Origin of the sequence: Enterococcus sp. AZ140 (genome assembly GCF_051714405.1) — a bacterium.
Lineage (GTDB): Bacteria > Bacillota > Bacilli > Lactobacillales > Enterococcaceae > Enterococcus_B > Enterococcus_B pernyi.
Map to the genome: position 1 here is coordinate 1 of NZ_JBIORU010000001.1, position 461,373 is coordinate 461,373.

The 461,373-nt window shown below is 38.3% G+C and carries 437 protein-coding genes, 7 pseudogenes, 2 riboswitches and 2 other annotated features (1 of these 448 only partly in view); of the genes and pseudogenes, 330 read left to right on the forward strand and 114 right to left on the reverse strand.

What is annotated here, in order from left to right; genetic code table 11:
• The 14 genes from dnaA to IGJ39_RS00070 form a co-directional block, all read left to right on the forward strand.
• The coding region (dnaA, locus tag IGJ39_RS00005; RefSeq protein ID WP_023518857.1) for a chromosomal replication initiator protein DnaA at positions 1-1,335 on the forward strand (1,335 nt) is incomplete at its 5' end.
• Between the two features lie 197 nt (positions 1,336-1,532).
• Complete coding sequence (dnaN, locus tag IGJ39_RS00010; protein WP_019723042.1) at positions 1,533-2,663, forward strand: DNA polymerase III subunit beta; 1,131 nt, start codon at positions 1,533-1,535, stop codon at positions 2,661-2,663.
• 207 nt (positions 2,664-2,870) lie between these two features.
• Positions 2,871-3,113 carry a S4 domain-containing protein YaaA gene (yaaA, locus tag IGJ39_RS00015; RefSeq protein ID WP_019723041.1) on the forward strand — a complete coding sequence of 81 codons (243 nt, stop codon included), beginning with the start codon at positions 2,871-2,873 and terminating at the stop codon, positions 3,111-3,113.
• Positions 3,100-4,215 (forward strand): DNA replication/repair protein RecF, encoded by a 1,116-nt coding sequence (gene recF, locus IGJ39_RS00020; RefSeq protein ID WP_010734560.1) that lies wholly within the window; start codon positions 3,100-3,102, stop codon positions 4,213-4,215. Before yaaA ends, recF begins: the two co-directional genes overlap by 14 nt.
• Before the next feature lie 6 nt (positions 4,216-4,221).
• Entirely contained in the window at positions 4,222-6,168 is a 1,947-nt protein-coding gene (gyrB, locus tag IGJ39_RS00025; protein WP_010734559.1) for a DNA topoisomerase (ATP-hydrolyzing) subunit B, read from the forward strand.
• Between the two features lie 19 nt (positions 6,169-6,187).
• The gene (gene gyrA, locus IGJ39_RS00030; RefSeq protein ID WP_019723040.1) at positions 6,188-8,683 is read left to right on the forward strand and encodes a DNA gyrase subunit A; all 2,496 of its coding nucleotides are present in this window, start codon (positions 6,188-6,190) and stop codon (positions 8,681-8,683) included.
• 238 nt (positions 8,684-8,921) lie between these two features.
• Entirely contained in the window at positions 8,922-9,221 is a 300-nt protein-coding gene (rpsF, locus tag IGJ39_RS00035) for a 30S ribosomal protein S6 (RefSeq protein ID WP_019723039.1), read from the forward strand.
• Positions 9,222-9,268: 47 nt separating this feature from the next.
• Positions 9,269-9,790, forward strand: a complete 522-nt coding sequence (gene ssb, locus IGJ39_RS00040; RefSeq protein WP_010734556.1) for a single-stranded DNA-binding protein — start codon at positions 9,269-9,271, stop codon at positions 9,788-9,790.
• 25 nt (positions 9,791-9,815) lie between these two features.
• Positions 9,816-10,052, forward strand: a complete 237-nt coding sequence (gene rpsR / locus IGJ39_RS00045; protein WP_010734555.1) for a 30S ribosomal protein S18 — start codon at positions 9,816-9,818, stop codon at positions 10,050-10,052.
• A gap of 166 nt (positions 10,053-10,218) precedes the next feature.
• Positions 10,219-12,192 (forward strand): DHH family phosphoesterase, encoded by a 1,974-nt coding sequence (locus tag IGJ39_RS00050; protein WP_019723038.1) that lies wholly within the window; start codon positions 10,219-10,221, stop codon positions 12,190-12,192.
• Between the two features lie 5 nt (positions 12,193-12,197).
• The gene (gene rplI, locus IGJ39_RS00055; RefSeq protein ID WP_010734553.1) at positions 12,198-12,650 is read left to right on the forward strand and encodes a 50S ribosomal protein L9; all 453 of its coding nucleotides are present in this window, start codon (positions 12,198-12,200) and stop codon (positions 12,648-12,650) included.
• 189 nt (positions 12,651-12,839) lie between these two features.
• Entirely contained in the window at positions 12,840-14,207 is a 1,368-nt protein-coding gene (gene dnaB, locus IGJ39_RS00060) for a replicative DNA helicase (RefSeq protein ID WP_010734552.1), read from the forward strand.
• 375 nt (positions 14,208-14,582) lie between these two features.
• Positions 14,583-15,875 carry an adenylosuccinate synthase gene (locus tag IGJ39_RS00065; protein WP_010734551.1) on the forward strand — a complete coding sequence of 431 codons (1,293 nt, stop codon included), beginning with the start codon at positions 14,583-14,585 and terminating at the stop codon, positions 15,873-15,875.
• A 380-nt stretch (positions 15,876-16,255) separates the two neighbouring features.
• On the forward strand, positions 16,256-17,119 hold the full coding sequence (locus IGJ39_RS00070; RefSeq protein ID WP_010734550.1) for a DegV family protein: 864 nt from the start codon (positions 16,256-16,258) through the stop codon (positions 17,117-17,119).
• A gap of 70 nt (positions 17,120-17,189) precedes the next feature.
• On the opposite strand, the gene IGJ39_RS00075 is transcribed toward IGJ39_RS00070, so the two are convergent.
• On the reverse strand, positions 17,190-18,812 hold the full coding sequence (locus IGJ39_RS00075) for an ABC-F family ATP-binding cassette domain-containing protein (RefSeq protein ID WP_029594258.1): 1,623 nt from the start codon (positions 18,810-18,812) through the stop codon (positions 17,190-17,192).
• Positions 18,813-19,047: 235 nt separating this feature from the next.
• Between IGJ39_RS00075 and IGJ39_RS00080 the strand changes: the two genes are divergently transcribed.
• Positions 19,048-19,569 (forward strand): HdeD family acid-resistance protein, encoded by a 522-nt coding sequence (locus IGJ39_RS00080; RefSeq protein WP_019722684.1) that lies wholly within the window; start codon positions 19,048-19,050, stop codon positions 19,567-19,569.
• 100 nt (positions 19,570-19,669) lie between these two features.
• Here the strand turns inward: IGJ39_RS00080 and spxB are convergent, their stop codons facing one another.
• Complete coding sequence (gene spxB, locus IGJ39_RS00085) at positions 19,670-21,412, reverse strand: pyruvate oxidase (protein ID WP_019722683.1); 1,743 nt, start codon at positions 21,410-21,412, stop codon at positions 19,670-19,672.
• A gap of 159 nt (positions 21,413-21,571) precedes the next feature.
• Here spxB and IGJ39_RS00090 point away from each other — a divergent pair, with 159 nt between their 5' ends.
• Together IGJ39_RS00090 and IGJ39_RS00095 are read left to right on the forward strand one after the other, a co-directional pair.
• The gene (locus tag IGJ39_RS00090; RefSeq protein WP_019722682.1) at positions 21,572-22,549 is read left to right on the forward strand and encodes a Gfo/Idh/MocA family protein; all 978 of its coding nucleotides are present in this window, start codon (positions 21,572-21,574) and stop codon (positions 22,547-22,549) included.
• Positions 22,550-22,646: 97 nt separating this feature from the next.
• A complete protein-coding gene (locus IGJ39_RS00095; protein ID WP_019722681.1) occupies positions 22,647-23,465 on the forward strand; it encodes a ZIP family metal transporter in 819 nt (272 codons plus the stop codon).
• A 79-nt stretch (positions 23,466-23,544) separates the two neighbouring features.
• Here IGJ39_RS00095 and IGJ39_RS00100 read toward each other — a convergent pair whose 3' ends face one another.
• Positions 23,545-23,742, reverse strand: a complete 198-nt coding sequence (locus tag IGJ39_RS00100; protein ID WP_019722680.1) for a hypothetical protein — start codon at positions 23,740-23,742, stop codon at positions 23,545-23,547.
• A gap of 194 nt (positions 23,743-23,936) precedes the next feature.
• Between IGJ39_RS00100 and IGJ39_RS00105 the strand changes: the two genes are divergently transcribed.
• Positions 23,937-24,515 (forward strand): TMEM175 family protein, encoded by a 579-nt coding sequence (locus IGJ39_RS00105; protein ID WP_023518863.1) that lies wholly within the window; start codon positions 23,937-23,939, stop codon positions 24,513-24,515.
• Between the two features lie 640 nt (positions 24,516-25,155).
• On the opposite strand, the gene IGJ39_RS00110 is transcribed toward IGJ39_RS00105, so the two are convergent.
• Positions 25,156-25,605, reverse strand: coding sequence for a hypothetical protein (locus tag IGJ39_RS00110; RefSeq protein WP_019722679.1), 450 nt, complete (start codon positions 25,603-25,605; stop codon positions 25,156-25,158).
• A 470-nt stretch (positions 25,606-26,075) separates the two neighbouring features.
• On the opposite strand from IGJ39_RS00110, the gene IGJ39_RS00115 reads away from it, so the two are divergent.
• Entirely contained in the window at positions 26,076-27,104 is a 1,029-nt protein-coding gene (locus IGJ39_RS00115) for an FUSC family protein (protein WP_019722678.1), read from the forward strand.
• A gap of 52 nt (positions 27,105-27,156) precedes the next feature.
• Here the strand turns inward: IGJ39_RS00115 and IGJ39_RS00120 are convergent, their stop codons facing one another.
• From IGJ39_RS00120 to IGJ39_RS00135, 4 genes are all read right to left on the reverse strand, one after another.
• Positions 27,157-28,596, reverse strand: coding sequence for a 6-phospho-beta-glucosidase (locus tag IGJ39_RS00120; RefSeq protein WP_019722677.1), 1,440 nt, complete (start codon positions 28,594-28,596; stop codon positions 27,157-27,159).
• Positions 28,597-28,629: 33 nt separating this feature from the next.
• Positions 28,630-29,940 (reverse strand): PTS sugar transporter subunit IIC, encoded by a 1,311-nt coding sequence (locus IGJ39_RS00125; protein ID WP_019722676.1) that lies wholly within the window; start codon positions 29,938-29,940, stop codon positions 28,630-28,632.
• A 145-nt stretch (positions 29,941-30,085) separates the two neighbouring features.
• A complete protein-coding gene (locus tag IGJ39_RS00130; RefSeq protein ID WP_019722675.1) occupies positions 30,086-30,832 on the reverse strand; it encodes a MurR/RpiR family transcriptional regulator in 747 nt (248 codons plus the stop codon).
• An 87-nt stretch (positions 30,833-30,919) separates the two neighbouring features.
• Positions 30,920-31,237: a MazG nucleotide pyrophosphohydrolase domain-containing protein gene (locus IGJ39_RS00135; protein WP_019722674.1), complete on the reverse strand. Its 318-nt coding sequence runs from the start codon at positions 31,235-31,237 to the stop codon at positions 30,920-30,922.
• Between the two features lie 68 nt (positions 31,238-31,305).
• On the opposite strand from IGJ39_RS00135, the gene IGJ39_RS00140 reads away from it, so the two are divergent.
• Both IGJ39_RS00140 and IGJ39_RS00145 read left to right on the forward strand, forming a co-directional pair.
• A complete protein-coding gene (locus IGJ39_RS00140; protein WP_019722673.1) occupies positions 31,306-31,869 on the forward strand; it encodes a TIGR00730 family Rossman fold protein in 564 nt (187 codons plus the stop codon).
• A gap of 147 nt (positions 31,870-32,016) precedes the next feature.
• Positions 32,017-33,405 (forward strand): glycoside hydrolase family 16 protein, encoded by a 1,389-nt coding sequence (locus tag IGJ39_RS00145; RefSeq protein ID WP_019722672.1) that lies wholly within the window; start codon positions 32,017-32,019, stop codon positions 33,403-33,405.
• Positions 33,406-33,503: 98 nt separating this feature from the next.
• Here the strand turns inward: IGJ39_RS00145 and IGJ39_RS00150 are convergent, their stop codons facing one another.
• The gene (locus tag IGJ39_RS00150) at positions 33,504-34,217 is read right to left on the reverse strand and encodes a MurR/RpiR family transcriptional regulator (RefSeq protein WP_019722671.1); all 714 of its coding nucleotides are present in this window, start codon (positions 34,215-34,217) and stop codon (positions 33,504-33,506) included.
• A 156-nt stretch (positions 34,218-34,373) separates the two neighbouring features.
• Here IGJ39_RS00150 and IGJ39_RS00155 point away from each other — a divergent pair, with 156 nt between their 5' ends.
• The 4 genes from IGJ39_RS00155 to IGJ39_RS00170 all read left to right on the forward strand — a co-directional run bounded on the left by IGJ39_RS00155 (position 34,374) and on the right by IGJ39_RS00170 (position 39,452).
• Complete coding sequence (locus tag IGJ39_RS00155) at positions 34,374-35,165, forward strand: carbohydrate deacetylase (RefSeq protein ID WP_019722670.1); 792 nt, start codon at positions 34,374-34,376, stop codon at positions 35,163-35,165.
• A gap of 56 nt (positions 35,166-35,221) precedes the next feature.
• The gene (locus tag IGJ39_RS00160) at positions 35,222-36,805 is read left to right on the forward strand and encodes a PTS transporter subunit EIIC (RefSeq protein ID WP_019722669.1); all 1,584 of its coding nucleotides are present in this window, start codon (positions 35,222-35,224) and stop codon (positions 36,803-36,805) included.
• Between the two features lie 23 nt (positions 36,806-36,828).
• Positions 36,829-38,154 (forward strand): maltose-6'-phosphate glucosidase, encoded by a 1,326-nt coding sequence (locus IGJ39_RS00165; protein WP_019722668.1) that lies wholly within the window; start codon positions 36,829-36,831, stop codon positions 38,152-38,154.
• A gap of 470 nt (positions 38,155-38,624) precedes the next feature.
• Positions 38,625-39,452 (forward strand): class I SAM-dependent methyltransferase, encoded by an 828-nt coding sequence (locus tag IGJ39_RS00170; protein WP_019722667.1) that lies wholly within the window; start codon positions 38,625-38,627, stop codon positions 39,450-39,452.
• 121 nt (positions 39,453-39,573) lie between these two features.
• Here the strand turns inward: IGJ39_RS00170 and IGJ39_RS00175 are convergent, their stop codons facing one another.
• Positions 39,574-41,124, reverse strand: a complete 1,551-nt coding sequence (locus IGJ39_RS00175; protein ID WP_324249884.1) for an ABC transporter ATP-binding protein — start codon at positions 41,122-41,124, stop codon at positions 39,574-39,576.
• A 692-nt stretch (positions 41,125-41,816) separates the two neighbouring features.
• Here IGJ39_RS00175 and IGJ39_RS00180 point away from each other — a divergent pair.
• The 7 genes from IGJ39_RS00180 to IGJ39_RS00210 all read left to right on the forward strand — a co-directional run bounded on the left by IGJ39_RS00180 (position 41,817) and on the right by IGJ39_RS00210 (position 49,131).
• Complete coding sequence (locus IGJ39_RS00180; protein ID WP_019722665.1) at positions 41,817-42,887, forward strand: radical SAM/SPASM domain-containing protein; 1,071 nt, start codon at positions 41,817-41,819, stop codon at positions 42,885-42,887.
• Between the two features lie 17 nt (positions 42,888-42,904).
• Positions 42,905-43,168, forward strand: a complete 264-nt coding sequence (locus tag IGJ39_RS00185; protein ID WP_019722664.1) for a hypothetical protein — start codon at positions 42,905-42,907, stop codon at positions 43,166-43,168.
• A 180-nt stretch (positions 43,169-43,348) separates the two neighbouring features.
• Positions 43,349-44,644: an ISL3 family transposase gene (locus IGJ39_RS00190; RefSeq protein ID WP_195339621.1), complete on the forward strand. Its 1,296-nt coding sequence runs from the start codon at positions 43,349-43,351 to the stop codon at positions 44,642-44,644.
• A 742-nt stretch (positions 44,645-45,386) separates the two neighbouring features.
• The gene (locus IGJ39_RS00195; protein WP_019724335.1) at positions 45,387-46,130 is read left to right on the forward strand and encodes an ATP-binding cassette domain-containing protein; all 744 of its coding nucleotides are present in this window, start codon (positions 45,387-45,389) and stop codon (positions 46,128-46,130) included.
• Positions 46,105-46,776 carry a methionine ABC transporter permease gene (locus tag IGJ39_RS00200; RefSeq protein WP_019724336.1) on the forward strand — a complete coding sequence of 224 codons (672 nt, stop codon included), beginning with the start codon at positions 46,105-46,107 and terminating at the stop codon, positions 46,774-46,776. The genes IGJ39_RS00195 and IGJ39_RS00200 overlap by 26 nt, the downstream gene beginning before the upstream one ends.
• A 10-nt stretch (positions 46,777-46,786) precedes the next feature.
• On the forward strand, positions 46,787-47,602 hold the full coding sequence (locus IGJ39_RS00205) for a MetQ/NlpA family ABC transporter substrate-binding protein (RefSeq protein WP_019724337.1): 816 nt from the start codon (positions 46,787-46,789) through the stop codon (positions 47,600-47,602).
• A gap of 362 nt (positions 47,603-47,964) precedes the next feature.
• On the forward strand, positions 47,965-49,131 hold the full coding sequence (locus tag IGJ39_RS00210) for a carbohydrate binding domain-containing protein (protein ID WP_019724553.1): 1,167 nt from the start codon (positions 47,965-47,967) through the stop codon (positions 49,129-49,131).
• A gap of 400 nt (positions 49,132-49,531) precedes the next feature.
• Here the strand turns inward: IGJ39_RS00210 and IGJ39_RS00215 are convergent, their stop codons facing one another.
• Complete coding sequence (locus tag IGJ39_RS00215; RefSeq protein ID WP_229049064.1) at positions 49,532-49,957, reverse strand: hypothetical protein; 426 nt, start codon at positions 49,955-49,957, stop codon at positions 49,532-49,534.
• A gap of 511 nt (positions 49,958-50,468) precedes the next feature.
• Between IGJ39_RS00215 and IGJ39_RS00220 the strand changes: the two genes are divergently transcribed.
• Positions 50,469-51,200, forward strand: a complete 732-nt coding sequence (locus IGJ39_RS00220; protein ID WP_438764111.1) for a hypothetical protein — start codon at positions 50,469-50,471, stop codon at positions 51,198-51,200.
• A 115-nt stretch (positions 51,201-51,315) separates the two neighbouring features.
• Here IGJ39_RS00220 and IGJ39_RS00225 read toward each other — a convergent pair whose 3' ends face one another.
• Both IGJ39_RS00225 and IGJ39_RS00230 read right to left on the reverse strand, forming a co-directional pair.
• A complete protein-coding gene (locus IGJ39_RS00225; RefSeq protein ID WP_019722781.1) occupies positions 51,316-51,969 on the reverse strand; it encodes a hypothetical protein in 654 nt (217 codons plus the stop codon).
• 287 nt (positions 51,970-52,256) lie between these two features.
• Entirely contained in the window at positions 52,257-53,201 is a 945-nt protein-coding gene (locus IGJ39_RS00230) for an AraC family transcriptional regulator (RefSeq protein ID WP_019722782.1), read from the reverse strand.
• Between the two features lie 113 nt (positions 53,202-53,314).
• Between IGJ39_RS00230 and IGJ39_RS00235 the strand changes: the two genes are divergently transcribed.
• From IGJ39_RS00235 to yicI, 4 genes are read left to right on the forward strand one after another with little or no spacing between them, the layout of a single operon-like run.
• Complete coding sequence (locus IGJ39_RS00235) at positions 53,315-54,595, forward strand: ABC transporter substrate-binding protein (protein WP_019722783.1); 1,281 nt, start codon at positions 53,315-53,317, stop codon at positions 54,593-54,595.
• A 47-nt stretch (positions 54,596-54,642) separates the two neighbouring features.
• The gene (locus IGJ39_RS00240; protein WP_019722784.1) at positions 54,643-55,509 is read left to right on the forward strand and encodes a carbohydrate ABC transporter permease; all 867 of its coding nucleotides are present in this window, start codon (positions 54,643-54,645) and stop codon (positions 55,507-55,509) included.
• A complete protein-coding gene (locus IGJ39_RS00245; RefSeq protein WP_019722785.1) occupies positions 55,506-56,345 on the forward strand; it encodes a carbohydrate ABC transporter permease in 840 nt (279 codons plus the stop codon). The genes IGJ39_RS00240 and IGJ39_RS00245 overlap by 4 nt, the downstream gene beginning before the upstream one ends.
• 11 nt (positions 56,346-56,356) lie before the next feature.
• Positions 56,357-58,618: an alpha-xylosidase gene (gene yicI / locus IGJ39_RS00250; protein WP_019722786.1), complete on the forward strand. Its 2,262-nt coding sequence runs from the start codon at positions 56,357-56,359 to the stop codon at positions 58,616-58,618.
• A gap of 148 nt (positions 58,619-58,766) precedes the next feature.
• On the opposite strand, the gene IGJ39_RS00255 is transcribed toward yicI, so the two are convergent.
• From IGJ39_RS00255 to IGJ39_RS00295, 9 genes are all read right to left on the reverse strand, one after another.
• Entirely contained in the window at positions 58,767-59,282 is a 516-nt protein-coding gene (locus IGJ39_RS00255) for a YjbQ family protein (RefSeq protein ID WP_019722787.1), read from the reverse strand.
• Positions 59,283-59,978: a triose-phosphate isomerase gene (locus IGJ39_RS00260; RefSeq protein WP_019722788.1), complete on the reverse strand. Its 696-nt coding sequence runs from the start codon at positions 59,976-59,978 to the stop codon at positions 59,283-59,285.
• 12 nt (positions 59,979-59,990) lie between these two features.
• Positions 59,991-60,824, reverse strand: coding sequence for a class II fructose-bisphosphate aldolase (locus IGJ39_RS00265; RefSeq protein WP_019722789.1), 834 nt, complete (start codon positions 60,822-60,824; stop codon positions 59,991-59,993).
• Between the two features lie 12 nt (positions 60,825-60,836).
• Positions 60,837-61,121, reverse strand: a complete 285-nt coding sequence (locus IGJ39_RS00270) for a PTS sugar transporter subunit IIB (RefSeq protein ID WP_019722790.1) — start codon at positions 61,119-61,121, stop codon at positions 60,837-60,839.
• Between the two features lie 12 nt (positions 61,122-61,133).
• Positions 61,134-62,480 (reverse strand): PTS galactitol transporter subunit IIC, encoded by a 1,347-nt coding sequence (locus tag IGJ39_RS00275; protein ID WP_019722791.1) that lies wholly within the window; start codon positions 62,478-62,480, stop codon positions 61,134-61,136.
• Between the two features lie 12 nt (positions 62,481-62,492).
• Positions 62,493-62,948, reverse strand: coding sequence for a PTS sugar transporter subunit IIA (locus IGJ39_RS00280; protein ID WP_019722792.1), 456 nt, complete (start codon positions 62,946-62,948; stop codon positions 62,493-62,495).
• Positions 62,938-64,893: a BglG family transcription antiterminator gene (locus tag IGJ39_RS00285; RefSeq protein ID WP_019722793.1), complete on the reverse strand. Its 1,956-nt coding sequence runs from the start codon at positions 64,891-64,893 to the stop codon at positions 62,938-62,940. The genes IGJ39_RS00280 and IGJ39_RS00285 overlap by 11 nt, the downstream gene beginning before the upstream one ends.
• An 805-nt stretch (positions 64,894-65,698) precedes the next feature.
• Complete coding sequence (locus tag IGJ39_RS00290; RefSeq protein WP_019722794.1) at positions 65,699-66,880, reverse strand: helix-turn-helix domain-containing protein; 1,182 nt, start codon at positions 66,878-66,880, stop codon at positions 65,699-65,701.
• Positions 66,881-66,909: 29 nt separating this feature from the next.
• Positions 66,910-67,665, reverse strand: a complete 756-nt coding sequence (locus tag IGJ39_RS00295; RefSeq protein ID WP_019722795.1) for a hypothetical protein — start codon at positions 67,663-67,665, stop codon at positions 66,910-66,912.
• Between the two features lie 300 nt (positions 67,666-67,965).
• On the opposite strand from IGJ39_RS00295, the gene IGJ39_RS00300 reads away from it, so the two are divergent.
• The 3 genes from IGJ39_RS00300 (at position 67,966) to IGJ39_RS00310 (ending at position 70,498) form a co-directional block, all read left to right on the forward strand.
• Positions 67,966-68,352, forward strand: a complete 387-nt coding sequence (locus tag IGJ39_RS00300; RefSeq protein ID WP_019722796.1) for a hypothetical protein — start codon at positions 67,966-67,968, stop codon at positions 68,350-68,352.
• A 149-nt stretch (positions 68,353-68,501) separates the two neighbouring features.
• Positions 68,502-68,954 (forward strand): hypothetical protein, encoded by a 453-nt coding sequence (locus tag IGJ39_RS00305; protein ID WP_195339595.1) that lies wholly within the window; start codon positions 68,502-68,504, stop codon positions 68,952-68,954.
• Positions 68,951-70,498, forward strand: coding sequence for a hypothetical protein (locus IGJ39_RS00310; protein WP_237708547.1), 1,548 nt, complete (start codon positions 68,951-68,953; stop codon positions 70,496-70,498). The genes IGJ39_RS00305 and IGJ39_RS00310 overlap by 4 nt, the downstream gene beginning before the upstream one ends.
• 463 nt (positions 70,499-70,961) lie before the next feature.
• Here IGJ39_RS00310 and IGJ39_RS00315 read toward each other — a convergent pair whose 3' ends face one another.
• Positions 70,962-72,443: a helix-turn-helix domain-containing protein gene (locus IGJ39_RS00315; RefSeq protein ID WP_195339596.1), complete on the reverse strand. Its 1,482-nt coding sequence runs from the start codon at positions 72,441-72,443 to the stop codon at positions 70,962-70,964.
• 18 nt (positions 72,444-72,461) lie between these two features.
• On the opposite strand from IGJ39_RS00315, the gene IGJ39_RS00320 reads away from it, so the two are divergent.
• The 6 genes from IGJ39_RS00320 to IGJ39_RS00345 all read left to right on the forward strand — a co-directional run bounded on the left by IGJ39_RS00320 (position 72,462) and on the right by IGJ39_RS00345 (position 77,958).
• Positions 72,462-73,241, forward strand: coding sequence for a BspA family leucine-rich repeat surface protein (locus tag IGJ39_RS00320; RefSeq protein ID WP_438764112.1), 780 nt, complete (start codon positions 72,462-72,464; stop codon positions 73,239-73,241).
• A complete protein-coding gene (locus tag IGJ39_RS00325) occupies positions 73,238-74,554 on the forward strand; it encodes a bacterial Ig-like domain-containing protein (RefSeq protein ID WP_080570500.1) in 1,317 nt (438 codons plus the stop codon). The genes IGJ39_RS00320 and IGJ39_RS00325 overlap by 4 nt, the downstream gene beginning before the upstream one ends.
• Before the next feature lie 541 nt (positions 74,555-75,095).
• Positions 75,096-75,770, forward strand: a complete 675-nt coding sequence (locus IGJ39_RS00330; protein WP_438764113.1) for a hypothetical protein — start codon at positions 75,096-75,098, stop codon at positions 75,768-75,770.
• 231 nt (positions 75,771-76,001) lie between these two features.
• Positions 76,002-76,511 (forward strand): RNA polymerase sigma factor, encoded by a 510-nt coding sequence (locus IGJ39_RS00335; RefSeq protein ID WP_029594030.1) that lies wholly within the window; start codon positions 76,002-76,004, stop codon positions 76,509-76,511.
• A 4-nt stretch (positions 76,512-76,515) separates the two neighbouring features.
• Complete coding sequence (locus IGJ39_RS00340; RefSeq protein WP_019723178.1) at positions 76,516-77,529, forward strand: DUF4179 domain-containing protein; 1,014 nt, start codon at positions 76,516-76,518, stop codon at positions 77,527-77,529.
• Positions 77,530-77,958, forward strand: a complete 429-nt coding sequence (locus IGJ39_RS00345) for a TIGR04141 family sporadically distributed protein (RefSeq protein ID WP_019723177.1) — start codon at positions 77,530-77,532, stop codon at positions 77,956-77,958.
• 310 nt (positions 77,959-78,268) lie between these two features.
• On the opposite strand, the gene IGJ39_RS00350 is transcribed toward IGJ39_RS00345, so the two are convergent.
• Entirely contained in the window at positions 78,269-78,805 is a 537-nt protein-coding gene (locus tag IGJ39_RS00350; RefSeq protein ID WP_019723176.1) for an HNH endonuclease, read from the reverse strand.
• Positions 78,806-79,429: 624 nt separating this feature from the next.
• Here IGJ39_RS00350 and IGJ39_RS00355 point away from each other — a divergent pair.
• Entirely contained in the window at positions 79,430-80,725 is a 1,296-nt protein-coding gene (locus IGJ39_RS00355; protein ID WP_019723175.1) for an ISL3 family transposase, read from the forward strand.
• Between the two features lie 99 nt (positions 80,726-80,824).
• Here IGJ39_RS00355 and guaA read toward each other — a convergent pair whose 3' ends face one another.
• The 3 genes from guaA to IGJ39_RS00370 form a co-directional block, all read right to left on the reverse strand.
• Complete coding sequence (guaA, locus tag IGJ39_RS00360; RefSeq protein WP_019723174.1) at positions 80,825-82,390, reverse strand: glutamine-hydrolyzing GMP synthase; 1,566 nt, start codon at positions 82,388-82,390, stop codon at positions 80,825-80,827.
• A 58-nt stretch (positions 82,391-82,448) separates the two neighbouring features.
• Positions 82,449-83,372: a type I pantothenate kinase gene (gene coaA, locus IGJ39_RS00365; RefSeq protein ID WP_019723173.1), complete on the reverse strand. Its 924-nt coding sequence runs from the start codon at positions 83,370-83,372 to the stop codon at positions 82,449-82,451.
• A 376-nt stretch (positions 83,373-83,748) separates the two neighbouring features.
• Positions 83,749-84,450: a LysR substrate-binding domain-containing protein gene (locus IGJ39_RS00370; protein ID WP_019723172.1), complete on the reverse strand. Its 702-nt coding sequence runs from the start codon at positions 84,448-84,450 to the stop codon at positions 83,749-83,751.
• Between the two features lie 137 nt (positions 84,451-84,587).
• Between IGJ39_RS00370 and tnpA (IGJ39_RS00375) the strand changes: the two genes are divergently transcribed.
• A complete protein-coding gene (gene tnpA / locus IGJ39_RS00375; protein ID WP_019724606.1) occupies positions 84,588-84,992 on the forward strand; it encodes an IS200/IS605 family transposase in 405 nt (134 codons plus the stop codon).
• A 16-nt stretch (positions 84,993-85,008) separates the two neighbouring features.
• Entirely contained in the window at positions 85,009-86,157 is a 1,149-nt protein-coding gene (gene tnpB / locus IGJ39_RS00380; protein WP_430608123.1) for an IS200/IS605 family element RNA-guided endonuclease TnpB, read from the forward strand.
• A 136-nt stretch (positions 86,158-86,293) separates the two neighbouring features.
• Here the strand turns inward: tnpB (IGJ39_RS00380) and IGJ39_RS00385 are convergent, their stop codons facing one another.
• Positions 86,294-86,422 (reverse strand): LysR family transcriptional regulator, encoded by a 129-nt coding sequence (locus tag IGJ39_RS00385; protein WP_229048988.1) that lies wholly within the window; start codon positions 86,420-86,422, stop codon positions 86,294-86,296.
• A 449-nt stretch (positions 86,423-86,871) separates the two neighbouring features.
• A riboswitch (M-box (ykoK) riboswitch) is annotated at positions 86,872-87,039 on the reverse strand.
• Between the two features lie 325 nt (positions 87,040-87,364).
• Between IGJ39_RS00385 and IGJ39_RS00390 the strand changes: the two genes are divergently transcribed.
• From IGJ39_RS00390 to deoD, 12 genes are all read left to right on the forward strand, one after another.
• The gene (locus tag IGJ39_RS00390; protein WP_019724049.1) at positions 87,365-87,970 is read left to right on the forward strand and encodes a class I SAM-dependent methyltransferase; all 606 of its coding nucleotides are present in this window, start codon (positions 87,365-87,367) and stop codon (positions 87,968-87,970) included.
• A 276-nt stretch (positions 87,971-88,246) separates the two neighbouring features.
• Positions 88,247-89,263 (forward strand): LacI family DNA-binding transcriptional regulator, encoded by a 1,017-nt coding sequence (locus tag IGJ39_RS00395; protein ID WP_010734491.1) that lies wholly within the window; start codon positions 88,247-88,249, stop codon positions 89,261-89,263.
• A 141-nt stretch (positions 89,264-89,404) separates the two neighbouring features.
• A complete protein-coding gene (locus IGJ39_RS00400) occupies positions 89,405-90,706 on the forward strand; it encodes a pyrimidine-nucleoside phosphorylase (protein WP_019724048.1) in 1,302 nt (433 codons plus the stop codon).
• A 13-nt stretch (positions 90,707-90,719) separates the two neighbouring features.
• Positions 90,720-91,382: a deoxyribose-phosphate aldolase gene (gene deoC, locus IGJ39_RS00405; protein WP_019724047.1), complete on the forward strand. Its 663-nt coding sequence runs from the start codon at positions 90,720-90,722 to the stop codon at positions 91,380-91,382.
• An 18-nt stretch (positions 91,383-91,400) separates the two neighbouring features.
• Positions 91,401-91,799 (forward strand): cytidine deaminase, encoded by a 399-nt coding sequence (locus IGJ39_RS00410; protein ID WP_019724046.1) that lies wholly within the window; start codon positions 91,401-91,403, stop codon positions 91,797-91,799.
• A 63-nt stretch (positions 91,800-91,862) separates the two neighbouring features.
• Complete coding sequence (locus IGJ39_RS00415; RefSeq protein WP_065096770.1) at positions 91,863-92,948, forward strand: BMP family lipoprotein; 1,086 nt, start codon at positions 91,863-91,865, stop codon at positions 92,946-92,948.
• 248 nt (positions 92,949-93,196) lie between these two features.
• The gene (locus IGJ39_RS00420) at positions 93,197-94,759 is read left to right on the forward strand and encodes an ABC transporter ATP-binding protein (protein ID WP_019723072.1); all 1,563 of its coding nucleotides are present in this window, start codon (positions 93,197-93,199) and stop codon (positions 94,757-94,759) included.
• On the forward strand, positions 94,752-95,885 hold the full coding sequence (locus IGJ39_RS00425; RefSeq protein WP_019723071.1) for an ABC transporter permease: 1,134 nt from the start codon (positions 94,752-94,754) through the stop codon (positions 95,883-95,885). Before IGJ39_RS00420 ends, IGJ39_RS00425 begins: the two co-directional genes overlap by 8 nt.
• Positions 95,885-96,841 (forward strand): ABC transporter permease, encoded by a 957-nt coding sequence (locus IGJ39_RS00430; RefSeq protein WP_010734484.1) that lies wholly within the window; start codon positions 95,885-95,887, stop codon positions 96,839-96,841. Before IGJ39_RS00425 ends, IGJ39_RS00430 begins: the two co-directional genes overlap by 1 nt.
• A 94-nt stretch (positions 96,842-96,935) precedes the next feature.
• A complete protein-coding gene (deoB, locus tag IGJ39_RS00435) occupies positions 96,936-98,102 on the forward strand; it encodes a phosphopentomutase (protein WP_019723070.1) in 1,167 nt (388 codons plus the stop codon).
• An 85-nt stretch (positions 98,103-98,187) separates the two neighbouring features.
• Positions 98,188-99,003, forward strand: coding sequence for a purine-nucleoside phosphorylase (locus IGJ39_RS00440; protein ID WP_010734482.1), 816 nt, complete (start codon positions 98,188-98,190; stop codon positions 99,001-99,003).
• 23 nt (positions 99,004-99,026) lie between these two features.
• A complete protein-coding gene (gene deoD, locus IGJ39_RS00445; protein WP_019723069.1) occupies positions 99,027-99,734 on the forward strand; it encodes a purine-nucleoside phosphorylase in 708 nt (235 codons plus the stop codon).
• 381 nt (positions 99,735-100,115) lie between these two features.
• Here deoD and IGJ39_RS00450 read toward each other — a convergent pair whose 3' ends face one another.
• A complete protein-coding gene (locus tag IGJ39_RS00450; protein ID WP_019723068.1) occupies positions 100,116-100,973 on the reverse strand; it encodes a carbohydrate binding domain-containing protein in 858 nt (285 codons plus the stop codon).
• Between the two features lie 760 nt (positions 100,974-101,733).
• On the opposite strand from IGJ39_RS00450, the gene IGJ39_RS00455 reads away from it, so the two are divergent.
• The gene (locus IGJ39_RS00455; protein WP_157999841.1) at positions 101,734-102,210 is read left to right on the forward strand and encodes a CPBP family intramembrane glutamic endopeptidase; all 477 of its coding nucleotides are present in this window, start codon (positions 101,734-101,736) and stop codon (positions 102,208-102,210) included.
• 473 nt (positions 102,211-102,683) lie between these two features.
• On the opposite strand, the gene IGJ39_RS00460 is transcribed toward IGJ39_RS00455, so the two are convergent.
• The 3 genes from IGJ39_RS00460 to rpiA form a co-directional block, all read right to left on the reverse strand.
• On the reverse strand, positions 102,684-103,370 hold the full coding sequence (locus IGJ39_RS00460; protein WP_010734478.1) for a 2,3-diphosphoglycerate-dependent phosphoglycerate mutase: 687 nt from the start codon (positions 103,368-103,370) through the stop codon (positions 102,684-102,686).
• Between the two features lie 276 nt (positions 103,371-103,646).
• Positions 103,647-104,231, reverse strand: a complete 585-nt coding sequence (locus IGJ39_RS00465) for a recombinase family protein (protein ID WP_019723066.1) — start codon at positions 104,229-104,231, stop codon at positions 103,647-103,649.
• 111 nt (positions 104,232-104,342) lie between these two features.
• Positions 104,343-105,026 (reverse strand): ribose-5-phosphate isomerase RpiA, encoded by a 684-nt coding sequence (gene rpiA, locus IGJ39_RS00470; RefSeq protein WP_010734476.1) that lies wholly within the window; start codon positions 105,024-105,026, stop codon positions 104,343-104,345.
• A 306-nt stretch (positions 105,027-105,332) separates the two neighbouring features.
• Between rpiA and rpsL the strand changes: the two genes are divergently transcribed.
• The 37 genes from rpsL to truA (IGJ39_RS00655) all read left to right on the forward strand — a co-directional run bounded on the left by rpsL (position 105,333) and on the right by truA (IGJ39_RS00655) (position 127,953).
• Positions 105,333-105,746, forward strand: a complete 414-nt coding sequence (gene rpsL / locus IGJ39_RS00475) for a 30S ribosomal protein S12 (protein ID WP_010734475.1) — start codon at positions 105,333-105,335, stop codon at positions 105,744-105,746.
• 91 nt (positions 105,747-105,837) lie between these two features.
• Complete coding sequence (gene rpsG / locus IGJ39_RS00480) at positions 105,838-106,308, forward strand: 30S ribosomal protein S7 (RefSeq protein WP_010734474.1); 471 nt, start codon at positions 105,838-105,840, stop codon at positions 106,306-106,308.
• 78 nt (positions 106,309-106,386) lie between these two features.
• On the forward strand, positions 106,387-108,471 hold the full coding sequence (gene fusA, locus IGJ39_RS00485; protein ID WP_010734473.1) for an elongation factor G: 2,085 nt from the start codon (positions 106,387-106,389) through the stop codon (positions 108,469-108,471).
• Positions 108,472-108,643: 172 nt separating this feature from the next.
• The gene (gene tuf / locus IGJ39_RS00490; protein ID WP_010734472.1) at positions 108,644-109,831 is read left to right on the forward strand and encodes an elongation factor Tu; all 1,188 of its coding nucleotides are present in this window, start codon (positions 108,644-108,646) and stop codon (positions 109,829-109,831) included.
• A 497-nt stretch (positions 109,832-110,328) separates the two neighbouring features.
• Entirely contained in the window at positions 110,329-110,637 is a 309-nt protein-coding gene (gene rpsJ, locus IGJ39_RS00495) for a 30S ribosomal protein S10 (RefSeq protein WP_010734471.1), read from the forward strand.
• 31 nt (positions 110,638-110,668) lie between these two features.
• A complete protein-coding gene (rplC, locus tag IGJ39_RS00500; protein WP_010734470.1) occupies positions 110,669-111,298 on the forward strand; it encodes a 50S ribosomal protein L3 in 630 nt (209 codons plus the stop codon).
• Between the two features lie 27 nt (positions 111,299-111,325).
• Complete coding sequence (gene rplD, locus IGJ39_RS00505; RefSeq protein WP_010734469.1) at positions 111,326-111,949, forward strand: 50S ribosomal protein L4; 624 nt, start codon at positions 111,326-111,328, stop codon at positions 111,947-111,949.
• The gene (gene rplW / locus IGJ39_RS00510; protein ID WP_002290449.1) at positions 111,949-112,239 is read left to right on the forward strand and encodes a 50S ribosomal protein L23; all 291 of its coding nucleotides are present in this window, start codon (positions 111,949-111,951) and stop codon (positions 112,237-112,239) included. Before rplD ends, rplW begins: the two co-directional genes overlap by 1 nt.
• Before the next feature lie 38 nt (positions 112,240-112,277).
• The gene (gene rplB, locus IGJ39_RS00515; protein ID WP_010734468.1) at positions 112,278-113,108 is read left to right on the forward strand and encodes a 50S ribosomal protein L2; all 831 of its coding nucleotides are present in this window, start codon (positions 112,278-112,280) and stop codon (positions 113,106-113,108) included.
• Positions 113,109-113,150: 42 nt separating this feature from the next.
• On the forward strand, positions 113,151-113,429 hold the full coding sequence (gene rpsS, locus IGJ39_RS00520) for a 30S ribosomal protein S19 (RefSeq protein WP_010734467.1): 279 nt from the start codon (positions 113,151-113,153) through the stop codon (positions 113,427-113,429).
• Positions 113,430-113,451: 22 nt separating this feature from the next.
• Positions 113,452-113,799, forward strand: a complete 348-nt coding sequence (gene rplV / locus IGJ39_RS00525; RefSeq protein ID WP_010734466.1) for a 50S ribosomal protein L22 — start codon at positions 113,452-113,454, stop codon at positions 113,797-113,799.
• 13 nt (positions 113,800-113,812) lie between these two features.
• Positions 113,813-114,469, forward strand: a complete 657-nt coding sequence (gene rpsC / locus IGJ39_RS00530) for a 30S ribosomal protein S3 (protein ID WP_010734465.1) — start codon at positions 113,813-113,815, stop codon at positions 114,467-114,469.
• A gap of 2 nt (positions 114,470-114,471) precedes the next feature.
• Entirely contained in the window at positions 114,472-114,906 is a 435-nt protein-coding gene (gene rplP / locus IGJ39_RS00535) for a 50S ribosomal protein L16 (protein ID WP_010734464.1), read from the forward strand.
• Entirely contained in the window at positions 114,896-115,084 is a 189-nt protein-coding gene (gene rpmC, locus IGJ39_RS00540) for a 50S ribosomal protein L29 (protein ID WP_002288664.1), read from the forward strand. The genes rplP and rpmC overlap by 11 nt, the downstream gene beginning before the upstream one ends.
• A gap of 24 nt (positions 115,085-115,108) precedes the next feature.
• Positions 115,109-115,375 (forward strand): 30S ribosomal protein S17, encoded by a 267-nt coding sequence (rpsQ, locus tag IGJ39_RS00545; protein WP_010734463.1) that lies wholly within the window; start codon positions 115,109-115,111, stop codon positions 115,373-115,375.
• A gap of 57 nt (positions 115,376-115,432) precedes the next feature.
• On the forward strand, positions 115,433-115,801 hold the full coding sequence (gene rplN / locus IGJ39_RS00550; protein WP_010734462.1) for a 50S ribosomal protein L14: 369 nt from the start codon (positions 115,433-115,435) through the stop codon (positions 115,799-115,801).
• A 36-nt stretch (positions 115,802-115,837) separates the two neighbouring features.
• Positions 115,838-116,146, forward strand: coding sequence for a 50S ribosomal protein L24 (rplX, locus tag IGJ39_RS00555; protein ID WP_010734461.1), 309 nt, complete (start codon positions 115,838-115,840; stop codon positions 116,144-116,146).
• Between the two features lie 28 nt (positions 116,147-116,174).
• On the forward strand, positions 116,175-116,714 hold the full coding sequence (gene rplE / locus IGJ39_RS00560; protein WP_010734460.1) for a 50S ribosomal protein L5: 540 nt from the start codon (positions 116,175-116,177) through the stop codon (positions 116,712-116,714).
• Between the two features lie 18 nt (positions 116,715-116,732).
• Entirely contained in the window at positions 116,733-116,918 is a 186-nt protein-coding gene (locus tag IGJ39_RS00565) for a type Z 30S ribosomal protein S14 (protein ID WP_002356214.1), read from the forward strand.
• 36 nt (positions 116,919-116,954) lie between these two features.
• Positions 116,955-117,353 carry a 30S ribosomal protein S8 gene (gene rpsH / locus IGJ39_RS00570; protein WP_010734459.1) on the forward strand — a complete coding sequence of 133 codons (399 nt, stop codon included), beginning with the start codon at positions 116,955-116,957 and terminating at the stop codon, positions 117,351-117,353.
• A 31-nt stretch (positions 117,354-117,384) separates the two neighbouring features.
• A complete protein-coding gene (gene rplF / locus IGJ39_RS00575) occupies positions 117,385-117,921 on the forward strand; it encodes a 50S ribosomal protein L6 (protein ID WP_010734458.1) in 537 nt (178 codons plus the stop codon).
• Positions 117,922-118,085: 164 nt separating this feature from the next.
• Entirely contained in the window at positions 118,086-118,442 is a 357-nt protein-coding gene (gene rplR, locus IGJ39_RS00580) for a 50S ribosomal protein L18 (RefSeq protein WP_010734457.1), read from the forward strand.
• A 20-nt stretch (positions 118,443-118,462) separates the two neighbouring features.
• The gene (gene rpsE, locus IGJ39_RS00585) at positions 118,463-118,963 is read left to right on the forward strand and encodes a 30S ribosomal protein S5 (protein ID WP_010734456.1); all 501 of its coding nucleotides are present in this window, start codon (positions 118,463-118,465) and stop codon (positions 118,961-118,963) included.
• 14 nt (positions 118,964-118,977) lie between these two features.
• Complete coding sequence (rpmD, locus tag IGJ39_RS00590; RefSeq protein WP_010734455.1) at positions 118,978-119,157, forward strand: 50S ribosomal protein L30; 180 nt, start codon at positions 118,978-118,980, stop codon at positions 119,155-119,157.
• A 48-nt stretch (positions 119,158-119,205) separates the two neighbouring features.
• Positions 119,206-119,646 (forward strand): 50S ribosomal protein L15, encoded by a 441-nt coding sequence (gene rplO / locus IGJ39_RS00595; RefSeq protein WP_010734454.1) that lies wholly within the window; start codon positions 119,206-119,208, stop codon positions 119,644-119,646.
• Entirely contained in the window at positions 119,646-120,941 is a 1,296-nt protein-coding gene (secY, locus tag IGJ39_RS00600; protein WP_019723012.1) for a preprotein translocase subunit SecY, read from the forward strand. Before rplO ends, secY begins: the two co-directional genes overlap by 1 nt.
• A 59-nt stretch (positions 120,942-121,000) precedes the next feature.
• Entirely contained in the window at positions 121,001-121,648 is a 648-nt protein-coding gene (locus IGJ39_RS00605) for an adenylate kinase (protein ID WP_010734452.1), read from the forward strand.
• A 190-nt stretch (positions 121,649-121,838) separates the two neighbouring features.
• Positions 121,839-122,057: a translation initiation factor IF-1 gene (gene infA / locus IGJ39_RS00610; RefSeq protein WP_002288695.1), complete on the forward strand. Its 219-nt coding sequence runs from the start codon at positions 121,839-121,841 to the stop codon at positions 122,055-122,057.
• 32 nt (positions 122,058-122,089) lie between these two features.
• Positions 122,090-122,206: a 50S ribosomal protein L36 gene (gene rpmJ, locus IGJ39_RS00615; protein WP_002288710.1), complete on the forward strand. Its 117-nt coding sequence runs from the start codon at positions 122,090-122,092 to the stop codon at positions 122,204-122,206.
• Between the two features lie 17 nt (positions 122,207-122,223).
• Positions 122,224-122,589 (forward strand): 30S ribosomal protein S13, encoded by a 366-nt coding sequence (gene rpsM / locus IGJ39_RS00620; protein WP_010734451.1) that lies wholly within the window; start codon positions 122,224-122,226, stop codon positions 122,587-122,589.
• A gap of 27 nt (positions 122,590-122,616) precedes the next feature.
• Entirely contained in the window at positions 122,617-123,006 is a 390-nt protein-coding gene (rpsK, locus tag IGJ39_RS00625; protein WP_010734450.1) for a 30S ribosomal protein S11, read from the forward strand.
• Positions 123,007-123,085: 79 nt separating this feature from the next.
• Complete coding sequence (locus tag IGJ39_RS00630; protein WP_005880735.1) at positions 123,086-124,024, forward strand: DNA-directed RNA polymerase subunit alpha; 939 nt, start codon at positions 123,086-123,088, stop codon at positions 124,022-124,024.
• A 26-nt stretch (positions 124,025-124,050) separates the two neighbouring features.
• Positions 124,051-124,431: a 50S ribosomal protein L17 gene (gene rplQ, locus IGJ39_RS00635; RefSeq protein ID WP_010734449.1), complete on the forward strand. Its 381-nt coding sequence runs from the start codon at positions 124,051-124,053 to the stop codon at positions 124,429-124,431.
• 268 nt (positions 124,432-124,699) lie between these two features.
• The gene (locus IGJ39_RS00640) at positions 124,700-125,539 is read left to right on the forward strand and encodes an energy-coupling factor ABC transporter ATP-binding protein (RefSeq protein ID WP_010734448.1); all 840 of its coding nucleotides are present in this window, start codon (positions 124,700-124,702) and stop codon (positions 125,537-125,539) included.
• Positions 125,515-126,384, forward strand: a complete 870-nt coding sequence (locus IGJ39_RS00645; protein WP_010734447.1) for an energy-coupling factor ABC transporter ATP-binding protein — start codon at positions 125,515-125,517, stop codon at positions 126,382-126,384. The genes IGJ39_RS00640 and IGJ39_RS00645 overlap by 25 nt, the downstream gene beginning before the upstream one ends.
• Entirely contained in the window at positions 126,374-127,171 is a 798-nt protein-coding gene (locus tag IGJ39_RS00650) for an energy-coupling factor transporter transmembrane component T family protein (protein ID WP_019722576.1), read from the forward strand. The genes IGJ39_RS00645 and IGJ39_RS00650 overlap by 11 nt, the downstream gene beginning before the upstream one ends.
• Positions 127,172-127,206: 35 nt before the next feature.
• The gene (gene truA, locus IGJ39_RS00655; protein ID WP_010734445.1) at positions 127,207-127,953 is read left to right on the forward strand and encodes a tRNA pseudouridine(38-40) synthase TruA; all 747 of its coding nucleotides are present in this window, start codon (positions 127,207-127,209) and stop codon (positions 127,951-127,953) included.
• Between the two features lie 43 nt (positions 127,954-127,996).
• Here the strand turns inward: truA (IGJ39_RS00655) and IGJ39_RS00660 are convergent, their stop codons facing one another.
• Both IGJ39_RS00660 and rpmB read right to left on the reverse strand, forming a co-directional pair.
• A complete protein-coding gene (locus tag IGJ39_RS00660; protein ID WP_019722577.1) occupies positions 127,997-130,669 on the reverse strand; it encodes a YfhO family protein in 2,673 nt (890 codons plus the stop codon).
• A 446-nt stretch (positions 130,670-131,115) separates the two neighbouring features.
• The gene (gene rpmB, locus IGJ39_RS00665; RefSeq protein WP_019722578.1) at positions 131,116-131,304 is read right to left on the reverse strand and encodes a 50S ribosomal protein L28; all 189 of its coding nucleotides are present in this window, start codon (positions 131,302-131,304) and stop codon (positions 131,116-131,118) included.
• Between the two features lie 271 nt (positions 131,305-131,575).
• Between rpmB and IGJ39_RS00670 the strand changes: the two genes are divergently transcribed.
• From IGJ39_RS00670 to IGJ39_RS00770, 21 genes are all read left to right on the forward strand, one after another.
• Positions 131,576-131,938, forward strand: coding sequence for an Asp23/Gls24 family envelope stress response protein (locus IGJ39_RS00670; RefSeq protein ID WP_010720424.1), 363 nt, complete (start codon positions 131,576-131,578; stop codon positions 131,936-131,938).
• Between the two features lie 51 nt (positions 131,939-131,989).
• On the forward strand, positions 131,990-133,672 hold the full coding sequence (locus IGJ39_RS00675; protein WP_019722579.1) for a DAK2 domain-containing protein: 1,683 nt from the start codon (positions 131,990-131,992) through the stop codon (positions 133,670-133,672).
• Positions 133,673-133,781: 109 nt separating this feature from the next.
• A complete protein-coding gene (recG, locus tag IGJ39_RS00680) occupies positions 133,782-135,818 on the forward strand; it encodes an ATP-dependent DNA helicase RecG (protein ID WP_019722580.1) in 2,037 nt (678 codons plus the stop codon).
• Positions 135,819-135,864: 46 nt separating this feature from the next.
• Positions 135,865-136,866: a phosphate acyltransferase PlsX gene (plsX, locus tag IGJ39_RS00685; RefSeq protein ID WP_019722581.1), complete on the forward strand. Its 1,002-nt coding sequence runs from the start codon at positions 135,865-135,867 to the stop codon at positions 136,864-136,866.
• A gap of 119 nt (positions 136,867-136,985) precedes the next feature.
• Positions 136,986-137,228 (forward strand): acyl carrier protein, encoded by a 243-nt coding sequence (acpP, locus tag IGJ39_RS00690; RefSeq protein WP_023518907.1) that lies wholly within the window; start codon positions 136,986-136,988, stop codon positions 137,226-137,228.
• Positions 137,229-137,815: 587 nt separating this feature from the next.
• The gene (locus IGJ39_RS00695) at positions 137,816-138,820 is read left to right on the forward strand and encodes an ABC transporter ATP-binding protein (RefSeq protein ID WP_010734437.1); all 1,005 of its coding nucleotides are present in this window, start codon (positions 137,816-137,818) and stop codon (positions 138,818-138,820) included.
• The gene (locus IGJ39_RS00700; protein ID WP_010734436.1) at positions 138,821-139,765 is read left to right on the forward strand and encodes an ABC transporter ATP-binding protein; all 945 of its coding nucleotides are present in this window, start codon (positions 138,821-138,823) and stop codon (positions 139,763-139,765) included.
• Positions 139,765-140,727 (forward strand): oligopeptide ABC transporter permease, encoded by a 963-nt coding sequence (gene opp4B, locus IGJ39_RS00705; RefSeq protein WP_010734435.1) that lies wholly within the window; start codon positions 139,765-139,767, stop codon positions 140,725-140,727. The genes IGJ39_RS00700 and opp4B overlap by 1 nt, the downstream gene beginning before the upstream one ends.
• 28 nt (positions 140,728-140,755) lie before the next feature.
• Entirely contained in the window at positions 140,756-141,670 is a 915-nt protein-coding gene (locus IGJ39_RS00710; protein WP_010734434.1) for an ABC transporter permease, read from the forward strand.
• Positions 141,671-141,695: 25 nt separating this feature from the next.
• Positions 141,696-143,477 carry an oligopeptide ABC transporter substrate-binding protein gene (locus IGJ39_RS00715; RefSeq protein WP_019722582.1) on the forward strand — a complete coding sequence of 594 codons (1,782 nt, stop codon included), beginning with the start codon at positions 141,696-141,698 and terminating at the stop codon, positions 143,475-143,477.
• A gap of 377 nt (positions 143,478-143,854) precedes the next feature.
• Positions 143,855-145,825, forward strand: coding sequence for a DUF1430 domain-containing protein (locus tag IGJ39_RS00720; protein WP_029593949.1), 1,971 nt, complete (start codon positions 143,855-143,857; stop codon positions 145,823-145,825).
• Positions 145,818-146,444, forward strand: a complete 627-nt coding sequence (locus IGJ39_RS00725) for an ATP-binding cassette domain-containing protein (protein ID WP_019722584.1) — start codon at positions 145,818-145,820, stop codon at positions 146,442-146,444. Before IGJ39_RS00720 ends, IGJ39_RS00725 begins: the two co-directional genes overlap by 8 nt.
• A gap of 1,112 nt (positions 146,445-147,556) precedes the next feature.
• A complete protein-coding gene (gene rnc / locus IGJ39_RS00730) occupies positions 147,557-148,249 on the forward strand; it encodes a ribonuclease III (protein WP_010734427.1) in 693 nt (230 codons plus the stop codon).
• Positions 148,250-148,261: 12 nt separating this feature from the next.
• Positions 148,262-151,843 (forward strand): chromosome segregation protein SMC, encoded by a 3,582-nt coding sequence (smc, locus tag IGJ39_RS00735; RefSeq protein ID WP_019722585.1) that lies wholly within the window; start codon positions 148,262-148,264, stop codon positions 151,841-151,843.
• Positions 151,844-151,851: 8 nt separating this feature from the next.
• Positions 151,852-152,661, forward strand: coding sequence for a Cof-type HAD-IIB family hydrolase (locus tag IGJ39_RS00740; RefSeq protein WP_010734425.1), 810 nt, complete (start codon positions 151,852-151,854; stop codon positions 152,659-152,661).
• A 12-nt stretch (positions 152,662-152,673) separates the two neighbouring features.
• Positions 152,674-153,672 (forward strand): signal recognition particle-docking protein FtsY, encoded by a 999-nt coding sequence (ftsY, locus tag IGJ39_RS00745; protein ID WP_010734424.1) that lies wholly within the window; start codon positions 152,674-152,676, stop codon positions 153,670-153,672.
• Positions 153,673-154,073: 401 nt separating this feature from the next.
• Complete coding sequence (gshAB, locus tag IGJ39_RS00750; protein ID WP_019724316.1) at positions 154,074-156,356, forward strand: bifunctional glutamate--cysteine ligase GshA/glutathione synthetase GshB; 2,283 nt, start codon at positions 154,074-154,076, stop codon at positions 156,354-156,356.
• Positions 156,357-156,451: 95 nt separating this feature from the next.
• Complete coding sequence (locus IGJ39_RS00755) at positions 156,452-156,607, forward strand: hypothetical protein (protein WP_438764114.1); 156 nt, start codon at positions 156,452-156,454, stop codon at positions 156,605-156,607.
• 103 nt (positions 156,608-156,710) lie between these two features.
• Positions 156,711-157,157 carry a virulence protein gene (locus tag IGJ39_RS00760; protein WP_195339476.1) on the forward strand — a complete coding sequence of 149 codons (447 nt, stop codon included), beginning with the start codon at positions 156,711-156,713 and terminating at the stop codon, positions 157,155-157,157.
• 50 nt (positions 157,158-157,207) lie between these two features.
• On the forward strand, positions 157,208-157,705 hold the full coding sequence (locus IGJ39_RS00765) for an SMI1/KNR4 family protein (RefSeq protein ID WP_410300785.1): 498 nt from the start codon (positions 157,208-157,210) through the stop codon (positions 157,703-157,705).
• Positions 157,706-157,979: 274 nt separating this feature from the next.
• Positions 157,980-158,294 carry a hypothetical protein gene (locus tag IGJ39_RS00770; RefSeq protein ID WP_019723622.1) on the forward strand — a complete coding sequence of 105 codons (315 nt, stop codon included), beginning with the start codon at positions 157,980-157,982 and terminating at the stop codon, positions 158,292-158,294.
• 233 nt (positions 158,295-158,527) lie between these two features.
• Here IGJ39_RS00770 and IGJ39_RS00775 read toward each other — a convergent pair whose 3' ends face one another.
• On the reverse strand, positions 158,528-158,968 hold the full coding sequence (locus IGJ39_RS00775) for a YueI family protein (RefSeq protein ID WP_019723621.1): 441 nt from the start codon (positions 158,966-158,968) through the stop codon (positions 158,528-158,530).
• A 383-nt stretch (positions 158,969-159,351) separates the two neighbouring features.
• Here IGJ39_RS00775 and IGJ39_RS00780 point away from each other — a divergent pair, with 383 nt between their 5' ends.
• Genes IGJ39_RS00780 through IGJ39_RS00795 form a run of 4 tightly spaced genes read left to right on the forward strand, consistent with a single transcriptional unit; the run spans position 159,352 to position 162,981 of the window.
• A complete protein-coding gene (locus IGJ39_RS00780) occupies positions 159,352-160,302 on the forward strand; it encodes an ABC transporter permease (RefSeq protein WP_195339475.1) in 951 nt (316 codons plus the stop codon).
• Entirely contained in the window at positions 160,295-161,254 is a 960-nt protein-coding gene (locus IGJ39_RS00785) for an iron chelate uptake ABC transporter family permease subunit (protein ID WP_019723619.1), read from the forward strand. The genes IGJ39_RS00780 and IGJ39_RS00785 overlap by 8 nt, the downstream gene beginning before the upstream one ends.
• On the forward strand, positions 161,251-162,006 hold the full coding sequence (locus IGJ39_RS00790) for an iron ABC transporter ATP-binding protein (protein ID WP_019723618.1): 756 nt from the start codon (positions 161,251-161,253) through the stop codon (positions 162,004-162,006). Before IGJ39_RS00785 ends, IGJ39_RS00790 begins: the two co-directional genes overlap by 4 nt.
• Before the next feature lie 21 nt (positions 162,007-162,027).
• Positions 162,028-162,981, forward strand: coding sequence for a siderophore ABC transporter substrate-binding protein (locus IGJ39_RS00795; RefSeq protein ID WP_019723617.1), 954 nt, complete (start codon positions 162,028-162,030; stop codon positions 162,979-162,981).
• A 185-nt stretch (positions 162,982-163,166) separates the two neighbouring features.
• Here the strand turns inward: IGJ39_RS00795 and IGJ39_RS00800 are convergent, their stop codons facing one another.
• Positions 163,167-163,289 (reverse strand): hypothetical protein, encoded by a 123-nt coding sequence (locus tag IGJ39_RS00800; protein ID WP_010734417.1) that lies wholly within the window; start codon positions 163,287-163,289, stop codon positions 163,167-163,169.
• A 67-nt stretch (positions 163,290-163,356) separates the two neighbouring features.
• Positions 163,357-163,653 (reverse strand): hypothetical protein, encoded by a 297-nt coding sequence (locus IGJ39_RS00805; RefSeq protein WP_010734416.1) that lies wholly within the window; start codon positions 163,651-163,653, stop codon positions 163,357-163,359.
• Positions 163,654-163,872: 219 nt separating this feature from the next.
• Between IGJ39_RS00805 and IGJ39_RS00810 the strand changes: the two genes are divergently transcribed.
• From IGJ39_RS00810 to IGJ39_RS00820, 3 genes are read left to right on the forward strand one after another with little or no spacing between them, the layout of a single operon-like run.
• Positions 163,873-164,451: a GNAT family N-acetyltransferase gene (locus IGJ39_RS00810; protein WP_010734415.1), complete on the forward strand. Its 579-nt coding sequence runs from the start codon at positions 163,873-163,875 to the stop codon at positions 164,449-164,451.
• A gap of 47 nt (positions 164,452-164,498) precedes the next feature.
• Positions 164,499-164,858, forward strand: coding sequence for an iron-sulfur cluster biosynthesis family protein (locus IGJ39_RS00815; RefSeq protein ID WP_010734414.1), 360 nt, complete (start codon positions 164,499-164,501; stop codon positions 164,856-164,858).
• 18 nt (positions 164,859-164,876) lie between these two features.
• The gene (locus IGJ39_RS00820) at positions 164,877-165,773 is read left to right on the forward strand and encodes a metallophosphoesterase (RefSeq protein WP_019723616.1); all 897 of its coding nucleotides are present in this window, start codon (positions 164,877-164,879) and stop codon (positions 165,771-165,773) included.
• 58 nt (positions 165,774-165,831) lie between these two features.
• Here the strand turns inward: IGJ39_RS00820 and IGJ39_RS00825 are convergent, their stop codons facing one another.
• Both IGJ39_RS00825 and IGJ39_RS00830 read right to left on the reverse strand, forming a co-directional pair.
• On the reverse strand, positions 165,832-166,128 hold the full coding sequence (locus IGJ39_RS00825) for a hypothetical protein (protein WP_019723615.1): 297 nt from the start codon (positions 166,126-166,128) through the stop codon (positions 165,832-165,834).
• Positions 166,125-166,373 (reverse strand): type II toxin-antitoxin system RelB/DinJ family antitoxin, encoded by a 249-nt coding sequence (locus tag IGJ39_RS00830; RefSeq protein ID WP_019723614.1) that lies wholly within the window; start codon positions 166,371-166,373, stop codon positions 166,125-166,127. The genes IGJ39_RS00825 and IGJ39_RS00830 overlap by 4 nt, the downstream gene beginning before the upstream one ends.
• Before the next feature lie 203 nt (positions 166,374-166,576).
• Here IGJ39_RS00830 and relB point away from each other — a divergent pair, with 203 nt between their 5' ends.
• The gene (relB, locus tag IGJ39_RS00835) at positions 166,577-166,843 is read left to right on the forward strand and encodes a type II toxin-antitoxin system RelB family antitoxin (RefSeq protein ID WP_065095885.1); all 267 of its coding nucleotides are present in this window, start codon (positions 166,577-166,579) and stop codon (positions 166,841-166,843) included.
• Positions 166,806-167,072: a type II toxin-antitoxin system RelE family toxin gene (locus IGJ39_RS00840; protein ID WP_029594059.1), complete on the forward strand. Its 267-nt coding sequence runs from the start codon at positions 166,806-166,808 to the stop codon at positions 167,070-167,072. Before relB ends, IGJ39_RS00840 begins: the two co-directional genes overlap by 38 nt.
• Before the next feature lie 411 nt (positions 167,073-167,483).
• Here IGJ39_RS00840 and IGJ39_RS00845 read toward each other — a convergent pair whose 3' ends face one another.
• Positions 167,484-168,218: an MIP/aquaporin family protein gene (locus tag IGJ39_RS00845; RefSeq protein WP_019723412.1), complete on the reverse strand. Its 735-nt coding sequence runs from the start codon at positions 168,216-168,218 to the stop codon at positions 167,484-167,486.
• A gap of 433 nt (positions 168,219-168,651) precedes the next feature.
• On the opposite strand from IGJ39_RS00845, the gene IGJ39_RS00850 reads away from it, so the two are divergent.
• From IGJ39_RS00850 to IGJ39_RS00865, 4 genes are read left to right on the forward strand one after another with little or no spacing between them, the layout of a single operon-like run.
• Positions 168,652-170,181, forward strand: a complete 1,530-nt coding sequence (locus tag IGJ39_RS00850) for a helix-turn-helix domain-containing protein (RefSeq protein ID WP_019723413.1) — start codon at positions 168,652-168,654, stop codon at positions 170,179-170,181.
• The gene (locus IGJ39_RS00855) at positions 170,171-170,392 is read left to right on the forward strand and encodes a DUF2829 domain-containing protein (protein WP_010734410.1); all 222 of its coding nucleotides are present in this window, start codon (positions 170,171-170,173) and stop codon (positions 170,390-170,392) included. The genes IGJ39_RS00850 and IGJ39_RS00855 overlap by 11 nt, the downstream gene beginning before the upstream one ends.
• The gene (locus tag IGJ39_RS00860; RefSeq protein WP_019723414.1) at positions 170,389-171,150 is read left to right on the forward strand and encodes a 3-oxoacyl-ACP reductase; all 762 of its coding nucleotides are present in this window, start codon (positions 170,389-170,391) and stop codon (positions 171,148-171,150) included. The genes IGJ39_RS00855 and IGJ39_RS00860 overlap by 4 nt, the downstream gene beginning before the upstream one ends.
• A gap of 28 nt (positions 171,151-171,178) precedes the next feature.
• Positions 171,179-171,826 (forward strand): DUF998 domain-containing protein, encoded by a 648-nt coding sequence (locus tag IGJ39_RS00865; protein WP_019723415.1) that lies wholly within the window; start codon positions 171,179-171,181, stop codon positions 171,824-171,826.
• A 118-nt stretch (positions 171,827-171,944) separates the two neighbouring features.
• Here IGJ39_RS00865 and IGJ39_RS00870 read toward each other — a convergent pair whose 3' ends face one another.
• From IGJ39_RS00870 to rpsD, 3 genes are all read right to left on the reverse strand, one after another.
• Positions 171,945-172,487 carry a biotin transporter BioY gene (locus IGJ39_RS00870; RefSeq protein WP_019723416.1) on the reverse strand — a complete coding sequence of 181 codons (543 nt, stop codon included), beginning with the start codon at positions 172,485-172,487 and terminating at the stop codon, positions 171,945-171,947.
• A gap of 270 nt (positions 172,488-172,757) precedes the next feature.
• Positions 172,758-172,895, reverse strand: a complete 138-nt coding sequence (locus IGJ39_RS00875) for a hypothetical protein (RefSeq protein WP_181264999.1) — start codon at positions 172,893-172,895, stop codon at positions 172,758-172,760.
• Positions 172,896-173,722: 827 nt separating this feature from the next.
• On the reverse strand, positions 173,723-174,334 hold the full coding sequence (gene rpsD, locus IGJ39_RS00880; RefSeq protein ID WP_010734406.1) for a 30S ribosomal protein S4: 612 nt from the start codon (positions 174,332-174,334) through the stop codon (positions 173,723-173,725).
• A 323-nt stretch (positions 174,335-174,657) separates the two neighbouring features.
• Between rpsD and IGJ39_RS00885 the strand changes: the two genes are divergently transcribed.
• The 9 genes from IGJ39_RS00885 to IGJ39_RS00925 all read left to right on the forward strand — a co-directional run bounded on the left by IGJ39_RS00885 (position 174,658) and on the right by IGJ39_RS00925 (position 184,960).
• Complete coding sequence (locus IGJ39_RS00885) at positions 174,658-175,455, forward strand: formate/nitrite transporter family protein (protein WP_019723417.1); 798 nt, start codon at positions 174,658-174,660, stop codon at positions 175,453-175,455.
• Between the two features lie 33 nt (positions 175,456-175,488).
• Positions 175,489-176,121 (forward strand): DNA alkylation repair protein, encoded by a 633-nt coding sequence (locus IGJ39_RS00890; protein WP_019723418.1) that lies wholly within the window; start codon positions 175,489-175,491, stop codon positions 176,119-176,121.
• 14 nt (positions 176,122-176,135) lie between these two features.
• Positions 176,136-176,909 (forward strand): Cof-type HAD-IIB family hydrolase, encoded by a 774-nt coding sequence (locus tag IGJ39_RS00895; RefSeq protein ID WP_019723419.1) that lies wholly within the window; start codon positions 176,136-176,138, stop codon positions 176,907-176,909.
• Positions 176,910-177,333: 424 nt separating this feature from the next.
• On the forward strand, positions 177,334-178,131 hold the full coding sequence (locus IGJ39_RS00900) for a TIGR00282 family metallophosphoesterase (protein ID WP_023518925.1): 798 nt from the start codon (positions 177,334-177,336) through the stop codon (positions 178,129-178,131).
• Between the two features lie 15 nt (positions 178,132-178,146).
• Positions 178,147-178,521, forward strand: coding sequence for a YlbF family regulator (locus IGJ39_RS00905; protein ID WP_019723770.1), 375 nt, complete (start codon positions 178,147-178,149; stop codon positions 178,519-178,521).
• A 13-nt stretch (positions 178,522-178,534) separates the two neighbouring features.
• The gene (mutS, locus tag IGJ39_RS00910; protein ID WP_374952894.1) at positions 178,535-181,123 is read left to right on the forward strand and encodes a DNA mismatch repair protein MutS; all 2,589 of its coding nucleotides are present in this window, start codon (positions 178,535-178,537) and stop codon (positions 181,121-181,123) included.
• A gap of 17 nt (positions 181,124-181,140) precedes the next feature.
• The gene (gene mutL / locus IGJ39_RS00915) at positions 181,141-183,249 is read left to right on the forward strand and encodes a DNA mismatch repair endonuclease MutL (RefSeq protein ID WP_019723772.1); all 2,109 of its coding nucleotides are present in this window, start codon (positions 181,141-181,143) and stop codon (positions 183,247-183,249) included.
• Positions 183,250-183,277: 28 nt separating this feature from the next.
• On the forward strand, positions 183,278-183,841 hold the full coding sequence (locus tag IGJ39_RS00920) for a Maf family protein (RefSeq protein ID WP_019723773.1): 564 nt from the start codon (positions 183,278-183,280) through the stop codon (positions 183,839-183,841).
• Positions 183,842-184,015: 174 nt separating this feature from the next.
• Complete coding sequence (locus IGJ39_RS00925; protein WP_019723774.1) at positions 184,016-184,960, forward strand: tocopherol cyclase family protein; 945 nt, start codon at positions 184,016-184,018, stop codon at positions 184,958-184,960.
• Positions 184,961-185,083: 123 nt separating this feature from the next.
• Here IGJ39_RS00925 and msrB read toward each other — a convergent pair whose 3' ends face one another.
• Positions 185,084-185,530 (reverse strand): peptide-methionine (R)-S-oxide reductase MsrB, encoded by a 447-nt coding sequence (gene msrB, locus IGJ39_RS00930; RefSeq protein WP_010734395.1) that lies wholly within the window; start codon positions 185,528-185,530, stop codon positions 185,084-185,086.
• 389 nt (positions 185,531-185,919) lie between these two features.
• On the reverse strand, positions 185,920-186,633 hold the full coding sequence (gene treR / locus IGJ39_RS00935; RefSeq protein ID WP_019724170.1) for a trehalose operon repressor: 714 nt from the start codon (positions 186,631-186,633) through the stop codon (positions 185,920-185,922).
• A gap of 232 nt (positions 186,634-186,865) precedes the next feature.
• Between treR and treP the strand changes: the two genes are divergently transcribed.
• The 8 genes and pseudogenes from treP to IGJ39_RS00975 all read left to right on the forward strand — a co-directional run bounded on the left by treP (position 186,866) and on the right by IGJ39_RS00975 (position 194,161).
• Positions 186,866-188,845, forward strand: a complete 1,980-nt coding sequence (treP, locus tag IGJ39_RS00940) for a PTS system trehalose-specific EIIBC component (RefSeq protein WP_019724171.1) — start codon at positions 186,866-186,868, stop codon at positions 188,843-188,845.
• Between the two features lie 233 nt (positions 188,846-189,078).
• A pseudogene (locus tag IGJ39_RS00945) lies at positions 189,079-189,569 on the forward strand (MerR family transcriptional regulator).
• A complete protein-coding gene (locus IGJ39_RS00950; RefSeq protein ID WP_195339472.1) occupies positions 189,532-190,668 on the forward strand; it encodes an RNA-guided endonuclease InsQ/TnpB family protein in 1,137 nt (378 codons plus the stop codon). The pseudogene IGJ39_RS00945 and the gene IGJ39_RS00950 overlap by 38 nt, the downstream one beginning before the upstream one ends.
• A gap of 200 nt (positions 190,669-190,868) precedes the next feature.
• Complete coding sequence (ruvA, locus tag IGJ39_RS00955; protein ID WP_029594232.1) at positions 190,869-191,471, forward strand: Holliday junction branch migration protein RuvA; 603 nt, start codon at positions 190,869-190,871, stop codon at positions 191,469-191,471.
• Positions 191,472-191,483: 12 nt separating this feature from the next.
• Positions 191,484-192,485, forward strand: a complete 1,002-nt coding sequence (gene ruvB, locus IGJ39_RS00960) for a Holliday junction branch migration DNA helicase RuvB (RefSeq protein ID WP_010734390.1) — start codon at positions 191,484-191,486, stop codon at positions 192,483-192,485.
• 36 nt (positions 192,486-192,521) lie between these two features.
• Positions 192,522-193,136, forward strand: coding sequence for a TetR/AcrR family transcriptional regulator (locus tag IGJ39_RS00965; protein WP_010734389.1), 615 nt, complete (start codon positions 192,522-192,524; stop codon positions 193,134-193,136).
• A gap of 48 nt (positions 193,137-193,184) precedes the next feature.
• Complete coding sequence (locus IGJ39_RS00970) at positions 193,185-193,655, forward strand: low molecular weight protein-tyrosine-phosphatase (protein ID WP_019724220.1); 471 nt, start codon at positions 193,185-193,187, stop codon at positions 193,653-193,655.
• A 131-nt stretch (positions 193,656-193,786) separates the two neighbouring features.
• A complete protein-coding gene (locus IGJ39_RS00975) occupies positions 193,787-194,161 on the forward strand; it encodes a hypothetical protein (protein WP_019724219.1) in 375 nt (124 codons plus the stop codon).
• Positions 194,162-194,454: 293 nt separating this feature from the next.
• Here IGJ39_RS00975 and brnQ read toward each other — a convergent pair whose 3' ends face one another.
• The 4 genes from brnQ to IGJ39_RS00995 all read right to left on the reverse strand — a co-directional run bounded on the left by brnQ (position 194,455) and on the right by IGJ39_RS00995 (position 199,503).
• On the reverse strand, positions 194,455-195,819 hold the full coding sequence (brnQ, locus tag IGJ39_RS00980; RefSeq protein ID WP_195339471.1) for a branched-chain amino acid transport system II carrier protein: 1,365 nt from the start codon (positions 195,817-195,819) through the stop codon (positions 194,455-194,457).
• 382 nt (positions 195,820-196,201) lie between these two features.
• Positions 196,202-196,942: an amino acid ABC transporter ATP-binding protein gene (locus IGJ39_RS00985; protein WP_010734385.1), complete on the reverse strand. Its 741-nt coding sequence runs from the start codon at positions 196,940-196,942 to the stop codon at positions 196,202-196,204.
• A 12-nt stretch (positions 196,943-196,954) separates the two neighbouring features.
• Positions 196,955-198,550 carry an ABC transporter permease subunit gene (locus IGJ39_RS00990; protein ID WP_010734384.1) on the reverse strand — a complete coding sequence of 532 codons (1,596 nt, stop codon included), beginning with the start codon at positions 198,548-198,550 and terminating at the stop codon, positions 196,955-196,957.
• Between the two features lie 212 nt (positions 198,551-198,762).
• Positions 198,763-198,937: riboswitch (Lysine riboswitch) on the reverse strand.
• Positions 198,938-199,206: 269 nt separating this feature from the next.
• Positions 199,207-199,503 carry a hypothetical protein gene (locus tag IGJ39_RS00995; RefSeq protein WP_010734383.1) on the reverse strand — a complete coding sequence of 99 codons (297 nt, stop codon included), beginning with the start codon at positions 199,501-199,503 and terminating at the stop codon, positions 199,207-199,209.
• Positions 199,504-199,679: 176 nt separating this feature from the next.
• Between IGJ39_RS00995 and IGJ39_RS01000 the strand changes: the two genes are divergently transcribed.
• From IGJ39_RS01000 to IGJ39_RS01025, 6 genes are all read left to right on the forward strand, one after another.
• On the forward strand, positions 199,680-200,396 hold the full coding sequence (locus IGJ39_RS01000) for an NAD-dependent protein deacylase (RefSeq protein ID WP_019723282.1): 717 nt from the start codon (positions 199,680-199,682) through the stop codon (positions 200,394-200,396).
• On the forward strand, positions 200,393-201,229 hold the full coding sequence (locus IGJ39_RS01005) for a chorismate mutase (protein ID WP_019723281.1): 837 nt from the start codon (positions 200,393-200,395) through the stop codon (positions 201,227-201,229). The genes IGJ39_RS01000 and IGJ39_RS01005 overlap by 4 nt, the downstream gene beginning before the upstream one ends.
• Positions 201,230-201,233: 4 nt before the next feature.
• Complete coding sequence (locus tag IGJ39_RS01010) at positions 201,234-201,761, forward strand: transcription repressor NadR (RefSeq protein WP_010734380.1); 528 nt, start codon at positions 201,234-201,236, stop codon at positions 201,759-201,761.
• A gap of 151 nt (positions 201,762-201,912) precedes the next feature.
• Entirely contained in the window at positions 201,913-203,346 is a 1,434-nt protein-coding gene (locus IGJ39_RS01015; RefSeq protein ID WP_019723280.1) for a hypothetical protein, read from the forward strand.
• Between the two features lie 72 nt (positions 203,347-203,418).
• Positions 203,419-206,133 carry a hypothetical protein gene (locus tag IGJ39_RS01020; RefSeq protein WP_019723279.1) on the forward strand — a complete coding sequence of 905 codons (2,715 nt, stop codon included), beginning with the start codon at positions 203,419-203,421 and terminating at the stop codon, positions 206,131-206,133.
• A gap of 422 nt (positions 206,134-206,555) precedes the next feature.
• Positions 206,556-207,080, forward strand: a complete 525-nt coding sequence (locus IGJ39_RS01025) for a hypothetical protein (RefSeq protein ID WP_195339470.1) — start codon at positions 206,556-206,558, stop codon at positions 207,078-207,080.
• 140 nt (positions 207,081-207,220) lie between these two features.
• Here the strand turns inward: IGJ39_RS01025 and tnpB (IGJ39_RS01030) are convergent, their stop codons facing one another.
• Both tnpB (IGJ39_RS01030) and tnpA (IGJ39_RS01035) read right to left on the reverse strand, forming a co-directional pair.
• A complete protein-coding gene (gene tnpB / locus IGJ39_RS01030) occupies positions 207,221-208,369 on the reverse strand; it encodes an IS200/IS605 family element RNA-guided endonuclease TnpB (protein ID WP_077152109.1) in 1,149 nt (382 codons plus the stop codon).
• 16 nt (positions 208,370-208,385) lie between these two features.
• Positions 208,386-208,790: an IS200/IS605 family transposase gene (tnpA, locus tag IGJ39_RS01035; protein WP_019724606.1), complete on the reverse strand. Its 405-nt coding sequence runs from the start codon at positions 208,788-208,790 to the stop codon at positions 208,386-208,388.
• Positions 208,791-209,224: 434 nt separating this feature from the next.
• Here tnpA (IGJ39_RS01035) and IGJ39_RS01040 point away from each other — a divergent pair, with 434 nt between their 5' ends.
• A complete protein-coding gene (locus IGJ39_RS01040; protein ID WP_141566856.1) occupies positions 209,225-209,662 on the forward strand; it encodes a hypothetical protein in 438 nt (145 codons plus the stop codon).
• 74 nt (positions 209,663-209,736) lie between these two features.
• On the opposite strand, the gene def is transcribed toward IGJ39_RS01040, so the two are convergent.
• Positions 209,737-210,300, reverse strand: a complete 564-nt coding sequence (gene def, locus IGJ39_RS01045) for a peptide deformylase (protein WP_010734376.1) — start codon at positions 210,298-210,300, stop codon at positions 209,737-209,739.
• 242 nt (positions 210,301-210,542) lie between these two features.
• Between def and rpsO the strand changes: the two genes are divergently transcribed.
• The 4 genes from rpsO (at position 210,543) to IGJ39_RS01065 (ending at position 215,631) form a co-directional block, all read left to right on the forward strand.
• Positions 210,543-210,812, forward strand: coding sequence for a 30S ribosomal protein S15 (gene rpsO / locus IGJ39_RS01050; protein ID WP_010734375.1), 270 nt, complete (start codon positions 210,543-210,545; stop codon positions 210,810-210,812).
• A gap of 177 nt (positions 210,813-210,989) precedes the next feature.
• Positions 210,990-213,101, forward strand: a complete 2,112-nt coding sequence (gene pnp / locus IGJ39_RS01055) for a polyribonucleotide nucleotidyltransferase (protein WP_019724328.1) — start codon at positions 210,990-210,992, stop codon at positions 213,099-213,101.
• A gap of 174 nt (positions 213,102-213,275) precedes the next feature.
• Positions 213,276-213,533 (forward strand): GlsB/YeaQ/YmgE family stress response membrane protein, encoded by a 258-nt coding sequence (locus tag IGJ39_RS01060; protein WP_019724327.1) that lies wholly within the window; start codon positions 213,276-213,278, stop codon positions 213,531-213,533.
• Between the two features lie 100 nt (positions 213,534-213,633).
• A complete protein-coding gene (locus tag IGJ39_RS01065; protein ID WP_108145676.1) occupies positions 213,634-215,631 on the forward strand; it encodes a KUP/HAK/KT family potassium transporter in 1,998 nt (665 codons plus the stop codon).
• Between the two features lie 137 nt (positions 215,632-215,768).
• Here the strand turns inward: IGJ39_RS01065 and IGJ39_RS01070 are convergent, their stop codons facing one another.
• Complete coding sequence (locus IGJ39_RS01070; protein WP_100207132.1) at positions 215,769-215,846, reverse strand: putative holin-like toxin; 78 nt, start codon at positions 215,844-215,846, stop codon at positions 215,769-215,771.
• A 191-nt stretch (positions 215,847-216,037) separates the two neighbouring features.
• A complete protein-coding gene (gene pepG1, locus IGJ39_RS01075) occupies positions 216,038-216,181 on the reverse strand; it encodes a type I toxin-antitoxin system toxin PepG1 (RefSeq protein ID WP_071866110.1) in 144 nt (47 codons plus the stop codon).
• A 259-nt stretch (positions 216,182-216,440) separates the two neighbouring features.
• On the opposite strand from pepG1, the gene IGJ39_RS01080 reads away from it, so the two are divergent.
• Positions 216,441-217,739, forward strand: coding sequence for a hemolysin family protein (locus IGJ39_RS01080; protein ID WP_019722686.1), 1,299 nt, complete (start codon positions 216,441-216,443; stop codon positions 217,737-217,739).
• A gap of 45 nt (positions 217,740-217,784) precedes the next feature.
• Here the strand turns inward: IGJ39_RS01080 and IGJ39_RS01085 are convergent, their stop codons facing one another.
• The 3 genes from IGJ39_RS01085 to IGJ39_RS01095 all read right to left on the reverse strand — a co-directional run bounded on the left by IGJ39_RS01085 (position 217,785) and on the right by IGJ39_RS01095 (position 220,640).
• Positions 217,785-219,161, reverse strand: a complete 1,377-nt coding sequence (locus IGJ39_RS01085) for an MATE family efflux transporter (protein WP_010734370.1) — start codon at positions 219,159-219,161, stop codon at positions 217,785-217,787.
• Positions 219,162-219,378: 217 nt separating this feature from the next.
• Positions 219,379-219,702, reverse strand: coding sequence for a DUF960 domain-containing protein (locus tag IGJ39_RS01090; protein WP_019722687.1), 324 nt, complete (start codon positions 219,700-219,702; stop codon positions 219,379-219,381).
• Positions 219,703-220,031: 329 nt separating this feature from the next.
• On the reverse strand, positions 220,032-220,640 hold the full coding sequence (locus IGJ39_RS01095; RefSeq protein WP_019722688.1) for a 50S ribosomal protein L25/general stress protein Ctc: 609 nt from the start codon (positions 220,638-220,640) through the stop codon (positions 220,032-220,034).
• Between the two features lie 322 nt (positions 220,641-220,962).
• On the opposite strand from IGJ39_RS01095, the gene IGJ39_RS01100 reads away from it, so the two are divergent.
• From IGJ39_RS01100 to IGJ39_RS01140, 9 genes are all read left to right on the forward strand, one after another.
• Positions 220,963-221,679: a 16S rRNA pseudouridine(516) synthase gene (locus IGJ39_RS01100; RefSeq protein WP_108145677.1), complete on the forward strand. Its 717-nt coding sequence runs from the start codon at positions 220,963-220,965 to the stop codon at positions 221,677-221,679.
• 84 nt (positions 221,680-221,763) lie between these two features.
• The gene (locus IGJ39_RS01105; RefSeq protein WP_019722690.1) at positions 221,764-222,075 is read left to right on the forward strand and encodes a type II toxin-antitoxin system RelB/DinJ family antitoxin; all 312 of its coding nucleotides are present in this window, start codon (positions 221,764-221,766) and stop codon (positions 222,073-222,075) included.
• A gap of 447 nt (positions 222,076-222,522) precedes the next feature.
• Positions 222,523-223,218, forward strand: coding sequence for a YjjG family noncanonical pyrimidine nucleotidase (locus tag IGJ39_RS01110; protein WP_010734364.1), 696 nt, complete (start codon positions 222,523-222,525; stop codon positions 223,216-223,218).
• A gap of 83 nt (positions 223,219-223,301) precedes the next feature.
• Positions 223,302-223,931, forward strand: a complete 630-nt coding sequence (gene udk / locus IGJ39_RS01115; protein ID WP_010734363.1) for a uridine kinase — start codon at positions 223,302-223,304, stop codon at positions 223,929-223,931.
• Between the two features lie 332 nt (positions 223,932-224,263).
• Entirely contained in the window at positions 224,264-224,866 is a 603-nt protein-coding gene (locus IGJ39_RS01120) for a TVP38/TMEM64 family protein (protein ID WP_010734362.1), read from the forward strand.
• A gap of 25 nt (positions 224,867-224,891) precedes the next feature.
• Positions 224,892-225,380 carry a GNAT family N-acetyltransferase gene (locus IGJ39_RS01125; RefSeq protein WP_029593962.1) on the forward strand — a complete coding sequence of 163 codons (489 nt, stop codon included), beginning with the start codon at positions 224,892-224,894 and terminating at the stop codon, positions 225,378-225,380.
• Between the two features lie 434 nt (positions 225,381-225,814).
• Positions 225,815-227,188 (forward strand): hypothetical protein, encoded by a 1,374-nt coding sequence (locus IGJ39_RS01130; RefSeq protein ID WP_019722693.1) that lies wholly within the window; start codon positions 225,815-225,817, stop codon positions 227,186-227,188.
• Positions 227,169-227,615: a YaiI/YqxD family protein gene (locus tag IGJ39_RS01135; protein WP_019722694.1), complete on the forward strand. Its 447-nt coding sequence runs from the start codon at positions 227,169-227,171 to the stop codon at positions 227,613-227,615. The genes IGJ39_RS01130 and IGJ39_RS01135 overlap by 20 nt, the downstream gene beginning before the upstream one ends.
• Positions 227,616-227,789: 174 nt before the next feature.
• Positions 227,790-228,155 (forward strand): DUF2512 family protein, encoded by a 366-nt coding sequence (locus tag IGJ39_RS01140; protein WP_010734357.1) that lies wholly within the window; start codon positions 227,790-227,792, stop codon positions 228,153-228,155.
• Positions 228,156-228,335: 180 nt separating this feature from the next.
• Here the strand turns inward: IGJ39_RS01140 and IGJ39_RS01145 are convergent, their stop codons facing one another.
• Complete coding sequence (locus IGJ39_RS01145; protein ID WP_019722695.1) at positions 228,336-230,081, reverse strand: ABC1 kinase family protein; 1,746 nt, start codon at positions 230,079-230,081, stop codon at positions 228,336-228,338.
• A gap of 178 nt (positions 230,082-230,259) precedes the next feature.
• On the opposite strand from IGJ39_RS01145, the gene IGJ39_RS01150 reads away from it, so the two are divergent.
• From IGJ39_RS01150 to IGJ39_RS01195, 10 genes are all read left to right on the forward strand, one after another.
• Positions 230,260-231,327, forward strand: a complete 1,068-nt coding sequence (locus tag IGJ39_RS01150) for a D-alanine--D-alanine ligase (protein ID WP_019722696.1) — start codon at positions 230,260-230,262, stop codon at positions 231,325-231,327.
• Positions 231,328-231,524: 197 nt separating this feature from the next.
• On the forward strand, positions 231,525-232,877 hold the full coding sequence (locus IGJ39_RS01155; RefSeq protein ID WP_019722697.1) for a UDP-N-acetylmuramoyl-tripeptide--D-alanyl-D-alanine ligase: 1,353 nt from the start codon (positions 231,525-231,527) through the stop codon (positions 232,875-232,877).
• Positions 232,878-233,193: 316 nt separating this feature from the next.
• Entirely contained in the window at positions 233,194-234,729 is a 1,536-nt protein-coding gene (gene cshA, locus IGJ39_RS01160) for a degradosome RNA helicase CshA (RefSeq protein WP_019722698.1), read from the forward strand.
• Between the two features lie 709 nt (positions 234,730-235,438).
• The gene (gene acpS, locus IGJ39_RS01165) at positions 235,439-235,789 is read left to right on the forward strand and encodes a holo-ACP synthase (protein ID WP_010736606.1); all 351 of its coding nucleotides are present in this window, start codon (positions 235,439-235,441) and stop codon (positions 235,787-235,789) included.
• Between the two features lie 15 nt (positions 235,790-235,804).
• Positions 235,805-236,923: an alanine racemase gene (gene alr / locus IGJ39_RS01170; RefSeq protein WP_019722699.1), complete on the forward strand. Its 1,119-nt coding sequence runs from the start codon at positions 235,805-235,807 to the stop codon at positions 236,921-236,923.
• A 10-nt stretch (positions 236,924-236,933) separates the two neighbouring features.
• Positions 236,934-237,296 (forward strand): type II toxin-antitoxin system PemK/MazF family toxin, encoded by a 363-nt coding sequence (locus tag IGJ39_RS01175; RefSeq protein WP_019722700.1) that lies wholly within the window; start codon positions 236,934-236,936, stop codon positions 237,294-237,296.
• 651 nt (positions 237,297-237,947) lie between these two features.
• A complete protein-coding gene (locus IGJ39_RS01180; RefSeq protein ID WP_019722429.1) occupies positions 237,948-240,653 on the forward strand; it encodes a YhgE/Pip domain-containing protein in 2,706 nt (901 codons plus the stop codon).
• A gap of 300 nt (positions 240,654-240,953) precedes the next feature.
• Positions 240,954-242,777 (forward strand): APC family permease, encoded by a 1,824-nt coding sequence (locus IGJ39_RS01185; RefSeq protein ID WP_019722428.1) that lies wholly within the window; start codon positions 240,954-240,956, stop codon positions 242,775-242,777.
• 175 nt (positions 242,778-242,952) lie between these two features.
• Complete coding sequence (mazE, locus tag IGJ39_RS01190) at positions 242,953-243,174, forward strand: type II toxin-antitoxin system PemI/MazE family antitoxin (RefSeq protein WP_019722427.1); 222 nt, start codon at positions 242,953-242,955, stop codon at positions 243,172-243,174.
• The gene (locus tag IGJ39_RS01195) at positions 243,174-243,542 is read left to right on the forward strand and encodes a type II toxin-antitoxin system PemK/MazF family toxin (RefSeq protein ID WP_019722426.1); all 369 of its coding nucleotides are present in this window, start codon (positions 243,174-243,176) and stop codon (positions 243,540-243,542) included. Before mazE ends, IGJ39_RS01195 begins: the two co-directional genes overlap by 1 nt.
• 186 nt (positions 243,543-243,728) lie before the next feature.
• Here the strand turns inward: IGJ39_RS01195 and IGJ39_RS01200 are convergent, their stop codons facing one another.
• Genes IGJ39_RS01200 through IGJ39_RS01215 form a run of 4 tightly spaced genes read right to left on the reverse strand, consistent with a single transcriptional unit; the run spans position 243,729 to position 247,125 of the window.
• Complete coding sequence (locus IGJ39_RS01200; RefSeq protein WP_019722425.1) at positions 243,729-244,391, reverse strand: ABC transporter permease; 663 nt, start codon at positions 244,389-244,391, stop codon at positions 243,729-243,731.
• 5 nt (positions 244,392-244,396) lie between these two features.
• A complete protein-coding gene (locus IGJ39_RS01205) occupies positions 244,397-245,314 on the reverse strand; it encodes an osmoprotectant ABC transporter substrate-binding protein (RefSeq protein ID WP_438764115.1) in 918 nt (305 codons plus the stop codon).
• The gene (locus IGJ39_RS01210) at positions 245,311-245,952 is read right to left on the reverse strand and encodes an ABC transporter permease (RefSeq protein ID WP_010736596.1); all 642 of its coding nucleotides are present in this window, start codon (positions 245,950-245,952) and stop codon (positions 245,311-245,313) included. Before IGJ39_RS01210 ends, IGJ39_RS01205 begins: the two co-directional genes overlap by 4 nt.
• Before the next feature lie 3 nt (positions 245,953-245,955).
• Positions 245,956-247,125, reverse strand: coding sequence for a betaine/proline/choline family ABC transporter ATP-binding protein (locus IGJ39_RS01215; protein ID WP_019722423.1), 1,170 nt, complete (start codon positions 247,123-247,125; stop codon positions 245,956-245,958).
• 261 nt (positions 247,126-247,386) lie between these two features.
• Here IGJ39_RS01215 and queA point away from each other — a divergent pair, with 261 nt between their 5' ends.
• Together queA and IGJ39_RS01225 are read left to right on the forward strand one after the other, a co-directional pair.
• A complete protein-coding gene (gene queA / locus IGJ39_RS01220; RefSeq protein ID WP_010736594.1) occupies positions 247,387-248,418 on the forward strand; it encodes a tRNA preQ1(34) S-adenosylmethionine ribosyltransferase-isomerase QueA in 1,032 nt (343 codons plus the stop codon).
• A 572-nt stretch (positions 248,419-248,990) separates the two neighbouring features.
• Complete coding sequence (locus IGJ39_RS01225) at positions 248,991-251,651, forward strand: calcium-translocating P-type ATPase, PMCA-type (RefSeq protein WP_195339236.1); 2,661 nt, start codon at positions 248,991-248,993, stop codon at positions 251,649-251,651.
• A gap of 63 nt (positions 251,652-251,714) precedes the next feature.
• Here IGJ39_RS01225 and IGJ39_RS01230 read toward each other — a convergent pair whose 3' ends face one another.
• Positions 251,715-252,407, reverse strand: a complete 693-nt coding sequence (locus tag IGJ39_RS01230; protein ID WP_019722421.1) for a DUF975 family protein — start codon at positions 252,405-252,407, stop codon at positions 251,715-251,717.
• 207 nt (positions 252,408-252,614) lie between these two features.
• On the opposite strand from IGJ39_RS01230, the gene tgt reads away from it, so the two are divergent.
• The 15 genes from tgt to IGJ39_RS01305 all read left to right on the forward strand — a co-directional run bounded on the left by tgt (position 252,615) and on the right by IGJ39_RS01305 (position 267,873).
• Positions 252,615-253,760 (forward strand): tRNA guanosine(34) transglycosylase Tgt, encoded by a 1,146-nt coding sequence (tgt, locus tag IGJ39_RS01235; RefSeq protein ID WP_010736591.1) that lies wholly within the window; start codon positions 252,615-252,617, stop codon positions 253,758-253,760.
• A gap of 93 nt (positions 253,761-253,853) precedes the next feature.
• Entirely contained in the window at positions 253,854-254,231 is a 378-nt protein-coding gene (gene yajC, locus IGJ39_RS01240; protein ID WP_010736590.1) for a preprotein translocase subunit YajC, read from the forward strand.
• Between the two features lie 315 nt (positions 254,232-254,546).
• Positions 254,547-257,144, forward strand: a complete 2,598-nt coding sequence (gene adhE, locus IGJ39_RS01245; RefSeq protein ID WP_019722420.1) for a bifunctional acetaldehyde-CoA/alcohol dehydrogenase — start codon at positions 254,547-254,549, stop codon at positions 257,142-257,144.
• A 277-nt stretch (positions 257,145-257,421) separates the two neighbouring features.
• Entirely contained in the window at positions 257,422-257,676 is a 255-nt protein-coding gene (locus IGJ39_RS01250) for a hypothetical protein (protein ID WP_010736588.1), read from the forward strand.
• A 199-nt stretch (positions 257,677-257,875) separates the two neighbouring features.
• The gene (gene bglB / locus IGJ39_RS01255) at positions 257,876-258,982 is read left to right on the forward strand and encodes a beta-galactosidase BglB (protein WP_019722419.1); all 1,107 of its coding nucleotides are present in this window, start codon (positions 257,876-257,878) and stop codon (positions 258,980-258,982) included.
• Positions 258,983-258,998: 16 nt separating this feature from the next.
• Positions 258,999-260,018, forward strand: coding sequence for a TRAP transporter substrate-binding protein (locus tag IGJ39_RS01260; RefSeq protein ID WP_019722418.1), 1,020 nt, complete (start codon positions 258,999-259,001; stop codon positions 260,016-260,018).
• Positions 260,019-260,021: 3 nt separating this feature from the next.
• Positions 260,022-260,501, forward strand: a complete 480-nt coding sequence (locus IGJ39_RS01265) for a TRAP transporter small permease (RefSeq protein WP_010736585.1) — start codon at positions 260,022-260,024, stop codon at positions 260,499-260,501.
• Between the two features lie 10 nt (positions 260,502-260,511).
• The gene (locus IGJ39_RS01270) at positions 260,512-261,807 is read left to right on the forward strand and encodes a TRAP transporter large permease (protein WP_019722417.1); all 1,296 of its coding nucleotides are present in this window, start codon (positions 260,512-260,514) and stop codon (positions 261,805-261,807) included.
• 13 nt (positions 261,808-261,820) lie between these two features.
• Complete coding sequence (locus IGJ39_RS01275) at positions 261,821-262,660, forward strand: sugar phosphate isomerase/epimerase family protein (RefSeq protein WP_019722416.1); 840 nt, start codon at positions 261,821-261,823, stop codon at positions 262,658-262,660.
• A 58-nt stretch (positions 262,661-262,718) separates the two neighbouring features.
• The gene (locus IGJ39_RS01280; protein WP_019722415.1) at positions 262,719-263,630 is read left to right on the forward strand and encodes an AraC family transcriptional regulator; all 912 of its coding nucleotides are present in this window, start codon (positions 262,719-262,721) and stop codon (positions 263,628-263,630) included.
• Positions 263,631-263,681: 51 nt separating this feature from the next.
• Positions 263,682-264,443 (forward strand): IclR family transcriptional regulator, encoded by a 762-nt coding sequence (locus IGJ39_RS01285; RefSeq protein WP_010736580.1) that lies wholly within the window; start codon positions 263,682-263,684, stop codon positions 264,441-264,443.
• 93 nt (positions 264,444-264,536) lie between these two features.
• Entirely contained in the window at positions 264,537-265,181 is a 645-nt protein-coding gene (locus IGJ39_RS01290; protein ID WP_029593938.1) for a bifunctional 4-hydroxy-2-oxoglutarate aldolase/2-dehydro-3-deoxy-phosphogluconate aldolase, read from the forward strand.
• Positions 265,182-265,187: 6 nt separating this feature from the next.
• Positions 265,188-266,195 (forward strand): sugar kinase, encoded by a 1,008-nt coding sequence (locus IGJ39_RS01295; RefSeq protein WP_019722413.1) that lies wholly within the window; start codon positions 265,188-265,190, stop codon positions 266,193-266,195.
• Between the two features lie 16 nt (positions 266,196-266,211).
• Positions 266,212-267,054 carry a 5-dehydro-4-deoxy-D-glucuronate isomerase gene (gene kduI / locus IGJ39_RS01300; protein ID WP_019722412.1) on the forward strand — a complete coding sequence of 281 codons (843 nt, stop codon included), beginning with the start codon at positions 266,212-266,214 and terminating at the stop codon, positions 267,052-267,054.
• Between the two features lie 15 nt (positions 267,055-267,069).
• Positions 267,070-267,873 carry a gluconate 5-dehydrogenase gene (locus IGJ39_RS01305; protein ID WP_019722411.1) on the forward strand — a complete coding sequence of 268 codons (804 nt, stop codon included), beginning with the start codon at positions 267,070-267,072 and terminating at the stop codon, positions 267,871-267,873.
• Between the two features lie 41 nt (positions 267,874-267,914).
• Here IGJ39_RS01305 and fni read toward each other — a convergent pair whose 3' ends face one another.
• Genes fni through mvk form a run of 4 tightly spaced genes read right to left on the reverse strand, consistent with a single transcriptional unit; the run spans position 267,915 to position 271,970 of the window.
• Positions 267,915-268,958 (reverse strand): type 2 isopentenyl-diphosphate Delta-isomerase, encoded by a 1,044-nt coding sequence (gene fni, locus IGJ39_RS01310; RefSeq protein ID WP_195339238.1) that lies wholly within the window; start codon positions 268,956-268,958, stop codon positions 267,915-267,917.
• Entirely contained in the window at positions 268,955-270,040 is a 1,086-nt protein-coding gene (locus IGJ39_RS01315) for a phosphomevalonate kinase (RefSeq protein WP_019722409.1), read from the reverse strand. Before IGJ39_RS01315 ends, fni begins: the two co-directional genes overlap by 4 nt.
• Positions 270,041-270,052: 12 nt before the next feature.
• Positions 270,053-271,030 (reverse strand): diphosphomevalonate decarboxylase, encoded by a 978-nt coding sequence (gene mvaD, locus IGJ39_RS01320; RefSeq protein ID WP_019722408.1) that lies wholly within the window; start codon positions 271,028-271,030, stop codon positions 270,053-270,055.
• Complete coding sequence (gene mvk, locus IGJ39_RS01325) at positions 271,023-271,970, reverse strand: mevalonate kinase (RefSeq protein ID WP_019722407.1); 948 nt, start codon at positions 271,968-271,970, stop codon at positions 271,023-271,025. Before mvk ends, mvaD begins: the two co-directional genes overlap by 8 nt.
• A gap of 296 nt (positions 271,971-272,266) precedes the next feature.
• Here mvk and IGJ39_RS01330 point away from each other — a divergent pair, with 296 nt between their 5' ends.
• The gene (locus IGJ39_RS01330) at positions 272,267-272,923 is read left to right on the forward strand and encodes a deoxynucleoside kinase (RefSeq protein ID WP_019722406.1); all 657 of its coding nucleotides are present in this window, start codon (positions 272,267-272,269) and stop codon (positions 272,921-272,923) included.
• Between the two features lie 131 nt (positions 272,924-273,054).
• Here IGJ39_RS01330 and IGJ39_RS01335 read toward each other — a convergent pair whose 3' ends face one another.
• Positions 273,055-274,452, reverse strand: a complete 1,398-nt coding sequence (locus tag IGJ39_RS01335) for a lytic polysaccharide monooxygenase (protein ID WP_019722405.1) — start codon at positions 274,450-274,452, stop codon at positions 273,055-273,057.
• Between the two features lie 773 nt (positions 274,453-275,225).
• The gene (locus IGJ39_RS01340; RefSeq protein ID WP_195339239.1) at positions 275,226-276,596 is read right to left on the reverse strand and encodes a lytic polysaccharide monooxygenase; all 1,371 of its coding nucleotides are present in this window, start codon (positions 276,594-276,596) and stop codon (positions 275,226-275,228) included.
• A gap of 496 nt (positions 276,597-277,092) precedes the next feature.
• Positions 277,093-277,222 (forward strand) — a sequence feature (ribosomal protein L20 leader region).
• A 44-nt stretch (positions 277,223-277,266) separates the two neighbouring features.
• Here IGJ39_RS01340 and infC point away from each other — a divergent pair.
• From infC to IGJ39_RS01380, 8 genes and pseudogenes are all read left to right on the forward strand, one after another.
• On the forward strand, positions 277,267-277,791 hold the full coding sequence (gene infC, locus IGJ39_RS01345; RefSeq protein WP_010736567.1) for a translation initiation factor IF-3: 525 nt from the start codon (positions 277,267-277,269) through the stop codon (positions 277,789-277,791).
• Between the two features lie 71 nt (positions 277,792-277,862).
• Positions 277,863-278,063: a 50S ribosomal protein L35 gene (gene rpmI / locus IGJ39_RS01350; protein ID WP_010736566.1), complete on the forward strand. Its 201-nt coding sequence runs from the start codon at positions 277,863-277,865 to the stop codon at positions 278,061-278,063.
• Between the two features lie 53 nt (positions 278,064-278,116).
• Positions 278,117-278,476: a 50S ribosomal protein L20 gene (gene rplT, locus IGJ39_RS01355; RefSeq protein WP_019723984.1), complete on the forward strand. Its 360-nt coding sequence runs from the start codon at positions 278,117-278,119 to the stop codon at positions 278,474-278,476.
• Between the two features lie 497 nt (positions 278,477-278,973).
• Positions 278,974-279,981, forward strand: a pseudogene (locus IGJ39_RS01360) (Abi family protein).
• Between the two features lie 531 nt (positions 279,982-280,512).
• On the forward strand, positions 280,513-282,333 hold the full coding sequence (locus tag IGJ39_RS01365) for a DUF3329 domain-containing protein (protein WP_019723981.1): 1,821 nt from the start codon (positions 280,513-280,515) through the stop codon (positions 282,331-282,333).
• Positions 282,334-282,692: 359 nt separating this feature from the next.
• Positions 282,693-284,030, forward strand: a complete 1,338-nt coding sequence (locus IGJ39_RS01370; RefSeq protein ID WP_195339241.1) for a citrate transporter — start codon at positions 282,693-282,695, stop codon at positions 284,028-284,030.
• Between the two features lie 35 nt (positions 284,031-284,065).
• Entirely contained in the window at positions 284,066-286,195 is a 2,130-nt protein-coding gene (locus IGJ39_RS01375) for a hydantoinase/oxoprolinase family protein (protein ID WP_019723401.1), read from the forward strand.
• Positions 286,196-286,205: 10 nt separating this feature from the next.
• Positions 286,206-286,814, forward strand: coding sequence for a hypothetical protein (locus tag IGJ39_RS01380; RefSeq protein ID WP_438764116.1), 609 nt, complete (start codon positions 286,206-286,208; stop codon positions 286,812-286,814).
• A 70-nt stretch (positions 286,815-286,884) separates the two neighbouring features.
• Here IGJ39_RS01380 and IGJ39_RS01385 read toward each other — a convergent pair whose 3' ends face one another.
• The 4 genes from IGJ39_RS01385 to IGJ39_RS01400 all read right to left on the reverse strand — a co-directional run bounded on the left by IGJ39_RS01385 (position 286,885) and on the right by IGJ39_RS01400 (position 289,287).
• Positions 286,885-287,559 (reverse strand): GntR family transcriptional regulator, encoded by a 675-nt coding sequence (locus tag IGJ39_RS01385; RefSeq protein ID WP_438764117.1) that lies wholly within the window; start codon positions 287,557-287,559, stop codon positions 286,885-286,887.
• Positions 287,560-287,742: 183 nt separating this feature from the next.
• Positions 287,743-287,919: a hypothetical protein gene (locus IGJ39_RS01390; RefSeq protein ID WP_177187661.1), complete on the reverse strand. Its 177-nt coding sequence runs from the start codon at positions 287,917-287,919 to the stop codon at positions 287,743-287,745.
• A gap of 67 nt (positions 287,920-287,986) precedes the next feature.
• Entirely contained in the window at positions 287,987-288,445 is a 459-nt protein-coding gene (locus IGJ39_RS01395; protein WP_438764118.1) for an acyl-CoA thioesterase, read from the reverse strand.
• 14 nt (positions 288,446-288,459) lie between these two features.
• Positions 288,460-289,287: an NAD(P)H-hydrate dehydratase gene (locus IGJ39_RS01400; protein WP_142432883.1), complete on the reverse strand. Its 828-nt coding sequence runs from the start codon at positions 289,285-289,287 to the stop codon at positions 288,460-288,462.
• A gap of 142 nt (positions 289,288-289,429) precedes the next feature.
• Between IGJ39_RS01400 and pepV the strand changes: the two genes are divergently transcribed.
• The 6 genes from pepV (at position 289,430) to IGJ39_RS01430 (ending at position 295,548) form a co-directional block, all read left to right on the forward strand.
• Positions 289,430-290,848, forward strand: coding sequence for a dipeptidase PepV (pepV, locus tag IGJ39_RS01405; RefSeq protein ID WP_019723407.1), 1,419 nt, complete (start codon positions 289,430-289,432; stop codon positions 290,846-290,848).
• A 313-nt stretch (positions 290,849-291,161) separates the two neighbouring features.
• Positions 291,162-291,866, forward strand: a complete 705-nt coding sequence (locus tag IGJ39_RS01410) for a GntR family transcriptional regulator (RefSeq protein ID WP_019723408.1) — start codon at positions 291,162-291,164, stop codon at positions 291,864-291,866.
• Between the two features lie 170 nt (positions 291,867-292,036).
• Positions 292,037-293,368, forward strand: a complete 1,332-nt coding sequence (locus IGJ39_RS01415; RefSeq protein ID WP_019723409.1) for a PTS sugar transporter subunit IIC — start codon at positions 292,037-292,039, stop codon at positions 293,366-293,368.
• Between the two features lie 56 nt (positions 293,369-293,424).
• A complete protein-coding gene (locus tag IGJ39_RS01420; RefSeq protein ID WP_438764119.1) occupies positions 293,425-294,780 on the forward strand; it encodes a glycoside hydrolase family 1 protein in 1,356 nt (451 codons plus the stop codon).
• A 267-nt stretch (positions 294,781-295,047) separates the two neighbouring features.
• Positions 295,048-295,227 carry a hypothetical protein gene (locus tag IGJ39_RS01425; protein WP_438764120.1) on the forward strand — a complete coding sequence of 60 codons (180 nt, stop codon included), beginning with the start codon at positions 295,048-295,050 and terminating at the stop codon, positions 295,225-295,227.
• A gap of 135 nt (positions 295,228-295,362) precedes the next feature.
• On the forward strand, positions 295,363-295,548 hold the full coding sequence (locus IGJ39_RS01430; protein WP_108146136.1) for a hypothetical protein: 186 nt from the start codon (positions 295,363-295,365) through the stop codon (positions 295,546-295,548).
• 114 nt (positions 295,549-295,662) lie between these two features.
• On the opposite strand, the gene IGJ39_RS01435 is transcribed toward IGJ39_RS01430, so the two are convergent.
• The gene (locus IGJ39_RS01435) at positions 295,663-296,043 is read right to left on the reverse strand and encodes a PH domain-containing protein (protein WP_010736533.1); all 381 of its coding nucleotides are present in this window, start codon (positions 296,041-296,043) and stop codon (positions 295,663-295,665) included.
• Positions 296,044-296,256: 213 nt separating this feature from the next.
• Here IGJ39_RS01435 and IGJ39_RS01440 point away from each other — a divergent pair, with 213 nt between their 5' ends.
• Positions 296,257-297,714, forward strand: coding sequence for an NAD-dependent succinate-semialdehyde dehydrogenase (locus IGJ39_RS01440; protein WP_169058532.1), 1,458 nt, complete (start codon positions 296,257-296,259; stop codon positions 297,712-297,714).
• A gap of 37 nt (positions 297,715-297,751) precedes the next feature.
• Here the strand turns inward: IGJ39_RS01440 and IGJ39_RS01445 are convergent, their stop codons facing one another.
• The gene (locus IGJ39_RS01445; protein WP_062805833.1) at positions 297,752-298,711 is read right to left on the reverse strand and encodes a glycosyltransferase family 2 protein; all 960 of its coding nucleotides are present in this window, start codon (positions 298,709-298,711) and stop codon (positions 297,752-297,754) included.
• A gap of 138 nt (positions 298,712-298,849) precedes the next feature.
• Positions 298,850-299,200: a PepSY domain-containing protein gene (locus tag IGJ39_RS01450; RefSeq protein ID WP_019724280.1), complete on the reverse strand. Its 351-nt coding sequence runs from the start codon at positions 299,198-299,200 to the stop codon at positions 298,850-298,852.
• Positions 299,201-299,401: 201 nt separating this feature from the next.
• Here IGJ39_RS01450 and pepA point away from each other — a divergent pair, with 201 nt between their 5' ends.
• The 4 genes from pepA (at position 299,402) to ytpR (ending at position 302,277) form a co-directional block, all read left to right on the forward strand.
• Positions 299,402-300,481 (forward strand): glutamyl aminopeptidase, encoded by a 1,080-nt coding sequence (pepA, locus tag IGJ39_RS01455; protein ID WP_019724279.1) that lies wholly within the window; start codon positions 299,402-299,404, stop codon positions 300,479-300,481.
• Positions 300,482-300,604: 123 nt separating this feature from the next.
• The gene (locus IGJ39_RS01460; RefSeq protein ID WP_019724278.1) at positions 300,605-300,925 is read left to right on the forward strand and encodes a thioredoxin family protein; all 321 of its coding nucleotides are present in this window, start codon (positions 300,605-300,607) and stop codon (positions 300,923-300,925) included.
• 21 nt (positions 300,926-300,946) lie between these two features.
• Positions 300,947-301,402, forward strand: a complete 456-nt coding sequence (locus IGJ39_RS01465; protein ID WP_019724277.1) for a universal stress protein — start codon at positions 300,947-300,949, stop codon at positions 301,400-301,402.
• Positions 301,403-301,671: 269 nt separating this feature from the next.
• Entirely contained in the window at positions 301,672-302,277 is a 606-nt protein-coding gene (ytpR, locus tag IGJ39_RS01470; protein WP_010736525.1) for a YtpR family tRNA-binding protein, read from the forward strand.
• A gap of 46 nt (positions 302,278-302,323) precedes the next feature.
• Here ytpR and IGJ39_RS01475 read toward each other — a convergent pair whose 3' ends face one another.
• Positions 302,324-303,628: a S1C family serine protease gene (locus IGJ39_RS01475; RefSeq protein ID WP_066025889.1), complete on the reverse strand. Its 1,305-nt coding sequence runs from the start codon at positions 303,626-303,628 to the stop codon at positions 302,324-302,326.
• Positions 303,629-304,056: 428 nt separating this feature from the next.
• Between IGJ39_RS01475 and rlmH the strand changes: the two genes are divergently transcribed.
• The 41 genes and pseudogenes from rlmH to IGJ39_RS01680 all read left to right on the forward strand — a co-directional run bounded on the left by rlmH (position 304,057) and on the right by IGJ39_RS01680 (position 346,785).
• Entirely contained in the window at positions 304,057-304,536 is a 480-nt protein-coding gene (rlmH, locus tag IGJ39_RS01480) for a 23S rRNA (pseudouridine(1915)-N(3))-methyltransferase RlmH (protein ID WP_108146139.1), read from the forward strand.
• 65 nt (positions 304,537-304,601) lie between these two features.
• Positions 304,602-305,534: a hypothetical protein gene (locus IGJ39_RS01485; protein ID WP_438764122.1), complete on the forward strand. Its 933-nt coding sequence runs from the start codon at positions 304,602-304,604 to the stop codon at positions 305,532-305,534.
• A gap of 115 nt (positions 305,535-305,649) precedes the next feature.
• Positions 305,650-305,970, forward strand: a pseudogene (locus IGJ39_RS01490) (recombinase family protein); the annotation flags it as partial.
• A 177-nt stretch (positions 305,971-306,147) separates the two neighbouring features.
• Entirely contained in the window at positions 306,148-307,743 is a 1,596-nt protein-coding gene (locus tag IGJ39_RS01495) for a type I restriction-modification system subunit M (protein WP_438764123.1), read from the forward strand.
• Positions 307,733-308,938 carry a restriction endonuclease subunit S gene (locus tag IGJ39_RS01500; protein WP_438764124.1) on the forward strand — a complete coding sequence of 402 codons (1,206 nt, stop codon included), beginning with the start codon at positions 307,733-307,735 and terminating at the stop codon, positions 308,936-308,938. The genes IGJ39_RS01495 and IGJ39_RS01500 overlap by 11 nt, the downstream gene beginning before the upstream one ends.
• Positions 308,939-308,950: 12 nt before the next feature.
• Complete coding sequence (locus IGJ39_RS01505; protein WP_438764125.1) at positions 308,951-312,100, forward strand: type I restriction endonuclease subunit R; 3,150 nt, start codon at positions 308,951-308,953, stop codon at positions 312,098-312,100.
• Positions 312,101-312,223: 123 nt separating this feature from the next.
• On the forward strand, positions 312,224-314,203 hold the full coding sequence (locus IGJ39_RS01510) for an McrB family protein (protein WP_438764126.1): 1,980 nt from the start codon (positions 312,224-312,226) through the stop codon (positions 314,201-314,203).
• Positions 314,178-315,470: a 5-methylcytosine restriction system specificity protein McrC gene (locus tag IGJ39_RS01515; protein ID WP_438765001.1), complete on the forward strand. Its 1,293-nt coding sequence runs from the start codon at positions 314,178-314,180 to the stop codon at positions 315,468-315,470. Before IGJ39_RS01510 ends, IGJ39_RS01515 begins: the two co-directional genes overlap by 26 nt.
• A 417-nt stretch (positions 315,471-315,887) precedes the next feature.
• On the forward strand, positions 315,888-316,244 hold the full coding sequence (locus tag IGJ39_RS01520) for a hypothetical protein (protein WP_104871876.1): 357 nt from the start codon (positions 315,888-315,890) through the stop codon (positions 316,242-316,244).
• Complete coding sequence (locus IGJ39_RS01525) at positions 316,235-317,041, forward strand: T7SS effector LXG polymorphic toxin (protein ID WP_438764127.1); 807 nt, start codon at positions 316,235-316,237, stop codon at positions 317,039-317,041. The genes IGJ39_RS01520 and IGJ39_RS01525 overlap by 10 nt, the downstream gene beginning before the upstream one ends.
• Before the next feature lie 6 nt (positions 317,042-317,047).
• Positions 317,048-317,521, forward strand: coding sequence for a hypothetical protein (locus IGJ39_RS01530; protein WP_438764128.1), 474 nt, complete (start codon positions 317,048-317,050; stop codon positions 317,519-317,521).
• Positions 317,511-318,236, forward strand: coding sequence for a hypothetical protein (locus IGJ39_RS01535; protein WP_104871878.1), 726 nt, complete (start codon positions 317,511-317,513; stop codon positions 318,234-318,236). Before IGJ39_RS01530 ends, IGJ39_RS01535 begins: the two co-directional genes overlap by 11 nt.
• Before the next feature lie 9 nt (positions 318,237-318,245).
• On the forward strand, positions 318,246-318,776 hold the full coding sequence (locus IGJ39_RS01540) for a hypothetical protein (RefSeq protein ID WP_104871879.1): 531 nt from the start codon (positions 318,246-318,248) through the stop codon (positions 318,774-318,776).
• Between the two features lie 327 nt (positions 318,777-319,103).
• The gene (locus tag IGJ39_RS01545) at positions 319,104-319,490 is read left to right on the forward strand and encodes a DUF4176 domain-containing protein (RefSeq protein WP_104871881.1); all 387 of its coding nucleotides are present in this window, start codon (positions 319,104-319,106) and stop codon (positions 319,488-319,490) included.
• 522 nt (positions 319,491-320,012) lie between these two features.
• On the forward strand, positions 320,013-320,138 hold the full coding sequence (locus tag IGJ39_RS01550) for a hypothetical protein (RefSeq protein ID WP_438765003.1): 126 nt from the start codon (positions 320,013-320,015) through the stop codon (positions 320,136-320,138).
• Positions 320,139-320,407: 269 nt separating this feature from the next.
• On the forward strand, positions 320,408-321,082 hold the full coding sequence (locus IGJ39_RS01555) for a hypothetical protein (protein WP_438764129.1): 675 nt from the start codon (positions 320,408-320,410) through the stop codon (positions 321,080-321,082).
• A gap of 65 nt (positions 321,083-321,147) precedes the next feature.
• A complete protein-coding gene (locus IGJ39_RS01560) occupies positions 321,148-321,729 on the forward strand; it encodes a hypothetical protein (protein WP_104871883.1) in 582 nt (193 codons plus the stop codon).
• Positions 321,730-322,077: 348 nt separating this feature from the next.
• Entirely contained in the window at positions 322,078-322,983 is a 906-nt protein-coding gene (locus IGJ39_RS01565) for a bacteriochlorophyll 4-vinyl reductase (protein ID WP_438764130.1), read from the forward strand.
• A gap of 147 nt (positions 322,984-323,130) precedes the next feature.
• Complete coding sequence (locus IGJ39_RS01570; RefSeq protein ID WP_438764131.1) at positions 323,131-323,844, forward strand: TIM44-like domain-containing protein; 714 nt, start codon at positions 323,131-323,133, stop codon at positions 323,842-323,844.
• Between the two features lie 264 nt (positions 323,845-324,108).
• On the forward strand, positions 324,109-325,344 hold the full coding sequence (gene sstT, locus IGJ39_RS01575; protein ID WP_438764132.1) for a serine/threonine transporter SstT: 1,236 nt from the start codon (positions 324,109-324,111) through the stop codon (positions 325,342-325,344).
• Positions 325,345-325,576: 232 nt separating this feature from the next.
• Positions 325,577-327,217 carry a BglG family transcription antiterminator gene (locus tag IGJ39_RS01580; RefSeq protein ID WP_438764133.1) on the forward strand — a complete coding sequence of 547 codons (1,641 nt, stop codon included), beginning with the start codon at positions 325,577-325,579 and terminating at the stop codon, positions 327,215-327,217.
• Positions 327,214-327,645: a PTS sugar transporter subunit IIA gene (locus IGJ39_RS01585; RefSeq protein ID WP_438764134.1), complete on the forward strand. Its 432-nt coding sequence runs from the start codon at positions 327,214-327,216 to the stop codon at positions 327,643-327,645. The genes IGJ39_RS01580 and IGJ39_RS01585 overlap by 4 nt, the downstream gene beginning before the upstream one ends.
• 13 nt (positions 327,646-327,658) lie before the next feature.
• On the forward strand, positions 327,659-327,940 hold the full coding sequence (locus IGJ39_RS01590; protein ID WP_438764135.1) for a PTS sugar transporter subunit IIB: 282 nt from the start codon (positions 327,659-327,661) through the stop codon (positions 327,938-327,940).
• Positions 327,941-327,944: 4 nt separating this feature from the next.
• Entirely contained in the window at positions 327,945-329,195 is a 1,251-nt protein-coding gene (locus IGJ39_RS01595; RefSeq protein WP_438764136.1) for a PTS ascorbate transporter subunit IIC, read from the forward strand.
• The gene (locus IGJ39_RS01600; RefSeq protein WP_438764137.1) at positions 329,196-329,936 is read left to right on the forward strand and encodes a sugar isomerase domain-containing protein; all 741 of its coding nucleotides are present in this window, start codon (positions 329,196-329,198) and stop codon (positions 329,934-329,936) included.
• Between the two features lie 191 nt (positions 329,937-330,127).
• Positions 330,128-330,772: a DUF998 domain-containing protein gene (locus IGJ39_RS01605; RefSeq protein ID WP_438764138.1), complete on the forward strand. Its 645-nt coding sequence runs from the start codon at positions 330,128-330,130 to the stop codon at positions 330,770-330,772.
• Positions 330,773-331,046: 274 nt separating this feature from the next.
• Positions 331,047-333,128 (forward strand): BglG family transcription antiterminator, encoded by a 2,082-nt coding sequence (locus IGJ39_RS01610; protein WP_438764139.1) that lies wholly within the window; start codon positions 331,047-331,049, stop codon positions 333,126-333,128.
• Between the two features lie 18 nt (positions 333,129-333,146).
• Complete coding sequence (locus IGJ39_RS01615; protein WP_010736508.1) at positions 333,147-333,449, forward strand: PTS sugar transporter subunit IIB; 303 nt, start codon at positions 333,147-333,149, stop codon at positions 333,447-333,449.
• A 24-nt stretch (positions 333,450-333,473) separates the two neighbouring features.
• Positions 333,474-334,763, forward strand: coding sequence for a PTS sugar transporter subunit IIC (locus tag IGJ39_RS01620; protein ID WP_438764140.1), 1,290 nt, complete (start codon positions 333,474-333,476; stop codon positions 334,761-334,763).
• Positions 334,764-334,782: 19 nt separating this feature from the next.
• Entirely contained in the window at positions 334,783-335,175 is a 393-nt protein-coding gene (locus IGJ39_RS01625; RefSeq protein ID WP_438764141.1) for a tetratricopeptide repeat protein, read from the forward strand.
• Between the two features lie 21 nt (positions 335,176-335,196).
• A complete protein-coding gene (locus tag IGJ39_RS01630; protein ID WP_271552376.1) occupies positions 335,197-336,066 on the forward strand; it encodes a class II fructose-bisphosphate aldolase in 870 nt (289 codons plus the stop codon).
• A gap of 1 nt (position 336,067) precedes the next feature.
• Complete coding sequence (locus IGJ39_RS01635; RefSeq protein ID WP_438764142.1) at positions 336,068-336,688, forward strand: AAA family ATPase; 621 nt, start codon at positions 336,068-336,070, stop codon at positions 336,686-336,688.
• Positions 336,689-336,717: 29 nt separating this feature from the next.
• A pseudogene (locus tag IGJ39_RS01640) lies at positions 336,718-336,840 on the forward strand (dicarboxylate/amino acid:cation symporter); the annotation flags it as partial.
• A 203-nt stretch (positions 336,841-337,043) separates the two neighbouring features.
• Entirely contained in the window at positions 337,044-338,885 is a 1,842-nt protein-coding gene (locus IGJ39_RS01645; RefSeq protein ID WP_438764143.1) for a beta-glucoside-specific PTS transporter subunit IIABC, read from the forward strand.
• Between the two features lie 25 nt (positions 338,886-338,910).
• Positions 338,911-340,377 carry a glycoside hydrolase family 1 protein gene (locus IGJ39_RS01650; protein WP_438764144.1) on the forward strand — a complete coding sequence of 489 codons (1,467 nt, stop codon included), beginning with the start codon at positions 338,911-338,913 and terminating at the stop codon, positions 340,375-340,377.
• A gap of 50 nt (positions 340,378-340,427) precedes the next feature.
• Positions 340,428-341,267 carry a PRD domain-containing protein gene (locus tag IGJ39_RS01655; protein WP_108144782.1) on the forward strand — a complete coding sequence of 280 codons (840 nt, stop codon included), beginning with the start codon at positions 340,428-340,430 and terminating at the stop codon, positions 341,265-341,267.
• Positions 341,268-341,771: 504 nt separating this feature from the next.
• Complete coding sequence (locus IGJ39_RS01660; protein WP_438764145.1) at positions 341,772-342,710, forward strand: 2-dehydropantoate 2-reductase; 939 nt, start codon at positions 341,772-341,774, stop codon at positions 342,708-342,710.
• Between the two features lie 13 nt (positions 342,711-342,723).
• Positions 342,724-343,776: a PTS sugar transporter subunit IIC gene (locus IGJ39_RS01665; RefSeq protein WP_065096955.1), complete on the forward strand. Its 1,053-nt coding sequence runs from the start codon at positions 342,724-342,726 to the stop codon at positions 343,774-343,776.
• A gap of 137 nt (positions 343,777-343,913) precedes the next feature.
• On the forward strand, positions 343,914-344,651 hold the full coding sequence (gene truA / locus IGJ39_RS01670; RefSeq protein ID WP_019722897.1) for a tRNA pseudouridine(38-40) synthase TruA: 738 nt from the start codon (positions 343,914-343,916) through the stop codon (positions 344,649-344,651).
• Positions 344,652-344,749: 98 nt separating this feature from the next.
• Positions 344,750-345,568, forward strand: a complete 819-nt coding sequence (gene msrA, locus IGJ39_RS01675) for a peptide-methionine (S)-S-oxide reductase MsrA (RefSeq protein WP_019722898.1) — start codon at positions 344,750-344,752, stop codon at positions 345,566-345,568.
• A gap of 221 nt (positions 345,569-345,789) precedes the next feature.
• Positions 345,790-346,785, forward strand: a complete 996-nt coding sequence (locus IGJ39_RS01680) for an aldo/keto reductase (protein WP_019722899.1) — start codon at positions 345,790-345,792, stop codon at positions 346,783-346,785.
• A 273-nt stretch (positions 346,786-347,058) separates the two neighbouring features.
• Here IGJ39_RS01680 and IGJ39_RS01685 read toward each other — a convergent pair whose 3' ends face one another.
• The 8 genes from IGJ39_RS01685 to IGJ39_RS01720 all read right to left on the reverse strand — a co-directional run bounded on the left by IGJ39_RS01685 (position 347,059) and on the right by IGJ39_RS01720 (position 358,906).
• Positions 347,059-347,433, reverse strand: coding sequence for a hypothetical protein (locus IGJ39_RS01685; RefSeq protein ID WP_019722900.1), 375 nt, complete (start codon positions 347,431-347,433; stop codon positions 347,059-347,061).
• 19 nt (positions 347,434-347,452) lie between these two features.
• A complete protein-coding gene (gene lepB, locus IGJ39_RS01690) occupies positions 347,453-347,953 on the reverse strand; it encodes a signal peptidase I (protein ID WP_019722901.1) in 501 nt (166 codons plus the stop codon).
• A gap of 39 nt (positions 347,954-347,992) precedes the next feature.
• A complete protein-coding gene (locus IGJ39_RS01695) occupies positions 347,993-348,316 on the reverse strand; it encodes a hypothetical protein (protein WP_019722902.1) in 324 nt (107 codons plus the stop codon).
• Positions 348,317-348,377: 61 nt separating this feature from the next.
• Entirely contained in the window at positions 348,378-350,123 is a 1,746-nt protein-coding gene (locus IGJ39_RS01700; protein WP_019722903.1) for a sortase family protein, read from the reverse strand.
• A 202-nt stretch (positions 350,124-350,325) separates the two neighbouring features.
• Positions 350,326-351,039, reverse strand: coding sequence for a pilin N-terminal domain-containing protein (locus IGJ39_RS01705; protein WP_019722904.1), 714 nt, complete (start codon positions 351,037-351,039; stop codon positions 350,326-350,328).
• Positions 351,020-355,900 carry a SpaA isopeptide-forming pilin-related protein gene (locus IGJ39_RS01710; RefSeq protein ID WP_438764146.1) on the reverse strand — a complete coding sequence of 1,627 codons (4,881 nt, stop codon included), beginning with the start codon at positions 355,898-355,900 and terminating at the stop codon, positions 351,020-351,022. The genes IGJ39_RS01705 and IGJ39_RS01710 overlap by 20 nt, the downstream gene beginning before the upstream one ends.
• Before the next feature lie 23 nt (positions 355,901-355,923).
• Entirely contained in the window at positions 355,924-357,645 is a 1,722-nt protein-coding gene (locus IGJ39_RS01715) for a SpaH/EbpB family LPXTG-anchored major pilin (protein ID WP_438764147.1), read from the reverse strand.
• 355 nt (positions 357,646-358,000) lie between these two features.
• On the reverse strand, positions 358,001-358,906 hold the full coding sequence (locus IGJ39_RS01720) for a helix-turn-helix domain-containing protein (RefSeq protein ID WP_438764148.1): 906 nt from the start codon (positions 358,904-358,906) through the stop codon (positions 358,001-358,003).
• A gap of 499 nt (positions 358,907-359,405) precedes the next feature.
• Here IGJ39_RS01720 and IGJ39_RS01725 point away from each other — a divergent pair, with 499 nt between their 5' ends.
• The 8 genes from IGJ39_RS01725 (at position 359,406) to IGJ39_RS01760 (ending at position 365,082) form a co-directional block, all read left to right on the forward strand.
• Positions 359,406-360,968 carry a peptidoglycan DD-metalloendopeptidase family protein gene (locus IGJ39_RS01725; RefSeq protein WP_019723254.1) on the forward strand — a complete coding sequence of 521 codons (1,563 nt, stop codon included), beginning with the start codon at positions 359,406-359,408 and terminating at the stop codon, positions 360,966-360,968.
• A 13-nt stretch (positions 360,969-360,981) separates the two neighbouring features.
• Positions 360,982-361,683, forward strand: a complete 702-nt coding sequence (locus IGJ39_RS01730) for a DivIVA domain-containing protein (RefSeq protein WP_019723253.1) — start codon at positions 360,982-360,984, stop codon at positions 361,681-361,683.
• The gene (locus IGJ39_RS01735; RefSeq protein ID WP_141566836.1) at positions 361,670-362,200 is read left to right on the forward strand and encodes a hypothetical protein; all 531 of its coding nucleotides are present in this window, start codon (positions 361,670-361,672) and stop codon (positions 362,198-362,200) included. Before IGJ39_RS01730 ends, IGJ39_RS01735 begins: the two co-directional genes overlap by 14 nt.
• Positions 362,197-362,349 carry a hypothetical protein gene (locus IGJ39_RS01740; protein WP_019723251.1) on the forward strand — a complete coding sequence of 51 codons (153 nt, stop codon included), beginning with the start codon at positions 362,197-362,199 and terminating at the stop codon, positions 362,347-362,349. Before IGJ39_RS01735 ends, IGJ39_RS01740 begins: the two co-directional genes overlap by 4 nt.
• A 256-nt stretch (positions 362,350-362,605) precedes the next feature.
• Entirely contained in the window at positions 362,606-362,926 is a 321-nt protein-coding gene (locus IGJ39_RS01745; protein WP_019723250.1) for a PTS sugar transporter subunit IIB, read from the forward strand.
• A gap of 23 nt (positions 362,927-362,949) precedes the next feature.
• Complete coding sequence (locus IGJ39_RS01750; RefSeq protein WP_019723249.1) at positions 362,950-363,267, forward strand: PTS lactose/cellobiose transporter subunit IIA; 318 nt, start codon at positions 362,950-362,952, stop codon at positions 363,265-363,267.
• Positions 363,268-363,302: 35 nt separating this feature from the next.
• A complete protein-coding gene (locus IGJ39_RS01755; RefSeq protein ID WP_019723248.1) occupies positions 363,303-364,556 on the forward strand; it encodes a PTS sugar transporter subunit IIC in 1,254 nt (417 codons plus the stop codon).
• 124 nt (positions 364,557-364,680) lie between these two features.
• Positions 364,681-365,082: an MmcQ/YjbR family DNA-binding protein gene (locus tag IGJ39_RS01760; RefSeq protein WP_019723247.1), complete on the forward strand. Its 402-nt coding sequence runs from the start codon at positions 364,681-364,683 to the stop codon at positions 365,080-365,082.
• A gap of 127 nt (positions 365,083-365,209) precedes the next feature.
• Here the strand turns inward: IGJ39_RS01760 and IGJ39_RS01765 are convergent, their stop codons facing one another.
• Positions 365,210-365,938 (reverse strand): class I SAM-dependent methyltransferase, encoded by a 729-nt coding sequence (locus IGJ39_RS01765; protein WP_019723246.1) that lies wholly within the window; start codon positions 365,936-365,938, stop codon positions 365,210-365,212.
• 202 nt (positions 365,939-366,140) lie between these two features.
• Here IGJ39_RS01765 and IGJ39_RS01770 point away from each other — a divergent pair, with 202 nt between their 5' ends.
• Positions 366,141-366,599: a GNAT family N-acetyltransferase gene (locus IGJ39_RS01770; protein ID WP_192807060.1), complete on the forward strand. Its 459-nt coding sequence runs from the start codon at positions 366,141-366,143 to the stop codon at positions 366,597-366,599.
• 21 nt (positions 366,600-366,620) lie between these two features.
• Here IGJ39_RS01770 and IGJ39_RS01775 read toward each other — a convergent pair whose 3' ends face one another.
• Positions 366,621-366,947 (reverse strand): YrhK family protein, encoded by a 327-nt coding sequence (locus IGJ39_RS01775; protein WP_010736481.1) that lies wholly within the window; start codon positions 366,945-366,947, stop codon positions 366,621-366,623.
• Between the two features lie 27 nt (positions 366,948-366,974).
• Positions 366,975-368,108 carry an alcohol dehydrogenase catalytic domain-containing protein gene (locus IGJ39_RS01780; RefSeq protein ID WP_019723244.1) on the reverse strand — a complete coding sequence of 378 codons (1,134 nt, stop codon included), beginning with the start codon at positions 368,106-368,108 and terminating at the stop codon, positions 366,975-366,977.
• 287 nt (positions 368,109-368,395) lie between these two features.
• Between IGJ39_RS01780 and IGJ39_RS01785 the strand changes: the two genes are divergently transcribed.
• On the forward strand, positions 368,396-369,199 hold the full coding sequence (locus tag IGJ39_RS01785) for a hypothetical protein (RefSeq protein WP_130029245.1): 804 nt from the start codon (positions 368,396-368,398) through the stop codon (positions 369,197-369,199).
• A 94-nt stretch (positions 369,200-369,293) separates the two neighbouring features.
• Here IGJ39_RS01785 and IGJ39_RS01790 read toward each other — a convergent pair whose 3' ends face one another.
• Entirely contained in the window at positions 369,294-370,988 is a 1,695-nt protein-coding gene (locus IGJ39_RS01790; protein WP_019724378.1) for an oleate hydratase, read from the reverse strand.
• A gap of 46 nt (positions 370,989-371,034) precedes the next feature.
• Positions 371,035-371,163, reverse strand: a complete 129-nt coding sequence (locus IGJ39_RS01795; protein WP_019724379.1) for a hypothetical protein — start codon at positions 371,161-371,163, stop codon at positions 371,035-371,037.
• A gap of 229 nt (positions 371,164-371,392) precedes the next feature.
• On the opposite strand from IGJ39_RS01795, the gene IGJ39_RS01800 reads away from it, so the two are divergent.
• The 3 genes from IGJ39_RS01800 (at position 371,393) to IGJ39_RS01810 (ending at position 372,489) form a co-directional block, all read left to right on the forward strand.
• Entirely contained in the window at positions 371,393-371,590 is a 198-nt protein-coding gene (locus IGJ39_RS01800; protein WP_019724380.1) for a hypothetical protein, read from the forward strand.
• A 180-nt stretch (positions 371,591-371,770) separates the two neighbouring features.
• Positions 371,771-372,133 carry a DUF1622 domain-containing protein gene (locus IGJ39_RS01805; RefSeq protein WP_065096878.1) on the forward strand — a complete coding sequence of 121 codons (363 nt, stop codon included), beginning with the start codon at positions 371,771-371,773 and terminating at the stop codon, positions 372,131-372,133.
• On the forward strand, positions 372,133-372,489 hold the full coding sequence (locus IGJ39_RS01810; RefSeq protein WP_019724648.1) for a DUF1622 domain-containing protein: 357 nt from the start codon (positions 372,133-372,135) through the stop codon (positions 372,487-372,489). Before IGJ39_RS01805 ends, IGJ39_RS01810 begins: the two co-directional genes overlap by 1 nt.
• Before the next feature lie 233 nt (positions 372,490-372,722).
• Here the strand turns inward: IGJ39_RS01810 and IGJ39_RS01815 are convergent, their stop codons facing one another.
• Positions 372,723-374,153, reverse strand: coding sequence for a DNA-binding protein (locus tag IGJ39_RS01815; RefSeq protein WP_438764149.1), 1,431 nt, complete (start codon positions 374,151-374,153; stop codon positions 372,723-372,725).
• A gap of 497 nt (positions 374,154-374,650) precedes the next feature.
• On the opposite strand from IGJ39_RS01815, the gene tdc (IGJ39_RS01820) reads away from it, so the two are divergent.
• From tdc (IGJ39_RS01820) to IGJ39_RS01830, 3 genes are all read left to right on the forward strand, one after another.
• Positions 374,651-376,486 carry a tyrosine decarboxylase gene (tdc, locus tag IGJ39_RS01820; RefSeq protein WP_019723850.1) on the forward strand — a complete coding sequence of 612 codons (1,836 nt, stop codon included), beginning with the start codon at positions 374,651-374,653 and terminating at the stop codon, positions 376,484-376,486.
• A 27-nt stretch (positions 376,487-376,513) separates the two neighbouring features.
• Positions 376,514-377,968, forward strand: coding sequence for an amino acid permease (locus tag IGJ39_RS01825; protein ID WP_019723849.1), 1,455 nt, complete (start codon positions 376,514-376,516; stop codon positions 377,966-377,968).
• A gap of 152 nt (positions 377,969-378,120) precedes the next feature.
• On the forward strand, positions 378,121-380,670 hold the full coding sequence (locus IGJ39_RS01830; RefSeq protein WP_195339249.1) for an HAD-IC family P-type ATPase: 2,550 nt from the start codon (positions 378,121-378,123) through the stop codon (positions 380,668-380,670).
• A 581-nt stretch (positions 380,671-381,251) separates the two neighbouring features.
• On the opposite strand, the gene IGJ39_RS01835 is transcribed toward IGJ39_RS01830, so the two are convergent.
• Positions 381,252-382,694, reverse strand: coding sequence for a helix-turn-helix domain-containing protein (locus IGJ39_RS01835; RefSeq protein ID WP_019724099.1), 1,443 nt, complete (start codon positions 382,692-382,694; stop codon positions 381,252-381,254).
• Between the two features lie 116 nt (positions 382,695-382,810).
• Between IGJ39_RS01835 and IGJ39_RS01840 the strand changes: the two genes are divergently transcribed.
• The 7 genes from IGJ39_RS01840 (at position 382,811) to IGJ39_RS01870 (ending at position 387,594) form a co-directional block, all read left to right on the forward strand.
• The gene (locus IGJ39_RS01840; RefSeq protein ID WP_019724098.1) at positions 382,811-383,410 is read left to right on the forward strand and encodes an NUDIX hydrolase N-terminal domain-containing protein; all 600 of its coding nucleotides are present in this window, start codon (positions 382,811-382,813) and stop codon (positions 383,408-383,410) included.
• Between the two features lie 68 nt (positions 383,411-383,478).
• A complete protein-coding gene (locus IGJ39_RS01845) occupies positions 383,479-383,931 on the forward strand; it encodes a MarR family winged helix-turn-helix transcriptional regulator (RefSeq protein WP_019724097.1) in 453 nt (150 codons plus the stop codon).
• 13 nt (positions 383,932-383,944) lie between these two features.
• Positions 383,945-384,472 (forward strand): GNAT family N-acetyltransferase, encoded by a 528-nt coding sequence (locus tag IGJ39_RS01850; protein WP_019724096.1) that lies wholly within the window; start codon positions 383,945-383,947, stop codon positions 384,470-384,472.
• Positions 384,473-384,475: 3 nt separating this feature from the next.
• Positions 384,476-385,186, forward strand: coding sequence for a B3/B4 domain-containing protein (locus IGJ39_RS01855; RefSeq protein ID WP_019724095.1), 711 nt, complete (start codon positions 384,476-384,478; stop codon positions 385,184-385,186).
• A gap of 219 nt (positions 385,187-385,405) precedes the next feature.
• Positions 385,406-385,816: a hypothetical protein gene (locus IGJ39_RS01860; RefSeq protein ID WP_019724094.1), complete on the forward strand. Its 411-nt coding sequence runs from the start codon at positions 385,406-385,408 to the stop codon at positions 385,814-385,816.
• On the forward strand, positions 385,797-386,057 hold the full coding sequence (locus tag IGJ39_RS01865; RefSeq protein WP_019724093.1) for a hypothetical protein: 261 nt from the start codon (positions 385,797-385,799) through the stop codon (positions 386,055-386,057). The genes IGJ39_RS01860 and IGJ39_RS01865 overlap by 20 nt, the downstream gene beginning before the upstream one ends.
• A gap of 226 nt (positions 386,058-386,283) precedes the next feature.
• Positions 386,284-387,594 carry an NCS2 family permease gene (locus IGJ39_RS01870; protein ID WP_010736459.1) on the forward strand — a complete coding sequence of 437 codons (1,311 nt, stop codon included), beginning with the start codon at positions 386,284-386,286 and terminating at the stop codon, positions 387,592-387,594.
• 786 nt (positions 387,595-388,380) lie between these two features.
• Here IGJ39_RS01870 and IGJ39_RS01875 read toward each other — a convergent pair.
• Positions 388,381-388,443 (reverse strand): hypothetical protein, encoded by a 63-nt coding sequence (locus IGJ39_RS01875; RefSeq protein ID WP_141566826.1) that lies wholly within the window; start codon positions 388,441-388,443, stop codon positions 388,381-388,383.
• 346 nt (positions 388,444-388,789) lie between these two features.
• Between IGJ39_RS01875 and IGJ39_RS01880 the strand changes: the two genes are divergently transcribed.
• From IGJ39_RS01880 to IGJ39_RS01895, 4 genes are all read left to right on the forward strand, one after another.
• Entirely contained in the window at positions 388,790-388,942 is a 153-nt protein-coding gene (locus tag IGJ39_RS01880; RefSeq protein ID WP_039729568.1) for a leucocin A/sakacin P family class II bacteriocin, read from the forward strand.
• Between the two features lie 87 nt (positions 388,943-389,029).
• A complete protein-coding gene (locus IGJ39_RS01885; protein WP_019722551.1) occupies positions 389,030-391,108 on the forward strand; it encodes a peptidase domain-containing ABC transporter in 2,079 nt (692 codons plus the stop codon).
• A 24-nt stretch (positions 391,109-391,132) separates the two neighbouring features.
• Positions 391,133-391,429 (forward strand): bacteriocin immunity protein, encoded by a 297-nt coding sequence (locus IGJ39_RS01890; RefSeq protein ID WP_019722550.1) that lies wholly within the window; start codon positions 391,133-391,135, stop codon positions 391,427-391,429.
• Between the two features lie 653 nt (positions 391,430-392,082).
• The gene (locus tag IGJ39_RS01895) at positions 392,083-393,141 is read left to right on the forward strand and encodes a hypothetical protein (RefSeq protein ID WP_438764150.1); all 1,059 of its coding nucleotides are present in this window, start codon (positions 392,083-392,085) and stop codon (positions 393,139-393,141) included.
• 18 nt (positions 393,142-393,159) lie between these two features.
• Here IGJ39_RS01895 and IGJ39_RS01900 read toward each other — a convergent pair.
• Positions 393,160-393,610, reverse strand: a pseudogene (locus IGJ39_RS01900) (recombinase family protein).
• Positions 393,611-393,921: 311 nt separating this feature from the next.
• Between IGJ39_RS01900 and IGJ39_RS01905 the strand changes: the two are divergent.
• The 8 genes from IGJ39_RS01905 (at position 393,922) to IGJ39_RS01940 (ending at position 400,798) form a co-directional block, all read left to right on the forward strand.
• Positions 393,922-395,541, forward strand: a complete 1,620-nt coding sequence (locus IGJ39_RS01905) for a glycoside hydrolase family 13 protein (RefSeq protein ID WP_019722546.1) — start codon at positions 393,922-393,924, stop codon at positions 395,539-395,541.
• Between the two features lie 350 nt (positions 395,542-395,891).
• Positions 395,892-396,146, forward strand: coding sequence for a type II toxin-antitoxin system Phd/YefM family antitoxin (locus IGJ39_RS01910; protein WP_019722545.1), 255 nt, complete (start codon positions 395,892-395,894; stop codon positions 396,144-396,146).
• Complete coding sequence (locus IGJ39_RS01915; RefSeq protein WP_019722544.1) at positions 396,131-396,397, forward strand: Txe/YoeB family addiction module toxin; 267 nt, start codon at positions 396,131-396,133, stop codon at positions 396,395-396,397. The genes IGJ39_RS01910 and IGJ39_RS01915 overlap by 16 nt, the downstream gene beginning before the upstream one ends.
• A gap of 221 nt (positions 396,398-396,618) precedes the next feature.
• Positions 396,619-397,053, forward strand: coding sequence for a MarR family winged helix-turn-helix transcriptional regulator (locus IGJ39_RS01920; RefSeq protein ID WP_438764151.1), 435 nt, complete (start codon positions 396,619-396,621; stop codon positions 397,051-397,053).
• Positions 397,054-397,149: 96 nt separating this feature from the next.
• Positions 397,150-398,256 carry an NADH-dependent flavin oxidoreductase gene (locus tag IGJ39_RS01925; RefSeq protein ID WP_019722543.1) on the forward strand — a complete coding sequence of 369 codons (1,107 nt, stop codon included), beginning with the start codon at positions 397,150-397,152 and terminating at the stop codon, positions 398,254-398,256.
• A gap of 16 nt (positions 398,257-398,272) precedes the next feature.
• The gene (locus tag IGJ39_RS01930) at positions 398,273-398,950 is read left to right on the forward strand and encodes a type 1 glutamine amidotransferase domain-containing protein (protein ID WP_019722542.1); all 678 of its coding nucleotides are present in this window, start codon (positions 398,273-398,275) and stop codon (positions 398,948-398,950) included.
• Between the two features lie 26 nt (positions 398,951-398,976).
• A complete protein-coding gene (locus tag IGJ39_RS01935; RefSeq protein WP_029593947.1) occupies positions 398,977-399,837 on the forward strand; it encodes an aldo/keto reductase in 861 nt (286 codons plus the stop codon).
• A gap of 190 nt (positions 399,838-400,027) precedes the next feature.
• Positions 400,028-400,798, forward strand: a complete 771-nt coding sequence (locus tag IGJ39_RS01940; protein ID WP_019722540.1) for a Fic family protein — start codon at positions 400,028-400,030, stop codon at positions 400,796-400,798.
• Positions 400,799-400,957: 159 nt separating this feature from the next.
• Here IGJ39_RS01940 and IGJ39_RS01945 read toward each other — a convergent pair whose 3' ends face one another.
• Positions 400,958-401,557 (reverse strand): hypothetical protein, encoded by a 600-nt coding sequence (locus tag IGJ39_RS01945; protein ID WP_019722539.1) that lies wholly within the window; start codon positions 401,555-401,557, stop codon positions 400,958-400,960.
• A 672-nt stretch (positions 401,558-402,229) separates the two neighbouring features.
• On the opposite strand from IGJ39_RS01945, the gene IGJ39_RS01950 reads away from it, so the two are divergent.
• The 8 genes from IGJ39_RS01950 (at position 402,230) to IGJ39_RS01985 (ending at position 410,949) form a co-directional block, all read left to right on the forward strand.
• A complete protein-coding gene (locus IGJ39_RS01950) occupies positions 402,230-402,514 on the forward strand; it encodes a type II toxin-antitoxin system RelB/DinJ family antitoxin (RefSeq protein ID WP_019722538.1) in 285 nt (94 codons plus the stop codon).
• Positions 402,515-403,261: 747 nt separating this feature from the next.
• Positions 403,262-403,579: a hypothetical protein gene (locus IGJ39_RS01955; protein ID WP_019722537.1), complete on the forward strand. Its 318-nt coding sequence runs from the start codon at positions 403,262-403,264 to the stop codon at positions 403,577-403,579.
• 37 nt (positions 403,580-403,616) lie between these two features.
• Positions 403,617-403,889: a hypothetical protein gene (locus IGJ39_RS01960; protein ID WP_019722536.1), complete on the forward strand. Its 273-nt coding sequence runs from the start codon at positions 403,617-403,619 to the stop codon at positions 403,887-403,889.
• A gap of 144 nt (positions 403,890-404,033) precedes the next feature.
• A complete protein-coding gene (locus tag IGJ39_RS01965) occupies positions 404,034-405,332 on the forward strand; it encodes an NAD(P)/FAD-dependent oxidoreductase (protein ID WP_019722535.1) in 1,299 nt (432 codons plus the stop codon).
• Positions 405,322-406,782, forward strand: coding sequence for a helix-turn-helix domain-containing protein (locus IGJ39_RS01970; protein WP_065096969.1), 1,461 nt, complete (start codon positions 405,322-405,324; stop codon positions 406,780-406,782). The genes IGJ39_RS01965 and IGJ39_RS01970 overlap by 11 nt, the downstream gene beginning before the upstream one ends.
• A 112-nt stretch (positions 406,783-406,894) precedes the next feature.
• Positions 406,895-408,391 carry a glycerol kinase GlpK gene (gene glpK, locus IGJ39_RS01975; RefSeq protein WP_019722534.1) on the forward strand — a complete coding sequence of 499 codons (1,497 nt, stop codon included), beginning with the start codon at positions 406,895-406,897 and terminating at the stop codon, positions 408,389-408,391.
• 16 nt (positions 408,392-408,407) lie between these two features.
• The gene (gene glpO, locus IGJ39_RS01980) at positions 408,408-410,231 is read left to right on the forward strand and encodes a type 1 glycerol-3-phosphate oxidase (protein ID WP_019722533.1); all 1,824 of its coding nucleotides are present in this window, start codon (positions 408,408-408,410) and stop codon (positions 410,229-410,231) included.
• Between the two features lies 1 nt (position 410,232).
• Complete coding sequence (locus IGJ39_RS01985) at positions 410,233-410,949, forward strand: MIP/aquaporin family protein (protein WP_010736418.1); 717 nt, start codon at positions 410,233-410,235, stop codon at positions 410,947-410,949.
• A gap of 112 nt (positions 410,950-411,061) precedes the next feature.
• Here IGJ39_RS01985 and fucO read toward each other — a convergent pair whose 3' ends face one another.
• From fucO to IGJ39_RS02015, 6 genes are all read right to left on the reverse strand, one after another.
• Positions 411,062-412,213, reverse strand: a complete 1,152-nt coding sequence (gene fucO, locus IGJ39_RS01990) for a lactaldehyde reductase (protein ID WP_019722532.1) — start codon at positions 412,211-412,213, stop codon at positions 411,062-411,064.
• 5 nt (positions 412,214-412,218) lie between these two features.
• Complete coding sequence (locus IGJ39_RS01995) at positions 412,219-412,860, reverse strand: sugar O-acetyltransferase (protein WP_010736416.1); 642 nt, start codon at positions 412,858-412,860, stop codon at positions 412,219-412,221.
• A gap of 17 nt (positions 412,861-412,877) precedes the next feature.
• Positions 412,878-413,702 carry a rhamnulose-1-phosphate aldolase gene (gene rhaD / locus IGJ39_RS02000; RefSeq protein WP_019722531.1) on the reverse strand — a complete coding sequence of 275 codons (825 nt, stop codon included), beginning with the start codon at positions 413,700-413,702 and terminating at the stop codon, positions 412,878-412,880.
• Between the two features lie 372 nt (positions 413,703-414,074).
• The gene (gene rhaA, locus IGJ39_RS02005; protein ID WP_019722530.1) at positions 414,075-415,331 is read right to left on the reverse strand and encodes an L-rhamnose isomerase; all 1,257 of its coding nucleotides are present in this window, start codon (positions 415,329-415,331) and stop codon (positions 414,075-414,077) included.
• 14 nt (positions 415,332-415,345) lie between these two features.
• Positions 415,346-416,794 (reverse strand): rhamnulokinase, encoded by a 1,449-nt coding sequence (gene rhaB / locus IGJ39_RS02010; RefSeq protein WP_019722529.1) that lies wholly within the window; start codon positions 416,792-416,794, stop codon positions 415,346-415,348.
• Between the two features lie 40 nt (positions 416,795-416,834).
• On the reverse strand, positions 416,835-418,013 hold the full coding sequence (locus IGJ39_RS02015) for an MFS transporter (protein ID WP_195273639.1): 1,179 nt from the start codon (positions 418,011-418,013) through the stop codon (positions 416,835-416,837).
• 122 nt (positions 418,014-418,135) lie between these two features.
• On the opposite strand from IGJ39_RS02015, the gene IGJ39_RS02020 reads away from it, so the two are divergent.
• Positions 418,136-419,116 (forward strand): AraC family transcriptional regulator, encoded by a 981-nt coding sequence (locus IGJ39_RS02020; protein WP_019723863.1) that lies wholly within the window; start codon positions 418,136-418,138, stop codon positions 419,114-419,116.
• Positions 419,117-419,350: 234 nt separating this feature from the next.
• Here IGJ39_RS02020 and IGJ39_RS02025 read toward each other — a convergent pair whose 3' ends face one another.
• A complete protein-coding gene (locus IGJ39_RS02025) occupies positions 419,351-419,728 on the reverse strand; it encodes a DUF1093 domain-containing protein (protein ID WP_019723864.1) in 378 nt (125 codons plus the stop codon).
• 414 nt (positions 419,729-420,142) lie between these two features.
• Here IGJ39_RS02025 and IGJ39_RS02030 point away from each other — a divergent pair, with 414 nt between their 5' ends.
• The 5 genes from IGJ39_RS02030 to tnpB (IGJ39_RS02050) all read left to right on the forward strand — a co-directional run bounded on the left by IGJ39_RS02030 (position 420,143) and on the right by tnpB (IGJ39_RS02050) (position 425,269).
• On the forward strand, positions 420,143-422,059 hold the full coding sequence (locus tag IGJ39_RS02030; protein WP_019723865.1) for an endonuclease MutS2: 1,917 nt from the start codon (positions 420,143-420,145) through the stop codon (positions 422,057-422,059).
• A gap of 123 nt (positions 422,060-422,182) precedes the next feature.
• Entirely contained in the window at positions 422,183-422,734 is a 552-nt protein-coding gene (locus IGJ39_RS02035) for a CDP-alcohol phosphatidyltransferase family protein (RefSeq protein WP_019723866.1), read from the forward strand.
• A gap of 373 nt (positions 422,735-423,107) precedes the next feature.
• Positions 423,108-423,479 (forward strand): DUF7006 family protein, encoded by a 372-nt coding sequence (locus IGJ39_RS02040; RefSeq protein WP_019723867.1) that lies wholly within the window; start codon positions 423,108-423,110, stop codon positions 423,477-423,479.
• 220 nt (positions 423,480-423,699) lie between these two features.
• A complete protein-coding gene (gene tnpA / locus IGJ39_RS02045; protein ID WP_019723868.1) occupies positions 423,700-424,104 on the forward strand; it encodes an IS200/IS605 family transposase in 405 nt (134 codons plus the stop codon).
• 16 nt (positions 424,105-424,120) lie between these two features.
• Positions 424,121-425,269: an IS200/IS605 family element RNA-guided endonuclease TnpB gene (gene tnpB / locus IGJ39_RS02050; protein ID WP_438764152.1), complete on the forward strand. Its 1,149-nt coding sequence runs from the start codon at positions 424,121-424,123 to the stop codon at positions 425,267-425,269.
• Positions 425,270-425,543: 274 nt separating this feature from the next.
• On the opposite strand, the gene IGJ39_RS02055 is transcribed toward tnpB (IGJ39_RS02050), so the two are convergent.
• A complete protein-coding gene (locus IGJ39_RS02055; protein WP_029593972.1) occupies positions 425,544-426,491 on the reverse strand; it encodes a LacI family DNA-binding transcriptional regulator in 948 nt (315 codons plus the stop codon).
• Between the two features lie 73 nt (positions 426,492-426,564).
• On the opposite strand from IGJ39_RS02055, the gene IGJ39_RS02060 reads away from it, so the two are divergent.
• The gene (locus IGJ39_RS02060) at positions 426,565-427,380 is read left to right on the forward strand and encodes a Cof-type HAD-IIB family hydrolase (RefSeq protein ID WP_019722742.1); all 816 of its coding nucleotides are present in this window, start codon (positions 426,565-426,567) and stop codon (positions 427,378-427,380) included.
• A gap of 166 nt (positions 427,381-427,546) precedes the next feature.
• Here IGJ39_RS02060 and IGJ39_RS02065 read toward each other — a convergent pair whose 3' ends face one another.
• A complete protein-coding gene (locus IGJ39_RS02065) occupies positions 427,547-427,807 on the reverse strand; it encodes a metal-sensitive transcriptional regulator (RefSeq protein ID WP_010736403.1) in 261 nt (86 codons plus the stop codon).
• A 171-nt stretch (positions 427,808-427,978) separates the two neighbouring features.
• On the opposite strand from IGJ39_RS02065, the gene IGJ39_RS02070 reads away from it, so the two are divergent.
• The 4 genes from IGJ39_RS02070 (at position 427,979) to nagE (ending at position 433,234) form a co-directional block, all read left to right on the forward strand.
• On the forward strand, positions 427,979-428,290 hold the full coding sequence (locus IGJ39_RS02070) for a rhodanese-like domain-containing protein (protein WP_019722741.1): 312 nt from the start codon (positions 427,979-427,981) through the stop codon (positions 428,288-428,290).
• 3 nt (positions 428,291-428,293) lie between these two features.
• The gene (locus IGJ39_RS02075; RefSeq protein ID WP_019722740.1) at positions 428,294-429,949 is read left to right on the forward strand and encodes an FAD-dependent oxidoreductase; all 1,656 of its coding nucleotides are present in this window, start codon (positions 428,294-428,296) and stop codon (positions 429,947-429,949) included.
• 238 nt (positions 429,950-430,187) lie between these two features.
• Positions 430,188-430,970: an LPXTG cell wall anchor domain-containing protein gene (locus IGJ39_RS02080; RefSeq protein WP_019722739.1), complete on the forward strand. Its 783-nt coding sequence runs from the start codon at positions 430,188-430,190 to the stop codon at positions 430,968-430,970.
• A 269-nt stretch (positions 430,971-431,239) separates the two neighbouring features.
• Positions 431,240-433,234, forward strand: a complete 1,995-nt coding sequence (gene nagE, locus IGJ39_RS02085) for an N-acetylglucosamine-specific PTS transporter subunit IIBC (protein WP_019722738.1) — start codon at positions 431,240-431,242, stop codon at positions 433,232-433,234.
• A 77-nt stretch (positions 433,235-433,311) separates the two neighbouring features.
• Here nagE and IGJ39_RS02090 read toward each other — a convergent pair whose 3' ends face one another.
• Positions 433,312-433,632 (reverse strand): heavy metal-binding domain-containing protein, encoded by a 321-nt coding sequence (locus tag IGJ39_RS02090; RefSeq protein WP_019722737.1) that lies wholly within the window; start codon positions 433,630-433,632, stop codon positions 433,312-433,314.
• Positions 433,633-433,825: 193 nt separating this feature from the next.
• Here IGJ39_RS02090 and dhaM point away from each other — a divergent pair, with 193 nt between their 5' ends.
• From dhaM to dhaL, 3 genes are read left to right on the forward strand one after another with little or no spacing between them, the layout of a single operon-like run.
• Entirely contained in the window at positions 433,826-434,224 is a 399-nt protein-coding gene (gene dhaM / locus IGJ39_RS02095) for a dihydroxyacetone kinase phosphoryl donor subunit DhaM (RefSeq protein ID WP_019722736.1), read from the forward strand.
• Between the two features lies 1 nt (position 434,225).
• A complete protein-coding gene (dhaK, locus tag IGJ39_RS02100) occupies positions 434,226-435,209 on the forward strand; it encodes a dihydroxyacetone kinase subunit DhaK (protein ID WP_010736396.1) in 984 nt (327 codons plus the stop codon).
• Positions 435,210-435,223: 14 nt separating this feature from the next.
• Positions 435,224-435,829 carry a dihydroxyacetone kinase subunit DhaL gene (gene dhaL, locus IGJ39_RS02105; protein WP_029593968.1) on the forward strand — a complete coding sequence of 202 codons (606 nt, stop codon included), beginning with the start codon at positions 435,224-435,226 and terminating at the stop codon, positions 435,827-435,829.
• Between the two features lie 144 nt (positions 435,830-435,973).
• On the opposite strand, the gene IGJ39_RS02110 is transcribed toward dhaL, so the two are convergent.
• Complete coding sequence (locus IGJ39_RS02110) at positions 435,974-437,128, reverse strand: hypothetical protein (protein ID WP_019722734.1); 1,155 nt, start codon at positions 437,126-437,128, stop codon at positions 435,974-435,976.
• A 295-nt stretch (positions 437,129-437,423) separates the two neighbouring features.
• Positions 437,424-437,627, forward strand: a binding site (T-box leader).
• A 96-nt stretch (positions 437,628-437,723) separates the two neighbouring features.
• On the opposite strand from IGJ39_RS02110, the gene tyrS reads away from it, so the two are divergent.
• The 3 genes from tyrS (at position 437,724) to tyrP (ending at position 442,808) form a co-directional block, all read left to right on the forward strand.
• Positions 437,724-438,980: a tyrosine--tRNA ligase gene (gene tyrS / locus IGJ39_RS02115; protein WP_010736393.1), complete on the forward strand. Its 1,257-nt coding sequence runs from the start codon at positions 437,724-437,726 to the stop codon at positions 438,978-438,980.
• A gap of 290 nt (positions 438,981-439,270) precedes the next feature.
• Positions 439,271-441,145: a tyrosine decarboxylase gene (tdc, locus tag IGJ39_RS02120; RefSeq protein ID WP_010736392.1), complete on the forward strand. Its 1,875-nt coding sequence runs from the start codon at positions 439,271-439,273 to the stop codon at positions 441,143-441,145.
• Between the two features lie 244 nt (positions 441,146-441,389).
• Positions 441,390-442,808 carry a tyrosine-tyramine antiporter gene (gene tyrP, locus IGJ39_RS02125; RefSeq protein WP_019722733.1) on the forward strand — a complete coding sequence of 473 codons (1,419 nt, stop codon included), beginning with the start codon at positions 441,390-441,392 and terminating at the stop codon, positions 442,806-442,808.
• 389 nt (positions 442,809-443,197) lie between these two features.
• On the opposite strand, the gene IGJ39_RS02130 is transcribed toward tyrP, so the two are convergent.
• The 4 genes from IGJ39_RS02130 to IGJ39_RS02145 form a co-directional block, all read right to left on the reverse strand.
• Positions 443,198-444,214: a LacI family DNA-binding transcriptional regulator gene (locus IGJ39_RS02130; RefSeq protein ID WP_019722732.1), complete on the reverse strand. Its 1,017-nt coding sequence runs from the start codon at positions 444,212-444,214 to the stop codon at positions 443,198-443,200.
• A gap of 64 nt (positions 444,215-444,278) precedes the next feature.
• Complete coding sequence (locus tag IGJ39_RS02135) at positions 444,279-445,289, reverse strand: aldose epimerase family protein (protein WP_438764153.1); 1,011 nt, start codon at positions 445,287-445,289, stop codon at positions 444,279-444,281.
• A complete protein-coding gene (gene pgmB / locus IGJ39_RS02140; RefSeq protein ID WP_019722730.1) occupies positions 445,282-445,947 on the reverse strand; it encodes a beta-phosphoglucomutase in 666 nt (221 codons plus the stop codon). The genes IGJ39_RS02135 and pgmB overlap by 8 nt, the downstream gene beginning before the upstream one ends.
• The gene (locus tag IGJ39_RS02145; protein ID WP_019722729.1) at positions 445,940-448,234 is read right to left on the reverse strand and encodes a glycoside hydrolase family 65 protein; all 2,295 of its coding nucleotides are present in this window, start codon (positions 448,232-448,234) and stop codon (positions 445,940-445,942) included. The genes pgmB and IGJ39_RS02145 overlap by 8 nt, the downstream gene beginning before the upstream one ends.
• 284 nt (positions 448,235-448,518) lie before the next feature.
• Here IGJ39_RS02145 and IGJ39_RS02150 point away from each other — a divergent pair, with 284 nt between their 5' ends.
• The 7 genes and pseudogenes from IGJ39_RS02150 to IGJ39_RS02180 all read left to right on the forward strand — a co-directional run.
• Positions 448,519-450,681: a PTS transporter subunit IIBC gene (locus IGJ39_RS02150; RefSeq protein WP_195339576.1), complete on the forward strand. Its 2,163-nt coding sequence runs from the start codon at positions 448,519-448,521 to the stop codon at positions 450,679-450,681.
• Between the two features lie 128 nt (positions 450,682-450,809).
• Complete coding sequence (locus IGJ39_RS02155) at positions 450,810-451,640, forward strand: endonuclease/exonuclease/phosphatase family protein (RefSeq protein ID WP_029594149.1); 831 nt, start codon at positions 450,810-450,812, stop codon at positions 451,638-451,640.
• A 269-nt stretch (positions 451,641-451,909) separates the two neighbouring features.
• Entirely contained in the window at positions 451,910-452,317 is a 408-nt protein-coding gene (locus IGJ39_RS02160; protein ID WP_019723813.1) for a GNAT family N-acetyltransferase, read from the forward strand.
• Positions 452,318-452,422: 105 nt separating this feature from the next.
• Positions 452,423-452,590, forward strand: a complete 168-nt coding sequence (locus tag IGJ39_RS02165; protein WP_019723812.1) for a hypothetical protein — start codon at positions 452,423-452,425, stop codon at positions 452,588-452,590.
• Between the two features lie 21 nt (positions 452,591-452,611).
• Positions 452,612-452,842: pseudogene (locus tag IGJ39_RS02170) on the forward strand (DUF3788 family protein); the annotation flags it as partial.
• 195 nt (positions 452,843-453,037) lie between these two features.
• Positions 453,038-453,307: a type II toxin-antitoxin system Phd/YefM family antitoxin gene (locus IGJ39_RS02175; RefSeq protein ID WP_019723810.1), complete on the forward strand. Its 270-nt coding sequence runs from the start codon at positions 453,038-453,040 to the stop codon at positions 453,305-453,307.
• A 7-nt stretch (positions 453,308-453,314) separates the two neighbouring features.
• A pseudogene (locus tag IGJ39_RS02180) lies at positions 453,315-453,514 on the forward strand (Txe/YoeB family addiction module toxin); the annotation flags it as partial.
• Positions 453,515-453,700: 186 nt separating this feature from the next.
• On the opposite strand, the gene IGJ39_RS02185 reads toward IGJ39_RS02180, so the two are convergent.
• Both IGJ39_RS02185 and IGJ39_RS02190 read right to left on the reverse strand, forming a co-directional pair.
• A complete protein-coding gene (locus IGJ39_RS02185; protein WP_019723809.1) occupies positions 453,701-455,380 on the reverse strand; it encodes a hypothetical protein in 1,680 nt (559 codons plus the stop codon).
• A 264-nt stretch (positions 455,381-455,644) separates the two neighbouring features.
• Positions 455,645-456,178, reverse strand: coding sequence for a phenolic acid decarboxylase (locus IGJ39_RS02190; RefSeq protein WP_023519065.1), 534 nt, complete (start codon positions 456,176-456,178; stop codon positions 455,645-455,647).
• Between the two features lie 103 nt (positions 456,179-456,281).
• On the opposite strand from IGJ39_RS02190, the gene IGJ39_RS02195 reads away from it, so the two are divergent.
• Positions 456,282-456,830 (forward strand): PadR family transcriptional regulator, encoded by a 549-nt coding sequence (locus IGJ39_RS02195; RefSeq protein ID WP_019723915.1) that lies wholly within the window; start codon positions 456,282-456,284, stop codon positions 456,828-456,830.
• A 189-nt stretch (positions 456,831-457,019) separates the two neighbouring features.
• Here IGJ39_RS02195 and IGJ39_RS02200 read toward each other — a convergent pair whose 3' ends face one another.
• Entirely contained in the window at positions 457,020-457,487 is a 468-nt protein-coding gene (locus IGJ39_RS02200; protein ID WP_010736380.1) for a MerR family transcriptional regulator, read from the reverse strand.
• Between the two features lie 134 nt (positions 457,488-457,621).
• Between IGJ39_RS02200 and IGJ39_RS02205 the strand changes: the two genes are divergently transcribed.
• The 3 genes from IGJ39_RS02205 (at position 457,622) to IGJ39_RS02215 (ending at position 460,183) form a co-directional block, all read left to right on the forward strand.
• Positions 457,622-459,094, forward strand: a complete 1,473-nt coding sequence (locus IGJ39_RS02205) for an MDR family MFS transporter (protein ID WP_019723916.1) — start codon at positions 457,622-457,624, stop codon at positions 459,092-459,094.
• Positions 459,091-459,798 carry a DUF4811 domain-containing protein gene (locus IGJ39_RS02210; RefSeq protein WP_019723917.1) on the forward strand — a complete coding sequence of 236 codons (708 nt, stop codon included), beginning with the start codon at positions 459,091-459,093 and terminating at the stop codon, positions 459,796-459,798. The genes IGJ39_RS02205 and IGJ39_RS02210 overlap by 4 nt, the downstream gene beginning before the upstream one ends.
• A 151-nt stretch (positions 459,799-459,949) precedes the next feature.
• On the forward strand, positions 459,950-460,183 hold the full coding sequence (locus IGJ39_RS02215; protein WP_272019741.1) for a type II toxin-antitoxin system PemK/MazF family toxin: 234 nt from the start codon (positions 459,950-459,952) through the stop codon (positions 460,181-460,183).
• A gap of 177 nt (positions 460,184-460,360) precedes the next feature.
• Here IGJ39_RS02215 and IGJ39_RS02220 read toward each other — a convergent pair whose 3' ends face one another.
• Positions 460,361-461,373: the final stretch of an ABC transporter ATP-binding protein/permease gene (locus IGJ39_RS02220; protein ID WP_019723919.1), read on the reverse strand. It continues 1,324 nt past the right edge of the window; 1,013 of the gene's 2,337 nt are visible here — the last part of the coding sequence; its start codon lies beyond the right edge, outside the window; it ends in the stop codon at positions 460,361-460,363.

The window sequence follows — 461,373 nt, forward strand, 5'->3', positions numbered from 1 at the left end:
ATGGTATCCCTCGATGCTTTATGGACTGAATTAAAAACGACTTATCAAAAAGAACTGTCTCCAGCAAGTTACAATACTTGGATCGAGACAGCACAACCTAAATCCTTAGAACAAAGCCAATTAGTGGTGACTGTTCCAAGCAAGATCCATAAGGAATATTGGGAAAAAAATCTCGCAACAAAGATTGTTGAGGTCGGCTACATGTTAACGGGAAAAGAAATCATTCCACGTTTTGTGACCGGTGAAGAAGCGGAACAAGAAGAAGTAGAAGAAATCAAAACAATGAAAGTTCCCCCAATCACACCAATCAAAAAAGCGATGTTGAATCCTAAGTATACCTTCGATACATTTGTAATCGGAAAAGGTAACCAGATGGCTCATGCCGCTGCCTTGGTCGTCGCTGAAGATCCTGGTTCGATCTATAATCCATTGTTCTTCTACGGTGGGGTCGGACTTGGTAAGACTCACTTGATGCACGCGATTGGTCATCAAATGTTGTTAAGTCAACCAAATGCGAAGGTCAAATATGTAAGCAGTGAGACGTTTGCCAATGATTTTATCAATTCGATCCAAAATAAAACGGCCGAAGAATTTCGCCAAGAATATCGAAATGTCGACCTACTATTAGTCGATGATATTCAATTTTTTGCTGAGAAAGAAGCAACTCAAGAAGAATTTTTCCATACCTTCAATGCGCTTTACAATGAAGGAAAACAAATCGTCCTAACGAGTGATCGTTTACCAAACGAAATCCCAAAATTGCAGGAACGTCTCGTTTCTCGCTTTGCTTGGGGGCTTTCAGTAGATATCACGCCACCTGACCTAGAAACAAGAACAGCTATTTTGAGAAAAAAAGCCGCAGCAGAGCGCTTAGAGATCCCCGATGATACCTTAAGTTATATTGCGGGACAAATCGATTCCAACATTCGTGAACTAGAAGGCGCTCTTGTACGTGTTCAAGCGTTTGCTACGATGAACAGTGAAGATATATCAACTAGTTTAGCTGCTGATGCTTTAAAGACATTGAAATCTGGTAAAGGTCACCCGCAACTCTCGATTTTGCAGATCCAAGAAGAAGTTGCAAAGTATTATCATATCCAATTAAAGGATCTAAAAGGAAAGAAACGCGTCAAATCGATCGTTGTTCCTCGTCAAATCGCTATGTACTTGGCTCGGGAATTAACCGATAGCTCGCTTCCTAAAATCGGCGCTGAATTTGGTGGAAAAGATCATACAACTGTCATCCATGCGCACGAAAAAATCCAGCAGCTGATCGATTCAAGTGTCAGCATGCAAAATGAAGTATCAGAAATCAAAAATTTCCTATTAAACTAAAAAGATGCTTGATAGAAAGAAAAACACCTTGTGGATAAAATTAGAAATCATTCAAAAGTTATGCACATATTTTCCACAGCTGTTTTTTCTTTTCTCTTCTAGCATTTTTATAGTTTTCCACAGTATCAACAGTACCTAATACTTTTATTACTTTATTTACTAATAATAAAATAAATATATGGCAAAGGAGATCTACAATGAAAGTAACCTTAAACCGCGCAACATTTATGCAAGAATTGCAAACTGTTCAGCGTGCGATTTCAAGTAAAACGACAATTCCTATTTTGACTGGGGTTAAAATCACCCTCAATCAAGAAGGACTGACTTTAACAGGTAGTAATGCAGACATTTCAATTGAGACATTTCTATCTGTTGAAAATGAAAAAGCGCAAATGCAAATTGAAGCAACAGGAGCTATTGTTCTACAAGCTCGCTTCTTCAGTGAAATCATTCGTCGATTGCCCGAAGAAACCTTTACGCTAGAAGTGTTAGAAAACAAACAAGTGGCCATTACTTCAGGGAAAGCGAATTTCTTAGTGAATGGGTTAGATGCGGATAATTACCCTCATCTTCCTGTTGTAGAGAGTCACAACCAGATGAAATTGCCTGTACATGTATTGACAAAATTGATCAATGAAACAGTGTTTGCTGTTTCTCAACATGAAAGTCGCCCAATTCTTACAGGTGTCCATTTCATTTTGAAAGACAACTCGTTATTAGCAGTAGCAACTGACTCACATCGTTTGAGTCAACGAGTGATCCCGATCGAACAATCAGCTGATCAATTCGATATCGTGATTCCTGGAAAAAGTTTGACTGAATTATCACGTTCATTGACAAATGAAGAAGAAATCGTAGAAATCAGTATTATGGAAAACCAAGTATTGTTCAAAACTGAAAATATGTATTTTTATTCACGCTTGTTAGAAGGGAATTATCCCGATACGAATCGTTTGATTCCTTCAAGTTTCAATACCGAAGTGGAATTTTCTGTCCCAAGCTTTTTAGCAGCGATTGAGCGTGCCTCTTTGCTCTCACATGAAGGACGCAACAATATCGTTCGTTTGTCGATCCAGCCTGATTCTGTTGTTCTATACGGTAATTCTCCTGAAATCGGAAAAGTAGAAGAAAGCTTGAACTATACGACTAGCACCGGTGATCCGCTGGATATTTCCTTTAATCCGGACTATATGAAAGCTGCTTTGCGTGCATTTGGCGATATGAGTATCAAAGTAAAATTCATTTCTGCCATTCGTCCATTTACGTTAGAACCAACGGAAGATGGGGTACAATTCATCCAATTGATCACTCCAGTACGCACAAACTAAAATACTAATTGAAAATAAACTGAAAAATAAACCATTTTAAACAGAAGGCCCTAAAATCAATTTTAAGGCTTTCTGTTTCTTTTTGTTCAAATCACCTTTTTTCATTTAAATCCGCTCATATGGAAAAATATATGGATAAATTTGTTTTCTTGCGAAAAAAAGGGTATAATAAAGTATACTTTTAATAATGAAAATGAGGGATGAAGAGTGAAACAACAAGTCATTCTAAAAACTGAGTTTATGACGTTGGGTCAAATGCTGAAAGAAGTCACAGTCATCGGCAGTGGTGGACAAGCAAAATGGTATTTAGCAGAAAACACGGTTTTGGTTGATGGCGAGCCAGAAAATCGTCGTGGACGAAAGCTTTATCCCGGTATGATGATCGAAGTTCCAGAAGCAGGAACTTTTTTTATGGTAAAAAAAGGGAATAACGATAATGAGGCTGAATAAGCTGCACCTCAAAAATTATCGAAACTATCAAGAATTGCAAATTGATTTTTCCAAAAACCTCGTGATTTTTTTAGGAGAAAATGCCCAAGGAAAAACGAATCTTTTGGAAAGTATTTATGTGCTTGCAATGACAAGAAGTCATCGTACAAATAGTGAACAAGAGTTGATTGGATGGAACGATGAGCAGTCGATGATCCAAGGGGAGATCACAAGAGGAACCTCTAAGATTCCGTTAGAGATCCAACTGTCTAAAAAAGGACGAAAAACAAAGATCAATCATATCGAACAAAAGAAGTTGAGTAGTTATGTTGGACAATTGAACGTCATTTTATTTGCTCCTGAAGATCTTTCTTTAGTGAAAGGAAGCCCACAGATCCGACGCAAATTTTTAGATATGGAATTAGGTCAGATCAATCCAATCTATCTTTACGATCTTGTCCAATATCAAGCAATCCTAAAGCAGAGAAATCAATATTTGAAGCAATTGAATGAGAAAAAACAAACGGATTTACTTTATCTTGATATTTTATCTGAACAACTAGCAGAATTTGGTAGCAAAGTACTAAAGGCAAGAGCGCAGTTTATCAAGCGTTTAGAATATTGGGCAAATTCTTTACATCAACAAATCACGCATCAAAGAGAACAGTTGGCAATCGAATATGTGACCGCCCTCTCTTCTTTAGACACTATGACAGTTCAAGAGATCCAGTCACAATTTTTAACGTTGCTCGAACAAAACAAAAAGAAAGATCTCTTTCGAGGGACAACGACTGTGGGTCCCCATCGAGATGACCTTTCTTTTTTTGTCAATGAAAAAAACGTGCAAAATTTTGGTTCTCAAGGTCAACAGCGAACAACGGCATTAAGTGTCAAATTAGCAGAAATCGATTTGATCAAAGAAGAAACAGGCGAGTATCCGATCCTATTACTGGATGATGTAATGAGTGAGTTAGACGACCAGCGTCAACTCCATTTACTTGAAACGATCGAAGGGAAAGTACAGACATTCTTAACTACTACCTCCCTGGATCACGTTAAAAATAAAATGACTGTTGAACCTGAGATTTTTTATGTTCAGCAGGGAGAAATAAAAGGAGAATAAACATACATGACAGAAGAAAGAAGTTTAGTCGAGCGCGCAAAAGAATATGATGCCAGTCAGATTCAAGTGCTTGAAGGTCTTGAAGCCGTTCGGAAACGTCCGGGGATGTACATTGGTTCAACAAGTTCAGAAGGACTTCACCACTTAGTATGGGAAATCGTCGATAATTCGATTGATGAAGTCTTGGCAGGATTTGCGACAAAGATCCAAGTCATCATTGAGGAAGACAACAGTATCACTGTCATCGATGATGGTCGTGGGATTCCGGTCGATATCCAAGCGAAGACCGGTCGTCCAGCTGTAGAAACAGTTTTTACTGTCTTGCATGCGGGTGGTAAATTTGGCGGAGGGGGCTACAAAGTATCCGGTGGTCTTCATGGGGTTGGTTCGTCCGTTGTGAATGCACTGTCGACACTATTAGATGTCAAAGTGTACAAAGATGGCAAGATCTATTACCAAGAATATCGTCGTGGGGCGGTAGTCGATGATTTGAAAGTCATCGGTGACACTGATTTAAGTGGAACGACCGTTCACTTCATCCCAGACCCAGAAATTTTTACAGAAACGACAACTTTCGACTTTAATAAATTGGCGACTCGTATTCGTGAGCTGGCTTTCTTGAATCGTGGGATGAAAATCTCAATTGAAGATCGTCGCGAAGAAAAGCCTGTCGTGAAAGAATACCATTATGACGGTGGAATCAAAAGCTACGTCGAATATTTAAATGCGAGCAAAACAGTGATTTTCCCAGAACCTGTTTATTTAGAAGGGGAGCAACAAGAAATCACTGTCGAAGTTTCGATGCAATATACAGACGGTTATCATTCCAATATCATGAGCTTTGCCAACAATATCCATACGTACGAAGGCGGAACACATGAATCAGGATTTAAGACAGCTTTGACACGGGTCATCAATGATTATGCACGTAAGCAAAAATTGATGAAAGAAAATGATGATAATTTAACAGGTGAAGATGTGCGTGAAGGATTGACAGCAGTCATTTCGATCAAGCATCCAGATCCTCAGTTTGAAGGACAAACGAAAACAAAATTAGGAAACTCAGAAGTACGTACGGTCACTGATCGTTTGTTCAGTGAGCATTTCATGAAATTCTTATTGGAAAACCCAAGTGTGGGCCGTCAGATCGTTGAAAAAGGATTACTTGCCTCTAGAGCCCGCTTAGCGGCTAAACGCGCGCGTGAAGTGACGCGGAGAAAAGGAGCATTGGAAATCAGTAATCTACCTGGTAAATTAGCCGATTGTTCCAGCAATGATCCTGAAAAAAGTGAATTGTTCATCGTCGAAGGAGATTCAGCCGGTGGTTCAGCAAAGCAAGGACGAAGCCGTGAATTTCAAGCGATTTTACCGATCCGTGGGAAAATCTTGAACGTTGAAAAAGCAAGTATGGATAAAATTTTAGCCAACGAAGAAATTCGCTCACTGTTTACAGCGATGGGGACAGGGTTTGGTGAAGATTTCGACGTGTCCAAAGCACGTTACCATAAATTAGTCATCATGACCGATGCCGATGTCGATGGTGCCCACATTCGTACGTTGCTATTGACGCTCTTTTATCGTTATATGCGCCCAATCGTGGAAGCCGGCTATGTTTATATCGCGCAACCACCGCTATATGGCGTTAAACAAGGAAAGAAAATCACATATGTCCAACCAGGGAAAAATGCCGAAGAAGAGTTGAGAAAAGTCATCGAATCACTACCAGCAACACCAAAACCAAGTGTTCAACGATACAAAGGGCTTGGTGAGATGGATGATCATCAACTATGGGAAACGACGATGGACCCAAGCAAACGTATGATGGCTCGTGTCAGTGTAGATGATGCGATTGCTGCCGATGAAGTGTTTGAAATGTTGATGGGCGATCGAGTGGAACCTCGCCGTGCATTCATTGAAGAAAATGCTCACTATGTTAAAAATCTAGATATTTAATCATGAAGGAGGAAGAAAAATGAGTGAAGAAATCAGAGAAAACATCCATGATGTCAATCTAACTAGCGAAATGAAAGACTCCTTCATAGATTACGCCATGAGTGTCATTGTCGCTCGGGCTCTACCAGATGTTAGAGATGGATTAAAACCAGTTCACCGCCGTATTTTATATGGGATGAATGAACTAGGTGTCACACCAGACAAAGCACACAAGAAATCAGCCAGAATCGTGGGGGACGTCATGGGTAAATACCATCCCCATGGTGACAGTGCGATCTATGAGTCAATGGTTCGGATGGCGCAGCCTTTTAGCTATCGCTACATGTTAGTAGATGGTCATGGAAACTTTGGGTCAGTTGATGGAGATGGCGCAGCTGCGATGCGTTATACTGAAGCCAGAATGAGTAAGATCGCGACAGAAATGTTACGTGATATCAATAAAAATACGGTCGATTTCCAAAGCAACTATGATGATACGGAAAAAGAACCAGTTGTCTTACCGGCACGTTTTCCTAACTTGCTAGTCAATGGTACGACAGGGATCGCAGTCGGAATGGCGACGAATATTCCCCCACATAATCTGACAGAAGTTGTAGCAGCGATTGATCTATTGATGGAAAATCCAGATGTGACAACCAATGAATTGATGGAAGTCTTACCTGGGCCTGATTTTCCTACTGGCGGATTAGTCATGGGGAAATCCGGCATTCGTCGAGCGTATGAAACAGGAAAAGGTTCAATCACTGTTCGAGCAAAAGTAGAAATCACGGAAATGCCAAATGGAAAAGAGCGGATCTTAGTCACTGAATTGCCATATATGGTCAATAAAGCGAAATTGATTGAGCGAATTTCAGAATTGCACCGTGACAAACGAATTGAAGGGATCACGGATCTAAGAGATGAATCTTCTCGTGAAGGAATGCGTATCGTGATCGATGTGCGTCGTGACGCGAGTGCCTCTGTCATTTTGAACAATCTCTACAAATTGACATCCTTACAAAACTCATTTGGTTTCAATATGTTAGCGATCGAAAAAGGCGTACCGAAAGTTCTAAGCTTGAAGCAAATCCTTGAAAATTATATCGAACACCAACGCGAAGTTATTACACGTCGTACGGTCTTTGAAAAAGATAAAGCAGAAGCAAGAGCACATATCTTAGAAGGACTACGAATCGCCTTAGATCATATTGATGAAATCATCGCGATCATTCGTGGGTCCAAATCAGATGAAGAAGCGAAAAACGCGATGATCGAACGCTTCGATCTTTCTGACCGTCAATCGCAAGCAATCTTAGATATGCGTTTACGCCGTTTGACTGGTTTGGAAAGAGAAAAAATCGAAAATGAATACCAAGAATTATTGAAACTCATTGAAGATTTAGCTGATATTCTTGCTCGCCCTGAACGGGTAACAGAAATCATTCAAACCGAACTTGCTGAATTGAGTCAACGATTTGGCGACAAACGTCGTACAGAATTACTGGTCGGTGAAGTCTTGAGTTTAGAAGACGAAGATTTAATCGAAGAAGAAGAAATCGTGATCACATTGACGAATAATGGCTATATCAAACGTTTAGCCAACAACGAATTCCGCGCACAACGTCGTGGGGGTCGAGGCATCCAAGGAATGGGTGTTCATAACGATGATTTCGTGAAAAATCTTGTTTCTTGCTCCACACATGATACATTGCTGTTCTTTACCAATAACGGAAAAGTGTATCGTGCGAAAGGATACGAGATCCCAGAGTACGGACGTACAGCAAAAGGGATTCCGATCATCAATTTACTTGGCATTGATTCAAGTGAGAAGATCCAAGCCATCATCGCAGTAACTGGTGAAGCAGAGGAAGGACATTACTTGTTCTTTACTACGCGACAAGGGACAGTCAAACGTACGACTGTCACTGCTTTTGCCAATATCCGTAGCAATGGGTTGATTGCGATTGGTTTGAAAGAAAATGATGAATTGGTCAACGTCTTATTGACTGATGGCCAATCAAACATCATCATTGGTACACACGATGGCTATTCTGTGACTTTTGCAGAAGATGCCGTTCGTGATATGGGACGTACAGCCTCTGGGGTTCGTGGGGTTCGTTTGAGAGAAGACGATTACGTCGTTGGAGCAGCCTTGATGAATGAGGATCATGAAGTCTTGATCATCACAGAAAAAGGTTATGGAAAACGTACCAAGGTTTCTGAGTACCCTGTCAAAGGACGTGGGGGTAAAGGGATCAAAACTGCGAATATCACTGAGAAAAATGGTCCATTAGCTGGATTGACGACGGTGACAGGCGAAGAAGATATTATGTTGATCACAGACAAAGGTGTCATCATCCGCTTCAACGTTTCAACGGTTTCTCAGACAGGTCGGGCAACGCTAGGCGTGCGCTTGATCAAGATGGAAGCAGAAACGAAAGTGGTGACCATGGCAGCAGTAGAACCAGAACCTGCGGAAGAAACGGTTGTCGAAGCAGAGACAGTTGATGTGGAAACAGATCATACAGAAGAATAGAAAATAGGCGTAAAACAAAAGTGAACGTCTAAAATCAAAACTCCCAAGAATAGGTAAAACTATCTTTGGGAGTTTTTGGTCGTCTCAAAAGAAAAATTTGGAAAACAAAGAACAGCAGCTTGCTTTTTTAGTGCGTTGCGTGTATAATTGAGGATTGTGAGTAGTCTAATTTATTAGAAAACTCTCCTTGCTCTTGGGAAAGCTGAGAGCCGAAAGTCCATAGGGAGGTGAAAAATCAATGGAAAACACGAAATATGAAATCATGTATATTATTCGTCCAAACATTGATGAAGAAGCAAAAACTGCTTTAATCGAACGTTTCGATTCAATCTTGAAAGATAACGGAGCTGAAGTTATCGAATCAAAAGATTGGGAAAAACGCCGTTTAGCATACGAAATGAACGGTTACCGTGAAGGTATCTATCACATCGTTAAAGTATCTTCTCCATCATCAGCAGATGCAATCAACGAGTTTGATCGTCTTGCTAAAATCAATGACGATATCGTTCGTCACATGATCGTAAAAGAAGAAGCTTAATTATTGTTTCACATGGAACAATCAAACGATGAGAGGAGATGACCATTTTGATTAATAACGTTGTACTAGTTGGACGTCTGACAAAAGATCCAGATTTACGATATACATCAAGTGGCACTGCTGTAGCAACGTTCACTTTAGCTGTCAATCGTAACTTCACGAGCCAAAACGGCAACCGTGAGGCGGATTTTATTAATTGTGTGATTTGGCGAAAATCAGCAGAAACACTAGCAAACTATGCACATAAAGGAACTCTTTTAGGTGTAACTGGTCGTATTCAAACGCGTTCTTATGATAATCAACAAGGACAACGTGTGTACGTAACAGAAGTAGTTGCTGAAAACTTCCAATTATTGGAAAGTCGTGCAGCATCTGAAAACCGTCAACAAAGCGGTGGCTACCAAGACACTGGTCAATCGACAAATAATTTTGGCGGAAACGGCGGAAACAATAACTATAATCAAACATCTCAATCATCCAACGGTATGCCTGATTTTGATCGTGATTCTTCTGATCCATTTGGATCAAGCTCAACGATCGACATTTCAGACGATGATTTACCATTCTAAACGAATTTGATAGGAGGGAAATAGAATGGCACAACAAAGAAGAGGCGGACGTAAACGTCGTAAAGTAGACTATATCGCTGCTAACCATATTGAATATATCGATTATAAAGATATCGAATTACTAAAAAGATTTATCTCAGAACGTGGTAAAATTTTGCCACGTCGTGTAACAGGTACAGGCGCTAAAAACCAACGTAAAATTACGATTGCAATCAAACGCGCACGTATCATGGGATTACTACCATTCGTTGGCGAAGAATAATTCGCTTTAGGAATGATTCTGTAGGAATACCCAATCGTTTCAAACCATTACAGAGGAAGTTATGACTACTGTCGTGACTTCCTCTTTTTGTTCCATTCAGGTGTTTAGTCGCTTACATGACATGAGTTATGGTAAAATTAGGCTAATCAGTTACGGGAGGAAAGACATGGATAAAGAAAAAATAAAAGTAAGCCCGAGCCCTCTGCTCATTCTTTTATTGATCCTTGCAGAAGTTTTGGTTGTATTATTGATGCCATTTCGCTTGATCAGTGCGTTGTTCATCCTGATCGTGAATCTATTTTGTATTCGTTATGGTTTAAAGATGAAACGGTGGTTGACTCTAAGGAATCGTGACAAGATCCAACAAGCTTCCACAGTTGCGGAATCCAATTTGAATTATGTTTCGGAGATCATGCCAGTCGGGATCATCTCTTACCAACCAGCGACACAAACCATTGATTGGCTGAATCCTTTCGCATTGAATGTGAAAGATCAAAGCTCTTTATTGGAAGCAGACTTGTTAGAAACTTTTTTTTCAGCAAAAGAAAAAAAGAAAAATCAAGTCTATTTAGCTGACAAAACGTTTCAATTTGAATTGGATACGGTGAAAGGGGTCGTTTACTTTATTGACGTGACCCAGAACCAACTACTGAAGATCCATCAAGTGAATAGCCAGCCAATCATCGGGATTCTTTCAATCGATAACTATGCAGATACGGTCGATAAATTGGATGAAAAAGAAGTTTCTTATTTGAACTCCTTCATTACGACACTGATTTCTGACTGGATGAATGAATATCATGTGTTTTTTAAACGAATCAATTCAGAGCGCTTTTTCTTTTTTGGACAGATGAGTGACTTAAAGAAAATGATGGATAAGAAATTTGATCTCTTAGATCGCTTACGCGCAGAAGCTGAAAGACAAAATCATCCGTTGACCCTTAGTATGGGAATTGCCTATGGACAACAAACACTAGAAGAAATCGGTAGCGAAGCTCAAAATAACTTAGATATCGCTTTGGTTCGTGGTGGGGATCAGGTCGTGGTGAAAGAAGTTCGTGAAGGAGCGAAACCTACTTACTATGGTGGGAAATCAGCAACGACCATCAAACGTACGCGCGTTCGTTCACGGGCGATGAGTACTGCTTTACGCAAAATTTTTGATGAAACAGGCGATGTATTTATTATGGGGCATCGCTTCCCTGATATGGACGCTATCGGTTCAGCCGTTGGAGTCAGTTGTCTGGCGCGCTTCAATCAGAAAAAAGCCTATATCGTCATCGATGAAAAAGAAATCATTCCAGATGTGGAACGCTGTTTAACAGAAATCCATAAAGAACCAGAGTTGGAGATGCAATTGATTACGCCAGAACGCGCAATGGAGCTTAAGAAAGACAAAGATCTACTCGTAATGGTCGATTACCATAAACCATCGCTATCGATCTCTCAGAGCCTTTACGAGCAATTTGATAAGATCGTGATCATTGACCATCATCGTCGAGGCGAAGAGTTTCCAAGCAAACCGCTCTTAACGTATATTGAATCTTCTGCGTCTTCTGCCTCTGAATTAGTCACAGAATTGATCCAATACCAAAGTAGCCGAACCAATCGGATCAGCCGTTTAGAGGCGACGTTGTTGTTAGCTGGCATGACCGTTGATACGAATAACTTCAATGTGCGAACGACAGCACGTACGTTCGATGTTGCAAGCTATTTAAAGACTTGTAGTGCGGACGCATCCTTAGTACAATATTTATTGAGCTCTGATTTAGCCACTTATTTAGAAATCAGCCACTTGATCGCCCACAATGAACAAGTGACGGAGGATATTGTGGTGGCAGCAGGGACGGATGAAAAAGAGTATAATAGTGTTATCGCAGCAAAAACAGCAGATACGTTGCTCTCAATGGTCAATATCAACGGCGCTTTCGTCATTACGAAACGGACGGATGGCTTAGTTGGTATCAGTGCCCGCAGCACAGGAACGATCAATGTCCAATTGATCATGGAATCCTTAGGCGGTGGCGGACATTTCACCAATGCGGCAACACAACTGGAAAATGTGACTGTAGAAGAAGCAAAACAACAACTGCTCGCTGCTATCCAAGAAAATATGCAACAATTATATAAAAAGGAGTAGATTAGATGAAAGTCATTTTCTTACAAGATGTCAAAGGCAAAGGCAAAAAAGGCGATGTCAAAGAAGTGCCTACAGGCTATGCACAAAATTATTTGATCAAGAACAATCTAGCAAAAGAAGCAAATAAAAGCAGTATCAGTCAGCTAGAAGGACAGAAAAAAGCCCAAGAAAAACAAGAAGCAGAAATCCTTGAAGAAGCCAAAAAATTAAAAGAATTTCTTGAAAAAGAAGAAACTGTCGTTGAATTAAAAGCCAAAGCAGGAGAAGACAGCCGTTTGTTTGGCTCGATCCCATCAAAACAAATCGCTGAAGGCTTGAATAAGCAATACAAAGTAAAATTAGACAAACGTAAAATTGAGTTGAATAACCCAATTCGTACGTTAGGCTATACCAACGTACCTGTGAAACTACACCATGAAGTAACTGCAACGATCAAGGTACACGTTGTCTCTGAATAAACGAAAAGAACATGTGACGAAATCACTTCGATAAATCAGCCGCAGAGGACAAAAATCGCTTTCGATTATTTTTGACTTTTGCGGCCTATTTTCGAAGGAAGAGCTTTTGGAACAGATGTTCATTTTAGGGATGACTTTTCTGCCATTTTCTTGTAAAATGAAGCAATTGAAAGCAAGGAGCGATAGAATATGAGTGAAGTGTGGCAGGATCGAATTCCACCGCAAAATATTGAAGCTGAGCAAGCGGTTCTAGGTTCTGTTTTTCTAGACGCTGAAACGATCATCGATGCCATGGAGTACATAGAACCGAAAGATTTTTATCGTCGGGGACATCAAATCATTTTTGAAATCATGATCGAATTGAATGACCGTAGTGAAGCGATTGATGTCGTGACCGTCAAAGATCGTTTGGAGCAACGAAATCTCTTGGAAGATGCTGGTGGAGTCAGTTACTTATCTGATTTAGCTTTAGCTGTACCAACGGCAGCGAACATCGTCTACTACGCAAAAATCGTGGAAGAAAAATCATTGCTCCGTAATTTGATCCAAACAGCAACAGGGATCGTTACTAGAGGATTTGAACAAGGAGAAGAAGTCCAATCCATCTTAGATGATGCGGAACGTAGCATTCTTGAAGTATCAGAAAAACGTAACCGTAGCGGGTTCTTATCCATTGCGGAAGTCTTGAATTCTACGATTGAAAATATTGACCAACTCGCGCAAAACAATGAAGAGATCACAGGTTTGCCAACTGGTTACCAAGGATTAGATAAAATGACTGCTGGCTTCCAAGCAGAAGAGCTAATTATTTTGGCTGCACGTCCGGCAGTAGGGAAAACAGCCTTTGCCTTGAATATTGCTCAAAATGTTGGTACAAAAACGGATCGTTCTGTAGCGATCTTCAGTCTAGAGATGGGGGCAGAATCACTGGTCAACCGGATGCTTTGTGCGGAAGGTTCGATTGAAGCGAGTCACTTACGTACGGGACAGCTGTCCGAAGAAGAATGGTCCAATTTGATTGTTGCGATGGGTAGTTTATCGAAAGCAAATATCTTTATTGATGATACACCAGGGATCAAAATCTCTGAGATACGAGCAAAATGTCGGAAACTTGCACAAGAAAAAGGAAATCTAGGTTTGATACTCATCGATTACTTGCAGTTGATCGAAGGAAATGGGAAAGAAAACCGTCAACAAGAAGTATCCGATATCTCACGTCAATTGAAAAAACTAGCGAAAGAATTAAAAGTTCCCGTCATTGCTCTTTCCCAGCTTTCTCGTGGAGTGGAACAACGTCAAGATAAACGACCTGTCTTAAGTGATATCCGTGAGTCTGGTTCGATCGAGCAGGATGCGGATATCGTGGCATTCTTATATCGTGATGATTACTACGAACGAGAAGGTGGCGAAGATGGTGATGCGCCAGAACCACAAAACGATAATGTGATCGAAGTCATCATTGAAAAAAACCGGAGTGGAGCAAGGGGAACGGTCGAATTGCTCTTTATCAAAGAATACAATAAATTTTCCTCGCTTTCTCCGCGAGAAGAATATTAGGACGAATAAATCTGAATAAATCAAACATCGAGGTCGGGACAGAAGTGTTTAGCCTCGAGAAATAAGGTGCCAGCCACGAAAATTGTTCTTCAAATTTTTGTGGCTGGCGCTTTATTTTTCAAAGAGGTTATTTCTATTCCCACCGTTTATTCGATTTTTGGTGGTGCGAGAGGACGAATGTCCGGAGATGTTTTTTCAAACTCAGTCAGGTCAGGCGCCTACTTGTTAGTAACCAATGGAACATAGAAAATTATAATGTTCGCTTTTTAAACGTTTTCTCTAAAATATATTAAATATCATTCGATTTTAGTTGAATAAAGTTTGAAGTATTGTTACAATAATTCAGGATTAAATAATATTAAATGAGGTGTTCAAATGTCATCTGTAGTAGTAGTGGGTACACAATGGGGCGACGAAGGGAAAGGAAAAATTACTGACTTTCTTAGTGAAAATGCTGAAGTGATCGCACGGTACCAAGGTGGCGACAATGCGGGACACACAATTAAATTCGATGGTGTTACGTATAAACTGCACTTGATTCCTTCGGGGATTTTTTACAAAGATAAAATCAGCGTGATCGGGAATGGTGTGGTAGTCAATCCGAAATCTTTAGTCAAAGAATTGGCTTATTTACATGAAAAAAATGTGACGACAGATAATCTACGTATTTCTGATCGTGCGCATGTGATTTTACCGTATCATATCAAATTAGACCAATTGCAAGAAGATGCAAAAGGAGAAAATAAAATCGGTACGACCATCAAAGGGATCGGCCCTGCTTATATGGACAAAGCCGCTCGTGTCGGTATCCGTGTAGCCGATTTATTAGATAAAGAAATTTTTGAAGAGCGTTTACGAGTGAATCTAGACGATAAAAACCGTCAATTTGTGAAAATGTTCGATTCAGAGCCAATTGAATTTGAAGAAATCTTTGAAGAATACTACGAATATGGCCAACAAATCAAACAATACGTGACGGATACATCAGTTATCTTAAATGATGCGTTAGATGCAGGAAAACGTGTTTTATTTGAAGGCGCACAAGGTGTGATGTTGGATATCGATCAAGGAACGTATCCGTTTGTTACCTCATCGAATCCAGTGGCTGGTGGTGTGACGATCGGTAGTGGTGTCGGACCTTCAAAAATCAATAAAGTGGTCGGTGTATGTAAAGCTTACACTTCACGTGTGGGAGATGGCCCATTCCCTACTGAATTGTTTGATGAAACAGGTCAACAAATTCGTGAAGTCGGTCGCGAATATGGTACAACTACTGGACGTCCACGTCGTGTCGGCTGGTTTGATACAGTCGTGATGCGTCACTCAAAACGTGTGTCAGGTATCACGAATCTATCATTGAATTCGATCGATGTCTTGAGCGGTTTAGAAACAGTGAAAATCTGTACAGCATACGAATTAGACGGTGAACGAATCTATCATTATCCAGCGAGTTTGAAAGAATTGAACCGTTGCAAACCAATCTACGAAGAATTGCCAGGTTGGTCAGAAGACATTACTGCTTGTCGTACACTAGCTGAATTACCAGAAAATGCTCGTAACTATGTAAGACGTATCTCAGAGCTTGTAGGCGTGCGTATTTCAACATTTTCAGTAGGTCCTGACCGAAACCAAACAAATATCTTAGAAAGCGTGTGGGCGCAAATCTAAGCCTTTCAGTGATGATTCGCTAACAGGAACATTCTTTTAAGAATGAGTGGACCACTGAAATCACGAGAAATAAATGAAATCGGGACAGAAGTGTTTAGCTTCGAGAAATAAAGCGACAACCACGAAAATTGTTTTTCTAATTTTTGTGGTTGTCGCTTTATTTCCCAAGAGATTACTCCTGTTGCCATTATTTATCGGTTTTAGGGCGACACACAAAAATGAATGTGACTGTTGTTTTAGACTGATTGTGTTCATTTAAGCGTTCGCTTGATTGGCTTGTACCAAGTACAACGAATATAAGAGCTGAAGTTATTTAAAATTAAAGGAGTTTGCTATAATAGACTGCGATGAAAAGTGGAGAAAAAAAGGAGTTGGAACGAATGTATCAAATAGTCACAGATTCATGTTGCGATCTGCCCTATCAAGTGTTGGCAAATGCAAATGTTGATTTTTTATCCATGGAGATCCAGATTGGTGAGGAAATACGAATCGATGATCTGGGAAAAACATTTGATTATGAAGGGTACATCCAACAGTTACGTGAAGGAGCAATGCCTACGACCTCACAAATCAATGTGGGTCGCTATTTGGAGTTCTTCCGTAGCTATGTGGAGAAAGGTATCCCAGTCTTGTACGTTGCTTTTTCGAGTGGCATGAGTGGTTCTTACAGCAGTGCCTTACAAGCAGTCGAATTATTGAAAGAAACCTATGAGGACCCGCAAGTTCATGTGTTTGATACGAAAGCCGCAAGTATCGGGGAAGGACTACTTGTATTAGAAGCTGTTCGTTTGAAAGAATCGGGTTATTCTTTGGAAGAAACATTGGCTTGGTTACAAAATAATTACCTCAAAGTTCATTCTTGGGTAACCGTTGATGATTTAAAGCATTTAGAACGTGGAGGACGCATCTCTAAAGCAAGTGCTGCTATTGGTAGTCTGTTAAGCGTGAAGCCGATCATTACCGTTGAACCAAGTGGTCATTTGAAGAATGTCGATAAAGTGCGTGGTAGAAACAAATCCATTCAGAAAATCGTGGAGGAAACGGTCAAAACGATCGTCGCTCCATTGGAACAAACGGTGTATATCGCTTATGCCGGAGACCTAGAAAGTGCTGAGAAAGCCAAAAAATTATTAGAAGAAAATATCAAAACAAAAGAAATCAAACTCTATCCCTTAGGACCAACGATCGCCAGTCATACAGGCTATGGGTGTATCGCCATCTTTTCAATGGGTGTGAGTCGATAAAAAAAAAACAGCTGTACAACGTAAGAGTACTCACGTTGTACAGCTATTTTTATAATTATTTTTGGAATATTTAGTTCCACAATTGTTCTAATTGTTTTTGGATGTCTTTGTTCTCTAAGAATTCATCATATGTCGTATCTGCACGATCGATCACGCCTTTATCAGAAACAGCAATGATACGATTTGCTAACGTTTGGATGAATTGGTGGTCATGAGAAGCAAATAGGATCGAACCTGAAAATGCCATCAAACCATCATTCAACGCAGTAATTGATTCTAAATCTAAATGATTCGTTGGGTCGTCTAAGACAAGGACGTTTGCTTTTGAAAGCATCAATTTAGAAAGCATGCAACGCACTTTTTCGCCCCCAGAAAGGACATTTACTGGTTTTAATACTTCTTCACCAGAAAACAACATGCGACCTAAGAAGCTTCGTAAGAAGGTGTTGTCATCTTCTTCTTTACTTGCATATTGGCGTAACCAGTCAAGGATCGTTAAGTCTGTATCAAATTCTTTTGTTGTATCCTTTGGTAGATAAGCATTGCTAGTTGTTACACCCCAACGGACAGTACCAGTATCAGGTGTTAGATCGCCCATGATAACTTTAAATAGGGTTGTAGTTGTTATATCGTTTTCAGCGACGAATGCTACCTTATCTTCTTTGTTCAATGTGAATGATATATCATTTAAAATCTTTTTACCATCTATTGTCACACTAACGTTTTCTACTTGTAGTAAGTCATTTCCAATTTCACGCTCTGGTTTGAATCCAACGAAAGGATAGCGACGTGAAGAAGGTTGGATATCATCCAATGTGATTTTTTCTAACATTTTTTTACGGGATGTTGCTTGTTTTGATTTTGACGCATTTGCACTGAAACGTGCGATAAAGTCTTGTAGTTCTTTGATTTGTTCTTCTTTTTTCGCATTGGCGTTTGCTTGTAACTTAGTTGCTAATTGGCTTGATTCTAACCAGAAATCGTAGTTTCCTACATAAAGCTTGATTTTTCCAAAGTCTAAATCTGCCATATGGGTACATACTTTATTCAAGAAGTGACGGTCATGGGAAACAACGATCACTGTATTCTCAAATTCGATCAAAAATTCTTCTAACCAGTTGATCGATTGGATATCTAGTCCGTTTGTCGGCTCATCTAAAAGTAAAACATCTGGTTTACCGAATAGCGTTTGTGCAAGCAACACTTTCACTTTTTGGCCACCAGTTAATTCGCTCATCAATTGATGATGCAACTCTTCAGGGATATTCAATCCTTGAAGTAAAACCGCTGCTTCTGGCTCTGCTTCCCATCCGTTTAATTCTGCAAATTCGCCTTCTAATTCTGCCGCACGAATCCCATCTTCATCTGTGAAATCTTCTTTCATATAGATGGCATCTTTTTCTTTCATTACTTCATATAAACGTTTATGACCCATGATTACTGTTTCCATCACAGTATATTCTTCATAGTCATAGTGGTTTTGTTTCAAAACAGCCATACGTTCATCTGGACCTAATGTGACAGAGCCTGTTGAAGGTTGCAAGTCACCTGATAATACTTTAAGGAATGTTGATTTACCTGCGCCATTTGCTCCAATTAAGCCATAACAATTGCCGGGAGTGAATTTTATATTAACATCATCAAATAGTTTGCGATCTGAAAAGTGCAAACTTACATCATTTACAGTAATCAATTTTTTTCCTCACTTTATGTTTATAATATTTGCCAAGTCTTCTAGAATTATATAGGGGAATGTTGAAAGTTTCAAGGAAATCAGTAATTCTTTACGTTTCACGTGAAACAATCAAAGGAAGAAAAGCGATAAACCGTTTTTTTACAACTAAAGCATTTTCATAAATGCTAAATTTTTGAAGTTATTTAAATGGGGGCGTAAGATAGAAATAGATTAGAAGAAAGTAGGGATTAAAATGAAAGAAAGTAGAAAAATTGATTGGGGTTCACTTGTTTTGGGGATACTATTTGTTTTAGTTTCCTTGATTTCTTTTCGCGATCCAGTAGGTAACTTAGTTGCTATCGTTATTGTATTTGCTATTTTTGCGATCCTAAAAGGATTATTTGAGTTATTTCTACGTAGTCGAGTAAAAGAACTGACAGGATATAAAGGGAAGATGCCGATAGTGATTGGGATCATTGATTTGTTGATTGGGATCTTTTTCATTTTCAATATTGGTGCTGGGGTAGTTGCACTACCATTTGTCTTCGCTGTTTGGTTTATCATTGATTCAGTATTAGCTTTATTTACTGCTGATTTATTCAGAGGAATAAGCGAAGGACATTATTGGTTTACAGTGGTCATCAACGTATTAGGTATCTTACTAGGTATCATTTTATTATTCAATCCTTTATCTTCTGCCTTGACGCTAAGTTTTTTAGTTGGTTTTTACTTTATGGTGGTTGGGATCAATCAGATTGTTTATGCGTTTAGATGATTAGTAATAAAATAAGTGTATGAAATTTGAAAAAGATCCACCTCAAATCCTATCAATTTGAGGTGGATCTTTTCTCACTAAGTTGTGGTTTACTGGACTTTTATAACTGTTTAGAAAGGTGTTGCGTATATATTTCATGAAGCACAGGCATATCATGGACTTCATATTTTTCTTTGAAGACCTCAATTTCTTCTTCGCTATACTTTCTTGGATCTAAGTGTAAGTCTTCGACAGGTAAGGGACGTTTATTGGGGATTTTCACATCGATCACGACTGGTCGATCAGATTTCGCCGCAGCATCGAAGGCAGGGCGTAATTGTTCGTAGTGCGTGATTGTGAAGCCATCGGCACCTAAGGCTTCGCAGGCTTTCCCAAAATCAGCTTGTTCAAGGGAAACACCAAATTTTTGTTGTTCAGTATCTTCTTGTTCTGCTTCGATAAATCCGAATGAATCATTTGAGAAAACGACATTGATGATTGGCAACTGATAGCTGACTTGAGTCAAGATATCTTGCATCACCATGGCAAAACCACCGTCTCCGCTCAAAGTAAAGACTTGTCTCTCTGGAAAGCTTAATTTAGCAGCGATTCCGCCGGGTATACCATTTCCCATCGTCGCAAACCAACCCGAAGTAGTGTGTAACTGCTCACCAGTCATGTTCAGTAAACGAATCGAATGAATGGTCGTATTTCCAACATCTGTCACAAAAATAGCATCACGTTCGGCAATTCGGTTGATTTCTTTATAGACCGCTTCTGGTCGAATCGATTGCTCCGTGGGTTCTTCAAAGGACGTTAACCAACGCCGCCAATTGCGAAGATTTTCTTGATTGGCTAGATACCAAGCATTTTCTGTGCGTTCGTTCCCCAATTCAATCAGTTTTTCTAACGTTGTTTTACCATCACCTAAAATAGCTAAATCGGTGTGATGACGGCGGCCGAATTTGGCGGCATCAATATCGACTTGGATAAAAGCAGCTTCTGGATTGAAAAAGGTTCGCCCAAAAGGAAAGTCACTTCCTACAAATAAAATCAAATCGGCTTCTGCTAACGCTTCATTCGCAGGTTTTGTCGCTACCCGACCTGCAAATCCAAGAAAATTTTTGTTTTCATCTGGCACGATTCCTTTTGCTAAAACAGAGGCAACCACGGGCATTTTGAAATATTCGGTAAATTTCTTGATCTGATCATAGCCATGACGAACACCTTGACCGATGAACAAGACAGGTTTTTGAGCTTGTTCGAGATAAGGAAGGGCTGCTTTCACGTCTTCAATCTCAGGGAGGATCACCCCTGTTTTGTACGTAGAAGCATTAGAAACATCCTGCCACTCGATTTCTTCAAAACCAAAATCAACGGGGATCGTCACAACAGCGACTCCTTGATGTGCATAAGCTGCCTTGATCGCTTCATCAACGACATAAGGTAAACTTTCAGGTGTCATGACTGTCCGATTATAAACACTAACATCAGCGAAAATTGGATTTTCATTTAATTCTTGAAAGGCAGTATAATTCATAGAAGTCGAAGCCACTTGCCCTAAAAGGGCGACAACTGGGACGTGATCCATTTGAGCATCGTAAAGTCCGTTGATCAAATGAGTGGCTCCAGGACCAGCTGAGCCAAAGACAGCTCCGACTTTTCCTGTTAATTTGGCATCCGCTGCGGCAGCTAACGCGCCCACTTCTTCATGACGTACTTGGATATAATCGATTTGGTCTTTTTCATGGTACAACGCATCCATAATGGAATTGAACGAACCACCCGGAATCCCATAAATATGATCCACTCCCCAGCTTTCAAGCACTTTTACCATGGCAATACCGGCATTTATCGTTGACATTTTGATCCACTCCCTAAAAAAACAAATTATATTTATTGTCTAAAGTATAAATCTTCCTTATCAAAAGCCCAACTAAAGCGACTTTCAACCAAGTAGCGTGAATTGCCAGTCATGTGTGAAACTATGTTATAGTGGATTCAAAATGTTAGGAGGAAGAGTATGCTGAAAATCGGTATTATGAGCGGTGCTTCGATCGTGCCACGTGTTGTGGAAGGGATCAAAGAAAGTGGCGTGGCACAAGCTGTAGCGATTGCGACACGTCGCTTAGAAAAGGCGCAACAGTTAGCCACAGAGTTAGGCATTCCAAAAGCGTATGGCAGTTACGAAGCGTTACTTTCTGACAACGAGATAGAACTGATTTATATTCCATTGATCAATCACTTGCATTTTTCAGCCGCGAAAGCCGCGATCCAAGCAAAGAAACATGTGCTTTTAGAGAAGCCTTTTACGCTACATTCGGAGCAAGCACAAGCACTCTATGCCTTGGCTAAGGAGCACAAGGTTTTTCTCATGGAAGCACAAAAAGCCCTATTTCTACCTGCGATCGAAGACGTCAAAAAAACCATTGCATCAGGAAAAATCGGTCAAGTAAAATTAGTCGATATTCGTGATGCTCGACCGGGTTCTGAAAAAATCCCTTGGTTTTGGAAGATGGAACAAGGAGGTGGCGTATTGATTTCCAACGCCTCTTACCCATTAAGTGTCAGTCAATATTTATTTGGTACAGGATTTGATGAATATAACGGCTTATGTGTAGAACATGGAGAAGATCTGACGGATGAAGAGTGTATGGTCAACCTGAAGAAGAAAGACCTTTTCATCAGTTTATTCCTTACGACAAAAATGGATTTTACTAGTACGTATACCATCGTTGGAGAAAAAGGCACGATCATCATCCCTAACTATTGGAAAACAGACCATTATACGATCCAGATGAACAACGGAGAAGTGTTAACAAAAGATTTTCCAATGGATAGTGAATTTGTCTTTGAGATCCGTCATGTCGCCGATTTACTTTCCTCAGGTAAGAAGCAAGATACGGTGGTCGATCCAAACATGACGATTACAAATGTTCAAGTCGTTGATGATCTTTACCATAAGTGGTTTGGGAATGATTGGAAAAACGTGAGGGGATAACCGCTTAGAATAAAGGATCATCAGATTAATAGTAGAATAGTAGTCACATTTTTGGCAATATGCTAGAGTAAGAATAAAAAGGTGAAAGGGGAATTGTATGGTTGATTGGTTACTGAAGCTAGAACCTTGGCAGCAAGCGTTGACGGGTACGGCGTTTACTTATTTTATGACTGCGCTTGGGGCTGGCTTAGTTTTTTTCTTTAAAGAAATCAAAAAAGATGTACTCAATTTGATGTTAGGTTTCGCTTCGGGTGTGATGATCGCCGCCAGTTTTTGGTCTTTATTAGATCCGGCAATCACAAAAGCAGAAGAAAATGGTGATATTGCTTGGCTTGTGGTGAGTATTGGTTTTGGGCTAGGGGGATTATTTTTATACATTGCCGACAAAACCTTACCGCACATGCATTTTGGTCCAGCACACGAAAAAGAAGGCTTACCAACACATTTAAAACGCACGATTTTGCTTGTCTTTTCCATTACCTTGCATAATATTCCAGAAGGTTTAGCAGTAGGTGTTGCATTTGGTGCAGCGGCAACTGCAGATAATCCAACGACTGCGGTGCTAGCAGCGATCTCTGTGGCGTTAGGGATTGGTATTCAAAACTTTCCAGAAGGTGCGGCTGTTTCGATTCCTCTCCGACAAGAAGGATTAAGTCGAACAAAAGCCTTTGTCTATGGGCAAGCTTCAGGAGTGGTTGAACCGATTGCTGGAGTCATCGGGGCAATCTTAGTGACAAAAGTTGCAGTCTTACTGCCTTATGCCTTAGCTTTTGCTGCGGGTGCAATGATTTACGTCGTCGTGGAGGAATTGATTCCTGAAGCGCAACAAACACTTTCAAGTAAACGACACTATGCAGTTTTTGGTGTTATGACTGGTTTTATTATCATGATGATCTTAGATGTAGCATTAGGGTAAATGATATATCATTTAAAAGAGTAAAAAAAAGAGACAGAAATTTTCTGCCTCTTTTTGTTTTTCATTTAGGAAAATAGTATTAGTAATATTTTCTTTGTTGTGTGGTGCGAGTGATCCAACGGACTAACAAAATCGCAATGGCTGCCGGAATCAACAATTTAATACCTAACCATAATAAACCACTGATCACGCCAACGAATAGATTGAGGACAAAGCTAGCTACGACGAAACCTACCACTAATAGAATGATTGTTTGAAACGTATTTCTTTTTTGCATGATGATCGCCTCTTTTCTCGTTTGATAAACTTCTCAATAGAAGTTACGCTTGCTGTTTTCTATATAGTAAGTATAGCAAGGATTGATTGACTTAACCTCCACCCAGAGCCCGATTTCTACTTGCTACTTTGGTGTGAAAAGGTTGCTTTTTTGCCCTTATTACGAATAAAATGAAGCGAAAGGAGAGGAAAGTCATGCCGAAAAATCGACTAGAGGCCTTTACAGACGCCGTGATTGCTATTATTATGACGATTTTAGTGTTGGAGCTACATGAACCACACTCAGATACCTTGGAAGCGCTAGTTGCACTTGCGCCACGTTTTTTTATTTATATCATTAGTTTCTTTACCCTGGGCATTTATTGGAATAACCACCATCATTTGTTTCAAGCCGTCCACAAAGTGAATGGGCGAGTGCTCTGGGTGAATAGCTTTTTTATTTTTTTCCTGTCGCTGTTTCCATTCGTTACTTCATGGATCAGCGAATACAGTAACAGTCTTGTCCCTGAAATGACCTATGGTATAGTGATATTAGGAGCGAATCTCACGTATTATTTGTTAGCAAGGACATTAGTTGCCTCAGAGGAAGACGAGAATGCATCTATCAAAGAGTTGTTTGGTAATTATCGTAAATCCTACGTATCTATTGGTTTGAATGTCGTGGGATTGATTCTCGGATATTTGATCGCGCCCATCGCCGTATTAATAGTCAATGTCTTGATTTTGGTTACTTGGTTGATCCCAAGTCGTAAAATTGAAGCATACTATCGCTAGATACTTGAATAACATAGTCAATCAAAAGACACAGAATAGTTAGGAAATACTTCTTTCCTGTTCTGTGTTTTTTTTGTATGCTTTTGACTCGTTTAACGATTATAAAAAAATTTAACAGAAACATAAGTAAAAAATAAAAAAACAATCGAATTTTTTAGGCACAATGATAGTTAAAGAGGGATGCATATGAGAAAACGAAAAAAATTTTATCCAGCAATCATAACAAGTTTTATTACCGTACTTATTTATGTAGAGCAATCGAGGTGTAATTTGCTCGTTCTCCTGTTGTCAGTTTTACTTACTGTCATCGTCACGCTTAAAGGATAGACGATACAAAGAAGTAAACAAACTTGAGCTCGATCGGTCACAAGGTCAAAGATGACGGATTTTGTGGACAAATAGAAAGAGCTAATGAGTTATCCACAGTGGATAACTCGTTATTAGATCAAAAATTTAGATAACAAGCACATTTATTTTTTGTTGTTATTTTAAATAACATAGATAAATAGATACTAAAGGATGGACAGATATTCGTTGGAACTCAAAAAAAAAAGCAAACTGAAAGGAAGAGGAATTTCTTCGTTTCAGTTTACTTTTTTGTAGTATAAATATAAATCTATATTTACCCCCGTAGGGTATGTCAGCGTGTGTTGTAAGGTTCTCCTTCAATGGATACATTGTTTTTATAGGCAAAGTAGCGATCATTTTTTTTCGCAATGCCAAATGTATCAGAAACATGAATGTTTTGTGGAGAGAATTTTATTGCTGGAATCGAGAACGATTGCTCTTTTGGATCAGTTACTCTGATTTCAAACGATAGTTCATTTTCATCTTCTTTTGTTAGTACGATATGAGGTGTATCATTAAAATTGATTTCTGTTACTTCGTAGATGCCTAAAAAATCGACCGAGTCACCAATGCTTTTCAATAACTGATTTTTTGTAGGAACATATTCCATTTTAATTTCGTCTGTTTGGATCATTTCAGCTTTGGAGGTAACATCTCGAACAGGAGAATTCAAAAAATGAATAAAAGAAAATAAACCGACACATGCAAACAAGCTACTGATAATTAAAATAATTTTCTTCATTTTCCTTACTTTTTGTCCTTTCTGTGTTCTCCAACGTATATGTCTGATGTTAAAATCAAAAAAACTTTATGTAACAATAAATTTTAATTTTTTTTTGTTATTAAAAATGATTTCTTTCATAGTATAAATTTAAAATACAAAAAAATAAAGCAGATTTCACAAATTCTTTGACTAGATGAAAAGCTTTTAATTTTAGATAGCTAAAACTATCTATATTATTACAAATAATGGTGGTTATTATTAATTAATTATAATATTTAATTAGTTATTTAATGATTGATGGGAATTTCTGTCTGTTTAAGCGATGAAAATTGGTGTTATACTAGATAAAGTAAATTCGTTTAAATTTTTCTCTGGAAAACTCTCCTTTTACTTCTAATAGTTGATTTCTTTGATACTTCTTATAATAGACAAGACATCCTTAAGGCGAAAACGATTTTTATATACATTTCAAAATAAGGAGGTTTTTTATGGTTAAATCTTATTTTACATTTAACAAAATTCAAGAAAATCCATTTCGTATCATGAATCTGATGGTGCTAATCTTTCTCGTTTTATGGATCGGTTACATCAATCATAATTTTTTGATTTCAAGTTTCTCTTCTCTAGGTATCTTTACCTTCTTTTACTACCAGAACATTCCGATGAAGCAATTACTAAAGCGCCTATTTTTGATTGGTTGCGGTCTATTACTGGCTTTTACATTAGGGCTATTGTCGACGTATGTCATCTGGCTTGAACCATTTGCTGTTGGAGCAGTTGCTTTTTTCAGTCGGTTTATTTTGCGTTTGTTCCATATTTCTAAACCAGGGGGCTTATTTTTTGCGATGTTAGCGGCTATGGGAACGAGTATGTCCGTCCCATTTTCCCATTTGCCGACAGTAGCTTCTTTTTTCTTTATGGGTGTTGTGTTTGCTTTGATTGCTGCATTTCTAACGAAAAAAATGGATTCACGCCCGGAACAGGAAGTGGTAAAGGTATCCTTGAAGGAGCGTTTTCACCAAGAACCTTTAGTGATCATTGATTCGATTTTTTACAGCGCTGCACTATTCCTTTCCGTTTATGTGAGCCATGGCTTGAACATGAAAAATCCTTATTGGCTGACACTGTCTTGTGCCTCGATTTTATTAGCTGAGAATTTAGATGCGATGAAACATCGGCAAGTGCAATATTTGATTGGTTCGATGTTAGGGTTGTGTTTATCGGCTGTCTTATCACTGATTCCTTTTTCCCAACTTGAAACGATTTTTTTAATTACATTTCTTTATGGTATTTCTCAGTTTTTAGTTGCTCGAAATTATGCAGTGGCGAATATTTTCTTGAACCCCATGGCATTGATGCTTTCGACATTAGTCAGGAACACGTACTTGATCTCATTGATCGAGTATCGTTTTATTGGTATCGTCATCGGTAGTTTCATTGGTCTAGGTGTAGCCTGGGTAATGAATATCGGTCTGCAACATTACTTAGCAGTTGTGAAAGAAAAATATGAAACATAACAAAGAAAGGCGGTCACGACAATGAAGTCGGATCGCCTTTCTTTGTTCGTTACTAAAGCTGTTCCCCATTGGTTTCAATCACTTGTTGGTACCAAGCAAAGGAATCTTTTTTCAAACGTTGTAAGGTTCCTTTACCGGTATTATCTTTATCGACATAGATCATGCCATAGCGTTTTTCCATTTCACCACTGCCAAAGCTGACGATATCGATGATTCCCCAAGGTGTGTAACCAATTAATGGTACGCCATCTTCAACTACTGCTTTTTTCATTTGTTCGATGTGTTCTCTTAAATAATTGATCCGGTAGTCATCATGGATCTCATTTGAATCAGTTAACTGATCGTAGGCACCAAAACCATTTTCAACGATAAACAGGGGGAGATCATAACGCTGGTACACCGTATTCAATACATAACGTAACCCAACAGGATCAATCGGCCAGCCCCAGTCAGAAGCAGTAATATAAGGATTTTTAACTAGTTTTGCTGAAGGAATATCTTCTGTTTGTCTGCCCTCAACATCGGGAAGAGTTGTGATCGTTCCCGACATATAATAGCTAAAACCGATATAGTCAACAGTTCCTTGACGTAAAATTTGTCGTTCTTTCTCGCTAATATCGATTGTGAGCCCTTTTTGTTCCCAATACTTTTCTGTGTAGGTAGGGATTTCTCCGCGTACATGGACATCACTGTAGAAGAAACGACGTTCATTTGCTTTGACTGAAGCAATCATATCTTCTGGCGCACAGGAGTAGGGATAGATTGGAACGTAAGCCATCATACAACCAATCTGAAAATTGGGATTGATCTTTTTCCCTTCATTGACAGCCCAAGCACTGGCAATCAGTTCGTTGACCCCTGCTTGGAATACTAAGGCCTCTTTCTCTTGGTCATCTTCAATGATCATGGCTGAATTGGTCCAAACATGAACGGGCTCTTGTCCGTCCGCCTGATTATTGATTTCATTGAAGGTCATCCAGTAAGTTACTTTGTCTTTGTAACGGTCAAATACGCACTGAGCAAATTTAACAAATAAAGGAATGACCGCTTTATTGGCAAAGCCACCAAAATCTTCATAAATGGCATAAGGAATCTCAAAATGAGACAACGTAACTACCGGTTCGATCCCGTTTTTTAAGCATTCATCAAAAAGATCATCGTAAAATTTTAATCCTTGTTCATTCGGTGTTTCTTCTTGACCAGTAGGAAAGATCCGACTCCATGAAATGGAAGTGCGTAGACATTTTAAGCCTAGTTCTTTAAATAATTGGATGTCTTCTTTGTAACGATGGTAAAAATCAATGGCCTCGTGGTTTGGGTAATATTCACCTTCGACGACTCCTTTAGTGATCTTCCGCGGAATCCCATTTCCGCCAGCAGTCATAACATCAGCGATACTCGGACCTCGTCCATCAATATTCCAAGCACCTTCTGCTTGATGAGCAGCAATTGCGCCTCCCCATAAAAAATCTTTGGGTAACTCTCTATTCATACAAATTCCTCCTAAGTTTCAGTGATTCTCAAGTTATATCTCTGTGCGTTGTGCGCGGTTGGAAGCCATGACAAAAGGTAGGTAAATCAAAACGGAAATCGCTAAACAAAGTACGCCTATTACAATTCCCATGATATTCCCACCAGTTCCTAAAAACAAATTGATGATCCCTGGTGTGGTCCAAGGTAAACCAATCGCTGGTGATGGCATGATTGGCCAGACGACTGTGACGAAGTAACCGACCAGAATATTGACCATCGGTGTTAAAACAAAAGGAATGATCATAATTGGATTTAAGACGATCGGTAGTCCAAAAATCATCGGCTCATTGATTTGGAAAATACCTGGTACAAAAGATAGTTTGGCGATTTCGCGATATTCAGGGCGTCGTGAAGCAATAAAAATCGCAATGATCAAACCTAAGGTCATACCCGTTCCACCCATGTTTGCAAACATATCATTCAAGATGCCCCAAGTTTCCTTGTAAGGGACATCCCATAGCGAACCACCATCATTGATGAATTGGAGATTGGCTAAGTCTTGCTCGGTAAAAATCGCTGAACGAACAGCATTCAATGTGTTTGGACCATGAATACCAATAGAAAATAGCAGTGTCTGAATAAAAGCTAAGAGTAGGACACCAAACACATTCCCACCTAAGTCACGTAAAGGTGCTTGGATACCGGCATAAATCAACTCGTTGATTCCTTCAGGCGCGATCATCAAGACGAAGAAGTTGATCAAAGCTGACATAGAAACAACGATAATGATTGGGATCATCCCAGAAAAAGAGCGAGAAACAGCTGGTGGAACGAGTTCAGGCATCTTGATTTGTAATTTCTTGACTTTGAATAATTTCGGTAAGAATTCGCCAACCAAGCAAGCGACAATCATCGCAACGAATAAACCTTGAGCACCCAAATATTGCGTCGAGATGACATTCATTTCATCGACTGCAAAAGAAGTAGGGTAAAAGATCATAAAGCAAGCGACACTAGTTAGCCCAACTAAGGTTGCATCAGCTTCGAAATGTTTTGCCAAAAGCTGAGCGACTAAAAAAGCAATAAACAAACTCATGATATTGATTGTGCCATTTGCTACAGAAGCAAGGACTTGTTGTGCACTTTCTAAATTTGGAAAGATACGTGAAAGTTGAAATAATTGCACGATAAAACTGTCTTTTGAAAATAAAATATTATTGACTAGGATGACTAATGAAGAAGAAATCGTCAATGGAAAAATAAGCATGAATGCATCTCGAACGGCTGCAATATGTCGTTGGTTGTTTAACCGTGTTGCAATAGGTACAAGACTTCGATCTAATAAATCATTGAATTTTTGCATAAGAATAACACCTTTCGCTATATGATGGATTCATTATAGCGAAAGGTGTGAAAGAAAAGTAAGCGCATTCTTATTTAGGATAAAAATTTGGAACAATGAAAATTATTTCGTGGTAGGAACATAGTGTTCCAAATTGAGTGGTGAATCATTCATCCTCTAAATAACCGATCAGTGTTTCAAGGATCGCCATGGAAGGTAGCTGACTAGTCAAATCAAGAAAGATGTCTTTCCGTTCTTCTTTAATGGCATAGTCAATTGAGTAATCACACAATTGGGCCAATGAACTTTCTTTATGAGCGGTAATACAATACTTATGCACGCTATCCGCATGAGCTAAACCTGAAATTACTTCGATCAGTTCTTTTGTTTCACCTGAAACACTCAAAAAGACTAACGCATTTTTTTGATCTGGACGCAAAAAACTACGAATGGGGTAAGTCAGTTCATCTAAGCTAATACAAAAGTAACCGATATTCGCTAATTTTCGTGCCACATATTGCGCTAATGCTCCCGAAGCCCCCATGCCCATAAATAGAATAAAATCAGCTTGACGCAATGTTTTTGCCATTTTTTTGATTTGATATTCAATATCGGGATGAAAAATCGTCATGTTCAACTGATTGATTCGTTCTTCTAACATTAATTGCTTGTCATCTGTTTCATAATGGGCTTTTTCCAAATGATTTTTAATATAAAAACGAAATTCCGGAAATGAATCAAAGCCGACTTTTTGGATAAAACGAAAGACAGAGGTTGACGAAACATGCGCATCCGTCGCAATATCTCGTACCCGCATATAAGGTATTTTCTCAAGGTTATTAACGATAAAGCGATAAATCTCTTGTTCAACGGCAGACAATTTATTTAAGTTAAGACTTTCAAAGATAGCCATGTGTTTACCTCAAGATTCTTTTTCTTTAGAGTATAGCACGATGGAAAGGGTTTTTCTAAAAAAATTGGAAATGGCATCGTGAGAAGACTACATATTGAACCGCTTCTCTAGTTTTTGTTTGTGGTGATGAATGATTTCTTCGAAGGATAGGTCATATTTATCAGCAAGAATCAGAACATTATCTAAGACATCACCCAATTCCTCCATCAGATTTTCCTTGTAAAAATCAATTGTTTGTATAGATTCATCCGGACGATCCCGACCGATTTCGAGACTTCGAACCGCTCTTGAAACTTCGCCAACTTCTTCAGTTAAAAAGCCGATACGGATAAATGGATCGTAGTCGTACCACTTTCTTTTTTTATAAAAATCAAGCACCCAGTCGTTGTATTCTTTTATGTTCATGTTGAGGTTAACCACCTTTCAATTATATAATAGCATAAGCTGAAAAAAATTTGGAAGGGGTTTCGGAAATGAACATTGCAGTCTATTGCGGAGCAAGTAAAGGGAATTCTCCAGAATTTGAACGAGTAACGAGAAGCTTAGGTGAGTGGATCGGGAAGAATGAGTATCAATTGGTTTATGGTGGTGGAAATGCTGGTTTGATGGGGATTATTGCTGATTCAGTACTAGGATCTGGAGGGAAAGTGACAGGTATCATGCCTGACTTTTTGGCAAAACGAGAACTAGCAAAAAAAGATGTCACCTCTTTGATGATCGTGTCGTCGATGCACGAACGGAAACAAAAAATGATTGAATTATCAGATGTGTATATTGCACTGCCCGGCGGTCCTGGAACCATCGAAGAAATTACTGAAGTAATCTCTTGGGGGAGGATCGGGCAACATGTCAATCCGTGCGTGTTAATGAATCACAAAGGATTTTTCGATCCTTTAAAGCAGCAGTATCAAGCCATGGTCAATCAAGGCTTTTTAACAAGAGAAGACTTCGATAAAATTTTGTTTGCGGATGCGCTGACAGAGATCCAGCCTTTTGTCGAACAGTATATTCCGCATAAAATCAGGGAGTATAAATAAGCATAAGAAAGCATGAATGAAATCCTGCTTTTTACAAATTGAATGTAATTTCAATGAGTGAAAGTATATTTTTTTTCTAGATCAATCATACTTTTTTGGACTGTTGCATGTTAAATTATAGGCACAGAAAGTGAGAGGGGTTTCTTTATGCGTAAAAGAGTGTTAGGTATATTGGTTTTATCATCTTTATTTTTAGGAACGGCAACAGTTCAAGGGGAAGAATCTGTGCCAGAAAAAGAAGGATATCGATTAGATTTTCACGATGAATTCAACGGGGATGACTTAGATAAAAGTAAATGGACAGATCGTTATTTGTCCCATTGGGCAAACGATCCGGAAGAGGCACAAGCCAATTACCGTTTTGAAGATGGTGCATTAGTTGAATATATTGAGGAAAATCAAAAAGCATGGGCACCAACGCTAGATAAGGATAATTATGGCTACGGAACTACTGGAGTTAGGTCTAGTGCGATACAAACATTCAATAAAAATTGGATTCATAATTTTAGCGGTTCTCAAGAATTGATGTCACCGATCCCTGATGACGAACTTATGTTAGGGGACGAAGAAACTGGGGGTTATGCTACCACCTATGGCTACTTTGAATTACGTGCGAAATTAAGTAAATCTTTAGGCGGTGGTCATCAAGCTTGGTGGCTAGTAGGGATGCAAAATGATACAGATGATTGGTTTAATTCGAAGGAAACAGGCGAAATAGATATTATTGAAACATTTTTTGATTACTCAGAAAATGTTCAACGACCAGTTGGGACAAAAGGAATCACAGAAGAGAATCGTAAAAAAGGCATCTGGCAAGTTTGTACATTTGGCTGGAACGATCCTTTCTTCTCAACCTCATGGACAGACAGTACGACAGCTACACTTGGAGGAGATGAAGCGGTAGTTCCAGGCAAAGTTGGGCTAGAAAGTTTAACGAACGAATATCATACCTATGCTTTAGAATGGGAACCAGGTTCACTAAAGTTTTATTTTGACGGAGAGTTGTTTAGAACGATCAACCAAGCACCAGATTATCCAATGGGAATGATTCTAAATATCTATACAGATTCAGGATCTGGTAAACATGACGATGTATTTCCCAAAGAATGGGCCATAGATTACGTAAGAGTGTATAAAAAAGATGGTGGGTATGAATTACCGAAACAAACGTTAAAAAATCGTGAAACCGGTTTGTATATCCATCTGGATGATTCTTCAGATAAAGTGTTGTTGTCAAAAGAGCAACAGGAAATGTCAAAATGGGAGATCATTCCGAAGGGTGAATATTTTCTTATTAAGAACGCTCTAACAGGGGAATTGCTGCATGTAGAAAATCAAAAAGGTTTCGTAGAACATGGCGATATTGAAGAGACCGCCTACAGCGCACAGTGGAAAAAAGAAACAGTAGAAGGCTATACACGACTCGTGAATCGTTGGAAACCTGATCAAGTCATTCATACAGAAAATGACTTGGGCTATTTAGAAGCAAGCGACGTCCATTCAGGAGCCTGGAAGAGCCAGTGGTTATTGCAGTGAATAATTAACGACAGCTTCACCAAGCAGATAAGTTCAGTATGCACTTGTATATTGAGCTTATCTGCTTTTTTTATAAGAGATAAGTTTTTCTATCATTTTTATGTGTAGCGATTGATCAAGTACTCCATCAAATTTAAAGAGTTCCCAAAAAAGTAGTTAAGGCTTTGATTTTCATAATCAACTCCCGTGTTTTCACGATCTACAATAAACGATAAATCGCTTTGTTTTACATAAGTACTGTTTTTCGTTGCAGTGATTGCAATGACATTTCCACCATAGTTTTTACATTCCTTCATTTTGATCAATCCACGTTTATTCTCACCAGATTGAGAAAAGGTAATTAAAGTATGCGGAGTTTCATCCGAAACAAGGCTGATTTCTACCCCTTCAAGATCAATAGCATATACTTTTTTCAGTAGTAACTTTCTGTATGAATAATCAACTAAAAATTGGCAAAAACCTTCACCGAATAAATAAATTTTTTTTGATTCAAAGGCCTTTTCGAAGTAACTATCAATGGTATCCCAATCTTGTAGTGTTTGAACAAATGGTAATGGCGTTTCTTGCTTTTTTTCAATCACAGAAAATTCGGTTTTCAAAAAAAAGATCATTTCTTTGTAATTATTAAACCCTGCTCGCTTAGCCAGGCGGCTAATGGATGATTGCGATGTAAAATTTTCTTCTGCAATCGTTTTGATCTCGCTGTTCTCTTTGTTTTTTACTCGTTCAATCATACTTTCGATGATTTGTTCATCTTCATTCCGTAAATTACTATTTGGAAATAAACGATTACAGTAGTAAATATTTGCCATATCTAATCTCCTCGTCTGAAAGTACTTTCAAAGTAAGAAAGCTCAATCATCTTATTTTAAAAGCATTGTATGCGCTATCTTGATAAATTATACTACATACATAAACAAAGTAAATGACTTAATGAAAGTAATTTCTTTAATGAAAGAGGATAAAAAATGAAAAAAATCATTATTAATGCAGATGATTTTGGCTATTCGCCTGCTGTAAATTTAGGTATTATTGAAGCTTTTAAAAATGGTGTACTCACTTCTACTACTTTGATGGCAAATATGCCTGGCTGTAATGAAGCGATCCAATTAGCCAAAAAGCATCCTGGACTTGGTGTGGGTGGGCATCTGGTATTAACTTGCGGAAAACCTATGCTTTCAGGCTCTTCCCTTGTTGATGAGCAAGGAAACTTTTTTAATTTGAATGAATATCAAGAGAAGCGAAATGAAATGGAGGATTCTGAAATATTTGATGAATGGTGTGCCCAAATCGACTATCTTCTGAATAACGGTATGAGCTTGACTCATTTGGATAGCCATCATCATGTGCATACGTTCAGTGAGAACTACGAAATTACAGCAAAAATTGCCGAGAAATATCAATTATGTTTTAGAAACGCATTTGAGCTGGAAGACAATCTAGCACTTCCTTATCAAAAATCAATTACTGGATTTTTAGATTTAATGGATTCTCAAGAAATCCGTAATTTAGAAGCTACCTTTGCATCGAGGAAGAAAGAGTGTTTAAGCGAGATACAAGTCGTCTTAAACCAAGTAGAAGAAGATCAAGTAACGGAGTTGATGGTTCATCCAGCTTATGTTGACGAAATCCTTTATTTTCATTCTTCTTTTAATGTACAAAGAGTAAAGGAAGTAGTTATCCTCTGTTCATCTGAGTTAAAGCAGCGATTAGAGAAACAAGGTTTTGCCTTATATCACTATGGAAATATTCAGTCGTGATCAACTGTTTTCATTGGCTGAAAGCTTCAAATAATCTTATAAAGGGGTAGAAGAAGATGCGGGAAAAATTTATGAAGTCAGCAAGTATATTTTCGAAAGCCATTATCCAACCAGTCATGTTTATGGCAGTGACTGGAATCATTCTTTCGGTATGTGCCATTCTCAGTCTAGAGATGATGCCAACATTCTCGAAAAACGTCGGAAATTTTGTTTATAGTATTTTGTCTGGAGGAATGATTGGTCAACTAAGTGCTATCTTTTGTGTCGGAATAGCAGCAGCTTTAGCGAAACCAAAATACAAAACTGATGCTGCAATTTTGGGCATTATTACTTACTTAGTTTTTCTATATGCAAACAATGCTTGGTTAACAGCGACCAACACATTAGCTGAAGCTGGTGAACAAGGGCTGTATGGTACTGGACAAGGGCTGGTCTTTGGTATTCAGGTGACAGATATGGGGGTTTTTCTAGGAATTCTGCTTGGGGTATTTGTTGGATTTATGGTGAATCGCTTTGGTGAAATCAAACTGCATAAATACCTTTCACCTTATTCAGGCACAAAGTCAGTTTATATCCTGATTGTCTTTGCTACGATTCTATTTGCAATGGGTATTACTTACGTTTGGCCAATCATCAATCATCTGGTTGAGGCAGTGGTAGGGACAACGACTACCGCAGGCGCTGTTGGTTTTTTCTTCTATGGGTTCTTAAATCGGATGTTGTTACCCTTAGGATTACATCATTTTCTATGGATGCCACTATTTTATACACCACTTGGGGGAACAGCAGAAATTGCCGGAGAAATGTACAATGGGGCATTTAATATCTGGTTAGCTGAGCTAGGAAACGCAAGTCAGATTACATCGATGCATCCGTCAATTGGTTATTTAGCCAACTTCGGTTCTATTTCTTTACCGATTGGTATTGCTTTTGCTTTATGGAAAACAGCAAAACCGGAGAATAAAAAGAAAGTAGCCGGCATTTTGATTCCAACAGTTACTACGGCTTTTCTAGCTGGTGTAACAGAACCACTGGAGTTTCTATTCTTATTTTTATCACCTGTTCTATGGTTGGCTCATTCAGTTGTCTATGGGCTAAGTATGTTGATCACGAACTTAGTAGGTATCAGTATTCAATTTGATACAGGAATCAATATGATTATCAATAGTTTCGCCTTTCCAGCACATTTAGGGCGACAATATTTGATTCCGATCGTATTTATTGTCACAGCAGCATTGGAATATTTTGTATTCAAAACACTTATCGTAAAACTTGATATTCCGACATTAGGACGAGAAAAATCTGATGATGTAGAAGTAGCCTTGGAAGAGGGGAATTCTGAACAAGGGATAGATCTGCCAGCGTCAGCGACTACCTTTGATCCACAAATCCAATATATCGTTTCAGGTCTAGGTGGTCCAGAAAATATTGCAAGTATGATGAATTGCTATACTCGTCTACGGGTGGATGTGAAAGATGAAGCAAAGGTGGACATGTCTATCTTAAATAATAAAGTGAAATCATCAGGAATTGTTGATAAAGGGAAACATATACAGATCGTCATTGGTATGGGTGTTGAGAAAGAACGAGAAAAAGTTGAAGAATACTTAAACTATTTAACTAGCACACAAACACATTAAAAGAAGCTTGGAGGAACAAATCAATGGGAAATAAATTTGTCATGGTAGGTGGTGGCTCCACGCAGTCACCAGGTATTTTAGAAGTATTGCGAAAACGTGCGGAAGAATTAAATCTAAGTGAGTTGGTTTTATATGATAACGATGAAGAACGGGTATCATTATTAGGACAATATACAAAAATGTACTACTCTGAAACCGGATCAAAGGTAAAGGTTTCTTTTACTACGAATATTGATGAGGCATTCCAAGATGCTCATTTTTTATTTATGCAAATTCGTCCAGGTCTGAATAAACAACGAGCGATTGATGAAAAAATCTGCTTACGCAATGGAGTCGTCGGGCAAGAAACTTGTGGATTGGGAGGTTTTTCATTTGCTTTACGAGTGATACCAGCTGTCTTAGAGATTATTCGTAAAGTAAAAGAAATTTGTCCAGAGGCTTGGATCTTAAATTACACAAATCCCGAAGCGATTTTGTCTGAAGCAATTTATCGTGAATTCCCTGATGCGAAAGTACTGTGTATTTGTGATATGCCGATTTCGATTGAGGGGGCAATTGCTAAGTATTTCAATAAGGATTTACAGGATCTGACATTTAAATATTTTGGACTTAACCATTTTGGTTGGTGGACGAATGTCATTGATGAAAATGGGCAGGATCTATTGCCAAGACTACGAGAAGATGTACTAAGTGGAAAAATCGATACATTATTGATGTCAAATGATGAAACGGTCGGTGATCAATATTGGATCGACACCTATAAACAGATGATTCGTTTATTCAAACGATTCCCTGACTATTTTCCAAATTGCTATTTACAGTACTATTTGACACCAGATGAAATGGTTGCACATGATGATCCTGAATTTACTCGTGGTGATTATGTGATGCAAGGACGTGAGAAACGTATTTATGAGGAATGCCGAAGAGTAATTGCTGCGGGGACAGCGAAGGATTCCTCGCTACATGCTGGTGTTCATGGCAATTACATTGTTGATATTGCGTATGCGATCATCCATAATACGAGAGAACGGTTTACAGTAAATAAAAAGAATCACGGGGCGATTTCAAACTTTGATGCCGAAGCGGTGATCGAAACACCAGCTTATATTGGCGCAATGGGTGCTGAAACAATCAATATCGGTGAGATTCCAACGATGCAAAAAGGCTTGATGGAAATGCAAAAAGCTTATGAAAAACTGACGGTTGATGCTGCACTTTCGGGTTCTTACCAAACGGCATTAGAAGCAGTTATGCTGAATAAAACCATTCCTGATTATCAGACAGGTAAAAAAGTTTTGGATGAATTACACGAAGCAAATAAAGCATTTTGGCCTGCCTTAAAATAAATGAAGTGGCTGGAGATTAGAGTTACTTGGAATTGTTAAATATATGACAAAAAGCAGAAAATAGTTCGTTATATTTTCTGCTTTAACTTTCAATAAAGTAGTTCTCTGGTGTACTAATCATTTAGTATCTATACAGTTTCAATAGTGCATAAGAAGTCGAGTTAGCAAAAAAACAGTGACATTTGTGATTATTTTTGTTAAACTATACTTATAAATTTAACAGAAAAAGGTGATGAATCCGGCATATCAGATGTGACAAAATCAGTGACATGGGTATGACTGGAAGCGAGTAAATAAAATCAATTCAATAGGTAAAAATTTGAGCTGATATCCAGCTTTATTTAGTGTACCTATGTATTTGATTTTATTTTACTCGCATCTTCGCCTTATGCAGGGAAGCCGTAGAGTAAAATCTACGGCTTTTTTCTTTTGTTTAAATTTATAAAAAGAAAAAGAGGAGATGGAAGATAATGATTGAAACACTTTTAAACAAACCGACACTTTACCAACAAACGAAAGGTGCATTTTGGGATGATCGCCATATCTCAAAGCAAATGCTCCAAGCACATCTTGACCCTGAATTTGAAGGCGCAAGTCGAAAAGCTGGGTTTATTGATGAATCTGTTCGTTGGATCAATACAGTAATCCCGCCGAAAGCCTATCCAACGTTATTAGATATTGGCTGTGGTCCGGGAATCTATGCAGAAAAATTTAGTCGATTAGGGTATGAAGTAACGGGGCTTGATTTTTCTAAGCGTTCGATAGCATATGCCAAAAAATCTGCGGAAGACCAACAGTTACCGATTACGTACCATTATGCAGATTATCTGACAATGGATTTAGATAAACAATACGATAGCATCACAATGATCTATTGTGACTTTGGAGCGTTATCAGCGAGTGATAGAAAAAGATTATTAGGAAATATTTATCAGCATCTAAAACCGACGGGGAAAGTTTTATTGGATGTTTTTTCGATGGCAAGTTATCAATCATTTGAAGAAAAGCGAGTTTGGGATACTTGTCCAGACGGAGGATTCTGGACAGAGGAACCTCATGTAGCATTACAATATAATACAAAATACAACGAACGTGTAACTTTAGAACAAACGACGATCCTTACCGATCATGAAAACAAAAATTATTATCTATGGATGACGTATTTTACAAAAGAAACTCTGCAAAAAGAAATGGAAGCGGCTGGTTTTGTTGTTAGTGGGTTTTACGGGGATGTAAAAGGAAGTCCTTATGATGAGAACTCGCCGACACTAGCAGTAGTGTTAGAAAAGAAAGAATAACAATTTTACTATTAGTCCAAAAGGAAAATATCTAGCGTAGATAAAAGCAGGAATCCACAAAAGTCGTTCATCGGATTTTTGTGGATTCTTACTTGTTTTTTGAAGAGGACGGAGGATAGATCTATACAATCGTTTCTACACGAGAAGAGATTTGAATGAACTTATTGGCAAAATTTTTATTTTCCTTGTCATGAGAGGTGAATAAAATGATTTTATTTTGTCTTACGTTCATGAGTGTGTCAAAGATGGCATCCGCAGAGTCTTTGTCGATACTACTCGTACTTTCATCTAGAATCCATATCCTACTGTCTTGGAGTATCATACGGGCAATGAACACGCGTTGTTTTTCGCCCCCCGACAGGTTTGCGCCATTATCAATGATTAAAGAATCCCAGTCTTTGTTTTTAAAAATCGGAGCAAGCAGTGTTGAATTTCTCAGCGCTTCTTTTTTTTCTTCTGAAATCGGTTGACCAAGAGTGATATTGTATTCAAGTGTATTTGAAAAGAGCAAAGTTGTTTGAGAAAGATAAGTGATTTGTTCTCTGACTTGCTTTCCATTCAACTGATCAAGAGGGAGGTCGTTGATATAGATACCATTACTTGCATAAAAGCTCAAGATGGCTTTTATCAGCGTCGATTTTCCAGAACCTGAAGGGCCTTCGATATAACAAATATCTCCTAAATTCAGTGTTTCAGTCAATGACAAATGGATTCTTTTCGCATTTAATGCCATCGTGATTTGCGGATCGGTAAATTTGATGCTAGTGATTGGATCAATTGGTGTGCCGGATAAATCTTCTTGATGAAGTTCTAAGTTTTCTTGAACAAATTGTTGGTTTGCTACGACTGTTCGATAATCGACATTGATTTTGGATAAATCAGAAAGGGAAGTGAAGAAAACGGGCATTAATATACTAACTACCATCATATTATTCAACTGGAGCTGTTGGTTATACACCAAGTAGCTGATCGTTATAAAAATAATATTTTGAGAAAGTTGGTTGATGAATGAGACAGTATAACTAGTGATTTGAGCAAATTTATTTGTTGATGCCAAACTTGTGTACATTTTTTTTAGTGTTTTTGAAGTTAGTTGTTTGACAGTATCAAAGCTAGGTAACATTTTAAATTGTTCTGGATTACCCAAGAGCAAAATCAAATCTTTTTGAGCATTGGCATTTTCGTCTTGCATCGTTTTGATTCTTTGATTGAGTGTTTTATTGATAAAAAGATAAGAGAAGATGTTAATAGGGATCAAAAGAAGCGTAATCAGGAAAATAGTTGAATCGAGCGTTAAAAATATACCTAACACGATAAGAATAGAGATGGCTGATTTCAGTACTAAAAAGAAGCTGGTCGTCATAAACATATAGGAAGTATCCACAATTCTGAAAATTCGAGTGACTAGATTACCAGATTCTAAATTGATATATTTCTCAAATTTCAAAGTATATATTTTGGCTAACAAATCGGAAATTGAGTTCAAATTGAATTTTTTTGCAAAATTTTCTCGGTAAATGATCAAACAAACCTGAAAAAGATAAGAGAGTGACATGGCACCAATTATTAGGAAGATAATAGGAAAAATAGTGGTTGACTGATAACTATTGATACTATTAAGAATAAAGGGAGCAATCAAGGTGGTTAGTACGGTTACTAAAACTAATAACATAGATATAAATAGATATATGTAGCCTTTCTTTGAAAAAAATTTCATTTTCCATTACACTCCTTAAGTACGTGGTTGACAAATCATTATAAAGAATATTATACTTTTATTAGGAAAAAATGGAAAGGTTATTTTTCTCTTTTTTTCATAAATATATGAGTGTGTAAAGACAGAAAAATTAGGTAGTTACTTAACAGAATTTATGTTGTTTCGTATGATCATGCTGATTTTTTGATATGGTTTGAAAACGTAAAGGAGGAATAGTAATGTTCAAAAAACCTGAATTGAAAAGAATTACAGGTACATACGCAGTTCCATGCGACTGTGGGATTATTGCTGGTCAAGGATCGTAAATAGAGATGAGACGATGACAACATGTCTTACCTCAAGAAATAAGCTGAAGATTACGGAAATTGTTCATGCGATTTTTGTGACTTTCAGCTTATTTTTGAAAGGGGTTTTAAATTTTTCCTACTTATTTTTGGTGCAGAAAGTGGGCGCTCCCTTCGGTTTACCCTGCGAAAATGAACTTGTGGTTTAAAAAATGAGGTGATTTTATCCGAATCAAAGAGAATCTTCATGCCTATCGATTCAATGAACAATTTATTGTACATAATGTCCTACGTAGTACATGGATATTAGTTGATCAAGAAGAATTAAACAAAATAAAAAAGCAAGATTACAAACATCTACCAATGGCAACCCAGAAAAAGATGGATCTGTTTCAAATCCTTTTAGAAGACCCGATTGAAGTAGAAAAAACGGAGCATGGAATACCAGAGACAGCTTATTTGGTTATGACCCATCAATGCAATTTGAAGTGTGTTTACTGCTATGCAGAAGCCAGTCCTGAAAAGGAATATGAGGATAGTTTAAATTTTGTCGAATGGATCGACGTTCTCAATCAATTGAAGGATTGCGGTGTAAAGAAAATTATCTTTACTGGCGGTGAGGTTGGGTTAAGTAAGGATGCGCTAAAATATATCGATTATGCCAAAAAAATTGGTCTAACTATTGGTTTGATCACGAATGGGACTTTAGTACGGAATGCAAAAGATGCAGCGTTTCTAGCTGAAAGATGTGCTTCGATCACCATCAGCTTAGATTCGATCGACCAAGTCGCAAATGATAAAAATAGAGGAAAAGGCTGTTATCGCATAGCAATGAGAGGGATTCAAAATCTATTAGACTTGAATTATCCAAATATTGCAGTCAATACGATCATTACCAATAATAATTTCAATAATATTGACGAAACGGTGGAATTTTTAAAGAAGAATAACATCAATTATAAATTAGGCGGATTCAGTGAACTAGGACGTGCAAAAATGGCAGAGATTTCTTTAACTGAGAGTGAGAGAACGGAAATCGAGTTAAAACAAAAGAACAAAAATCGTTCACCATTTTTAAAACCTTTCACCATCAAAGAATCCTGTGGACTTGGCGTTGGAGAATTTGCAATCAATCCTGTTGGTGATATATTTGCCTGTAAACTGTTAGAAACTGCTGACTACAAACTGGGAAATATTAGAGAAAAGCAACTTAGCGAGGTTTTTGGCGAAGAGAATATTACCTTTATTCGCTCTCAAAGCATCAATCATTTAACAAAATGTAACGATTGTTCATTCCGTTACTTATGCGGTGGAGGATGTCGTGCACATCATTATTATGCAACCAATGATACCCAAGGTGTAGACGAAGCAGAGTGTAATTTGATCAAGGAAATCCTAAAGCATCAAATGGTTCGTAGCTGTACAAATGAATAACGAAAAGAGTGGAAGACATGAAACTCAATGAGCACATCACATATGAAAAAATGGGAAATGACTTATACATCATGGTCGAGGATGAACGTTTTGTTTTAGACAATGACGTAGCAATTGATATATTTAATTTGTTAAAGGCTGAATCGACGAAAGAAAACATAAAAGCCTTTGTGCGAGACAAGTATCGTTTAGATCAAGAATTTACAGATGATGAAAAAGATAGTTATGTAGAGGAATTTTTGACCGTACTTAAAATTAATGGAATTATGATTGGATCTTGAAGATCGTTGAATCTAGCAAAATAAGCAGCAACCGATCAAATTTGGGCTCTATAATTTATGGGACTGATGAATCAAAATTGATTCTTCAGTCCCATTTTCATTTTAGGTATTAAAAAACATATCGTTCTCTAGTATGATTAAATCACCACAAAATAAACAACTGAGAGGACGATATGCTATATGAATGATTCTATCAAAAAAATGCTAAGATTAATAGATAAAGATTTGATGATTACTGAGATCTCTTACGAGATCTTTCATAAGGAAAAGACATTGGTCATTAATGCCATTCTCTCACCTGATCCTTGTGCCTGTAGAAGTTGTGGTTCTACTGTGGTAGATGGAAATGGGAAAGCAATTGTGGTGAAAAATGGGAAGAAAGAAATCATTGTCCGCTTTGAACAATACAATCATATGCCAATGGTTATGCGCTTAAAAAAGCAACGCTATACCTGTAAAAACTGTCGAACCCATTGGACTGCTCAAAGCTATTTTGTACGCCCAAGACATTCAATTGCGGATCATGTCAGATATAAAATTGCTTCTTTACTGACTGAAAAAGTCTCTTTATCTTTTATTGCGAAAAGCTGTCAGGTATCTTTGACTACCGTTATTCGTACATTGAAAGAGTTTAAAAGCTATTTACCAAAGCCCACTAAGAGGATTCTCCCCAAAGTATTGATGGTTGATGAATTTCGTTCGCACACTTCCATAGAAGATAAAATGAGCTTTATTTGCGCAGATGGAGAAACAGGTAATTTAATTGATATCTTACCTACTCGTAAATTACCTCGATTAACAAACTATTTCTTGGGCTGCACCAATCCAGAAGAAGTAAAATTCTTAGTCACAGACATGAACGCCGCCTACTTCCAGCTCACCAAACGCGTTCTGCCAAATGCGAAAGTAGTGATTGATCGGTTCCATATTGTCAAACACATGAATCAAGCTTTCAATGAGTTGCGTATCCGTGAAATGAATGAACTGCGTAAAGCAGGACAGAAAAGCCATGCAGAAAAACTGAAAAAGAACTGGCGCTTTCTGCTAAAAAATCGTGCAAACATTAATCACTATGAGTATAAAACATGGAAAAGTTTCCGAGCACCTAAATACCCATTTCTTACTGAAGCAATGATGATTGATCGATTGCTTAGCTTTTCTAAGCCCCTAAAGGAGGCATATCCCTTTTTCCATGAATTAGTTGAAGCTTTTCGAGACAAAGACCCTGACTTGTTTTTCTCCTTATTGGCAGAACTTCCCGAAACGTTAGATGACGGCTTTCGTGAGAAACTTCAAAACCTACTGACCTACGAAGAAGGCATCGCCAATGCGATGATTTATCCTTACTCCAATGGAAAAATAGAAGCAAAGAATACCCACATAAAAACGATGAAACGAGTATCCTACGGATTTAGATCATTTGAGAACATGAAAATTAGAATCTTTTTGACCAATCAATTAATCAAAGTTAGATAACAAAAAATCTGAGCCAGAATGTGGTTCATTCTGACCCAGATTTAATTTTTCGCAACTCATCAGTCCTTATTGACAAAGAGCCCAAATTTGATGGGTTGCTGCTTATTTTTTTGAGAGGAGACCGATTTGTTCTACTCTCGTTTTTAGTGATGCTGAAAGTAGCACGCTATTGACACGTATGGACGAAAAGTACTAAAAACTACTTCCCCAAACAATTTTTAGTCCCGATTGTTTCATCCACAATAATTGTATTCAGGATAGCAGTCCTTCGTTCGTTTATCAATAATCTAATTTTTGATACAATATAAGATAACAAACCAATCTATATTGTATTACTGAGCTATCCATTATCCAAAGTATAACATCTTTTTCCTTCCGCTCTATTTATTATTTTTTCTCAAATTAAAAAAAATAGTATACTAAATCAATTTGTTTTTAGATTTGATAAATTATTGAGTTCACTCATAAAAAAATATATTTCAATCTCAAGATAGACTGGTCGAAAATGAATAACCAAGCTATCTTTTCTAAAACTACTAGTACAGAAATAAAAACAGTGTATATTTATCTGTGAGTAAAAAAGTTGCTTTTTCCTTTCTTTTAATGGATTATAAAAATAGATGTTTTTGTACTTTATTTACTCTTTTAAAAATTCAGATAAATCTTTTATTAGCAATAAAATTAATACAGTTTTTTTCTTTGTATTATTCTTTTAATTGCATGTATAGACTGGAGGAAAAATGTGATCGAGCTAGTAAATGTGTCGAAGCAGTATGAAAAGACCAAGTCGTTGCAGAAGATTAGTTTTACTGTAAAACAAGGGGAAGTGATCGGGATCGTTGGGAAAAGTGGTTCTGGGAAATCGACCTTGTTACGTTTATTGAATTTGATGGAAACGCCTACTGAAGGCACAATCAAACTAAATGGTGTAGATGTTCAGTCATTATCAAAAAAAGAGCGCCGGCAGCAACAACAAAAAATAGGCATGATTTTTCAACATCATAACCTACTTGAAAATTTACGTGTTTATGAAAATGTCGCATTACCATTGAAGTTACAAAGGAAAAAAGAGCCTAAAAAAATCAATGATCTACTCGATTTTGTTGGCATGAGTCATAAAGCAGAAAGCTATCCAGTCAAACTTTCTGGCGGAGAAAGACAACGGGTTTCTATTGCAAGAGCGTTAAGTAGAGATCCGCATTTGTTACTTTGTGATGAAGCAACGAGTTCTTTAGACGAAGAAAATACAGAAAGTGTGGTTCGTTTATTACATAAAACACATGCCGAGTTTCAACCGACTATTTTTTTTGTTAGTCATGAACTGGAAACGGTCAAACGCTTATGTAAACGGATCTTAGTCATGGAAAATGGGCATCTGATCGGTGAATTGATGAATGACCCAAAACAGTACGAGGAAGAGGAACTAACTTATTTTGAAAAAATAAAAAGGAGTTTGACTGATGAACTTGCCCACAGCATTGATTGAATATTGGCCGTCTCTAATCAATAGTTTGAAAGAAACGGGCATCATGATGGCGATTTCCATGTTCGTTTGTGTGTTGGGAGGGTTGCCAGTAGGATTAGGTCTATATTTGACGAATCCCAAGGTTAGAGGGACACACCCTTGGTTATACTGGTTGCTCAACTTCATTGTGACAGTCGTTCGCTCGTTTCCATATCTTTTATTAGTGATCGCGTTGATCCCAGTGACGCGATCGATTTTAGGAAGGGCCTTTGGACCTGTTCCTTCATCCATACCACTTAGTATTGTGGCAGTCGCGATTTTTGCTCGTTTAGTGGAGCAAGTGTTGTTAGATGTCCCTGAAGAAATCTATGCCTTATCGAATTCATTAGGTGCTTCCAGATTTCAATACATCTGGCACTTCTTATTTGTTGAAGCGCGAAGTGGCTTAGTGTTGGCTTATACTACGACAACAGTTAGTATGATCTCTTATTCCACCGTCATGGGTGTCGTAGGTGGTGGCGGGATCGGTGATTTTGCTGTCCGTGTCGGCTATCAACGGTATGAGTATGGTGTCATGTATGTTGCTATTGTGATCATGATCGCTTTGGTCTTCATTTTACAAATGTTTGGAAATTTTGTTGCACAATCATTAGATAAACGAAAGTAGGAGAAAAGTTATGAAAAAGTTTTATTTATTTGCGTTTGCTTTAGTTGGAGTTCTAGTTTTAGCAGCCTGTGGTGGAAGCAATGAAAGCGCAGAAAGCAAAAAAGAAATCACTGTAGCGGTTCAATTGGAATCCTCAAAAGATATTCTAGAAATTGCCAAAAAAGAAGTAGAAAAATCAGGCTACACAATCAATATCATGGAAGTCAGTGATAATGTTGCTTATAATGATGCCGTCCAACATAAGGAAGCAGATGCAAACTTTGCGCAACACGAACCCTTTATGGAACGATTCAATCAAGAAAAAGACGCTGATTTAGTAGCTGTCCAACCAATCTATTATTTTGCTGGCGGATTTTATTCAAAAGAATATGATGATGTCAATGATTTGCCAGAAAACGCAAAAGTCGGTATTCCTAGCGATCCTACAAATGAAGGTCGTGCGTTAGCGATTTTGAATGAGAATGGGGTCATTCAATTGAAAGATGGAGTTGGTTTTGATGGTACAGTCGCAGATATTGTAGAGAATCCTAAAAATCTTACCTTTGAAAGTATTGATCTTTTGAATCTAGTAAAAGCTTATGATGAAAGTGATATTGCGATGGTCTTTTGTTACCCAGCATATTTGGAACCAGCAAACTTGACGACAGAAGATGCCTTGTTACTTGAAGATGAAGCAGCAAGCAAACATTATGCGTTGCAATTGGTTACTCGAGAGGAAGAAAAAGATAGCGAAAAAATCAAGGTGTTGAAAGAAGCGATGACTACACCAGAAGTCGCTGACTACATCAAAAATAATTCAAAAGGCTCCAATATCCCAGCATTTTAAACAACGTGCTCACCATAACGAAAAATGTTGTGAGTGATACCTTTAGGTGTTATGTTCTGATAGATTGATTTTCTTGGATAAAATAAAAAAATACAGCCATGTGCTGTATTTTTTTATTTTATCCAAGAAAAGGAATAATTGAAATCATTCGATGAACTTAGTGAACTGTTGATTTTTTACGGTTATTGTCCATTACTTATTTTTGTCCAGTGTTATGTTTCCATAAAAATATTTTTTCAGAAAAAAGTGTTTTCTTGTTGAGATATTTATCAGTTATTCTTTTTAAAGAGCGAGATAGATTATGTTTTATGGTTTACTGTATAACGAACTATCCGCTAAAAAAAATCAATAAGGAGCTTGAGATGAAAAAAAACAACTTGAAAAAAATTGCAGCAACAAGCATGTTACTTCTTACATTAGGAGGACCAGTCGTGACATCTGCGGCAAGTCAATCAACAGGTGATTCGGCGAATGTCAGTAATCAGGTAGAAGAACAGTTGACGATCAAAAACGGTGATTTCAATGAGGGTTTGAACCATTGGATCGTTTCTAGTCCAGGTACACAGAATCCAACAATCGAAGAGTTAAGCGGGAATAAATATGCAGTTGCTACTTATGGAGAAAACATTCATCAATATTTGGCACTGAAACCAAACACGACCTATACATTCGGCTATGATGTAGCAGGTAGTGCTGATTTTCCAGCAAAAGTTGAATTTGGCACGATGAATCATGATGAAGGTTTTATTTCGTTAGAAGAAACATCACACAACAATGAAAACTGGACACGTAGAGAATTTACATTTACTACACCTGAAACAGACAATACATACATTATTCGTTTCTCTTCAACAGGAAATGGCTGGGCGAAATTTGACAATATTCAAGTAGAACCAGAAAAAACAGAAACGAGTTTATTGACTGTAGGAACACAAGATCGTGAAGCTTATGCGTATTTAAATCTAGATGCAGAACGTTTCAACAGTTCAGAACGATTGATGGTCTATGTTGATGGTCGTTATTATTTTGAAACCTATAAAGGTAAAGCTTACTATTCATTTACAAGCAAAACCGATGAAGGTACTCAAGTACGTCGTAGCATTTCCGGTGTCAAAGGACAAGTAATCGAAGTCTATACCGCACCAAATTCACCTGGTCACAGCTCAACAGGCAAGCGCTTGTTAGAATCGATCACATTAGAAGAAGATTTAGCAGTGGACACTTCTTTATTAGAACATGCGGTAAAGAATATTCAATTTTCAGGAAACAGATTAGACGTTGATTTTGATCGTGCAAGTTTCGAAGGGAACAACCGAATGTTCATTCGTAAAAATGGTGCCTATGTCGCAGAAATCTATAAAGGTAAAGTTTATTATGGATCAGTTCGTGAAAGAGCAGAGGACAGCGTAAAAGTTAGTAAAACAATTGATTATAAAGCTGGCGATGTGATCTCAGTTGAATTAAGCAGTGGAACACCTGGTGGTTCATCGAATGTGTTGCAAGTATTAGCAACGTATGAAGTAGCATAAATCGATCAGAAGCTGAAACAATAGGAGGGATCCTCCAAACATCAGGCGGCAACTACAAAGCTTTCGTAGTTGCCGCCTTATTTCTCGGGAAATGTGAACAATTGTAATTATATAGGTAGGCAAAAGTGGCAAAGGCAATATGGCTTGAACATGAAATGAGAAAGCCAGCGTCTTTAGGTACTGGTCGGTGTTAAGGGCTTATAGCCCTGGAGCAAACCACCCTTTTGAAGGGTGATTATAATTTTAAGGTATAGCCCCATCTAAGAAAAAAGAGGATACAATATCATTAATATACCTAGTGTAAGGTGGACAATAAATCTTTTATTTGTATTTTGCATAAACCTTGCCTGAAGTTTTTCTGAAACCCAAACAAATTGTAATTCGTTTTTGGGATGGTCTATTAAATATTGTTTAAATATTTCGCGTTCATTTTTTTTGATTTAATTAAGTAAAAGCCTGTAACAGCACTGAGGGTAAGGGCTACTCCCAAATAGGGAATTATGTAATTCAAATTTTTAGGGACGTCTTCAATAGGGAAAAAGTAGCGAATGACACGTTCCAAAATAAAAAAGACAATAACGTAAATGATAAATGAAAATTTTCTTTTTAGAGCAAAAGAAGGGTCCTTTTTTTCATAATATTGTGAGATTGCTTTTTTTCGTCTCTTTTGTTCTTGTTCAGTCAAGTTTGGAAAAGCATGCTCTCCTTCTTGTTTATATACAGCCATAATATCTGAATACTCCTGTTGGATCTGCCAGACTTTGTAGATTGTATACATAAAACTACCATAATATACTAAAGTAAACATAAATTTAATTAAAAGCATTATTTAGTTCTCCTTAAAGCTTTTTTTTAATTATAGCAGACAAAATTTGAAAGTAGCTTTAAAAATTTAATAAAAAAACTGCTATTTCTTGTGATGATATGCTCCCTATAAAGTAGACAAAGAAAAAACAAAATTTTAAATCTACTTTATAGGGAGTTTTTTGTATGTTTAAGAAAATACTTTATTCTCCAGAAGAAAAATATCAGGTCATTTCAAAGGTGTTGGATGGTTGTTGTATCATGAAGAAATATTCTCTTTTCAATGGGACAATAGAAATTTAAGAGGATAAATATAATGAGAGTGGATTTGAGGGGTTAAAAGAGACGAAACCTTAGAATAAGTAATTGATAGTGTAAAAATTTTCCGAAATGAACAAAAGTTCACTTTGGGCCTTTTCATTTCATTACAAAATAGTTAAGTGTACATGTAAATTTCTTCGATTAGTTAAACTGAAAAGTTATTAATAATATGCGTTATAATAATGGTAATAAATTAAATAGAGGTGTTCAATATGAAAAAAATAGTACCAATCAGTATTTTATTATTAATTCTTCTTACCGGATGTGGCTCAAAAAATACTGAAACAGCTCAATCCACCAATGGTCAAATAATTGAAAGTAGTAATAAAAAAGAATCTTCATCTAATACAAGTGAGAACCATTCACAGCAATCAACTGTTCAAAAATCAGAAGAAACAACTTCTACTCTTTCAGAAAGCGAAACAACAGAGTCTACTGTCTCAGAGAGTGAAATAACTGAAAGCGAACCTTCAACAACTTTTCCAGAGGATTCAGCAACATCCTCAACAGTACCCTCGGAATCCATAAATGATCCGTTAAGTGTTTACTCAGACGATCAAATTGAATATGCACGCGTCTGGTTAACTACTAATGGTACAGCTTATAAAAATGATTTAGGTAATGCAAGGTTTACATTAAATGTTAACCATTCTCCAGCGGGTACAAAAATCAATCCTTATGACGAAAATAGCATAGTTTATCCTCAAGAGACAGTAACCTTAACCGGAAAATATGGGTATCAAGGTTTAGTTGTTTATTCTAGTAACCATGATGGTTCAATAATATATTATCCTGTACCAAGTCACTTTCAACAGTCTGATGATCCAGTTACTATGAAGCAGGAAGAACAGAAAATACTCGATAATGCGCAGAGAATAAATATACCTACGGGAAATACAGAAGATATCCAGATCTTGATTAGTGCGATGAACATATTCAACTAAGCAAAAAATAGCCTATATTAGCTTTACTGATATATAAACAATAAATAAGTACCATGTTAAGGAACAAGGTACTTATTTATTGTTTGTTAGCTTAAGTGAGATTTTATTCATAATGTCAATGTGTAACTGGAACTTTAAATTTTATTGAACGAAAATCTTGGCTATTTGGGTTAAGTAAATCACGTAGATAATAGTATTCGATATTAATTGTTTGGACATTAGTGTTTTTCATATCCTCATCTAACACAAAGTATGCCTCGACAACACCTGTTGCACCAACTTCTAAAGGATCAGTTTCCGGTTGATTGCCTGGTTGGTTCTGCATTGTGGGATCGACATGGATGTTATCTTCTGTAGTAATCTCAAAGTTTCTGTAGAACTTCGATCCATTATTAAAATCTTTTATTGAATGGTTTGTCATTCGAATATCAAGTCTAATGATAGTATCTATAGGGTAAGCCAAGTACTCTTGTTCTTGAACGATATCATTAGGCTGGGCACTGGCCTTAATAATTTCGATAGTAACTGCAGGTTCTCCATTTAAGTAGATTGTGGCCGGATCGTTTAATCCGTGAAGTGTTGTCGTATCGTTTGTCGATTCGCTCTCTGAAGTTGAGTTATCAGAGGGTGTTGCGGATGATTTATCTGCTGTAGATACTGTACTAGCGATTACCGAAGAGTTTGTACTTGTGGTACTTGTTGATTTGCAGCTTGTTAATGTAAACAAAAAAAATAAACTAATCATTGCTAAAAAAACCTTATTTTTCATATACTCGTGAACCCCTAAGTGATAAATATAGTTTGAATACATATTATTATAACATCAATAATTTAAAGTAAAGAACAAACTAGGATGCTCACTTCTGGTAATGAAGAGAAAAAAATAAGCATTATCCTAGATTATCTATAAAAGAAATATCGACTAAAAAACTTTCTCCAAGTTTTAAGTCGATATTTCTTTATATTCAGTAACTATCTATGAGAGTTGTCCTAGTCTTTTCCACTATCGCTACTTGATGAGGTGAAAAAGCTACTGGTAATAATCAAGAGATAGGCTCATATATTGGTGAAGGCGCACATTTTTTTCCGATAACCTGTCGGAGTCATTTGCGTTTCACGTTTAAACAGGCTAGTGAAGTAATTAGGGTCTTCAAAACCAGCTTCCAAGGCAATATCGATGATTTTCAAATCTGTATGCAGTAACAGGTACTCGGCTTTTTTGATGCGCATTTGATTTAAATACGTGAAAAAAGTCATACGAAAATGTTTTTTAAAAAAACGACAGAAATGCTCTTTGCTATAGCCGATATGACGACTGATTGCTTCAAGAGTGATCGTGTTTTGGTAATTTTCTTCAAGGTATAGAATGATTTTTTTACAGCGATACGTGTTGAGTTTGTTTTTACTAGCAACTAACTTTGCAGGATTCACTTGAGTACTGTAGCGCGAAAAATGTTTGATCAGTAAGAACAATTGTGCTTTGATCGTCAGTTCAAAGCGAGATTCTTTCAAGGCAAATGTATCAATGATTGTGATTACCAGTTGTTGGATCTCCGAAATACTTGAGTAATCATTTGTAAAATGGATCGCTACTTGTTCTGGTGAATGGAGCAATGGATCAAGATAAGTTTGCTGAATATGATCAGAAACGCGACTTTCAATAAATGAAGCATCAAATACGATGGCAAAAAATGCACAGGCATTCATTTGATGATTGAGTGCTTCATGTAATTGATTCGCAGGAATAAACATAACCTCTCCTTCGTGAACAACGTAAGTTACTCCTTCTATTTTGACTTCCATGAGTCCTTGATAGACATAAAGAATCTCTAGTTCTCGATGCCAATGGGGGTGGATCATATTTTCCTGATGGGCTGGGTGATTCGTATAGTGAACGGCAATTGGAAACAAACTATCCCCATGTTCGGTCATTTCCTTTAGCGTGGTATCAATATCTTGTTGACTAGGATTGGGGGTAAAAATATCGTTTGGTCTAAACATCACATTTCCTCCATTTTGATCAATATTACAAGGTATTTTGATTAAGATAGCGATTACATACCGTTGTAAATATCAATATAATCAATTTGTTAATAAGAGGAGGAGGAATAATCATGAAGAAACAACGAGGATTTTTAATACTTGCTTTTATCATGGTGTTAGGAATTACTGGCTGCGGGACGGCACAAAGCGGGTCTTCAGATGATGGTAGTGTAACATTAGAGATTTTCAATATCAAGACAGAAACAGCCGAGCAAATGGATGCCTTAGTGGAGGATTTCGAGAAAGACCATCCGCAAATCAAGATCAACTTGACGACGGTTGGCGGAGGAACTGATGCGACGGCAGCGTTACAATCGAAGTTTTCCTCAGGAGATGAACCGGATATCTTTATGTTGGGTGGCTTAGCAGATACGCAGATTTGGCAACATAAACTCTATGATCTTGGGGAAACGACATTAGCAAAACAAGCAATTGAGGGGACATTAGAGGGGGCTACACTCGACGAGACGGTCTATGGGGTACCGATGAATATCGAAGGATATGGCTGGTTGATCAACCAGGATATTTTTAAACAAGCTGGCATCGATAGTGGATCGATCAACTCATTTGAGGCATTTGAAGAAGCCGTTCAATTATTGGATAGTAAAAAAGACGAACTTGGGCTACAAGGTGTATTTGGTTTTAGTGGGGCAGAAACGTGGGTATCCAGTCAATATAGTTCGAATTTTCTTGCTCCGGAGTTTGAGAACAGCTTAGAAAAGACTTACCAAGCACCGAAATTAAGCGTAGATTATGCCGGGCAAATGAAAAACTACACCGACTTGGTCATTAAGTACAATGCACAACCAATGGAGGCAATGGATTATAGTACATCTGTTGAAGAATTATTTGCCAGTGAAAAGGTGGCTATCATCCATCAAGGAAATTGGATCGTACCAACATTAGATAGCTTAGATGAGACGTTCACGAAAGAAAAACTAGGGATTCTTCCTATGCAAATCGAAGCATCGGGAGAAAGCAACATCGTGGCGGGGCCAGCTTGGTATTGGGGGGTCAATAAAGACAAAGACCAAGCAATCATTGATGCGTCGATCGAATTTTTAACATGGATGTATACCGATGAGGAGGCGATGAAAGCAATCGTCGATGAGTTTCAATTTATTCCGGCGTATACCAACTTTTCGAGCGAAGCGATCAATGATCCGTTATCCAAGGAAATCTATACGTATTTAAGCGAAGGTAAAACCGTTCCATGGGTCCATAATTCCTATCCAGATGGATTTGGACAAAATATATTTGGTGTCCAGATCCAAGCGTATGCAGCCGATCGAATCTCTTGGGAGGAATTTATTGATACCTTGCAGACCAGTTGGGCACAAGAAAGGAAGTAAGCGGTGATCGGTTGGTTTTTATCTAGCGAGATACAAGGAGGGTTCTCATGTTAACAAATCGCACAAAAGCTTTTTGGTTATTACTTGCACCAGCGTTATTGGCGTTAGCGATCGTTTTGTTCATTCCATTACTGACAGGGGGGTATTACTCACTCACAAACTGGAATGGCAATACAGTAGGTGAATTCGTTGGATTTGAAAACTATCTTCGGGCATTTAATGATCAAGGATTTATCGACAGTTTACTGTTTACCGCAAAATTCTCATTTTTCAGTGTGATTTTGATCAACATCGTGGCTTTAGGTCTAGCGATGTTCGTGACACAAAAATTAGGTAGATGGACGACTTTTTTCCGTACGATCTTTTTCATGCCAAATCTGATTGGAGGGATCATCCTAGGATTTATTTGGCAGTTTATTTTCAATAAAGCATTTGAAAGTCTAGCAACTATGACGGGTATCGATTTTTTTGCCGGTTGGCTGAACACGCCAGAAACGGGGTTTTGGGGGCTCATTATTTTATTTGTTTGGCAAATGAGTGGTTATATGATGCTGATCTATATCTCATTTCTCAACAATATTCCAGAAGAGATTCTGGAAGCGGCAGATATGGATGGGGCGAATCCTTTGCAAGTCTTTTTCCGTATCAAATTACCCATGTTGATGCCAGCTTTCACCGTCACTTTGTTCTTGACGTTGTCCAACGCATTTAAAATCTATGATCAAAACTTAGCCCTGACACAAGGTGGGCCGTTCAATTCCACCCAAATGGTGGCGATGAATATCTACAATGAAGCATTTGGAATGCGAAAAATGGGGTATGCACAGGCGAAAGCGGTGATTTTTCTGGTCATTATTGTGATTATCTCAGTGGTTCAAATCTCACTGACACGGAAAAAGGAGGTCAGCGCATGAAGCAATCAAAAGTGAAACATCCACGACAGGTTAAGAAGTCTCTACTGATTTTTAGCGGATTGTTACTTGCTAGTCTGTGGTTTTATCCGTTTTTCTTAGTGGTGATCAATTCATTCAAAACCAAAGCAGAGATATTCCAAAACACACTCACTTTACCAACTGGGCTAACACTTGATAACTATATTGAGTCGTTCGAGCGATTGGATTTTTTCAAAAGTGCAGCTAATTCGTTGCTGATAACGATCGGATCTTTAGTATTGATCGTGTTTGTTTCTTCCATGGCGGCCTACGCGTTATCGAGAAACACGAGTCGCTTAAGTTCATTTCTTTATTTTATTGTCGCAATTGGGTTATTGATTCCTTTTCAGGGAATCATGATTCCCTTGATTTCACTTTTTGGGCAAGTCAGTATGCTGAATCAACCAGGCTTGATGGTGATGTATCTAGGATTAGCAACAAGTATGTCGACCTTTTTATATTACGGTGCTTTACGAGGGATTCCGAAATCATTAGATGAAGCGGCATTGATCGATGGGGCAAATACCTTTCAAATCTATTGGCAAGTCATTTTTCCTTTGCTGAAGCCTACGACAGTGACAGTGATCGTGTTGAATGCCTTATGGTTTTGGAATGATTATCTGTTGCCTTCATTAAGCATCAACAAAGCAGGGATGTATACAATTCCTTTACAGATGTTTTATTTTTTCGGCGAATTCAATAAGCAGTGGCACTTAGCACTGGCTGCGCTAGTGATCGTCGTCTTACCGATTATTATTTTATTTGTTGTCTTGCAAAAACATGTCGTAAAAGGCATTTCAGATGGCGCAGTGAAGTAGGAGGAAAATAAATGAAGTTTACAAACGGCTATTGGTTGGCAAAAGAAGGATTTCATCTTGAACACCCGAATCATGTCTATGAAGCTCAAGTGAAGGAGGATAACTTAACTCTTTTCTTGCCTTATAAACCGATCCAGACAAGAGGAGATACCTTGAATCTAGGGATGACGACCTTGTCTTTTGAATCACCAAGAGAAGATATTATCAAAGTACAACTGGTGCATCATGACAAAACACAAATCGGCCCTCATTTTCAACTAAACAGACAGTCATCTTCTGTCATGATCGATATAGAAAATGAAGAATTTTATACGTTTCAATCAGGACAATTAGTCGCACGAGTGCCGAAAAACGCCACATTCCAAATTGATTTTCTCGCGGAAGGGAAGCTTTTGACGTCTTCTATGCCAAAAGCACAAGCCACGATTCAAAGTAGTGACGGTATCCATTACATGCGGGAACAGTTGTCGTTAGATCCGTATGAATATGTCTATGGCTTAGGTGAACGATTCACGCCATTCATCAAAAATGGGCAAATCATTGATTGTTGGAATCAAGATGGCGGTACTGGTAGTGAACAAGCGTATAAAAATATCCCATTTTATTTAACGAACCAAGGGTATGGTGTCTTTATCAATCATCCTGAAAATGTCTCATTTGAAGTTGGTTCGGAGAATGTTTCACGCACACAATTTAGTGTAGTAGGTGAACGATTGGAATACTATATCATCTATGGACCCGATATGAAAACGATCTTAAGAAAATACACTGATTTAACGGGTAAACCCGCATTGCCACCTGCATGGTCATTTGGTTTGTGGTTATCAACTTCCTTTACGACGGACTATCGTGAAGAAACAGTCATGGGATTTATTGAAGAAATGCAGACACGAGAGATTCCGTTTGATGTCTTTCATTTTGATTGTTTTTGGATGAAAGAATTCGAGTGGTGCGGTTTTGAATGGAATCGCGAGCTGTTTCCAGATCCGCAACAACTGATTGAAAAAATCCATCAGAAGGGCTTGAAGGTCTGCGTATGGATCAACCCGTATATCGGACAAAAAGCGGCGGCCTTTCAAGAGTGTAAAGAGAAGGGCTATTTCATCAAAGATAAACATGGCGAAGTTTGGCAATGGGATCTTTGGCAAGCGGGTCAAGGAATCATTGACTTTACAAATCCAGAAGCGCGTCATTGGTACAAAGAAAGGCTGAAGGAACTCATAGAAATCGGTGTCGATTCCTTCAAGACGGATTTTGGTGAACGTATACCTACGGATGTGAATTATCACGATGGTTCTGATCCGCAAAAAATGCACAATTATTATGCGTATCTTTATAACGAAGTCGTCTTTGAATTATTAGCAGAATTACGCCCAGATGAAGCGGTCGTATTTGCTCGTTCTGCTTCGGTTGGTTCACAAAAATTCCCAGTTCATTGGGGTGGGGACAACTTATCGGAATACCCGTCCATGGCAGAATCATTAAGGGGTGGACTCTCATTTGTGTTATCCGGCTTTGGCTTCTGGAGCCATGACATTGGTGGATTTGAAGAGAATGCGACAGCGGATATTTATAAACGTTGGACACAATTCGGCTTACTATCTACTCATAGTCGCTACCATGGTAATATTGAATATCGAGTACCGTGGAACTTTGGGGAAGAAGCTGTGTTAGTCAGCCAACGATTTTCAAAATTAAAAAATCGCTTGATGCCTTATATCTATGAGCAAGCAGTAGAAACAGCGCAAACAGGTATCCCGATGATGCGCCCGGTGATGCTGGAATTTCCAGAAGACTATACGACGCATACGATCGATAAACAGTATATGTTCGGTGAACGGTTGTTGATTGCACCGATTTTCAATGAGCAAGGAAAGGTTACTTTTTATTTACCAGAGGGACGTTGGACGAATTATTTAGATAATCATGTATATGAAGGACAACAATGGTACACACAGACCTATGATTACTTCCACTTACCACTCATGGTCCGTCCTAATTCATTGATTATTGAAGGTTCCGTGGATACGACTGCTGCATACGATTATACGAAAGACTTAACCGTGCATGTCTTTGAGCTGACTGAAACAGTGACGCAACAAGTGGTAGATCAACAGGGGCTTCCAGTTGGTACGATCACTGTTACCCCTGAAGATGATAGCTATCAGGTCAAGATAGAAGGGTTATCACATGTTCAAGTCGTGCTTAGAAATCGGAAAGTACAAGGATGGACGGAACATCCACTAGGCTGTTCCATCCTGGTTGAACACTAGAAGAGTCGTTTGATTTGAGACAACCAAAAAGACGAAACGACACTTTCACATCAACCAATGGGAGTAGGTAGCGTGTGCGTGCTGTTTCGTCTGTTTTGTCTAGCTATCAATGGTGGTTCCGAATGAATGGGAAATCGAAAGAGAGAAATTACTCTCCCATCACCATGACGTGACAGGTTCGGTTTCGTACACGGTTTTGGTCAAAGTCGACGAAGTAAATATAGCCAACAGAGCCAATCTCTAATTTTCCTTCACTCAAAATAAAACTTTCGCTTGCACCAAAAAAGGAAGAGCGGATGTGAGCATCGCCATTTAAAATCGTTGCAGGATCGGTTGGATAGTTAGGATCATCCAGACCCATCAGAAATTCTAAATGTTTCGGTCCGGGATAACGATAATTTGTGTTCTCAGATAGTTCTCTCGGAATGATTTTATCTAAAATACGATTTAGGTCTACTTGTAGAAATTCATCGCCATTAAAATCGGTATCGTGCATGTACTCTTCAAAAATCACTGAGCAAGTCGTATGAGGAGATTGAACGAGACAAATACCGTTCGTGATCTGACTTTTCTCAACAATTGCTTTTACTTGTTCAGTAATATTATGATAAGACACACGATTACCGTTTGAAGTCAAAGTTAATTGATCTTTTGCAAATTTCATCTATTTAAGCTCCTTTTTCAGTTCAGCTACTTTCTGGATCATATTCGTCAATGTTTGAGCAGGATCGTCAGCCGCTACGATGCCGCTCGTCCCCCCAGTGCCATCTGCGCCAGATAATAACGCCTTTTCGACATCTTCCACAGTAGAGATTCCCGCAGCTTGTAAGATTTGGATAGTTGGATTCATCGCACGAACAGCCTCATTGGTTGCCTTCATATAAGAGATATCACTTGATTGCCCAGTACCAATCAACTCAGTTGGTTCGCACACCATCACGTCAGGATCGAGTGATGCTACTGCTTGTGCTTCTGCAATGGAATCTGCACAAACGATTGTAAGGATACCTAGCTCATCCGCACGTTTCACTGCTTTTGTCAGTTCGTTCACAGTCATTGGGTGTTCCGCATGATTTAAAAATGTAGCGGTAACGCCTACTTCAGCAAGTGCTTCAGGAAGAATATAGCCCATGCCACGTCCTACTTGAAGCCCGTCTAAATGTTGAACAGTAATGAATAAATGATCAGTTTCGTTTTTGATTCGTGCAGCATCGACATGCTGGACAGTGAATAAAATGTCAATATCGTGTGTACCAGATAGTTCATCTGCTACCTTGGCTAAGGCAAGTGCTTGGTCGCCATATAAATAAGCTTTTGGATTAACAACAAAGAATGGGGCACGTAAGGTTCTTTTTTGCATGATTACACTCCTTTATTCATGAGAAGCTGTGTGGAAGACATTAAAATAATGTTCCAGAGTTTTAGCGATTGCTTCGTTTGCATCATGGATCAAGTCAAAGAAATTTTCTGGTTGCTCTTCACGGATCTTATCCGTTGCTGCCGTGATAAAATCGGTAAAGATATTGATTTTACGAATCCCGTTCAACGCACATTTCTCAAGATTTTCATCCCCAGAAGAAGAACCACCGTGTAACACTAAAGGAATAGCTAATGCCTCGTACAGCTGTTGTAGAACATCGAAATTGATTTTAGGTGTACCTGTATAGTGACCATGGGCGGTACCGATAGATACTGCCAATGAGTCTACGCCAGTTGCTTCTGCAAATTTCACAGCTTCACTAAATTCTGTATAGATGGAGTCACTTTCCTCTGATTCCAAGCTATCTCCAGCACCGACGTGACCGATTTCAGCCTCCACAACGACACCAAACGGATGTGCATAATCAGCAATCGCTTTTGAACGGCGAACATTCTCTTCAAATGAATCTTCTGACGCATCGATCATGACAGAAGTAAATCCTAAATCGATGGCTTGTTTGATGATTTCTTCGTCTTGACCATGATCAAGATGCAAAGCGACAGGAGAAGTACTTTGTTCTGCTAAGAATTTACCAATCAAAGCGGCTTCTTCTAACGACATCATCTCCATATGTGACTGGGCAAACGCTAAGATCAATGGTTTCTTTAATCGTTCAGCTGTTTTTACGTACGTTCTTGCGCTATCTAAATCGAAGAAATTGGCAGCAGGGATCGCGTAATTGTTTTTATCTGCCTTTTCAAATAATTCTTTTGTGGTAACCAGCATGTGGATTCTCCTTTATTCGTTGATTTTCTTCTCGATTTCAGCATACATTGCTTCGGTACCGATACCTGTCAACAAAGGCAGTCCCATGATCACACGATCTTTGATTGAATCTGGTACGACTGTCGTACTGACAACGATATCGTATTCATCGATTTTATTCATTTCGTCGGCTACTTTTGATTGATACAATTTCACTTGCTCTGTCAGACCTTTTTCTTTTAACCATTCTTTTACTTTGTTCGTTACAACGGTCGAAGTTGCGACACCTGTACCACACATGATCAATAATTTTTTCATTCTATTTTCCTCCTATTCAGCTGTTTTAGCTGCTTGTTTTTTTGGTAAAATTTTATTGACGTAAATCAATCCGAAAAGAACAACGGCTCCGATGATCGCTAAGCCACCCCAACTTAACACTTTTGTTAGACCAACATACATCCAAGTCGTCCAAAGGCCACCTTCTGCCATCGCAGTAATCGTTGAATTTCCTTGCAAATCAAAGTTTGCCGAACGAGCAGCTGTTGTGACTAGTGGGGCAACCCAAGAAGTAATGTAAAGAATACTTACCATGTAAATTGTTCCAGCAATCACTGTTCGAATGATGTTTCCTGCAAAGACCGCAGCCATCAAACAGATCAAGAATGGAATCGTTGCTAAGTCACCAAAGGGCAAAGTTGTATTGCCGGGTAGGATAACGGCTAATAGGATCGTAATCGGCACGAGTAATAAGGAAGAAGAAAGAACAGCTGGATGACCTACAGATAACGCAGCATCCATTCCGATATAAAGTTCTCTTCCAGGGAAACGTTTTTTGACAAATTCATTGGCAGCTTCTGATATCGGCGTAAGCCCTTCCATTAGTAAAGCAACCATTTTAGGCATGATCACCATAACGGCACCTGTTTGAACCGCCAATTGGCCAGTACCCGCAACATCATAACCAGCTAAAATCCCCATCACCAAACCAATCAAGAAGCCCATTACAGTTGAATCACCAAAAACACCGAATTTCTTTTGAATCGTTTCAGGGTCAGCTTTCCAATCTTTCAATCCTGGGATGCGATCAAAAATCCAGTTCATTGGTAGTGCAAAGACAAATCCTGGAGCGGCTGTTCCGTGTGGGAAAGTAATGTTTGGAAATCCATAAAATTTGTTGATGATTGGTCCTAGAATATCGCCCATCAAAAGAATCATCATCAAGTAGATCACAGTAGCAGCAATTCCCATAGCGAAGTCACCAGTCAAAGCAAAAATAAGTGATGAAATAAATGCGGCATGCCAGATGTTCCAAATATCGACATTCAATACTTTCGTTAAACCAAGTAGAATAAGTACAACATTCAACACGACACCAATTGGAATGGCTAAACTTCCTAAAATCGTTCCATAAGAAATCGCTGCTGCCGCTGGCCAACCGACATCGATCGTGGTCAAGTTCAATCCTAAGCGTTCAACCATGTGCTGTGCCGCCGGACCTAAACTATTTCCTAGTAAGTCGATCACTAAATTCAATCCGACAAACCCAACACCCACTGTTAACGCTGATGTAAATGCTTTTCCTGGTTTTGTTCCTAAAATGATCCCGAAAATAAAAATCAGGATAGGAAGGACGACAATTGAACCTAAATCAACAAACCACTGTAATGCGTCTAACATAAATTTTCCTCCTTATTGCAAGCCATATTTTTTTATGATCGCTAAATATTCTGTTTCTGTAGTGAGTGTCAAGAGTTCCTCTAAAACGCCAGGTTTCTGGAACATCTCGATCAATTTTTGCAACATCTCCAATTGTTCATGAGGTTCTTTCAACGCAAGCATAAACAACAATGAGACTTCTATTTCTTTGTCATTTGTCCCCATTTCAATAAACGGTAAAGGTTTTTTCAATGACATGAACGCTACTTGAGATTCATTGACATATTGACTATCTGTATGCGGGATCGCGACGCCAATTCCGTTGATCGCTAAACCTGTCGGAAATACTTTTTCACGGCGAATAATATTTTGATAGAAATCATCCGTAACACATTGTTGCTTTCGTAGTTCTTCTGATAGTTTTTGTAGTGCTTCTTCTTTTGTTGCAAGTGATTGATTCAATAATGCAAGTTGATGATCAAAAAACAAGCTCATTCCCTCCTCTTAAAAGTCTGTGATAAAGTTCATCTGGTGTTTGACTAGCTACAATCCACTGGATTTCCTCTGAAGAATTGAATACGTCATAGATGGAAGCAATCAATTCTTTTGCTTCGGTCATATTCTCTTCGGCGATCGCTAGTAAGACGATCAATTGGATTTTCGTATCTCCCCAAGCAATCGGAGACGCGAGTGTAACGAATGCCAATTTTGTTTCTTTTACTGTATGTGGATCAGCATGAGGAATCGCGACCCCGGTTTTTAATCCTGTACTACCTAATTCTTCTCGATCAAATAAAGATCGTTTAAAACCGTGGGTGACTAAATCTTTTCCAAGATAATCATCGGCTAAAAAAGACAAGATCGCTTCTTTTGTAGAAAAAGGTTTTTGTATATAAATAAAAGCTGGGTCAAGGTATTTTTTTAGTAAAGTGGGCGATTGATATTTTTTTGAATGGAATTTTTTTTCATTTTCATTCAAATTAGAAATTCTTGCTGAGATGTTTGTGATTTCCTCGGTAGTTGGTAAAGCAGACACGTACATAACAGGCGGTTCTACTTCTTCTAAAGGGATTGTTGAAATGATTAGATCAACCATTTCCAAAGAAGTATGAGAGAGTTTATTTGATTGAATGATTTCTAAAACAGTATTCGCCGAAATGGTCTGCTTGATCCGATTGAAAATCAATTCTGAAGTGGCAAGGCCAGAGCGACAAACGATGAGGATATGATTTGTCATCTTTCGCTTTTCAAAAGCCAGTTGGAAATGAATCGTGAGAAAAGAGACTTCATCTTCTGTTAATGAACAGCGGAATTCTTTCTCTAACTCGCTAATCGCATACTTGGTCAATGTGAACATCGTCGAATATTGCGTTTTGATACTTTTAAGCAAAGGGTTCTTGATCAACATACCAGTTTTTAGACGATGGATCATGGGTACGATATGTGAGAGCAAGGCTTGTAACAACAGTTCATCTTGTGTCAGATCGATTTTCAATAAAGTCGACATTTTATCAATGATTTGTTTCGTGGAAACAGTGATCACTGAATCAGGCTTATCCGTACTTTGGACATAAGGTTCGATCCCATGCGCAAGTAAGAGCGAGCAGATATATTGGATATCTGACTCCTGTAATGAAATAGACAAGGATTCATTGACCATTTCGGCAAATGAACGGGCAATCATATACAGTTTCATTCGTTTCAATTCATCAAAGACTAGCTGTTCTTGCTTTTCGATGTGATGATCTAAAAGAAGCCTAGATAAAAAAATCTGTAAGGATAAAGACAATGATTCCACAAAATAGTTATTAATTTGTCGTCCAATTTGCTGGATCATCCCACAAATAAAATGCTCTGTCAGGTCAATAATTCGATCATCAAACAGCGAAGGAATAGAAGTATGTTGACTTCCTTCAGTTTCCATATATGGTTCTAAGAATGATTTGAAAGCATTTTGTTGAACAGACTCATCTGCGATCAATTGCAATCCATGTGACGTTACTTTTCCTGTGATCTGTTTCGATTGGCAAAATCTTACGAGGTCATCTACATCATTTTTAATCGATTGCTGGCTCACAAAAAAGTATTCAGCAAACTCATGATAACGTATGGTTTTTTCTGAAAAAAAATAGTTCCCGAATATAAATAAGCGACGGTATTCTGGGGAGTACTCATCAAGACTGAGTTGCTCATATACCAACAAAGAACGTGCTTTTTGTTTCGCTGCTTCAGTACCTTCTAAGCGAATTCCCTTGCGAGGTAACTTAGTGATCACGGTACCAGTTTCTTTTATTTTTTCTTCCAAACTTGTTAAGTCGTTGTAAACTGTCTTAGGAGAGACATACAACTGTTTTTGGAAAAATGCTGCTGGTTGATACTTTTGTTGGTCTAAAAGTAGACGTAGCAACAGCTTTTCCCTTTTGCTTAAACTCATCAAACCCACCTCCGGAAGCGCTTCCTTAATTCTATCTTAATGAAATTTTGTTATGTAGTAAATGATAATTAATTACCACATTAATGTGGTAGTCCTTGGTATAACAATGTTTTTTCGATTTCAACGGACAGTTTATGAGTGGGACAAGGTAATGATAAAAAGGAATTAATCAAAGTTTAATGCTTAGCAGAATGTTTAAAGGGGACGAGTGAGTAAAAGAGAAGTTGTTGTTTCAATACTGATTTTTAGTTGTTATTGTTTGGCTTAAATAAATGCCAATAGAATCCAAGTGCATGAAAAACGAAGGCTTTAGAATGAATAAGAGAATAGGCAAAGTGAGCAAATCAGTGTTAATTTTTATCAAGAGAATTTGAACAAATCGATGTATTTATTAAAGTGGATTTTACTCTGAGCGTTCTGATTTCATATGTACAGCTGTGCGAGCGGAGCTAGAAAAAACATAAAGAGTATATAGCTATTAATTTAGAAAGTGACTATCCGTACAGAAGTAATGTTTTTTTTATTATTGATAAAGAAATCAGCGGAGAGTTGCCAAAAGAGACAGTTATCAGTATCAATGTTTGGGAAGAATCAATGTAATAGTTGGAATCAAAGAGATACTTAAGGCAATCGGTGCATAAAATAACATAAAAATAGTATGGACGCCCTATTTAAAATAGAAGTGAGCAATCAAAATAAGCCAACAAAGCTAAAAAATATTTTTGGCTTTGTTGGCTTATTATTGAAAAAACTACTTTTGGTAATTTTCATAATGTGAAAAAAATGCTAGAAGGTTCAACTATCCTTATTTTCGATTAGGTGAAAAATGGATGATATTCGACCGATAATAGTCTACTCGAACTTTATCGTTGAATTTTGATAAGAACTCTTCATCAATACTGAGCAGGTTAGCTAAAAATGAAAGCTCAATATTATATTTATCCAAAAAATCACTTAATAAAAGAAGTTGATTTTCAAAAACAAAATGAAGAAGTGCTCGAATCTTACCAGGTTGGACTATTGGAATGTCTTCATCTAGAGGTTCTTTTTGGCGCATATTGTATTTATTGAGTGAAGCATAAAAGTATCTATTTTCTTCAAAACTAAGTAAACCCAACTTATACGCACGATACTCTAAAGCAATGATTGAAACCATGTATTTCATTTTCAATTCCACATAAGAGTATGGGTTCGATTTCTTCTTGATTTGCTTAAAATCGTTGATAAATTCTTGTTCTGGAAGTAAGAAATAAGAGGCGAAGTCATTTGCTTCTTTTTCAATGACCTTATGTTCCTCTTTAGAAAGACTGTCCATATCAATCAATCGATGCATTAAAAGGTGTCCTAGTTCATGTGCTAAATCAAAATTTCTTCTAACAGAGGATTTTTTTCGATTTCCTAAGATGATCAATGGGCGGTTTTCTTTCGTCCAAACACTATAGGCATCAATTTCGGCGCCCATATTTTTTTCAAGAATCGAAATTCCAGACATTTCTAATTTATATAATAATTCTTTATTGTTCTTTACATTTAATTCAATTCTAGCTTTTTCTGCTAGATGTTGAATGATTACTTTTTTATCAGTAGTTTTAGAAGCGCTATAATAATCCTTTTCAGATGCTTGTCTTAAGTGATAGATTGTTTTTGACGGTTCTTCCACATTCGCTTCAAATGCTAAAATAAAATGGCTAACAAAATCTAAATACGTTGTTTCCATCTTTGCTTTTTTTCTAGCTTCACGATCTTCTGCTCTATAGGCAATCTGTTCGATTGTGGCTATGTTTTTGATAAAAGCTTCAGTATAAAAGAATTGCGGTTTCACAAAAAAAATTTGTTTAAATTTATTTACGATCTCAAATTTAGGAACCGTATATCCATTTTCATACTGCCATATCGCTTGCTCGCTGACATTGACCAAATCCGCGAGCTCTTTTCTGGAGAGACCTTTTAACTCTCGAACAGCTTGCAATTTCTCTCCGAAAAACATAGTTAACACATCCTAACTTTTTAATTTCATTAATTTTCTTTTTCCGCTATCTCTACAGCGACAGAAAGTCCAAAAGCATTTGGTTCTCCGGAAAAGATCGTTTGATCGGTCGTTTTTTCTTCTTTGATGATTGCTACATCTTCATATGTAATTTCATAAGGGCTACTAGTCATATAAGTCGATAAATCTTTTATCGAAACCAAACTCATTGTCTCACTATTGGGCATCATTAAGTGGATAGAGTCAATTATTTTGGTGTCCTCATTGATTTCGTATGTAACTATGTAAAAACGAGAACAAGCATGTTCAACCGCTAACGAGCGACCTTCTTGGATCGCTTTTATTTCTTCAGGATAATTTAATTCTAATTCAATTTGCTCGGTTTTTTCTAAAAGCGTCAATCCTGTTTCTGTGAATGCGGGAAGATTAAGATCGGCTAAGTCTGTTAGGTAGTTTTTTTCTTTTTTTATCACGCCATCAAATGTTTGTCGGATTCGCCGAGAGTTCTTGACGATCAACATAAAAGTATCGGCTTCTTCATTTAGGGTGAATTGTAAATATTCCCAGGTATAGCCAGCTTTTTCAACTGTAAAATCAATGCCAGCACTTTGTCCGATTTTTGCTACTTGATCATCAATGTGATTCCCTTTCGTCCAAGCGTATGCACCACTAACTAACATTTCTTTCTTCTTTGCTTTACGTTCATCAAGATAGTCTAAGTATCCTTTTAAGGTGCCATCAACGATTGCTTGATAAATGCCTTCATTTAACTCGAATACGTTCATAAAAACCTCCCATTTTTCAATTGATATGAGTATTATACAATAATTCAAAAAGTAAAAACATTGATTTTTCATTTTTTTTAAAGTGAATGGGGAATATGACGAACAATTCTTTTTTTAGGTTATTTCTCGAAGTTAAGAACTTTTGTCACAACCTCATGTACAATTATGACTTCAAAAAGGTATTTTTTGACTAATATCGAAAACCATCGACAGAAAATGGTATAAGTGATATATATCCGCTTGTGAGAAAGTTAAATAGTTAGTCTATTTAAAAACATCTATTTTGGAGTTGACGCGAACATGAAAATCATACTAAGTAATATATTAAGAAACGTGTTACTTGCTTCATATGTGAGTTTAATTGCTATTGGAATTGCAAAAATATTTTCAAAACAAGAATTTGTTATATTGTACCCAAGTACTATTGGATTGATTTTAGGACTAGCTACATTAGGTGAACGAAGTATTGAACAAAAACTTGGCAAGCTCAAAGTGTTTTTACTGATGTTTCTTCTGTCATATACATTTGAAAAGACATTGGAATATCTGGATAGTATAAAAATCAGTATACCTCTTCATGAGTATCTATGGATAATGTTCGCAGCCTCTTTAGGGATGTGTTTTTATTATCTAAGTAATTATTTTATAAAAAAAAGACATCAAAGTAGAGTAAAAGAATATTTCTAGTTATGACATTTCTCCTCTGTTAGTTTAGAAAACGAAGTTCAGTAGGTTCTTATGAACTTTTGAAAAGTACATTTTTTTGTAATATATATTTTACAAAATAATATTTTAAAGTTATGTGTTATTAAAAGCGAATTAAGGAGTATCTCAGTATGGCAAATAACTTTTATACAAAAAATCCACAATTTGATTATTTAGATTATATGAGCGAATTACAAAAACTAAAGAAAAAGAAATATATTGAAAGGCTATTTACAGGAGCGCTAGAAGATCCGAATCTTTTTTTATGTAAAATTAGAGCTCTTGGTTTAGAAATTAATGAGTATTCATGTTTGAACCAAACAAATCCATATCTAGATAAATACAATTTGTTTCTCAGTCAATGTACAGATAAAAAAATAAAAGAAAAAATAGGAAGACATTTAAAACAAGTTAATCAGTTGCAAAATTTATTTATAGAGTCTAATAATTCTATAAATAAAGAAATTAGTGAAACGATTATAAATAACAAACATATTTTGGTTATTTTTATTATTTTTTTAGAAAGTCAATTGAGTTTATTAAGAGAGCAAAATGATTTGGATATCAGTCTGGAAAAAAAGTGAATTCTTATGATAGTTACATATTTAGTTCTGGAAATATTTTAAGATACTTACTCCACCATATCTTATTAGAAGAACAATGCGGAATTAATCGAATTTTTTCTGAAAAAGATTTATTGTGGAATGTAAAAATATATTCTAAATATCAAGATAGGGATAATTTAATGGATGCATTTGAGTATTGGAAATATTCAGATATAAAAATAGAAAGAAAACCTGGTAAAATAAGTATTGATTTTTTAGATGAAGATTTTAATAGGGCTGTTTTGGTCTCTAATTTTAGATATAAAAGATTTATGACTAGTATTGAATTAGATATTTTAAATTATAAATTAGAAAAAGACCAACGAAGTATTGATGGAGCTATTGATGAAGAATTATCAACTTTTTTGTCAGAAGAACTTTGTCGAAGATATATTGGTCAGGAAAATTTAGATAAAAAAATTTATGACATTGAAATCAGAAAATGGATAGATGGTATTTATTTTTTACAACATGAGTCTATTTTATATTTTAATAAAAAGAAGAATAGAGCTATTTATTCTGTACAGAATTTATGTGTTGTAAAATCAGAGTTTGATTGGATCAAAAGATTATCTCAGTTTTCTCCAAATATAACGAATAAAGAAGCAAAATTTATAATAGAGAAATTTACTTTCAGCAAGAAATCAAAGGATTTAATTGACGCACCATTAATAAAAGTTCAAGATAAATTAATACTATTACCTACATTGGCCAAAGAAACTCGCCCATTATCAGCAATTTTATCAATGTTTTCTAAAGATGAGGAAGGGGATAGAAAAAATCGAGAAGACACTGCATTAGGATTTAAAGGACTTATGCTGGAACAACGTACTAAGCATTTATTAAAAGTTTGTAGTCAGATTGATGCTAAACGTTTACATGTTAAAATGACAAAAGAAATAGGTTTGGAAAGGGAGATAGATTTAGCCTTTGTTTTAGATGAAATTCTGTTTTTAATTGAATGTAAATCTTTCAATCAGCCATATACAGTGAGGGAGCATGCTAAAACGAATAAGAAAATAAAAGAGGCGATTAAACAATTAAATAAGAATGCTGATTATTTCGAAGAGAATATGTCTATAACAATAAGACAATTGGGATTAAGTGAAAAAAAATCAATAAAAAAAGTTCAGCGTGTGTTGCTTACCTCTACTATTCTTGGCGAAGCTGGAGCACAAGAAAATGTATTAATAGTTGATGAATCTTCATTAAATGCATTTTTGTTAAGAAATCCTCCAACCATTTCCCATGCTGATGATACTATCAAAGAAAGAATATATTTAGATAAAGAAAATATATATTCAGGAAAAGTTACAGCAGAAAAGTTATTAAATTTTTTGAAAAATCAACTTTCAATCAAGCTTATGCAAAGTCTTATAGTAAAAAAACATAATTTAGATGGAGAAATAGGTTACAAGTGTTGTAGAAAAGATATTGAAGATTTTTATTTGGAAGATAATGAAGAAAAAAACATAGCTTTAGATAGAATCTTTTCTGCTTATGAGAAAACTTTATCAAAATAGTTTTTTTATTTCAAAATTATATTAAATGAAAATTGCTATAAAACGATTATCACAGATAATAGCAAGAGAGTGGGATATTAGTCCTTTCTAAAAAATAGATAAGAGTCCAATTTTAACAAAATCCATCAAAATTGGACTCTTTTTGTTCGTATTCATATGTTTCTCTCCATGTATTTCCCTAACGTTCGCAAATTAGTGCGATAAGTGGCAATCCGATATCAATTGTCGCTGCTTGTTTCCTACGTAAGTGAAAACGATGGAACGCAATTGAGCCTTCATATTCGTACAATGTGAAATCTTGGACAAAGCCACTTGTATGTTTTTCCGACTATTGCCTTTGAACGGGACAGATCAGTTTGTTAGGCAAATATACTCGTCTTGTTCTTTCAAATAGCGCTAATTCTGATTCTATTTGCTCTTCTTTTTGCTTTCTTTGTAATAACAATTGAGTAAGCGCTTAATATTAGTGGGATGGATTTTTCTGCCTCTTTTGTTTGTCTAGATAGGTTTCTTGGATCAAGAAGAGTAGTTCTTTCCATCTTGTTTCATTAACTAATGACTCTAAATAAAAAATCTTCTTATTTGCTGTTGACCGTTCTAATGTATCCGTGATGACGATATCTGATAAAGAATAATTATCTGTGATCTTAATTTGCTTTTCATTAAACAAATGTCTAAGCTGATTTTCAATAAAAAAACTTGCAGTAAAGTCTTTGGATAAATATAAATAGATTCTCACGTCTGACTTCATTTCAGAAGTGAGAAGAGTATATAGTTGATTTGATAAGTAATTTTTGTGTTTATCATTAAGAGTAAGGGAGGATAGATTCGTTTCAATGATCGACATATATTGATTTTTTACATGTGAATGAAAAGACCAAGACGGGATAAATAAATCACTATAACAATCTAATACATCGCCAACTAAAAAATAAAAAGTATTGAATAATGTTATATAGTAGTTAAATAGATAGAGTTCTTCTTCAGAAATGTTATCGTCTATCAAAATAGCGTTTAGGCTAAGAATATCTCTAGACAGCGCACAGTAAGGATGGTTTTCTTTAACAAAAGTTTTTCCTAAATCGATTTTATCCTGTGTTTGAATGATATCTGAAATAAAAATACGTACAAGAAAATTAAAATATTGAATTTCCGTTTTTTCCACGTTTCTTTCAAGAGGACCAAATATATTCTGTTGAAAAATCGAAGCTATCCTAAGAATTTCATGAACAATCGTGAATAGCGTTTGGCTCAATCGGTCTTTTGGTGGAGTCACATAATTCTGATTTTTGACCCTGATTTGCAAAATAGCATAGAGAATACATAGGGATCTATTTTTTATATTTGATCGTTTGTGTGAGTCGGTCAATATTTCTTCTGGAATATTCTCTAGAATGCTTTCAAGGGTTATATCACAAAAAGGCCATTCTATATCTTGAAACGAATCTTGCAAGAATACATAAGAAAACAACCGTATGTTCATTTCATTTCCTTTTAAAGAATAAATTCCTTTTGTAATAGTAATTGTGAAGTCGAAAGCTGAGAATAATTCATTTAGATTCTGGGTAATCTTATTCAGATAACTAGTTGAGATAAAAAGCTCATTTATGATTGTATTTTTATCAAGCGAAGTTCGAGTAAGTAATAAAACAGTATAATTAAACATTGTATTTCTTTTAAGTAATTGAAGCTTTAGATTGTATGCCGCATCGATTGCTTTTGATTTAAACGTGGGCTGAATTTGAATAATACCAGATTTTTTTATCACGATAAAATCTTTGAGGTCTTGATGTTCTTCTAAATGTTTTTTTATAGTTGAAATGGCTTCTCTAACGGTCCTTTTAGATAACTTCAAATCTCGTGAAATATCAGCAGTCGTTGTTTGGTCTTTATTTACAATAAAAAATAGAACTGCTAATTCTTTTCTTAAATAGTCTGGTATCATCCTTATTTACTCCATTTCTTGAATACAATTTTTGTCGTTTATTCTACAGAAATTGTGGATAGTAGTCGTTTTTTTGTCATGTTATTAGTAGGCCCTTCCATAATAGAGACGGGTCAAGTAGTGGCGGAGACTATTGAAATAGAGCAGTCACAGGAACTAGAGGCGCAAGAGGGCGACCAAGGAGATATGACTGGTAGTACTGAAAGCATGCTTGAAAATAGCGCAACTAGTGAATCGATTGAGAGCATTGTAGAAGATTCTACCAATCAATCCAATAACACTGGGGGAGCAAATGAGAAAGCATCTTTCAGTGAAGATTCAACGCCCATTGAAGAAGTGGAAGATAGTTCCTTAGCTAACAAAGTTGGAGAGGAATTAGTGTCGCAAAAAGAAACTACAACTGGAGAAGTTAGTATAATAGCCAATGAAGTTGCATCTGGTCACTTGGGTACAGTTGATTGGATAATTGAGGCTGATGGCACTTTGCATATAGGGGCAGGTCAATTATCGCCAACGGTTATGACGAATGGGCGTTCACCATTTTTTTCATATGCTGATCAAATTACTTCAATAATTTTTGAAGGAAAGGTAATAGCAGGTGAATCTTTACAAATGCTATTTTGTGATTTGAACAAAGTTAGAAACATAGAAAATCTAAGCTATCTTGATACGAGTCAAACCACTAATATGCATTATATGTTTTCGGGTATGTCTGGGTTAACTTCAATTGATGTATCAGGTTTTGACACAAGTAAAGTGACGGATATGAGACAGATGTTTGCTGGGCGAGCAGGTTGACCTCCCTTGATATATCAAATTTTGATACAAGTTCTGTCACATATATGGGAGAAATGTTTTATGCAATGACAAATTTAACATTTCTTGATTTATCCAATTTTGAAACACCGAATCTTACGAATATGATGGGTATGTTTTCTTATGCGGGTATAAAATCACTGGATATATCAAATTTTAATACCTTGCAAGCAAAAATGGGCCCAGATACTTTTTGGCAAACGCCGATCGAACATATCAAGCTAGGAGAAAATTTTGTATTTAAAGATTCTTTATTAGGTTCACCACCAATTGATAATACCTACATTGGAAAATGGCAGAAAGACCAGTCAGGGCCTTTTTATACTTCTTTAGAGTTAGCAACTAATTATACGGGTGCAACCATGGAGGGAGATTGGTATTGGGCTACTTCACAAGAAAGTATTGAAGTGATTGATTCTTCTATCTACGAAGGGGATAAATGGGAATCAAAAGATAATTTTGTTTCTGCGAAAGATAAAGACGGGAATCCAGTGGCTTTGGAAGATCTGACAGTTGAAGGCACAGTGGATACTACGAAGGCTGGTACGTATGAAGTGAAATACAGCTATGACGGAGCAACAAGCATTGCTACAATCACCGTGAAAGCAATCCAAACGGCCGTGAATGTCCATGACTCCACTGTTTATATCGGGTCAACATGGAAAGCAGAAGATAACTTTGACAGTGCGGTTGACGGAGATGGCAATCCAGTAGATTTCGAAGCTATATCGGTGGAAGGTGCGGTAGATACCACGAAAGCTGGCACGTATGAAGTGAAGTACAGCTATAACGGAGTGATGAGTATCGCCACGATCACGGTGAAAGAAACTGGAGGGACGGCCGTAAATGTTCATGATTCCACCATTTATATCGGTTCAACATGGAAAGCAGAAGACAACTTTGATAGTGCAGTTGATAAAAATGGCAACTCAGTAAGTTTCGAAGCTGTAACGGTGGAAGGTAGTGTAGATACAGCGAAAGCTGGCACCTATGAAGTAACTTATAGCTACGAAGGCGTAACGAGTATTGCCACGATCACTGTTAGAGCTAAAGACAAAAATGGAACTACAAGTAATAATAATAAAGGTGAAAATCCTCAAAATACTAACAATCAACCAAGCCACAAGCCAAGCAATAAACCAAGCAACAAAACTAGTAATAGAACGAATAATAAAATCAGCTATAAAAACTTACCCTACACTGGAGAGCAAGCAAACAACATATGGCGACTAGCTGGAGTATTAATGCTTCTTATTTCGTTATTCTATTTAACAAGAAGAAAGAAAGTCCAATAAGATGATTCAAATAGATAGAATGTTCAATCATCTGCTAATAGCCTAAAGTTGACTTCTATTTTTTGATCCTTCCTATTTTATTTGTAGGAAGGATTTTTTTGTATCTACTTGAAGAGTTTTAAAAATAGAAACCAGTTAATTGATTTTACAACACAGTAAAACAAATTGAAAATATAAATTTTAGTTATTTTATTATCTTTTAAGAGGGCAAAAGTCTGTAAGAATTGCCAATATTTTTTATAGTCTTTGTGTTCAAATATTTTGTTTATAAACATTTTAAAATTTGTGCAATTCAATTTGGATACGCAGATTCACAATTCTCACACCAAATGCCATTAAACACTTATTCACACAAGAAATATTCCTAATACGATGCTTAATGATCGTTTCTTATAAGTTTATCTTAAGTAATAGTTATTAAAAATATTTATTTTAAAAAAACATTAATAATTTTAAAATGAGTAACGGAAAAAACTTATAATATGTGGTAAGTAAGCGCTTGCTAAGATATAAAAATTATTATGAGCTAGGAGAGGAATCTATGAAATGGATTAAGTTATTATTAGTAGCAACACTTATAACAGTAGGATTATTTATTGGAACTGAAAATGATACTCATGCAGCGGAAAGGAAAGATAAGCCATTATCTGGTTCTGTTACTGAACAAGAAATCCAGAATAGATATTCAGATAATGCAAAAATTTTAATCCTTCATGAAGGAGGATTTCTGCACGGTGAAATGATAGAAACGTCTATCAAAACTGGTAAAGTTGTAGCAAGTTATAACAGCGAAACTGATCCCAATGCTATAACATGGGGAGAAATAAAAGACAAATTAACTGATCAATTGTTTAAAAATCCAAACAATCCAGGCTTACTAGCAGGACAATTAAGGGCGGCTACACCACCCTCCACTGTAAGAGGATTAGCATATGGAGCAAGCTATAGTTCAAATCTATTTTCAGGAAGTGGTTGGAGATTTGCTGGTTACTTATTTAAAGCAATAAACTCTGTAGGTCCTTTATTACGTTGGGAGTCTCACAATGATAATGGAGTAATTGGGACGGAGACACAAGCATGGAATACACTTGATTCTGGGTATGCTGAAGGAACGCTGATTAATAAAAATGCCTATCTTTATTTAAATGGGACGAAGTGTTACTATAACCATAATCCACAAAATGGCACCTATTACTGGGTAGGAAATGTTGATTAATGTGCCTATAAAAGTGATTTAAGTCTATTGGTAAATAATATTTATTCAGAGAAAATTTAAATATGATTACAGACTGAGAGCCTAGATACCTCTCAGTCTTTTTGTTATTCATTCCAACTTTTATTCAGCTGATTTGACAAGGTATCCATTGTTTAAGAAAAATTTTTTTGAAAGGGAACTTTTTGTATGTTTTTTTGCTCTAATAGGTTAGATAAAGGTGGTGAATTTCTATTGTTAAGTGAAAAATGGCTAGTTAAAAGAGCTCAAAAAGGGGATGGGGAAGCCTTTGTAAAGTTAATAGAGCAGTATGAAAATGTTCTTTATGGGGTAGCCAAAAGATATTTAGGTATAGAAGATGCAGCCGATGTTTTACAAGATACTATTTTAATTGCTTTTGAAGAAATTGAGAATTTGAAACAGCCACAATATTTTCATACGTGGATAACAAAAATATTGATTAACCAGAGTTATAGCCTGATTAAGAAAAATAATAAATTTTCCTATAACTATTCTAACAATTATCAAAAATTATTAGTGGAAGATTGTGAAGAAGGATTGGAACTTGAAAACCTTATTTCAAAGCTAGATCCGGTGTATAGAGTACCGATTTTACTTTATTATTACAGCGGTTTTTCATACAAAGAGATTAGTATTATTATTGGAGAACCATTAGGGACTGTGAAATCAAGAATTTTTAGAGGTAAAGCCTGGTTGAAAAAAGAATACACGAAAGGTGATTAAAAATATGAATGAAGATTTTGAAAAAGAATTAGCTAATCTAAAAAATAATGAAGAAAAAATACCTGGGGAAGTAAAAGAAAAAATAAATGTCGCGTACCAAAAAATCAAAAAAAGTAGAAATAAGAAAAGAAGACTTGGAACAATACTAATAGCTAGTATAGCTGCGTTGGTTTTGATAGTTGTTTGCATCTCTCCAATAACACAAGCTGTTGGAAATTATTTGAAATTTGGACAATTTACATCCAAAAAGTTAGTGGAAGAAAAATTTGTTCATCAACTAAATAGTGTTGTTAAAGACAACGAAATTGAAATCAAATTAGAAAAAGCTTACATAGACCAGAAACAATTAGGACTATATTTCATTATCAATCTTCCTGAAAAATCCGAGCTTATGTCTTCAAAAATTGATTACTATAACTTAGGATTTTCGATCAAAGAAGATGGCGAAGTACTATTTACAAACAACTCTACAGAAAATTCTCAAGTTGACTCTTATACATTCAATGAATACTTCGATGATTCCACAAATACTTTAGAAATTTCTTATCTAATAAATAGTTTCGAAAATAATTTTGATACTATGGAGGAACTGTCAGTTGAAATTAACAAAATAAGTGGAGTAAATCAAGGTGAAAAAGGAGCTGGGAAAGGATTTTCTAAGGTTGAAATATTAACTACGGAAGGTAATTGGCCTTTACCTGTAAATGTACAAGAAATGAAAAATTTTCAACCAATTGGTTTTACAGGTAATGTAATAGAAACTGGTAATAAAGCCTTTGGCAAAGCTTATCCTACAATGTTTGTTGTAGAAGCTGATCCGTTGAATGGTGCAAAAAATAGTACGGACATAAAACTCACCTATGAAAGTGAAGGTAAACTGAAAGAATCTAACTTATTGGCAAGTCGTTTATCTAGTAAGGGTAAAGTACTTTGGTATTTTGATTTTATTGGATACGATGAGCAAGATGTATTAAATGTCCAAATGGATGGTAAAGATGTCATTGTATTAAAAAAATAGGTGAATCAACTAGCCTTATTTTTTACAAAGCTATATTTTTCAATGGACTTCTTTTTCTATTCTCACTCTGTAGTGATATACGACATTTTTACTAGAGATAAAAAATTTATTCATGTTAAGAAGAATGATTCTTCATCTAAATTGAGTCATTTTTTTTCTCAGGGTACTGTGTCTGCTCAATTATTAAGCAGCGATTCAGAGTTCAGAAACCATATAAATAAACAAGTAAAAGAAAAACTAGGAAAAAATTTTTTAAAAGCGAATGCTCAGAACCAAGTCTATGAGGTGGTTTATGCGAATGTTGATAAGAGAGAAAAAGAAATTTTTGAAATACTTCCTTTCTTTTCTATGGTTAGTTTGGCTCAAAGTTTGGATCAACTAAAGCAAATGCAGTACAAATATTCTTTAATGAAGATAGAGGTAAAGTAATTTTCACTTAGATATGTGTCATTGAGTTTGTGTAGATACATAAAAAATAGTATTTTGTAACTCGACGTTTAAGTTTGGAAAAATTTAATTAGATAAATCAGCTAATGGGAAAGTTAAACCCTGCTAAGAGTGAACTTGGCAGGGAATTTTTGATTCTATGTGTTTTTTCGGTTTAATCAGTATCAAAAAATTTAATTAATTAAGTTTATTTCATTCTATTCACTTCGTACTAGTCTTAGTATTGTAAGGATAGAAGTTGTTTAAATAAAGGTTGCTAATAGGAGGAAACATTTTTTTAGAATATTTTTTTCTATCGTTGCGTGGTTGTAGATATTTGTCTATCATATTCTTTTAAAAACATTTTTAGTATACCAGCGATAGTCGCAACGTTAAATTCAGGATTTCCAAAATGAATACTTGCTTTTTTAAATTGCTCTTTGACTATGTCAGCAACAATTTTATTCTCAATATTTCTGTTAATTAATTCCTCTTCAAAAGAAATTCCATAGATTTTTTTATACTCAATCATACCTTGAAATACCCAAAACGTGTCATAAAAATCAGCTTTATAAGCTTTTAACCAATCCCACATTATTTCTGGATCAGAAACATTAGGATTATCAATGTGGCATCTTTTGCATAATAATACGTAGTTAGAAGGAATATCTTGCCCACCTAAAGAATGTGGGATAATATGGCATCGTTCCAATTTTTTTTGATATCCACATCGCCAGCATCGTTCATGAGCCTCACTAAAATCTATGCTTAAATCTCCCTCATAAACTTTTGTTACCCAATATGACACAATATCACCAATTGTAGTTTTAATATTCGTCCTTTTAGCCATAGTATCTCCCATCCAGAATTTTATTAATCTAAAATAGCTTTATAATTTTTATTAAAAATAATTTTGTTTGATGTTTTTTCATTTTCATCAAAAGGTAATCAATTAAATCAAATTTAGTGAGTTTTAACTTGTTACTCACTGTCTAAAACTAATTTTTCGTCGTCATCAAAGAGTATTTGCTCTGATATAAGCCAGAAATATAAATTATTTCATTATATAATTTCTTGATACTTTCACGAGGTGATTTTTCATATTGAATACTTTTATATAAATTAGTATATTCAAAATTAGTACTATGCTCTATATCTATATATTGAAATTAACCAATATTAGTGATGACCATATGCTTCAGCGCCTACGAAAATTCTTTGTAGTTTATTATTTACTATCAATCATTTAATAGTCAATTCTCTATGTACAAAGGTTATTGATTAAAAAACCAAAATAAAACCGTGAATCTCTTCATTAACAAAGGATTCACGGATTTTGGCTCTATAATTTATGGGACTGATGAATCAAAATTGATTCTTCAGTCCCATTTTCATTTTAGGTATTAAAAAACATATCGTTCTCTAGTATGATTAAATCACCACAAAATAAACAACTGAGAGGACGATATGCTATATGAATGATTCTATCAAAAAAATGCTAAGATTAATAGATAAAGATTTGATGATTACTAAGGTCTCTTACGAGATCTTTCATAAGGAAAAGACATTGGTCATTAATGCCATTCTCTCACCTGCTCCTCGTGCCTGTAGAAGTTGTGGTTCTACTGTGGTAGATGGAAACGGGAAAGCAACTGTGGTGAAAAATGGGAAGAAGGAAATCATTGTCCGCTTTGAACAATACAATCATATGCCAATGATTATGCGCTTAAAAAAGCAACGCTATACCTGTAAAAACTGTCGAACCCATTGGACTGCTCAAAGCTATTTTGTCCGCCCAAGACATTCAATTGCGGATCATGTCAGATATAAAATTGCTTCTTTACTGACTGAAAAAGTCTCTTTATCTTTTATTGCGAAAAGCTGTCAGGTGTCTTTGACCACCGTTATTCGTACATTGAAAGAGTTTAAAAGCTATTTACCAAAGCCTACTAAGAGAATTCTCCCCAAAGTATTGATGGTTGATGAATTTCGTTCACACACTTCCATAGAAGATAAAATGAGCTTTATTTGCGCAGATGGAGAAACAGGTAATTTAATTGATATCTTACCTACGCGTAAATTACCTCGATTAACAAACTATTTCTTGGGCTGCATCAATCCAGAAGAAGTAAAATTCTTAGTCACAGACATGAACGCCGCCTACTTCCAGCTCACCAAACGCGTTCTGCCAAATGCGAAAGTAGTGATTGATCGGTTTCATATTGTCAAACACATGAATCAAGCTTTCAATGAGTTACGTATCCGTGAAATGAATGAACTGCGTAAAGCAGGACAGAAAAGCCATGCAGAAAAACTGAAAAAGAACTGGCGCTTTCTGCTAAAAAATCGTGCAAACATTAACCACTATGAATATAAAACATGGAAAAGTTTCCGAGCACCTAAATACCCATTTCTTACTGAAGCAATGATGATTGATCGATTGCTTAGCTTTTCTACGCCTCTAAAGGTGGCGTATCCCTTTTTCCATGAATTAGTTGAAGCTTTTCGAGACAAAGACCCTGACTTGTTTTTCTCCTTATTGGCAGAACTTCCCGAAACGTTAGATGACGGCTTTCGTGAGAAACTTCAAAACCTTCTGACCTACAAAGAAGGCATCGCCAATGCGATGATTTATCCTTACTCCAATGGAAAAATAGAAGCAAAGAATACCCACATAAAAACGATGAAACGAGTATCCTACGGATTTAGATCATTTGAGAACATGAAAATTAGAATCTTTTTGACCAATCAATTAATCAAAGTTAGATAACAAAAAATCTGAGCCAGAATGAGGTTCATTCTGACCCAGATTTAATTTTTCGCAACTCATCAGTCCTTATTGACAAAGAGCCCGGATTTTTTGATTATTCTATTCCCACTCCACAGTTGCTGGTGGTTTAGAGGTAATATCGTACACGATACGGTTCACGTGTGCGACTTCATTGACGATACGTACAGAGATTTTTTGTAGCACATCCCATGGGATACGTGCAAAGTCAGCTGTCATACCATCAATCGATGTGACCGCACGGATACCGACTGTGTAGTCATACGTACGACCGTCGCCCATGACACCAACAGAACGGATACCAGGTAAAACAGTGAAGTATTGCCAGATGTCACGGTCAAGACCGGCAGCGGCGATTTCTTCGCGTAAGATCATATCTGATTCACGGACGATCTCCAATTTTTCTTCAGTGATTTCACCTAAGACACGGATACCAAGACCTGGTCCAGGGAATGGTTGGCGCCAAACGATTGAGTCAGGCATACCAAGCTGTGTCCCTAGTTCGCGGACTTCGTCTTTGAATAATGTGTTCAATGGTTCGATCAATTCAAATTGCATGTCCTCAGGCAAGCCACCTACGTTGTGGTGTGATTTGATCGTTTGGGCAGTTTCTGTTCCACTTTCGATTACGTCGGTGTAAAGTGTTCCTTGTGCCAAGAAAGACACACCTTCTTCGCCGGCAAGCTTTGTTGCTTCGTCGTCAAATAAGTATACGAATTCGTTACCGATGATTTTACGTTTTTCTTCAGGATCAGAGACACCTGCAAGTTTATTTAAGAAACGTTCTCTTGCATCTACTTTGATGATGTTCAAGCCGAATTTTCCGCCTAAGCTTTCCATGACTTGATCCGCTTCGCCTTTACGCAATAGACCATGGTCAACGAAAATCGATGTTAATTGATCACCGATCGCTTTTTGTAAAAGGACACCAACGACACTTGAATCCACTCCGCCAGATAAACCAAGTAAGACTTTTTTATCGCCAACTTGTTCACGGATTTTTTCGATCTGCATGTCGATGAAATTATTCATTGTCCAATTGCCTTCACAGTGACAGATGTCAAAAGCAAAATGACGTAATAATTCGATCCCATATTCTGAATGACGGACTTCTGCGTGGAATTGGATACCGTAGAAGTTACGTTCTTTGTCTTGGATCGATGCAATTGGGCAATCGCTACTTGTAGCAACAGTTTCAAAACCTTCTGGTACTTTGGTTACTAGATCCCCATGGCTCATCCAAACGGTTTGTTGTTTCGGTGTTTGGCTGAATAGTGCCGCATCATCGGCTGTTACTTCAAGCAATGCTTTGCCGTATTCACGGTTTTTTGCAGGCTCAACAGAACCGCCAAGTTTGTACGTGATCAATTGCATACCATAACAAATACCCAACACTGGAATGCCTAAATTGAAGATTTCAGGATCAATGCCAAAAGCATTCTCATCATAGACACTGTTTGGTCCTCCAGAAAGGATGATCCCTTTCGGATTCATGGCTTTCACTTCTTCAGCTGTAATACGGTGGCTCAATAATTCAGAAAAAACACCTAAATCACGGATGCGTCGTGTAATCAATTGATTATATTGACTACCGTAATCTAGTACGATGATTTTTTCAACGTTTGTCATATCGGCAACGTTCGTCACATTTATTACCCCTATCCCTTTAAAATTTATCTCAAAATAGTTGAACTATTTTAAAATGCTAATATTTTCGCATGAAAATCGAATCGATAATATGATTTTCAGTTTTATGGAGAATTATATCGGCTCTTCCACGAGTAGGCAAGATATATTCGTTTAAATTCTTCAAATTCACATTTTTCCATACATCTCTTGCCATTTTAAACGCATCTTCACGATTACCAATGGCAAATTGGTAGTAATAGTTTTGTGGATGTTGAAAAGCTGTATCAAGTAACGCGCCAAAGCGATCCAAATACCATTTTTCGATCAATTCAGAATCTGCATCAACGTAGACAGAGAAATCAAAAAAGTCACTGACGTAAATCTGTTGATTAGCTGGTAGTTGAAGCGTGTTGATTCCTTCGACAATCAAAATGTCCGGTTGTTGGATCAGTTCATATTCATCGGGAATAATATCATAGACATCGTGAGAGTAGACGGGAACTTTGGTTGTTTCTTGACCGGATTTCACTTGATTAAGAAAATCGATCAACCTTTCCATGTCATAGCTTTCCGGAAATCCTTTCCGGTCCATGATACCACGTTCTTTTAAGACTTTATTCGGATATAAAAAACCATCTGTGGTGATCAGCTGGACATTTCTTCGTTTGAATGTCCGAGACAAAATCATTTGCAATAAGCGCGCGGTGGTGCTTTTACCAACTGCGACACTTCCGGCAATCCCGATAATAAAAGGTGGGACTTGAGTATATTTATGAAGGAATAACCCTTTGCTCAGAGAGAGGGATTCAAACTCTTTCATATGCAGAAAAATCAAGTGCGCAAGTGGTACATAAATGTCGCGAACATCTTGCATGGAAATACGGTCATTCAAACTTTTTATACTATCTAGTTCATCTTGTGTCAATGGAGCTTGACCATTTCGGTAAAATTCGCGCCACTCTTCTCTTGCCACACGGTAATAATTCATTGGATCATTCATACATAGCCTCCTGGATTCTCCCATCAATGGACCTATTTTAACATAAATGCGTGTCAAACCCTACCACTTAGGCGAGAAACTAATTGGTTTTTTCTCATATCAGAGGATGGAAGAATAGGCGTTCTTTCTTTTTTGATAACTGAAAAGAGGCGAGGAGAATAGAGGATTGAGTAAGAAAAAAGTAACAGTTTAACTCAAAGTTAACTGAAATGGCAGGAATAGAAGTAACATTTTGGGAAGTAAATAGACACCCACCAAAATTTGAAGAACAAATTCAGTGGATGCCGCCTTACTTTTCGAAGATAAATCTCTCTGGGATCTCTTATCGGTGTTCATTTACGACATTGAAATACTTGTTTTATTTTGATTTCAGTATTCATCGTTTTGGCAAGTAATAGGTGCCAGTATCAGCAGATCCCATCATTTGTGTAGTGTGACATGTTTGATTAAAAATCGCTTGGATTTCTTTTTCAACCTCTGGATAGAAGTAAAAATTTTCTGATTCACTGTTTTTATAAAGATAAAAATGAATGGTTGGAAATGTTGGTAGAGAGACAAAACAAACAGGTTCAATAGCTAAAAGTTCTTGCACAAAGGTATTGGCTAATAGCATTCCTTTTCCTTCTGTAATCATTTTCGCTGCTCCTAAACTATCTGGACAGACGACATATTTTGGTTCATTGGTCAGCTGTTTGACTACTTTTTTCGTAATCACTTGATGTTCTACATGGTCGAGTAAAAAGATAAAAGGTAACTCTTCTAGTACTTCCGCGGATAATATCCCATCTGGTTTTACAAAATAGTTACTGATTGCTACTTTAAGTTCCAAAGTGGCTAACCTTGTTTGAATAAATTTGGGGTGATCTAGGGTAGCAGAAGTAATGGCAAAGTCGATTTCTTTCTGACTTAGTTTATTTAGCAGATCCAATGAAGGAATATAACGGTAGTCGATCGTAAAGTTTTGATGCCGGATTGGATATTTGTTTGCTTCAAAGATAAACGAAGCATCGCTTGTACCGACACGCAAAGCAGGATAGTCTACTGATTCATTTAACAGAATTAGGCAGAAGTCGCCCATCCTCTATAGGTGGGTGATGAATGCCGTTCGGTATGAGGGTTACCGTTGGTAACTCGAAGACCGACAACTAAGGCGTATTGCTTTTTTATTTTGTCTCATGTTAAAATCAGTCTATACAAGAAATGAGTTGATATAACATGGAATTAGACACAAATAACCATTCAGTATTTCTTCTTTATTATCACCTTGTTTTAGTAACGAAATATCGTAGACAAGTAATTGATAATGAAATATCTAACTACGCTAAAGCGACTTTTGAAAGAATCTCAGAATCGTATCACATCACTTTAGTTGAGTGGAATCATGATAAAGATCACGTTCATATTATGTTCAAAGCTCAACCAAAAACAGAATTGACAAAATTTATCAATGCCTATAAAAGTGCTAGTTCACGTTTGATAAAGCGCAATTATCCAAGAATCAAACAATTTCTTTGGAAAGAAATGTTCTGGTCAAAAAGTTTTTGTCTTTTGACAACTGGTGGAGCACCAATTGATGTGATTAAGAAATATATTCAAAATCAAGGAAACAATCATAAATAGAAAGCAGGCGAGCTTTATGGAGCGACTAAAAGCATATAAATTTAGAATCTATCCAACAGAAGAACAAGAAACCTTCTTTGCTAAGTCTTTTGGCTGTGTCCGTAAGGTCTACAATCTAATGCTTGATGACCGAATGAAAGCTTATAAAGAAACTAGGAAAAATTCCTCTAAAAAAATGAGTTTTCCAACGCCTGCAAAATATAAGCAAGATTTTCCGTTCTTGAAAGAAGTGGATAGTCTTGCTTTAGCAAATGCACAACTCAACCTAGATAAGGCGTATAAGAACTTCTTTCGTGATAAGTCCGCCGGATTTCCTCGTTTCAAAAGCAAGAAAAATCCAGTTCAAAGCTATACGACTAACAATCAAAATGGAACAATCACTTTGATTGATAATCAATTTGTCAAACTTCCTAAGTTGAAGTCGTTAGTTAAAATTACGCTCCATAGACAACCTAAAGGTCTGATCAAATCCGCTACAATATCACGTCATTCTAGCGGTAAATATTATATTTCTTTATTGTGTAAAGAAGAAATAGCTGAGCTTCCTAAAACTAATTCCGCTATTGGAATTGACCTTGGTATAACTGATTTTGCAATCCTTTCTAATGGTCAAAAGATTGATAACAATAAATTCACGTCAAAAATGTCAAAAAAACTAAAATGTGAACAACGTAAGTTGTCAAGACGTGCATTATTAGCTAAACAAAAAGGTATCAATCTGTTTGAAGCTAGAAATTATCAAAAACAAAAACGTAAAATAGCACGACTACATGAAAAAGTAATGAATCAACGCAATGACTTTCTAAACAAGTTGAGCACAGAGATTATCAAAAACCACGATATGATCTGTATAGAAGACTTAAATACAAAAGGTATGTTGCGTAATCATAAACTAGCAAAAAGTATTTCGGATGTTTCATGGTCTAGTTTTGTGACTAGGTTACAATACAAAGCTGACTGGTACGGTCGAAATATTATCGAAGTGGATAAGTGGTTCCCATCTAGTCAAATCTGTTCGAATTGTGGACACAAAGACGGCAAGAAATCTCTAGAAATTCGAGAATGGACTTGTCCTGTTTGTCATGTTCATCATGACCGAGATATCAATGCTAGTATCAATATTCTGACCGAAGGTCTAAGACTACATTCTATGGGATTAGCTTAGATCCAATCATCAAAAACCGTAGGAACTACGGGGATAGCTTGGTAAATAAGAGAAACCGCTGTGAGTAAAGAAATACGCTTGCAAGTATGCTCTATTCCCAAGAAGCTCCCACTTCAAGCGTTAAAAACCGGTAGGTTTAGCTAAGTGGTGAGTAGTTCACAGAACTACTTAACGAAGAAATACTAACATGTAGCTCTTTTGAAGCTTGCGAGAGGCTGTTGAAACGGGCAATCATATAGAAATATTCTAATTTTTCGATCGACATACAGCTATGCCTCCTTTATCATTTTATTCTCCTTTTAAATGTCTCATGGGCCTCTTAAAAAAACAATAGTTATCGTGAAGCACACATAGAGATTAAACAATCCTTAATGAATGTGAAACGAATCACTATTACTTTTAATAGGAAATGAAGCATGACAGTTTTATCAGTCGCTAGTTGATTTTTATGCGAGTCAATGATTTATAGATTCTTGATCGAAGGCTAGTGATTGATAGGTTGCAATGGATGAAGCGAATCTCAACTAGGAAAGGAAATCAATACACCTAAGAAAGCAAAAGAATGAGGAATAAGACACACTTACTTAAAGCGGTTTACTACTGTTTTTTGGTGGCGTGAGGTTTGCTGACAACATAAAAAAGCCTCTTTAATACATAAAGGGCGGTGTACTCAAATAAACATTGGTAAGTGTAATTTGCAATTGTAAGGCGCAATTGTAATCACGTTAATTGAGCTTTGGCTTTCTGAGACGTAAGAAACAAGTTCTAGTTATCTTGGAAAAGCCTTAATCCGACAATTCCTGCTTTACACGTTACTGTCTCTCGACATTTCCGAGCGATAACCTGTGTTCTTCAGAGTAACCTCACCTAATATGATTATTTTTCATCCATATCATAAAGGGCAGTGGAAGTAATAGTCAATCATGCGCGTTTCATGAATAGAGATATCATGGAGATATTTGTCTTCTTAAAAACGCTAATAGTAAGGTTTATGGGACTTCTATTGATATTTTCTCTACTTTCACGAAACAGATTACGCAAATACCGAAAAAGGAGAAGAGTGAGCAGCTAAGAAAATTTTTTTCTTCCGTATCGCGATTAAATGGTTATATTTATAAAAGAAAACAGAAGAAACACAGTTTCGCTTGCACCTTCTCATGGAACACGTTAGACTATGAACAACTAACAGATAAGAAGGATGGAAACTATGACGAATCATTATTATTCCGAACACCCAGAGACTGCTCATGAGTTTGACGAATGGTCATTTGAGCTAAGAGGGAAAACCTTTCAGTTTGTGACAGACTCGGGTGTGTTTTCACGTGAAACAGTTGATTATGGCTCACGTGTATTGATCGATGCCTTTGAATGGGCACAGCTACCAGATGGCAAAATTTTGGATGTTGGCTGTGGCTATGGTCCAATCGGGCTTTCTCTTGCCTATGCGAGTGAGCGCTTTGTTGAAATGGTAGACATCAATGCTAGAGCGGTGGACTTGGCACAAGGAAATGCGAAGCGCAATCAAATCAAAAATGTAGCGATTCATCAGTCAAATATTTATGAAGAGGTGACAGAAACAGACTATGCTGCAATTGTCAGCAATCCACCGATTCGTGCAGGCAAAAAAGTTGTACATGAAATCTTGACTGGCGCATATCCCCGCCTATGTACAGGTGGCACCTTAACGATCGTCATTCAGAAAAAACAAGGTGCACCTAGCGCACAAAAGAAAATGCAAGAAACATTTGGTAACGCAGAAATCGTGATCAAAGATAAAGGCTATTATATTATCCGAAGTGTAAAAGAAGATTGAACATAATCGAATGAAAATAACGGAGCAGTCGAAGGAATGAGTAAGAATTTCTTCGACTGCTTCGTTGTTTGTTCATACAAGTAAGATGGGTAAATAGAGTGGGTTAGGGGAAGTGAGAGCTAGCTTCGAAAAAATAAGACATCGTTTATGAAATTTGCTTAGCAAATATCTATATGGGATTGATTTACTTTTGACCAAGCCTTTTTTCCCTCTATCCATTTCGAAAACCATTTGGTACACTGTTAGGGAATTTACATATATAAAGGGGGAACAAAAGTGAAACTGACAATTCGAGATATTGCTGAGATGGCAGGTGTTTCAGTGACGACTGTGTCACAGATTTTAAATAATAAAGGCAGCCGTTTTAGTGAAAAGACACGAAAAAAAGTGTTGTCGATCGTAAATGAACATCATTACAAGCCAGATTATTTTGCTTCCAATGTGATCAATCGTCACTCAAAAACGATTGGCATGATCGTGCCAGATGTGACGGATTTCTTCTTTTCCAAAGTGATCGAAGGGGTCGAAAGTTATTTAAACCCCTTAGGATATGTCATCATTCTTTGTAACTCCAGACATAGTCAAGACAATGAACTGAAGTATTTAAGGGAGCTTTCTCATCGATCCGTAGATGGTTTATTGTTAGCGACGCCGAATGTGTTGCCTCAAGAGTATGCCCTTGATAGTAGTTTTTATAACAACATGCCGATCATCCTGATCGATCGTGGGTTGAATCGTCGAGATAACGGTCGCTTGATCGTGAAGGAATATGAAGGCGCTTATCAAGCTGTCTCGTTATTGATCAAAAACGGTCACACGAAAATTGGTATGTTAAAAGAGACAACTGGCTATTATCAGTTAGAAGAGCGATTCAATGGTTATCGTCATGCACTAAAAGATCATGGACTGGCGTTCAACGGTAAGTTTGTAGAAGAAGGAGACTTGACTGTCCAAGGAGGGTACGAAGCAAGTAAGCGCTTGTTACGTCATAAAGATGTAACGGCGGTATTTTGTGGCAATGATGCCATGGCGATTGGTTGTTACCAAGCAATCGATGAAATGGGCAAGCGTATTCCAGAGGATATTTCGGTCATCGGCTTTGATGGATTAAAATTGTCTGAGTATATGATCCCTAAGTTGACAACGGTCAAGCAACCGAGTTTCGATATTGGTTTTTATGCAGCTCGCTTTTTGATTGACACGATTGAATTTCCACAAAGAAAAGTTCCGAACAAAGTCTTTGAAACAAAATTAATTATTCGTGAGAGCGTAAAAACATTGACAAAGGTCTAGTAGGGCGTTATATTGCTTATGTAAGTGTTTACAAAGTTGGTAAGATACATTGCGAGAAAATAGTAAACCGGTTTACTAAAGTGGTTTACCTTTTTCGAAATTCCTGTATAATACCGAATGAAGAACGAGGAGGATTACGGCATGCGGATGGTCGATTTGATCGAAAAAAAGAGAGATGGACACCAATTATCAAAGGAAGAGATTTCGTACATTGTCACGAACTACACAAATGATAACATTCCTGATTACCAAATCAGCGCATTATTGATGGCTATTTTCTATCAGGATATGACCGATGAAGAAATCACTGATCTAACGTTGGCAATCGCTCATTCTGGCGATGTGATCGATTTAAGTTCCTTAGATGGGATCAAAGTCGACAAGCATTCTACCGGAGGCGTGGGGGATACAACTACCTTGATTTTAGCACCTTTAGTAGCAAGTGTAGGTGCAACTGTGGCAAAAATGTCAGGGCGTGGTCTTGGCTACACAGGTGGCACATTAGATAAGTTAGAAGCTATTCCTGGATTTCGGATCGAACTATCAGATGAAGAATTCATCCGCACCGTGAACGAAAGTAAAGTAGCGGTGATCGGCCAATCGGGCAATCTCGCTCCAGCAGATAAAAAATTGTATGCCTTGCGTGATGTGACGGCAACGGTCAACTCGATCCCATTGATTGCTAGTTCGATCATGAGTAAGAAAATCGCCGCAGGAGCGGATGCGATCGTGCTAGATGTGACGACGGGTGACGGTGCCTTCATGAAAAATATCGATGACGCGAGACGCTTGGCGAAGACCATGACACGGATCGGCAAATTAGCCGGTCGCCAAACAGTAGCAGTGATCTCTGATATGTCTGAACCGTTGGGTGAAGCAATCGGCAACAGCTTAGAAGTCGTTGAAGCCATTGAAACACTTCAAGGGAACGGACCGGAAGATTTAGTTGAAATGTGCTATGCTTTAGGTAGTCAAATGGTCGTTTTAGCCGAAAAAGCGGCATCGATCGAAGAAGCGCGCGAAATGCTAAAAGAAGCCCTTGAATCAGGGAAAGCTTTAGCTAAATTCAAAGAAATGATCCAGAACCAAGGGGGCGACCCAACAGTTGTCGATGAACCTGCGCGGTTGTTAACTGCTCGTTATATTTATGAACTGCCAGCGAAGACAACAGGTGTCGTGACAAAAATCGTTGCGAACGAATTAGGGATCGCAGCAATGATGCTTGGTGCAGGACGTAAAACGAAAGAAGATTCGATCGATCATGCTGTTGGTTTACGATTGAATAAGAAAATCGGTGATAAAGTAGAAGCTGGCGAATCGCTATTGAGGATCTATAGTAATGAAGAAGACATTTCGCCAGTGATCGACTTGTTATATAAAAATATTGAAATCGGTGATATGGCGGAGAAGCCTATCCTGATTCATGACATCATTACAGAGTAGAAGGAGAAGAGACATGGAATTAAATCGAATGATCGACCACACAATTCTAAAAGCAGATGCAACAAAAGCAGATGTGATGCGCATTATTGGGGAAGCAAAAAAACATCATTTCTATTCAGTCTGTATCAATCCAACATGGGTTGCCTTGGCGAAAGAGGAACTACAAGGTGAGCCAGTCGCTGTTTGTACCGTCATTGGTTTCCCATTAGGAGCAAACACAGCCGAAACAAAGGCATTTGAAACAGCGAATGCGATCGAAAATGGCGCAGATGAAGTGGATATGGTCATCAATATCGGTGCCTTGAAATCTGAACAAGACGATGTCGTGAAAAAAGATATCGAAGCGGTAGTCGAAGCTGCAAAAGACCGCGCGTTAGTTAAAGTAATCATTGAAACAGCCTTGTTAGAACAAGCGGAAATCATCAAAGCTTGCGAATTAGCGAAAGCTGCAGGAGCTGATTTTGTGAAAACATCTACTGGTTTTTCAACAGGTGGCGCGAAAGTGGAAGATATCCGCTTGATGCGTGAAACGGTTGGTCCAGAAATGGGCGTCAAAGCTTCAGGAGGTATCCACAATGAAGCGGAAGCCGTTGCGATGATCGAAGCAGGTGCCACACGAATCGGTACAAGTGCTGGTGTGTCAATCATGTCCGGTTCAACTGGCGAAGGCTATTAATATTCTAAGGAGAAAAAGATGTCAGAAATCAAACAAGAATGGATCGATATCGCTATCGACGCCTTGGATAAAGCGTATGTGCCTTATTCCAAATTTCCAGTAGGTGCTTGTTTAGTGACAGCATCTGGGAAAACCTATCAAGGATTGAATATCGAAAATGCGTCATTTGGTTTAACGAATTGCGCAGAACGTACCGCGTTTTTTAAAGCAGTATCTGAAAAAGAAATGGACTTTACACATCTAGTCGTTGCAGGTCATACACCTGAGCCGATTTCTCCATGTGGTGCTTGTCGCCAAGTAATGGCAGAATTTTGTGAGCCAGAGATGCCAGTTACGTTGGTTGGCGACAATGGTGTGACGAAAACGATGACCGTAAGAGAGTTATTACCTTACGCATTTTCAGAAAAAGATTTATAAATTATGTTCAATTCAGTCAGCTGACTGTTGAAAAAACAACTACTTTTAGGGGGCTTTACAGAAATGAAAAAAGCAAAATTATTTGGTTTAGGTGCTATCGCACTATCAGCAGGCTTACTTTTAAGCGCATGCGGTAACGGCGGTTCAGATTCTACTGATTCAACCGGTGGAAACAGTGCATCAGGAACAGCAACTGCAGCATTGATTACAGATACAGGTGGCGTCGACGACCGTTCATTCAACCAGTCAGCTTGGGAAGGGTTAGAAGATTGGGGTAAAGAGCAAGGCTTGTCACGTGGAAACGATGGCTTCCAATATTTCCAATCTGCCAATGAATCAGATTATATTCCAAATATCGATCAAGCGTTAAACGCTGGCTTCAAGACAATTTTTGGGATTGGTTTTAAATTGAAACCTGCAATCGAAGAACAAGCAACAAGTAACCCTGAAACAAACTTTGCAATCATTGATGATGTGATCGAAGGAAAAGACAACGTCGTTTCAGCAACATTCAAAGATAACGAAGCTTCTTATCTTGCTGGAGTTGCAGCAGCTTACACAACTGAAACAAATGTGGTTGGATTTATCGGTGGCGTTAAAGGGGAAGTAATCGACCGTTTTGAAGCTGGTTTCAATGCCGGAGTTAAAGCAGGCGCTGAAGCGTTGAACAAAGACATCGAAGTATTGAACCAATACGCAGGTGATTTCTCAGCTCCAGATAAAGGACGTTCAATCGCACAAGGTATGTACGCACAAAACGCTGACATCATTTTCCATGCTTCAGGTGGTACTGGTAACGGTGTCTTCCAAGAAGCAAAATCATTAAATGAATCAGGTGACAAAAAAGTTTGGGTAATCGGTGTTGACCGTGACCAATCTGACGAAGGAAACTACACATTGAATGGTGAAGACAAAAACTTCACATTGACATCAACACTTAAAGGTGTAGGAACAGTTGTAAAAGATTTAGCACAACAATCAGCAGAGGGTGACTTCCCTGGTGGCGAACACACTGTTTATGGTTTGAAAGAAGACGGTGTAGGTATCACTGAAGGCCAACTTTCTGATGAAGCGAAAAAAGCAGTGGATGAAGCAAAAGAAAAAATCATTTCAGGTGACATCGAAGTTCCTGAAACTCCTGAAAGCTAATAAATACCATTTCTATAGCCTTGTTGGACAATTGTTTAACAGGGCTATCGTTTAGTTATCTACTTAATGTTGTTTTTTTATGCAAGTTGCTAGGTATCCCGATTTGGATAAGGGAACAACTTGTAACAAGTAGCTTAGCTCCTTGGATTTTGGTTACTCGATGAGCGACGTTTTGTGAACGATCGTCATCGTCCCTTTTATTTTTTAAACAATGTCGTCTGGATATAAATTGTTAGGATGTGAAAAATGTGGATCAAGAAAATATTGTCATCGAAATGCGAAATATCACGAAACAATTCGGTACTTTCAAAGCAAATGACAACATCAACCTTCAAGTGAAAGCAGGAGAAATCCATGCCTTGCTTGGTGAAAATGGTGCAGGTAAATCAACGTTAATGAATGTTTTATCCGGTCTTTTAGAGCCAACATCAGGTGAGATTTTGATGCACGGCAAAGAAGTAAACATCACGAGCCCGACGAAAGCCAATCAATTAGGGATCGGAATGGTGCATCAACACTTTATGTTAGTCGATGCATTCACAGTAACAGAAAATATCGTACTAGGTAGTGAGCCAAGTACAGGCGGTATCTTGAACCGTAAGAAAGCCCGTGAAGAAATCAAACGATTATCTGAACAATATGGCTTAGCAGTGAATCCGGATGCGTACGTTCGTGATATTTCTGTCGGTATGGAACAACGTGTGGAGATTTTAAAAACACTCTATCGTGGTGCAGATGTCTTGATTTTTGATGAGCCAACAGCCGTACTGACGCCGCAAGAAATCGATGAATTGATCGTGATCATGAAAGAGTTAGTCAAAGAAGGAAAGTCGATCATTTTGATCACACATAAATTAGATGAGATCAAAGCAGTTGCCGATCGTTGTACGGTCATTCGTCGTGGTCAAGGGATTGGAACGGTCAATGTAAAAGATGTTTCTTCGCAACAGTTAGCCGATATGATGGTCGGAAGAACCGTCTCATTCAAAACAATGAAAAAAGAAGCACGTCCACAAGAAGTGGTGCTTTCTGTTGAAAATCTTGTAGTTAAAGAAAACCGCGGATTAGAAGCAGTGAAAGATTTGAGTCTGGAAGTCCGAGCAGGTGAAGTCTTAGGTATTGCTGGAATCGATGGAAATGGACAATCGGAGTTGATCCAAGCGTTAACCGGTTTACGTAAAGTAGAAAGTGGAACGATTCGTTTGAAAGACGAAGAGATCACGAATAAAAAACCACGTAAAATCACTGAATCTGGGCTAGGACATGTGCCAGAAGATCGACATAAATATGGCTTGGTCCTTGATATGACGTTATCTGAAAATATTGCCATGCAAACCTACTATCAAAAACCGTATAGTAAAAATGGTCTGTTGAACTATGGTGTGATGAATGAACATGCTAGAGATTTAATCGATGAGTATGATGTGCGGACAACGAACGAATTAGTACCAGCGAAAGCTTTATCTGGTGGGAACCAACAAAAAGCCATCATTGCTCGCGAGATCGATCGTGACCCTGATCTACTGATCGTTGCGAATCCAACACGTGGATTAGATGTTGGTGCAATCGAGTTTATCCATAAACGTTTGATTGAGCAACGTGATAAGTTCAAAGCAGTTTTATTGATTAGTTTTGAATTAGAAGAAATTTTAAATGTGTCCGATCGTATTGCGGTAATCCATCAAGGAAAAATCGTGGGGATCGTTGATCCAAAAGAAACATCTGAAAACGAGCTAGGTCTATTGATGGCGGGTTATACTTTAGAAGAAGCACGTAGAGAGTTAGAAAAGGTTGGTGACACACATGAATGATCGTAGCGAAAGGTTCCGTAATCTGCTAGTACCTATATTTTCGGTTATTTTAGGGTTGATTTTAGGTGCTATTTTGATGGTTGCCTTTGGTTATCATCCAATCCAAGGATATTCTTCGATGTTGAATGCTTCGTTAGGTTCACAACGAAGTATCGGTGAAACGTTAAGACAAGCAACACCTTTGATTTTTACAGCCTTAGGTTTTTCTGTTGCAAATTCAGCCGGATTCTTTAATATCGGGCTTTCTGGACAAGCACTTTGTGGCTGGATCATAAGCATTTGGACGGCGTTAGCTTTTCCAGATCTACCAAAAATCATTTTATTGCCAATGTGCGTGATTTTAGGTGCACTTGCTGGGGCAATGGCCGCAGCTATTCCAGGATTGTTACGTGCGTTCTTTGGAACAAGTGAAGTTATCGTAACGATCATGATGAATTATATTTTGCTCTATTTAAGTACGTACACACTTCATGAAATAATGCCTGAATCTTATCGTTCAAGTTTAGACTCTTCAAATATGATCAGTGAGAATGCTTCCTTACGTATTCCTTGGCTGACCCAGATGTTTGGAGGCTCTCGTGTGAATGGCGGACTCTTCTTGGCACTGATTGCGTTAGTGCTTGTATGGATCGTCATGAAGAAAACAACCTTAGGCTTTGAGATCCGTTCTGTTGGATTGAATCCATATGCCTCTGAATATGCGGGAATGAGTAGTAAACGAACAATTGTCTTATCCATGGTTATCTCTGGTGGACTAGCTGGTCTAGGTGGTGTGGTCGAAGGACTAGGAACATACCAAAACTTCTTCGTTCAAACAACCTCATTATCCATTGGGTTTGACGGTATGGCCGTTTCCTTATTAGGTTCTGGTTCTGCCATCGGGATTTTGTTATCTGCGCTATTATTCAGTGTTCTAAAAATCGGTGGGTTAGGGATGCAAACTGGTGCTGGTGTACCGTTTGAAATCGTCAATGTATCGATTGCCTTGATCATCTTCTTCGTGGGGATCAACTTCTTGATTCGTTTCCTTATGGCGAAATTCTTCCAAGGGAAAAAACAAGAGGAGATCGTCGCAACGATTGAAACGAAACCAAATCATCAAAATCAAGAAGGAGGAGAGCTGTAATGTCAACAGTAGAACTGATTTCCTTGATCCTTACATCAACACTTGTTTATTCAACACCGTTGATTTTAACCTCCTTAGGCGGAACGTTTTCTGAACGAAGCGGGATCGTCAACGTTGGGTTAGAAGGCATCATGGTGATGGGGGCATTTAGTGCAGTCGTCTTCAACTTGACGATGAGTGACACATTAGGCTCAATGACTCCTTGGATTGCTATTTTAGTCGGTGGCGTGGTTGGTGTTCTCTTTTCCTTGATCCATGCAGTCGCAACGATCAGCTTGCGCGCAGACCATATCATCAGCGGAACGGTCATCAATTTGATGGCACCTGCTTTAGGTGTATTTTTGATCAAAGCATGGTATGGTAAAGGACAAACAGACAATATCTCACAAAACTTAGGTTACTTTTCATTTCCTGGATTATCTGAGATACCAGTGATTGGTCAAATTTTCTTTAGAAATACATTTTTACCAGCGTATTGTGCGATTTTAATTGCTGTTATCGCATGGTTCGTCATCTTCAAAACTAAATTTGGTTTACGTTTACGTTCTGTTGGGGAAAATCCTCAAGCTGCAGATACACTAGGGATCAATGTATATGCGATGCGCTATTCAGGTGTCTTGATTTCTGGTCTTCTTGGAGGCATGGGTGGAGCTGTGTTCGCTCAATCGATCTCTGGGAACTTTTCAGCAGGAACGATTGTCGGTCAAGGGTTCATCTCAATGGCTGCAATGATTTTTGGTAAGTGGAATCCACTAGGTGCGATGGGTGCATCCTTATTCTTTGGTTTTGCACAAAGTTTGAGTATCATCGGCGCGCAATTACCAGTGATTTCTTCAATTCCACCAGTTTTACTACAAATTGCGCCTTATCTATTAACGATTATCGTTTTAGTGGCGTTCTTAGGTAAAGCATCTGGACCAAAAGCCAACGGTAAGAATTATATAAAATCCAAATAATCGTTTAGTGATTAAAAAGGGCGGGTTACGGGAAGTTTTTTTCGGCTCGCCCTTTTTACTTTATAAAGAAAATAAATAGAAAGAAGGAATACTCATGTTTAAACGCGTACATTTGATCGTCATGGATTCAGTCGGAATCGGAGAAGCACCTGATGCTGAAAAATTCGGAGATAAAGGTTCGGATACATTAGGTCATATTGCTAAAGAAGCTGGGCTGACGATACCGAATTTGGAGCAACTTGGATTAGGAACGATTCGTCCTTTAGAAGGGGTCGAAGCAGTGCAAGATCATCAAGGGTATGCGACCAAATTGGAAGAAGTTTCTGTCGGCAAAGATACAATGACAGGACATTGGGAAATCATGGGATTGAATATCAAAACACCATTTCGTGTTTTTCCAAACGGCTTCCCGGATGAATTATTGAAGAAAATCGAAGACTTCTCTGGACGTAAAATTGTTTGTAACGAACCTTATAGCGGAACAGCAGTCATTGACGACTTTGGTGAACATCAAATGAAAACCGGCGACTTGATCGTTTATACGTCAGCTGATCCAGTGTTACAAATTGCTGCACATGAAGAAATTATTCCTTTAGAAGAACTTTATCGGATTTGCGAATATGTTCGTGAAATTACAAAAGATGATCCTTATATGATCGGTCGGATCATTGCCCGTCCATATCTTGGTGAGCCAGGTAACTTTACGCGCACAAGCAACCGTCACGATTACGCATTAGATCCATTTGGACATACGGTTTTAGACTCGTTGAAAGAAGCCGGCAAAGATGTTATTGCAGTCGGTAAGATCAATGATATTTTCAATGGTCAAGGCATCACCGATTCTGTTCGTACAAAGAGCAATATGGACGGTGTGGATCAATTATTGAATGTGATGAAGCAAGACTTCACTGGGTTGAGTTTTACAAACTTAGTCGATTTTGATGCGTTATACGGTCATCGTCGCGATGTGGTTGGTTATGCGCATGCCATCGAAGATTTTGATTTGCGTATTCCAGAATTGTTAGATGCAATGGCTGATGATGATCTATTATTGATCACCGCTGACCATGGGAATGATCCAACTTTCACTGGTACGGACCATACTCGCGAATATGTGCCACTACTTGCTTATAGTAAACAAATGAGTGGGCAAGGTAGTTTACCACAAGGTTATTATGCGGATATCTCTGCAACGATTGCCGAAAACTTTAACGTAGCAGCAACTGAAAATGGCGAAAGCTTTTTAAAACTATTGAAATAACGACGTGCATCATCCATCAATGAATCATCATTGGCTTTATTATGTAAGATAGAATAATCAAAATTTTATATATAGGAGAAAAACAATGAAATTAAATGAGATGTTACAAGAGACGACTGCGTTTATCAAAAGCAAAGGTGTCGGAACGATCGATTTTGGCATGATCTTAGGTTCAGGTTTAGGTGAATTAGCAGAGGAGATCGAAGAAGCAATCGTGATTCCTTATGATAAGATTCCGTTCTTTCCAACTTCGACAGTCGTTGGACATGCAGGTCAACTTGTTTACGGAACGCTTTCAGGCAAAAAAGTATTGGCGATGCAAGGACGTTTCCATTTTTATGAAGGTCATTCGATGCAAACAGTCACTTATCCTGTGCGAGTGATGGCTGCGCTAGGCGCGCATTCAGTTGTTGTGACCAATGCGTGTGGTGGCGTGAATGAATCATTTGCACCAGGTGATTTGATGCTGATCACCGATCATATCAACTTTACAGGTCAAAATCCATTGATTGGGCCTAATGACGAAGAAATGGGGCCTCGTTTCCCTGATATGAGTGAAGCTTATACAAAAGCGTATCGCGAAATGGCAAAAGCAGCAGCGACATCATTAGACGTAGAATTAAAAGAAGGCGTGTATATGGGCTATTCTGGTCCAACGTACGAAACACCAGCTGAGATTCGCATGTCTCGCGTGATGGGTGCAGATGCAGTGGGCATGTCGACTGTACCAGAAGTCATCGTTGCAGCTCATAGCGGGTTGAAGGTCTTAGGAATTTCTTGTATCACCAACTTGGCTGCTGGTATGCAAGCAAACTTGAATCACGAAGAAGTCGTTGAAACAACTGAAAGAGTCAAACAAACATTTAAATCATTGATCAAAGAAACACTTTCTTTACTATAAAAAATTGATTGAGAGGTCCGGAAATGAGTGTTCATATTGAAGCAAAACCAGGAGAGATTGCAGACAAGATTTTACTTCCTGGCGATCCACTAAGAGCGAAGTATATTGCAGAAACTTTTTTAGAGAATCCAGTTTGTTATAACCAAGTACGCGGTATGCTTGGTTATACTGGAACGTATAAAGGGGAAAGAGTCTCTGTTCAAGGAACAGGAATGGGTATGCCCTCAGCGATGATCTATGCGCATGAGTTGGTCAATTCTTATGACGTAAAAAAATTGATTCGTGTTGGCACATGCGGTGCCTTGTCAAAAGACGTACACGTTCGTGATTTGGTGTTAGCACAAGGAGCTGCGACTAGTTCTTCCATGATTGAGAAGGATTTCAACGCCTTCCACTTTCCACCAATCTGTGATTTTGACTTGTTGTTGAAAGCATACGAAGTAGCGAAAGAAAAAGGTTTTACTACACACGTCGGCAATGTACTATCAGAAGATTCTTTCTACAAAGACGATCTGACAGAGACATTCAAGTTAGCAGAACTAGGTGTGATGGGCGTGGAAATGGAAGCTGCTGCGTTGTATTATCTAGGTGCAAAATACCACGTGCAAACACTAGCGATCATGACGGTCAGTGACCATCTGATCACCGGTGAAGAAACAACTGCCAGCGAACGTCAGACAACATTCAATGACATGATCGAAGTAGGATTGGAAACGGCGATTCAGGGGTAAAGTAATAACTAAATAGTAAGAAAGTGTGACTGCTTAGTCTTCTATTAATTGAAAATTGGCAGTCACATTTTTTTGTAGAAACTGTCTCACATAACCTGAAATCAACGACAACCGTTGCTTCAGTTACTTCGCGAGTCCTCCTGAAGTCAACCACTTGAATGTCTAAAATGTGAATCGCCATTCCTTCAATTGCAGACGAATGGCACAATCTTAACCAAATAAAAAAGAACAGAAAGAAGCGAGTTACGCTCTTTCTGTTCCGGACTAGGCTACCAACAGGATGTGACAAATGAGTCATATCCTGTTGGTGGCTTCGTCTAAATGAATACCTTAATCATTCAATTGCTCATGTGATATGGTATGATTTATGGTCATTTATGATTAAAACAAATCTGCTTCAATAGTATATGATTCTAACAATACTCGTCCTGGTAAATTTTGTCCTGGGTGTCCAGGTACTCTATGAACTTGGACGACTTGACCTGCAGTACCAGCAATGGTTTGTCGTATTTGAATGTTGCCATCAACTAATCTTCTAGAGGAATAGTAATTGATTCCATTATGTGTCTCAAAAAGATATCTTCCATCAACAGTTACGACTAGTCTTTCTCGGCTGTTGAAACGGTCCTGATCTAAAGTTAAGTAGGCAAACGCCAGATGGCCTTCTCTCCCTACAGATAACAAGCTTGTTTCCGTTACGCCTGTTTCTACTTGGATATTGTCATATTGCGCCCAACCATTCCATGTAGAAGCAAAGCGCACAAGGTATGTATTTTCAGCGTCTGGAGTCGTAAAGGTAAGTTTGCCACGTTCCCAGTCCTCGTTATTATGTTCAACGCGTTCTAATACATCGAAACCAACACCGTGATTCATGATCCCTAATTCAACACGTCCTGGTGCTGATTCGCTTGCTGCAACATCATAACTAAATGTATAGGTAGTATTTGGTTTTAATGTCACGTATTGATGAACATTTTCACCATCTCTTGCTAAAGCAAAGTTATTTCCATTTACGGTTTGAAGTGTGGGATTATTTGAATCTGGGTCACTAACGATCCAACGATCAAACCCGTCATTAAAGTCACCATTATGGATATACAATTGTTGCTCAATGGCCTGTTTGCTTGTACTAACGAAGTCAGTTGTTGATAGACTTGTTGCGAATGTCGAAACGGATCCTCCTAAACTTAAAAATACCATACCTGCTGCCATCATTGTTTTTAAATTATTTTTGATCATCTTGTCTCTCCTCACTCTATATTTTTATTTTTTTTGATTTTGTTTGTAAGATGCAGCCTTTTAGTCTGTCTGTATCTCACAAATTAATCATAACCGAGAAAATAGCGGTCATGTAAACGCTTTTTCCTCCATAACATCAATTATTAGAAAAAAATGATAAAATAAATAGTTCTATGAGGTTGATTTTTATCTTAATTTCATTTATTAGCAATATAAGAAAAGATGGAGAGTTGTGGTGATAGCTCATATAAATGAAAACTTCCTCTTAGAAACAGGATAAAAGAATGAAATTCAAATAAGTTTCTACAAAAAAAATTCGCTCCACAACTGAATGATTGTCTGACATCTTGCTATGAAAAAAAAGGAAGAGGTATAATGAGAAAGTGGTGATGAAAATAATAAAGAGTACTTTTACATAGCAAGTTGATAAATTGGAAGGGAGATACCAAAAGAAATTGTTTATTTAATAAACATAAGCATTGTATGTTGGGCATGCGATCAGAAAGAGAATTACAGTGTTTTAACTATCTAAGCAATTACTGCTTGCTTTTTCAGGAGTCGGTGAGAAGGGGGACAAGATGATTCATAGTTCTATTAATTGGTGGTCAAGATGAAGATAGATCATATGCGGCTAACTCTCATAAAAAGTATCATCCTAACTGTCTGGATAACCATTTTTTGTATAACAAACTTTGGAATAATAAGAAGTAAGACCATTCTCATACTATTAGAAAATAACCAATTGGGTCTAAATCTAATAATGATTTTATTTATTTACTTACTTTGCATGTCCGAATTAAATCGAGCATTACAAGGTCTGAATCTGTCAATGATGAAACAAGTAGGATTCACTTTGCTACTTTTGTTAGTGACGAATTTTATATATATGGTACTTGTATTTGGCAGTTTTGAAGTAGTCTCACAAAATTACGAGAGTGTTGTTCTATTTTCTGTCATAGTGATTTCCCCAATAAGAGAAGAATTAGTGTACCGTTACCTATTTTTGAGTATAACTGATTCTAATTGGTTAAAATTAGTGTATGGGCTGGTTTCAACAGGATTCTTTTTCTATGGGCATAGCTTTACATATGGTGGAAATCTATTCGCAATGGTCCAAGTTCTATTTTTGACTTTAGCTACAATATATCTATACGTGAAAACCAACAATATATTACCTGCCATGATGTTACATAGCTTATATAATCTATTTGTCCTCTCGCTATCTATGGCTCAATAAACGGGAGTGGGACATTAGTTCTCTCCCACCACCTAAAACCGAATAAACGGCGGGAACAGAAGTAACCTCTTCGGAAATAAGGCGCCATCCACAAAAATTTGAAGAACAATTTTCGTGGATGGCGCCTTATTTCTCGAGGCTGAACACTTCTGTCCCGACCTCTGTTAGTAAAATGTCTTACATAACGAATCTTTCGAGTTATTTAGAAATGATTACTGAGTGGTTCATGCGCCATTAGGCGTGATAGATAATAAACCAAACGTTCTTTTTTCTCTCAATGCTGCGCCCCTTCTCTTAATTTTTTTTTTATTCAAACAGTACTTACTATTATGATCATTAGTTCTTATGTAATTTGATGTCATTCGCATTTGATAGCTAAGACTGCCGTCTATCTAATATCTAAAAAAACAGCCCCTTCATCTCTTACAATAATAGGAGGTGAGGGGGCTGTCATACTTATAATAGATTATCTATTATAAGTAGTATTTTTTGATGACAGTCAAGTCGTCGTTTAATTCATAAACAAGTGGTTGACCTGTTGGGATTTCAAGATCCATGATGTCTTCATCAGAGATTCCTTCGATATGTTTTGCTAATGCACGTAAAGAGTTACCATGTGCAGCAACTAAGACAGTTTTGTTGTCTAACAAAGCTGGTGCAATTTCGTCTTGCCAGAATGGCAATGCGCGTTCTAAAGTAACTTTCAAGTTTTCTCCACCAGGTACGTCGCGTTTGTCTAACATTGCATAACGACGATCGTTTGCTGCTGAACCTTCATCAGTTGCTTCCATTAATGGAGGAAGAGTATCGTATGAACGACGCCAGATGTGAACTTGTTCGTCACCATATTTTTCTGCTGTTTCTTTTTTATTTAATCCTTGTAATTTACCATAATGACGTTCGTTCAAGCGCCATGATTTGATTTGTGGTACCCAAAGTTGATCTGAGTATTCTAAAATCAAGTTACAAGTTTTGATGGCACGAGTTAATACAGAAGTATAAGCAACATCAAATTCGATTCCAGCTTCTTTGATTTTACGTCCGCCTTCTTTTGCTTCTTCGATTCCTTCTGGTGCTAGGTTTACATCTGCCCAACCAGTAAATTGGTTCAATGCATTCCATTCGCTAAGACCGTGACGAGAAAAAACTAATTTTGGCATGTTTAACTCTCCTTTAAAATAAGTGTTATTTCTGAAAATTTCAGTTCTGCCTTATTGTACAATGTTTTTCATAAGATTTCCATTGTAAAATGAAAGCTGTTTGTTTAAAAGACCACAGACGAACTAAAAAAAAGGCTGTAAACAAGCGTTATTACAGAGCTTTCACTCAAAAAACTTGTTTGACAACCTTTTTATCTATTAAGTAAAATAATTTCTGTTTGTTTAGTGTGGGTTCTTTCGATCAATTATTGAAATCAACGGGTTTGTACTTGCTAATTAATTGAATAATTGCTGAAGCTCTTTTTCAGGTAGGTTGATATATTTGTAGCAAGTGCCGACTGAAACGCCACATTTTGAAGAAATAAATTGGATCGTTTCTTTCTTTTCATAGTAGAGACGACGAATTTTTTTGATTGTTTTGGCATCGATTTTTGGTCGTCCGCCGATTTTTCCTTTTTTGCGTGCTTCATCTAATCCAATCAGCGTGCGTTCTTTGATCAATGCACACTCCATCTCAGCTAATCCTTCCATCAATTGGAAGTAGACCGTCCCCATAGGTTCGCGAGTATCGATTTTTTCTGTGATGCTGACTAGATGTAACCCACGGTCTTTAAATAATTTCGTGAATTCTGTTAGTTGTCTTGTCGATTTTCCTAGATGATGAAGCTGGCAAATCACTAATGTATCGCCTTGCTCCATTTTTTCGATGACTTTTTCTAAACAAATGGCGTCAGATAAACTGTCTTTTTGACCATACGTTTCGTGAAAAATTTCATGACAACCAAAATCAGAGAGTTTTTGCATTTGAGCCGTCAAATCGACATCATTGATAGTTGTACGTGCATAACCGATAATCTTCATGGTGATTCCTTTCTAGCAAAGTTTTCTAAGTGTTTGAGACAAGTAAAAATGTAGCATAAAGTAACTGAAAAAGATAGTTTTTTTAGGCATTTTCAACGAATCTCTTTCGCATTATTTTTGAAAGGGAGTATCGAGTACAGACACGCCATTTTCAGAGGCAACGACAACCTTTGAAACCATATTTAAAAACAAGCCGTGTTCGACGACACCGACTAATTGATCCAAATAAGTCGCTAATTTTTCGGGATCTTCAATTCGTTCTAAATGAAGGTCAATAATATAATGTCCACTATCTGTTACGACGGTCTCCCCAGTTTCTGTTTGACGTAATACAGGCTGATAATTTTTTTCTTTAAAAAGACGCATCAGTTGTTGAGAACCATAAGGGATGACTTCGACAGGGAGTGGAAAGCGCCCAAGTTGATCCACCATTTTTGATCCATCGACGATCCAGATCGTTTGTTTTGAATAAGATGCGACAATCTTTTCAAATAAAAGAGCAGCACCGCCGCCTTTGATTCCCTGAAAATCGGCACTGATTTCATCGGCACCATCGATCGTCAAATCGACGACTGGGACTTCATCAATACTTTTCAAAGGGATACCTAAGCTTTCTGCTTGTGCTTTTGTACCGCTAGAAGTAGTGACACCAGTGATTTTCAATCCTTCTTCGCGCATGCGTCGGCCAATTTCTTCTACCATATAATAGGCAGTAGAACCAGTTCCAAGTCCAACGATCATGCCATCTTCAACAAATTCTGCAGCTTTAATGCCTACTAATTGCTTTAAGTTCATTTCTATCCCTCCAGCATTTTTATAGCTCTTTAACTGCTATTTTAGCTTGATTTGATCGAAAAAGATAGGGAGCATAACACAAATTTTATAGGATAGAAAAAAATGTATATGTTTGGTTGACATTCTTTTTTATCCGTGATATTCTAACCAAGGTGCTTTATCTACAGGTCTCTGTTAAGAGACGTGCTGACTGTTTATCAAAGCATATTTGATAAAGATGCATAACTGCATTTATTTTTTATCGCAAAAAAAGAACCACCTGGATGTGTGGAACTAGATGTGAATCGTGGGAAGGAGGAACTAGGAATGCCTACAATTAACCAATTAGTACGTAAACCTCGTAAATCAAAGGTGGAAAAATCTAATTCACCTGCTTTGAACAAAGGATATAACAGCTTTAAGAAAACTCAAACAAACGTGAACTCTCCTCAAAAACGTGGGGTAGCTACACGTGTGGGAACAATGACACCTAAAAAACCGAACTCAGCTTTACGTAAATATGCTCGTGTTCGTTTGTCAAACTTAATTGAAGTTACTGCTTATATCCCAGGGATTGGTCACAATTTACAAGAGCATAGCGTGGTACTATTACGCGGTGGACGTGTAAAAGACTTACCAGGGGTACGTTATCATATCGTTCGTGGTGCACTAGATACTGCTGGTGTGAACGACCGTAAACAAAGCCGTTCTAAATACGGTACGAAAAGACCTAAAGCTTAATTTTAATTATTTACTACAAATGAAAATCGAACCTACTATATAATAGTCGTTCGATCAACTATGAAGAATATTTCGGAAGGAGGAGTTACGGATGCCACGTAAAGGTCCTGTTGCAAAACGTGATGTTTTACCAGATCCTATTTATAACTCAAAATTAGTAACTCGCTTGATCAACCGTGTAATGGTTGACGGAAAACGCGGTGTTGCTGCTAATATTATCTATAATGCCTTTGATTTGATCAAAGAATCTACAGGTAACGATCCATTAGAAGTGTTTGAACAAGCAATGAATAATGTTATGCCTGTTCTTGAAGTTAAAGCACGTCGTGTTGGGGGTTCAAACTATCAAGTACCAGTTGAAGTTCGCCCTGAACGTCGTACGACTTTAGCGCTACGTTGGGTAGTTAACTACGCTCGCTTGCGCGGTGAACACACAATGGAAGAACGCTTAGCGAAAGAAATCATGGACGCTGCAAACAATACTGGAGCTTCTGTTAAAAAACGCGAAGACACACACAAAATGGCAGACGCGAACCGCGCATTTGCTCATTATCGTTGGTAAGATCCTCTCTGTCTGTCGGCTAATCCCACAGCAGAAAGTCAATTTACAATCGATTTAAACAAAGAGAGGAGTAAGAAAATGGCAAGAGAATTTTCGCTAGAAAAAACTCGTAATATTGGTATCATGGCTCACGTTGATGCAGGTAAAACTACAACAACAGAGCGTATCTTGTACTATACTGGTAAAATCCATAAAATCGGTGAAACTCACGAAGGAGCTTCACAGATGGACTGGATGGAACAAGAACAAGAACGTGGTATCACGATTACATCTGCTGCCACTACTGCGCAGTGGAAAGGTTACCGCGTAAATATCATCGATACACCAGGACACGTAGACTTCACAATCGAAGTTCAACGTTCTCTACGTGTATTGGATGGTGCTGTAACTGTACTTGATGCACAATCAGGTGTTGAACCTCAAACTGAAACTGTTTGGCGTCAAGCAACTGAGTACCGAGTACCTCGTATCGTATTCTGTAACAAAATGGATAAAATCGGTGCAGACTTCTTATACTCAGTAAAATCATTGCACGATCGCTTACAAGCGAACGCGCATCCAATCCAATTGCCAATCGGTTCTGAAGATAACTTCACAGGTATCATTGACTTGGTAACGATGAAAGCAGAGATCTACACAAACGATCTAGGCACAGACATCCAAGAAACTGAAATCCCTGAAGAATATGCAGAACAAGCACAAGAATGGCGTGAAAAATTAGTCGAAGCTGTTGCTGAAACAGACGAAGAACTAATGATGAAATATCTTGAAGGTGAAGAAATCACTCAAGAAGAATTGATTGCCGGTATCCGCCGTGCAACAATCAACGTTGAGTTCTTCCCTGTGTTAGCTGGTTCAGCATTCAAGAATAAAGGGGTCCAATTGATGTTGGATGCTGTTCTTGATTACTTGCCATCACCACTTGATATTGAAGCAATCAAAGGTATTGACTCAAAAACAGACGAAGAAACAACTCGTCCTGCAGATGACGAAGCTCCTTTTGCTTCATTAGCATTTAAAGTAATGACTGACCCATTCGTAGGTCGTCTAACTTTCTTCCGTGTCTACTCTGGTGTCCTTGAAAGTGGTTCATACGTATTGAACGCATCAAAAGGCAAAAAAGAGCGTATCGGTCGTATCCTACAAATGCACGCAAACACACGTCAAGAAATCGACAAAGTGTATTCAGGTGATATCGCCGCTGCTGTTGGATTGAAAGATACAACAACAGGGGACACATTGTGTGCATTAGATGCACCAGTTATCCTTGAATCAATCGAATTCCCAGAACCAGTTATCCAAGTCGCTGTTGAGCCTAAATCAAAAGCTGACCAAGATAAAATGGGTGTTGCGTTGCAAAAACTTGCAGAAGAAGATCCTTCATTCCGTGTTGAAACAAACGTTGAAACAGGTGAAACAGTTATCTCAGGTATGGGTGAGTTGCACTTGGACGTATTAGTAGACCGTATGAAACGCGAATTTAAAGTTGAAGCAAACGTTGGTGCGCCTCAAGTTTCTTACCGCGAAACATTCCGTGAAGCAACAAAAGCGGAAGGTAAATTTGTACGTCAGTCTGGTGGTAAAGGTCAATACGGTCACGTATGGGTTGAATTTACACCAAACGAAGAAGGAAAAGGCTTCGAATTCGAAAACGCAATCGTTGGTGGTGTGGTTCCACGTGAATACATCCCAGCAGTTGAAAAAGGATTAGAAGAATCAATGAATAACGGTGTTCTTGCTGGATACCCATTAGTGGATATCAAAGCAAAACTTTACGATGGTTCATACCATGACGTCGATTCAAATGAAACAGCGTTCCGTGTTGCTGCATCAATGGCTCTAAGAGCTGCTGCAAAACACGCACGTCCTGTGATCCTTGAACCAATGATGAAAGTTACGATTACTGTACCAGAAGATTACTTAGGTGATATCATGGGACACGTAACAAGCCGACGCGGACGTGTCGAAGGAATGGAAGCACACGGTAATTCACAAATCGTTAATGCAATCGTTCCATTGGCAGAAATGTTCGGATACGCGACTACATTGCGTTCAGCAACTCAAGGTCGTGGTACATTCATGATGGTATTTGACCACTACGAAGACGTACCGAAATCTGTTCAAGAAGAAATCATTAAGAAAAACGGCGGAAAAGCTGAATAATTTCTTAAAGCAAGGTAGTCTCGTGAAGAGATTTATCTAGAGACTGTATTTTTTATGCAGTTTCGTGTAAAATAACTTTTGATGATACGGGCATGTGATCGGCAATTTTGTCTATCACATACCTATCAGACAAATAAAAATTAAACTGTAATTTTAGGGAGGATATTTTAAAATGGCAAAAGAAAAATTTGACCGTTCGAAACCACACGTTAACATTGGTACTATCGGACACGTTGACCATGGTAAAACAACTTTAACAGCTGCAATCACAACTGTACTATCTAAGAAAAACGGCGGCCAAGCAATGGCTTACGATCAAATCGATGGTGCTCCTGAAGAACGCGAACGCGGAATCACTATCTCAACAGCTCACGTTGAGTACGAAACTGACGCACGTCACTATGCTCACGTTGACTGCCCAGGACACGCGGACTACGTTAAAAACATGATCACTGGTGCTGCTCAAATGGACGGAGCAATCTTAGTTGTTTCTGCTGCTGACGGCCCTATGCCTCAAACTCGTGAACACATCCTATTATCTCGTCAAGTTGGTGTACCATACATCGTTGTATTCTTGAACAAAGTAGATATGGTTGATGACGAAGAATTACTTGAATTAGTTGAAATGGAAGTTCGTGACCTATTAACAGAATACGAATTCCCTGGTGACGATGTTCCTGTAATCGCTGGTTCAGCTTTAAGAGCTTTAGAAGGCGACGCTTCATACGAAGAAAAAATTCTTGAATTGATGGCTGCAGTTGACGAATATATCCCAACTCCAGAACGTGATAACGACAAACCATTCATGATGCCAGTTGAGGACGTATTCTCAATCACTGGTCGTGGTACTGTTGCTACAGGACGTGTTGAACGTGGACAAGTTCGTGTTGGTGACGTTATCGATATCGTTGGTATCGCAGAAGAAACAGCTCAAACAACTGTAACTGGTGTTGAAATGTTCCGTAAATTATTAGACTACGCTGAAGCAGGCGATAACATTGGTGCGTTATTACGTGGTGTTTCACGTGAAGACATCCAACGTGGTCAAGTTTTAGCTAAACCAGGTACAATCACACCTCATACAAAATTCTCTGCAGAAGTATACGTGTTGACTAAAGAAGAAGGTGGACGTCATACTCCATTCTTCACTAACTACCGTCCACAATTCTACTTCCGTACGACTGACGTAACTGGTGTTGTTGAATTACCAGAAGGAACTGAAATGGTTATGCCTGGCGACAACGTAACAATGGAAGTTGAATTAATCCACCCAATCGCTATCGAAAACGGTACTAAATTCTCAATCCGTGAAGGCGGACGTACAGTTGGTGCCGGTGTCGTTACAGAAATCAAAGCTTAATTCATTTTAAGCCTAACAAAGTAACATTTATTCGGACGTTGAAGTTCGAGGTAAGGATCTTGATCCTTTGCCTCGAACTTTTTTTATTTCAGCAGACAATTGATTAGAGGAGAGGCTATGAAAGAGAGGAATATCCAAAAATATTCTTAATATGTAGTGAACTGTCTTTTTCCTCTAAATAGGCGAATGGAAATTGAAAGGAAAAACAACAAATCCTTCTATAAAAAAGAGAAGGATTTCTCTTTTTTTAATTGAATGAAAATTTATGAAAATAAATTGTTTTTTACAGCAAAAAAACCTTGCGTTGTGAATTTAGATATATTATAATGACAAAGGTGCGTTTACTTTAGGTGAATGGCACAGACGAAATCAAAATGATTTTGTCGGCTAAGAAACGAGAGGTTGCGACACGCCCGGACGCTTTGCCACGAACGAGCGTGACGGAAATTTTCGTGGAGCTATGTCTACTTTTCAAAATAGGCGAAGGAGGGAACAAGATGGCAAAACAAAAAATTCGTATCCGTTTAAAAGCGTATGAACACCGTATTTTAGATCAATCAGCGGATAAAATCGTGGAAACTGCAAAAAGAACTGGAGCTGGCGTTTCTGGTCCAATTCCATTACCAACTGAACGCAGTCTTTACACAGTTATTCGTGCGACTCACAAATACAAAGATTCACGCGAACAATTCGAAATGCGTACACACAAACGTCTTATCGACATTGTGAACCCAACACCAAAAACAGTTGATGCTTTAATGAAGCTTGACTTACCATCAGGTGTTAACATCGAAATCAAACTATAAAAACTAAACTAATAATAATGGAGGTGTACTCATGACCAAAGGAATCTTAGGGAAAAAAGTGGGAATGACACAAATCTTCACTGAATCTGGCGAATTAATTCCAGTTACTGTTGTAGAAGCTACGCCAAACGTAGTACTACAAGTAAAAACAATGGAAACTGATGGCTACGAAGCTATTCAAGTTGGTTACCAAGACAAACGTGAAGTTTTATCAAACAAACCTGCGAAAGGTCATGTTGCAAAAGCAAACACGGCTCCTAAGCGCTTCATTCGTGAATTCAAAAATGTTGAGCTAGGAGAATATGAAGTAGGAAAAGAAATTACAGTTGATGTTTTCCAAGCAGGAGACATTATTGATGTAACAGGTACTACGAAAGGTAAAGGATTCCAAGGGGTTATCAAACGTCACGGCCAAAGCCGCGGACCAATGGCTCACGGTTCTCGCTACCATCGTCGTCCTGGGTCAATGGGTCCAGTTGCACCTAACCGTGTATTCAAAAACAAACGTCTTGCTGGCCGTATGGGTGGCAACCGCGTAACTATCCAAAACTTGGAAGTTGTACGTGTAGATGCTGAAAGAAACGTAATCTTGATCAAAGGTAACGTTCCTGGAGCGAAAAAATCATTAATCACTATCAAATCAGCTGTGAAAGCTAAATAATAGTAGGAAGAAAGGAGGAACTAAGGAATGCCGAATGTAGCATTATTCAAACAAGATGGAAGCCAAAACGGTGAAATCACTCTTAACGAAGAAATCTTCGGAATTGAACCAAATGAAAGTGTTGTTTACGACGCAATCGTTATGCAACGCGCATCATTAAGACAAGGAACACATGCGGTTAAAAACCGTAGCGCTGTTCGAGGCGGTGGCCGTAAACCATGGCGTCAAAAAGGAACTGGTCGTGCTCGTCAAGGATCAATCCGTTCACCGCAATGGCGTGGAGGTGGCGTAGTCTTCGGACCAACACCACGTTCTTACAGCTACAAACTTCCTAAAAAAGTTCGTCGTTTAGCAATGAAATCTGTATTATCAGAAAAAGTTGCAGAAAACAACTTGGTAGCAATCGAAGGATTAAGCTTTGATGCACCAAAAACAAAAGAATTCAAAGAAGTTCTTGCTAAATTATCTATTGACTCTAAAGTATTGGTTGTACTAGAACCTGGTAACGACTTTGCAGCTTTATCTGCACGTAACTTATCAAACGTTTCTGTAGTAACTTCTGACAACGTTAGTGTTCTAGATGTTGTATCAAATACAAAAGTTTTAGCAACACAAACTGCTCTTACTCAAATTGAGGAGGTGCTTGCATAATGAACTTACTAGACGTAATCAAACGCCCAGTGATCACTGAGAAATCAATGCTTGCCATGGATGACAAGAAATATACTTTCGAAGTAGACACACGCGCAAACAAAACTTTAGTAAAACAAGCGGTTGAGGCTGCTTTTGACGTGAAAGTCAAAAACGTGAACATCGTGAACGTACGTGCGAAATTCAAACGTATGGGCAAATATGCAGGATATACAAAAAAACGTCGCAAAGCGATCGTTACATTGACTGAAGATTCAAAAGAAATCCAATTATTCGAAGCTGCTGAATAAGCAACACTCGATAACTGATTAAATTAGGAGGGGAAAACGTGGCGATTAAAAAGTACAAACCTACCACAAATGGCCGTCGTAACATGACAGGTTCTGATTTTGCTGAAATCACAACATCAACACCTGAAAAAACATTGTTACAGCCATTGAAAAACCATGCTGGACGTAATAACAACGGCCGCATCACTGTACGTCATCAAGGTGGCGGACACAAACGCCAATACCGCGTGATCGATTTCAAACGTAATAAAGACAACGTTGTTGCTACTGTTCAAACGATCGAATATGATCCAAACCGTTCAGCTAACATCGCGTTAGTACATTATGAAGATGGAGTGAAAGCTTACATCTTAGCACCAAAAGGACTACAAGTTGGAATGAAACTTGTTTCAGGTCCTGAAGCAGATATCAAAGTCGGAAATGCTCTTCCTTTAGAAAACATTCCAGTTGGTACTGTGATCCACAATATTGAAATGAAACCTGGTAAAGGTGGACAATTGATCCGTTCTGCTGGTACAAGTGCTCAAGTACTTGGTAAAGAAGGCAAATACGTATTGATCCGCTTAAACTCTGGTGAAGTTCGCATGATCTTAGCTGCATGCCGTGCAACAATCGGTTCTGTAGGTAACGAACAACACGAACTTATCAATATTGGTAAAGCTGGCCGCTCTCGTTGGATGCGTAAACGCCCAACTGTACGTGGTAGCGTAATGAACCCGAACGATCACCCACACGGTGGTGGTGAAGGTAAAGCTCCAATCGGACGTAAAGCTCCAGTTTCTCCTTGGGGTCAACCAGCTCTTGGTTACAAAACTCGTAACAAGAAAGCTAAATCAGACAAACTTATCGTTCGTCGTAAAAATAAATAATTACTTTGACCATGTGTCGCACATTTTGAGAGGAGGTTCACCATGGGTCGTAGTTTAAAGAAAGGGCCTTTCGTTGATGAGCATTTAATGAGTAAAGTTGAAGCTCAAGCAGGGGCCGAAAAGAAAAAAGTAATCAAAACTTGGTCTCGTCGTTCGACAATTTTCCCAAGTTTTGTTGGATATACCATCGCAGTATACGATGGACGTAAACACGTACCAGTTTACATCCAAGAAGATATGGTAGGACACAAATTAGGTGAATTCGCACCAACTAGAACTTATCGTGGGCATGTCGCTGACGACAAGAAAACGAGACGCTAATTCGAGGGGAGGATAAAAGCAAATGGCAGAACAAATCACATCAGCTAAAGCAACTGCAAAAACAGTTCGCACTTCACCTCGTAAAGCGCGTCTAGTAATTGACCTTATCAGAGGTAAAAGTGTTGCGGATGCAATTTCAATTTTGAAATTCACACCAAACAAATCTGCTGGGATCATCGAGAAAGTATTGATGTCAGCAATTGCAAATGCAGAAAACAACTTTGACTTAGATGTTGAGAACTTGGTAGTATCTGAAGCATTTGTTAACGAAGGACCAACAATGAAACGTTTCCGTCCACGTGCAAAAGGTTCAGCTTCACCAATCAACAAACGTACAAGTCATATCACGGTAGTCGTATCAGAAAAATAAGGAGGGATAATCTGTGGGTCAAAAAGTACATCCAATTGGAATGCGTGTAGGCATCATCCGCGACTGGGATGCAAAATGGTTTGCTGAAAAAGAGTATGCAGAGTTCTTACACGAAGATTTAAGAATCCGTAAATTTATTTCAACTAGACTTGCTGATGCTGCTGTATCAACAATTGAAATCGAACGCGCAACTGGCCGCGTAAACATTTCAATCCACACAGCTAAACCAGGTATGGTTATTGGTAAAGGCGGATCTGAAGTCGAAAACCTAAGAAAAGAATTAAACAAATTAACTGGTAAAAGAATCCATATCAACATCGTGGAAATCAAAAAACCAGATTTAGATGCTAAATTAGTAGGTGAAGGAATTGCACGTCAATTAGAAAACCGTGTTGCATTCCGTCGCGCTCAAAAACAAGCGATCCAACGTTCAATGCGTTCTGGCGCTAAAGGGATCAAAACTCAAGTATCTGGACGTCTAAACGGTGCGGATATCGCTCGTTCAGAAGGATACTCAGAAGGAACAGTTCCTCTTCACACTTTGCGTGCGGATATTGATTACGCATGGGAAGAAGCAGATACAACATACGGAAAACTAGGAGTTAAAGTGTGGATCTATCGTGGAGAAATTCTTCCAACTAAAAAAAACACTGAGAAAGGAGGGAAATAAACATGTTAGTACCTAAACGTGTAAAACACCGTCGTGAATTCCGCGGAAAAATGCGTGGTGAAGCAAAAGGCGGAAAAGAAGTAGCATTCGGTGAATACGGCTTACAAGCTGTTGAATCACACTGGATCACAAACCGTCAGATCGAAGCTTCTCGTATTGCTATGACTCGTTACATGAAACGTGGCGGGAAAGTATGGATCAAAATTTTCCCTCATAAATCATATACATCTAAAGCGATCGGCGTTCGTATGGGTAAAGGTAAAGGGGCTCCTGAAGGATGGGTTGCACCAGTAAAACGTGGTAAAATCATGTTTGAAATTGCAGGCGTTTCTGAAGAAGTAGCTCGTGAAGCATTACGTTTAGCTTCTCACAAATTACCAATGAAAACTAAGATCGTAAAACGTGAGGAAATGGGTGGTGAATCGAATGAAGGTTAAAGAAATCAGAGAATTAACCACTGCCGAAATGCTTGATCAAGAAAAACAATTAAAAGAAGAATTGTTTAATCTTAGATTCCAATTAGCAACAGGTCAATTAGAAAACACTGCACGTATTAAAGAAGTACGTAAATCGATTGCACGCATCAAAACAGTTTTGCGTGAACAAGCTAAGTAATTATGGAAGGAGGCCATTAAGCGTATGACTGAAGAAAGAAATCAACGCAAAGTTTATCAAGGTCGCGTGGTATCAGACAAAATGGATAAAACAATTACCGTTGCTGTCGAAACAAAGAAAAACCACCCTATCTACGGTAAACGTATGAACTATTCTAAGAAGTACAAAGTACATGATGAAAACAACACAGCAAAAGTTGGCGACATCGTGAGAATTATGGAAACTCGTCCATTATCAGCTACAAAACGTTTCCGTTTGTTGGAAATAGTCGAAGAAGCAGTTATTATCTAATAACACGAGATTTTCCTATATAGATTGAATGCAAAATCTGAAAGGAGGATACACAACGTGATCCAAGCAGAAAGTCGTTTAAGAATCGCTGATAATTCAGGCGCACGTGAAATTTTGACGATCAAAGTCCTTGGCGGATCTGGTCGCAAAACTGCGAATATCGGTGATGTGATCGTTGCTACGGTTAAACAAGCAACGCCAGGTGGGGTTGTCAAAAAAGGTGACGTCGTTAAAGCCGTTATCGTTCGTACAAAATCAGGAGCTCGTCGTGCAGACGGTTCATATATCAAGTTTGATGAAAATGCTGCAGTGATTATTCGTGATGATAAAAGCCCTCGTGGAACACGTATCTTTGGGCCAGTTGCACGTGAACTACGTGAAAACAACTTCATGAAGATCGTTTCTCTAGCACCAGAAGTTTTATAATCTTGAGACACTTAACAAAGGAGGTGCGAAACAGTTATGTTTGTTAAAAAAGGCGATAAAGTTAAAGTGATCACCGGTAAAGACAAAAACAAAGAAGGCGTTGTATTAGCAGCGTTTCCTAAACAGGATAAAGTGGTTGTCGAAGGTGTGAACATGATCAAAAAACACCAAAAACCTTCTCAAGCTGCTCCTCAAGGTGGAATTGTTGAGATGGAAGCGCCACTTCACGTTTCTAACGTGATGGTCATCGACTCTACTGGTGTAGCTGGCCGAGTTGGCTACAAAGAAGTAGACGGAAAAAAAGTCCGTGTTTCTAAAAAAACCGGTGAAGTTTTAGATAAATAAAAAGTTTAAGGAAGGAGGGTCTTACTGAATGAACCGCCTAAAAGAAAAATATCTTAAAGAAGTAACTCCATCATTGATGGAAAAATTTGACTATAGCTCTGTTATGCAAACACCTAAAGTTGAAAAGATCGTCATCAACATGGGTGTTGGTGATGCGGTATCAAACGCTAAAAACTTAGACAAAGCAGTTGAAGAACTAACTTTGATCACTGGACAAAAACCAATGATCACAAAAGCTAAAAAATCAATCGCTGGATTCCGTTTACGTGAAGGAATGCCAATTGGAGCAAAAGTTACCTTACGCGGAGAAAGAATGTACGAATTTTTAGATAAATTAGTATCAGTTTCTCTACCACGTGTACGTGACTTCCATGGTGTAAGTAAAAAAGCCTTTGATGGTCGTGGAAACTACACTTTAGGTATTAAAGAACAATTGATCTTCCCAGAAGTAGATTATGATTTAGTAGATAAAGTACGTGGTATGGACATCGTCATTGTAACGACAGCGAACACAGATGAAGAATCTCGTGAGTTGTTGACACAATTAGGCATGCCATTCCAAAAATAATTAAAGGAGGCGAACTACGTGGCTAAAAAATCAATGATTGCTAAAAACAAACGTCCTGCAAAACATTCAACACAAGCTTACACTCGTTGCGAACGTTGCGGACGTCCACATTCAGTTTATCGTAAGTTCCATCTTTGCCGTATTTGCTTCCGCGAACTTGCCTATAAAGGTCAAATTCCCGGCGTGAAGAAAGCTAGCTGGTAAAAAAGTAAATTCGCATAAGAAGGAGGTAAAAGTTCAATGGTCATGACAGATCCAATTGCAGATTTTCTAACTCGTATCCGTAATGCAAACATGGTTAAACATGAGGCTTTAGAAGTACCTGCATCAAAAATTAAACGTGACATCGCTGAAATCTTGAAACGTGAAGGTTTCGTCCGTGATGTTGAATATATCGAAGATGACAAGCAAGGCGTGATCCGTGTTTTCCTAAAATTCGGTAAAAGCGGCGAACGTGTTATTACAAACTTAAAACGTATTTCTAAACCAGGCTTACGTGTTTATGTTAAAGCTGGCGAAGTGCCAAAAGTTTTAAATGGCTTAGGTATCGCTATTATTTCGACTTCTGAAGGTGTTGTCACTGATAAAGAAGCTCGTGAGAAAAACATCGGCGGCGAAGTTATCGCTTACGTATGGTAATCAAGTAGAATCTACAAGGAGGTGTCTTTAAGTGAGCCGTATTGGAAATAAGATCGTTGTGATCCCTGAAGGAGTAACTATCACTCAAGATGGAAACAACGTTACAGTTAAAGGACCAAAAGGGGAATTGACTCGTACATTTTCTGCTGATATCAAAATGAATATCGAAGGAAATGAAGTGACATTCACTCGTCCAAATGACAGTAAAGAAATGAAAACTATCCATGGAACAACTCGTGCTAACTTCAACAACATGGTTGTAGGTGTTAGTGAAGGTTTCCAAAAAGGATTAGAATTAATCGGGGTTGGGTACCGTGCGCAAATGCAAGGAACAAAACTTGTATTGAACGTTGGTTACTCACATCCAGTAGAAATCACACCACCAGCTGGCGTGACTGTTGAAGTCCCATCTAACACACAAGTAATTGTGAAGGGTGCGAACAAAGAAGAAGTTGGCGAATTAGCTGCGAACATCCGTGGTACTCGTCCTCCAGAACCTTATAAAGGTAAAGGTATTCGTTATGTTGGCGAATTCGTACGCCGTAAAGAAGGTAAAACTGGTAAATAATCGTTTCGAAAAATTTCATAGAAGCCAGCAGCAGGAAAAAAGGATTTTGCTGAAGTATTTCTTCATTAAGAGAGAGTTTACTTGTGCCGCAGCTTCTATTTTTTCAAAACTGATCATTTCTACTGTCTGACAGTAGAAAAAATAAAAATAAAGAGGTGACAATTGTGATTACAAAACCAGATAAGAACAAAACACGTCAAAAGAGACACCGTCGTGTACGTAACACTATCTCTGGTACTGCTGAGCGCCCACGCTTGAACGTTTTTCGTTCTAACAAAAACATCTACGCGCAACTTATTGATGACGTAGCGGGTGTAACGCTAGCAAGTGCCTCTACCTTGGATAAAGAAATTTCAGGTGGAACAAAAACAGAAGCAGCACAAGCTGTCGGTAAATTAGTTGCTGAACGCGCAACTGAAAAAGGCATTAAAGTCGTAGTCTTTGACCGTGGTGGATACCTTTACCATGGCCGTGTGCAAGCTTTAGCTGAAGCTGCTCGCGAAAATGGACTAGAATTTTAGAAGAAGGAGGAATACCATTCATGGTTTATATCGATCCAAAACATTTGGAATTAGAAGACCGCGTTGTTGCAATTAACCGTGTAACAAAAGTTGTTAAAGGTGGACGTCGTCTACGTTTTGCTGCTTTAGTTGTTGTCGGTGACAAAAACGGACACGTAGGATTTGGTACTGGTAAAGCACAAGAAGTACCTGAAGCGATCCGTAAAGCAATTGAAGATGCGAAGAAAAACTTAGTTGAAGTACCTATGGTTGGTTCAACAATCCCACACGAAGTAATCGGTGCTTTTAGTGGTGGTAGAATCCTAATGAAACCTGCTGTTGAAGGTTCTGGGGTTGCTGCTGGTGGACCAGTTCGTGCCGTATTAGAATTAGCAGGGGTAGCAGATATCACTTCTAAATCTTTAGGCTCAAACACACCAATCAACGTTGTTCGCGCAACTGTTGAAGGTTTGAAACAATTAAAACGTGCTGAAGAAGTTGCAGCTCTACGCGGCAAATCAGTGGAAGAATTAATCGGATAAGGAGGACAAACATAATGGCTGAATTAAAAGTAACTTTAAAACGCAGTATTATCGGACGTCCTCAAAACCAACGCGATACTGTTAAAGCGTTAGGTCTTACAAAGATTAACAGTTCTGTGGTTAAGCCTGCTAATGAAGCAATCAAAGGCATGATCAACACTGTTTCTCACTTAGTGGACGTTGAAGAAGTTTAATTAAACAAATAAAATAAGAACTAGGACAATTAAGGAGGTGCCAAACCTATGAAACTTCATGAATTAAAACCCGCTGAAGGTTCACGCCAAGTACGTAACCGTGTTGGTCGTGGTACTTCTTCAGGTAACGGAAAAACTGCCGGACGTGGTCAAAAAGGACAAAAAGCTCGTTCAGGCGGTGGTGTACGTCTAGGATTCGAAGGGGGACAAACACCATTGTTCCGTCGTTTACCAAAACGTGGATTTACAAATGTTAACCGTAAGGACTACGCAGTCGTTAATTTAGATGTCTTGAATCGCTTTGAAGACGGAGCTGAAGTAACTCCTGTTGCTTTAGTAGAAGCTGGAATCGTGAAAAACGAAAAAGCTGGAATCAAAGTTTTAGCTAACGGAGAATTGAACAAAAAGTTAACTGTGAAAGCAGCTAAATTCTCAAAAGCAGCACAAGAAGCAATCGAAGCGGCTGGTGGCTCTGTTGAGGTGATCTAATGCTTAAACTATTAAAAGACGCTTTTAAGGTCAAAGATATTAGATCGAAAATCCTTTTTACTGTATTTGTTCTCTTTGTTTTTCGTTTAGGGGCACATATCACTGTTCCCGGCGTAAATGCAAGCTCATTACAAGACCTATCTAGCTTACCGTTTTTCAACATGTTGAACTTGGTAAGTGGTAGTGCAATGCAAAACTTCTCGATCTTTTCGATGGGGGTTTCGCCTTACATTACTGCTTCGATCGTTATCCAATTATTACAAATGGATATCGTGCCACGTTTTGTGGAATGGTCGAAACAAGGTGAAGTTGGTCGTAAAAAGTTGAATCAGGCAACAAGATATTTGACGTTAGTATTGGCATTTATCCAATCTGTCGGTATCACAGCAGGATTTAACCAATACGCTCAATTAGGTTTTGTCAACAATCCAAATGTCTCTACTTATGTAACGATCGGTTTGATCTTAACTGCAGGAACGATGTTTGTTACTTGGTTGGGTGAACAAATCACTGAAAAAGGTATCGGTAACGGTGTGTCAATGATCATCTTTGCAGGGATCATTTCAAGATTACCGGAAAGTGTACGTGAAATTTATGAAGATTACTTCGTAAATATCAATTCTTCCGATATCTGGAGATCTGCGATTTTCGTTGCCATCTTACTAGTTGCGGTTCTAGCAATCGTGACATTCGTAACATTTTTCCAACAAGCTGAACGTAAGATCCCGATTCAGTACACAAAACGTATAGCAGGTGCGCCAACAAGTAGTTATCTACCGTTGAAAGTAAATGCTGCTGGGGTAATTCCGGTTATCTTTGCAAGTTCATTTATTGCAACACCAAATGCTGTGTTACAAGCGTTAAGTGGCCGTTTCGGATCTGAAAACTGGTATAAAATAATGATGGAGATCTTTAACTATAATACGGTGCCTGGCGCAACGATTTATACGGTATTGATCGTCGCATTTACATTCTTCTATGCCTTTGTCCAAGTAAACCCTGAGAAATTAGCGGAGAACTTACAAAAGCAAGGAAGCTATATACCAAGTGTACGCCCTGGTAAGGGGACTGAAGAGTATGTCTCAAGCTTATTGATGCGATTAAGTACAGTCGGAGCACTATTCCTTGGTTTAGTGGCATTATTACCAATCATTGCTCAAATGGTTTGGGATCTGCCACAATCAATCGGATTAGGTGGTACAAGTCTGTTGATCGTGATCGGTGTGGCTTTAGAAACTGCGAAACAGTTAGAAGGCTTAATGCTGAAACGTAAATATGTTGGCTTTATTGAGTAAGAAAGCGTGTTGAGGTTTTTCCTCAACACACGTTCTCACATTTATTAGGAGGGAAAGCAATGAACCTCATTTTAATGGGGCTGCCAGGTGCAGGTAAAGGAACACAAGCTGAAAAAATCATTGACGCTTATGGGATTCCTCACATCTCAACAGGAGATATGTTTCGTGCAGCTATCAAAAATGAAACAGCTCTTGGCTTGGAAGCAAAGTCTTATATGGATAAAGGTGCATTAGTTCCTGATGAAGTAACAAATGGAATCGTAAAAGAGCGTTTAGCAGAACCCGATACAGAGAAAGGCTTCTTATTAGATGGCTTTCCTCGTACAATCGAGCAAGCAGAAGCTCTAGATGCAATGTTAAAAGATTTAAATAAACAAATTGATGCTGTCATCGATATCCACGTGGGTGAAGAAGTTTTGGTTGAGCGTCTAGCAGGCCGCTTCATTTGCCGTAACTGTGGAGCAACTTACCATAAAATTTTCAACCCTACAAAAGTTGAAGACACATGTGATCGTTGTGGTGGGCATGAATTCTATCAAAGAGAAGATGATAAACCTGAGACGGTTAAAAATCGTCTGGCTATCAACATCAAAAATAGTGAACCAATCTTGGCTTATTATAAAGAACAAGGTTTGCTACACACTATCGATGGTGATCGTGAAATCGATGCTGTATTTACTGATGTCCAAAAAATCATTGAAAAATAGCACGATTGCCCGTAGCCGACTTGCATTAAGCAGTTACTCTTGTCAAGTTCAATAAATTATGATAGAATATGTCAGTCCGACTTCTAGAGAATCCTCTAGATGATCCATTTTGAGAATTTTGAGGTGGGAACTGCAGTTTCCGCCATTTTATCGTGTGAAAATGCGAAACAAGTACAAGGAGGTACTGTGCGTGGCAAAAGAAGATATGATTGAAGTCGAAGGTACAGTCGTCGAAACTTTGCCGAATGCAATGTTTAAAGTTGAACTAGAAAACGGACACCAAGTTCTTGCTACTGTTTCAGGTAAAATTCGTATGCACTACATTCGTATTCTACCTGGTGACAAAGTGACGGTTGAATTGTCTCCATATGATTTAAACCGTGGCCGTATTACTTATCGCTTTAAATAATTGTACTCCGTAAAACTACAGGAGGTATTATCATGAAAGTAAGACCATCAGTAAAACCAATGTGTGAACATTGTAAAGTAATTCGTCGTAAAGGACGCGTTATGGTGATTTGCCCAGCAAATCCAAAACATAAACAACGTCAAGGATAAATGGAGGTGCACTAAATATGGCTCGTATTGCAGGAGTAGATATTCCTCGTGATAAACGTGTAGTAGTTTCACTTACTTATATCTATGGTATTGGTAACACTACTGCGAAACAAATCTTAGCTAATGCTGGCGTATCTGAAGATGTTCGCGTTCGTGAATTAACGAATGAACAAACAGATGCTATCCGTGCAGAAGTAGATAAATTAAAAGTTGAAGGGGATCTTCGTCGTGAAGTGAACTTAAACATCAAACGCTTGATGGAAATCGGTTCTTACCGTGGAATCCGTCACCGTCGTGGATTGCCTGTTCGTGGACAAAACACGAAAAACAATGCACGTACTCGTAAAGGCCCAGCTCGCGCTATCGCTGGCAAGAAAAAATAATTCTTAAGTGAAGGAGGTTAAATCTTCATGGTAGCAAAAAAAGTGAATCGTAAACGCCGTGTGAAAAAGAATATAGAAGCTGGGATTGCACATATCCACTCTACATTCAACAACACAATCATCATGATCACTGATACTCACGGAAATGCTTTAGCGTGGTCATCAGCTGGTTCATTAGGTTTCAAAGGAAGCAAAAAATCAACTCCTTTTGCCGCTCAAATGGCAGCAGAAACAGCTACAAAAGCAGCAATGGAACACGGATTAAAAACTGTTGAAGTAACAGTTAAGGGACCTGGTTCTGGACGTGAAGCAGCAATTCGTTCATTACAAGCAACAGGTTTAGAAGTGACTGCAATTCGTGACGTGACTCCAGTTCCTCATAATGGTGCCCGCCCTCCAAAACGCCGTCGTGTTTAATGAGTGCCTCTCATTTTGAGTTCTATTAGTAACGTCATTGAACAAGACACTTTTCGTTTTGAAAGGGGTAAAGATAAGAATGATTGAGTTCGAAAAACCAAGAATCGCAAAAATTGATGAAGAAAAAGATTATGGCAAGTTCATCGTTGAACCTCTTGAAAGAGGGTATGGGACTACTTTAGGGAATTCCCTACGTCGTATTTTATTATCTTCTTTGCCAGGTGCTGCCATCACTAATATTCAAATCGATGGTGTACTGCATGAATTCTCTACCATCAAAGGTGTTAGAGAAGACGTCACTCAAATCATCTTGAACATTAAAGGTTTAGCACTGAAAATGTATGGTCAAGAAGAAAAAACCCTTGAGATCGATATTACCGGACCTGCTACAGTAACTGCTGGCGATATTATCGTTGATAGTGAGGTAGAAATTCTTAACAAAGATATGTACATCTGCAGTGTATCTGAAGGTGCTACGTTCCATGCTCGCCTAACGGTGAAACCAGGACGTGGTTATGTTCAAGCAGATGAAAACAAAAAAGAAGATATGCCAATTGGTGTTCTTCCAGTCGATTCAATCTACACGCCTGTACGTCGTGTCAACTACCAAGTAGAAAACACACGTGTTGGACATCGTGAAGATTTTGATAAATTGACAATGGAGATCTGGACAGATGGTTCAATCGAACCATTGGAAGCAATGAGTTTATCTGCAAAAATCATGACTGAACATTTAGACATCTTTGTCAACCTAACTGATGAAGCGAAAAACGCTGAAATCATGGTCGAAAAAGAAGAAACACAAAAAGAAAAAATGTTAGAAATGACGATTGAAGAATTAGACTTATCTGTTCGCTCTTATAATTGCTTAAAACGTGCAGGAATCAATACTGTACAAGAACTTACGAATAAATCTGAGCCAGAAATGATCAAAGTCCGTAACTTAGGACGTAAATCATTGGAAGAAGTTAAAGCAAAATTGCATGACTTAGGTTTAGGTTTACGTAAAGAAGATTAAACCTTTTACGAAGGAGGGAAACCAACGTGAGTTATCGTAAACTAGGACGCACATCTAGCCAACGTAAAGCGATGTTGCGTGATTTAACAACTGACTTATTAATTAATGAACGTATTGTGACTACAGAAGCTCGTGCGAAAGAAGTTCGCTCAACTGCTGAAAAAATGATCACTTTAGGCAAACGCGGAGACTTACATGCACGTCGTCAAGCTGCGGCTTTCGTACGTAATGAAGTTGCTAGCGTGCGTGAAGAAAATGAGGAAATCGTTATCGAATCAGCTTTACAAAAGTTATTCAACGATATTGCACCTCGTTATGCTGAACGTCAAGGTGGCTACACTCGTATCTTGAAGACAGAACCAAGACGCGGAGACGGAGCACCAATGGTTGTCTTAGAACTTGTCTAAAATCACACTAATAACATCACTTTATGGATGATTCTTTTAGAGTGTTATGATGTTGGAAGTTACTTATTCCGAGTCTAGCTCAGCGCTGCTCCCCAAGCGATTCGTTTGGGGAGTATGCACTCATCATAAAGTGTTTTTTTGTACCTTCAATTAACTGTCAAGACAGTCTTGAAGGTATAAAAAAACATTTTAAAAATCAGAAATGATTGAAAACTAAGCAGTTTTTTGATAGGGTTAATAGGAACTTTAGGATGAAGAGGGAGTACTTATGGAGCCGATTATTGAATTAGGAAAGATTAATTACAAATACCAACCAGAAGATTTACGACCAGCATTGAAAGATGTTTCTTTCACGATCAATAAAGGAGAATGGATCGCGATTATCGGGCACAATGGTTCTGGTAAATCAACGCTTGCAAAAACGATCAATGGCTTACTCCTTCCTGAATCTGGGACGGTCAAAGTTGGTAATCAAATACTAAATGAAGAGAATATATGGACGATCCGCCAAAAAGTCGGCATGGTCTTTCAAAATCCGGACAATCAATTTGTTGGATCAACAGTAGAGGATGACGTGGCCTTTGGTTTAGAGAATCAAGGCATTCCTCGAGAAGAAATGATCGTTCGAGTGAAAGATGCTCTTGAAAAAGTTCGAATGTCTGATTTTGCGACAAGAGAACCGGTTCGTCTTTCCGGTGGACAGAAACAACGTGTGGCGATTGCCGGTGTTGTAGCCCTCCGACCAGAAATCATCATCTTGGATGAAGCAACAAGTATGTTAGATCCTGAAGGTCGTGAAGAAGTCATCACAACGATCAAAGAAATCAAAGAGGAAAGTCAACTGACCGTTATTTCAATCACGCATGATATTGATGAAGCAGCCAATGCCAATCGTATTTTTGTGATGAAAGAAGGCGAATTAGTGAATGAAGGAACACCGAAAGAGATATTCTCTGCCGGCCCCGAACTAATCAATCTAGGCTTAGATTTGCCTTTTCCCGAAAAACTAAAAAGTGCCTTGAAAGAACGTGGCATTGAAGTGCCTAAAGAATACATGACAGAAGAAAGGATGGTGGATTGGTTATGGACATCCGTTTTGAAAAAGTAAACTTTACGTACCAACCGAATACACCATTCGAGCAACGAGCTTTATTTGATATTGACTTGTTGATCAAAGAAAACAGCTACACTGCATTAGTGGGTCATACTGGAAGTGGGAAATCCACCTTGCTTCAGCATTTGAATGCGTTGATCAAACCGACGGAAGGAACTGTCCAAATCGGTGATCGTCAGATCAAACCAGATACAGATAATAAAAATTTGAAACCAATTCGAAAAAAAGTCGGTATTGTTTTTCAATTTCCAGAGGCACAGTTGTTTGAAGAAACGGTCGCAAGAGATATTGCGTTTGGCCCAAAAAACTTTGGTGTGAGTGAGGAAGAGGCGACTCTACTGGCAAAGGAGACCTTAGAGCAAGTCGGCTTAGATGAGACGTATTTAGAACGCTCGCCTTTCGAGCTGTCAGGTGGTCAAATGCGACGTGTAGCGATTGCTGGTGTTCTAGCTATGAAACCCGAAGTTCTCGTCTTAGATGAGCCAACAGCTGGGTTAGATCCACAAGGAAGAAAAGAAATGATGGATATGTTCTGGCGTTTGCATAAAGAACAGCAAATCACGATTGTATTAGTCACCCATTTGATGGACGATGTGGCAAACTATGCCGATTTTGTTTATGTATTGGAGAAAGGTCGCATTGTTAAGTGCGGCGAACCAAAAGAAGTCTTCCAACACCTTGAATGGTTAAAAGAACGGCAGTTAGGCGTACCAACAGCCACTGAGTTTGCAGAGGAACTACGTGTAAAAGGCATCCATTTTGATGAATTGCCGATTACTGCAGACGCATTAGCGGACCAATTGGTCAAACTGGTGGGAGGTACTGCTCATGATGAATAAATTGATTTTTGGTCGTTATATGCCTGGAGACTCATTTATCCATCGTTTAGATCCACGTGCAAAGTTATTGGCAAGTTTCTATTTTATCGGCATTATCTTCTTAGCCAATAACTGGCAGACATATGCCTTATTAGCGGTGTTTACTTTATTTGCTGTTTTCTTGTCAAAAGTAGATATCAAATTCTTTATTCGAGGAATCCGTCCGTTGATCTGGTTGATTCTATTCACTGTAGGTTTACAAGTACTGTTTACAAGTGGTGGAGAAACGTATTGGAGTTGGGGGATTTTCAATATCACTCAATTTGGTGTCATGAACGGACTATTTATTTTTTGTCGGTTTGTTTTGATCATCTTTATGTCCACTTTATTGACACTGACAACGCCGCCTTTAGAATTATCCGATGCGATTGAATATTTGTTACGACCATTGAAAGTTGTTCGCTTTCCAGTACATGAAGTATCGTTGATGCTTTCGATCGCTTTACGTTTTGTGCCGACATTGATGGACGAAACCGAAAAAATCATGAATGCACAGCGCGCGCGTGGTGTTGACTTTGGCGAAGGAAGTCTAGTGCAAAAAATGAAAGCGGTGATTCCTTTACTGATTCCGCTATTTGTCAGCAGTTTCAATCGTGCGGAAGATCTAGCTACAGCGATGGAAGCAAGAGGCTACCAAGGTGGGGAAGGTCGGACAAAATACCGTATCCTTCACTGGCACTTACAAGATACTATTGTTATGGTTGCTTTTGGGCTTATGACCATCGTACTAGTGTTTATCCGTAGCTAAACTTATCAAAGATGAATGAGAACAGGGGAAGATGAATGGTACGCTATAAAGCAATCATTGCCTATGATGGTACCCAGTTCAATGGTTTTCAGAAACAACCTAACGGACGAACGGTCCAAGAAGAACTGGAAAAAACCTTAAAGAAGATGGCAAATGGAAAAGAAATCACGATTTTTGGATCTGGACGGACAGATGCAGGGGTTCATGCAATCGGGCAAGTCATCCACTTTGATTATCCAGAAGAGCGACCTTTGGAACGTATGCGTTTTGGGTTAGACACGCAGTCGCCAGAAGATATTGCTGTAAAAAGTGTGGAGATTGTGCCAGAAACTTTTCACGCACGCTATCTAGTGAAAGAAAAAACCTATCAATTCAAAGTAGATATCGGAAAACCACGTAGTCCCTTCCGTAGACATTATGCAAGCTATTTTCCTTATCCAATAGATGTAGCAAAGATTGAACGAGCATTGCCTGATTTACTTGGTACGCATGATTTCACTTCGTTTTGTGCTTCTGGAAGTTCCATTGAAGATAAAGTACGGACTATCTATGAAGCCAGTTTACAGGTCAATGAAGCAGGCGATGAGTTGACGTTTACGTTTCGTGGTGATGGCTTCCTTTATAAAATGATTCGCATTTTAGTTGGAACGTTGTTAAAAATAGGCAACGATCGTTTGCCAGAAGATTGTCTGCCGGAAATCATTGCCAAAAAAGACCGCAATGCAGCGGGTCCGACTGCTCATCCGGAAGGGTTATACCTATACGAAGTAAAATATGAATAGCACACAAGAAAAAAGCGTTTCGGCAATCACCGAAACGCTTTTTTTATCTTGCGCGACGACGTTCACGTCTTGGACGGTGATCATCGCTTTCGTTTATAGGATCAATGACGCCACTAAATGGCTGACGTTTACGAAGGTACCATAGATACAAGATAAACAAGGCAATACATCCAATAAAGAGAAGTAAGCCAGGAATGAATCCTTTTGGCATGTAACTAAAAGTAATCGTATGTTCACCTTCAGGAACTTCTACCATCAAAAAGGCATCTTGGAATTTCTTCACAGGAACTTTTTCGCCATCGATTTTAGCAGTCCAACCACCATCATAAGGGATAGTCGTGGCTATCATCGTTTTTTCAGTCGCGGTTACTTTTCCTGTAGCTGTTCGACCGGTAGTAGTCATCTCTACACCGTTATTTCTGATTTGGTTGATTGCGGCTTGATACGCTACGACATCAAGTCCGACCACTTGTGGTTCCATAAAGCTGACTTCTTTGGTTCCATAGAAGCTTGCAGTGAAGGTAACCGTTGTGTCTTGTGGGTAATAACCTAAATCATAATATTGACCAGTAATGTTAATTTGAGATTTTCTAGATACACCATTGACGGTAATAGTTGCTGTAGAGCTTTCTAACTGTGCGAAATTCGTTGGAAACAGGCTGAGATATGCTTGGGTATTCGCAGGTACTTGGACTTCCCAAGTCAATTCTTTTGGTTGATTATTCGCTGTTTCACTATAAGTGACCCCATTTGTCGTTGTTGTGATCTTCGTGTTCTGTTGACTTTTTAGGGTTGGTTTGTAAAACGTAAAGAATGATTGATTCAACCCAGAAAGAGCATTCATCAAATTGGTTTGACTGGTTAGATTATCACCTATCGGCTGTTCGATCTTATTGATCGTCAAAGGTGCTTTAAAGGCTAATGGCACAGCATTACTATTTTCGTACAAAGTATAGTTGTCCGTTTGTTCGACGGATTGGAAGCCGTATTTATTAAAGCTACTGTCGTTTTTAGCAATATTGTATTTGATTCCCGTAAATCCATCCATCAACAAGGTATTATTATTGTAGCGAATGTTCAAATTTGTTCCTCTAGAACGGAAGCCTAAAGTATCCAAGTAAGAGGAAGAGTTTCGATTTCTGATTGAGGAGAACATACTGATTCCACTATAACCATAATTGATCGAATCATTCGGTGAAACAGGATCAAGGTTTTCTAATCGATAAAACGTATCGGAATCCTTTTTCGAGGCATCAACTAACGTTTTGATCTCAGGATAAGGTTCGGTATACAAACTTCTTGAGGCATAATTCCAATCATCGAGAATGCCATGGATCATACTGTTGGTATTGACTGCGGCTTCTGCTGTCATCAATAGTAACAGAAGAATACTCAAACGTTTCAGATCAAATGGGTGTTGTTGGAATAAACCAATCGTCAATGCGTAGAGCGCTAAAAAGACTAACGTCAAAACAAAGGATGTGAGCGTGACATACGTGTAACTGCCATCTGGTTTGATTCCCCAAGCTGTAGCAAAAGCAGCCGCTAGTACAATGATGACGCCTAGCAATCGCTTCTGATCCTTCTCCTGTAGCTGTTCCCAACTATGAGCCGCTAACAAGAGTACGAGAAATGAAAAGAGATAGGCATAACGGAATAAGAACATATTTGGTGCGTGCATCCCATGCCAGAATAAATTCAAAGGAACGAAATAGAAGCTAGCAATCAAGATCGCGAATAGCCCACCGAACAACAACTTATTTTTCAAGGGGAATTTGCGACTGACAAAATACAAGAGGCATAGTGCTAAAGGAAACAATCCAGCATAGATAAATGGGATCGATCCATATTTCGTCGTGTCATAAACACCCACCATGTTTTTCATCAATAAATCTAAATAAGAAGTTGCTTCCGTCTTTAATGAAGTGATCTGCGTCAACGCTTCGCCATTGGCACGTAGATCGAGAATGGCAGGCAGGATGATCACCATCGATGCACCTCCTGCTAATAAAGAGGTGATCCCATAAGGTAAAATCGTTCCTTTGTACCTCCGCCAATTCGTCAGTAGTCGTGTAACAAAGTATAAAAAGGAGAAAACCCCGACCATGAAGCCCATATAAAAACTGGATAAGAACAAAAGCAAGTAACTAACAAACAATAAAATAGGTTTCTTTTGGTCCATCACACGATGGATACCTAAAATGATCAGAGGAAGATAGACAAAGGTGTCTAACCACATGATGATCTCTGAATGGGCAGTGATAAATGAAATCGACGCATAACTGACACTTAATGCGACTTGCCCCCAATGTGGAATGCGATAGGTACGCGCTAGAAACCAGAAGGATAAACCAGCTGAACCAACCTTTAGTAAGGTGATGAGATACAAGGCATCTGGCATCAATTGATTCGGGAACAATAAAACGAGTGGTGTGAAAAGTCCACCTAAATAATAAGAAATCAATGATAGATAATTTAAGCCAAGTGAGGCATTCCACGTGTAAAAAATGCTTTGTTTCCCTAACAACATATTACGGAAGCTTGCATGAAAGTTTGAAAATTGTGAGAAAGCATCACTAGCCAAAATGCTCCGATCACTTCCTGGATAAATACCGATACTTAAATAAACCAATAAAAGAATCAGCAAAGGGATAAAGAAGCTAGCAGCTGCATAGCGGCCGTTTTCTTTTAAGAATTTTTTCAATGTTGTTTTCATTACAATTCAGTCACCAAATTTCTATTTGAAGTTATCATTAGTTTATCACATTCATGATTTTACTTGCTGAAAATACAACCAAATTCATAAAAAAATTACATTTGAAATTAAATAACATTTGTGAGTTTAAATTACATTTACATTAAGAAAATAACACAAAATAAGAAAACACTTTCTACTTTAAAATAAAGTGTTGACAGGCGTTTGCAAATGCGTTATGTTTTATTTGTAACAATTATAAAAAAACATATACCTATCACTATCTGAGGGGTAGTGGCACATAAAAGAAGACTTAAAACAATTATCTGGGTGATTGATTGTTTTAAGCCTTTTTTATTTTTTCTTCTTAAGTTTCATGTAGTTGAGGAAATGTCTCTCATTTGATAATGATTCGCAAAAAATAAAAACCGTTCATTTTGTTGAACGGTTCAAATCATTTCATTCAATTATATGCGTTCAACTTTTCCTGATTTCAACGCACGAGTTGACACCCAAACTTTTTTAGGTTTGCCGTCAATCAATACGCGAACTTTTTGTAAGTTAGGTTTAACTGTACGTTTTGTTGAGTTCATCGCATGTGAACGGTTGTTTCCACTTTTTGTCTTGCGACCTGTAAAGTAACAAACTTTTGCCATGTAAATTTCCTCCTTTGCCTTGATTTGGAGCAATAGTAAATTCAGCTCATACCAGAATAACATATCATATGGCGTAGGAATTTGCAAGCATATTTTCATAGAATTGATTGACATTTTCAGTGATTAATTGTAACGTGAACAAAGTCTTTTCCTAATTTTTTTCAATGGTTTTTGAGTACTTTAAGGGAACAACCTTTTATTTCGGTTGACGCTATGATAAAATGTGATAGTAGAAAAATGGGAATATTTTACCCGTTAAGGAGGCTCATTCATGGCTGTAAAAATTCAAACGTCAGCTGGAACCATTGAAATTACCAATGATGTCATCGCAACAGTTGTTGGTGGTGCCGCAACAGATGTATTTGGTGTTGTAGGAATGGCTAGCAAGAATCAAATCAAAGATAATATCACTGAAATTTTGCGTAAAGAAAATTACTCAAGAGGAGTAGTTGTCCGCCAAGAAGCTAATGGGATCGCAGTAGATGTTTATACAATCATTAGTTATGGCACAAAAATTTCAGAAGTTTCTCGTAATGTCCAAGAAAAAGTGAAATATAACTTGGAGACTTTACTAGGTGTTACAGCCAATTCAGTAAATGTCTTCGTGCAAGGTGTTCGTGTACTGCCAGACTAGGCAGGAGACTTGCTGACTGTTCAGCAGTCGATCTGAAGGAGGATTATCTAGGTGAGTGTAACAGAAATTAGTGCAAGCCAATTCCAGGAAATGGTTCAGTCCGGTGCGAATCGGCTACAAAAAAATGCAGAATACGTCAATTCCCTAAATGTATTCCCGGTTCCCGATGGAGATACCGGTACCAATATGAATTTATCAATGACAAGTGGTGCAAAAGCCGTTGTTGATTCTACCTCTGAAAAGGTAGGAGAATTAGCAGCGCTGTTATCTAAAGGTTTATTGATGGGGGCAAGAGGAAACTCTGGGGTTATTTTATCTCAGTTGTTCCGTGGTTTTTCAAAACAAATCCCTGATGTGACTGTTTTGACAGCAACAGATTTAGCTGCAGCTTTTACTCATGGGGTCGAAACAGCTTATAAAGCAGTAATGAAACCTGTCGAAGGAACGATCCTGACAGTCGCAAGAGAAGCTGCCAAAGCTGGTGAGAAAAAAGCAAAATCAACAGACGATGTGATCGAAGTCATGACTGCGGTCGTTAAAGGTGGAAAACGTGCATTAGCAAAAACACCTGATTTGTTGCCTGTATTAAAAGAAGTAGGCGTTGTTGACAGTGGTGGACAAGGACTATTATTCGTATACGAAGGTTTTTTAACTGCGTTGAATGGTGAATACCAAGCAGACGAGGTCTATGAACCATCTCCTGCTCAAATGGACGATATGGTAAATGCAGAGCATCATCGTAGTGTGCAAGGTCAGTTAGCAACTGAGGATATCCATTATGGTTACTGTACAGAAATCATGGTGAAGATCGGTGAAGGTCCAACTGTAGATAGTACATTTGATTATGAAGAGTTTCGTAACTATCTAGATGGCCTTGGGGATTCCCTGTTAGTGGTCAATGACGATGAAATCATCAAAGTACACGTTCATACAGAAAACCCTGGGGAAGTCATGAATTACGGACAGAAATTTGGTTCCCTAGTGAAAGTCAAAGTGGACAACATGCGTTTGCAACACGAAACGATCTTAGAACATGACCAAGCCCCTTCAGCGCCGGTCGCACAAACGAAGCCTCGTGTACCTTACGGGATCGTTGCCATCGCAGCCGGAAAAGGTGTGCAAGAGTTATTTGAAAGTCTAGGAGCAAACTACGTGATCAGTGGTGGACAGACGATGAATCCAAGTACGGAAGATATCGTGAAAGCGATCAATGAAGTGAATGCAGATAAAGTCATCATCTTACCGAATAACAAAAATATCTTTATGGCAGCTGATCAAGCTGCTGAAGTGGCTGAACTTCCAGTTGCTGTTGTTCCATCAAAAACAGTTTCTCAAGGATTGACAGCGATGTTGTCCTTCAATGAACAAGCAACGTTAGAAGAAAATAAAGAAACGATGACAGATGTGCTTTCAAGTGTTGTCAGTGGTCAAGTGACACATGCGATCCGCGACACGATGATCGACGGAGTGAAAATCACAGAAGGTGATTTCTTAGGGATGATCGATGGGAAAATCGTGATCTCTAATCCAGACATCTTAGCGACATCACTTGCTACATTAGAGCAAATGATCAACGAGGATACTGAGATCGTCACGATATTAACCGGAGAAGACGGGTCTGCAAAGCAAGCACAAGCATTTGCGGCTCAACTGAGCGACAAATATCCTGAGTTAGAAATCGAGATCCATCAAGGAGATCAACCTGTCTATCCTTATTTATTTTCTGCTGAATAATACAGCCTGAAGCCGATAGATAAAGCAGAAAATCATTTGAAAGGATCTTCGGTCAACGATTTGCAAATCGTTGACCAAGTTCCTTTTTTTGTTAAAGGAGGGAAATCTTATGCGTTCGTTAGCTGATCCAGTCACAGTGCTGGCAGGTGTTGGTCAAAAAAGAGCGGATAGCTTGGCTAGTCTAGGCATCCATACAATCGAAGACTTATTAACTTACTATCCTTTTCGTTATGAAGATATCCAAGAAAGAAATCTAAACGAAATCCAAGACCAAGAAAAAGTTACATTAAAAGGGTTAGTTGTCTCTCCGCCAGTAATGAGTCGTTTTGGTTACAAAAAAAGCCGACTACAGTTTCGAATGATGCAAGAACATGAAGTATTCAATGTTTCTTTCTTCAATCAGCCCTATTTGAAAGATAAAGTCATTTTATCTGAAGAAATCGCAGTTTATGGGAAATGGGATGCGAAACGTAAAGCACTAAATGGGATGAAGATCCTTGGTTCGCAAAGTCCAGATGATTTCTCTCCGATCTATCATGTGAACAAATCCATTCGCCAAACGACACTGGTCGATCTGATCCGTCGAGGGTTTAGTGAGTATGGTGATTTGATTGAAGAAAACTTACCACTATCTTTAATTGAAAAATACCGTTTGCTTGATCGTCCAACTGCTGTAAGAAGTATGCATTTTCCGCAAAATCATGAGGAAAATCATCAAGCCAAACGACGGATTGTTTTTGAAGAATTCTTTTTTTTCCAGATGCAGTTACAAGGACTGAAAAAAGCCGAAAAGTCTGAAAAGAATGGCTTAGAGATCCTTTATGATGTGGAACGATTAAAACAATTTACAAAAAAGTTGCCGTTTGAATTAACGACGGCACAAAAACGTGTCACTAATGAAATTTGCCGTGATCTCCGTAATCCACACCATATGCAGCGTTTGTTGCAAGGGGATGTGGGAAGTGGAAAGACCGTTGTTGCTGCGATTGCTTTATATGCGACAGTGACTGCTGGCTTTCAAGGAGCGTTGATGGTCCCAACAGAAATATTGGCGCAACAACATATGGAAAGTTTATCCCAATTATTTGACCCAAATGAAGTGACCGTTGCGTTATTGACCGGATCAACGAAAGCAAAAGAACGTCGCGAGCTATTAGAACGGTTAGAAAATGGGGAAATCGATATCGTCGTGGGAACACATGCACTGATTCAAGAAGGTGTCGCATTCCAAAATCTGGGTTTAGTGATCACCGATGAGCAACATCGTTTTGGCGTGAACCAACGAAAAGTATTGCGTGAGAAGGGTTGGCGTCCAGATGTGTTGTTTATGACTGCCACCCCTATCCCTCGAACTTTAGCAATTACAGCATACGGCGAAATGGATGTATCTGTAATCGACGAGCTTCCCGCTGGACGGATTCCGATCGAAACAAGATGGGTCCGAACACCTCAATTAGATAGCGTGCTAGAATGGACCTATAAAGAATTGCGCAGAGGGCATCAAATGTATGTGATTTGTCCATTGATTGAGGAGTCCGAAGCGTTAGATGTGAAAAATGCAGTGGAAATTTACGAAAAACTTCGTGAGTTATTTGCACCAGAATATGAAGTTGGCTTGTTGCATGGTAAAATGAAGAATCAAGAAAAAGATCAGATCATGGAAACATTCAAAGAAAATCAACTCCAGATCTTAGTGTCAACCACAGTGATCGAGGTCGGTGTCAATGTGCCGAATGCAACGGTCATGTTGATCATGGATGCGGATCGTTTTGGATTAGCTCAGCTGCATCAGTTGCGTGGGCGTGTCGGCCGAGGAAGTGAGGCTTCTTATTGTATCCTCGTGGCAAATCCGAAAAATGAACTGGGTGTCGAACGAATGAAAATCATGACAGAAACCACGAATGGCTTTATCTTGAGTGAAAAGGATTTAGAATTACGAGGGCCTGGAGAGGTATTTGGCTTCCGTCAATCCGGCTTGCCAGAATTTGCGATCGCAGATCTAGTAACAGATGGGAATGTCTTAGAAGTTGCCCGTGAAGAAGCTGCGGCAATCTGGCAAATCAAAGACTGGCAGTTATTACCTGAATATCAACCATTAACAGCCAAGTTGCAATTAGGCGAACAAGATAATCGTTATTTTGATTAACAGATTATCAATACTTTCAAAATGATGACAAGGAGTGGAAATAATAATGAGAATTGCAGTAGATGCAATGGGCGGAGATCACGCACCACAAGCCATTGTGGAAGGAATCGCTCTAGCACAAAAAGATTTCCCTGAGTTGGAATTTGTTCTTTACGGTAAAGAATCAGAGATCAAAAAATATTTGACAGACGAAAAAAATATCACAATCGTCCATACTGACGAAAAAATCAATAGTGATGACGAACCAGTTAAAGCGATCCGTCGCAAGAAAACTGCTTCAATGGTTTTAGCTGCCCAAGCAGTTAAAAATGGGGAAGCAGATGCGATTTTTTCAGCAGGAAATACAGGAGCCTTACTAGCAGCTGGCTTGTTTATTGTTGGACGCATCAAAAACATCGAACGCCCTGGACTAATGTCCACATTGCCAGTTATTGGCAAAGAAGGCGAAGGGTTTGATATGCTAGATTTAGGTGCAAATGCAGAAAACAAACCAGAGCATCTTTTACAATATGGTATTTTAGGGTCATTTTATGCGAGAAAAGTTCGTGGTATCGGACGACCTCGTGTCGCATTGCTCAATAATGGGACGGAAGAGACTAAGGGCAGTGAATTGACAAAACAAGCCTTTGAACTTTTGCAAAATGAAACAAGCTTGAACTTCATTGGCAATGTGGAAGCGCGTGACTTACTAAATGGTGTGGCAGACGTCGTAGTAACCGATGGTTTTACCGGAAATGCAGTGTTGAAATCCATTGAAGGCACAGCGATGAATATGATGACCTTATTGAAATCTGCCATCTTGAATGAAGGCATCAAAGGTAAAATGGGTGCATTACTGCTAAAAGACGGTTTGCGCTCTTTGAAATCTGAAATGGACTATTCAAAACATGGAGGAGCTGTTTTATTTGGATTGAAAGCACCAGTTATCAAAACGCATGGTGCAACTGGACCAGATGCAGTTCGCTATACGATCCGTCAAATCCGTACAATGCTTGAAACCAATGTTGTAGGACAACTGGTAGAGCAATTTGAGAAAAAAGAGGACTAAATTTTCTACGAATTGACAAGCTGATGGAGAAAAAAGGGTGGACATTCCAAAAAATTGTCAGTAAAATTAGCTATGGTGAAGAAAACGTAGTAGTTCTAAGAATTGTGGGGGTGAAAAAATTGACGCGCGAAGAAGTATTTAATAAGGTAGCTAAAATCATTTCAAATCACTTTGAAATGGATACAGACAAAGTGACAGATGAATTAAACATTAAAGATGATCTGAAAGCTGATTCAATTAGTATCATGGAATTTGTTCTTGAACTAGAAGATGAATTCGGTACAGAGATCTCTGATGAAGATGCTGAACAAATCGAAACAGTCGGCGGTGCCGTGGATTATATCAGCAAACACTTGAAATAAATTGAATAAATACACATCAACTGATGAATGAATTGGCAAAAGCCAATTTCAATTCAAAGCCAAGAAGTCAGAAATAGTTTAGCTATTTCATGGTTTCTTGGCTTTTTCAGTCATAATTATTTAAATAAAAGAGTTTTTTTAAAGAGAAGAAATATGTCACAAAATTCGATAGAAAGAGGTAGTTTCACAACATTTCTATTTCGTATATACTGTATAATTATGCTTTTATAAAATAGGACACCTCTTAGGTTAAAACGGTTTTTTATAAAAAAAGTGATTTTTGCAGATTTTTATAATGATTCTTAATTTATAAAAATAGTAGGATAAAGAGAAGGTTAGCCACATACCTCATTTTTTTTTAATCTTCTTTAGGAGCTGACATAGCTACGTAAGATTTTTCAGACAATTCTGGCAACAGTGTGAAATAATCTTGCAATATAAAACGGTTTTCTATATAATTATTAATAATTAATTACACACTCCTTAGAATGCTACTTATTTAATTTTTTTTTGCTAAGTTGTTATTCAGTGTAGGATTATTTTTTTTATTAAAAACTTCCATCGAGGGAGCAGAGAGGGGTATTCGATTGTCAGATAACCAATTATTAGATGTTCAGAACCTACACACAGGCTTCCGTCTAAAAGATGAATACTACGATGCAGTAGACGACGTTTCTTTTACTTTAGATAAAAACGAGATCTTAGCCATCGTTGGTGAGTCTGGTTGCGGGAAAAGTACGTTAGCTACAACGATTATGGGATTATTAGATCCTAACAATACAAAGATCACAGGGGAGATCATGTACAATGATTTAAATTTAATTGAATTAAATGAAACATTGTATAACAAGATCCGCGGAAATGATATTGGGATGATTTTTCAAGATCCATTATCTGCATTAAACCCTTTGATGAGAATTGAAGACCAAATCAAAGAAGGTTTGTCTTACCATACAAAAATGACTGCTGAGCAAAGACAAGCACGTGCATTAGAATTACTAGAACAAGTAGGGATTCCGAATCCTGCACGAGTTGGACGTCAGTATCCTCATGAGTTGTCCGGTGGGATGAGACAGCGGGTGATCATCGCGATTGCGATTGCATGTAAGCCACCGATCATTATCGCGGATGAACCAACGACTGCCTTGGACGTAACGATCCAAGCACAGATTCTTGACTTACTAAAAGATTTACAAGAAGAAACTAAAACTGGGATTATCTTGATCACACATGATTTAGGTGTCGTAGCTGAAATGGCGGATCGTGTTGCTGTGATGTATGGTGGACAATTTGTTGAAGTTGCAGGAGTCAAAGAGTTATTTGAAAATCCAAAACATCCATATACACAATCATTGCTAAATTCGATTCCACAAGAAGGAAACCACGAGGCAGAGTTACATGTGATTGAAGGCGTAGTCCCTTCATTAAAAAATATGCCACGAACAGGTTGCCGATTTGCGCCACGGATTCCTTGGATCCCAGCAAGCGCTCACGAAGAAAATCCAGTCTTGCATGAAATCGCACCGAATCATATGGTACGTTGCTCATGTTATAAACATTTCCACTTTAGAGACGAAAAAGGAGAGGTGTAGATGTCAGAATTAATTACAATCAAAGATTTGAAAGTTCACTATCCTATTCGCAGTGGGTTTTTCAACCGAGTAACAGACCATGTCTATGCAGTAGACGGCGTCGATTTTATTATTGAAAAAGGAAAAACATACGGACTAGTTGGAGAATCAGGTTCTGGGAAATCCACAACCGGAAAAGCGGTTGTCGGCCTAGAAAAAGTGACTTCTGGCCAAATCATGTATGAAGGAAAAGACGTCACGAAAAGAAGTAACCGCAAAAAAATCGGCTACAACAAAGACGTCCAAATGATCTTTCAAGATTCAATGTCTAGTTTGAATCCTAAAAAACGAGTACTGGACATTATCGCTGAGCCGATCCGTAACTTTGAACGCTTGAGCGATCAGGAAGAAAAGAAAAAAGTCAAAGGCTTATTGGACATCGTTGGGATGCCAGAAGATGCGTTATACAAATATCCTCATGAATTTTCTGGTGGACAAAGACAGCGTTTAGGCGTTGCCCGAGCAGTAGCAACGAATCCTAAATTGATTGTTGCTGATGAACCTGTATCTGCCCTAGACTTATCTGTTCAGGCACAAGTATTGAACTTTATGAAACGCATCCAACAAGAATTTGGCTTAAGCTATTTATTCATCTCTCATGACTTGGGTGTCGTAAAACACATGTGTGACAACATCGCGATCATGTACAAAGGTCGATTTGTTGAAATCGGTACACGAGAAGATATCTATAATGATCCGCGCCACATCTACACAAAACGCTTACTATCTGCGATTCCACGAATCGATGTAGACAATCGGGAAATACAAAAACAAAACCGACGAAATGTTGAACGTGAGTATATCGAACATCAAAAAGATTACTACGATACAGCAGGGCGAGTGTATGATTTACGTACACTAACCACTACACACAAAGTAGCGTTGAAAGATGGAGGTGCTAGCTAATGTGGAAAACGATTCTACGAAGAGTTCTTTTGATGATCCCACAAGTGATCATTCTTAGTGTGTTGATCTTTATGCTAGCGCAAGCCATGCCTGGAGATCCGTTTACAGGATTGATCAACCCAAACCAAGATCCAGCTGTGATCGAGCAGATGCGTCAGGCAGCGGGCTTGAATGATCCTTGGTATGAACAATATTTCCGTTGGGTCGGAAATGCCTTACAAGGTGATTTTGGACAAAGTTTCTTGTATAAGCGTTCGGTTTCCTCTTTGATTGGAGAACGAATCGTCAATACTTTATATTTATCTATTTTAACTGTTATTATTACGTACTTGATTGCTGTACCACTAGGTATGTTAGCTGGTCGATACCAAAATTCGATTTTGGACAAAGCTGTTGTTATTTATAACTTCTTCAGTTTTGCTGTTCCATTATTCATTTTCGGATTGATCATGTTGTTTGTTTTTGGCTATCGTTTAGGTTGGTTCCCAACAAGTGGTTCTCAGACTTTAGGTTTCCAGGGAGGATTTTTCGCTCAATGGATGGATCGATTGCAATACATTCTATTACCATCGATCACACAGGCCTTTTTAGCCACAGCAGTAACGATCCAGTATTTACGAAGTGAAGTCATTGATTCGAAATCCTTAGACTTTGTACGTACAGCTCGTTCCAAAGGGGTGCCGACAAACAAAGTATTCAGTCGTCACATTTTCCGTAATGCAGCATTGCCAATGGCATCTCAAATGGGGTATGAAATTACTTCATTGATTGCTGGTTCTGTCGTTATCGAAAAAATCTTTGGTTATCCTGGTGTCGGAAAATTGTTTATTGACTCAATCGGTCAACGTGATTATACCGTAATCACAGCCTTAGTCTTGATTTTAGGAATCGCAACGCTCGTCGGAACACTGCTGTCAGATATTATCATGAGCATTGTTGATCCGCGTATACGAATCCAATAAAAAAATCAAACAGAAGGGAGAATCGATCATGAGTGATAAAAACAAAGAAGTTGCGCAAGAAAGTATCCCACCAATGGGTATACGAATGATTGCACGAGAATTCAAAAAAGATAAAGTAGCCATTTTTTCACTGGCTTTGTTAGTTGTTTTACTATTAGTTATTTTTATCGGGGCAATCTTTATTGACCAAGATAAAGTAATGTTTGTTAGTATTTTTGATAAGTATGCTGAACCTGGCGCCATCTCTTCTCAAGGATCAAAATTCCTTTTAGGAGCAGATGAAGGTGGACGTGATGTCTTCGGTCAATTGATTATCGGAGCAAGAAACTCTGTGATGATCGGTTTTGCGATTACGATCATTACGTCGATCATCGGAGTAGGACTTGGAATTCTTTCAGGGTTTTATGGTGGGATCATTGATAACGTATTGATGCGTATTGTTGATTTTATTATGATTTTACCGATCATGTTGATCATTATCGTGTTTGTTTCGATCATTTCGCGCTATAACGTTTGGTCATTTATTTTTATCATGAGTGCATTTTATTGGGTAGCTAAAGCCCGATTATTCAGAAGTAAGACGTTATCAGAAGCTAGACGTGATTATGTCAGTGCTTCAAAAACGATGGGAACAAGTGATTTCAAAATCATGTTCCGTGAAATCATGCCAAACCTTAGTTCATTGATCATCACCAACTTAACAATGAACTTTGCGGCAAATATTGGGATCGAGACCACTTTGACTTTCTTAGGCTTTGGATTGCCAGCTAATGTACCTAGTTTAGGAACATTGATCGGTTATGCAAGTAACGGTGAAGTTTTAGTGAATCGACAATGGATTTGGTTACCCGCGTCAATTCTAATTTTAGTGTTGATGTTGAGTATAAACTACGTTGGACAAGCATTTAAGCGTTCTGCAGATGCGCGACAACGTTTAGGATAAGAGAAGTGAAGGGGGAAAATAGGATATGAAGAAAACGATTTTTGGATTTGTCACACTGCTATCTGTGGGAGCATTAGCAGCGTGTGGAAATGGCGGCGGAACTAGCTCGTCAGGTAATAATTCAGCAGATAATGGGGATAAAAGTGAATTGACTTTCCCATTAGCTACAACGAATAATGATGAAGCAATCGAAGATGGACAGCTAGATGTGGCAGTAGCAACAGACAGTCAGTTCAAAGGATTATTCCAATGGGAATTTTACCAAGATGCCTTTGATGCAGCGTTTATGGCGCCTTCACATGAACCATTATTTACAAATGATGACAACTTCACGATTACAAACGATGGTGCAGCCTCATTAGAATTAGACGAAGATGCGAAAACAGCGACAATCACACTGAAAGACAACGTAAAATGGTCTGATGGTGTCGATGTCACAGCAGATGATGTTATTTTCCCTTATGAAATCATCGGAAACCCTGAATACACTGGTATCCGTTACGATGATACATTCCGTAACATCGTTGGTATGGAAGAATATAACAGCGGTAGTGCAGATACGATTTCTGGAATTACAAAAGTAGATGACAAAACAGTTAAGATCGAATATAAAGAAATGAACCCAAGCATGCTTCAAGCAGGTGGTGGTATTTGGACATATGCAGCGCCAAAACACACACTTGAAGGAATTGCGATCAAAGACATGGAATCAAGTGATCAAGTCCGTAAGAACCCTGTGACATTTGGTCCTTACTATATGAGTAACATCGTTGCTGGTGAATCAGTAGAATTCTTACCAAATGAATACTACTGGAATGGTACACCACAATTGAAGAAAATCACAATGAAATCATTACCAACAGCAAGTGCAACAGAAGCATTAAATTCAAAATTGTATGACATGATTTTCCAAATGCCAACAGATACGTATGACACATACAAAGATATCGCTGGCTATACGAATCTAGGACGTCAGCAAACTTCATACACTTACTTAGGTTTCAAACTAGGTAAATGGGATGCTGAAAGTGGAAGCGTAGAATATGATCCAAACTCAAAAATGGCTGACAAAGCATTACGTCAAGCAATGGGTTACGCTTTAGACAACACTGCAGTAGGCGAACGTTTCTATGCTGGTTTAAGAAGCAATGCGACTTCATTGATTCCACCAGTATTTGAAGGATTCCACGATGCAGATCTAAAAGGCTTCACACAAGATATTGATAAAGCCAATAAATTATTGGATGATGCAGGATATAAAGATGTTGATGGCGATGGTATCCGTGAAGACAAAGATGGTAACAAGTTGACAATCAACTTTGCGTCAATGTCAGGTGGCGAAACAGCGCAACCATTAGCAGATTACTACGTACAACAATGGAAAGAAATCGGCTTAGATGTTCAATATACAACAGGTCGTCTGATCGAATTCAACTCATTCTATGATCGTTTAGAAAATGATGATCCAGAAATCGACATCTACCAAGCTGCTTGGAACACAGGAACAGATCCAAATCCAAGTGGACTATGGGGTGCAAATGCAGCGTTCAACTACACTCGTTATGAGTCAGAAGAAAACACAAAATTGATCAATGATATCAATTCAAGTGCAGCATTTGATGCAGATTACCAAAAAGAAGCTTACAAAAAATGGCAAGAATACGCATTTGAAGAAGCTTTTGCTATTCCAACATTGTTCCGTAACGAAGTATTACCAGTAAACGACCGCGTAAAAGATTGGAATTGGGCATATGATGCTGTCAATCCATGGGCTGTTGTATCTGTAACTTCAGATTCACGTTCATAATCAACAAATAATAAAACCGAATCAGTTCGAGATAGGATTTTCCTGTTCTCGGCTGGCTCGGTTTTTTTGATTAGGAAAAAAAGGAATTATCTGTTTTTGGAACATGTGAAAGTATATAATATATATGAAAGGAGGAGAATAATTAGGAAATTTTATTTTTGTTGTTACTTTATATAGTTCAGAAGTCACTATCAATCTTCAGAGGAGAATATATGTGGAGGCTCCTCGCTTTTTACTAAAAATAGATCTGGAGGGTGGTGGATGTAGAAATCATAAGTAGCTAAGATATAAATGTAGTTACAATATTTCATAACTTCTCAAATATTGTTCAAAGTGTTTTCAACTTCCTTATATTTTAGATGCTTTTTTCTTTCATTATGAAAAAAATCTATCGAGGGTTATTTATAGTTACAGTGTTAAGTTTTCTTTATGCCATTTCTTTTATTGGAAATGAAGGAATCAAGAGTGCTATCCCAAATGCTCATTCGGGCATTGTGATTGAAGAAGCGAGTGGGACGATTGAGGAAATCAATCAAAAAATTTCTGCTTATGCAAAAAAACATCAAATTGCTATACATAAACTGGTTTTTAGAATTGGCGCCTCCGGTGAGACGACAAAGGAGATTTATACCTTTGACAAGGTGGAACGTTCGGAATACTCTTTTCCACCTATAAGATCGGATGTTGCCACCTATTTTTATGATTACACAGAGATGCAGCATCAAGATGTATTGGGGACTTATATTGTAACAGAAGCCCCTCCATCTGGAATGATCGCTGATTTTCATGATCAAGGAATCAAATTGGAGATTGAGGAGATAAAATGGTTCCAGTTATTGACAGCGGGTTTATTAATGAGTATTGGACAACTCTTCTTTATTCTATTTTTCTTTGTGATCTTAGCTTTACTGTTTTACAAAGCTTCCCTTCGTAAGAAAATTGGTGTGATTGAGATGTTAGGACATCGTTGGCTGATAGTGTCCATCAAGGATAGTTTCATTGATAGTGCGATTTTTACTCTCTTGATGGTTGCTTTTTCTTGGTGGTTTCCACAATTACAGTTTCTTTATCGACCGATTTTTTTCTGGGGTCATTTAATGATTTGGGTTCTTCAATTATTTACGAGTGGGATTATTTTTTCGTTCGGTACGATTTCAGATAAGATAAAAGGAAGGAAACCTTACCGATTATTATTTCGTTTGAACCTTTTATTAAAGATCATCATCTTCACGTTTGTTACGGTGCAAGCCAGTACATTATCAAATAAAGTAATGGAGACGCGTGAACTTGAACAGCAGCTCTCCCAATGGACAAGAGTTCCCGACTATTATCACTTGGCATTTAGTAGAGACACCAATCTACTTGTAAACCCGGCAGAAAGTAAAGACGTCCGAAAGAAAGCACAAGCACCAATCAATGCACGGTTACTTCCCTTGTTGGAAAAATCAGAACAGTCAGGTGGGATTTTTCTAAGGGATAATGAACTTGGTCATAGTAGTCCGACACTAAATTATATTGAAAATGACGCTTTTTGGTTAAGTAACCATCATGCCGTACAAGAATTGGCTATCAAGGATGCGGATGGTCAATTGATTGACTCATTAGATGATTCTTTTTTTTATCTGCTCATTCCTGAAAATAAGCGAATGTATACAGAAATGATCATTCCAGAAGCCGAGGATGAACTTGATTTTTATCAAAATTCTTTTGAGTACGAGACGAAAGCATATGAGGGGGAATTAAAAGTTCTCTATATACAAGCAAACCAAGTCCTTTTTAACTATAACTTCCAACCCTATGAAAAAAATTTTTCTTCCAATCCAATTATCGTTTCCATGTCATTGCCATTGATCCAACCAAATATTGAAATATGGATACAGGATATTTCAAATGGGACTTACTTGTTTCGAGACCCTCAACTTGTCCAAGAATTTATTAAAGAAAATCATATGGAACATGATTTTTATGGATTGATTGCTGTAAAAGATAGCATCAATCAATCTCTTATGGGTGTGAAACGTGAATATTATACAACCCTTAGTATTTTGTTCTTGATCCTTATTGGCTTTGTTTTTATTCAAGTCTATTTGAGTTTACTGTATGTGGAAATGAATAAGAAAAAACTGTTTCTTAAATATATTGCTGGTTGGACTCTGTTACAGAGGCATCACAGATATTATGAAATCATATTAGCCATTTCTACCGTTGTTGCGTTGATTTTATTACTCATCAATCATGTTTGGTGGCAGATTTTGATTCTATTACTATTATTTGAATTATGTATCCTTTTATTCACTACGTATTTATCAGAAAAAAGAAAACGTCTAGAGGTGATCAAATATGATTGAAGCCAAAGAAATCACTAAAAAGTATAAAGGAAAAGTGATTTTTGAGAACTTATCTTTACATGTAGAGACTGGTTCAATAACTGTGATCACGGGAAGCAGTGGTGTAGGAAAAACAACGTTACTGAACTGCTTAGGACAACTGGAACCCATAGATTCTGGTGAAATATGGATAGACAATCAATTCCTTCACCGTAAAAGTAAAAAACGTTTCTTTCGTGAATATGCAGGATTTTTATTTCAGAACTTTGCATTGATCGATAATGAAACAGTCAAACAAAATTTACAATTGGTAGTAAAAGAAGAGGAAAAAATGATTGCTGCACTCCGTAAGTTCCAAATGGAAGACTCACTGCATCAAAAAGTATTTCGTTTAAGCGGTGGTGAGCAACAACGAGTAGCTTTAGCTCGTTTGTTTTTGCAAACACCTAAAATCGTTTTTGCAGATGAGCCCACTGCCTCTTTGGATAAAGGAAATCGGCAACTTGTGATCGAAGCATTGAAAGAATTGAACGAGCAAGGAGTGACGATCGTCTTAGTCACCCATGATTTAGATTTGGCAGAACAACTAGGTGGGCAAGTTGATATGAATGAACTGATAAATAGAAGTAAGTTAGTGTAGGTATAAGAATATAATGAATTGCGATACATCCAATACAAATCAAGGGGAAATATTAACGAACGTCTTTTTTACACTTGTTTTAGTGAGGAAGGATTTCCTGAGTTTTGCTCGATTTCCATCACTCATTGCAAAGTTAACTTTGAAAACTCCTTCTCAGAGATTAACCAGCGAATGATTTAATGGCATAAGCTGAATTGTAAAAAAATAGGATTAAAAATTTGGGGAAGAGAGTCCAATTAAGTATCGATTAACGGATAAATTTTACAAGTATTCATAATAAATACGACGATCTCACTCCGATAGAAAAGAGATGAGATCGTCGCTCAAGCGTTGATTGATCTGTTGAGAGGGAGTGGTTTAGTATTGTACTATTTTAAACATTTTGTTTCATACTTTATCTGTTCTCTAAGGTTGTGCTACTTTAGCTAAGATAAATAGTAGCTAAAAATGATTCTTTTCTTTTATTGTTTTTATTGATTCAACCAACTCAGTCTCGATTTTACTTTTTGAGCGTAGCAAGCTAATTATTTCGTTTAACTGTGCAACGATTTTTATTATACCGACAAAAACTACAACAAAAATAAAACTAGATATTGAAAAAATTGTAATCACCAACTTACATTATATTTTGACGATACCCTTTGTCAGTTAACGTCACTCAAATGGTTTCTGTACTTTCGTGACTAGACAAAAAATCGTGGATGTTGATTATTCTAACTAATAAATCATAATCATCGATGGGTCAATGCTTATGATCTCGTATGTAACAGCAAAAGCAACTAATCTGATATTTTATAGTGTATTACCTCCAGCTCCCACGGCAAGTGTATCATAGAAGTTATGGATAGACTACTTCGTCCCTATTTATTATTGAGTGTTGGCGAACAACTAAAGGAAGAGACTTCTCAATAGGATAAACATACGACGATCAGAAAACAAAGAGAGCATCTAACGGATTTCGTGTCTGCTAGTCTTAGTTTATTTTTTTATAGGAGGTTTATTCATATCATTCATAAAGCTTTTCATACCTTTTGTCTCAACCATTTCATATTTTATAAAAAACCAGTATAATAAGGAAGTATTGAAAAAATAGCCATAAAGGAATGTGGGAAATGGACAATCAGCTAACAAAAGAATTGAAAGAAAAGTATAGCATCGTTTTTCACGATTTAAACTTACTTGAACAAGCTTTTACCCATTCATCCTATGTGAATGAGCATCGCAATTTGCAACTATCCGACAACGAACGTCTTGAGTTTTTGGGAGATGCTGTATTAGAGTTGATGGTTTCTGAATATCTGTATCGTTTGTATCCAGATATCCCAGAAGGAAAATTGACCAAAACTCGTGCAGCTATCGTACGTGAAGATAGTTTGTCCAAATTTGCCAAGGAATGTCGTTTTGATCAGTACATCCTGTTAGGAAAAGGTGAGGAGAACTCAGGTGGACGAACCCGTCCAGCGCTTCTTTGTGATCTGTTTGAAGCCTTTTTAGGAGCGTTGTACCTTGATCAAGGATTTGACGCAGCACATGCGTTTATTGAAACGGTGATTTTTCCGAAGGTACGTGCCGGTGCTTTTTCCCATGAGATGGATCATAAAACAAGATTACAAGAAGTATTGCAAAAAGCAGGAGACGTGTTGATCGAATATCGTTTGATCAATGAAGAAGGTCCAGCACACGAACGTATTTTTTGGATCGAAGTATACGTGGATGATCGGTTGATTGGAACTGGACAAGGAAAATCGAAAAAACTAGCAGAACAAGCTGCTGCTGAGAATGCTTTAGCAGCACTAAGTAAGTGAGGGAAAGACTTCGTGTATTTAAAACGCATTGAAATAGCCGGCTTTAAATCATTTGCAGATAAAACAATCATTGAGTTTGAAAATAGTGTCACAGCGGTCGTTGGACCAAACGGTAGCGGGAAAAGTAATATTACCGAGGCCATCCGTTGGGTACTAGGAGAACAGTCTGCGAAAAGCCTTCGTGGTGGGAAAATGCCGGATATTATTTTTGCCGGTTCTGATTCCCGTAAACAATTGAATGTCGCTGAAGTAACCGTCGTATTAGACAACTCTGATCATTACTTGCCACTAGAGTATAGTGAGATCAGTGTAACACGTCGTTACCGTCGGACAGGTGAAAGCGACTTTTTCATCAATAAACAACCTTGTCGTTTGAAAGACATCCAAGAATTATTTATGGATTCTGGCTTAGGGAAAGAATCATTTTCGATCATCTCTCAAGGAAAAGTCGAAGCGATTTTTAGTAGTAAGCCAGAAGATCGACGAGGGATTTTTGAAGAAGCAGCTGGAGTCTTGAAATACAAACAGCGCAAGAAAAAGGCGGAGCAAAAGCTTTTTGAAACAGAGGATAATCTAAGCCGTGTCCAAGATATCATCTATGAACTTGAAGAGCAATTAACTCCTTTGGCCGCCCAGAGTGAGGCTGCGAAGGAGTTTTTACGATTAAAAGAAACATTGACTAACACAGATATCTCTTTGATGATTGCTGAAATCAAAGCGGCAAAAAAAGAGTGGGATGAACGACAACTACAATTAGATCAGTTCAACCAATCACTAACATCCTTAACGACACAGATCCAAACAAAGGAACAGTTATTAGCCGACAAACGCAAACAAAATAACCAGGCCGATCGTATGATCGAAAAAAATCAACAAACGTTATTAGCGTTGTCAGAAAAATTAAAGCAAACAGAAGGACAAAAAGAAGTATTACTTGAGCGAACGAAGCATACCCAAAAGAGCTCAAAAGAATACCAAGCTTCTTTAACTGAAGTGCAAGAAAAAGTGGCTCATTTTGAAGAATTACAAGCGACTTTGACCCAAGAAGTCAGTCAAAAAGAAGCAGAGATCCAACAGGCTGAAAAAGCACTGATGAGTACGCAACAAGAATTGGAAAAATACCAAAAATCAACCAAAGAATTGTTGGCAGAATTACGCGATCAGTATGTCGATCTGATGCAAGAACAAGCAACTGTCGGCAATGAATTGAAGTACTTGGAGCGTCAATATGTCCAAGAGACATCTAAAAGTCAGCAAACACTAGCAAAACAATCGGAAGTGGAAGCGAATGTTGCGGAAATGTCCGCCAAGCAAATCGAGTTGACAGAGCGACATGAAAAGCTGCAGCAAGCATTGAATGAGGTCAAAGCGTCACTTGAACTTGTGCAAACAAAAGGAAAACAAGCACAAGAGCGTTTGGCAAAAGAACAGCCCAAAATGTATCAACTGATGAACCAAGTCCAACAATTACGGGCACGTCAGAAAAGTTTACAAGAAATCCAAGAAAATTACTTTGGCTTCTATCAAGGTGTTCGTTTGATCTTGCAACAAAAGCAACGCCTCTCTGGGATCGTTGGGGCGGTTGCTGAATTGATCGATGTTCCAGCTGATTATACATTGGCAATCGAAACAGCTTTGGGTGGTTCAGCGCAACATGTCATTGTTGAAAATGAAGGCGATGCACGTCAAGCGATCACTTATCTAAAACAACAAAAAGGTGGACGAGCAACGTTTCTACCATTAACGACAATCAAACCTCGCCAATTACCTGCACATATTTTTGCACAAGCGCAAACAGTTGACGGGTTTATCGGGATCGCTAGCGAACAAGTGACTTATCCCGAACAGATCCAGACAATCGTTCACAATCTATTAGGGACGATTCTATTAGCAAAAGACTTAGCAAGTGCCAATGCCATTGCCCAACAGATTCGTTACCAGTATCGTGTGGTCTCACTAGAAGGTGATGTCATGAATGCCGGTGGTTCAATGACTGGTGGGGCGACGAAGCGAGGCAATCAAGGAAGTTTATTTGCACAAAATCAAGAATTAAAACAATTGACGAGTGAGTTTCAACAAGCCGATCAGGAGTTGCAAAGTCAAGAAAAGAAGGTCCAAGCATTGCAACAAGAAGTCACGGTTTTGGCAGAAGAACAAGAACTTCTGCGGACACAAGGGGAACAGTTACGCTTTGAAGAACAAGAAGTAGCAAATCAACGACAAAATGTGGCCAACGAACTCACTCGTTTTGAAAAAGAACAGCAAATCTCAAGTTATGAAACGCGTGAACTGCAACAATTCATGGAGAATTACCAAAAACAACAGGCAGAGCTTTTGGCAAAACAGCAAGAACTAGAAGTACAACGCCAAGAGATCGATGCGGAAATCAGTTCATTGAGTCAAGAAAGTGACAAGATGGAAGAACGTCGCGCGCAGATCCAGGAAAAACAAGCACAGGAGCAAGCCTCATTAGCCGTATTGAAAGAGCAATACAATCACTTACAGATCCAACTACGTGGCGCACGCGTACAAAAAAATGAGGCATTAGCCAAACAAGAAGGACTAGAACAACAACTGCATGCATTGACTGCGGACTTCTCTGATCACGAACTGACAGAAGAAAGCTTAGATCAACGAATCGCTGATTTAGCGACAGAAAGAGATCGCTTAAAAGCTTCTCTAGAAGACGCCAAACAGTCACGTGAAGAAATGCAAACGACCATCGATGCGTTGGATGCCGACCTATTAGCTGAAAACCGTAAACAAAAAGAACTTTTGACAGAGCAGTCACAGTTAGAGGTCCAAAAGAATCGTGCGGAAATGATTTTGGATAATCATTTGAATTATCTTCAAACGGAGTATCAGATGAATTATGAAAAAGCCTGTGAATCTTATGAAGAAACAACGGATGTAGCGAACAGCCGGGTAGAAGTTGCTTCGTTGAAACAACAAATCGATCGTTTAGGCCCAGTAAATCTGAACGCCATTGAGCAGTATGAGCAAGTGAATGAACGTCATACCTTTTTGGCTGCGCAACGGGATGATTTATTATCGGCTAAGGATCAATTATTTGAAACAATGGATGAAATGGACGATGAGGTACGGACTCGTTTCAAAGAAGTTTTTGAAGCAATCCGCCAAGAATTCAAAATCGTTTTCCCAAATATGTTTGGTGGCGGTCGCGCAGAGCTTGTGTTGACTGATCCGACTGATTTGTTGCAGACAGGGATTGAAATCGAAGTTCAGCCTCCAGGTAAAAAACTACAAAGTTTAAGTTTACTTTCAGGAGGAGAACGTGCATTGACTGCGATTGCGTTGCTCTTTTCGATTATTCGTGTCTGCCCTGTACCGTTTTGTATCCTTGATGAGGTCGAAGCTGCGCTAGATGAAGCCAATGTCAAACGCTTTGGTCGCTATCTCAGCGAGTTCCAAGACGATATACAGTTTATTGTAGTGACGCATCGTAAAGGGACGATGGTTGCTGCAAATGTCTTATACGGTGTGACCATGCAAGAGTCTGGGGTTTCAAAAATCGTCTCTGTCCGTATGGAAGACATCAATGAAGAAGGAAGAATGAGTGAAACGAAAGTGTAGGGGACGAAATGATCAAATTAATCGCTATCGATTTAGACGGAACACTATTGAACGAAGAAAAGAAAATCTCATCTGAGAATAAACAAGCTTTGGCTCAAGCAAAAGCACAAGGGGTAAAAATCGTTTTATGCACGGGGCGTCCGTTAGCAGCGATGGCTCACTATTTACAAGAATTAGGTTTAGTCGAAGAAGGCGATTATAGCATTACCTTCAACGGTGGCTTAGTGCAGAAAAATGATACAGGTGAAATCATCGAGAAAAAAGCGATGTCTGTGTCTGATATCCATCGTCTTTATGCGTTGGCACAAGAACTAGACTTGCCGTTAGACGTCTTATCAGATAATGTCGTCTTGCAATTACCTAGTGCGCCTCAAAAGCAATCGATGTACAATGTATTAAACAACTTATTGCAATTCCAACCAGCAGTACTAGCTGATATCACAGATGAGTTTGTGTTGAACAAAGCAGTCATTGCCTATGAGCAAGAAGAACTAGATGCAAAAATCAAGGAGATTCCAAGCGCTTATTATGAGTCGTATGAGATTATCAAAACGCGCAATGTTTTATTAGAATTTATGCCAAAAGGCGTCACTAAGGCATATGGTATTTCTTTATTAGCGAAAGATTTAGGACTTGAACGTAGTGAGATCATGGCAATCGGAGATGAGGAAAATGATCTACCGATGATCGAATACGCAGGACTTGGTGTAGCCATGGAAAATGCGGTACCTTTTGTCAAAGAAGCCGCTGATCATGTCACGGCAAGTAACATCGAACATGGGGTAGCAAAAGCGATCCAACAATTTGTTTTAGTGTAAAGGAGGTATACTATGGGATTTTTTGATAAGATCAAACGAGCCTTTACTGGTGAAGAAGCACCAGAAGAAGTAGAAGTACAAGAGAAATATGACAAGGGTCTAGAAAAGACCCGTAAAACGTTCGGTGAACGAATGAATGAACTGTTTGCGAATTTCCGTACGGTCGATGAAGATTTCTTCGAAGAATTGGAAGAAACATTGATCGGTGCAGATGTTGGCTTTGAAACAGCCATCAAGATCACTGAAGCGTTACGCCAAGAAGTGAAGCTAAGAAATGCCAAGAAACCAGCTGAGATCCAAAATGCGATCATCGAAAAATTAGTTGAGCTTTATGAGCAAGAAGGCATCGATGAAGTCAATACATTGAATCTCCAAGAAGAAGGATTAACAGTGATCCTCTTTGTTGGTGTCAATGGTGTAGGAAAGACGACGAGTATCGGTAAATTAGCACATCAATACAAAACGGAAGGCAAAAAGGTATTGTTAGCCGCAGCAGATACTTTCCGTGCGGGTGCGATCGATCAGTTAGTCGTTTGGGGAGAACGTGCAGAAGTTGAAGTGGTTCGAGGCAAAGCTGGTGGTGATCCTGCGGCAGTCGTTTACGATGCCATCGAAAAAGCCAAAGAACAACAAGCAGATATTTTACTTGTTGATACAGCTGGACGTCTGCAAAACAAAGTCAATTTGATGAACGAATTAGAGAAGATCAAACGTGTGATCCAACGAGAATTACCAGAAGCACCACATGAGATCTTACTTGTGTTAGATGCGACGACAGGGCAAAATGCCATGGTCCAAGCGAAACAGTTCAAAGAAACCTCTGATGTGACAGGGCTAGTTTTAACAAAATTAGACGGTACAGCTAAAGGTGGAATCGTCTTAGCCATTCGTAATGAATTGCACTTGCCGGTCAAACTTGTTGGTTTGGGTGAAGGCATCGATGATTTAGAAGCTTTTGATCCAAATGACTTTGTCATCGGTCTATTTAAAGGCTTATTGAAAGAAGAATAAACAGTATATGAGCATAAGTTCATCTAAAGAGCTTGTAACAAAGGTGTTCAACTTCAAGAAATAAAAAAGAAGCCACGGGAATCGTTCTTTAAATTTCCGTGGTTTTCCCTTTATTTTTGAAGAGGTTCCGTTTGTTTCAGGCTCTTTTTTCTCCTTCCTTCCAATGGACTAGCGATATTCAAGGAACAATATTTCGAATATAAACCAAAAATGAACCAGCGATTTTTTTGACTGTCCTATCTGGCTATGTGCTATCTTGTTGTTCAGTTTGGAGTCATTTTCCTACAATATCAGGTGTTTTTTTAAAAAAACACCCCTTTTTTCTCATTTTCAAACAATTTCATTCTTTTTCTTGTCGGTTTTTACTATAATGAAACATATGAATTGGAGGACATTTAACCATGAACTATAAAGAATTATTACTGCATCCTCGTTCACTACCATTCATTAGTCAAGCCCGTTTTGGGGTTGAACGTGAAGGGCAACGTGTGAACTTCTCTGGAAAGTTGGCAACAACCGATCATCCTGAGATTTTTGGGGATCGTACGTATCATCCATACATCCAGACAGATTTTAGTGAAACTCAAGTCGAATTGATTACTCCGGTCACGGATTCTATCAACGAACTTTTTAAATACTTGGAAGCAATCTACGACGTTGCTTCACGCTCAATGGCAGATGATGAAATGATCTGGCCTTTAAGCATGCCTCCGGCTTTACCTGAAAAAGACGAAGAGATCATGATTGCGAAGCTTTCTAATTTTGAAGATGTCTTGTATCGTCGTTATTTAGCAAAGGAATATGGCAAACGCAAGCAAATGGTCAGCGGCATCCATTTCAACTTTGAGTTTGGTGATGATCTTTTACAATCCTTGTTTGTACAACAAACAGAGTTTACCGACTTTGCAGCATTTAAAACAGAATTATATTTTAAAACAGCACAGAACTTCTTGCGTTATCGTTGGTTGATCACTTATTTGTTTGGGGCGTCACCTCTAAGTGAAGACCACTATTTTGTCGGCAAGCCAGCACCAGCAGAACCGGTACGCAGTATTCGTAATAGTTCCTATGGTTATACGAACCATCCGAATGTCAAAGTATCCTATGCGTCAATGCAACAATATTTAACCGATATTGAAAAAATGGTGGAAGAAGGCAAGTTATCCGAAGAAAAAGAATTCTATGCACCGATCCGTTTTCGTGGTGGAAAACGTGTAGCTGATTTAGCAAAATCAGGTATTCGCTATATTGAACTGAGAAATATTGATTTAAATCCTTACGCACGTGTAGGGATCAGTCAAGCACAAGTTCAGTTTTTACAATCGTTCTTAATGTATATGCTATGGATGGAACATGACGTAGCAGTCGATGCATGGGTCGAAGAAGGCGAGCAGCGAAATGAACACGTGTCGTTAGAGAACCCTATGGATCAAACTGCTTTTTATGATGAAGGAATGCTGCTTCTTCAAGGCATGAAAGAAATGCTTGTAGCTTTAGGACAATCCGAACGCCTACCATTGATCGATGACATGATCGCACAATTGGATGAGCCACGTGAAACATTGGCAGGTAAGATTTATCAGCAAGCACAACAAACAAGCCAGCATGACTTTGCTTATACTTTAGGAAAACAGTATGAAGAAGAAAGTCATGAACGTTCGTATCAATTAGCGGGATTTCGTGACATGGAACTGTCGACACAGATTCTGATGTTTGATGCGATCCAAAAGGGCATCGAAGTAAAGGTCATAGATGAATCAGATCAATTTTTACGTCTACAGCATCAAGAGCATATCGAATATGTGAAAAATGCCAATATGACAAGTAAAGACAGCTACATTGTGCCATTGATCATGGAAAATAAAACAGTCACTAAAAAAGTGCTAAAAGAGGCCGGATTCCGTGTACCTGAAGGAGCCGAATTTACTTCAATCGAAGAGGCTTTGAACGCGTATCCGCGATTTGCAGAACAAGCCTTTGTCATTAAACCAAAATCGACAAATTACGGATTAGGGATCACGATTTTCAAAGAAGGAGCATCCTTAGAGGACTACAATGCAGGGCTAGCAATCGCCTTTCGTGAAGATACTTCTGTATTGGTTGAAGCGTTCATGCCTGGAACAGAGTATCGCTTCTTTGTGATCGATGGGCAAGTAAAAGCGATCTTACTTCGTGTTCCTGCCAATGTTGTGGGTGACGGAAAACGGACGGTAGAAGAACTTGTCGCTGAAAAAAACCTAGATCCATTAAGAGGCAGTCATCATCGTGCGCCATTGGAATTGATCCAGTTAGGTGAACTCGAGCAGTTGATGTTAAAAGAACAAGGATTAACGATCCATTCTGTTCCTGCAAAAGATCAAGTCGTGTATTTACGCGAAAATTCCAATATCAGTACAGGTGGCGATTCAATCGACGTAACAGATGAATTTTCAGACGCGTATAAGCAAATTGCCCAACAAGCAGTAGAAGCCTTAGGTGCAAAAATCAGCGGGATCGACCTGATCATTCCAGATAAAGATATTGATCCTCAAACAGATGACCAAGCCTATGGCATCATCGAAGCCAACTTCAATCCAGCGATGCACATGCACGTTTATCCATTTGCTGGAAAAGGCAGAAGACTGACGATGAATGTGTTGGAATTGTTGTATCCTGAAGTGATCAAGACACGAAAAGAGAACTAAAATAAGTCGTTAAAAAGGGCTGTATAAAAGTGTTCAGCCACATTAAGCAACTTGATCCAAAAACAGCTTACCTGTTTGGATCAAGTTGCTTATTTTTGAATCAATTATTATTGAATATTGCTTACACAGTCTATGAGTACCGTGATGAGGAAGATTCCAAATTTTACGGTCCGAAATACAAGGATGTACTTACAAACTTAATGAAATTAGGTAACGAGATCTATCTAATCGAACTTTCATCCTATGGCTAGTGATGATTTGTTATACTGTTTTTGAAAGCGGTACAAAAAATATAGGGAGGAATTTTTTAGAGCAAGTAATAAATATACCAACTTACATAAGGAAATAAAACGTATGAGTATCGATATGTACTTAGCTGATTCCCTAACACAAGCCAGTAGCACTAGTCACTTCTGCCAAAAACAAGTCACTGATTACCAGAATCTCCAACAAGCCATGACCCAGTTCACCCTACAAACGCCCAATCTCAAAGGAAAAGCGTACGATGCAGCGAAAGCCTACTTTTCCCAAGTACTTTATCCACTCGTCCAAGGAGGGATCTTACTCTCTGAAGCGGTCGAAAAAGCAGCGAAACGATTTCCACAGGAATACATAAATCAAGTTGATTCCATTAGCTTGAAGCAATCCGAATTAGAAGCGCAAATTCGTCAAATGAATCAATTTATCACCCAAGCAGAAGGGATACGGCAACTGCTTCTTTCACCTTATATGCCAGAAGAACACCAAGGGTTTCAACTCAATCAAATACGTTGTTACTCGCAATGTACCATCTGGAATTGATAGAAAAACTTTTAATAAATGGCGTTCTAACTATTGGAAAAATAGAGTAAATGATTTTAAATAAAGGAGATGATGGAATGATCAATGAGTACAATAGGGCAAAAAAAATAATAGAAGAAAATAAGAATATAGCAGACGATTTTGGTGGCGCTTCTGATACTCTCATACGGTCGGCCCAACTAGAGCTTGAATTACAATTTCCAAAAGATTATCAACTTTTTTTATCATCTTTTGGTGCTTTAACGTTTGGCTCAATTGAAATTTACGGGGTTTTCAGAGAGGATTTTAAAAATTCTGGTGTTCCTGATACCGTTTGGGCAACTTTGAATGAACGGAAATTAGTAAATATGCCAAGGCACTTAGTTATTTTGTATAACACTGGAATGGGAGAAATGTATTGCTTGAATTATAAAGAATTAAATGAAAATGATGAACCTAAAATAACCTCATATTTCCCGGGTTTTCCTGAAGGATCGCAAAATAATGAAGTTTTATACAATGATTTTGGAGAATTTCTTCTAGATATGGTAAAAGACGAAATCAATTAATATATAAACAATTATCTGACAAGGTAGCCTATTAAAACCTTAATTTGATATGTAGAAGGATACTAGTGTGTCTTCATAATAAATTGGATCTATGCTTACAAGTATGATTTTCATTTGGATATTTGAAGTAATGAAACAGCTAAAAAGAAAAGTTATCTACAAAGAGACAACATAAATTGTCGTGCAGATATGATTGACGACACTACTGATACTACAGTAATTAATGGTTTGGAATTAGTAATTACAGTGATTCCTAAGTAAGGGAGATAAGAAAATGAAATATGATGAGTTAGAATTGATGGAGCTTTTCCTATCAGAAGGTGAGAGTATAACTGATAATATAGGTTATGGTAATATCATGTATAAAATTTCCCGAGATGATTTTAAGCTGAAAATCTTTATAAGGACTTATGAAAACCAAATCAGTGTATTTTTGACTTATAAAGAAGCAGATGTTTTTTATGGAGATTTTTACAATATTACAGAATTAAAAAAGGAAGACATGTATCTAAAGATTTTTAAAGAAAATCAGGAAATTGTAGAACTTTGTTTTGGGATGATACTTTCAGTGAGTGTTAGCAATCAATAATTGTATGACAAAGGCACATATTTTAAATAGTTCATGATAAATCAAAATATGTGGAAATTACCTAGGAATGGAGCAAAAAATTAAAAACTTAATAACGATTGTAATAAACAAAAAAATCATCCACATCACTAGATTTATCTAGTTTGTGAATGATTTTTTGTTTTGCCACAGGTACATACGAACGCTGACAAATTTTGATTAGAAACTCAAAGAATCGAGTGAACTTTTAGAAATTATTTGAATAATCGGTCCCAAAAGCTTTTTTTCTTTGGGTGTTCTTCTTCTTGTTTCGTTGGATATTTTTCTTCTACGTCAATAACGGGCTCATTCACCGCTTCTTTGGCCGCAATCAGTAGACCAATACTTTCCGGATCTTCGGAAACATGATCATTTACAACAGTGAATTTCGTTTGGTTTTTCGTTGCCAATTGGATGTATTGATTCTGGATATCGAGGGGCAGAGTGCCATTTATCAGAATAAATGCTTCTGGTCGTTTCTCTAGTTCTTGTAGGAACTTTTCTTTATTTGTCGGCTCATTCATTTCAGCAACGGTCATACTGAGGTAGCAACGTTCACGAAAGGTACCTAGGTATTTATGCTGTTCTTCTGGGTTGACCAAGGGCGTGCCATACATTCCTTTGTCCAAATGATTTTTCAATTCATCTGATGCCATCCAATTTCCTCCTTTGTTGTTTTAAGTCATTATAACATAGAGGTTGTGACAGAAGCATTTTGACCTGATCAGTAAGCTAGAAAATTGAAAAATAGTTTTTCATATTTTGTCATTTTCTAGCTTAGTGTTGAAGGTTAGCTTTTGGATCACCGTGTAGCCAGGTGGTGAGAAAGTCGTTTAGCTCCAAGCATTAAGGCAGAAATTGAGAAATAGCTTCCCACATTTTTAAGGTCAGAAACAAAAATGAATTTTATTTTTGTATCGTACACGTATTCTAAAATTTATAGGGATTGCTCTTATTTCATTAAAAAACGGTTGCTTTTGTTCAATGCTTCACTTAGAATAAGAATGAGAATCATTCTCAGTTAGCGAGGTAAAGGGAAATGCGCGTGGGTCGCTTGATGGTTTTGTTAGTTATTTTAAGTATATGTTCGCTATTTATTGGCGTGTCTCGAGTGGAATTCATGGAGATTATCCGATTGGAAGGACAGAGTATGCAATTGTTGTTGGCGACACGTTTTCCGCGAACGATTTGTTTAGTACTGGTAGGGGCAACGAGTAGTATTTGTGGGTTGATCATGCAACATCTGACTCAAAATAAATTTATTTCACCAACGACAGCAGGCACGATGGATAGTGCGAGATTGGGTATCTTAGTGGTGATGCTCTTTTTACCGAATGCTTCTTTGTGGATTCGTTCAGCAACTGCATTTTTATTTGCGTTTGCAGGTACGCTCTTATTTTTATCTTTTGCACGATTTTTTCCACAAAAAAATCAGCTGATGTTACCATTGATCGGCGTGATGCTAGGAAATATTATCGGCTCTGCTGCAACATTTTTCGCCTATCAGTTTCAGTTAGTACAAAATATGTCTTCATGGCTACAAGGAAATTTTGCAACAGTCATGCGGGGAAATTATGAATTACTGTATGTAACGATTCCTTTATTACTTATCTTATCTTTTTTTGCCTATCAATTTACGATCGTAGGCTTAGGTGAATCGTTCGCAGTGAATTTAGGGATGAATTATCGCAACATGCAACTACTAGGGATTGGCCTTGTTTCTTTAGCCAGTGCGATCACTTTGATCATGGTTGGGACGATTCCTTTCTTGGGAGTGATCATTCCAAATATCACAGCAAAGCTCTATGGGGATCAGGTACATAAAACGTTAGGAATTACCGCCATTTTTGGTAGTATCTTTTTGCTTATCTGTGACATGATCGCTCGTCTTGTGATTTTTCCTTATGAAATCCCAGTCAGCGTCATCGTAGGGATCATCGGTGGTTTGATTTTTCTTTACTTGTTAGTAAGGGGGCGCAAACATGGGTAAAAAGATCACTGGTCTATTTTTTATTTTGTCTCTACTCGTGATTGGTGTGACGATTGGTTATTTGACTATCAATACGTATGGTAATTGGGCATTTGCATGGGCCTTACGAAGCAAAAAAATCATAGCGTTCATTTTAGTGGCACTCGCGACGAGCAGTGCGACCGTTAGTTTCCAAACGATTACCCAAAATCAATTTTTGACACCTTCTGTGTTAGGGCTCGATTCCCTCTATGTACTTGTTCAAACCCTCCTCTTTTTCTTGATTGGTGGGGTGACGATGCTTCAGCAAACAGGCACAGCCTTTTTCTTAGTCAACGTGGCATTGATGGTTGGCTTAAGCCAGTTATTGTTTTTCTTTTTATTACGAAAAGAAGCCCCTAACTTATTCTTATTATTGATGACGGGGATGATTTTAGGGACACTTTTCAATAGTATCAGTACGTTTTTACAAGTGGTGATGGACCCGAATGAATATGATTTGTTGCAAGGGAAGTTATTTGCTAGTTTCGGTAATGTCCAGACTGCCTACCTCCTACCTGCTGCATTGTTGATTGGCTGTTGTTGGGTGTTCCTTTTTTATAAAAGACATTTTCTGGATGTCTTTCATTTAGGGAAGGATCAAGCAACGAACCTTGGGATTGAGACAGAGCGTTTTCAATTTTCTATTCTTTGTTGTGTCAGCTTGTTGACAGGAACAGCCACTGCTTTAGTGGGACCAATCACCTTTCTTGGATTTATTGTCGCAAACGTCAGCTATCGTTTGTTTGCAACGTATCGTCATGGTGTTTTGCTACTAGGAAGTTTTTTGATTGCTTTCTTGTTTTTGACTGGGGGACAATTGATCGTTGAGCAAGTGTTTGGGTGGAACACGACGGTCAGTGTGGTTGTAGAGTTCACAGGGGGTATTTACTTTATTACAAAATTGATTCGAGAAAGGAAGGAACTGGGATGATCAATTTGAATAGTGTCGAGAAGTCTTACCAAGGAAAAACGGTCGTCGAGGCCTTGCAATTGGAAATCTCGGATCAACAATTGACAGCCTTCATCGGTCCAAACGGCGCAGGAAAGTCAACCGTTCTTTCTATGATCAGTCGCTTGATTCCTAAAGATGCAGGTGAGATCTACTTGGATCACAATGAAGTAAAAGCTTGGAAGTCCAAAGAGATGGCAAAAAAACTAGCTATTTTGAAACAATCCAATGAGATCAGTATGAAAATCACAGTCGAGGAGCTTGTATCGTTCGGGCGTTTTCCTTATTCGAAAGGAAAGCTGACAACGAAAGACCATCAGATCATCGAAGAATCACTCCAGCATCTAGGGTTGGAAGAACTGAAGGACCAAATGATCGACACGCTTTCTGGGGGACAGTTGCAACGAGCGTATATTGCGATGGTTCTTGCGCAAGATACTGATTACATTTTGCTGGATGAACCACTCAATAATCTCGATATGAATTTTGCGGTACAAATCATGCAAATTTTAAAGCGCCTTGTACAAGAATTAGGAAAAACGATCATCATTGTGTTACACGATATCAACTTTGCAGCGAGTTACGCAGATGAAATCGTCGCAATGAAACAAGGGAAGTTATTTAGACAAGGCAAAACGAACGACATTATTAAAAAAGAAGTACTAGATCAATTATACGAAATGGACATTCGAATCTGTGAAATCGAAGGACGCAGATTTTGTCTTTATTTCTAAAAACTACGAAGGAGCGTCAAAATGAAGAAAATAGTTTTAGGATTTTTAGTCATAGCATCATTAGGATTAGCAGCATGTGGAAATAACGAAGCACAAACGAGTGAAACAACAGCATCAAGTACTGTCGCAACGGATACAATGTTGACAGTCAAAGATAGCAATGGTGAGTCTGTAGAAGTGCAACAAAACCCTGAGAAAGTTGTAGTGTTCGACAATGGATCATTAGATACGCTTGATGCATTAGGTGTTGGAGACAAAGTCATAGGAGCGGCAACTAAAAATTTACCTGCTTACTTAGAAAAATATCAAGAAGTTGAATCTGCTGGAGGAATCAAAGAACCAGATTTGGAAAAAATCAATGAGATGCAACCAGATTTGATTATTATTTCCGGTCGTCAAAGTGATTATCAGGAACAGTTGAGCCAAATTGCCCCAACACTATATTTAGCAATGGATGCAGAAAAGCCATGGGAATCGATGCAAGAAAATGTGACAACATTGGCAAAGATTTTTGATAAAGAAAAAGAGGCAGAAGAAAAATTAACAGATTTAACGAAACAAATCGATGAAGTAAAAGAGAAAGCCAGCGCGCTTGATCAAACAGCTTTAGTTACTTTAGTGAATGAAGGGCAACTTTCAGCATATGGTTCAGGTTCACGTTTCGGACTCGTTCATGATTTATTTGGCTTTAAACAAGCCGATGATCAAATCGAGGCGTCTACACATGGTCAAAGTGTTTCTTATGAATATGTTTTAGAGAAGAACCCAGGGATTTTATTTGTGATCGATCGTACCAAAGCAATTGGTGGAGATACAAGCAACGATAACGTAGCTGCCAATGAATTAGTGGCACAAACAGATGCCGGTAAAAATGATCAAGTAATTTCATTGCAACCAGATGTATGGTATTTGAGTGGTGGTGGACTTGAATCAATGAATTTAATGATTGAAGATGTCAATCAAGCGCTAAAATAATTTTTCAATGAATAACTAAGAAAATGAGCCTGGTACATCAGTCATCTTGCATCCTACAACTGAATAAACGGTGTTCCAGAAGTAGCACCTTCAAAAATAAGCCGAGAAACCCAAAATTTGAAAAACAATTTTCGGGTTTCTCGGCTTATTTCTCGGAGCTAGGCACTTCTATCACAACCTCTGATTCAATGGGTGATTGTTTGATCGTTAGGAAAATCTAGTGTAAGGGTAAATTCATTATCGACTTCATAAGGATCGATTCGTGGGGTTGTATCATGGAAAAAGTGAGCAAGCCATTGTCGGAACATAAGATCGCCTCCTTTGATTTGATTAAAGGATACAAGGCGAACCTTAGAGAAAGCTTAAAGCATAGAATCAAGCATGTGTTTCGGCTAATGCTTGATAATTGACGATCTTGACTTGACGATAAAAGTCAGCTGGCAGTTTTGACCAACGTTTCAAAAGTTGATAAAAATAACTATCTTCCGCTTTTATTTTGTACTCACTTAAAATCAATCCGAAGTAGTTTGGTTTTTTCTTTGCTAATTTGTGATAGATCGACAATGCTTTTTCTTTGTCTTCATCAACAAATAGTGTTTTGACTTCAATATAAGATCCTTCAATGTTCTGTGTTTCTTCAATAAAGTAAATGCTTTTTATATACTCTGTCATAAGTAAGACCTCCAGTGCTTGTTTAGTTGTTAAGATAACAATAGCTAAAATTTGTTAATAAATCGTGAACAAATAATTATTCTTTTTCAGCAATTGTTTAAGTTTTTTCGCCTATCTATAGTTAATCTGTTATTTTAAGGAGATATTAAGTTTTGTCTTGCTTCTTTCCGTGAATTTCGATACAGTAATTTAAACTAAAGAAAAAGGTAGGGGATGCACATGGAATTATTGATCAATCGAAACTTAGTGTTTGCAGAAAATCGTGTCATAGAAACGGAACGTCTGATTTTAAGACCAATCACATTGGAAGACGTAGAAGATATATTTGAATATGCCCATGATGTAGAAACGACCCGCTTTGTTTTCCCTCGACATCAGTCGATCGAAGATACAAAAATCAGTGTTGCGAATTTTTTTATGGCATCACCGCTTGGAAAATATGCTATTGAATGGAAAGAAAACCGCAAGATGATTGGTACGATCGATTTGCGGATACAAGAAGGCGATGATACAGCTGAATTAGGTTACGCTTTAAATAAAAAGTATTGGGGAAAAGGAATCATGCCGGAAGCTGGAAAAGCGCTTCTGAAATTGGGCTTTGAAAAAATGGATCTCGTAAGGATCTTTGCTTATCATAATACGAAAAATAGTAAATCGGGACGAGTGATGGACAAGTTAGGAATGAGAGAAGAAGCTGTGATTCCTGATGCAAAACGAGAAAAAGGAGAAATCATTTCAATCGTTCTTAAAGGAATTACCAAAAAAGCTTGGTTGGAAGGTCACCCAAAAACAAGTTAGTTGCAACTTCGTACAAAAATCATTAAGCTAAAATTGAGGTGATTAAGATGGAATTTATCGTATCAAAAGAAGCGGAAGAACTGCTTCGTGGAAAAGTGAATGACAATGAACAATTATTGCTAGATGTAGAAGACGGAGATGGACCATTTGCGAATAGCCGGATCACTTGCCAAATCGATACTTCTTTTCGTCTGATTATTGTAGAAAAAGAAACATCGGCAGATCTAAGCTTATATTCTGAAGTAGTCGATACCCAAATGGGACCAATCAAAATCAAGAAAAGCGCACTCGTTTATTTGGATAATCCGACGACGTTAGCAGTAGAACCAACTTACAAGAGTCTGCAACTGAAAGGACCAGGAGGAATCATCAAAAATAACCTCCAAATCGTCACATCAACTATCTAAGATTTAGAAGGAAAAAGAATGGGAAATTTAGCGATCATCAGTGACTTACATGTGGACATCAATCAATTTGGCGAAGCTGAATTAATGCTCTTATGGGAAGTCTTACAACAAAAAAAGATTACTCGGCTTCATTTGGCTGGGGATACCGCCAATAAAGTCGATCGTTGTGTCGCAGTCGCTGAATTTTTTGCAGAGCGACTACCAACGACTTTCCATTTTGGCAATCATGAGTTAGCCGATGTTACTGGCGAAGCAATGATCAGCCATTTTCCAGACGTCCATTTTTTGAATGAGCGCTATATTCCATTAAATGAGAAAACCGTGTTATTAGGCATCAACGGTTGGTATGATTACCAATTCTCAGAAGAAAAAGACGTGAAGAAAATCGTGCGGATGAAGCGTTTGTACTGGTATGACCGCTTGATTGAGCGAGATGGAACGGATCTAGAAGTGAATGATCGAGTAGTAGAAGCAACACGATCATTATTGGATACGCTACACAAAAAGAAAATGAATGTGATCTTATCAACACATTTTGTCCCAAAACAAGAATTCATTGTTTACCAAAACGCGCCTTATGAACGTTGGAACCAACTCAATGCGTTCTTAGGTTCAGCTTCATTTGGAAAACTACTCGATCGATACGATAATCTTCAACAAGTCGTCTTTGGGCATACGCATCGACGGTTTGAGGATAAAGTACTCCAAGGAACGACGTATAGTTGTCGGCCGTTTGGCTATTATTACGAATGGCAATTGACACGAGATTTTATCGATGAATATCAATTGATTGATCGTTACAATCCAATGAAATTACGCGTATTATTACGAACGCATCGTCCAGAATTTAAGGAGTACCAATTGCAACATTTGCAACAAGAGTTTGAACAAGCGTTAACAGTGATTGCTTACTGAAAATGTGAAGCCCCCCAGTGTCATCGAAACTGACACTGGGGGGGCTTTTATGTATTTTTTATCGTCCCAATCTTTTCTCAGCTATTGTATAGACTTCATTATCTGAGCGTCTACCAATTGCTATGATTTCAATTATTTCTATACCAAAATTTGATTCTCTAAATATAACTCTTAATCCTAAACGCTTATGTTTTAGTTTTCTACAGTCTTTTAATTTTCCATGTAATTGTTGCCCGGTTTGCATCCCATGTAACTCTATTTTCATAAAAGATTTGAGGATCTGTTGTTTTTGACTATTATCGAGCTGTTGAAAATCTATTTTTGATTTTTCTGTTAATTTTACTTCATAGATCATTCCCATTCATCCTTGATCTCCGCTACCTTATTTCGCCAATCCTGCCCAGCAACTTCATCGATCGTGTAATAACTTGTTGTCGAAAGCTCAAAAGGGATCTTTTTTTTCTTGGCAATTTGCTTAAAATAAATCGTAATTGCTGTCGTGTAATCTAGCCCTAAATCAGATAATAAACTACCAACTTCTTTTTTCAATTCACTGTCTAAATTGATACTTAATCGTTCTTTTGTCTTATTTGTTTCCATAGTAAGTTCAGTCCTCTTTTTTGTGCTATTCATGCACCTATTGTACACCTATTTGGAGATATGTACAATAAGAACATTCTTTTTTGCACTATTGATGAATAAAGAAAAAAATTCTCCCAACGAACGAACACGCTGTGTTCTTATATTCATAGGTGTTTTATAATTAATATATCTATCGAATAAAGCAAAAGGAGGGGATCATTATGGCAACAATTACAGTTCGTGTGACAGAAGATGGGAAAAAAATTTTGGATGAAATGGCTAAGTTTGAAGGAAAGAGTCTCTCTGAATTACTTAAAACAAAAACATTAGATGCTTTAGAAGAGGCGTATGATGCAAAAATAGGAGATTTAGCTTATGAAGAGTATTTGAAAGATAAAAAATCAAATGATTTATCTGTTCTTTTAGAGGAGTATGATATAGGTGAAAAAAATGAGCTACTCGGTAAAAACAACGCCTACCTTCGATAGACAAATAAGAAAACCAGAAAAATTCGATGCAACAACTATTTTAAGATGGTTACATAAACAGATCGAAGGCACAAAAAATCCTATATATACAGGTACGCCACTTGTGGGGAACTACACAGGTAAATGGCGATACAGAATAGGAAATTATCGCGTCATTACAAAGATTGATGATGAAAAGTTGATTGTTTTAGCATTAGAAGTAGGACATAGAAAAAATATATATCTATAGTAGAATCTACTCCGAAGTGAATGGTTATACACTTCGGTTTTTTGTATTCAAATATTTTTCACCAAGTCAAACCAAAAAGCACCTTATTCAAAAAGGAATGAGATGCCTTTGTATTGAGTTATCTAACCGAGATTTTATTCTTATTTTTGATAAAGATAAAACTTATCACGCCGAACACGAAGAGTACCAAGCCGAAAAGTAAAGTATGAGTCATGCCGATTGGGTAAGGTGCTACCTGGCCTTGATTGAAAACAAATATTGAAAGATATCCGATAAACATAGAAACTGGCATAAAGATGATTCCAATGATATTAAGCCAATCAGAGGATGATTTTAGCTTTGAAATCAATAAAAAACGGAAATCTAAGCAATTGCTTCCAAAGATTTCCGTTTTTATAGTATTCATTAATTTTATGCCATAAATAATGCTTTGTAGACAAATACTGCTACAACACCGGCACAAATCGGCGCAACAACTGGAACCCAAGCGTAATCCCATTGTGAAGAACCTTTATGTTTCAATGGTAACAACGCATGAACCAAACGAGGTGCAAAGTCACGTGCTGGGTTCAATCCAGGGCCTGTAGGACCACCTAGTGAAGCGACCAATGTCCAAACTAAGAAACCAAGAGCTAAGTGAGCTGTTCCTAAGTTATCTTGGAAGAAAGGTGCTTTTGTGATACCTAACGCGCCAAAGAATAACACGAATGATCCGAAGAATTCGTTGACGAAACCATTGAACTTAGAACCAACACTGTTGATAGTTGAGAAAGTTCCTAAGACATGGTTTACATCTTCAGTTTGATCATAGTAAGGTTTATAACAAGCGACCACGATCAATTGTCCAAGAGCTGCTCCAAGTAATTGTGCAACGATATAAGGTACGACTTCTGCCCAAGGGAATAAACCATTAGAGGCTAAAGCAATCGTAAATGCCGGATTGATATGATTTCCGCTAATGCCACCAAAAATCATTGCTGGCATCATCACACCAAAACCATAACCAACAGCAATCAGCATCCAGTCACTGCCATATCCTTTTGTTCCTTTTAAATCTACGTTTGCGACAGCACCATTACCTAAAACGATCAATAATGCTGTACCAAGTAGTTCCGCCGCTAGACGGGTCATAAGTGAATAATCCATAATACCCTCCATTAATTTATTGAAATATAAAAAAGAAACAACAACACAGCGGGTGAAGTGTTCCGTAAGAGGTGTACTTCTGTTGTCGTGATAAGTGCAAAATAAAAAACGACTTCTTTATAGAAAGAAATCCGAGCAACAGTCGACACATTGATAAAACCCTATGACACAAAACACCAACCCTAACTATAAATATATCAAAAATAAATAGTGAATTTTATCAAATATTGTTGCTATCAACAAACATTTTTTGAAAATTTCAGAAAAAATGAAACTGAAATGGAACGAATAATCGCACGATGCACGATGAGTGAATCGTCTACAAAAAGAAGGGAATTACTTTAATTGAATGCCTCCTTAGCTTGTCTGTTTTGGTGTTTCAATAAGGATTATATGCTACAATGAGGAAAATAGTCGATAAGGGGTGAAGTCGTTGTATTTGTCTTCTGAGTACTTAAAACGTTTTGACAAAGACTTATATTACAAGGTGCTCTTACTCGAAAGCTTTGAGGATCAGGTAGGGCACACAGCGGCACAACTTGCACAAAAGGTTCAACTAGACGCACGAAGTGTAACCAGATATTTAGTTGAATTGATCAAAAATTATCAATTATTCAGTGGAAAAGAGCAATCTTTATTTACGAAGAATCATCGATCGGGTTATCATTTTTATGATTCTCTGGATCCTATTGAACGTGAACGCTTTTTGATTTACCTCGTGCAAAGTACGCTTAAATACCAGCTATTGCACGACATTTTTTTTGAAGAATTTCATACGCTCTATCAATTCTCACAAAAGCATTATATCAGTGAGTCAACTGCTCATCGGAAAATCAATGATTGGAAAGAACAATTTTCGAGGTATGGTATCCAACTCAAAAGAGGAAGCTATATTGCGTGTGGAGAAGAAGAAATCATTCGATTATACCTACATATGACTTTTTGGCAGTTATTTCGTGGTAAAGTTTGGCCCTTCGAAACTATTCCACAACAGGACGTCAAACAAATTGCTGACCAGATTTTACAGTTTTTTGATGTTCGGTTGAATGAGATCAAGAAACGGCGATTAGAGTATATGTTAGGTGCATTTTTCTTACGTAAATCCCAAAAGCATTTTGTGGTTTTAAATAATAAAAAACGACAGTTGATTGAAAAAAATCCACTCTTTGAAGCATTCAGTCAGTGGATGGCGCCTTTTTTTCCAAACTATTTCCAAGGGAAAGAAGAATTAGGTGCACTATTTCTAGTGCTGATGACCAGAGAAGAATATTATCAATCGTCAGGAATCCGTCAGCAGATTTTTGCTTTTCACCGAAAACAACAAACCGCTCCTTTTATAGCTCTATTAGAAATGAAGAATGCGTTAGCAGCATACTGCGAAGAAAAGCAGTTGGCCGAGGAATCATTCACCAAAGAAGCAGAGAACTATTTGCTAAGTAGTCATCTGTTCGCGTACTTGTTTCCTCATGCGAAGGAAATGGTTGATGGGGAAGGTAGCAATTTTTCTAGACACTTCGTTAGTGAAAATGAGTCATTGAAACAATGGTTGCTGAATTTTTTCAATCGAGCAACACAACGTGCAGACGAGTGGATCTATGAGAATGCGACTTTCTTGATGCGAAGGTATCTAACCGTGTTAAAAACGATGCGTGTTTTTGATCGACAATTACCAAAAGTCACTATTTTACTGATGACGGACTTTCCTCTTTTTGAAGAAGAATTACTAAAAGAAAACTTAAGGCACTTTTTCAGAGAGGAGTATCAGTTGTACTTTTTACCAGCGGATTATCGAGGAAGAGAGGTCGATCTATTACTATCCACAAGCAAGATCCATCGCAAACCTTGGGCGGATCTAGACTATTTCATCGTTACAGATGAACTTGAACTCTCGGATTATATCCGTTTATTTGATAAAATTAAAGAAATCCAAATAAAGAAAGAGAGAAAAAATCATGACATTTGAAGAAGTATTGCCACAGTTAAAAACAGGTGCAAAGGTTATTAGAAAAGGTTGGAGTGGATTTGAATTATATGTTGTTCTAGTATCCGATGATGAATTTGATGGTTGTCCAGTAACGCCTTATTTTCTGATCAAAACGAGCGACGAAGGATTTTCTAGCTTTGCGCCAACCGTTTGCGATATTCTAGCAGAAGATTGGATGATCGTTGAATGACGAATCATTATCCGGACTTAGCGAATCAAGTCGTCTTTGTGACAGGTGCCGCTCAAGGAATCGGTGCTGCACAAGCAGAAGCTTTTTTAAATCAAGGAGCGAAAGTATTTGGTGTGGATCTGAAATTAGGTAAGATGGAAGAACTAGCCATACAATATCCTACGCATTTTATCTCATTTCTCGGTGATATTTCACAAAAAGAAGTGATTGAACAAGCAGTCACTACGTGTCATGAAAAAGTCGGCGATATTTCAATCTTATTGAATACCGCAGGGATTCTTGATGGCTACAAGCCTTTATTAGACACAGACGAAACACTTTGGGATCGGATCTATGAGGTCAACGTAAAAAGTCTCTTTCGATTAACAAAACAAGTGTTGCCTGATATGCTCGAAAAGCAAACGGGAACGATCATCAATATGGCCTCCATTGCAGGTATGGTGGCTGGCGGTGGTGGGATCGCGTATACGAGTGCCAAACATGCAATCATTGGATTTACGAAACAGTTAGCGCTTGATTATGCTGCGCAAGGAATACGTGTAAAAGCCATCGCACCAGGCGCCATCCAAACACCGATGAATGCAGCTGATTTTGCAGGTGACGGAGAGATGGCCAAATGGGTCGCAGAAGAAACGCCTGTTAAGCGTTGGGCACAGCCGGAAGAAGTAGCAGAATTGACGTTATTTCTTGCGACGCCTCAAGCGAGTTATATCCATGGAGCAATCGTTCCAATCGATGGTGGATGGTTGCTTAAATAGCTGAAAGAAGAATAAGTGGGGGAAACGTATGAAAGTGATCGATTGGGTGATGCCTCTTGGAATGGTTAGTGTAGTTGCTTATTTTGTACATGTGTTTCTTGGGCAATACCTTTGGGAATCATATGATCCAATCACGACAGACATCAGTTCTTTAACCGCCGTTGGTGCGCCAAATGCGAATTTATTGAATATGATCCTGCTTATCTATGGTATAGGCTTTTTACTGTTTGTCATTGGAATGGTCGTGACCGCCTTTGAAAAGTATCATGGGATGACTCGGATCGGTTATCTGATTTTTCTTGTGATGGCAAGCACTACAGTGGTAGGCTATAAACTATTTCCATTGACAGGCGATAAGGCGGATATGAATTTCCAAAATACGATGCATATTGTTGTGACGATCATTGTCGTATTTACTACTATATCGTCTTTATTCCTTATTGGATTTGGTTATCTTAAACAAGAAAAACTACGTACGTTAGGAAAAATATGTATTGCAACCGCCATATTGATCACTTTCTTTGGCGCATTGAATCCAATTGGAATGGCACAAGGATGGAATATTTTAGGGTTGACGGAGCGAATGGTGATCTTCCCACTGCAAGCCTTTGTTTTCTTTCTGTCCTTCATCTATACGACGAATAATAAGCTGATAGTGAAAAATGAAATGGTATAACTGGATGATTATAGAAGTGTCTGGCTATGAGAATAAGCGATATCCGCCAAAAAATAGTTGCTCTATTTAGCGGATATCGCTTATTTTTAAAGTTTTTCTTTTTTATCCTATTAATTTTTTAAACTAATTTTTGAATGTTGAATCGTAATCTTTTTCTTAAAGTAGTGCCAACATAAGCTGCTCCCGTACTTTTGAGCAACTCTGGTAACAAGAAGGGGAAGAACCCACTCAATAGAGCAGTTTGAACGGACAAATGACTACTAAACGATAACCAAAGAGTTCCTACAGCTAAAGCAAGAAGAGAGCCGAATAGATTGGCACACCAAGCGTGGAAAAAGCGCGTACTGGTCTTTTCGATCCACCAACCAATGAAGAAAGATTGGAGAATGAAACCAAAAAGGTAGCCACCTGATGGTCCGAATAAGATGCCCATTCCCCCAGTCATGCCAGAAAAGACGGGAAGTCCGATCAAGCCTAACAAGAGGTACATACAAACTGCGAGAGTACCAGCACGTTTCCCAAGAAACGTGGCGGTCAAGCCAATCGCAAAAGTCTGACCAGTAAGTGGAATCAATCCTAATGGAATAACAAATTGTGAGAGAACTGCAATGATTGCAGCAAATTCGGCAACGAGTATAAGTTCTTTTAATGATTTTGTCATCCGTTCTCCTTTCGTTAACCTTATTTATTTTTGTGGTTAACGAAATTATAGAGGAAGAGAAAATAAATGTAAAGTCTCTTTATGATATATTTTGAAAAAGCACATAAGAAGTAAGAGTACAAAAATATTTCCAAATATGAGAAAAAGTATGAATAGCAAGTGTTTTGATACGTGATATAATTTTTATATAACATAATCAACTATATTTTGGCACATAGAGAAATGAGGATGATCATTCGTGATCTTTCTACAGATAGGTGCCCAACCTAGTCAATGAACTGGTTTGTTGGTTGAAACGGCCAGTGAACATTCATCGATTTGCCATGGGTAACAAAAAGCTGTTTGACGAATGAATGTGCCAATAATCAGCAACTGTGAAAGTGACAAGTTAACATGTCTATCCACCATTGATAAAGGGAGAAACTAAGCAGTTGCTTGCTTAAAGGAGACATTTCATTGGAAAAGCAATGATGCGAGACAGTTTATGAAATTTGAAGCATCACACTGTAGAGGACATGTTCTTTTCCTCGTCTAAACCAAGTGGGAAGTAGCAGTTAAAAGCTGTATCTTCAGAGAACAATTGAGAATATCAAAAACTTCGCTGTTTTATCACCCAAGTAGCGAATACAAATTGATTTCTCTTGCTATTGTTCGAGTCATGGATGCACCTGAACCTGCTAAAGCCAACATAAAAAGATAGCACTCGACTCAACGAAATACGTACGTTGTTTTGAGGTCTATCTTTTTATGTGTGTCCGAGCGAAGAAAAGACACGGGGACATTATTTCTTATTACTTGGAGCTAATCGGCTTTTTCGCAACCTCGATAAACGGTGTTCAAAAAGCTGACCTTCAACATTAAGCCAAAAAATCAAAAAATATGAACAGCTATTTTCTGATTTTCTATCTTACTGCTCAGGCCAAAACGCTTTTTTCGCAACCTCGATAAACGGTGTTCAAAAGCCAACTCCTACGATAATAAGGCAATACCTGAAAAAATATAGAGAACTATTTTCTCAGGTATTGCCTTATTACTTGGAGCTACCCGTCTTTTTCACAACCTTGATAAACGGTGTTCAAAAAGCAACACTTCGGACATAAGCCAAAAAATCAAAAATGAAACAGCCATTTTCGATTTTTCTGGCTTATGCCTTAGTGTTGAGCGCTTTTTTCACAACCTAAAAAAACCAGCTATCCAAAAGATAGCCGGCTTTTTTTGTACCAAAGTTTTTTGAATTATAGGCTTTGGTTGTAGTATTCAACGACAAGTGCTTCGTCGATTTCTGGGTACAATTCGTCACGTTCTGGTAAACGAGTCAATGAACCTTCTAATTTTTCAGCGTCAAAGCTTACGAATGCTGGACGTCCAACAGTTGCTTCAACTGCTTCTTTTACAGTTGAGATGTTTTGTGATTTTTCACGAACTGAAATCACTTGACCAACTGCAACGTGGTATGAAGGGATATCAACACGTTTGCCATCAACCATGATATGACCATGGTTAACTAATTGACGTGCTTGACGACGAGTAGTTGCAAGACCTAAACGATAAACAACATTGTCTAAACGTTGTTCTAGTAAGATCATGAAGTTAACCCCGTGTTTACCTTCTTTGATTTTGCTTGCTTTAACGAACAAGTTACGGAATTGACGTTCGTTCATACCGTACATATGACGTAATTTTTGTTTTTCAGTTAATTGCATACCGTATTCTGATTGTTTGCCACGGCTGTTTGGTCCATGTTGACCTGGAGCGTAAGGGCGACGTGCTAATTCTTTTCCTGTGCCAGATAATGAAATACCTAGGCGACGAGAAATTTTCCATGATGGTCCTGTATAACGAGACATTAAAATTTCCTCCAATAGATAACTATATTTTTTGGAGTAAAATAATCCGTTAAAAAATTCATAATCGTATAGTTTGTTCTTCAATCTTCACCTTTGCAGCCGCGGTTACGCAATTGAACCCGAAGCGGGGCAACAAACTAGGGACGAGTTATTATTTTTCTGCTGCATTATTTTACACGAATTACAGTATAAGCGATATGACCTATCAATGTCAAGAGAATAAGTAGCAAAAAAGCTTTACAAACCCCAGTTCTGTCTATAGAATAAGAGGGTATATGCCAAAAGCATGAAAATAATTGAACAAATCTTAAAGGAGAAAAGAGATGAACCCAGTATCACCGTTGTTTGAAAAGATTGAGGCATCAATCGAAAAGAAAGTTGATTTGATCGGAAATAGTTACGCCCGGTATGCCGTGCGTGCTTTATTAGCCAGTTTGTTCTTGACACTTGGAACTGCTGTTGCTTTTTCGATTGCGATCAAAGGTGAGCATATTGCTCATGGATTTGGAAAGATACTTTATGCGTTTATGTTTAGTTGGTCGTTAGTCATGATTTTATACATGAATGCTGAACTTGGTACCTCAAATATGCTTTATATGTCAGTTGGGGTCCAACGTAAGCGATTAAAATTAGGACTAGCTGCAAAAATTCTGTTTACTTGTATTTTATTTAACTTGATCGGTGGGGTATTATTTGGCTTTTTAGTTTCTTTGACTACACCATTCCAAGATCTGCCGATGGATAATTATATGCTAGAGTCGATCGCAGTCAAATTGACGAAACCGACAATGACAATTTTAGTGGAAGCAATGTTTGCCAACATTGTAGTAAATACAGCGGTATTGATCAGTATGAGAATGAAAGATGATGCGGGGAAAGTCTTAGCAATTGTTTTCATTATTTTCATTTTTGCTTTTTTAGGCTATGAACACGTTATTGCCAACTTCCCGGCATTTACATTAGCTTATTTTGTTTCAGGTGGACAGATGGATGCGATGACTGTTGGTAATGTGATCCACAATCTATCCTTTGCGTTGATTGGGAATTACGTTGGTGGTGGTTTAGTCATTGGTTTAGGTTATGCATGGTTGAATCAATCAAAATCATCCTATGTTGACTAGTTCGTTCCTTTAAAAATCGAAGGAGGCCATCCCTTGGAGACAATTGTTTTTCCGAATAATAAAGAAAAAGCTCAGCAGATGGAAGCTTACATGAAGCATCATTTCCGATTTGCAGGAGTTCCTAAGCCAGAAAGAGCGTTACTACAAAAGGCTCTTTTAAAAGAAAGCCAGAAGATACCTATTTCAGACTTACTTTTATTAGTAAAAGATTATTATATGCAGGAAGAACGTGAGTATCAGTATTTAGCGATCGATTTAGTCCAAAAGAACGTCAAACGCCTTTCTTTTGATAACTTAGTATGGTTACTTGAGCTTGTCTCACAGAAGGAATGGTGGGACAGTATCGATTCTTGGCAAAAAGTCTACAGCACGTGGGGAAAACTTCACCAAGAAGTTGAGGCGGTTTTCAAATTATTTGAAGGTCAAGAAGACTTTTGGTTAAGACGAATTGCGATCACCCTGCAAATAGGGTTTAAAGAACAGACAGATGTCGCTCTACTCGAACGAGCGATTGATGCAGATCGTTCAACAAAGGAATTTTTTATTCAAAAGGCTATTGGTTGGGCGTTGCGGGACTATAGCAAAACAAATCCACTTTGGGTAAAAGAACAATTGACAAAAGAATTAAGCAAGCTTGCAACGAGAGAAGCAAGTAAGTATTTATAGAGAGGCGAGATAGAATGACACGCAAATTAATTGCTTTTGATATCGACGGCACGTTGTTAGACTCCAACAAACAGGCGTTGGATAGTACAAGGGAAGCCTTGGAAAAACTACGTAAAGATGGACATTTAGTGACGATTGCTACAGGGCGTAGTCGCTTTCACGCACAAGAAGTTATCCGTGATCTAGCATTTAGCAATTATATTCTATGTAACGGTGCAGCCGGATTTTTGGATCATGAACAAGTCTATAAAAATTTGCTGGATCAAGAACAATTACACCAATTTATTCAAGAAGCGCAAGAAAAGGATATTGATACTGCGTTCGTTAGTTTAGATTCAATCAAACGCTTTTCATCTAACCGTATTGAAGTAATGGAAGATGCGATGCATTCATTTGGTGCGCATTTACCAGAATTAGATGAATTTTTCGTGGAAAAACAGGATGTGTATCAAGCATTAGCTTTCTTTGATCATTCCTATGATCAACAATTCAGTCCCTACGATCGTATCCGTTTTGTTCGTTGGCATGAGAACAGTGTAGATATCGTACCGCATGATGGTTCAAAAGCGGTAACGATTATGAATCTAGCCAATCAAGTAGGAATTGCCCCAGAAGACGTCATCAGTTTTGGTGATGGACAAAATGATCGTGAAATGCTGCGTATGTCTGGGATTGGCGTCGCAATGGGCAATGCAGTACCAGAAGTCCAAGCGGAAGCAAAAATGGTCACGGACACGAATGATCAAGATGGTATTTGGAAAGCTTTGAAAGAATTAGCTTTGATTTAGGTTGAAGATATACTTAAGCAACAATTTTAATTAAAAAGAGGGCATTCAACAGGATTTTTCTGATTGAATGCCCTCTGTGTTTATTTGGTTTCAGAGTTTCAAATACATTAATGAGCGTTTTCTTATTCTGGAGGTGATATCATGGGAGACATCGTCGTATACGTCGTTTTGGTTTTTAAATTTCTGCTTTGGTTCATGCTCTTCATAGGGTTAGCATTATCTATTGTTTACTTAGTAAAAAAAATAAAAAAATAAATTTTGATCAATTTACATAGTTAGAGAATAAAGTTATAAAAATCTGTTGCTAGCTAGTTCCAAATTACCTTTCCTAATATTCTAGAAAAGAGCTTCTTTTACAACCTCTTTCCTTTCTTTACTAAAACACTTATAATATAAGATACGTTAGAAGAGAAGAGGAAATCGTGTGCGGGTATTGTTTATTGGTGATGTAGTAGGTGCGATGGGTAGAGAAATGATCACAGAATATCTCCCTCGCTTGAAGAAAAAATATCGTCCACAAATGACGATCGTGAATGGTGAGAATGCGGCTTCAGGTCGTGGGATCACAGAGAAAATTTATAAGAAGTTTCTGCAAGATGGCGTAGATGTCGTGACGATGGGGAATCATACGTGGGACAATCGTGATATTTTTGAATTTATCGATGATGCGAAAAAAATGGTTCGTCCAGCAAATTTTCCAGAAGGAACGCCTGGGCAAGGAATCGTTTTTGTCAAAGTCAATCAATTGGAACTGGCGGTCATCAATATGCAAGCTCGTTCATTTATGGTTGATTTAGATGATCCATTTCGTAAAATGACCGAGTTAGTCGAAGAAGCTCGGAAAAGAACACCGATCATTTTTGTTGATTTTCATGGAGAAACGACGAGTGAAAAACAAGCAATGGGCTGGTTTTTAGATGGAAAAGTATCTGCTGTAGTCGGTACACACACGCACGTTCAAACGAACGATGCACGAATCTTACCACAAGGAACGGCGTATTTGACGGATGTCGGTATGACGGGTCCATATGATGGGATTTTAGGGATGCGCCGTGAACCAGTCATTGAAAAATTTTTAACGGCTTTACCAAAGCGTTTTGAAGTGGTGGAACAAGGTCGAGGGCTTTTAAGTGGTTGTATCTTGGACATCGACGACCAGACGGGACAGGCAAAAGATATCCAATTGATCCAAATCAACGATGACCGCCCTTACAGAGAATAGAAAGCGAGAGGGAATGTGCAGGACAAAACGACGATCCAATTAGAAGTCGACCAATTGGCGACTCTTTTAAAGAAGAATGAAACGATCAAACGTTATCAAGAATTGGAACATAAAGTGAAACATAGTCGTTACTTGAATCAACAAACAGAAGCATTGAAGCAAGCGCAAAAAGATGCAGTACAATATGCGCATTATGGGCAAAAAGAAGCAGAAAAAGAAGCGATCAAACGGATCGAAGTCTTGACGCAATCTATCGACGAATATCCTTTAGTGATCGCTTACCGCCGTCAATTGATGGAAGCAAATGAGTTATTGCAACACTTGACTCAAATGATCCAAAATGAAATCAATGAGTATATAGAGGAGGAGCATAATGCCTCAAAAAACTAAGAACACTCCAATGATGGAACAATATCTAAGCATCAAGGCACAATACCAAGATGCTTTTTTGTTCTATCGTCTCGGAGATTTTTATGAATTATTTTATGAAGATGCTGTCAAAGCAGCACAAATCTTAGAACTGACATTAACCAGCCGAAATCGCAATGCAGATGATCCAATCCCAATGTGTGGTGTCCCGCATCATTCGGCGCAAGGATATATCGATAGCTTGATCGAAAAAGGATACAAAGTGGCGATTTGTGAACAAGTCGAAGATCCTAAAACGACCAAGGGAATGGTTAAACGCGAAGTCGTGCAATTAGTGACTCCAGGAACAGTGATGGATAGTAAAGGACTATCAGCCAAAGACAACAATTTCCTGACGGCGGTGGTCAATCAAGGTTCCGCTTTTGGGTTTGCTTATGCCGATTTGAGTACAGGCGAATTAAAAACAGCCCGCTTACTTGACGAAGAAGCTGTCTTGAACGAAACTTCCGCGTTACAAACAAAAGAATTGATTCTAGGAACAGAGATCAGTGAAACGTTATATGAACAACTAAGCACAAGACTTGGCTTAGTCTTCTCAAAACAAGAAAGTGTAGAAGAAAATGCAGAATTCAATTTTCTAACGAGTGAGTTGACGGATGAATTAGAAAAGGAAGCGACTGGGAAGTTACTTACTTATTTAGCAGTCACCCAAAAAAGAAGTTTGGCACATATCCAAAAAGCGGTCGAATACCAACCAGATCATTTCTTGAAGATGGATTATTATTCTAAATTCAATTTAGAATTAAGCCAGTCGATCCGTACTGGAAAAAAACACGGCACGCTTCTGTGGTTATTAGATGAAACCAAAACTGCGATGGGGGGACGTCTGCTAAAACAATGGCTTGATCGTCCGCTGATCCAATCCCATCAAATCAATGCTCGGCAAGAAATGGTGGCATCGCTGATCAATAGTTATTTTGAACGTCTTGATTTACAGAGTGCGTTGACGAAAGTCTATGATTTAGAACGTTTAGCTGGACGTGTCGCATTTGGTAACGTCAATGGTCGAGATTTGATCCAGTTAAAAACATCATTGCAGCAAGTACCGATGATTCGCGGGTTGATTGAAGGCATCGATCAAGGGCAATGGACAGAGTTATTAACAGATATGCAGCCAATGGATTCATTAGTGGAACTGATCGAACAAGCGATCCAAGAGGATGCACCTTTGCAAATCACTGAAGGAAACGTCATCAAAGATGGCTTCAATGAACAGCTAGACACCTATCGTTCTGCGATGAGAAATGGCAAACAGTGGTTAGCAGAATTAGAAGCGCGCGAACGCCAAAGTACAGGGATCAAAAATTTAAAAGTTGGGTTTAATCGAGTGTTTGGTTACTATATTGAAATCACGAAAGCGAATTTGATGAATGCTGAACTGGAAAAATATGAACGTAAACAAACCTTAGCCAATGCAGAACGATTTATCACACCTGAATTAAAAGAATTAGAAACACAGATTCTAGAAGCGGAAGAAAAATCAGTAGATCTAGAATACCAACTCTTTTTAGCTGTTAGAGAAGAAGTGAAAAAAGCAATCCAGTCATTGCAAACCTTAGCAAAATCATTGAGTACTGTAGATGTCTTACAAAGTTTTGCGACGATCAGTGAACGTTATCAGTACGTTCGTCCAGAATTGACCAACCAAAAGACACTAGTCATCGAAGAAGGACGTCATCCGGTGGTAGAAAAAGTGTTGGGGCATCAAGAATATATTCCGAATAGTGTGATCATGTCGGAAGAAGAGATGATCTTGTTGATCACTGGGCCAAATATGTCTGGTAAAAGTACGTATATGCGTCAGTTGGCATTGACGGTCTTGATGGCTCAGATGGGCTGTTTTGTTCCTGCACAAAAAGCAGTGTTGCCGATTTTTGATCGAATCTTTACTCGAATCGGTGCAAGTGATGATTTGATTGCAGGACAAAGTACTTTTATGGTAGAAATGATGGAAGCCAACCAAGCGTTGCGCCATGCGACACCGAACAGTTTGATTTTATTTGATGAACTCGGTCGAGGAACAGCCACTTACGATGGTATGGCATTAGCACAAGCTATCATTGAGTATATCCATCAACACGTTAAAGCCAAGACATTGTTTTCTACGCACTATCATGAGTTGACAGTGCTTGATACGGAATTGCCGCAATTGAAAAATGTCCATGTTGGTGCAGTCGAAAAAGATGGCGACGTCGTGTTTTTACACAAGATGATGGACGGTCCAGCAGACAAAAGTTACGGGATCCATGTAGCTAAGATTGCGGGACTGCCAGATGAATTATTGACACGTGCATCTGCGATCTTAGCCTTTTTAGAGTCAGGGGAGACGACACATCATGTCTCTGCTCTTGAAGCATCTGTCACGAAAAAACGTGACTATTCAATGACACCAACAGATCAAGAAACGCATCATGTCAACGAAGAGAGTCAACAATTGTCCTTATTTGGCGAAGTGACGGAAGCTGAAACTCAGGTCATTTCTTCGTTGAAACAATTGAATCTCTTAGAAATGACCCCAATGGATGCGTTGAATAAATTGTACGAACTGCAAAAACAATTATAGGAAGAAGGTGCTGATCGATGGCGAAGATCCAAGAATTATCCGAACGCTTGGCCAATCAAATCGCCGCAGGAGAAGTTGTTGAACGACCTGCTTCTGTGGTGAAAGAACTTGTTGAAAATGCCATTGATGCCCATAGCTCTCAAATCGATATTCTCGTAGAAGAAGCCGGTTTACGAAAAATCCAAATCATCGATAATGGTGAAGGAATCTTAGCAGAAGACGTTGAAAATGCGTTCAAACGTCACGCGACGAGTAAAATCCATAACCGTGATGACTTGTTCCGTATTCGGACATTAGGGTTCCGAGGGGAAGCTCTTCCTAGTATTGCTTCTGTCTCTGAATTGACGATCGAGACAGCTAATCATGATGAAACACAAGGGACCTATCTTGAATTAAAAGGTGGGGAAGTGTTGACACATCGCCCTGCTCCATTGAGACAAGGTACGAAAATCACAGTGAGCAATTTGTTTTTTAACACGCCTGCACGGTTAAAATACGTCAAGACATTACAAACGGAATTGGCAAATATAGGCGATATCGTCAATCGACTAGCGTTGAGCCATCCCGACATCGCTTTTCGCTTAGTCCATGATGGCAACAAGATGTTAGCAACAGCTGGCAACGGAGATTTGAAACAAACGATTGCCGGAATCTATGGTTTGGCGACAGCGAAAAAAATGTTGAAGGTTGAAGCAAACGATCTAGATTTTGAAGTTTCTGGTTACATTTCTTTACCAGAAGTCACTCGTGCGAGTCGTAATTATCTTTCAACGATCATCAACGGTCGTTTTATCAAGAACTTTTCCTTGAACAAAGCAATCGTGGCAGGTTATGGTTCTAAACTGATGGTTGGTCGTTTTCCAATCGCTGTTTTAGAAGTCAAAATGGACCCGTTGCTTGTCGATGTGAATGTTCATCCAACGAAGCAAGAAGTTCGTCTATCGAAGGAAAAAGAATTGACTGAATTGATTGCACAAGCGATTCAACAAGCACTAAGTCAAGAAAATCTGATTCCTAGTGCAGCAGACAATTTGCGCTTCAAGAAAAAAATTGCCGATCAACCTAAAACAGAACAAATCGAAATCGATCTTTCTTATGCGTTTGAGGAACCACCAAAGAAACCGCAAAGTTTAAATTTCGATCGCCAGACAGGTACATTTTACGTGGAAGAAAATCCACAAAAACCAGCCTACCCTGTTGATAAGTCTGTGGAAAATGTTGAAAACTCTTCTGTTTTTTCTGAAGATACACTGAATTATCCAGAAAAAGAGGAAAAAACGGTGGATAACTCTGGTGAAAGTGTTGATAACTTTGTAGAAAAACCAGTGGATAACTTTCAACAAAATCATTTATCCACTGTTGATAACTACTCAGTACAAGAAGAACGAACAGCATCAGTAGAAGAGAAAAGCATAGAGGAAGAACCAAGATTTGAGCAAGAAGAAACCAAGTTGCATCCCGAGTTTGACATGAGTCAAGATAGCCGAATGTTGGAGAAAGCAATCAGTAAAGTCGAGCAGGAAGTACCAACACAACGCTTCCCACATCTTGAATATTTTGGCCAAATGCATGGAACCTATCTATTTGCTCAAAGCAATGAAGGCTTATACATCATTGACCAACATGCTGCGCAAGAGCGGATCAAATATGAATATTTCCGTGAAAAAATCGGCGATGTTTCAGATGATTTGCAAGAATTACTCGTGCCTTTTGTTTTAGACTATCCTAATAGTGATGCAATCAAGTTAAAAGAGAAGAAAGAACTATTGGAAGAGGCAGGCATTTATCTGGAAGAATTTGGTCAGAATAGTTTTATCGTGCGAGCGCATCCGACATGGTATCCAAGTGGGGAAGAAGAATCGATCATTCAAGGGATGATCGACATGTTATTGACAACGGGTGAAGTGAGTGTGAAGAAATTCAGAGAAGCCACAGCAATCATGATGAGCTGTAAACGCTCGATCAAAGCGAATCACTACTTGAACGAAGCACAAGCGAGGGTCTTATTAAAAGACTTAGCAAAATGTGAGAATCCATTCAACTGTCCTCATGGTCGTCCGGTATTGATCCACTTTACGAATTCCGACATGGAACGAATGTTTAAACGAATCCAAGATCCGCATTGATCCGCGAGATTCGGAAAGGAAGTTTTTGATGAAAATAGTATTGGCTTCACAGTCGCCTAGAAGAAAAGAATTACTCGAAAGATTAGTGCCAGAATTCTCGATCCAACCGGCAGATATTGATGAAACGCCTAAGCCAAAAGAAGACCCAGTTGCTTATGTTCAACGAATGGCAGCAGAAAAAGCAGCTGCTGTACAAAATAATGAAGAAACGTTAGTCATTGCTAGTGATACTACCGTAGTTCTAGGAAACGAAATCCTTGGTAAACCGGAGGATGATGAAGAGGCAAAACGGATGTTACGCAACTTCAGTGGTACGACACACGACGTCTACACAGCCGTCGTAATAACTGATGGGACGCAAGAAGAGTGCATCCTTTCCCAAGCATCAGTCACTTTTTATGAATTGACCGATGAAGAGATCGAGCGCTATCTAGCAACTGGCGATCACCGTGATAAAGCTGGGGCGTACGGCATTCAAAGTTACGCAGGGGCTTTCGTAGAGTCGATTTCTGGCGATTACTATAGTATTGTCGGCTTTCCGATCGGCGCAGTCAATCAGGCGTTGAAAAAATGGCCAGATCTTTTGTCCTAAAATCGTGGACATCTGTATCTAGGTGAATGAAATCAAAAACACATGATCCGAGTAGCAAGAAACGGATCATGTGTTTTTTCTGGTTACATTAGTTCATGACCTAGAGTCAAGCGTATCGGCTATAAGCTATAAAAAAACATGGTAAACTTAATCTAGCTGAAGGGAGTGGACGAAGTGATTACAACGGATAAGTTTTATCATGGTGAAACGAAAAAAGCGCCGTTCTTTGAAGGTTGGTATTTTAAGCATCAAATCGGCGATGAAGTCTACGCATTTATTCCGGGTTACTCCATTGGAGAACAAGGAGAAAAGTGCCCGTTTATCCAAGTGATCAATCATGAGTCTTCGGAAGTCTTTCATTTTGATCGTGAAGTCTTCATGGCAAGCGAAGATCGTTTATTTGTGAAAATCGGTGAGAATACATTTAGTGAGGAAGGAATCACACTAGCTTTACGTAGCCCCTCATTGACGATTGAAGGAACGATTTCTTATGGAGAGTTTACTCCGTTAAAAAGGAGTCGCTATGCCCCGAGTATCATGGGACCTTTCTCTTATTTATCTTTTATGGAATGCTATCACGGAATTTTAAGCATGAAGCATTCGTTAGAAGGAACGTTGAGTTGGAACGGTCAATTGATTGATTTTACAAATGGAATCGGATATTTAGAAAAGGACTGGGGAAGTTCCTTTCCCGCAACCTATTTATGGGTCCAATGCAATCAGTTTAGCGATTCGGATGCTCGCTTTTTCTTTTCCGCAGCAGAGATCCCGTTTTTAGGTTTTCGTTTTTTAGGAATCATTTCGGTTTTGCAAGTCGGTGGGGAAGAATATCGCTTATCCACCTATGATGGTGCCAAAATTTCGGAGATTTTCCGTGAAGAGGAGCATCTGATCATTCGAATACAGCAAAAAAATATTGAACTAGAAATGCAAGTGTTAGCAAAAGAAGGGCATGCGTTGATGGCGCCACAACAAGGTCAAATGAGTCGGATCATCCGTGAAAAAGCGAGTACAGAGATGACCTTGATTGTCCGAGAAAACAAGCAAGAAATCTTTCATCAAAAGGGGAAGGCTGCTGGTTTTGAAGAAGTGGGCAATCTCCATGGGCACGAGTATTAAGGATCTTGATCATATAAAAGTTATAGCGCACCTTCAAAAATAAGCCTGAACCTCAAGAAATTAGAACAATTTCCGGAGGTTCAGGCTTATTTTTCGGAGCGATGTGATTTTATCACATTCGACTTATTCGACAATTGATTTATATTCACTGTAACCAGCAGCATCCATTTCTTCATAAGGGATAAACTTCAAGGCAGCAGAGTTGATGCAATAGCGTAAGCCACCTTTATCTGCGGGTCCATCATTAAAAACATGTCCAAGATGGGAGTCGGCTTCATTACTTCTGACTTCGACTCGGTGCATCCCATGAGAAAAATCCGCTTTTTCTTTGACGTCTTTTCTGCTGATGGGTTGGCTGAAAGCTGGCCAGCCACAGCCTGCATCATATTTCTCTGCAGAACTGAAAAGCGGTTCGCCGCTGACAATATCGACATAGATCCCTTTTTCATAAAAATCGTCGTATTCTCCAGTAAATGGACGTTCTGTCGCATTTTCTTGTGTCACTGCATAAGAAATCGGAGATAATGTTTCTTTTAAGTCCTCTTTGTTTGTGTCGGTTGGTTTACTCATTGATACAGCCCCCTTTGTCTCCTAATCATACTGCCATCTGAAATAGAAGCAAACAATCTGCTTTAAGTAGGGAGGATAGCCTAGAAATTTAGCGGAAATTTAACGAACAGGTTTTACTTGCTACCTAATTACGTTGAGCTACTGGGCTTTTTCACAACCTAGATAAACGGTGTTCAAGAAGCAACACTTCGGTCATAAGCCAAAAAAATCAAAAATGAAACAGCCATTTTCGATTTTTCTGTCTTCTGCCTTAGTGTTAATCGCTTCTTTCACAACCTAGATAAACGGTGTTCGAAAGCCAACTCCTTCAATAGTAAGTCAAAACGTGAAAAAATATGAGAAGCTATTTTCTCACGTTCCGTCTTACTACTCGGAGCTGAACGGCTTTCTCACAACCTTCTTCTTCGTGCAAATTCCACGAACCGGAATTTGTCGAGGCGGTGGATCGATTCAGTGTATTCGAAGCATTCAGTATTTTCTAAATAAACGAGGCCACGGACAATTACGACATAAGGATCGTCATGGAGGTCCATCGACTCTGAAATACTGGCATCGATTGGTTCGACAGTGATTTCTTTTTGGGCATAGGCAATGGAGAGAGCTAGCTCATTTTCAAAGTATTCATAAATCGAATTGGCTGCTTGTTCCTTGGTTAAAGTAGGTACGGTTTCTTTTAATAAATAATCCCGATCTAAAATCACGACTTCGCCATTGATTTTTCTTTGGCGGACTAAATGCCAGACAGGTGTATTGACTGCCCAGCCAGTTACTTTGTGTAATTCGTTGTCGACTACAGTTTCTTCAAGTGTTTTTACGATCGTTTCACTCGGGATATGTTGATTTTCTTGAAGTTCCTTATAACTTGTTAGTCCAGCAATCGGGAAATCAAAACGATTTCGGTCTAAAACGATCGATCCTTTTCCTTGTTTCTTTTGAATATATCCTTCTGTCGTCAATAGATTAAGTGCTTTACGAATTGTTTCCCGTGAAACACCATAAATTTTGATCAATTGATTTTCACTGGGGAGTAAAGTATGAGGAGGATACTCTTTATCTAAGATTTTCTTTTCTAAGTCTAAAAAAATTTCATTAAATTTATTCATCGGTCCTCTCCTTTAGGCAATCGTTCGTTCTTCGCTTATAAACTATACTACAGCTATATGGAGATTTCAAACTGGATGTGGATAGAAGGAAGATGTTTCTACAACAAGGATAATAACGATTACAAGTTATTTATGTTTTTAGCATAAAACGCTTGCAATTTGTTGAGAAAAACATTATAGTGTGAGTACAAAGCAACTTGTATAAACAAGTCAAATGAAAGGGGTTTATGTTATGGGGAAATATCAAGCAGATGCCGAGAAGCTGTTAAAGGGAGTCGGCGGGAAAGAAAATATTGCTGCGGTCAGCCATTGTGCGACACGTATGCGCTTTGTTTTAAATGACCCTGCAAAAGCAAATGAAGCTGAGATCGAAGAGATTGACAGTGTAAAAGGAATGTTTACCAATGCCGGTCAATTCCAAGTGATCATCGGCAATGATGTCTCAACATTTTATAACGACTTTGTTGCGGTATCAGGAGTTGAAGGCGTTTCAAAAGAACAAAGTAAAGCTGCTGCAAAACAGAATCTTAATCCGTTGCAACGAGCAATTGCAGTTCTAGCTGAAATCTTCACACCATTGATTCCAGCAATCATTGTTGGGGGATTGATTTTAGGGTTCCGTAACGTATTGGAAGGCATTCAGTTCGAGAGTTTAGGTGGAACGATTGCAGAAAGTTCAACATTCTGGAATGGTGTGAATTCATTCTTATGGCTACCTGGGGAAGCGATTTTCCATTTCCTACCTGTAGGGATCACTTGGAGTATTGCAAAGAAAATGGGAACGACACAGATTTTAGGAATTGTTTTAGGGATTACTTTGGTTTCACCGCAATTATTAAATGCCTATAGTGTCGCTTCAACTGCCGCTGCAGATATCCCATTTTGGGACTTTGGCTTTGCACAAGTACAAATGATTGGTTACCAAGCGCAAGTCATTCCAGCGATGCTTGCCGGGTTCTTACTTGCTTATTTAGAGATTTTCTTCCGTAAGTATATCCCACAATCGATCTCAATGATTTTTGTCCCACTGTTTTCACTATTACCAACTGTTATCGCGGCTAATGTAGTGTTAGGTCCAGTCGGTTGGGCAATCGGTAACTGGATTTCATCAATCGTGAATACTGGCTTGACTTCATCGATCAGCTGGTTATTCAGTGCGTTATTTGGTTTCTTATATGCACCACTAGTTATTACAGGATTACACCATATGACAAATGCCATCGATATGCAGTTGATTGCTGACTTTGGTTCAACCAATTTATGGCCAATGATCGCATTGTCAAATATTGCACAAGGATCTGCCGTACTTGCAATCATCTTCTTGCATCGCGGCAATAAAAAAGAAGAACAAGTTTCTATTCCAGCGATGATTTCTTGTTATCTAGGAGTAACGGAACCAGCTATGTTTGGGATCAACTTGAAATATGTGTATCCATTTGTAGCTGCAATGATCGGTTCTGGTGTGGCAGGAATGTTTGCGAACTTGATGGATGTTCGAGCAAATGCGATCGGTGTCGGTGGTTTGCCAGGAATCTTAGCAATCCAAGCACAAACGTGGTTACCATTCACGATTGCAATGATCATCGCAATCATCGTACCATTTGGTTTAACTGTAGTATTTAGACGTAAAGGGATCTTGAACAAATTAGATCCAGTCAATCCAGAAGAAGTAAGTGTATTACAAACTGCGGAAGGCGTATCGATTCCTACACAAAACTTTGAAGCCGCAGGAACAACTGCTGTAGCCACTGCCAATGAAGAGTTATTCGCCGTTGCAGACGGAAAAATCAAAGCAATTACAGAAGTGAATGATCCAGTTTTTTCACAAAAAATGATGGGTGAGGGCTATGCGATCGTTCCGGACAATCAAAAAATCTATTCGCCAGTAAATGGTAAAGTAACTAGTGTATTTGAAACAAAACATGCCATCGGTATTCTAAGTGAAACCGGTGTAGAAGTTCTTGTTCACATGGGACTTGATACTGTCGAATTAAAGGGTGCACCATTCAATGTTCTTGTGAAAGAAGGCGATCCGGTCTCGCCAACGACACAACTAGCAGAGATGGATCTCAGTGCCATTGAACAAGCAGGTAAACAAACAGATGTCTTAGTTGTGCTAACGAATACGGACAAAGTGGCTGATTTCTCATTAAGTAAATCAGGCCAAGTACAACATGAAGAAATGATTGGTCAAGCATCTATCAATCGCTAATACACAGAGAAAATATGCTACGAGTTTGGGCCTTTATCAAAGACCTAAGCTCGTAGTTCTGTTTTTGGGAACACTTTTTTTAAATCGCAAAGTATGCTACAATGGATAGAAATATGGGAACGTATGTGTGCGAAAGAAAGAGGGTAACAACAGTTAATTAGTATCTATAATGATCTATAAATCTGTAGTCTTTATTATCGATATGTAGGATGCTCATATTGGGGTAAAAAACGATGGCTATGTACTCAATAGGATAATTTGAAAAACAGAGAGTCGTAACATCACAAACCTTAAGAAACTGGGATAAATAAGGTGAATTGACACCTGCTCATATTTCGCAAGGTGGTACTCGTTATTATTCTGAAGAACAACGAAATCAATTTTTAGGAATTGCTGAAAGAAACCTAAGCGAAAAATTATTGGCTATTGTAGAGGAAGTTCAAACAAAAAGATGACTTAGAACGTCAGATTGAGAATGTAAAAACTTACATGATTGCGCGAGGATATCCGAAGGGTTAAATCAGTTGATCGATTGAATGACCAACGGAGAAATAGAAAAGGTAGTCATTCTATACAAAGACCGGTTCATTCGTTTCGAGTATGAGCTTATTGATAACCTTTGCAATAAATATGGCAGGGAAATCGAGCAAATAAAGCGAAGAAAATGATTAAGGAATTGATGAAAGATGATACGAGCCAAAAAAGTCAGACTACGACCAACTAAAGAGCAAGAAAAAAAACTGTGGCAATCAAGCGGGACAGCTCGCTGGATATTTAACTGGACACTAAAGATGCAAGAAATGAATCATCGATTTGGCGGAAAATTTATCGTCAACAATCATTTACGAAAGCATATTACTAAAATCAAAAAGCGTCCTAAGTATGCTTGGCTGAACGATGTTTCCAATAACATTGCGAAACAGGCAGTAAAAGATGCTTGCGATGCCTATAAAAAATGGTTTGGTGGTAGGATAGGAAAAAGTCGTTTAAAGGTTGAAAAGCCACGGTTCAAGTTAAGAAAGAAGACGAAACCAGCTTTTTATAATGACAACATCAAGCTGAAAGTGAAAACAAAATCAGTTTTACTTGAAAAAATCGGTTGGGTAAAAACCAACGAACAAATCCCAAGGAATACAAAGTATTTTAATCCACGAGTTAGTTTTGATGGAAAGTATTGGTATCTTTCAGTTGGAATTGATAAAGAGCAACCATTACAGCACTTAACAGGTGAGACACTGGGGATTGACCTTGGTATCAAAGACTTAGCGACTGTTTCTAATGGAAGAGTCTACAAAAATATTAATAAAACAAAAAAAGTGAAAAAGATTGAGAAACGACTACGTCGGTTACAGCGTACAGTTTCTCGAAAATATGAAATGAATAAGGAGGGAAACCGATTTGTCAAAACGTGTAACATCTATAAATTAGAAAAGGAAATCCGGTATATACATCGAAGACTAGCGAATATTCGTCAGAACTACATCCATCAAACAACGACAGAGATCGTGAAAACCAAGCCATCGAAAATCGTTGTCGAGACATTGAATGTAAGAGGAATGATGAAGAATAAGCATCTAGCGAAATCAGTCGCACAACAAAAGTTCTATGAGTTCAAACGCCAACTACAGTATAAATGTGAAGATTACGGCATTGAATTAGTAGAGGCGGATCGATTCTATCCAAGCTCCAAACTATGCCATGAATGTGGGCATAAGAAAGTAGATTTGAAATTGTCTGACCGCACCTATCATTGTGAAGAATGCGGTTATACAGCGGATAGAGATTATCATGCAAGTTTAAATTTAGCTAGTTATATTGCTTGATCGATGAGCTTCTACTGAAACGAAAAACGTAGATATGTAGGATTCGTTGTATCCGAATTGACGCCTGTGGAGTGTTAGAACAAACGAGAGTAGCGAGCAATGGGCAAAATCGGGCACGTAGAAACAGGAAACAAACATCAATCTGACAACTATTATAGTTGGTTATAGATATTTATAGATTTTTGGCAACGGAAATTTCAATGTATGAATATCTAAGAGGCAGGGTGACTTTTATCAGTCCGTATTATATCGTTGTAGAAACGCAAGGGGTGGGCTATCAAATTGCGTTAGGTAACCCTTATCGCTATAGTAGTAAGTTAGATAAAGAAGTAAAAATCTATGTCCATCAAGTCATCCGTGAAGATGCACATTTACTATACGGTTTTGATTCACTCGACGAGAAACAATTGTTTTTACGATTAGTCAGTGTTTCAGGGATCGGACCGAAAAGTGCATTAGCGATCATGGCGAGTGACGATCATTCTGGCTTGATCCAAGCGGTGGAAACTGGCGATGTCACTTACTTGACGAAGTTCCCAGGTGTAGGTAAAAAAACAGCACAACAAATGATCTTGGATCTAAAAGGCAAGTTTGGCGAGTTGAGTATCGATACGCCATTTTCTTTATTTGATGAAGCAACGGTTCAAGATGCAAGTGCCTTGTCAGAGGCAATGGAAGCTTTAGCCGCTCTCGGCTACAGTGAGCGTGAAATCAAACGAGTAGAGAAACAACTTAAAGAAATCGACAATCAAACAACGGATGAGTATTTAAGGCAAGCATTGAAATTGATGATGAAAAAGTAAGGAGGACGCTTGATGACAGATGAACATCTTCTTTCACCAGAACCTGGTGAGAATGAATTAAGTTTAGAAAAATCTTTGCGCCCTCAATTGCTTGCGCAATATATCGGTCAACATAAAGTAAAACAAGAATTGAGTATCTACATCGAAGCGGCACGTAATCGTGAAGAACCGCTAGATCATGTCTTGTTATACGGTCCTCCGGGATTGGGGAAAACAACGATGGCTATGGTCATCGCAAACGAGATGCAAGTCAATATCCGTACGACAAGTGGACCAGCCATTGAGCGACCAGGAGATCTGGTGGCAATTTTGAATGAACTAGAAGCAGGGGATGTCTTGTTTATTGATGAGATCCATCGCTTACCTCGCGTGGCAGAAGAAATGCTTTATTCGGCGATGGAAGATTTCTATGTAGATATCATGGTAGGGCAAGGGCCGACTGCTCACCCCGTTCATTTTCCGTTACCACCTTTCACGTTGATCGGTGCAACGACTCGAGCAGGGATGCTGTCTGCACCTTTACGTGACCGTTTTGGAATCATTGCTCACATGGAATACTATGAAGAAGAAGATTTAAGAGAAATCGTTTTACGATCTGCCGATATTTTTCAAACGGAGATCATCACCGAAGGGGCTTTAGAAATCGCACGACGTTCCCGAGGAACCCCGCGGATCGCTAATCGCTTGTTAAAACGAGTGCGTGATTTTGCCCAAGTACAAGGAGATGGCAAGATCGATCAGTTGATTGCTGACCGCGCATTGACACTCTTACAGGTCGATCAAGCGGGATTGGATTATGTCGATCAGAAATTGCTACGTACGATGATCGAGCTGTATGGTGGGGGTCCAGTAGGTCTAAGCACTTTATCCGTTAATATTGGAGAAGAGCGAGAAACAGTCGAAGATATGTATGAACCTTTTTTGATCCAAAAAGGCTTTTTGAAACGGACTCCTCGTGGGCGGATCGCTACCGCCTATGCGTATGAACACTTTGGCTATGACTACCAAGTGTGATCACTCTTTTCTATTGAAAGAGCAAATAGTAGAATAATGATTGAAGAGATGGGAGGGATCATTGTGGGAGACGCTTCACATACGAAACAAATGATCAAAAAAGTCTTGGTGTCGCTTTGCGAAACACAGCCTTTTCGCAAAATCAGTGTGCAACAGATCGCACACGAAGCAGGCATCAACCGACAAACATTTTATTATCATTTCACCGATAAGTATGATTTATTGCGTTGGGTGTACTATGAAGATTCATTGCATTACCTAAAAACAGAATCGCTTTCTCTCGACAATTGGGAAGAGCAAGCATTGCTGATGTTAAAAGCCATTGCCGAAAATAAACAGTTCTATTCAAGTACCGTTAGTTCAGAACAGGAGATTCTGCAAAAGCAATTTTCTGCGTTGATCCAACCCTCATTTATTAAAATATTTGAGCAAATGGATGAAGAAAAACAACTAACTTCTAAAGATAAATTATTTTATGCTCGTTTTTTCTCTTATGGTTGTAGTGGAGTCTTAGTCAATTGGATCACACAAGGTTATACAGAAACACCCTTAGAAGTTGCAATGCAGTTCTTTCGTTTAGCCAAAGATACTGAATTGTATTCGTATCGGTTGTATGCATTGGAAGAAGAACAGGAAATAAAAGACGAATGACCTTTTTTCATTGATTCCAAAAATAGGAATACAAAAGGAGAGAATGCTATGACGAAAGTATTATTTGTTTGTTTGGGAAATATTTGTCGTTCACCTATGGCAGAAGGGTTATTAAAAAAGAAAGTGGCAGAAAAGGATATGACGGATTCCTTCGTCATTGATTCGGCTGCAACGAGCACCTATGAGGTAGGTAGTGCTCCTCATCCAGGGACACAAGCGATCTTGGCAAAAGAGCACGTTGATACGCGAGAAATGATTGCTCGCCAAATACGTCGAGAAGATTTCCAAAAATTTGATTGGATCATCGGTATGGATCAGTCAAATGTGGCGGATTTAAAGCAACTTGCGCCTATTGAAGCGCAAGAGAAAATCCAACTATTTCTGAGTCCAATCATTGGCAAAAAAGCACAAAATGTACCTGATCCATATTACACGAATAACTTTGAAGAAACCTATCGATTGGTCAATGAAGGCTTAGAAAAATGGCTTGAATTATGGGTGAAAAACGACTTAAAATAACACATGTATTGTTTGGTAGTTTTAGGTAAAAGTTGGTATAAAATAAACTATATTCTTGTTTTTTTAAGAAAAATTGGATAAAATAGGAGTAATTAAGTAACATATTCTTAGCTAAGGGAGGGGTACATTCAATGGATGAAGAAACAGTATCACCAATGAAGAAACTGACAAAGTTAGTGACTAATACTTCGTTTCAACTTTTTGATTCATTTGTGAATGACACAGAAGAAAAAGCTGAGAATGTACGGTTACAAGGGGAGTTCATTCTCGAACTCCAGAAAGCTGCAGCTCAGAATAGTTTAGTGATTCTACAAGTGCGCGAGAATCCACTAAGCAATAAGTACGAAACCTTTTCCGGTTGGGTGGCAACGAAAACAGTTGAGCATGACCGAGTGATGATTCGCTTGCAAAACCAAGAGCAACAAATCCGAATCGTCCCAATTGAACAAATCGAAAAAATCACTAGTCTTTCACCTACGGGAGACCAAGAGCGATTATCTAAATAAGAATAAAAGCTATGAAAAAGTAGATTGCTTTTTCATAGCTTTTTATATGTTTTTCTTACTAGAGAGAGAATCTAAAGATTCTCAAAGAACTTGATTTGTTGGATCGGTATGAATAAAAAAAAGGACCTGCTAGCCGGGGAGCTAGCAGGAAAGGAGTTAAAAATGAAAAAGTGTTGTTAGGGTTGTTTGTTGGTATACTTATATATTAAAGGTGAGTTGTGAATATTTTGTGACGAAAGTTTACCAAAGTTGTTAATTTTTTTATACAAAAAGTTAAACATCTCTTTTTTTTGTTAGCTAACAATCAAGTCAGACTTTTTTTCATTTTTAAAGAAACTCCAGAGTAATCCGATGATAAAGCCAATCACTGCTGGTGTGATCCAGCCCATTCCTAATGAGAAGAATGGGAGATAGGAATCAGCGAATGTTAAAATTCCTTTGACGAAACTTGTTTGCTTAATTGAATCAGGACAAGCATTCAGTCCATCCACGATGGAAGCGAGTAATGTGAAATATGTGGTCATTCGATAAACAGAAGTACGTTGTTTAAATAATGGGCCAAACAATACAAGTAAGATCAAGGTCATTGCCAATGGATAAATAAACATCAAGACCGGTAAAGAGATCTGAATAATATTCGTTAAGCCCACGTTTGCAACTAAACATGCTAATAAACTTGTTCCGGTTACAAAGAATAGATAGCTTCTTTTAGGAAACAATTCAGTGAATGTTTCTGCGAATGCAGTAATCAGTCCGATACCTGTTTTTAAACAAGCAAGAATCACGATAAAGGCTAATAGGATACTCCCGTAAGTTCCTAAATAGTGATCAGCAATTTGTGCCAAGGCGATACCACCATTCGCACTCATTGGGAATGTTCCTAGACTCATTGTTCCTGCATAAGAAAGTAGGGTATAGATGATCCCCATCAAAACGATGCTGATCGCGCCTGATTTGATCGTATCTCTTGCAATATCAGAAGGCTTTGTGACACCCATGCCGCGAATCGTCGTGACGATAATGATCCCAAAAGCTAAGGCAGCTAACGCATCCAACGTGTTGTATCCTTGTGTAAAACCAGTGAAGAATGCTTGGTTTTGGTAGTGAGGTTGGACAGGCGCATCCGCTACTGAGCCAAGTGGGTTGATAAAAGCAAGTAATAGCAAGATACCTAGTAATACTAAAAATGCGGGATTCAAAAATTTACCAACATAATCCAAGATTTTAGTTGGACGTTTGGATAACCACCAAGCAGCTAAAAAGAATAAGAAACTAAAAATAGCTAAAAATAATGTTTGATTTTCTGCTGGAATAAAAGGTGCTAAGCCAATTTCAAAAGAAGTAGTTGCCAAACGTGGTAAGGCAAAAAATGGACCAATGACTAAATAAAGTAAGACAGTAAAAATAAGTGCATAAGTTTTATTGATTCGTTGTGCTAATTCATAGACACCAGAGGTTTTGGAAACACCGATCGCAATGACACCTAAGAAGGGTAAACCGATCCCTGTAACTAAAAAGCCAAGATTTGCCCAGAAGATATCCGCACCAGCTTCTTGCCCCATATGGACAGGAAATATAAGATTACCAGCTCCAAAAAATAGGCCAAATAGCATGGAACCGATGAATAGATTTTCTTTGAATGATAATTTTTTTGACATAGAAAACTCCTTTACTTTTTTGTATTTTGTTAAAAGTAACAAATTATGTGATGAATTGCAACAATTTTCTGAAAATTATCGAATTCTCTAGAATGATGCTACACATTGACGAAACGACTGCTAACCCTGTGAGAGGAATAAGTAGCGTGTTTTCACTGCCTCGAAAAAATGTTAGTCAAAAGATCACTCCAATATCTGAATCTTCTTAATTTGAAGAGGTTTCTCACAACCACATGTTACGTGAGGTTGCGCAAAAGTTCAACCGATAAAGCGATCGGAACAAAAACAATAAATAAAAAGAAAAACCGCAACTTTTTGAGTAGGATGACCTTGCTCAATCAAGTTGCGGTAGTTTGAATACTAAGGGTGATTTGATACTTTATTAGTTATTCAAAATGCGTGACAAGAACTCTTTCGTACGTGTTTCTTTTGGATGAACGAAGATATCTTCAGGACTTCCTTCTTCCGCAATCACACCTTTATCCATGAAGATCACTCGGTCAGATACTTCTTTCGCAAATTCCATTTCATGGGTTACGATGATCATTGTCAGTCCAGTATGGGCTAGATCTTTGATCGTATTCAATACTTCACCGACCATTTCAGGATCAAGGGCAGAAGTTGGCTCATCGAAGAGCATCACATCAGGGTTCATTGATAGAGCACGAGCGATAGCGACCCGTTGTTTTTGACCACCGGATAGTTGAGAAGGACGAGCTTCGATGTATTGTCTCATACCGACTTTTTCTAAGTTTTCGATTGCCACTTTACGGGCATGCTCTTTCTCTCTTTTTAAGACAGTGGTTTGTCCAGAAATACAATTTTCTAAAACATTCATATTATTGAAAAGATTGAAAGATTGGAAAACCATACCGACATTTGTCCGATACTTTGGTAAATTATATTTTGGTGCTAAGACGTTTTCGTTGTTGTAAATGATCTCGCCGCCTGATGGTTTTTCTAGTAAATTGATACAACGTAAGAATGTTGATTTACCTGAACCAGAGGAACCGATGATGGTCACGACTTCCCCTTTATTGACGGTCATGCTAATATCTTTCAGCACTTCATTGTCGCCGAATTTTTTACTTAAATGATTGATTTCGATGATATTCTCACTCATAGGACTGCCTCCTTATTCCTGTAGGTTCGCGTTGTTGACTTCTTCAATTTTTGTATACGCAGTAGGTCCGTCGATTTTCTTCTCAATCACACGTAGGATTCTTGTAATCGTGAAGGTCATGATCAAGTAGATGATCCCAACGATCGTGAATGTTTGGAAGAATTGGAAGTTGGCACCAGAGGCAGAGTTTCCTTGGAAGAATAGATCTGCTACACCAATGACACTTAATACGGCGGTGTCTTTGATATTGATAACAAACTCATTTCCGGTAGCCGGCAAAATATTTCTCAATACTTGCGGAATCACTACTTTACGCATCGTTTGACTGTGGGTCATGCCGATCGCTTGGGCTGCTTCAAATTGTCCGCCATCTACTGCAAAAATCCCACCACGTACAATCTCAGTCATATACGCACCAGTGTTGATCGAAACGATGAACAACGCAGCAATCGTGCGATCCAGAGAAATACCAAAGGCTAGAGCCAATCCATAGAAGATGACCATGGCTTGAACCATCATTGGTGTACCACGGAAGACTTCGATATAAACAGATAATAAGAAATTAGCTACTTTTTGGAAGAAGCGTGTCACTTTATTATCAGATTCTGGAATTGAGCGAAAGACGCCAATCAATAAACCTAATGTTGTTCCTACAACTGTACCGATCAATGCGATAAATAGTGTCAAACCAGCTCCGCGTAAGAACATGTTGCCATATTGATCCCAAATCGTCTTGAAATCATGGAGCAAGCCAGTTTCTTCTGCATCTCCATCCGTTGACGCAGGTTGGTCTTCAATGGCTTGGTCCATGATAGCAATACGATCATCATGAGAAATGCCGCTTAATATTTGGTTGACTTGTTGAAGATCAGGATCACCTTTACGCATCCCTACAGCAATCTGGACATCTTCGGGATTTGTTTGAAAGCCATTTGCTTCATCTAGTTCGAGCATTTTCAAGGCTGGGTTGACGCTTGTGGCGGTTACCCCTTCTGGACGTTCACTAACATAACCGTCAATCATGCCAGAAGCTAGTGCTGTTCGCATGGCTGAAAAGTTATCCATTGCTTGTTGCTTGTCCACTCCTGGGATCTGATCGATCACGTTATAGTGGAATGTATTCAATTGTGCAGTGATTTTTGCGCCAGAAAGATCTTCTAAGCTAGTCGCATTCGCAAACTTACCATCTTTTTGTACGACAATCACAAGTTCTGATTCATAGTATGGATCAGTAAAGTCGATTTCTTTTTGGCGTTCTGCCGTCGGACTCATGCCGGCAATGATTGCATCGATCTTTCCAGATTGAAGGGCAGGCGGTAAACCGTCCCATTTCGTTTGGACAATGACTAGTTCTTTACCTAAACCTTCAGCTACCTTTTTGGCAATTTGGACATCATATCCGCCAGCAAAGCTGTTTTGTCCTTGAATTGGATAGGCATTGTTTGCATCTGTTTGTTGAGACCAGTTAAAGGGCGCATAACCAGCTTCCATTCCGACACGAAATTGATCGCTCGGTGTTTTATCATCTGCATGAGCCAAAGTGGTCAAGCTAAAGATCGATAGAATAAACGTAAAAATTAGAGTGAGTGTAACTGAATTTTTTTTCATCTGTCTTCTCCTTTTTGTTTGTTCACGTACGTGGTCCTTCAGGCATATACTGATAAGACCAACGTTCGCTCAGCTTCTTTGGCTGATAACCAAAGCGCCTTGACACGAGTGGTCGAATACATGCATTGCAGTTGCTTATCAAGGAGAAATAAAAAACGACCGCTTTGTAGGTACAAAAGGGCCGCTAAATTTCACAGAGTGATAAACCTCTCACAAAACATAGCGCAACTTAGCATCACTGCTAAGACAGTCCGTAAGCTGTTAACTTACGTCCCAACATACTTTTTAAGCAAAAAAAAGTACATTTCGGCGATCCTCCCTAGCCCTGCTTCCACATGTTTGCTTCACTCCACAGGTTTAATGATTCTCGCGACCTCTACCTCATTGATTGAGGCATCTCGTATTCAGTTATTTATACAAAAAATAGTCTACGATAGAGTAGCCACTTTGTCAATGAGAAACTACATTTTTGCAGAAAAAAGTTGATAAATAAAGAAATATCCTGTTTATTTAATTTCTTTCATGAAAAAAGGAAAAGAGAATGTTTTCAAAAAAAGAATAATTATACATTTTATGCAACACTTAAATGATAGTAAAATAACGAAAAACAGACTGCAAAATCACGCAGTCTGTTTCCTTTTTTATCTAAAAGTATTTTAAGCTGTAGCTTTCTTAGGTTCACGACCAAGAATGGCTTGTAAAATAACTGTTACCCCATAAATAGCTAAAACGAGATAGATCAAACTAGAGTATTGTGTGATCCCCCAGCCCCATGTGCGATAAACAACTAATGTAATTGCTAGAACAATTGCTGCCAATACATTGAAAAAGGCAAACGCCCATAGATTTCCATTTTCTTTACGTACTAAATAGAAGATAGAGAAATAAATACTTAATGCTAACCAAGCGATACATGCTAAAATAACGCCCCAATAAATTAAGAATGCAACCATATTGATTCACCTCATTTCATACTCAAAATATACAGATCATTGGTATTGTAGCACGTTTTCATTGTTTTGTCAGTGATGTTTGTGAGTATTTTCTCAAAAAAAATCTCTGAATTTTCATTCGATTGAGGGTATGTTTCATTTTATTTCGATTATAATAGAAGAGAGGTGAGTGATAAATGTTGGAACAAACAATTGAAGAAGCAGCGACAGCGATAATTGAAAGTCAAAAACTGACCTTTCTAACAGGGGCAGGTGTGTCCACACCTTCTGGAATACCCGATTACCGTTCACTAACCGGTGTTTACCAAGGGATGGATCGTCCAGAATATTTGTTGAGTCATCAAGCGATGGATGAAGAACCACAAAAATTTTATTCGTTTCTCAAACATCTTTATCATCCCGAAGCACGCCCGAATATCATCCATCGAGAAATCGTAGAGTTGGCTAAAGAAAAAGAGGTATGGGTCGTTTCGCAAAATATCGATGGGTTACATGAAAAAGCTGGAAGTAAAAAACTAGTTAATTTTCATGGGAATCTGTATCATTGTTATTGTCGAAACTGCCATCAACCTGTTGACTGGCAAGATTATCTGACCAGTGACAAGCATCAACTGTGTGGTGGCCAGATTCGCCCAGATATTGTGTTATATGGAGAAGGGTTCCAGGATGAAGTATTAGAGCAATCAGCTTTTGCTGTCAGTCAGGCCGACTTGATTGTGATTGTAGGGACAAGTTTCCAAGTCCATCCTTTTTGTGATTTGATCCAGTTTCGCTCACCACAAGCGAAGCTATTAGTCATCAATCAGACCCCTGTCTATTTATCAGAGGCGTACCGATTTGTCCAAACAGATGGAACGAAGGTGTTCAAAAAAGTACAGGAGAGTGTAAAATGACAGCTAAAACAGAAAAAGAAAAAATGATTGCCGGCGAACTTTATTTTGCGGGTGATCCAGAATTATCAGCCGATAGAAAATTTGCTCGAAGTCAAAGCCAGATCATCAACCAAGCGGAAACAAGTGAACTTCGCAGTCAATTACTTAAAGAGACATTTGGTGCTACCGGCGAGAAGATTTATATGGAACCAACGATCAATTTTGATTACGGCTATAATATTTACGTAGGTGAGAATTTTTATGCGAACTTTAATTGTACATTCTTAGATGTCAGTACGATCAAAATTGGTGATAACTGCATGTTTGCCCCTAATGTTCAGCTTTATACTGCCACACATCCACTACATCCAGTGAAGCGAAATAGTGGGTTAGAATTTGCTAAACCAATCGAAATCGGCAATAATGTGTGGCTAGGTGGTGGAGTGATCATCACTCCTGGAGTGACTTTAGGAGACAATGTCGTGGTCGGGGCGGGAGCAGTCGTGACCAAATCGTTCCCAGATAATGTAGTGATCGCAGGGAATCCGGCACGGATCATCAAACGCATCGATGAACCAATGCCTGAAGAGTCATTGGAAGAGTTGAGACAATCGATTGATCAAATCGATCACCAATTAGTAGAACTACTTGAAAAAAGAATGGCTACCGTCACGAAGATCGGTGATGTCAAACGAGCAACTAACCAAGCGGTTTATGATAAAAAAAGAGAGCAACAAGTGTTGGATAAAGTTGCCAGTTGGTTGAAAACACCAGAATATAGTGAGACGATCTTAGCTACTTATGCAGATATCATGAAGCACTCACGAAACTATCAAAAGAAACGAATGGAGTAGATAAATGATTGAAGGAGAAACTCGCCGAAAAGAAATTATTGAAACGCTAGTTGATGCAGAGAAACCTGTCAGTGCCAGTAAGTTTGCTACTCGTTTTGGTGTCAGCCGCCAAATCATTGTAGGAGACATTGCGTTGCTACGAGCGGCAGGAGAAGCGATCGTGGCGACGGCCAGAGGATATCTTTTGGAAGATGAACAAGACAAAAATGGGTTCATCAGTAAAATCGCGGTACAACATCAGAGAGAACAAACAGAGGAAGAACTACAGTTGATCGTTGCTCATGGTGGCGAGATACTAGACGTCATCGTTGAGCATCCCTTGTACGGCGAACTGACAGGAATGCTTCATATCAAGACAGCAGAAGATATTCGTTCATTTATGAAACGTTATCGGAAAAGTCAGGCTTCGTTATTGTCTGAATTAACGGATGGGATCCATTTGCATACGATCCGTTACTCACATAAGGAAGTATTGCAACAAATCAAACAAGGCTTGGCAGAAGCAGGCATCTTGTTTGAAGGGAATCAATAATTTACTTTATGAGATTGAGATAGGAGTGTTTTTACTTCTATCTCAATCTCATTTTTTCTTTATTTATAAAATAATTGATTTATACCATGGCAAAACTTTAACTATACTGAACAGAAATGCTACAAATACTTTTATTGAAAGAGGGAGAAAAATGCTTCGAGGAACAAATCAAAAAACAATTCTTTGCTTTGGAGCAACTGAAAGCAATTTGGAACAACAGTTGAATGATAGAGAACTCAGGGAAAAAACAAATCCGTATGACCCATTGGTTTATATGGAAGAGTTAGTCGACTATCTCATTCAACAACCTTTTGAGAATTTCTCTCTTCAACCCAAAGAGTTGATTGACCAAATAAAAGCAGGCAGCAAATATCCACTCTGGGAAGATATTCAAGCCATCATGATGGAGGACCCAAGATTTCAATTACACAGGATCTACTCGGAGCCGTTTCTTGAGGAGTATCAACAATACAAGGAAACAGGACAATTTGCCAATTACTCAATGAAAGATACTTTAACTTATAGTCTACGAATACAATTGTTAAAAAAAACAGAATTATTAATGATTGAAGTTGCGAAAAATCGAAGTGATCTTGTCATCTGGATATCTTTAGATTCTTATGGTGGGAATTTTGCAGCAACGATCCAAGGAAAGCAAAACAGATATACAGATTTTACGTTACGCAGTTTATATCATGAAAAAGACAAACTCAAAGCGTCAATTGTCTTTTGGGAGAATGGACAAACCGTCGCAGCTCCTTGGGAAAGAAATGCTAGATTATGGAGAAATTGTGTGGAAAATAATTTGAGAAAATCATCGGCTATTTCCCCGTCAGAGAGCCATCTTCTAATCTACGGATTACGAGTAGCACGTATCCACTTTAACTATGAAGATCAAGTTTTGCTAAAGCATTTCCAATATAAGGACACAAATGATGTTCATATTGATAAGTATAATGATATTTTAATGGAAAGTATTTTTGAACATATAAAACATTGTCCTACAGAAGAAAGTAGAGAAGAATTTTTTAGTCATTGGATTGATTACTTGCCCGAAAAGGAACGCTATTTACCATTGTGGGAAACATATTATCATGTCACACAAACGATTGAAAAATTTCAATTGAAAAACATCTTTAAAGAGGTCATTTCAGAAGACTATACCCAATTTGATCGTCCAGAGATCAAACAACACTTCATAAAAAAAGGCTGTAAAATCGGGCTAGAACTTACTTTGTTGTCTCAACATGTAACAGTAGTCTTTCTATTAGACGAACTTTGTGATTTAAGAGTAGTAAAAAAAGTCCCCGGCATTACTGGAAGTGAACTACGCTATCTATATCGGAACTGGGAGCGGTTCAAGCAGCGAGTCGTTTTTATTGAAAAGAAAAAATTTGTTTCTCCACCTTGGGAGTCTGATCCTGAGTTTTGGGCGACCTATCAGCCTAAGTCAAAGAGCCTGGTAAAACCAGAAGCGTCTATGCTTACTGAGAAAAAAGAATTGAAACAGTTGAAAACATATGCAAAGACGAATAGCCAATCGCAAAGTAAACAAAGAATCAGTCAGATGGAACATTGTCGCTGACTGAATCAAAAAATACATACTGACACACCATTGAGACGAATAGATAAAAATAAGACGATTTGGAGGTCAACTATGATAGATCAAACAATGAACGAATTCAGAAAAAAATTAGATATATTAGCTTTATCTTTATCACTACAAGAAAATATCAATCATTTTGGTTTAAATAAAGACTATCAATTATTATTCTCAACATATATTCAAATGATTCGTGAGGATCAAGACAATTTTTTTATTGAAAAGGAACGAAAAGAAAATATCATGGAATCGCTAAAGCGAACAAAAGATTTTTATGATTTTGAGAAAAAAGAACAAGTGCAAATGATCTTTGAAAAACTGAGAAATGATGATCCAACAGATTTCATGCTTATTCCCTCTTCATTTTATCCAGGAGAGTATGGGGCAGTATCACCTCATATATGTGGATTAACAGTCTATAAAAAAAATGATTCTTTTATAATTATGAAGGTGGATAAAGAAAAAAATTTCGATGATCACACGGTTTCTTATTTTGAGATTCCGCCAACAAAAATTTTGGAACTAAGTGAACTGTTTCTTAAAGAGCGATTTCATGAAGTTCGCAAACCATATTTTGTATTGAGAAGGTTAGCAACTCTTTCAATCCAAAACGAATCAATCGGTATACCAGCCATCGTCATGAAAGAACAAAAGACTGGAAATTGTTCAGTTAACGAGGTTGATGCTGCGCTAAAAACAATTTTATTTCATTGTAGCAAAGATATCTTTTCTTTAGATACGAATGAGCAAGTGACACCTAAATGGCATTCAGAACATGCGGAATCGATTTTAGAAATGCGTAAGCGATTTCTGTTTGCTTTGAAAGGCAAGAATCCAGAGCTAAATCGGCAGCTTGATTATATATATTTTCATTATTTATATAAAAAAGGGCAGTTCAAAAGTGAATTTTTAGAAAACATTGATACTAAAAAGCGTCGATGGCATCTACAAATCCATTTTCTTTTTAAGGAAGATCCTTATATTTCAGCAATATTCGATCATCCTGGAGAACTTCCAACTATAGATGAGAACCTGATCCAAGAAAAATCCAACAATATCATTAAGTCACTGGGCATTTATCCGACGAGTAAGCTTGCAGAGATTTCGTCTGATGACTTAACAGAATATCTTGATCAACAAAAGTACATAACTAATATAATTAATGGTCGTTTACCATTTATCCAGGTTCCGATAGCTAAGGAAATGACCCAACGAATGATAGCTAGCTTAGAAAAGAAAGAACAGGAAGTACAAGAGGAATTACACCAACGCCAAGTACCAAAAGAAACAAAGATGGAGCAGAAACTGAGCGAACCTGCCTTGATTCATGTCCCACAGAAAACAATCTCTCCAATAGAAAAAAAAGTCGAGAAGCTAAAACACGTATTGATTTTTGGTGACGAACAGGATAGAAAAGGCTTAATGGAAAGATTGGATCATTTAGATCCTAGACAAAAAAAGATACCCCATGATTCGAAAATCTACATAGAATTGATTTTTCACGCCTTAAGAAAACGTTCATTTAATTCCAAGAATTTAGAAAGAGCAATACAGAACAATCCTCTACTTAAAGAAATCACTCAAGTAATAAGAGATAGCATAGATTTGGACACAAACGCTGTTTATCCAATGCAATCACTGGGAGAGAGGCAAGAGTATACACAAACAATAGAATATACTAATCAAGTCTTTGAAGAGATTGCAGATGCGGGGAGCCAAAACCCCTTGATCCACCGTTTTGAATTGATCCTGATTGAAGCTGTTAAAAAAAGAGAAGATGTTGAGCTATGGGTACCATTAGATTCGCTTCGCCATCAGATGGATCAAACAATTGACGGTTTTAGAAATGATGTGTTCGATCATGCGCTGCGAGTCTTATATCTTCAAAGAAATCAACTACAAGGTAGATTTGTTTTTTGGGAAAATGGGCAAAGAGTAGTGGCACCATGGGAGCGTGATCCGGAATTATGGGCAAATCGTATACCACAATCAGTTATCAAAAATGAACCCTTTCCTATAGTGGTTGCACATGTAGGGATAACCAAAAAAGCAACTATTGATGTGCTTCCACCATTAAATGAAGAGGCCAAGAAATGTGAGCGGACATTCACTTCGCTAGATAAGATCCAACCACAAAAAGCTAAGGTAGTAGTCACTGATAACCTTAAAGATTTCAAAAGTGTCGTTACCCAATTAAGCACGGTAGTAAAAGAAGGTCAAGTTGTAGTGGCCAACATGAGTTCAAATGAACAGAAAAATGAATTAGATAGTTTCAAAAGAATCTTATTTGGAAAAGAAAATTCACAAAACAAGGAAGGTGTACTTAAAGAATCCTTAGATGAGTTTAAGCTGTACAAAAATGTAAGTACGCTATTTGGAAGAACAGCACCTAATACCAGAGGCGAAGTGAGGCTAGATCCACTACACAAACCAATAAAACGATTGATTGATCAAGCTACCGATCAATCAATCCAAAGAAAAAGTCAATCGTATCAAATAAAAATGGTGGGGATGAAGGATCGAAGCACGAACACTAGAGAGGAAGCTAAAAGTAAAACCCATTGCTTTAGTAGTGTTGTGACTCGGTTCAATAATCTATTTGAAAAAGGGAGAAGCGCTCCAGCAAAAAATGAAACTACCAAACAAACCAATCCAGAAAAAGTTAGGATGGCTACATTATTAACTGATTTTCGACCAATTAAATTTGGAAAGAATCTCGGGATGTACCAGAAAACAACCTACCAACATAAAACAATGTCGGACCGTTGATTAGCTAAGCTTTTTATCTGTAACTCATCAAAAAATCAGAATAAATGAATGGGCACAATTAAAATGAGGAGGACAAGATGACTGAAAACAGGAATGATTTTAAAGAACGAGTAGTCAAAAGAGAAGAGTATCAACAGGTCATACTATATCTAGGCAGCAACCACTAAGTGTCTCTCGGTAGTGACCTGATGGAGTCAAAGACTGTATTAGACAAAAAAATTTCCGAAAATATCAATGAGATGAGTAAAGTAAGAAAGATGTAGCAACGATTGTTTTTTTTCAGTGTAAGGTTGTACCTGAGTTTATCGAGCAACACGTTCTTCTTTTACACAGCCAAAAGTAAAAAGAGAACGGATTCAGCAAGAGAAATAACCGCTTCAAGTACAAGAAGCATTCACTTTGTAGAGAGTAGGAAATAGAAAATGTTAGATGAACAAAAGAAGCATGAGTTTGAAAAAAGAGTGGATATGCTCGCATTGTCGTTAGCTTTAAAACCAAATGACAAAAATTTTGACCAGAATGATGACTATAAATTGTTGATATCCACGTACATAAAAATGCTAGAACAAGACCAAGATGATTTTTTTATTGATAGAAATTCGAAGCAAAATATCATTCGATCACTGGAGCGAACGAAGGCGTACTTTGATTTTGCTGAAGAGAACCAATTACGAGCAAGTTTAGAGAAGCTAGTAAATGATGATCCAACCGATTTTATGCTTTTTTCCATGGTTGTTCCTCTTAGTGAGGATATCAATGTATACCAACATCTGATGGGATTCGTCGTGTATAAAAAAGAACATGATTTCATAGTGTTGACTGTCGATAAAATGACCAATTACTATGACGACAATGTTGTCTATCAAATTATCCCTAAACAGAGGATCAAAGAGCTGAGTACTTTGTTTTTTGAAGAACGATATGATTGTGAACTACTCACCACTTAGCTAAACCTACCGGTTTTTAACGCTTGAAGTGGGAGCTTCTTGGGAATAGAGCATACTTGCAAGCGTATTTCTTTACTCACAGCGGTTTCTCTTATTTACCAAGCTATCCCCGTAGTTCCTACGGTTTTTGATGATTGGATCTAAGCTAATCCCATAGAATGTAGTCTTAGACCTTCGGTCAGAATATTGATACTAGCATTGATATCTCGGTCATGATGAACATGACAAACAGGACAAGTCCATTCTCGAATTTCTAGAGATTTCTTGCCGTCTTTGTGTCCACAATTCGAACAGATTTGACTAGATGGGAACCACTTATCCACTTCGATAATTTTTCGACCGTACCAGTCAGCTTTGTATTGTAACCTAGTCACAAAACTAGACCATGAAACATCCGAAATACTTTTTGCTAGTTTATGATTACGCAACATACCTTTTGTATTTAAGTCTTCTATACAGATCATATCGTGATTTTTGATAATCTCTGTGCTCAACTTGTTTAGAAAGTCATTGCGTTGATTCATTACTTTTTCATGTAGTCGTGCTATTTTACGTTTTTGTTTTTGATAATTTCTAGCTTCAAACAGATTGATACCTTTTTGTTTAGCTAATAATGCACGTCTTGACAACTTACGTTGTTCACGTTTTAGTTTTTTTGACATTTTTGACGTGAATTTATTGTTATCAATCTTTTGACCATTAGAAAGGATTGCAAAATCAGTTATACCAAGGTCAATTCCAATAGCGGAATTAGTTTTAGGAAGCTCAGCTATTTCTTCTTTACACAATAAAGAAATATAATATTTACCGCTAGAATGACGTGATATTGTAGCGGATTTGATCAGACCTTTAGGTTGTCTATGGAGCGTAATTTTAACTAACGACTTCAACTTAGGAAGTTTGACAAATTGATTATCAATCAAAGCGATTGTTCCATTTTGATTGTTAGTCGTATAGCTTTGAACTGGATTTTTCTTGCTTTTAAAACGAGGAAATCCGGCGGACTTATCGCGAAAGAAGTTCTTATACGCCTTATCTAGGTTGAGTTGTGCATTTGCTAAAGCAAGACTATCCACTTCTTTCAAGAACGGAAAATCTTGCTTATATTTTGCAGGCGTTGGAAAACTCATTTTTTTAGAGGAATTTTTCCTAGTTTCTTTATAAGCTTTCATTCGGTCATCAAGCATTAGATTGTAGACCTTACGGACACAGCCAAAAGACTTAGCAAAGAAGGTTTCTTGTTCTTCTGTTGGATAGATTCTAAATTTATATGCTTTTAGTCGCTCCATAAAGCTCGCCTGCTTTCTATTTATGATTGTTTCCTTGATTTTGAATATATTTCTTAATCACATCAATTGGTGCTCCACCAGTTGTCAAAAGACAAAAACTTTTTGACCAGAACATTTCTTTCCAAAGAAATTGTTTGATTCTTGGATAATTGCGCTTTATCAAACGTGAACTAGCACTTTTATAGGCATTGATAAATTTTGTCAATTCTGTTTTTGGTTGAGCTTTGAACATAATATGAACGTGGTCTTTATCATGATTCCACTCAACTAAAGTGATGTGATACGATTCTGAGATTCTTTCAAAAGTCGCTTTAGCGTAGTTAGATATTTCATTATCAATTACTTGTCTACGATATTTCGTTACTAAAACAAGGTGATAATAAAGAAGAAATACTGAATGGTTATTTGTGTCTAATTCCATGTTATATCAACTCATTTCTTGTATAGACTGATTTTAACATGAGACAAAATAAAAAAGCAATACGCCTTAGTTGTCGGTCTTCGAGTTACCAACGGTAACTCTCATACCGAACGGCATTCATCACCCACCTATAGAGGATGGGCGACTTCTGCCTAATTCTGTTAAAAGTCATTTTATCCAATTGTAGAGAAAGCATCTTTTCAGTAGATAGAGAAGATCTGTCAATCAGTTGGAATCCGAACCATAATAGGGCTACCTTAGAAATGAGAAAAAGATTTCTCTCTGCAGTAAAGGGAGAGAATCCTGAGTGGAATCAATTGTTCGATTACATTTTCGATTTTTATCTTTATCGAATGGGCAAATTGCCGGAAAATAGAGAAGATTCTCCAATAAAATCAAAAACGTGGTATAAGGTGATTCGGAACATGTTCGCGATGGATTATTATATACAAGAGATCCTAGCAAATGGTGGGAAGATCCAACCGAATCATGAGCCACACCCGAACTCAATTTATTTGATTGAACCGAAAGGCGTGCTTTTGAAAAAAGAGATTCAGAACGTTCCATCTTCTAGACTAGACAGTCAATTCGGATGGATAGAAAACCAGATTAAACGATTCAAAGAACGCTTACTGTTCATAAAAATCGATCGCGCCAAGGCAATCACCCAACATATCATTTGCTGTCTGGAAGAAAAGAAAGAAGAAATAAATCAAGAGAATGAAAGAAGAAGAATCATCACGGAGCCGGTGATCGATGAAGGAAAGCTAAAACCATCATTGAATCAGCTCATTCAACAAACCATTCCAGTTAGTTCAAATCACTCAACAGATCAATCAAAAAAACAAGGAAAGAACGAGCGGGAAAAGTAAGTGATGATAAAAAAATGAACAGAGAAAAGCAGTTGAAGCTGCTACTCTCTGTTCATTTTTGTGATTATCCATGATTACTCGATCACCAAGACGCCTTCTTTTAAGGCAAAAGGATTTTGGTCGTTGATATGGTCATAGAACATTACACCATTGATATGGTCAATTTCATGTTGCACCACGATGGATTCATAATTTTTTAAACGGATTTTTTGTTTCTCACCGTTTTTGTCATAATACGAAAGCGTGATTTTTGCATGGCGCACAACATACCCAGGAACTTCACGATCGACTGATAAACAGCCTTCACCTTCGCCTAAGCAAGCATTCTGGACGGAATGGCTCAAGATTTTTGGGTTATACATGACCGTACTCAACGTCGGTTCTGTGATTTCTGGATCTGGATTTGGTACGTGGACCGCAATGATCCGTTTTGAAATATCAAGCTGGGGCGCAGCTAGGCCGACACCACCACGTAAATTTAATTCTTCTGCTTTGATTGGATCTTGGCTATTTTTAAGAAATTCCAACATTTCTTCTCCTAATAAAAGATCTTCCTCACTGAGTGGAAGAGCGACTTCTTGCGCTACTTCACGTAATGTTGGATTGCCTTCTCGAATAATATCATCCATTGTGATCATGGAATATGTACCCCTTTCTTATCAAACACTCTCTTTTCGGTTAATAGTTTACCATAAATTTGAAAAAGTAGTAGCCTGATTGTTTAATCAACTAGATTTTCTTAAGGATTCTACACTTGATTTATTAGAAAGATTCAGGTAAAGTATAGCTGTATGTTTAAAGCATATGTCCTGTTACTTGGTTAAACGAATCACCAACGTTTTACTCAGTCACAGGGGAATAATTAAACGAGGTGAAAGAAATGGCAATTTCAAAAGAACGTAAAAACGAAATCATCAAAGATTACGCACGTCATGAAGGAGATACTGGTTCTCCAGAAGTACAAATCGCTGTATTAACTGAAGAAATCAACCACTTGAACGAACATGCACGTGTTCACAAAAAAGATCATCATTCATACCGTGGTTTGATGAAAAAAGTTGGTCATCGTCGTAACTTGTTAGCTTACTTACGTAAAACTGACGTTCAACGTTACCGTGAATTGATCCAACGTCTAGGCTTACGCCGTTAATTTTTAACAGAAAGTGGGGTTCGCGTGAATCTCACTTTTTTACTTTAAACTATCAAACATTTCTGTGAATCAGCTCGATGGACTCCTACTAACCAAATGAAAGGTGCAAAAGGTCGCTTTCGCGGTTTTCATTTGTTTAGTAGCGTCTAGCGTTCACGAGAAAGAAAAGGAGTATTTATGTCAGAAAAACAAGTTTTTAAAACGACATGGGGCGGACGTCCCTTAGAGATCGAAGTTGGCCAATTAGCCAAACAAGCCAATGGAGCAGTATTAGTTCGTTATGGGGATACGGTCGTATTAAGTGCGGCAGTTGCTTCAAAAGAAGCGAAAGATACAGATTTCTTCCCATTGACGATCAATTATGAAGAAAAAATGTATGCAGCTGGTAAGATCCCAGGAGGATTTATCAAACGTGAAGGTCGTCCAAGTACGGAAGCAACCTTGACTGCTCGTTTGATCGACCGTCCGATCCGTCCAATGTTTGCGGAAGGTTTCCGTAATGAAGTCCAAGTCACAAATATCGTGATGAGCGTAGAAACAGATTGTTCTCCAGCAATGGCAGCAATGTTAGGTTCTTCACTAGCTTTATCGATTTCAGATATCCCATTCGATGGACCGATCGCAGGTGTTGAAGTTGGCCGTGTCAATGGCGAATATGTCTTGAACCCAACAGTTGAACAAGCAGAGACTACCGATATCGAATTAAGCGTAGCTGGTACAAAACAAGCAATCAACATGGTTGAAAGTGGCGCAAAAGAAGTTTCAGAAGAAGATATGTTGGGCGCATTATTATTTGGATTTGACGCAATCAAAGAATTAGTCGCATTCCAAGAAGAAATCGTTCAAGCTGTCGGCAAAGAAAAAATGGAAGTTTCTTTATTACAAGTCGATGCTGACTTGAAAAAAGAAATTTTTGATGCATCGTATGGCACGATGAAAGAAGCGGTCATGACAGAAGAAAAATTAGCTCGTGAAGATAATATCGACCAAGTGAAAATCGATATTCGCGAAGCTTATGCAGAGAAATTTGCGGGTCATGAAGAGGAAGCGCAATTACTAAAAGAAGTGAAACAAATTACGGAAGATCTTGAAAAAGACGTCGTTCGTGAGTTGATCACGATTGACAAAATCCGTCCTGATGGTCGTAAATTAGATGAGATCCGTCCTTTAGCATCAGAAGTTGGCTTGTTGCCACGTGTTCATGGTTCTGGATTATTTACTCGTGGACAAACTCAAGCACTATCATCATGTACATTGGCACCTTTAGGGGAACACCAAATCATTGATGGCTTAGGTGTAGAAGTCAGCAAACGATTCATCCACCATTACAATTTCCCACAATTTTCTGTGGGTTCAACTGGTCGTGCCGGTTCACCAGGTCGTCGTGAAATCGGTCATGGTGCATTAGGTGAACGTGCATTGGCACAAGTGATCCCTTCAGAAGAAGAGTTTCCTTACACGATCCGTCTAGTGGCAGAAGTGCTTGAATCGAATGGTTCATCTTCTCAAGCAAGTATCTGTGCAGGTACCTTAGCATTGATGGACGCAGGTGTGCCAATCAAAGCACCTGTTGCTGGTATTGCTATGGGATTAGTATCTGATGGTGAAAACTACACGATTTTAACAGACATCCAAGGTCTAGAAGACCATTTAGGCGACATGGACTTCAAAGTTGCCGGAACAAAAGATGGAATCACAGCACTACAAATGGATATCAAGATCCAAGGTATCACGGAACAAATCTTAAAAGAAGCATTGGCACAAGCAAAACAAGCACGTATGGAAATCTTAGAAGAATTGACTTCAACGATTGCTACACCACGTGAAGAGCTTAGCCAATATGCACCGAAAATCGAAATGATCCAAATCGATCCTGCGAAAATCAAAGATGTCATCGGTAAAGGTGGCGATACGATCAATGGAATCATTGATGAAACAGGCGTGAAGATCGATATCGATCAAGACGGTAAAGTAAGTATTGCTTCTTCTGATAAAGAAATGATCCAAAAAGCAATCAAGATCATCGAAGATTTGACAAAAGAAGTCAAAGTTGGCGAAGTCTACCTTGGTAAAGTTGTTCGTATCGAAAAATTCGGTGCATTTGTCAACTTGATCAAAGGGAAAGACGGCTTAGTCCATATTTCTCAATTAGCGAATGAACGTGTAAACAATGTAGAAGACGTTGTGAAACTAGGCGATGAAGTGTTGGTGAAAGTGACAGAGATCGACAAACAAGGTCGTGTGAATCTTTCAAGAAAAGCAATGTTGAACGAAGAGGACAAGAAGTAATTCCATCGTTTTAAGATAAAAGTTTTTTAATAAGCGTACTACTACGAAAATAATTTTATATTTTCAAAAGTAGTACGCTTATTTTTTAAAATCGATAAAGAAAAGACATAAAGGGTCAATTTAAATTTTCTTAAAAAACACTTAGTTATTTAAAGTGCAAAAGGAGGAATGGAAATGATCCATTTTTTATTCTCATTGATAGTAGGTGGCATTTTAGGATTCATTGCTGGAGCTGTTCTTAATGAAGATGTACCAGGAGGTGTCACTGGAAATATTATCATTGGTTTCTTTGGAAGTTGGTTAGGTGAATTTGTGTTAGGCGATCTAGGTCCATCTATCAGTGGCTTTTATCTTATCCCATCCTTGATCGGGGCACTCGTTTGTTTAGCTCTCTACTCATTTACTGCTGATTATTTAAGAAGGCATCGTTGAATCGGTTATTTTTAGCTGATTTATTGACACCGACGTTGAATACTTGGATAATTAGGTGGAATTTAGGTCAATCATAGGATTGGAGAAATGAGGGGGAACAGTGACAACAAAGCATAACACAAAAAAAATCTCGATGGCAGGGTTACTCGTAGCCATGGGAGTTGTTTATGGAGATATCGGTACGAGTCCGCTTTATGTAATGAAAGCAATCGTAGAAGACAATGGCGGCTTGCGAGGGATCAACCCAGATTTTGTTATCGGAGCAGTCTCCTTGATTTTTTGGACTTTGACATTATTAACGACGATCAAATATGTCGTGATTGCATTAAATGCAGATAACCATGGGGAAGGTGGTATCTTTTCTTTATATACTTTGGTTAGAAAAGGCGGTAAATATCTGATCATACCTGCAATGATCGGTGGCGCAGCATTGTTAGCAGATGGCGTACTGACACCTGCTGTAACGGTTACGACCGCTATTGAAGGATTACGTGGGATTCCACAATTCTTTGACCGTTTCGGAAATGACCAGAACATCATCGTCATTATTACTTTAGTTATTATTTTTGTGTTATTCATGGTCCAACGATTTGGTACAGAAGTCGTCGGGAAAGCATTTGGCCCGATTATGTTTTTATGGTTCACCTTTTTAGGCGCGATGGGCTTGTTTAATTTCAGTCAAGACTGGACAGTGATCCGTGCCTTAAATCCTTATTATGCGATCCAGTTGCTATTTAGTCCTGATAATAAGCTAGGTTTATTCATTCTAGGAAATATCTTTTTAGCTACTACTGGGGCAGAGGCGCTTTATTCTGACTTAGGACATGTCGGAAAACGAAATATCCGTTTAAGTTGGCCATATGTCAAAGTATGTTTGGTATTGAATTATTTTGGGCAGGCAGCATGGTTGTTGAATGTCTATCAAAATCCAGAAACACAAGCAATCGAAAACTTGAATCCATTTTTCCAAATGATGCCCGCTAGTTTTACTGTCATTGGGGTCATATTTGCAACGATTGCGGCTGTTATCGCTTCGCAAGCGCTAATTACTGGGTCATTTACTCTAGTTTCAGAAGCAATCAAATTGAAATTATTGCCTCGGTTGAAAATCATGTATCCTGGAAGCAGTATTGGACAGATGTATATTCCGGCAGTGAATTTGATTCTATGGATTGCTTGTTCACTTGTTGTTGTGACCTTCAGAACCTCGCATCATATGGAAGCTGCGTACGGGCTGTCCATTACCGTAACAATGTTAATGACGACTGCCTTACTTTATTTCTATTTGCTCCAAACTGGCTATCCGAAGTGGTTGGCGCATACAATTACCTTCTTCTTTGGGGCAATCGAAGTCGTCTTCTTTATTTCAAGTATCGTGAAGTTCTTCCATGGCGGTTTTGTCGCTGTGTTGATTGCTTTAGTCATTCTAGCAGTCATGTTTGTTTGGGAACAAGGAAATATTATTCGTGAATCGGTCGCAGAAGAAGTGGCGTTAAAAGAATATATTCCACAGCTTCAAGCATTGAAAGAGGACAAGACCTTACCAATGTATCAAACGAATGTAGTTTTCTTAGTGCCAGATATGGCAGATGGGAAGGTCGGTCGTCAGTTCGTGTATTCCATTTTAGATAAACGACCAAAGCGGGCGAAGGCCTATTGGTTTGTCCACGTAGAAGTAACCGATGAACCCTATACGAAAGAATATCAAGTGGATATGATGGGGACCGATTTCGTTGTTCAAGTGAACCTGTTCTTAGGATTCCGCGTGCAACAAGAAATCAATGTCTACGTTCGACAAATCATCCACGATTTAATGAAACAAGGTCGTCTACCAAAACAACCACAGACGTATTCATTGACTCCAGGAAGAGAAGTCGGCGATTTCCAATTCATCTTGATCGACGAAGTAGTTTCCAATGTAACAACTCTTGGGAAATGGGAACGACAAATCATGCAAGCTAAACTTGCCATCAAGAAAATCGCTACGACGCCAGAAACATGGTTTGGTTTAGAATACAGTGAAGTCAAACATGAAACAGTACCTTTGCTGATTGGTGGAACAAGAAAAACGTGGTTGAAAGAACGAAAAAGTAAGTAGATAAAGAATTAGTTTATGCTATACTAAAACTGGAAAGAGGAGTTGCGATAACAACTCCCCTTTGACAGTACCGCTTAATTAACAGCGGCATATTTCAACTTATTTTTTACAAAATAACCGTCCTATGCCGAGGACGGTTATTTCTTTTTGTCGTCGCTAAGCAATGCTACTACCAACGTGATCAGGGTAATGGTAAACATACCAAAGCTGAGCATCAATTTAGACTAAATGCCCAACTGACAGAGGATCTTCCCTAGAACTTAATCTAGTAAGCATGTCGATAGTATGCTATACTAAATACGAAAAGAGGAGTTGCGTCAACAACTCCCCTTTGACAGCGTTGTTTAAAAAACAGCGGCATATTCAAGTTAATTTTTACAAAATAACCGTCCTTAGCCGAGGACGGTTATTTCTTTTTGTCGTCGCTAAGCAATGCTACAACCAACGTGATCAGGGCAATGGTAAACATACCAAAGCTGAGCATCAATTGGATTGTATCGAGTGCCGACAAAAGGCGTCTCCTTTCGTAAGATTTAGAAAGTATGTGCATACGCACCACCTCGCTTTCGAAGGATAGCCACCGTCATTAAACTGTACTGTCACGTAATAGCATAGCACATGCGCACATTTTAAACCTTAATTTATAAATTTTCTTGTTATTGAATAGCTGTTGAATGCTAGTGATACAAGTGAATAAATCCTCCCATTATTTAAAGTGATCTAGTGGAGAAGCAGAAATCAAAAGCCTCCTAGTTATACTCTTTTTATGAAAAGTTGTACAATTGAAATGGAAAAGTGAGGCGAAACAAATGGTATTAAATTTTGTCATATTATTTTTGATGATAGCAATCACTGCTTTTTTTGTTGCGAGTGAATTTGCTTTGGTAAAAATCAGACGTTCCCGTTTAGAACAATTGGAAAAAGACGACGTGAAGAACGCCAAACTAGCGTTACATGTGACCCACCATTTAGACGATTATTTATCTGCAAGTCAGTTGGGTATCACATTGACAGGCTTGATCATTGGTTGGGTTGGCGAAGGTTCTGTGGCAGCATTGTTGGAACCTTGGATCGGTCAGCTCCCAATCGGACGGGGAATAAGTGCAACGATCTCTGTCGCATTAGGGTTCATTCTGGTGACGTATGTCGACGTTGTGGTGGGGGAACTTTTGCCGAAAAGTTATAGTATCGTCAATACGGAACAAGTTGTGTTATTCGTAGTCAGACCCTTGCATTATTTTTATCTGGCGATGTTTCCTTTCATCTGGGTATTGAATCATTCGGCAGCAAGCTTAGGTAAATTGCTAGGCGTGAAACTAGTCTCAGAAGGTGAAGAGACACTCTCGCAAGAAGAATTGACTTTAGTTGCCCTCAATTCTTACCAGCAAGGTGAGTTGACAAAGGATGAATACCAGTATTTAGAAAATGTCTTTGAATTTGATGACACGCTGGCAAAAGACATTCAAGTAGATCGGACATCGATGCAAGTATTTGATGCATCAGATACAGTCAAACAAGCCATCAAAGAATCGATTGAACGTGGGCATACGAGATATCCTGTCATACTGGAATCCAAAGATAATGTGTTAGGATACGTGACTTTACCTGCGTTGATCAAACAATCTTTAGAAGATGATCAGATAACGGTGGAGTCTCTGATTGAAGAACCAATCGTGACCGCAGAAACCATCCCCATCAAAAAACTATTGACGATCATGCGAAGAAAAGGAAAACATATAGCGATCTTAAAGGATGAGTATGGTGGGACAAGTGGACTTGTCACAATCGAAGATATTTTAGAAGAAATCGTCGGTGAGATTCGAGATGAAACAGATGTGGACCAAGCGTTGATTGCGAAACAAGCAGATGGCAGCTATATTGTTTCAGGTAAGTTGACGCTTGATGATTTTGAGCGCTACTTCAATGAAGATGTGCCAGAATTTGAAGAAACAAATTTCATCACTCTGGCTGGTTTTATGTCGAGCTATCAAAAAGATATCGAGGCAGGTACAGTGATTACGATCGATCAATTTCAATTCACCGTTTTAGAATATGATCATGCACATATCGACTATTTCAGCTTGGTGATTTTACCAACGAATCCATAAAAAAAGTGTTCTTCCCATAATATAGGAGGAACACTTTTTTTGAATCTAATAACTGATTTCAGCATCTTCAATTGAAAATTGCTGTTGTTCGGCATCTAACTGTTTCAAATGTTTCACAGCGCGGATATAAGAGTAGAGCAAGACAATGACAGAACCAGCCCAAGCAAGTGGTGAAGCAAGAGCAGCACCTGGGTAGCCCCAGATCCCAGTCAGAATGATCGCAGCGAAAGAACGCATGATCAGCTCCATCATCCCTGCAATCGTCGGTACTTTACTTTGACCAAGCCCTTGTAAAGTGTAACGTAAGATAAATAGGATAGCTAAGATCCAGTAAAGGGAGCCGTTGATGTTGAAATACGTTTGCGCCAAATCAAAAACGACAGTTTCATTTGGGCTGACAAACAAGCTCACCAATGGTCGGCCAAGGAAAATGACAATTGCTCCGGCTAAGAAACTAAAGCCAATACTCATGACTAATGTTTGACGAACGCCTTTTAAGATACGTCCATATTGTTTCGCTCCATAGTTTTGTGCTGCAAAAGTTGCCATCGCAATCCCAAAGGACATCATAGGTTGAACAGCAAATTGATCGATTCGACCAGCTGCGGCTTGGGCAGCTACGACATCTGTACCTAAGCTGTTTAATGCAGATTGCAAGACGATTGCACCAATCGCAATGATCGAAGATTGGAAAGCCATTGGTAAAGCAACATTTAAATGTGTGCGGATCTCTTGTTTATCGAACGAAAAATCTTTTTTACGTAATTGAAGCATCGGAATCTTTTTCTTGATATAGACGATACATAATAGACTAGAAGCAATTTGCGCAATCACTGTTGCAATAGCAGCACCTTCTACTCCCATACCGAAGTTGATAATAAAGATCAAATCCAAGACAACGTTGATAATTACCGCAACGATCAAAAAGAGTAAAGGCGTTCGACTATCACCAAGTGCGCGAATAACATTTGACAATAAATTGAAGCTGACGGCAGCAAAGATTCCCCATAGGATGATCACGATGAATGTTTGTGCTTCATCGATGATATCTGCAGGTGTTTGCATCAACTGGAGCATCGGACGAATAAATACTAAGCTAAGGACGGTTAAAATTACAGTAACAATGACACTAATCATGACACTTGTAGCAAAACTTTTTTTCAAACCACGGAAGTCTTTCGCACCATATCGTTGTGCTGTAATAATGGCTAAACCAGCGGTTAGACCTTGAGCAAAGCCAATAATCAAGAAAGTTAATCCACCGGTAGCTCCTACAGCTGCTAGTGAGTTTTTCCCTAATGTCTGCCCAACGATGATCATATCGACCATGTTGTAAAACTGCTGAAAAACATTGCCTATCAATAAAGGGACAGTAAATAGCAAAATCAGTTTGGCTGGGCTTCCTTTTGTTAAATCGCGCATCTTGTAAACTCCTTATTTCTTTTAAAATTTAGTTAGTAGTATATAGTGTTTACCCTTGGAATACCAATTAGAATCTCATGATAAATAAATAGCTAAAATGCTTTATGTTTTCTGAAAATTTTCAGAGAAGGTCATCATAAAAGTAGCCAAGAAGTGAGTCTGCGATGAAAATCAAAGAGTCAACTACTTGGCTATCGTGCAAAACAAAGGGTTTATTTTAGTACTGTTTAATTTCACTTGGGAGAAGAATGGTTTCTCTGGTCCCATCATCATAGGCAAATACTTGCGCCGGATACTGTGGAGAATAAGGGAATGGCAAATCGATCCCCATCTCTACGGTACTGCCCGCTTGAGAAAAATGCAAGGTTACTTTTCCATGATTGTTCATTAAATCAAAAGCTAAAATATTATCTAACGGAATAACACCCTTAAGGTCTAAATCAATAATGAACCAGATACTATCGATCAGTTCATCTGGTAAACTTGATACCACACCTAATGATGCGTATCGATTACGGTTATTATCAAAACTTTCAAACATCGGCTTAGCCTCCTTTGTCTAAAAAACCGAAATGACGAGAACAACATATTATTATCAGGATAAACGAGTTATACTTTTTTAACGTTGGTTCATTCTAATAAACATTTATACAAAATGCAACAATATTTGCATACTTTTTTTCAAAGTATAAGAAACTTTTAAGAGGACTTCAAGAAACCTTATTATATAAGGGTTTTTGCGCTTATCAAAAAAACAAATAAGGGTTGATAAATAGGAATATACCATTCTTAAAACAATTTATTTTTAAGTGGGAAATAAAAAAAAACGAAGCAATGACACAAGTCACTGCTTCGTTGATCAAAAGACGTTTATTCTTCAGTTGAACCAATCACTTCTGGTTCTGCTGCTTCACCAGTTGATTCTTCTTCTTCTGTTGGTGCAACAACTGCGGCGATTTGTTCTTCTCCATCAGTAATGATCGTGTATGCGTCATTTTTCGGTAGATCCGCTACAGTGATCGAATCACCTAATGCTAAATCAGTGATATCCACTTCGATGTTTTCTGGTAATTGATCTGGCGTAGCAGAAACAATCACAGTATATAGGTTTTGAGCCAATACACCACCAGATTTCACACCAGTAGATTCGCCGACAAGGACAACTTCTGTTTCGACTTCTGTTTCTTCTGTCATATTAACAGATAGGAACTCCACATGTTCTAACTGGTTGGTAAATGTGTTTGATTGGACTTTATGAACAAGTGTGTTGACTTTTTTTCCTTCAATATTCATTGTGATAACTGTGTTTGCGGCATTTTCACGCAATACTTTGCTAAATGTCGCACTATCAAATGAAATGGGTGTGCTTTCTACATTGTAGCCATAAACGATTGCAGGAACTTTTCCTTCATGACGCAATTTGTTTCTCAATGAACGGGGACGTACTTCTCTTTTACTTACTTCTAATGATACTGACATAACCAAAATTCCTCCTTAAAATGTGACTGTCTGCTTTGGTGTCAGACAGATTTTATTTAAGTGAATGTCACATGGTCTCTTGCACATTATCAGGTAGCGCGAAAAAAACGCAAAAAGACAGATGCGCGCATCTGCCCTTAAAAAGTCAGGATTCAACTTTTCTCCACCAGGTCATTACGCTGTGTATGAGAAATCCAATTCACTTTACTCTTTAACCGTAACGCGATTCACTGAGTAAGTCAAGGAAACAACTTAGCGTTTCCATTTTGCATGGTGTATGATTCAGGTTATAATGCTTATGTAGCTAGGAAAGGAAGCAGTTATGCGGTTAGATAAATTAATAGAAAAAGAATTAGAAACATCACGTAAAGAGATGAAACGACTTTTTGCGATGAAACTCGTACGTATCAATGGGAAAGTGGAACAGAAACAAAATCGTAATGTGGATAGTTTGCTCCACTGTATCGAAGTGGATGGCGTAAAGCTACATACAAATGAAGTATACTTTATGCTGAATAAACCGAAAAGAGCAGTAACAGCGGTGACAGACATTCACAAAACGACCGTTATCGATTTGTTGGCTTCAGCCGACCGCACCCAGCCTTTGTATCCAGTGGGGCGATTAGATCGTGATACAACAGGGTTATCGCTAATCACTTCCAATGGCCAATTAGGCTATGAAATGTTACTGCCTGAGAAGAAAGTGAAGAAAACATACGTAGCAGTCGTCAATGAACAAGTGACAGAAGCTGATCAAGTTGCTTTTGAAAAAGGGATCATCTTTGATAGTGGCTATCAGTGTTTACCAGCCCATCTGGAAGTCTTGGATATCCAACAAGATCAAAGTATCGTACGACTGACGATCCAAGAAGGAAAATTCCATCAAGTGAAAAAGATGTTTTTAGCTTGTGGAAAAAAAGTGACTGCGTTACAACGTATCAGCATGGGCCCCTTACAACTAGATCCGCATTTGACTGAAGGATCTTATCGCTCATTGACGTTAGACGAACTAAAAAAATTAAAAAAATATTTTAAATAGTAATAATCATGAATTGATCGTTCATTCAATGAATTTTTTTTACACTCCTATTAGGAGTAAAATAGGAGTGAGAGGTGATGTTCTATGTCTGAAATCAAAGAAAAAAATAAAACCAACGAAAAAAAGAAAGTCCAAGTGAATATCAATAAGAATCTAGCTACTGACGTCGAAAGCATTTTAGATTCATTAGGAGTAAATCCATCAATCTTAATCACTGCTTTATATAAAAGGGTAGCTGCCAGAGGAGAAATTCCATTTGATTTATCTTTAACAAGTAAAGAGAAGGTTGAACTGCAGTTAATGAGAGTTGCGGAAGAGTCTGTTGAAACTAATCCGCCAGAAAATAGCGGTGACCACGAAGATCTAGTGTCATGGACGAGAGATCTAGATGAATAGTCATGACGTGTTCTTGATCTATATTCCCTTTAACGATGGCAGTGGAGGGAAAACTCGTCTTGCTATTGCTATCCGTGTTCGAAGCAGAGGTTCATTCTTGACTTGATTCTTCCTATTACAAGTAAATATGAGAATAAATCAAAGGCGATCAAAAAGCGATATTATGAAATAAAAGACTTAGATTCTGCAGGATTAAACAAGAAATCTTGGGTAGATACAGGAAACCGATTTGAATTGAAGAGTAATTTCAATCCCTACAGAGTCATTGGACATTTCTCAGAAGAAGATATTATTGGACTTTCTAAAATGATTTAGTGTCATTTAATAAGCAAGTGCACAGCCGGCGGTTCTAAGGCACTTGTTTATTTCTTTTATAGATAAACAATCAACAACCCATGAAAATGCAAATAAACGAAATATCAAATATAGAAGAAATAGGAGAATCAGATGAAATATCATACATTATTATTCGACGTAGATGATACGTTGTTAGATTTTCAACAAACAGAAACAGAAGCCTTGCACCAATTGTTTGCGGAACAAGGCATTGAACTGACACCAGAGATCAGAACAAGTTATAAAGCATTGAATCATCATTTATGGCGAGAATTCGAAAAGGGGCAGATGACAAGAGATGAAGTGACAGGCAACCGCTTTGGTCTGTTGTTCCAACAGTTCGGCAAGACCGTAGATAGCCAAGCAATGGATCAACGTTATCGACATTATTTGAATCAGGGCCATCATTGGATTCCTGGAAGCCATGAATTACTGGAAGCAGTGTCAAGTGAAGCAGAACTTTATATAGTGACGAATGGGGTTTCTCAAACCCAACATCAACGATTAACAGATGCTCGGATGATTCATTATTTTCGAGAAATTTTTGTCTCAGAAGCGATTGGCGCACAAAAGCCAATGAAGGCTTTTTTTGATCACGTGTTTGCTAATATTCCTGAGTTGGACAAAGAACGAACGGTGATTATCGGTGATTCACTGACTTCTGATATCAAAGGTGGAAATGAAGCAGGGATCGATACGATCTGGTTCAATAAAAACAAGTTGCCTGAAATACCAGAGATCCAACCAACCTATCGGATTGATTCTTTAGAAGAACTTTACCCGCTCTTGGAAATCTCACCTCATTAATTTTCAGAAAAATAGTGCATTTTCCTTTTTTTTCGCTATAATAGATTAGAATGAAAAAACGGATATGAAAGAGGTTTTAGTCAATGACAAAAAGCAAGCCAATTATCATTGGTGTGACGGGCGGATCGGGAAGCGGAAAGACAAGCGTCAGCCGAGGGATTTTTAGTCACTTTCCAGACCACTCCATCATGATGCTTGAACAAGATTCTTATTATAAAGATCAAAGTCATCTTAGCTTTGAAGAACGGTTGAATACAAACTACGATCATCCTTTTGCCTTTGATAATGAACTGCTGATCCAGCACGTTGAAAAACTACTGAACTATGAAGCCATTGAAAAACCAGTCTATGATTATGTTGCCCATACGAGAAGTCAAGCAACAATCATCCAAGAACCAAAAGAAGTGATTATTTTGGAAGGTATCTTGATTTTAGAAGACGAGCGTTTACGTGATTTGATGGATATCAAGATCTATGTAGATACAGACGATGACATTCGGATCATTCGCCGGATCAAACGTGATATGGAAGAGCGCGGCCGTACCTTAGATTCTGTGATCGAACAATATTTAACAGTCGTTAAGCCGATGTATCATCAGTTTATTGAACCAACAAAACGTTACGCTGATATTATCGTTCCAGAAGGTGGCGAAAATCACGTAGCTATCGACTTGATCACAACGAAAGTTGCTAGTTTTTTGAATCACCAGTAAAAAGATAAGAACAGGTGTTAGAACTGAAGTAGCTGTTATGCCTATCTTCTAAAACCAAATAAACGGCGTTTTATAAGTAACTTCTGCGGGTAATCAGCCATAAAGGAAGTGCTCAAATCCGAGAAATAAGCGTGAAAAACCGAAAATTTTTCTTCAAATTTTTGGGATTTCACGCTTATTTCTGAAGGAGCTACTTCACGTTGTTTATTCGGGCTTAGGAGACACAAGAGGATCAAGCTTCTGCTGCTCGAAGTTGCATACGACGATTTTGTCGTTGTTCGTTACTTGTTCTTTTATGAAACATAGAAAAATGAAAAGTGTAGGAGAAGCGTATGGCTGAGAAGAAAACATGGGTACATAGAACCATCCAAGTCGCACCACTCGTTGGATTAAGTATTTTTTTCATATTGATCATGTATGGCTATCGACATGGCATCTTTCAATCGGCAGATTCTTTGCAACAATTCATGCAACAGTTTGGGAGCTATGCGATCATTTTATTTATTCTTATCCAAATCATCCAAGTGATCATTCCGATTCTGCCAGGAGGGATTTCTTCTGTTGCAGGGATGTTGATGTTTGGAAATGTCTTTGGGTTGCTGTATAGTTGTATTGGCTTGATTATTGGTGAAGCAATCGGTTTTTTATTCGTGCGTTATTATGGTACGAGTTTTGTCCGTTTTATCTTATCACCAAAAAAATTCCAAAAATTTGAACAGCTAGTCATTGAAAAAACAAACAATATCAAAAAGGTATTGATCGTTACCTTACTTTTACCTTTTGCGCCAGATGATTTGATTTGTCTCGTCGCTGGATTGACGAAGCTTTCATTTAGAGAATACATGCAAATTGTTATTCTTTTAAAACCTTGGTCGGTCGCTGTATATAGTATGATCATGTTGTTTTTATTCCAGCAAGCACAAGGGCATTTTTAGTTCATTGAATGGAGGAAGTAAAATGTTGGAGAAAGTAGTAGTAACTGAGAAAGAACTCGATGAACTCGTGACAGTTATCCATGAAGTATGGCCCGAAGCCTTTACGCCGATTATCGGTCAAAAGCAAGTCGCTTATATGTTGGAGACGTATCAATCGAAAGAACAGATCGTAAAAGAATGTGCAGCAGGGGTCAACTATTTCTTATTGAAGTTAGAGGGAAAAACGATTGGCTATACTGCTTATGAAAAGATGGGTTCTTCGATCTATTTAAGTAAACTCTATATTCTTCGAGACGTACGAGGGAAAGGTTTGACCTCAGAAGTCTTTCGTTGGTACGAACAATTAGCAAAAGAAACAGAAGCACAGGAGATTTTCTTGCGTGTCAATCAAGGAAATCAACAAGCAATCGCAGTCTATCAACATCAGGGATTTGTCATTGAGGGAGAATTGATCAGCGATATCGGCGAAGGATTTCAAATGGTTGATTATAAAATGAAAAAAAGACTCGCATAAAATGGTTGCTTGTGTTAAAGTATACGTTATGCGACGGGTCGAGAAGATCTCTGAACGTTAGAGGTCTAATTGATTTTGGCGGCACATGATCCACGGATCACCTACCGGATGTAGGCGTGCTGGACAAGACTTTTGTGGAGAAGGACTTGTCTGTCTGATTCTTTCAGGCACCAGTGAGTGGCGAACAGAAATGTTCAACGCTCAAAAATAAGCAGGGATTCCCAAATTTGCTAGTCAAATTTTGTGGAGTTCCTGTTTTTTTTGTCTTTAGGTGGGTGCGTATCTGGGTGCTTCTTTCACAACCTCTATAGGGTGTTGGCTGCTTTGCTCCTATGGTATAATCAGTTTTGTACCCACAGGCATGTGTGTATGTCTATAGAGATGATGTGTTGACATGACAAGTAACTCATGTTTAACACGTAAGGAGTTTTTAGATGATTGATAAAATCAAACGATTTGGGCGGAACTTTACCCAGACGACACCTTTTATTTTGAGTAATACGGTTATCTTGGTGCCGTATCTTTTATTTTTAAGTTTGAGTGATGGGAACCAATGGTTATCGATTTTACCCTTCACTTTGTTCTATACCTTTCGGATGACAGGTCTGTTTTTAGTTAGTAGTATTCGCTTTGGTCTGGATAGTTATACCTTGTTGATGATTTCTTTATTGATGGGTGGCGCAGGTTCGTTGATCGGGATTTTTGGCGTCCTTTATTTCCCGCTGTATTATCTGTCAAGTGTACTTTTAGGACTAAGTGCGGCATGGCTGATCCCCACAAATATCACAGTGAATTACCATGAAAAACAACAGGGATTCACGAACATGTCAGCAAATAAATTTCCATTTGCGATCCTGTTGTTGCTTGTTTTGTTTCGGGTGATCGAGCTTCCCGGGTCGACGCAAGTCGTGATGACATTAGCGTTATATACATTGTTCTACATTATGGCATACCATACGATCAGTCATTATCCTCGCTATGAATTGGATTTTAAAGAGATGAAGTCGAATGTGGTAGTGACCAAAGAGTTGCTTTTATTTATCGGCTTTTTCGTTTTGTTGTTTCTTTTGAGAAATGCTCGTTTGTTGATTGATCCTGCATTATTTGACGTAGCAATCTATGGATTTATGCTGTTGTTTCTATTTGCAGCTTTTTATCTTGGAAGGGCTAGAAAGCAGTGGAAATTACCCACTTGGTTAAATAGTTTTACTTTTCTGAATGGCATGTTAGGTAATTTTCTTTTTTTATTCGGGACACTTTATATCGGCCGCGTCTATGGTTTCGACTATTTAGGCGTATATATGTATTTACCTTATATTGCAGGCATGGTGTTAGCCAAAATCATTGGCAATCAAGCAATCCAGATTCCCACGATCGAACCAGTCCTCATTCAATTAGCCGGATTAGTTAGTTCGTTGATGGTTCTGTTACTTCCACAAATCGGCTTTGTGGTTGGTTTGTTCTTATTAAGTTTTTGGCACGCGGTAGTAGGTAGTTGGTTGAATCGTACGTATTATGAGATCGATACAGAAATACCGATGGATAATCGTGTGATCAAAAAGTTTACGACACAAAACAAAGGAAGTGTGACCCATCAATTTTTATTGATGTCATTGCTGTTGGTGATGGCAAGATGGTTGGACGAACCTGTGAGTGTATTGCTCCAATTGACTGGTAGTCTGAGCGTACCAAAAGCGATGATCCAATTGTTAGTTTACGTAAAATGGATAAATGTCAGTGTATTGATCCTTGGAGTAATCGCTGTTTATCTTTTATGGAGGAAAGAACATGCAAAAAATATTCATTGATGGTGACGGCTCTCCAGTGAAAAATGACGTGATTGAAATTGCGGCATCTTTTCAATTAGAGGTGATGATCGTGACAAGTGTGGATCACTATACCAATAAAGAGTATCCAAGCTATGTACAGTTTGTATATGTCGATAAAGGGGCAGACAGTGCAGATTATAAAATCGTCGGGCTGATCAAAAAAGGTGATTTTTTGATCACTCAAGATTATGGCTTAGCTTCATTGGTCTTACCTAAAGGTGTTCGAGTCTTTCATCAATCGGGGAAGGAATTTGATACCACGAACATTGATGGATTATTAGAACAACGTTATCAAAGCAGTAAGTTGAGAAAAGCGGGCATTCGGACGAAAGGGCCGAAGCCTTTCACTCATGGAGATCACCAAAGGTTCAACGAAGCGTTGATCCGAGCGCTTGAAGAAATTTGAATAGAATATAATAGGTGAACATTGCTTCTAACTAAACAGAAGCAGTGTTCCTCTTTTTTATTGCTAAAATAAGTACGATATCTTTGATTGATTCTATAACAAAAGATATAATTATGAAGATTATTTAATTATATAATCATATATTTTTAACCAAAAAAGAAGGGAGTGCAGAAAATGAAACATGTGAAGGCGTTGGTGGTAAAAGCAATCATGATTTGGGCAATTTTGTGGATCGTTTTAACGGGACTGTATGGTGTTAGTTTCATGGATTCAACGATTGTCGGAGTAATCATTGTTGTCATGATCTATGTATTAGGTGATTTATTGATTTTACGAAAAGTAGGAAATATCGCGGCTACAATTGCAGATGCTGGTTCAGCTGCAGCCATTCTATGGTTATATCTTTATTTTATGAACGATATGACGGATATTTGGATGAAGGTTTTAGTACCGGCGGTATTGATCGGGATCGCTGAATGGTTCTTCCATAAGTGGTTGCTCTCGCAAAGAATCGTACCAGATGAACGAAAAATGAAATAATCAAACCAAAAAAGCTAAAATTATCAAATAGATAGGGAGTAAAAGGCTACAGACTAAAAAACAGGAATAGTGCGTATCCTTAACTCTAATCATCAAGCAATGAGGTTGTGTCAAAAGTACACAGCTAAAAAAATAAACGAGAACATCCGAAAATAGTTTCATATTTTGGGATGTTTTCGTTTATTTTCGTCTTTTTTTATAATAGTTGATCAGTGTATCAATGGCTAAAAAGAGAATGACCACAGCTGCGATCGTATACGTGAATATACCTAATAGTGTAATAAAATTGATTTGGTCGTCTGGTGCAGCTTGGACAAGCAACGAAGAGCCGACGATCAATGCGGCGAGTATCACACCAAATACTAAACGGTTCACCATACTTTCGATCCGGTTCATCAGTTGGTCTTGTTTTTTTAGTTCCAAATTGATTTTTCCTTGTCCAGAACGCCAAGTTTCTAGAAGGTGATAGACTTGTTGCGGGATTTTCGGTACGGTTTTGATACCATCGAGTATATCTAAGCCCGCTTGCTTCAAGGTATCTTCGACAGAGAGATGTGCTAAGAAATATCGTTGTGCAATGGGCGTAGCGACTTCCATCAAAGATACTTCAGGATCAAGTACACGAATCACTCCTTCTAATGTGCTAAACGCTTTAAGCAATAACGTGATATCACGATCGATTTGTAAGTTGTTCTGGTGGCAAATCGAGACGATCTGCGCAAAGACTTCTTGCAAGTCGATTTCTTCAAGGGGGAGGTCTAAATATTGCGTCAAAAAGTTAGCGAGTTGTTGATGGAATTCACTTTCATCAAAAGGCCCTTCTTGTTGACATAAGTTGATGACGGCTTTTTCAATACGGTAAATATCTCGTGTATAAATCGCTAAAACGATTTCCATCAGCTTTTGTCTTAGCGAAGCGGAGAGACTACCCATCATACCGAAATCAATATAACTGATTGTATATGGTTGTAATGGTTCAGTGACAGTAGCAGTCGTTTTGAAAGAAATCGAGCCTAGTTGTTTTTGGTGTTCTTTTGTGTCTGTCGTTACATTTTCTGAAAGTTCTTCAACGCTTAAAGGATGGAACAATAAATTCCCAGGATGTGGATCGGCATGAAAAAAGCCATCGTCAAAGATTTGCTTCATAAAATGTTCGATCAATCGTTTAGCCACTTGTTGTTTCAATTGAGTATTCGTAAGTGTCTCAATGAGGCGTTCATCCGTTTCTTCAAGATTCATCAATTGGTTGAAGTTCTTTCCAGACATTTCTTCCATCACAATAACTTTTTTTGTGCAAAGTGCCTCATAGATTTTAGGGGATCTAATTTCATACCAATGGTTGTTTAGGACATAGAAACGTGCGCCATTTTGACTTTCTTTGTAGAAGTCCAATTCGTTTGTCAATGAACGTTTGACTTCTTGCAACACGCCTTTTAAATCGATTACGCTTGTTTCAGGAATATATTTGATCAAAGGAATCGCCCGTTCGAATAACTGTAAGTCCATCATGATTTCCTTCGCAATATTTGGATGTTGGACTTTTACAACGACTGCATCGCCATTCTTTAACGTTGCACGATGTGCTTGACCCATAGAGGCAGAAGCGAAAGGTGCTTTATTGAAGCTAGTAAAAATCGTTTCTAAGGATGCGTCTAATTCCTGTTCAATCGTTTTTTTCGTCGTGACAAAGGGATCACTTGGTACATTGTCTTGCAATGTTTTGAATGTCTTAGTAAACTCAGCAGAGAGTAAGTCATCACGGACAGAAAGCATTTGCCCAATTTTTATAAAGGTTGAGCCAAGTTCTTCAAAGGCTTTTTTTACTTGTTCAGGATTTTTTTGTTGGATCAGATTAGGCAGAACATTTTCTTTGATGAATACGTGAATGATTTCTGTTAAACGGCTTCGAGAAGTAGTTTTGGTCATAACTATGCCTCCTTTCTCTTATCATAACGATAAAGAAAAAAAGCGACAACTATTCCGCTGTTTTTTGAATAAAATGACATGTGCCTCACCTTTTTTCAAATAAGCTGTTTGCATCTTTTGTTTTTGTGCTAAAATATGAAGTAAAAATGAATGATATCGAATACAGGAGGAAAATCTTTTGAAGATTACTTTATTATATGGTGGACGCAGTGCGGAACACGAAGTTTCGATTCTTTCAGCGTTTTCCGTTTTAAATGCTATTTATTATGCTTATTATCAAGTACAGCTCGTATTTATTAGTAAAGACGGCCAATGGGTCAAAGGCCCGTTGTTGACTGAAAAACCTACAAGTGAAGAAGAATTGCACTTGACGTGGGACCCAAGTGGGAAAATGACAGAAGGATTTACGGGTACTGTCATCAATCCAGGAGAGATCAAAGAAGAAGGAACCATCGTCTTTCCAGTTCTTCACGGTCCAAATGGCGAGGATGGCACGATCCAAGGATTCTTGGAAACCTTGAATATGCCTTACGTCGGTGCGGGTGTACTGACGAGTGCTTGTGCCATGGATAAGATCATGACAAAATATATTTTACAAGCAGCCGGTGTACCGCAAGTACCTTATGTTCCAGTTTTGAAGAATCAATGGAAAGAAAATCCTAAAAAGGTATTTGACCAATGTGAAGGCTCATTGCTTTATCCGATGTTCGTGAAGCCAGCAAACATGGGGTCAAGCGTGGGGATCACTAAGGCTGAAAATCGAGAAGAATTACAGAATGCCTTAGCAACAGCTTACCAATACGATTCACGTGCCATCGTTGAACAAGGAATCGAAGCACGGGAGATCGAAGTCGCTGTTTTAGGAAATGAAGACGTCCGCACGACCTTGCCTGGTGAAGTGGTAAAAGACGTGGCATTTTACGATTATGATGCGAAGTACATCAATAATCGCATCGAGATGCAGATTCCAGCAGAAGTACCAGAAGAAGTCCATCAAAAAGCACAAGAGTACGCAAAATTAGCGTATACGATGTTAGGTGGAAGTGGCTTGAGCCGTTGTGATTTCTTCTTGACGAATAAAAATGAATTATTCCTTAATGAATTAAATTCAATGCCTGGATTTACAGCATTCAGCATGTACCCATTGCTATGGGAAAATATGGGCTTGAAATACGGTGACTTGATTGAAGAGTTGATCCAATTAGGCTTGAACCGTTATAATCAAAGACAAAGTTTCTTTGACTAATTGAAACGTAATCAGCACAAGTATGAATGTGTCGAAGTAGTATGTATAGCAAAATAAAGGTTGTGGATGATCATCTGGTACTGATTGAAAGCGAAAGATTTTTACTATTCGACGCTATCAGTATTGGCGATTTCCACCACCTTTTTTGTTCCTATTCCTATAGGACTACTGGTCTAAATCGAAAGGACAGAAAATGGATGAACATAACAATACAAGAAATTGCTCAAGCAGTTGGCAGTCATCATGAGTCAACCCAATCAATCACAGGAGTAGAATTTGATAGCCGCAAAATCAAAGAAGGCGATTTGTTCGTTCCTTTAGCTGGCGCAAGAGATGGGCATGAATTTATTGAACAAGCTATCGCAAATGGGGCAGTTGCTTCTTTTTGGAGTTGGGCAGCCGAAAAGGCACCAGAGGGGATCGAGATCATACCAGTTTCTGATCCTTTAAAAGCAATGCAAGAGTTGGCGCAATACTATTTGAAAAAAGTTGGGGCGGATGTAGTGGCTGTTACCGGTAGTAATGGGAAGACGACCACAAAGGATCTAACAGCTTCTGTCTTAGCGCAAGGATATAAAACTTATAAAACACAAGGAAATTACAATAATAATATTGGCATGCCTTATACGATCTTGCATATGCCTCAAGATACTGAAAAAATCGTTTTAGAAATGGGAATGGATCATGCCAATGAAATTACGGAACTCTCGTTGCTGGCACAACCAAAAGTTGCAGCAATCACGATGATCGGTGAGGCTCATATCGAGAATTTAGGGTCACGAGAAGGTATCGCCAAAGCAAAAATGGAAATTGCTGACGGGTTGCTACCAGACGGATTATTGATCGTACCGAATAATGAACCATTGTTAGAACCGTTGGTTGCTCCATTGTCTCAAAAAATCAAGACGTTTGGAATCCAACAAGGCGATATTTCTGCACAACAAATCATCGAAGAAAAGCAACAAACGACATTTATCGTTGAAGGCGAATCATTCACGATCCCTTTACCTGGTAAGTATAATGTGACGAACGCGCTGATTGCTTATGCGATCGGGCAGTTTTTCGAGTTGTCTCTGTCGGAAATCCGACGAGGTCTAGCAACTGTCTCAGTGACACAAAACCGAACAGAATGGCTGACTGCTGGAAACGGGGCAGCGATCTTAAGTGATGTTTATAATGCCAATCCTACAGCCATGGGATTAGTCTTAGATACTGTAGCAAGCCTCCCAGCAGCGGGACGAAAACTTGCCGTTTTAGCCGATATGTTGGAGCTAGGAGTAGACTCGCCTCTCATGCATGCTTCAATGAGTGAACATATTTCTTCAGACATCTTCTCGATGATCTTTTTGTATGGAAAAGAAATGCAGGCGTTAAAAGATGCTTTGGCTCAGAAATATCCTGATTTGCCGGTTTATTATATCGAAGAAAATAAAGAGCAATTGATTGCAGCGGTGATTGCTGAGATCCAGCCAAATGACACGATTGTACTAAAAGGTAGTAATAGTATGGGCTTGATTGAAGTGGTCGAACGACTACAAGAAATGAAATAAAAACTGTAAACTTGCAGAAAACAATAAATTATGCTAGAATAACCTATTGCCGAAAGATGAAGAGAAATTGGACTGGCTTGATGATGAAATGCGAAAGCCAGATGTCATAACAATGATAAAGCTGAACGCGACCCGTTTGGCTTTTCTAATGCCTAAACTTCGCAAAGTGATTTTTCGGTGGTGCCACAGGGGCTAAGAATGGATGGGAAACGTGCGTGGCCACTGTCAAAAAAGCAACAGACACTTTGACCGAACAAAAGACGGGGTAGCAAACTATAGCTACATCCTCAGTTAACAACCATATAGGAGGATTCATTTGAAATTTAAAGAACTAGAATTATCACCAGAATTATTAAAATCAGTAGAACGTGCAGGATTTGAAGAAGCGACACCGATCCAATCAGAAACGATCCCACTTGCCTTGGAAGGCAAAGATGTGATTGGACAAGCACAAACAGGAACAGGTAAAACTGCTGCATTTGGTTTACCGATGTTAGAGAAAATCGATGCAAGTCGCCAAGAACTACAAGGATTAGTTATTGCACCAACACGGGAATTAGCGATCCAAACACAAGAAGAACTGTATCGTTTAGGACGTGACAAACGTGTCCGTGTCCAAGCCGTATACGGTGGTGCCGATATTGGCCGCCAAATCCGTGGATTGAAAGACCGTCCACATATCGTGGTTGGTACGCCAGGACGTATGTTAGACCATATCAACCGTCACACATTGAAACTTGGAACAGTTGAAACATTAGTGTTGGATGAAGCAGATGAAATGTTGAATATGGGCTTCTTAGAAGATATCGAAAGTATCATCTCTAAAGTACCAGACCAACGTCAAACACTATTGTTCTCAGCGACAATGCCACCAGCAATCAAAAATATCGGTGTGAAATTCATGAAAGATCCAACTCACGTGAAAATCAAAACCAAAGAAATGACTGCTGATTTGATCGATCAATACTATGTACGCGCAAAAGAATACGAAAAATTCGATGTGATGACTCGCTTGCTCGATGTACAATCACCAGAATTAACGATCGTCTTTGGACGTACAAAACGTCGTGTCGATGAATTAGCTCGTGGCTTAGAAGCTCGTGGCTATCGTGCAGAAGGTATCCATGGCGACCTTTCCCAACAAAAACGTATGAGCGTATTACGTTCATTCAAAAGTGGACATTTAGATATTTTAGTTGCTACAGACGTAGCTGCACGTGGTTTAGATATCTCAGGAGTTACTCATGTATACAACTATGATATCCCACAAGACCCAGAAAGCTATGTTCACCGTATCGGTCGTACTGGTCGTGCAGGTAAAGGTGGTATGTCAGTAACTTTCGTTACACCAAACGAAATGGGTTACTTACATGTTATTGAAAACTTAACGAAAAAACGTATGACAACTTTACGTCCACCGACTGAAAAAGAAGCATTCAAAGGACAACTAGGCGCTGCTATTGAACAAATCGAAGAAAAACTTGAAGAGAATGGCTTAGATAAATATCTGCAAACTGCGGATAAATTATTGGAAGAATACTCTGCTCAAGATTTAGTCGCTTTATTGTTGAAAACAACAGCCAAAGATCCATCAGATGCAACACCAGTAAAAATCACACCAGAACGTCCATTGCCTATGCAGAAAAAAGGCTACAACAAAAATGGTAAACGTGGTGGCGGAAGTGGCGGCGGAAACAACCGTAATCGTCGTGATAATGGCAACTACCGTGGCAACAAAAATTCAAAAGGTAGCGGTAGCTACAGCAAAAACCATAACAAACAAAAAGACAATGGTGGAAAACGCACAAACGACAAAAAACGTGGTTTCGTGATCCGCACGAACAACGACTAATACACATGTAAAGTGGTGGTCTTAGAAGGACCATCCGAATAAGCCCGTCAGATCCAAAAATAGCTTACCTATTTTTGGCCTTGGCGGGCTTATTTTGTATTGTTTATTTGGCAATGATAGATAATGAAAAAAACAAACATACTCTCTCTTTCATTACATAAAGAAGTAGAGATCATAGGGTAAAAACCTACTAATAATGGGAAGTCTAAGAGTATTAAGTATAAATTTAACGTAGTTCCTCTTTTTAGTAGGTAATTTAGATAACTTTAACAAAAATGTTATTTAAAAAAATAAAATATTTAGCTTTTTAAGGATATAGCAACAAATTTTTGTTTTTTTTGTTTATTAAGTAAAAATAATTTCTTTTTTTATGCGTGATCCATGGTAAATTAGAATTAATACCAATAAAATGATTTTATAAACAAACAAGGCGGAAAATGATTTATATATCAGCTGTTTTTCGAATTGTAAGTCTTATTTTTTTGAAAAACATTCGTAAAAAAAGAAATGAAGTGACTTGAACTGTTTTCTTTACATCAGAGATTTTTATCAATCAATTCTCAATGGTTTTTTATTGGAGAAAATGAAGAAGTGGGTTTTCACTAGGAAACAACTTTCATTTTTGTTATTTCTAGACTTATTGGTGGTAAATTGTCTAAAATTTGGTAGAATTAGAGTGTTCTAAAATTTTTTGAAAAGAGAATCGTGTATGATAAAAGGGATTGGGATTGATGCAGTTGAACTGTCGAGGATTGCTAAGATCATTAAAGAAAAGCAAAACTTTATTGATCGTGTACTGACACCAAGTGAAATCGAAATGTTTCGTTTGCTGCCATTTCATCGTCAGGTTGAGTTTTTAGGCGGTCGTTATGCATGTAAAGAAGCTTTTTCAAAGGCTTGGGGAACAGGGATCGGTAAAGTTACCTTTCAAGAGATCGAAATTTTAAAAAATGGATCAGGACAACCAATTGTAACGAAATCTCCACATGAAGGAGCAGTCTGGGTCAGCATCACACATACAGACGAGTTAGCTTTTGCACAGATTATTTTAGAAGACTAGAAAGAAGGAAGAACAATGGTTATTGCTTGGCATCGTCCGACAAAAGCAATTGTACATAAACAGGCAATTACAGAAAATGTAGCAAATGAAATAGCTCGATTGAATGGAAAAGAATTGTTTGCTGTTGTCAAAGCAGATGGTTATGGTCACGGAGCAATCGAAACAGCAGAAGCTGCAAAAAAAGGTGGAGCTTCTGGTTTTTGCGTAGCTACTTTAGATGAGGGGATCGAGCTGAGAGAGGCAGGTTTCACACTACCTATTCTTGTATTGAATATGGTTCCGATCGATGCGTTGACACTTGCAGTCATCCACGATCTATCTATTACTGCGGGAACAAAAGAATGGTTGGAAGCTGCGGCTACTTATATAGCAGAACGCCATCTAGAATATTTATTGAAATTGCATTTGAAAGTCGATACCGGAATGGGAAGAATTGGCTTTCTCAATAGTGCAGAAGTGAATGAGGCAGTGGAAATCATCCAGGATAGTCCCAATTTAGAATGGGAAGGGATCTATACTCATTTTTCTACAGCAGATCAAGCAGATACCACCTATTGGGAACAGCAGAACCAAAAATTCAGTGAGATCATCGAAAGTCTACCTACTTTACCAAGATATGTCCACAGCAGTAATAGTGCTACTGCATTATGGCACGAAAAAGCTACAGGCAATATGATCCGCTATGGGGTAGCAATGTATGGCTTGAATCCATCCGGTCACGCGTTAGCGGAAGTGTATCCCCTACAACCAGCGCTTGAACTTGTATCTGAATTGATCCAAGTGAAAGAGTTGCCAGCAGGAGAAGGTGTAGGTTATGGAAAAACCTATACGACTTCAGCTTCAGAATGGATCGGAACTGTACCAATCGGTTACGCAGATGGTTGGTTACGGAAAATGCAAGGTTTCTCATTATTAGTGGAGGGGAATTATTGTGAGATCATTGGTCGTGTATGCATGGATCAATTGATGATCCGTCTGCCCTATCAAATGCCAGTAGGAACTAAAGTTACGTTGATTGGGGAAAATCAACAGGCTAAAATCACAATGCAAGATGTAGCAGATCAATTGGGTACGATCCATTACGAAGTCGCATGTGTGCTAGGGCCCCGTATACCTAGAGAATATCAAGAGTGAGGAGAGGCGTATGGTAAAAAGAGGAGATATTTATTTTGCTGATCTTTCTCCGGTGGTAGGATCAGAACAAGGTGGGACAAGACCGGTCTTAGTGATTCAGAACAATTTAGGTAATCATTTTAGTCCAACGGTCATCGTAGCAGCAATTACTGCGAAAATGGCGAAACCTAAATTGCCCACACATATAGGAATCAAAGCGACCGGAACAGGGATCGAAAGAGACTCAGTCATTTTACTTGAACAAATCAGAACGATTGATAAGTCCAGATTAAAAGAAAAAGTCTGTCATTTGGAACGATCGATCATGTTAGATGTCGATCGTGCATTAAAAATCAGTGTTGGTATCGAAGCGCTTGTCCCAGTGTCAAAATAAAAGACAAAAACAGCACGTTTATACATAAAAAATAGCACCGTGTGTTTAGTCAATCATTGCGCGATTCAGCGCTTGGCAACAACAAAAAAGAGGAACTTCAACGGTCTGGGACATTCGTCCTATCGCACCACCTAAAAACGAATAAACGGCGGGAACAGAAGTAACCTCTTCGAAAATAAGGCGCCATCCACAAAAATTTGAAAAACAATTTTCGTGGATGGTGCCTTATTTCTCGAAGCTAAACACTTCGATCCCGACCTCTGGCTGTCGTGCCTTTTTTTGTTTGTGTGGTTCAGTTTTGCCGGATTTTCCAGTTCTATCGGAAGATATGGTTTATAAAATAACAATATATATATATTGAAAATAAGATTATAATTTTATGAGTAACCAATTTAGACATTTTTTTAGAAACTATGGTAAGCTTTTTATAACAGATTTATGTGACTACACATAAAAAAATTATCGGGATGCTACATTTGGTAGTGAACTAGCGGATAAAAGAAGATTAATTATTTGTTAAGCAAAAGATGACAATATTCGGACAGTTTGATTTAACTGTCAAAAAATTAGTTGCTTGATTGAAAATAGGATTGAAAATCGTATGGTTTTCATGATAAAGTGATGCAGCTGAAACAAAAAAAGGTGATGAATATGAAATCAATAAAAAATACAATAAACTTATATTTACTTGATTGGAAACGAATTTTTAAAAATCCTGTTGCGACTCTTTTGATCATCGCAATTATGATCATTCCTTCATTATATGCTTGGTTCAATATCAAAGCATTATGGGACCCTTATGGCAATACTGGGGAATTACCGATTGCTGTTTATAGTGCAGACAAGCCGGCTGAGTTTGAAGGACAAGAAGTCGCCATCGGAAAAGAAGTACTGAAATCATTACATGAAAATAAAGATTTAGGTTGGCAGTTCGTTGACTCTAAAAAAGAATTAGAAGATGGTGTACGGTCTGGGGAATACTATGCTGGTATCTATTTGCCAGAGAATTTCTCGGAGGATTTATTAAGCTTTACGAGCGGCGATATCAAAAAGCCGGAGATTGAATATACAGTCAATGAAAAAATCAATGCCATTGCACCAAAAATCACAGATAAAGGTGCATCTACGATCCAATCACAAATCTCCAGTGAATTTATTCGGACGGCGAGCGAAACTTTACTAAAAGTCTTTAATGAAATTGGGTACGATATCGATACAAACCTAGTAAGTATCAATAAAGTAAAATCAATGATTCTATCCACAGATGAAAACTTGGATACGATCGATGGCTATACCCAACAAGTACTTGATCTACAAAAACAACTACCAGATATCAAAGACAAATTAGCGAAAGCAAATGAATTTGTTGATTATCTCCCAGAAGTGGATGAGATGGGACAAAAGGTCGTTGAATTGAACGATAAAATGCCAGAATTAAAGGAACAAGCCAAAATCATTCTTGACCTTCAACAAAAAATCCCAGAGATCCAAGATGCTGGACGACAAATTGCTGAAATCGACAACGATTTTTCATCAATCGAAGAAACGATGAATCAAGGAATCGAGGAAGCAAAACAAGGATTGACCATCATCCAACAAGTCCAAGACATCTTACCTGATGTGAAAAATTTAGAATCACAAGCGAAGAATCTCGCAGCGGATACCAAAACGGGCGCTGAACAATTAAAAGAAGCAGTACCAGGTATCACGACAAGCGTGAAGACAACGATAGACGCGATTGGTCAAGTAGCAACGACGACTAGTTCATTAGCGCAAACGATCGAAACAGCTGTAGAAGATGGACAACTAACAGATGAAGAAAAAGCAAATATCAATAACTTGTTAACTAATTTTATCAATGGTATTACAGCACAACAACAAGCAACGGATAAGTTGATTTCATTTTTGGAAGATCTACAAGCGAACGCTGGAAATACAAAACTACAACCGATTATTGATACGTTGAAGAGTGTAAAACCAGCATTAACTGATTTGCAAAATCGTTTAACACGATTAAATGAAGCTGTTCAGGCTGGGGATGTTTCTCAAGTTACGAAACTTTTACAAGAAGTCAGAGATGCTGCTAATTCTGTCAACGGCTTGATCAATAGTATCAATGTTGACGAAGTCAGCACAACCGTTCAATCGATCTTGACACAAGTGATCGATACGATCAGTACAGCGCAAGGTGCGTTGAGTAAAGCAGATCAAATCGACTTTGATTCGTTATTAAATTCAACCAAAGCAACCGTGACAAATGCGGTGGCGATCTTAGAGAAATATCAAAAAGAAATGCCTGCAATCGGTCAAGAGGTCCATGATGCAAATACGATGCTAAACGGTAATATGGAAACGATCGTAAATGGAATCAATAAGGGAGCTGACCTATACAATAACGACTTACCTGTATTAGAAGAGAAACTTGGTTTAGCTGCTGATTTTATCCAAAATGATTGGCCAACGATCAAAAATGAAATCAATACCACAATGACCACCGTCAACGATAAAATGCCAGAAGTCGAAACAGCAGTGAATGCTGCGGCAGACTTGATCACGAACGACTGGCCAAACATCAAAGCGGGTATCCAAAAAGCCGCAGACGCAATCCGTAAAGGAGAAGAAGAGGTTGATCTTGGGGAAGTCATCAAACTCTTGAAATTAGATGCGACAAAGGAAAGTGAATTCTTTACGATGCCTGTGGAACTACAAACTAATTCGTTGTATCCAATCCCTAATAATGGATCAGCAAGTACACCGTTCTATACTGCGCTATGTTTGTGGGTAGGTGCGGTCTTACTTTCAAGTGTCGCTACAACAGATTATTATTTAGATAAAAAAGCGCGTAAAAACTATACAAAACGGGAACAGTTTGGCGCCCGCATGTTGACCTTCTTGACGATGGCGATCGCTCAAAGCTTGATCGTTACTTTAGGGAACATGTTCTTGCTTGGTGTGTATGTAGTGAATCCAGTCTACAGTGTACTGTTTGCTGTTTTGATTGCTTTGTCATTTATGATGATCGTCTATGTTTTAGCAGCACTGTTTGACAATGTCGGCAAAGGGATAGCCATCATTATTCTTGTCTTGTCCATATCTGGTGGTGGTGGGAACTATCCAATTCAAGTTTCAGGGAAATTTTTCCAAATGATCAATCCTTTCTTGCCATTTACTCATGCAGTCAACCTCTTACGTGAATCAGCTGGTGGTATCTATTGGCCAAATGCGCTACACGCGATTTTGATATTAGTCGGCATATTTATTGTCGTAGGAATCGTTGGTACAGTATCCTATCCATTTGTGAGTGAAAAAATGAAGAAATTCAAAGAAGCTGCGCATGAAAGTCGAATCTTCCACTAGAAACGTGATGCCATCTATTCGTTTCTCGTAAAGGTTTTAAGTCTCAGTTTTTAAGTGAAGACGAGTTTAGGATAACGTTATTTTCCTAAGCTCGTCTTTTTTCTATACCAGAGAAAGCAAGTGGTTTAATTATGGAAATCACTCTAAAAATGAATTAAAAAAATATGGGGATTTTCTATCGATATTTTTCCCGAATTTTGTTGACATTTAAAGGTCAAGGGCGTACTATAACATCTTGTTTACTATAAAAAATGACACCTGTAATTCGTAGGGGAAAAGGTGTGTAAAGGAGCATAGAAATTGGATTACTTAAAAAGGTTGTTAGTAGGGAAGCCGTTGAAGTCGGCGGAAAACGACGAGCATAAATTAACAAGGTTTGCTGCGTTAGCACTACTATCTTCCGATGCGTTGTCATCGATTGCGTACGGAACAGAACAAATCGTTGTGGTATTAGTGGCGTTGTCTGCTGCTGCGATCTGGTATTCATTGCCAATTGCTGCATTTGTTATTATTTTATTGATTTCATTAACTCTTTCTTATCGGCAGATCATTCACGCATATCCACACGGGGGTGGGGCTTACGTTGTTAGTAGTGAGAACCTCGGTAAAAATGCTGGACTGATTTCGGGCGGGTCTTTATTGATCGATTATATGCTGACTGTTGCGGTTTCCGTCTCAGCCGGTGCAGAGGCGATTACTTCTGCTATACCCGCTCTATATGGGCATCAAGTAGCGATTTCAGTGACTATCGTCCTCTTGTTGATGATGTTGAACTTACGTGGACTGAGAGAGTCAGCTTCGTTTTTACTATTCCCAGTCTATACATTTATTCTCGTCATCTCCTTATTGATTGTCGTTGGTTTGTTTAATATTGTGACTGGAGCAGTACCATTACAAGCAACAGCTCTTCCAGGCGCAGTTGTTCCTGGAGTATCTGTAGCCTTGATTTTACGAGCATTTTCTTCTGGTTCTTCTTCATTGACTGGCGTAGAAGCAATCAGTAATGCAGTACCGTTCTTCAAAAAGCCACGCGCGAAAAATGCAGCAATGACTTTGACGATGATGGCATTGATCTTAGGCTTCTTTTTTGTAGGGATCACGTTTATCAACTATTGGTATGGGATCGTTCCTGAAAAAGAAGTGACTGTTCTTTCTCAAATCGGTCAAGCTGTGTTTGGGCATGGAATCTTGTATTATATCTTGCAATTTGCGACAGCCTTGATTTTGGCGGTTGCGGCAAATACAGGTTTCTCTGCTTTTCCAGTTTTAGCGTATAATCTAGCAAAAGATAAATTTATGCCTCATATGTACCAAGATCGTGGAGACCGTTTAGGCTATTCGAACGGGATCATCACCCTTGCGTTAGGTTCTATCGTGCTCTTGTTTATTTTTAATGGTTCTACGGAACGATTGATTCCATTGTATTCGATCGGTGTCTTTATTCCTTTTGCGTTATCGCAAACAGGAATGGTCATCAAATGGAAGAAAGAAGGCAAAAAGTGGTGGACGAAATCCATTGCGAATATTACTGGAGCATTCATCTCTTATGCTATCATCGCAATTTTATTTGTTTACCGCTTAGGAGATATTTGGCCATTCTTCATCATCATGCCGATCGTCATGTTCGTGTTCTATAAAATCCATGATCATTACCAAAAAGTAGCGGAACAGCTCCGTTTAGAAGATGAAGTGAATTTGCATGAATATGAAGGGAATACAGTCTTGGTGCTTGTAGGAAATGTTACACGTGTAAATACGGGGGCATTGAATTATGCACGTTCAATCGGTGATTATGTCGTTGCCATGCACGTATCGTTAGATGAGGATATCGAAAAGGAAAAAGAGATCCAAGCAGAATTTAAAAAGCATTTTCCAGATGTTCGTCTTTCAATCGTCCATTCTTCTTATCGATCGATCCAAAATCCGATTTTGCGTTATGTGGATATAGTCAGCAAAAATGCGGCGAAACAAAATTACACGACGACAGTGTTGATTCCACAATTTGTACCGAATCGCAGATGGCAGAACATCTTGCATAATCAGACGAGTCTAAGATTACGTTTGCGTCTTTCTTGGCGGGAGAATATCGTTGTAAGTACGTATAGTTATCATCTGAAAAAATAAGCACATGTGATATAGAGACAATTCTTTGACCTTAGAACAGTATTTTGGTGTTCTAAGGTCTTTTATGGTTATGTGATATTGGAGTAGGTGTTCAATTTAACCGAAAATGTATTCACGTTGTATTTATTTTTTTGTTTATAGTATGATGATAATAGATAGAATGGAGGCGAAAATTATGAAGACTAGGAAACAAGGGAATGCGATTGTTTTGACTGTGCCTACTAAATTTGGTATAGAAGAGAATGTTGAGTACATTGCTGTTAAGGGGGAAGACGATACAATCACGTTTATAAAAAAGAAAAAAAATATTTTTGATGAAGCATTTGAAAATGATGAAACAATTAATGCAAGTGCTGGATTTCCTGAGGATTCACTTGTAGGAAAGGAAATTATTTAATGGTATATACTATTAATGGCTATACGCCTAAACAAGGAGATTTCGTGATTATTAATTTCAATCCTAGCATAGGTAGAGAGATTAAAAAAAGAAGACCTGCAATTGTTGTCAGTGCGAACCATTATAATGCAGTAACAGGGATGTGTGCGGTTTGTCCAATTACTGATACGAAATATAAAAACTATATTGCATTAGATAAGAGTCATAAACTACAAGGATATATCAATCCTTTTCAAATCAAAACATTTGATTTTATGGAAAAGCAGAGAAATGTACGCTTTGTAGAGAAAGCCACTCTAGCTGAGTTAGGTGAAGTGGCACAAATCATTGATATGGTGTTTGATTTTTCATCATTATTGTCAGAGTAAGTAGCAACTCATTTATTTATAGTTTATATAGAACTGTACATACCAGAAGATTTAGTCAATGATTATCAATCTGAACTTCAGTAAAAAAACACCACCAAATCAAGCGTTTATTTCTTGAACTGGCGGTGTTTTCAATTGTTTAAAGATAGAAATCTATTGGGTTCAATTATGCATTCTCTATGTTCATCATCTTGAATGCTTTGCCGCAGGGTCTAAACGGCGTTCGATGATCCCTAAGACCCAGTCGGTGATGATTGCCATGAAGGCTGTTGGCAAGGCTCCGGCTAAGATGATCGACGTACCATCTGTGGCATTGGTCCCACGAATGATGATGTCTCCTAATCCGCCAGCTCCGACGAAGGCACCGATGGCGGTGATCCCGATGGCAACGACCAAAGCATTTCTAATGCCTGCCATAATGACTGACACAGACAACGGTAGTTCTACCATAAAGAGACGTTGGCTGGCTGTCATCCCCATCCCTTTACCGACATCAAGGATATTTTTGTCGACTTGGATCATCCCAGTGTACGTGTTCTTGATGATCGGTAGTAGCGAATATAAGAAAACTGTAACGATCACGACATTTACTCCTAAACCTAACCCGATCATCAAGATCGAGATCATGGCTAACGAAGGAATCGTTTGGATGATATTTGCAAAACGGATCACCCAATTGGCTAACTTACGTTTTCGTGAAATGAGAATACCAACGGGGATACCGACGATTGCTGCAAAAAGTACGCCATAGATCGAAATGAGAAAGTGACGTAGGAACTGTGAAAAGACATACGTACCATTCTCTTGAAAATAATAAATAAATTGTTCAAGCCAATTCATGTTTTCCATTATCGTCACTCCCCTCCAAAGTATTGGTTTTCTTTTAAAAAGCGCTCTGCGACGACAGAAGGCTCAACCAAATTATTGTCTGCTTCATAGTTCAATTGTTGCATTTTTTCAGTGCTGATCGTATTACTTAATTTTGTTAATGCTTCTGCTAATCCCGGCGTATCTTTTAATAGTTGATTATCTACAACCGGTGCAGCGTCATAAGGTGGGAAAAAACTCAAGTCATCTTCTAGCATGACTAGATCATAACTAGCGATACGACCGTCTGTGGAATACCCTAAAACGATATCCATTCGCCCAGCTTCTACGGCGTCATAGACTAGACCGATCTGCATAGGCAAGATAGAATCAAATGAAAAGCCATATGTTTCTTTGAAGCCGTCATAGCCATCTCCTTTACGATTGATCCAGGAAGTATCCACTCCAGCGACAAGTTCATCGGCGACATTTTTCAAGTCACTGACTTTCTTTAAATTGTATTTTTCCGCAGTATCTTTGCGAACAAGAAAAACGTAGGTGTTCTCGAACCCATAATAAGGGAACCAGGTTTGATCATACCTTTTTTCAAATTCACGTTTTACGATATCGAACGCTTTTGCGGGATCTTTTTCAGGTGGCAGATTAAGGGTAGTCGTCAAATCTGTCCCTGTATAGCGAGCGGCAGAAATCGAAGCATCTCCGTTGATCATCGCTTGATGATTGATTGTTGTCGTCGCTAAATTATTGATGATCGTCGTATTTTTTTCTGTATAATGTTCGATCATCCCGGCAACGATACTGGCAATGATCTGAGCTTCAGAAGTGATCCCACCGGTGATAGAAATCGTATCTTCATCCGTATTACTTGCCAATCCTGGGAAGGAGCAACTTGCAAGTAATAAGACGGTCAATACGAGAACGACACTATTTCTGATTCGTTTCATTCGTCATTCTCCTCCCTCAATGCGATCGGAGTTAACCGATTCTCCAATAGTCCTAATAAGAAATCTGCAAGCAATGCTAAGATTGTTACAGGGATCGTACCAGCGAAAATCAAATCGGGTTGATAATTATTCAAACCGCTAAAAATCAAATCGCCTAGCCCACCTGCGCCGATGTAAGAGGCGAGGGTTGCCCATGCAATCACATAGACTGCTGCTAACCGGATACCTGCCATGATCGTCGGCATAGCGATCGGCAATTCGACAGAAAAAATCGATTGGATATTTGTCATCCCCATGCCTTTTGCGACATCGCGGTAATTCCAATCCACATTTTTCATCCCAATATAGGTATTTCTTAAAATAGGTAAAAGGGAATAGATAAATAGGGCAATGATTGCAGGCAATTTACCGACACCGAATAATGGAATCATAAGTGCTAATAGGGCAAGAGAAGGGACTGTTTGTAACGCACTGGTCAGTCCAATAACGATCGTTGCGACTTTAGGAAAACGCGTCAAAAGAACACCTAAAGGAACAGCAACGGCAATCCCGATGACCAATGCAATTGCTGAAATATAGAGATGTTCGAGACTTTTTGAGAGGATCTCAGCGCCATGTTGTTGAAAAAATTCGGCCATTGGTTAAACCTCCTTTGTTTCAGATGGCGTACCAATTGCATCAGTAAGCGATGGTTCTTCGCCCCAGATCACGTCATAGACGATGTCGACAAGAGAGGCTCGAGTTAAAATACCAACGACTTTATTTTGTTCATCAACTACTGGCACATATTTTAAACCACGTTTTAAGATTCGTTGTAGGGTATCACGTAAATAAGCAGATTGTTTTACATAAAAAACATCCTTGTTCAAGATATCGCCAACACTCGAGACTTTTCCACGTTTCTTATCGATTGTTTCAACATCGATAAATCCTTTTAAGGTATTTGAATTATCCGTCACTAAAAGCGTATCGACGCGTTTTTCACGCATCAATTTGATGGCTTCTTGCAATGATTTTTCTGGCGTGATCGTGATGGCTTGGTTCAGCATGACTTCGCCTACTTTTGTGGTATCTGGTTTGGCTTGAAGTAAGCGATCTTCACCGATCAATTCTTCGACAAATTCATTGGCAGGGTGGCGTAAAATATTTTGTGGCGTATCAAATTGAATGACTCTACCTTCACTCATGATCGCGATACGACTGGATAATTTGATTGCTTCATCCATATCATGTGTCACGAAGACGATGGTTTTTCCTAGACGTTCTTGCAGATCCTTGACTAAATCTTGTAAGGAATCTCTTGTGATAGGGTCCAATGCTCCAAAAGGTTCATCCATCAAAATGATGTCTTGATTCGCCGCTAACGCGCGAACGACACCGATACGCTGCTGTTGACCACCAGATAATTCATGTGGGTAACGATCAAGCATTTCACGAGGAAGTTCCACCAGGTCGATCATTTTCTCTGCTGTTTTGTTCCGTTCTTCTTGGCTGACCTTCAATAATTTTTGGACAAGAGTGATATTTTCCCGGATCGTCATGTGAGGCATCAAACCGATACTTTGGATCACATAGCCGATTTGTCGTCGGAGTTCAACGGGATTGATTTCTTGGATCGACTTTCCATCAATCAAAATCTGACCTTCTGTCGGGTCTGTCATGCGGTTAAGCATTCGCATCGTAGTGGTTTTTCCGCTCCCACTTGTACCGATAAAACAGATGAATTCGCCTTTTTCAAAAGAAATATTGACGTTCTCGACCGCGACTTTTCCACCTTTATAAATTTTTGATACATTCTGAAATTCGATCATCATTGCACCTCTTCTTTTCTTTTCCATAAAGAATGTTCTTATAATAGTATGCCTAAAATAACTAAGGAATACAAATTTGATGATTTATTTACTATACAAATAACTAGACTAGTAGGCGTTTTTTGAAATTATAAATAAAATATAGCTGAAAAGATAACGCAACTAATCATAAATGAATGGAAGGATAAGATTTTTGCTTTTTGGCATTGTCGGCATAAAATGGTAAAATAAAAGGGCCAAACAGAGAAAGTGAGTGACGATATGTTAACAACAGAAGATTTCGATTTTGAGTTACCCGAAGAACTGATTGCCCAAACACCATTAAAAGACCGGGATCATTCCCGATTACTTGTAGTTGACCGTAAGACAGGTGAGATGATGGATAAACATTTCCATGAAATCATTGAGGAATTAAATCCTGGTGATGCGTTAGTGATGAATAATACACGCGTATTGCCTGCGCGCTTATACGGTGAAAAAGTAGAGACGGGTGCCCACTTAGAAGTATTGCTTTTGACCAATACAGAAGGTGACACCTGGGAGACACTGATCAAACCAGCCAAACGTGCCAAAGTAGGGACAGAGATCATTTTTGGTGACGGACGTTTAAAAGCAGTTGTGAAAGAAGAGCTGGATCATGGTGGACGAATCATTGAGTTTGCTTATGAGGGGATTTTCTTAGAGAATCTAGAAGCGCTTGGCGAAATGCCGTTACCGCCTTATATCAAAGAACGTTTAGAAGATCCAGATCGCTATCAAACTGTCTATGCAGAAGAAAATGGCTCAGCAGCTGCACCAACTGCTGGCTTACATTTCACGACAGAATTATTAGATGAAATCAAAGCAAAAGGCGTGGAGCTTGTGTATTTGACACTGCATGTCGGTCTAGGAACCTTCCGTCCAGTGAGTGTCGATAAAATCGAAGAGCATGAAATGCACAGTGAATTTTATCGTTTGACCGAAGAAGCTGCTACTCGTTTGAATCAAGTTCGCCAAAATGGCGGGAAAATCGTGGCAGTAGGAACGACTTCAATCCGCACATTAGAAACGATTGGTACGAAATTTGATGGGGAGATCAAAGCAGATAGTGGCTGGACCGATATCTTTATTACGCCAGGGTATGAGTTCAAAGTAGTTGAAGCTTTTTCTACGAATTTCCACTTGCCAAAATCCACTTTAGTGATGCTAGTCAGTGCGTTTGCTGGTAGAGAATTAACATTATCAGCTTATCAACATGCCATCGATGAACGTTACCGTTTCTTCAGTTTTGGAGATGCGATGTTTGTAAAGTAACTTTTTAAGATAAAAAAGACCCCGACTCTCGATTAGTCGGGGCTTTTGTGCTTCGGAAGGAAACAAATAAATAGAATTAGTGTAACTTTCCATAGAACATGCAAAGTACGGTGTTGAATTTCTTCTTGATAAACAAAAAATCTTGTTTTCTTTACATCTTCAACAGTTGAATCATCTCTTGTTCCTATTCAATTTTCAGATGTTCATGTTATTTAATTGTTACGTATCCCACTACTTCTTTTTTTGAACGATTTTCGTTTCAAACAGTCATACGCATTCACTATTTATAATGGTTACTTCACATGCTCGTTAAGGTGAAACTTGTACTTCTAACAACTTTGTTTGCTTATACTACTCTATCGAGAAATTCTTCTATCTATTTGTCTTTTCCTCCTTCCTTATGGTTAAATCATACCACGTTTTGGTAGCGTTTGCAATCGATATGTATTGATTATTTTAAAATTTTTCTCTACATATATATATGCGATATAGTTGAATTGATTAAAAAAATGATGTTATACTAAAATCGTACCTTAACATAACGTTCATTTTTAAAAGAAAGGGAGTATAGGATGGATAGTTACAAAAAAACAATAGAAGAAATAGCAGAAGAAACAAAAGTAGATATAGATCAAGGGTTGTCGATGAGTGAAGCAAAGGAACGAAGTCGGCAACAAGGAAAAAATCAATTCGAAGAAGCTCCCAAAGAATCACTCTTCAAAAAATTTATACGAAGTCTTTCAGATTTTACCACAATTGTTTTATTAGTTGCCGCAGTCATTTCATTTTACACCGCATTTGCAACAGAACATGGTGACCTATTCGAAGGACTCTTGATCATTGCGATCGTTATTATCAATTCAGTTCTAGCGATTGTTCAAGAAGGAAATGCAGAAAAAGCATTAGAATCTCTCCAAGATATGAATAAACAAACCGCTACGGTCCTTAGAGATGGGAAAGTAGAAAAAGTAGATGCTGAGAATCTAGTCGTTGGAGATGTGCTGATTTTAGAATCAGGATCAGCGATTGCAGCAGATGCTCGTTTAGTAGAAACATCACAATTACGCGTAGAAGAATCAGCTCTAACCGGTGAAAGTGAGGCTGTCGAAAAAGACGCAGGTTACATAAGTCAAGAAGATGACTCTCTCGGTGACCAATTAAACATGGTCTTTAAAGGCTGTACCGTTGCCGCTGGTCGTGGGAAAGCGATCGTCACAGCGATTGGTATGCAGACCGAAATGGGAAAAATCGCCGGATTATTAAATGACCATACAATGCAGAAAACACCACTACAAGTCCGTTTGAATCAATTAGGGAAGCGAATCAGTGTGATTGCATTAGCAGCTGCTGCCTTAGTCTTTTTGATTGGTGAACTTCAAGGGGAACCGTTACTTGAAATGTTCATGACTTCGATTTCGTTGGCTGTTGCCGCAGTACCAGAAACATTAACTGTTATCGTTACATTGACACTTGCTTATGGTGTACAGAAAATGGCGAAAAAACATGCGATTATTCGTCAGCTGCCAGCTGTTGAAACGCTCGGTACTGCGAATGTCATCTGTTCGGATAAAACCGGTACACTGACACAAAACCGGATGCGCGTACGTCGTGTGTGGAGTAAAGAAGATGAAGTAACAGATGTCGAAGATTCAATGACAAATAGCGCGATGGAAATTTTAAAAATGGCTGCATTATGTACAGATGTGACGGTTGAAAAAGAGGACGATGAATTGATCGTCAAAGGTAATCCAACGGAAGCAGCAATTGTACGTGCAGTTGAGGAAAACTATCATACAAAAGAAGAATTAGAAGAAAAATACCCAAGGGTTGACGAACTTCCATTCGACTCTGATCGAAAAATGATGACGACTGTCCATAAAATGGGTGATAAGTATATCTCTATCACAAAAGGCGCATTTGATGTCTTAGCACCAAAATTTACGTCTGGAGATGTTGAACAAGCAGAAGTGGTCAACGACCGTTTTGGGAAACGTGCCTTACGTGTAATTGCAGTAGGTTATCGAACGTATGACGAAAAACCACAAGAAATCACTTCAGAAGCTTTAGAAAAAGATCTACGTTTGATTGGCTTGATCGGTATGATCGATCCGCCGCGTCCTGAAAGTAAAGGCGCTATCAAGCGTGCGAAAAAAGCTGGTATCAAAACAGTGATGATCACTGGGGACCATGTCGTCACTGCCAGTGCGATTGCCAAAGAATTGGGAATTTTGACCAATAGTAACGAAGCTCTTTCAGGTGCGGAACTCCGTGCGTTATCTGATGAAGAATTGGATGATCGAGTAAAAGATTTATCCGTCTATGCTCGCGTAACCCCAGAAGATAAAATCCGAATCGTCAAATCATGGCAACGAACAGGTGCTGTGGTCGCAATGACAGGCGATGGTGTGAACGATGCGCCAGCATTGAAAGCGAGTGACGTTGGATGTGCAATGGGGATCACCGGTACAGATGTAGCGCAAAGTGCCGCTGACATGATTTTGACCGATGATAACTTCGCTACGATCGTTGATGCAGTTAGCCAAGGACGTTCCGTTTATCAAAATATTCGAAAAGCGATCAACTTCTTATTAAGCTGTAATATCTCTGAGATTTTTATCGTATTGATTGCGATGTTAGTTGGTTGGGGGGCACCATTTACAGCCGTTCAACTGTTGTTCGTAAACGTTGTCGCTGATGGACTACCTGGTTTCGCTCTAGGAAGAGAACCAGCAGAGGAAGGGATCATGAATGAAGCACCAATTCCTAAAAATGAAGGGATTTTCGCTCGTGGTCTAATGAAGAAAATTGCCATCAATGCAGGAATATTTACGGTAGTCACTTTATTTGGTTACTACTTAGGAAGCTTCGTTGATACGATCAGCCCTTGGGTTGATGCTAGTCAAGAAGTTGGCCAAACCGTTGCATTTCTAGTATTGGCTTACTCTTCGATCCTTCATGTCTTTAATGTTCGTAGTAGTCAATCGATTTTCAAAGTGAACTTAGCAACGAATAAATCGTTAGTGGAAATGGCGATTCTTTCCCTTCTTATCACGTCAGCAGTCGCTTTATTACCATTCACGCAAGAATTATTTGGGTTAGTTCATATTAGTTTGAATCATTGGTTCTTAGTAGGAATCTTGTCGATCATACCGATTGGGGTCAATGAATTGATCAAGTTCCACCAATTGCCAGATGAGGAAGAGACAGTAGAAGCACCAGAATCTGAAATGTAAAAAATAAACACCAAAAAAGGATTGGAGATTTTCCAATCCTTTTTATTATGGTGAAAAAGCTGATTAAACTTGTTTTGGTAATTGTTCGTAAAAAGCAGCTTTAGTTGCAGTGATGTATGGATTCAACCATAGATAACCGATACCGACTGTGGCAATTGCTAAGATGTGCCATCCGATAAACGATAAGTCTAACCAGAATAATTTTCCTTTGTAGCCATCCATCAATTTGCGGCTTGCAGTGATCGTATCAAGGATTTTTGGTTTTTCGCCTGTTTCTGTTACGACATCATAGTAAATGAAATAACTTTGAGAATAGGCATACCCTTTGATGATCCCAGGAATGACTAAAAGCAATGCCCATAACGTAGTGAAAATCGTTGTCACTAGTGCTAACAATAGAACGCCACCGAAGAATACGCCTGAAAAACCGCGGAAAGCATCTTTGAATGGTTCGATCGTTGTTCGTTTCCCACGGATAATGTCTAAATAGGTCCAAGAAATCCCACTCATGAACAATGCACTGATGATCGTAGAAACGATCCCTCCGCCTGAACTACTGCTACTTGAACCACTCACCATTTCTTGCATTGCGCTACTGTCTTGCATCGTTGCAATCAGTAAAGCAGTAGGTAAAGCTAAAATAAGAATAATAGCAATTGTGATCAATGTTGGAATCAGATTTAATAGAATTGCTTGCCCCCAACGTCCCTTTAAGCTTTCTTTTGCTTGTTGTTTTAATTCCCCAGAAGATACCATATTTTCCACTCCTTTTTTTTGATAGTCTTAGTATATCAAAGAAGGACTGATTTTGCTCTAGGAATCCTCTTTCGTTATTGAAAGGTTCACAAAAAAAGCAGGTTAAAAAAACCTATAAAAAAAGAGAAGCTCTTGCAAAAAGCAGTTGAAAAGATTATGATGGTGGGAGTTGCAAACGCGATTCTATAAAAGAAAGTAGGGAATTGAATGACAGAACCTGCCATTCGTTATCGTTTAATAAAAAAAGAAAAACATACAGGCGCCCGCCTTGGTGAATTGATTACTCCTCATGGAACTTTTCCAACGCCGATGTTTATGCCTGTGGGTACATTAGCTACCGTTAAAACTATGTCGCCGGAAGAACTAAAAGAAATGGGTGCAGGCGTGATTTTGAGTAATACCTACCATTTATGGCTTCGTCCTGGAGAAGATTTGGTCGAAGAAGCAGGTGGCTTGCATAAATTTATGAATTGGGACCAGCCGATTTTAACTGATTCTGGTGGATTTCAAGTCTTCTCATTAAGTGATATGCGTAACATCGTTGAAGAAGGTGTGCATTTCAAAAACCACTTGAACGGCTCAAAAATGTTCTTGTCTCCTGAAAAAGCCATCAACATCCAAAATAAATTAGGTTCTGATATCATGATGAGTTTTGATGAATGTCCTCCATTTGATGAGAGCTATGATTATGTGAAAAAATCAGTTGAACGAACTTCTCGTTGGGCAGAGCGTGGATTGAAAGCTCATGCGAATCCAGATCGTCAAGGATTATTTGGTATCATCCAAGGAGCTGGTTTTGAAGATTTACGTAAACAAAGTGCGAAAGACTTAATCAGTATGGATTTCCCTGGGTATTCCATCGGAGGTTTATCTGTCGGTGAACCAAAAGCTGAGATGAACCGTGTCTTAGAATTTACGACGCCATTGATCCCAGATCATAAACCACGTTATTTGATGGGAGTAGGAGCTGCGGATTCATTGATTGATGGCGTGATTCGTGGAGTCGATATGTTCGACTGTGTTCTACCGACCCGAATCGCTCGTAACGGAACATGTATGACATCGCAAGGCCGATTAGTCGTAAAAAATGCGCAATATGCCCGGGATTTCCGTCCAATCGATGAAAAATGTGATTGCTATACTTGTAAGAATTATACGAGAGCGTATATTCGTCACTTGATCAAATGCGATGAAACATTTGGTATCCGTTTAACGTCTTATCACAATCTATACTTCTTATTAAACTTGATGAAACAAGTACGACAAGCGATTATGGATGATAACTTATTAGAGTTTCGTGCAGCCTTTTTCGAAGAGTATGGGTTCAATAAAGAAAACGCAAAAAGTTTCTAGCAGGATTTGTGAAATTTAGTTAAAAAACTAGTTTCTAGCGCCTTTTTCTGCTAAAGTGTTTAGTGTAGATATTTAGTTAGTGAGGTGAAAAAAATGGGTTCATTACCAATGTTAGTGATGTTCGTTGCCCTATTAGGGATGTGGTTCTTTATGTCACGTACACAAAAGAAACAACAACAAGAACGTCAAAACTTGCTTGATAGTATGAAAGCTGGCGATGAAGTAGTCACGATCGGTGGACTTCATGGCGTAGTCTCAGAAATCGACGAGACAAATCGTACAGTTGTTTTAGACTGCGAAGGGATCTTTTTAGAATACGATCGAGCAGCCATCAAAACGGTAAAACCAGGTACAGGCGCGATGACAAGCACACCAATCGCACCAGTAGAAGAACCGACAGAACCAGAAGTAATTGAAACTGTTGAAGTTCCAGAAACACCTGAAGAGAAAAAAGAAGAAAAAGAATTGTAAACACCGGTTGTTAGCCACGCGTTGGCTAAATGTATACGGAGTTCGATCATTCTTTATCAAAAAGACTGTCGTCATTCCTATCTCGTATAGAGAAAAGAAGGCGATCAGTCTTTTTTTTTGTGACTTTGCTAAATAAATCACGTCTGCCATTATGGAACGGTTACTCGATAATCGCTCTTGTGGAACGGCCTGTTTCTAAAGAAAAATATAACTGTGAAAAAAATCACAAAAAAGTATTTACATCGAAAAAAAAGTGTTGTATGATGTGTATGTGAAATAATTAACAAATAACCATGACTCAGTAGGAGGAACATAATGGCTAAAATAATGGAAAAAGAAGAGACGAAAACTGTTGATGTACAAGCGATGATCGACGACTTGGCGACAAAAGCAAATGTTGCGTTGAAAGAAATGGAAAGTTTTGATCAAGAAAAAGTAGATCACATTGTGCATGAAATGGCAATGGCTGCATTAGATCAGCACATGCCTCTAGCAAAAATGGCTGTAGAAGAAACTGGCCGTGGCATCTATGAAGATAAAGCAATCAAAAATATGTATGCTTCAGAATATATTTGGAACAGTATCAAATATGACAAAACTGTCGGAGTAATCAATGAAGACACTCAAAAAGGATTGATTGAGATTGCTGAACCAGTCGGCGTCGTTTGTGGAGTAACACCAACAACAAACCCAACTTCAACAACGATCTTTAAATCAATGATCGCTTTGAAAACCAGAAACCCAATCGTTTTTGCTTTCCATCCAAGCGCTCAAAAATGTTCCGCTGAGGCAGCAAGAGTCGTTCGTGATGCAGCCATCGCAGCAGGTGCGCCAGAAAACTGTATCCAATGGATCGAGCATCCATCGATCGATGCGACTTCAATGTTGATGAACCACCCAGGAATTGCGATCGTATTAGCAACTGGTGGTGCAGGCATGGTAAAATCCGCTTATTCAACTGGTAAACCAGCTTTAGGTGTTGGACCGGGTAACGTTCCTGCATATATCGAAAAAACAGCAAAAGTAAAACGTGCAGTGAATGACTTGATCGTATCAAAAACATTCGATAACGGAATGATTTGTGCTTCTGAACAAGCAGTCATCGTAGATAAAGAAATCTATGCAGCCGTAAAAGCAGAATTCCAAGCACACCAAGTTTACTTCGTTAAACCAGCAGAGCTTTCAAAATTAGAAGATGCTGTCATGAATGAAGGTAAATACGCTGTAAATCCTGCGATCGTGGGACATTCAGCAATGGATATCGCAAAATTAGCAGGGATCAATGTACCAGAAGGAACAAAATTATTAGTGGCAGAATTAGAAGGCGTAGGGCCTGATTATCCACTTTCACGTGAGAAACTTTCACCAGTTTTAGCAATGGTCAAATCAAACAGTACAGAACATGCTTTCGAATTATGTGAAGGAATGTTGAACCTTGGTGGATTAGGACATACAGCTGTCATCCATTCAGAAAACGAAGAGTTGCATGTTCAATTTGGACTACGCATGAAAGCTTGTCGTATCTTAGTCAACACACCATCAGCAGAAGGCGGAATCGGAAATATCTACAACGAAATGATTCCATCATTGACACTAGGTTGTGGTTCATACGGAAAGAATTCTGTTTCAAGAAACGTATCAGCAGTCAACTTAATCAACGTCAAAACTGTAGCGAAACGGAGAAATAACATGCAATGGTTCAAATTACCACCAAAAATCTTCTTTGAAAAGAACTCTTTGCTTTACTTGGAAAAAATGGAAAACGTTGAACGTGTCATGATCGTTTGTGACCCAGGTATGGTCCAATTCGGCTACTGTGACACTGTAAGAGAAGTATTAGCACGTCGTAAAAATGATGTGAAAATCGAGATCTTCTCAGATGTTGAACCAAACCCTTCAACAAACACAGTTTACGCTGGTACAAAAATGATGGCGGACTTCAAACCAGATACAGTGATCGCTCTTGGGGGCGGATCAGCAATGGATGCGGCAAAAGGCATGTGGATGTTCTATGAACACCCAGATACTTCATTCTTTGGTGCAAAACAAAAATTCTTAGATATCCGTAAACGTACGTACAAGATCGACAAACCTGAAAAAACTCAGTTTGTATGTATCCCAACAACATCAGGAACTGGTTCAGAAGTGACACCATTTGCGGTAATCACAGATAGCGAAACACACGTGAAATATCCGTTAGCTGACTACGCATTAACACCAGACGTGGCGATCGTTGACCCACAATTTGTTATGTCAGTTCCTGCTTCAGTTACAGCTGATACAGGTATGGACGTCTTGACACATGCCATCGAATCTTATGTATCTGTGATGGCTTCTGATTACACTCGTGGTTTAAGTTTACAAGCAATCAAATTAGTCTTCGACTACTTGGAAAAATCAGTGAAAACACCAGATATGGAATCACGCGAAAAAATGCATAATGCGTCAACAATGGCTGGTATGGCCTTTGCCAATGCTTTCTTAGGGATTTGTCACTCAGTTGCGCATAAGATCGGTGGAGAATACGGTATCCCTCATGGACGTACAAATGCGATCCTATTACCGCATATCATCCGCTACAATGCGAAAGATCCACAAAAACATGCGATGTTCCCTAAATATGACTACTTCCGTGCGGATACAGACTACGCAGATATCGCGAAGTTCTTAGGTTTGAAAGGGAAAACAACAGCAGAGCTTGTAGAAGCATTAGCAACAGCTGTTAGCGACTTAGGAAAATCTGTTGGTATCGACATGAGCTTGAGAGCGCAAGGCGTGACGCAAGAAACATTAGACACAACAGTTGATCGCATGGCTGAATTAGCGTATGAAGATCAATGTACAACAGCCAATCCAAAAGAACCATTGATCAGTGAATTGAAACAAATCATTATCGACGCATATAATGCGTAATTCATAACTAAAAGTTGTCCCAACAACGAATCAAGCATGAGAGAATCTTCTCACTTGGTTCGTTGTTTTTTTTGTTTTTCGTATGATTTCTATCCATTGACATACTAGAAGAATTTCCAGAAACAATTTTTTATAGACTCTCAGCGAGTTGCTGGAAGATAAAATATCGTAGCTTTTTTTTCTGATATCTAAAAAAAGAAGTATTAGATAACTCGAATAATAGGCATTTTGATGAATATGCTATGCTACTATTTTTCTATAAAAAGGAGATGAGATCTTGAAGAAATATATTGTTACTTTGTTGATTGCATGTGTCGTTTCTCTTGGATTATCCTTTCTTTTGGAACGAGAAATCTTACGTAACATTGGCATTGGCTTACTTTTGATCGGAATTGCACTTTCTGGCACAGCAGTTTCAGGGGATCGGATGCGAGCGAATCAGGAGAATAGCGAGTTGGGTTTTCGTAAGAACTACTTTTGGTTTCCTTTACTTGCATGTTTGCCATTTTTTATGGTGTATACATTTTTATAAACGGTTGATTTTGAAGCCATGACGAGCGGTAGGCGTCATGGTTTTTCTTTTGATAGGGCTCTTTTTTACAGAAAACCCATTAATAATCTCGTTATGTCAATTTTAGATAGTTTTTGTTCAAATGATGCTATTTATTGAGAAAGCGTTTACTGATATATTAACAGCATAGAATGAAAGCGTTTAAAAAGGAGAGGGAAAATTGATTATTAAAGAGGAACTATTTGTACAGAAAGAAGTTGTAGAAGGAACGATTGACCGATTAGTGGAGAATTTGACGAAGATCAACGATGATTCAGGTGAATTTTTATTGGATTTTGATGGGTTAAAGGTGGATGACAAAAGTTGGTCTGTTTGGAATTGGCCACAAGGTGTAGGGCTATACGGTATCTACAAAAATTATCAGTTGACTAAAAATCCTCGTGCGGCGGAAGTGGTGAAGGAATGGTTTGAAGCACGGATGCAAGAAGGCGCACCGCCAAAAAACGTCAACACGATGGCACCAATCCTCACGATGGCGTATTTATATGAGGAGACGGGTGATACACGCTACTTGCCTTACTTGCAACAATGGGCGGAATGGGTCATGAATGATATGCCTCGGACAGAGGAAGACGGATTACAGCACGCTACATATGGACCAGAAAATAAGAATCAATTGTGGGATGACACGTTGATGATGACGGTTTTGCCATTAGCCAAAATCGGTAAGCTCCTAGATCGTCCAGAATACCTAGAGGAAGCCAGATACCAATTTATGATCCATATCAAATATTTGATGGATAAACGTACAGGTCTTTGGTACCACGGGTGGACCTTTGAAGGTAATCATAATTATGCGGAAGCATTTTGGGGACGAGGAAATTGTTGGTTGACGATTGCGATTCCTGAGATCATCGCGATTCTGGAACTGAAAGAAGGAGATGCTTTCCGTAAATTATTAATCGAAACGCTAGAAGCCCAAGTGCAAACCTTAGCAAAATATCAATCAGAAAGTGGCTTATGGCATACCTTGATCGATGATCCAACCTCATACTTAGAATCATCTGCGACAGCAGGTTTTGCTTACGGTATTTTAAAAGCAGTGCATGAGCGCTACTTGCCAAAGAAATATTTAGAGATCGCCTATCGTGCCATTCAGGGATTGCTTGAGCAAGTAGATGAAACTGGCGAAGTCCAAAATGTTTCGGTAGGTACAGGGATGGGCGATGATCTAGAGTTTTACCGTACGATCGGTAAGACAGCGATGCCTTATGGCCAATCGTTACTTGTATTATGTCTGACAGAATTACTTGTGTCGTATTGTTGATAGAAAGGAGAAAAAAATGAAAAAAACACTTGCTTTTGCTTTTTGTTTACTGGGAATCATCGGTTTGAGTGGTTGTAGTAGTCAGTCAAGTGTTGGTGTTGTCGCAAATGCAGAGGAAGAAGCAACGATCACTTTACGTTTTGCTTATGCCAGTAATAGTCAGCCAGTCATTGATGCAATGAATAAATTCGGAGAGTTAGTAGAAGAAAAAACAGCTGGCTCAGTCAAAGTAAAATATTTTCCTGATGGTCAATTGGGGGGAGAACGTGAATTGATCGAACTGACTCAATCAGGTGCGATTGATTTTACGAAAGTCAGTGCTTCTGCGTTAGAAAGTTTCTCTAAAGTCTATTCGATTTTTTCAGTTCCTTACTTGTTCAATGATGAGCAACATTTCTTCAATGTCATGGAGAACGAAGAGATCATGCAACCCATTTATCAATCAACGACAGATTTAGGTTTTTCTGGTCTCACCTATTATGATTCAGGGCAACGTAGTTTTTATATGGTCGATGGCCCGATCCACACACCGGATGATCTAAAAGGGAAAAAAATCCGCGTGATGCAAAGTGAAACGGCCATTAGAATGGTGGAACTACTAGGTGGATCACCTGTGCCGATGGGCAGTGACGAAGTATATACTTCGCTACAGTCAAACTTGATCAACGGATCAGAGAACAATGAATTTGTTTTGTATACAGCCGGGCATGGTGGTGTAGCCAAGTATTATTCCTATGATGAGCATACACGAGTACCGGATATCATCATCATGAACGATGCGATCAAGGAACGTTTGACTGCTGAGCAACAACAAGCAATTGAAGAAGCGGCGAAAGAATCAACGATTTTTGAAATCGAAGCATTCGCTCAAGCAATCGAAGAAGAAAAAAGAGTGGCAACGAAAGAATATGGCGTCCAGTTCAATGAAGTGGACAATACGCCATTTCGTGAAGCAGTCGCACCGTTGCATGACGAATTCAAAAATCATCCAGATTTTCAAACGCTTTACCGAATGATCCAAGAAGAAGGGGTGTAATCGATGAAAAAAGGAATCAGTCGGCTGTTAGAATTTTTAGGAGCATGTCTGTTGATTGGTATGATCATCATTGTCTTGTGGCAAGTATTCTCGCGAACGATTTTGGGTAATCCAAATACTGTAACAGAAGAATTAGTGCGTTTTGGATTAGTCTGGTTTGCGATGCTATCTTCCGCTTATGTAGTGGGTCAAAAAGGGCACTTAGCAGTTACACTGTTAAGTGAGAAACTGACTGGTAAGAAAGCAAATGTATTGGAGATCGTCGTTCAGTGTCTTTTTCTGGCTTTTGCAATCACGATCATGGTTTATGGTGGTTGGAATGCTGTGACATTGACGATGGGGCAAATTTCCCCTTCATTAGGGATTCCGATGGGCTATGTCTATTTATCGGTGCCGGTCTCAGGTGTTTTGATCATTATCTACAGTTTGATCAATTTGATTGAAGCAATGAATAGGAAGTCTGTCGTTCAGGAAAAGGGATAGGAGGAATTTGATGGCTTTAGAAGCAGGTGCAATTTTATTTTTTGTTTTTGTCTTTTTATTGATTGTTGGAATGCCCATTGCAATCAGTATCGCTTTTTCATCGATGCTCACGTTGTTATTAGTGATTCCCTTTGATGTGGCAGCGTTTAGTTCTGCGCAAAAAATGGTCGGGAGTATCAATAGTTTCTCATTGATTGCCATTCCATTTTTCGTTTTTTCAGGAATCATTATGAACCATGGTGGGATTGCTAAAAAATTAGTTGATTTTGCTATGTTGTTTGTTGGTCGGATCCCTGGGTCTTTGGCCCATACGAATGTTTTAGGAAACGCATTGTTCGGCTCAATCTCCAGTTCGGCGATTGCTGCTTCGACAGCGATTGGGGGCGTGCTGATCCCGCAACAAGTCGAAGAAGGGTACGATCGTAAATTTGCGACAGCAGTCAATATTGCTTCGGCACCTACAGGGATGGTGATCCCACCAAGTACAGCATTTATCATGTATTCTTTAGTTGCCGGAGGCGCTTCGATCTCAGCTCTATTTATGGGTGGCTATTTAGTGGGAGCTTTGTGGTCGTTAGGAATCATGCTCGTTGCATTTGTAGTGGCGAAGAAAAATAAATATCCGACAGTACCAAAAGGACAAGGGAAGCAAGTCGGAAAAGTGTTAAAAGAAGCAATCCCAAGTTTAGCTTTGATCGTTATCATCATTGGTGGTATTTTGACAGGATTCTTCACAGCTATCGAAGCATCTGCGATTGCGGTATTGTATTCTTTATTGATTTCCATGTTTTTCTACAAGACAGTGAAACTGCAAGATATACCAAAGATGTTGGTACAATCCGTGGCGATGTCGGGAACGATCATGTTTTTATTAGCGACGTCTTCCATGATGTCATTCGCTATGGCATTTACTGGGATACCTCAAGCAATCAGCAGCCTGATCATTGGAGTTACTGATAATCGCTTCATTATTTTATTATTGATCAATATCATTTTGTTACTTGTTGGGATGTTTATGGATGTCGCGCCAGCGATTTTGATTTTTACGCCGATTTTCTTGCCGATCGCGACAAGTGTTGGTGTCGATCCAGTCCACTATGGCTTATTTTCGATCATGAATCTTTGTGTCGGTTCCATTACCCCGCCAGTAGGTACCGGACTATATGTAGGAGCGAGTGTTGGTGGAGTTAAAGCAGAAGCGATGTTGAAGCCACTGTTACCATTTTACGGTGTCATATTAACAGTTTTATTGTTGATTACGTATTTCCCACAAATCGTAATGTGGTTACCGAATCTATTAGGATGAAGGAGAAGGCATGATGAACTTAAACTTAGTTGCCAGAGGTCATGACTTGAGCCACGTACAAACCGTGGATGATTTAGCAAAAAAAGCGCGTCAACAAAACATTTCTACGCTACAATTAGCATTAAGTCGTTCATTTCCTACACTTGCAGCAGATGGACAAGCCATCAATGCTGGAATGGGGCAATATATGAAAAATATTCTCGCAAAAGAAGGCATAAGTGTCGGTATTTTAAGCTGTTATATCAACATGATCCACCCTGATCTATCTGTTCGTGAAACGGTGCTTCGTCAATTTGAACGATATCTCCAATATGCTGCAAGCTTCGGGGCGACGATGGTCGCAACCGAAACGGGGAGCGTGAGTGAAGCGGGTTATACAGAGGAGAACTTTTCAGATGAAGCCTTCTTACAGATCGTTGAAGCCATTCACCGATTAGTACGAGCTGGAGAAAAGCATCGAATGATGGTGGGCATCGAACCAGGCTTGAATCATCCGTTGTATTCATTGGATCGTGTGGCAGAGTTAGTTGCTAAGATCGATTCGGACTATCTAGGCATCCTTTTAGACCCAACCAATCTGATCACTGCAAAAAACTATCATCAACAAGTAAGTTTAGTCGAAGAAGCCTTTGAACGGTTTGGAGAAAAAATTTGCGGATTGCATCTGAAAGATTATATTGTTTCTGACAAAGAAGAGATCATCCCGGTAGATCTAGGGACAGGCATGATCGATTATGAAGCCATCGTAAACATCGCACAGAAACATCGTCCCTATCTTTATATCGTCTTAGAAGAAACAAAGGATGATGCACTAAAACAAGGTGTAATCATGTTGGAACAAGCCACAGGATAAGAAAATAATAGAATACCCGATTGTTCAATAGTGAGCAATCGGGAAAAGGGGGATAGAGATGGAAAAGAAACCGATCAATGGAAAACAAGTGAATACGATGATTTCGGATCAGTATGAGATTTATCATGTAAAAGATATCGTTAGCCAAAACAAAACGGTTTATCATCATCATGATTTCTATGAAATCCATGCTACTTTAGAAGGAGAAGCCATTTTTTATTTAGATGGTCGTCAGTTTGCGATCCAACCAGGAAATGTTTTGTTGATCCATTCAAGAGATCTGCATCGGATCGTTCGTCAGTCAACTGACGTATTCGAGCGTGTCTACATGTTTATCACCCCTGCATTCCTAGAGAGTCGTTCCACCAAGTGGTCCAATCTATCCGCCTGTTTTTGGCCGATCGGTGAACGCCGCAGCCGGATATTACATATTGAACCACAAGTACTAAAAGAAAAACTTTCTTTTATCGACCAAACGTTGGATCGAAAAGATTATGGTGCAGATATTCGTTATGAACAAGCGCTAGTTGAATATTTGATTTTTCTCAACCGTATGGTACAGATCGAAGAACATATTTCGGAAGAAAATTTCACTGTACCGAATGAACGGTTAGAAAAAATGCTTCAATTTGTCGCAAAGAATTTGAGTGAACCGCTCTCCCTCAAACAAATGGAAAAAGAATTCTTCATCAGTAAATATCATGTGACTCGCGAATTCAAAAAACATACTGGTTTTACATTCCATCAATACGTAATGAAGAAAAAACTACTTTATTCAAAACAACTATTAAGAGAGTACGGCAGCTCAAGTTCCGTTTATAGTAAATGTGGTTTCGCTTCTTATCCTCACTATTTACGCGCATTCAAAACCGAATTTGGCGTAACTCCCAAAGAATTTTTGAAAAAAGATCTGGCAGGAGAGTTTGTTCATTATACGCATTATGAAGAAGAAAACAAAGATCCCTTTTAAATTATTGTTCTTTCCGATATAATTTCCTATATAGAAATAGGAGAGTGGAATATGGAAAATAAAAAACCTTACGGAACTGTTTTAATTAAAGCATCACATATTTTAGATTATCTAGCAGAGCATCCAGATGCTTCATTACAAGAAATTGCAAAAGGTATCGACATGACGTCATCTACTGCATTAAAAATTTTAGATACGTTATCCATGATTGGTTATGTAAATAAAAATCAAGAAAAAAATTATCGTTTAGGTGGGAAACTGGTCCGATATGCAAATAAAAATATCGATCAAATCGATCTAGTTGAACGTACTTTGCCATTTTTGGAAAAACTACAACAAACAATTGATGAAACCATTCATCTAGGTATTTTAGACAACAACGAGATTCTCTATGTCAATAAGTTGGACCCTAAAAATCAAACGATCCGTATGTCTTCAAAAATCGGTATCACGAGACCTTTATATAGTTCAGCAATGGGGAAAGCCGTCTTGGCACATTTTACGGAAGAGCAATATCAACAGTATATCGAACAATGTCCTCTGGTCCCCTTCACTGAATATACGATTACCAATTCTTTAAAACTAAAAAAAGAGATCCAACAAGTTAAACAAACAAAAATCGCCTTCGATGATGAAGAAGTCGAAAAAGACATTTTTTGCATCGGTACCTCTTTAGTTCATGAGAACCAGGTGGTTGGAGCGTTTAGTGTCAGTATGCCAAAATACCGATTAAGTGAAGAAAGCAAGGCTCAAATCATTCAAACGATCCTGCAAACGAAAGAAGAAATCGAAAAAACTTTTGAAAAAAGTTAAAAAGCGTTTGCATTTTTTTATTCCTGCCGTATAATGAAGATGTAAATTTCTTTATTGTAAACTATAATTTCCAAATAAGAAATGGGTGGGAAGATGAAAAAAATGGATATCTTATCTCGTTTGAAACAAGCGGGAGTTATTGCAGTCGTACGAGGAGCAACAAATGAAGAAGCACTGAATGCTTGTCACGCGATTATCAAAGGCGGACTAACTGGCATTGAGTTGACTTTCACCGTGCCACAAGCAGATCGAGTAATTAAAGAACTAGTAGAAACCTACAAAGACCATCAGGATGTGGTGATCGGTGCAGGGACAGTGTTGGATGCTATTACTGCGCGTTTAGCGATTTTAGCAGGTGCTGAGTATATCGTCAGCCCCTGTTTTGATCAGGAAACCGCAGAACTATGCAATTTATACCAAATCCCTTATTTACCAGGATGTATGACGATCGATGAAATCAAAACAGCGCTAAAAAGTGGCGTAGACATTGTCAAACTATTTCCTGGAAGTGCTTTCGGACCAAGTATCATTTCTGCATTCAAAGCACCGATGCCTTATGTCAATATCATGCCTACTGGTGGGGTCAGCCTAGAAAATATGCAAGACTGGTTTGATGCAGGTGTGATCACTGTTGGTGTAGGTGGCAACTTATTAGCTCCAGCAGCACATGGAGATTTTGAGGAAGTAACAAAAGTCGCACAACAATATGCGGCAAAAATGAAAGAAATCACGAGGTAATCGCTCATGGGAAGAGTCGTGACACTCGGAGAAATCATGCTACGCTTGTCGACAGAACAGGGACAACGGTTACAAGACAGTGATCATTTTTGCGCGCATTATGGCGGTGGGGAAGCGAATGTCGCGATCTCATTAGCAAATTATGGACATATGGTTTCGTTCATGTCAAAAGTCCCAGAACATTCACTGGGTCTGGCAGTCGAAAAACACTTACGAAGCTATGGGGTAGATACTAGCCTACTGCTGAAAGGCGGCCCTCGGCTTGGCACATATTATATGGAAACAGGGATCGGTGAACGTGCGGCTTCAGTCATTTATGATCGTGCTGGTTCCAGTTTCGCGGTGATGGATCGCTTGGAATGGTCACTAGAGGATTGTTTTAAGGGAGTCGATCTATTCCATGTTTCAGGAATCACACCGGCATTATCAGAAAATTGGCGATGGCTGACAAAAGAACTTATGGAAGCAGCCAAACAAGCAGGCTGTCAAATCAGTTTTGATATCAATTATCGAGGCAAGCTGTGGACACAACAAGAAGCGGGTGAAGTGTTAGAACAATTATTACCGCTCGTGGATATTTGTTCAGCGGGTGAGATGGATGCGCTTTATTTGTTAGGGATAGCAAAAGCACCTGAAACGACAGTAAACCCACTTATTTATTATTACGAAAAAATGCAAGAAAGATTTCCCAACATCCAAACGTTTTACTCAACCAAACGTACGGTGCATTCAGCGAGTGAAAATGATCTACAAGGTACCTTGTGGATGAAGGATAGCTATTTCGAATCGCCGCTTCATCAAGTCACTTCGATCGTTGATCGTGTGGGTGGAGGAGATGCGTTTGCTGGGGGATTGCTTCATGGAATTTTAGAAGAGATGCAACCACAAGAAATTATTGATTTTGCGACAGCAGCCTCTGCGTTGAAACACACGATTCATGGAGATTGCAACCAATTCAATCAAGCGGAAGTTGCTAGTTTTATCACTAGCGGTTCTGGAAAAATCATTCGATAAAGGAGAGTCTATCAACATGCAAGAAATGGAAACACGTTATACACATAGCCCAGAGGATATCCGTCATTATTCAACAGAACAATTGAGAAATGAATTTTTGGTAGAGAAAGTATTTGTTCCAGGGAAAATCAGTCTTACTTATACGCACAATGATCGTATGATCTTCGGCGGTGTAACACCAACAACTCATCCATTAGAAATCAAACTAGATAAAGAACTAGGTGTTACTTATTTCCTAGAACGTCGCGAGCTTGGTGTGATCAACATCGGCGGACCTGGATTCATTGAAATCAACGGTGAAAAAGAAGAAATGAAGAAACAAGATGGGTATTACATCGGTAAAGAAACAGAGCATGTAGTTTTCTCCTCGGTAGATCCAGAAAACCCTGCAAAATTTTACATCAGTTCTGTGCCAGCACATCACAAATATCCAAATGTAAAAATCAGCATCGATCAAGTGAAACCCATGGAAACAGGCGAAGGTGTCACATTGAATGAGCGCAAAATCTACCAATATATCCATCCAAACGTATGTGAAAGTTGTCAATTACAAATGGGTTACACCATTTTAGAACCGGGTAGTTCATGGAACACGATGCCTTGTCATACACATGAACGTCGCATGGAAGCTTATGTTTACTTTGATTATGCAAATGAAGACACACGTGTGTTCCATATGATGGGTAAACCAGATGAAACCAAACATTTAGTCGTAGATAATGAACAAGCCGTGATTTCGCCAAGCTGGTCGATCCACTCAGGTGTTGGCACAAGCAATTATTCGTTTATCTGGGCAATGTGTGGTGAAAATATCACCTATACAGATATGGATATGGTATCAATGGATCAATTGAAATAGGAAAGGAAGATAAAAATGTCATTCAATATGGATATGTTTCGCTTAGACAATAAAGTCGCTTTAATCACCGGTGCGGTATACGGAATCGGTTTTGAGATTGCTCGCTCATTAGCAGAAGCTGGAGCAACGATCGTCTTCAATAATTTAACGCAAGAATCAGTAGACGAAGGAATTGCCAACTACAAAGAAATTGGCATTGAAGCAAAAGGCTATGTTTGTGATGTGACGGATGAGTCAGCAGTACAAGCAATGGTCAAACAAATCAAATCAGAAGTTGGTCCAATCGATATTTTGGTCAACAATGCAGGCATCATCAAACGTACACCAATGATCGAAATGGATGCGGCGGATTTCCGTCAAGTCATCGACGTAGACTTGAACGCACCATTTATCATGTCGAAAGCAGTCATCCCAGATATGATTGAAAAAGGTGGCGGGAAAATCATCAATATTTGTTCAATGATGAGTGAACTTGGTCGTGAGACAGTAAGTGCCTATGCTGCTGCTAAAGGCGGATTAAAAATGTTGACGAAAAACATTGCTTCAGAATATGGGCAGTACAACATTCAATGTAATGGGATCGGCCCTGGTTATATCGCGACGCCGCAAACAGCGCCATTAAGAGAAACACAAGAAAACGGGGAGCGTCATCCATTTGACCAATTTATCGTTGGCCGTACACCAGCCGCTCGTTGGGGTGATCCAATCGACTTAGCTGGACCATCTGTCTTCTTAGCATCAAGTGCGTCTGATTTTGTTAACGGACATATCTTGTATGTAGATGGCGGTATCTTAGCTTATATCGGAAAACAACCATAATAAACAAAGAATGACGAGTGCATCGTATGCACTCGTCATTTTTATTTGCGTCGACCATATTTTGATAATGGGATGTCTCTGGCTTCGCACCATTCTTTGACAGGGCCAGAAAAAATCAAGGATTGTTTGGTTAAATCACTTGTTTTTGTTGCACCGACCATAGCATAGAGCATTCGTAGTTCTTCTTGCCACTGTGCCATAAGAGCAATCGTCTCCTCGATCCCGTGTGTCATGTAGTGCGTCAAGATCGTTCCGGAAATCCCTACAGCGTTCGCACCAAGACACAATGCTTTAAAGATATCATAAGCATTTCGTATGCCACCCGAAGCAATGATTTCGGCGGCTGTATTTGCTTCGTTCGCTTCAAGTAAGGAGGACACAGTAGATTGCCCCCAATCCGTCAAATAAGCCAATTCCCGCTTTTTACGACGAGCATTTTCGATTTGTGTGAAGCTTGTTCCGCTACGTCCACTGACGTCAATCGTCTTGATACCTAGTTCAGACAGTTCAATGATGGTCTCCCTCGTCATCCCAAAGCCCACTTCTTTTACGATCACTGGCACATCAAGAGTTTGTTGGATTTCTGAGATCAGTTCTTTCCACTGCGAAAAATCGCGATCCCCTTCAGGCATGACTAATTCTTGTGGTGCATTTAAATGGATCTGTAACGCATCCGCTTGGAAGAGTTCTACAGCTTCTTTGGCACGTGCGACTGAGGTGCCAGCACCGACATTCGCTAAAATCTTCCCTTCAGGATAGACCTCCCGCATCACCGTATAAGAATCTGCCAAGGAAGGATCTTTCAAGGCGGCGCTGACAGAACCGGTAGCAATCATCAACCCAGCACTTTTAGCAATCTGTGCAAGGTCGTGATTGATCTTTTTTGTTTTTTCACTACCGCCAGTCATGGCATTGATATAGAAAGGACTAGAAAGCGTAAAACCTGCAACTTCTGTCTTCAAAGACACTTCACCAACCTTGCTTTGTGGAAGTGGACGATGGACAAGTCGAACGAAGTCAAATTCATTTATCTGTTTGTTGTGAAATGCTTTAGCTAATGATACATGTTCATCTTTTCGATTCATAACTTGTCCTCTTTCTGTTGATGGTAGACATGTAATGGAAGCGGGGTGATCTCAGCTTCTTCCCAAGCACTCATCAATGGAAGGATACCTGATTTTTGGTCCACGATCACGATGCCACAGTCCCCACCGCCAGCGCCAGAAGATTTCGCCGCACCTTCAAATTGTTCAGCTAAACAACACAGTTTATTTAATGCTGGTGTTTCAATCAACACGCCAGTGATAGCAGACAGATCACGCAATAATTCACGATTTTTACGAATCATTTCTTGGATCAAAGCAACGTCGTTTTCTTTAAAACCTTGGATCATCGTGTTGACGCAAAGCGTACTATCTTCAAGGAATTGTTGATACGCCGCCATTTTATCTTCACGAGAGCGATGTACTTGGTCCACTAAGTCGGAAGTAGAGGCAGGACTACCAGTCCAACCAATCAATAAACGGAGATCTTCCGGAGTGTGTAAGGATTCAATAGATAAACCAGGCCAATCGAGCGCTAATAATTCACTGATCGTTTTACTTGATTCTTGTTCTTTGAGCCATTGGTGGTCAAAAGTGGAGAAGGCGATCCAACCACCATAACAGCTAGCCGCAATATCACCACAAGAACCATTGTCCTGGACAGCTAGATTAGCTAAGGCTGCAATTTTAAAAATCTCGAGCTGGGATAAATTCAGTGCGTAAAATTGGTTCAATGCTCGAACCGTCGCTACCGCTACTGCGCCACTAGAACCTAGTCCATACTTCCTGCCGTTTGAGCTATCCAATTCACTGGTTACCTTCAAATCATAAAATGAAAGAAGAATGTTTTTTTCCTGTGCATATTTCTCAGTTAAACGTATAGCAGCAAGGATATAATGGAACGGGTTTTCACGGATATCTAGAACGAGTTCGCCTTTTCGTCTTGTCCAACGCACAGGCATCTCGCTATATTGTGCAGATTGGATACTTCCTACTTTGCGAGCAGCTTCCACTGTTACTGTGACGAATTGATCGACTGCCACGATGATTGCAGGATGCCCCGTTTCGACAACTGCGTATTCTCCAGCGATATAAAGTTTTCCAGGTGCAGATACTTCAACCATAACAATCTCCCTTTATTCAATAATCGTGATTCCTTGCCCAGCATGAGCAAGAATCACTTGTTGACGGCTAAATAATTCAATGAATTTTGCTTGAACAGCCGTTTGATTTTTCTTTTCAACTAATACTTTGACGTTTGGGCCTGCATCCATCGTGAAATAGCAAGGAATGCCTGAAGCACGTAGCTCACGAACTGCTTGCATCGCCTTCAGACTATCTGGAGACCAGTAGGTGAAGGGTGGATTAGCCGCTAACGTGGTGCCGTGCATTTTTAACCCATTTCGCTCCATGATTTCGCCCATTTTTTGGAACGACTTTTCAGCGATTGCTTGTTTCAGCTCCCGTAAATCTGTTTCGACTGAATCAAGCCACCCTTGATAAAAATGCGAAGTTTCCACTGTTCGACGCATCCCATCACGACTAGATACATCTTTTTGTTGGTCATTGATCAATACAAATACCATGGCGAGTTTGTCTTCAAATCCATTAGAAGGGATTTGTTGCGCATATGAAGTTTGGTCATCATGACCTTTTTCCCATTCCACGAAGCCACCAAAAATACTACGACAAGCAGAGCCAGAGCCGCGACGAGCCAGTCTGGATAGGGCTTGTTTATCTAATTCTAGTCCTAGCGCTTCATTACAGGCGCCAGCTAACGCAGCTAGGCCGCTTGCAGAGGAAGCTAACCCTGCGGCTGTTGGAACAAAGTTATGGCTGATCACTTTTGCGCGTTTGTTTGTATTCGCTTGTATGCGTACAAGATCAAGGAAGCGACTGATTTTTTTGGTGGCTGCTTCTGTTTGTAATTCATGATCTAAATAGAACAGATCGTCTGTGAACGAATCTGAAAAAATCACTTCGGTTTCTGTGTAGAAAGCATCGAGAGTGAGAGATAAACTGTTGTTCATCGGAAGAATCAATTCTTCATTTTTTTTGCCCCAATATTTGATCAAGGCGATATTTGTATAAGCACGGGCTTTACCACTAAGCATAGGTATGTACTCCTAATCCTTGAATCCAAGTTTCAGCTGCGCCTGCTTGTATTAGTGCGTGGCTGATTTCTTGAGCTTCTGTTTTTGTTTGTGCTAAGGCAATCATACATCCACCACGTCCGCCACCGGTCAATTTTGCTCCTAAAGCGCCAGCAGCACGTGCGGTAGCGATCAGAGTATCTAAAAAGTCATTACTGATCGTCAAACTTTTTAGAATGTGCTGGGCATCATTCATTGCTTCAGCTAACTTTTCTGGCGAATTGTCGATAATTGCTTTTTTAGCTTGTTTCGTCAAGTATCCTAGTTGTTGGATTTTTTGTCCAGTTTTCTGCGCATCTTTCTCAAAAAGGTGTGCGACATCTTTCACCGCTGCACGTGTTTGTCCTTTGATTCCCGTATCAGCGACAATCAAGAAAGCATCGATATTCAACGCAAAATAATCAAAAGGATGGCCTTTTGTAAAATAAATCGGTTCGAATCCACTTGTTGCGGCAGCATCGATTCCACTGGGATTTCCATGTGCGATTTTTTCAGAAAGTTGCACATGTGCCAATAATTGTTCTCGTGGTAATGGCAACTCATAGGCGGAATAAAAAGCTCGTGTGATCGCAGTGGCTACGGCTGCACTGGAACCCATCCCACGTTCTGCAGGGATGGTGCTCTCAATCGTTAAACGCAATGTGTCTTGCACATGGTAGTGAGTTTTCAGACCAGCAATCAGCTGTTTGATATTATTCAACGCATGTGGTGCATCATGTAAATTTCCTATATAGTAGGAAGAAATAAGTTGATCTTTATTGAATGATTGGAGTGCTTCAAGTGTAGCTGTTACTTTTGTTGCATAAAACGGAAAGGCAATGGCAGGCTCGCCGTAAACGACAGCATGCTCACCCATTAAAATCAGTTTCCCACTCGATTCCCCTTGGCCATGAATTGCCATAATACAACTCCTTCTTTTCCTCTAAGAGTAGCTTTTTAACAAAAAATAAAGCGCCTATTACTATGTGCGCAATGTTTGTCCAAAAAAACAGTCCTTCTTTATTTTACTAAAACCAGTCAAGAAGTAAAATAAAGAATACGATTTCTCGGCAAAAAACGTGATTTTCTTAATAAAATTTTGATTTTTCATAGGAAAGAATCTTGTCGATTTCGTTTGACACCACAAGATATTGGGGTTATATTTAGAAACATGAGAAAAAAACACTGTATTTAGTGGGAGAAGTGAGTTGGAGGGAAATGAGTGTGATTGTTTTAGCAGGAACGATAGGAGCAGGGAAATCAAGCTTAACAAAAATGATTGCTGACCATTTTAAGAGTCAGGCGTTTTACGAATCAATCGATGACAACGAAGTATTGCCTTTGTTTTATGCAAACCCTGAACAATATGCGTTTTTATTGCAAATTTATTTTTTGAATAAGCGATTTGCAAGTATCAAGCAAGCGATGCAAGAGGATAACAATGTGTTAGATCGTTCGATCTATGAAGATTCATTATTGTTTCATTTAAATGCAGATCTTGGTCGAGCGACAGCGACAGAAGTCCAAGTCTACGATGAATTATTGGCGAACATGATGGAAGAATTGCCCTATGCGGCATCGAAAAAACATCCTGATCTTTTAGTTCATATTCGCGTATCTTTTTCAACCATGTTAGAACGGATCGAAAAAAGAGGGCGGGCATATGAACAACTTTCTTTTGACCCTAGTCTCTATGAGTATTATCAAGAATTGAATCGCCGTTATGATGAATGGTATGAAGCTTACGATGAAAGTCCAAAGATTCAAATTGATGGTGATCGTTTGAACTTTGTGGAAGATGAAACAGCAAAAGTGCAAGTGTTACAAATGATCGAAGAAAAACTAACAGATATCCGTGAAGAATTAAGTGTCTAAAACTGTTCTGACGTTAGCGAAACTTTTATTTGCTCAAATAAAGAAATCACAAAAAAGGCAACCACGAATGAGTGATTGCCTCTTTTTTTACTTAAATCGTTGTTTAGTCGAACAAAGGGTAGTGTGTTGATTTATTTAGGGTAGAATAATGAGTGAGCAATTCCTGGTGCCCAGTTTGTATCACCGTAGTTCAAGTGAGACTGCCAAGTAATATAAGTCACACCATTGTGGACTACCTCTTCACCAGCTGTATAAGAAACAGGTGAGAAGAAGCTTCCTACTGTCCATTGACGTCCTGTAACGACTTCACCGCCGCCGTTTCCGCCATCGCCACCGTTTTCGTCACCGCCGCCATTTTCATCGCGATCAGTTGTGATTGTTAATGTGTTACTTGCATCTGAAACATCGCCTTCGTTGCTAATTGCGCGTACTACAAATGAGTATTGTGTTTCAGCTTTTAAGCCTTCTACTTCAAAAACAGTTTCAGTTGTTGAACCAATTACTTGGCCATCACGCAAGATTTCGTACTCTTTGATTCCTTTTGAGTGAGTAGAAGCTCCCCACATCAATGAAACGCTAGAACTTGTCTGACCCATTGAGTGTAAGTGGCTAGGTGCAGTTGGTTTTTCTTCTGTAGTTTCAGATAAAGTTGTAACAGATAAAGCTGTTCTTTCAGAAACTAGCCCTGTTTGTCCAACTGCTTCGATTTCATATTTATATGTAGTTTCTGCAGTTAGGTTTTGATCGCTGAAATCTGGTGAAGCTGTGTTTCCTAATAATTGACCATCACGGTAAACGTTGAATGATGAAGCATTCACTTGTCCATCCCAAGTCAATTGAGTTGTTGAAGAAGTTACGTTAGTAGTACGAACGTTACGTGGTGCTGTTGGTGCTACTGGGATTGCTGAATCACCTTTCAAGTTCACATCGATTACTTGGTAGAATGCCATTCGTGTATCGTCGATATCCCAAACTGCTAGAACAACATGGTAACCAAGACGATCATTAGGGATATTCACTGAATGTGATGGATTTGTTGAAGCTTGAGCCCCACCATGGTTGATCGTTGTTAACAATTCAAAATCGCTACGATCTAACTGATCATTTGGATTCCAATCAGCTTTTGTGATGTAGTAATGCCATTTAGTTGTGCTGTGTGATTGTGTATAGCGCCAAGTGAATGTATTAGGACCTGTGTTCAAGTCTTGTTTTGTCCACATAGTCGAAGTTTGACGGTCTAAGTTGAAGTTGTTTCCAACTGCACCGCTTGCAGAAGCAATCTGTCCGTCAGCAGGACCAGCTGCTGGGTAGCCTTTCAATGCTTCTAATGATTGTGGTTCATAAATCACTGGACCGTATTTTGCTAATGCTGCATTATGGTTCACATTACGGTCTAAGTGACCTTGGTATGAACGACTGATCGGTGACTGCACATAACCGTGAGCTGAAGCGTCTTGGCCTCCGATAGATAAACCTACTCCTACTAAAACGCTAGAGCATAGAACTGTTGCTAAAATTTGTTTTTTCATGTTTCCCTCCATAGATAAAATGATATTTTAGATAACTAATAAGGTCGATGAGTATGACTCGTACGATGTGTCTTGTTGTTATCTGTATTTAATATTATCAGAGAATTGGACTATTGGATAATCTGTTTATACCGAACATTAGGTAAAATTGGGTCTTGACTTCAGATGATAGTGTTTTTATCCAAAACATGAATAAATATTGATTTAAAGGCATTTTTGTTGTCTTTTTTATTTGCTATTAGTTATTTATTTTGTATAATAAATAACTACGAAAAAGCAAAAAGATAAAATTTGATTCTAATTGAGAAAGCTTGTAGTGGCGTTTATAGTTATTTTTTAACGTTTGCTTATTTTTTTAAATATATCTTTTTATTGGCTATTTTATTCCTTGTTTATGGATTTGACCATCAATTTTTTGGTCTGAGATTGTGATAGGAGTGTTCGGTCTTATTATCGAAAAAAGTCAATTTAGAATATCGTTTATTCGGATTCAAGAGTTTCGAGATGACTAACTACCACCTCTCAAGCAATTCTAGATATTTTATCTATTTATAGAAGGAACTGGATACGAAGAGGGAGAGAATGTGTTTTGCAATCTGTGATAATGGATAAGCGCTTTGAAAAAAACAGCACCTGTAATATTCGTCTCGAATGTTACAGGTACTAGCTTATTTTTGAGGCAAAGAAAGTTGTTCTAGCCTCATTCTTATAGGGTTTTGTTTACGTGGAATGTTTTCTATATTATCGTTTTAATTACGTTGATAAGGTTTATTTTATTTAGGATAGAATAAAGCATGAGCAATTCCTGGCGCCCAGTTTGTATCACCATAGTTCAAGTGAGATTGCCAAGTGATGTATGTCACACCGTTGTGAACAACTTCTTCGCCTGCTGTATAAGAAACCGGTGCGAATAAGCTTCCTACTGTCCATTGACGTCCTGGAGTGACTTCACCACCACCGTCGCCGCCATTGTCATCGCGATCTGTCGTAATAGATAACGTATTGCTTGCATCAGATAGTTCATCCGTATTGCTGACTGCGCGAACCACGAATGAGTAGGCAGTGTTTGCAGCTAATCCAGACACTTCGTATTCTGTTTCTTTTGTTGAACCAATCAATTGATTGTTACGGTAGATGTTGTATTGTTTGATTCCTTTTGAATGAGTAGAAGCGCCCCACATCAATGAAACACTTGAACTTGTTTGACCCATTGAGTGTAAGTGAGTCGGTGTAGTTGGTTTTTCTTGTGTATTTTCTGTTGCAGTTTTTACTGTCAAAGCTGTTTTAGCAGAGACTAAGCCAGTTTGTCCAACTGCTTCGATTTCATAGTTATAAGAAGTATCCGCAGTTAAGTTTGTATCATTGAAATCTGGCGATGATGTATTTCCAATCAATGCGCCATCACGATAAACATTATAAGATGCGGTGTTCGCTTGACTATTCCAAGCTAATTGGACAGTTGAAGAAGTTACATTCGTCGCACGCACGTTTTGTGGTGCTGTTGGTGCTACTGGAATCGCTGAATCACCTTTCAAGTTGACATCGACTACTTGATAGAAGGCACCGCCTGTATCATGAATGTCCCATACAGCTAAAACAACATGATAACCGATACGGTCGTTTGGAATGTTGACTGTGTGGTTACGATTATTTGCAGAAGCAGTTCCATCATGTTGGATTTCTGTGATCAACTCTAAATCGCTACGTTTCAGTGGTGCATTCGGGTTCCAACCTACTTTAGTAATGTAATAATGCCATTTAGTTGTACGGTGAGATTGTGTATAGCGCCATCTGAATGTATTCACGCCTGTATCTAAGTTTTGTCTTGTCCACATTGTTTCTGTTTGGTTGTCTAATACAAAGCTTCGTTGAACAGCTCCGTTGGCAGAAGCGATGCGACCGTCGACAGGACCTCTTTCTGGGAATCCTTTACCGGCTTCTAATGATTGCGGTTCGTAAACCACAGGACCATACTTAGCTATTGCAGCAGCTAAGTTGACGTTGCGGTCTAAGTGCCCTTGATACGCACGACTGATCGGTGATTCGACATACCCGTGAGCAGAAGCGTCTTGTTCTCCAATCGCTAAGCTTGCTCCAAATAAAATCCCCGAGCATAAAACTGTACCCAAAATTTGTTTTTTCATTTTTTCCTCCATATGTAAATAAGATTTAGATAACACATATTAAACGATGAGTTTCGTAATTATCATTTTTTTGTGTTATCTGAAATTAAGATTATCAAAAAAAATAAGTAGTTACGAATCAGTTTATACCGATGTGTAGGTAAAAAAATAATAGGAGCATAAATAATACGATTTGTTATAATGTTGATTTTTCAAGGGTTTCGTCACCGTGTTTGGAAAATGAGAACATTTTTTTTATAAAAAATTATTTCTTGGGATTAAGAATTGAATGATTTTGTTCAGATTTTATTTTAGTTATATTAAAATAAAATAAGTGAAATTATATAAAACAAAAGTGAGGTAGTAGCAGAAGGGTGACAGATTCGATTGGTGATAAGTGAAGCAACAAAAATGTCCAACTACTGAGCTATGTGAGAAGAACTGCTACGATTAAATAGAAAAAACTGAAGAAATGATTGACAAAAAGAAATAGATTTGGTATGATAATTAAGTTGAGAAATAAAAGCAGAAGCACCCGCTTCTCGCCTTAGTTGATACAGTCACTGGGCTAGATAGTTTTCATCTATATGTAGTATAGGTGGAGTACGTGCGGGTTCTATCAAAAGAACTCGTTTTTTTTATTGCCGTTCATTCGGTAAGCTTTTCTTTCTCTCATAATATTTGGAGGTGAATGACCATAGCAAAGGATATGATGGTTAACGACGGCATTCGTGCACGTGAATTACGATTGATCGGTTCAGATGGTGAGCAATTAGGAGTTAAGTCAAAAGCAGAAGCATTGCAAATTGCAGAACAATCAAACTTGGATCTTGTGTTAGTTGCTCCAGGTGCGAAACCACCAGTAGCGCGAATCATGGACTACGGAAAATACCGTTTCGAGCAACAAAAGAAAGACCGCGAAGCGCGTAAAAAACAAAAAGTGATCAATGTAAAAGAAGTTCGTTTAAGTCCAACGATTGATTTGAATGACTTCAATACAAAACTTCGTAATGCACGTAAGTTCTTAGAGAAAGGCGATAAAGTGAAAGCTTCTATCCGTTTCAAAGGCCGTGCCATTACCCACAAAGAAATTGGTCAAAAAGTCTTGGATCGCTTAGCTGAAGAAACTGCTGATATTGCAACAGTGGAACAAAAAGCGAAAATGGACGGACGCAGCATGTTCTTGACGCTGGCACCGAAAAACGACAGTAAGTAATTTGAATGACTAACTGATTGTTGGACAGTCAATAGTCGGATAACGAAAGATTTTGAGGAGGAAATATAGTCATGCCAAAACAAAAAACACACCGCGGATCAGCAAAACGTTTCAAACGTACTGGTAAAGGCGGATTGAAACGCTTCCGTGCGTTTACAAGTCACCGTTTCCACGGCAAAACTAAAAAACAACGCCGTCAATTACGTAAAGCGCGCATGGTTTCTAGTGGCGATTTCAAACGTATTCGTCAACAACTAGCAAAAATGAAATAAGAACGTAAAATAACTGAAATTTAAAGATTTATTTTTATTAGGAGGAATTATACATGGCACGTGTAAAAGGTGGAACAGTAACTCGTAAACGTCGCAAAAAAATGCTGAAATTAGCAAAAGGTTACTACGGTTCAAAACACACTTTATTTAAAACAGCAAAAGAACAAGTAATGAATTCATACAACTACGCATATCGCGATCGTCGTCAAAAGAAACGCGACTTCCGCAAATTGTGGATCGCTCGTATCAACGCAGCGGCTCGTATGAATGGCTTAAGCTACTCAAAATTGATGCACGGTTTGAAATTAGCTGAAATCGACATCAACCGCAAAATGTTAGCTGACTTGGCTGTCCATGATGCAGCAGCATTTACTGCATTAGCTGACCAAGCAAAAGACGCTTTAGCTAAATAATTTAACAGCGTAAACCGACTTTCTATCAAATGAAGTTGGTAAATAGAAATGTTAGAATGTTTGGAATAGACAGAAGATGATTATTTTCTGTCTGTTCTTTTTTTTATAGCGAAAAATATTTTTCCGTGTTGAACCATATAGGATAAAGCCTAGTAAGTTTGAATTGTAGAAATAAATGGGTTTCATGATAAAATAGATAGGAACATTCGTTCCCTTTTTGGAGCTTTTGAAGTGGAAGGGAATTACTAATTGATAAAAGTAAACATAATTTGCTGATATTTAATGATCTTATGAAGTTTACAGAATTAGCTTTATATAAATCTTTTAGAAAATAACAAAATTGACACATATAATGCTGGGAAATTAGTCAAAAAAGAAATAAAATCTTCTAGCATGATTAAACTTTTCCAGTGAAGACAGCATTTTCGATAAGATTGATCCTCTACTTACAACTGATGAGTCTGTTTTTAGATAATAATATTGAATGGGTGGGAATTATGAAACTAAATTTATCTGACCAACTCGCATATTTAGCAAATGATAAAAATATTAGCTGTGATATTTTAACAGTTACTGAAGCACAGAATATACTTGAAAATACCAATTTTTATTATAAAATTACTTGTTACAAGAGAAATTTTAGAAAAGATAGCAACAATAAATATATTGATTTAGACTTTTTTCATTTATATGATTTATCAATAATAGATATGAGAATGAGACATTTATTTAATAAATTATGTTTAGACATAGAACACAGTTAAAAAAAGAACTTAATTAAGGACATAACGAATAGTACTGAGGATGGGTATGCTATCGTCAATGAATTTGATTCCTTTGAGAGAGTAAAGTTTAATTTAAAACAACAAGTACTAAGACAACATTATGGAAAAAATTACATAAATGTTAATTATAAGCCGATTTTAAAAAGAACAATTTATAATGTATCTGACCCAAATGATTATGATTATCAAATATCACGGAAATATTTTAATAGCAAGATTGTTCCAGTTTGGGTATTAATAGAAAAATTGAATTTTGGGCAATTGATAGACTTTATAAATTTTTATGTTGATAAACAGAAAAATAATTATGCTTATTATAAAACCGCTGAGGAATTACTGATAATGATCAAACGTATTCGAAATGCTTCTTCTCATAATCGTCCTATATTGATGAATATTGCAAATAAAAATCACTCAGGTAGTCTTGTTGTTTCTTCCAACGTAAAAAGTTTTCTTACAAAATATCAAATTAATAAGAATGTTAGTAGGAAAGAAATTTCACTATACAATAATTTACTTGAACATACAAAGATTCATGATATCTTTTGTCTGATTATTTTATATAAAGAATATATTGAAAGCGAAAAAATGATTTTTGCTAGAAGAAAAGAAATTAGAAGCTTTATTCATCGTGCAAAATTGAATAAAAAGCATTACTCAAAGCATAATAAAATGAAAAATATTTTTTTGTTTTTATCTAAATCATTGAATAGCATTTAAAATTCTTCCCAAAGTCATTTCATTATGCTATGATTAATACACAAAGGAAAGGTGTCGGTCATAGCCCATAGACACTGCGTACTAAGGAGCAAAAGAAATTTTGTGAATTAGGCGTTATGGCATTATCATAATATAAAAAAGCTTACTAGAAATTTGTTCCTGTTAATTCCTAGTAAGCTTTTTTGTTTTGCCTCAGATGATTTTTGCTAGTCAACTACTCATAAAATCTCCTAGAAATTTCTTCTTTTCTGTCTTTCGAGACTATATTCCCCACGAATGAATAACCGCTCAGGCTTTGTGGATTTGTTGAGATCTTGAATGAGAAGGCTTCGACAAACATTCATTCTTATTGTTTTCTATTAAGATCTTTTATGTATGTTCATTTTGTAGTGAACCTATCTGAAGCCAAAGAAACTATGAGGCAAAAAATGGTAAAAGGTGTTGTTTAATTTAAAAGCATCCAATGATTTAAAATGTTATAATAATATTCATAAGTAATCACTTAAATAATTGTTGGAAGGGAAGAACAAAATGAATCGAATAATCGATAGTATCTGCAAACATAAGAAGATGATTGTGATAGTTTCTGTTTACGTAGTCATGGTCATCTTGAATTTTTTAACGCCATTGATTGCAGATGATATTGAATACATGTACAAAACAACAAGTTTTTCAACTATTCTCCATGACGAATATATGCAATACATGAATTGGACAGGTCGATCAGTGGTCCATATCATTGCGCGTTTATTTTTATTGATGCCAAAAATCGTATTCAATTTTATGAATCCATTGATTTATGTTTTACTAACTATTTTGATCTATAAAATATCAACTAAAGATAATAAGAATTTTTATGTGTTTAAATATTTAATGATCAATTTGTTGATTTGGTTATTTGTCCCAACTTTCGGACAAACGATCTTATGGGAGACTGGAGCGGCGAATTATCTATGGGGTGGCATCCTCATTATTAGTTTCCTTTCTATGTATCACCGCTATTATACAAATGGCCGAGAATTACCATTTAATCAACCGTTACAGATTATTTTTATGACAGTTTTAGGGATACTTGCCGGATGGTGTAATGAAAATACATCTGGTGGAGCAATTCTTGTTGTTTTAGGGTATATCTATTTTATCTATAAAGAGAAAAGACCGTTTAAGGTATGGTTGTTTTCAGGCTTAGGTGGAGCAATCTTTGGATTATTGATGATGGTTGCGGCTCCAGGGAATGCGATACGAGCAACGTACTTTGACCGTAGTGCATGGTCGCTTCCTCACAAGCTATATTCTGGTTTTTCTACAATCACACGAACTCTTTACGAAAACAGTTTGCAATTATTTGTTTTAGCGGCTATTTTAATTGCATTAGGTATTATTTTTAACCAACATAAAAACTGGTTCCGACTTTCGTATGTATATGTACTTGCCGGACTAGCAACTATCTATGTATTGTCTCTTTCACCAACAGGACTTAACTGGGGGCGTTCATTTTTTGGAGGCGCATTGTATATTATTATTGCGATGTTAATCGAATGGCCAGATAAATTAACGAAGACGACAGCTGGAAGTTTTTATAGTGTGATCAGCTCAGTTCTCATTGTTCAGTTTTTATTTTCCTTTGTCTTAGGTGTGCATGGGATCATTCAGTCTTATCGTGATATCAACGAACAATATAGGTATGTGGAGAGCCAGAAAAAGCAAGGGAATCTGAATCCTTTGATCGCTGATTTCAATGCAAATGAAGGGATGCCCTATCCAGCATATTCTAGCGCGCTGTCACACGTTGGCGCGAGTATAGACTCCCAGATCAACCGTTCAAATGCTAAATATTTTGGCTTAGAGACGATTCGATCGGTTTCTAAAGATGCTTGGAATACGATTTATAAAAATGGAGATCCAACCTTGATGAACATTTGGGATTATCAGGAATATCTAAAAGAATTAGAAGACTCAGATTATACAGTTCTGATTGCTGGTGCAGGGGAGTCCCAACAAATGAGTGAAGCTTTAGCAGTGGAAATAGCAAAACTTTTACCGGATCTTGATTTACAGAAGTTTACTTATGATTGGAATTTTACTGGTATTCATCAAGCGAATCAGAGTCCTATTCTTTCGCAAAATGAAAATTATAATGAGGTTACTCAAAAACTCACTGATAAGAACATCTCAATGGTTTCTAGTTTTACATCTTATGAGGAGCAACAATTTTCTAGAATTAAAATCGACGGCGTCGATGTATCAAGAAATAAAACAGGTGTCAATATTATTGTATTGTCTGAGGACGGTCGGATCATGGATGCGGTAAACATCGCTTCAAATGAACAGGGAGTGACCGTTTCAAGATAAATATAGGATTTAAAGTAAAACACGTCTAAGCTTGCTTAGGTGTGTTTTTTTATATCTATCAATCTTCAATAAAATTTCTGTTATCTATAAATAGATTGAAATAACCCAATAAATAAAGTACATGATATTTTTTTGAAAAGAGAGGTGATCATTGCTTATTTTTTATCTTAGATAGTAAATCTATTTATATAGTTAGCTAAATGAAATGTTTTTTGAAAAAACATTTTAATAGTCCATAATGAATCTTCTTTAATCATATGTCCTTGTTCTGTCGTCAATATTTAATGAAAGCGATTTCTCTGTGAGGTAAAATGAAGCAACTGATATATCAGTGAGATGAAATAGAATGGAGTGAGTCTATGAGCGAAATGATTATTGGCGTGTTGTTGATTTTGTCGTTCTTTTTTATGGTTTGGTATTGTGTCAAAGGACTTAATTTGATGGTTGGTTTAGCGATCATGGCGACGATTTGGATGGGATTGGCGCTGATTGGTAATTTTTTCTCACCGAATGCCGCAATGGAAGGACAGTCAGTCATTGATGTGTTGACCCATGTATATGCTACGGGTCCAGCGGAATATGCGAAATCGATTTTAGTGAATGTATTCTTTGGTGCTTTTTTTGGTCGAGTATTGGTAGATAGTGGGATAGCGGCTACATTGATTCGAAAAGTTGTGGAGCTTGGCGGTGATAAACCGCGGATCACGATGAGTCTTTTATGTCTTGTGACGGCAATTATTTTTATGTCGATGACCGGGATTGGCCCAGTGATTTCAATTGCCGTGATCGTTTTACCGATTTTGATGTCGTTAGGAATTGCTGCACCTGTTGCTCTATTTGCATTCATGGGTTCGATCATGGCAGGGATCTTTGCGAATATTGTCAATTTCAAGCAATATCAAACGATCTATGCGGGATTTAATTCTGCGGCTGAAAATTATACATACAATGATTACTTTCAAATCGGGATGATTGGCATGGTCGTGAGTTTGGTGATCGTTCTACTTGTAGCTAATATATCAATGAACCCGAAGAAACGCTATGCAATGGCGGCTGAACTTCCACGAGAAGGTGGAGAGGCGCCAATGATTTCTTGGTTGGCAGTCGTTATACCTGTGTTAGGAGTGGTGGTGTTAGAAATCCCGATTATTCTTGGTTTTATGTTGGCTGGGATCTGGGCGTTGCTATTTACAGGGAAATTACGTGGGGGATACAAGGAGATCTGTCGGCAATTCGCTAAATTATTTACAGATGGAGCAACAGATGTGGCACCAATGGTTGGCTTTTTGATGACTTTAGCGATGTTCAATAATTCGGCGGTGTATGCTTCTTCTTATTTCTCTGCGATTTTGGGAGACTTTATTCCCCAGACACCTGTTGTGTTGGCACTTGCCTTTGCATTGTTGACGCCTCTAGGTTTTTTCCGTGGTCCGTTGAGTCTAGTCGGTTCGGGATCAGCGATTTTAGCAGTAGTTTTAGCAGTCAATCCGACAATGCCTGTGGCCTTCTTATTTCCGTTATTTGCGACGACGACCATTGCGCCACAGCATTTAGATATCACTCAATCCTGGATTGCATGGGGATTAGGGTATACAAAGGTTTCCTCTCGTGAATTCATGAAAAAATCGATTCCGACAGGGTGGGCGATCGGTGTGATCGTCTGTATCTTGACGTTGATCCTTTATGGTAATTTTTGATAGGTATAGAAAGTAAAAAATTTGGAGGATGCAAAATGAAGCGTGCAGTAAGAATGGGCATTGATGTAGGCGGTACCCATACAAAAGCAGTCGCAATCGACAATGCGACACATGAAATCATCGGTAAATCATCTGTTAAAACAACGCATCACCATCCAGAGGGTGTAGCTGCAGGGGTCGTACAATCGTTCCAAAATTGTTTGCAAGAAAATCAGATCAGCCCCGAGGATGTTGTTTTTGTCGCGCATTCTACAACGCAAGCAACGAATGCCTTGATTGAAGGAGATGTGGCAAAAGTAGGAGTGATCGGAATGGCTAAGGGCGGGTTCGAAGGTTTTTTGGCAAAAAGACAAACTCGATTAGCACCGATTGATTTAGGGAATAATCGAAAAATAGACATTGCAAATGCGTTCTTGCCAATCAAACAATTGACAAATGAACGAGTGTTAGAGACGATTGCTACACTGAAAAAAGAACAGGCGGAAGTTTTAGTTTCTTCCATGGCTTTTGGCGTAGATAATAGTGAACCAGAACAAGTCATCTATTCACTTGCCTCGGAACAAGGGATACCAACAACGATGGCTTCTGAAATCACAAAGCTTTATGGTTTGACGAGACGCACACGAACGGCAGCGATCAATGCCTCGATTTTGCCTAAAATGCTGGAAACAGCGACCTCAACTGAACGTTCCGTTCGAACTGCCGGTGTCAATGTTTCTTTGATGATCATGCGTGGTGATGGTGGTGTAATGGAAATTGCTGAAATGAAGAAGCGACCAGTATTAACGATGCTTTCAGGTCCAGCTGCCTCTGTCATGGGTTCTTTGATGTATTTACGTGCCTCGAATGGTGTGTATTTTGAAGTTGGCGGGACAACGACCAATATTGGTGTTATCAGGAATGGGCGTCCAGCCATCGATTACTCAGTGGTCGGCGGTCATGCGACCTATATTTCATCGTTAGATGTTCGTGTCTTAGGTGTGGCCGGTGGTTCAATGGTTCGGGCAGATCGCACAGGGATCCTTGACGTGGGACCACGTTCAGCCCATATTGCTGGATTGGATTATGCTGTATTCACACCGATTGAAAAAATCAATCAACCGAAAATCGTTTTTTTCTCACCCATTGAGGGAGATCCGGCTGATTATGTCAAAGTGATTTTGGCAGACGGAAAAGAGGTCACTATTACCAATACATGTGCAGCGAATGTTCTTGGGCTTGTCCAAGAAGAACACTTTTCTTATGGTGATCCACAAGCCGCAAGAAAAGCCATGGAAGCTTTAGCAGCTTATTGTCAGACTTCTGTGGAAGATATCGCTGAGCAGATCATGGCAAAAGCTTATGCCAAAATCGAACCAGTGATTTTGGAACTGGCAGAAAAATATCAATTGGAAAAAGAGCAAATCTCCTTGGTTGGGGTAGGCGGTGGAGCAGCGTCCTTGATTACTTATTTTAGTCAGAAAATGGGTGTTAAGTATTCAATACCAGAAAATGCGGAAGTGATCTCATCTATCGGTGTGGCATTAGCGATGGTGAGAGATGTGGTTGAACGGATCATTCCTTCGCCAAGTAAAGAAGATATTCGAGGATTGAAAAATGAAGCGATGAATAAAGCAATCGAATCTGGCGCTACACCAGAATCGATTGAAGTCCATGTTGAAATTGATCCACAGACGTCGAAAGTGACGGCAATTGCTACAGGTTCAACGGAAGTCAAAGCGACTGATTTAACAAAGCAGATCAGTGAAACAGAGGCGTTGACATTAGCTGCAGAAGATTTACGGATGTCCCTCAAAGATGTTCGTTTATTAGCGAATACTGACTACTTCTATGTGGTTGGGGAAAATAGTCCAGAACATTCAATCGGCGCATTACGGATCATCGACCAAAAAGGATTCATCAAAGTTCAAAGAGGGTATGCAAAATGTCTGAAAACTACAGCTGAACAGTATCTCTTCGCTGTCCAACAATTATGGGAAGAACTTGCGGTCTATCAGACTGAGCTGATTGCTCGACCGGAATTTTATCTATGTATCGGCGCGCGTGTCGCAGATTTTTCAGCGACAGAATTTGAACAACTACAACTCTTGATGGAGTTAGAAATCGCGATGTTGGAACCAGCGGAAGAAGTGATCGTGATTGCGGGAAATATCAAGCAAAAGTAAACTAGATGAGTTGATTTCAAAATTAATGACGATTTCTGATAAACAGTGGTGTGATTATCAATTTAAACGAGAGATTTTAGTAGGGAAACTCTCACTTTCTGAGCAACGAGCGTGGGGAGAGATGGCGAGACAATGTGGAGAAAGGTTAGCAGAAGTAATTTATCGAAAGTACCATACAAGAAATATTCATGCGCTTTGTCGTACATTAAATGTCGCTATCTCCTATGGAGAAACAGCATGGCGGAATGATCGTTTGACACTCGCCACTTACGATGAAACAACGGGGATCTGTTTAATGACAGAACCAATCCAGAAGTTTGAACAGGAAAAGATCACTGCGCTCCCGTTGGAAAAAGTTACCTCTTTGATTTTAGCGCATGAATTGTATCATCATCTTGAAACATGCGATCCTACATTGTATACCCAACAGAAAACTGTAGAACTATGGCGATTTTTTGGGTATCGCCATCAGTCTAAGATCCGAACATTGAGTGAGATTGCAGCGATGAGCTTTTCGGAGAAGTTGAATAACGTAGGATTTTCACCATATGTGTTAGAAGTCGCTATGATTTGGCCGTATGATCCTCTACTCTGTGAGCGACTTGTTCAGTCATTGTAAATCTATTTGAATAAGGCAAAAGAAGGCGCAAACGTTCCTAAAAATTGCGGAGCGTTACGCCTCTTTTGAATCATCTTTCAGAGGATGCTTCAAAATAATTCGGATAATGAAGGATCACTTGTTCTTGTTCCTCAATGATCATATGGAGGTGGAGGTTACAAAGAAATCCCACTTCATCAAGTGCGTGTTCTTTCATGGCTCTCAATAAGATTTGATGTTCATCTAATACACGGCCCCAATCTAATTCAGAAATCGTCAAACGCAACCAACGGAAACGATCTAAGTGAGTGCTATAGCTTTCAAGCCAAGTCCATATTTCTTCTTTCCCCGCAACTTTGTAACACATTTGGTGAAAGGCTTTATCCAAAAGAAAGAAGGTTTTTTTGTCTTGTGCCAAGATGGCTTGATCCGTCTGTTCTAAAATCATCTCCAAGCGTTGATGAGCGGTATCGTTCATTTTAGCACTGCACTCTTGTAAAATCGGTTGTTCTAATTTTTCTCGCATGTAACGTGCCAAGTCTGCGGAACGTATGTCGATTTTTGAGATATATGTACCGGATTGAGGAATCGTTTTGATCAATTCCTGATTTCTAAGTTGGATCAATGCTTCCCGAATCGGCGTGCGCCCGATTGCTAATTGTTCTTCTAAGATTCTGTCAGAAAGCTTACTCCCCGGAGCTAATTCAGAATAGATGATTTGTTGCCTGATAGCTTCGTATGCTTGTTGTTGCAAATTGTTCCCCATAGAACACCCCTTTCAAAAAGCTATACCTAGTATAGCATATCCTTTCCTGAGAATAGAGTAAGGGAGGGGACGAGCTGATCAGCGAACAGAAACACAAAAATAGAGCCGCAAACGATTGGTTTGTCGACTCTTTTCAATACATATCCATGGGGCGAACATCTCATCCTTTCACGAAAGCAACAGTCAATCTGGGCGAACTTCCTGCAGTTGTTTGACACGACCACCGATTTGATTGGCAAAGGTTTCTGATTCTTTTTTGTCTTTGAAGACAAGCAAGGTTTCCGGGTTTTTTTCACGTGTGCGACAGCCAGTTTTATCAATATAACCGTGTAGTACTTTCACGACATACATTATAATCACCTGCTTTTTTTCTTTCCATTATACAAATCGGGGGTTAAAAGGCAAGAATAAACACTTATTTTTTCTTTTATTTCATTTCTGTTGCAGAATCAGGGGCTGCGTCGATGTTTGCGTAAGTTTTAAACAGTCGATCCAAGTTAGGATTGACACGACCTAGTTTGACTAAACGTTGATTTTCTGCAAGTAAGAAACAGTGCTGGCTTGTACCGGTCGTCCGTAAACGCTGATCTTCTGTGTCGTAGATCTCATAACGGAAATTCAAGCGTGTGCCTGTGTAGCTTTCGATAATCGGTTGGATCAAGATTTTGTCCCCATAACGGATCATCTCTTTGTATTCGCAACTTACGCCTAGTACAGGGATAATGATGCCTTGTTCTTCGATTTTCTTGTAACTAAAATCCAAGTGTTCTAACAAGGCAACACGTGCTTCTTCGAACCAGCGGATATAGTTGCTGTGGTGAATGATACCCATTTGATCGGTTTCATAATAAAAAGGCTCTCTAAGGTAGCCGGTATATTTTTCCATTGTTATGCTCCTTCTTATCTTTGACTAAAATAATGCATCCATTCTGGGATGTACTGACTGATTTGAGTCGGTAAAACGACATACTGCTCTTTTGCTAATTGATCGCCGATAAAGCTATGCAAATAGACAGCAGCACTGATCGTTTGGTCATTTTTTGGAAACTGAGCTAAAAAACCAGCAATCATGCCAGCTAACGTATCCCCCATACCACCTGTTGCCATAGCTGGTGAACCTGCTGTATTGTAATAGATGCCATTTTGCCCATAGATCGTTGTTTGATGACTTTTTAAAACCAGGGATGCCCCTAATTCTTGTTGCTTCTGCTGATTATTCTCTTCAGATTGCTCATCTAAACGCAATCCACTGACGCGTTGCCATTCCACTTGATGGGGGGTGAGAACGGTATGCTCTGGATAAGGAAGCTCCAGCGAATGCGTAGCGAGCAGTGTCAAAGCAGAACCGTCAATGACTAACCATTGTTTTTCTGTTTGATTTGTCAGGACAAATTGCAGAAGTTCAAGGCTTTGTTGGTTGGTTCCTAATCCCGGACCAATCAGTAAGACATCGGCATCTTCAAAAGCCGAATGCCATGTTTCTTTATTTGTCCAATCCCCTACCATTGCCTCTGGTAAATGACTATGGACGGCCACGTGATTATTAGGATCTGTTACAACAGTTGTCAAGCCAGCCCCACTATGGACAGCTGCTAAAGCGCTCATGATGATCGCACCGCCAAACTGTTCATTTCCGCCAATCAGTACGACCTTTCCATACGTACCTTTATGGGATTCCACAGGACGAGGAGTAATCACTTGTTGGAGTAATCGTTCATTTAATTCCATGAGAAAACCTCCTTTTTTTCATTATAGCCCATAATATTTAGGGAAAAAACTGTTTCGTTTATCCGTTGTCTGATTTTTTAAACAATTTGTCTGATTTATGTTATGATGAACTCGTAGACTGAATGAGTGGAGGAGTAACTTTATGACAATCAATTGGCAAAAAGAAGTCGAAGCACGCAAAGAAGACTTGCTTGAAGACTTAAAAAATCTTTTACGCGTAAGCAGTGAACGTGATGATTCAAAAGCAACTGCAGATGCCCCATTTGGACCTGGGCCTCGTGACGCATTGAAACACATGCTTGCTTATGGTGAACGTGATGGCTTCGTTGTAAAAAACGTGGACAATTACGCAGGACACATCGATCTAGGTGAAGGAGACGAAACCTTAGGGATTTTTGGGCATATGGATGTTGTGCCTGCTGGCGATGGTTGGGATACTGATCCTTACGAACCAGTGATCAAAGACGGAAAAATCTTTGCTCGTGGGTCAAGTGATGACAAAGGACCAAGTATGGCTGCCTATTATGCGATGAAAATCATCAAAGACCTAGATTTAGAATTATCGAAAAAAGTTCGCTTTGTTGTAGGTAGTGATGAAGAAAGTGGTTGGGCAGATATGGCTTACTACTTTGAACATGAAGAAGAACCTGATTTCGGTTTCTCACCAGATGCGGAATTTCCGATCATCAACGGAGAAAAAGGCAATGTTTCTTTCGCATTCCGTTTTAAAGGCGATAATGCCGGTGACTATGTATTGAAATCATTTACGTCAGGTTTACGTGAAAACATGGTGCCAGGAACAGCGACTGCAAAAATTGAAGTACCAAGCGCAGATGCAGCAGTTGCTTTAGAAAAGGCATTTTATGAATTTATTGAAGCAAACCCAATCAACGGGTCGATCGAAGCAGAGCATACATTTGTTACGATCAACGTAGTCGGAAAAGGGGCACATGGCGCAAGCCCACAATCTGGGATCAATGCCGGCTCTTTCTTAGCGAGCTTCCTTGATGATTATGAATTTATTGGTGCAGCTAAACAATTCATCCATGTGGCAGCTACTTACGTCCATGAAGACTTTTATGGTGAGAAATTAGGCGTTGCCCACGAAGACGAAAAAATGGGTAAACTAACAATGAACGCTGGGTTGTTTGCGTTTAAAGAAAATGGTTCAGAAGACGATAACTATATCAACATGAACTTCCGTTTTCCTAAAGGCACAACCACAGATGAATTAGAAAGCAAATTGAACAAAACAGTAGCAGACGAAGGTGCATCAGTTACCCGTGGTGCCCGTGTGATGGAACCACATTATGTACCAATGGATGATCCGTTGGTTGAAACATTATTACAAGTCTACGAAGATCATACCGGCGAAAAAGGCTACGAACAAATCATCGGTGGCGGCACATACGGACGCTTATTAAAACGCGGTGTTGCGTATGGCGCAATGTTCCCAGGCTACACAGATACAATGCACCAAGCAAATGAATTTATGAGTCTAGACGACTTATTCCGTGCTACAGCGATTTATGCAGATGCTATCTATCGTTTGGCGAAGTAAAGATTGAAAATATGTTTGTTCGTAGTAAAATAATAATTGCAAAAGTCAGAAATAGTTGTACGCTTATTTTTGATCAAACATGATAAAATTCAATAGGTAATAAGTGATAAAGACTTGAGTGGCATATGGCCTTCGGAGAAATGGATTCTCTGAAGGCTTTTTTTGACTCCGAATCTTGCTTATTTGGATAAATGAAGAAACATTCGGTCAATGAATCGATTATTTATGTGTTATAGTTGTAAAGGTTATTTACAATTAGTTGTTTATCTAATATTATAATAAGTGTATACAAATTTCCGGAGGTGAAATAAACATGCCTAAATATATAGAAATTGCCCACTCCTTGAAAAATAAAATCATTGAAGGGGAGTTTAAAGAAGGCGAGCTATTACCAAATCAAGAAACATTAGCAAAAACCTACAATACGAGTCGAGTAACGATTAGAAAAGCGATACAGTTATTGATTGATGAATCTTTACTGTACACAAGACGAGGATCGGGGACATATGTGAGAAGCAACATTAAAAAGGACAAGGAGAATGTGACCCAGATCAATAGCGTATTCGGGACTTCTGCTCAAGAAGGGACGGAGGTGACCAGTAAAATCATCCGCTTTGATGTGCGCTTTCCAACTTCTTATGAGTCTGAAGAATTGAAAATAAAGGCGACTGATCCGGTCTATGATATTAAACGAGTGAGATATGTAAATGAAGAGGCGAGAAGTATAGAGACATCTATCATGCCTCTTAAGTATATCAAAGATTTGGATGAAGAGATTTTAAAGGGGTCTATCTATAACTATATTAGAGAAGAGTTGGGTTATGTGGTCAGTGCGGCCCGTCGAGTGATCATTGCTTCAAAAGCAAATCATTTAGACAGTGAAGAGTTTGAGATCGAGGTAGGAGAACCGATTTTAGAAACCAATCAAATCGTCTTTTTTGATGATGGTACGCCATTTGATTTATCTAAGACAAGATATCCCTATACATCAGGGAAAATAGTAGCAGATATCAATTAGAAAATGACGTTTGTAAGACTGTACTTGAAACTATCAAGTGTGGTCTTTTTTATTTTTTATAAAAATAAGTATACACTAATTTTAATTAAGTGTTTACAAAAGCGTTTTCAAGTGATATTCTGTATTAGAAATTGATATACAACTATAGACAATTCAGGAGGCATAAATAAATGGATGTGAAAAAAAGGGAAGCTTTGATGGGAAAATTTGTTTTAACAGCACAAAAAATCGGCAATCAAATTTATTTGAGAACACTACGTGATTCGTTTGCTACTATCATGCCTTTATTCATTTTAGCAGGTATTGCTATTTTAATTAATTCGGTCGTGTTAGATCCGTCAGGTTGGTTCCAAAATATGATCAGCGCGGACACAATGGCATCTTGGCAAAACTGGGGATCGATCATTACGAACGCGACCCTTAATATCACTGGGATTATACTTGTGATCACCATTGGCTATTTCTTGTCAAAAAATAGAGAATATGATAACCCAATTGGGGTTGTGATCGCTGTTGTTCCAGCATTTTTGACGTTGCTTCCAACTATGATCGAGACAATGCCGATCAATGGGGAAACGGCTGTGGAAATCAGTGGGGTCATCAGTTACGGGAATATTGGTTCAAAAGGAGTCTTTGCTGCCATCATTACTGGATTATTGGCAACAGAGCTATACATTCGTTTGACACGTTCTAAGAAATTGCAAGTCAATTTAGGAGATAGTGTACCGCCAGCAGTAGGAAAATCTTTTAACACGATGTTCCCATTGATCATTGTCGTTTCATTGTTTGCCTTTGCTTCATTTTTGATCCAACTAACAGGAAATGATTTTATGAGAATCATTGAACAATTCATTCAAGAGCCATTACGTGGTGTAGGAACTTCATTTTTTGGCTACTTATTTTTAGTTTGCTTTGGCAACTTGCTATTTTCTTTCGGTATCCATCAATCTGTCATCACCGGTCCGATACTAGATCCATTATTGATGGTAAATATGAATGAGAATATGGCAGCTACTGCGAATGGAGAAGCTGCTCCTCACATCATCAACTCAGCGTTCCACCAAGTATATGGCGCTTTGATGGGTGGAACTGGTTCAACGATTGCTTTAGTGATCGCAATATTGATTTTTAGTCGCTATCAAGCATATAAAGATTTATCTAAGTTGGCGTTAGGTCCTAATATTTTCAACATCAATGAACCTGTGATTTTTGGATTACCGATCGTCTTCAATTTACCGATGATCATTCCTTTTGTATTATCACCGATCGTAGGTACGACTATTGGTTATTTAGCAACATCAATGGAGCTAGTCAATCGCTGTGTGGTGACCATTCCTTGGACAACACCACCGTTTTTAAGTGGCTTTTTAGCAACAGCAGGTGATTGGCGAGCAATTGTTGTTCAAGCAGTCATTATCGTCGCGTTAGTCTTCTTCTATCTGCCATTCTTAAAAATCAGTGAACGGGTTGCTCGTACAAATGCTGAGATGAGTCTTTCTTAAACGATTGCTAAAGGAAATTGACAAATTATAAATAGAACGATGATTGGAATGATAAGATGGTAAAGGAAAAATTTTTCTGGGGAGATTCCTCCTCAAGTATGCAAACTGAAGGTGCTTGGAACGAAGGTGGAAAAGGGTTGTCTGTTTATGACGTTCGTGAAGCCACTGAAACTACCTCAGATTGGAAACATGGGATTGATCGCTATCATAGATATGAAGAAGATCTTGATTTGATGCAAGAAATGGGCATGAACTTTTATCGTTTCCAAACTTCTTGGTCGCGTGTCAATCCAACAGGTGATGGGGCATTCAATGAAGAAGGACTCTTATTTTATGATCGTTATATCGATGCGATGTTAGAACGGAATATTGAACCGATGCTATGTCTCTATCATTTTGATATGCCGCTTCATCTTGCGCAGAATTACGATGGATTTATGAGTAAACATGTCGTAGATGCTTTTGTGGAATACGGAAAAAAAATGGTAGATCGCTACAAGAACAAAGTCAAATATTGGGTAACTTTCAATGAACAAAATTTGTATTCAACACCGTTGGCACTATTATATGGAGGAACATTGAATACGGAAGATACAGCGGATAATATTCATCAAATTGCGCATAATATCATGGTCGCACATGCCAAAATCGCCAACTACATCCATGAAACGACAGATGGGCAAATTGGTGGGATGTTAGCCTATTCTAATATGTACCCTGCGACTAATCATCCCAAAGATGTATTGGTTGCGAGAGAATGGGATGAATTTATCAACCAGAATCTTTTGGATGCCTTTTGTGGACGTGGTTATTCGAAGCAAGTTTTGGCGTTTGAAAAACAGCATTTGAACGTAGATATGACAGAGGAAGAACTTGCTGAGATTGGAAAAGTAACAAGCGATTATTTAGCATTCAGTTACTATTGTACCGGAAGTATCAGCCATAAAAACATTCCAGTAGATATTGCGCCAAATTATTATTTGACTTATGGTGAAGTGGAAAATCCATTTGTTTCAATGAATGAGTGGAATCTAGGAATTGATCCTCTTGGCTTTAGAGATATCATCAACAAGATGTATCAAAAATACAATCTACCGATTTTCCCTGTTGAAAATGGGATAGGCACGCAAGAAACATGGGATGGCAATACACCTATTCAAGATGACTACCGAATTTATTACCATGAACAACATATTAAAGCGATGCAAGATGCCATGCGCATTGACGGCTGTGAAGTACTAGGCTATCTTGGCTGGGGATTGATTGATCTACCTAGCTCAAAAGGTGATATGGAAAAGAGATACGGGATGGTCTATGTCAATAGAGGAAATCATGATCTGCGTGATATGAAACGTGTACCTAAAAAAAGTTTTCATTGGTTCAAAGAGTTTCTTCAAAAAGAGCAAGGCTGATAGAATGAGTAAATAATAGCAAAATAGATAGTTGCATGTATTCACTGAATCAAGTGGATACATGCAGTTTTTTGTATATTTTTATTTGTTTGAAGAGTGAAGTGATGAATCAATAATACAGTTAGTCTGCTGAATGTTCACAAGCGACTATCTAGGTGGGATTTTTTACTTTATAGTGTGGAGGAAATAATTTTTTTATTTTCAAAAAAAATTCGTTCATTCTTTCGACATTTATCCAATAGAATAATTACTAAAGGAGGAATGACGATGGAACACGAAACATTCGAAGGGCTTAAAGAAAGAAAAAAGCGTAAATTAGCAACAGCTAAAGAGCAAGCATTAAATGAAGTCGACAGAAATAAAGAAGTAACTAAAGATAGTAAAGAAGTATTACACAGTGGTGATTCTCAGGCTATTAGGCAAAGCGAAAAAAATAAAGAGAGATAAACTTTCAAAAATCTAGAATATGAATAGAAGATTCTTGGACGTCCCACCATCCTATTTGATTGATGTTACTTTTTAGATTTGTATGGTTACAGTGAATCTTATAAAACAAACTTCTTCAAAAGAAAGGAGAGCGAGATGAAAGAAAAAGATCTAGAAAAGTTAAAAGAGAAAAGAAGACAAAAAATCGAGGGTATCAAACAACGTTCTTTTACAGAAATCAATAAAATCAAAGAGAAAAATATGAAGAAACTTAAACTAGAAAAAATGGACTTTAAAGAAAAAAGAGCAAAAGATCAAAAAAATGAAGGCTATGTATTATAAAATTTTAAGTCTCTAGAAGCGTTTTTGCAGAAGGCGTCAACAAGGTAAAATCAGCCTCCACAACCAAAATTCTTCAAGTTTTGGATGTGGAGGCTCTTTGCGATGAACGTAAGTTTAAGATAAAACAGCTGCTGCAAGTGCCTGTTGTACGGCGATGATATTCTTATCTTTTCTAAATTGTAACGATTCAGCGGGTAGTTCTGCGCTAGAGATCCAAATTTTCAATTCAGCATCTAAATCAAAATGCCCACTTGTTTCAATCGAAAAACGTGAAATCGAACGGTAAGGGATCGATTTATATTCGCTTTTTTTACCAGTCATTCCTTGTTTATCGACGATAATCATCCGACGGTCGGTGAAAATAATCAAATCACGTACTAATTTGAACGCTAACTCTACCTGTTCCATTGGAATCAGGATCTCTTGAACTTCTCTTGTGATATTGGTTGTATCTTTTTGGGTAGCGTTACCCATCAAGCCATCAAATAGCCCCATAAAAACACTCCTTTAGTCGTAGGATAAAATCATTTTAGTAATCTACCTCATTGTAACAAAGCTTTTGAATGAACGAGCAATTTATTCTTCAAAAGAATAAAAAAATTGAATTTGTAAGGCTGAGTCAGACAAAGTCATGTTAAACAGATGGTTTGAGCTTTGACTTTATTAGTGTTACGGTTGTTATGTAATTAAGAATAGAGGAGGAAAACTATGGGGAAATATGATTTACCGCAAGTAGAAACTCATCTTTATATTAATGGCAAATGGCTTGAAGGCTCTGAAGGAACAGTTGATGTCGTCAATCCAGCAACTGGTGAAACATTAGCAAGCGTTCAACAAGGTGGCGAAAAAGAGACAAAAGAAGCAATCAAGGCTGCCAACAAGGCTTTCGAAGATTGGTCAAGAACAGCACCAAGCGAACGAGCAAAATTAATGAATAAAATGGCTGATCTTGTAGAAGAAGACAGTGAACGTTTAGCAAAAATCATGACGATGGAACAAGGAAAACCGCTTGCTCAAGCGACGGCAGAAATCCAAACAAATGTCGAGAACCTTCGCTGGAATGCAGCACAAGGCCAACGAATCATGGGAGAAATCATTCCTTCACCTGAAGGGAAACAATGGCAAGCACGTAAACAACCAATCGGTGTCGTCGGTGCCATCACACCATGGAATTTTCCTTCTAATATGATCATTCGTAAAATCTCACCGGCAATCGCCGCAGGATGTACGGTTATCTTAAAACCAGCAAAATCAACACCTTTATCAGCACTTGCGCTGATGGAACTATTCCACAAAGCTGGCTTTCCAGATGGCGTTGTAAATATCGTCATGGGTGATTCCTCAACGATCGGGAAGATTTTATCTGAATCGGATGATATCCAAAAAATCACATTCACAGGCTCAACAGAAGTCGGACAAATTCTAAATGAACAAGCAGCACCTACCTTGAAAAAAGTTTCCATGGAGCTAGGTGGACATGCGCCATTTATTATTTTTCCAGATGCTGATGTAGAATTAGCAGTCGATACATTGATCAAAACGAAATTTATCAACAATGGACAAGTATGTACGTCACCAAATCGAATTTTTATCCATAAAGAAATCAAAGAACAAGCAACAAAATTGATTGTGGAAAAAATCAGAGAAGTGACTGTTGGAAATGGATTAGACGATCCAACTACGGGGCCATTGATCAATGAAGAAGGCGTAAAAAAAGTTGAAGAACAACTAGAAGATGCAGTAGCTAAAGGAGCAGAAATCTTGGCTGGCGGTCATCGTCTAACGGACGGAGAATATGCAAATGGCTTCTTCTTTGAACCGACAGTATTAGATGGTGTGAAAAAGGAAATGGATATTTTCTACAATGAAACATTTGGACCAGTGATTCCAATTATTACGTTTGAAGACGAAGAACAAGTAATCAAAGATGCCAATGATACGATTTTTGGTTTAGCATCGTATTTCTTTGCGACAAATATCCATACGATCAACAATGTAAGCAATAAATTGCAATATGGCATGGTAGGCGTCAATGACACGGCCATCTCAAATTCTGCGACGCCATTTGGGGGAGTCAAACATTCAGGATTTGGCCGTGAGAACGGAACTTTTGGGGTAGAGGAATATGTCGAAGTGAAGTTTGTGACGATTGCATCAGAGAAATAAATGATAAGATAAAAAGAAGAGGGATGATTGCATAAAATCATCTCTCTTCTTTTTTATTTTGGTGATACTCATGATAAACATGATAGAGGTTCAGTTCGTACTCTTTCTTTGCATTTGTAACGACCGTATCTAAAATCATACCGGTAACTAGTGAAAGTAAAGCTAGGATCATCAATCCTGTACTTAATATGGCTGAAGGGACTTTAGTAATAAAGCTCGTCAACATAAATTCCCGAATGACAGGAATCCCAGTGAACAGACCAGCTAAAAAGAAAATGACTGTCCAGATATTGAAAAATAGGATAGGTTTATAATCTTTACACATTTTAATAATCATCATAATGACTTTGAAGCCATCAGAAAAGGTATTCAATTTTGATTCGCTACCTTCTGGGCGATCACGGTAATCAATAGGGAGCTCAACTAATTTGAATTTTTTATCTAAGGCATGTATGGTCAATTCCGTTTCGATTTGGAATCCCGCACTCATGATTGGGAAGCTTTTAACAAAAATACGGTTGAATCCACGATAGCCAGTCATCACGTCTCTTATTTTTGTTTTATATAAACGAGTGATCGTATTTTTAACTAAATTATTGCCAAAATCATGGAAGGCGCGTTTATTTTCTTCAAAGTAAGTGCCATTAGAAAGACGGTCGCCAATAACCATATCAGCTTCGCCAGAACGTAATTTTTCTAAAAGTCCATGTACGGCTTCGGCTGGATATGTATCATCTCCGTCTACCATCAAATAATAATCAGCATCAATGTCAAAAAACATTTGACGTATGACATTTCCTTTACCTTGACGAGGTTCTTTTTTTACAATAGCACCCGCGGCAACTGCTAAGTCGTAGGTGTTATCCGTTGAGTTATTGTCGTATACATAAATATCTGCTTCTGGTAACTCTCGTTTAAAGTCGGCAATGACTGTGGGAATCGTTGCTTCTTCATTATAACAAGGAATCAGGACAGCAATTTTTTCTGTGTGATTCATTTTTCACTCTCCTAAATAAATTGAAAAAGTTTAAACTAAGCATAACCTATCATGTACGTTTATACCAGTTTTTACGCAAAAAAAGAAGCTCTTATCCATAGGAAAGCCTATTTCTAAGAGAATCTTTTAAAAATGAAATCAAGCATCTGTTCCTTTTTTTCTAGAAATATCTAAAACAGTACCAGTATAGGCATCTGCTAAAAATTCATAATAGACGACTTCCCCATCTTCTATGCGAGAAATCCCACCACGATAAGCTTTTGAATGGATTGCAAATTTACGTGTCGGTTCTTTCTCAAAAGAGATCCAGGAGCCTTCAATCGAACCTTCGTCTAAAAAGGCTTCTTTGATGGTAGCTAAGACTTCATCAGCGGACATCGTTTTGTTACGGTTGTACCATAGTGCAGTTGCCACGCCACTTAATAATCCTAAACCAAGTCCGACAGCTAAACCACCTTTGAAATAGGCCTGTTCACTTTCTTCATACATACTGCTTGCCCTCCTTTACAATTACACAAGTTTCTTTGGCTTTATTTTACCACACTATCGGATTTTCTTTGAAATAAATAACCGTTTTGAAATAAAATACGGTATAATGATCACGATAGATTTGTCCAGATGCTATTTTTTTAAGACAAATCAAAGCTGAGATTGAAAGGAGACAAGTCTGAATTATAGACGATCATTATTATGGATGAAAAAACATTTCAACGTATCAAAGAATTAACAGAATTACAAGGAACAAGCGGTTTTGAACAAGATATCCGCGCGTACATGGAACAACACATGGAGCCACTAGTTGATGAATTACAATTAGATGGATTAGGTGGAATCTTTGGATTGCGCCATCACCAAGAAGCGGATGCCCCTCGTGTCATGGTGGCAGCACACATGGACGAAGTTGGTTTTATGTTGACACAAATCCAAGATAACGGATTGTTCAAAGTGGTTCCGCTAGGTGGTTGGAATCCTTATGTAGTGTCGGCTCAACGCTTTACATTGAAGACATCAACAGGGAAAAATTACCCATGTATTTCTTCTTCTGTGCCACCACATTTATTACGTGGTACAAGCGGTCAAAAGTCAGTCGAAGTAACAGATATTTTATTTGATGCTGGTTTTGAATCAAAAGAAGAAGCAATGAGTTTTGGTGTCCTACCAGGAGATACGATCGTACCTTTTGCAGAAACGATCAAAACAGCAAACGGCAAAAATATTATCAGTAAGTCATGGGATAACCGTTACGGTTGTACGATGGTCTTGGAAGCATTAGAAGCCCTAGAAAAAGAAACATTAGGTCATACGCTGATCGCCGGCGCTAACGTCCAGGAAGAAGTTGGGTTACGTGGATCAAAAGCTTCAGTGAACAAATTCAAACCTGATCTATTCTTTGCGGTAGACTGCTCTGCAGCAGATGATACAGTAACGAAAAAAGGTACATTTGGTCATCTAGGAGAAGGCACCTTGATGCGTATCCAAGATCCAGGATTGATCATGTTGCCACGTTTACGTGAATATTTACTAGATATTGCTGAAACAAACAATATTCCATATCAATACTTTGTATCAAAAGGTGGTACCGACGCGGGTGCTGCTCATACACAAAATGAAGGAATCCCAAGTACCGTTATCGGTGTGGTTGGGCGCTATATCCATACGCATCAAACGATGTTTAGTATCCGTGACTTTGAAGCAGCCAGAGAAATGTTGATCCAAACATTGAAGGGCTTAGATAAATCAACGGTGAATACGATCGTTTACGGAAAATAAGTAATCAACGAGTGAAGGCTATCCGCTTTTGCTCGTTTTTTATTTTTTAGATATAGTTTGGTCAGTTTTTTGTAAAGGTGTATAATTTAAGTAGAATATAGAATAAGAAAGAAGTGTAAATCTATGATTACTCCTAAAAGTCTTGAAGAAGTAGCCGGTTATGTTGAAAAAGGCAATCATATCTTTTTCTTTACTGCCGATTGGTGTGGCGATTGTCGCTTCATCAAACCACAAATGCCAGAGATCGAGCGTCGCTTTTCAGATTGGACATTTGTCGAAATGGATCGTGATGCGTATATCGACTTAGCAGCAGAATGGAATATTTTCGGTATTCCAAGTTTTATTGTCATCAAAGATGGGAAAGAGCTAGGTCGTCTGGTCAATAAAGATCGTAAAACAAAAGAAGAAATCGAACAATTTTTAACAAAAACGATTCAGCAGTGAGAAACGAGAGGAGTGGGAAAAATGGAACAAGCATATAAGAAAATATTAGTTGGAATTGACGGAAGCGAGCAAGCGTTTGCTGCATTCAAAAAAGCCGTTGAGGTAGCTCGTAGAAATGAAGGCACAGTATATGTGACGAATGTGATCGACCAACAATTTTATCAATTTATGGGGTATACGCCTATTGACCAATCCTTGATCGATCAACAGACTGAATCAGCAAAAGAATTGATTGAAGAATGTAAAAATTACGGAAAATCCGTTGACTACCAAAAAATAGAAGGTATTGTGGCTTACGGTTCGGTCAGAGAATCTATGGCAGTAAAACTACCAAAGAAATATCAAATCGACTTGATTATGATTGGTCAATCAGGGTTAAATGCCGTTGAACGTTTTATGACTGGTAGTGTGGCAAGCTATGTGATTCGACAAGCTCCGTGTGATGTCTTAGTCGTTTCAGAACCGAGAGAAGCCTAGTTTTTGATTCAATAGGCAGATCCTTGAACAAAAAAGACGAGGAAACGAAAGATGGTGCATTTCGTTTCCTCGTCTTTTTTTGAGATCCGTGCTTTCTTTTTATTCCGGCAAGCTTTTCTAAGAGAATTTATCATGCAAGAACCGCCTTTTTTTGTTAAGATAAAGCAAGAGAGTTTGGCGCTGGACTATGTTGGGTTTCCCGAAAGTACGATGTATTCAGTTGCCATAAATAAAAAACAACTTCAACAAATGATATTGGAGGAAACAAAATGATTTTTGCTTATAATCGCGCACATGTGGGCGACACACTAATGGTGATCGTAGCCGACGATAAAGGGACGGAAAATACCGCTATTCGCAAATGGAATGTTGCGCAGATCAAAGATGAATCTGGCCAAATCGTTGCATGGAACTTTTTCCATATCTCAGATCATCTAACAATTGAAGGCAATGGCCAAGTAACAATCTCAGAAGAACAACTAGCTGAATTGAACCGTTTGATCAAGGAAGCTGGCTTTGAAGAAACACTCGAAAAAGACAACCAACCGAAAATCGTTGTCGGTTATGTCAAAACTTGTGAACCTCATCCAGATTCAGATCATTTATCTGTAACTGAAACTGAAGTAGATGGTGGCGAAGTTTTACAAATCGTTTGTGGTGCACCAAATATCGAAGCAGGTCAAAAAGTAGTCGTTGCCAAACCTGGTGCAATGATGCCAGACGGTATGATGATTTGGCCTGGAGAATTAAGAGGGGTCAAAAGTGACGGCATGATTTGCTCTGCAAAGGAACTTCACGTACCTAACGCCCCAGAGAAAAAAGGCATCTTAGTTTTACCTGAAGATGCGATAGTTGGCGAAGCATTCAAAAACTAGCATGAATAAAAAAACGACTACCTCCATTGAGGTAGCCGTTTTTTTATTAATTATTTGAGCCATTGGAACTATTTGAATTTCCTTGATTTAATGCAGTATTATCAATTGTCAATTTGATATCTACAGTTTTTTCTTCTTCGCCACGGTAATAAGTGATCTTCACAGTGTCACCAACTTTTTTACCATAAAGCACAGACTGTAATTCAACACCAGATGAGACTTCTGTATCATCGATTTTTGTGATGACATCATATTGTTCTAAGCCAGCTTTTTCCGCAGGCGTTGCTGGTTGAACCGAACGAATGATCACGCCATTTGTTACAGAAGATGGTAATTTCAAGATCTGTTCCTGTTGTTGTGTAGAAACGGCGGAAAGATCGGTCATTGTGATACCCAGTGCAGGGCGTGTTACTTTTCCATCTTTTTCAAGTTGATTGATGATATTTACGACATCATTACTTGGAATCGCAAAGCCCATTCCTTCAACACTTACACTTGAAGAATCAGAAGTCGATGCAATTTTACTTGAATTGATACCAATGACTTGGCCTTCGATATTAACTAGTGGACCACCAGAGTTCCCCGGGTTGATCGCTGCATCTGTTTGGATAGCATTGATATTCACTGTCTCATTAGATTCATTTGTACTTGTCACTTGACGATTCAAGGAAGAAACAATTCCTGATGTCACCGAGTTTGCGTATTGAGAACCTAGAGGAGAACCAATCGCAATCGCAGGTTCGCCGACTTTCAATGAAGCAGAGTCGCCAAATGAAGCAACAGTATCGACTTTGTCAGCACTGATTTTTAAAACAGCTAAATCAGTATAAGCATCTGTACCGACTAATTCTGCTTTCACTTTTGTTCCATCTTTTAGTAAAACTTCTAGTCCTTGTTGTCCATCGACAACGTGATTATTCGTCACGATATAAGCGGAATCGCCCTCTTTTTTATAAATCACACCGCTACCTTCACTGTAAGCTTGCAATTCGCCATCTTCACCACTACTTTCTTGTTGTTGGCCAAATAATGAACCAAACGGGTCAGATGATGAACTTTGTTTTTGTAGGTTGATAACAGAAACAACTGCTCCTTGCACTTTATCCACTGCAGAAGTGATATCTGAATCTACATTGACTTTTACATTTTCGACAACTGTTTCGCCTGATGCATTTTGTGTCCCACTGCTAGAAGAAGTCGTTACTGAGTTACCACCTCCAGTTGCTGCATAAAAAATACCGAAAGTCAGTAATCCGCCAATCACGCCACCAACTACGCCAAGACCTAGCTTTCGCCAAATGCCATTAGATTTTCTTTTTTTCATTTTTGGTGTCACATCTCTTCTGTCCATGTGATCTGCCTCCATTTATTATTTTCTAGATAAGTTAAGTATAGACTTATTTACTAAATTTAGTCTACTTCCAGACTGTGAACTTTTTATGAAAAACATTAGGAAAAATAATTGTTTTCAGATGAAAAAATTAAATACAAACTTATACACAGCAATTGTGGAAAAGTATTTGTAAAAAATGCGTATAAATGCTCATAAAAGTTATCAACAACTTGTGGAAAAAGTGGAAAAATCTGTGCGAAACATATGTTTGCTTAAGAAATACTTATGAAATAAGCAATAAAACCACGATAAACTGTGGATAAACCTGTGGAAGATGTGTATAACTATGTGGGAAAACTTTTTTAAATCACTTTCTTGAATAAGCATCCTCAATTATAATAAGGAAGGAATAAATCGACATGGAAGAATGAGGAAAGGAAATAATTATGAATATAAAAATCATCTCAGTAGGAAAATTAAAAGAGAAATATCTGATTCAAGGAATCAATGAGTACGTTAAGCGACTTAAAGCCTACGGGAAAATCGAACTAATAGAAGTACCTGACGAAAAAGCACCAGAAAATCTTAGCGAAGCCCAAATGCGCCAAGTCAAAGAAAAAGAAGGCGAGCGTATACTCGGAAAAATCAAAGATCATGAATTTGTCTACGCTTTAGCGATCCAAGGCGAAAATCCTACTAGTGAAGCCTTTGCAAAGCAAATCGATCAATTAGGCATCCAAGGAAAAAGCCAGCTCGTCTTTGTCATCGGTGGCTCATTAGGATTAAGCGATGACGTCATGCAACGCAGCAATGCCCAAATCTCCTTCGGCAAAATGACCTATCCGCATCAACTGATGCGCCTGATCCTCGTTGAACAAATTTATCGCGCGTTTCGAATCAATACGGGGGCGCCGTATCATAAATAGGGATATTTATTAATAAAAATTTGAAATATAATTGTATATAAGAATTAAAAAGAGTGGGGATAAATATGAAAAAGATGGGTAAGTGTATTTTATGTGAAAAATACACTGAACTTACTAAAGAACATGTACCACCTAAAAAATCAGGGAATAATGGAGGTAAAAAGACCAGAACTGGTAATTTAGATGATTTCCTTAGGGGCGACTTTACAAAAGGTGATTTTCCTAAGGGGATTAAAAGGAAACCTCAAGGAAATGTTTATTATACGTTATGTAGTAAATGTAATAGTTTTTTTGGTAGTGAGTATGTTGAGGAATATATTAAATTTGCAGAAGACAATAAAAATTTCCTTTATAACAATACAAGTTTAAAGAATGGTAAGTCTGATTTAACACATTCAATAAAGAAAATGAATTCACTTAGAGTTGCAAAAGCAATTGTGGCAATGTTTTTTAGTTTAAATGGGGATGAAGATTCAATGGATAAGCCATTCTTAGATTCGGTACGAGAATATCTTAGCAATCCTAAAAGTACTTTATTTCCTCATGAAGACTACAAAATTATAATGAATTATTATTTTCCAATAGGTGCTCCACAGAATTCTAAAATCAAAATTCCTAATGACATTATAAATGATGGTGAAACTCACAATGTAATAAAAGGTTTTATGCCCCTTGATCTATCAACTGGGAGAAAAATTAGATTTTCAGAAATTCAGTATGAAGGAATTGGTTTTACTCTTATAGATTTAAAAAATTCTACTTTTGAAATAAAAGAAGGATTAGATTTAAAAAATCTCCTTTGTGCAGATGATAAAATCAAAAAAATACAATTGTACAAAGTCCCTATATTAACACCAACAGTACTTACAATGTTGGAGATGGAAAATAATATTAATTTTATTGACTCAGGTTCAGATTTGCTGATTAGGTGGCAGGTAATAACTAATTTTCTTATGGAATTAAAAAAATACAGTAATACTCAAACAAATTTCTCTTGAAGTTATAAAGAATACAATAAATATAAATTTCCTTTAGACCACATCAAAATCAGCAATCGAAGGAAAATAAACGAAGAAAATGGTACGTAAAATCTAACTATTAGAGCAAAAATAGGAAGCTGCTTTGGAAGATAGTCCCGAACTATTTCCGATGGTAAAAGCTCGTTTAAATGAATTGACTGAAAAACGAAGACAGTTACAAATTCGAGAAAATGAAATCTTAGGGATCTTTCAGCAACAAGGGGAACCGATTCAAGTCAAAGCTGTCCAACGGATATTGACTAGTTTGGATTGCTTTCTTACCCAGAGTGAGAAGAAGTAAGTTAAAGCTTTGTATCGTACCTTTATTGAGCAAATCACCTTTGATCCTAATCAGAAGGAGATATTGCCGATTCCGATAAGATTCACACCTACTGTGATTTGACAATTAAATGAGTAATATCAAATAGCCGTATCCAAACTAAAGGATATGGCTATTTTTGTGTTAGGTATATACGTCACGTAGCTTGTTATCAAGAATAAGATTCTTTCTTTTTTTGCTTTTTCTAAAACTGAGTATGCTAAAATAAGAGGGTATATAGCAACTTTAAATAAGAGATAGGAGTGTATCTTTTTGGGTGCAGAATTAAATCAAAAATTATTTAGTGCGGCAGATAATCTCCGTAGCAAAATGGATGCGTCAGAATATAAAAATTATTTATTGGGGTTGATTTTCTATAAATATTTATCCGACCGTTTGTTGGAACAAGTGGTTCTTTTAGCAGATGAATCCTTAGAGGAATATGACACGGTAAGCAAACAAACAATGTTGTATCGTGAATTACTTTCAGATGAAGAATCAAAAGAAGATCTGATTGCCACAATCGTTGATATTTTGGGGTATGCGATTGCGCCAGAGTATCTTTTCAACGTCTTAGCCGATCAAGCAAAACAAGCAACGTTCCAGTTGAATGATTTAAACAAAGCCTTTGTGCAATTGTCCTCTACCTACAATCAATTTAATGGGTTATTTGATGATGTGGATCTCCAATCAAAAAAACTAGGAACAGATGAGCAACAACGAAATGTGACGATTACCGAAGTCATTAAGAAATTGAATGACGTGGAAGTTTTAGGTCACGATGGGGACGTGATCGGGGATGCTTATGAATTTCTGATCAGTCAATTTGCTTCAGAAGCAGGGAAGAAAGCCGGAGAATTTTACACGCCTCATATGGTTTCTGATATGATGGCACAAATCGTGACGTTGGATCAAAAAGAACGACGATTCTTTAGTGTTTTTGATCCAACGATGGGCTCAGGTTCATTGATGTTAAACGTACGTAACTACTTAACACACCCAGATAACGTTAAATATCATGGGCAAGAATTGAATACAACGACATACAATCTAGCAAAAATGAACTTGATTTTACATGGTGTCGACGCCGAAGAAATGAATCTCCGCAATGGGGATACGTTGAATAAGGACTGGCCAACAGATGAGCCTTACACATTTGATGCAGTAGTGATGAACCCACCTTATTCGGCTAATTGGTCAGCAGATACGACTCTCTTGGACGATTCTCGGTTTAATCGTTATGGGAAATTAGCGCCAAAATCCAAAGCAGATTTTGCGTTTCTTCTTCATGGTTTCTATCATTTGAAGGAAACAGGGACTATGGCCATCGTCTTGCCACACGGAGTTTTATTCCGTGGCGCTGCAGAAGGGGTCATTCGTCAAAAATTATTAGAAGACGGCGGTATTTATGCTGTGATTGGTATGTCTGCGAACTTGTTCTTTGGTACATCGATTCCAACGACGGTGATTGTATTGAAGAAGAATCGTCAAACTCGAGACGTATTATTCATTGATGCTAGTCGTGAATTTGTTAAAGGGAAAAATCAAAATAAACTATCGGAAGAAAACATTCAAAAAATTCTCGAAACCTACGCTGAAAGAAAAGATGTTGAGAAATACGCTCATTTGGCAACCTTTGATGAAATCAAAGAAAATGACTATAACTTAAATATCCCACGCTATGTAGATACGTTTGAAGAAGAAGAACCAATTGATATGGTTCATGTCGGAAATGACATCAAGAAGATACGACAAGAACAGCAAGTGTTAGAAAAAGAACTTTTAGAAGCTATCTCTTCCCTGCAAACAACACCTGAAAATGAAGCGTGGTTACAAGGTGCGCTGGAGGTGTTCAAACATGAACAATGATACACAACCAGAAATTCGTTTCCCAGGATTTACGGAAGATTGGGAACAGCGAGAGTTAAGTGATATATCGACAAAAGTACAAACCAAAAATAAAGATAGAGAATTTACAGAAACCCTAACCAACTCGGCAGAATTTGGAATTATATCCCAAAATGATTTTTTTGATAAAGAAATATCAAATAAGAATAATATTGATGGATATTATGTGGTTAAACCAAATGACTTTGTTTATAACCCACGAATCTCCAATTTTGCTCCTGTTGGTCCAATTAAAAGAAATAAATTAGGTAGAACTGGTGTAATGTCACCACTTTATTATGTTTTTTCAACAAACAATATAGACAATCAGTATTTAGAAACCTATTTTTCTACTTCATACTGGCACAAATTTATGAAATTAAATGGTGATTCAGGTGCTCGTGCGGATAGGTTTGCTATAAGGGATTCTGTATTTGTTAAAATGCCAATTCCTTATCCTTCACGTGAAGAACAAGAAAAAATAGGACAATTTTTTGAGGTTCTATCAAATGCTATCGATCTTCAACAACGTAAGCTAGATTTATTAAAGGAAACCAAAAAAGGATTCTTACAAAAAATGTTCCCTGAAAACGGAGCAAAAGTGCCAGAAGTTCGTTTTCCAGGATTTACGGGAGATTGGGAAGATCGGAAGTTGGGGGAAGTGGTAGTTTTTTTGAATGGTAGAGCTTTTAAACAACAAGAATTACTTGATTCTGGAAAATATAGGGTTTTAAGAGTAGGTAATTTTAATACTAATGATAGATGGTATTATTCAAACTTAGAATTAGAGGAAGACAAGTATGCTAATAAAGGAGATCTCTTATATTTATGGGCAACAAGCTTCGGTCCTGAAATGTGGAATGAAGAACGTGTAATCTACCATTATCATATTTGGAAACTTAAATTTTTATCTAAGGAATTGGACAAACAGTATCTATATACTTGGCTATTGACTGATAAAGAGAAAATTAAAGAATCAACTAACGGAACGACAATGGTACATGTGACTAAAGGTGGTATAGAACAAAGGACATTTCAGTTTCCACCGGATATAAATGAACAACAAAAAATCGGTAACTTCTTCAAACAACTCGACGACACGATTGCTCTTCATCAACGTAAGTTAGATTTACTAAAAGAAACGAAAAAAGGCTTCTTGCAAAAGATGTTTGTTTAGGAGGGAAGATAAATGAAAATTAGTCATCGTGAGGAAGCGGAAGTCGAAGAACAGTTGATTCGTGTACTTGGAGAAGGGCATAATCAGTGGACGTATCGTCCGGATCTAAAATCAGAAGAAGATCTTTGGAGCAATTTACGCCAAAAAATCATGTCAAATAATCAAGCAGAACTGAATGATTCTCCTTTGACCGATAAAGAATTTGAAACGATCAAAACGGAATTACTGCTGCGAACGAAAACCCCCTTTGATGCTGCGAAATGGTTAAAAGGTGAAAATGGAATGGCTCGGATCACGATTGAACGAGAAGATCCACAATTGGGTTCTGTCTCACTTATCCTTTATTCCAATCAAGACATTGGTGGAGGAATCTCTACTTATGAAGTGGTCCATCAAATTGCAAAACGTGGAAGGAATATAGACGCACGGGATCGACGTTTTGACGTCACCTTATTGATCAATGGCTTACCGATTGTCCAAATCGAGTTGAAACAAGTAACCGCAAAAGATGGTGTTTATCAGGCGTTTAATCAAATCAAAAAATATGCAGAAGAAGGCATGTTTCGGAACAATATCTTTTCGACCTTACAGTTGTTTGTGGTTTCTAATGAACAAACGACCCGGTATTTTGCAAATGCCTTACCGAAGGATTTGCATCCTAAGTTTTTATTTAGTTGGCGAACGAAAGACAATAAAAAGGTAGAAAACTTATATGAGTTTTGTAAACAAGTGTTAAATATCCCGGATGCTCATCGTTTGATTGCGGATTATACAATCGTCAGTGAAGATCAAGACAATAAAACCTTGATGGTGTTACATCCTTATCAAGTGCATGCGATTCAAGCCTTGTTTATTGCCGCAAATAAACATCAATCAGGGTATGTGTGGCATGCGACAGGTTCAGGAAAGACGCTGACTAGTTTTGTATCTACTAAGCTTTTAGCACGAAAATCGGGGATCGATCGGACGATTATGTTAGTGGACCGCAAAGATTTAGATAATCAAACGACAACGGAATTTACAAAATTTGCTTCCGAATTTAATACTGGGATTTCTTCTGGTAATGCCAAAGCGAATAGCTTGATCGTTGGAACAGGAAGTGCCAAAGAGTTAAGTGAAACTCTGTTGGCAGATGCTAATGCAAATGTTGTGATCATTACAACCCGTCAAAAGCTAGATGCGGCATTGAAATATGCAAAGAAACAAGAAGAGAAAAAAGGAACCAATCGCTTCCAAAAATTAATGGGGCAACATATCGTGTTTGTAGTAGATGAGTGTCATCGAGCGTTAAGTGCTGAAAATATGGAAGAAATCAAAAAAATGTTTCCGAAATCCACTTGGTTTGGCTTTACAGGTACACCGATTTTCCCTGAGAATCGGAAACAAGCCAAAGGGCAATTGGCACGTACGACCCATGATCAGTATGGGGAAGTCTTGCACACCTATACCATCAAGAATGCACTAGAAGATGGCTCTGTCTTAGGATTTCAAGTAGAGCATGAAAATACCGTTGAGCCGACTTCATTAGAGAATAAAATCTATCGGAAATTAAAAGAAGTAGAAACATATGCAGAGTATTCATCAGAACAGATCAATCGTATGATCGATCAAATGGAGCCTGTCAAAAAAGAAAGTTATTTGGACCCAGCTGTTTTTGAAGCAGATGAACATATCCAAAAAGTCATTCATAAAATGTTCCGTCCAGATAATGCCTATACAAAATTTGATTTTCGAAATGGCAGGCCAACGAAATCTGCAATCTTAACCACGAGTTCCATTGACATGGCCAAAAAGTATTATCGGGCCATCAAAGAGATGACGAAAGAGCCTGATTGGTTAACAAAAGAGTTTCCCAATCAGCCCATTCGTGAAGGACGAACGATGGAGGATCCTGATTTCCCAAGGATCGCTATTACCTATTCATTAGAAGAAAATAGCCGAGATTCAAGTGCCCAACAAGAAGAAATGCAAAAAATTATTGAGGAATATAATCAGTATTATGATACTGCCTGGTCATTAGCAGACATTGAGCGTTATAACGGAGACATCAATAATCGTTTGGCACGAAAAAGAGCGGAATTCAAACAATTTGGGAAACAAATTGATTTAGTGATCGTAGTGGATCGTCTATTGACAGGTTTTGACGCCCCTACGATTCAAACCCTATTTGTGGATCGTAATCTAGAGTATGCAGGATTGATCCAAGCCTTTTCACGTACGAACCGTACGTATCCAGAAAAAACAAAAGGACTAATTGTTACTTTCCGAAAGCCAGCGACAATGGAGAAGAATGTCGAGGATGCGACAAAGCTGTATTCAGAAGCAAAAGAAGAATCGGGTTTGATTTATCCAAGTTATCAGGAATCCAAAAAAAGATTCAAGCAAGCATATGGTAAGTTAAAGGAGGTTTCATCAATGGAATCCATTGATGAACATACGCCACTTGAAATCCGTATCGAGTACGTCAAAGCATTCCAAGAATTGAATCGTGCGTATGAATCGTTAGTGACTTATGACGATTACAATGATGACATGGTGAAATCTTCAACCTTGAACAATCAAATTCAACTTTTGGAAGAACAAATTGGCGTGTACGAGACCGTGAAGGGTTCATTAATAGAGGAAGAACCAGAAAAAGAGGGAGAAGATTTTTCAACGATCGAATTTTATAGTGAAAATACCACTAAGTTGTATGATATTGATTCTACTTATATTGATCAATTACTAGGAACTTATGCTGCGAATAGTTCAGATGCACGAGAAGAAATTGAAAAAGCTTTGGCTAAATTGAATAAAACAGAAGGAGTCAAAGAAGTTTACCGACAAATTTTAAATGCATTTGATGTGGGGACTTTAGATAGTAATGAAGATATCTTTGTCATTAAACGTCGCTATTTTACACAAGCAAGTGATGATTTGATTCATGCCTTTTCCAATGAGTGGTTTGTTTCTGAGAAAGAATTACATGCTTCTAATCTGCAATATCTGCCAGGTGAAGATCCAATTCCTAATATGAAAGCAATTATCAACAGTAAGGATTACGAAGGATATAAAGCCAATCATCCCGAAACAAATAAATATAAATATCTACAGGAAATGAAGCGAGCATGGCGTAAAATGTTAGATGATGAGTTGATTCCTCTTGAGAATGAGTTGAGGTAAAAGGAAAGAGTGAAAGAAAATGGATGTCAATAAGTAGATACTATTATGAAAGTTGTTAAAATTTCAACTAAAAAAGGTAATAAATTAAACTAAAGAGAAGTTAATGATGATGAGGTGAGTGCATTGACACAACAGAATAACTTGCTTGGAGAAGTAAATTTAGATAATTTCTCTAAATGGTATCTTGAGAATAAAGAAGAATTATTGAAAAACGCCGAATCATGGAAAAAGAAGAATGATGTGTTAGCAAATGAATTCCTCAATGAATGGCCACTTGAAAGACTTAGCACGATGACCCTTGATGAATATGTTAGTGGGAAAGGACCTCAAAACAAATCACTATGTTATGAATTAGAGCATGGAAAATATGCGAAGCTCTACCTTGGAATCAAAGGTGGAAATGCGGGGAAATTTGGTATTTATTGGAGTAAAAAAAATCAAGCATATTGTGATCAGAATAAGGAAATTATTTTGGCGAATGTTCTTGATGATAAATTTGTCAAGTTAAAAAAAGATTTAATCACAATAATAAAAGCAGGAATAGCAAGATCTTTTGATGATGATGCGTTTACCTATAATAATACCTTTTATAGTAAACCAGCTATGGTAATGAAATTATTATGTGCTTACTCAAATGGTCCGATTTTTTCTGGTATCAATATGAATAAGGATAAGAAGGAAGTTTGGGAAAAGCTTGTCTCATCAGAACAAAATGGTGGTGCATATAAACGAAACTTTGATATTACTACTATGCTCTCAAATAAACATCCTGAACTAGATGGAGAATTGTTGAGTAGTATTCTTTGGAGTTATAGAAATGTAGTAATAGATAACGCTAAACTTTCATCACATTCTAAAGAAGGTGCTAGAAGGATGAATACTTACCAAAGCCATTATTCTAATCAATTGGAAATGGCAAAAAACCTAATTCTACGAGGAGCTCCTGGTACAGGAAAAACATTCCTTGCCCAAAAAATAGCAGCTGATGTTGTTTCAAATGGCAGAACTACACAAATCAATGAATTGAGCGAAGATGAAAAGAGTCGAATTGGATTTGTCCAGTTTCATCCTAGCTATGATTATACTGATTTTGTCGAAGGTTTACGTCCAACTACATCCGATGATGGCGTTGTTAGTTTCACCTTGAAAGATGGAAGCTTTAAGAGCTTTGTTGAAAAAGCAAAGAAAACAAAGAAAGCAAATGAACAAGATAATTTTGAAGAAGCTTGGGCTAAATTTTTTGATGCGGTAACGGAAGCTAGTATAGAGGGAGAAGGCTACAATAAACTTAAAACATTGACAGGTAAACCAGTACGCAATCTTCTAGCCTATGAAAGAAATGAAATTCAAGGTATTTATCCTGCTAAAACTAATACTTATCTAAACCATGACCAAATTTATAATGTCTATCGTGGATTGCCTGGTACGCCAAAAGGTGGATTTGATGCTTATCGAAAAGCGATTGTAAAACACTTAAAAGAAGAATTTGGCTTAAAAAACTATACGGCATCAACGGTAGATTCTACGAATAACCAAAACTATGTGTTTATCATTGATGAAATTAATCGGGGCGAAATTTCCAAAATTTTTGGCGAATTATTTTTCTCAATTGATCCAGGGTATCGTGGGCATAAAGAAGGTGTTTACACACAATATTCGAACCTTCATGAAAATCCAGAAGAAAAATTCTATATTCCTAATAATGTTTATATTATTGGGACAATGAACGACATTGACCGTTCTGTTGACACTTTTGATTTCGCTATGCGCCGGCGATTTACTTTCTTAGAAATAAAAGCAGAAGATTCAGCACAAAATATGCTGACTCAAGAAAAAACAAAAGAACTTATGACGCGTTTAAATGAGGCTATCGTTGCCAAGGAAAAAGGTGGAATGTCAACTGATTACCAAATTGGTGCTAGTTACTTTTTAGGTATCGATAATGGTGAGGAGACAATGGAACAATTATGGGATACTAAGTTATATCCATTATTGAAAGACTATTTTCGTGGTGAACATAAGGCGACAGAAAAATTAGAAATACTAGGAAAGGTATACTCTAATGACGGTGATTCGGATGAAGCTGAAACCTCTACACGATAATCAAGAAATTAATAACTCAGTTGTGCAACATCCAATCATTACGAACTTGGTTAATCGTGACTTAAGTAGTTTAGAGAAAGAAAGTTTTATTATCTTTCCGCAAAAGTTAAATCAATCCAAGGACCTAAGTAAAGATAATTTGATATTTCAATCAAGAAATGGAAAAATTTGGACTTGTAATGTCGTAGGTATCCTTAGAGATTCAACAGATGAATTAAGAATTCATACTAGATTCGCTAATCAAATGAATCGTGAAGATTTCTTTTTACGTTATATGCTTCAGCGTGTTTTGAATTACAACGTGATTAATGATCATTTTAGTGCATCTGAAAAGATGACATACTACGATTTGTTGGTATTTCTCTTTCCTTATTATCTGAATGAAGCAATGCGTAAAGGGGTATACAAGGAATATGTCAAACGAGAATACAATAATGCCAATCTCAAGGGAGCTATTGATGTTGCAAAACACATCCGTTCGAATGTTCCTTTCGTTGGAAAAGTTGCTTATCGAACACGAGAGTTCAGCTACAATAATCGTCTGACCCAGCTTATTCGTCATACCATTGAAAGAATACAAAATGAGTATGATTTCTTACTTAGTGGAGATGAGGATACGAAAGAAAACGTGGTTCTAATCAAACAAACAACACATGATTATGCTAAATTAAACCAATTTGATATCCTTCAAGAGAATATCCTTCATCCAGTCAAACATAGTTATTACGAGGAGTATTCGGCTCTTCAACAAATCTGTATCCAAATTTTATCGGAAGAAAAATCAGGATTTGGAAGTGATAAAAATCAGATACATGGGATCATTATCGATGTGTCTTGGCTATGGGAAGAATACATTGGAAAAGTCACTGGTTGGAAACATTATGGCAGAGATAAAGGGTTAGCAACAATGCATTTATTTCAAGATCCCAACCGTTCCCCACGATATCCAGATTTTACATTTAACAATGTACCAATTGATACAAAATACAAAAAACATCTTGATACTAGAAATGACTATAATCAGTTAGTCACATATATTCATATAATGAATTCAGATCAAGCAGATATAATGAAAGGCGGCTTTCTACAACCTACTTCTGATCCCCTTCCTGAAAATCATGGGTATAAAAAAATAGGCGTATTAAGCGGACTAGGAGGAGAAATATTCACATATCATTTTTTCATCCCACAAGTTTCATCAAGTTATTTGAAATTTGTAGAACAGATGAGAGAGGTAGAAGCAGCACTACAAACTACTTTTCGATAAGTAGTTTGTAGTGCTTTTTACAAAAAAAAATCTTTATTAAATAATTTGTCAAAATTATGAAAAATATAACGAAATCACGATTGACTGTCAATAAATGACGGTCTTTTTTTAATGTTATTTTAACGATTATGAAACCAAAACGACGTTTTATGATATGTTTTATTTTTCAATTGATTATTATATTAAAATAAAAATATAAAGAAGATGTAAAATTAATTTTATCAGTTATTTTATTTGATCTATTAGCTTAGTTTTTATGAAATAATAAAAACCACTTCAATCGTTTTAAATATGAAAATAATTCAGATGAAATGCGTATTTAGTTTAAGAAGGTCAACATATAAAGGACAAAAGCCTATCGCTTATAAAAATAATGTTGCAAGAAATCAACCATCAAATATCTAAGAAGGTGAATGAATGTCAATAGATAATGAAATGATCTATGAGAATCAAAAAGAAATTCGGAAAGTGGAACAGCAACAAGATGAATTAGCAAATGGGAAACGTAGGTTAGAAAACCAGCTCCTTCAATTAGAAAAAGAACTTCAAAGAGGTTTTCGCCAATTATCTGAATTGAATCATGAAGATATCCAACAAGGTATGGCCAATGCAATTTGGATGCAGAAGGAGTATGAAGCAAAGCAACAAGCATTTCAACAACAATTTCATCAGGCATATGAAGAACTTGATTTTTCGTACAGGAAAACTTTACAAGGATTAGAAGTAGAAAGAGAAGAGTTGTTTGCAGAAAGGAGAACATTTGAGTGGGGTTAGTTTATGTGAGTGGGGAATCATCAGAATTTATGTCAGCGTTAAAGAAGAACTTAGCAAGTAGTAAAGAAACGATCAATCAACTAAAGAGAGGCAGTCAAAAAGTCGTGTCAGCTGTTAACGGAAACGAATTATCTGGTGCAGCATATACAGCAGGAAAAGGATTATTTAGTGAATTGATCATTCCGACAATTACACGAACAGCGAATGCGATTGAAAAAATTGAACAGGAGCTACAAAGGTATAAAGTCGCGGATCAGATTGTAGCAATGGAAGGATACTTGGATGAGAACAAACTGAACCAGCAACTGGCGACGACACGAGTTATGAAAGCATCAGTAGACACGACTTCTGCTTTTGTCCGGTCCCAAGCACAAAGTAACCCGTTCGTCGGCATTCTCGAAACATTGCTAAATGTCCAACGAGATCTAGATCGTATGTCAGAAAGCTTTCAACAAGATATTGATCAATTACAAAATAAACTAAAAAAATTACATAATTTCAATACTCAAACTAGTGGATTATTCAGTCATAGTTTGGATGAACTAAAACTGGCGATGCAAGGTGTATTAGTGTTAAAGAATACGAGAGTGAGGATAGATGGTTCATATTTGTTACCCGAGGGAATAAATAAAAAGTGGTTTACTTCTGATCAAATGGATATAGAAAATTATGATGAAGTTATTTCAGTACTTCAAACAACAGGGGGTGCTCTGGCTAGTGAGAAAACAGAGAAACTATTTATACAAAAAGGAATACAGCATGGTCAAAATGCTTCCGACTATATCTGGAAAAACTGATATTCATTGGAATTACCAGACGGAAAGATTTTGGGAGAAGTTCCTGGAGCCACTCTAGCTGCAAGGGAATCGGCTGAGAATACAATAAAAGGGGTGTTTAAATATGGAGGCAAGGCAATAACAGAAGGAGCAGGATTATTAATTGGTGTAGGGATAGATATAGTTTCAGGCGATAGTGCTGAAGAGGCTTGGGGAAAAGGAATAATTACAGGATTAGCGAGTGCAGGAGTAATAAGTGGTATAAAGCTTAGTACGGGAGCATTAGCTGCAGTTGGACTAATTTCTGCTCCTGTAAGTATTGGTATAGTAGGTTCTATAGCTGTAGGTATAGGTGTAGGTATTGCGAATGATATTTTAAGAGAAAAATTTAAATTTGTTAGAGATTTTGAAGATAGTGTGGGACAAGCAGTAGTATCTGGATGGGGTGATTTCACTGAAGGGGTGAGTGGTTTTATTGGAGGCCTATTAGATGGAATATAACCGTAAAATTATTGGTGGAAAAATATATAATATTGCATTTCAAAAAAATAAAATTATTCGCGGATGGTTGTTATTAGTAACAGAAAACAATGAGGAATTTGTTGTTCGACAGAATTCAAATTTGTTAAGGTTGGGCAACTATCATCTGAAAAGAGAAATATATAAATCTAATACTTCTTTAATGAGTTTTTCTGTAGACTGTAAAGAGATAGAGAAAGATTATAAGAAAAAATCGAACAGTAATTACATAGGTAGTGCGATTGCTTTAGTATTATATCCAATAATAAGAAAAATAGTTCCAGTTGAATGGTTATGGGGAAATTCTGATCAATTTTTTAATTTTTCTACAGGTATAAAAAATCTATTGTTTTTTTGGCTAACTATAATAGTTTGCTTGTACTTTTGTTCATTCTTTAGAAAAAGAGTTTTTCTTTTTAAAATGATGAATAATAATTCTGCTGTAAATTTTGTGGGAAGGATAAATCTCATTAATAATTCTAAATATGCAAAAAAAGTATGGAAAATAAATAATATAGTTGGTCTAGCTTTGATTATTTGTTTTACAATCATTTTTTTGTTTATAATACCTTTTTTAGTACAAGAAAGATTGCTAAGTTTGTTGAGTTTTTATATAGTTAAAATTTTTTTGTTCAATGGTAAAGTTTATTTCGTTAATAATATTGTGAAATATATATTGTTAGAAAGCGTATCTTGACTAAATGATATGAAAATAGAAGATGGCGAGATTAGAAATTTATGCTTTGATAAAAAAAGAGTAATTTCAGGTTGGTGTCTATTGATTTCAGATAATAATGAAGAATATTTAATAAGACAAAACAATTTCATGGTAGGTTTAAAGCAATATAGGGTTAGTAGAAAGATATATCAAGCTAATATTTCTTTATGTAAATTTAGTATTTCTGGTTTAGAAATGGAAAAGGAAATCAGGAAAAAATCAGAAAAAAGTTATTTAGGAGTAGCCATTGGACTTCCTTTAAGTAACTTAGTAAGGAACTTTATTCCACAGAATTGGCTTTGGGGTAAAAGTAATTTGCCAATAGATATGTTGGAAGGAATCATCAATTTATTATTCTTCTGGTTAGCATTAGTCATCTGTCTTTCTGTTGTCTCTTATTGGCGAAAAAATAGATTAAAAAAGGAATTAGAAAAAAGAGGTAGTTCTTTAAAGCTTATAGGTAAGGGATATGCAATTACTCCATTGATCATTACACAAAAAAAATTAAAATGGTGGTGAGAATAATGAAAATGATTCATTACGTAAAGGTATTAATAGTAGGGATAGGCTTGCTTATATTTTATGGCATATTTATGCTAGTTCTTCCTTTTTTGATACAAGAAAGATTATTATTTTTTCTTACAGTGTTTATTCTTGTGAGTACTATATATAATGGCAAAATATATTCAACAAAAAAAGTGAAATATAAAATAATATTTGATAAAGATGATCGGTAAATATGTATATCTTTCTTTTGTATTAAATTTCTTATGGAATAGAAGTCGGAAATACAGAGATTGAGCCTACTAATAGCAACAGCTATAATAACTAGAATGGAGAATACATATGGAACAAACTAACTTATTGCCTTTGGGTAGTGTTGTGTACATGAAAGAAGGAATTATGCCATTACTAATTGTTGCGCGACAACCGATTTTGAAGATGCAAGAGGAAATTTATTACTTAGATTATGCTGCAGTAAATCAACTAACTGGTTTAAATAATATTGAAGAAATAGCGTATTTTAATAACGAGGACATTCGCGAAATTTTATATCAAGGATATATGAGTGAAAATGAAAAAACAGTTTTAACAGCCTTGGAAGAATGGAAGGAAAATAATTTGGACATCCCTAAAGGTAAAGTTGTTAATCTAAAACAAACTTCTAAGAAAAAAGAATACGGGGATTTAGGCAAAAAATCTTTGTTGGAAGGAGAAACATTTGGTTTTTAAATTTATATTGAGTTAATGAGAATGCTAGCAAGGCTTATTAAGCCCATCAAATACAATTTAAAGATGAGGAGGAAGATCGTTTTTGTTGGTTTTGTATGAAAAGTGAATAAATAAAAATGGCAATATAAACACACTGAAAATTGATAATGAGACTAACGGCTTTCGATCCTATCAATAAAATTATTTTTTGGGGAGTAGACAATAAAAAAGAAATAAAGTTTTTACTATATGGGAATAATTACTAGGAAGTATATTCAGATAAGAAAGAAGAAAATAGTTCCACTTTAAAAATATCAGGAAAAAGCTACTTTAAGAGTAGAGCTTTTTGGACAAGTCAAGTTCTTATGGCAGGAATAGTGACTTTTGAAACCATTTTAGATAGATTACTTATTTTTCCAGTTATAGTCAGTTTACTTCTTGTGTTATGTCTAGGATATGTGTTAGCACTCGTTTTTATAGAAATAATGATGACTAATTCATTGGGAGTGTAGTGCTATTAAAAGGCGGAACATCAAACTTATTATTGTTGGATGGGCACAGCTTTTTAACAATGAAGGAACAATTGGTTATTTTGACTATTCTGCTTTAGGTTATCCGCAAGGTGTAATAGCGGAATCCAATTTTGCATTTTTAATGATGAAGATATAAAGAAAGTCTTATTTGAAGGGTATCGAGATGAGCAAGAAGTAGCGTTTTCTGATTCTTATGCAGAAAACACGAAAAATGTGCCTTATCCTAAATTAGTGATTGAAAGAGAGATTGAAGAGGAACCAGAAACTTTTAGGTTTTAAAAATTTAGTTATTAATATGGAATAACAGAAATAAAATACTATAGAGCTGTTTTGAAAGTAATCAAGTAATAGCTTATAGTGATAAATTTTTTCAGAATCAACTGAGAAACTTGAAGGAGGCTTTAGATGATAGGAAACAACTGTGACCAAGGTATTAAAAGAATTAATGGCAGATATTATCTACTGGAATTACATGATGGCGTGTACATTGTTGATTATTTTAAGTTAATGAGGCTGAGAAACTTTTTTCCGTTTAGTACCTTTTACAACAACGCTCGGAAAAAAAGTTGGACTGCATATAAAGTAACTGGATCAGCAGAAATTTTTGAAGGTAAAAAAATTTCTGAAATACAATTTTATGTTCCTGAATCTTACGGAATTTTTGGAACCTGTGTAATTAGTCCTTTTCTTATATATTTGGGCTATCTTCAGTCAATATATTTAGCTCTATTAATTGGTAGTTTTCTTAGTACATATGGAATAATATCAACCTGTCGACTATTACATAACAATAAGAAAGTGAAAGAAATACTTAAAAATAAGACGCTTGTACAGTTAGTACTTGTTGAAAATAAAAGGTCAAAAATTTATATATTTCTGAGTAATTTTTTATCATGTGTATATGGTATGTTTGTAGGCTACCTATTTATATCAGCAATTTTATCAGGTGACTTTTGGGAGGTTATTTTTGTTTCATTAGTATCACCTACAATTTCGTTAATATTTGGAAAAATCATATCAAATTTTAGAGAAGTTCCAGATTTAAATATTAAGTATAAAGTAGTAAGAAATGACGATTAGTAAAAAATTTGTCAAATTGAAAAGACAGAATAAACAGTTGGAAAAACATCAGGTGGTGTATTCGAATGAAAGAGAATGTGGTGCCGTTACTATGTAGAGCAACAAATGAATCCATTTATTTTGATTTTAAAAATCAAAAACTTTTTATACAAAAATTTACAGGGAATCATGAAGAATATTCAAAATCGCTAGTAGTAGTACTAGGATTATTTGGATCAACTGTAATGATTCCTTTCTTTGCTAAAAATTTAGATTTTATGGCTAGCATACCATCAATTATTAATTACATAGTGTTTTCCGCAATAGGTTATTCAGTCGCTAAAGTTGTTAACTTAACGATAATGAATAAAATAAAAGGGGAAAAAATATATAAAGATTTCGACAGAAAACAAGTAAAAAAGATAATTGCTAATCAAGGGGATCTACAAATAATTTGGTGGACTCAATTAGTTTTGATAACTGGCTATATAATAGGTTTCTTTATCTGTTTATTTAGTGGGATGCTCCCCATCGATATAGCGATAATAGTTTCGCTTGGTTGTTTTTTGATTATTTTATTACAGGATTCTGTTCGGCCATTTACATATAAGAAAGCGATAAAAATACTAAAAAAACAAATGACAGAAGGAAGATTCATGGTTCCTTAATCTATATCGTGGAAAGAAATAAATAGTTGAATATTAAAAAACGATTGAGGCTAAAATCCTTTATCGTTCCTAAGAAACTTACTTCTCGTACTTTACTTATTTGTAAACTCTAAAACAATAGTTTCTTTTAACACAACCTTTATTTTTTTGATGAAAAATGAGCGATTATGCATTTAAAAGAGTCAGTTATGAAAGTAATAAATATTTGGTTATTTTATATTAGAATTACAGTGTAACATCGCTATAAAAATAGGCGAGCCTTTATATTTAAATTGGGATTTTATTTGTAACTAAAAAAAATAGTTTGTTAAAAGAATTTTTTATTATCTTTTATAAGGAGTGAAGAATATGGAGAATAATGAGAGTTTAGCACTGAAAGTCGTAAATGAATCATTGAAATTACCGCTTGTAAAAGTGAATCGCTCAGAATTTTTAGTGAAAGCATTTGGAGAAAAGGTAAAAAATATTGACCAACTGATTGAAAAAGGACCACAAACATTTTTATCTAAAGAAAAATTGGATCAAGTTGCTGACAGTAGAATACACTCGATAGTCGCTCAATCTAGTACTTTGTCTTTTGCGACAGGGCTACCTGGAGGACTAGCAATGGCAGCCACGATTCCGGCTGATATTACACAGTTCTACGGATATTCGCTAAAATTGGCACAAGAAATTTCTTATATTTATGGGTATAAAGATATTTGGAATCAACAAGGTGAGCTAACTGAAGAAGCTAAAGAAACATTGATATTGTATTTAGGTATTATGTTGGGTGTTACAACTGCAGGTTCCGCTGTTAGGATCTTATCGGGAAAATTATCTACACAAGCGTTGACCAAAATACCACAAAAAGCTTTGACTAAAACTATTTATTATCCAGTAACAAAGAAAGTTCTAGCAGTCTTTGGAACAAAACTAACAAAAACGACATTCGCAAAAGGTGTTTCTAAAGCTGTTCCTTTGGTAGGTGGTGTTGTGTCTGGAGGTTTAAACTATTTCTCAATGAAACCGATGGCTATGAGGTTAAAAAATGAATTAAGAAAAGGGCTTGATTATTCTGAACAAAAATTAAATGAAGATTTGAAAATCTTGCAAGGTGAAGAGATCATGACTACGGAAGCAAATCTATCGAAAAGCACGAAGGAAGACGATAATCTAATAGAACAAATTGAAAAAGCGCATGAACTATTAAAAAAAAAAATCATTACAGAAGAAGAATTTATAGTAATAAAGAAAAGATTACTCTCAAAATAGTAAACTTGTTAGAGAGAGCTGTTGGGTAGTGAAACATGAAATCCTACCAAATAAAGAAAAATTAGGAAATCATTCATTGTTCCATAGGAATCTTGTAATAATTATTTGATAAGGTATCATCGTGGGGGATTGAGAAAGAGGGTTCAGATGAAGAAAACTTATCAAGTGATTTGTCTATTGATCATGGCTTTTTTGTTTTTTACGCCCGTTCAAACTTTTGCCGTAGCAGGTGGGCATGGTGGTAGTTCAACCGGTGGGGGCTCTGGTGGCGGTTCGATAGGGGGAGGTTCCAATTCCTATTATCGGAGGAGTCGGACGACTAATAGTAACAGTACATCAGAAGATTTTCTCTTTGTTGGCTTATCATTAGGAAGTATATTTGTTTTTTCTTTATTTAAAAAAAAGAAAACGCAAAATATGGATATCAATGATTTGTTATCAAGAATGCCTGGAACAAAGCGTGAAAAGAAAAAATTGCTTTCTGAGATTAACAGAATCTTTTATGCAATACAAAAATCTTGGGAAGAAGAGGCTCCTGAAAAAGTAAGAAATTGTTATACTTCAAGATTATTTGAAGAGCATCAGCAAGTATTACAAAAAAATAAAGATGAAGGTGTAAGAAATCATACAACGAAAATAGCCATTCAAGAATTGGCTAACTACCGACAAATCAATGATACTAGTTTCTCTATTCGAATCGATTTTAGTTGTTTCGATTACTTAGTCGATCGAAAGAACCAGCAGTTGATTTCAGGAGATAAGCGGGAAAGGCTTTATTTTTCGCAAGTATGGTATTTCAACTACTCTGAAAAAGACAAAATTTGGCAAGCAGATTTTATTCAACCGATATTTTTAGATTGATAGCGTGTCTTTAGGCGAAGAACTAGCCCTTAAGATAAATCTATCACTAAATTCATTCTTTTTATAAAAAATATTTATAGGAGTCATCATTGTAATTTGTGCCTAAGATTACAATGATGTTTTTTATTTTTCCAAATCAAAATCGTTCGTTATTTTTTTAGGGACACATAGATATGTAAAATAACAAGAATTTTCTGAAAATTATCCTTTTGTTTCTCTCATGAAGATGTTAGAATGGTTGTTAAACTATAAAGGGGTGGTTGTTTGTTAGAGAAATTCTTGGACATGTCGTTAGTTCAACGTATTGGTTGTGGTATTTTAATTGGTATAATATTAGGTATTTTTTTACCGACTTGGGGATTTATTGCTTTATTGGGAACGTTGTTTGTTAGTTGTTTAAAAGCGATTGCGCCGCTTTTAGTGTTTTTCTTAACTGCAGCTTCAATTGCAAAACATAAAATGGGGAATGAGACATTCGTAAAGCCGATTTTAGGATTGTATCTAGGGGGGACTTTTTTAGCGGCTTTTGTGGCGGTGATCACTAGTTCGATTTTTACGGTGCCGATTACTTTGCAGGAAACTGCTTCGGAACAAGCGCCTCAAAATATTGGGACTGTTTTATCAACGATGCTGACCAATGTCACTCAAAATCCGATTCAAGCAATTATTGACTCTAATTATTTAGGTGTGCTATTTTGGGCGGTATTATTAGGATTGGCATTGCGGACACGTACGGAAGCAACGAAAGAAGTTATCGATCAGATTTCGGTCGCATTGTCACAGGTCGTTCAATTGATTATTTCTTTCGCGCCGATCGGTATTTTGGGGTTAGTCTATGAATCAATTGCAACAACAGGTCTTTCTGGACTGACCGAGTATCTCCAATTAGTTCTTGTGTTAGTAGGTACGATGCTCTTTGTTGCTTTGATCATCTATCCATTACTTACTTTTTTGTTTATCAAAGAAAATCCCTATCCATTAATTTTCTTTTGTTTAAAAGAAAGTGCAATCTCTGCTTTCTTTACGCGTAGTTCTGCGGCAAACATTCCGATCAATATGATGTTGGCAGAAAAACTGAAATTAACAAAAGAATCTTATGCCATTTCGATTCCATTAGGAGCAACGATCAATATGGGGGGAGCAGCAGTGACGATTACAGTGATGACGTTAACGACTGTTCAGGCACTAGGTATCGAAGCTTCTTTTGGCTTAAAATTGATTTTAAGCATCTTGGCGGCTTTAGCTGCTTGTGGTGCATCTGGCGTAGCTGGGGGTTCATTACTATTGATTCCTTTGGCTTGTAGCTTATTTGGCATCTCAAATGATATTGCGATGCAAGTGGTAGGAATCGGATTTATTATTGGGGTCATCCAAGATTCGGTTGAAACAGCTCTGAATTCTTCCAGTGACTTACTATTCACCGCAATTGGTGAATTAGGTGCTAGAAAGAGAAATGGGGAGAATGTTTCGATCAAAAGTCGTTTGAATGAATTGCAATAGATGAATCTTTCTACCATCATTTCAAATTACATTTTTTTTAAAGTCAACAGCAATCGTCTGTTGGCTTTTTTCATATCTTTTATTGTGAGTAGAATTATTTAGTTGTTTCTGAGTATACTAAAAAAAGACTTCGATTAGTAATGTGCATACTATCTCATTGTTTTCTAATGATTTATTTGGTCTTCTAATCGGTTGTTTGAAAAATTATAGTAAATATAGAAGGTGATGGAAAATGAAAGTTATGCACTATCAGGAAAATAAAATGCGCAGAATAACCATTCTCAATCGACTGTTGAATTTTGAACACTTAAGTTACCAACAGCTTTCTGATGAATACTTTGTCTCACGAAGTAGTATTGCCAATGATCTTTCTTATGTGAAGGATATTTTTACCAAAGAAGGATTGAGTTTGACATTTGATCGTTCGGGAACATTTTTTGAAGGAAATGAAATTCAAATCCAACGTGTGTTGAAGCGGACCATCCTTAATCATTTCAATGAACTAGAAGTGGTAGCAGAGCTGGTAGATCAGCAGCTTTTAAGAAGAATCGAGCAAGCTTTTCGTCAAGGAATCAACGAAAAACAAATGGAGATTCCAGAGAGTTATTTCAAAAGCATTGTGATTTCAATTTTATTGATTGTCCAACGCTCAAAAGAGGGTAAAAAAATAGATTTGATTGGTAAGAATCAGTATGGAAAATATTTCTTGGAGTTCAACAAATACCCGCTTGTGTATGAACTATTAAAAAAATTAGAAGACCAGAAAATTTATCAGTTCACGCAAGAAGAGGTCCAATATTTAACTTATATTATCGTAGGAAGTGGCTTGAAATTCTTTATGAAAAGTGAAAATATCCCTTTTGCTTTTCGTGGGAAAATTCGACAGTTGATACAAAAGGTTAGCGAAGGTATCCAGATTGATTTAACGCAAGATAACCGTTTAGAAGAAGATCTTCTAGTACACCTGTATCAATTACTTTTACGAATTGAAGCGCAAACAACGATCGTCAATCCATTGATTGATGAAATCAAACAAAATTATCCGTCCATTTATGGGGTTGTATGGTTTGCATTAAAAGATTTTCGTTGGCCAAGTGAAGTGAATCTGTCTGAGGATGAAGTTGGGTTTGTCACCATCCATTTTCAAGCTGCTATCGAGAGAATCAAACGATTGAACAAATTATTATTTGTCTGCCCGAATGGGATTGGAACTAGTTCATTTGTTTCAGCCAAAATACGAAGAATCTTACCTGAGATTGACAGCATTGAAACTGCCTCTATTGACAAGTTGACTTACATGGATCTATCAGAAATTGATTTTATTATTTCTACAGTAGATATACCCAAGCAAGAAAAGCCTGTCGTCAGAATTTCGCCCATGGTGACTAGTCGTGATATGAAACGAATCATGAATCATTATATCGATTTAGTGATTGATCATGAGCATATGAAAGAAAGGCGGATATTACCTGAAAAAACAAAACACTTGCTTGCGGCCAATATTTATTTTGGTCATTATGAGTCAAAAGAAGAAGCAATCCATTTTCTGATTGAGCAGCAAAACTTTAAAAATGACTATAAAAAAGAACAATACACCCAGTCGATTTTTGACCGAGAAGCAATCCAATCTACCTATCTCGATAACGGTTTTGTGATTCCTCATGGTAATCCGTTATTCGTAGAAGAGACTACTATTGCGATATTAGTAGCGGATAAACCAGTTGATTGGGGAAAGCAAAAAGCAGATATCATCGTATTATTGATGATCCGAGAAGAAGATGTGAAAGAAGTTGAAGCAGTGATGAAACTGATCATGCAAGGGATTGGTGATAAAAACTGGTTCATCTCAAAAATGTTGGAGGTAAAAGAATGAGTAGAATTGATCCATTATTGGCAAAAGAGCAGATCCAAGTAATCGATACAGTGGAAAATTGGGAGATTGCCGTTGAGATTGCAAGTGAGCCTTTGTTAAAAAGTAAAATGATAGCGCATACCTATTTGGATAATATGATCAAAAGTGTAGAAGAACATGGTCCATATATGGTTTTAACCGACTATTTTGCCCTCATGCACGCCAAACCAGGCGTAGGAGTGAATGAACAAAGCATGAGTCTTTTAGTCGTAAAAAATGCAGTAGATATGAAAGAAAAAGCGGTGAAAATATTTTTGATCTTAGCTGCAAAAGATAGTGAGAGCCATCTGGAGAAATTGCAAGAAATCATGTCCATATTTATGGATGAAGTAAAGTATCAAACTATTTTATCGGGAAATAAGGAACAAATAATCCAATTACTAACCTAAGGAGGAAGAAAAAATGAAAATTTTAGCAGTATGTGGATTTGGTGTTGGAAGTTCAATGGTTTTAAAAATGTCGATTGATAAGGTGATAAAAGAGCTAGGGCTTAAAGCTATAGTAGAGAATACTGATTTATCCTCAGCAAAAGCGACTCAAGCAGATGTTTATTTTACTAGTAATGAATTACTTCCAGAACTGAAAGCTTCGGTCAAAGCGCCTGTTTATCCAATCAAAAAATATATGGATACAAATGAAGTGAAAGCACAATTAGAACAATATTTAGCAAACAAGGAGGGCTAGACTGATGAATTTTATTAGCGATCATATTTTGAAAAATCCACCTGTTCTTTTAGCCCTGATCGCGATGATCGGTTTGATCATCCAACGAAAGTCATTTTCAGAAATCATCAAAGGTTCCTTGACCGCAGCCTTTGGGATGGTGGCGTTAACGGCTGGGGTAAATATGTTGGTAGGGACGATAGCTCCTATCAATACAGCGGTCCAGACACAATTAGGTGTGCAAGTTACTGAAGGGTTATCTGATGTGACTTTTACAGCAGAATACGGTGGTACAGTCGGTTTAGCTATGTTCTTAGGATTGATCATCCATTTATTGATTGCTCGGTTTACACCAGTCAAAACGATTTTTCTGACTGGGCACATGCTGTGGTGGTTCCCATTTGTATTTGTAGCTGCCGGAGTAGAGGCTGGTCTAACTGGCACTTTACTGATTGGGATCAGTGCATTATTGTCTGCTTGCTATTGGTCATTCATGCCATGGATCATGCGCAAATATGTTTGGGATGCTACCGGTGATGATTCTTTCTTGATCGGTCATCCGACAGGGATCATATCATTGATTTCAGGATTTGTGGCAAAGCGTGTGGGAAATAAAGAAAAATCGACAGAAGATATCAATGTTCCAGAGAACCTTTCATTTTTCCGTGAAATTTCGATAACGGGTGCACTGGTCATGTTTCTTATGAATGTGGTAGTTGGGATCATCGCACCAGTTTTGATTCCAGAAGGTGGGAATCTTGTTATGTTTGCCATTGAAGCTGGGTTGAATTTCGGTGCTGGATTATTGATCATGTTGTATGGTGTTCGTTTATTGATTAATCAAATTATTCCAGCTTTCCAAGGGATTGCTGAAAAAGTGGTACCAGGTGCGAAACCTGCTTTTGATGTCCCGATTCTATTCAATTATCGTCCGAATGCGGTCATTATTGGGTTTATCGTTGCGATGATCACTTCAACGATTTTAGTTGTCTTAGCAAATTCATTCCAGTTATTTGGTGTACTGATCGTACCATTGGTCATTACAAGTTTCTTTGAATGTGGTGGAGCTGCAGTCATTGGTGAAGGCCAAGGCGGTTTTCGTGGGGCAGTTCTCGGAACGATTGCAGCATCTGTCGCAATGGTTGCTTTAGTTGGTTTTTCTGCCATGATTTTCAGTACAACGATCCAAAGTTGGATCTTGATTTTTGGCGGAAACGATTTGTCATTGTGGGGAATGATTGGACGAGGAATCAGCAGTTTGTTTGGAGGGTTTTAAATGTTTCGTTACATGGATAAAATCAGAGAACTATTAACAATTGTCGAAGAAAAAGAAAGGCAATCCATTGGAGAAGCGATTAAATTATTGACTCAAGCAAATTTACAAAAACATTCTATCTATATTTTTGGCGCCAGCCACGCGGGTATTTTAGCAGAGGAAATGTATTACCGCGCTGGAGGAATGATGACGATCAATGCAATATTTGGACGAGAAGTGATGTTGGATCGAAATCCAGTAACCTTTACGAGTCAAATGGAGCGATTAGAAGGCTATGGAATGGCCATAGCCGGAACGATTCCTTTTAAAGAAAATGATGTATTGATTCTTCATTCAGTATCTGGCAGAAACCCGATCATTATTGATTTAGCTAAAGTGGCAAAAGAAAAAGGAGTAAAAATCATCGCACTAACAAATGTATCTTACTCGAAATCTGTAACTAGTCGCCATTCATCAGGGGAACGATTATTTGAAATTGCGGATATCGTGATCGATAACCACGGCGACATCGGAGATGCCTGTTGTGAACTAACAGGGCTATCACAAAAGATCGGGCCTTCTTCTACGGTGATTGGAGCGTCCATTCTCAATACGATCATTGTAGAAGTTTGTGAACAGTTGATTTCTGAGGGAGTGAAACATCCACCGATTTTCTATTCTGCCAATATAGACGGTGGCGATCAATTGAATGCTGAATTATTTGAAACGTACAAAGAGACAATTCATTATCCATTCACTTAAACTAGCGCGTCGTGAGCCATTGATTTTAAAAAGATAACTTTTTTGAGAATATAGTAAATAAGCTATGTCAAAGCAAAAAATCCTCTGATCCTAACTCACTGAGTGTGACAGAATCAATAGGATTTTTTGTTTTGCAATTAAATTGAAAATGTTATTCTGTATATAAGAATAAAAGTGTTTTGGAGGAGTACATGTTTTTTTTACGACGATATGGGCTTTATTTTTTATTTCTAGGAGTGTTGAGTGATTTTTCAACACCTTATATTTTGGGCTTGTTCTATCCTGGTTTAGATCAATTGAGGCTGCCAATCAGTGTGTTCGGTGACGTCACAAGTCCAGTGAGAACATTCTTTCTTGTTTATTCTGTTTTTTCAGGAATCTTTTTTATCTTATCCTTACCTGCGTTGTATGCTTCGTTTGAAAAAGTATCTACTCATTTAGCGAAATGGTTGGTTGTTTCACTAGGTTTCTATGCGATAGGCGATTGCCTTTTTACAGGATTGTTTAGTCTTAACACCCAAGCTACTTCGTGGGATTTCTCAACGTGGGTACATAATGTTGGTTCTAGTTTAGGTTATAGTGGCTTTCTTTTATTTCCGGTTTTTGCTTTATTGCTCTATCGAAAAGAAGCGAATCAACCAATCAGTCGAATGTATATCGTCTTAATAAGCTTGAGTCTGCTGAGTGCGATGATTTACGGACTGGCAAGGATCCCAGTGCTGAATCACCTTCCACTATTGGATAAACTAGGTTTTTGTCAAAGATTGAGTTACTTCTTCAATTATTTAACGATCGTATCAGTAGGTATCAACCAACTAAAACGAGTGACAAAATAGCTGTTTGGTTGAGCGAAATGATTATTTCTAAACAATCGAATAAGCGAGCTTCCTGAAGGTTTTTTTCAGAAAATGAGCCGCGCAAGCCAAAAATAGGAGAGACTATTTTCGACTTGTGCGGCTTATTTCTCGAAAGTAGGTACTTCTGCTACTTTCTTGCTTGAAAAATTAGTACAGGCGTTCTTACTTTTTTGCCAACTTAATTGGCAGAAATCTCTACTTTTTATTTTGGAAGCGCCAACATATACTTGGTTCAGAAAGGAAAATCAATCATATGAAAACGAGAACGATTGAGTTACTTCAAAGATTTAGAGCATATCATTATCCAATCAAAGCGGAACAATTAGCGTTAGAGTACCAAGTCAGTCAACGAACGATTCGTCAAGATGTGTTGGATGCCAATAGTTGGTTGCGAGCCAATCAGCTGGCAGAGATCCAAACGGTTCGTAAGCAAGGGTTTCTATTGCGTTTAAGCGATGAGGAAGAAAAAAGACTGGCAGAAGCATTGGTGACTTATCAAGAGGAGTTGTTGAATCGTGACGAGAGGACCTTTGATTTAGTGTTATCAATTGCTTATGAGCAACAGCCAGTTTATTTGAATCGTAAGGAAGAAGCATTCATGATCTCGAAAAGTACGATGGACGAAGATATGCGTCGTTTGCGAGCGGATTTGATCAAATACGGTATCGAGATCGTGAGTTTTGGTAGACAGGGATTAGTCTATAAAGGAGCGGAGCGCTCCATCCGCACGATGATTTATGACTTGATCAATAAGAATCTAGGAAGAATTGATTTTTCAGCAAGAAATGGTACGAAAATCACTGCGGCTCAAAGAATTTTTCAACAGTATTTTCCACCTTCGGAGATTGTAAAGCTCGAAGCCATCTATACAGATACTATGATCAGACAAGAAGATGATATCTACAAAAATCAACTGTTGCTGTTTACGATGATTTGGGTCCAGCGAGTCAGAAAGCATGAACTTATTGCAGCCATCAATTGGAAAAATAGTAACGAAAAAAAAGACGGTTTCACTGACTTTATTGAAAAGGTGATCGCTGAGTTTCGTTTGACAGACGTTCCGCCGGTTGAAAGAAACTACCTTCGTTTTACGATCGAGACATTCAGTTCAAAAGATATCAGTAATTCGTTGGAATGGGTCCAAGCACAACTGTTGACGATCCAACTGATCCAATTCGTCGAGGAACAGACCCGTATCCCATTTCACTTAAAAGAAGAAATCCTGTGTGAAAATCTTTATAAACATATGACAGCTTTGATCATTCGCATCAAACATCGAATCCAAGTCACGAATCCTTTGAAAGAAAATATTCGGGCCAATTACCGCCCCATCTATGAAGCCGTTGAGTTGTTTGTCCCAACAATCGAGGAAGTCATTGGGGGAGAGATAATCGAAGATGAACTTGCTTTTCTAGTGATCCATTTTTCGACGGTTGCTAGCACGATCAAACAGAATGTCACGTCCATGTATAAAGCAGTGGTGGTTTGTCACCATGGACTGGCGACAGGCAATCTATTAGCAGAAAATTTAAAAGAGAAGTTTCCACAAATCGAAGTTGTCGCGGTATTGAGTTCTAAAGAAGCGGAGTTGGTGGATAAGTTAGATGTCGATTTGATTTTCAGTACGTTTCAATTATCAGATCAGAACAAACCACTGCTTGTGTTGGAGCCTATTTTAACCGATGCGAATCGTCCGATCATTGCAGATTTTTTAAATGCTCACCAAAAGGTCCAACGACTGATTCCGACAGAGAGTGGGCAAACAGAATTGTTTACCGACGTCTTGCGGATCGTGGAAGAAAGTGGAGGCAAGATCGATCGGCCAATCTACACCAAATTAGAAACATTATTTGAGCAAAATCATTTAGAAATCAATAAAAGGGAGATCCAACCAATGCTAAAAGACATTTTGACAGATAATCATATATTGATCCAAGAACACGTAGACAATTGGCAAGAAGCGATTGAACGAGTGGCTAAACCATTGTTGAAAGAAAATATCGTTGAGTCAAGTTATGTTGATGCGATGGTCCGTGCAGTAGAAGAGTATGGCGCCTATATCGTTATTGGCAAGCATCTGGCATTAGCCCATGCCAGACCAGAAGATGGCGTCAATAAGTTAGGGGTGAGTGTCGCGACGATTCGTCAGCCAGTTGATTTTGGCAATGAAGAGATGGATCCGGTTAAAATCATTTTCTGCTTAGCAGCGGTGGATTCATATTCTCATTTAACGATCATGAAAGAGTTGATCGAGTTGATCAATGACGAAACGAAATTGACTCGTTTGATCGAAAGTCCTAATGTAGATTCATTTAAAAAACTACTATTTAAGTAGATAGAAGGAGAGAGTGGAATGAACAAATTGAATATTTTATTTGTATGTGGCGCAGGGTTAGGAAGTAGTTTTGCCGCTCAAATGTCAGCTGAAGATGTATTGAATAAATTAGGAGTGACAGCTAAGCTGGATCATTGTGATATTTCGTCAGCCGTTTCGATGAAGCCGGATGTGATCATTACCGCAGAGAATTTTCGTTCACAATTTGAGAAATTTACCATTGATCCGACAACAGCCATGATTTACTTGAAAAATATCGTCTCAAAAGTTGAGATCGAAGAGAAGTTAACACCAGTTTTACAAAGTAAGGGAGCTATCTAATCAAGAAAAATAGGGGGAGAAAACATGGGCGTTATCAATTTTATTATCGAAAACATTTTGACTCAAGCGTCGATCACGATTGCCTTGATTGCGATGTTAGGGCTGATTCTGCAAAAGAAATCAACGGGTCAGATTATCTCGGGTACATTGAAAACATTGCTAGGCTTTCAAGTTTTAAGTGCGGGTTCGAGTATCATCGTCGGTAGTTTGACGTATTTTGGGCAAATTTTTACCGAAGGGTTCCAAATGGAAGGGATCATTCCTTCAATTGAAGCAATCAATGGTCAAGCAATGAATGAACTTGGTCTAGGTAGAGACATCGCATTAACATTTTTAGCTATTTTTGTCTTTAATATCTTACTTGCCCGTTTTACGAAGTGGAAATATATCTTCTTGACTGGTCAAGCAATCTTATGGATGGCGACGATGACCACTGTATTTGGGTACTTTGCTGGGTTACGTGGATTTGTCTTGATTTTAGTTGGTGGTTTCATTGGGGCAGTTTTTGCTATTGCGATGCCAGCGATGGCGCAACCAATCATACGCAAGGTCACTGGTTCAAACGATATTGCTTTAGGGCATTTTTGTACGATCGGTTATTTATTTGAGGCTGGGGTAGCAAAAATTTTTGGTGAAAAAGGCGAGAATAAGAAATCGATTGAAGATATCAAATTGCCTGCTCACTTTGAATTTTTACAAGATACGTATCTATCGGTCATGGTGGTGATGGTACCTCTTTATATCGTGACTGTGTTGTTTGCAGGAGAGACGTTTGCGGCTGAGCTATCAGGGGGCCAAAACTACATCATGTTTGCCTTTTTACAAGCTATCCAGTTTGTTGTGGGTGTATACGTCTTACTTTCAGGGGTACGCTTATTACTAGGCGAAATCGTTCCAGCGTTTCGTGGGATTGCGATGAAACTAGTTCCTGATGCGATTCCAGCGTTAGACTGTCCGGTGTTCTTCCCTTATAGCCCGAATGCGGTGATTTTAGGGTTCATCACAACAACGATCGGTACGGTCATTGCGATGTTTACGTTACCGATGTTTGGATTAGCCATGATTCTGCCAGGGATGTTGACGAATTTCTTTGCTGGTGGGACAGCGGGGATTTTTGGTAATGCAGTTGGTGGACGACGAGGAGCAATCATTGGCGGGATCGCTCATGGTTTCTTTATTACCTTGTTGCCAGCATTACTAGTAACGATTTTCAATTCAATGGGATTTGTCAGTGCGACAGCGACAGATGTCGATACAGTAGTGGTAGCGCTACTTTACGCTTGGCTCTTAAGTCCGATTTTAAAAGCATTCTAATGTGAAAGTAGGGATCATGATGTTTGGTTTTTTGAAAAAGAAAAAAGAGCAACCTGAAGTAATACAGACGCTTTCTAGCGTAGAAAAAGAAGAACTTCAAACAGCAATCGAACGACTCAAGAAAGATATCGACCAGACAGAAGAAACAGACCAACTAGCTGTTCTTTTTGAACAAGTAGGACTAAAACTCGCTGAGTTAGGGGATAACGATCAGGCAATCGAACAGCTTGAGAAAAGTTTATCACTGAAGAAAAGTATCAATGATGGGTACAAGAAGTTGATGTCTTTATATAATGCAAAAAGAGCAGAAGCTGCACGAGCTGGGAACGATCAAGGGATTGATCATTATATGGGGAAAATGGACGAGATGCGACAAATTGCTAAACAACTCACGATTACAGGGAATAAATAAGAATAAAGGTGGCTATAAAAAATGTATACGACATTAAAAGAAGTAACAAAAACAGCAGAAGCTTTGAATTTTACCGTGGGCGCATTCAATGCGCATAACTTGGAGATGTTGCCGGAAATGTTACGGGCAGCCAAAGAAATGGGTGCGCCGATCATTATCCAAACAAGTGTGGATACGGCGAAATATATTGGGATGAATGTCTTAGTCAATGTAGTGAAAACGATCGCTGAAGAAGAAATGGTGGATGCTGTCCTTCATCTGGACCATGCGCGTGATTTCTCTGATATCAAGCAAGCAATCGATAGCGGTTATACTTCAGTAATGTATGATGGTTCCCATTTACCTTTTAAAGAAAATATCTTGAAAACAAAAGCAGTCGTTGAATACGCCCACGCTCGTGGTGTCTCAGTGGAAGGGGAGCTAGGAACGATTGGTGGGACGGAAGAAGGAATCCATGTGGCAGAAGATGATAAAGTGTATACGAAACCCGAGGATGCGGTAGAATTCGTAGCAGCAACTGGAGTAGACGCATTAGCAATTGCTATTGGAACAAATCATGGACAATTCAAATCAAAAACAGAAGTCAATCTACCACTCCTGAAAGAAATCGACGCAGTAGTCGATGTTCCCTTGGTCATCCACGGCGGTACTGGAGTGAAAGAGGAAGATTATCCAGAGTTGATCAACCATGGAATCCGTAAATTCAATGTTGGGACAGAGCTACTTGTCAACTGGACGAAAACAGCAAAAGAAAGCTTTGGTGAAACAGAAGTCAGCCGATCATTACGCCACAACGTGATCCCAGCCAACGAAGCAGTAAAGGCAATCATCAAACATAAAATCGGCCTGTTTTTGAATACAGGAAGTGAGATCTATGCAGGAAAGAGCTAAAATGAAAAAATATTTGTTTCTTTTGGCAGGAAGTCCTGGGACAGGAAAAACTTATTTGATGGAACGACTCTTCGAACGGTTTCCAACGATGTATCGTCTTACCTTAGATGAAGTCAAAGAGTATTACGCTGAATCAATTGGGTTCGATAATTTAGCTGAACGAGCAGAGCAAGAAAAAAACAAGGTTTATCCATTCTTTTATCAGGCATTGGAACTGTACATGGAAGCAGGGAAGAAAGTGATTGTTTCAGAGTATCCTTTCAGTGACAAACAAAAAGGACCGTTAGAAGCCTTATCAAAAACATATGGATATGAAGTGATCACGATTCGCTTGCACGCAGACTTTGATGTACTATGGCAACGACGTTATAAAAGAGATCGTGATCCTGAACGTCATTTGAGTTATATCATGGACCATTATCATTATGGGGATACGTTGGACGATCGATCGTTAGGAACCAATCATATCACCAAAGAAGAATTTAGAGCTGTTATAAATGATCGACAGTATGAACACTTTGAACTTGGAACGCTTTATACATTCGATGTGACTGATTTCACCAAAGTGGATTATACACCGCTGTTAGACGAATTAGAGTGGCGAGTGGCAAATGATCAATAAAAATTAATGACAAATTGATTGATTCGACTGGTGTTGAATGGTTGGTAGGGATGTTGCGCACGATTTTGAATGTCAATTCTGATGTGTATTCAGCAATCCTAGTGGCGAAATCAGTCGATGAAATCGATTATGAGATTTTTAGCCGTGGCTAAATGAATGAAAAGAAAGGGGTTGCAATTTTAAAAAATACTTGTTATAGTAAATGTAAATAAAACAGGCATGTGACTGGTAAAGCAGGCAGGACCTAAAGAAAGACACACAAAGAATCCTTTGTTGTTATTTCTTATGGTCTTGCCTGCTTTTTTCTTTTTTGTCTGCGCAGCGAAAAAGAAAAACGAAAGAAGGAGTGGAAAAAATGGATTATCAAACTTTAGCAAAGCATATTTTACAATTCGTTGGCGGAAAAGAAAATATCATTCATTTGGAACATTGTTCAACTAGACTTCGTTTTACGTTGAAAGATGTCAAACAAACAAATCGTGAAGAGTTAGAACGCTTAGATGGGGTCATCGGTGTTCGTAGCAATGCTCAATTCCAAGTAATCATTGGGAATGAAGTAGTGGAAGTTTATGACGAATTAGCCAAACTGATCGGAGAAATCTCTACAGATCAGAACATAAACAAAGAAAAGAAACCTGTTGGAACAATTTTACTTGATTTTATCATTTCAGTTTTTCAACCGTTGATTCCCGCGATTGCAGGTGGCGGTGTCTTAAAATCACTTTTACTGCTCTTATCTTTATTGGGTGTGATGGATGCAAACTCATCTACTTACCTTCTATTGAATTTGATCGGAGGAGCGCCTCTTTATTTCTTACCGATTTTAGTTGCGATGACGACGGCAAGAAAGCTAAAAGTCAATGAGATCGTAGCTGTTTCAGCAGTGAGTGCCTTGCTTTTACCAGAGATGGCAACCCTTCTAGCAGACGGAACGTCCTTTCTAGGGTTCTCAATTGAAAATATTGCGTATGCTTCTCAAGTCTTCCCAGCAATCTTAACGGTGTTGTTTTATAGTATCGTTGAAAAATATGTCACGAAGATTTCTCCGAAGCCGATTCGTATTTTCTTTGTTCCGATGGTTGCTTTATTAGTGACTGTCCCAGTTGCACTGCTGATTTTAGGTCCTTTAGGCTATAACGTTGGTGGCGCATTCTCATATTTGATCGTCGAGTTATATCAACGATTAGGCTGGTTAGCAACAGGTTTACTTGCTGCAGTTTTACCATTGATGGTCGTTACTGGTATGCACAAAGCGATGATTCCTTATGCTGTTTCTTCAATGGGAGAGTTAGGAAAAGAGATGCTCTATTTACCGGCTTCTTTGGCACATAATATCGCTGAATCTGGTGCATGTTTTGCCGTCAGTCTAAAAACAAAAAATATGAAATTGCGACAAACAGCGATTTCTGCAGGAATCTCAGCTTTATTTGGTATTACTGAACCCGCATTATACGGGGTCACGATCTTACACAAACGGGTATTGAGTATCGTGATGTTTTCTAGTTTCATCGGCGGGATATTTGCCGGGATCATGGCTTTAGAAGCTTTCGCATTGGTTGGACCAGGGATTGCGAGTATCACTATGTTTGCTAGTGCAGATCAACCGATGAACCTTGTCTGGGCATTTGTCTGTACAGCTCTTTCTTTTGTCGTGTCGTTTGTAGGTGGCTTGGTATTTTTTAAAGATCAAGAAGAAGCAACTTCACAAGAAGAAAACGAGAGTCGTAGGGGAGGAACTTGGGGGATCGTGAGCCCAGTCAAAGGTCAAGTGATTCCTCTTGAAACAGTCCCAGATGATGTCTTTTCTAGTGGGATGGTTGGCGAAGGTGTCGGAGTCATTCCAGAAGAAGGTATTGTTTTTTCTCCTGAAGAAGCACAAGTGACCATGCTATTTGAGACAGGTCATGCCATCGGCTTACGAACGGTGAGCGGAGTAGAATTACTGATTCATGTAGGAATCGATACAGTCAAGTTACAAGGTGAAGGCTTCCAGGCTTTTGTTAAAGAAGGTCAGATGGTACAACCAGGCGAGCGTTTGCTTGCGTTTGATATTGAAAAAATCAAACAAGCAGGATTTGATCCAGTCGTTGTGGTGGTCGTGACCAATCAGAAGGAGTATCACATCGATCATCAAGTAGAAAATCAATCAGTGACACCCGAAACTGAGTTATTGATGATTTCTGCTTTAGTAAAATGAAGAAATGAAAGTGAGGAATAGAAAAATGGATACGACACAAACAGGTTTTCCCGAAGGATTTCTATGGGGAGGTGCAATTGCAGCAAACCAAGTAGAAGGAGCATGGAATATTGGTGGAAAAGGACTATCTGTGGCAGATGTTGCAACTTATAAACCTAATGTAGACAACAAAGATTACGCAGCCCATGTAGGTGTGACGATTAAAAAAGTAGAAGAAGCAATAGCCGACCCTACAGACAAGTGGTTCCCTAAACGACGAGGGGTCGATTTCTATCATCGTTACAAAGAGGATTTAGCGTTATTTGCGGAAATGGGGTTTACTACATTACGTTTGTCGATTGCTTGGTCCCGACTCTTTCCAAATGGGGATGAAAAGACAGCTAATCCTGAAGGTGTCTCATTTTACAAAGAAGTTTTTAAAGAAATGAAGCGCTTAGCGATTGAACCAATCGTGACCTTATCTCATTATGAGATGCCACTAGCATTAGCGATGAAAGGCAACGGTTGGATTCAACGAAGTGTGGTGGATGACTTTGTTCGATTTGCAGATACTTGTTTTGACGAATTTGGGGAGTACGTTCATTACTGGTTGACGTTCAATGAAGTGGATAGTATTTTTAGACACCCATTTACGACTGCCGGGATTTTGACTGATACGATCGAACCAGACAAAATCGAAGCGGCTATCTATCAAGCGTTACATCATCAATTTGTGGCAGGGGCTTTAGCAACGAAACATTGCCATGAAAAGATCCCTGGTAGCCAAGTTGGTTGTATGTTGACCAAATTGATGACCTATCCGTTGACGAGTCGACCAGAAGATGTGGAACGAACATTGAAAAAGAATATGAACAATCATTTTTATGCGGATGTTCAAGTCAAAGGTACGTATCCGCCACTCGTGTTGAAAGACTTAGCCAACCGTCATATCACGATCGATATGTTACCTGGTGATAAAGAATTATTGAAAGAACATACGGCAGACTTCCTATCGTTTAGTTATTATATGTCTATGTGTGAATCCGCAGATCCAAAGGCAGAGCGGACACCGGGGAATACCGTTTTGGGTGTTAAAAATCCTTATTTAGAAGCGACAGATTGGGGCTGGCAAATTGATCCTTTAGGCTTGAAAATTTCTTTACTAGAATTATATGACCGGTATCAAGTACCCTTGATGATCGTTGAAAATGGCATGGGAGCTTTTGATGAAGTGATAGACGATGAAATCCATGATCCCTATCGAATCGCTTATTTTACTGCACATTTCAAAGCGATGAAAGCAGCCATCGATGAAGGGGTTGATTTGATTGGGTATACAAGTTGGGGACCTATTGATTTAGTCAGTGCCGGAACCTCTCAAATGTCAAAACGTTACGGATTCATTTATGTAGATGCGGATGATGAAGGAAATGGAAGTTATGATCGCTTGCGTAAAGATTCATTTTACTGGTATAAAGAAGTTATTAGAACGAACGGTCGATCCATCGAGTGAAGGAACTGTTCGATGCGCTCAAGGAATAACCTTGAGCGAAGGAGGATATCATGAGGAAAATACTAAAGGTGCTTAACTCCAGTGTGGTATTGATCGACAGCAATCAGCAAAAAATGATTGCTTTAGGAAAAGGGATCGGTTTTGGCAAAAAGCCCGGTGAGATCATCTCGGATGATTCGATTGATGAAATCTATCTGCCCTATGATGAAGGCAAAGCCATGCAATTATTGGATTTGATCAAAGAGGTTCCTTTGACCTATTTTGAATTAACGAAAGCAATGGTTTCCAGTATGGAGAAACGACTAGGGAAACGGTTAAACTCTAGTATTTATTTAACATTACCTGATCATTTACATTTTTCAGTTGAACGTATGACCAAAGGAATCATCATCACCAATCGTTTATACTGGGAGATCAAGAATTACTATCCGGAGGAATATCAAGCAGCGGAGGAAGCCTTGATGATCTTCAATGAAAAATCCGATGTCGAGTTACCCATTGAAGAAGCGGCAAATATCGCCTTTCATGTCATTAATTCATTGTCTCAAGAAAGTCAGGGAACCGATAGTATGAAGCAAGCGAAAATGATTGGTGGCATCGTCAACTTAGTAAAATATTCGATTCGAATCGAAATTGCTCCAGACTCGATCCATTATAGTCGTTTTATTACTCATGTTCGTTTTTTCGTTGAACGGTTGTTTGCGAATAAAATGCTGGATGGACAAGATGATGGGCTATATCAGCAAATGTGTACCTTGTATCCATTGGCGATGGAAAATGCAGACAAAGTAAGGCAATATATCCAGAAAATGATCCAACAGGAAATCACGAAAGAGGAAGTTACCTATCTAGGTGTGCATATCAATCGATTGATGCGGCACCCTGATTGAAGATAAAATAGATAAGATGATGTAATGAAAAGCAGCAAGCCAGTGATCCTTTCTGGTAGCTGCTTTTTTTTATAAATAGGAGGAATAGGATTTTTTAGCGAAATATATGTTTATAAAGTACCAGAAAACCTGTTTTTTGGATCGGATCGTGTGGTAGTTCACAATTGTATCTGATTAGTTATATAACGTAGTTGATTTGAAAATTAACAAAAATAATCGAGGTTATATTAAAAAAACGGGCTGTTTTTAGTGTATAATACTCCTTAGTGTCGTACGACAACCCATCTACTAGGGCTTAAAATGGATAGATAACGCTTGCGTTTGTGAGCAATCAATCAGGCTATTTGAAATAAATCAAAGGAAATGGGAAAATGAGTCAAGTAAAATAGTTTTTCAAACGAATGATTAGTCATAACTAGCGGACATTGTGAATGATTGAATGATCGTGAGGGGAATTATTTGCTTATTCGTCGTATAACCAAATTAAAGGGGGAGAACAAAGAAATGAAGATAGCAATTGCTGGTGCAGGTGCAATGGGGAGTCGATTTGGACTCATGTTGCAAAAAGGTGGAAATGACGTGACATTGATCGATGGTTGGAAAGACCATGTAGAAGCGATCAAAGAAAATGGATTGAAAGCAAACTTTAATGGCGAGGACATCGTTGTCGATATCCCAGTCGTTCTTCAATCAGAAATCAATGACGTAGAAAAAGTTGATTTGATCGTCTTATTCACGAAAGCAATGCAACTAGAAAAAATGTTGGAAGATATTCGTCCAATGATCAAAGATGAGACAAAAGTCCTTTGTTTATTGAATGGAATCGGCCATGAAGATATTATTGAAAAATTTGTACCAATGAAAAATATTTTTATTGGTAATACAATGTGGACGGCAGGCCTAGAAGGTCCTGGACGTGTGAAATTATTCGGTAGTGGTTCAGTAGAACTACAAAACTTAGGAGACGGACAAGAAGAAGCTGCGAAAGAATTGGCAGAAACTTTAGCTAAATCTGGTTTGAATGCGAAGTATTCAAGTAATATCCATTACTCGATCTATCGTAAAGCTTGTGTCAATGGCACGATGAACGGCTTATGTACGATCTTAGACGTGAATATGGCAGGACTTGGTCGTACTTCTACGGCTCATGATATGGTTGTTGCTATCGTAAATGAATTTGGTCAAGTAGCAAAAGCCGAAAATATTGATTTAGATGTGGAAGAAGCAGTCGCACACTGTGAAACTTGCTTTGATCCTGAAACGATCGGTATGCATTTCCCATCAATGCATCAAGATTTGATCAAAAACAACCGTTTGACAGAAATCGACTATATCAACGGTGCGATTTCACGTAAAGGAAAAAAATACGGGATCGCTACGCCTTACTGTGACTTTTTGACAGCGCTCGTGCATGCAAAAGAACAGATTTTACAGGCGAAATAGGAGGAACAAATAAATGGATACGACGAATAAATTAACGCCAAGAATTTTTTTGAACAAAGTATTAGCTGGAACGGCAACAGGGATCATCGTAGGACTGATTCCAAATGCTGTTTTAGGAGCTATTTTAAAGTATTTCAGTGAATATCCTGTTGCTGTGACGATCGCACAACTAGCTGTGATCTTCCAATTAGCGACACCATTGATCATTGGTGGTTTGATCGGGTTACAATTTGGGTTTAATCCGATGCAAATGATGGTAGTAGCTGGTGCTGCATTTATCGGCTCTGGTGTTGTCCGCTTTATGCCAGATCTTGGTGAAGCAGGGGTATATGTAGGATCGGGTACAGGAGATATCATCAATACCATGATCACCGCAGCAATTGCTGTTGGTCTGATCCTATTGATCGGTAACGCTTTTGGCTCGGTCGCAATCGTATTGACACCAATCGTTGTCGGTGTGGGCGCAGGTCTTATTGGGTTTTATTTATTCCCTTATGTGACAGCGATCACCTCTGCAATCGGTGAAGGTATCAATAACTTTACGACATTGCAACCTCTTTTGATGTCTATTTTGATCGGTTGTTCATTTGCCTTTTTGATCATTTCACCGATTTCAACAGTTGCGATTGGTTTAGCGATCCAATTGGATGGAGTTTCTGCAGGAGCTGCTGCTATGGGTGTTGCAGCCACAACATTTGTGTTGATCGTCAATTCTTGGCGTGTCAATAAATCAGGTGTCACGATCGCGATTGCGTTAGGTGCGATGAAGATGATGATGCCGAACTTATTCCGTAAACCGATCATCTTGCTTCCATGTTTAGTAAGTGCGGTTATCACAGCGATACCTGTCGCACTTTTCTCTGTATCAGGAACACCAGCTTCTGCGGGCTTTGGGATCGTAGGTTTAGTTGGCCCTCTTGCTTCATTAGATGCTGGACTAAATATCGTGATGGTGTTGATTTGTTGGTTCGTCGTACCAGTAGCGGCTGCTTTATTTACGCAATTGGTATTTGAAAAAGTCTTGAAACTTTACGACCGGGAAGAAGTCTTCAAATTCTTAGGTTGATCAAAATTATAAAAGAAAAGAACGCAAAACAGAGAAATCTCTGGATTGCGTTTTTTTTTGAGAAGAAGATGGTGTTATCTGCTATACTGACACTAAATGAAAACAATGGATCATTTGATCCAATAGAGGGAGAATACATGAGAAATATAAAATTAACGATCGAATATGATGGAAAAAGATATTCTGGTTGGCAACGACTTGGTAATGATGAAAAAACGATCCAAGGAAAGATCGAAGCGATCATTTCGCAAATGACCGGTGAAACGATTGAGATTATCGGTTCTGGTCGAACAGACGCTGGAACACACGCCAGAGGTCAAGTAGCTAATTTCAAAACAGCTAGTACAATGAGTCGAATGGAGATGCTGGATTTTCTTAATCGTTATTTGCCAAGAGACATTGTGGTAAAAAAAGTGGAAGAAGTACCTGAACGTTTTCATGCTAGATATAATGCAAAAGGGAAAAAATATAGTTACTACGTTTGGAATGCTCCAATTCCAACAGTGTTTGAAAGAAACCATAGTTTTGATTATCCGAAGGCACTTGATTTGGCGAAAATGGAAGAAGCTTGTCGGAAACTAGAAGGAAAACATGATTTTATTGGATTTTCAGCATTGAAAAAAACAAAAAAATCAACAGTACGTACAATTGAAGAATTATCGATCCAACAAGAAGGCAATATGCTTCATTTTACATTTGTAGGAGATGGTTTTTTGTATAAAATGGTACGGATCTTAATGGGAACGATTTTAGATATTGGTTCAGGTAAAGCTGATTTATCTTTGATCGATACGATTTTTGAAACGAAAGTCAGACAGCAAGCAGGCGAGACAGTTCCCGCACATGCGCTTTTTCTAGATGAAGTGTATTATTAAGAGATGTTAAATGATTCCAAGAAAATAGGGGAAAAGCAATCTCAGCTTTTTCCTGTTTCCTTGGATCGACAGTGGACACTTTGGGAGGGGGAGACCCGATGAAGAAAGAGGAAGAAATCACCACTCTCTACAATTTGATTTTAAACCCAAATACGCGAGACTGGGAGCGGCAACAACTAATGACAGCGAAAGAAGAGTTAGCAACTTCTGTTTCTCTAAAAGAGGTACTTGAAAAGTTGGAAGTTTCTTTGCGACCATTGGCTTTACGACAAAATCTAACTCCAGATGTCATGGATTTCTATTTGCAGATGGTCGGTGATCCGTTAGGAGAAGTGCGGTATGATTTTTCTAAACACGAACTGACAGATCCGACAGTTCAAGAACGGGCAGTGTTTGCTGGCGGTTGTTTTTGGTGTATGGTAGAGCCTTTTGAGCAAAAAGCAGGGATTGTTTCTGTGATGTCTGGGTACACAGGCGGGCAGTTTGATTCCCCTAATTATGACCAAGTCAGTGGCGGCTATACCGGTCATGTGGAAGCAGTGGAGATCATATTTGATAAGCGAGTGATCAGTTATCAAGAGCTAGTCGAGATTTACTGGCAAGTAACGGACCCGACGGATGAATTTGGACAATTCCAAGACCGCGGAGAACAATATCGTCCAATCATTTTTGTTCAAAATGAAGAGCAACAAAAAACTGCTGAAGCGTCGAAACAAGCATTAAGCGCATCAGGTCGCTACAGAAAACCGATAGTTACAGCTATTTTGCCAGCGACAGCTTTTTGGCCGGCAGAAAATTACCATCAGCAATTTTATCGGAAGCAACCAAAGCGTTATAAAAAAATAAAACAGACCCGCCGTCAATTAGCATTTTTGCAAAGAATGACGCACAATTGGAGAAAAAAATCCAAGAAATAAATAAGTTAACACAATTATGATAGCGTTTTCCCTAAGAGCTGATGCATCACCTGCGAGTAGACGAGGATACATGCGTACTTGAAATAGAGAGGGATCAAAAAGCTGGGTTAGTAGTCATCTGCTATCCTTGAAAACTAAAAAACGGCATTCCAGAAGTAACTCCTTATTTTTTCGGAGTGGAAGACTTCTGTGATAATCATAAAAAATAAGGAGTGAATGAAATGTATGTAGCTGATAAAACGCGTTACGAAAACATGGAGTATCGTAAAAGCGGTCAATCCGGCTTAAAGCTGCCCTTACTGTCTTTAGGGTTATGGCAAAATTTTGGGGAATATGATCCCATCAGCAATCAGCGGGAAATTTTAAGGGGGGCTTTTGATTTAGGCATCACCCATTTTGATCTAGCCAATAATTATGGTGGGCCTGCTGGAGCAGCTGAAACAAACTTTGGGCGACTTTTCAAAGAGGATTTCAAATCCTATCGAGATGAACTGATTATCTCTAGTAAAGCAGGCTATTATATGTGGGATGGCCCTTACGGCGATTGGGGGTCTCGTAAGTCGATCATTGCCAGTTGTGACCAGAGTTTGCAACGTATGGGTTTGGACTATGTGGATATTTTCTATCATCATCGTCCAGATCCTGAAACACCTTTGGAAGAAACCGCAGAGGCATTGATGCAATTAGTTCGACAAGGAAAGGCCCTTTATATCGGTATCTCTAACTACAATGGAGCGGACACACAGCGAATGGCGGAAATTTTACGCAAAAAAGATGCACCTTTCGTGATCCATCAAATGCGTTACAATCTGTTTTCAAGAGAATTACTTGAGACGGACTTAGTACCTGTTCTTGCTGAAAATGGACTAGGTGCAATCACGTTTAGTCCATTGGCACAAGGCTTGTTAACGAATCGCTACTTACATGGTATTCCTGAAGATTCACGTGCGCATCGAAAAGAAATCCCTTTTCTTTCAGAAGAGCAGATTGCACCGACACTACGTAAAATCACACAGTTACAAGAAGTGGCGGAAGCGAGAGGACAAACCTTGGCTCAGATGGCATTGGCGTGGAATGTGCGACAACCATCAGTGACAAGTGTCTTAGTCGGTGCTAGCCGTTTGAGTCAGTTGCAGGAAAGTGTCAAAATGAAAGATAATCTCGTCTTTGCACCAGAAGAACTAGCAACGATCGAAACGATTTTGGCAGAAAATTAACGTGTGAGAAAATCACATGGAAGTGGATACAACAAAAGCAAGCGTGTCTGGTGTATTAGCCCTCATGCATATTCTAAAACCGAATAAACGGTGGAAACAGGAGTAACTTCTTCGAAAATAAGGCGCCATCCACAAAAATGTGAAAAACCATTTTCGTGGATGGCGCCTTATTTCTCGAGGCTAAACACCTCTGTTTCGACCTCCTCTTGATTCTGCTAGCGTATCTTGTATTTGAGAGGTGATGTAGGGACAGACTGCGCAGCTTGTTTTTCTTCACTTCTTTTTTACTTGGTACAATAGCTTACCTTCTTGTTCTTCTAAAGTGAAGGTTTTATCGTCTTGCTTTTTTTGTTCCTTTTCTATTTGTTCCAAATTCGTTTCCGACGCAGCAGAAGGAGCCTTAACATACAACATACGTCCATTCTCTCCGGTTTGTATTAAAGATTCGGGGGACGAGTGGCTATCGGTTCCTGTTTTGTTTTCCGACACTATCGCTGTTTCTAGTGTTAGCTCACTTATTTTTTTTGTGAATGGTTCATGTAGTTCTTCCTCAGTTTCCAAATCAATCTCTTCCGCTAATGGTAGTTGATAAATTTCATCTAATAAACTTTTTGAGAAAAACCAGCCATCCTTCTTGTTTTTACCCATAGCTTTTCAACACTTCCTTTTATTTAAAAATAACTTTTCCTAGTATTCGAGAATGACTGACAAGACCAAATGTCCGGCTATCTTCAGAAATATCCGGATTATCGCCTAAAACAAAATAGGTGTTTTCGGGAAGATAGGTCAAATGGTTCATTTGCGCAACTGCTTCTGGACTCAGCCGAAAAATCTCTGTAGGAGAATGTGGCTCGTTTCCCAAATGCAAGGTCAGTTCATTCTCATGTACTTTTATGGAATCTCCTGGGATTCCGATGATTCTTTTAACGATTTCATCCGTAGAGGATCGCTGAATAGCGATGATGCTATAACGTGTAAGTGACGAAAACTTGTCCACGATCACTATGTTGCCGTTGACTAAAGTATCCTCCATCGATGTTCCAGTAACTTGATGAAAGTGATAGCGATGAAGTGAATAAGTAAAAACGACACATAAAAGCAGACATATGAAGATATATGGTCCTTTCTTTTTCTTTTTTTGAAGTTGACCATTCGCCCAGATATACAAGAAAACAGCCCCCTTTTTTTACTTGATTGGTCCTTTTGGTTATTCCAAACGATTTTTTAGTTCTTGGACCTGTTCAACCAACTCGAGAAGGGTCTGATGGTCATTTATTCGTGCATTTTCTAGTTCAAATAGCATGTAGACGCAAAACGCCAATGCAATAGTTAGCAAACTGTTGATGATCAAAAGATAAAAAAATTGTTTTTTCAATAATTTCAGTTCATAAATACTGATTTTTTTATATAGAAGCGGTTGATCGCCGGCTGTCTTTTTTAGCAAAATCAATCTCACTTGTTTTATCATTTGGATTCCCAAGAAAAATAAAATAGCCAACACAACAAGGGATAAGATACTGTTGACAAGCATCAGTCATGCCTCCTTTATAAGTGGTTCTTTTGAAGATGGTTTATCCAGTGGAGCAAAGCATTTATACAATATGGAACAACAGTATCGGAACCAATAAGAAAAAAACGATCGGGATCAAGGTCTGTAATGGTTCGGCGACGATCTTAGATGCCACGGACATTGACCAAGAATTAATGGGATGGACGGGAGAGTCTGCGAGAATCGTGCCATCTATGTTTGTACGGTTTTTTTCTAAGCCTAATTGTGCTAATTCAGTAGCAGATAATGTGTTTAGACTTTTCACACTACTTAAATTCCCTTGAACGACTCGGCGAAAACGTGTGCCGATGTCACCTTCACAACGCACTAAAGTGATCATAGCTTGTGGAGCTTCTTTTTTGATTTCGAGTAACTCGATCTCTGTATCAACGACGACATCGTTGTAACTCACTTCATAGATAAATAGCTCGTTGAAATCCGTCGCATAGATCTTTGCATTGAGACGAAGTTGAGCGATTTGATGAAGCAAGACATTTTGTTCAAATACATTATGTGATAAGAGGACATAATTTCCTTTACCGAGTTGTTGATTTTGCGTGTAAGTGGCTACGCCATTCATCAAGTTGTCATTATTCATACCGGCAAGTATCGGTAAGTCAATCGCCACTTCTGGGATCATTATTTTTCCGATGCCCCAGTCATTGATGCTTTGTTGGTAATTGATCTTCGCTTTGGAAAAGTTACTGAGATTGACACTCGCAATGTCGATTTCAGAGTAGTTAGCTTCCGATATTTTTGGCAAGTTGAACGTTGAAAGGTCTGTATTTTGTCCTATATCAATGATCGCCATTTCTTGTTGTTTCTGAATTTGTGTATAGCCATAGATTCCGACACTTAGTAAAGCAACCATTGAAAGAACTAAAGTAATAAAGAGTCCTTTGGTCAAGAAATAAAGGCGAAGCAATTTTTTTCTGGATTTTTCTTTGACAAAGGGATCTTCAGAGCGGAAGCGTTTGACTAGATAACGAAAACGAACAATAAGTAGGAGAGCGATAGTGAAACAAACACTGAAAGAGCCTAATACAATGGTTTGGTAACTCCAAAAATTTCGTTTTTCAACTTGTCGATTAACGGCTTCGTTATAAGGGATCCGGACACCATTTACTAATAATCGATACGTATTGATTCCTGGTGGCGTACAAGTCAGTAAGGTGACCATATCCTTTCCAGGGATGATTTTGGCTTTATTGACTTCAGTCGGCAAGACTTCTTCAAAGGATTCGATTTGATAAGCGAGGCGCTCGCCTAGAATCGTGAGAAAGAATAGATCGCCAATTTGAAGATGGATGATATCAGTAAATAGAACTTGGTTCTGGATACCGCTATGACCAGTGATGATCGACCGTGTGTTTTCACCGCCTACTGGAATCGAACTCGCTTCGTAATGACCTAAGCCACGATTAAGTGTCAAAAAATCAGTGCCGTGATAAAAAGGCATGGTTTCGATTGCCAAAGCGGGAATGTCTAGTGTACCCATTACCCCAGCGGTATTGATCAATGTTTGGTACTCAATTTCATCGAAATCAACCAAGTCTCCTTGTTGTTCTTTATAAATCAATTCATTGTAACGTTTTGCTTGCTCGAATTTATGCCCTAATTCATCTTCCGTTAGCTGTTCTAATGCTTGATGATAATTGATGGAAGCAGTACTACGTTCACGATTTGCGAGATAGTTAGCAAAAATCGGATAGATCAAAGTGAGCGTTCCTAAAATGATCAATAGAATAGCAAAGAACAAAAGAACAGATTTCTTTTCTTTTTCAATCAAGGTTGTTCACCTCATTTTCATTTCTTTATTTTGTTTTTAGATTTGCGAAAAAAGCAAAGTCAGTGATCTTTTCTGCTTTCGGAAATGCAAAAACAAGAGTTGTAAAAAATTCTGAAATAAGCGGAAATCCACAAAAATCAACACTCGATTCTTGTGAATTTCTTCTTACTTCTTAGGTTAGAAACAATTGGTTCTAGACTGTTTAAGGCTTTTTTTTCCCTTTTGGTTTAAAATTCACGATTGTGACGATTCCTAGTAAGATGATCAATGCCAGTGTAAAATAAACCGGAAAAAGTGAACCGAGATTCCCACTTGTTTGTGGAATCCTTTTTGTAGTTGCTTGCCCTTGTTTCGGTGTAGTCGATCTTGGAGTAGCTCCTTCTGTAGGAGAGACGACCACGCTTGATTTTGGATAAATAAACAACTGATCTAAACGAGTGCCATCGGCAGTGATTGCTGGTAATTGGACAACGACTGGCTCAGCTGGGGAAGACAAAGCATCGTTTGCAAGTTCGGTGACTTCATAGAGTCCTTCAGTCAATGGAATAGTCGCTTGCCCGTTTGAACCCGTAACGATTTCGATCGGTTCAAAACTTGGGATTTCCGTAAAAGGATCACTGGCATCATTACTCGGTGTGACCTTCTTGATTTGATAACGAATCCCAGGGAAGGGGGTCAATGCCTTTCCCTGTTCGTTAGTTAACCCCGTTTCTAAGGAGCCAGTTGGTTCAGAAGGAAGTAGGTGATTATCAAGATCCTGCTCTGAAAGCTTATATTTTACAATGGTTAATTGGAAGGCTTCTTCTGCATATACCACAGAAGTAGACCATTTTCCGTTTGAACCACCAAAGAGGAATAGTAGAACCAACAGGAGGCGAATACATAAAATGGAGCAATCAGCTTTTCTTGGATTCATCGTTATTTCCTCCTATTTTTTTTCGCTTCATTTCCTCCAATTGGTATTTTGTACCTAATCCGATTAAACCAATCAGGGATAAACTAGCAGCTGCGATGAGGACCCGTTGCATGATCGAACTGTTCCCGGCAAAGGGTAATTCAGTGATCCGTTCATCTTCGGCAAAGAGGTGAACGATCGTGTTGTTTTCATCCAATGTGACCTCGATTTTTTGTTTCAATAATTCATAACCATCAGGTGCTGTTGTTTCAATCAACTCATACGTACCGAAAGGAACTTCTTCAAAATGAATACGCCCATTCGCATCAGTTGTCTTCGTTTCGATGAGCACACCTGTTTCTTTGTCTTGAAGGACAAACTCAGCGCCAGCCAGTTTATTTCCTCCAATCAATTGATTTTCGTCATTGATATCTGGTTGATCATCCTGATCATCATCTACAGTGGTACCTGCTTCTAACTTATACAAATAAATCTCTCCAAGTGTACTGACAAGCCCTAGATTCAAATAAGGAATATGATAGATAGAATCATCTGTCGTGATCATTCCCGGTAAATTGGCTAAAGGTTCAGCGATATACTCATTGGTTCGGAAGGTGGTTTGATTTGCTTTTGAGTTGATGGAAGGATCTTCACCAACCATTGGTATCGTTACTGCAACTTCTTTTCGTTCGATTTGATCGCCGATTTGGAATTCTACTACATAGGTTCCTTCTGGTAGATAATTAAAACTGTAATGACCATTTGCATCTGTTTTTAGTGTGGAATTTCCGTTGCTGTCAACAAATGATGTTCCTTTCAAGTTATGCTCGACCAACTGATCGGCTACTTCGCTTGGGTGAGTCAGGCTTGTTCGATAGAGTTTGACAGGAATATTTGCTAGCTTTTCCTCGCCATCATCGGCTAGACCATCGCGATCTTCGTCTAACCATACGAATCCGCTCAACTCTCTGCCATATACTCGGGTAATGGTTTCTTGTGAATGGACCGGTAAGTCGATTTGCGCATTCATATGGGCGGTATTTCGATATTGGTCACCCGGTAATTGGTCAACTGGTTGGACGGTGATGGAGAGAGTGACCGATTCACCAATCGGAACAGTTGGTTTGGTGATCATAAAACCTGTGGCATATTTGATTTCTTCGTCAGGTGTCGAACCGGGTGTGTATTCCGTCCATGTAGCAAGATCGATCTCATTTGGGTTCGTCTCATCTTCTATTGGTTCGGTGGTGTAATACATCGTATATCCTTCTGTGTCGACATCTACTGAAAGAACTTTTAGCGTGCCATGGAAAGAAGAGCCACGAGAATCACCGTTATACGGTAAGATATCCATCAGACGAAAATCTTGAGCTGGCTGTAAGGCACTGTTAGCAGAAGTGATCGAATAAGTGAATGAAGTATCAGCATCCGCTTCGGTCAAAGGATTCATTTCTTGATTTCCTGTTTCGATTACTGTCTTATCCACTGTTTTAGTAATTACTAGTTTTTGGGATAATTCAGTAATAAATTGATCTTGCGAAGAACGAGTTTCTTCAGTACGGATATCAAAAATATCTGGTGTATCAGATGTCCACATTTCTCCAACTGTTTGGATAACAAGGGGGGACGTTAATCCCATATTGTTAAATGTCAATTCTGAGATATCACTCATTGCTTGGAAATTAACCTCGGTACCGGTAGCCAGAGAAGAATTGGGAAAGACCCAACGTAACGTTGTTGTGCCATCTTCGTTTGTGGTGATCACGGGATCAGGTAACGGATTGTTGTGGGCATCTTTAGACGAGCCGAACAGATAATGGATCCCTCTTGGTAAGGTGGTATTCAGGGCGCTATCATACGAAGTTTCTTCGGCACCAGTAAGTAATCCTCTGACTTTAATATCGATCTTCTCTTCTGTTTGATACAGAGACTTGCTTACTTCTGTATTTGTATCAATACCAAAGTTCAATATAAATGCATTAGTTCCTACAAAAGGAGCATAAGCATTTAGTGAGGTATTATATGGTGATAGAATATCGCTACCATCCGCTTCCCAAGTCGCTGGTATAAATGTAATATTGTCTGGTACACTTTGTTTGACCACGGTTCCTGCACTATTTTTTATTCCAAATATAGATAAATGAACATAGGGATTGTTTTCTTCATCGAAAGGACCTGGCTGACCAATAACTCTCACTGGAATCCCATTCCAAGTAGAAAATAATCCTTCATTTATATAGTAGCTAAAGCGTGCGGCACTGATTGTTCCAGCAGCCTGTGCTTCCTGTGACGTTTCGTACCAAGTGTATTGAGCAGCTACAGCATCTAAATTTGAATGGGTAAGGTTCGGCATAGCATTTCCATTATTGCGAACACCATAAGACAAATAATGACGATTAGAGTAATCTGGTTCATATCGTTGAGTATAAGGTTGCCTAGTATCATCATATTCAAAACCATTCGTATTCCATTGGAAGATCTGTTCGGTAGTGGAGTTAGGAGGATGGTATTCACTAATGAACCATCCTCCTAAGTAGGTTTCTTGTCCTCTCATCAGTACTGGTTGTCCAATATTATAACTCCAAATGCTATAACCCATATCTTGATTTGTTGCTACCGTTCTTCTCCCTGTATCGGGGTCAGGTTCCCCCAAATCAACGATATTCGGACCACCTGTCATGGGTCCTGAAGGTGGAGCGTAGTTACTGAAATTCAATGTGGTATTATTTTCTGACACTTGTCCATCATAGCTAATAGTAGGGATACTTAAGTGTAAAGTATAATACTCCCAAGCATTCGCCTCTCCTAATGCATGTAATTTCGCGTCATCCCAATTGAAAATAAATTCTGTACTGATAAATGTATCGTTTGAAAAAGTAGTCCCTGATGTAGTATATGTGTAAGGATTTTTTGAGCCAGTATAATTTGAGATTTCCCAAGTTTCTTTGTAAGATCCTAATTCGATTGACACATTTCCTGAATTGTATACCCCAATTGCCGTTCGATCGCCAGAAGGTTCAGAAAAGTAAAGGGCTTCCGTATCTCCATTGGGGATTTGGATTGGATAGATGAGGCGTGTTGGATCAAAGGTCGCCGTATATGGACTTCCGGCGGTAGTTGCTTGCCAATTTGCTTCTGACCGATCCGTATGGGTAACCGAATAAAAACGTGTTTGTGCAGCATCATATTCATCCTTACTAACTGGTGTAACCGTGTCGCCTGAAACACTAGTGACTTCTTGGACAAGATCAAAGGAAATCGGGCCTTCTGGGTAGGCGGAGCCACGTAGATCTCCGGTAATTCTTTCTGGTAAACGCTCCAAATTGATGACTAAACCAATGTTGTAAACCAAATCTGTATTTGTTGCATTAGGATCATAGATTTGATAGGTTGTTTGTTCGCCACGAACAAGTTGAGCAGTGATTGACGGTTTGGAAGAAACCGTTGTTTCAGGCACATTCAATTCGGAAAGATGTTCTTTTGTATACGTTTGATTAAAGGTTTCGGTTTCGCCTGTATCGACATTCACTGCATCAATAATCTGTAATTTGAAAGTTGGTTGTATGACTGTACCTTGCTTTGCCCCAAACACATTGATAACGATAGGAACAAATACTTGTCCAGATGCGCCAATCGTTGATTCCATGATTCCTTCAGAGAGTTTCGAACCATCACCAACGCCGCTGTCTGCATAAGTCCCATTGGCAATTTCTCCATTAATAAACGGCGCATCATTGATCAAGGTAGTCGCGTTAGGCAATGTGCTAACGACACGATAGCGGATATTCGTATAATGATCAGTCGCCAATGTTTGGATAGAAAAACCAAGTCGGTATAAGATTTGATCGTTGGAACGGACGATATTATTATCCGGAGAACTATCATACCCAGGTGCATCATGGGAATCAAAACTATCTGTTCCAGTTGCCATCGTTAACTTCGCATCTTTAATCGTGATGGGACTACTTGCTAGTTCTTCCATTGTGTGGAGTTCTTCGGTCAATAACTTAGGGGTAATGATGGAATCTTCCGCAGGAAACTCTTCTTCAAGAAGTTCTTCCATTGTTAAATCGGTTTCTTTCGTTTCAACCACTAAGACATTGTCCTCAGCGATGGCTTCCTCAAATGGAGGAAGTGTGGTGTCGCTGGCTTCCTCTTGTCTTTCAGTTTGTTCTGTTTGCTCCTCGTAGTCTGCTTTTTCAGAAGAAAGTGTCGTTTCTTCAGTGATGGATTCAGCAGTTTCTTCTACTGTTACATCAGATGAAATTAACCATTGAAATAGCGTTTGATATTGTTGAGAATAGACATCCGTTAATACGATACTCATATCTTTCATTGGTTCTCGAAAAACGAGAGTGACTGGCTGATCTTTGACTAAACGTAAGTAAATAGTCGCTTGTTCCGAGGTCTCGTCGGATGTCACACCAATCACATCACTTACTTCTGCCGGTTCAACCATAGTAACAAGGGAATCGGCCATGGTCTCGGTAGTTGAGGTGGTAGTTGTTTCTGTCGTTTCTAGACCAATGCCTAGACGAGCCAGCTCCTCTTCTTGAACAAAATCTTCGGTGGTATAGATCGGGATGGTTTGCTCCTGTTCCTCATTTAAGGTAGTGATTGTATAATCCGTACTAGATGGAAGAACGAGTAAACGATTTTCGCTACTTCTGATCGTGACCATTGCCGGGTCGTCAGAAATTTGTGTATCTTTGGTCAAATATGTCTGATCGCTATTAATGACTTCGACTAAATTTGCTTCTTCTTTGGCTCGAAGAGGACCACCTACAATAACGACTTTAGCGATTATACCAAGGATAATCGCTAAACCAATCACTATTAGAATAGGAGGTTTTACTTTGAGTCTAGAAAATCTAGTATTCATTGCAGTCTCCTTTCACTCTGGACTTACGTCTGTTTTCGCTTTTTCTGGATAACGACAACTGTTGTACCAACAATGATGGCTGCAAGTGCAATCGCGATGATCAGATTTCTTCCTATACCGCCAGTAAAAGGCAAGCTTGTTTGCGGTTTGTTAGTGACTCTCAGCTCAATCGATGCATCATCTGCGGTCGTTAAATCGACAGTTACTCTTTGGGCGGCCTTCAATAATTCATAGCCTGTAGGCGCTTGGGTTTCCACTACCCAATAATCGCGTGCGACTTCGCTGTTTTCGACATAGTTATTATTATTGGCATCTGTCCAATCTAAAGCTAATCCATCAAAAGTAGCGTGGCCATTTGCATCAGAAGTCGAAGTTAAGAAAGTGACCCCTGATGGTAAATTGGCATCTTCTGCATAGCTATTTCCATTACTAGCAATGAAAATTTTATTGTTCGCATTACTTTCCGAGATGGCAATTTTGAATTCAGCGCCAGCTAAACCAGTCCCGCTATTTTCTGAAATTTTCTCGATATCAAAGCCACCAGTATAGTATTTCGGGTTCGTCGTTTCTGGTGGTGTCGTACTTTTTGGTCGTTGGCCTGGAAGTTGATGATTGACGGTAAAGGTATTTTCAACAATATTGTTCCAATATTCTGGAACATGCGTAGTAAGCATCGTACGGATATCGGTATAGCCATTTGCGACTGATCCAGCTTTGATGAGACCAGCTTCTGTCAAAGTAGTTGTCAGTCTATTTGTCTCAGCATCAAATGAGACCGTATAATCGGCAGGCGCCAAGTCTGTCCATTCACCACCAGCTTGTCTCACTTGCATTTTTGCGCTATCTGGAATATAGGTTAAATCACTATTTAGTTCGTCTACCATTGAGAAATTTGGTTGTAATAGTCCGCTAGAATCTCGATAAACAATGGGTTGGCCAGCGACCATTTCAACAGTGTCCACCGCCTGTCCGGCAGCATCTAAAATGTCGATCGTCCCAGTTTGACTGGCGATTTGCCAGAGACCAGCAGGGATATTGGTAGTTAGCTCCCATCGAAAGGTTTGCCCAGCTTGAACAGAATCGCCTTTTTCATCATTGATTGTTTTGTCAGGATGCAATAAATCTTCTAAAATATTCTTTGGTTCAACTTGTACATCATAGATCAATGAAGATAGATCGGTACGACTGGTTTGCGGAATATGCACAAAGAAAGGATAAACCGCTGTTTCGATTTTTTTTCCATCGGTTGCAGCTAAATTTGCGCCTGTACGTTCATCAGGTAATTCAGTAACTAAATAGATGCCATCATTGGCTCGACCAATGCCTAAGTCAAGCGTTGCTTTTCCGCTTGTGTCAGTTGTAATCGTCTGGGCGTTGAAAGTGGGGTCGATTTCGTAATCGGTACCCAATTGTTGTTGTTTTGGATCAGTTAAAGAGCTACCACTTGGTAATTTTCTCACCCGTTCCACTTTGAAATTGATTCCTGGTATCAACTCTCTATCTGGGTTGGTGATAGTACCATCTCCTCGTGGTTCTAACTCGCTGAAGTCAGTGATCGCATACTTCCAAATCGTTAAGCTTCGCCTAGATGTTTCATTAGCAATTGCGTTATCAACTGTTTCAGCTAAGGCGATTGGTGCATGAGTTAGTCGCAATGAATGGTCAATAGAAGGTAGACCGATTGATAAAAGTGTCGTAGCAAATACTAATTTCGATAATGTCTTTATTATGGATTTCTTCTTCATTTTCTCCCTCCTCAACTATCAAGTAATACATGTCCAAATGTATGCGTACGTTAGATTTACTGAGTGATTGAACATGTACGCTTGGTTACATACATAGCTCAAGAGTAGAGGATGAAAATGATTTCCAAATCAAAAGTTTCATAAATGATACTTTTATCATTAAAATAAGGTGAATTTATAATGATAAAACAGTTAACTGGATTTTGCTAAATGAGTGTACTAAATAAAATATTCGTGTCAATGAAACATCGGATTTACTGAAAAAAAGTGAGCAAATTTAGCTTCTAAGTAGATGAAAAAAACAATCAGACTAATGGCTATAGAAAGCGTAGTCTGATTGAATAGTTGATCGAAATTACTCGGACATTTGTGCAATGACCTCCACTTTTTCCCATAAGGTATGGAGTGTTTTGATTTCGAATACACCTTTTTGTTCGTCTCTAAAGACATAGGCAATGATTTTTTGTAATCGGGTATATTTTTTTTTTCCTCGTTCAAATTCTCCGTTAAGTGTTAGTTTTGCGGCATACAAGAATAATCGCCAAATCCGAAAGCGATAATTGAAACGGTGAGGTGTTCGCTTCAAAATAAATGTCGTTGCAATAGTGACATTGCTTTTACGACAAGAATCTAAGGCTGTTTCGTAATACCCAAAATACAATAGATCCAAGACTAAGGGGTCTAATACTTCTTCATGATTCGTTCTGCGGTATAAAAAGCGTTTAAAAAAATAATCATATTCTTCAAAATTAAGCGTTTCCGTAATTGAAGAAAAAAGTTTAAGTTCGATGTTTGTCCATAGATCAATCCCATTTAAATAAGTTTTTACTTGTTGGATCAATGTTTCGTATTCTTGACAATCGCCAATGAACTTGCTGTGGATTAGACCAGCGCGCCAATATACATATTGATAACCTAAACCATCGGTTTTAACAAATTGGTCTAACGCTTGCGTTTTTATTTTTGCAATCTCAAGATAATCAAACGTAGCAAGGGCTTCAGCCAACTGGTTTTCTAGAATTTTAGAACCTTGTTTGATCAAAGGGATGACTTCTTCAAATTCCGTTAATTCGATTCCAAGAATGTCAATGATTTTTAGAAAATTGGTCAGACTGATTTCGCCTTCTCCGCGAACAAAGCGATAATAAGTAGGTCTTGTGATGCCTGTAGCAAAAATCGTTTTTGTGGAAATCTTTTTTTCTTTTCTAATATCATTCAATAATTCCCCCAAAGCAAGAGGCGTGTTTACATTGTTGATCACCGGATTCACCCTTTCTTTTATCTTTTTAATTAAAAATGTTATTTAATTTTTAAAATAAGTTATGTTTTTATTCGGAGGATAAATATCCCTCTAATTATTTTATATATAAATATTATAATGATAAGGTAAATTTGTTTTTAAATTTATTTTTAGATAACATTTAACATTTTGTTAATGTTATTAAAAAATAATATTTAATTATCTTAAGTGTAAATTTTTTTGATGTAGTGATAAAGTTATTTGCTTATGAATGAATCGACCAGTTTTCAAGTTAAGAAAATTTTAAGAATTAATGCATCATTCTGCTTTCTGTGAAAATTTGTACAAAAAATTCTTAAATCGTACCTCATAAATCGTAGAAGAGTGTCATATATGAAACTCTCTGTCACCGTAGAGCTATTACAGTTTAGGGTAAGGATAATTAAGCTATCAGCTGCTTGTATGTAGGAGATAAATAGGATCGCTGAAAATCAATGATTTAGTAAAAGGGGTAATTTTTATGGAAAAGGAAAAAATCTTATATAAAAATGGCAAGAAAATAATTATTAGGAGTACGAGTATCACAAAGCGTAATGTTTACAAAAGAAAGATTGCAGGGGCATTGATGGTCCTTGGCACGGTAGCAAGTAGTTTTAGTCATAGTATTGCTTCTGCTGATCAAATCATCACGAATACGCTTGAAATAGAAGAGACCCCTAGTCCGTCAATCGATGAGATGGTCTTGTCAGAAACGACCACGAACTCAGATAGTGATCTACTTGAAGCGGAAGAGGAGGGAGAGGTATCTAAAGAAGATCTTGAAGTGATTCCTCCTTCACCTGTCCCAGAGATGCCACATCAACCGGCACCAGAGACCTACCCGCAACCATCTGTACCAGAAACACCCAAGCCGCCAATACCAAGACCGCCAACAATAACACCTGAGACGCCAACAACGCCTCCACCGACAGGATCAGAAACCAATGTTAGTGAGGGCTCTGGCATAAATGATGTTGGGTCAGTTCCGATTCAAACGGAACCCGAGGGGGAAGCATGGAGGTCTACATCTGAATCATCTTTAGAAGCGGTACCTATTGAGGCGGTGCCAACTGAAACGGGAGAAAGTGTAACGGAAACCAAAGGACCGACTGCCCGAACCGAACAGAGTAGTACCTTTTTTAGAGGTTTTTCTACCAATACGACTACGGAAGCTTTTATTCAAGAAATTGCGCCGGGGGCTAGAAAAGTTGCTTTAAGCAACGATCTATATGCGTCTGTGATGATCGCTCAAGCCATTTTAGAATCGGGTAGTGGAAGTAGTCAATTAAGTTCATCTCCTCATTATAATCTCTTTGGAATAAAAGCTTACACCGAGGAAGATTCGGTGGAATTTTTAACACAAGAAGATGATGGGACAGGAAACTTATACACGATCAGTGCACGTTTCAAATCTTATGAATCCTATGAAGAGAGCTTTTTAGATTACGCCAAATTATTACGAGAGGGATTAACGCACGATGCTGATTTCTATTCAGGTGTCTGGCGTTCGAATACTTCTTCCTATCAAGATGCTACAAGGTTTCTAACGGGCAGATATGCCACAGACACGTCCTATTACCAAAAATTAGATGCGTTGATCGATGTCTATGACTTGGAAAAGTTTGATATTGAAATCGATGAACTAATGATGGGCGAAAACGGATTTATCAACCCGTTGGAACACTTTACGATTACGAGTCACTACGGTATGAGGGGCGCAGAGTTCCATCGGGGGATCGATTTAGCTGCCAATGCCGGAGCGCCGATCTTTGCCAGTGAAGCAGGGACAGTTATAAAATCCGAATATCACGCTTCGTGGGGAAATGTCATTTCGATACGTCATGAGAACGGATTATTTACATTGTATGCGCATCAAAGTGTCAATGTTGTTGAGCCAGGGCAAGTGGTTCAAAAAGGGGAAGTAATCGGTTTTGTGGGTTCGACGGGAAATTCTACAGGACCACATTTGCATTTCGAGTTATCGACAGATGCCAGTATGGAACAACGATTTTTAATCGATCCGCTTGAAATCATGCGACTATGAAAAGGAGGAACCTATGAACTTTAATGCAGAGCAATTAAGGAAGATCACTTTCCCCACGGTTTCTCTCGCGGGGTACAAAAAGCAAGATGTAGATGATTTTTTGACACACGCAGCAAATGATTATGATGCGATGAAAGAGACCAACACAGAATTAGAGAAAAAAATGACACTTGCTGAAAATCAAAAAGAGAATTTAGTAAAAGTATTTGAAAAAGAAAAAAGTGATTACTTGGCTGAGATCAAAGAATTAAACGCTAAATTGAATGAAGCAAGTAAAGATGAAAGAGACGTGCATGCCAAAAAAAGAAGTTTTGAAAATGCCTTGATCATTGCGCAAGATGCAGCGTTGAAAATTGAAGAAAATGCTGAATTAGAAGCCAGACGTCTGGTGGGAGAAGCAAGGGCTGAACAAGAAAATATTCTCAAAGAAGCAAAAATCGAAGGGAATAATATCAAAGCCGAAGCCTATAATTTATTAGCTGAAGTAAATGGAAAAGTCAGTGAAGCGAACACTTATTATGAAGAACAGATGACGAAGCTAGAAAATGAAAAAGAAAAAAGGACCAAAGAAATCATGCAGTTGGAAAGGGAAGCGAATAACGTTCGCTTGCAAATCATTTCAGAATATCAACGTGCCATCAATAATTTGTCTGAGGGGAAATGGCAAAACTGGATAAATGCAGTCAAACAAACGGTTAGTGATGGCAGTGAATAGTTCAGACCACCTTTCGACTTCCCCTACTTTCACCACGAACTTAGTCGGAGGATATAATAAAGCAGAAGTTGACTCTTTGTTGGAAAAACTAAAGGGAGAACAGGAAGCAATGAATCATAGGATTCAAGAGCTAACCCGTGAGAATACAAAGAAAACAACAGAATTGATCAATTTGATCCAAGCCAATGCGACCGTTTCTTCTATATTAAAAGAAAAAATGACTAAGATAAATGTGTTAGAAAAGTCTTCCCCGACCAAACAGACTGAAAAGTTAACGGATACGATTCAAACCACCCAAGCAAAAGAAGCACTGTCTATTGAAAAAGAAAGCATCCATTGTTTGAAGAACGAGTTGAAACAGAGGCTGCATGAATTCGAAGATTTTCGAACAAGGAATATCGAAGCATGGCGCCATTCGATGGCTCTGCTGAATGAAGAGATAAACGAAAGTACAAGGAAACATGAGAGGGATGTTGGATTAGTTCAGCAAAAAAAAGTTTGGAGGTTGAAGAGGTGACAGGATTCGATAAAAACGTATGGGCTTACAAACGACAAAAATTAGAAGTCTTGGCTAAGAAACGTGTTACTTCTATAGAAGTATTACAAGAATTGAAATTTATGAAAAGAATCGATACGATTGAATCAAAAAATAAATCAACGAAGTAACTACTTGTTGATTTTTCTAGCAAACAATCATTGAAATCCACCAAGTGAGGAGTAGCCATACTTTTTACTTGGTGTTTTTTGTACTCTGTTCTCTCTTTTTGCACACTAAAAATAGTGTGCGATACGAAAATTAGAGTGTGCTTGATAAAAAAACAACATGAAAACCCTTTTATACCAACTTGATAAAGCGATTTCAAAGTTGGCACGATACTTGCATTATATAAAAGTGTAAGAAGAAGAAAAGGAAGTGTTCACAATGGAAAAAAGAACAATCATGCTTGTCTGCTCTGCAGGAATGAGTACAAGTTTATTAGTGACAAAAATGCAAAAAGCAGCAGAAGAAAAAGGCGTAGAAGCGGATATCTTTGCAGTTTCAGCATCAGAAGCTGATAACCAACTAGAATCAAAAAATATAGACGTTTTATTATTAGGGCCACAAGTACGTTTCATGCAAAGTCAATTTGCTGAAAAACTAGCACCAAAAGGGATTCCGTTAGATGTTATCAACATGCAAGACTATGGCATGATGAACGGGGCAAAAGTATTGGAACAAGCAGAATCATTGATCAATAAATAAAAACAGGAAAAAGAGGGAAGAAAATGGAAGATCAAAAAAATTTAGAAGCGATCATGGGCTTGATCATGTTCGGCGGCAACGCAAAAAGCGATGCAATGGAAGCGATTGCTGCTGCGAAAAAAGGTGACTTTGAATTAGCAGATGCAAAAATCAAAGATGCAGAAGAATCATTGGTCCAAGCACATCATTCGCAAACAGGATTATTAACACAAGAAGCGCAAGGGGAACACATGGAAGTTACTTTGTTGACCGTTCATAGTCAAGATCATTTGATGACATCGATCGCGTTCACAGATTTAGCAAAAGAAATCATTGATCTATACCGTCGTATAGAGGCTTAAATAAAAGTTTTTTAAAGGAGAAAAGAGGAAAAGATATGGATAGCTTTGTAGCATTTATGGAGAAACACTTTATACCAGTCGCATCAAAAATCGGTGCGCAACGCCATTTAGTGGCCATTCGTGACGCTTTTATGGTCAGTATGCCATTAATGATCTTAGGCGCTTTAGCTGTAATGATCAATAACTTGCCGATCCCTGGATTCCAAGAATTGATGAATTCGATTTTTGGTGGTGAAGCATGGAAAGGATTCGGTGCGGCTGCTTGGAACGGAACGTTTGCGATTCTTTCTGTTTTGATTGCGTTCTTATTAGCTTATCATTTAGCAAACGGTTACCGTAAAGATGGCGTATCTGCCGGAGTGATCTCATTAGGTTCATTCTTCGCACTAGGCGGCGCTTTAGGTATGAGCTCAAACGGATTATTTATTGCAATTATTGTCGGAATTATTTCAACAGAGATTTTTGTTCGTTTAAGTGGAAATGAAAAATTGATCATCAAAATGCCAGACGGAGTGCCACCAGCAGTAGCAAAAGCATTTGCGTCATTATTACCAGCAATGATCACGATCTCATTTTTTGCACTAATCGCTGCAATTTTTGCAGCATTCGGTGTTGCTGATATTGTCGGAGCATTCTACACAGTGGTTCAAGAACCATTTATGGGTCTTGCTAACTCTTACCCATCTGCATTATTGCTTGCATTTATTACACCGTTCCTTTGGTTCTTCGGATTACATGGAGCAAACATGGTCGATCCATTGATGCAAACCATCAATGCGCCGGCGATCCAAGCAAACGTCGAAGCGATTGCTAACGGTCAAAGTGCACCATTTATCGTCAACAAACCTTTCTTTGATAGCTTTGTCAATTTAGGTGGTACAGGTGCGACACTAGGATTACTGATTGCGATCTATTTAGTAGGACGTAGAAACAAACCTTATATGGTCGTAACGAACTTATCGATTGCACCAGGAGTATTCAATATCAACGAACCAACAATGTTTGGTCTACCAATCGTTTTGAATCCAGTGATGTTTATTCCATTTATTTTAACACCAATGGTTTTAGTAACTGTTGCGTACTTTGCGACATCAACAGGACTTGTACCAGCAGCTACAGTAATGCCACCATGGGTAACACCACCAGTGATCGGCGGATTTTTAGCAACAAACAGTCTTTCAGGCGCAGTGTTATCTGCGGTCAACTTACTGATTTCAATTCTGATCTATCTACCATTTGTTAAAGTAGCAACGATCCAAGAAATGAAAAAAGATGCATTGAACGCGTAAGAAATAAAAAACGGAGAGCAAGTGATTGCTTTCCGTTTTTTTTGTTACTACTGTTATCATTGCTATTTTTTAGAAAGCAACGTATAGTTTTTGTAAGCATTTTATTTGAATAGGAGGATAGCGTATGAATACAACAGATATTCAAAAAAGGATCGAACGATTCCAAGCATATGGGAACACACTTCCAGGAGCTAGGGTATATTTTCGTGAAGATTGGGAAACGCTTTATTTTGATTTGGATGGTAAACAGTTTGGGATGATGAGTCCAGAAGCGAATGAAAAAGCATTGATCACGTTAAAACATTTTCCAGAAAAAAACGAGGAATTACGAACGATGTACCCTGAGATCATTATACCTGGTTACTATGCCAATAAGAAACATTGGAATTCGATCATGTTAGGCAAAGATGAATTGTCAGACGAGGAAATCGAGAAAATGATTTTGATTTCTTATGAATTGGTACTAGCTAAATTCGCTAAAAAGAAACAAGAAGAAATCAAAAACTCAGTGATAGAAAGTGATTGAAAGCTTGAAGGGACATCCATCATTTTCTAGTCGATGAAAAAGGTCTGGAAATAGGGGCAACCTATTTCCAGACGCTTAATAAAATTTGTGCAGATGGACTAAGAATGTTTGGATCGATGATTCGCCTCTACCTCTTTGTCACAGAAATAATCAACATCATCGGACGTCTTAATTCGTCTTTCATACCAGGCATATCTAACATATGTGACGGTGGCATTGGTTCAAGCACATGGTTGATTTGAAAGCCATTAGACAATAATGTCTCAAGATAAGTTGTAATCGTTCGATGATATTTTTTTACAGAAGATCCTAGGAAGTTTGTGTCACGCTCCCCTTCGTCAAAATAATGATTAACTGGAAAGTGCATGATCTGACCATCGTCTGTATAAATCCAGTCTTGTCGACCATCTGCTGTAAAAATAGGATGTTCAACTGAAAAAAGAAATTGACCATTTGGTTTTAGAAAGTGATGGACATGCTGGACGAGTTGTTCCCAATTTTCTACATAATGGATCGCTAAAGAACTGAACACGAAATCAAATGAGTCTTTGGCAAACCGGATCGTTGAAATATCGTCTTGCATATAACTGATCGTGGTATCGTTTGTTCGAACTCTAGCTTCTTCTAGCATCTTCTCAGACAAATCGACACCAATGATTTTTTTTGCCCCTTGCGAAGCAGCGTAACGACAGTGCCACCCATAGCCACATCCAAGATCAAGGACTGTTTGTCCATGGAGATTGGGGAAGATAGTTGCAAGCGTGGGCCATTCTCCGGCACCTTGTAAGCCATTTTTGCTACGAGGCATTTCTTTGTATTGGTCAAAAAATTGTTGATCATCGTAAATATTTGTCATAATTGTTTCCTCCATGTCATTATTTTATACCACTAAACAACATGGAGCTCGTCTCTTTTGTGTGCAATCATCTCGCTCACTCCTTTGATTTCTATTCTAGCTTAGGTTAGAAAAAGAAGCAAAAATCCAACCAACAGATAAAAGTACTTCGTGGTCTAATTTGACACTGCGTATAGAATGACTGGAGGTTGCAAAATTGAATATGTATCAATGGATCAAATTAAATGAACACCCAGAATTACTGGAAGAAACCGCAAGTTGGTTTTCCTCAAAGTGGGGCATTCCTGCTGAGGTTTATGCGGAAAGTATACGTACTGGAATCATCGAGAAGGAAAGTATTCCTCAATGGTATGTCATTCTCGATGCAAAAGGTGCAATCGTTGGAGGAGCAGGTGTCATCGAAAATGACTTCCATGACCGCCCAGATTCAGCACCTAATCTTTGCGCTTTATATGTTGAACCGGAGCATCGGAATCAGGGATTAGCAAAATGGATATTAGAACAAACCAGAGAAGAGATGCATCGATTAGGGTTCAAAAAACTTTATTTGATGACAGACCACACCTCTTTTTATGAACGATATGATTGGTCATTTTTAACTATGGTCAAGGAAGAAAGTGGAACAACTGCCCGGTTGTATCAAATCACTACAACAACATAAAGAGAAGCATGAGATGTTGAATCAAATCTCATGCTTCTCTTTTTTCGCTTGTTCTCTTCGTTGTTTCTTTTCATCGTAAATAAAGACATTTCGCACGATACGTAAGATGGGGCGAGTGGTCAAGAAGATGGCGCCTGCTAAATACAAGTAATTACTGTAATAATCAGGGATTTTCGTGAGCAAAGCAATACTCCCTAAGACATAAAAAATCCCTGTGAGTAAATCAACCGCTAAAGAAATCAATGTGTAACGATTTTGGAAATACAAGCGAAAACGCCGTCCGCGGATCTCAATATCTTCTTCTTTGCCAATCTCGACATCATGGGTATTTCGTTTGATTCTTGGCATATAAAATCACCTAACTAGTTTTTATTTCTACGGTTTCAAAACAACTTTGATATTTTTGTCTTCTTTTTTATCAAAAATCTCGTATGCTCGAGCCGCTTCTTCTAACGGCATCGAATGAGTGATGATTTGAGTTGGATCAAACATTCCTTCTGCAATCATGTCATAAATTTTTGGCATCAAATGGACAACTGGTGCTTGCCCATGTTTGACGTCAATATTGCGCATAAAGAATTCTTGAAGTGGATAGGAAGAAGCAGGTGTCATATAAACACCAGTGATTTGCACTGTCCCAAATTTTTTCACCGCTTTAGCAGCCATTTGGATAGGTGAGATCGTTCCACTTTGTAAGCTAACTAAATTTTTAGCTTTTTCTTTTGTTGGCTCTAAGCCATCCATTCCGACACAATCAATGATGACATCTGCACCGCCACGAGCTAACTCATATAAATCATCTCCGGCTTGGTTCACGTCGTCTAATAGATAGGTTTCGATTTGATTATAGCGGACTGCTTTGTCTAATCGGTGTTTGACTGGATCGACCGCAATGACACGTTTTGCTCCTGCCATTACAGCAAATTTTTGTGCAAATAAACCAACAGGACCTGAACCTAAGACGACGACTGTATCATCTTTTTTAACCCCTGCATTTGCAACGCTCCAATAAGCGGTTGGTAAAATATCAGATAAAAATAAAACTTTTTCATCAGGTAAATCATTATCTGGAACGATAAATGACGTAGAGTCGGCGAAAGGTACCCGAAGATATTCTGCTTGACCACCCCAGTGATTTCCGTTCAATTTACCAAAACCGAATAATCCGCCGTATAATTCTTCCTGATTGGAATTATCACACTGACTTTCCATATGGTTTGCACAAAAATGGCAATGGCCACAACTAATATTAAAAGGAATAACGACACGTTGTCCTTTTTTCAACTTCTTCACTTCAGAACCAACTTCTTCAACAATCCCCATAGGTTCATGTCCAACGACATAGCCTTTTTCCATAACGGATTCCCCATGGTGATAAAGATGGAGATCAGATCCACAAATCGCTGTTGCAGTGATACGGATGATTGCATCGGTTGGTGCTAAAATTTTTGGATCATCAACATTTCTAATTTCCATTTTTTGCTTTCCTTGCCAAGTGACTGCTTTCATCGTAGTGCTCCTCTCCTGTTTTCGTTAATAAAACTAACGATAGTTATTTATAAACTCATTCTAAGGGAATGTTACTTTTTTTCACAATGAAACGCGCTTTTAGTTTTAGTTTAAAACAGTAAAATAACTTTTGACGAAAAAAGGAAGTTGTAGTTTTATTGACTGAAAGTTATAATTATAGTAGTTGATTTTCAACAAAATAAAACGTAAAAGAACAATTTTTTGTGCTGACCTAGGAAAGGAGAGAAATGAGAAATAGTCGATTAATCAAAATAATTATAGGAGTTGTGTGTACAGTCTGGCTCTTTTTTTTGTCGATTGGCGGACTTTTTTATACGACTTTAGCAAATGAAGGATTTATGAATGAACAAATCAAACAAGCAAACTACATACAAAAGGTAACGAAAGAGATCAATGGTCGTGTCCAGAGCTATCACCAAGAAGCAAGAGTCACTCCAGAGGTGCTTGCCGACAGTATATCTGAGGAATTAGTCAAAAAGAATATCGAGCATTTTGTCAAAGAAACTTATCGTGACAAGCAACCAAGCTTGATCCAAGCAACGGAGTTGGAAGAACATATCAAAGAGACGATCCATACATATAAAACAGAACATGAGATCAATATTGAAGAAGGGATTGCGGGAGAAGAACTCGCTTTACATATGATCGGCGGGATCTTTGAACGAAGTGTCCAACCAAGTTATCTGCATCTTTTTATTCGAGGAATCAATGACCTGAGCCACCAGGTACTTCACTATGCTTGGGGCATTGTGAGTGTGAGCCTATTGATCTTAGCAGGATTCATTTATTTCAATCCAGGCTCTATCCGTTCACGTATCAAAAAATTTGCGTGTAGTCTGATGGGCGCTGGACTGATCAGTCTAGCATTTGCCACAACTTTATACTATGCGCAGATTTTGCAGACGGATGAGCAAATGGAGTCACTTCAAGGCTTGATGCGAACATATCTCACTAACTTTACCCTGAGTGTTTTATTGATCGGGGGAAGTGAGATTGTTGTGGGCGGCTTCGCATGGCTCCTTGCAAAAAGAGAAAACAAAAAAAGAACTGTCGGACAAAATCAAAAATAGCGAAAAAACAAAAGTCTTCCGCCTATTTCCATAGGTGGAGGACTTTTGTTTTAGGACTGAAGTCGCACAGAAAAGTGGACTCCTTTAGTGAACCTCAATCAAACATTTTTTTCGCTGCACGCATCAACGTAGGGATATCTTTGTCATAACGTGGTGTTTTCACCAAACGTGACATTGGAATACCTGCAAAATGGAATGCCGCAATTTCTCCTGAACGAACAGCACTTTGTTCGGTAAAGATCATTTGATAAGGCTGTTCCACGAACTCACCAGTAAAGGCAAGGTTTGTTGAATGTTTAGGAATGACTTTTGGTCGATCACTTTTCGCACGATTGTTAAATAAGGCAGAAGCATATGGCATGTAAACCGGAATATTATTGATGACGCTATCGTAGATTTCGGTTTCTTTTTCGCGAATGTTTACTGGACCAGGATCAACTTTTGAAAGCTGACCAAGCAATTCTTCCAACATTTCTTTTCCGTTCATTTTGATATACTCTTTGTCGACAAATTCACCACGACGTCTTGGATATAAGAAGTAGCCCCAAATCACTGTTTCATTCGGTTTTTGTGAAGTGAAATGCGGTTGGTGATGCACGACGATCGACATATTGACATCTTTTTGACCAAGTGGGGTAATCGGTGTTGTTGAAATAAATGAATTCAACGCATTCCCTGGTTCTTGTGTCGTGATACGTGTGATCTCGTTTAGCAACACATGATTTTTCGTTGTCAACGTAAAGCTGACCCATTCACTTGCGTCACGATCTGCGAAAAATTTATCTGGATTACCTAAATTGTAGAATTTTTCACTGGCTTTTTTCCACAAACTAGAAGCAGCACCGTAATCCATATTTTCCTCTGCGGGTGTTTCGTAGTCGCCAAGTGTTGCCGAATCAGTGATCGAACCATTTGTAAATAATACGCCAGTATCTCCATCAACGACGACATGTTCTTCTTCTTGTGTTTTTGTATTGATCATATTCAAGCCAGTCACAGTGATTTCATCTTGCATCGCTGTTTCTTTGAATTCCCAGTCAACGACACGACGATTCAAAATGATTTTACAACCTTGTTCTTTCAAATAATTGATCAGTGGCAACATGATGCTTTCGTATTGATTATAGCGTGTCCGATTGACCCCAACTAAATGCTCGATTTGAGTAAACTCATAAATCATTTGGTGCATATAGCGACGTAATTCTTGTGCAGAACTACGTGTTCGAAAAGCAAAAGTCGTTTCCCACATAAACCAGAAGTTTGTTTCAAAGAAATGAGGATCATCTTTGAAATACTCAGCGATCGTCACATTATCTAATTTTTCTTCTTCTGAATCAGGCATGGCGATTAGTTTCGTTAATAATACGCGATCTTTATTGTTGAAGCCCAATTTACCGCCATCAACGATTCCCTTGCCACCTTCCAACAAACGAGCTTTATCAAATGTCGGATGTTTGGCATCGAAATCTCGTGTATCTTCTTCGGCTGTCATGCCCGGTTCTGTGGCAGAAGGGATACGACTGAGTAGATCCATCAAATCGACATACGTACGGTAATTCAGCATACGTCCACCACGTGCAACGTAGCCTTTTTGATTTTCTAAGGGGTGATTTTTGTTCCAATATTCATCAGTAACTGTGTCCACAGGAGCGCCATCATTTGATCCATGGTCATCTAAGGAGTAGAAAGTGATTTGATCTCCACGCCATTTGCCTTCTTGGATCAAATAAACAGCTGCTGCCATATTCGCGATTCCTGCACCAATCATAATTGCTTTCTTTTTTTGCATCATGCGTTCCTCCAATATTTACCAATTCATTTTCAAAGCGATTTTTCTAGATTGATTCAAATTCATCATAAAGATGACTATCATCTTCTAGTAAGCCTGTTTTTTTGCCAAGATAAACAGCACCTATAGCAACTAGTCCTAAGCCAATGCCTACTTTCAACCATTTCTTGCTCATAAAAAAACCTCCTTTTGGTTTGTGAACTATTTCTACTTCAAAGCATAGAGCGTTTAGAAAAATAAGCCAAATGATAGGGTAAGTGAGTGACCAGAATTTTTGACAGTTCCGAGGAAGTGTCTGTTTTTTAGTGTATTTTGTAATAAATTCTTAACAAAGAGAAGTAAAAAAATTTGGGAATGAGTTATAACGCGTTTTAATTCATGTGAATCAGAAAGGTGTGGAAAAGATGAAGAGTTTAAAGGTGAGAAAAATTGCGAACATTGTCGGTAGCATTTTACCAAAGGAACTTGGGTTATATGAGGGGGATATTTTGAGCTATACGAAAGAAGGTACAACATTGATAATTGATACAAAGGAAGTGATGAGAGAACAAGACCGTAAAGAAATAGAACTTACTAAAAATATCCTTGAAATACATGAATAAGTATCTATATTATATCATTTTCATGAACGTACATATCATATACGAATCGAAAAAAAATATGCATATGTTACCGCATAGTTAAAAAGAAACATCATGTTTTGATCGGTAATATTTGCTCAAACTGGACGAAACTCCGTACTCTTAGTAGGATAGGAGTAGAAGAAAAAGTGGGGTGTAAAGATGTTTAGTGAAACGTTGGTCCATTTGTTGGAATGGGTGACTGCGATTTTGAATATTTTCTCGATTTTAGTCTTGTTGGTTGGTATTTTTTTAGTTTTAAAAAATTTGATAATGGAACGTCCATTGATCAAAGATTATGCGACGCGTAATCGGCGGAATGCGGATATTCGAAAGTTACTAGCTAGTTATATTTTGTTGAGTTTAGAAGTACTGATCGTGGCAGATCTCATTGAATCTGTCATTAAACCAACTTGGACAGACATTTTAAAATTAGCATTGATCATTATCATTCGCACGATCATCTCTTATTTCTTAAATTTAGAAATCGCGAGTCATGTATCGCATGAAAGAAGGGAAGTTTGATGGAAATCAGTTGGATGACACTTCTTTATCCATACCTTGAATGGTTGGTCTTGATTTTAGATATTTTTGCCATTGTGGTCTTATTATGGGGTGGCTTTCTTTCAATCAAAGATTTTTTGAAAGATTCCTTGAACCCGTCATTCAAACAAAATGAAAGGATTCATCAAAATAACGGAATCAAAAAAATGCTGGGTGGGTATATCTTGTTGAGTTTAGAGATATTGATTTCTGCTGGGATCATCGAGTCGATCATCAAACCGACATTACAAGACATTTTTCAGTTGGCCGCATTAGTCGTGATTCGTACGATCATCTCTTACTTCTTGAATAAAGAAATCGGTCCAGCGGATGTCTAAGTTTGCATAATCATCATAGGCAGAATGGGCAAATGATATTAGTGATCACGTCTCTTAAAATTGGATAAATAGTTTTTCAGAAAGTAACGATTATAAAAAAGCTAGAAAAACCAAAATCTTGTAGGATGAATTTTTGGTTTTCTAGCTTTTTTATGGAACTGTCTAGTTTTTCACACGCTTTATACGACAGAATAAATGTGTGCAAGAGTTACTATTACGAAAGTATGCCTCCCTCATGAACTATTTTTTACAAGCAGTATAATCGCTTGTTCCACTGTTTCGACTGAGATTGGAATAACATGTTCCATGGACAAGGCAACAGGGGTGTAGAGTGTACGTTCACACAACAGCCGGTTAGAAGAGGCTGCCACAAAATCGAGAGCTTCTTTACTTAATTGTTTATAAATCATTGGCTCAACGGAAATGTCACATGTCGTAACGGCCTCTAAAGCTTCGCGATAAATCAAGTATTTGATATCTGAGTTGGTCACGATCCGCACAGTTAATTTTTGTTTATCTAAGCGTAAAATACCAGTCAATTCAATAACGAATGACCGCAGACAATTTGGATTGATCTTTAATTGATAAGGAAGTGCATGGCTCCAATCGCTAACGATCCGTTTTACTTCTTCAAATAACTCTCGTTGTTCATCGGTCAATAAATGAAATTTTTCAGGTAAGAACAATTGATAGTTTTTCCAAGCAGAACGCAAAATACGTATCAAAGCACGCTCAAAAGCTTTGTTTCCAAGAAAAGGATGGTCAAAATGTTGTTCAAATCGTTGGATCAATTGTTTTGTCTCTGGATTATTTTCAATAAAGACCTGATGCAATTGGGCAAAATCCTCTTCGATTGCTTCATAAGAATCAAATCCATAATCACATAGATTGAAGAGTATCAGAATAAAATAAAATTCATTTGGTTGAAAAAATTGCTTAAACGGACTTTCTTCCCAAGCAGCAAGAACGAAATGATAAATCGGTCTCTTTTTGATTTCATCGATGAATGATGGATCGATTGATAGCGGGGCATCTTTTTGATAGAACAGACTGATCAGAAAGCCTGTTTGCAAAATCTCTTGGGTATCCCGATCATAGATTCGCCCACTTTTTTTAGTGACTGCTTGAATAAACTCTTGCGCTTGGACATCAAAGGAGCAAGGAAGAGAGAGGTCAGGCAATGTGCCTGTCCGATAGCTCACATTTAGCAAAACCAAGCGTCTTTCGATGTCAGTAAAGTGAGGGGAATGATGTTCAATGGCGATATCGCATGCTTGAAAGTAGTCTAACACTTGTTTCTTCAATGCATAAGCTTTGCTGACTGAAACAAATTCGAGTTCGGTCAATTGGATATAATCTGGTTCATCCTCTAAGTAAAGAAGGCAAGTTTTTAAAAATAAAGACGGCCGAGAGAGTCGTTGCATCAATTGGAAGCGAGAAGTTGTTGGTGCGAAGTATAAAGAATAGGTTTCTTTTTCTTTTGATTGATAAATGATTTGGTCGCTCAATTCTCTACTTAATGATTTGATATCATTCAACAGAGTGGTTTGACAAACATGTAACAAAGTAGCTGTCGTTGGAAGATCGACTTCCTTATTTACATAAAACTGTCCACAAAGAAAGAGTTGGCGTAAGAGATTTTTCTCAAGATAATGTTCAATCATGGGGAATCCTCCCTATTTGTATAGTCATGCACAAGCACTTAGCTATTATGCCATGTTTTTTGTAGATACGCATCTATCACCCAATCTTTCTTAGCAAACAAAATGCTAAATTTACTTATTTTTGTTATTGTATCTGTTTTAATTAAAAAAATTGGGAACTGATTGATAAAAAGAACCAAATAGAAAAAACAAATATGACTATTTTTCAACGAATAAGTACATTTGATTTCTTTTTTTTGTTCGTGACTTAAACGTTATAATCAATAAATTGAACCATTCTTAGTAGGAAGTTTAGTCACAACGTTCGTTTTTTTGAGCTAAAAATACAGAATAATCAGACTTTATTTTTTTTGTCTTCAAAGTAAGAAATATAAAGATATGTTATTAAAAAAATTTTTTTTAAATTTGAGCGTATAGTCAAACACGTAAACTGATCAAGCAACAACAGCCGGCTGAGTATTTCCTGTGATCAGGTAACAAGAGAGGAGAAATGAATCATGAAAGATATGGACATCAAAGCCGTCTTTATTGGCGACAAAGCAGAAAATGGCCAAGTGTATAGAATGTTATTGAATAAGATGTTGGATGAACATTTAGGTTGGCGTGAAAATTATTTACCAGCTGACCTTCCCGCAATCAGTGAAGCAGACAAATCAACAACGTCTTATCTTACGACTCGACAACATATGATGGAGGTCTTAGATGAAGTCAGTGAACGAATGCGTGCCGGTTCAATTCCTTGGCATTCAGCCGGACGTTATTGGGGACAAATGAATGCAGAAACATTGATGCCAGCTTTGTTGGCTTATCACTTTGCGATGCTTTGGAATCCTAATAACGTGGCATTGGAATCCTCAATGGCCACATCACAAATGGAAGCAGAAATCGGAGAAGACTTTGCGAAGCTGTTCAGTATGCCGAATGGTTGGGGACATCTGACAGCGGATGGTTCAATTGCGAATTTAGAAGGTCTATGGTATGCCCGTTGTATCAAATCGATTCCTTTAGCGGTCAAAGAAACTTACCCTGAAAAAGTGAAAGACCTATCGGATTGGGAATTACTTAATCTATCTGTAGAAGAAATCTTAGAAATGATCGAAACATTTACTGATGAAGAATTAGACAATGTCAAAGCTGCATCTTCACGAAGTGGGAAACACATCCAAGAATTGGGCAAATGGCTTGTTCCTCAAACCAAACACTATTCATGGATGAAAGCATTAGATATTTGTGGTGTCGGGTTGGATCAAATGATCGCGATCCCCGTTGATGACTGCTACCGAATGGATGTCCAAGTATTGGAAAAGACGATTCGTGAACTAGCTATCCAACATATCCCCATCCTAGGTGTGGTCGCTGTTGTAGGTACAACAGAAGAAGGACAAGTCGATCGTGTCGATCAAATCGTTGAACTTAGAGAAAAATTGAAAGATGAAGGCATTTATTTCTACCTTCACGTGGATGCAGCTTATGGTGGCTATGCTCGTTGTTTGTTCATGAATGAAGCGTATGAATTTGTACCTTACGCATCATTAGCAGAATTTTATGAAGAACATCATGTTTTCCATCATGAAGTGAAAATCGAACGAAGTGTTTATGAAGGATTCAAGGCAATCAGTGAAGCCGAATCAGTGACTGTTGATCCCCATAAGATGGGCTATGTACCTTATGCAGCAGGAGGAATCACGATCAAACATAAAAGTATGCGGAATATCATCTCTTATTTTGCTCCCTATGTGTTTGAAAAATCCGTTAAAGCACCGGATATGTTAGGTGCCTATATTTTAGAAGGTTCAAAAGCTGGGGCAACGGCTGCGGCAGTTTGGACGGCACACCGAGTTCTGCCTTTGAATGTCACTGGCTATGGTCAATTGATTGGTGCATCGATCGAAGCCGCTCAACGTTTCAGAGAATTTCTTGATCAATTAAGCTTTACTGTCAATGGGAAAACAATCGAAGTCTATCCATTGAATCATCCAGATTTCAATATGGTCGATTGGGCATTCAAAGTCCAAGGCTGTACTGATTTAAAAGAAATCAACCGTTTGAATGAAGAAATGTTTGATGTCTCCTCTTATATGGAAGGTGATGTGTACGCAGAACGCTTCATCACTTCTCATACGACCTTCACGCAAGCGGATTATGGCGATTCTCCAGTAGCATTTGTTGAAAGCATGGGTGTTCCAAAAGAGGAATGGCAAAAAGAACAACAAGTTACTTTGTTGCGAGCTGCGATCATGACTCCGTATTTAACCGATGACAACATCTTTGCTTATTACACCGAAGCCATCAAACACGCAATGGAAGAAAAATTAAAAGAAGTTCTTGCGTAGTTTTAGTGATAGAAAGAAGGGTCGATCATGACAGACTCAAAATCAACCAAACAACTGTCAACCTTAACGTTTATTGGGATGACTTGCGCTTTAGTCGCAAGCGTCCGCAATATTCCTGATGTCGCTGCCACTGGTTGGACGATGTTGTTTTATATGTTAGTTGCTGTACTCTTTTATGCGTTTCCGATCTCTCTGATCTCAGGAGAGTTTGCAGGGATGTTTCCACAAAAGGGAGGGCCAGAACTATGGGTCTCTCAATCCCTCGGTAGAAAATGGGGATTTGTCGTCTCTTGGCTTTTATGGGTTCAAATGTTTCCAGGGATGGTCATGGTTGCCTCAGCACTCGCCCCATTGTTTGGCAACATGGTCAATAACGTCCCACTAGGCTTGAATAGTAAATTCACATTACTCGTGATTTTAGTCGTTTATTGGATCATTACACTATTGAACTTAAAATTCGACATGGCAAAAATTGGCGGGAAAATCGGTGTCTGGTTGGGGTTGTATATCCCGTTGGCATTGATGCTCCTATTAGGTGTCGCAGCATGGATCAAGGTCGGTATCATGCCAAATGGAACATTAGGGAAATTTTCTTGGGATCTTTTAGTTCCCGATCCAAGTACTGCAAAATCATTCGTTTATTTTGCACCGATCATGTTCATTTTTACTGGAATCGAAATGTCTTCTGTTTATATCACTCGATTGGCACATCCCGTTAAAACTTATATACGCGGTATTTTCGCTGCGTTAGTCTTTTTATTTGTGGTAAACACGCTGAATGCGTTAGTCGTTGCCAATGTGGTACCAAAGGGTCAAATGGAGTTGAATAATATTGCCCAATCCATTTCGATCGATTGCCAAATTCTTGGCTTGCCACATATGATTGTGAACCTATTCAGCTTACTTGTATTTGTCGGTGTCGCTGTACAATTGTCTGCTTGGGCTTCTGGTCCAGCCAAAACTGTTACAGAAAGTGCAAGAAAAGGCGCGTATCCTCCTCGTTTCAATTTTTGGAAAACCAATGAATTTGATGTGTCAAAAGCGGTGATCTTGACACAATCCATTATCATTTCTGTGTTTGCACTATTTTATTTATTGATTCCAGGAGTCAATCAAGCATTTTTGATGTTAGTAAATGCAACGACAGTGATTTATTGTATCGTCTATCTTATCATGGGTGTCGCATTCTTACGTTTTAGAAAAACAAATCCAACTATCCCTCGTCCATTTCGAATCGGTAAAAAAGAGGGAAATGGGAATCTCGGTGCATGGCTTGTTGTGTTAGTCTTATTTTCAGCAATCGTTTTTTCTGTCGGACTTACATTAAAAGCTGGTACATGGATCAACTTTGTGGCTGTCGCATTGATCAGCGGCATTCTTTTTGTTGCCCCATTATGTATCGAAAAAATTAGAAAACCTTCTTGGGAACAAGAAATAAAAAATAAATTGAGTGAACAAAAATCAACGAAGCAATCGGAGTAAAGAGAAAAATTTCGTTTGAAAAGCAAACCTAGAAACCTGGTTCATATTAAATCACACTAATTATTTCATGTTTGCCTGAAATAATCGACATAAGAAACCCTCCTTCTTACGTATAATAAGTATTATCAAATGAAATACAGGAGGGATTGCCGATGACATGGTACAAAGAAACTGCTGAACAAACAATGAATAAATTAAAGACGACCAAAGATGGTCTTTCAAATCAAGAACGTACCAGTCGTTTAGAAATACAAGGACGAAATGAAATAGAAGTGAAAAAGAAAGTCAGTCCGCTTCGGAAATTTTTGAAGCATTTTACGGATTTGTTGATGATCATCCTTATGGTGGCTTCTGTCTTGAAGTTTTTAACGGGTGATTATATTGAAGGTAGTATTATTTTACTTGTAGTGATCATCAATAGTTTTGTTGGTTATTGGCAAGAAAGAAAAGCAGAAGAGTCACTCAATGGGCTAAAAAGTTTAATGAGTCAAGACGCAGTGGTTCTTTCTGAAGGCGTCAAGAAAAGTATCCCTGCCACTGAGATCGTGCAAGGGGATATAGTTAGTTTAACAGCTGGAGATGTCGTGCCTGCCGATATTCGTTTAGTCGAAACATATGGTTTGATGATCGAAGAAGCTGCGTTGACCGGTGAATCCGATGCGGTAGAGAAAATGAGTGAGCCGTTAGTCGATGAATTAGGCGCAGGAGATCAACTCAATATGGCTTTTTCAGGTACACTTGTCCAAGCTGGATCGGCGCTTGGTGTCGTCGTTGAAACAGGGAATACGACAGAGATTGGTAAAATCAATCAGGCATTACAATCAGTTCAACAACAAACGACCCCTTTGGTTCGCAAGATCCATCAGTTGAACAAGCAAATCTTCAGAGGAATCGTTTTTCTAAGTTTATTCTTGATTTTCTTTACCTCATTTAGGTATGGCTTAGAATGGAACTTTTTATTCTCAACGATCATTGCGTTGATCGTTTCTATGATCCCCGAAGGCTTGCCAGCGGTATTGACGATGATCCTCTCACTGGGGGTCAATGAAATGGCACAAGAACAAGCGATTATCAAAGGACTACCTTCCGTTGAAACACTTGGTTCAATGACGGTGATCTGTTCAGATAAAACGGGTACGTTGACTAAAAATGAAATGACTGTTGTGGAAACAATGACAGAAGATGAGACACGCTTACTTGAAATCATGAAAAATTGTCAAGAAGTGCAAACGAAAGATGATCAAGTAGTTGAAACGTTGAGTGGCAATCCAACTGAGCTGGCTTTATTACGATACACAGCTGAACAGAATCTTCCCCTAAAAACGGCGCTTGCTAAACTGCCATTTAGCTCAAGTTATAAATATATGGCAACATTGCATGAAGAACAGGACCATGCAGTAGTGTTTGTCAAAGGAGCGCCAGAAGTTTTATTATCGAAATCTTCTTTGTCACAATCAGAACAGCAACAATGGATCAACCAAGCATCACAACTAGCAAAAAAAGGCCAACGTGTATTAGGGTTCGCCTACAAGCAATTGCCTATTGAGCAAGAATTAGAGCATGCACAGTTGCAACAACTGACATTTGTTGGGATTGCAGGAATCATTGATCCACCAAAAGAGAGTGCGATCCAAGCGGTAAGAGAGTGTCAGCAAGCAGGGATCTCGGTGAAAATGATTACTGGTGACCATAAAGACACAGCCCAAGCAATTGCTGATCAAATCGGGTTGAAGCATACGAGTAATGTCCTTGAAGGAATCGATATCGATCGACTCTCTGATCAAGATTTAGCGAAGAAAGTGAGCAAAGTCGATGTCTTTGCTCGAACGACTCCGGAGCATAAATTAAGGATCGTAGAAGCTTTGCAGAAAAATGGCGAAATCGTTGGGATGACCGGTGATGGTGTCAATGACGCGCCCGCATTGAAGCGAGCAGATGTGGGAATCGCTATGGGGATCAAAGGAAGTGAAGTCAGTAAACAAGCCGCAGATATGGTCTTAGGCGATGACAACTTCCATACGATCGCTAAAGCAGTCAAAGAAGGACGTCGGATTTTAGATAATTTACAAAAAACGATCAGCTTCTTCTTACCTACATCTTTAGCACAAGGTTTGGTGATTATCTGGGCATTGCTTGCGAATCAGCCATTGCCTTTGACGCCGATCCAAATCTTATGGGTCAATATGGTGACAACAATCACGTTATCCTATGCTTTAGGTTTTGAACAAGCAAGTAAAGACACGATGAGTCGGCCACCAAGAGATCCTAACCAAGGGATTTTGACTAAGTACAATGTTTTCCGGATTTTCTATGTGTCCCTCCTGATCATTATCCCAGCTTATTGGTTGGCAATGCAGTTTGAAGGTCAAGCCTTACAACAAACTGTTCTTTTACAAAACATTGTTGCTGCCCAAGCCGTCTATATGATCAATTGCCGTGAGCAAGTCGATGCTTCATTGAACAAAGGCTTCTTCCAAAATAAATTCTTATTTATTTCATTAGGTATTTTATTTGTCCTCCAAACTGGAGTCATTTATCTACCCTTTGCGCAACAAGTCATTGAAACAACAAGTTTGAGCTTTGCTCAACATTTACCAATCCTTGCAAATGTACTTTTATTATTTACAATCGTAGAAGTCGAGAAACGAATCAGTAAAACATGGATCAAAAGAAAAGAAAGAGAAGCTTTTGCCGGTAACTGAGAATCCAATGAATAAAGTCAAAGCGGCAGTCTTCCCCTAGGTTACTTTAGAGGAAGACTGCCGCTTTTTATGTTTTAATACTTGGAGCTGAACGCTTCTTTCACAACCTGATAAACGGTGTTCGAAAAGCTGACCTTCAACATTAAGCTGAAAAATCAAAAAATATGGAAAGCTATTTTCTGATTTCCCATCTTACTGCTCAGGTCAAAGCGCTTTTCTCACAACCTAGATAAACGGTGTTCAAAAGCCAGCTCCTTCAATATTAAGTCAAAAATTGAAAAATATGAGAAGCTATTTTCTCAATTTCTGCCTTAATACTTGGAGCTGAACGGTTTTTTCACAACCTAGATAAACGGTGTTCAAGAAGCAACACTTCAATAATAAGCCAAAAAAATCAAAAATGAAAAAGCCATTTTCGCTTTTTCTGTCTTATTACTCAGTGCTGAACGCTTCTTTCACAACCTGATAAACGGTGTTCGAAAAGCTGACCTTCAACATTAAGCTGAAAAATCAAAAAATATGGAAAGCTATTTTCTGATTTCCCATCTTACTGCTCAGGTCATATCGCTTTTCTCACAACCTTACAAATAACTTCTAAATGTGAGTTCGGTCAATTGGTCGAGCTCGTTTTTGGTTGGTATGGTAGAGATGTAGATGATTGGTATTGGGACTTGATCGAGGGGGGTGTTTGAGACGAACAAGTCGTTTTTATGGAACGTGATGTCAGAAAGTTGTGATAATTCTACTGGGATCAATTGAACTCGTTTCCCAAAGTAATCATTTAATTCTTGTTGCAAAAAGGCTTTCCAAGAGGGTTCGCCTTGAAAGAAGAAATATAGGTTCAATTTATTGGGACGAACGGATAAGATCGCTTGCTGGATCAAGAATGATAAGAGGCGCAAAAAGTATTCGTCTTCTTGAACAGGTAACTCTTGTTTCAGTTGCTCAAGTAATTCTTGTTTGAATGGGTACAACTGTGGATATTGTTGCTCATATTCTTCCAAGAAATAGTGATACTGCAAATTCAACTGCTCGATCAAGATAGGTGATTCATGATATTTCAACAATAACAAGATCAGGTTATCAGCAAGTTTTGTCTCGTTTAATTCTTCTAAGTGCAAGGTATCAGCTAAATCTTGAACGAATTGTTTGATCTTGCCCGAAAAAGGATAACTTTGCAAGATATCTGCCACGGGTTCTTGGTATTGATTGTTGTAATTCCAACTTTCTAAAAAGCAAAAGAAAGCAAAAATCAATTCATCTTTTTGTAAATAAACGCCTTCTAATTCGTAAAGTTCGGTCAATTCCGTAGCATACGTGGAGAAAAGAGTATCTTCAGGTTCAAAGAAAGAGTCCTCGATACGGCAGTTTGCCTTAACACGTATCGTGTTGATGAAAAACCAGCAAATGCCAAAAATCTCTTCTGTTTCAACAGAAAAAGGGGTTTGCTTCAAGCGTTTCAAAAAACGAAAGTAATGGGATTCATGGATGGAATAATCTTCAAAAAAATAATTATTATGAGTAAATGGCATCAAAAGACGATGATAAAACAAGCGGATCGCATTCTCAGAACCACTCATCGTACTTGTATATTTTGTCAGCTTGATCTGTAACCCATAACGAAGGAGTTGGCGATTGACTTTTCTTGTATGGCGTTTCAGCGTTTCGTAAGAAAGTCCATTGGCTGCTAAGAAATTGGTTGTGGAACATTCCTTTGTAAACAATAGTTCTTTGATCAATTGTACACTGACGGATTGCTTTAGAAACAATTCCCACAGATCATTGGCAAGTAGATTTTTTTGATTGAGCAAACGAATCCCTGACTGATCACTATCGATCAACCAGCCATCAGGTAACTGTGAACGGATCACTTGTAAATCGGAAAAAATCGTACGCTCTGTTGTATTGGTTTCTTCAGCAAGCTCATTGACAGTGATTTTGGGATGGTTTAAAAGTAGTTCAATCAACGTGACTTGTCGTTGTAAATCCTTTTCAGTGATGATTTGGTGCATGAGCGAGTACATCCAACATCCCTCCTTTTAAAACAAATTATAACACAATCCTTGACTTACATAAGCGGTTTCTTGTAGTTTTGGAGTAAGAGATAACAGCGTGGATTTATTGAAAGGAATGAATTGTAATGACAACAAAAATCGAACAATACAAACGCTTATTAGCGATAGCAGAAGCAGGTCTATTCTACGGGAAAGATCCATTTGACGAAGAACGTTACCAAGAATTGAAATCGATTGCTTTATCATTATTAAGTAATGGCGATAAGGAAATCGAAGAACGCCTTGAATTGATCTTAGAACAAAATGAAGGGTATCCCACACCAAAAGTCGATGTACGTGCCTTTATCAAACAAGAGGATAAAGTACTGTTAGTGGAAGACAGCCATACAAAAGAATGGGCATTGCCGGGCGGTTTTGCGGAAATCGGCTATTCACCAAAGGAAAATATTGAAAAAGAGGTGAAAGAAGAAACCGGGCTAACGGTGACGGTGGATCAACTACTGGCGATTTTTGATACCAATACCCGAAAAGATATTCCACAAGCCTTTCAATACTATAAAGTCATTTTTGGATGTTCAATCATTGGAGGTTCTTTTATCACGAATAATGAAACTTCAAACAGCGCCTTTTTTGCATTGGATGATTTACCTACTCTTTCCCAAAAACGGACGACAGAAGAACAGCTTGCGATCTTAGCGAAAGGTCATTTGCCTTATTTTGACTGATCAATATATTTTTGTTGCATTTGCAACAAAAATCAGTACAATAAAAGTACAACTAAAGGAGAGAAGAGATGGCTGAGATCATAAGAGAAATCGGCGCGATAGCACGAGCGTTAGATTCGATCAGTAATATTGAGTTTAAAGAAGTCGCTTTGACGAGGGGGCAATACCTGTATCTCGTTCGGATTTGTGAAAATCCAGGTATCATTCAAGAAAAAATAGCCGAAATGCTTAAAGTCGATCGAACGACAACTGCCCGTGCGCTGAAAAAGCTGGAAAGCAATGGCTTGATTCGACGTGTAACGGACGAACAGAACAAGAAAAACAAAATGTGTTATCCAACAGCCCAAGGAGAAGCACTTTATCCGATGATCATCCGAGAACACCATCATTCTACGAAAGTCGCTTTAGCTGGCTTGTCTGAAGAAGAAATCCAACAGTTGGAAAGATTATTGACACACGTAAGGAAAAATATCAGCGAAGACTGGAATTTTGTAAAAAAGGGCAATAAACGCCTGTATTGAAAGGGATGTTGGAGTGGAAAAGGTAGAAATCAGACCGATTGTGGGAAGTGAAGTGGAACGCCTTCAAGCAATCAGCATTGAAACGTACACAGATACTTTTGGCGAATATAACACGCAGGCAGATATGGATGCATATCTTTCGCAAGCATATGATTTGCAGCGATTGACAAAAGAACTGATCCATCCAGAATCAGCTTTTTTCTGGGCACTAGATCATGGCGAAATTGCGGGTTATCTAAAACTGAACACAGGAAAAGCACAATCCGAGGAAATGCCTGAGGATCATCTAGAAATCGAACGGATCTATATTCGACCACCCTATAAGAAAAAAGGGATCGGCACTCACTTGATGAACTGGGCGTTGGCTCAAGCGAAAGCACAGGGAAAAACAGCTGTGTGGTTAGGTGTGTGGGAACATAATGATCCCGCCCAAGCTTTTTACCGTAAGCATGGGTTCATACGCCAAGGACAACATGTGTTTTATATGGGAGACGATGCACAGATCGATCATATCTTAGTCAAAAAAATCAATGAGGTGTAACGAATGAAAAAATTTGTAGCAGATCCATCATTTTGGGAAGTGTTCCCAGAAGCAAAAATCGAGATCCTAACGGTAGAAGGGATCAATAACGAAGTCGTTGAAGAAAACAAAGCAGATTATTATGACAAATTGAATCGTGCTGCTAAAGAAGCAAGAAATTATTTAACAGAAGAACCTTTTAGTCAAAATGAAGTGATTGCACAATGGCGTCAAGCGTTTACCCAGTTCAAGACAAAAAAAGGCGCACGTTCATCGATCGAAGCACTGCTAAAAAGAGCCAGTCAAGGTCGCGAATTTTTCCCGATCAGTCCGTTAGTGGATATCTATAATAGTATCTCTTTGCGCTTTGGCGTACCCTGTGGCGGAGAAGATCTTGACACGATCGTTGGGGATCTTCATTTGGGTAAAGCCCAAGGTGGAGAAAATTTCTTGCCATTAGGCGCAGAAGCAGATGCGCCCGCATTACCAGAAGAAATCATTTATTATGATAAAGAAGGCGCAGTTTGTCGCTGCTTTAACTGGCGTGAAGCGCAACGGACTATGTTAACAGAAAAAACGACGAACGCTGTGTTGGTGATCGAGGCAGTCAACGCACAACAAGCAGAAGTTGCCGGAAAAGCAATGACTGCTTTACAAGAAGACATTGAACGAACATTTGGTGTAACGAGTACTAGACAAACAGTGACGAAAGAACAACCAGAAATCACTTTGTGACCGGACACGTAGGAAATAACCAAAACGATGGAGTCACTCGTAATCTTCAAACAAAGCAAACTTGAAGATTGCGGGTGATTTGTCTTTTGATCGCTTAACACGAAAATAAGCAACCTTCGCTCAATCATCTTGTGCTTAATAGCAGTGACTTCCACTAAGTGTGTTTCCGCTTTCGTGCTATAATGAAAACAAGCTTTTATTTAGAGGAGGCGTTGTCAAATGATCCATAAATCTCGTGTCATGCTATACGTCGAAGATGTCGCGTTAGTCAGTCGGTTTTTCGTTGAGCAATTGAAGGCAGAAATAGTAGAAACGTTGGAATTGCCAGAGGAATATCAAAGCATTGTCTTGCGTATGTCGCAAGAATTGGAGTTGGCTATTTTTCCTCGGACATTCGTTGAACGATTTTCACCAGAAGTGTTAGGACCACCACCGTCTATGATTTTCTTTACAGATAAGTTTGACGAACTTTACGAACAAATCGAAACAGCTGGTGAAATTTTGGAGAACAATGGCTTGTTGACGTTTAACTTTTCCGATCCTGAAGGAAATTTTTTTGTGATTGCAAAATTAGAATCGACAGAAAAAGTAGATGAAAGGGAGACAGAATATGAAAATCTCGATCACTGAAACACTTGAAGATTATTTCAAAAAGCAACGGATGAAAAAGAGTGATAAATTGAGAATGAAGAATTTGAAATCTGGGAAAAATCCTGCCAAAGGATGGAATAAAATGGTCGATACAGGCTTCGGTGGTTTAAATTCTTTAGATTATCGTGGGAAAGGGAGTAATTTACCGATCAGCCAAATCGACAATCAGCAATTTCGTGCGGAAGAACAAAAGCGAATCGGTAAAGAAACCCATAGATAGAAGCTTCTTCAACTATTGTGTACTTAGTTTTATTTATTAGTAATCGACATACTCTTCTCTAAATGAAAGCGGAATAGGTAAATAGTAATGTTCGGATTTTTGATTAAATCCGAATTTTTTGTTTACTTATTTCTTTATTTGGGATAATATTAAACACGTTGTTTTATTAATAAATCTAATATAGTAAGAACTTTTTTATAAATGTTCGGTTTTAGGGGGATGAACGATGAAGGAAAAGATACTTTCCTACTTCGAGATTGACGCACTGAATACGACGGTGAAACGTGAGATACTGGCTGGGTTTACGACATTTATCTCTATGGCATATATCTTATTTGTCAATCCAACAGTACTTGGTGCTTCGGGGATGGATGAAGGGGCAGTGTTTACTGCGACAGCATTAGCCAGTGCCATTGGCTGTATTTTGATGGGGGTCGTTGCACGCTACCCGATTGGAACAGCACCTGCGCTAGGAATCAATGCCTTTTTTGCTTACTCGGTCTGTTTAGGTATGGGGATTCCATGGGAAACAGCATTGGCAGGAGTGTTTGTCGCTTCGTTGATTTTTATTTTGATCACCATTTTTAAATTACGTGAGATGATCATTGATGCCATTCCAACAGACTTGAAGTTTGCGATTTCTGGCGGGATTGGTTTGTTTATTGCCTTTCTAGGCTTGAGTGAAGGTGGCTTGATCGTGGCAAATGAATCAACTCTTGTTGGCTTAGGTTCATTGAGTGTCGGTTCCACTTGGTTGACGATTTTTGGTTTGATCGTTACTGCGGTATTGTTAGTTCGTCGCGTACCAGGAGGGATTTTTATCGGGATGGTAGCTACCACACTTCTAGGACTAGTTACTGGACTGATTCCTATGCCTTCACAGCTTGTTGCGGCAGCACCTAGCTTGAAACCCACTTTCTTAGTTGCATTGAAACACGTTGGTGATATCAATAGCTTACAAATGTGGGTAGTCGTTTTGACGTTCTTGTTAGTGACATTCTTTGATACAGCTGGAACATTGGTTGGCCTAGCAAACCAAGCCGGTTTCATGCAAGATAACAAAATGCCACGTGTTGGGAAAGCATTAGCTTCGGATTCTACTGCGATGTTAGCTGGTTCATTGTTAGGTACATCGCCAGTTGGGGCTTTTGTTGAGTCATCCGCAGGGATCGCCGTTGGTGGACGATCTGGATTAACTGCAATCACAACAGGGATTTTATTCTTGTTCGGATTGTTTTTCTCACCATTATTATCAGTCGTGACTTCACAAGTGACTGCACCTGCGCTGATTTTAGTTGGTGTGTTGATGGCCCAATCATTACGTCAGATCGAATGGGGAAAAATGGAGATTGCGATTCCTGCTTTCTTGATCTTGATCGGTATGCCGTTGACTTATAGTATCTCAGATGGGATTGCATTAGGATTCATCTTTTATCCAATCACCATGCTAGCAGCAAAACGTGGCAAAGAAGTCTCACCGATCATGTACGCGCTATTCTTTGTCTTTATAGGATTCATGTGGATCTTGAATGTTTGATTGATTTAGGTAGAACTTGAGTGTTCATTCGCTTTTAAAAGAGTGTGGGACAGTCCAATCGCCCTTTCTCGAAAATAAAAAACGAGTCTGATTTTGATGTGTTTTTGTCAAAATTGGACTCCTTTTTAGTCATATACACACTTTTTATCCATGTGTTCCCCTAATTTCCTTAGATCTAGTGCCATGAGCGCCAATCTGATATCACTCGCCCACGTTAGTGAAAACGTTAGCACACCAAGTGAGCCTTTAGATGACCGGTCACTGGTTCGACGAGTTTGTGACAGAAGTGTTTTGACCTGAGCAGTAAGATAGAAAATTGAAAAATTACTTTTTATATTTGACAATTTTTTAGCTTAATGTTGAAGGAGCCGGTTTGCAAACACTGTTTATTTAGTTTTAAGGTATGAAACAAAAATGAATTTTATTTTTTGTCCCACCCACAAATCGAACCGTTGAAAAATAAGGACTAGAATATGACGACATGAAATGAATCGATCTTTACGATAATAATTGTTTAAAATATATGTGGTCTTTTGAATACACTGATAAAAACTTTGTTAATTACGTAGCAGCAACCCTACAGTCCAAGTTTATACGATTAGTTGAAGAGATAGTTCTAAAAAAATTGAACATACAAAGGAAAAAGATAAATGAGGTACCATTTGAATAAAACAACAAATCATGATATGATTGTTTTGCAGAAAAAGAACATGTGAACACTGAAGCCCTAGAGTAGTAGGATACTCTAGGGCTTTTCTTTTTTTGGCTAATGCCGCCGTATTTGTTTTACTTCTTGTTACGAGTATTTAGCCAGTACTCGTATGTGGCTACTAGTAAACCGACAAGGATGTGGAATTAGGCATACACGAATACTTTTTCTTGCTCGTAAGACCGTAGGATAGACAACTATTTATTTGTTTAAAATATTTTTTTAGATTTAGGCAAATTAATCAAAGTAAGTATATTTACGATTATGACATTAAAAATAACTTTTATGACATCAAAAGCTACGTTTATGAAATCCATATTTATAATAAAATAAAATGTGTTTTTAGATGACAAAATTGTAAGTTAAAATAACGTGATTTTAAGCAAGAAAATATAAAAAATATGCTATCTTTTAAATAAGGACAATTATTTATTGTTCAAAAAAAGAGAGAAGGTTTAAGTTTTGAAGAAATTAACAGCAAAAGAAATGTCACAAGTAGTAGGTGGAAAATACTACGGTAATGGAGTCTCATGTAATAAAAAAGGGTGCAGTGTTGATTGGGGAAAAGCTATTGGCATTATTGGAAATAATTCTGCTGCGAATTTAGCTACTGGTGGAGCAGCTGGTTGGAAAAGTTAATTTAAGCCTTTTATTTTAGTGTATTATATTTTTAGAATACTCATTCAAAAATTCTATGGATGAGTATTCTTATTTATAGGTGATTCTTTGAGACAAAAATTAATAAAACAGTATAATGAAGTTGATTGTGGTATAGCCTGTATGCAGATGATTTTAAATAATTTTCATTCATGGATTTCAGTGGAAGTTTTAAGAGACTTAACTGAAACCGATTCTGAAGGTACCTGTGCATTAGGTATAGTTAACGGATTTGCTAAATTAGGAATAAATTGTGAAGCCTATAAAGCTAATAGTGATGTATGGAAAAAAAATGAGTTCAATTATCCCGTAATTGCTAATATAGTAACGAATAATCAATTTCTTCATTATTGTATTGTATATGGTATGAAAAAAGAGAAATTGTTAATAGCTGACCCTGCGATTGGAAAATACAAAGAATCAATAGAAAAGTTCAACAATAAATGGACTGGTGTTATTTTAGTTGCTGAAAAGACACCTGATTTCCAACCCATAAATAATACAAAAAAAAGTTTTTTTTCTTCAATAAGTTTATTAAAAGATCAATATAAAAAAATTTTATTGGTGATATTATCTTCATTAATAATAACAATTATAGGAATACTATCAAGTTGCTATTTTAGAATTTTAATAGATTGGTTACTTCCTGAAAAAGACTTTTTAAATCTATTTATGATATCAATTAGCTATATCATAGGCATTTTTATAACAAGTATATTTGAAATTACAAGAAGATATAATTTAGAAAAGCTAGGACAAGATGTAGGTAGAAGCATTTTATTTAAATATTTAGAACATATTTTCATTTTACCAGCTTCCTTTTTTTCTAAAAGAAAAACTGGAGATATTGTCTCTAGATTTTCTGATGCTAATAAAATTATAGAAGCTTTAGCTAGCTTTACCATATCTATTTTTTTAGATTTAAGTTCAGTCATTGTTGTGGGGATTATATTGATCAATATTAATAAACAATTATTTTTAATAACGTTAAGTTCTATTCCATTTTATATACTAATTATATTAGGATCAAATAAAAAAATGAGTCGATTAAACGGAGAAGAGATGCAAAAAAATTCAATAGTTGATTCTAATTTTATTGAAGGATTAAACGGAATATATACTATAAAAGCACTTTGTAGTGAGAATAAGATTGTAAATCAAATATATAGAAGTTTAAATGAATTTTTTGATGTATCACTAAAGAGAAATATGTATGATTCTATAATTCAAAATTTAAAAATTTTGGTTTCTCTTTTAACCTCGGCTTTTGTATTATGGTTTGGTTCGTATTATGTTATCAATGGAGAAATTACAATAGGAGAACTAATAACTTTCAATTCATTATCTATATTTTTCTCTACACCTCTACAAAATATAATAAATCTACAAGAAAAATTCCAAAAAGCACAAGTTGCAAATAATCGGCTTAACGATGTATTTTCTATAAATAATGAAAATAAAGACAAGTTTATTCATTTGGCTAAATTAACTGAAAAAGCAACGATTACATTTGAAAATGTATATTTTAGTTATTCTACTAAATATCCTAATGTGTTAGATAATATGAGTTTTTCTCTACCTGTGAGTAAAAATATAGGAATAAAAGGTGATAGTGGTGCTGGGAAATCAACTTTAGCACAACTTCTAGCTGGATTTTATTCTCCAGATAATGGAAGAATTTGTATAAATGAGCAAAATATTGAAAATATTAATAGAAAAGATTTACGTAAGTTGATTACCTATGTGCCTCAAGAATCTTTTATTATGAGTGGAACTATTAAAGACAATTTATTTTTAGGTTTAGAAAGTATTCCTGATGAACAAGAACTCGAAAAAGTACTGAAAGATACTTGTTTATGGAGTTATATTACTGCGCTTCCTCTAGGACTTGATACGTATTTAGAAGAAAATGGTGCGAATTTATCAGGTGGTCAAAAGCAAAGAATTGCTTTAGCAAGAGTTTTATTATTAGGAAGTAAAATTTTATTATTAGATGAAGCTACGAGTGCTTTAGATTCTAAAACTGAAATGTTGATTTTTGAAAAATTATTAAAGTACCCTAATAAGTCAATCATTATGATATCTCATAATGATAAATTAATAGACAAGTGTGACTTAATCATTGATTTAGACGAAAGGGATTCATAAAAAGGAATCAAGGAGGATGAATATATGAGTAATTTAAAGTGGTTTTCTGGTGGAGACGATCGACGTAAAAAAGCAGAAGTGATTATTACTGAATTATTAGATGATTTAGAGATAGATCTTGGAAATGAATCTCTTCGAAAAGTATTAGGCTCCTATCTTAAAAAGTTGAAAAATGAAGGAACTTCAGTTCCGTTAGTTTTAAGTCGTATGAATATAGAGATATCTAATGCAATAAAAAAAGACGGTGTATCGTTAAATGAAAATCAATCTAAAAAATTAAAAGAACTAATATCTATATCTAATATTAGATATGGATATTAGTGATTTCTTTATTCAAAATGCTAGAAAAAAGTAGATTTAAGGAAATTCAATTAGATAGAGTTAATTTTTATCGGTGTCGTTAAAAATACTTATAAATAGTTATTGGTTGTGGGAATGTATAACGATTTTAATTGAATCCCTATTGTTAATTCTAATATCCTGAATAAGTTACTAAAAGTTACAAACAAGTAAGACAATTAATAAAAGGGGTCAGAAGCTTTTAAGTTTTTGATCCTTTTTAACTAGCTTATTTTATAATTCTTTCAGCTGTTCACTTAATTAGGTTTAGTAAGATATTTACCTAGAGTCCAACAGAGTATACCTTGTTGGGTTTTTAATATAATATATAACTTGTTTACAGAATAAAAGGTCAAGGATACTGGGCAATGAAATCAGATAATATATTTGATTTATGTATATTTATTATTTTTAGGAAAAGAATAAAGGAGTTGAAAGTAAATGGAAGGTGTTATAAACACATTCTATATAATAAATTCTAATATAAAAAAGAATTTATTAAGTGATTATACTTTAGCAACTATTGAAGTAAGTAGTGGGAATGTATATAAAAAAACATTATACCCAATCAATTAGCACAAGAAATTCCAACGATTTACAAAGATATAGAGAAAATATTATCTAATGAAAATGAATTGTTAAATTATAGAGATTTAATTTTTTTTGATAGTAAATTATTAATTTCATGTGTCTCAGTTCTGTTACCAATTAAATTGGAAAAAGAGTATGTATTTCCAATAATGTATTTATATCATGATGGAAGAAAAATCATTAGAATGGCACATTCTTTTAGTGAAGCGGATATTAAAACAAATCATACAGTTCTACCTGAAACTTCATTCTATTCGTATCACTACCCACACGGTTTAAAAGCTTATAAAGAAGTAAGAGAAGAGTCAAATAAAGAAAAGATTAATGTACAAGATGTAATTAATAGCTATATAAAAACTTTCTTTGAAAAATGTGAAAAAAATCAGTTAGTTCAAGATTATAATATTTTCATAATCACTAGTGATGAAAATCAAAATAAACAAACTGAAAAAAAATTATACTCAATAAGTAAATCTCCATATCAAACAATACCTAAAGAACAAGAAATTGAGCACAATAAATTTTTATTAGATAAAATGACAGTTTTCTCAAATTCAAAGAAAAGCGTAATTGCTATCGGGAAAAAGAGAATTCAAGAAATGAAAGCAGGAGAATTAGATACTGATATACAAATACTCGGGAATATACAAGGTGTATTAGAACTAATTTTATTAAAAAGATTTGCCAATCTCATATTTAGTTCTGATTCTTGGGCGAACAAGAATATTTTAAAAGCGAAGAAAAAAAGACGAGAGTATCTTATCTCAGAAAATTTAACTATGTTTTCAAATTATTACAGTGGAGTTGAATTATATTACTACTTTAAATCAAAAATCATTCCTTTAGAAACTGAACAAATGTTGCAAGAAATTGATAATATGAACTTGGACATAATAAATAGTGAGATTGAAAATAAACTAAATAATAGTGAGTTTCTAATATCTAGTTTAGGAGTGTTACTATCTGTTATATTTTCTTACGAACCTATAAAAAATGTAACTACGGATTTGGGTGTAGCGGATCAAAAATTTTATTGGTATATTGGAACAAATATAGTGGTAATACTTTTTATTATTTTTAATAGAGTCAATTCGAAAAAATAAGTGATGTACAACCAAAGATTAAATCTCATTTTTTATTCGATAGACGGTTTGTCTTGTAACATTGTAGTCTTTAGCAATCTTGGAAATAGCAATTCCCTGATTTAGATCCTCAATGATGCTTTTATAAACAAGGCGATGTTGGGGATCTTTTGCGTCCGCACTGTATAGCTTAGGACTTCCTTTATAAACACCATTCGCATTAGCAATCTTAATCCCTTGCGCCGGGTGTCGCTTAGATTCAGTACGCTCTTGATCAGCAATCATGGCCAGGATCTGAATGATTAAATCCTTGATGAACTTATCCATGTGAGGATTTCCGATTGGCTTTCCGGAAAATCGGTCGTTGAGTCATCGTTGCGCCAGATTGTTTCTCAATGAAAATTTTTTCTGCACCGAACTTTTTCATTTCTTCGATTTGGCGTTGTTCATTTTGATCAATCGATGACACTCGAATATAAGCAAGTTTCAAAATTTTCACCTACTTTCTCGAACTATTTAAAATCCGCCCTAATCATACACTGAAACTAGATTTTTCAATGATTTCTCGGTGTCTATTTAGGGCGCACTCTAAACAGACATGTTGATAGCAATCTATACTTATTTCAATCAACAGTTTCTGTTTTAAGGCGCTAATCCATTGATTGAAACTTTCCCCTCGCTCTTTTTTATTTCAAAAATCCCGGATTTTATTGTTATCGGTAACATGTTTGTACCTGTTTACTCTTGTTTTTGTAAGCGTTACAATTCTTTAAGAATAGGACAAAACAAATGGAGGATCATATGGAGAAAAAATGGTGGCATCAATCAGTTGTATATCAAGTGTATCCACGTAGTTTTCAAGATACGAATGGAGATGGAATTGGTGATTTAAGAGGGATTATTTCAAGATTAGATTATTTAACCTATCTAGGGATCGATACGATTTGGCTTTCTCCTGTCTATGAATCCCCAAATGATGATAATGGTTATGATATCAGCGATTATGAAGCAATCATGGCTGAGTTTGGGACGATGGCTGAAATGGACGAACTGATTGAGGAAGCGAAGAAATCAGGCATCAAAATCATTTTGGATCTAGTCGTCAATCACACTTCTGATGAACATCAATGGTTTATCGAATCTCGCAAAAGCAAAGACAATCCATATCGAGATTATTATATTTGGCGTGATCCAGTAAATGGAGACGTGCCTAATTCGCTACGTTCGATTTTTAGTGGACCAGCTTGGGAATTTGATGAAACGACGGGTCAATATTATTTGCATCTATACAGCAAGAAACAACCTGATTTGAATTGGGAGAACGAGCTGGTCAGACAAGAAGTTTATGATATGATGAATTTTTGGATCGATAAAGGAATTGGTGGATTCCGTATGGACGTCATCGATACGATCGGCAAATTACCGGATCAAGAAATCACCAATAATGGTCCTCGACTCCATGAATATTTACAAGAAATGAATCAAGCAACTTTTGGAGATAAAGATTTGATGACGGTAGGAGAAACTTGGGGCGCAACGACAGAAATCGCGAAGCTTTATTCTGACCCCAAACGAAATGAGCTATCCATGATCTTCCAATTTGAACATATGACTTTGGACCAGCAAGCAGGCAAGGATAAATGGGATCTAAAAGCTTTAGATGTCTCTGAACTGAAACAAGTCTTGTCCAAATGGCAGACAGCATTAGGTGATGAAGGTTGGAATAGCTTATTTTGGAATAACCACGATTTACCGAGAATTGTTTCACGTTGGGGAAATGATCAAGAATACCGCGTGGAAAGTGCAAAGATGTTTGCTATTTTACTCCACATGATGAAGGGGACTCCTTACATTTATCAAGGAGAAGAACTAGGTATGACTAATGCTCCGATCCAGGACATTTCAGAAGCCCAAGACATCGAAACAATCAATATGTATCATGAGCGTTTCGCATCTGGCTATCGTAAAGAAGAGATCTTGCAGTCTATCAATGCCAAAGGGCGTGACAATGCGCGTACCCCAATGCAGTGGGATGAAACAGCACATGGTGGATTTACGACAGGAACGCCTTGGCTATCCGTCAATCCAAACTACAAAACCATCAATGCGAAACAAGCAATCGCAGATCCATCTTCGATTTTCCATACGTACAAACGCTTGATCGAGTTACGCAAACACAATGAAATCATTGTCTGGGGAGAATATGAATTGTTGGCAGAAACTCCAGATGAAGTCTTCGCTTATTATCGTACACTCAATGAAGAACGTTGGTTGATCGTTTGTAACTTATCTGAACAAACACATGAATTGACTGTGCCACAAGAAACAACGGAACTGATCATTGCAAACTATGACCGAGAAGTGCCTATGGGAGAAGTTGAATTACGTCCTTATGAAGCGTTTGTGGTGAAAATTGGATAATGAGTGATAGAAGTGCTTAGCTCCGAGAAATAATCGTGAAATACCAAAAATTGTTCTTCGAATTTTTGAGATTTACGCTTATTTCACTAGTCGTTATTTCTAGAACATCGTTCATTCGGTTTAAGTGTGCAAGATTCCTAATATCTTCCAGCCTATTGTTGCATTCTTTAAGATAGGCTGGAAGATAGTGTATAAAAAGCTATGTTTCTTTCTTTTTTGATCAGTCAATTAAGTCAGATGATGAAGCCTACATTAACAAGAAGTATAAGACAAAATTCAACCAATTTATGCTTATTGGCTTACGCTTTTATGTACGTTATTATTAATAATAAAGAAGGATGTGAATAGAGATGGAAGTAATTACACCAACGAAGGCTCGAAATAATTTGTATAGCTTGATTAAGCATGTTGTGGCACACAATCAACCGGTTGAAATTATCAATACTAAAAGTGAAGATGAAAGTGTAGTAATTATTAGTAAGGCAGATTGGAATGCAATTCAGGAAACGCTGTATTTACAAAATACAGGCGTGCTCAATCAGATTAAGCAATACGAAGAGGAAGAAACGGAAGAGTTAAATAAGATTGATTGGGATACATTATAGAAATAAAAAAATGCAAAAAAAATTTTACTAAACTTAAAATTGCTGGGTTACATAAAAAGTTTGATGAATTACTCAAGGTCATTCGAAAGAATCCTTTTCAGTCACCGCCACCGTATGAAAAACTAGTAGGGATTCCGTATCACTCAAGAAGAATCAACATTCAGCATAGACTAGTTTATAGTGTGGATATTGAGAGGAAAATAGTAACCATTCTTTCCGTCTGGTCTTATTATGAGCGTGGGTTGTTTTAAAGTGCGTAAACTGAATTGCTCATTTCATGATATATGACTGTTTAGACACTACAGTGGAAATTTGCCCTTAGTTATTTTACACATTCTAAAACTGAATAGATGCTTCTACATATCATTGTATTTTTATAGGTGATCATTTGAACTACATATGAATGCTATCCTCCTCTTTGACAAATCAACTAAATCATACTATGATATGTACGCTAACAGGAGGTGTAAAAATGGGGAAATCAATTGAACGTTCGTTAGAAGAATGTCTTTTTTTTAGTGTGAAGAAGCTCGATCGAGTATTGAATAAGTTAGCTGATGAAGCCTTCAAGAAAACGAGACTTGCACCTACTTATGGATTTATCTTACTGATTTTGAAAGAAAAAAACGGTATTCCTCAAAAAGATATCGCGCAGATGTTGTATTCAGCGCCTTCAACGATTGCACGTTTCGTAGAAAAATTAGAATATAAAGGCTATGTCAAAACGGTTACAGAAGGACGGTTATCTTTGGTATTTTTAACTGATGAAGGTCGTGAATTTGTCAAAGAGATCGACAGTAGTTGGGATGAGTTGCACCATGCATATAAAGTTGTTTTAGGTGCTGCCGAGAGCGAGCGGCTTTCTCAAGAGCTGAATGAAGCGACCAATAAATTACAAAAAAAATAAAATTTTTTAAACATAACAGTTGCATGTACAACTAATCGTATGGTTAAATAAATACGAGAAAAAATAAGTGACATTCGTCATATTGGAGGAAGAAGAATGGCAAAATTCAATGAATCAATCACATTTCCATCAGGTAGTGAGCTGAAAAATCGGTTGATGCTATCACCAATGACTACAGAACTTAGCTTTTTTAATGGGGTAATCACAAAAGACGAGATCGAATACTATGCACAACGCTCAAAAGGATTAGGAGCAGTGATCACTGGTGCAGCAAATGTGCAAGACATCGGTAAAGGTTGGCCAGGTGAATTGAGTATCGCCCATGATGAAATGCTTCCTCGTCTAAGCGAGTTAGCACAAGCCATTCAAGGCGAAGGCGCCAAGGCAATCGTGCAGATCTTCCATGGCGGTCGTATGACAAGCCGTGCGACATTATCAGGAGAACAAACAGTATCTGCTAGTGCGATTCCGGCAGAACGTCCAGATGCCGAAACACCTCGGGCATTAAGTGATGAAGAAGTTAGTGAAACGATCCAAGCATTTGGCGAAGCAACACGCAGAGCCATTGAAGCAGGATTTGACGGAGTAGAATTACATGGTGCGAATACTTACTTGATCCAACAATTCTTTTCTCCTCATTCGAACCGTAGAGAAGATCAATGGGGTGGTTCTTTAGAGAAACGTTATCATTTTATTGAAGAATTATTGAAATCTGTCTTCCGAGCAGTTGAAACACACGCAACCAAACCATTTATTGTTGGCTATCGTTTTTCACCAGAAGAATTTGAAACACCAGGTATCCGTTTTGAAGAAACGATTTGGTTGATGGAACAATTACGTGAAACGAAATTAGACTATCTGCATGTTTCATTGAACACCTATGATCGTGTGGCTCGTTCTGAAACTTATAACGAAAAATCAATTCTTGAATATGTCCACGAAGCGATTCAAGGGAAAATTCCATTAGTAGGTGTCGGGAATGTCCGTAACCGCAAAGATGTCGAGTCTGTGTTAGCTCATGCGGAACTCGTAGCAATAGGTCAACAAATGTTGGTAGATCCTGAATGGGCGGTCAAATTATTAGAAGGTCGAGATGCTGAATTTGTGACGAAACCTTTTTCTGAAGCATACAAAGACTTGTATTTACCAAGTCCGTTGTATAATTTTCTTGATCAACGCTATGGATCAACCATCAATATCTAAGAAAGAAGCTGAAAAAATGAAAGTTTTGATTGTTTTGACAAATGTAGAAAAATACGACAATATCGAGCGTCCAACAGGTTTATGGTTAAGTGAATTGACTCATTTTTATGATGTATTAGTCAAAAACAAGATCGAAGCTGATTTTGTTAGCCCGAATGGCGGATACGTACCATTGGAACCAAAAAGTATATTAGATATGGACCAAGTGGATTGGACCTATTACCAAGATGAAGACTTTCGTAATCGTGCGTTAGGTCAAACGTTACGTCCGGATGAAGTGGACCCAACAGAGTATACGGCGATTTATTATGCCGGTGGTCATGGAACGATGTGGGATTTCCCCGGATCAGAAAAATTAGCAGAGATTGGTTCTGCGATCTACAAAAATAATGGGATCGTATCAGCGGTTTGTCATGGTGTCGTAGGCTTATTACCTGTCGTTGATGAAAACGGACAGTCCATTTTAGCTGGACGTAAAGTGACTGGCTTTAGTAATGAAGAAGAGGAATTAAACGGAACAACGAATAACGTCCCATTCCTGACCGAAGATTCATTGAAAGAAAAAGGGGCCGATTATCAGGCAGGGAAAGCTTTTACTGAAGTTGTTCATGCAGATGGGCGTTTATTAACAGGACAAAACCCACAGTCTGCACATTTATTAGGAGAAAAAGTCGTTGCTGAATTGACGAAATAACGTGGAGTTTGGAGAGAAAATCAATGATGGAAACACGGACCTTGAACAACGGATTGACAATTCCTGTACTTGGATTTGGCGTCTTTCAAATCTGGGATCAAGAAGAATGTGAGCAAGTCGTTTTAGAAGCGCTGAATGCTGGCTATCGCCTGATTGATACTGCGGCTGTTTATTACAATGAAGAAGCCGTTGGTCGGGCAATCAAAAAAAGCGGGATTCCAAGAGAAGAGATCACTATCACAACAAAATTATGGGTCACTGATGCTTCTTACGAGGGCGCATACAAAGCGTATGAACGTTCTTTACAAAAATTAGGGGTAGACTATATTGATATTTTCTTGATCCATCAACCTTACAATGATTATTATGGTGCATGGCGTGCCATGGAAGAACTCTATGATGCAGGCAAAGTAAAGGCGATCGGAGTCTCCAATTTTTCAACAGGTCGTTTGACTGATTTGATTTTGAATCATCGGATCAAACCAGTGATCAACCAAATCGAACAACATCCATACCGTCAACAAAAACAACAAAGAGAAACAGCCACGCATTTTGATGTCGTGACCGAAGCATGGAGTCCCTTTAACCAAGGAAAAGATGGGATCTTTGATGAACCAGTTTTAAAGGAATTAGCTGAAAAATACCATAAAACTGTCCCACAAATCATCCTACGTTGGCAAACACAACTAGGGATCATCACGATCCCTAAGTCTGTCCATGTGGATCGTATGAAGCAAAATATCGCCATTTTTGATTTCCGATTATCAGAAGAAGAATTAAATTTGATTGAACAGCTCGATCAAGCACCAGAGTCGACCGGCCCTCGTGAACATCGAACCTTAGTTGAAAATCTGCATAATATCTCCATTGATCAAGCGGATCAATAAGGGATACGTGGACCCATTGACAATAAGTCATATAGATACGATGGTACTTCTCATAAGAAATAGGTGAAAAAATTCGTAGTTTGCCAAGTGAGTTTGATAAATGGAGTGAAGTTGATTTTCTCTACTATGGATTTGATTTTCATAGTATACTAAGAGACAGAAACATTGGTAGAACAAGGAGAGAGAACCGATGGATAATACAGCTCTTGCAAGGTTTATTACCTCACTAGGTAGTCTAAATAATTACGGTAGTACGGTTTTACAAACGAAAAAAGCACTTGATCAAAAATCGACGAAACCTTTGCGACAAAACAAAGACGATATCGCAATTTTTACAGATGCGTTAAAAGGAATCGATGTAATAAAAAAAATAGGATTCTCTACGGATGGGATCATTGCAGTAAATACACAGTTTGATTCACCATCAAATGAACAACCGGGTTTGCCCGGACATTTGAGAAATGCTTATTATAATGAAGAAGATCGCATCGCTATTATTATCGATCAACAAAGTCAGGAAGCGTATTTGCCACCGGAGATCGTTACGCGAGTCGATATTGATCAAATCGTAGAAACATTCAAGAAGTCGAAAAAGGAAGAAATAGATGCTTGGCGTGTGTTTGCACGATTATCAAAACTTCAAGCATTCCAAGATGGTAACAAGCGAACTGCGTTAATTGCAGCTAACTCGGCCTATGGAACATTTGAAAATGAAAATTACCTCACTCTTCCTTTCAATGATTTAGATCGAGTGGAATTTACATTGAATTTGATGCGTTATTACCAAGCAAAGACACCAACAGAGGAAGAAAAAGCGTTTGAACGTATGTTAGACACACTACCATCACCTAAAGAAAGAGAACTGGCATTACATGCACCTATTCAAGAAAATAAAAATTTTGATGCGAGTACGTATCGCATCAAAGAGCAATTGAGCAAGCCAGATATAGTAAGAGAATAAAGATGTGAATAGAGACTTGTAGTAATCCAAAAGAGTTTTTGGCCTTACTACAGGTCTTTGTTTATTCACAATAAATAGAGGAGCCAACTTTGATTTGTATAAGTGTGATATCCATAGAATAGGAGGATAGATTACCTTGCACGATTAAAAAGATTTTCATCAGTGTGGATCTAGTAACGTAGATTTTAGAAAAGTTTCCACCAACTTTTGAATTTCTCTTTGTCTGAAAAAAGGAATTTCTAAGTACAGCACCCTATTATCTAAACACCACTGTCTCTTTATTTCCATATTTCTTAGTATGTTTTGAAAACGTTTAGTAGTAGCTCTTTTCTTGAAGTAGTGATGAACACCATGATATTCAATAAAGTACCATTGATTATTTTGTTGAAATGAAAGATCAATTCTTAAAGGACGATTCTCGACTGTAGTAAGATTTTTGAACGTTCGCTCTCGATAATACTGAATATTCTTAGAGTTAAGTATTTGAGCAATAAGTTGTATCTGCCAGCTAGGTTGTGAGTGTAATAGTGGAAATTGTTTATACATTTTTTGTGCATCAGGATGATAAGACGTACCCACAATAAAAACTTTTTTCTTTTGACCATTGATATGAATAGAGGAATTCGTATGGATATGGAGCCTATCCTGATAATAATAAGGGAGGTACCAATCATAAATTTTTTTCATGACTTTCCCGTTTTTTACAAAAGCAACGGTTACGATGTTGAAATTTTCTTTGATATACACTAGTTCATTCATAAGCAATCAACTCTTTCTTATACATATATTTGTGGATTTCTCTGCTAAAAGTAGTGATATGTAATAGGAGGTACTTATGGAATACTTAAGGCGGAGAGAACAAACTAATGCCATAGCTCCTCAACAGATGAAATTTATTTCTATGTAAACATGGTAAACATGCAATCGTTTTTTCTATTTTGCTTCGTCAAAAAATGTCTTCTTTTTGTATATTATATATATACGCAAAACAAACTAAAATCAATTTTTCACCTTATTGCTCAAGTAAAAGTACTATTTTTACAAGTGAGAAAAACGCTATTATAAAAGTAACTTCTGAGGGAAATAAGTCGGAATATTAGAAATTACCGGAGCGGATTTTTACAAGTCTAAGCTCTTTTCTAAAATCTCCAACTCCAAGAAGTAATTTTAGTTAAATAGTGGATAGATCAAAAAAGTTGCTAAAAATTAATCACCAAAAACTATTGAATTTAGAAATAAACATGTCACCTAAACTGAAATTAGAAAAACTCAACAAATTATATCTGAAAAAGTAAGATAGACAGCAAAGAGGTAGTTAAGAAAATCAACTACTGATTTTTGCATCATTTCTCTTTTATGAGTTTGATATAATCAAATATATGATGATATTGAAATATTTTGAGTTTGTTTCACTCAATAGGAGGAGATAATATGAAAACAAAAGAGAAGGCAAAAAAAGGAAGAATACAAGTCGGAATTGATAAAGAGCTAAAAGAAAACGCAGAACAAATATTAGAAGAACTTGGTTTGAATGCGACAACAGCAATTACCATTTTATATAAGCAAGTTGTATCAAGAGGTGAGTTTCCAATAGAAATAAAATTGAATGAAGAAGAAAGACAAGCAATCAAGTTGCGCCAATTAACACAAAGTATGCCTGTTCAATTGCTTGATACAGATGAAAAGCTAAATGAGTGGCTAAATGAATACGAATGAAATAGTAACGGTTTATGTGACTTACACTGACAAATAAGGTGGAAAGAAAAGACCTATATTGGTTATATAAGATAAAAATGATTGTATTGAATTTTTTAGTATCACTAGTCAATATGAACATAAGTCAAAAAAGATAAAACAAGTATATTTTCCTATCAAAGATTGGAAAAAGTCAGTTCTACATAAAGCTTCATGGATAGACGTTGGTATATCAAGAGCAATACCTAAAGGAAATGAAAAAATAAAATACGCCAAGGTAGGTACGCTAACGAAAGAAGATGGCGCTCGATTGATGGAATTCATCAAAAACTTACAACAAAACGAGAAGTTGTAACAGAAGTGCTCAACTCCGAGAAATAAGCGTGAAACCCGAAAATTGTTCTTCAAATTTTGGGGTTTCACGTTTATTTCTGTAGGAGCTACTTTTGGAACATCGTTTATTCGGTTTTAAGGTATACAAGGTGACTAATGTCCCAGAATTTTTTCTACTAAAGCAGCTGAACTAGGGAATATCACAAAAGAAAGTATAATAATAAGTGAGAGGAAACACGATTGACCCAGCGCCTTCAGATGGCTATTCTTCTAGTAGAATTAACGAAAATAAATAAAAATAATTGATATAAAATAAACGAATAAAAAATAGGATGAATATCGTTTATAATGCAAGCGTATTATATATATGCTTACATATTTACTTTTTAGAGAGGTCTCTATCTACATAAATAATCAAATAAAGAAGGAATAGCTATGGAATATGAGGTTGAAGTCAGCCAGGCAATTCGAAATGTATTTACGGCGAATCAATCAAAAAAGTATCAAGAAATAATTATCTATAAAGTACATGAGTATTTGACGCACGATTTTTATCGAATCAAACCCGTTGAGATGTCTGTAAAAGAATCGATTTATGAAATGAAAATCCATTTAGGAAAGGAAAATTTCCGTATTGCTTTTAGGGTAAATGAGAAGAAGGTTCAGGTTTTTTATATTAGTCAAACGTTGAAAAAAGAACGATTTGATAAAGAAGTGAATAAAATAGTTGTTCGATCAAACAAAAAACACTGAGTGACTAAATCTATGATAAAGGTAGAGAAATAGTAAAATGAACATGATCTATAAAAAGCAATTAAAACAATTTTTGAAAAGAAACGTTAAGTCAAAGGACTGTGTCACTTTAAAAATCCTTACCTTCAAAAAAGATCGCTCGATACGCATCACGTATGATCAAGCACGATATAGTATTGTCGAAGATGGGTTTGAAAGGAGACAGTATCAGTTTGACTCTTCAGATGAAGTAATAAAAAAGGTGTTGAAACTAGCAGATATCGAATTTAGGAAGAGCCACAGACTTTATACGCAATTAAAGAAAGAATAAAATCTATAGTAGGTAGAAGCAACCAGCAGAATATGAATAAAGCAATTGACACGCTGTTTATACTCGCTGTTTCCTTTACTGATTGAAACGTTTTCTAAGAAATGATACTCTAAGGATAACAGATGAAAAAGAGGAGAATAACATATGAGGATCGTAATCGTCGGTGGCTCATTTGCGGGCATTCAGACAGCTATTTCTTTGCGCAACGACTGTCCAGAAAGTGAGATAATCATTATTGAGAAGCAAGCGCAGATAGGCTTTATCCCGAATAGTGTCAATTTGATCTTAAAAGGGGAATTTCATGAAGAAGCCCATCATTATTGGATCACTAAAGAGCAATTGACTCAAGAACATCAGATAGCAGTATGGGTAGAAACAGAAGTGACTGCGCTAAACAGCGATAAAAACCAAATCCAATTAAATGATGGGGAAATATTGTCTTTCGATTGTCTTGTGATTGCGACAGGCTCACAACAACGTTTCCGTTTTAGTACACAAGAAAACGACACGATTTGGACAATCAAAGATCCTAAAACTTCGCAACAATTCCAACAACGTATCGGAAAGGCAAAAAAAATCGCAGTGATCGGTGCAGGGCAAGTTGGCTTGGAACTCATCGAAGGATTAGCGAACCTGGGAAAAGAACTTCATCTGTACGAAAGCCAATCGACAGTTTTATTCCGATATTTTGATCCAGAGATGATCAAGCCGTTGTATCGCGAGCTGAACAATCGAGGTATTCGATATTTCTTAAATGAACAAGTACAAGAAATCATTGAAGCAGAACAAACAAAGATCTTCACGGAAAAAAGAAGTGAGACGTATGATTTAGTCTTGTTAGCAAATTACACCCGACCAGATAATCAATTATGGGAAGAATCCTTGCGACTGAATGATGATGGGACGATCTGGGTAAATGACTACCTGCAAACATCCCAGGAAAATATTTATGCGATCGGCGATGCCATCCAAGTAACCTATCGACCAACGCAAGAAAAGATGTACGTGTCTTTAGTCAATAATGCGATTCGAACGGCGAAGATCGCCAGTAAAAATATCAGTGGGCAACAAAAGAAGGATTTAGGTACGTATCGTCCAATTGGTAATCACTGGTTTGGACATTATTTTGGGAGTGTCGGTTTGACAGAAAGCGAAAGTATCTTTTATGCTGGAGAAATCAACACACAATATTTAACCACCAGAGCTTCTGCTGCGAATCAGGAGTTGATCCAAATAAAAGTGCTATTGACGGAAGAAGGAAAACTGATTGGCGCGCAATGTCATAGCCAAGCAGTGATTTTCTATCTTTTAGACCGACTGACTTTAGCAGTTGAGGAAGGATGGACACTCGCAGACCTGGAAGCGCGCGAATTCTTCTTTCAACCAGAGTATCGAGCGCCAACAGCTCTTGTAAAGGTGGTTGATTCTTTCGATGAAGATTGAAGAATTTTTAGAAAAAAAAGAGCAAATCCAAATTGAGATTTTACGAATGCTTGTATTAGAAGGTGGTTCCGCTTCAATCAATGAGTTGCGCTCCTCTGTGAAATTATCAAAATCTGCCTTCGACCAATATATCGAAGACCTTGAATTGATCGGTCGTATGATGAAAACAAAGATTTCTGTCCGAAAAAATGAATTTCAAGTCGTCCTTGAATTAGATGAGCATACGAGTTTAGAAAAAATCATGCTTTTTTTGGTACAACAAAGCGTGAAATATCAGATCTTGACGTATCTTCTTGAACACCAACAAGCTTCAAGTGTTCGTTTGGCAACAGCTTTTACGATCAGTGAATCCTCTGTCTTTAGAAAAACCAAAGAATTGAATCAGCTATTGAAAGAGTTCTCTCTACAGATAAAGAATGGACAAATCCAAGGAGAAGAGCTCCAGATCCGTTATTTTTATTATTCCTTATTTCAATTTTTCCCAGAGTCACAAAGACCACAGTATTTACAAGATACTCCAGATAAACGTCCGTTGATAGTAGGATTGGCGCATGTGTTGAATACAACTTTTTCCCCACAATCATCGACAAAAATTGCGACATGGATCGGTATTACACGGAAAAGGTTACTGTCAGATAAGATGAAGTTTTCTGGTACAAAAGAGAAAAAAGAAATATATCAAGAAGATCAACTGTACCAGACCATCCATCCGGTGATTTCCTTATATCTTAGTCGAACAGCAGCTGATGTTACGGCGTATGAGTCGATGATGTTTTATAGTTTTCTCGTTACTTTCTCGGTACTGGAGGAAGAGACATTTTATCAATACGAGTTGACTCGTAGCAAAAAGTTACCTACAGCGGTGTTGGATACGTATATTCGAGAAACCATGCTATGGCATTATCGACCAAGGCGTCTAAAAATCAAGGAAGAGAAAACAATTGGGTATCACTTGGCACAAATCAATAATGAGTTATACTTTTTTTCTGGCTATTTAACCATCTATGATCCGCCACACTTACTCATCCAACAACAACGCATGTTGGGTGATTCGTTGACTCAATTACTTGAACGATTGAAAAAAACGACAGTCGAACAGCTTCCTATGAAAAAATTGACCAATCAAGTTTTGGATAATCTGATGAGTCAATACGCGAATATTTTGATGATGATCGATTTCTATATTGAAAAATCTGTGGTTATTGGCATCGATCTACAATCCTTACCGATCTATCGGGTTGCTTTCCAACAGTTCTTGATTCGAGAGTTAAAGGGGATCAGCGGGATCGTGATCGAAGAAGTCCAACCAGAAAAAAGTTATGATTTTGTGATCACCTTCAATCAGGATAAAAAAGGTCAAGAGTACTATTATCTATCGGAGTTTGCTTCAAGTTATGATATTTTAAGGTTAAAGCAAAAAATCGAGCAAGAAAAAAAAGCCAAAAATTAAAAAACTGTCAAAAAAAAAGTGAATTGCTATTTTTTTGGCAGTTTCTACTCCTTAAATAGGTGTACCATAAAAGTAGTTAAAGAAAGCGTTTGCAAAAATGGAGGAGATCATAATGACAGAATCAACGTATATCATGGCGATTGACCAAGGGACAACAAGCTCACGAGCGATTATCTTTGATAAAAAAGGAAGACACATCGGTAGTTCGCAAAAGGAATTCACACAATATTTTCCCCGAGAAAGCTGGGTAGAACATGATGCGAATGAAATCTGGAACTCCGTACAATCAGTTATCGCAGGTGCGTTTATTGAATCTGGTATCAAGCCAACACAAATCGCCGGTATTGGTATCACGAATCAACGTGAAACAACAGTGATCTGGGAAAAAGATACAGGACGTCCGATTTATCATGCTGTAGTTTGGCAATCGCGTCAATCAGCTGGTATTGCTAACAAATTAAAAGAAGATGGGCACCAAGAGTTTTTCCATAAGAAAACTGGCTTAGTCATTGATGCGTATTTCTCTGCTACTAAGATTCGCTGGATCTTAGACCATGTAGAAGGTGCACAAGAGCGAGCAGAAAAAGGCGAGTTGATGTTTGGAACGATCGATTCTTGGCTTGTTTGGAAGTTGACAGATGGACAAGCACATGTAACCGATTACTCGAATGCGAGTCGTACGATGTTGTTCAATATCCATGAATTGGATTGGGACCAAGAAATCTTAGATCTACTGAATATTCCACGAGTGATGTTACCGAAAGTAACCTCAAATTCAGAGGTTTACGGTTATACACAAGGGTATCACTTCTATGGTAGTGAAGCACCGATTTCTGGGATGGCAGGAGACCAACAAGCAGCATTATTCGGTCAAATGGCTTTTGAGCCAGGAATGGTCAAAAATACGTATGGTACAGGTTCATTTATTGTGATGAACACAGGTGAAAAACCACAATTATCTAAAAACAATCTGTTGACGACGATTGGTTACGGAATAAATGGAAAGGTTTACTATGCGCTAGAAGGGAGTATCTTCGTTGCCGGTTCTTCCATCCAATGGTTGCGTGACGGTCTGCAAATGCTACAAAAAGCGAGTGATTCAGAAGATGCAGCGAAGCGTTCGACTAGTGATGACGAAGTTTACGTTGTACCTGCTTTTGTTGGACTTGGCGCTCCTTACTGGGATCAAGCAGCACGTGGTTCTATGTTTGGTCTTACTCGAGGAACAACGAAAGAGGATATCATCAAGGCGACATTACAATCCATTGCCTACCAAGTTCGAGATATCATCGATACGATGCAAGATGATACAGGCATCCAGATTCCTGTGTTAAAAGTTGATGGAGGTGCAGCCAATAATGAATACTTGATGCAGTTCCAAACAGATATCTTGAATGTACCGATCCAACGTGCCGGTAACTTGGAGACTACTGCATTAGGTGCTGCCTTTCTTGCAGGATTAGCAGTTGGTTATTGGAAAGATACGGATGAAATTCGTGAGTTTTATGAAGCTGGTAAAATCTTCGAGGCGGAAATGCCAGAAGAGCGTAGAGAAAAACTTTACACTGGTTGGAAAAAAGCAGTGAAAGCAACTCAAGCATTTGAGTAAAGGGAGGGAACACAAGATGTTTTCAAAAAAAACAAGACAAGATAACATTGACCACATGAAACAAGAAGAATTAGATCTTTTGATTATTGGGGGCGGAATCACTGGTGCAGGTGTAGCGATCCAAGCAGCAGCTTCAGGTATTAAAACCGGTTTGATCGAAATGCAGGATTTTGCAGAAGGAACTTCTTCACGCTCAACCAAGTTAGTTCATGGGGGGATTCGTTACCTAAAAACGTTTGACGTTGAAGTGGTCGCAGATACAGTAGGCGAACGTGCAGTGGTACAACAAGTGGCACCGCATATCCCTAAACCAGATCCAATGTTATTGCCGATTTATGAAGGAGAAGGCGCGACGACATTCAATATGTTTTCTGTAAAAGTAGCGATGGATCTTTATGATAAATTAGCAAAAGTAACTGGAACGAAGTATGAAAACTATACGTTGACACCTGAAGAAGTTCTTGAACGTGAGCCGTTTCTTAAAAAAGATGGCTTAACAGGTGCCGGTGTTTACTTGGATTTTCGGAATAATGATTCCCGTTTAGTGATCGATAATATCAAAAAAGCGGCAGAAGACGGAGCGTATTTGGTCAGCAAAATGAAAGCTACCGGCTTTATCTATGATGGTGACCAGATCATCGGTGTCAAAGCGCGTGACTTGTTAAGTGATGAAGTGATTGAGATCCGAGCAAAAATCGTGATCAACACAAGTGGACCATGGGTGGACAAGATCCGTAACCTGAACTTCAAGCGTGCGATCTCACCAAAAATGCGTCCGACAAAAGGCGTCCATTTAGTAGTCGATGCGAAGAAATTGCCTGTGCCACAGCCTACTTATTTCGATACAGGAAAACAAGATGGTCGGATGGTCTTTGCGATCCCTCGTGAAAACAAAACGTATTTTGGGACAACAGATACCGATTACCAAGGCGATTTTACAGACCCTCAAGTAACACAGGAAGATGTGGATTACTTACTAGACGTGATCAATCATCGTTATCCAGAAGCAAATATCACTTTGGCTGATATCGAATCAAGTTGGGCAGGATTACGCCCGTTATTGATCGGCAACGCCGGTTCTGACTACAACGGTGGTGACAACGGTTCAATCTCTGATAAGAGCTTCCGTAAAGTCGTTGATACGGTAACGGATTATAAGGAAAGCAAGGTATCACGAGTAGAAGTCGAAGATGTGTTGAATCACTTAGAAAGTAGTCGTGATGAAAAAGCACCATCAACTGTTTCTCGCGGTAGTTCATTAGAACGTGAACCAGATGGACTAGTTACTTTATCTGGTGGTAAAATCACCGATTATCGTAAAATGGCAGAAGGCGCGATGAAATTGATCCGTCAACTGTTACAAGAAGAGTATGGTGTAACCGTAAAAGAAATCGATTCGAAGACTTACTCGATCTCAGGCGGGGATTTTGATCCGACAAAACAAGAAGAAATGGTTCAAGAATATACAAAAATCGGTGTGGAAGCAGGTCTTGATGAAACAGATGCTGCCTATATCGCAGATTTCTACGGAACAAATGCGAAACACATCTTTGAATTAGCGAAAGAAATGAGTCCTTATCCAGGATTGACTTTGGCAGAATCTGCACGTTTGCGTTACGGTTTAGAAAACGAAATGGTCTTAGTTCCAGGTGACTATTTGATTCGCCGTACCAACCATCTACTTTTTGAAAGAGATCAGTTAGATGCCATCAAACAACCGATCATTGATGCGATTGCTGCATACTTTGAATGGACAGATGAAGAAAAAGAACGTGAAACGCAACATTTAGAGCAACTGATCGCTGAGTCAGACTTACGTGACCTGAAAGGAGAAAAATAAAATGAATGCAGACATGACCCAAATCATGGGAGAATTTATTGGAACGATGATTTTGATCCTTTTAGGGGACGGCGTATGTGCAGCAGTGAATTTAAACAAAAGTAAAGCGCAAGCCTCCGGTTGGATCGTCATTGCATTTGGTTGGGCAATGGCTGTTACGATGGCAGTATTTATTTCGGGATTCATGGGACCCGCTCATTTAAATCCTGCGGTAACACTTGGGATGGCAATGACAGGTGCGATCGGTTGGAATTTAGTTTTCCCATTCATCATCGCGCAATTACTAGGTGCGATCGTCGGTGCGGTACTTGTTTGGTTATCTTATTTGCCACATTGGTCAGCAACAAAGGATCAAGGGGCAATCTTAGGAACCTTTGCGACTGGACCAGCCATCCGCAACTATCCTGCTAACTTTATTACAGAGTTGATCGGTACGTTCGTTTTAGTCTTAGGACTATTGGCATTTGGTCAAACAGAATTTGCTGGCGGAACAAATGTCTTTGCTGTTGGAGGATTGATTTTAGCTATCGGGTTATCACTAGGTGGTTCCACAGGATATGCGATCAATCCAGCTCGTGACTTAGGTCCACGTATCGCTCATGCGATTTTACCAATCGCTAATAAAGGTGGTTCTGACTGGGGTTATTCATGGGTACCGATTGCAGGACCAATGGTTGGGGCAATCGTCGCAGTAGGCATGTACACGTTGATGGTTTAATGAAATAAATTTTCTATATTAAAATAAATGGTTCTCTTGGTCGTTATTCACAAACCAAGAGAACCATTTTTAATTGATCAGTCAAGTCATAATAACAAGAGAGTCGATAAACTTACATCAAGCTTTGATAGATGTCGATGATCTCTAACACGTTCGTTTCTCTTGGATTTCCTGGGGTACAGACATCATTGAACGCATCTTCAGCAATTTTTGCAATATCCGCTTCTTTGACACCTAGTTCGGAGATCGTCGCAGGGATGCCAACTTTTTTCGACAAAGCATCAATCGCTTCGCAAGCGGCATCACGAATGTCCTCGATGGAACGAGATTCTGCGTCTTTGATGTTCAGCGCCTTCGCGATTTCTCGATATTTATTGCCTGTAAACTCTTTATTGTATTTCATGACGGTTGGTAATAAGGCAGCGCAAGCGACGCCGTGGGGGATGTCATACCATGCGGATAATGGATGCGCCATTCCATGGACAAGACCTAAACCAACATTTGAAAAACCCATCCCTGCAAGATATTGTCCTAAAGCCATATCCTCTCGGCCTTTTGGATCACCATTCACGGAATCGGCTAAACTACGACCGATGATCTCAATGGCTTTGAGATGGAACATATCACTCATTTCCCATGCACCTTTCGTGATCAATCCCTCGATAGCATGTGTCATCGAATCCATCCCAGTTGCCGCACACAAGGCTTTCGGCATGCCCATCATCAAATCACTGTCAACAAAGGCGACGATTGGAATATCATGGGGATCAACACATACAAATTTACGAGAACGCTCTTTGTCGGTGATCACATAGTTGATCGTGACTTCAGCGGCCGTACCAGAAGTCGTCGGAACAGCTAAGATCGGCAAGCTTGGATGTTTTGTATCTGCCACACCTTCTAGACTACGGACATCAGAAAACTCTGGATTCGTTACGATGATTCCAATGGCTTTGGCTGTGTCGATCGGCGAACCTCCGCCAATTGCCAGGATCACATCCGCTTTTGCTTCTTGAACGAAAGTCACGCCCTCTTTGACATTCTCGATCGTTGGATTAGGTACGATACCGTCGTAGATTTCATAAGCAATCTCTGCCTCATCTAATAAGGTGGTGACTTTTGCTACGACACCGATTTTATGCAGCTCTTTATCAGTGATCACCACTGCTTTTTTGAAATTTCTGGCATGAAATTCCGTTGGGATAGCTGCGATAGCCCCTTTTCCATGATAGGATGTTTCATTTAAAATCATTCGATTTGCCATTTGGTTTACTCTCCTTTAGGTAGGTCGGTTTCAGAAATTATATATTCTGGTGGATAACGCAGTTTTTTGAAATAATAGGTGCGATCTTTTTTATTGAATGTCCGCACCACACGGCAAGGATTTCCTACTGCTAAAGAATTAGCTGGAATATCCTTCGTGACGACACTTCCTGCCCCAATCACTACATGATCACCGATTGTCACCCCGGGCAGTATGGATGTATTTGCACCGATCCAGACGTTGTCGCCGATCCTAACAGGTGCCCCAAATTCTGCTTGGTACTCTTGTCGTAAAACAGGATCTAAGGCATGGCCGGCTGTGTAGATCCCAACATTTGGGGCAAGTAAGACATCCTTACCAATCGTGATCGGAGCAACATCAAGTAACGTGCAATTATTATTGGCTAAAAAGTTTTCTCCAACGGTGATGTTGATTCCATAGTCGCAATGAAAGGGTTGTTCAACAAAGAGTTTGTCCCCAGTTTGCTTGAACATTTTTTTGATCAATTGCTGACGTTCAGATAATTTTCGAGGATGGATATGATTGAATTCATAAAGGAGATCTCTCGTGACCAAACGAAGCTGCAATAATTCTTCATCTTGACGATAGACCTCACCAGCAATCATTTTTTCGACATTGGATTTCATTTCGCACCTCACGATTGTTAATCGTTCAAATAGCCAGCACGTGGGACAACCCCAAACGCATCAGCCAGTAATTTCAAATTATCATCTTCTAGCGTCTGCTTGATGCCACCTTGTGCCATGACGATCGTATAGACTTGGGCAGCTTTTTCAGCTGTTTCAATCAAACCAAATGTTTCATCCATGTCTTTTCCAGAACCATAGATCCCATGTTGTGGCCAAACGACTAAACGGGTTTCTTTCATTTTTGCAGCAGTTGCTTCGCCGATTTCATTCGAACCAGGAACTAACCATGGAATGACCGAAATGCCTTCTGGAAAGACAACTAAGCACTCTGTACACATTTGCCATAATGTACGAGTCAATTCGCGTTCAGAAAGTGGATGACTAAAAGTCATGGCTAACAAGTGTGTTGCGTGACAATGCATGACGATGCGGTTATCTGGATCGACACTTAATCGAGCGATATGGCTCATGAAATGACTTGGTAACTCAGAAGTCGGAACAGCATCAGGGCTTAATCCCCATAAAATGTCGATCGCATGACCATCTCCAGTCACACGGATCAGTCCAAGATTTTCTTCTGGCTCTGCCTGTACATTTTTAAAATATTTTCCAGACCCTGTCACTAAGAAATACCTTCCGGCTAATTCTTGGGCATCAAATGGCAACGGCAGTGTTCGTAAAACTTTCGTAGGGTCGATAAAAGGTAAGACTTGCGCTTCTTCTAATAAATAGGTGATATTCCCACCATTACGTTCATCCCATCCTAGGCGGTACATATTGGTTGTTGCTTGAATCATCTCTTGTACAAATGGAGCAGTGAGCATCGCTAATTTTTTCACGAGTGAGACCTCTTTTCTTTTTCTGATGAATAGAAAGAACATGTAGTATGTGGTTATTTTGTAAATCAACAGAAAGAACCTCAAAATCAGTTAGACGGATTCTCGAAAGCTTCTGTTGATAGGTGAAGGGCTTTTTTTACAACTTGATAGATAGTGTTCATGAAGCAACACTTCGGTCATAAGCCAGAAAAATCAAAAATGAAACAGCCATTTTCGATTTTCCTGTCTTATGCCTTAGTGCTGAACGCTTCTTTCACAACCTTGATAAACGGTGTTCAAGAAGCTGACCTTCAACATTAAGCTAAAAAATCATAAAATATGAGGAGCTATTTTTTGATTTTCTATCTTACTGCTCAGGTCAGAACGCTTCTTTCACAACCTCTTACTTTGTACGTCTTTTTCGTATTGTAGGACTTCTTGGTACCAGTCCATGCCTACTGGGACGTTGTTGATTTCACAGAAGTAATTCCAAACGTCGGCGTATGGGAAGTCTTTTAATTCTTCAGTGAAGGCTAAGCGTTTGGTGAAGTCGAAGTTTAGTTCGGCTTCTTTTAATTCTTCGATTGGTTCAAGCATGGCTTTTAACAATGCCTTTTGCGTATTTCTTGTGCCGATTGCCCATGCGGCGATCCGGTTGATGGTTGCGTCAAAGAAATCGAGTCCGATCGCTGTTTTTTCAAGTAAATGATTGCGGACTAATTCTTTGCCGATTTCTTGTAATTCATCATCCATGATCACAACATGGTCTGAATCCCAACGCACAGGACGAGAGACGTGGAGCATGATCCCTTTTGAGAATAAGGCTAAAGACGAAAGTTTGTTGGAGATGACTTCAGTTGGATGGAAGTGACCTGCGTCTAGGCAGATCAATTTGTTACGTGTCAATCCATAGCCCATATAAAATTCGTGTGAACCTACTGTGTAAGCTTCAGCACCAAGTCCGAATAGTTTGGATTCTACGGCATCTTGTGTATATTCTTCGTTGAGTTCTTCTGAGAAAATCTCATCTAAAGATTCCATCAATCGTTGGCGTGGAGATAGGCGGTCGATTGGATTGTCTTTCATTCCATCAGGCATCCAAAAATTATCGATACATGTTTGTCCGATTTCTTTTCCCATATACTCGGCGATTTTACGAGCGCGTTTCCCATGTTCGATCCAGTAATCCCGTACTTCTTTGTCTGGATGAGCAAGTGTCAAGCCATCTTTCATCATTGGGTGAGAGAAGAAGGTTGGGTTGAAATCAAGACCGATCCCTTGTTCTTTTGCCCATGCGACCCATTTCTCGAAATGTTTTGGTTCGATCTCATTTAAATCGACCGGTTCGTCTGTATCTAGATACATGGCATGTAAATTCAATTTATGATTCCCAGGAATCAATGAGAAAGCTTTTTCTAAATCTTGGCGTAATTGGTCCGGCGTATGTGCGGCTCCAGGATAGTTTCCTGTAGCCATGATGCCGCCAGTCAGTTCTCCATCTGGTGTCAAAAATCCTTTGACATCATCGCCTTGCCAACAGTGCATCGAAATCTTCACTTCTGCGAGTTTCTGCAAGACCTCCTCGGTATCGACACCGATACTCGCATATTTTGCTTTGGCTTCTTCGTAACGTTCTTTGACATTCATCATATTGAATCTCTCCTTTATATTAAAAATTCTTTGTATCTAGCAAGTGCTTGTGTCATTTCCTCGGTATGTCGAGGATGAAAAGTGGCTAATGAAACGGAATCTCTGATCGCTTCACGCGCCAGTTGCAACGTACCGTAGCCGTTCGTCGCAATCATTTGGACCATTAGATTGCCAATAGCGGTCGCTTCATCTGGTCCTGCTTCGACTTCGATATTGCAAATATCGGCTGTCAGCTGATTAAGGAAGGTATTGTTTGAACCCCCACCGACAATGTGTAATCGATGAAATTTTTTTCCGGTGATCCGTGCTAAGTTCTCTAGTTCGACAGCGTAGCATAGAGCTAAATTGTCATAGATACAGCGAGCCAGCTGACCAGGGGTTTGAGGGATAGATTGGTTTGTTTCTTTACAATAATCTTGTAATTCTTGAATCATATTTTGGGGATTCAAGAAACGTGGGTCGTTGACATTGATCAATTGTTGGAAAGGCGCTTCCTGTGCTGCCAGTTCTGCCAATTCAGCAAAACTATAGGCACCATCTTGCAAACGAGCAACTTCTTGGATCAACCACATACCCATGATATTTTTTAAGAAGCGAATGGTTCCTTGCACACCCCATTCATTTGTAAAGTTAGCGTCAAATGCTTCTTTTGTTGAAATGCCTTCAGGAATCTCTACACCCATCAACGACCAAGTGCCTGAACTGATGTATGCCCACTCTTTACCAGTCGCGGGTGTGCCGACAACTGCTGAAGCAGTGTCGTGAGAAGCAATCGTGATAAAGGTCGCTTTTGGCAGATCATAGGTTGGAAATTGGGCAGTTTGTAATTCGCCTAGAATCTGTCCAGGCTCGGTGATTCGTGGGAAAAGCGAAGCGTCGATGCCTAGAACAGCTAAAATATCTGAGTCCCACTTCCGAGTTTCTAAGTTCAGAAGCTGCATAGTAGACGCATTAGTCTTTTCGGTGACTGCTTCTCCAGTGAAGAGGTAACCGAGTAGATCAGGCATCAATAGCAAGCGATGGGCATTTGTTAACGTTTCTTTTTCTTCAACAAGTAATTGAAACACCGTGTTGAATGGTTGCAGTTGGATACCTGTTTTTTGGTAAAGTTCATCTAGTGGCATGTTTTGTTCAAATTGTGGGATGGCATCTTTCGTTCGCTCATCACGATAGCTCGTCGGGGCGTCGATCAAATGACCATCAACATCAAGCAAGCCATAATCGACACCCCAAGTATCGATGCCGACATAACATTCTGCGATACCTTGTTGCTTGGCTTTTTCCAAACCTTTTAAGATTTCAGTGACTAGATGTGTGAGCGGCCACTTTGCGACACCATCGATTTTTTCAAATCCATTTTTGAAGCGATGGACTTCCTGTAAGTCAAAACGGCCTAATTCATTAAGATTGGCATGGATCAAACGACCACTTGAAGCGCCAATGTCGATAGCAAGATAATTCATCAAAATTCCTCCAATTTGTTTTTGCTTGAATCAATGAAAACTAGACTTCATTTGGGAGTGGCTTCTTTTTAAGAGTAAGGAGAAGAAAAAGAATACCTAAAACGGTCATCAAAATGCAGCCATTGATAAAAATATTTTGTAAAGCATCAGAACCGATACCGAATCTTTCTAAAAGTCGATGTCCATAGGGTGAAACAAAGTTACCGATATTTGCTAGAACGAGAATAAAGGAAGTGGTACTTGCTTTTGCTGCCTGCGGAACTGAACGAGTAGCATCATTGAAGATGTAAGGAACGAACAGAGCAAAGGCGATACCGTTCAGTGCAGCCCCTATACCGATCATAAATAAATGATTGGCTGTCAAGATGAGGAATAAGCTTGCTGCCATGATGAAAAAAGAAATAGGCAACGTCCATCGTTTCAATCCTTTGTAAATCAACCCGAATAAGAAACCAGCAACCATGTTAGCAATCTGCATAAAAGAAAGAAGCGTTCCGGCATCTGATTCTGTTCCTAGATTTTCAGTCACGATGAAGGTCGAAAGCTTAACGACAACGATCATGTAGAAAATACAGAGAAAGAAGATCAAAATGCCATACATGAGAGTGGTCGGACGGAGTGTTCCTTTTTCTGATGTTGCTTTTTTAGAAGCGAAGTTTTCTTTTTTCTGGGGTGGTTCAGGGACGAAAGCCATAAATAAGAAGATGATCGGAATGGTGATCAAGTAAACTAAGAACGCTTTTTGCCAGCCAAAAGTGAGGAGACGTCCGGCAGTGAAGGTCATGACTGCAGCTCCTAAACCTTGAAAGGCGGATTGGAAGCCAATCAATGTGGCAGCTTCTTCGCCTTCAAAAAATTCGCTGATCATACTGACTGCCAACGAGTTGAAGAGACCAAAGCCAGCACCTAATGCTGCGCGGGAGATCATCAATAAATAGAAGTTGGCAGTGAAGACAGGTAACACGCCAGCAACTCCAGCAAGCAACAACCCAAGTAAGACAGTTTGTTTCTGTCCGATGGCTTTGGCAATCAAACTACTCAAAGCAATAAAAATCACAACAGTTAGTTGAGGAATGGTCATCAGTAGTTCGACGGATGAAGCCGATTGATCATTGAAGTAGCCTAACATCATCGGTAAAGCGGATGCGATAGCAGTATTTGACGTTAAAACTAAGGAAATGGATAACAGCGACAGTTTCATCAACCAAGTCTTTCTCATAGCTTGTTCCTCCAGATGAAGATGTATTTGTTGCACTCATCATATCTTGTAACCCTTTTCGCAACAATGTCAGTATGTTACTATATTGGTGTCAAATTTACATATCAAGGGGGAGTAAAACGATGAATCCGTTTGTACAAAAGATCTTTCTGCCGTATACACCCGAAGAGTTAGAACAGCGAAAGACGGGGCAATGGATCAAGGAATTTGAAGGAGAAAACTTAGACGAACAAGACCAGCAATTCAAATTAGACGATCACCATCTTTTTCAAGAAAATAATATTTTGATTCGCCAACATCGACGCTTCGCTCATTATCCACTACATTCCCACCATTTTTTAGAATTCAATTATATGTATTGCGGTACTTCAGAACAGATCGTCAACGGTCTGCCAATCACTTTGAAAGAAGGACAATTATTACTTTTAGATACAAATAGTCGCCATGAACTGATGCCTTTGGGTGAACATGATATTTTGCTGAATTTCTTATTCAAAACAAATGATATCAATATCAATCTTCTGAAAAAAATCGATAATCGTAGTGGGGGTTTGACGTATAATTTTTTGATGAATGCCATTTTAGAACCCGGCTATAATGAAACACATCTTTTGTTACACTTAGCTAAAGAACCAGAGATCCAAGTCACGTTGGATCAGATGATCCTCGAATATTTTTCAAAAAAACATCTGGGAAATGAAATCATGAACGCTTTTTCACAAGTGTTATTTTTACAGCTTTCTAGAGTCTATCACTCACAATTAGCAAAGATCTACAAAAAAGATGGACAAAGCAACTTAATGATCAAAATTCTGCAACGGATCGAAAGTGACTATCGAACATTGAACCTAAAAACGTTGGCAGATGAGTTAGGGTATAATCCCAATTATCTGTCTAATTTGATCAAGCAACAGACAGGCAAATCCTTCAAACAATTGATTACGAATCAACGATTACATGAAGCACAGGATCTAATTTTATCTACCCGTTTCTCGATTGAGGAGATTGCGGCCAGTGTAGGTTTTTCCAATAAGACACATTTTTACAAAAAATATCGAGAATATTTTGGGGATACGCCAATCGCCATTCGCAAACGACGCTGAAATAGTTATTTATACATAAAAAGCCAACTGCGAAAAGGTCGGGACAGAAGCATTTAATCTCGGAAAATAAGGCGCCATCCACAAAAATTTGAAAAACAATTTTCGTGGATGGCGCCTTATTTTCCGAAGCGGTTCCTTCTATTCTCGCCGTTTATTCGATTTTGGGTGGTGAGGTTTAATGTCCTACTCTTAGATTGCGTTTGGCTTTTTTCATTTACTAGAAGTAGAAGCTACTTATTTCAACTTAGTTAAAACATCTTCTGGAACTTGGTTTTCATCGATCGTCGTTGGACCAGAGGTCACTCGTTTTTGACTTACCTCTGCTTTGACATAACTATTTGGCTCAAGGGGTGTTGGATGTTCTGAGGAGATCGTGTAACCTAACTTGATCGTTTTGCCATCTTTAGTCACAAATGTAAAGTCATAGTCATACGACTTCAACCCCCGAACTTTTTCACCGCTATCATCCACTGTATCAGTCAATGGTGGCACTGCTTCTGGTACTTTTGCATAAGCTACTTGACTTTTGTAGGTCTGATTGTAATATTCATACCCTTTGTAGCCACCAAACAATAACAATAAGAGAGCGATTGCTCCAATCAATTTTTTCATCATATCCATCCTTTTATGTTTCTTGATATATCCAATTATCGCCGATTGATACAGTGTTTGAAAATCGAAAAACGTGACAATTTTGAAATATTATTAAAATAATACCATTCAGACTAGTTCAGTATCTGTTTGACATTCTGGCAACCGCTTGCTATAGTAAAAAAGAAAAATAAATAAAACCTAGATGAACGAGGTATTTTGATGAGTGTAGTAGGTATCTAATCGAGTAAGTTGAATAACCAATAAAGCAGTAGGCTTATTTGGTGTGCTTATAGATGGTACCTGTCTGAAACATTTCTTGTAATCAAATCAAGGGGAGGACATGTCTTATTTTAGCTGTGTCCTGCCCTTTTATTCTATTTTAGGTCTTTATTTATTTTGGGGACAGGTATCTCTTCAAGAAAAGGAGAGAATATGAATCATACAATCAAACAATTACAATTTGAACAAATCAGAAAAGAAGTGATTGCCCGAGCAATCGGAGATCACACGAAAGAACGTCTGGCAGAAATGTCGATCCCGACAAATCTGCAGACCGTAGAAACAAGACAAACAGAAACGAAAGAAGCCCGTACGATTTTAGAAAGTAGCCAGCACGTGCCCTTTATGGGGCTAACACGAATTGTGGCATTAACTGACCAAGTGAAAAAAGGCTTGATCTTAACCCCCGCTGAATTGATTGAATACGCTGATTTTTTAAGAAGCAGTCGAATGATCACTCGCTTCTTTGAAAAAAACCAATATCAAACGCCATTACTGTATGCGTACAGTAAAAATCTACCGGATCTTCAATCAGTAGAGGACTTAGTTTATGAACAAATCAAGAACCAACAAGTCGCAGATGAAGCATCAAAAAATCTACGTAAAGTACGAAAACAAATCCAAACGGTAGAAAAAGAAATCCAAGATCGTTTGCTAAAATTCTTGCGACATCCTGGGAATAAAGAAATGATCCAAGAAGCGATGATTGTTCAAAAAGGGGAACACGCAACGATCCCGATCAAAGCGAGTTATAAAAATAAAGTAGCCGGAACGATCATTGAACAGTCGAATAAAGGTACGACGGTATTCATCGAACCAACAGCAGTCGCTAAAGCAAGCGCACAACATCAATTATTGAAAGCAGAGGAAATTGCTGAAGAATATCAGATTCTAGCAAGTTTGACTGGGGCATTAGCTGAAAATGAACAGGCAATCGATCAAATCATCGAAACGGTCACCGTTTTCGATATTATTTTCGCACGTGGGAAATACAGTAGAGAGATCAATGGCATCACACCTATCATCAATAAATCAGAACGCATCCATCTGAAACAAGCGAGACATCCACTGTTATCAGAAAAAGCTGTTCCCTTAGATTTTGATTTGGGTGCAGAATATCGTGGATTAGTGATCACAGGTGCAAATGCTGGTGGGAAAACAGTTGTTTTGAAAACAGTCGGATTGCTGACGTTGATGGCAATGTTTGGTCTGCAAGTACCAGCAAAAGATGGGACAGAGCTTGCCGTATTCGACGAAGTTTTTGTCGATGTCGGCGATCAACAAGATTTAGCGAATGCATTGAGTACTTTTTCTGGGCATATGCAAAATATCGCACAGATTTTGAATAAAGTGGGTAGAAATACCCTAGTTTTACTTGATGAGATCGGTAGTGGAACAGAACCAACGGAAGGTGCAGCTTTAGCAATCGCCATCATGTCTGCAATGTATGAGAAAGGTGCGCTGATGGTTGCAACGACCCATTACGGCGAAATCAAAGAGTTTGCGGAACGACATGAAGATTTTGTGCCGGCAGCAATGGCTTTTGACCGAGAAGCCTTACAACCAAAGTATCAATTACAGGTAGGAAAAACAGGGGAAAGCCAAGCATTGTGGATCGCTAAAAAAATGCAAATGTCAGAGGACTTGATCCAACAAGCTCAGCAGTATCTTTCTACGAAAGACTATTCAAGGGAAAAACGCTTATTCAAACAACAAGTGAAGACGCAAGAAGTCAAGAACGAAGAAAAGGTTTTATTTTCAAAAGGGGATCGGGTATATGCCACCCAATACAAAAAAGAAGCATTAGTCTTTGAAGACACTGGCGAAGAGACGATCGTGATTTTTGTCGATAACCAAAAAGAAACGGTCCTTCGACAGCGTGTCCTTTTAAAAATGAGAGCAGAAGAACTTTATCCTGTAGGCTATGAGATCGATCAGCTATTTACAGATTTTAAAACGAGAAAATGGGAACGAGATATCGAACGAGGTTCAAAAAAAGCCCACAAAAAATTATTAAAAGAAACCCGTCAGCGTCAGGCTGCACGAAATGGAAACTCCGAAAAAACATAATAACAGATTCACAATGGCATACGAAGGATTGGAAGAGCTCGCAATAAAAAACTGACAATTAATTGGTTCCACGTGGAAAGTACGGTAAAATAGATGAAATGACATTTTGGGAGTTGTTAAGTAATGAATGGAGCATCTGATTGGCGAAAAGAAATTCGCACGATTCCGAATCTACTATCGATTATAAGAATTCTTTTATTGCCTTTTTATTTGTATTTTATGAGTAAGCAAGCTTTCTATCTGGCTGGATCGATCATCCTCTTTTCAGGAGTCACAGACTTTTTAGATGGATACATCGCCCGAAGATTCAATCAGATCACAGAACTTGGAAAAGTTCTTGATCCAATCGGTGATAAGTTGACGCAATTGGTCTTGATCATCTCCATGGCATGGGAACGTCCGTATATCTGGCTCGTTTTAGCTTTATTTATTGTGAAAGAAGCATTTATGCTGATTGCTGGGATCGTTGCTTTGCGTAAACAGGTCAAATTAGATGGAGCAAAGTGGTATGGTAAATGGGCGACAGCTGTGATTTATGTAGGGATGATTCTGCTGTTACTTTTCCCGGCGATTCCTGAAGGATGGGTCATGGTGATATTTGCAATCATTACCTACAGTTTGGCTCAGTCCTTTGTTTTATATGCTTTGGAGTATCGTAAACTACTGAAGCGCTAGGTAGTTTGGTGTATCTTATTGTTGTAACGGCGAATGAGAAGAGCATCGTTGCAATTTAAGTGAAGAATTTATCGAAAATCAATCGAAGTCAAAATTGGCTGAGATTGATTTTTTTTTGTTTAAGATAAAAAAATCAACTGAATGCAAAAAAAATAGCTGGTAATATGCCGAAGCATAGATGTAGCAATGATTCAAGAGTAAATATTTCAAGGAGTTAGGCAATATGTGAAGTTGAAATTACACAGAGAAGACTATATGATTTTATTATAATCTATTCGAGAAACAGGTAGTTCACAAAAAATAAGGTCGATTCAATCAGTCATATGTACATATTTTAGGTTTTACTATCAATCATCAGAAGGAGAGGTAATTTATGAATTTATCGAATATTCAATCTAGTGAAGAATACTTAAAACATTATAGAGAATTTATGGAAAACTGTTTTTCCATCAACTATCCACTTTTAGCTTCTTTTTACAAAGAACTTCATCATCGTTTTTTAGAGGTCGTCTCTCAAAAGGACGGACCTGTGTTTGAGCAATTACAAGAGTTGTTAGGGATCGATGCACAGCTACAGATACTTTACGAAATGGCGGAATGTATCGAATCGTTGAAATTAGAAATGAATGAAGAGAAAATCATTGAAATGATCAAGAGAGATAGCTTTTCTTTTTATAGAGAACGGATAGGGTTAACGAAGAAAGATCCTATTCCGCGCGGATTGATCTATCTGAGTGAAAAATAGCCAGTCAATCTTACAGCTGTTTCTCTATCAAGGGAAAAGATTCGACATAGTTTTTAACTTAATTCAGGCAGAAGTCGCTCATCCTCTATAGGTGGGTGATGAATGCCATTCGGTATGAGGGTTACCGTTGGTAACTCGAAAACCGACATATAAGGCATATTGCCTTTTTATTTTGTACTATGTTATAATCAGTCTATATAAGAAATGAGCTGATATAACAATGGAACTAGATACTAATAATCATTCAGTGTTTCTTCTCTATTATCATCTTGTACTGGTAACTAAATACCGTAGACAAGTGATTGATGATGAAATATCTGAATTTGCTAAAATAACTTTTGTACGAATTGCAGAGTCATATCACATCACTCTCGTTGAGTGGAATCATGATGAAGATCATGTTCATATTATGTTCAAAGCACAGCCAAAAACAGAGCTGACAAAGTTCATCAACGCTTATAAAAGCGCTAGTTCACGCTTGATAAAGCGTGACTATCCTAGAGTAAAACAATATCTTTGGAAAGAAATGTTTTGGTCTAAAAGTTTCTGCCTGTTGACAACTGGTAGCGCATCAATTGATGTCATCAAAAAGTATATTCAGAATCAAGGTAATAACCACAAATAGAGAGTTGGTGAGTCTTATGGAGCGACTAAAAGCATATAAATTCAGAATTTATCCAACAGAAGAGCAGGAAATTTTCTTTGCTAAGTCTTTTGGTTGTGTCCGTAAGGTCTACAATCTAATGCTTGATGACCGAATGAAAAATTATGAAGAAACTAAAAATGATTCTTCTACAAAAATAAAATTTCCAACACCAGCTCAATATAAGGAAGAATTTCCGTTTTTGAAGGAAGTAGATAGCCTTGCTTTAGCGAATGCACAACTTAATTTAGATAAGGCATATAAGAATTTTTTTAGAGATAAATCCGTTGGGTTTCCTCGATTCAAAAGTAAGAAGAATCCTGTACAAAGCTATACTACTAACAACCAAAAAGGAACAGTAGCTTTGATTGATAATAAATTCATCAAAGTTCCTAAGTTGAAGTCTTTAATCAAGATTAAACTCCATAGACAACCTAAAGGAATTATCAAATCTGCCACAATCTCACGTCATCCAAGTGGTAATTACCATATTTCTTTGTTGTGTAAAGAAGAAATAGTTGAACTTCCTAAAAACGATTCTTCTATTGGAATTGACCTTGGTATAACTGATTTTGCCATTCTTTCTGACGGTCAAAAGATTGATAATAATAAGTTCACGTCAAAAATGGAAAAGAAACTAAAACGTGAACAACGTAAGTTGTCAAGACGTGCATTATTAGCTAAACAAAAAGGTATCAATCTGTTTGAAGCTAGAAATTATCAAAAACAAAAACGTAAAATAGCACGACTACATGAAAAAGTAATGAATCAACGCAATGACTTTCTAAACAAGTTGAGCACAGAGATTATCAAAAACCACGATATGATCTGTATAGAAGACTTAAATACAAAAGGTATGTTGCGTAATCATAAACTAGCAAAAAGTATTTGGGATGTTTCATGGTCTAGTTTTGTGACTAGGTTACAATACAAAGCTGACTGGTACGGTCGAAATATTATCGAAGTGGATAAGTGGTTCCCATCTAGTCAAATCTGTTCGAATTGTGGACACAAAGACGGCAAGAAATCTCTAGAAATTCGAGAATGGACTTGTCCTGTTTGTCATGTTCATCATGACCGAGATATCAATGCTAGTATCAATATTCTGACCGAAGGTCTAAGACTACATTCTATGGGATTAGCTTAGATCCAATCATCAAAAACCGTAGGAACTACGGGGATAGCTTGGTAAATAAGAGAAACCGCTGTGAGTAAAGAAATACGCTTGCAAGTATGCTCTATTCCCAAGAAGCTCCCACTTCAAGCGTTAAAAACCGGTAGGTTTAGCTAAGTGGTGAGTAGTTCACTATACAGAAAAGCTGTGACCTAAGTGTTCAGCCCTGAGAAATAAGCGTGAAACCCAGAAAATTCCTCTTGGAATTTTGAGGTCTCACGCTTATTTCTGAAGGAGCTACTTCGCATTATCGCCAAATAATTACTGGATCTTCTGCTTGCACGATCCTGTCACTCTGGGATAAGAGAAAATCTACTGCGGAGGCGCCGATTTTTTTAGGGGAGAAATCAATAGTTGAAAAGGCTAATATCTCACTATATGGTAGATTTCCTTCACCTATGACAGTGAAATCTTTTTTATGAATGAATCCTGCCTGTTTCATTCCTGAAATTACACCGGCTGCTGTATCATCGCCATTGACATAGATTACCTCTGGAATAGAGGCGTGAGTTGTGATCTCTATTGCGAACGCATAGCCATCTGCATAGGTTTCGATACCAGTGAAATAGTTTTTTCCTTCAATCGCTTTTCCAAAATACGTTTCATAAGCAGTCAATTTATTTTTTGTAGTCTGGCTTTGTGAGGCACTGCGTTTAGTAGTAAAGATGACTCTGGAAATACCACGGGTATGCAGGGTAAGAAACAATTGATCATACGCTTTTTTTCGATCCGGATAAATCATGGCAAGGTCGTCATTGTCCATCTTTTCAGTTGAGACGATTTTTCCTTTGAAGCGAAGAGGTTCAAGTAGTTCATCATTTTTTGTTCGTGACGTCAGAATAAGACCGTCGATCATTTTTTGCTCTAGTAGTGTGTAATAGTGACTCTCCGTCTCCTTTTCGTAATAAGTAGGGAGTAATAATACTTGATACCCTTTACTTTTTGCCTGATACAAGATACTATCCACCAATTGATTATAGCAAGAACTATTGTTAGGCAAGGTAACACCTAAAGTATAGGTTTCTCCTTTACTCAATTTTACAGCATTGCCGTTCACCACATAGTTCGTCTCTTCAATAACGGATTGGACTTTTTTTCGTAAATCATCGGATACGTAACGGTCGTTATTTATCACTCTGGAAACGGTAGATTTGGATACTCCTGACATTTTTGCGATTTCTCGAATCGTAACGATGGGATTTTCCTCCTTTTCTCTTGACTTGGGACGCGTCCCAGTAGGTATACTTTTTCTGAAAGGTGGGAATGGAATGACAATCAAAATGATCGCTGTAGATATGGATGGTACATTTTTGAATGATCAAAAGAAATACAATGAAGAACGCTTTAAGAAACTTTTTGACTTGCTACAGGAAAAAGAAATAAAGTTTGTTGTAGCAAGTGGAAATCAATATTTCCAGTTGCGTTCATTCTTCCCTGATCTTTATAAAAGTATAGCATTCGTAGCAGAAAATGGGGCAAATATTTTAATTGGTGAAGACCATGTGTACAATGCAGAATTACGTCCTGAAAAAATCGTTCAGACATTAGATGTATTGGAAGAGTTAGCGCCAATGAACTTGATCTTATGTGGGAAACAGAGTGCCTATCTCTCTAATACGGTTTCTAAGGAGTTGTTTGAACGTGCAAGTTTTTACTACCCTAAGCTTGAAAAGGTAGAAGACCTGTATACGTTAGCTAAGGGAGAAGAAACGATTTTCAAGTTTGCTTTATCCTTCAATGAGCAAGAAGCGGCAGAAAAACTAACTGCCTTAAAGCATTCTTTAGGAGAGGGATTGATACCGGTCTCTAGTGGTCATGGAGATATCGATTTGATCATCCCTGGTGTCCACAAACTAAACGGGTTACGCTTGTTAGGCAAAAAATGGGGAATCAGTGAGGATGAGATTGCTACGTTTGGCGATAGCGGGAATGACTTTGAAATGATCCAACAGATCAAGCACAGTTTTGCTATGGAAAATGGACAGCCCAAGATCAAAGAAGCAGCTACGACGATTATCGGATCAAATAATACAGAGGCTGTACTCGATACGATCCAAGCAATTGTAGAAGGGAAATATACGTAACTTAGTGGTGGCAAATTACCGAAACATTGAGCTATAAGAAATAAGGCATCATCCACGAAAATTGTTTTTCAAATTTTTGTGGATGATGCCTTATTTTTCAAAGAGGTTCCATTTGTTTCCGCCGTTTATTCGGTTTTAAGTAGTGCGAGACAGAAACTTGCTGCGTTTATTTTTTGATGATCATATTGATGGCTTGTTCCATTTTTTTTGCTTGTTCCTCCACACTGTTTTCTGGATGCTCCAAGCAGTTTTTTAAATTTTCAGCAACGATCATCCCCATGACACGATCAATACTTGAACGAACAGCGCTTAATTGTGTAATGATATCCATGCACTCTTTTTCCTCGTCAATCATTTTTTGGATACCACGAATTTGTCCTTCTGTACGTCTCAAGCGATTTAGAATTGTTTTGTTGTCAATAGTCATCATAGAACCTCCCACTCTTTTTTTGCAAATAATACCCTATATAGGTATTATTTGCAAATGAAAACTGCAAATTTTTGAAATTAAAAGTTTTAATGGTTGACATAATCACATTTATCGTGTTGAATATACCCCGGTAGGTATATTTTTCTAAAAAAAGAGGAGAGAATGAAAATGGGATTATTTCAACTTAGTCAATCAATAACAGTAAAGGATTTGCAAGATAAATTAAAAGAAAACATCCAATTGATCGATGTTAGAACACCGGCTGAATACCGAGGTGGGCATATTAAGCAAGCGGAAAATATTCCTTTACACCGTATTAGTACGTATAATGGGGATAAACAAGCGCCGGTATACGTTATTTGTCAGTCAGGAATGCGTAGTAAGCAAGCGACGAAAGAATTAAAAAATCTTGGTTATCAGGCAATCAATATTCGTGGCGGGATGAATCAATGGTTTGGGGAAAAGATTGGAGGAAGATAAAAAATGAAATTTGTGATAATTGGCGGTGTTGCTGGAGGGATGTCTGCGGCTACTCGTTTAAGACGACTGCAAGAAGATGCAGAAATCGTTGTTTTTGAAAAAGGGCCCAATGTTTCTTTTGCTAATTGTGGCCTTCCTTACTATCTTTCTGGTGAAATCGATGAAAGAGAAAAGCTCTTGATCCAAACACCTGAAAGTTTAGCTGCACGCTTTCGTTTGGACGTTCGAGTGGATCATGAAGTCACAGCGATTTTTCCAGAAACAAAAGAAGTGGAAGTTTCTCATGGAGGGGAATCTCGCAAAGAAACGTATGATGCCCTTTTGCTTTCTCCAGGAGCTAAACCCTTTATACCTGAGATCACAGGCTTGTCTGAGGCAAAAAATGTATTTACTGTGAGAAATGTTCCAGATGTTGATGCTATCATGGGAAAATTAGAGGAACAACCTCGTAAAGCGGTAGTTATTGGCGCCGGTTTTATTGGGATCGAAGTAGCAGAAAATCTAAAAAAACGTGGACTGGATGTAACGATTGTCGAACGGACTCCGCAAGTCGTACCGACGTTGGATGAAGAGATGGCTTCTTTTATACAAAAAGAATTAGAAAATAATGATGTTCAAGTTTTAACCAATTGTGCCGTTACTAGTTTTGAAGAACAAGGAAACATGCTTCGTCTAGAAAATGGCGAAATGTTAGAGTCAGATTTGACGATTCTTTCGGTGGGGGTCCAACCAGATAGTCGTTTAGCTGAGATGGCAGGTTTAACGTTGGGATTACGTGGCGGTATCGTTGTGGATGAGCATTATCAAACGAGTGATCCGGCAATCTTTGCAGTAGGAGATGCGATTGTCGTGAAACATCAAATCACGAAGGAACCTGCATTGATTTCTTTAGCTTCACCTGCGAATCGACAAGGACGACAAGCTGCTGATAACATGGCTGGGCGGCCACGCCTGAATCAAGGCAGCCTTGGAACGGCTATTGTTCGAGCATTTGGTCAGACAGCTGCCTCCACAGGTATCACAGAACGACAAGCAAAAAAAGCAGGTTTATCTTTTCAAGTCCTCCATGCTTCAGGTAAAGATCATGCTGGCTATTACCCTGGTGCAACGGACTTGTTGTTGAAATTGATCTTCCATCCGGAAACTGGGGAAATCTATGGAGCTCAAGGAATCGGTCAAAAAGGAGTAGATAAACGAATCGATATTCTTGCGACAGCCATTAAAGGGCATTTGACAGTCTTCGACCTGCCAGAGTTAGAACTGACTTATGCACCGCCTTTTGGTTCAGCGAAAGATCCAGTAAATATGCTAGGTTATATTGCGATGAATGTCATCGAAGGATTGAGTGAGATGATACAGTGGCATGAATTGCCAGAAGAATTAGCACATGGGAAACAATTGCTTGATGTTCGGAATAAGGAAGAATTGCAAAAAGGTTATTTCCCAAAAGCTAGCCATATCCCTTTATCTGAATTGCGTCAACGATTGGACGAATTGGATAAAGAACAAGAATATATCGTCAGTTGTCATAGTGGATTACGTAGCTACTTAGCAGAAAGAATCTTGAAACAAGCGGGATTCACTGTGAAAAATTTAGATGGCGCTTTTTCTCTGTACCAAGCCGTCAGACCAGATGAATTATGCTATCCTCAAGGGTAGAACTTGAGGGTGTGACCGACGAGCTTTGTAAGGGAAGTAGTAAGCTTGGATGATCGTTTTTCTATTTTTAGAACTTGGCGCTTTTTTAGGCTATTTTTTTGAAGGATAGGAGCTGACGAATGACAAAACTCCAACCTTTCATCGATACAACTAGACAGAATACGTCAATTGTTTATAGGCGATTCCTCAGTTTTTTTCTATAATGAACAACTAGTGAAAATGAAAGGGGATGGCAGAGATGCACAAAATGAAAAAAGTACTTTTTGCTGCACTGATCTCCAGCAGTTTCTTTCTTTGTCAGACAGTCCGGGCAGATTCAAGTCAGCCAGCATCAGAAACCAGTGAGTCACAGATCCAGGAGAGTCAGGAGCCACTAGACTCGTCACATACACCTCTTAACGAAACTGATCCATCAGATTCGACTCGTTGGGAGAAGTTGGAGCAACAACGTAAAGAAGTGGAAGATACGTTGGAACAAGCGAAACAACAACTTATCGAAAAACAAAGGGAAATCGATCAAACAGTGAACGATTTAGCAAATCAAGCAGCGAGTGATCGCGATGAGTTAGCTGAGAAAATAGCTGAAGAGCGAGAAAAAGCCGAATTAGCAAAACAAAAAATAGCATCTGCGACCCAACGGGCAACCGAAGTACAAACGGAATTGCAAGATTTAGCGACGTCTACGGTTGCGTCAGTGGATCAGACACAAGCGGATATTCAAGCAGCTCGTACGGAAATCCATGAAAAAGCAGCAGAAGCTCAAGCGGCAATGGCCGATTTCGAAGCAAGAAAAGCAGATTTGTCTGCCAGTATCGAAAGAATCAAGGCGACCTTGCATTCCGCTGGAAAACGTTCGGTAGAAGCGGGGACAGTTACTGAAACAGAAACAAAAGTAGTGGAAGAACAACCCGCGAAGACATTACCAAAAACGGGCGATCGTCGGTCAATTTATTTGTCGGTGATCGGTAGCTTGTGCTTGCTGGTTGTTTTTGTCGGTGCTGTGTATCAAAAAAGAGTTTGAGAATGACATCTCAAACTCTTTTTTGTTGTTTGAAAACAACGGATTGATTATTGGTCTATATTTATTTTAAAAAATAAATGGTCGGATAATAGATTTTCACGTTCGTTTTCGTTGCTTTTACTGGTTTTTTAAATGTATTCAATCAATGCTTCCTATTTTTTTGGATAAATGGTATACTCGTTTTATTGTTTTTAGATATTTTCTAGAAAATTTACAAAAATAACGATAAACGCTCTTTCACGAGCGGAGAGAAAATAGGAGTGGAAAGAATGAAAGCATATATGCAACGAATGGGTCGCTCATTGATGTTGCCAGTAGCAGTCTTACCAGCGGCTTCTTTACTGGTTGGTCTTGCGAATTGGTTCGTAGGAGTAGGCATCAGTAATGCGGGAACGACCTTCTTAATGAATGCGGGGCTAGCGATTCTTAACCATCTTGCCTTATTGTTTGCGGTGGGTTTGGCATTGGGAATGTCAAAAGACAAAGATGGATCAGCTGCTTTGGCAGGATTGGTCGCTTACTTGATCCCTCAAACCGTTTTATCTGCGGATTCAGTACAAGGATTATTGCATCTGGGAGATCTCACTGAAGTCAATCCGGCTTTCAATACAATGGATAACAATGTATTTGTTGGAATCGTGGCAGGATTAGTCGCTGCTGCGATGTATAATCGGTTTAGCCAAGTGAAATTACCTATGGCCCTATCATTTTTTAGTGGGAAACGCTTAGTTCCGATCATGTCTGCCTTGAGCATGTTGGTTATTTCTGCGATATTATTATTTATTTGGCCGACTGTTTATGATGTACTGGTTTCCTTTGGGAAGGGGATTTCTCAATTAGGGTTTGTCGGTGCAGGACTATACGGTTTCTTCAATCGTTTATTGATTCCAACAGGCTTACATCATGCATTGAATTCTGTTTTTTGGTTCGATGTGGCAGGTATCAATGATATTGGAAACTTTTTAGCTGGACAACAAGCGTTAGATAGTGGAAAAGCAATAATTGGACAAACCGGTATGTATCAAGCTGGGTTTTTCCCAGTCATGATGTTCGGTTTACCTGCTGGGGCCTTTGCTATTTATCAAAGTGCACGTCCAGAAAAGAAAAAACAAGTCGCTTCTTTGATGCTAGCAGCTGGTTTTGCTGCGTTCTTTACAGGTGTGACTGAACCATTAGAATTTTCATTTATGTTTGTGGCGTGGCCGTTGTATGTTATCCATGCCATTTTTACAGGAATTTCATTAGCAATCAGTGCCTTTTTCCATTGGACAGCTGGTTTTGCTTTTAGCGCTGGTTTTGTGGATTACTTTTTGTCGTTGCAGAATCCAGTCGCCAATCAACCATTGATGTTGCTTGTTCAAGGAGTATTTTTTGCAGCTATCTATTATTTTGGCTTCCGCTTTGCCATCAAAAAGTTCAATTTGATGACACCAGGAAGAGAAACAGAAATTGGCGAAGAGACACCTGATATTGCTACGGGAACTAATGAATTTAGTCAACTAGCTGCGGTGATCTATGATGCATTAGGTGGAAAAGAAAATGTACAAGCAATCGATAATTGTACGACACGTTTGCGTCTACAGGTAAAAGACACAGCAAAAGTAAATCAAGAAGCGATTAAACAAACTGGCGTCCCAGGGGTAAAAGTAATTGATCAAACAAATATCCAAGTCATTGTAGGCACACAGGTCCAATTTGTAGCAGACGAAATGACGAAACTCCAACAAGGTAGTAAGCTAAAGAGAGAGACCGCTCAATCAATTCCTCACCAAGATGTGCCGGTTTCTGCTTCAAAGACAAGTAAGGAAACATTTGAACTCTATGCACCGGCGCTCGGTAAAATCATTCCGATCACTGAAGTCGGCGATCCTGTTTTTGCAGAAAAAATGATGGGTGATGGCTATGCAGTCTTGCCGGAAGCAAAAGAAATATTTGCACCAATCAGTGGAACGATCACTAGTATTTTTCCGACGAAACATGCACTGGGGATCGAAACAGACAATGGCCTTGAAGTATTGGTGCATATGGGAATCAACACCGTTGATTTACAAGGAGAACCCTTCACTCTTTATGTCAAACAAGCACAACGAGTGGAACGAGGTCAATTATTGGCAGTTGTTGACTTAGCGATGCTAGAAAAAGCAGGTAAACAAACAGATATGATCGTTGTATTTACAAATAGTGAGAAAGTTGAAAGTCTAACCATTGAAAAAAGAGCGATGGTTGAGGCGAATGAGGTGATTGGACAAGTCCAGTCATTGTGAAACGTGTGTGAGTAAAAAAACGAGTGGATACCCTAGAAATTTGGCGGGTCTTCACTCGTTTATTTGTTTCGTTTTTGTTAAATCAATCGAACAGCCGTCCCGCTACAAGTGACCATCAACATCCCATTATCTGAACCTAAGACTTCATAATCCATCTTCATCCCGATGATCGCATTTGCGCCAAGTGCTTCTGCGCGTTGCGCCATTTCAGCTAATGCTTCTTCTCTTGCTGTCAATAATTCCCCTTCATAACTTTTTGAGCGTCCGCCAAAAACGTTACGAATCCCTGCACCTAAATCTTTTAAGACGTTGATTCCCGTAATGACTTCACCAAAAACAATTCCCTCATAAGACTCAATGACTTGATGTTCTACGCTATTTGTTGTTGTAATGATCATTTTGATCACTCCTTTCTTTAAGGAAAGTATAGCAAATATCTCTTTTTAGTCCTATCTTTATCTTCACATAAATAAAAAAACTATCGTTCATTATATCGCATTATTTCCATTACCCATAGGAGTTGATATATACTTAATACAGTATCAAGAAAACCCTTACAGAAAGGGTGCTAAACTGAAGGAGGGGAATTCGTTGAAGAAAAGTATCTTACTGCTTTCCCATAGTAAGAAGGTCACGGATGGTATCAAAGAAATGATTGAACAAATGCAACAAACCGATGACGTAGAAGTATTATCACTTGGCGGAATCGAAGAGGGAGAACTCGGTTCTGATCCGATGAAGATCGTTGATGCCGTCAATCAATCAGCCGATTCATCTGCTTATTTTGTTTTTGCTGATCTTGGTAGCGCAGTGATGAATTCAGAATTGGCAAAAGATTTATTGGAGGAAGCCCAACAAAAAAACTACTACTTGGTGGATGCCCCCTTAGTAGAAGGAGCCTTTGCGGCTGCTATTACAGCAGGGACAACCGACAATATCGAACAAATCATAGAAGAAGCACGACAAGCAGGGAAGAAAGGGTGGATGTAAATTGAAAAAAATCATGAATGAACCTGGGGATATCGTAGAAGAAATGCTAGAAGGGATCGTAAAGAGTTATCCAGAGCTAGTACATCGTGTAGAAGATTCTCGTGTAATTGCGAAAAATCAGTTGAACGAACAAGTCGGGTTAGTTTCTGGAGGGGGTAGTGGACATGAACCAGCTCACGCAGGTTTTGTCGGAGATGGCATGTTAAGTGCAGCAGTTTTGGGGGATGTTTTTACCTCACCGACACCTGATCAAATCCAACTAGCGATCAAAGAAGCGGACCAAGGACAAGGTGTGTTATTGATCATCAAAAACTATACTGGAGATATATTGAATTTTGAAATGGCAAAAGAGTTAGCTGCTATGGATGAAATTGACGTCGAAGAAGTAGTGGTCGATGATGATATCGCGGTAGAAAACAGCACGTATACGGCAGGGAAGCGTGGCGTAGCGGGGACTATTCTTGTCCATAAGATTTTAGGAGATGCTGCCAAAAATGGCGCGAGCTTGACTCAACTGAAGGAATTAGGAGAGCGAGTGGTTGCTGCGACCAAAACAATTGGTGTCGCATTACGGGCTGCGACTGTCCCAGAAGTAGGGAAGCCGGGTTTTGACCTAAATGAAGACGAAATCGAATACGGTGTAGGGATTCATGGCGAACCAGGTTATCGTCGAGAAAAACTGCAACCCTCTAAATTGTTAGCGAAAGAGTTAGTCACGAAAATTTTGAGTGAATATACTGAAAAACCAAAAGAAGTCGGTGTCTTAGTGAATGGGATGGGTGGTACACCATTGATGGAACAATTTGTATTCATGAATGATGTGTTGACGTTGTTGAATGAAGAACAGGTGGATGTTACTTTCCATAAAGTCGGTGATTTGATGACTTCATTGGATATGCAGGGACTATCATTAACAATGGTTGACTTAACAGAAACCACTTGGAAAGAAGCTTTAACAAGTCACGTAGAAACGATTGCATGGTAAAGGATGATGAAAAAATGAAGTTGACGGTAAAAGAGATCCAAGCATGGCTTAACCGCTTTGCTGAAGAGATCAAAGAGAAAAAAGCGTACCTAAGTGATTTAGATACCCCCATTGGCGATGGGGATCATGGGAATAATATGGGAAGAGGTGTGACAGCTTATGAAGCAGCTTTTCAACAGAAGGCACCTGACACTATCAGTGATACCTTCAAGATGTTTTCTATGGCAATGATTTCCAAAGTAGGAGGCGCCTCGGGTCCTCTTTACGGTTCTGCGTTTATGAATTTGATGAAAGCAACAAAAGGAGTAGAGCAGATCGATTCACAAGAACAATTAGGTGAGTTCATCCGTGAAGGAGCGAACGGCATCCAAGCAAGAGGAAAAGCGGAACAAGAAGATAAAACCATGTTAGATGTTTGGTTCCCTGTAGCTGAAGCACTAACCGCAGGGAATCTTACGAAAGAAGTAATTGAGCAGGCAAAAGAACACACAGCAGGTTTAGTCGCGAAAAAAGGACGTGCTTCTTATTTAGGTGAACGTTCAATCGGTCATATTGATCCTGGTGCGGCATCTAGTGCCATCTTGTTTACTACGTTATTAGAAATAATCGACGAAATATAAAAAAGGTTGGATAGAAGGATCTAACCTCGATAAATCAGGCGCCATCCACAGTGGTTTTAACCTTATGTGGATGACGCCTTTTTTAAAACCATTATTTTTTGGTCCGTCCTTTATCCTGTTTAAGGTGAGACAAGTGGTTGTTTGTTAGATATTCCCAATGCCACCGCCCAATTCTGGACGATTGATTTCATCAACCACTGAGACTGTTACCGTTTTTTCGACTCTTGGATCTTCTGTTACGCCAAATGTCACGGCAAATTCGCCAGTTTTGTTTGCTTCAATCGAGGAATGCTTCACGTAAACATTTGCCTTTTGCCCAAGGAGAGTCACGGCATTTGCGCCGGTTGCTTGGATCAGTGAGAGGTCATCCGTTTGACCTAACTGGACAGTTGCATCGAATGCTTGCAAAAAGAATCTGGAAGGAACGTAGTTATCCGAAGTGACGGTAAGATTGACAGTTTTAGTAAATAAACTTGAGTCTCCTTTGAGACCGAATGTAACAGTGTAATTTCCTGGCTCGAACTTGATTGTGGAGTGTTTGATTTCTACAGGCAAGGAATGTCCTAAAATATCAGTTGCCTTGGCATTAGTCATGATGATCAACGTTTGTTCGTCCAATTGGTCGATCGAGACAGTAGCATCCGATGCGTCGACAAAGTAAAGACTTTCTTGCTCGTTCCCTGCGTCATTAGTAACTGTGACTTGGACTGTCTTACGGATCTTTGGTTCTTCTTTGATCCCTAAAACGATTTGATACGTACCAGGGGTATCATTCACTACATTTGATTTCTTGATCACAACATCTACTGGAGAGCCGCCAGAAGTCAGCGCTTGCGCATTTGTTGCTTGAAGGATAGCTGCTTCATCTACTTGCCCCACCGGAACCGTTGCATCATCAGCAGTTAATTGATAAATACCATAAGTCGGACAGTCTTCAAGTTTATCGACGACAGTGACTGTGATCTCTTTTTCTACTGAAGACATGATGGTCGTGCCGATCGTTGCTTGATAGATGCCTGGAGTGTCTTGTACATTGGCTGACTTGATGATCGGAGGGACTTCTACGCCAATCGAATTTGTGATGCGGGCATGAGAAGCTGTTAAAATATTCTCGTTAGACGTTTCGCCAACTTCCAATACAACATCTGACCCACTAATGGCAAAGGCGCCAATGAAGTCAGTTTCGCCAGCTGTTGGATGTATTTCCTCAGCGCCGACAGGTTGAGAGACATTCAAGCATGAGACTGCACATAAAATCGCACTAGCAGATAAAGCAATTTTCAAAATCATCGATTTCATTTTTTATTCCTTCTTTCTAAAATAATTTTTGATACCTATAACAATATAACAGCTGTTTGAGTTATTAACGTAACGACAATTATGTAATTAAAGAAAAAAATGGTGCGTGCAAGAAGAAGAACATGTTTCAACAGATCGAGCAATGGAATCAATAAAGGTTTCTGCAATTAAATCCATTTCCGCCTAGTTCAAGATTAAAAAACGATGTTATTTTTTATCGTTCGGATGATCAAGAAAAATTTTTTTGTTGACAAAAAAAACAGTGCGTTCTAAGATAGGAGATAGATGAATAAGGAATTAGACGATGAATAAAACGAAGTAGTGGATAAAGCCAATGTTTCAGAAAGCTAGTGGTTGCTGTGAACTAGTACATGCTTTAGCGCGAATTACATTTTAGGAGTCTATGGCATGAAGCCACGCGACAGCGTTAAATGTTAGAGAGATATGTTTGGAAAACAAACATATAATTTGGGTGGTACCGCGAATTTTCGTCCCTTGACTTGATTGTCAAGGGATTTTTTTGTTGTCTGCCCGTTAATAAATGACATGCTGGCAGGGACCTGCTTTCATAAAAAAAGATATGGAGGGAAATGTTATGAATATTATTGATGAATTAACTTGGCGTGATGCCATTAACCAACAAACCAACGAAGAAAGACTTCGCGAGCTTGTTGAAGAAAAGAGTATCTCGCTTTACTGTGGTGTCGATCCAACAGGAGATTCGATGCATATTGGGCATTTGATCCCGTTCATGATGATGAAAAGATTCCAATTAGCAGGGCATCATCCATACATCCTGATTGGTGGAGGAACTGGAACGATCGGTGATCCAAGTGGACGGACAAGCGAACGTGTCTTACAAACGATGGAACAAGTCCAACATAATGTGGATGCATTATCGAACCAAATGCGCAAACTTTTTGGGAAAGATGCCAATATTACATTTGTGAACAACTATGACTGGTTATCAAATATTTCTTTATTAGAATTTTTAAGAGACTACGGAAAAAACTTCAACATCAATACGATGTTAGCGAAAGATATCGTGGCAAGTCGTTTGGAAGTCGGAATTTCATTTACCGAATTTACTTACCAAATCTTGCAATCGATCGACTTCTTGCACTTACACAGAACATATGATGTGCAATTACAGATCGGTGGAGCTGACCAATGGGGAAACATCACTGCTGGTTTAGATCTGATCCGTAAATTGGAAGGACCAGAAGCGGAAGCCTTTGGGTTGACGATCCCATTGATGCTAAAAGCAGATGGAACAAAGTTCGGAAAAACTGCCGGTGGTGCAATCTGGCTAGACCCTGAAAAAACATCCCCGTACGAATTCTACCAATTCTGGTTGAATCAAGATGATCGGGATGTTGTGAAATACTTGAAATTCTTTACTTTCTTATCACAAGAAGAAATCAATGAATTAGCGAAAAAAGTGGAGACAGAACCTGAAAAACGTGAAGCACAACGCCGTTTGGCAGAAGAAGTGACACGTTTTGTCCACAGCGAAGAAGACTTACAAGAAGCGCAAAAAATCACAGCTGCATTGTTCTCTGGAAATATCAAAGAACTAAATGCGTCAGAAATCGAACAAGGCTTTGGAAACATGCCGAATGTAGAGATTTCAAGTACCCCTGAAAATATCGTGGAACTACTTGTTTCCACAAAAATCGAGCCATCAAAACGTCAAGCGCGTGAAGATGTGTCGAACGGAGCTATAAGTATTAACGGTGATCGCGTAACCGATTTAAATTTTGTCATTGATCCAGCTACAGAATTTGATGGTAAATTCGTAGTGATCAGAAAAGGGAAAAAACGCTACTTTTTGGCCAAAGTAGTTGATTAGAATTTAGTAATTTTTTACCTTGTAAAAGGTCTATTCCATTACAAAATTCCAATTTTTGAAATTTATCCTAATAGTTACGCCGGTTGTCGTTAATACAATCATGAGGAGAGAATTTACATTTGTAAATTCCCTCCTTTTTTTAATTTTTATCAATTGTACCAACAATTCAAACAATTAAAAACATTAAAATGAAATGAGGAAAATAGGAATAGTGATATTTACAGAAATAAAAAACAGGTGTAATCTAAGCCTCGACAAAATTTAAAAAATTATTTTAGGAGGGTTTCTAAATGGAATCAAAGGTAAATGATTTAAATTTGAATGCACTATTCATTGGAGACAAAGCAGAGAATGGCCAAATCTATAAAGCTTTGTTAAATGAATTAGTGGACGAGCACTTAGGATGGCGTCAAAATTATATGCCACAAGATATGCCGATCATTACGCCGGAAGAAAAAAGCAGTGAAAGCTTCGCGCACACGATCAATAAAACAAAAGACGTGTTAGCTGAAATCTCTACGCGGATGCGTACACACTCTGTCCCATGGCATAATGCAGGTCGTTATTGGGGTCATATGAACTCTGAAACATTGATGCCATCATTATTAGCCTATAATTTTGCGATGCTATGGAATGGAAATAACGTCGCATATGAATCTTCTCCAGCAACAAGTCAAATGGAAGAAGAAGTTGGAATGGAATTTGCTACATTGATGGGGTACAAAAATGGCTGGGGCCATATCGTTGCAGATGGCTCATTAGCAAATTTAGAAGGTCTTTGGTATGCGCGCAACATTAAATCATTGCCACTTGCAATGAAAGAAGTGGCACCTGAATTGGTTTCAGGTCAAACAGATTGGGAATTGATGAATCTTTCAACGCGGGAAATCATTGATCTGTTAGATCAAGTGCCAGAAAAAATCGATGAGATCAAAGCACATTCTGCACGCAGTGGAAAACATCTTCAACAATTAGGTAAATGGTTAGTCCCACAAACAAAACACTATTCATGGTTGAAAGCAGCAGACATCATTGGTGTCGGTCTAGATCAAGTGATTCCAGTGCCTGTGGATCACAACTACCGCATGGACATCAAGGAACTTGAAACAATCATTCGTGAATTGGCTGCTGAACAAACACCGGTTTTAGGTGTCGTTGGTGTCGTTGGTTCTACTGAAGAAGGGGCAATCGATGAAATCGATAAAATCGTTGAATTACGTCGCAAGCTAGAAAAAGAAGGCATTTATTTCTACCTACACGTAGATGCAGCTTATGGTGGTTACGGACGTGCGATCTTCCTTGATGAGAACAATGAATTCATCCCATTTGATCAATTAAAAGAAGTACACGCAAAACATCATGTCTTCACAGAAAATAAAGATTATCTTTTAGAAGAAGTACACCGTGCATATCAAGCAATTGAAGAAGCAGAATCAGTGACGATCGATCCACATAAAATGGGCTATGTTCCTTACTCTGCTGGAGGTATCGTGATCCAAGACATTCGTATGCGTGATGTGATCTCTTACTTTGCAACCTATGTATTTGAAAAAGGAGCAGATATCCCAGCATTGCTTGGTGCCTATATTTTGGAAGGATCAAAAGCCGGAGCAACTGCCGCAAGTGTTTGGGCAGCGCATCATGTACTACCGCTTAATGTGACTGGTTATGGTAAATTGATGGGAGCATCGATTGAAGGCGCACATCGTTTCTTCCACTTCTTGAACAATTTAACCTTCAAAGTGGGCGATAAAGAAATCGAAGTTCATCCATTGACTTATCCAGATTTCAATATGGTTGATTATGTATTCAAAGAAAAAGGAAATGACGATCTGGTAGCGATGAACCAGTTGAACCATGATGTGTATGACTATTCTTCTTATGTCAAAGGAAGCATCTATGGCAATGAATTCTTGACATCTCATACAGACTTTGCAATTCCAGATTATGGCAATAGCCCACTTCAATTTGTAAAACAATTAGGATTTACAGAAGAAGAATGGGAACGTGCTGGAAAAGTCACAGTCTTACGTGCCAGTGTCATGACGCCTTATATGAATAAAGCAGAACATTTTGAAGAATATGCAGAAAAAATCAAAGCAGCGCTTCAAAGCAAACTAGAAAAAATCTATGCAGATCAGTTAGTGGCAAACGAAACAAAATAAATGTAAATCTTTTGATGAACGAAGAGAGAGTAAGTAGAATGAGCGCTCATTTCTCGTTCCAAACGAACAAAGGATGAGCCTCCTTTCTCTTATCAAATATTTCACGTTGACGTGCCTTTGAAGCTTGATGATCCAAGCAAAGAATACTCAAAGCACAAGTTGGCCATACGTTTGCTTTTAGTTGCTGTTAATGAAAAGTTTCAAAGACACGCCTATTTATTTATGAATAAGGAGAGTGTCAAAATTGAGTAAAGCTCAAGTAAGTAAAATGGGGCTAGGAACATTCATTGGTTTGACCATGGCGCTATGTGCCACTGTTCGTAGTATCCCAACATTGTCAGCTGTTGGTTGGACATTGATTTTTTACACGATTTTTGCCGTCTTGTTTTTTGCTGGACCCATTTCAATGATTTCAGGTGAATTATCAACGATGCTGCCACAAGAAGGAGGCCCGCAACTTTGGGTCAAAACAGCACTAGGTAGTAAATGGGGATTTGTCGTTGCGTGGTTACTTTGGGTGCAAATGTTCCCAGGAATGGTCATGGTCGCTTCTACCTTAGGTCCATTGTTAGGGAATACGTTTGGGAACGCGGCTCTTGGCAACAATCACTACTTCGTTTTAGGGTGTATCTTGGTCATTTACTGGATCATCACCTTGCTCAACTTGAAGTTTGACATGGCGAAAGTTGGCGGGAATATTGGTGTTTGGTTGGGTGTTTATATTCCTGTGGTGATCATGTTTGTTTTGGGGATCTTAGCGTTTTTCAAAGTGGGACTTGTTTCAAATGGCTATTTGGGGGATTTTTCATGGTCGAAAGCATTGCCTGATCTACAACACAGTGATTCATTGAAATATTTGGCAGGGATCACATTTATTTTTGTGGGAATCGAAATGAGCTCAGTGTATATGCCTCGTTTGAAAGATGCAACGAAGAACTATACTAAAGGGGTCTTTATTGCATTGATCGGACTAGTTTTATTGAATGTCATCAACGCCTTGTTTGTTGCAAATGTCGTACCAGAAGGAACAATGGAATTGGCAAACATCACACAACCAGTATTGATCTATTGTGATATTTTAGGATTGCCAACGATCATCGGTAATATCTTCAGCTTTATGGTCTTTATTGGTGTGTTATTACAATTGTCTGCTTGGGTAACTGGACCTTCTAAAACGATCATCCAGGTAGCACGTGAAGGATTCTTGCCACCAAAATTTGGCTTTCATAAAGAAAATGAATATGGTGTTTCAAGAAATGTGGTGTTGACGCAATCAGTAGTTATTTCCCTCTTTGCGTTACTTTATGGCGTCATGGATGATGTAAGTGCGGTCTTTCTTACATTGACGAATGCAACAACAGTGATTTATTGCATCGTATATCTCTTGATCGCCATATCTTTAGTGAAAATGAGAACTAGCCATCCAGAATTGCCTCGTCCTTATCGAATCGGTAAAAAAGGAAATGGCTTTGCGTGGCTGGTTAGCTGTATGCTGATGTTGGCAATTATCGCCGTTGTTGTTTCAACGTTAGGAACTTCAACATTAGCGGATGCATTGCTTGTTGCGGTCATCGCAATCGTGATGTTCGTTATTCCGCTGATCATCAATCGCGTGAAGAAAGCAACCTGGTTGACTGAAGTTGAAGCAGACTTAAAAGAATAACAGGAAAAATGATCTCTTAGAGAATATAAAACAACACTTATGAAGAACTGTTTTCTTCGTAGGTGTTGTTTTTCTTAAAAAATCAAGAGCAAAAAAAATAGAGCCGTCTCAACTTTTGGCGAAGTAGACGTGCTCTAATGCTCTATCGATGCCATCCGCTTTGAACGGACTACATGGGGCATGTTTAGGCATGCCTCTTTAACCACATTTTAAGAGATTTTTAGAAAGAATAGAAGAGATTTCTTTTTTTGATTATTTCTAGTCAAATACAAATGTGGACTTATCGTTAATGGATCAGTTGATTACTAGTAAAATAAATAGCAAAGTATCTTTTGTCCGAAGACAAGATGCTTTGCTATTTTTATTTGATTTGCCTAGGAATGGATGCCCTATTTTTCTTTCAATGGAACGACCGTTTCGCGTTTGATCAAACGATGGGGGATCACTAAACGTACACCATTGCTCACTTCTTCATGGATCAGTTCTTGTAATTTTTGCATCGCGACTCGACCTAACTCAGAGATATCGATGTCGATACTTGTTAAGTAAGGATGCATCAATGTAGAAAAAATCGAGTTATTGAAGCTGATCATCGAAAGGGTTTCCGGGATGATATAGCCATACATTTGGGCGAGTTGCATCGTGCGTAAAGCAAAAATATCATCGATAACAACTAGCGCTGTCGCTTCAGCTTTTTTTAAGATCGTGTCAAAATCCAAGTAATCTTCAGCCTGTTCCAAGGTCACACTTGGATGGGCGTTCAGTCCTGCTAACATCATCGCTTTTTGATAACCGAAATAGCGTTCAAAGTATAAACTTTCATGTGTTGTATTGGTCACGAAAAGAATATTTTTATGGCCATTATCGATCAAAAATTCGGTGGCTTGCTTTCCTAACAGTTGATTGTCGTTATCAATGTAGATGATTTCGTTCTCATGATGGTATGGTTGTCCGATCAGTGTGAACGGAATCTGTTGTTCATAAAGATAATCGATGACTGGATCATCACTATCGGAGTAGACTAGGATAAAACCATCAACTTGTTTTTGTAAATGCATCCGCTGAACGTTCTCTAATAAGACGTCGAAACTTTTTGCGGTAGCAATAGCTGTTGTCACACCGTGATGTCGTGCTTCTTCGTTGATTGCTTCCATGATTTCTAAATAAAACGGATTGCCAAGACGCTCTTTGGAATCGAGTGGTGGAAGAATGACACCTACAGCGCTTGATACACGTTTACCAAGATTTCTCGCTGTGATATTAGGGACATATCCTAGTTCATCCATGATTTTTCGTACTTTCTTTTTCGTTGTTTCGGAAATACTTGGATGGTCATTGATCACGCGAGAAACAGTAGATGTCGCTACGCCTGCTTTTTTTGCAACATCTTTCACTGTAATTGCCATAAGTTAAATCACCTTTCTTTTTCATCGTCCATCGTCTTGTTGAAACCAAGTTAAATAAAACTGGTTAAGTGAATGTACTAAATTCATAAGTTGTTTGGTTGACACGTTCTTGTCCAGGGCGTAGCATAATCGAGCCGAACTCCGGGAAATGAACGATATCTGGTATTTCTTGTGGTTCGATCGCTAAGCCAAAATGAGAATGCATGTTTTGACCGTTGATCTGTAAATCTGCATCGAACCCAGTTGTAGAAAATAATACCATACTTTTGTTCGTAGTTGCTATATTCATTTGACGACCGGAAGCTTCTTCTGATAAAGTTAAGCTATTTTTGGTGAGTTTAGGCGTATTTAATAAAAAAACGTCATCAAGACCTGAAGGATACGTGGATAAAATCTCTGTCAGTGTATTTGGTTCTTGAAAATTGATGGGTAAGTCCGCTTTGTCTAGTGTTTCCCCTGTAGGTAATTTGTCATGATCCAAAAGTAACAAGCTATCTAATTGAATCTGGAGTTGATGGGAATCAATATCACGTTTTCCATTTCCAGATAGATTGAAATAGGCATGGTTTGTCGGGTTGCAAATCGTTTCTACTACACTGTTGGCTTTAGTGATCATCACTAATCTATTTCCTTCTAATTGATAGGTCACAGTCGCGGTGATGGGTCCAGGATAACATGAAAATGTATCTTTTAAATAAAAGACGACACCCACTGCTTGAGGTGATTTGAATACTTCTACCTCCCAAAACTGAAAGGACCAGCCGTTTGTTCCGCCGTGAATATGATGGTTGCCATTATTTTTTTCTAGTTGGTGAGGTCCCCATTCACCATTTCTGATCCTACCTGCCACTGGACCAACCGTTGCACCGAAAAAACTTTGATCAGATAAAACATCTTGAAGGTTGTCGTAAGAGAGTAAGATATTTTCCATTTGTCCAAATCTATCTGCTGTGAATATTTGATGCAAGCGAGCGCCATAATTGAGAAGAACGACTTCTAGCTCGTCGTTCTTCAATGTGATTTTTTTTAGATTTGTTTGTTTGATGGGGAGGACAGAGATGCTTGGTTCAGACATCTTTGCGCCAAACGTGTTGTAGATAGTCGAGTGTTAACGAAGACGTATCAGCGACGATCGGAATGTCCTCCCCAAGATCTTCCTTGCGTCCAACTCCTACAGGATAAGCACCACTTGCGATGATCGCTTGGATGCCTGCTTTTGCATCTTCAATACCTAAACAATCAGTCGCCTCTAATCCGATTTCTTTGGCTGCTAATAAAAAGATATCAGGGGCGGGTTTGCCACTTGCTACTTTGCTAGGATCAGCAATCGCATCAAAGTAATCTGTCAGTTGCATTTTATCTAGTAATAATGGTCCGTTTTTACTAGCAGAAGCCAAGGCGATCTTGATGCCAGCTTTCTTTAATTCTGTTAATAAAGGAACAATACCCGGAAATACGTCTGCTGGCGTGATTTCTTGGATCATTTCTAGATAATACTCATTTTTACGTTTAGCTAAAGCAGCGAATTCTTCGTTTGAAAAGTCATTTTCTTTCTTGCCATAAGCAAGAAGCAATGTTAATGAATCTTCTCGGCTGACCCCTTTTAATTGTTCGTTGAAATTTCGGTCGATTGAAATCCCGATTTCTTCACCAAGTTTTTTCCAGGCGCGATAATGGAATTCTGCTGTGTCGGTGATGACACCGTCTAAATCAAATAGGACACCTTTAAACATGTGCATCGTCCTTTCTTAATGGAATCGTCAATTGATCTGTTAGCTCTTGTGTTTGTCCATACACAGTCAATTCCAGTGCCTCACCATTCAGTAATGTAAAGGTGACTTGTTCATCAGAAACAGCGATGAAAATCAAGCGACCGCGGTAATTGATATGGAAAGAATAGGCATTCCATGTGTTTGGTAAAAATGGTGCAAAAGATAATTCGCCATGGGCGGTTTTCATTTGTGCAAAACCTTGAACGATAGCCAACCAACTACCTGTCATTGACGTGATGTGCAAACCATCTTCCGTATCATTGTTATAGTTATCCAAATCTAAGCGAGCAGTACGTTGGTACATTTCGACCGCTTTTTCTTCCAAGCCAAGTTCAGCAGCTAAAATCGCGTGGATACTTGGAGAAAGAGAAGACTCGTGAACGGTCATCGGCTCATAGAAATCAAAGTTCCGTTGTTTTTCCTCTTTTGTAAATTCTTCATTGAAGAAATAGATGCCTTGTAACACATCCGCTTGTTTAATGAAGCAAGAACGCAAGATCTTATCCCAAGACCATTTTTGGTTCAATGGTAATTCGCTAAGTGGTAAATCCGAAACTGGCATCAAATCTTTGTCTAGGAATGTATCATGTTGGACAAAAATTCCTTGTTCCTCGTCGATCGGGTAGTACATGTTTTCGACAATATCTGCCCATTTTGCTAATTCTTCTTCGCTGATTTCAATGGTTGTTTCTTCTTTGAACGCTAAATAATTTTCACGAGTATAACGAAGGACCCAAGCGGCAATCGTGTTCGTGTACCAATTGTTATTGATATTGTTTTCGTATTCATTCGGACCAGTCACGCCGTGGATCATATACTTGTTTTGACGTTTGGAGTAATGAACACGATCCGCCCAGAAACGAGCAATCTCAGCCAATACTTCAAGTCCTTCATTTTTCAGATAAGAGGTATCGCCAGTATAATTTGTATAATTATAGATCGCGTAAGCAATCGCACCGTTACGATGGATCTCTTCAAAGGTGATTTCCCACTCATTGTGGCACTCGACACCTGTAAAGGTCACCATTGGATAAAGCGCCCCTTTCAATCCTTGTTGTTGGGCATTGTGGATGGCTTGTGGTAACTGATTGTGACGGTATTTCAATAAATTTTTTGTGACTTCTGGGTCAGCTAATGCCAGATATAATGGCACAGCGTAAGCTTCTGTATCCCAGTACGTCGCACCGCCGTATTTTTCGCCAGTGAAGCCTTTTGGTCCAATGTTCAACCGTTCGTCTTCTCCGTAATAAGTAGAGAACAATTGGAAAAGATTGAAACGGATGCCTTGTTGCGCTTCGTCGTCACCTTCGATCACTACGTCAGCCAATTCCCAACGTTTTGCCCAAGCGGTTGTTTGTTCTTTTTTGGCTTCATCATAATGAGTAGTTAACTGATCAAATTCATCCATAAGTGTTGCCACTTGTTGTGCTTCAGGGATATCACGACTTGTCAAAATCAAGACTTCTTTATCTACGACCACAGGTTCGTTTTGTGTTAGATCATACGAGAAGACACCTTGTAACGCTAATGTTTGTTCTTCAAATAGAGGTGTCGCTGCTTCTCCGTTGATAAAATGACGCATGCCTGCAGTGACGGTGAATTGCTCAATGTCAAATGCATTAGGAATGGTCTTCGTTGTCAAATAACCGATCGAGTCTTTTGTGCCACGGTCGATCTGATTCCAGAAATGCTCATCGTAGTTACTATCTTCATTTTGGACATTTCCATCCAGTTTCGAAACAAATTTTACAGTGGCAGAGCCGGCGATCAATTCAACCTTTACACGAATATAAGCCGCTTCGCTTTTAACAATACTCAAGAAACGTTCAAATGAGAAACGGACTTTATTTGTAGCTGTCGTAATCGTAAACTGACGTGACAAGACCCCGTTTCTCATATCTAATTCCCAAGAGAAATCTTCTGGATCTAGTGAAGCTAAGTCAATCAATTGGTCGTTGATGTAAATATCCATTGCAATAAAATTTACTGCATTGATGACTTTTCCAAAGTATTCAGGATAGCCGTTTTTCCACCAACCCACACGAGTTTTGTCAGGATACCAGATGCCTGCTAAATAAGTGCCTTGGTGATGATCGCCAGAGTACGTTTCTTCGAAGTTTCCACGCATTCCCATGTAGCCGTTTCCAATACTTGTCAATGACTCTTGCAAGCGCAAGTTTTCTTTATCTAATGTTGTCGTGCTGATTTTCCAAGGGTCGATTTGGAATAAGCGTTTGATTTGTTTCATGATTCTCCTCCTAAATGTTTCATTTCTTAGGTTTATAATAAACGCAACCGGTTGCGTCAGTCAATAGTAAACTGATAAATACTCAATTTTTTTTATTGGCGAATACTTCGCAAGGGGATAGAAAGCATCATTGCCTTAGTTTTTCTTTATAGTTCTTATTATATTAGCTGTATCATGCTTTTGGATAAAAAAATAAATAAAATAAAAATAAAGCATTTACAAAAAAAGGAATTACCTCTATAATACGAATTAACGAAACCGATTGCGTAAAGGAGAGATAGAAATTGAAGAAAATGTTTAGTTTTGATTTTTGGCAGAAATTTGGAAAGGCTTTAATGGTCGTTGTAGCAGTTATGCCAGCTGCTGGTTTAATGATCAGTATCGGGAAATCGATCCCATTGATCAACCCGAACATGGCAGCACTTGTCACTACGGGTGGCGTTCTTGAAAGTATTGGTTGGGCAATTATTGGGAACTTGCATTTATTATTTGCATTAGCGATAGGTGGTAGTTGGGCAAAAGAACGAGCAGGTGGTGCATTCGCTGCCGGAATCTCGTTTGTTTTGATCAATCGGATCACAGGAGCGATCTTCGGGGTCACAACAGAGATGTTAGCAAACGAAGACGCCTTCACACATACGTTGTTCGGTACACGAATCATGGTGAAAGGATTCTTTACGAGTGTCTTAGAAGCTCCTGCATTGAACATGGGGGTATTCGTAGGGATCATCGCTGGGTTCGTCGGTGCGATGGCTTATAACAAATACTATAACTACCGTAAATTACCAGATGCACTTTCTTTCTTTAATGGGAAACGATTTGTTCCTTTTGTAGTGATTCTTTGGTCAACGATCGTAGCTCTTATTTTGGCAGCAGTTTGGCCAGCTATTCAAGCAGGAATCAACAACTTTGGTTTATGGATTGCACAATCGCAAGATAGCGCACCAATTTTAGCACCATTTTTATATGGAACATTAGAACGGTTATTACTACCTTTTGGTTTACACCACATGTTGACGATTCCAATCAACTATACGCAATTAGGTGGAACCTATGAGATTTTATCTGGCGCACAAGCCGGTACACAAGTATTTGGTCAAGATCCATTATGGTTAGCTTGGGCAACTGACTTAGTGAACCTGCGAGGTGCAGGAGACATGGCACAGTATGAATTCGTCTTGAACAATTGGACACCGGCACGTTTCAAAGTCGGTCAAATGATTGGTTCTTCTGGTATTTTGATGGGGATGGCGCTTGCGATGTATCGCAATGTCGATCCAGACAAAAAAGCAAAATACAAATCCATGTATTTCTCAGCTGCTTTAGCTGTCTTTTTAACAGGGGTAACAGAACCACTAGAATTTATGTTTATGTTTGCGGCAGTTCCACTGTATGCGATCTATGCAGTGATCCAAGGAGCAGCTTTTGCGATGGCGGATATTTTACCGTTGCGTGTCCACTCCTTCGGGAATATCGAATTATTGACGCGAACACCATTAGGGATCAAAGCAGGACTTGGCGGCGATTTGATCAACTTCGTCATCTGTGTCATTCTCTTTGGCGTAGTCACTTATTTCTTAGCAAACTTCTTGATCAAGAAATTCAACTTTGCGACACCAGGACGTAATGGAAACTATGACAATGATAGTGAAGAAACAACCGCTGGCACGACAACAGGAGCGGCGGATCAACAAATTATCCAAATCATCCATTTATTAGGTGGAAAAGAAAATATCAAAGACGTGGATGCTTGTATGACGCGTTTACGTGTAACAGTGGCAGATCGAGGTAGAGTTGGTTCAGAAGACGCGTGGAAACGTGCTGGCGCAATGGGCTTGATCGTCAAAGACAATGGTGTCCAAGCAGTTTATGGACCAAAAGCAGATGTGTTAAAATCAGATATTGAAGATTTGTTGCAATCAGGCGCAGATATTCCTGAACCACAAGTCAAAGAAGTCGTGATGGAAAAAGAAACAGCGACAGCAGCATTAGGAATCGAAAAAGAATTGTACGCAGTAGCCAAAGGAGAAGTGATTGCTTTAGCAGCGGTCAATGATCCAGTCTTTTCACAAAAAATGATGGGTGACGGTTTTGCAGTCATTCCTGAAACAGATGCGATCACTGCTCCAGTAGCGGGTAAAATCGTTAGCGTATTCCCAACGAAACACGCCATCGGGATGGAAACAGCTGAAGGCGCAGAAGTACTGATCCACATGGGAATCGATACTGTCCAAATGGCGCAACCTGCATTTGAAGTATCTGTGAAAGAAGGACAAGAAGTCACACCAGGTATGCCGATTGCTCGAATGGATCTGGCGAAAGTCAAAGAACAAGGAAAAGATACAACGATCATGGTCATTTTCACAGATGATAAAGTGAAAGAAGTGGCGATCACTACACTTGGTTCTGTTGAAATGGGTACAGAAATCGGAAAAATCAAGCTATAATAAATAAAAGAAGTGATCAGAGATTGTGACGAAAAAGCGAGACGATTGAGGAGAGATTTCTTCAATGATCAGCGCTGACGTAACAGTCTCTGATTTTTATGTAAAAATAGAAAAGAGGTTCAAAAAAAGTGAAAATAATGACGTTGAATACCCATAGTTGGTTGGAAGAAGAACCAGTAACTAAACTACAAGACCTTGCAGACAAGATTTTAACTGAGCGCTATGATGTCATTGCTTTACAAGAGGTCAATCAACTGATTGAAACAAAAATCGTAAATGAACAAGAGCTAGTCGGTTTTTGTCCAGTAACGAATCAGACCCCAATCCACAAAGATAATTTCGCTTATTGCTTGATCCAACGACTGGCAGAAGCAGGAGAATCCTATTTTTGGAGTTGGGAAATGAGTCATATTGGTTATGACAAGTACGAAGAAGGAAACGCTATTTTATCAAAGGCTCCTTTGGATAGTCGGGCATACATAGTGTCTGAAACAAAAGAAAAAGAAAACTACCGTACACGCATGATCCTTGTTGCCAAAACAGTTATTGACAATCAATCAATCGTTGTCGCAAGCTGTCATTTCTCTTGGTGGTCAGATATAGAAACGGGCTTTGCCTACGAGTGGCAATTCTTACAGAAAGAACTCCTAACTTATCAAATACCTTGCTTGTTGATGGGTGATTTTAATAATCCAGCAAGTGAGGAAGGGTATCGCTTAGTTAATGAAGACAACCAATTGAACATCAAAGATTCATATATTTTAGCTGAACAAAAATCTGAAGAAGCCACGATCGAGAAAAAAATCGATGGCTGGGAAAACAATACAGAAGCACTGCGAATCGACTATATTTTCGTTCCAACGGAGAGTAAAGTCAGTACGTATACGCGCGTCTTTGATGGGACGAATGGTCCGATCGTTAGTGATCATTTTGGAGTAGCTGTGGAAATGGATCTATAAAGTGAGAGTGAAAATAGAAAAAGGCGAATAATAAAAAAGCACATCTTTTAAAAACAGTCAGCTGTTTTAAAAAGATGTGCTTTTATAGCATTGCTGACTATTATTGGTGGTCTAGAAAAACATTTGTAAACCAATATTAGAATAGCCAGATAAAAATTGAGATAAGTAGCCTTGCTTTGCAGTTATACCAAGCTGTTTAGAAGGAATATTGATATAATCGAAGTAACGATATAAAAAGAGCAAGCTAAAATAAATAGGAGTGAAAATCCATGATAAATTATCAGACCAATGCACAGATACATAAAAGTGAACTTGAAAATCTATATGCCAGTGTGGGATGGACTAGTTATACGAATGATTTAGATAGGTTAGAAAAAGCAATCGCTCATTCCTTATCCGTAATAACTGCTTGGCATCAAGATAAATTAGTAGGATTGATCAGAGTGGTTGGTGATGGTCAGACAATTATATATATTCAAGATCTCTTAGTTCATCCTGATTACCAAAATAAAAAGATAGGAACTTATTTACTGGCTGAGATTTTACAGGAATATAAAGACGTAAGACAGAAAATTCTTTTGACTGAAGATGCTCCAGATGTAAGGCACTTTTATGAGGGATTTGGATTTGTTTCTTGCGACAAAGGTAATCTCGTATCGTTTTACAAAGAGTTTTAGTTGTTGAAGATAGGATAATTAAAGTATTTCACTATTTTGATAACGATTTCAAAGAAATGGTTTTAGTGTTTGTCAATGAATACTATGATTAAGGAGAATGAGGTTATGAAACGAAATAAAGCGGAAGTTTTATCAGATAAACAGAATGAACCCACAGAAGAATCAATAAAAATGTTTACTAGTGAGGATGCTTACGGACGACTACCTAAGATAGAAGAGATATTAAATAATCGTTATGAGGTGAAACGTGAGTTTAGATTTTGGGATAGTTGACAATTTGGTTATTGGCATAAAAAAAAGTGGCTATTTGATATTATTTTTAAAAAGAATGGCTTGATCGTAACAATGACGATAACCGATAAGAAAGTGAGTGAAATGGAACGGCTACAGGCCGAATTACAACCGGAGATCCAAGAAAACTGGAAAAAAAGAAAAAAATTCGGTCCATCTAGTTGGCCCTTGCTATTTGAATTAAAGACAGAAGCAGACATCAACGATTTGATGAAGATTGTGGCGATCAGATAGCTATTTAAAAAATAAAGAAGAAACAAACGTATTTATAAGTAAGCGGCAGAGTAACCATATAGAAAATATGGAGAATATATCTTACGGGGTACTAGAGAATGAAATTTAAAGTTATTAAAATAAAAATTTAAAAGAATGTTCATTTGATTAATTGTACAATTAATTCAGATAATACTAAAGGGGGAGTGAAAAGTCATGGAAGCAGTCGCATATTCTAATTTCCGACAAAATTTACGTAGTTACATGAAGAAAGTCAATGAAGACGCAGAAACTCTGATTGTAACAAGTAAAGATGTGGAGGACAAAGTGGTTGTCTTGTCAAAAAGAGACTATGACTCTATGCAAGAAACATTAAGAACACTTTCTAATAGTTACGTGATGGAAAAAATTCATCGAGGAGATGAACAATTTTCTAGAGTTTCGTTTAAGACACATGATTTAATCGAGGTTGAATCTGATGATTAATGCTTGATCTGATGATTCTTGGGAGGACTATCCTTATTGGTATGAGCAAGGAAACAAAACGAATATAAAAAAATTAATAAGTTAATAAAGGATATCGACCGTTCTCTCTTTGCTGGATTAGGAAAACCTGAACCGCTAAAGTATGTTTTATCTTGGAAATGGTCAAGAAGGATTACAGATGAACACAGACTGACATATATAGTTTAGAATGAGACGATCTTTATTTATTCTGCAAAAGATCATTACTAACCAATCGATTGTATGCAGAGAAAGGATGATTTTCATACTTTCAAATTTTAAAACATAAGTGGGGCTGTGACAGTCAATCTGTCACAGCCCCGCTTAGTCGTCAATTTATCATATATGTTTTGAACGTTCTAAAAAAATGATAGTCTAGCTGATTTTCACATTTTTTTCTTTCCTAAAATTAAACTTTTGTGAAAGATAGATGCCTAAAAAGGATAGCCAACCGGCAATAGTCGCAGCAACAACGAAGTAGAAATAGACTGGAAGGTCATAATAAAGAATGATCTCGTTAATGCCATTATGCTGCTTGACGATCGGTGTCCCGATATCGGTCAATTCAATATCCGTTAATTTCTGTCCATTTTGCATCAAGACGGTGCGATCATAAACAATGACTGGTACATGAACAGTTGGTTCACCAGTGTTTTTCCATTTGATGCTCAACCGACCATCAGGATGGGATTTGATAAACGTTGTTTCATTTTCCAAAATTTCTTCATTGTAGCGATCGTATTTATTCGCTGTCGTTTGTTTATAGATCGGCAAATAGTCTGGTGTTGTCTTTTGGAAAACAAATAAACTTTTCGACATATCACGACTATAGAAGGTTTTTCTTGCTTCATCAGGTGTATCGAACAAATACGTATGACGACTGACAAAGGTTTCATCTTCCCATTTATCGAGGTGACGGTATAAGTTTTGGATGGTCTGAACAGAACTGATCAGGATCAGTAAGGTCGCAGCTATCCGTAACCAGGTTTTGTGTTCCCAACGATTGGCGACAATCGCAAAGTAAAGTAAGAAAAGCAAGGTAAATGGGACAAAGAAACGAAACGGAAACTGGATCAAGCTAATAAATGGTACTTCGTTTTCAACTAATGTATTCCAAGGGATCAGGCTGGTTGAAAGTAAGAAGAACACAACACTTGTGCGCAACAAAAGTTTTGGAAACAGTTCTTCTCTTTTTCGGAACAATAAGAAACATAAAAATCCAGCAAATAAAACGACAGGTAGGATTTTCGGATAATTCAACCAGTAACTTCCCTCAAGATTGATTGATTTCTCTGTCATGCGTCGATTGACGAAAGGTGGAAGAATCTCATTACCACTGTAAACCATCGCCATACCTACCCAGATGTTTGCCGTTAGGATAAAGTAAAGCAAAATTGATTTCCCTAATTGTAAAAGAGCTTTTCCCTTGTTGGTTTGTGTGAAGAAATAATACCCATAAAAAGGAATATACATCAATACTAGCATCACAGAAGATAGCAGATGGATCTGCGTCATCAATGCAATCGCTGCAGTTACTTTAAGTACAGGGAATTTTTTATGCACGATGAAATCAACGAGCGGGATCATACATAAAGGATAAAATACTGTTCCCCAGCTCGTAAAACCTTGATTGACAGCCCAATATTGGATCGAATAGGTCGTCATGAACAGGACTGAAACCGGTACACTTACCCATTCACGTACTTTTACATAACGCAACAAAGTCAACATGGACCAACCTGCGATAAGGAAGAGGATAAAATTCGATAAAATCTGGTAATGATACCAACTTCTAGCAACGAGTACGATCAACCCTTGAAAGTATGAGAATAAGGGACCGTAGATTGCATTGACGATCCGACCGCTTTGTTGAAAGCCATACATCGATGGGAAGTAGTGTAAGTCTCCGTGAATAATTTGTTGGGCTGCATCATAAAAACGATTGTAATGAAATGGCGCATCAGCCCCGATGATCAATTTGTGTGATAATATATTTGGCAATACGAAAATAATTGCGAAAATAAAAATCAAAAAATATGGTCTATATTTTTTCAACTGTTTGGCTCCTTTTCATATAATAACTAAACTTATCATAAAGGTTAATGAAAAGAGAGGCAAGGAATTAGAAAAAATTTGAAAATAACATGAAATTATTTATGTAAATCATAAAGAAATCAATTGGAAAAGTTAAATGACCACATTTATTTACAATAAAATAAAGGGTAGAAACAAAAGCCTCCGTTTATAATGATCAAAAAGCCACTGGTCTTCATCAATTGAAGGAGTGGCTTTTGATTTTATACGAGTGAGGTAGAGTGATTATTTATTGATGCGACGGTAGTTTTCGTCGAAGTAACGACCTTCACGAATGTCTTTTGGCATGCCTTCATAAGGTTCTTCGCTAATTACATCTTCATTATCAACACCCGCATCACCCATATAAGTAATTGTCGCAAATTCTGGAACAACTAGTTTTGGGTATGTTTCATATTTTTCACGAGCAGCTTCCATTTCCGCAATATGTTCGTTTTGGAAAGTGACAGTGATCTCTGGATGTTCTTCGACCCATTTAGGGAAGAAAATCGTGCCATGGAGTTTTTTCTCATTTGGCATAAAGTCTAAAGCAACGTCTGTACCAGTTGGTTCAGTCCAAGTGATTTTAAAAACACCATCTGTTAATTTTACAATATCTGCTTCTTGATCTTTGACCCAACGACCTTTGACCATTCCGCCATGAATACGATAGTCAACGGTGTGGTCATTTTTTGCATACCATTCATATTCCCAACCATTATCATACGTATAGATAAAGTGAGTTCCAATAAAATCTTCTAAGTTTTTGAATTGTTTCATGTAAAACATCTCCCTTTAAATTAAAACATGTAATAATTTACATGTTTTTGATTACGTGATTATGATAGAATGATTTTGAGAGAATGTCAAGGAGGAAATTTTGATGGCTAGAAAAAATACATTACGCTATATATTACTGGGATTACTGAGCAAAAAAAATCAAACGGGGTATGAATTGAATCAAGCATTCAAAAATGAAATCGGTGAATTCTGGCAGGCAAAGCATAGTCAGATCTATCCTGAACTGGCCAAAATGGAAGAACTAGGAATCATCAAACATGAAGTAGGGATCACTGGAGTCAAGCTAGAAAAGAAAATTTATCAGCTGACTGAAGAAGGGCGTGTTTTGTTAAACGAATGGATCCATACCTCGCCAAATGAACTTCCAGTCAACCGAGATGAATTTGTCTTGAAACTGTATTTTGTGAAAGATATCAATGATCCAACATGGATCGAGATTCTTGAACAGCAAAAGGAGCTTCATGAAGAAAAAAGACAGCATTTATTCGTCCGACAACGAGTGATTTTCCCGACAGAAAAAGACCAACATGAAAATTATGGCCATTATCTGATCTTGTCTCACGCAATCAATCGAGAAACCGAATATATCAACTGGTTGACACAAGTATTGGAACAAGAAATAAGAAAATAAATGGAAAGTTTATGACAAACAACTTAAAAAGGCGCCATCCACAAAAATTTGAAAAACAATTTTCGTGGATGGCGCCTTATTTCTCGAGGATGAACACTTCTGTCTAGACCTCGTGGTGGCTTTTTATTTAACTGTAGCATGTCGGCTACAAGTTTTAATGGAGTAAAAAAATCAACCTGCAATCTTTTCTTATTTTTCCAGTACTTTTTTAGGATCGATCGTTTCATCTGCTGGAAGGATCTTATAAGATAGTTCATCCGTTTCTTCGTCATGAATAATACATAGCTGTTCCAGATCATTGAAGTCGCCAATTAAAAGGAGTGTATAACGTTCATCAATCAATTGGATGTCCTTGATGGACTTTGAGAAAACTTTTCGGACATGGTGCATTTTGTTTAAACGTTCCTGAGCTTTTTCAGCGGCTTTGGTCAACGTGTACCCTTCATCTAAAAATTTTTTGATGATCTCAACTTTGACTACTGTCGGTAATCGGTATTTTCTTGAACAATTCGCGTCAGCAGTAACGGATTGGATAAAGCCTTTTTGTTCCCAGTATCTCAATTGTCGTGGTGAAACTCCGACGATCTCACTCAATTCACTGATGCCTACTAATAAATGGTCATTTTCCAATAATTGTTTAAGTGAAGCCCCCACCATTCGTCACACTCCTTTGTTGGTTGTTCCCTTAATTATACTTTTGTTGACTATCGTGTCAAGTAGGTTGACAAAAGATAAAAATAGGAATAAAGTATCTTAGTGATTTCAGAAAACATTCAGAAAGAAGGAGAAACATGAGTAAGAATCAACCCGTAGATATTTACGGAAAACCATATAATCGTACACTATTAGTTGTCGTGTTATTGATTGGGACATTTTGTACAGTCTTGAATCAGACTTTATTGACAACTGCTTTTCCAGCATTGATGAAAGCTTTTGATATTTCAGCTTCTGATGTGCAATGGTTGACAACAGGATTTTTACTAGTGAACGGGATCATGATTCCCATCACTGCTTGGTTGATCAATAAATTTAGTTCTAGAAAATTATATCTGTCTGCTATGACGATTTTTTTGATTGGAACGATCACCTGTTTTACGGCTCCTAACTTTAGCACACTACTGATTGGACGATTGATCCAAGCGTGTGGGGTAGGGGTATCTATGCCATTATTGCAAAATATTATGCTATCGATCTTCCCACCAGAAAAAAGAGGTTCTGCTATGGGAATGTCTGGGATCGTTATCGGATTAGCGCCAGCATTAGGTCCAACATTATCTGGTTATATCATTGATAACTATCATTGGCGCGATCTGTTTGGAATGGTTATTCCAATCGTCGTTCTTGTCTTAGTACTCGCATTCTTTTTGATGAAAAGTGTGATTCCTTTATCTAATCCAAGTATTGATATTTTCTCTGCTATTCTTTCAACGATTGGATTTGGTAGTTTGCTATACGGATTTTCAAGCGTAGGAGACGCTGGTTGGGGAAGTACAAAAGTAATCAGCTTCTTGATTGTCGGTGTGATTTTTATCGCCGCATTTGCTTGGCGTCAATTGCACTTAGAACATCCTTTCCTAGAGTTACGTGTCTTCAAATCGCCAACCTTTACGATTGCAGCGATTTTAGCTGGCGTAACGAATATGGCGATGGTCGGTGCGGAAATGGTCGTGCCATTGTATATTCAAAATATTCGTGGAGAATCGGCATTCCACTCTGGCTTGATGTTGCTTCCTGGTGCATTGATCATGGGTGCCATGATGCCGATCACTGGTGCGATTTTTGATAAACACGGGGCAAAACGTCTTGCGATTGTTGGGATGTTCATCCTAACAGCAGCTACAGCACCTTTTGCCTTCTTGACTGAAACGACACCTGTTTTGTATATCGTCATTCTTTATGCGATCCGAATGTTTGGGATCTCAATGGTCATGATGCCGGTGACAACATCAGGAATGAATGCTTTACCTAACAATTTGATCAGCCACGGAACAGCGGTGAACAATACCTTCCGCCAAATCGCAAGTTCGATCGGAACTGCGATTTTGATCAGTGTGTTGACGAATGTTACGAAAGATAATCTACCAACGGATGCTGTATTGAAAAGTACACCTTTAGCCTATAAAGATCAAGCAATCAACGCGACTTTATCTGGTTACCATGCGGCCTTCTTTGTCGCAATCATATTCGGCTTGATTGGTTTTGCGATTGCTTTCTTCTTAAAAAGAAAAGAACCAGTAGTGGTGGAAGTGGGGGATAACGCATGATTATTTTCGTATTGATTGCCAGTGTCATTGCTTTTGCTTTGACGAATGTGTTTGCAAAAAAAATGTGGCAAACACTTCTTTCACTCGTCTTTGGCTTACTGTTTGTTCTCTCGTTAGGGCTGATCGTAGGAAATATCACTAATCATTTTGGTATGGAAGAAGTGACAGAAACAAAAACGACTCCGATCGTTTCTAGTGCGGACCAGTCAGAAGTAAATATGCTACTCTATCAGTCATTAGGAGATGGGACAGAAAAAGTCTACTTATATCGCACAGATGACAAGCAAAAAGAACCAAAAGCAACTGGCACAAAAAATGAAACAAATAAGGTCGAACAAACGGACGGCAAAGCAGAAAAAGTCAGTGAAACAACTTATTGGGTTTATAAAAATGACCAATACAAATTCTGGTTCAACTTGGCGGATAATAACCATGAATATGAACGCCGGGTCAATACGTTCAAACTTCCCGCTGATTGGATTGAATTAAGTACCGACCAAGCTTCTGAATTGGCAAAACGTGTCGAAGAACAAAAAAGCACGATGGAAGCCGATGCCCAAAAATTTGTCAAAGAAGGCTTGATGAAGGCTATGGCCCAAAATCCAACGATGTCTCAAGAAGAACAACAACAAGTATCAAAAGACTTAGCGACAACCTATCAAAAACAAGCATTGGCAAAATTAGTTGCAGAAGTGAAGAAGTAGATAGTTTAATAATATGATAAAAATAGTGGATGAAGTATTCGGTAATATACTTTATCCACTATTTTTTTATGGAAGTAGGAATGAAGAAAAATTAGATTTTTACGTATTTAGAGAGTAGAGGATAGAAAGTTCGTTAGCAACAAATTTAATTATCCTATGCCCAATTACTACAAGTGATAAAAATAGACCATTTCTTGTGCCTATTCAAAGCGATAAGTTCAAGCTAGATGAAGTAAAGAGAAGCAAAGTAAATACGCTTCAAGTATTCTCTCTTGACTATACCGAAAAAGCTAAAAGAAATGTTAAATACATTGATACATTAGAGGAAGAAGCTTTTTTTGATATTGCACAAAGATTTCTTAAAAATTTTTCTTTCCCTATTTAGAGATCGGGTGGTTGAGAATCAATTTATCTTAGGAAGAAATAATTGAATTGATAAGTAGATATATAGGCCCTTTTGAAACCGCGAGCTACATAGTACGAACAAAAGAATAAAGCAAAAACACAGTTGGTTTTGACAAGTAATATCAAAACCAACTGTGTTTTTTTCGATTATATTTTACTATTCTGCTCTTAAAGCAATCGCTGCATCTTTCTTCGCTGCCATACGAGCTGGGATGTGTCCGCCTAACATCGTTAAGATCGTTGATACAACAATCAAAATCAAGGCGTGTACAGGATTTAGTTGAGCAACATTTTCTAAATCAGTCATATTGTACAAGAGACTATTGATTGGGAAAGTCGCTAGCCAAGCAATCAAGACCCCTAGTAAACCAGAAGAAATCCCTAAGATACAAGTCTCAGCATCGAATACCCGTGTGATATCTTTCTTACGCGCACCTAATGCTTTCAAGACACCGATTTCCTTCGTCCGCTCGATCACAGAAGTATAAGTGATAATGCTGATCATGATCATACTTGTAACGAGTGAAATACCAGCAAAAGCAATCAGGACATACGTGATGGCATCCATCAATCCACCAGTCAATTCGGTCATCGTTCCAGCTAAATCAGAATAGATGATTTTATCTTCATCTGATTTTCCTTTGTTGAATTCATCTAAATAGTTTAGAATTTCTTCTTTATCGCCAAAATTATTTGGGTAGATCATGATGCTTGAAGGTAAGCTGTCTCCACCTAAATAGCTGATCAATGTTTGTTTTGCTGAGTCATCTACTTTTTCGGTCGTCAATACGTTCATATCGCTGTCTTTTTGCGCTTGAACGATTTCAGAATTTTTGTTTTCATTGACGATTTCTGTTGTCAATTGGTCGCTGTAAGCAATACCCGGAGATAACAGATTCATCGTAGAAGAAGATTTGACCCGTAGAATACCAGAAATCTTAACTTCTCTGGAGGCATCTTCGTACATCGCTTGGTAATCCGTATTAGGAATGAAGTTTCCTGTCGGTAATTTTGTATAGTACGTATCATTGTTCACTAATTTGAAAGTAGTGCCGACGATTTTGTCAAAATCAAGCGTTTCGCCGTCTTTCACATCAAAGCCTAAATTTTTCAACGCATTGATATTGGTATTGTTATTGCCATCGACGATCAATACGACATCATTTGCAG

What these genes read in the sequence shown, in the direction of transcription:
- dnaN (WP_019723042.1), top strand. Translation starts at nt 1,533, where the DNA reads ATGAAAGTAACCTTAAACCGCGCAACATTTATGCAAGAATTGCAAACT.
- recF (WP_010734560.1), top strand. Translation starts at nt 3,100, where the DNA reads ATGAGGCTGAATAAGCTGCACCTCAAAAATTATCGAAACTATCAAGAA.
- gyrB (WP_010734559.1), top strand. Translation starts at nt 4,222, where the DNA reads ATGACAGAAGAAAGAAGTTTAGTCGAGCGCGCAAAAGAATATGATGCC.
- gyrA (WP_019723040.1), top strand. Translation starts at nt 6,188, where the DNA reads ATGAGTGAAGAAATCAGAGAAAACATCCATGATGTCAATCTAACTAGC.
- rpsF (WP_019723039.1), top strand. Translation starts at nt 8,922, where the DNA reads ATGGAAAACACGAAATATGAAATCATGTATATTATTCGTCCAAACATT.
- rpsR (WP_010734555.1), top strand. Translation starts at nt 9,816, where the DNA reads ATGGCACAACAAAGAAGAGGCGGACGTAAACGTCGTAAAGTAGACTAT.
- IGJ39_RS00050 (WP_019723038.1), top strand. Translation starts at nt 10,219, where the DNA reads ATGGATAAAGAAAAAATAAAAGTAAGCCCGAGCCCTCTGCTCATTCTT.
- rplI (WP_010734553.1), top strand. Translation starts at nt 12,198, where the DNA reads ATGAAAGTCATTTTCTTACAAGATGTCAAAGGCAAAGGCAAAAAAGGC.
- dnaB (WP_010734552.1), top strand. Translation starts at nt 12,840, where the DNA reads ATGAGTGAAGTGTGGCAGGATCGAATTCCACCGCAAAATATTGAAGCT.
- IGJ39_RS00065 (WP_010734551.1), top strand. Translation starts at nt 14,583, where the DNA reads ATGTCATCTGTAGTAGTAGTGGGTACACAATGGGGCGACGAAGGGAAA.
- IGJ39_RS00070 (WP_010734550.1), top strand. Translation starts at nt 16,256, where the DNA reads ATGTATCAAATAGTCACAGATTCATGTTGCGATCTGCCCTATCAAGTG.
- IGJ39_RS00080 (WP_019722684.1), top strand. Translation starts at nt 19,048, where the DNA reads ATGAAAGAAAGTAGAAAAATTGATTGGGGTTCACTTGTTTTGGGGATA.
- spxB (WP_019722683.1), bottom strand. Translation starts at nt 21,412, where the DNA reads ATGTCAACGATAAATGCCGGTATTGCCATGGTAAAAGTGCTTGAAAGC.
- IGJ39_RS00090 (WP_019722682.1), top strand. Translation starts at nt 21,572, where the DNA reads ATGCTGAAAATCGGTATTATGAGCGGTGCTTCGATCGTGCCACGTGTT.
- IGJ39_RS00095 (WP_019722681.1), top strand. Translation starts at nt 22,647, where the DNA reads ATGGTTGATTGGTTACTGAAGCTAGAACCTTGGCAGCAAGCGTTGACG.
- IGJ39_RS00100 (WP_019722680.1), bottom strand. Translation starts at nt 23,742, where the DNA reads ATGCAAAAAAGAAATACGTTTCAAACAATCATTCTATTAGTGGTAGGT.
- IGJ39_RS00105 (WP_023518863.1), top strand. Translation starts at nt 23,937, where the DNA reads ATGCCGAAAAATCGACTAGAGGCCTTTACAGACGCCGTGATTGCTATT.
- IGJ39_RS00110 (WP_019722679.1), bottom strand. Translation starts at nt 25,605, where the DNA reads ATGAAGAAAATTATTTTAATTATCAGTAGCTTGTTTGCATGTGTCGGT.
- IGJ39_RS00115 (WP_019722678.1), top strand. Translation starts at nt 26,076, where the DNA reads ATGGTTAAATCTTATTTTACATTTAACAAAATTCAAGAAAATCCATTT.
- IGJ39_RS00120 (WP_019722677.1), bottom strand. Translation starts at nt 28,596, where the DNA reads ATGAATAGAGAGTTACCCAAAGATTTTTTATGGGGAGGCGCAATTGCT.
- IGJ39_RS00125 (WP_019722676.1), bottom strand. Translation starts at nt 29,940, where the DNA reads ATGCAAAAATTCAATGATTTATTAGATCGAAGTCTTGTACCTATTGCA.
- IGJ39_RS00130 (WP_019722675.1), bottom strand. Translation starts at nt 30,832, where the DNA reads ATGGCTATCTTTGAAAGTCTTAACTTAAATAAATTGTCTGCCGTTGAA.
- IGJ39_RS00135 (WP_019722674.1), bottom strand. Translation starts at nt 31,237, where the DNA reads ATGAACATAAAAGAATACAACGACTGGGTGCTTGATTTTTATAAAAAA.
- IGJ39_RS00140 (WP_019722673.1), top strand. Translation starts at nt 31,306, where the DNA reads ATGAACATTGCAGTCTATTGCGGAGCAAGTAAAGGGAATTCTCCAGAA.
- IGJ39_RS00145 (WP_019722672.1), top strand. Translation starts at nt 32,017, where the DNA reads ATGCGTAAAAGAGTGTTAGGTATATTGGTTTTATCATCTTTATTTTTA.
- IGJ39_RS00150 (WP_019722671.1), bottom strand. Translation starts at nt 34,217, where the DNA reads ATGGCAAATATTTACTACTGTAATCGTTTATTTCCAAATAGTAATTTA.
- IGJ39_RS00155 (WP_019722670.1), top strand. Translation starts at nt 34,374, where the DNA reads ATGAAAAAAATCATTATTAATGCAGATGATTTTGGCTATTCGCCTGCT.
- IGJ39_RS00160 (WP_019722669.1), top strand. Translation starts at nt 35,222, where the DNA reads ATGCGGGAAAAATTTATGAAGTCAGCAAGTATATTTTCGAAAGCCATT.
- IGJ39_RS00165 (WP_019722668.1), top strand. Translation starts at nt 36,829, where the DNA reads ATGGGAAATAAATTTGTCATGGTAGGTGGTGGCTCCACGCAGTCACCA.
- IGJ39_RS00170 (WP_019722667.1), top strand. Translation starts at nt 38,625, where the DNA reads ATGATTGAAACACTTTTAAACAAACCGACACTTTACCAACAAACGAAA.
- IGJ39_RS00175 (WP_324249884.1), bottom strand. Translation starts at nt 41,124, where the DNA reads ATGTTATTAGTTTTAGTAACCGTACTAACCACCTTGATTGCTCCCTTT.
- IGJ39_RS00180 (WP_019722665.1), top strand. Translation starts at nt 41,817, where the DNA reads ATGGCAACCCAGAAAAAGATGGATCTGTTTCAAATCCTTTTAGAAGAC.
- IGJ39_RS00185 (WP_019722664.1), top strand. Translation starts at nt 42,905, where the DNA reads ATGAAACTCAATGAGCACATCACATATGAAAAAATGGGAAATGACTTA.
- IGJ39_RS00190 (WP_195339621.1), top strand. Translation starts at nt 43,349, where the DNA reads ATGAATGATTCTATCAAAAAAATGCTAAGATTAATAGATAAAGATTTG.
- IGJ39_RS00200 (WP_019724336.1), top strand. Translation starts at nt 46,105, where the DNA reads ATGAACTTGCCCACAGCATTGATTGAATATTGGCCGTCTCTAATCAAT.
- IGJ39_RS00205 (WP_019724337.1), top strand. Translation starts at nt 46,787, where the DNA reads ATGAAAAAGTTTTATTTATTTGCGTTTGCTTTAGTTGGAGTTCTAGTT.
- IGJ39_RS00210 (WP_019724553.1), top strand. Translation starts at nt 47,965, where the DNA reads ATGAAAAAAAACAACTTGAAAAAAATTGCAGCAACAAGCATGTTACTT.
- IGJ39_RS00215 (WP_229049064.1), bottom strand. Translation starts at nt 49,957, where the DNA reads ATGCTTTTAATTAAATTTATGTTTACTTTAGTATATTATGGTAGTTTT.
- IGJ39_RS00220 (WP_438764111.1), top strand. Translation starts at nt 50,469, where the DNA reads ATGAAAAAAATAGTACCAATCAGTATTTTATTATTAATTCTTCTTACC.
- IGJ39_RS00225 (WP_019722781.1), bottom strand. Translation starts at nt 51,969, where the DNA reads ATGAAAAATAAGGTTTTTTTAGCAATGATTAGTTTATTTTTTTTGTTT.
- IGJ39_RS00230 (WP_019722782.1), bottom strand. Translation starts at nt 53,201, where the DNA reads ATGTTTAGACCAAACGATATTTTTACCCCCAATCCTAGTCAACAAGAT.
- IGJ39_RS00235 (WP_019722783.1), top strand. Translation starts at nt 53,315, where the DNA reads ATGAAGAAACAACGAGGATTTTTAATACTTGCTTTTATCATGGTGTTA.
- IGJ39_RS00240 (WP_019722784.1), top strand. Translation starts at nt 54,643, where the DNA reads ATGTTAACAAATCGCACAAAAGCTTTTTGGTTATTACTTGCACCAGCG.
- IGJ39_RS00245 (WP_019722785.1), top strand. Translation starts at nt 55,506, where the DNA reads ATGAAGCAATCAAAAGTGAAACATCCACGACAGGTTAAGAAGTCTCTA.
- yicI (WP_019722786.1), top strand. Translation starts at nt 56,357, where the DNA reads ATGAAGTTTACAAACGGCTATTGGTTGGCAAAAGAAGGATTTCATCTT.
- IGJ39_RS00255 (WP_019722787.1), bottom strand. Translation starts at nt 59,282, where the DNA reads ATGAAATTTGCAAAAGATCAATTAACTTTGACTTCAAACGGTAATCGT.
- IGJ39_RS00260 (WP_019722788.1), bottom strand. Translation starts at nt 59,978, where the DNA reads ATGCAAAAAAGAACCTTACGTGCCCCATTCTTTGTTGTTAATCCAAAA.
- IGJ39_RS00265 (WP_019722789.1), bottom strand. Translation starts at nt 60,824, where the DNA reads ATGCTGGTTACCACAAAAGAATTATTTGAAAAGGCAGATAAAAACAAT.
- IGJ39_RS00270 (WP_019722790.1), bottom strand. Translation starts at nt 61,121, where the DNA reads ATGAAAAAATTATTGATCATGTGTGGTACAGGTGTCGCAACTTCGACC.
- IGJ39_RS00275 (WP_019722791.1), bottom strand. Translation starts at nt 62,480, where the DNA reads ATGTTAGACGCATTACAGTGGTTTGTTGATTTAGGTTCAATTGTCGTC.
- IGJ39_RS00285 (WP_019722793.1), bottom strand. Translation starts at nt 64,893, where the DNA reads ATGAGTTTAAGCAAAAGGGAAAAGCTGTTGCTACGTCTACTTTTAGAC.
- IGJ39_RS00290 (WP_019722794.1), bottom strand. Translation starts at nt 66,880, where the DNA reads ATGTTTTTCGGAGAGAAATTGCAAGCTGTTCGAGAGTTAAAAGGTCTC.
- IGJ39_RS00295 (WP_019722795.1), bottom strand. Translation starts at nt 67,665, where the DNA reads ATGAACGTATTCGAGTTAAATGAAGGCATTTATCAAGCAATCGTTGAT.
- IGJ39_RS00300 (WP_019722796.1), top strand. Translation starts at nt 67,966, where the DNA reads ATGAAAATCATACTAAGTAATATATTAAGAAACGTGTTACTTGCTTCA.
- IGJ39_RS00305 (WP_195339595.1), top strand. Translation starts at nt 68,502, where the DNA reads ATGGCAAATAACTTTTATACAAAAAATCCACAATTTGATTATTTAGAT.
- IGJ39_RS00315 (WP_195339596.1), bottom strand. Translation starts at nt 72,443, where the DNA reads ATGATACCAGACTATTTAAGAAAAGAATTAGCAGTTCTATTTTTTATT.
- IGJ39_RS00330 (WP_438764113.1), top strand. Translation starts at nt 75,096, where the DNA reads ATGAAATGGATTAAGTTATTATTAGTAGCAACACTTATAACAGTAGGA.
- IGJ39_RS00340 (WP_019723178.1), top strand. Translation starts at nt 76,516, where the DNA reads ATGAATGAAGATTTTGAAAAAGAATTAGCTAATCTAAAAAATAATGAA.
- IGJ39_RS00350 (WP_019723176.1), bottom strand. Translation starts at nt 78,805, where the DNA reads ATGGCTAAAAGGACGAATATTAAAACTACAATTGGTGATATTGTGTCA.
- IGJ39_RS00355 (WP_019723175.1), top strand. Translation starts at nt 79,430, where the DNA reads ATGAATGATTCTATCAAAAAAATGCTAAGATTAATAGATAAAGATTTG.
- coaA (WP_019723173.1), bottom strand. Translation starts at nt 83,372, where the DNA reads ATGAATGATCCAATGAATTATTACCGTGTGGCAAGAGAAGAGTGGCGC.
- IGJ39_RS00370 (WP_019723172.1), bottom strand. Translation starts at nt 84,450, where the DNA reads ATGGGCGACTTCTGCCTAATTCTGTTAAATGAATCAGTAGACTATCCT.
- tnpA (WP_019724606.1), top strand. Translation starts at nt 84,588, where the DNA reads ATGGAATTAGACACAAATAACCATTCAGTATTTCTTCTTTATTATCAC.
- tnpB (WP_430608123.1), top strand. Translation starts at nt 85,009, where the DNA reads ATGGAGCGACTAAAAGCATATAAATTTAGAATCTATCCAACAGAAGAA.
- IGJ39_RS00385 (WP_229048988.1), bottom strand. Translation starts at nt 86,422, where the DNA reads ATGTCGATCGAAAAATTAGAATATTTCTATATGATTGCCCGTTTCAAC.
- IGJ39_RS00390 (WP_019724049.1), top strand. Translation starts at nt 87,365, where the DNA reads ATGACGAATCATTATTATTCCGAACACCCAGAGACTGCTCATGAGTTT.
- IGJ39_RS00400 (WP_019724048.1), top strand. Translation starts at nt 89,405, where the DNA reads ATGCGGATGGTCGATTTGATCGAAAAAAAGAGAGATGGACACCAATTA.
- deoC (WP_019724047.1), top strand. Translation starts at nt 90,720, where the DNA reads ATGGAATTAAATCGAATGATCGACCACACAATTCTAAAAGCAGATGCA.
- IGJ39_RS00410 (WP_019724046.1), top strand. Translation starts at nt 91,401, where the DNA reads ATGTCAGAAATCAAACAAGAATGGATCGATATCGCTATCGACGCCTTG.
- IGJ39_RS00415 (WP_065096770.1), top strand. Translation starts at nt 91,863, where the DNA reads ATGAAAAAAGCAAAATTATTTGGTTTAGGTGCTATCGCACTATCAGCA.
- IGJ39_RS00425 (WP_019723071.1), top strand. Translation starts at nt 94,752, where the DNA reads ATGAATGATCGTAGCGAAAGGTTCCGTAATCTGCTAGTACCTATATTT.
- IGJ39_RS00430 (WP_010734484.1), top strand. Translation starts at nt 95,885, where the DNA reads ATGTCAACAGTAGAACTGATTTCCTTGATCCTTACATCAACACTTGTT.
- deoB (WP_019723070.1), top strand. Translation starts at nt 96,936, where the DNA reads ATGTTTAAACGCGTACATTTGATCGTCATGGATTCAGTCGGAATCGGA.
- IGJ39_RS00440 (WP_010734482.1), top strand. Translation starts at nt 98,188, where the DNA reads ATGAAATTAAATGAGATGTTACAAGAGACGACTGCGTTTATCAAAAGC.
- deoD (WP_019723069.1), top strand. Translation starts at nt 99,027, where the DNA reads ATGAGTGTTCATATTGAAGCAAAACCAGGAGAGATTGCAGACAAGATT.
- IGJ39_RS00450 (WP_019723068.1), bottom strand. Translation starts at nt 100,973, where the DNA reads ATGATCAAAAATAATTTAAAAACAATGATGGCAGCAGGTATGGTATTT.
- IGJ39_RS00455 (WP_157999841.1), top strand. Translation starts at nt 101,734, where the DNA reads ATGATTTTATTTATTTACTTACTTTGCATGTCCGAATTAAATCGAGCA.
- IGJ39_RS00460 (WP_010734478.1), bottom strand. Translation starts at nt 103,370, where the DNA reads ATGCCAAAATTAGTTTTTTCTCGTCACGGTCTTAGCGAATGGAATGCA.
- IGJ39_RS00465 (WP_019723066.1), bottom strand. Translation starts at nt 104,231, where the DNA reads ATGAAGATTATCGGTTATGCACGTACAACTATCAATGATGTCGATTTG.
- rpiA (WP_010734476.1), bottom strand. Translation starts at nt 105,026, where the DNA reads ATGAACTTAAAGCAATTAGTAGGCATTAAAGCTGCAGAATTTGTTGAA.
- rpsL (WP_010734475.1), top strand. Translation starts at nt 105,333, where the DNA reads ATGCCTACAATTAACCAATTAGTACGTAAACCTCGTAAATCAAAGGTG.
- rpsG (WP_010734474.1), top strand. Translation starts at nt 105,838, where the DNA reads ATGCCACGTAAAGGTCCTGTTGCAAAACGTGATGTTTTACCAGATCCT.
- fusA (WP_010734473.1), top strand. Translation starts at nt 106,387, where the DNA reads ATGGCAAGAGAATTTTCGCTAGAAAAAACTCGTAATATTGGTATCATG.
- tuf (WP_010734472.1), top strand. Translation starts at nt 108,644, where the DNA reads ATGGCAAAAGAAAAATTTGACCGTTCGAAACCACACGTTAACATTGGT.
- rpsJ (WP_010734471.1), top strand. Translation starts at nt 110,329, where the DNA reads ATGGCAAAACAAAAAATTCGTATCCGTTTAAAAGCGTATGAACACCGT.
- rplC (WP_010734470.1), top strand. Translation starts at nt 110,669, where the DNA reads ATGACCAAAGGAATCTTAGGGAAAAAAGTGGGAATGACACAAATCTTC.
- rplD (WP_010734469.1), top strand. Translation starts at nt 111,326, where the DNA reads ATGCCGAATGTAGCATTATTCAAACAAGATGGAAGCCAAAACGGTGAA.
- rplW (WP_002290449.1), top strand. Translation starts at nt 111,949, where the DNA reads ATGAACTTACTAGACGTAATCAAACGCCCAGTGATCACTGAGAAATCA.
- rpsS (WP_010734467.1), top strand. Translation starts at nt 113,151, where the DNA reads ATGGGTCGTAGTTTAAAGAAAGGGCCTTTCGTTGATGAGCATTTAATG.
- rplV (WP_010734466.1), top strand. Translation starts at nt 113,452, where the DNA reads ATGGCAGAACAAATCACATCAGCTAAAGCAACTGCAAAAACAGTTCGC.
- rplP (WP_010734464.1), top strand. Translation starts at nt 114,472, where the DNA reads ATGTTAGTACCTAAACGTGTAAAACACCGTCGTGAATTCCGCGGAAAA.
- rpmC (WP_002288664.1), top strand. Translation starts at nt 114,896, where the DNA reads ATGAAGGTTAAAGAAATCAGAGAATTAACCACTGCCGAAATGCTTGAT.
- rpsQ (WP_010734463.1), top strand. Translation starts at nt 115,109, where the DNA reads ATGACTGAAGAAAGAAATCAACGCAAAGTTTATCAAGGTCGCGTGGTA.
- rplX (WP_010734461.1), top strand. Translation starts at nt 115,838, where the DNA reads ATGTTTGTTAAAAAAGGCGATAAAGTTAAAGTGATCACCGGTAAAGAC.
- rplE (WP_010734460.1), top strand. Translation starts at nt 116,175, where the DNA reads ATGAACCGCCTAAAAGAAAAATATCTTAAAGAAGTAACTCCATCATTG.
- rpsH (WP_010734459.1), top strand. Translation starts at nt 116,955, where the DNA reads ATGGTCATGACAGATCCAATTGCAGATTTTCTAACTCGTATCCGTAAT.
- rpsE (WP_010734456.1), top strand. Translation starts at nt 118,463, where the DNA reads ATGGTTTATATCGATCCAAAACATTTGGAATTAGAAGACCGCGTTGTT.
- rpmD (WP_010734455.1), top strand. Translation starts at nt 118,978, where the DNA reads ATGGCTGAATTAAAAGTAACTTTAAAACGCAGTATTATCGGACGTCCT.
- rplO (WP_010734454.1), top strand. Translation starts at nt 119,206, where the DNA reads ATGAAACTTCATGAATTAAAACCCGCTGAAGGTTCACGCCAAGTACGT.
- secY (WP_019723012.1), top strand. Translation starts at nt 119,646, where the DNA reads ATGCTTAAACTATTAAAAGACGCTTTTAAGGTCAAAGATATTAGATCG.
- IGJ39_RS00605 (WP_010734452.1), top strand. Translation starts at nt 121,001, where the DNA reads ATGAACCTCATTTTAATGGGGCTGCCAGGTGCAGGTAAAGGAACACAA.
- rpmJ (WP_002288710.1), top strand. Translation starts at nt 122,090, where the DNA reads ATGAAAGTAAGACCATCAGTAAAACCAATGTGTGAACATTGTAAAGTA.
- rpsM (WP_010734451.1), top strand. Translation starts at nt 122,224, where the DNA reads ATGGCTCGTATTGCAGGAGTAGATATTCCTCGTGATAAACGTGTAGTA.
- rpsK (WP_010734450.1), top strand. Translation starts at nt 122,617, where the DNA reads ATGGTAGCAAAAAAAGTGAATCGTAAACGCCGTGTGAAAAAGAATATA.
- IGJ39_RS00630 (WP_005880735.1), top strand. Translation starts at nt 123,086, where the DNA reads ATGATTGAGTTCGAAAAACCAAGAATCGCAAAAATTGATGAAGAAAAA.
- IGJ39_RS00640 (WP_010734448.1), top strand. Translation starts at nt 124,700, where the DNA reads ATGGAGCCGATTATTGAATTAGGAAAGATTAATTACAAATACCAACCA.
- IGJ39_RS00645 (WP_010734447.1), top strand. Translation starts at nt 125,515, where the DNA reads ATGGACATCCGTTTTGAAAAAGTAAACTTTACGTACCAACCGAATACA.
- IGJ39_RS00650 (WP_019722576.1), top strand. Translation starts at nt 126,374, where the DNA reads ATGATGAATAAATTGATTTTTGGTCGTTATATGCCTGGAGACTCATTT.
- truA (WP_010734445.1), top strand. Translation starts at nt 127,207, where the DNA reads ATGGTACGCTATAAAGCAATCATTGCCTATGATGGTACCCAGTTCAAT.
- IGJ39_RS00660 (WP_019722577.1), bottom strand. Translation starts at nt 130,669, where the DNA reads ATGAAAACAACATTGAAAAAATTCTTAAAAGAAAACGGCCGCTATGCA.
- rpmB (WP_019722578.1), bottom strand. Translation starts at nt 131,304, where the DNA reads ATGGCAAAAGTTTGTTACTTTACAGGTCGCAAGACAAAAAGTGGAAAC.
- IGJ39_RS00670 (WP_010720424.1), top strand. Translation starts at nt 131,576, where the DNA reads ATGGCTGTAAAAATTCAAACGTCAGCTGGAACCATTGAAATTACCAAT.
- recG (WP_019722580.1), top strand. Translation starts at nt 133,782, where the DNA reads ATGCGTTCGTTAGCTGATCCAGTCACAGTGCTGGCAGGTGTTGGTCAA.
- plsX (WP_019722581.1), top strand. Translation starts at nt 135,865, where the DNA reads ATGAGAATTGCAGTAGATGCAATGGGCGGAGATCACGCACCACAAGCC.
- IGJ39_RS00700 (WP_010734436.1), top strand. Translation starts at nt 138,821, where the DNA reads ATGTCAGAATTAATTACAATCAAAGATTTGAAAGTTCACTATCCTATT.
- opp4B (WP_010734435.1), top strand. Translation starts at nt 139,765, where the DNA reads ATGTGGAAAACGATTCTACGAAGAGTTCTTTTGATGATCCCACAAGTG.
- IGJ39_RS00710 (WP_010734434.1), top strand. Translation starts at nt 140,756, where the DNA reads ATGAGTGATAAAAACAAAGAAGTTGCGCAAGAAAGTATCCCACCAATG.
- IGJ39_RS00715 (WP_019722582.1), top strand. Translation starts at nt 141,696, where the DNA reads ATGAAGAAAACGATTTTTGGATTTGTCACACTGCTATCTGTGGGAGCA.
- IGJ39_RS00720 (WP_029593949.1), top strand. Translation starts at nt 143,855, where the DNA reads ATGAAAAAAATCTATCGAGGGTTATTTATAGTTACAGTGTTAAGTTTT.
- IGJ39_RS00725 (WP_019722584.1), top strand. Translation starts at nt 145,818, where the DNA reads ATGATTGAAGCCAAAGAAATCACTAAAAAGTATAAAGGAAAAGTGATT.
- rnc (WP_010734427.1), top strand. Translation starts at nt 147,557, where the DNA reads ATGGACAATCAGCTAACAAAAGAATTGAAAGAAAAGTATAGCATCGTT.
- IGJ39_RS00740 (WP_010734425.1), top strand. Translation starts at nt 151,852, where the DNA reads ATGATCAAATTAATCGCTATCGATTTAGACGGAACACTATTGAACGAA.
- ftsY (WP_010734424.1), top strand. Translation starts at nt 152,674, where the DNA reads ATGGGATTTTTTGATAAGATCAAACGAGCCTTTACTGGTGAAGAAGCA.
- gshAB (WP_019724316.1), top strand. Translation starts at nt 154,074, where the DNA reads ATGAACTATAAAGAATTATTACTGCATCCTCGTTCACTACCATTCATT.
- IGJ39_RS00760 (WP_195339476.1), top strand. Translation starts at nt 156,711, where the DNA reads ATGAGTATCGATATGTACTTAGCTGATTCCCTAACACAAGCCAGTAGC.
- IGJ39_RS00765 (WP_410300785.1), top strand. Translation starts at nt 157,208, where the DNA reads ATGATTTTAAATAAAGGAGATGATGGAATGATCAATGAGTACAATAGG.
- IGJ39_RS00770 (WP_019723622.1), top strand. Translation starts at nt 157,980, where the DNA reads ATGAAATATGATGAGTTAGAATTGATGGAGCTTTTCCTATCAGAAGGT.
- IGJ39_RS00775 (WP_019723621.1), bottom strand. Translation starts at nt 158,968, where the DNA reads ATGGCATCAGATGAATTGAAAAATCATTTGGACAAAGGAATGTATGGC.
- IGJ39_RS00780 (WP_195339475.1), top strand. Translation starts at nt 159,352, where the DNA reads ATGCGCGTGGGTCGCTTGATGGTTTTGTTAGTTATTTTAAGTATATGT.
- IGJ39_RS00785 (WP_019723619.1), top strand. Translation starts at nt 160,295, where the DNA reads ATGGGTAAAAAGATCACTGGTCTATTTTTTATTTTGTCTCTACTCGTG.
- IGJ39_RS00790 (WP_019723618.1), top strand. Translation starts at nt 161,251, where the DNA reads ATGATCAATTTGAATAGTGTCGAGAAGTCTTACCAAGGAAAAACGGTC.
- IGJ39_RS00795 (WP_019723617.1), top strand. Translation starts at nt 162,028, where the DNA reads ATGAAGAAAATAGTTTTAGGATTTTTAGTCATAGCATCATTAGGATTA.
- IGJ39_RS00800 (WP_010734417.1), bottom strand. Translation starts at nt 163,289, where the DNA reads ATGTTCCGACAATGGCTTGCTCACTTTTTCCATGATACAACCCCACGA.
- IGJ39_RS00805 (WP_010734416.1), bottom strand. Translation starts at nt 163,653, where the DNA reads ATGACAGAGTATATAAAAAGCATTTACTTTATTGAAGAAACACAGAAC.
- IGJ39_RS00810 (WP_010734415.1), top strand. Translation starts at nt 163,873, where the DNA reads ATGGAATTATTGATCAATCGAAACTTAGTGTTTGCAGAAAATCGTGTC.
- IGJ39_RS00815 (WP_010734414.1), top strand. Translation starts at nt 164,499, where the DNA reads ATGGAATTTATCGTATCAAAAGAAGCGGAAGAACTGCTTCGTGGAAAA.
- IGJ39_RS00820 (WP_019723616.1), top strand. Translation starts at nt 164,877, where the DNA reads ATGGGAAATTTAGCGATCATCAGTGACTTACATGTGGACATCAATCAA.
- IGJ39_RS00825 (WP_019723615.1), bottom strand. Translation starts at nt 166,128, where the DNA reads ATGATCTATGAAGTAAAATTAACAGAAAAATCAAAAATAGATTTTCAA.
- IGJ39_RS00830 (WP_019723614.1), bottom strand. Translation starts at nt 166,373, where the DNA reads ATGGAAACAAATAAGACAAAAGAACGATTAAGTATCAATTTAGACAGT.
- relB (WP_065095885.1), top strand. Translation starts at nt 166,577, where the DNA reads ATGGCAACAATTACAGTTCGTGTGACAGAAGATGGGAAAAAAATTTTG.
- IGJ39_RS00840 (WP_029594059.1), top strand. Translation starts at nt 166,806, where the DNA reads ATGAGCTACTCGGTAAAAACAACGCCTACCTTCGATAGACAAATAAGA.
- IGJ39_RS00845 (WP_019723412.1), bottom strand. Translation starts at nt 168,218, where the DNA reads ATGGATTATTCACTTATGACCCGTCTAGCGGCGGAACTACTTGGTACA.
- IGJ39_RS00855 (WP_010734410.1), top strand. Translation starts at nt 170,171, where the DNA reads ATGACATTTGAAGAAGTATTGCCACAGTTAAAAACAGGTGCAAAGGTT.
- IGJ39_RS00860 (WP_019723414.1), top strand. Translation starts at nt 170,389, where the DNA reads ATGACGAATCATTATCCGGACTTAGCGAATCAAGTCGTCTTTGTGACA.
- IGJ39_RS00865 (WP_019723415.1), top strand. Translation starts at nt 171,179, where the DNA reads ATGAAAGTGATCGATTGGGTGATGCCTCTTGGAATGGTTAGTGTAGTT.
- IGJ39_RS00870 (WP_019723416.1), bottom strand. Translation starts at nt 172,487, where the DNA reads ATGACAAAATCATTAAAAGAACTTATACTCGTTGCCGAATTTGCTGCA.
- IGJ39_RS00875 (WP_181264999.1), bottom strand. Translation starts at nt 172,895, where the DNA reads ATGGTGGATAGACATGTTAACTTGTCACTTTCACAGTTGCTGATTATT.
- rpsD (WP_010734406.1), bottom strand. Translation starts at nt 174,334, where the DNA reads ATGTCTCGTTATACAGGACCATCATGGAAAATTTCTCGTCGCCTAGGT.
- IGJ39_RS00885 (WP_019723417.1), top strand. Translation starts at nt 174,658, where the DNA reads ATGAACCCAGTATCACCGTTGTTTGAAAAGATTGAGGCATCAATCGAA.
- IGJ39_RS00895 (WP_019723419.1), top strand. Translation starts at nt 176,136, where the DNA reads ATGACACGCAAATTAATTGCTTTTGATATCGACGGCACGTTGTTAGAC.
- mutS (WP_374952894.1), top strand. Translation starts at nt 178,535, where the DNA reads ATGGAACAATATCTAAGCATCAAGGCACAATACCAAGATGCTTTTTTG.
- mutL (WP_019723772.1), top strand. Translation starts at nt 181,141, where the DNA reads ATGGCGAAGATCCAAGAATTATCCGAACGCTTGGCCAATCAAATCGCC.
- IGJ39_RS00920 (WP_019723773.1), top strand. Translation starts at nt 183,278, where the DNA reads ATGAAAATAGTATTGGCTTCACAGTCGCCTAGAAGAAAAGAATTACTC.
- msrB (WP_010734395.1), bottom strand. Translation starts at nt 185,530, where the DNA reads ATGAGTAAACCAACCGACACAAACAAAGAGGACTTAAAAGAAACATTA.
- treR (WP_019724170.1), bottom strand. Translation starts at nt 186,633, where the DNA reads ATGAATAAATTTAATGAAATTTTTTTAGACTTAGAAAAGAAAATCTTA.
- treP (WP_019724171.1), top strand. Translation starts at nt 186,866, where the DNA reads ATGGGGAAATATCAAGCAGATGCCGAGAAGCTGTTAAAGGGAGTCGGC.
- IGJ39_RS00950 (WP_195339472.1), top strand. Translation starts at nt 189,532, where the DNA reads ATGATACGAGCCAAAAAAGTCAGACTACGACCAACTAAAGAGCAAGAA.
- ruvA (WP_029594232.1), top strand. Translation starts at nt 190,869, where the DNA reads ATGTATGAATATCTAAGAGGCAGGGTGACTTTTATCAGTCCGTATTAT.
- ruvB (WP_010734390.1), top strand. Translation starts at nt 191,484, where the DNA reads ATGACAGATGAACATCTTCTTTCACCAGAACCTGGTGAGAATGAATTA.
- IGJ39_RS00965 (WP_010734389.1), top strand. Translation starts at nt 192,522, where the DNA reads ATGATTGAAGAGATGGGAGGGATCATTGTGGGAGACGCTTCACATACG.
- IGJ39_RS00970 (WP_019724220.1), top strand. Translation starts at nt 193,185, where the DNA reads ATGACGAAAGTATTATTTGTTTGTTTGGGAAATATTTGTCGTTCACCT.
- IGJ39_RS00975 (WP_019724219.1), top strand. Translation starts at nt 193,787, where the DNA reads ATGGATGAAGAAACAGTATCACCAATGAAGAAACTGACAAAGTTAGTG.
- brnQ (WP_195339471.1), bottom strand. Translation starts at nt 195,819, where the DNA reads ATGTCAAAAAAATTATCATTCAAAGAAAATCTATTCATCGGTTCCATG.
- IGJ39_RS00985 (WP_010734385.1), bottom strand. Translation starts at nt 196,942, where the DNA reads ATGAGTGAGAATATCATCGAAATCAATCATTTAAGTAAAAAATTCGGC.
- IGJ39_RS00990 (WP_010734384.1), bottom strand. Translation starts at nt 198,550, where the DNA reads ATGAAAAAAAATTCAGTTACACTCACTCTAATTTTTACGTTTATTCTA.
- IGJ39_RS00995 (WP_010734383.1), bottom strand. Translation starts at nt 199,503, where the DNA reads ATGGTTGCATTCTTAATTTATTGGGGCGTTATTTTAGCATGTATCGCT.
- IGJ39_RS01000 (WP_019723282.1), top strand. Translation starts at nt 199,680, where the DNA reads ATGTTGGAACAAACAATTGAAGAAGCAGCGACAGCGATAATTGAAAGT.
- IGJ39_RS01005 (WP_019723281.1), top strand. Translation starts at nt 200,393, where the DNA reads ATGACAGCTAAAACAGAAAAAGAAAAAATGATTGCCGGCGAACTTTAT.
- IGJ39_RS01010 (WP_010734380.1), top strand. Translation starts at nt 201,234, where the DNA reads ATGATTGAAGGAGAAACTCGCCGAAAAGAAATTATTGAAACGCTAGTT.
- IGJ39_RS01015 (WP_019723280.1), top strand. Translation starts at nt 201,913, where the DNA reads ATGCTTCGAGGAACAAATCAAAAAACAATTCTTTGCTTTGGAGCAACT.
- IGJ39_RS01020 (WP_019723279.1), top strand. Translation starts at nt 203,419, where the DNA reads ATGATAGATCAAACAATGAACGAATTCAGAAAAAAATTAGATATATTA.
- IGJ39_RS01025 (WP_195339470.1), top strand. Translation starts at nt 206,556, where the DNA reads ATGTTAGATGAACAAAAGAAGCATGAGTTTGAAAAAAGAGTGGATATG.
- tnpB (WP_077152109.1), bottom strand. Translation starts at nt 208,369, where the DNA reads ATGGAGCGACTAAAAGCATATAAATTTAGAATCTATCCAACAGAAGAA.
- tnpA (WP_019724606.1), bottom strand. Translation starts at nt 208,790, where the DNA reads ATGGAATTAGACACAAATAACCATTCAGTATTTCTTCTTTATTATCAC.
- IGJ39_RS01040 (WP_141566856.1), top strand. Translation starts at nt 209,225, where the DNA reads ATGGATTATTATATACAAGAGATCCTAGCAAATGGTGGGAAGATCCAA.
- def (WP_010734376.1), bottom strand. Translation starts at nt 210,300, where the DNA reads ATGATCACAATGGATGATATTATTCGAGAAGGCAATCCAACATTACGT.
- rpsO (WP_010734375.1), top strand. Translation starts at nt 210,543, where the DNA reads ATGGCAATTTCAAAAGAACGTAAAAACGAAATCATCAAAGATTACGCA.
- pnp (WP_019724328.1), top strand. Translation starts at nt 210,990, where the DNA reads ATGTCAGAAAAACAAGTTTTTAAAACGACATGGGGCGGACGTCCCTTA.
- IGJ39_RS01060 (WP_019724327.1), top strand. Translation starts at nt 213,276, where the DNA reads ATGATCCATTTTTTATTCTCATTGATAGTAGGTGGCATTTTAGGATTC.
- IGJ39_RS01070 (WP_100207132.1), bottom strand. Translation starts at nt 215,846, where the DNA reads ATGCTCAGCTTTGGTATGTTTACCATTACCCTGATCACGTTGGTAGTA.
- pepG1 (WP_071866110.1), bottom strand. Translation starts at nt 216,181, where the DNA reads ATGCACATACTTTCTAAATCTTACGAAAGGAGACGCCTTTTGTCGGCA.
- IGJ39_RS01080 (WP_019722686.1), top strand. Translation starts at nt 216,441, where the DNA reads ATGGTATTAAATTTTGTCATATTATTTTTGATGATAGCAATCACTGCT.
- IGJ39_RS01085 (WP_010734370.1), bottom strand. Translation starts at nt 219,161, where the DNA reads ATGCGCGATTTAACAAAAGGAAGCCCAGCCAAACTGATTTTGCTATTT.
- IGJ39_RS01090 (WP_019722687.1), bottom strand. Translation starts at nt 219,702, where the DNA reads ATGTTTGAAAGTTTTGATAATAACCGTAATCGATACGCATCATTAGGT.
- IGJ39_RS01095 (WP_019722688.1), bottom strand. Translation starts at nt 220,640, where the DNA reads ATGTCAGTATCATTAGAAGTAAGTAAAAGAGAAGTACGTCCCCGTTCA.
- IGJ39_RS01100 (WP_108145677.1), top strand. Translation starts at nt 220,963, where the DNA reads ATGCGGTTAGATAAATTAATAGAAAAAGAATTAGAAACATCACGTAAA.
- IGJ39_RS01105 (WP_019722690.1), top strand. Translation starts at nt 221,764, where the DNA reads ATGTCTGAAATCAAAGAAAAAAATAAAACCAACGAAAAAAAGAAAGTC.
- IGJ39_RS01110 (WP_010734364.1), top strand. Translation starts at nt 222,523, where the DNA reads ATGAAATATCATACATTATTATTCGACGTAGATGATACGTTGTTAGAT.
- udk (WP_010734363.1), top strand. Translation starts at nt 223,302, where the DNA reads ATGACAAAAAGCAAGCCAATTATCATTGGTGTGACGGGCGGATCGGGA.
- IGJ39_RS01120 (WP_010734362.1), top strand. Translation starts at nt 224,264, where the DNA reads ATGGCTGAGAAGAAAACATGGGTACATAGAACCATCCAAGTCGCACCA.
- IGJ39_RS01130 (WP_019722693.1), top strand. Translation starts at nt 225,815, where the DNA reads ATGATTGATAAAATCAAACGATTTGGGCGGAACTTTACCCAGACGACA.
- IGJ39_RS01135 (WP_019722694.1), top strand. Translation starts at nt 227,169, where the DNA reads ATGCAAAAAATATTCATTGATGGTGACGGCTCTCCAGTGAAAAATGAC.
- IGJ39_RS01140 (WP_010734357.1), top strand. Translation starts at nt 227,790, where the DNA reads ATGAAACATGTGAAGGCGTTGGTGGTAAAAGCAATCATGATTTGGGCA.
- IGJ39_RS01145 (WP_019722695.1), bottom strand. Translation starts at nt 230,081, where the DNA reads ATGACCAAAACTACTTCTCGAAGCCGTTTAACAGAAATCATTCACGTA.
- IGJ39_RS01155 (WP_019722697.1), top strand. Translation starts at nt 231,525, where the DNA reads ATGAACATAACAATACAAGAAATTGCTCAAGCAGTTGGCAGTCATCAT.
- acpS (WP_010736606.1), top strand. Translation starts at nt 235,439, where the DNA reads ATGATAAAAGGGATTGGGATTGATGCAGTTGAACTGTCGAGGATTGCT.
- alr (WP_019722699.1), top strand. Translation starts at nt 235,805, where the DNA reads ATGGTTATTGCTTGGCATCGTCCGACAAAAGCAATTGTACATAAACAG.
- IGJ39_RS01175 (WP_019722700.1), top strand. Translation starts at nt 236,934, where the DNA reads ATGGTAAAAAGAGGAGATATTTATTTTGCTGATCTTTCTCCGGTGGTA.
- IGJ39_RS01180 (WP_019722429.1), top strand. Translation starts at nt 237,948, where the DNA reads ATGAAATCAATAAAAAATACAATAAACTTATATTTACTTGATTGGAAA.
- mazE (WP_019722427.1), top strand. Translation starts at nt 242,953, where the DNA reads ATGAAGACTAGGAAACAAGGGAATGCGATTGTTTTGACTGTGCCTACT.
- IGJ39_RS01195 (WP_019722426.1), top strand. Translation starts at nt 243,174, where the DNA reads ATGGTATATACTATTAATGGCTATACGCCTAAACAAGGAGATTTCGTG.
- IGJ39_RS01200 (WP_019722425.1), bottom strand. Translation starts at nt 244,391, where the DNA reads ATGGAAAACATGAATTGGCTTGAACAATTTATTTATTATTTTCAAGAG.
- IGJ39_RS01205 (WP_438764115.1), bottom strand. Translation starts at nt 245,314, where the DNA reads ATGAAACGAATCAGAAATAGTGTCGTTCTCGTATTGACCGTCTTATTA.
- IGJ39_RS01210 (WP_010736596.1), bottom strand. Translation starts at nt 245,952, where the DNA reads ATGGCCGAATTTTTTCAACAACATGGCGCTGAGATCCTCTCAAAAAGT.
- IGJ39_RS01215 (WP_019722423.1), bottom strand. Translation starts at nt 247,125, where the DNA reads ATGATCGAATTTCAGAATGTATCAAAAATTTATAAAGGTGGAAAAGTC.
- queA (WP_010736594.1), top strand. Translation starts at nt 247,387, where the DNA reads ATGTTAACAACAGAAGATTTCGATTTTGAGTTACCCGAAGAACTGATT.
- IGJ39_RS01225 (WP_195339236.1), top strand. Translation starts at nt 248,991, where the DNA reads ATGGATAGTTACAAAAAAACAATAGAAGAAATAGCAGAAGAAACAAAA.
- IGJ39_RS01230 (WP_019722421.1), bottom strand. Translation starts at nt 252,407, where the DNA reads ATGGTATCTTCTGGGGAATTAAAACAACAAGCAAAAGAAAGCTTAAAG.
- tgt (WP_010736591.1), top strand. Translation starts at nt 252,615, where the DNA reads ATGACAGAACCTGCCATTCGTTATCGTTTAATAAAAAAAGAAAAACAT.
- yajC (WP_010736590.1), top strand. Translation starts at nt 253,854, where the DNA reads ATGGGTTCATTACCAATGTTAGTGATGTTCGTTGCCCTATTAGGGATG.
- adhE (WP_019722420.1), top strand. Translation starts at nt 254,547, where the DNA reads ATGGCTAAAATAATGGAAAAAGAAGAGACGAAAACTGTTGATGTACAA.
- IGJ39_RS01260 (WP_019722418.1), top strand. Translation starts at nt 258,999, where the DNA reads ATGAAAAAAACACTTGCTTTTGCTTTTTGTTTACTGGGAATCATCGGT.
- IGJ39_RS01265 (WP_010736585.1), top strand. Translation starts at nt 260,022, where the DNA reads ATGAAAAAAGGAATCAGTCGGCTGTTAGAATTTTTAGGAGCATGTCTG.
- IGJ39_RS01270 (WP_019722417.1), top strand. Translation starts at nt 260,512, where the DNA reads ATGGCTTTAGAAGCAGGTGCAATTTTATTTTTTGTTTTTGTCTTTTTA.
- IGJ39_RS01275 (WP_019722416.1), top strand. Translation starts at nt 261,821, where the DNA reads ATGAACTTAAACTTAGTTGCCAGAGGTCATGACTTGAGCCACGTACAA.
- IGJ39_RS01280 (WP_019722415.1), top strand. Translation starts at nt 262,719, where the DNA reads ATGGAAAAGAAACCGATCAATGGAAAACAAGTGAATACGATGATTTCG.
- IGJ39_RS01285 (WP_010736580.1), top strand. Translation starts at nt 263,682, where the DNA reads ATGGAAAATAAAAAACCTTACGGAACTGTTTTAATTAAAGCATCACAT.
- IGJ39_RS01290 (WP_029593938.1), top strand. Translation starts at nt 264,537, where the DNA reads ATGAAAAAAATGGATATCTTATCTCGTTTGAAACAAGCGGGAGTTATT.
- IGJ39_RS01295 (WP_019722413.1), top strand. Translation starts at nt 265,188, where the DNA reads ATGGGAAGAGTCGTGACACTCGGAGAAATCATGCTACGCTTGTCGACA.
- kduI (WP_019722412.1), top strand. Translation starts at nt 266,212, where the DNA reads ATGCAAGAAATGGAAACACGTTATACACATAGCCCAGAGGATATCCGT.
- IGJ39_RS01305 (WP_019722411.1), top strand. Translation starts at nt 267,070, where the DNA reads ATGTCATTCAATATGGATATGTTTCGCTTAGACAATAAAGTCGCTTTA.
- fni (WP_195339238.1), bottom strand. Translation starts at nt 268,958, where the DNA reads ATGAATCGAAAAGATGAACATGTATCATTAGCTAAAGCATTTCACAAC.
- IGJ39_RS01315 (WP_019722409.1), bottom strand. Translation starts at nt 270,040, where the DNA reads ATGGTTGAAGTATCTGCACCTGGAAAACTTTATATCGCTGGAGAATAC.
- mvaD (WP_019722408.1), bottom strand. Translation starts at nt 271,030, where the DNA reads ATGCTTAGTGGTAAAGCCCGTGCTTATACAAATATCGCCTTGATCAAA.
- mvk (WP_019722407.1), bottom strand. Translation starts at nt 271,970, where the DNA reads ATGGCAATTCATGGCCAAGGGGAATCGAGTGGGAAACTGATTTTAATG.
- IGJ39_RS01330 (WP_019722406.1), top strand. Translation starts at nt 272,267, where the DNA reads ATGAGTGTGATTGTTTTAGCAGGAACGATAGGAGCAGGGAAATCAAGC.
- IGJ39_RS01335 (WP_019722405.1), bottom strand. Translation starts at nt 274,452, where the DNA reads ATGAAAAAACAAATTTTAGCAACAGTTCTATGCTCTAGCGTTTTAGTA.
- IGJ39_RS01340 (WP_195339239.1), bottom strand. Translation starts at nt 276,596, where the DNA reads ATGAAAAAACAAATTTTGGGTACAGTTTTATGCTCGGGGATTTTATTT.
- infC (WP_010736567.1), top strand. Translation starts at nt 277,267, where the DNA reads ATGACCATAGCAAAGGATATGATGGTTAACGACGGCATTCGTGCACGT.
- rpmI (WP_010736566.1), top strand. Translation starts at nt 277,863, where the DNA reads ATGCCAAAACAAAAAACACACCGCGGATCAGCAAAACGTTTCAAACGT.
- rplT (WP_019723984.1), top strand. Translation starts at nt 278,117, where the DNA reads ATGGCACGTGTAAAAGGTGGAACAGTAACTCGTAAACGTCGCAAAAAA.
- IGJ39_RS01365 (WP_019723981.1), top strand. Translation starts at nt 280,513, where the DNA reads ATGAATCGAATAATCGATAGTATCTGCAAACATAAGAAGATGATTGTG.
- IGJ39_RS01370 (WP_195339241.1), top strand. Translation starts at nt 282,693, where the DNA reads ATGAGCGAAATGATTATTGGCGTGTTGTTGATTTTGTCGTTCTTTTTT.
- IGJ39_RS01375 (WP_019723401.1), top strand. Translation starts at nt 284,066, where the DNA reads ATGAAGCGTGCAGTAAGAATGGGCATTGATGTAGGCGGTACCCATACA.
- IGJ39_RS01385 (WP_438764117.1), bottom strand. Translation starts at nt 287,559, where the DNA reads ATGGGGAACAATTTGCAACAACAAGCATACGAAGCTATCAGGCAACAA.
- IGJ39_RS01395 (WP_438764118.1), bottom strand. Translation starts at nt 288,445, where the DNA reads ATGGAAAAATATACCGGCTACCTTAGAGAGCCTTTTTATTATGAAACC.
- IGJ39_RS01400 (WP_142432883.1), bottom strand. Translation starts at nt 289,287, where the DNA reads ATGGAATTAAATGAACGATTACTCCAACAAGTGATTACTCCTCGTCCT.
- pepV (WP_019723407.1), top strand. Translation starts at nt 289,430, where the DNA reads ATGACAATCAATTGGCAAAAAGAAGTCGAAGCACGCAAAGAAGACTTG.
- IGJ39_RS01410 (WP_019723408.1), top strand. Translation starts at nt 291,162, where the DNA reads ATGCCTAAATATATAGAAATTGCCCACTCCTTGAAAAATAAAATCATT.
- IGJ39_RS01415 (WP_019723409.1), top strand. Translation starts at nt 292,037, where the DNA reads ATGGATGTGAAAAAAAGGGAAGCTTTGATGGGAAAATTTGTTTTAACA.
- IGJ39_RS01420 (WP_438764119.1), top strand. Translation starts at nt 293,425, where the DNA reads ATGGTAAAGGAAAAATTTTTCTGGGGAGATTCCTCCTCAAGTATGCAA.
- IGJ39_RS01425 (WP_438764120.1), top strand. Translation starts at nt 295,048, where the DNA reads ATGGAACACGAAACATTCGAAGGGCTTAAAGAAAGAAAAAAGCGTAAA.
- IGJ39_RS01430 (WP_108146136.1), top strand. Translation starts at nt 295,363, where the DNA reads ATGAAAGAAAAAGATCTAGAAAAGTTAAAAGAGAAAAGAAGACAAAAA.
- IGJ39_RS01435 (WP_010736533.1), bottom strand. Translation starts at nt 296,043, where the DNA reads ATGGGGCTATTTGATGGCTTGATGGGTAACGCTACCCAAAAAGATACA.
- IGJ39_RS01440 (WP_169058532.1), top strand. Translation starts at nt 296,257, where the DNA reads ATGGGGAAATATGATTTACCGCAAGTAGAAACTCATCTTTATATTAAT.
- IGJ39_RS01445 (WP_062805833.1), bottom strand. Translation starts at nt 298,711, where the DNA reads ATGAATCACACAGAAAAAATTGCTGTCCTGATTCCTTGTTATAATGAA.
- IGJ39_RS01450 (WP_019724280.1), bottom strand. Translation starts at nt 299,200, where the DNA reads ATGTATGAAGAAAGTGAACAGGCCTATTTCAAAGGTGGTTTAGCTGTC.
- pepA (WP_019724279.1), top strand. Translation starts at nt 299,402, where the DNA reads ATGGATGAAAAAACATTTCAACGTATCAAAGAATTAACAGAATTACAA.
- IGJ39_RS01460 (WP_019724278.1), top strand. Translation starts at nt 300,605, where the DNA reads ATGATTACTCCTAAAAGTCTTGAAGAAGTAGCCGGTTATGTTGAAAAA.
- IGJ39_RS01465 (WP_019724277.1), top strand. Translation starts at nt 300,947, where the DNA reads ATGGAACAAGCATATAAGAAAATATTAGTTGGAATTGACGGAAGCGAG.
- ytpR (WP_010736525.1), top strand. Translation starts at nt 301,672, where the DNA reads ATGATTTTTGCTTATAATCGCGCACATGTGGGCGACACACTAATGGTG.
- IGJ39_RS01475 (WP_066025889.1), bottom strand. Translation starts at nt 303,628, where the DNA reads ATGGACAGAAGAGATGTGACACCAAAAATGAAAAAAAGAAAATCTAAT.
- rlmH (WP_108146139.1), top strand. Translation starts at nt 304,057, where the DNA reads ATGAATATAAAAATCATCTCAGTAGGAAAATTAAAAGAGAAATATCTG.
- IGJ39_RS01485 (WP_438764122.1), top strand. Translation starts at nt 304,602, where the DNA reads ATGAAAAAGATGGGTAAGTGTATTTTATGTGAAAAATACACTGAACTT.
- IGJ39_RS01500 (WP_438764124.1), top strand. Translation starts at nt 307,733, where the DNA reads ATGAACAATGATACACAACCAGAAATTCGTTTCCCAGGATTTACGGAA.
- IGJ39_RS01505 (WP_438764125.1), top strand. Translation starts at nt 308,951, where the DNA reads ATGAAAATTAGTCATCGTGAGGAAGCGGAAGTCGAAGAACAGTTGATT.
- IGJ39_RS01515 (WP_438765001.1), top strand. Translation starts at nt 314,178, where the DNA reads ATGAAGCTGAAACCTCTACACGATAATCAAGAAATTAATAACTCAGTT.
- IGJ39_RS01520 (WP_104871876.1), top strand. Translation starts at nt 315,888, where the DNA reads ATGTCAATAGATAATGAAATGATCTATGAGAATCAAAAAGAAATTCGG.
- IGJ39_RS01535 (WP_104871878.1), top strand. Translation starts at nt 317,511, where the DNA reads ATGGAATATAACCGTAAAATTATTGGTGGAAAAATATATAATATTGCA.
- IGJ39_RS01540 (WP_104871879.1), top strand. Translation starts at nt 318,246, where the DNA reads ATGAAAATAGAAGATGGCGAGATTAGAAATTTATGCTTTGATAAAAAA.
- IGJ39_RS01545 (WP_104871881.1), top strand. Translation starts at nt 319,104, where the DNA reads ATGGAACAAACTAACTTATTGCCTTTGGGTAGTGTTGTGTACATGAAA.
- IGJ39_RS01555 (WP_438764129.1), top strand. Translation starts at nt 320,408, where the DNA reads ATGATAGGAAACAACTGTGACCAAGGTATTAAAAGAATTAATGGCAGA.
- IGJ39_RS01560 (WP_104871883.1), top strand. Translation starts at nt 321,148, where the DNA reads ATGAAAGAGAATGTGGTGCCGTTACTATGTAGAGCAACAAATGAATCC.
- IGJ39_RS01565 (WP_438764130.1), top strand. Translation starts at nt 322,078, where the DNA reads ATGGAGAATAATGAGAGTTTAGCACTGAAAGTCGTAAATGAATCATTG.
- IGJ39_RS01570 (WP_438764131.1), top strand. Translation starts at nt 323,131, where the DNA reads ATGAAGAAAACTTATCAAGTGATTTGTCTATTGATCATGGCTTTTTTG.
- IGJ39_RS01580 (WP_438764133.1), top strand. Translation starts at nt 325,577, where the DNA reads ATGAAAGTTATGCACTATCAGGAAAATAAAATGCGCAGAATAACCATT.
- IGJ39_RS01585 (WP_438764134.1), top strand. Translation starts at nt 327,214, where the DNA reads ATGAGTAGAATTGATCCATTATTGGCAAAAGAGCAGATCCAAGTAATC.
- IGJ39_RS01590 (WP_438764135.1), top strand. Translation starts at nt 327,659, where the DNA reads ATGAAAATTTTAGCAGTATGTGGATTTGGTGTTGGAAGTTCAATGGTT.
- IGJ39_RS01595 (WP_438764136.1), top strand. Translation starts at nt 327,945, where the DNA reads ATGAATTTTATTAGCGATCATATTTTGAAAAATCCACCTGTTCTTTTA.
- IGJ39_RS01600 (WP_438764137.1), top strand. Translation starts at nt 329,196, where the DNA reads ATGTTTCGTTACATGGATAAAATCAGAGAACTATTAACAATTGTCGAA.
- IGJ39_RS01605 (WP_438764138.1), top strand. Translation starts at nt 330,128, where the DNA reads ATGTTTTTTTTACGACGATATGGGCTTTATTTTTTATTTCTAGGAGTG.
- IGJ39_RS01610 (WP_438764139.1), top strand. Translation starts at nt 331,047, where the DNA reads ATGAAAACGAGAACGATTGAGTTACTTCAAAGATTTAGAGCATATCAT.
- IGJ39_RS01615 (WP_010736508.1), top strand. Translation starts at nt 333,147, where the DNA reads ATGAACAAATTGAATATTTTATTTGTATGTGGCGCAGGGTTAGGAAGT.
- IGJ39_RS01620 (WP_438764140.1), top strand. Translation starts at nt 333,474, where the DNA reads ATGGGCGTTATCAATTTTATTATCGAAAACATTTTGACTCAAGCGTCG.
- IGJ39_RS01625 (WP_438764141.1), top strand. Translation starts at nt 334,783, where the DNA reads ATGTTTGGTTTTTTGAAAAAGAAAAAAGAGCAACCTGAAGTAATACAG.
- IGJ39_RS01630 (WP_271552376.1), top strand. Translation starts at nt 335,197, where the DNA reads ATGTATACGACATTAAAAGAAGTAACAAAAACAGCAGAAGCTTTGAAT.
- IGJ39_RS01635 (WP_438764142.1), top strand. Translation starts at nt 336,068, where the DNA reads ATGAAAAAATATTTGTTTCTTTTGGCAGGAAGTCCTGGGACAGGAAAA.
- IGJ39_RS01645 (WP_438764143.1), top strand. Translation starts at nt 337,044, where the DNA reads ATGGATTATCAAACTTTAGCAAAGCATATTTTACAATTCGTTGGCGGA.
- IGJ39_RS01650 (WP_438764144.1), top strand. Translation starts at nt 338,911, where the DNA reads ATGGATACGACACAAACAGGTTTTCCCGAAGGATTTCTATGGGGAGGT.
- IGJ39_RS01655 (WP_108144782.1), top strand. Translation starts at nt 340,428, where the DNA reads ATGAGGAAAATACTAAAGGTGCTTAACTCCAGTGTGGTATTGATCGAC.
- IGJ39_RS01660 (WP_438764145.1), top strand. Translation starts at nt 341,772, where the DNA reads ATGAAGATAGCAATTGCTGGTGCAGGTGCAATGGGGAGTCGATTTGGA.
- IGJ39_RS01665 (WP_065096955.1), top strand. Translation starts at nt 342,724, where the DNA reads ATGGATACGACGAATAAATTAACGCCAAGAATTTTTTTGAACAAAGTA.
- truA (WP_019722897.1), top strand. Translation starts at nt 343,914, where the DNA reads ATGAGAAATATAAAATTAACGATCGAATATGATGGAAAAAGATATTCT.
- msrA (WP_019722898.1), top strand. Translation starts at nt 344,750, where the DNA reads ATGAAGAAAGAGGAAGAAATCACCACTCTCTACAATTTGATTTTAAAC.
- IGJ39_RS01680 (WP_019722899.1), top strand. Translation starts at nt 345,790, where the DNA reads ATGTATGTAGCTGATAAAACGCGTTACGAAAACATGGAGTATCGTAAA.
- IGJ39_RS01685 (WP_019722900.1), bottom strand. Translation starts at nt 347,433, where the DNA reads ATGGGTAAAAACAAGAAGGATGGCTGGTTTTTCTCAAAAAGTTTATTA.
- IGJ39_RS01695 (WP_019722902.1), bottom strand. Translation starts at nt 348,316, where the DNA reads ATGCTTGTCAACAGTATCTTATCCCTTGTTGTGTTGGCTATTTTATTT.
- IGJ39_RS01705 (WP_019722904.1), bottom strand. Translation starts at nt 351,039, where the DNA reads ATGAATCCAAGAAAAGCTGATTGCTCCATTTTATGTATTCGCCTCCTG.
- IGJ39_RS01710 (WP_438764146.1), bottom strand. Translation starts at nt 355,900, where the DNA reads ATGAATACTAGATTTTCTAGACTCAAAGTAAAACCTCCTATTCTAATA.
- IGJ39_RS01715 (WP_438764147.1), bottom strand. Translation starts at nt 357,645, where the DNA reads ATGAAGAAGAAATCCATAATAAAGACATTATCGAAATTAGTATTTGCT.
- IGJ39_RS01725 (WP_019723254.1), top strand. Translation starts at nt 359,406, where the DNA reads ATGGAAAAGGAAAAAATCTTATATAAAAATGGCAAGAAAATAATTATT.
- IGJ39_RS01730 (WP_019723253.1), top strand. Translation starts at nt 360,982, where the DNA reads ATGAACTTTAATGCAGAGCAATTAAGGAAGATCACTTTCCCCACGGTT.
- IGJ39_RS01735 (WP_141566836.1), top strand. Translation starts at nt 361,670, where the DNA reads ATGGCAGTGAATAGTTCAGACCACCTTTCGACTTCCCCTACTTTCACC.
- IGJ39_RS01745 (WP_019723250.1), top strand. Translation starts at nt 362,606, where the DNA reads ATGGAAAAAAGAACAATCATGCTTGTCTGCTCTGCAGGAATGAGTACA.
- IGJ39_RS01750 (WP_019723249.1), top strand. Translation starts at nt 362,950, where the DNA reads ATGGAAGATCAAAAAAATTTAGAAGCGATCATGGGCTTGATCATGTTC.
- IGJ39_RS01755 (WP_019723248.1), top strand. Translation starts at nt 363,303, where the DNA reads ATGGATAGCTTTGTAGCATTTATGGAGAAACACTTTATACCAGTCGCA.
- IGJ39_RS01760 (WP_019723247.1), top strand. Translation starts at nt 364,681, where the DNA reads ATGAATACAACAGATATTCAAAAAAGGATCGAACGATTCCAAGCATAT.
- IGJ39_RS01765 (WP_019723246.1), bottom strand. Translation starts at nt 365,938, where the DNA reads ATGACAAATATTTACGATGATCAACAATTTTTTGACCAATACAAAGAA.
- IGJ39_RS01770 (WP_192807060.1), top strand. Translation starts at nt 366,141, where the DNA reads ATGTATCAATGGATCAAATTAAATGAACACCCAGAATTACTGGAAGAA.
- IGJ39_RS01775 (WP_010736481.1), bottom strand. Translation starts at nt 366,947, where the DNA reads ATGCCAAGAATCAAACGAAATACCCATGATGTCGAGATTGGCAAAGAA.
- IGJ39_RS01780 (WP_019723244.1), bottom strand. Translation starts at nt 368,108, where the DNA reads ATGAAAGCAGTCACTTGGCAAGGAAAGCAAAAAATGGAAATTAGAAAT.
- IGJ39_RS01790 (WP_019724378.1), bottom strand. Translation starts at nt 370,988, where the DNA reads ATGCAAAAAAAGAAAGCAATTATGATTGGTGCAGGAATCGCGAATATG.
- IGJ39_RS01795 (WP_019724379.1), bottom strand. Translation starts at nt 371,163, where the DNA reads ATGAGCAAGAAATGGTTGAAAGTAGGCATTGGCTTAGGACTAGTTGCT.
- IGJ39_RS01800 (WP_019724380.1), top strand. Translation starts at nt 371,393, where the DNA reads ATGAAGAGTTTAAAGGTGAGAAAAATTGCGAACATTGTCGGTAGCATT.
- IGJ39_RS01805 (WP_065096878.1), top strand. Translation starts at nt 371,771, where the DNA reads ATGTTTAGTGAAACGTTGGTCCATTTGTTGGAATGGGTGACTGCGATT.
- IGJ39_RS01810 (WP_019724648.1), top strand. Translation starts at nt 372,133, where the DNA reads ATGGAAATCAGTTGGATGACACTTCTTTATCCATACCTTGAATGGTTG.
- IGJ39_RS01815 (WP_438764149.1), bottom strand. Translation starts at nt 374,153, where the DNA reads ATGATTGAACATTATCTTGAGAAAAATCTCTTACGCCAACTCTTTCTT.
- tdc (WP_019723850.1), top strand. Translation starts at nt 374,651, where the DNA reads ATGAAAGATATGGACATCAAAGCCGTCTTTATTGGCGACAAAGCAGAA.
- IGJ39_RS01825 (WP_019723849.1), top strand. Translation starts at nt 376,514, where the DNA reads ATGACAGACTCAAAATCAACCAAACAACTGTCAACCTTAACGTTTATT.
- IGJ39_RS01830 (WP_195339249.1), top strand. Translation starts at nt 378,121, where the DNA reads ATGACATGGTACAAAGAAACTGCTGAACAAACAATGAATAAATTAAAG.
- IGJ39_RS01835 (WP_019724099.1), bottom strand. Translation starts at nt 382,694, where the DNA reads ATGTACTCGCTCATGCACCAAATCATCACTGAAAAGGATTTACAACGA.
- IGJ39_RS01840 (WP_019724098.1), top strand. Translation starts at nt 382,811, where the DNA reads ATGACAACAAAAATCGAACAATACAAACGCTTATTAGCGATAGCAGAA.
- IGJ39_RS01845 (WP_019724097.1), top strand. Translation starts at nt 383,479, where the DNA reads ATGGCTGAGATCATAAGAGAAATCGGCGCGATAGCACGAGCGTTAGAT.
- IGJ39_RS01855 (WP_019724095.1), top strand. Translation starts at nt 384,476, where the DNA reads ATGAAAAAATTTGTAGCAGATCCATCATTTTGGGAAGTGTTCCCAGAA.
- IGJ39_RS01860 (WP_019724094.1), top strand. Translation starts at nt 385,406, where the DNA reads ATGATCCATAAATCTCGTGTCATGCTATACGTCGAAGATGTCGCGTTA.
- IGJ39_RS01865 (WP_019724093.1), top strand. Translation starts at nt 385,797, where the DNA reads ATGAAAATCTCGATCACTGAAACACTTGAAGATTATTTCAAAAAGCAA.
- IGJ39_RS01870 (WP_010736459.1), top strand. Translation starts at nt 386,284, where the DNA reads ATGAAGGAAAAGATACTTTCCTACTTCGAGATTGACGCACTGAATACG.
- IGJ39_RS01880 (WP_039729568.1), top strand. Translation starts at nt 388,790, where the DNA reads ATGTCACAAGTAGTAGGTGGAAAATACTACGGTAATGGAGTCTCATGT.
- IGJ39_RS01890 (WP_019722550.1), top strand. Translation starts at nt 391,133, where the DNA reads ATGAGTAATTTAAAGTGGTTTTCTGGTGGAGACGATCGACGTAAAAAA.
- IGJ39_RS01905 (WP_019722546.1), top strand. Translation starts at nt 393,922, where the DNA reads ATGGAGAAAAAATGGTGGCATCAATCAGTTGTATATCAAGTGTATCCA.
- IGJ39_RS01910 (WP_019722545.1), top strand. Translation starts at nt 395,892, where the DNA reads ATGGAAGTAATTACACCAACGAAGGCTCGAAATAATTTGTATAGCTTG.
- IGJ39_RS01920 (WP_438764151.1), top strand. Translation starts at nt 396,619, where the DNA reads ATGGGGAAATCAATTGAACGTTCGTTAGAAGAATGTCTTTTTTTTAGT.
- IGJ39_RS01925 (WP_019722543.1), top strand. Translation starts at nt 397,150, where the DNA reads ATGGCAAAATTCAATGAATCAATCACATTTCCATCAGGTAGTGAGCTG.
- IGJ39_RS01930 (WP_019722542.1), top strand. Translation starts at nt 398,273, where the DNA reads ATGAAAGTTTTGATTGTTTTGACAAATGTAGAAAAATACGACAATATC.
- IGJ39_RS01935 (WP_029593947.1), top strand. Translation starts at nt 398,977, where the DNA reads ATGGAAACACGGACCTTGAACAACGGATTGACAATTCCTGTACTTGGA.
- IGJ39_RS01940 (WP_019722540.1), top strand. Translation starts at nt 400,028, where the DNA reads ATGGATAATACAGCTCTTGCAAGGTTTATTACCTCACTAGGTAGTCTA.
- IGJ39_RS01945 (WP_019722539.1), bottom strand. Translation starts at nt 401,557, where the DNA reads ATGAATGAACTAGTGTATATCAAAGAAAATTTCAACATCGTAACCGTT.
- IGJ39_RS01950 (WP_019722538.1), top strand. Translation starts at nt 402,230, where the DNA reads ATGAAAACAAAAGAGAAGGCAAAAAAAGGAAGAATACAAGTCGGAATT.
- IGJ39_RS01955 (WP_019722537.1), top strand. Translation starts at nt 403,262, where the DNA reads ATGGAATATGAGGTTGAAGTCAGCCAGGCAATTCGAAATGTATTTACG.
- IGJ39_RS01960 (WP_019722536.1), top strand. Translation starts at nt 403,617, where the DNA reads ATGAACATGATCTATAAAAAGCAATTAAAACAATTTTTGAAAAGAAAC.
- IGJ39_RS01965 (WP_019722535.1), top strand. Translation starts at nt 404,034, where the DNA reads ATGAGGATCGTAATCGTCGGTGGCTCATTTGCGGGCATTCAGACAGCT.
- IGJ39_RS01970 (WP_065096969.1), top strand. Translation starts at nt 405,322, where the DNA reads ATGAAGATTGAAGAATTTTTAGAAAAAAAAGAGCAAATCCAAATTGAG.
- glpK (WP_019722534.1), top strand. Translation starts at nt 406,895, where the DNA reads ATGACAGAATCAACGTATATCATGGCGATTGACCAAGGGACAACAAGC.
- glpO (WP_019722533.1), top strand. Translation starts at nt 408,408, where the DNA reads ATGTTTTCAAAAAAAACAAGACAAGATAACATTGACCACATGAAACAA.
- IGJ39_RS01985 (WP_010736418.1), top strand. Translation starts at nt 410,233, where the DNA reads ATGAATGCAGACATGACCCAAATCATGGGAGAATTTATTGGAACGATG.
- fucO (WP_019722532.1), bottom strand. Translation starts at nt 412,213, where the DNA reads ATGGCAAATCGAATGATTTTAAATGAAACATCCTATCATGGAAAAGGG.
- IGJ39_RS01995 (WP_010736416.1), bottom strand. Translation starts at nt 412,860, where the DNA reads ATGAAATCCAATGTCGAAAAAATGATTGCTGGTGAGGTCTATCGTCAA.
- rhaA (WP_019722530.1), bottom strand. Translation starts at nt 415,331, where the DNA reads ATGATGAATGTCAAAGAACGTTACGAAGAAGCCAAAGCAAAATATGCG.
- rhaB (WP_019722529.1), bottom strand. Translation starts at nt 416,794, where the DNA reads ATGAATTATCTTGCTATCGACATTGGCGCTTCAAGTGGTCGTTTGATC.
- IGJ39_RS02015 (WP_195273639.1), bottom strand. Translation starts at nt 418,013, where the DNA reads ATGAGAAAGACTTGGTTGATGAAACTGTCGCTGTTATCCATTTCCTTA.
- IGJ39_RS02020 (WP_019723863.1), top strand. Translation starts at nt 418,136, where the DNA reads ATGAATCCGTTTGTACAAAAGATCTTTCTGCCGTATACACCCGAAGAG.
- IGJ39_RS02025 (WP_019723864.1), bottom strand. Translation starts at nt 419,728, where the DNA reads ATGAAAAAATTGATTGGAGCAATCGCTCTCTTATTGTTATTGTTTGGT.
- IGJ39_RS02030 (WP_019723865.1), top strand. Translation starts at nt 420,143, where the DNA reads ATGAATCATACAATCAAACAATTACAATTTGAACAAATCAGAAAAGAA.
- IGJ39_RS02035 (WP_019723866.1), top strand. Translation starts at nt 422,183, where the DNA reads ATGAATGGAGCATCTGATTGGCGAAAAGAAATTCGCACGATTCCGAAT.
- IGJ39_RS02040 (WP_019723867.1), top strand. Translation starts at nt 423,108, where the DNA reads ATGAATTTATCGAATATTCAATCTAGTGAAGAATACTTAAAACATTAT.
- tnpA (WP_019723868.1), top strand. Translation starts at nt 423,700, where the DNA reads ATGGAACTAGATACTAATAATCATTCAGTGTTTCTTCTCTATTATCAT.
- tnpB (WP_438764152.1), top strand. Translation starts at nt 424,121, where the DNA reads ATGGAGCGACTAAAAGCATATAAATTCAGAATTTATCCAACAGAAGAG.
- IGJ39_RS02060 (WP_019722742.1), top strand. Translation starts at nt 426,565, where the DNA reads ATGACAATCAAAATGATCGCTGTAGATATGGATGGTACATTTTTGAAT.
- IGJ39_RS02065 (WP_010736403.1), bottom strand. Translation starts at nt 427,807, where the DNA reads ATGACTATTGACAACAAAACAATTCTAAATCGCTTGAGACGTACAGAA.
- IGJ39_RS02070 (WP_019722741.1), top strand. Translation starts at nt 427,979, where the DNA reads ATGGGATTATTTCAACTTAGTCAATCAATAACAGTAAAGGATTTGCAA.
- IGJ39_RS02075 (WP_019722740.1), top strand. Translation starts at nt 428,294, where the DNA reads ATGAAATTTGTGATAATTGGCGGTGTTGCTGGAGGGATGTCTGCGGCT.
- IGJ39_RS02080 (WP_019722739.1), top strand. Translation starts at nt 430,188, where the DNA reads ATGCACAAAATGAAAAAAGTACTTTTTGCTGCACTGATCTCCAGCAGT.
- nagE (WP_019722738.1), top strand. Translation starts at nt 431,240, where the DNA reads ATGAAAGCATATATGCAACGAATGGGTCGCTCATTGATGTTGCCAGTA.
- IGJ39_RS02090 (WP_019722737.1), bottom strand. Translation starts at nt 433,632, where the DNA reads ATGATCATTACAACAACAAATAGCGTAGAACATCAAGTCATTGAGTCT.
- dhaL (WP_029593968.1), top strand. Translation starts at nt 435,224, where the DNA reads ATGAAGTTGACGGTAAAAGAGATCCAAGCATGGCTTAACCGCTTTGCT.
- IGJ39_RS02110 (WP_019722734.1), bottom strand. Translation starts at nt 437,128, where the DNA reads ATGAAATCGATGATTTTGAAAATTGCTTTATCTGCTAGTGCGATTTTA.
- tyrS (WP_010736393.1), top strand. Translation starts at nt 437,724, where the DNA reads ATGAATATTATTGATGAATTAACTTGGCGTGATGCCATTAACCAACAA.
- tdc (WP_010736392.1), top strand. Translation starts at nt 439,271, where the DNA reads ATGGAATCAAAGGTAAATGATTTAAATTTGAATGCACTATTCATTGGA.
- IGJ39_RS02130 (WP_019722732.1), bottom strand. Translation starts at nt 444,214, where the DNA reads ATGGCAATTACAGTGAAAGATGTTGCAAAAAAAGCAGGCGTAGCGACA.
- IGJ39_RS02135 (WP_438764153.1), bottom strand. Translation starts at nt 445,289, where the DNA reads ATGTCTGAACCAAGCATCTCTGTCCTCCCCATCAAACAAACAAATCTA.
- pgmB (WP_019722730.1), bottom strand. Translation starts at nt 445,947, where the DNA reads ATGTTTAAAGGTGTCCTATTTGATTTAGACGGTGTCATCACCGACACA.
- IGJ39_RS02145 (WP_019722729.1), bottom strand. Translation starts at nt 448,234, where the DNA reads ATGAAACAAATCAAACGCTTATTCCAAATCGACCCTTGGAAAATCAGC.
- IGJ39_RS02160 (WP_019723813.1), top strand. Translation starts at nt 451,910, where the DNA reads ATGATAAATTATCAGACCAATGCACAGATACATAAAAGTGAACTTGAA.
- IGJ39_RS02165 (WP_019723812.1), top strand. Translation starts at nt 452,423, where the DNA reads ATGAAACGAAATAAAGCGGAAGTTTTATCAGATAAACAGAATGAACCC.
- IGJ39_RS02175 (WP_019723810.1), top strand. Translation starts at nt 453,038, where the DNA reads ATGGAAGCAGTCGCATATTCTAATTTCCGACAAAATTTACGTAGTTAC.
- IGJ39_RS02190 (WP_023519065.1), bottom strand. Translation starts at nt 456,178, where the DNA reads ATGAAACAATTCAAAAACTTAGAAGATTTTATTGGAACTCACTTTATC.
- IGJ39_RS02195 (WP_019723915.1), top strand. Translation starts at nt 456,282, where the DNA reads ATGGCTAGAAAAAATACATTACGCTATATATTACTGGGATTACTGAGC.
- IGJ39_RS02200 (WP_010736380.1), bottom strand. Translation starts at nt 457,487, where the DNA reads ATGGTGGGGGCTTCACTTAAACAATTATTGGAAAATGACCATTTATTA.
- IGJ39_RS02205 (WP_019723916.1), top strand. Translation starts at nt 457,622, where the DNA reads ATGAGTAAGAATCAACCCGTAGATATTTACGGAAAACCATATAATCGT.
- IGJ39_RS02210 (WP_019723917.1), top strand. Translation starts at nt 459,091, where the DNA reads ATGATTATTTTCGTATTGATTGCCAGTGTCATTGCTTTTGCTTTGACG.